Genomic DNA, 461,373 nt, shown 5'->3' on the forward strand with positions numbered 1-461,373 from the left:
CGGTGAACAGCGGCGACAGGTTGAAGAACATGGTGGTGCGGCTCGGCCCGAGCCTGGCCACGCCGCGCATCCAGGCCAGCGGCGCCAGCATCGAGGCCAACAGGCCGGCGTAAAGCACCAGCGGCGCGTTGGCGGCGTTCAGGCCGGCCTTGGGCGAGAGCAGGTACAGCGGCGACAGCAGCACGATGGCGACCAGGATCTGCAGGTAGAGCAGGACCGGCGCCGCCAGCTTGAGCTGCCATTTCTTCAGCAGCACGCTGTAGACCGCGTAGGCGAAGGTCGCCACCAGCATCATCGCGTCGCCGCTGCCCACGCCATGGTGCAGCAGGCTGGCCGGCTCGCCGCCGGAGATCACGAACAGCACGCCGACGAAGGACACCGCCGCGCCGGCCAGCGCGCCGAGCGTGAGCCGCTGGCCCAGCACGGCGATCGACAGCGCCAGCGCCATCATCGGCATCAGCGACAGGATGATGCCCATATTGGTGGCCGAGGTGCGGTGGGCAGCGTAGTAGGCCAGGCTCTGGTAGACCGCCATGCCCAGCGCGCCGAGCACCGCGATGCGCGGCAGCAGCGGCCGGATGGCGGGCCACTCGGCGCGCACCCGGCCGAGCATGAAGGGCGTGAACAGCAGGCCGGCGACCAGCCAGCGGTAGAAGCCGATCTCGGCCGGATAGACCACGCCGGCGGCGAGCTTGTTGACGACGGTATTGCCGGCCCAGATCAGCACGGCCAGCAGCGGAAACAGGTATTGCATGGCGAAGCCCGATGTTGCGGAAGGGCGCCATTGTCCGCCTGGCGTGATCGATGGATATAATGAATTCCGGACAAGCGATGCAGGGAAGCGGACTGCGCCTCGCGGTCTTCCCGGATTGCGTTCGATCTTCGCCTGCCATGCCGACCGCGGAGGACGCCGAGGACGCGGAGTTACATCCCGGTTCACTCCATGTCTTCGGCGTCCTCCGCGGTGAATGCCTTCCCGGATATCCGATGCCCGATCTCAGATCCGAACCGCGCAAGCCGCTCAAGTGGCGCACCGTCACGGCCTTGCCCTACCCGGTGCACTTCCGCTACGCCGAATTCGGCGCCGGCACCGAATTCGCGCCGCACCGGCACGACTGGGGCCAGCTCAACTACGTGACCCACGGCGTGATGCAGCTCGAAGTCGGCGGCCGCCGCTTCCTGTCGCCGCCGCACTACGCGGTGTGGATCCCGCCCGGCTGCGAGCACAGCAGCTACAACCGCCACCCGGTGGTCTACCGCGCGGTCGACCTCGACGCCGGGCTGTGCGGCGCGCTGCCGGTCGAGCCGTGCACGCTGGCGATCAGTCCGCTGCTGCGCGCGATCCTGGTCGATTTCGCCGAGCGCGACGTGGCCACGCCGGCGACCGAGCCCGACCGCCGGCTGGCCCAGGTGCTGCTCGACCAGCTGGCCGGCGCGCGCTGCGAGACGCGCTACCTGCCGCAGGCCGAGTCGCCGGCGCTGGCGGCGGTGCTCGATGCCTTGCAAGCCGATCCCGGCGACAACCGCTCGCTGGCCGACTGGGCCGCCACCTTGCACACCACCGAGCGCACGCTGGCGCGGCTGTGCCAGCGCGAGCTCGGCATGGGCCTGGGCGAATGGCGCCAGCGGCTGCGCTTCCTGCGCGCGGTCGAGGCGCTCGGGCTGGGCCAATCGGTGCAGGCGATCGCCTTCGACCTCGGCTACGGCACCGCTTCGGCCTTCATCGCGATGTTCCAGCGGCTGGCGGGAATGACGCCGGAGCAGTACCGGCGGCGCTCCGTCCTATAGCGGGCGACCGGCGGGGCGACCGGCAGCGGGCGACCGGCAGCGGACGGCCGGCAGGAAACGACGAAGGCGGCCACCAGGCCGCCTTCGCATTTGCCGATGCCGTCGAGTGGCGGCCTAGCCCTTCACCGCCCCCGCCGTCAGCCCGGACACGATCCGCCGCTGGAACAGCAGGACCAGGCCCACCACCGGCACGGTGACGATCACCGAGGCCGCCATGATGTTGCCCCAGGGCAGCTCGTGCGCGCTGGCGCCGGTGATCAGGGCGATGGCGACCGGCACGGTGCGCTGCTCGTTGCTGAGCGTGAAGGTCAGCGCGAACAGGAACTCGTTCCAGGCGGCGATGAAGGCCAACAGGCCGGTGGTGACCAGCGCCGGCCACATCAGCGGCATGAACACTCGGGTGATGATCACCCAGGGGCTGGCGCCGTCCATCACCGCGGCTTCCTCCAGCTCCTTGGGCAGGTCGCGGATGAAGGTGGTGAGCACCCAGACCGTGAACGGCAGCGTGAAGATCAGGTAGGACAGCGTCAGGCTCCACAGGCTGTTGTAGAGCCCGAGCGCGCGCACCAGCTCGAACATGCCGGCCAGCACCGCCACCTGCGGGAACATCGATACCGCCAGGATCGAGAACAGCATCAGCGCGCGGCCGCGGAAGGTGACGCGACCGAGCGCGTAGGCGGCCGTCACGCCCATCGCCAGCGCCAGCGCGACCACCGAGGCCGACACCAGCAGCGAGTTGCCGATATTGGTGGCGAACGGCTGGTCGCGGAACACGCCGACGTAGTTGTCCAGGCTCCAGTCGCTCGGCCAGTACTCGACCCGGAACAGCTGCGAGGCCGGCTTCAGCGAGGAAACCACAGCGTAGTAGAAGGGGAAGACGGCGTAGACCACGATCGCCGCCACCAGGAGCCAGAAACCGATCCGCTTGAGGGCCTGCATGGTCATTGCTCCCGGTCGAAGCGCACGCGCCCGACCACGATGTAGACGATGATGCACAGCGCCACCGTGACGAACAGCAGCGTGGAGGCGGCCGAGCCGTAGCCGACCGCCTGGAAGTCGACCAGTTGCTGGCGCGCGTAGACCGACATCGACATGGTCTGCGGGCTGTTCGAGGTCAGCACGTAGATCAGGTCGAACACCCGCAGCGCATCGAGCGCGCGGAAGATCACCGCGACCAGCAGGGCCGGCTTGATCAGCGGCAGGGTGACGCGGAAGAACACCTTGACCGGGTGGATGCCGTCGACGCGCGCCGCCTCGTAGCAGTCCGACGGCACCATCTGCAGCGCGGCCAGGATCATCAGCGCCATGAAGGGCGTGGTCTTCCAGACGTCGACCATGATCACCGCGCTCATGGCGAGGTCGGGATCGGCGGTCCAGGCGATCGGCGCCGAGATCAGCCCGAGGCCCAAGAGGATGTGGTTCAGGATGCCGAACTGGTCGTTCATGATCCAGCTCCACATCTTGGCCGACACGATGGTCGGGATGGCCCAGGGGATCAGCACCGCCGCGCGCACCAGGCCGCGGCCGGGGAAGGTCTGGTTGAGCACCAGCGCCACCACCATGCCCAGCACGGTCTCGAGCGAGACCGACACCACGGCGAACCACAGCGTGTTGCGTACCGCCTGCCACCAGTCGGGGTCGGCCAGCAGGCCGTACCACTGGCCGTCGTTGTAGCCGAGGTAGTTGTCGAAGCCGACCCAGGCGTACTGACCGAGGTCGGCGAGGCTGGCGTCGGTGAAACCGAACCAGATGGTGCGCGCCAGCGGCCAGCCGGCCACCAGCGCGAGCACCAGCAGCATCGGCGCCAGGAACAGCCAGGCGGCGCGCACGCGGCTGCGGTTGAGTTGCGATTGTCCCGTCATGGCAGGGGTCTCGTGAGGGTTCGCATCGAAGGGAAGGGGATTGCTGCTGCTGGCGGCTATCGTCCGGGCGGCCGGACCGAAGTCCGACCTACCTCCAGGCACTGGGTCGGAGCGGCTTTGGCCGCGAATGGGCATCGTGCCATACCCGCGATTCGCGGTTGAAGCCGCTCCTGCAGGCCGTGCCTACGATACGCGCATCCGGCTTACCACTTGCCGCCGCGGCCGAGCCGGTTCAGCTTGCCGTCGAGCGCCTTCAGGCTCGCCTCGGCCGGCTGCTGGCCCGACAGCGTGGCGTGCACGGCGTTCCAGAACTCGGTGCTGACCTGGTTGTACTTGGCGCCGGTCGGCGTGGCCGGGCGGGCCACCGCGCTGGCGAACACCGGGTAGAGCTCGCGCATGAAGGGATTGGCCTTGACCACGTCCGGATCGATGTAGAGCGCGCCGATGGTCGGGTTGAGCGAACCCTGGATGGCGCGGCGCTTCTGCTCCTCGCGGCCGGTCAGGTAGACCACCAGGTCGGCCGCCAGCGCGGCGTTCTTCGAGTATTTCGACACCGCCAGCTGCTGGCCGCCGAGCGTGGCGGCCGGCTTGCCGCCGGCGCCGCTGGGCAGCGGGGCCACGCCAACCTTGCCCTTGATCGGGCTGTCGGCGCCGTTGGCCAGCGACCAGGCGTAGGGCCAGTTGCGCATGAATACCGCGTTGCCCGACTGGAACACGCCGCGCGACTCTTCCTCGGTGTAGTTGAGCACGCCCTGCGGGGTGATCTTACCGACCCAGCCGGCCGCGGTCTTGAGCGCCGCCGCGGCGCCCGGATTGTTGATGGTGACCTTGCCGGCGCTGTCGACGATGCTGCCGCCGTTGTGGCTGGCCACCCATTCGAGCGCGTTGCAGGTCAGCCCCTCGTAGGCGCGGCCCTGCCAGACGTAGCCCCAGGCCTTGTCGTTGCCGGCGCGGCGTTCGCCGTCCTGGATCTTCTGCGCGGTGGCGGTCAGCTCGGCCCAGGTGGTCGGCACCTTGGCCTGGTACTTCTCGAGCAGATCCTTGCGGTAGTACAGCAGGCCGGCGTCGGTGAACCAGGGCAGGGCGACCAGCTTGCCCTCGACGGTGTCGTTCTTGATCATCGCGGCGAAGAAGTCGCCGCGGTTCTTGGCGTAGGGCGTCAGGTCGAGCAGGTGGCGGCCGATGATGCCGGGCCAGACCACGTCGATCTGCATCACGTCGATGTCGGCCGCGCCGGCCGACAGGAGCTGCTGGAACAGCGCCAGCTGCTCGGTGGCCGAGTTGGGCACCGAGACGAAGCTGACGGTATTGCCGGTCTTCTTGGCCCAGGCTTCGGCGCCCTGCTTGCACAGCTCGTGTTCCTGGCCGATCGCGCCGCAGGCGATGGCGACGTTGGCGGCCGAGGCGCTGCCGATGCCGGCCAGGCCGAGCGCGAGGCCGAGCAGGGTGGTCTTGAGCTTCGTCTTCATGTTGTCTCCTTTGCTGTTGTGAGTGTGCGCCGCGGCTGGCGGGCCGAAGCACGGAAATGCATGTCCATCGATGGCTTGCCGCAGGTCGGGCTTTACGCCCGACAGCACTGCGAATCGGCGTCGCCGTCGGGCGTAAAGCCCGACCTACGGCGGCGAATCGCCTTCGGCATTACGAATTCAGCGCCGCGCGCCGCGCGAACGCGGTGCCGCCGGCATCGAACAGGTGGCACTGCGCCGCCGGGATCGCCAGCGCCAGCACGTCGCCGGCGCGCACCGCGGTCTCGGGCTCCAGCCGCACCACCAAGAGGCCGTCGCGGGTGCCGGGCACGTCGACGTAGGCATAGACCTGGTCGCCCAGGTGCTCGATCACCTTGACCGTGCCGACCAGGCTGGCGCCCGAGGTCGCCGGCTCGAAATGCTCGGGCCGCACGCCGACGGTGACGGCGTCGCCCGGCGTGGCGCCGGCGGCGTCGACCGCCAGCCGCAGCGTGGCGCCGCCGGGCAGGTCGACCACCGCGAGGCCGGCTTCGATGCGGTCGAGCCGGCCGTCGATGAAATTCATCTTGGGCGAGCCGAGGAAGCCGGCCACGAACAGGTTGCGCGGCCGGTTGTAGAGCTCGAGCGGCGCGCCGACCTGCTCGACCTGGCCGCGGTTGAGCACCACGATCTTGTCGGCCAGCGTCATCGCCTCGACCTGGTCGTGGGTCACGTAGATCATGGTGGTGCCGAGCTGCTTGTGCAGGTTGGCCAGCTCGATCCGCATCTGCACCCGAAGCGCCGCGTCGAGGTTGGACAGGGGCTCGTCGAACAGGAACACCCGCGGCTTGCGCACGATGGCGCGGCCGATCGCCACGCGCTGGCGCTGGCCGCCCGACAGCTCGCGCGGCTTGCGCTGCAGCAGGTGGCCCAGCTGCAGCACCTCGGCGGCGCGGGTGACGCGGGCGCGCACCTCGTTGCCGTCCTCCTTGGCCAGCTTCAGGCCGAAGGCCATGTTGTCGTAGACCGACATGTGCGGGTAGAGCGCATAGCTCTGGAACACCATCGCCACTCCGCGCCGCGCCGGCGGCAGCGTATCGGCGCGGCTGCCGCCGATGTGCAGCTCGCCGGCCGAGATGTCCTCCAGCCCGGCGATCATGCGCAACAGGGTGGACTTGCCGCAGCCCGAGGGGCCGACGAAGACGGTGAATTCGCCGGCGCCGATGTTCAGGTCCACGCCGCGGATGATCTCGCTGTCGTTGAAGAACTTGCGCACGTCGCGCAGCACGACCTCAGCCATGGTGTTCCGCTCCTTCGAGAGTGATGAACGCCGCGCCGTAGCCGGGCAGCGCGAGGCGGCCGGCGTCGAGCCCGGCCTGGAAGCCATGGCCGCTCAGCAATGTCCCCGTGCTGCCGGCCGGCAGCGCCAGCTCGACCGGCGTAGCGGCCAGGTTGAAGGCGCACAGCAGGCGTTCGCCGCCGTATTCGCGCAGCCACAGCAGCGTCTCTCCGGGCGAATCGAGCAGCGCGATGCTGCCGCGCTGCAGCGCCGGCCGGCGGCTGCGCCAGGCCAGGAAGGCGCGGTAGGCGTGCAGCGGCGAGGCCGGGTCGGCGACCTGGCGGTCGACCGCGCGGGCCAGGTGCTCGGCCGGGATCGGCAGCCACGGCTCGGCGGCCGAGAAGCCGGCGTGCGGCGCGTCGGCCTGCCACGGCATCGGCGTGCGGCAGCCGTCGCGGCCCTTGAATTCGGGCCAGAAGGTGATGCCGTAGGGGTCGCGCAGCCGCTCGAACGGGATGTCGGCCTCGGTCAGCGCCAGCTCCTCGCCCTGGTAGATGCACACGCTGCCGCGCAGCGACAGCAGCATCGCCATCAGCACCTTGGCCAGCGCCGGGTCGGCCGCCGCGCCGCCCCAGCGCGTCATCACGCGGGCGATATCGTGGTTGCCGATCGACCAGCACGGCCAGCCGCTGCCGATGCGCGCCTCCATCTCGGCGATGGTGCGGCGCACGTGGGCCGCGCTGAATTCGGGCGTCAGCAGGTTGAAGGTATAGGCCATGTGCAGCCTGCCACCCGCGGTGTACTCGGCCATGGTGCCGAGCGGGTCGTCCGAGCCGATCTCGCCGACGCTGGTGCTGCCCGGGTAGCGGTCGAGCAGCGCGCGCAGCTCGCGCAGGAAGTCGAGGTTCTCGGGCCGGGTCTTGTCGTACAGGTGGTGCTGCCAGGCATAGGGGTTGTTCAGCGGCACGCCGTCGGCGCGGGCCTCGCCGCGCGGCGCGGCCGGGTTGTCGCGCAGCTCGGCATCGTGGAAATAGAAGTTCACCACGTCCAGCCGCAGCCCGTCGACGCCGCGCTGCAGCCAGAACTCGACCTCGTCGAGCATCTGCCGGCGCACCACCGGATTGTGGAAGTTCAGGTCGGGCTGGCTGGTCAGGAAATTGTGCAGGTAGTACTGGCCGCGCCGGCTGTCCCACTGCCAGGCGCTGCCGCCGAACAGCGACAGCCAGTTGTTGGGCGGGGTGCCGTCCGGTCTGGCGTCGGCCCAGACGTACCAGTCGGCGCGCGGATTGTCGCGGTCCTGGCGGCTTTGCTGGAACCACGGGTGCTGGTCGGACGAGTGGCTCATCACCAGGTCGATCATCACCTTCAGGCCCAGGCCGTGGGCATGGCTGACCAGCGCGTCGAAGTCGTCGAGCGTGCCGAACAGCGGATCGACCGCGCGGTAGTCCGACACGTCATAGCCGAAATCCTTCATCGGCGACTTGAAGAACGGCGACAGCCAGACCGCGTCGACGCCGAGCTTGGCGACGTGGTCGAGCCGGGCGGTGATGCCGGGCAGGTCGCCCACGCCGTCGCCGTCGCTGTCGGCGAAGCTGCGCGGATATATCTGGTAGATGACGCCACCGCGCCACCAGTCGGGCTGGCCGGATTGGACCTGGGCTTGCATCGTGCCTCCTGCGACTCGGGTAGGCGGGCCGGCCCTTCATGGAGGAAGCGACCCGCTGCATGGCCGAAGCGATCCGGCCGTTGTTTTGCTGTGTTCGTATCAATCCAAAGCGCTTTGGATAATTTCATAAAGCGTTCCCAGGAGCAACAACTAACGATGCTGCGGCGCAGCAGGTGGGTGAGGAGTGAGGAGTGAGGAGTGAGGAGTGAGGAGTGAGGAGTGAGGAGTGAGGAGTGAGGAGTGAGGAGTGAGGAGTGAGGAGTGAGGAGTGAGGAGTGAGGAGTGAGGGGTGAGGGGTGAGGGGTGAGGGGTAACCCCATCCCATCCGAAGCCGGCCGCTCCGTCCCTCCCTTGAAGGGGAGGGAGTACGTGCGGTGACTGGCTTTGATGATGGGCTGACGATCACCAACGTTCGAAACAGGTGCTGCCCGGCCCCTCCCCTTCAAGGGGAGGTTGGGAGGGGGATGGGGTTACCCTCACCCCTCACCCCTCACACGCAGTCCACACCTTGCGTAGAGAACGTCCGTTCACCATAATGGGTGAACGTTCGTACACCGGAGCGCATCATGCAGGCAGCCCTCGCCGAAGTCCTCAAGCATCCCGGCATCTGGCGCGGCGACGGCTTCAGCCAGGCCGTGCCCGCCACCGTCGACTGCCGCCACGCCGAACTGGCCGCGCTGCTGCCCGGCGGCGGCTGGCCGCAGGCCGCGGTGACCGAACTGGTCGCCTCGCGCGCGGGCTGCGGCGAACTCAAGCTGCTGCTGCCCGCGCTGGCCGAGCTGACCCGCGCCGGCCGCCAGGTGCTGCTGATCGCGCCGCCGCACATCCCCTACGCGCCGGCCTGGCAGGCCGCCGGGGTCGACCTCGGCCGGCTGACCTGGGTCGACCCCGCCTGCGAGAACGATGCGCAATGGGCGATGGAGCAGGCGTTGCGCGAGCCGGCCTGCGGCGCGGTGGTCGGCTGGTTCGGCCATGCGCTGACCGATCGCCAGTGCCGCCGCCTGCTGGTGGCGGCCGAAGCCGGCGGCGCTTGCGGCTTCGTGCTGCGCCAAGGCGTACCGGAATCCACCGCCTCGCCGTTCCCGCTGCGGCTCAGCGTGAACTCGGTGGCTGGCGGCGTGACCGTACGCGTGCTCAAGCGGCGCGGCTCGCCGGCCGACCGTCCCCTGTTCCTGCCCCATGCGACGCCCGCGCGTCCTGCCGATCATGCTGTGGCTCGCCCTGTACCTGCCGAACCTGCCGCTCGACGCGCTGCACCTCGCGCCTACGCCTACGCTGGCTGAGCCCTGGGCGGTCGTCGAGACGATCGAGCGGCAGGAACGGGTGATCGCCTGCAACGCCATGGCGCAGGCCGAAGGCGTTCAGGTCGGCCAGCTGCGGTCGGCGGCCCAGGCGCTGGCGGCGGGCTTGCAGCTGACTCGGCGCCGGCCCGAGCAGGAGGCCGCGCTACTCGACAGCCTGGCCGCCTGGGCGCTGCAGTTCACGCCGACGGTCTGCCTCGATCCGCCGGCCGGCCTGCTGCTCGAGATCGGCGGCTGCCTGCGCTACTTCCAGGGGCTGGAACGGCTGCGACGGCTGGTGGCGGAAGGGCTGGCGGCGTTCGGTCCGGCGGCCATGGATGCGGTGGCGCCGACTGCGCTGGCCGCGGCCTGGCTGGCGCGGCGCGGCGGTGCGCCGGTGGTGGATCGACCGGCCGCACTGGCCGAGGCGCTCGCGCGGCTGCCGCTCGACGACCTGCCCTGGCCGGCCGAACGGCAGCGGCGCCTGCATGCGCTGGGTTTGCGCCGCTTCGGCCAGTTGACCGCCTTGCCGCGCGATGGACTGTCGCGCCGCTTCGGGCCGGGGCTGCTCGACGAGATGGATCGCGCCCGCGGCCTTGCGCCCGATCCGCGCGAGGCCTTCGTACCGGCCGAGGTGTTCGACCGCCGCATCGTGCTGCACTGGGCGACCGAGCAGGTCGAGGCGCTCGGCTTCGTCGCCAAGCGCCTGCTGGCCGAACTGGCCGGCTTCCTGGCCGGCCGCGGGCTGGGCGCGCAGCAACTGGCGCTGGAGCTGTGCCACGAGGGCAAGCCGCCGACCGGGCTGCTGGTCGGCCTGGGCAAGCCGACGCGTTCGGCCGACGCCATGCTGGCGATCCTGCGCGAGCGGCTGGGCCGGCTCGCGCTGCCGGCGCCGGTCGAGGCGCTGCGGCTGCGTGTCGACGCGCTGCACCGGCTGGACGGCCTGCCGCTCGATCTGTTCGGCACCACCCGCGCCGCCGGCGATTTCGACCTGTTGCTGGCGCGGATGGCAGCCCGGCTCGGCGCAGAGGCGATCAAGACCGTGGCCTGCCAGCCCGACCACCGGCCCGAGCGGGCCTGGCGGCTGGTGCCGGCCGGCACGGCTTCGCCTGCCTTGCCGGTCGGCGAGCGGCCGGGCTGGCTGCTGCCGGAACCCCTGCCGCTGGCGGTGCGCGACGAGCGGCCCTGGCACGGCGAACCGCTGCGGCTGCTGGGCCGGGCCGAGCGCATCGAATCGGGCTGGTGGGACGGCGAGGCGGTGGCGCGCGACTACTACCAGGCCGAAGGGCCGTCGGGCCGGCGCTACTGGATCTATCGCCAGCGCGGCGGCGACGGCGAGTGGTACTTGCATGGCCTGTTCGGCTGAGAGGCGGCTCGGCGCGATCGACCGTCTGGCGCCGTACCGCACCCGGCCATCCCATCCGATGCAGGCCATTCGTCCAATCCCTGAAATGCCGTGCGCGGCGCCGAGGAAGCGGCCATGACATCCACCGGTCTGCCGGACTACGCCGAGCTGCACTGCCTCTCCAACTTCAGCTTCCAGCGCGGCGCCTCGCAGGCCGAGGAGCTGGTCGAGCGCGCGCAGGCGCGCGGCTACCGCGCGCTGGCCATCACCGACGAATGCTCGCTCGCCGGCATCGTGCGTGCCCACGTGGCGGCCAAGGCGGCCGGGCTGCAGCTGATCGTGGGGCGGAATTCCGCCTCGACGACGGTCTGCGCCTGGTGCTGCTGGCACCGGACCGCGAGGCGTATGGCGACCTGTCGGCGCTGATCGCCACCGGCCGCCGCCAGGCGGGCAAGGGCAGCTACCGGCTCGCGCGCGCCGACGTGGCCGCGGCGGCCGCGCGCCTGCTCGCGCTGTGGCTGCCGTCCGCGATCGCCGACGACCCGGTCGACGAAGCCGATGGCCGCTGGTTCGCCCGGCATTTCGCCGGGCGCGCCTGGCTCGCCGTCGAGCTGTTCCAGGATGCCGGCGACCGCGAGCGGCTGGCTCGCCTGCGCGCGCTGGCCGCGCTGTGCGGACTGCCCTGCGTGGCGGCCGGCGACGTCCACATGCACGTGCGTTCGCGGCGGGCGCTGCAGGACGTGCTGACCGCGATCCGGCTCGGCAAGCCGGTGGCCGAGTGCGGCATGGCGCTGTTCCCCAACGGCGAGCGCCACCTGCGCAGCCGCCTGTCGCTGGCCCGCATCTATCCGGCCGAGCTGATGGCCGAGACGGTGCGGATCGCCGAGCGCTGCACCTTCTCGCTCGACAGCCTGCGCTACGAATACCCCGAGGAGCTGGTGCCGGCCGGCTCGACGCCGACGCGCCACTTGGCCGCGCTGATCGAGGCCGGCCTGCGCCGCCGCTATCCGGACGGCGTACCGATCGCGGTGCGGCAACAGGTCGGCAAGGAACTGGCGCTGATCGCCGAGCTGCGCTACGAGCCCTTCTTCCTCACCGTCGAGGACGCGGTCGCCTTCGCCCGCAGCCAGGGCATCCTGTGCCAGGGCCGCGGCTCGGCGGCCAACTCGGCGGTCTGCTACGCGCTCGGCATCACCGAGGTCGATCCGAGCCGGTCGGCGCTGCTGTTCGAGCGCTTCCTCTCGCGCGAGCGCAACGAGCCGCCCGACATCGACGTCGACTTCGAGCACGAGCGGCGCGAGGAGGTGATCCAGTACCTCTACGCCAAATACGGCCGCGACCGCGCCGCATTGGCCGCCACCGTGATCACCTATCGGCCGCGCAGCACGCTGCGCGACCTGGGCCGCGCGCTCGGTTTCGACGACGGCCAGATCGACCGGCTGAACAAGACGCTGGCCTGGTGGGATCGGCGCGACCAGCTGCCGCAGCGGCTGGAGGAGGTCGGCTTCGATCCGCGCAGCCGCCAGGTGCGCCTGCTGCTGCGGCTCACCGACCAGCTGCTGCGTTTTCCGCGCCACCTGAGCCAGCACGTCGGCGGCTTCGTCATCTCGCGCGGGCCGCTGGCGCGGCTGGTGCCGATCGAGAACGCGGCGATGAAGGACCGTACGGTGATCCAGTGGGACAAGGACGACCTCGAGTCGCTCGGCCTGCTCAAGGTCGACGTGCTGGCGCTCGGCATGCTCAGCGCCATCCGCCGCGCCTTCGACCTGGTGGCGGCGGTGCGGCGGCAGCCGAAGCTGACCATGGCGACGCTGCCGAAGGAGGATCCGGCGGTCTACCGCATGATCTGCCGGGCCGACACGCTCGGCGTGTTCCAGATCGAATCGCGCGCCCAGATGAGCATGCTGCCCAAGCTCAAGCCGGTGAACTTCTACGACCTGGTGGTCGAGGTCGCGCTGGTGCGGCCGGGGCCGATCCAGGGCGGCATGGTGCATCCCTACCTCGAGCGGCGCGAAGCCTACCGCCAGGGCCAGCGCGAGTTCGACTACCCGAGCCCGGCGGTGCGGCGCGTGCTCGAGCGCACGCTGGGCATCCCGATCTTCCAGGAGCAGGTGATGGAACTGGCGGTGGTCGCGGCCGACTTCACCCACGGCGAGTCGGACCAGCTGCGCCGCTCGATGGCCTCGTGGCGGCAGAGCGGCACGCTCGAGCGTTTCCGCCTCAAGCTCAAGGAAGGCATGCGGCGCAACGGCTACGAGGAGCACTACATCGAGCGCATCCTGGCGCAGATCGAGGGCTTTTCCGAATACGGCTTCCCCGAGTCGCATGCCGCCAGCTTCGCGCTGCTGGTCTACGTCTCGGCCTGGCTCAAGCGCTACGAGCCGGCGGCCTTCACCTGCGCGCTGCTCAACAGCCAGCCGATGGGCTTCTATTCGCCGGCCCAGCTGGTGCAGGACGCCGCGCGCCACGGCGTCGAGGTGAGGCCGGTCGACGTGCAGCACAGCGGCTGGGACTGCTCGCTCGAGGCGGGCGAGCACGGGCCGGCGCTGCGGCTTGGCCTGCGGCTGGTACAGGGCCTGAGCGCGGAGGCCGGCGGGCGGATCGCCGCGGCCCGGCCGGCGGGCGGCTATGCGGCCCTGGGCCAACTGCAGCGGCTGGCCGCGCTCGACCGGCGCAGCCTCGGCGCGCTGGCCGAGGCCGACGGCCTCGCCGCGCTGACCGGCCATCGGCGCCAGGCGCGCTGGCTGGCCGGCGGACTCGGCGGCGCGGCCGACCTGACGGCCGGCCTCGACGAGGACCTCGCGCCGGCCGACCTGCCGGTGCCACGCCTGGGCGAGGAGATCGCCGGCGATTACCGCAGCGTGGGGCTCAGCCTGCGCGCCCACCCGGTCAGCCTGCTGCGCGCCGGCCTGCGGCGCGAGCGGCTGCTGTCGGCCGGCGAGATCCTGGCCTGTCAGGACCGGCAGCCGGCCAGGGCCTGCGGCATCGTGACCACGCGGCAGCGGCCGGGTACCGCCAAGGGGACCACCTTCGTCACGCTCGAGGACGAGACCGGCTGCGTCAACGTGGTGGTCTGGAGCGACCTGGCCGAGCGCCAGCGCAAGGAATTGCTGGGTGCGCGGCTGCTGGCGGTCTATGGTGTGGTGCAGCGCGACGGCGCGGTGGTGCATCTGCTGGCCAAGCGCTTGGTGGATAAGTCGGCGTTATTGGGCGAATTGCTGGTCGAAAGCCGCGACTTCAAATAAGCGCCGCCGGCCTGGAATATTTACCTTGCGTCGCCGCCGGCTGGTGCGAATTGGCACGGCACCGATCGATTGGCTAACGTGAGGGTGGATGGACCGATATCGATCGGAATTGCGTAAGCGACTGAACTGAAACGAATTGGAATATTTGAACGGTGCAAGGTGGCCGGCATCCGCCGGCCGCCAGGCCGAAAATGGGAGGGACAGACAATGTTGTACGTGGAACGGGATGCAAATGGCCGGGTCCTTTCCGTATCGAGGCAGGCTCGTCCCGGCGATGAGGTGGTCGAGGACGGGCATCCGGACGTGCTGCGATTTCTCGGTGTCGACGAAAGTCACGGCGGATTCAACGTACTCGACGCCGATTTCGTGCGGGTGATCGAAGATGTCATTGATACTTTGATTGAGAACAATGTCATAAAGTTGACCGATCTTCCCGCCGCGGCCCAGCGCAAGCTGATGGCACGCAAAGGCATGCGCAACAAGCTGCAGGGGGCGCTTAACCTGCTCGGCAACGATGAACTGATTCTTTGAATGATTTTGCCTGCATGTGGATAAGTGAGAACCGCCTGATTTGATACCGGTTACGGTTACCAGCAGGCTTTGCGGAGCGGCAATTGTCCGATTAAGCTTGCCTGTGCAAGTGTCGCAATACCTGACGCCCATTCGGGCGGATGCGGCCAGAATTAAACAGTCATGATGAATAACATTAGATAGTCATGATGAACGGAGGAGGACGGGTTCATTGCCCGATCGGCATGTGTTGCCAGACCCGTCGGCTACTCGAATTCAACCCGCAAGGAAAGTCCATCGCCGCTTATGTCGTCCTCCACCCTGAGCGAATCCGAGATTGAAGATTCCTTCGCCTGGCATGTGGGCGAGCATTCGACGCGTTACGACCCTCTGCTCGACTGCGTGGTGATGATCGCCCGCATCTTCGGCATCACCACCACCCACGAATCGCTGTCCGCCGGCCTGCCGCTCGAGAACAACCAGCTCACCCCGGCGCTGCTGCCGCGCGCTGCCGCCCGGGCCGGCCTGACCGCGCGGGTGGTGAGCCGGCCGCTCGACGATATCCGTCCGGGCCTGTTGCCGGCCATCCTGCTGCTCAAGGGCAAGCTCGCCTGCATCCTGCTCGAATGGCTGCCCACCGGCGAGGCGCGCGTGCGCTACCCCGAGGGCGGCGAATCGGCCGACGTGCTGAGCCGCGAGGAGCTCGATGCGCTCTATACCGGCGTGGTGTTCTACGTCCGGCCGCTGTTCCACTTCGACGCCCGCACGCCCGAGACCGGGCCGGTACGCAGCCGGCACTGGTTCTGGAGCGTGGTGTTCCAGAACTGGCGGCTCTACCGCGACAGCCTGCTGGCCGCGCTGCTGATCAACCTGTTCGCGCTCGCCACGCCGCTGTTCTCGATGAACGTGTACGACCGGGTGGTGCCCAACCGCGCCGAGGAAACGCTGTGGGTGCTGGCGCTCGGCGTGCTCCTGATGATGGGCTTCGACCTCGCGCTGCGCATCGTGCGCGCCTTCATCCTCGACACCGCCGGCAAGCGCATCGACGTGACGCTGTCGGCCCGCATCATGGAACGCGTGCTCGGCCTGCGGCTGGCCGACCGGCCGGCCTCGGTCGGTTCCTTCGCGGCCAATCTGCGCGCCTTCGAGTCGGTGCGCGACTTCATCGCCTCGGCCACCATCACCGCGCTGGTCGATCTACCCTTCGTGCTGATCTTCCTGCTGGTCCTGGTCTGGATTTCGCCCTGGCTGATCGTGCCGCCGCTGGTCGGCATCGTGCTGCTGCTGGTCACCGCGATGGTGGCGCAGCAGAAGATGCACGAGCTGGTCGACGTCACCCAACGCGCCTCGGCCCAGCGCAACGCGACGCTGGTGGAGAGCCTGGTCGGGCTCGAGACCATCAAGTTCATGGTGGCCGAGGGCAGCATCCAGCAGAAATGGGAGCGCGCCACCGTCTTCCTGGCCCAGACCGGCTCGCGCCTCAAGCTGCTGTCGTCGGCCACGCTCAATATCGCCACCTCGCTGCAGCAGGCGGTGTCGGTGGTGGTGGTGATGGTCGGCGTCTACCTGCTGTTCGATCACCAGGTCAGCATGGGCGGCATCATCGCCGCCTCGATGCTGGCCGGCCGCGTGATGAGCCCGTTCGGCCAGGTCGCCGGCCTGATGATGCAGTACCAGGGCGCGCGCAACGGCCTCGGCTCGGTCGAGGGCTACATGAAGATGCCGACCGAGCGGCCGGAGGATTCGTCCTTCCTGCACCGCACCCGCTTCCAGGGCCGCATCGAGTTCAAGAACGTCACCTTCCACTACCCGAACCGCGAGGACGTCGCGCTGCAGGGCGTGTCGTTCAAGATCCGCGCCGGCGAGCGCGTCGGCATCATCGGCCGGGTCGGCTCGGGCAAGTCGACGGTCCAGCGGCTGGTGCTCGGCCTCTACCAGCCGACCGAGGGCGCGGTGCTGATCGACGGCATCGATGCGCGCCAGATCGATCCGGCCGAGCTGCGCCGCGCGATCGGCTTCGTGCCGCAGGACATCAACCTGTTCTACGGCTCGCTGAAGGAAAACATCGCGATGGGGGCGCCTTTCGCCGACGACCAGAAGATCCTGGCGGCAGCCGAGGTCGCCGGCGTGACCGAGTTCGCCGACCGCCATCCGCAGGGTTTCGACATGCAGATCGGCGAGCGCGGCGAATCGCTGTCCGGCGGCCAGCGCCAGGCGGTCGGCATCGCCCGCGCGGTGCTCAACGATGCGCCGATCCTGCTGCTGGACGAGCCGAGCAGCGCGATGGACCACATGAGCGAAGAGATGCTGAAGACCCGGTTGCGCAAGTATGCCGACGGCAAGACGCTGATCCTGGTCACCCACCGCACCTCGCTGCTCGACCTGGTCGACCGCCTGATCGTGATCGACAGCGGCCAGGTGATGGCCGACGGTCCCAAGGCCCAGGTGGTCGAGGCGCTGCAGCACGGCCGGATCGGACGGGCGGTATGAACGCGCCGGCGAACAAGGGCATGCAACTGAGCAAGCCGGCCGATGCCGGCAAGCCGCGGCCGCTGTCGCCTTGGCGGCATTTCTACGCGCCGGTCTCGCGCCTGCTCGACCGCGGCCTGCGCGCCGTCGCGCCTGACGAGCGCGACCAGGACGACGATTTCGACGCCAACGCCGACTGGGCCATCGCCGAGCAGACGCCGCGCGGCGCGCGCGCGCTGGTCTGGCTCAGCGTGGCGGCCTTCGCCGTCCTGCTGGTGTGGGCCGGTTTCGCGCCGATCGACGAGGTGACGCGCGGCGAGGGCAAGGTGATCCCGTCGCGTCAGGTCCAGGTGCTGCAGAGCATGGATGGCGGCATCGTGTCGCAGATCCTGGTGCGCGAAGGCCAGTCGGTCGAGGTCGGCCAGTTGCTGCTCAAGGTCGACCCGACGCGCATGGTCTCCTCGCTGCGCGAGAACCGTGCGCAGGATCTGGCCCTGCAGGCCAAGGCCGCGCGGCTGAAGGCGCTCGCCGACGGCACCGAATTCATCGCGCCGCCCGAAGTGCTCAAGGAGGCGCCGGAACTGGCCGAGCAGGAGCGCACGCTGTACCAGTCGCGCCGGGCCGAGCTCGAGGCGACCCTCGGCGTGGCCCGCCAGCAGGCGGCCCAGCGCAGCCAGGAGCTGACCAGCGTGCGCGCCCGGCGCGACCAGGCGGCGCGCAGCTACGAGCTGACCAACCAGGAACTCGAACTTACGCGGCCGCTGGCCAAGACCGGTGCGGTATCCGACGTCGAACTGCTGCGGCTCGAGCGCGACGTGGCGCGCTACCGCGGCGAGCGCGACAGCGCCAACGCCGACATCCCGCGGCTGCAGGCCGCGATCGGCGAGGCCTCGCGCAAGATGCAGGAGGTCGAGCTGGCCTTCCGCAACGAGGCGCGCTCCGAGCTCAGCGAGAGCAATGCCAAGATCAGCGCCTTGTCGGAAGGCAGCCTCGCGCTCGAGGACAAGGTCAAGCAGACCGAGATCCGCTCGCCGGTGCGTGGCACGGTCAAGCAGTTGCTGGTGAACACCGTGGGCGGCGTGGTGCAGCCGGGCAAGGATCTCCTGCAGGTGGTGCCGACCGACGACGCGCTGCTGCTCGAGGCGCGCATCCTGCCCAGGGACATCGCCTTCCTGCGTCCTGGCCAGCGCGCGCTGGTCAAGTTCACCGCCTACGACTTCGCCACCTACGGCGGCCTCGAGGCCACGCTCGAGCACATCAGCGCCGATACCGTGACCGACGACAAGGGCAACGCCTTCTTCCTGGTTCGGGTCCGCACGGTATCCAGCAATCTCGGCCCGCAGAAGCTGCCGATCATCCCGGCATGGTGGCCGAGGTCGACATCCTGACCGGCAAGAAGACCATCCTTTCCTACCTGCTCAAGCCCATCTTGCGCGCCAAAGCCAATTCCCTCACCGAGCGATGACCGTCTTGCCCGTGTTTCTCGTAACCCACGACGCCGGTCTGCTCGACCATTGGCTGCGCGCGCTCGACGGCGCCGTGGCCGGCGTTTTCGATCAATACGCCGCATTGGAGGCGGCCACGCTGCCGCCGGGGCTGCGCTGTGGCTCGACAGTGCGCTGCCCGATCTGCCGGATTGGCAGGATGCGCGCTGGCAGCCGCTGGTGTCGGCCTCGCGGCTGGTCCTGGCGAGCTCGCGGCCGGACCGGACCGAGGCGATGCGGGCCTTCGAGGCCGGCTGCGTCGGCTACTGCCATGCCTTCGCCGACCGCGAGACGCTGCAGCAGGTGCAGGAGGTGGTAGCGGCGGGCAATGTCTGGGTCGGCCGCGAGCTGATGCAGCAGCTGCTGGCGGCGGCCAGCCATGCCGCGGCCCGCCGTCCGGCAGCCGATGCGGGCTGGTCCGCGGGCCTGACCGAGCGCGAGCGCGAGGTGTCCGAACTGGCCGCCAACGGCGTCTCGAACCGCGACATCGCACTGCGCTGCCGCATCACCGAACGCACGGTGAAGGCCCATCTGGCCGCCGTGTTCCACAAGCTCAACGTCACCGACCGTCTCCAGCTCGCCCTGCGCGTGCACGGCATCAGCTAGAACCTGCCTGCTACCTGTACTCCAGGACAATATCGGCCTGTAAGGCGCGCGCGTAGCATCGCCGCCATTGCCCTTATTGCGTCCAGGAGTATCGAATGGCTGCCGATCAAACCATTGCACAAGCCCGTGGAACCGTCGTCCTGCTGCAAGGCAAGGCCTGGGTCGTCGATGCGCAGGGACAGCGCGTCGAACTCAATATCGGTGACGAGGTGCAGGTCGGCCAGGTGGTGATCACCGAGGCCGGCACCCAGCTCGAGCTGGGCCTGCCCAACGGCCAGATGGTGACGGTGGCTGCAGGACGCGAGCTGCTGATCGACGCCAACCTGCTCGGCGTGGCGCCCAGCGACGCGACCGAGGCCGCGCTCAAGGAGCTCGACAGCGGGCCCGATCGCATCATCCAGGCGCTGAACGAGGGCAAGGATCTTTCCACCGAACTCGAAGCCACCGCCGCCGGCCTGGGCGCGGGCGGCGAGGGCGATGCGCACGGCTTCGTCCGGCTGCTGCGCATCAACGAAGACATCGACCCGCTCTCGCTCGATCGCCAGGTCGCGGGTTCCGATGCGACCGAAGAGCCTCAATTCGACGGCGGCGATGCCACGGCGGCACCGGTCGCCCAGGACGACACGGCCGAGGTCGACGAGGACGGCAGCGTCGTCATCGACGTGCTGCGCAACGATAGCGACGGTACGGGCGGCACGCTCACCCTGGTCGGCGTGCCGACCGCCTCGCACGGCGTGGTCACCGTCAACCCCGACGGCACCCTGACCTATACCCCGAATCCCGATTTCAACGGCACCGAGCAGATCATTTACACGGTGACCAATGGTCAGGGGCAGACCTCGTCCGCGACCGTCACGGTCACCGTGAACCCGGTCAACGACGTGCCGGTGCTGGTGGATAGCAACGGCACGCCGCTGGGTGACGATCAGAGCGTAACGACCCAGGAAGACACGCCGATAAGCGGCAGCCTGTCCGCGAACGATCCGGATGGCGATCCGCTGACCTTCAACAAGGGCAGCGATCCGGCGCACGGCACGGTGGTGGTGAATGCCGACGGTACGTGGACCTACACGCCGAACACGAACTACAACGGCGCCGACAGCTTCACGGTGAGCGTGAGCGATGGTAAGGGCGGCGTCGACACGATCACGGTCAATGTCGGCGTGACACCGGTGAATGACGTGCCGGTGTTGGTGGACGGCAATGGTGTGCCGCTGGGCGATGACCAGAGCGTAGTGACGCCGGAAGACACGCCGGTAAGCGGTAGCCTGTCCGCGAACGATCCGGATGGCGATCCGCTGACCTTCAACAAGGGCAGCGATCCGGTGCACGGCACGGTGGTGGTGAATGCCGACGGTACGTGGACCTACACGCCGAACACGAACTACAACGGCGCCGACAGCTTCACGGTGAGCGTGAGCGATGGTAAGGGCGGCGTCGACACGATCACGGTCAATGTCGGCGTGACGCCGGTGAATGACGTGCCGGTGTTGGTGGACGGCAATGGTGTGCCGCTGGGCGATGACCAGAGCGTGGTGACGCCGGAAGACACGCCGGTAAGCGGCAGCCTGTCCGCGAACGACCCGGATGGCGATCCGCTGACCTTCAACAAGGGCAGCGATCCGGCGCATGGCACGGTGGTGGTGAATGCTGACGGTACGTGGACCTACACGCCGAACACGAACTACAACGGCGCCGACAGCTTCACGGTGAGCGTGAGCGATGGCCAGGGCGGTGTCGACACGATCACGGTCAATGTCGGCGTGACGCCGGTGAATGACGTGCCGGTGCTGGTGGACGGCAATGGTGTGCCGCTGGGCGATGACCAGAGCGTAGTGACGCCGGAAGACACGCCGGTAAGCGGCAGCCTGTCCGCGAACGACCCGGATGGCGATCCGCTGACCTTCAACAAGGGCAGCGATCCGGCGCATGGCACGGTGGTGGTGAATGCTGACGGTACGTGGACCTACACGCCGAACACGAACTACAACGGCGCGGACAGCTTCACGGTGAGCGTGAGCGATGGTAAGGGCGGCGTCGACACGATCACGGTCAATGTCGGCGTGACGCCGGTGAATGACGTGCCGGTGTTGGTGGACGGCAATGGTGTGCCGCTGGGCGATGACCAGAGCGTGGTGACGCCGGAAGACACGCCGGTAAGCGGCAGCCTGTCCGCGAACGACCCGGATGGCGATCCGCTGACCTTCAACAAGGGCAGCGATCCGGAGCATGGCACGGTGGTGGTGAATGACGACGGTACGTGGACCTATACACCGAACACGAACTACAACGGCGCCGACAGCTTCTCGGTGAGCGTGAGCGATGGCCAGGGCGGCGTCGACACGATCACGGTCAATATTGGCGTGACGCCTGTAGATGATGTGGTGACGGCGAGCATCACGCTGGATGCGAACATCACGGCCGACGACGTGATCAACGCCAGCGAAGCCGGCCAGACCATTGCGATCACCGGCACGGTAGGCGGTGATGCCCACGTCGGCGACACAGTGACGCTGACGGTGAACGGCAAGACCTTCACCGGCACGGTTCAAGCCGGCAACACCTTCAGCATCGGCGTGCCGGGGGCGGATCTGGTGGCTGATGCCGGCCATTCGATCAGCGCGTCGGTCACCACGACCGATGCTGCCGGCAATACCGCGACGGCGACGGATACCGAAGGCTACAGCGTCGATACGACGGTGACGGCCAGCATCACGCTGGACGCGAACATCACGGCCGATGACGTGATCAACGCCAGCGAAGCGGGCCAGACCATTGCGATCACCGGCACAGTGGGCGGCGACGTCCAGGTTGGCGACACGGTGACCCTGACGGTGAACGGCAAGACCTTCACCGGCACGGTGCAGGCGGGCAATACCTTCAGCATCGGCGTGCCGGGGGCAGACCTGGCGGCCGATGCCGGCCATTCGATCAGCGCGTCGGTCACCACGACCGATGCCGCGGGCAATACCGCGACGGCCACGGACACCGAAGGCTACAGCGTCGATACGGCGGTGACGGCCAGCATCACGCTGGATTCGAATATCACGGCCGACGACGTGATCAATGCCAGCGAAGCGGGCCAGACCATTGCGGTCACTGGCACGGTGGGCGGCGATGTCCACGTCGGTGACACGGTGACCTTGACGGTGAACGGCAAGACCTTCACCGGCATGGTGCAGGCGGGCAATACCTTCAGCATTGGCGTGCCGGGGGCGGACCTGGCAGCCGATGCCGGTCATTCGATCAGCGCGTCGGTCACCACGACCGATGCCGCGGGCAACACCGCAACCGCGACGGACACCGAAGGCTACAGCGTCGATACGACGGTGACGGCCAGCATTACGCTGGACGCCAACATCACGGCCGACGACGTGATCAATGCGGCTGAAGCAGGCCAGACCATTGCGATCACTGGCACGGTGGGCGGCGATGTCCACGTCGGCGACACGGTGACCTTGACGGTGAACGGCAAGACCTTCACGGGCACGGTGCAGGCGGGTAATACCTTCAGCATCGGGGTGCCGGGTGCAGATCTGGTGGCCGATGTGGGTCATTCGATCAGCGCGTCGGTCACCACGACCGATGCCGCAGGCAACACCGCCACCGCGACGGATACCGAGGGTTACAGCGTCGATACGACCGTGACGGCCAGCATCACGCTGGATTCGAATATCACGGCCGACGACGTGATCAATGCCAGCGAAGCGGGCCAGACCATTGCGGTCACTGGCACGGTGGGCGGCGATGTCCACGTCGGTGACACGGTGACCTTGACGGTGAACGGCAAGACCTTCACGGGCACGGTGCAGGCGGGCAATACCTTCAGCATTGGCGTGCCGGGGCGGACCTGGCAGCCGATGCCGGTCATTCGATCAGCGCGTCGGTCACCACGACCGATGCCGCGGGCAATACCGCGACGGCCACGGACGCCGAAGGCTACAGCGTCGATACGACCATCAGCGCGACGATCACGCTGAATGCGAACATCACGGCCGACGACGTGATCAACGCCAGCGAAGCGGGCCAGACCATTGCGATCACCGGCACGGTGGGCGGCGACGTCCACGTCGGCGACACGGTGACGCTGACGGTGAACGGCAAGACCTTCACGGGCACGGTTCAAGCCGGCAATACCTTCAGCATCGGCGTGCCGGGGGCGGACCTGGTGGCCGATGCGGGCCAGAGCATCTCGGCCAGCGTCACGACGACCGATGCCGCCGGCAATACCGCGACGGCGACGGATACCGAAGGCTACAGCGTCGATACGACCATCAGCGCGACGATCACGCTGGATGCGAACATCACGGCCGACGATGTGATCAACGCCAGCGAAGCCGGCCAGACCATTGCGATCACCGGCACGGTAGGGGGCGATGTCCACGTCGGTGACACGGTGACCTTGACGGTGAATAGCAAGACCTTCACCGGCACGGTGCAGGCGGGCAATACCTTCAGCATTGGCGTGCCGGGGCGGACCTGGCAGCCGATGCCGGTCATTCGATCAGCGCGTCGGTCACCACGACCGATGCCGCGGGCAATACCGCGACGGCCACGGACGCCGAAGGCTACAGCGTCGACACGACGGTGACGGCCAGCATCACGCTGGATGCGAATATCACGGCCGACGACGTGATCAATGCCAGCGAAGCGGGCCAGACCATTGCGATCACCGGCACGGTGGGCGGCGATGTTCACGTCGGTGACACGGTGACCTTGACGGTGAACGGCAAGACCTTCACCGGCACGGTGCAGGCGGGTAATACCTTCAGCATTGGTGTGCCGGGGGCGGACCTGGTGGCCGATGCGGGTCATTCGATCAGCGCGTCGGTCACCACGACCGATGCCGCAGGCAACACCGCAACCGCAACGGATACCGAGGGTTACAGCGTCGATACGACCGTGACGGCCAGCATCACGCTGGATGCGAATATCACGGCCGACGACGTGATCAATGCCAGCGAAGCGGGCCAGACCATTGCGGTCACTGGCACGGTGGGCGGCGATGTCCACGTCGGTGACACGGTGACCTTGACGGTGAACGGCAAGACCTTCACCGGCACGGTTCAAGCCGGCAACACCTTCAGCATCGGGGTACCGGGTGCAGACCTGGTGGCCGATGCGGGTCATTCGATCAGTGCGTCGGTCACCACGACCGATGCCGCAGGCAATACCGCAACCGCGACGGATACCGAAGGCTACAGCGTCGATACGACCGTGGCGGCCAGCATCACGCTGGACGCCAACATCACGGGCGATGACGTGATCAATGCGGCTGAAGCGGGCCAGACCATTGCGGTCACTGGCACGGTGGGCGGCGATGTCCACGTCGGCGACACGGTGACGCTGACGGTGAATGGCAAGACCTTCACCGGCACGGTTCAAACCGGCAACACCTTCAGCATTGGCGTGCCGGGGCGGACCTGGTGGCCGATGCGGGCCACAGCATCTCGGCCAGCGTCACCACGACCGATGCTGCCGGCAACACCGCGACGGCCACGGACACCGAAGGCTACAGCGTCGATACGACCATCAGCGCGACGATCACGCTGGACGCCAACATCACGGCCGACGACGTGATCAATGCCAGCGAAGCGGGCCAGACCATTGCCGTCACCGGCACGGTAGGCGGCGACGTCCACGTCGGCGACACGGTGACCTTGACGGTGAACGGCAAGACCTTCACGGGCACGGTGCAGGCGGGTAATACCTTCAGCATCGGTGTGCTGGGCGCGGACCTGGTAGCCGATGCCGGCCATTCGATCAGTGCGTCGGTCACCACGACCGATGCTGCCGGCAATACCGCCACGGCGACGGATACCGAAGGCTACAGCGTCGATACGACCATCAGCGCGACGATCACGCTGGATGCGAACATCACGGCCGACGACGTGATCAATGCCAGCGAAGCCGGCCAGACCATTGCGGTCACCGGCACGGTAGGCGGCGACGTCCACGTCGGCGACACGGTGACCTTGACGGTGAACGGCAAGACCTTCACCGGCACGGTTCAAGCCGGCAACACCTTCAGCATTGGCGTGCCGGGGGCGGACCTGGTGGCCGATGCCGGCCACAGCATCTCGGCCAGTGTGACCACGACCGATGCCGCAGGCAACACCGCCACCGCAACGGATACCGAGGGTTACAGCGTCGATACGACCATCAGCGCGACGATCACGCTGGATGCGAACATCACGGCCGACGACGTGATCAACGCCAGCGAAGCGGGCCAGACCATTGCGGTCACTGGCACGGTGGGCGGCGACGTCCACGTCGGTGACACGGTGACCTTGACGGTGAACGGCAAGACCTTCACGGGCACGGTGCAGGCTGGTAATACCTTCAGCATCGGGGTGCCGGGTGCAGATCTGGTGGCCGATGTGGGTCATTCGATCAGCGCGTCGGTCACCACGACCGATGCCGCAGGCAACACCGCCACCGCGACGGATACCGAAGGCTACAGCGTCGATACGACCGTGACGGCCAGCATCACGCTGGATTCGAATATCACGGCCGACGACGTGATCAACGCCAGCGAAGCCGGCCAGACCATTGCGATCACCGGCACGGTAGGCGGTGATGCCCACGTCGGCGACACAGTGACGCTGACGGTGAACGGCAAGACCTTCACCGGCACGGTTCAAGCCGGCAACACCTTCAGCATCGGCGTGCCGGGGGCGGATCTGGTGGCTGATGCCGGCCATTCGATCAGCGCGTCGGTCACCACGACCGATGCTGCCGGCAATACCGCGACGGCGACGGATACCGAAGGCTACAGCGTCGATACGACGGTGACGGCCAGCATCACGCTGGATTCGAATATCACGGCCGACGACGTGATCAATGCCAGCGAAGCGGGCCAGACCATTGCGGTCACTGGCACGGTGGGCGGCGATGTCCACGTCGGTGACACGGTGACCTTGACGGTGAACGGCAAGACCTTCACCGGCATGGTGCAGGCGGGCAATACCTTCAGCATTGGCGTGCCGGGGGCGGACCTGGCAGCCGATGCCGGTCATTCGATCAGCGCGTCGGTCACCACGACCGATGCCGCGGGCAATACCGCAACCGCGACGGACACCGAAGGCTACAGCGTCGATACGACGGTGACGGCCAGCATTACGCTGGACGCCAACATCACGGCCGACGACGTGATCAATGCGGCTGAAGCAGGCCAGACCATTGCGATCACTGGCACGGTGGGCGGCGATGTCCACGTCGGCGACACGGTGACCTTGACGGTGAACGGCAAGACCTTCACGGGCACGGTGCAGGCTGGTAATACCTTCAGCATCGGGGTGCCGGGTGCAGATCTGGTGGCCGATGCCGGTCATTCGATCAGTGCGTCGGTCACCACGACCGATGCTGCCGGCAATACCGCGACGGCCACGGACGCCGAAGGCTACAGCGTCGACACGACCGTGGCGGCCAGCATCACGCTGGACGCCAATATCACGGCCGATGACGTGATCAATGCCAGCGAAGCGGGCCAGACCATTGCGATCACCGGCACGGTGGGCGGCGATGTCCAGGTCGGCGACACGGTGACCCTGACGGTGAACGGCAAGACCTTCACCGGCACGGTGCAGGCGGGCAATACCTTCAGCATTGGCGTGCCGGGGCGGACCTGGTGGCCGATGCCGGCCATTCGATCAGCGCATCGGTCACCACGACCGATGCCGCAGGCAATACCGCCACGGCGACGGATACCGAAGGCTACAGCGTCGATACGACCGTGACGGCCAGCATCACGCTGGATTCGAATATCACGGCCGACGACGTGATCAATGCCAGCGAAGCGGGCCAGACCATTGCGGTCACTGGCACGGTGGGCGGCGATGTCCACGTCGGTGACACGGTGACCTTGACGGTGAACGGCAAGACCTTCACGGGCACGGTGCAGGCGGGCAATACCTTCAGCATTGGCGTGCCGGGGGCGGACCTGGCAGCCGATGCCGGTCATTCGATCAGCGCGTCGGTCACCACGACCGATGCCGCGGGCAATACCGCGACGGCCACGGACGCCGAAGGCTACAGCGTCGATACGACCATCAGCGCGACGATCACGCTGAATGCGAACATCACGGCCGACGACGTGATCAACGCCAGCGAAGCGGGCCAGACCATTGCGATCACCGGCACGGTGGGCGGCGATGTCCAGGTTGGCGACACGGTGACCCTGACGGTGAACGGCAAGACCTTCACGGGCACGGTGCTGGCCGGCAACACCTTCAGCATCGGCGTGCCGGGGGCAGATCTGGTGGCCGATGCCGGCCACAGCATCTCGGCCAGCGTGACCACGACTGATGCCGCAGGCAATACCGCAACCGCAACGGATACCGAGGGTTACAGCGTCGATACGACCATCAGCGCGACGATCACGCTGGATGCGAACATCACGGCCGACGACGTGATCAATGCCAGCGAAGCGGGCCAGACCATTGCGATCACTGGCACGGTGGGCGGCGATGTCCACGTCGGCGACACGGTGACGCTGACGGTGAACGGCAAGACCTTCACCGGCACGGTGCAGGCCGGGAACACCTTCAGCATCGGCGTGCCGGGCGCAGATCTGGTGGCCGATGCGGGCCACAGCATCTCGGCCAGCGTCACGACGACCGATGCCGCAGGCAACACCGCCACGGCCACGGACACCGAGGGCTACAGCGTCGATACGAGCATCAGCGCGACGATCACGCTGGATGCCAATATCACGGCCGACGACGTGATCAATGCCAGCGAAGCGGGCCAGACCATTACGGTCACCGGCACGGTGGGCGGCGACGCCCACGTCGGCGACACGGTGACCTTGACGGTGAACGGCAAGACCTTCACGGGCACGGTGCAGGCGGGCAATACCTTCGGCATCGGCGTGCCGGGTGCAGACCTGGTGGCCGATGCGGGTCATTCCATCAGCGCGTCGGTCACCACGACCGATGCCGCAGGCAACACCGCCACCGCGACGGATACCGAGGGTTACAGCGTCGATACGACCGTGACGGCCAGCATCACGCTGGACGCCAATATCACGGCCGACGACGTGATCAACGCCAGCGAAGCGGGCCAGACCATTGCGGTCACTGGCACGGTGGGCGGCGACGCCCACGTCGGCGACACGGTGACCCTGATGGTGAACGGCAAGACCTTCACCGGCATGGTGCAGGCGGGCAATACCTTCAGCATTGGCGTGCCGGGCGCGGACCTGGCGGCGGATGCGGGCCACAGCATCTCGGCCAGCGTGACCACGACCGATGCCGCCGGCAACACCGCGACGGCCACGGACACCGAAGGCTACAGCGTCGACACGACCGTGACGGCCAGCATCACGCTGGACGCCAACATCACGGCCGACGACGTGATCAACGCCAGTGAAGCGGGCCAGACCATTGCGGTCACCGGCACGGTGGGCGGCGATGTCCACGTCGGCGACACGGTGACCTTGACGGTGAATGGCAAGACCTTCACGGGCCAGGTCGTGGCCGGCAACACCTTCAGCATCGGGGTGCCGGGTGCAGACCTGGTGGCCGATGCCGGCCATTCGATCAGCGCATCGGTCACCACGACCGATGCTGCCGGCAACACCGCCACCGCGACGGATACCGAGGGTTACAGCGTCGATACGACCATCAGCGCGACGATCACGCTGGATGCGAACATCACGGCCGACGACGTGATCAACGCCAGCGAAGCGGGCCAGACCATTGCGGTCACCGGCACGGTGGGTGGCGATGTCCAGGTCGGCGACACGGTGACCCTGACGGTGAACGGCAAGACCTTCACCGGCACGGTTCAAGCCGGCAACACCTTCAGCATCGGCGTACCGGGGCGGATCTGGTGGCCGATGCCGGTCATTCGATCAGTGCGTCGGTCACCACGACCGATGCCGCGGGCAACACCGCCACCGCCACGGACACCGAAGGCTACAGCGTCGATACGACCATCAGCGCGACGATCACGCTGGATGCGAACATCACGGCCGACGACGTGATCAATGCCAGCGAAGCGGGCCAGACCATTGCGGTCACTGGCACGGTGGGCGGCGATGTCCACGTCGGCGACACGGTGACCTTGACGGTGAACGGCAAGACCTTCACGGGCACGGTGCAGGCGGGTAATACCTTCAGCATCGGGGTGCCGGGTGCAGATCTGGTGGCCGATGTGGGTCATTCGATCAGCGCGTCGGTCACCACGACCGATGCCGCAGGCAACACCGCCACCGCGACGGATACCGAGGGTTACAGCGTCGATACGACCGTGACGGCCAGCATCACGCTGGATTCGAATATCACGGCCGACGACGTGATCAATGCCAGCGAAGCGGGCCAGACCATTGCGGTCACTGGCACGGTGGGCGGCGATGTCCACGTCGGTGACACGGTGACCTTGACGGTGAACGGCAAGACCTTCACGGGCACGGTGCAGGCGGGCAATACCTTCAGCATTGGCGTGCCGGGGGCGGACCTGGCAGCCGATGCCGGTCATTCGATCAGCGCGTCGGTCACCACGACCGATGCCGCGGGCAATACCGCGACGGCCACGGACGCCGAAGGCTACAGCGTCGATACGACCATCAGCGCGACGATCACGCTGAATGCGAACATCACGGCCGACGACGTGATCAACGCCAGCGAAGCGGGCCAGACCATTGCGATCACCGGCACGGTGGGCGGCGACGTCCACGTCGGCGACACGGTGACGCTGACGGTGAACGGCAAGACCTTCACGGGCACGGTTCAAGCCGGCAATACCTTCAGCATCGGCGTGCCGGGGCGGACCTGGTGGCCGATGCGGGCCAGAGCATCTCGGCCAGCGTCACGACGACCGATGCCGCCGGCAATACCGCGACGGCGACGGATACCGAAGGCTACAGCGTCGATACGACCATCAGCGCGACGATCACGCTGGATGCGAACATCACGGCCGACGATGTGATCAACGCCAGCGAAGCCGGCCAGACCATTGCGATCACCGGCACGGTAGGGGGCGATGTCCACGTCGGTGACACGGTGACCTTGACGGTGAATAGCAAGACCTTCACCGGCACGGTGCAGGCGGGCAATACCTTCAGCATTGGCGTGCCGGGGCGGACCTGGCAGCCGATGCCGGTCATTCGATCAGCGCGTCGGTCACCACGACCGATGCCGCGGGCAATACCGCGACGGCCACGGACGCCGAAGGCTACAGCGTCGACACGACGGTGACGGCCAGCATCACGCTGGATGCGAATATCACGGCCGACGACGTGATCAATGCCAGCGAAGCGGGCCAGACCATTGCGATCACCGGCACGGTGGGCGGCGATGTTCACGTCGGTGACACGGTGACCTTGACGGTGAACGGCAAGACCTTCACCGGCACGGTGCAGGCGGGTAATACCTTCAGCATTGGTGTGCCGGGGGCGGACCTGGTGGCCGATGCGGGTCATTCGATCAGCGCGTCGGTCACCACGACCGATGCCGCAGGCAACACCGCAACCGCAACGGATACCGAGGGTTACAGCGTCGATACGACCGTGACGGCCAGCATCACGCTGGATGCGAATATCACGGCCGACGACGTGATCAATGCCAGCGAAGCGGGCCAGACCATTGCGGTCACTGGCACGGTGGGCGGCGATGTCCACGTCGGTGACACGGTGACCTTGACGGTGAACGGCAAGACCTTCACCGGCACGGTTCAAGCCGGCAACACCTTCAGCATCGGGGTACCGGGTGCAGACCTGGTGGCCGATGCGGGTCATTCGATCAGTGCGTCGGTCACCACGACCGATGCCGCAGGCAATACCGCAACCGCGACGGATACCGAAGGCTACAGCGTCGATACGACCGTGGCGGCCAGCATCACGCTGGACGCCAACATCACGGGCGATGACGTGATCAATGCGGCTGAAGCGGGCCAGACCATTGCGGTCACTGGCACGGTGGGCGGCGATGTCCACGTCGGCGACACGGTGACGCTGACGGTGAATGGCAAGACCTTCACCGGCACGGTTCAAACCGGCAACACCTTCAGCATTGGCGTGCCGGGGGCGGACCTGGTGGCCGATGCGGGCCACAGCATCTCGGCCAGCGTCACCACGACCGATGCTGCCGGCAACACCGCGACGGCCACGGACACCGAAGGCTACAGCGTCGATACGACCATCAGCGCGACGATCACGCTGGACGCCAACATCACGGCCGACGACGTGATCAATGCCAGCGAAGCGGGCCAGACCATTGCCGTCACCGGCACGGTGGGCGGCGATGTTCACGTCGGTGACACGGTGACCTTGACGGTGAACGGCAAGACCTTCACCGGCACGGTGCAGGCGGGTAATACCTTCAGCATTGGTGTGCCGGGGGCGGACCTGGTGGCCGATGCGGGTCATTCGATCAGCGCGTCGGTCACCACGACCGATGCCGCAGGCAACACCGCAACCGCAACGGATACCGAGGGTTACAGCGTCGATACGACCGTGACGGCCAGCATCACGCTGGATGCGAATATCACGGCCGACGACGTGATCAATGCCAGCGAAGCGGGCCAGACCATTGCGGTCACTGGCACGGTGGGCGGCGATGTCCACGTCGGTGACACGGTGACCTTGACGGTGAACGGCAAGACCTTCACCGGCACGGTTCAAGCCGGCAACACCTTCAGCATCGGGGTACCGGGTGCAGACCTGGTGGCCGATGCGGGTCATTCGATCAGTGCGTCGGTCACCACGACCGATGCCGCAGGCAATACCGCAACCGCGACGGATACCGAAGGCTACAGCGTCGATACGACCGTGGCGGCCAGCATCACGCTGGACGCCAACATCACGGGCGATGACGTGATCAATGCGGCTGAAGCGGGCCAGACCATTGCGGTCACTGGCACGGTGGGCGGCGATGTCCACGTCGGCGACACGGTGACGCTGACGGTGAATGGCAAGACCTTCACCGGCACGGTTCAAACCGGCAACACCTTCAGCATTGGCGTGCCGGGGGCGGACCTGGTGGCCGATGCGGGCCACAGCATCTCGGCCAGCGTCACCACGACCGATGCTGCCGGCAACACCGCGACGGCCACGGACACCGAAGGCTACAGCGTCGATACGACCATCAGCGCGACGATCACGCTGGACGCCAACATCACGGCCGACGACGTGATCAATGCCAGCGAAGCGGGCCAGACCATTGCCGTCACCGGCACGGTAGGCGGCGACGTCCACGTCGGCGACACGGTGACCTTGACGGTGAACGGCAAGACCTTCACGGGCACGGTGCAGGCGGGTAATACCTTCAGCATCGGTGTGCTGGGCGCGGACCTGGTAGCCGATGCCGGCCATTCGATCAGTGCGTCGGTCACCACGACCGATGCTGCCGGCAATACCGCCACGGCGACGGATACCGAAGGCTACAGCGTCGATACGACCATCAGCGCGACGATCACGCTGGATGCGAACATCACGGCCGACGACGTGATCAATGCCAGCGAAGCCGGCCAGACCATTGCGGTCACCGGCACGGTAGGCGGCGACGTCCACGTCGGCGACACGGTGACCTTGACGGTGAACGGCAAGACCTTCACCGGCACGGTTCAAGCCGGCAACACCTTCAGCATTGGCGTGCCGGGGGCGGACCTGGTGGCCGATGCCGGCCACAGCATCTCGGCCAGTGTGACCACGACCGATGCCGCAGGCAACACCGCCACCGCAACGGATACCGAGGGTTACAGCGTCGATACGACCATCAGCGCGACGATCACGCTGGATGCGAACATCACGGCCGACGACGTGATCAACGCCAGCGAAGCGGGCCAGACCATTGCGGTCACCGGCACGGTGGGTGGCGATGTCCAGGTCGGCGACACGGTGACCCTGACGGTGAACGGCAAGACCTTCACCGGCACGGTTCAAGCCGGCAACACCTTCAGCATCGGCGTACCGGGGGCGGATCTGGTGGCCGATGCCGGTCATTCGATCAGTGCGTCGGTCACCACGACCGATGCCGCGGGCAACACCGCCACCGCCACGGACACCGAAGGCTACAGCGTCGATACGACCATCAGCGCGACGATCACGCTGGATGCGAACATCACGGCCGACGACGTGATCAATGCCAGCGAAGCGGGCCAGACCATTGCGGTCACTGGCACGGTGGGCGGCGATGTCCACGTCGGTGACACGGTGACCTTGACGGTGAACGGCAAGACCTTCACCGGCATGGTGCAGGCGGGCAATACCTTCAGCATTGGCGTGCCGGGCGCGGAGCTGGCGGCGGATGCGGGCCACAGCATCTCGGCCAGCGTGACCACGACCGATGCCGCCGGCAACACCGCGACGGCCACGGACACCGAAGGCTACAGCGTCGACACGACCGTGACGGCCAGCATCACGTTGGATGCGAACATCACGGCCGACGACGTGATCAATGCCAGCGAAGCGGGCCAGACCATTGCGGTCACTGGCACGGTGGGCGGCGATGTCCACGTCGGTGACACGGTGACCTTGACGGTGAACGGCAAGACCTTCACGGGCCAGGTCGTGGCCGGCAACACCTTCAGCATCGGTGTGCCGGGGGCGGATCTGGTGGCCGATGCCGGCCATTCGATCAGCGCATCGGTCACCACGACCGATGCCGCAGGCAATACCGCCACGGCGACGGATACCGAAGGCTACAGCGTCGATACGACCGTGACGGCCAGCATCACGCTGGATTCGAATATCACGGCCGACGACGTGATCAACGCCAGCGAAGCCGGCCAGACCATTGCGATCACCGGCACGGTAGGCGGTGATGCCCACGTCGGCGACACAGTGACGCTGACGGTGAACGGCAAGACCTTCACCGGCACGGTTCAAGCCGGCAACACCTTCAGCATCGGCGTGCCGGGGCGGATCTGGTGGCTGATGCCGGCCATTCGATCAGCGCGTCGGTCACCACGACCGATGCTGCCGGCAATACCGCGACGGCGACGGATACCGAAGGCTACAGCGTCGATACGACGGTGACGGCCAGCATCACGCTGGATTCGAATATCACGGCCGACGACGTGATCAATGCCAGCGAAGCGGGCCAGACCATTGCGGTCACTGGCACGGTGGGCGGCGATGTCCACGTCGGTGACACGGTGACCTTGACGGTGAACGGCAAGACCTTCACCGGCATGGTGCAGGCGGGCAATACCTTCAGCATTGGCGTGCCGGGGGCGGACCTGGCAGCCGATGCCGGTCATTCGATCAGCGCGTCGGTCACCACGACCGATGCCGCGGGCAATACCGCGACGGCCACGGACGCCGAAGGCTACAGCGTCGATACGACCATCAGCGCGACGATCACGCTGAATGCGAACATCACGGCCGACGACGTGATCAACGCCAGCGAAGCGGGCCAGACCATTGCGATCACCGGCACGGTGGGCGGCGATGTCCAGGTTGGCGACACGGTGACCCTGACGGTGAACGGCAAGACCTTCACGGGCACGGTGCTGGCCGGCAACACCTTCAGCATCGGCGTGCCGGGGCAGATCTGGTGGCCGATGCCGGCCACAGCATCTCGGCCAGCGTGACCACGACTGATGCCGCAGGCAATACCGCAACCGCAACGGATACCGAGGGTTACAGCGTCGATACGACCATCAGCGCGACGATCACGCTGGATGCGAACATCACGGCCGACGACGTGATCAATGCCAGCGAAGCGGGCCAGACCATTGCGATCACTGGCACGGTGGGCGGCGATGTCCACGTCGGCGACACGGTGACGCTGACGGTGAACGGCAAGACCTTCACCGGCACGGTGCAGGCCGGGAACACCTTCAGCATCGGCGTGCCGGGCGCAGATCTGGTGGCCGATGCGGGCCACAGCATCTCGGCCAGCGTCACGACGACCGATGCCGCAGGCAACACCGCCACGGCCACGGACACCGAGGGCTACAGCGTCGATACGACCATCAGCGCGACGATCACGCTGGATGCGAACATCACGGCCGACGACGTGATCAATGCCAGCGAAGCGGGCCAGACCATTGCGGTCACTGGCACGGTGGGCGGCGATGTCCACGTCGGCGACACGGTGACCTTGACGGTGAACGGCAAGACCTTCACGGGCACGGTGCAGGCGGGTAATACCTTCAGCATCGGGGTGCCGGGTGCAGATCTGGTGGCCGATGTGGGTCATTCGATCAGCGCGTCGGTCACCACGACCGATGCCGCAGGCAACACCGCCACCGCGACGGATACCGAGGGTTACAGCGTCGATACGACCGTGACGGCCAGCATCACGCTGGACGCCAATATCACGGCCGACGACGTGATCAACGCCAGCGAAGCGGGCCAGACCATTGCGGTCACTGGCACGGTGGGCGGCGACGCCCACGTCGGCGACACGGTGACCCTGATGGTGAACGGCAAGACCTTCACCGGCATGGTGCAGGCGGGCAATACCTTCAGCATTGGCGTGCCGGGCGCGGACCTGGCGGCGGATGCGGGCCACAGCATCTCGGCCAGCGTGACCACGACCGATGCCGCCGGCAACACCGCGACGGCCACGGACACCGAAGGCTACAGCGTCGACACGACCGTGACGGCCAGCATCACGCTGGACGCCAACATCACGGCCGACGACGTGATCAACGCCAGTGAAGCGGGCCAGACCATTGCGGTCACTGGCACGGTGGGCGGCGATGTCCACGTCGGTGACACGGTGACCTTGACGGTGAATGGCAAGACCTTCACGGGCCAGGTCGTGGCCGGCAACACCTTCAGCATCGGGGTGCCGGGTGCAGACCTGGTGGCCGATGCCGGCCACAGCATCTCGGCCAGCGTGACCACGACCGATGCCGCAGGCAACACCGCAACCGCAACGGATACCGAGGGCTACAGCGTCGACACGACCGTGACGGCCAGCATCACGCTGGACGCCAACATCACGGCCGACGACGTGATCAACGCCAGCGAAGCGGGCCAGACCATTGCGGTCACCGGCACGGTGGGTGGTGATGTCCACGTCGGCGACACGGTGACGCTGACGGTGAACGGCAAGACCTTCACTGGCGCGGTTCAAGCCGGCAACACCTTCAGCATCGGCGTGCCGGGTGCAGACTTGGTGGCCGATGCCGGTCATGCGATCAGCGCGTCGGTCACCACGACCGATGCCGCAGGCAATACCGCAACCGCGACGGATACCGAAGGCTACAGCGTCGATACGACGGTGACGGCCAGCATCACGCTGGACGCCAATATCACGGCCGACGACGTGATCAACGCCAGCGAAGCGGGCCAGACCATTGCGGTCACCGGCACGGTGGGCGGCGACGTCCACGTCGGCGACACGGTGACCTTGACGGTGAACGGCAAGACCTTCACGGGCACGGTGCTGGTCGGCAACACCTTCAGCATTGGTGTTCCGGGCGCGGATCTGGTGGCCGATGCGGGCCACAGCATCTCGGCCAGCGTCACCACGACCGATGCGGCAGGCAACACCGCCACGGCGACGGACACTGAAGGCTATACCGTCGACACATCCCTCCCACAGCTCGATCTTGACGCCTCCGCCAGCGGTACCGGCTACACGGCGACCTTTACCGAGAACGGCACCGGCGTTTCGATCGCCGATAGCGACATTTCGATCACCGATGCCGATTCGACCTCGATGACCGGCGCCACCATCACGTTGACGAATGCGCAGGTCGGCGATGCACTGACCGTGGGCAGCCTGCCCGCGGGCATCACGTCGACCGTTTCCGGCAACGTCATTACGCTGTCCGGCAGTGCCAGCCTGGCCGATTACCAGGCGGCGATCCGCGCCATCACCTTCGCGAATGGCAGCGAGACACCTTCCAGCACGCCGAGGACCATCGAAGTCGTTGTAACCGATGGCAACAATGCTTCGAATACCGCGATCGCGACGATCAACGTCATTCCGGTCAACGACGCACCGGTCAACACCGTGCCGGTGGCGCAGGCCACCAGCGAAGACGTGGCCAAGGTGTTCTCGACGGCCAACGGCAATGCGATCACGGTCGCGGATGTCGATGGCGGCACGCTGACCACCACGGTTTCGATCGGCAACGGCACCCTGACGGCGATCGCCACGGCCGGCGTCACCATCACCGGCAATGGCACCGGCTCGGTCACGCTGAGCGGCACTGCCTCGGCGATCAACGCCGCGCTGAACGGCCTGAGCTACGCCCCGACCGCCGACTACAACGGCAATGCCACGCTGACCGTGGTGACCAGCGACGGCACCGCCAGCGACACGGACACCGTGGCGATCACGGTGAACCCGGTGGCCGACATCGCCGCCGATACGGCGACGGTCAGTGAAGACGCTACTGTCACCATCGACGTGCTGGCCAATGACAGCTTCGAGAATGCTGGCCGGACGATCACTGCTGTGAACGGTACGGCAATCACTGCTGGTGGTTCGGCCGTTGCTGTGACTAACGGCACGGTTAGCCTCGCTGCTGACGGCAAACTGGTCTTCACGCCGACCGCCAACTACAACGGCGCCGCCAGCTTCAACTACACGGTGACCTCGGGCGGTGTAACCGAAACGGCGACGGTCAACGTCACCGTCAATCCGGTCAATGATGTGCCGGTCAACACCGTGCCGGTGGCGCAATCCACCAGCGAAGACGTGGCCAAGGTGTTCTCGACGGCCAACGGCAACGCGATCACGGTCGCGGATGTCGACGGCGGCACGCTGACCACCACGGTTTCGATCGGCAACGGCACCCTGACGGCGATCGCCACGGCCGGCGTCACCATCACCGGCAATGGCACCGGCTCGGTCACGCTGAGCGGCACCGCCTCGGCGATCAACGCCGCGCTGAACGGCCTGAGCTACGCCCGACCGCCGACTACAACGGCAATGCCACGCTGACCGTGGTGACCTCGGACGGCACCGCCAGCGACACCGACACCGTGGCGATCACGGTGAACCCGGTAGCCGACATCACTGCCGACACCGCGACCACCAACGAAGACAACGCCGTCACGATCGACGTATTGGCCAACGACAGCTTCGAGAATGCCGGCCGCGCGATCACCGCGATCAACGGCACGGCGGTCACGGCTGGCGGTTCGGCCGTCGCCGTGACCAACGGCACGGTCAGCCTGGGCGTCGACGGCAAGCTGGTGTTTACGCCGGCCGCCAACTACAACGGCGCCGCCAGCTTCAACTACACCGTGACCTCGGGCGGTGTAACCGAAACGGCGACGGTCAACGTCACCGTCAATCCGGTCAATGATGTGCCGGTCAACACCGTGCCGGTGGCGCAATCCACCAGCGAAGACGTGGCCAAGGTGTTTTCGACCGCCAACGGCAATGCGATCACGGTCGCCGACGTCGACGGCGGCACGTTGACCACCACGGTTTCGATCGGCAACGGCACGCTGACGGCGATCGCTACAGCCGGTGTCACCATCACCGGCAACGGCACGGGCTCGGTCACGCTGAGCGGCACCGCCTCGGCGATCAACGCCGCGCTGAACGGCTTGAGCTATGCCCCGACCGCCGACTACAACGGCAATGCCACGCTGACCGTGGTGACCAGCGACGGCACCGCCAGCGACACCGACACCGTGGCGATCACGGTGAACCCGGTGGCCGACATCACTGCCGACACCGCGACCACCAACGAAGACAACGCCGTCACGATCGACGTGCTGGCCAACGACAGCTTCGAGAACGCCGGCCGCGCGATCACCGCGATCAACGGCACGGCGATCACGGCTGGCGGTTCGGCCGTCGCCGTGACCAACGGCACGGTCAGCCTGGGCGTCGACGGCAAGCTGGTGTTCACGCCGGCCGCCAACTACAACGGCGCCGCCAGCTTCAACTACACGGTGACTTCGGGCGGCGTGACCGAGACGGCGACGGTCAACGTCACCGTCAATGCGGTCAACGACCCGCCGGTGCTCGATCTCGACGCCAACAACTCGAGCGGCGCGACCGGGGCCAACTACACCACCAGCTACACCGAGCAGGCCGCCGGCGTGGCGATCAGCGACAGCGACATCAGCATCACCGATGTCGACAGCAGCAACCTGACCGGCGCCACCATCACGCTGACCAACCGCCAGGGCAACGACATCCTCAATCTCGGCACGCTGCCGAGCGGCATCACCGGTACCGTCTCCACCACGGCCGGCCAGGTGGTGGTCACGCTGAGCGGCTCGGGCAGCCTCGCGGCCTACCAGAGCGCGATCAACGCGATCACCTTCTCCAGCCCCGACGACAACCCGGGCAGCACCGCGCGCAACGTGACCGTGACGGTGACCGACGGCAGCGCCACCAGCAACGTCGCCACCACCACCATCAACGTGACGCCGATCAACGACGCGCCGACCACCAACAATGTCAGCGCCAGCGGCAGCGAGGATCCGGCCACGCCGATCAGCGTGACGCTGACCGGCGCCGACGTCGACGGCACGGTCGCCAGCTTCAGCGTATCGGGCCTGCCGGCCAACGGCACGCTGTACCGCGACGCGGCGATGACGCAGGCGGTGACGGCCGGGACCGACCTGGCCGCCAGCGGCAATTCGCTGACGCTGTATTTCAAGCCCAGCCTCAACTGGAACGGCTCGACCAGCTTCCAGTACGCCGCCAAGGACAACCTCGGCCTGGTCGATGCCACGCCGGCCACCGCGACCATCACGGTCAGCGCGGTCAACGATGCGCCGACCGCCAGCCCGAGCGCGGTGACCGGTACCGAGGACACCGCCTACGTGTTCGGCTGGAACGAGTTCGGCGTCGCCGACGTGGACAGCAGCAGCGGCTTCTCGATCCGCATCACCGGCCTGCCGGCCGACGGCCGCCTGCAGTACAACGGCGGTTCGGGCTTCGTCGACGTGACGGCCAACCAGGTGATCAGCCAGGCCGACATCGCGGCCGGCAAGCTGCGCTTCGTGCCCGATACGCACGAGTCGGGCTACGGTGGCTTCGCCGGCACCGGTACCGGCAACCTCAAGCAGGACTACGCCTCGTTCACCTTCCAGCCGAGCGACGGCAGCGCCACCGGCAGCACGGCGACCATGCGCATCGACATCAACCCGGTGGCCGACAAGCCGAACCTGACGGTGACCAATGCCGCCTCGAGCGAAATCCTGGTCACCAGCTGGGAAACCGCAGCCAACAGCGATTCGACCTCGGAGGTTGTGGCCGGCCCGACGCTGGAGGGCTGGACGTTGATCACCAGTCCGGATGCCTTCTCGGGCGGCACCAATGCCTTCGAGATCTGGCATACCGGCGATAGCCAGCAGCGCCAGGACGGCGGCTACAACACCATCAGCCTGGCGCCGGGCAACGGCAGCAACGCGCTGGAGCTGAACAACTCCAGTACCAATCCGCAGACGCTGGGCATCGAGCGCAACGTCACCACCGAAGCCGGCAAGGTCTACGACCTGTCGTTCGATTACGCCGGCCGGCCGGGCTTCGATACCAGCTACACCCAGGTGGCGGTCTACGTCGATGGCGTCAAGATCGCGTCCTATGCCTCGACCAGCCCGCAGAACGGCTTCAACTGGGAGAACCTGCACTTCAGCTTCACCGGCAACGGCAGCAGCCAGAAGATCCAGATCGTCACCGACGCCAGTTCGTTCAACGCGGCCGGCCGCGGCGCGATGATCGACGACATCCACCTGACGTCCTACCAGGGGTGGTCGCCGGCAATGCCTCGAGTGGCACCAAGACCGAGGTGTCGCTGTCGTCCTACGTCAACGCCAGCCTGGTCGACACCGACGGCTCCGAGACGCTGACGCTGACCTTCAGCAATCTGCCGAGCGGCGCGACCATCATCACCAGCTCGCATCCGTCGGGCTACACGGTGGTGGGCAACGCGGTCACCATCCCGGCTAGCGAGCTGGCCGGCGCCAAGCTGCAGCTGCCGGCCAGCCTGCTCGGCGACGTCGGCATCGACGTGACGGCGACCGCCACCGAGCCGAACGGCAGCACAGCCACCAACGCCAGCCACGTCGATTTCCACGTGCTCAGCAATGCGGTGAGTTCGGCGCCGGCAGGGCTCAACCTGCAGCTCAGCTCGACCACCCAGTCGGTCAGCACCAGCGGCCTGCGCGGCGAGTACTACGGTTACAACGACACCACGGTGAGCGGCAACCAGGCGCACTCGGACGACCGCACGGTCGGCAACCTCGACGCGGTGCAGGATCTGTCCACGCTGATCAATGCCCGCGACACCCGGACCGCCGACATCGTCGGCACCAATACCGCGGCGCAGACCAGCGCGGTGGACGCCGCCTTCAACGCAGGCAAGCTCGACTACGGCCGCGATCCGGTGATCACCGGCAGCCTCGGCACCAACCCGGATATCACGTCGAACAACACCACCGTCACCAGCGGCGAGCTGTACAAGTTCCTCGGCAACGGTACGACCGGGGATTCGACCTCGATCGTGGCGCAGGCGAGCTTCGGCAAGACCACCGACGCGATGATGCGTTTCGTCGGCGCGGCCTACTTCAACGGCGGCAGCTACGACTTCCGCGTCACCGCCGACGACGGCTTCCGCCTGAGCATCGGCGGCGAGATCGCCGCCGTGTACGACGCCAACCAGTCGCCGACCACGCGCACCTACACCGGAGTGCAGATCGGCGAGGGCCTGTCGCCGGTCGAGCTGCTGTACTGGGAGCAGGGCGGCAATGCGCGGCTGCTGGTCGAATTCAAGCCGACCGGCAGCGCCGACAGCGCCTACCACACCCTGTCACTCGACGACCTCGGCCTGTTCGGTTCGGGTACCACGCCGACGCTGACCTCGCTGCAGGACATCGTCGAGAGCAGCACCAACGGCCAGTACCTGATCCGCACCGGCGAGGAGGTGTCCGGGACGGTCCAAGGCGACCAGATCACCGGCAGCGACGGCCGCGATGCGCTGCATGGCCTGGCCGGCAACGACACGCTGTCGGGCGGCGGCGGTGCCGACCTGATCGACGGCGGTGCGGGCCACGACATGCTGACCGGCGGCCTGGGCGGCGATACCTTCAAGTGGACGCTCAGCGATGCGGGCACCGCCGGCAACCCGGCGATCGACCACATCACCGACTTCGACAGCACGGCCAAGAGCGACGTCCTCGATCTGCGCGACCTGCTGCAGGGCGAGAACCACGCCAGCGGCATCGGCAACCTGGCCAACTACCTGCAGGTGGAACACGTCGGCAACAACACCGTGATCCATGTCAGCAGCTCGGGCGGCTTCACCAGCGGCTACAACGCGTCGGCCGAGAACCAGCAGATCATCCTCGACAACGTCGACCTGACCGGCAACGGCACGTTGAGCAATGCCGCGATCATCGACGACCTGATCAAGAAGGGGAAACTGTCGACCGACTGATGTCCGAACCGGCGCGCTGTCCCGGCGCAGCAAGCGAAACAGCCGCACGATCTGCATCGTGCGGCTGTTTTGTTTTGGATTGCGGAGGGGAATCAGGCTTTTACATGGGGGGTTTATCCCTTCAAGTTCCTAAGCGCCGAATCGCACGCGATCCTTCTCCCGCACGCGGGAGAAGGTGGCCCGGAGGGCTGGATGAGGGTTGGACATTTGGGTATTCGGCTGTGCCCTGAATTGCATCGCTGTCGGAATGAATTCCGGCCTACATATGGCTTGCTCATCGGATCCTCAACGCCAAACGCCAAACGCCGAGAGTCGAAGAGCGAAAGGTCGAAGTAGCTAGGCACGAGCGGAGCGAGGCTCCCTCGCGGCGGCGAGGGCGGGGGGAGTAGGAATGAATCAAGGTCGAGCCAAATGGTCGAGTCGTCACGAATGACAAAGCGCCCGGCTTTGCCGGGCGCCCGCACCGAACTTCAATACAGCACAGAAGCCGATTACATCAGGCTCGACTCAGGCTCGATAGAGCTGAGTGGCCAACGGCCCGGTGATGCCATGCACGCCGAGCTGCTTCAGGCACTGCCATTCGGCCTCGCCATGCACCGCCTCGGCCAGCACGCGCAGGCCGGCGCCGCCGGAGACGCCGATGATGGCCTTGACCAGTTGCTGGTTGCCCGGCTGGCTGTCGATGTCGCGGATGAAGCTGCCGTCGATCTTCAGGTAGTCGAGCCGCAGGTCGTATAACGCCGGGATGCGGCCGAACTGGCGGCCGAAGTGCTCGATGCCGATCTTGCAGCCGAAGCCGCGTGCAGCCGAGGCGAACTCGGCCAGCTTCTCGTAGTCGCCGCCCAGGCCGTATTCGTTGACCTCGAACCACAGCCGGCCGGCCACCGCGCGGTAGCGCTCGAGCAGTGAGCGCATCGAGGCGATGAAGCCGGCGTCGGCGATCGAGGCCGCCGACAGGTTGACCGCGATCTCGCCGGTCTCGCGCTGCAGCCGCTCGGCAGCCAGCTCGACCGCGATCAGGTCGAGCTGGGCCAGCAGGCCGAAGCGCGCCGCCATCGGCATGAACTTGCCCGCGGTGACCAGCTCGCCGTCGGGCCGGCGCAGCCGCAGCAGCACCTCATGGTGGAGCAGGGCGCTGTCCTGGTCGAGCACCGGGAAGCTGGCCATCTCGAAGGCGCGGCCGGCCAGCGCCTGCTCGAGCTCCTCGCGCCAGGCCGCCACGGTGTCGGCCGCGGCGCCTTCCTGCTCGGCCAGCGCCAGCGCGTTGCCGCTGTCGGCCTCGGCGCGCGCCAGCGCCTGGTCGGCGGCCGACAGGAGGCTGCCTTCGCCCATGCCGGCGCGGTAGAAGGCGGCGCCGGCGTGGGCGGCGGTGCCGTGCTGCTGGTCGGCCGCCACGCCGAGCTCGCCGAGCGCCTGCAGGCAGGCCCGGCCGATCGCCTCGGTTTCCTCGCGGCTGGCGCCGGGCAGCAGCAGCACGAAATCGGCGCCGTTCAGGCGGGCCAGCAGGCTGTCGCCCTGGCTCGCGCTGCAGCGAGCCAGGGCGGCGCCGACGCCGCGCAGGTATTCGTCGGTGCCGGCGCGGCCGCGGCTGCGATTGATGCCGGCCAGGTCGTGCAGCCGCACCAGCAGCACCGAGCCGTTCGGCGCAGCATTCTCGTCGGTGAGCGCCTGGCGCAGCCGGCCGAGGAAGTTGTCGCGGTTCGGCAGCCCGGTCAGGCCGTCGCGGTTGGCCGAGGCGCGCAGCTCGTCGATGCGGGCGGCCTGCTCGGCGAACATCGACTTCACCCGGTCGACCATCGCGTTCATGGTGCGCACCACCAGGCGCAGCTCGGTCACGTTCGGCTCGCGGATGGTGATGAAATGGCGTTCGCCGATCGCTTCGGCCTGCCGTACCAGCTCGCGCAGCGGCTGGCGCACCCAGCGGATCAGCGCGGTCACCGCGATGCCGGACAGCAGGCCGGTCAGCGCCATCACCGCCAGGAAGGTCAGCGCGCCGTCCCACAGCGATTGATAGGCGAAGCGCTCGTGCGCCACCACCTCGACCCGGCCGGCCTGGCTCCAGCCGTTCGACACCATGCCGGTACCGCGCTCGACGCGCAGCGGCACCAGCTTCATGAACCAGTCGGGCACCCGTTCGGGCCGCGAATCGTTGATCCGCTCGACCGCCACCTTGCCGTGGACGTCGAGGTAGCGGATCACCCGGAAGTGGCCCGAATCGAACAGCGCGCTGACCATCAGCTCGACCGTGGCCGGGTCCTTGCTCTGCTGCGACATCGAGAGCGCCAGCGAGGCCGCGTTGTCGGCGCTCTGCGCCATCAGTTGCTGCTCGAGGTACTGCCGCGCCGTGGTCAGGTTGACCACGAAGCCGCCGACGAAGGCGAGCAGGGTCGACAGCAGTACGATCAGCCAGAGCTGTCGGAGCAGGGACATGATCGGTTCTCCTTGTGTTGCCAAATCTTCGGATGGTGCCGTGCAGGCCGCGCGGGCATGCGGTTACTTTTCACGCTTGCGCCGCCGCGCGAGGCCGCGACGGCGCGCGCCTACAGTTCGAAGCCTTCGTCGCGCATGCGCGCGATCAGGTCCTTCCAGCGCGACAGCCGGTCGACCGAGGAATTGGGCTGGGCGCCGCCGGGCACCCAGATGCCGTCGCTGTTGAAACTGAACACCGGCTGCAGGTCGGGCCGGCGCGAGGCCGGCCGGATATCGCCGATCAGGTTGTCCAATACCAGCGGCTCGGCGTCGGGCTGGGCGTAGTAGGCCAGCACCATGTGGGCCTGCGACACGCTGCTGTCGGCGCCGCCGATCTTGGCCTTGACGTAGGTGAGCCGCAGCTTTTCGGGCGTCACGCCGAGGAACTTCAGGGTGAAGTACTTGGCGATGGTGAAGTCCTCGCAGTCGCCGGCGCCGCGGCCGATGGTCTCGAGCGGGGTGGCCCAGTAATCGGGCTGGTTCCAGATCACCGGATCGTCGCCGAAGGTGAGCTGGCGATTGAAGAAATCGTTCACGCGCTTGAGGCGATCGGCGTCGCTGCCTGCCGCGCCGTCGCGGATCAGGTCGCGCCAGCCCTGGAAACGGGCGACCGGCGTGGCGCCCCAGCGCTGGTTAAGCGTCTTCAGTAACCTGTCGTAGTTGGGTGCGGTATATGCCAATGCCATAAGCAGGCAAAGCATCAGCCAGCCGTTGCACATTGCCGGCCAGCGCAAGCAAGTCTTTGTTATTTCATTCGAATGGAGATCGGGACGGGTTTGCACTGGTGCGGGATGGAACGAAGGTCGGGTTCGATTAATCCACAAGCAAGATCAGTACAGGCTTAATTAGAACTCTTTGATTCATAGACGATTTTGATTGGCGCCTGGCTATAATCGCGGCCTCGGCACAAAATCAATGACAAATAGCTGGAACCGAGCAGGCGAATATTTATCTGTCGAATGCGACCTGCGCTTCTAAGAATACCTTACAGGGCCATACTGCAAGGGGATGTAAGCAGATGAAAAAGAAATACGGATGGATGCTGCTGGCCGGCCTGGTCGGTGCATCCCAGGCCTGGGCGGCCGAATCGCCGACTACGCTCAAGGCGGCGGTCGAACAGGCCATCATGCAGAACCCGGAAGTGCGCTTCCGTTATCACAATCTGCAGACCAGCAATGAAGAGCGCCGCGCTGCCCAGGGCAACTGGCTGCCGCGGGTCGATCTCGAAGCGGCCAGCGGCCGTCAGCGCAGCGAGAGCCCGATCACCCGCTCGCACAGCTACGCCAACGACACCGCCAGCATCCAGCTGCGCCAGATGCTGTTCGACGGCTTCGCCACCAGCAGCGACGTGCGCCGCCTGGGCCACGCGCGCCAGGCACGCTACTACGAACTCCTGAGCACCAGCGACGACGTCGCGCTCGAAGCGGCGCGCGCCTACCTCGACGTGCTGCGCTACCGCGAGCTGGTCGAGCTGGCGCGGCAGAACTACGCCACCCACTCCGAAATCCACGGCCAGCTCGCCCAGCGCGTCGGCGCCGGCGTCGGCCGCAAGGTCGACCTCGAGCAGGCCGCCGGCCGGCTGGCGCTGGCCGAATCGAACTGGCTGACCGAGGTCAGCAATCTGCACGACGTCTCGGCCCGCTACCAGCGCCTGATCGGCGAGCCGCCGGCCGCCAGCCTGGCCGAGCCGCCGGCGCTCGACGGCCAGTTGCCGGCGCGCGAGGGCTTCCTCGCCGACACCATCCGCCACAGCCCGGCCTTCCTCGCCGCGGTGTCCACCATCCGCGCCAACCGCGCCGACGTCGACGTGCGCAAGGCGGCGCGGCTGCCTTCGGTCGAGCTGCGCGCGGTGCAGTCCTACGAGAAGAACCGCGACGGCCTGCGCGGCGAGTACAAGGACGGCTCGGTCCAGCTGGTGCTCAACTACAACCTGTTCCGCGGCGGCGCCGACAGTGCGCGCATCCGCCAGTACTCGGAACAGGTGAACGCCGCCCAGGACCTGCGCGACAAGGCCTGCCGCGACATCCGCCAGCTGGCCCAGATCGCCTGGAACGACAACAACCGCATCCGCGAGCAGATCCGCCTCCTGAGCCAGCACGAGCTGTCTACGGCCAAGGCGCGCGACGCCTACCGCCAGCAGTTCGACATCGGCCAGCGCTCGCTGCTGGACCTCCTGGACACCGAGAACGAACTGTTCGAGGCGCGCCGGGCGCTCGCCTCGGCCGAGCGCGACCTCGAGCTGGCCAAGATCCGCGTGCTGGCGTCGTCGAGCCGTCTGTTGCCGGCGCTGCAGCTGCGGCCGGTGGTCGACGCCATCGACGAGGAGCAGGGCGGCGTGGCCGAGGACGACGGCCTGATGAATTGCAGCACCGAACTGCCGCCCGCGCCGGTGCTCGACAAGCAGAGCCTGCCGGTGCGCGATCCGCTGGCGGCGGCCGCGATGGCGCCGAAGCACGTCGAGGTGCCGCCGGCCGAGCCGGTCAAGCCCAAGCTCGACGGCGACCGCGCCGTGCTGGTCGACCTGGTGAGCCGCTGGGCGGCCGCCTGGAACCGCAAGGACTTCGCCGGCTACCTGGGCTTCTACGCCGACGACTTCAAGCCGGCCAAGGGTTTGACGCGCGAGCAGTGGGAAGCGCTGCGCAAGCAGCGGCTGGAGAAGTCCGGCGCGCTCAAGGTGACGCTGGAGCAGGTCGAGGTGGTCAGGCTGGAGCAGGACCGGGCCGAGGTGCGGCTGCACCAGCGCTACGGTTCGGAGGACTATGCCGACGAGGTCGACAAGACGCTGAACTTCCGCCGGGTCGGCAAGGACTGGCGCATCGTCGACGAGACGGTGACGCGCGGCCGGACGTTCTGACCGGCGGGCGATGCAGCAAGCGAACGGGCCGCGATTGCGGCCCGTTTATTGTTGTCGGCATGGTTTTGCAGGAGCGGCTTCAGCCGCGAATGGTCGGCCGTTGGGCACAGCCATTCGCGGCTGAAGCCGCTCCTGCAACACGTTCTCCGCGCATGGGCGGGGGCCGCCTACGGATACGGCGCGCTACATGCAGCATGCATTCGCGGCACGGGACTGGCCCGGTAGCGACCGTCGCAGGGCGCATCGTCATCCTGAAACCCAGTTGCCGATTCGCCCGCTGCTCAGCGGCCCTCGAGATAACGCCGGTCGTCGAAGCTCTCGACCCACTGCGGCCGGTAGATCACCAGCGCCGCCATCACCAGGCCGGTGGTGAAGGCCTCGGACCAGGAGAACAGCAGGTAGTAGGGCAGGGCCTCCTCGGCCAGGTAGGCGGCCGTGTAGCTGCCGGCCAGCGCGTGCAGCAGCAGCTTGCAGCAGGCCGCCAGCGCGAAGCTCAGCGCCGCGCCGAAGAAGCCGTTGGCGAAGAAATAGGCGAAGTAGTTGGCGGGCAGGTAGCGGCGGCTCAGCCGCAGCGCCATGTCGGCGCACAGCACGGCCGGCAGCGGGCCGCTGAGCCAGTCGAGACCGGCCGCCAGGAAGTCGGCATGGCCGTTGGCGCAGGTGGCCAGCACCACCGCGGCGAGGCCGATCAGCGCCTTGTCGCGGCCGGCGATCAGGGTCAGCGCCGAGGCGCCGAGCAGGTGGAAGCTCAGGCCGGGCTTGATGCCGGCCGACCACTGCCACAGCACCGCGATCAGGGTGGTGGCGCCGAGCCAGCCGGTCAGCCGGACCTGCGGCAGCAAGCTCCAGCACACCTGCCGCGCGCGCCAGGCCAGGACGAGCAGCGCCAGTACATGGCCGGCCAGCAGCAGGGCGATCGGGAAGGGCGCGGCGCGAAGGTCCATCGTCGTTCGATTGCGGCCGGCGGCGGCCGGTTCAGTGGCCCGCCGCTGCGCCGCCGGCCTGTCCGGTCGCCGCGCCGAACCAGCGGTTGACGACGTCGGCCAGCAGCGTGAGCTTGCCGTGGAAGAAATGGCCGGCGCCGGGCACCACCACCACCGGCAGGTTCAAGGGTCGCGCCCAGTCGAACACCGCGGCCAGCGGCGCGACCTCGTCCTGCTCGCCGTGCACGACCAGCGTGCTGGCCGGTACGGCCGGGAAGTCCCATTTGGCCGTGGCCGGGCCGACCAGGATCAGCCGCTCGACCGCGGCTTCGCCGAGCCGGGCCGCGAGCTGGGACTGGACGAAGGTGCCGAACGAGAAGCCGGCCAGCACCAGCGGCAGGCCGGGGTGGTCGGCCTGGGCCTGGGTCAGCACGGCGGCCATGTCGTCGACCTCGGCCTGGCCGTTGTCGTGCTCGCCTTCGCTCTGGCCGACGCCGCGCAGATTGGGGCAGTAGGCGACGTAGCCGCGGCGCGACAGCACCTTGGCCAGCGTGTGGACGATCTTGTTGGTGTTGGTGCCGCCCTGCAGCGGATTCGGATGGGCGACCAGCGCGATGCCGCGCGGCGAGCCGTCGAGCGCGCTGCCGAGGACCAGGGTGTCGAGCCGGCCGGCCGGGCCGGCGATGAAGCGCTGTTCGAATTGCGGTGATTTCATGGGCGGATCCGGGGGCGGCCATGGCGGCCAGGCGTGGAATGCCGGCGCCGTGCGCGCCGGCCTGGAGCGGGCGGCGAGGCGAACGGCGTCAGATCTTCAGCCGCTCGACCGTGCGGCCGTGCATCAGGTGCTCCTGGATGATCTCCTCGACGTCCTCGCGGTCGACATACTGGTACCAGACGTTGTCGGGATAGATCACCATCACCGGCCCCTCGGCGCAGCGGTCGAGGCAGCCGGCCTTGTTGGTGCGCACCTTGCCCTGGCCGGCCAGGCCCAGTTCCTTGACCCGGTCCTTGGCGTACTTGTGCATCTCGCTGGCGCCGAAATCGTTGCAGCACGATTCGCCGTTGGGACGCTGGTTGGTGCAGAAGAACACGTGGTGCTTGAAATAGCTCATGGCGAACCCTCAATGCAGGGCCGGCCGGGCCGGCAGCTCGGACGGCAGGGGGAAGTAGGGGAGGTCGTCCTTGATCGCGGGCAGTACTTCTTCCAGCACGCGGAAGGCGTCGTGATGGCACTCGCGCAGGAGGCCCACCATCATCTGCTGCAGCACCTCGACGCGATCGAGCGGGCCGAGCGGCCAGATGAAGCCGGCCCATTCCTCGCCGTTGCGCTCGGCGCCGAGCGTGACGCGCAGCTCGCCGCCCTCGTGGCTCGACAGCACCGCGACCGGCGTCTCGCCGCGTTCGCGCAGCTGGCGCAGGGTATTGCTGGCGAACACCTGGAAGCGGATCTCCTGCTGCGCCACCCGGCCGTCGTCGAGCGCGGCCAGCCAGGCCTGCGGCGCGCGCGGCAGCGGGAACAGCGTCAGCGCGTCGTGCTTGAGCTGCTCGCCCAAGAGCTTGGTCAGCGCCATCGCCCACTGCGCCGGCGGCGCGTTCAGGCGCACGGCCGGCTGGGCTTCGCCGTCCTGCATCGCGGTGCCGACCAGGTAGCGCAGGAACACGCCGTCGCCGTTGACCTCGATCGGGCGCTCTTCGAAATCGTGCGGCAGGCGGCCGGCGTATTGCAGCGTGTCGCGCCAGCGCGCCAGGCGGCTGGCCGGGATCGCAAGCAACTGCTCGCGGTCGATCAGCTGGGCGGACAGGTGGACGTCGGCGCCGGGGGCGAAGACGCCGTGCTCGACCAGCAGCTGCTTGACCGCGCCGACGTCGGGCAGCCGGGCCGGCAGCGTGTGCTGGCCGCGCACGCCGGCCACCAGCACGATGGGCAGGGCGAACAGCACGGCATGGCGGGCGGCGCCGGCGGCCGGCCGGGCGACGCGGATGCGCAGGCGCTCGATCAGCAGCGCCTGCACGGCAGCCGAGGGCGCATTGGCCTGGGCGGCGGCCAGTTCGGCGTCGAGGTCGCCGGCCAGCAGGCGGTCGAGTTCGGCATCGAGCGCGGCTTCGGCGGCCACCATGCGGCCGAGGTCGCGCTCGCCGAGCAGCGTCTGCGCCAGTGCATGCAGCGGGTGGGTCGGGGCGGCGGCGTAGCGGCGCGGATCGGGCAGGGCGGGCAGTGCTTCTTGCATGGCGCGGACGTCTTGTTCGGGCGGAAAGGCCCGATTATACGGGCTCCGGGCACGCTTCCACCCCGTTCCGGCGAACTGCCGCGCAAGGCACCGCCGCGGTGCCTGCGGCGGTGGATTTGACTTTTTACTCGACTATATAAGAAAATAATAAATGTCGAATGTTGTTCTGACCGCTTCGATACGTTTCTCCTTTATTCTCCTTTGTACCTATTCCAAGCCCGGTCGCCCGACCGGGCTGTTTTTTTGCCGGTCGATTCGAGCGCTTGCTATACACTGCCAAGTAGACCGCGACAGGCGGCAACTAAACGGAGACAGCCCCCATGTCCTTTGCGCAGACCCTTGGCAACGTCATCGACTGGTTCATTCCCGATGCGCTGCGCCAGAACCCGATCGATCTGAGCCGCGCCCGCAATATCGCGGGCGCCACGCTGTTGGCGGCCATCTTCGTGCCGATCTTCGCGATCAACTACTTCAAGCTGGGCCATGGCGCGATGGGCTGGGGCATCCTGATCTCCGGCGTCCTGATGCTGTCGGCGGCCTTCGTGATGAAGCTGAGCGGCCTGTTGCTGCTGACGCGCGAATACGCGATCGCGGTGTGCTTCGGCATGGTGACCTGGATGTGCTACGTCAACGGCGGCATCGAATCGTCGTCGGCGCCGTGGTTCCTGCTGATCCCGCTGACCGCGATGTTCATCGGCGGCCGCGTCAGCTCCATGTTCTGGAGCGCCTGCTCGCTGATCGCCATCGTGCTGTTCTTCCTGGCCAACAAGCACGGCTGGAGCCTGCCGCCGAGCCCGCTCGGGCCCGAGCTGCACCCGCAGCTGCAGTTCCGCTCGCTGATGGGCCTGACCATCGTGATCTTCTTCCTGGCGCTGGTGTTCGAGATCGGCAAGGACAAGAGCTTCTCCAAGACCGAGCAGGCGCGGCGCCAGGCCGAGCAGGGCAGCGCGGCGATGCAGCAGATGCTGGGCCAGGTGACCTCGGCGATCGGCACGGCCTCGACCGAGACCGCCCAGATCAGCGAGCGCACCGCTTCGATCAGCCAGACCATGCGCCACCAGGTGCGCGAGACCGACACGATGGGCCGCACCATCGACGAGATCGCCGCGGTGACGCAGCAGAGCGCCGAGCAGTCGGGCCAGGCCGCGCGCGAGGCGGTCGAGGCCGGCCGGCTGGCGCAGGAGAGCGGTAAGGCGATGGGCTTGACGCTGACCAATCTGGAGAAGGCCTCGGCGGTGGTGGCCCGCTCGGCCCAGCGCATCGAGGAGCTCGGCCGCCGCAGCGACGAGATCGGCGGCATCGTGCAGGCGATCCGCGAGATCGCCGACCAGACCAACCTGCTGGCGCTGAACGCCGCGATCGAAGCGGCGCGCGCCGGCGAGCAGGGCCGCGGCTTCGCGGTGGTGGCGGACGAAGTGCGCAAGCTGGCCGAACGCACCGCCAGCGCCACCCGCGAGATCGAGGAGAAGATCGGCGCCATCCTGACCGGCACCGGCGAGGCGATGGACGCGATGCGCGACGGCACCGAGCGCATGCGCGAGATCAACGCCAGCGCGGCCGAGGCCGGCACCAAGCTGGACGAGATCATCGCCGGCGCCGGCCGCGTCGCCGGCCTGATCGGCGCGGTGGCCAAGCACGAGGAACGCCAGGCCGGCCAGTTCCAGGCGATCGCGACCGACATCGCCGAACTGCGCGCCGACATGTCGGCCGCCAGCAGCTCGACCGACGCGATCGCGCAGGCGGTCGGCACCTTGGACGCGACCATGCAGCAACTGGGGCAATTCATCGCTCGCTCCGAGGGACGGTCCGAGTAAGCTCGATGGATCGATCGGGCGCCCGGCATAGCCGGGCGCTTGCATTTGGCGAGGGCTGGAACGGTGGTCGCCCCCTGATCCATTCCGACTCCTCCCGCCCACGCCGCCACCGGGCTCCCCGCGAAGTCGAGGACTTCGTGGGGTGGTCCAGAGGGAGCCTCGCTGCGCTCGTTCGCGCTTCGTCGAGCCAGCACTCATGCCGGAATAGTGTGTAGGAGCGGCTTCAGCCGCGAATGGCAGGCGGGGACATGCAACGCTCCGCCAGGCTACGAGGCGGCCGCCCTGGCCTGCGGCCCCAGCCGCCGCCGCCAGAACGGCGCATCGGGCCAGCGCCGCTCGCGGCCGTAGTAGTCGGCGTAGGCGGCCTGGTAGTCGGCGAATTCGACTTCGAGCACGGTACGGTAACGCTGCAGACCCTGGCCGTCGTTGCGCAGCAGCCGGTCGGCGATCGCGTAGGCGGCGAAGATGCCGCCGCGCAGCGCCTTGGAGATGCCCTGCGACGACAGCGGGTCGAAGCTGATCGCGGCGTCGCCGACCGCCAGCCAGTCGTCGCCGCATACCTGCGCGGCACGCGCCGTGCCGGCCGGGCGCACCCAGATGCCGGCCGGCGGGGCCAGCCAGCCGGCGCCGGCATCCTTGCCCATGGCCGGGCCGATCCAGTCGGTGGCGGCCAGCGCGTCGAGCCAGTTCTCCACCTTCTGCAAGCCGGCCTGGCGGCCCAGGTCGGCGTCGGTCTGATAACCGACCACGCGCCGGCCGCCCGGCAGCGGCGCGGTATACCACCAGCCGTCGGGCCGCGCCTCGATCAGCGTGCGCGGATCGCCGTCGCGGCCGTTGGGCAGGTAGGCGATGTACGCCGCCAGTTTGTCGGCACGCTGCCGCTCGAGGCCGAGCAGGCGCGCCAGCACCGCCTGGCGGCCGCTGGCGTCGACCACGAAGCGCGCCGCGATGCGCGTGTCGTCGTCCAGCGTCGCCAGCCAGCCGCCCGGCGCACGCTCGATGGCGCGCAGCCGCTGGCCGGCCAGCAGCTCGCCGCCGGCGGCGGCGGTGCGTGCCTGCAGCAGCGCGTCGAAGCGCGCGCGATCCAGGTGCCAGCCGTGGCCGCGCGCCGAGTGGATGAAATGGTTCTCGACCACCTCGCGCCGGCCCCAGGCCGCGGCCGAGGCATGGGCCGGCAGGAAGGCGGCGTTGACGAAGTCGGGCCACAGGCCGAGATGGCCGAGCAGCGGCCGCGCCAGCGCCGGCAGCACTTCGCCGACCGCCTGCGGCACCATGCCGCCGCCGAGCAGCACGACCCGCAGCGCCGGCGCATGGGCGCGCAGCGACAGCGCAGTGGCGCAGCCGGCCGGGCCGGCGCCGAGGATCAGGACGTCGCAATCGAGCTTGGGCATGGATGATGGGATTCGAGCGGGCACAGGAGGTTCGGGCTGCCGGTCGGTAGGTCGGGCTTCATGCCCGACTGCGAGCTTGATCGACGGCGACTTTCTTGATCGACGGCGATTCAGGCCGATGGCGCTGTCGGGCGCAAAGCCCGACCTACGTCTGCGGATGCCCGTAGGAGCGGCTTCAGCCGCGAATGGTCGGCGTGGATACGAACAGCCGATTCGCGGCTGAAGCCACGCCTACAGACCGCTCCTACGGGGCGTGCAGGCCGTTCAGTCCACCTTCACGGCGTAGAACGACGCCACCACGCCGGCCGGCGACACGCCGCCGCCCGAGGCCGGGTGCGGGATGGTGCGCACCACCGAGCCGACGATGGCCGGGCGCTGCAGCGTGGCGGTGCTGTTGGGCCATACCGGCACCAGCCAGCCGATGTAGTCGTAGATCCACTCGGCGCCGCCGACCAGGCCCTTGCCCTGGAAGCGCACCTGGGCCGGCGAGCCGTAGCCGCGCGAGCCGTGCAGCGCCAGCGACCAGCCGGGGCCGCCGATGGTGCCGGTCAGGAGCTCGGGTGGGCCGTCCTCGATCACGATGGTGCCCTCGCCGAACTCGAGGTCGTTGAAGGCCTTGCTGCCGTCGGGGTCGTTGAGCAGGCTGCGGTAGGTCCAGCTGCCGACGAAGGGATTGCGGTCGTGGTGGCTCATGGGGCTTCCTTTCCGTTGCGTTCTACGCTGATGTACTTGAGGTCGGGGGAGGGCTGGTCGAGTTGGTCGGCCGGCAGGTAAGGGTTGCGCACCACGAAGCCGAGCCGCGACCACTCGGTGACCATCTTCAGGTCGCCGGCCAGCGTCTGCGGCACGCCGCGCGCCCATTCGATGAACTGGTAGTTGGGCGAGCCGCTGGCGCTGAAGCCCATCACCTCGTAGGTCTGCAGCGGCCGGTGCGCCGGCCACCACAGCGTCTCCCAGCTCTGCTGGCCGAGCTTCATGCGCACGTCGTCCTGCGCCGCCGGGTCGATGCTGTTCCACAGCGGGTAGGTGACATCGATCAGCTGGGTGGTGCACTCGTTGAAGTCGGCCTGCCACGGCAGCGCCATCGACTTGGTCAGGTCGCCGGGCTGCAGGCCGGTGGCGTAGTCGCTGTCCTGGCTCAGGTCCGAGCTGCCGACCGACAGGTAGCTGTCCTCGGGCAACTGGCGCTGGTTGGCCTCGGCGGCGGTCTGCTGGAAGTTGCAGAAGCCCGGATCGGCCTTGATCCGGTAGGGCTTCAGGTAGATCGACGGATTGCGCATGATCCAGCCGACTTCGCCGCCGGGGCAGAAGGCGCCGCCGAGCAGATTGCTGAGCACGCCCTGGTCGAGTTCCTGGCCGGTCTTGTTTTGCCAGCCCTGGTAGGGCTGCCACGGGTCGACGCTGTCCTTGGGCACCCAACCGCGCTCGACCTCGTTGTAGAACTTGCCGTGCGCCCACTGCCGCAGGATGAACAGCTGGTAGTCGGTCAGGCGCAGGAATTTGGACGGCGTCAGGTTGTTGATCGGGTTGTCGCCGGCCAGGAGCGGCATCAGCGGCAGGTTGTAGACCCGGCTGTTGGGCCGCGCGTCGAGGCGGAACTCGTTCTCCTCGCCCGGCTGGCGCAGCAGGTCGAACAGGAAGGTGCGGTTCGGCCCGAACGGATCGTGGCTGCGGTCGGCGACGATCTTGGCGAAGCGCGCGGCCAGCAGCTTGCCGGTGAAGTATTCCTTCAGCACGCGCTCGACGGCGTCCTCGATGCTCTGGTCCTCGGGCGTGCCGTCGGGCGCGATCTCGCTGCCGCGGCGCCGCGCCAGCAGCCGCGGCGCCGGCACCGGTTCGGCGGCGGCCTTGAGCTTGGCCAGCAGCTTGGCGATCACCTTGTCGAAGACGTCGCGCGCGGCCTGGTAGTGGTCGCCGGCCGATTCGGGCTGGCAGGAGGCGGCATAGGCGGCCTTCCAGCGCGCCAGGTAGGTGGCCGGCGATTCGCCGGCGCCGGCCTCGGGCGGGCAGACCGCGGCGCCGAAGCGGGCGGCGGCCGCCCTGATCACCTCGGCGGCGCTGCCCTTGGCGCCGGGCAGCGGCTTGTCGAGCACGTCGACCAGCGAGTGGCCGCCGCGCTCCAGCCGGGTCAGCGCCGGCTCGAGCGCGTCGAGCAGCAGGTCGCCCGCGGCATTGCGCTCCACCGCCGCGGCCTGGTCGCGGTCGACCGCGCGCTGGTTCACCCGCGGCGGCTGCGACAGCTTGTCGGGGTCGAAATTGCCGCGCGGCGTCTGGTTGTGCGGGTAGTTCGACTGCTCCAGCACATTGTTCAGGTGGGTCATCTCGTCGGCGCGGAACAGGATCGGCCAGACGTCGCGGTAGAACCACGGGTAGTAGTCGCGGTTCCACTCGCGCTTGCCGGCCTGCCAGTGCGCCAGCGCGGCCACGTCGTCGGCGGGATCTGCACCGGCCGGTCGTAGCCGCCGGGCTGGCCGTAGAGGTCGGTACGGGTGGCGAACTGGCGGATGCCCATGTCGTAGACCACGTCGTCCATGGTGATCATGTCGAGGACCTGGGGCACGTAGGCCGGGTAGCCGACGATCACCCAGGCCGGGCCCTCGACGTCGACGTAGCGCAGCCGGCCGACGTTCTCGCAGTACATCACCAGCCGAGCCATCACCGGGCCGTCCGAGGTGTCGTCGAACCAGCCGTCGTTGTTGGCGTAGGTGTCGATGCGCGGCTGGCCGAAGCCGGTCTTGAAGCTGCCCGAGTGGCCGTGGCCGCCGAGCACCAGCAGCCGGCCCTCGCCGTCGGTGCGCAGCTCGCCCAGCGTGTCGATCGAGCGCGGCTGCAGCGGCGGCGGGAAGGTCGGCGCGTACTGGTCGGGCCGCTCGCGGTCGAAGCGGGCCCGGCGCCGGGTGGTGGCGTTCACGATCTGCGCGCCGGGGTCGATGATCAGCCGCTGGCGCGCGCCGGCGTCGGTGATGTCGGCGTTGCGGCGCGGCTGGTTGGGGTCGTTCTCCTGGTAGCCGTGTTCGCCCTGCAGGCTGTTGAACTCGTACCAGACCGATTTCTTGTTGGCCAGGTAGACGCGCCACTGGATGTCGACCAGGGTGCCCTCGTTGCCGCCGCCCTTGACCCGGTCGCCGATCTTCAGCGGCCGGCCCTCGGGGCTCGCCTCGTCGTAGACGTAGAGGTGGAAGCGCGCGGCCTGGCGCTTGATGCGGCCCTGCGGGTCCTTGAACTGGGTGACGGTGCGTTCGCTCATGCCGTCGGGCGACAGCAGCGGGTTGCCCATCTCGTCGCAGTCGAGCGGCAGCGCGGCCGGCTTTTCGGGCGAGATGCAGAAGGCGTCGGGGCTGTCGCCCAGCCGGGCGATGCCGATGCCGGGGTGGATGCGGTAGTAGGCGGGGTGTCGTTGTGCATGTTCTTTCCTCGTCCGGTGTCCGGTTCAGTCCAGGAAGGCCAGCGATACGCCTTCGAGCCGCAGCAGTTCCTTCTCCTCGCGGTAGTCGGCGCCGATCACCACCAGGGTGATCTGCAGCGACTCGGCGCCGCCGTCGAGCAGCCGCCGCGCCGCGGCGCTGACGTCGACGCGGTGGTTGCGCGGCGTGTTGTGGCTGCGCGGGCGCAGGTCGTATTCCTTGCGGGCGGCCGGGATGTCGCAATGGCCGGGGCCGCCGTAGCACGGGCCGTGGCCGAAGATGGCGAGGTAGCCGGCGTAGTTGGGATGGTCGAGCGGCGTCTCGGCGTTGGCGTCCGGCAGGTTGAGGAACACCCGCACGAAGCAGGAGCGCGGCAGCTGCGGCACCCGGTGCAGCCGCACCTCGGCCTGGCCGAAGGCCGCGCGCACCGGCTCGGCCACCGCGATCGGCTGCGAGACGAAGCGGCCGACCGCCGAGGCGAGGCCGACCGGCACCAGGTAGGAGCCGCGCACGTATTCGTAGCCGAAGCGGCTGGCGTCGAGCGTGTCGCGCGCGGTGTAGCTCCACGGCGTCAGCACCGCGTCGAGATCGGCCGGGGCGGCGTCCGGGTGGTCCTGCTGCCATTCCCACCAGGTGCGGTCGATATTGGCGTGGATCGGCCAGAACACCGGGTCGTAGGAGGCGGTCAGGTTGCTGAACATGTCGCCGAACTGCGGCTGGCTGTACAGGTCGCTGCGCTTGTGGAAGCGCCGGCCGGCCACCTGCACGCCCTTGTTGCGGTCGTCCGGCACGGCCGGCTGGGCGCCGTACTGCGGGTTCATGCCGCCGGTCCAGATGTGCATGGTGTTGTGCGGGTTCTGGTCGAGGAAGCCGAACGCGTCGTTGTAGTCGCCGCCGCCGCCGAAGTCGCGGAAGGTGCGCAGCGACAAGATCTGCCGCATGTCGTCGGCGGTCGGGTAGTGGTAATGGATGACGGTGTTCATCGTCCCGCTGCCGAACTCGGCCGGGTAGCGCAGCGGGTACCACAGCGGGTTGGCGTCGAGCAGCGCGTCGATGAAGCGCTCGCGGTATTCGCCCACGGTGTAGCGCGCGCCGATCGCCTGGCCGACCGCATTGAAGAAGCGCTGCTGGCTGGCGTAGTGCAGGCCGACCAGGGGCGCGAGCCCGGCGACCGGGATGCCGTGGCGGGCCAGCACCGGCAGCGAGTCCTCGGTCAGGAAGCACTGCAGCGCGCGCGGGATGATCCAGCCGGTCTCGGGCTTGCCCGGGTGGTAGTGCGCCATGGTCCAGTCCCAGTAGGGCATGGTCACCTCGGGCGCGTGCTCCTGCATCGCCAGCTCGAATTCGTACAGGTAGACGCGGTGCCAGGTGAGGAAGCGCTCCCAGCCGTGCTGGCAGTGGTTCTGGTGGATCAGCGCCAGGTTGTTGTAGCTGCGCGCGTCCTCGGGCCACTTGTTGAGCGCGTACATCTCGCGGAAGGCGTAGCGCAGCCGCTCGAGCTGGGCCGGGTTCAGGCAGTCGATGTTCATGCGCTGCTTGAGGCCGCCGCCGGCCTGGCGCCAGGTATTGACGTCGCCGCCGTAGACCTCGAACACCTGGGCCTGCACCGAGGGCGACGCGGTGGTCTCCTGCTGCTCGATCTGGACGGGGCCCGGCTCGCCGGCCTCGGGCGGCAGCGCATAGTCGGCCAGCATGCGGTCGTCCGGGCAGCCGTCGTCGATCCAGCCGGCGATGAACTGGATGTCGGCCTCGGCCACCGGCTGACCGCCCCAGGGCAGGCGCGGGAAGCGCGTGCCGTCGAACGGCGCCTGGCCGCGCAGGCCGCGCACCAGGCCCGATTCGTCGCCGCGGCCGGGGCCGGCCGCGGCCTTGTGGCAGCAGCTGCCGCCGGCCGGCCTGGGCGGCGCGATCAGCCGCACGCCGTAGAGGCTGTGCTCCAGCAGCGCCGCCAGCGGCAGCCGCCAGAAGCGTTCCTCGTCGCGGTAGGCGGTGTCGGCCACCGCCCGGTCCAGGATCTGCCTGACCCGGTCCAGCCGCGATCCCGCCGCCGGCTTCCCGCCCTGCTTGTCGTCGTGTCCCATGTGTCCTCCTTTGCGGGCCCGGCCTGTTACCCGGGCCGGTGAATATCAGATGGCCGCCACCATTCCCGTCGGTCGGGCTTCACGCCCGACAGCGCCGCCGATCGCCATTGCCGCCGGGCGTAAAGCCCGACCTCCCTCGACCTCGGCGCAGGTCTTCCGTGGGAGCGGCTTCGGCCGCGAATCGCCGTACGTCCCGAATCGCCATCCGCTGCCGAAGCCGCTCCTGCGGGGCGCCGAATGCCGTTCAGTGATGGCCGGTGGTCACGCCGTTGGCCGCGTCGACCACCTCGACCACTTCCATCATTCCCAGGTCCTCGTGGTCGAGGATGTGGCAGTGCATGACGAACTTGCCGATGTAGTCGAGGTAGCGCGTGTAGAGGTCGACCACGTTGCCGGCCGGGATCAGCACGGTGTCCTTCCACACCAGCGCGTTCTTGCCGTCGGGCCGCGCCTGCTGGACCTGGAACGGGTTGACGTGGATGTGGAACACGTGGGGCGCCGGCGGGATGCCGTTCGGCACGCCGGGCGGATCGCCGACGGTGCTGACCGACCACAGGTCGGTGTCGTTGAGCTGCACCTGGCGCACATGGGTGTGGCTGAAGGCCTGGTAGTTGACCTGGAAATAGTTCTTCTGGCCCTGCACGTCCTGGCCGAGCTTGAACGCCACCTGCTGCACCTGGTCGGCGCTGGTGGTCAGGTCGACGCCGGGGAAGGGCGCCAGCGGCGCCATCTCGGCCTGGGTCGGCAGCTTCATGTCGATCGGGTCGCCCTCGACGATCACTTCGGCCAGCACGTTGCGCGGCTCGGCGACGTTGGAGATCGCGCGGCCCAGCGGGGTGCCGAGGTCGAGCAGCTTGTAGGTGCCGCGCTTGGCGCTGGCCTTGACCAGCACGTCGCTGCGGTAGCCCGGCTGCAGCTCGATGCCGGTGGTGGTGTCGGCCGGCCAGGTATCGATGCGGCCGAGGTAGATGCCGTCGAGCGCGATCTCGTGCAGCGCATGGCCTTCGAGCGCGATGTTGAACGACTCGCGGAAGGCGGTATCGATCATGCGCCAGCGCTGCACCTCGCCCGGCCGCATGCGGATGCGCGGCACGATCTGGCCGTTGATGGTCACGCGGCGCAGCGAGCAGTTCCAGGTCTTGCGGTTGGCCGGCTGCAGGCACTGGGCCGCCTTGCTCGGCGAGGGGAACAGCGCGGTGATGTCGTCGAGCCGGCCGTCGGTGTCGTACAGGATGGTCTGGAACACCATCACCTTCTCGCGCTTGTTGGCCTCGCGCAGCGCGGCCGGGATCTTGGCCTCGTCGTCCTCGACGATCAGCGCGCCGGCCATGCCGCTGCCGACCTGGATCGAGGTCGAACCGTGGGTATGGGCGTGGTACCAGTAGCTGCCGCGGGTGTGGTTGGCCGGCAGCTTGATCTCGTAGGGGAAGCTGCTGCCCGGGGCGATGGCCAGCAGCACGTTGTCGCTGTTGCCGGTCGGCGAGACGTGCAGGCCGTGGGTATGCAGGTTGGTGGTGTTGAACGAGGCCGGCTGGGTGGCCAGGAAGGCGTTCTGCGCCTCCTGCTGGAACTGCGCCGCGACCTGGTTCGGCGTTTCCAGCGGCAGCTGGTTCTGCAGCTGGATATCCATCACGTCGCCGGGTTTGACCCGCAGCGTCGGGCCGACCAGCTGGCCGTTGTAGGTGCGCAGCGTGACCGGGCAGCCGGCGATGCGGGTCGTGGCCGGGTCGGTGTAGCGCGTCGCCAGCACGGTCTCGAGCGCGCCGTTGCGCGAGCTGATGCTGGGCGGGTTGACCAGGTCCTGGTGGCCGTACTTGTCGACGTCGATGCGCTGGTAGGCGCAGCCCGCGGTGGCGGCCAGCGCCTCGGGCGACAGCACGGCGCACAGGCCGGCCAGCGCCAGCAGCCGGGCGAGATGGGCCGATCGTCCGACTCGGCGGGGCGCACTGCCGCTCGGGGCGGCCGGGGTGGGAGTCATGCTGGTTTCTCCTGGTCGTTGATCGGATCGGGGCGGGGCGCGGCTCAGGCGCCGGACGGGTACAGCACCTTGCGGATGGTCTCGGCCATGCCGGGGATGCTGCATTGGCGGTCGCTGCCGGGCTGGTAGACCGGCGGCCGCGCCACCGACGGATCGCCCGAATCGAAGCGCGTATGCGGCTGGTACTGCACCGACAGCTGGACCTTCTCGGCCACTTCGTCGTTGGCCAGCAGGGCGATCACCTCGAGCGCCTCGTCGAGGCCGGACGAGATGCCGCCGCCGGTGATGCGGTCGCGGTCGATCACCACGCGCGGATAGCCGTCGGCGACGCGGATGTCGGGGAACAGCCCGAGACAGGCGATGAAGGCCCAGTGGGTGGTGGCGCGGTAACCGTCGAGCAGGCCGGCGGCGGCCAGCAGCATGGCGCCCTCGCAGACCGAGGCGACGTGGCCCGCGTGCACGCTCTGGCGGCGCAGGAAGTCGATGAAGCGGGCGTCGAGCATCAGCTGCTGCAGCCGGGTCGGATCGCCGCCTGGCACCCACAGCAGGTCGAGCTGGCCGCACTTGTCCAGCAGCAGGTCGGCGCCGAAGCGCAGGCCGTCGCGGGTGGTCACCTCGCGGCCGTCGACCGACACCAGCTGCACCAGCCGCGTCGGCGCATCGGGCAGGAATTCGCGCTCGCACTGCGCCATCCAGTTGAACAGCTCGTAGGGCACGGCGACGTCGAGCAGGTCGACGCCGTCGTAGATCGGGATGCCGATCACGAACGGCGCGGCCGGCGCCGATGCGGCTTGTTCCGATGGGGCCGGCTCGGCGTCGGGGCGGGCGTGTTGGTCCAAGATGGACTCCGTGGGCGATGGGCGCGCAAGCAGGCGCGACGGCGCGGCGGGGCCGCGACGCAGCGGGCGACTGCGCGGCAGGTCAGTGGACGGGCGTGAGCGGGAACGCGGTGGACCGGTGCATGAAATCCTCCTTGGCTGCCTGTTGTCGGCTGCCGCTCATGGCGGCGGCAGCTCGTTTGCTTCTTCGCTAGTGATAGCGTCCCGGCGTGCTTTCAGCGCGCCGGCTTACGAACGGTCGGGCGGCGATGCGCGGCCGGGACCAGGCCATGGCTGGCCAGCATGCCGGCGGCCATGCCGGCCAGCAGCGCGCCGGCCGTCAGCGGCAGACCCAGCCTGGGCGCCAGCCAGGCCGCGGCGGCCATGCCGAGCAGCATCGCCGGCAGCATGGCCAGCGCGCCGAGCCAGGCTGCGAGCCGGCCGCGCCGCTGCGGGTCGGCCGCCAGCCAGGCCAGCTGCGCCAGCAGCATCGCCGCCAGTGCACAGGGCAGGCCGTCGAGGTGCAGCCGCAGCATCAGGCCGAGATCGGCGCCGCCAGGCGGCGTGCACAGCGCGACCAGTGCGTCGGGCGGCAGGCGGCGGAAATCGAGGCCGGCGCCGAGCGCCAGGGCCAGCAGCCCGGCCAGGCCTGCCCGCCGTTCGGCGGCCGGCTGCGCCGCCCAGGCCAGCAACGGCAGCAGCGCAAGCGCATCCCAGCCCGGATGCCAGCGTGCGCCGACGGCCAGCGCCGGCAGGCTCAGGCACAGCCAGCCGGCCAATACCCAGCCGGCGCGCCGCACTGCGCCGGTTGCAAACCGAAGCGGAGCGGCGAACGCGGCGGGCGATTCGGCCAGGGTGGCGCCGGGCAGATCCATGCGGCGGGGTTCCGATCGTGCGGCCGGCCGGGTGCCGGTCCTCTGCGATTCAATCTAGGCGATACGCGCGGCATGCCAAGTTGGGTGACGTGACACGAGGTAACAGCCTTGGGGCGGGGAGGCAGGAAGGAGAGGATGGTTTGGTAGGAGCGGCTTCAGCCGCGAATGGCGGAAGGCACGCTATCGGCCATTCGCGGCTGAAGCCGCTCCTACATGCGGTGCATTCCATCGCCGGGAGTGGAGCCGGGCAGGTTTTGAATTCCGACCCGGTAGGAGCACGGCCGTCGACAAAGGGGCTTATGCCTTTAAATCCCTGACTGTCGAATCGCACGCGACCCTTCTCCCGCGTGCGGGCGGGAGTCCAAGTTGCCCGGTCTTGGAAGAAGGTGGCCCGGAGGGCCGGGTGAGGGCTGCTTTTCATAGAACCGGCCCTCACCCTCTCCGTGCACGGGAGAGAGGCTTAAAAGCCGATCCAGTCCGACATCAGCGCCGATAGCGGCATGAGCGCAGCGACACGCCTAACTGCCGCACCAACGGAGCGCGAACGAGCGTCAGCGCGGCGCCCTCGCGGCGGCGAGGGCGGGGGCGTAGGGGTGGATCAGGAAACGCCGCCTCGTTCCGCACCCACGAAACGCAAGCGCCCGGCTTTGCCGGGCGCTCATCTGCAGGTTGCGATGTCTCAACAAGCCATCAAAGCTTAGCGGCGTGCTCTCGCGTGGCGTGGAAGCGCACCTTGGGCCAGCGTTCCTCGGTCAGTTGCAGGTTCACCCGGTTCGGCGCCAGGTAGGTCAGGTTGTCGGCCGCATCGCGCGCCAGGTTCAGCACCAGGTTCTTCTCGAAGTCGGCCAGCATGCGCACGTCCTCGCAGCTCACCCAGCGCGCGGTGTGGATCGAGCAGCTCTCGAACACCGCGTCGACGCCGTACTCGTTCTCCAGCCGGCTCTTCACCACCTCGAACTGCAGCACGCCGACCGCGCCGAGGATCATGTCGGCGCCCGACAGCGGCTTGAACACCTGCACCGCGCCTTCCTCGCCGAGCTGCTGCAGGCCCTTCTGCAGCTGCTTGAGCTTGAGCGGATTCTTGATCCGCACCGAGCGGAACAGCTCGGGCGCGAAGTAGGGGATGCCGGTGAACGCCAGCTTCTCGCCTTCGCTGAAGCTGTCGCCGATCTGGATGTTGCCGTGGTTGGGCACGCCGATGATGTCGCCGGCGTAGGCCTCCTCGACCTGCTCGCGGCTCGAGGCCATGAACGTCACGACGGAATTCGCCGCCACCTCGCGCTCGAGCCGCAGGTGCTTCATCTTCATGCCGCGCTCGAACTTGCCCGAGCAGACGCGCAGGAAGGCGATCCGGTCGCGGTGCTTGGGATCCATATTGGCCTGGATCTTGAACACGAAGCCGGAGAACTTCTCCTCGTCCGGCTGCACGTCGCGCGCGGTGGCGTCGCGGTGCTGCGGCGCCGGCGCCCAGTCGATCAGCGCGTTGAGGATCTCGCGCACGCCGAAGTTGTTGATGGCCGAGCCGAAGAACACCGGCGTCTGGGTGCCGGCCAGGAAGGCTTCGAGCTCGAACGGATGCGAGGCGCCGCGCACCAGCTCGAGTTCGGCGCGGGTGTGCTCGATCTCGAGCGGGAACAGCTCGTCCAGCCGCGGGTTGTCGATGCCCTTGATGACCTCGGCCACTTCCTGGCCGGCCTTGTCCTCGCCCGGCGAGAACAGCAGGATCTCGTCGTTGAGCAGGTGGTAGACGCCGCGGAAGGTCTTGCCCATGCCGATCGGCCAGGTGATCGGCGCGCACTGGATCTTCAGGATGGACTCGACCTCGTCGAGCAGCTCGAGCGAATCGCGCACCTCGCGGTCGTACTTGTTCATGAAGGTGACGATCGGCGTGTCGCGCAGGCGGCAGACGTTCAAGAGCTTGATGGTCTGCTCTTCCACGCCCTTGGCCGCGTCGATCACCATCAGCGCGCTGTCGACCGCGGTCAGCACGCGGTAGGTGTCTTCCGAGAAATCCTGGTGGCCGGGGGTGTCGAGCAGGTTGATCACGTGCTCGCGGTAGTCGAACTGCATGACCGAGGAGGCGACCGAGATGCCGCGCTGCTTTTCGATCTCCATCCAGTCGGAGGTGGCGAACTTGCCGGTCTTCTTGCCCTTCACCGTACCGGCGAGCTGGATTGCGCCCGAGAACAGCAGCAGCTTCTCGGTCAGCGTGGTCTTGCCCGCATCGGGGTGGGAGATGATGCCGAAGGTGCGCCGGCGGGCGACTTCCTGAGCGATGGGGACATGGCGGTTCCAACGGGCGGGCAAAACGCGCGATTCTACGTCAAAGCGGCGGCGGCAAGGATGTTGCGGGCGCGGCCCTAGCCGCGAAAGCGTCGGTGGATTTACAGCCATTCGCGGCTAAAGCCGCTCCTACAGGCTACTTCCAACGGCAGTGTCGGCTCTGCGCGCAGGCCGTGAGATTAGGCATTGAAGGTGCATAGGCTCAGTGACGAGCGAAGCGAGGCTCCCCCGCGGCGGCGAGGGCGGGGGGAGTAGGGATGAATCAGGAAAGGCCGCCGCTCGAGCCCTCTGCAATCTTAAGCGCCCGGCTTTGCCGGGCGCCCGCACTGTCGGTGGACAACCCTCAGGCGTGCGAAATGACCGCGGCCTGCCCCAGATCGCCTCCATGTTCACGTAGGTCGAGAACTGCTTGGGATCGACCGTTTCCTTGATCGCGTAATGCTCCTGCGAGGTGTCGCGCCGCAGCGCCAGCGTCAGCCGGTCGCCCTGCGGGCCGATCACGCTGGCGACCACCGGCTGGCTGGTCTTCTCGCCCGGTTCGGCCACCACCGCGATCTCGCCGTTGGCGAGCTTGACCAGCATGCCGGGCGGGAACACCCCGAGCGCGCGGATGAAGTAGGCCGCCACCTCGGGGTCGACGCTCTTGCCGCGGTCGAGCAGGATGCCGCGCAGCGCGGCGTTGGAGGCCACCGCCGGGCGGTAGGCGCGCGGCGTGATGCGGGCGCAGAACAGGTCCGCCAGCCCCAACAACTGCGCCTCGCGCGAGACCGCGGTGCCGCTGAGCTTGGCCGGGTAACCGGTGCCGTCGATGAATTCATGATGCTGGCGCACCGCGGTCAGCCAGACCGGATCGGTCACGCCGATCGAGGCCAGCAGCGAGGCGCCTTCCTCGGGATGGCGCTCGAGCGCCTCGCGCTGCGACTGGCTCAGCGGCGCGAGCTGCTCGTTGAGCATCTCCTGCAGCTCGACCATGCCGAAGTTCATGGTCAGCGCGGCCGCCACCGCCGAGCGTTCCGATGCCGCCGGCAGCCGCATCGCGCGCGCCACCAGCCGCACCACCACGGCGGTGTTGACCATGTGGCGGATCGGGAAGCGGCTGTCCTGGCGCAGCAGGATCATCGCCTGGGCCACGTGCGGATTGAGGTCGCAGGCCTTGCTGACCACGCCGGCGATCTCGTCGATGCGGTTGACGAACTGGCCGCTGTGGCCGAGTTCGACGATGCGCTGATAGGTCTGGTCGAGCCGCTTGCGGCACAGGCTGATCAGTTGGGCGGTCGACGGCGGCGGCGCGCTGACCGCCTCGCCGCCGCCGCTGTTGGCGCGCGTGCGGGCCAGGTCGCGGGCATCGGCGAAGACGCCGTCCTGCAGCAGCCGGCCGGCCTGGTTGTCGCTGGAGACGACGTAGCCCTTGCCCAGCAGCAGCTTGCCCTGCGTGTTGTAAACATCCCAGGGCAATGCCTTGCCAACCTGGATGTCGTTCGGTCGGATACGCGCGAACTCCATGTTGATACTGCTCCCCGCTTGTCTTATTTTCTCGTCTGCCTACCAGCTTGTAACCGGTATTAACCGAGTCCTGTCTTGACCAGCTTAGTCAATTCGAGCAGGCCATGACAGCGAATATTAGCTTTTGTTTGCATGCACTTGCTGCGATCCGTCCGTCAGCGGAGGCATTGCGGCCGCAGAATGCGACCAGCGGTAGTCCGGCAGGGCCGGCTGCCGGTTACCGAAGCGGTTTGCATGGCGTGGTGCCCGATTTCTTTCCCCTCAGGCTTTCCCGGTGACGGCGGCCGGATGTCCTAAAGTGAGCATCATGATTCGCCGATATTCCCCCTTCCCGCGCGGCGTCGGCCGCTGGCTGGCGCTGGCCGGCCTGCTGCTCGGCGCCATCGGCCTGCCGCTGCCCGCGGCGGCCGAGACGCTGACGCTGATCACCACCGACTACCCGCCGTACTGCGCGACCGAGCTGCCCGAGCAGGGCGCCTTCACCGCGCTGGCGCGGGCGGCCTTCAAGGCGGGCGGCTACGACACCCAGGTGGTGTTCCAGCCCTGGGCGCGGGTGATGGCGGCATCGCGGGCCGGCCAGTACGACGCGGTGCTGGCGGTGTGGCACCAGAAGGAACGCGAGCAGTTCCTCGCCTTCGCCGACCCCTTGTGGACCAACCAGATCGGCTTCTACGGCCGGGTCGACAAGCCGATCGACGTGAGCAACCTGAACGCGCTCAAGCCCTATAGCGTCGGCGTGGTGCGCGGCTACGCCTACCCGCCGGCGTTCGATGCGGCCGGCCTGCGCATCGAGGAGGCGGTCGACGACCTGACCAATGTGCGCAAGCTCCTGGCCGGCCGGGTCGACCTGATCCTGATCGACCACGCGCTGACCGAATACCTGCTGGAGACCCGCCTGCCGGGCCAGGGCGACCGCATCGCCTGGCTGTCGCCCGCGGTGGCGACCGTGCCGCTGTACGTCACGCTGGTGAAGGGCCGGCCGGGCTGGGAGAAGCGGCTGGCCGACTTCAACCGCGGCCTGGCCGAGATCCGCCGCAGCGGCGAATACGACCGCATCGTCAAGCGGCTGGGCCTGGTGCGCTGAGCGCAACACGCCGTTGCGCCGATCCCCGGGTGCGATTGTCGGCGGGATCCGGAAAATCGAATTCGATCAAGGGCTTGCTTGTGGTTCGCGAGCGGGTCTGGCGAGGACGGGCTATATATTTTGTCGCCGCCGGCCCGGCCGGGATTCGCCGCGGCGCGCTGCGCTACATTGAGGTCTGTTCCGTCCGCCCGCCGCGCCGCGACCGTCGATGAAGCGCCTGTTCCTGTCTCTGCTGCTGTGCTGCCTGGCCGCGCCCGCCGCGGCGGCCGAGCGCGTCACCCTGGTATCGACCGACTACCCGCCGTATTTCTCGCCCAACCTGGCCGAGGACGGCAGCGTGGCGGCGATCGCGCGGGCGGCGTTCCGGGCGGCCGGCTACGAGGTCGAGCTGGTGTTCCGGCCGTGGGCGCGGTTGATGGCCGAGGTCGAGTCGGGCCAGTACGACGGCGTGGTGGCGGTCTGGTACAAGGCCGAGCGCGAGCGCTTCCTGGCCTATTCCGATCCGCTGGTGAAGACCGAGATCGGCTTCTACGGCCGGCGCGACATGCCGATCGAGGTGCAGAACCTCGGCGCGCTGACCGCCTACCGCGTCGGCACGGTACGCGGTTATGCCAATCCGCCGGTGTTCGATGCGGCCGGCCTGCAGGTCGAGGACGCGGTCGACGACCTGACCAATCTGCGCAAGCTGGCGGCCGGCCGGCTCGACCTGGTGCTGATCGACAAGGCGCTGGCCGCCCACCTGCTGCGCAGCGAGCTGCCGGCCGCGGCCGAGAAGGTGGCCTGGCGCGATCCGCCGATCGAGACCATGCCGCTCTACCTCGGCATCGCCAAGCGCAAGCCCGACTACCCGCGCAAGCTGGCCGACTTCAACCGCGGCCTGGCCGAGATCCGCCGCAACGGCGAATTCGCCCGCATCCTGCGCCGGTTGCCGCTGGCGCAGTAGACGCCTTCGGCCTTACTGCTCGCCGCGCTGCTTCTTCTCCAGCGTTTCCCACCGTTCCAGCTTGTCCAGCAGCGCCAGCTCGATCTCGCCGATGCGCGCCTGCCAGGCGGCGGCGTCCTTCGGCGCGTCGCGGTAGACGGCCGGGTCGAGCAGTTTCTCCTGCAGGCCGGCCTGCTCGGCTTCGAGCGCCTCGATCTCGCCCGGCAGCCGTTCGAGCTCGCGCGTCTCGTTGTAGCTGAGCTTGACGGCGCGCGGGTTGGCGCGGGCCGGCGCCGCGGCGGCCGGCCTGGCTTCGGCGGCGCTCGCGCCGGCCTTGGCCTCGCCCGAGCCCATCCGCGCGCGGGCGGCCTGCCAGTCGTCGAAGCCGCCGGGGTTCTCCAGCAGCTTGCCGTCGCCCTCGAAGGCGATCACCTGGGTCACCACGTTGTCGAGGAAGGTCCGGTCGTGGCTGACCAGGAACACCGTGCCGTGGTAGTTGGCCAGCAGCTCTTCCAGCAGTTCCAGCGTCTCGATGTCGAGGTCGTTGGTCGGTTCGTCGAGCACCAGGATATTGGCCGGCTGGGTGAACAGCCGCGCCAGCAAGAGGCGGGCGCGCTCGCCGCCGCTGAGGCTCTTCACCGGGCTGCGCGCGCGTTCCGGCGCGAACAGGAAGTCTTCCAGGTAGCTGATGACGTGCTTCTTCTCGCTGCCGATGGTGACGTAGTCCGAGCCGGGGCTGATCACGTCGCAGATCGGCGTCTCTTCGGGCAGCGCGGCGCGGAACTGGTCGAAGTAGGCGATCTCCTGCTTGCTGCCCTGGCGCACCGTGCCGCTGTCGGGCGCGATCTCGCCGAGGATCAGCTTGAGCAGGGTGGTCTTGCCGGCGCCGTTGGGGCCGATCAGGCCGATCTTGTCGCCGCGCAGGATGCGGGTGGTGAAGTCGCGGATCAGCGTACGGCCGCCGTAGGCCTTGCAGACGTGTTCGAGCTCGGCCACCAGCTTGCCGCTCTTCTCGCCCGAATCGAGCTGGAAGTTGACGTTGCCGACCCGCTCGCGCCGCGCCGCGCGGTCGCGCCGCAGCTGCTCGAGCCGGCGCACGCGGCCTTCGTTGCGGGTGCGGCGCGCTTCCACGCCCTTGCGGATCCACACCTCTTCCTGCGCCAGGAACTTGTCGAACTTGCGGCTGGCGGCGGCTTCGCTCTCCAGCATCTCGGCCTTGCGGCCCTGGTAGGTGCTGAAGTTGCCGGGGAAGCTGGCCAGGAGGCCGCGATCGAGCTCGATGATGCGGGTGGCGACGTTGTCGAGGAAGCGGCGGTCGTGGGTGATCAGCAGCACGGCGCCGGGGAAGCTGCGGATCAGCCCTTCGAGCCATTCGATCGCGCTGAGGTCGAGATGGTTGGTCGGCTCGTCCAGCAGCAGCACCTCGGGCTCGGCCACCAGCGCGCGGGCCAGCGCCACGCGCTTCTTCCAGCCGCCCGACAGCTCCTCGATGCGGCGATCGGCCGGCAGGCCGAGCGAGGACAGCGTGCCGGCGATCAGCGAATCGAGCCGCCAGCCGTCCTGCGCCTCGAGCGCGTGCTGCAGCGCGGTCATCCGCTCGATCGCGCCGGCGTCGCCCTCGGCGGCGGCGGCTGCGGCGGCGTGGTAGTCGGTCAGCAGCCGGCGCACCTCGCCCAGGCCCTCGGCGACCGCTTCGAACACCGTCATGCCGGGCTCGAACGGCGGTTCCTGCGGCACGTAGGCGATGCGGGCGGAACCGGCGACGCGGACCGCGCCGTCGTCGAGCCGGATGGTGCCGGCGATGGCCTTGAGCAGGGAGGATTTGCCGGCGCCGTTGCGGCCGATCAGGCCGACGCGCTCGCCCGCTTCGAGCGAGAAGTTGGCGTGGTCGAGCAGGGCGACGTGCCCGAAGGCGAGGCAGGCGTTTTCGACGGTAAGGACGGCCATTCGGATCAATCGGACTGGGGTAAAGCGGCGATTATACCGGCTGGCCGGCCGCGCTTTGCCGCAATGCATCAACAAGCGCGGCTAAGTGTTTGAGGCGCTTGGCGAATCGTTGGCATATCATGAAACGACGATCCAGCCTGAAGCAGGCTTGGGCGCCGGAATCGACCATTACGAAAAAGCGGGAAACGCATGATGGGGACAAACGAGAAAAACCTGTCGCTCGCGCTCGACGCGGCGACGCAGCAATTGAGGATCCGTTACGAACCGGCCGACGAGGCCACGCCGCCGGCCAAGGGGAGCGTCGACGAGTTGCTGGGGCAGGAGGGCTATGCCGGCTATGCGCTCGACGACGCGGCGATCGCGGCCTTCGTCGAGCAGTGCCGCGAGGCGACCGAGCCGGTCGAGGCGGTGATCGGCGAAGCGCGCGACGGCAGCTTCGACATCGTGGTGTCCGACAGCCGCATGGAAGCCTGGCTCACCCTGGTCGCGCCGCGCGGCGGCCGCGCGGTGAGCCTGGAGCAGATCGAGGAAGCGATCCGGGTGCGCCAGATCGTCCATGGCGTCAAGCGCGCCGAGCTCGAGGCCGCGCTGGCGGCCGGCGCCTGCGAGCACTTGCTGATCGCCGAAGGCGAGGAGCCCGAGCCGGGCACGCCGGCCTATTTCGACAGCCTGCTCGAATCGCTGAAGGCGAGCGGCCACGAGCGCGGCGACGACGAGCTGGTCGACTACCGCGACCTCGGCAACCTGGTGGTGGTCGACCCGGGCACGCCGCTGATGCGGCGCCACCCGGCGGTGCAGGGCCGCAACGGCGTGGACGTGTTCAACCGGGCCGTGCCGGCGCGGCCGGTGGCCGACACCCCGTTCGCCCGCCTCAACGGCGCCGAGCCCGATGCCAACGATGCCAACCTGCTGCTCTCCACCATCGCCGGCGCGCCCTCGCTGCAGGCCAACGGGGTGGTGGTCAACCCGCTGGTCGACGTGCAGGACGTCAACCTCGAGACCGGCAACATCGACTTCGACGGCACCGTGCAGGTCAAGGGCGACATCAAGGCCGGCATGACGGTGCGGGTGGCCGGCGACGTGGTGGTGGCCGGCACGCTGGAGGCGGCCGAGGTGGTGGCCGGCGGCAACGTGGTGGTCAAGGGCGGCATCATCGGCAAGGCCGACAGCGCGCCCGGGGCGGCGCGCTGGAGACCGCGCGCATCCGCTGCAACGGCTCGGTGCAGGCCAAGTTCATCGAGCATGCGGTGATCGAGGCGGCCGGCTCGATCCAGGCCGACGGCGGCATCCGCCAGAGCGAGCTGACCGCCGGCGACTGCGTGGTGGTCGGCAAGCCGGGCAGCAACCAGGGCAGCCTGATCGGCGGCCGCACCCGCGCGCTCAAGCTGGTGCGCGCGCCGGTGCTCGGCGCGCCGTCGGGCGTGCCGACGCTGGTGCAGGTCGGTTTCAATCCCTTCATCAACGCCGAACGCGCTGCGCTCGAGCAGACCCGCAAGCGCAAGCTCGACGAGGCGCTCAAGCTGCGCCAACTGCTGGCTTTCCTCGACAAGAACCCGGCCAAGGGCGGCGGCGGCGTGCGCGCCAAGGCCGAGAACACGCTGGGCCTGCTGGAGAACGAGGCGACTTCGCTCGAGGACAAGCTGCGCGAGCTGGAGGGCTTCCTCGAGGTGGCCGAGGGGGCCTGCGTCGAGGTGCCCAAGCGCATCTACGGCGGCGTGCGGCTGCAGATCGGCCAGAAGCTGGTGCAGGTCGACGACGAGAAGCCCGGCGCGCGCTTCCGCATGGTCGACGGGCAGATCGCGGTGGGCTAGCTGCCGCTTCGTCGCAATTCCTACAAATGGGGGCGGCAAACGGAATGCGGCCGGAGCCGTCGCCACCTATCACGTTAGAGCCACGCCAATCGGCGTGGCTCGGCAGGGGGAACGGCGATGCGGCGATCCGTGGGACAACGGGCAGGTGCCGAGGCTGGATGCGAAGGTGCGGAGAGGGCGGACAACGCCACGTCCGCCCGCTCCGGCAGCGATACGGGCCTGGTCTTGCTGCTTGCGTTGCGATGCGCCGGTCGGAAATACATGGCGCATGCGGATAAACCAGTGCGATTGAACATTGCGGCGGTCATCGAGACCGCCGCAATTTTTTTCGGCGGGTTTGTTCGCCTGCGCAGCGTCGTTCCCTGGTCGACTAATCGAGGTCGCTCTTCGGAAAAGGCAGGGAATGGACATGGGTAACTTGACGCGACGCAATTTCGTCATCGGTACGGCTGCGGCTGCTTTTGCGATGCGGTTTCAATCGGGTCTTGCAGCGCCCCGGTTGTCCCTGGATACCGCGTCGGAGGCCGAGCGGGCGGAGAAGAGCAATGCCTGGCTCGAGATTTCCACCAAGGTCTTCAAGGCCAATATCGTGATGTTGCGTACCTATCTGAACGAAGTCGCGGCAGATGGGAAAAAGGTGAAGATCTGCGTGGTCATGAAGGCCGATGCATACGGCCACGGCATCGCGATGCTGCTTCCCGTGATCTACGAACTCAATCAGGGTTATATCAAGGCCGGGATCGAGCCCCGCTCTGCATCGGCTTCACCGGGAACGAAGAGGCGAGGGTGATCCGGGAGTATGAAGCCCTGAGGAGCGCCGACGATCGGAAATCGATGGGGATGCCGATCAGATTGGTCCGGCTTCGCACCGCGACCTTGGACGAAATAAAGGAAGGGCGGAGGGTCGCGGCCGACCCAAAGAAGGAAAATTACGATATCGAGGAATTGATCGGGAATCAGGCGCTTGCCGTCGAGGTCAACAAGCTGGGTAGCGAAGCGAACCCGATCAGAATCCATATCGGCCTGAATGCTGGCGGGATGAGCCGGAATGGCTTCGAGCTGACCACCAGGTCTGGCGTGGTGGTCGAGGAGGTCAAGAAGGAATTGCAGGGCATTGCCGGCGATTTGAAGAATCTCAAGGTCGTCGGGCTGATGACTCATTTCCCGGTCGAGTCCAGGACGGACGACAAGGCGGGACTCAATCTCTTCAAGACCCAGGTGAAGATCATCGATGACGATCCCGCCTTCAGCGCGTGGAAGCAGGCGGATCGCCACGTCGCCAATTCCTTCGCGACCATGAACGTGAAGGAAACCCATCTGAACATGGTGCGCGTGGGCGGGGCGCTGTATGGAGACGTCGACGACGTCGATTATGTCAGAACCGCCGGCGGAACCGCGACGGCGCATTTCGAGCGTGCGATGACTTTCAAGTCGAAAGTCGCTTCGATCAATTTCTATAGGCAAGGCAGTACCGTGAGCTATGGCCGGACCAGATTGCTGACGCGCGATAGCCGCCTGGCGAATATCCCGGTCGGCTATTCGGACGGCTACCGGCGTGATTTCACCAATCTGGCCTATGTCCTGATCAAGGGGCATCGGGTACCCGTCATGGGCCGTGTCACCATGAATACGATCATGGTCGATGTCACCGACTTCATCGGTGGGGCGGACGGCATTGTCCGGGACAGCGAAGTGGTGCTGTTCGGTAGGCAGGGCGATGAAGAAATCACCCAGGACTCGCTCGAAGATGCCAGCGATACCTCCGGCGCGGAATTCACCACGGTCTGGGGCCAGCTCAATCCTCGCAAACTGGCGGCGGATTCCATTGGAACGGCGAGGCGGAAATAGCCTGCGCCGTCCGTTCCCACCGTGGACGGCGTGTATTCAGGACAGGCACTGATCGGAGGCCGTCGCCGCGTTTGTATTCGGCAGCGGCCTCGTCTATGAAGACGTGCCGTGCAAGGTGTGCGGCCCGAATCGACTGACCAGGGGGAACAAGATGCAGCGGCCACGCATTCTCAGAAGCGACCTGCAGAGCAAGAAGTTCGAGCTCGACCTGAAGCGGCAGAAGACCGCGCTGAAGCCGGTGGGCCGCGCCTCGCTCGGCCCGCTCGACGTGAGCGGGACCTCGATCCGGCGTTCCGGCAACGACACCGCCCATGGTTTCACCGACATGATCGCGGCGACCCGGCGCGGCATCACCTCGCTGCGCGGCGACCTGAACGCCAGTGGCGGCGTATCGGGCGGACCGGCCAACTATGCGCGCAAGTCGATGGACCAGTGGGCGTACCGGACCCACAACGTGGTTTCCAGCCTGCAGTCGGCCCAGATGCAGAGCCGCTATACCGGCGATGTCACCCGCGCGCTCTACGACAACTGGCGCGCCGATCATCCGCAGTCGCAGGAACATGCCGAGCGGACCTTCGACCGGCTCGATCGCCTGCACCAGGCCCAGGGCATCAGCAAGGTGAAGGTCTACGAGCAGGGCAGCAAGCTGTCGCCGAGCGAGATGCGGCGCCAGCGCGGATCGGACGCGGCAATGCATGCCTTCGCCTATCGCATGAATCCGGAGAACGAGCCGAGGAAGCACCGCAGCGGCGCTTCCTCGCGGCTCAGTCTCAACATCGATGTGAACGAGGCGCCGGAGATGGCCCTCAACATGGTCAACGTGGTTCGCCAGCGTCCCGACCTGGTGCGGCAGAGCAAGATCATGGGCCCGTCCAATATCGGCAAGCGGGTCGATGACGCGGTGGTCTACCTCGGCGTGAAGCGGCCGGACGTCAACGATGGACGCATCGTCGACCAGGCGCTGCGCAAGGATATCCAGGGGCCGACGCTGCGGGCGACGCCGCCGGGCATGGAGCCGCTGAGCAAGGTCTCGGGCTACGCCGAATACCTGCCCAAGAGCTCGAGCAGCCACGGCAACAACCGCGGCGAATTCGTGGAGAAAGCGGTCCGGGCCAAGTTGGGCGGCGACAAGCGCGGCATGTCGGCATTGATGGGCGAGGCGCTCGACCGCGGTGGCTACGATCCCTACCAGCCCAGCCGCATCAGGACGTCGGCCCATGCGCGCCTCAAGAACGCGATGGCGGCGCGGCGCGAAGCGATGGGTTACGACGACGATTGAACGGCGATCATCGCTGGCGGCCTGGACGGCCGGGTTTTGCGGCGCGCCGGTCGGACGGAGGAATTTCCTTCGTTCGGCCGGCGCGTGGCTTTTGGGGAACAGGCGCGTTCCGCCGTGTCTCGCCGGATGGTCTCAGTCTCGGTCTCGGCCGCGGCCGCGGCCGAGGGGATGCCTGCCCATATGCGGGACCGCGGCACGGCGGATCGCTCCGAGCGCCGTCGCGTCGAGCGATGCGCGGCCGACAGGCAGGTCATCGATGCCATCGGGGCGCATGTCGGCCATCTCGAGGGCGTCACCGGATCGATGGAAGAAGGCTCGCTCAATTTGAAACTCATGTTTCAAGTTTGGGAAATTCGTTTTGAATCATGGTTATTTAATGATTTTCTGTGAGAGGCATCTTCCGATGCAGGGCTGAAAGGGCGGCCGTGTACTGCAGGACTCGGCGGGCTTGCTCTCGCATGTGGGCTGCTGGATGTCGCGGCGGAATTTCCTGGCTTGGCGCGTTGCTTGGTGGAAGATCGCGACGATCTACCTGTTGAAACGCGTGTTTCAATAATGATATTTTCAATGCATATCAATAGGTTAACTAATTTTCTGCTAAGGGGCGGGGTAGTGTTTCGAATTGGCGGTGCTCCCTCATCCCGACGCTTCCCACGGTGGGCGAGGGGCTTCGCATGGATACGGGGGGCGTGCGGCGCTTACAGAAGCGGCTTCGGCCGCGAATGGCCGGATGTGCCGCCGGCATCATTCGCGGCCGAAGCCGCTCGTGTGGTCGTGCCTGATGGTTCAGGCCGGCGCAGATGCCGGCACCGCCGCTTCCGCGCTCACGCCGCCGGCTCCGCCGCGCCGTCGCGCACCACGCGATTGCGGCCGGCCTGCTTGGCGGCATAGAGGTTGGCGTCGGCCCGGTGCAGCAGCGCGGCCGCGGCTTCTTCCGCCTCGTCGACCGTGGCGGTCACGGCGCCGACGCTGATGGTCACGCAGGGGGCCACCTTGGACGACAGGTGTTCCAGCCCAGCGCCTGCACCTCGCCGCGCAGCGCCTCGAGCAGCGCGCCGAAGTCGGGCTGGCCGGGCAGCAGCAGCACGAATTCCTCGCCGCCGTAGCGCGCCGCCACGTCGTCGGGCCGCCGCGCATGGCGCTGCACCAGGCGAGCGACCTGGCGCAGCGCCTCGTCGCCGGCCGGGTGGCCGTAGCGGTCGTTGTATTGCTTGAAGTAGTCGACGTCGATCATCGCCAGGTTCAGCGGCTCGCCACGCCGGGCCGCCTGCCGGCAGGCCAGCGCCAGCGCCTCGTCGAAATAGCGCCGGTTCACCAGGCCGGTCAGCCCGTCGTGGCTGGCCAGCCGCTGCAGCTCGCGGCGCTGGGCCACCAGCTTGAGGTAGTTGCGGATGCGTGCGCGCACCGTGACCGGCCGGATCGGCTTGAACACGTAGTCGAGCGCGCCGAGCTGCAGGCCTTGCTCCTCGTTCTCCTCCTCGGTGAAGCCGCTGATGAACACCACCGCCAGGTCGGCCGTCAGCGGGTTGCCGCGCAGCTTGATCAGCACCTCGTAGCCGCTCATCTCGGGCATCGAGACGTCGAGCAGCACCAGGCAGATGTCGGGGTCTTCCTCGATGCGCTGCAGCGCGGAGGCGCCGTCCTTGGCCAGCACCACGCGGCATTCGTCCTTCAGCAGCTCGGCCAGCATGGTGCGGCTGATGCGGTCGTCGTCGACGATCAGCACCGTCTGTTGCGGGGTCTCGGTCATTGTTGTCCCTCCTCCTGGTCGATCCGTGCGATGGCGGTCCGCAGCCGCTGCAGCGCGGTGCTGGCCGCTACCAGTTCCACTTCGTCGAAGCGCGCGCAGACCGTCTCGAGCAGCGCTGCCGGCGCGCTGCCGGCCAGCCGCGCACCGAGCTCGTCGAGCAGCGCCTGCGCCGCATAGTCGCCCTGCGCCACCAGCGGCGCGGCCAGGTCGATGCGCTGCAGCAGCAGGGTGCGGTCGAGCGGCAGCGCAGCCTGGGCCGTGTCGGCGCTAGCGCGCGCGAGCAGCCCGGACAGTTGCGCGAGGACGTGCTCCAGCTCGGCCTGGAAGTCGGCCAGCGCCGCGTCGGCCGGCGCCTCCGCCATGGCTGCGCCGTCGCCCTTGCGCAGCAGCGCCTCGAGCCGCGCGGCAGTGGCCGACAGCGCATAGGCGCCGAGGTAGTCGGCGGCCGACTTGACGGTATGGGCAGTCAGCTCGATCAGGTCGAGCCGGTCGGCCAGGCGGTCGGCGCGCGATTGCGCCGGCACCGCGGCGAAGTCGCGCACGAAGCCCTGCAGCAGCCGCAGCAGGCGGTCGCGTCGGCCGCCGAGCCGCGCCAGCGCCGCCGGCAGGTCGAGGCCGGGCAGTTCCGGCAGATCGGGGCCGAGCGGTTCGGCCTCGGCCGGCGGCGGGGCGAACGAGGCCGCCGCCGGCGGCAGCGACGGCAGGTGCTGCAGCAACGTGCGGTACAGCACCGTCTCGTCGATCGGCTTGGTCAGGTGGGCATTCATGCCGGCGGCGAGGCAGGCCTGGCGGTCGGCGGCCTGCGCCTGGGCGGTCAGCGCGATGATCGGCAGCGCCGCCCAGCGCGCCTCGCGGCGGATCGCGCGGGCCGCGGTCGGGCCGTCCATGCGCGGCATCTGCACATCCATCAGCACGATGTCGTAATCGTCCTGCTCCAGCCGCGCCAGCGCCTCGATGCCGTGGGCGGCGGTGTCGACGCGCATGCCGGCGGCGAGCAGGAAATCGGTCACTACCTCGCGGTTGAGCGCGTTGTCGTCGACCACCAGCGCATGGCGGCCGGCCAGCGCGGCGAGGCCGGCATGGCGCGGCAGCCGCTGCAGCAGCGCGTCGTATAGAAGACCGATGTCGGCCGCCGCGGCACCGGCCGTCGCGGCATCGGCCGCCGGATCGCCCGCTTCCGGGCTCGGCGCGCCGGACACGGCCCGACCGAGCGCGGCCCGACCGAACGCGGCCCGACCGAACGCCGGATCGGCCAGGTCGTCCCAGGCCGATTCGCCAGGGCCGTCCAGCCCCAGCACCGGCAGCGCGGCGAGGTGCGGATCGCGCCGCAGCGCGCGCACTGCGGCCGGTCCGTCGAGGTCGGCCAGACGGGCGCCGAGCAGCGCCGCGTCGTAGCCGCCGAGCCGCGCCCGCGCCATCAGCTCGGCGGCGTTGCCGACCTGCTCGACCTGGACGCCGACCCGTTCGAGGCCGGCGACCAGCGCCTCGCGCCGCGCCGCATCGTCGTCGGCCAGCAGCACGCGGCGGCCCTGCAGCCGCATGAGCTCGCGCGAGCGCCGCGGCGGCGCGCCGGCCGCGGCTTCGGCGCCGTCGAGCGCGTCGGAAATGGTGTTGAACACCACCGATTCGGTCACCGGCTTGATCAGCACGCCGTTGAGGCCGAGCGAGTTGGCGCGCTTGAGCAGGTCGTCGCGCGCGTAGGCGGTGACCATCAGCACCGCCGGCACGTAGGGCAGCACGCCGTCGCCGCGGATCAGCCGGGCCGCTTCGAGGCCGTCCATGCCCGGCATGCGCCAGTCCATCAGCACCAGTTCGAACGGCCGGCCGCGCGTGGCGGCCTGGCGCACCGCTTCGAGCGCGGCCGGCCCCGAGGCGGCGGCCGCCGCGTCCATGCCGAAGTCGCGCACCATCAGCAGCAGGATGTCGCGCGCGCTGGCATTGTCGTCGACCACCAGCACGCGGCGGCCGCCGACGCCGCGCAGCTCGCGCCGCGCCAGCGTGCCGGCCGGGCCGGCCGGCAGCCGCACCGGCAGCGTGAAGCTGAAGGTGCTGCCCAGGCCCGGCTCGCTGCTGGCCCAGGTGCGGCCGCCCATCAGGTCGACCAGCTGGCGGCAGATCGCCAGGCCCAGGCCGGTGCCGCCGTAGTGGCGGCTGGTCTGGCTGGTGGCCTGCGAGAACGGCTTGAACAGCCGGCTGAACTGGGCCGCGTCGAGGCCGATGCCGGTGTCGCGCACGTCGAAGCGCAGGATGGCGGTGCCCTCGTGCGCCGGCTGCTCGAGCGCGGCGCGCACCACGATCTCGCCGCGGTCGGTGAACTTGACCGCGTTGTTGACCAGGTTGATCAGCACCTGGCCCAGCCGCAGCGGATCGCCGAGCAACTGGGCCGGTACGTCGCGGCCGACGTCGTAGATGATCTCCAGGCCCTTTTCCTCGGCCTTCATCGCGGTCATCGCCGAGACCGACTCGAGCACGCCGTCGAGCGTGTAGTCGATCTGCTCGAATTCGAGCTTGCCGGCCTCGATCTTGGAAAAGTCGAGCAGGTCGTTGACCAGCGCCAAGAGCGACTTGGCCGACAGGTCGATCTTGTCGAGGTAGTTGCGCTGGCGCGGCGTCACCTCGGTCTGCAGCGCCAGCCGGGCCATGCCGAGCACGGTGTTCATCGGGGTGCGGATTTCGTGGCTCATCACCGCCAGGAATTCGCTCTTGATGCGCTCGGCCGCTTCGGCGGCCTCCTTGGCGGCCGTCAGCGCGGCGGCGGCCTGGCGCTCGGCGGTGACGTCCCAGTTGATGCCGAGCGCGCGCTGCGGCCGCCCGTCCGGGTAGCGGTGGACCTGGGCCTGGGCGCGGATGTGGCGCTGCACGCCCGAGGGCTGCAGGATGCGGAACTCGCTCTCGAACATCGAGGTGTCGGCGACCGTGATCCCCCAGTCGCTGAGCACGCGGCCGGCGTCGTCGGGATGGATCAGCGCCAGCCAGCCGTCCAGGCTGCCGTCGAAGCCGTCCTGCGGCTGGCCGTAGAGCAGGTGCATCTGCTCGTCCCAGATGAAGCGGCCGACGTCGAAATCGAGCTCCCATACGCCCAGGCCGCCGGCGCGCATCGCCAGTTGCAGCCGCTCGTGCAGGCGCTGGATGCGCTCCTCGGCCTCCTTGCGTTCGGTGACGTCGGTATGGGTGCCGATCATCCGACGCGGCTCGCCGTTCTCGCCGCCCTGGACCATCTTGCCCCGGCTCAGGATCCAGCGATAGCCGCCGTCGCGGGCGCGCATGCGGTGCTCGAGCAGGTAGACCGGCGCCTCGCCGTCGAAATAGCGCTGGATGATCGCCAGCGAGGGCGCCAGGTCGTCCGGATGCACCAGCCGCGCCCATTCCTCGACGCTGGTGCCGATCTCGTCGTCGGCGTAGCCGAGCATGGCCTTCCACTGGTGCGAGTAGAACACCGTGCCGGCTTCGATGTTCCAGTCCCACACGCCGTGGCCGGCGCCGTCGAGGGCGAACTGCCAGCGCGCCTCGCTCTCGCGCAGTGCCTGCTCGGCCGCCTTGCGCGCACTGATGTCGAGGATTGCGCCGGCCATGCGCACCGCCTTGCCCTGCCGGTCCCATTGCGCCTGGGCGCTGGTCTCGATCCAGAGGTAGTGGCCGTCGCGGTGGCGCAGCCGGTATTCCTCGCGGTACGGCCGGCGTTCCTCGCAGTGGGCGCGGTGCGTCTCGACGATGCGGTCGCGGTCGTCGGGGTGGATCTGCTGCGGCAGCCAGTGCGCGTGCATCTCGATCGAGGCGGTCAGCTCCTCGGGCCGGTAGCCGAGGATTTCCTTGAAACGGTCCGACCAGTAGGCCTCGCCGGCGACGTCGTTCAGGTCCCAGATGCCGGCGCGGCTGCCGCGCACGGCCAGGTCGAAGCGCTCCTCGCTGAGCTTGAGCGCGTGCTCGACCCGGCGCTGCGCGGTGACGTCGACGGCGACGCCGACCAGCCGCGTCAGAACGCCGTCGGCGTAGTGGAAGCGCCGGCTGGTGCCGGCCACCCAGCGCACCTCGCCGTCGGGCGGGATGATGCGGAAGTCGAACTGGAAGAAGTCCTCGCCGGCCTCGAGCGAGCGGCGCCGCTGCTCGGCCCAGCGTTCGCGGTCGGCCGGGTGCATCAGTTCCGCGATCGCTTCGAGCGAAGGGTGGAAGCGGGCCGGGTCGACGCCGTAGATCTCGTACCAGCGCGCATTGCAATGGATCTCGCCGGTGGCCGCGTCGTAGTCCCAGATGCCCTGGCGGCTGGCCTCGGTCGCCAGCGCCAGGTGCTCGCGCTCGCGCCGCAGCGTGTCTTCGGCGTCCTTCAGCGCGCTGATGTCGACCAGCACGCCGCGCCACAGCACGCCGCCGTCGGCCTGGCGCTGCGGCTCGGCGCTGCTGTCGACCCAGCGCAGGCGGCCGCCGCACAGCAGGCGGTATTGCGCGTGATAGGGCTGCAGGCTGCGCGAGCGCTCGACGAACTGGTGGTCGATCCGGTCGCGGTCGTCGGGATGGATCAGCTCGCGGAATTCGGCGGCCAGCTGGGGGCTGGCCGGGTCGAGGCCGAACTGGGCGGCGCCGCGCTCGCTGGCGTAGAGGATGGTGCGGCGGCCGCTGACCGGCTCGACCTGCAGCTCGTAGACCAGGTGGGGCAGGAAGGCCAGCAGGCGGTCGAAGCGGGTGTGGGCCAGCGTCTCCAGCGGCGGGCCGGCCGCCAGCGCCAGCTGCGATTCGATCAGCTCGCGCGATTGCGCCAGCAGCCGGCGCTGCAGCGCCGGTACGCTGCCGGGCCGTTCGCCCTGCAGCGACAGCGTGCCGAAGGTCTCGCCGCCGGGCAGCCTGATCGGCAGGCCGTAGTAGCAGGCGCGGCCGCGCCGGGCCTGCGGGCCGTCGCGCCAGGCCGGCTCGGCCAGGTCGACGACCTCGAGTTCGGCCAGGCCGGCGAGCAGCGCGCCATCGCAGCAGCCGGGCTGCTGCGGCGCGATCAGCTCGCCGAAGTGCCAGGGCGGATCGCCCGGCGCGGCGACCGCCGCGATGCGCAGCGCATCCTCGATCGGCCCGATCAGCAGTACCGCGGCGGCGCCGCTGAGCGCGGCCAGGTCCTCGACGATGGCCTGCCAGCGGGCCGGCCAGTCGTGCGGCAGCGGCGGCACGGCTTCGATCGGCGGTTCGGGCGTGCGGGAAGCGGGTCGTTCGGGCGCGGGGAGCGGCTTGTCTGCCACGGCTTTCCTCCTGGTCCGGGGTACGGTCGGCTGCGGGCCGCCGTGCTCTGGAGGAAGAATATATCGGGAATCCCGCTGCGAATCCCCCGGCTGGTGGATTCGCGGTCCGCGCCGTTGCGTCCGGCGCAGCGGCGATCGGCTTCAAGCCGGCCGGGGCGGCTGCCCTGGCAGGCGAAGCGAGGCTTCCTCGGGCGGCGAGGGGCGTGGGATGAAGTCAGGTGCAAGCGCGATCAGGCCGATGATCCACTTGCCGTCAGCCACCGGCTTCGCCGCAGGCGAGCTGCCGGTCGCAACCATGCCCTGCCGAATCGTGGCGAGCGCTTACCCCGGGAAGGCGCGCGGCTTGTCGATCTCGCCGAGGAAGATTTGGCGGAGCTTGCCCGAGGCCTTGAGCCTGGCCGTCTCCGCATCGAAGCGGGCCTTGAGCTTACGGCCCTTGTCGTTGTCGGCGAAGGCGAAATAAAGCGGCTTGCTGATGCCGCTGGGGCGGATTTCGATGCGGTCCGCCAGCTTGAGCCTGGCAGCGGCCTGGCGCATGTCCTCCTCGTAGTCGAGCACCGCGTCGACCCGGCTGGACACCAGCATCTGCAGCATGCCGTCGAGGCTGCTCTTTTCCTCGTAATGCATCTTCACCTCGGGCGCGTACTGGTCGAAGCCGTAGCCGATCTGGGCCACCGTGCGCTGGCCGGCCAGCGTCGGCAGGCCTTTCCAGCCGGGGAAGGCGCCCTTGCGGACCGCCACGTCGAAGGCGTCGAGGTCGGTGGCGAGCTGGCTGAACAGCACGCCCTTGCGGTCGGCGCTCACCCCCGGCGTGACGTCGGCGGCCCGGCTCTCCACCAGCTGCACGCTGCGCTCGAACGGCGCCCAGCGCAGCTGGATGTCGTAATCCGGCTTGGGGAACACCGTGCGCAGCAGCGCCAGGTAGTAGCCCTTGCCGTTGGGCTGGGCGTAGCCGACGTATTCCTGGGTGACGAAGCGGACGGTTTCGGCGGCGCCGGCCGGCAGGGCGAGGCAGAGCGCGAGCAGGGCGGGACGGAGGCGCATGGCGGGCTTTCGGACGGTGCGGCGTGGATCGGAGGCGGGGCGCCTGCCGCGGCGGCCTAGCGGCATTGCGGCGCGGGAGTACGTGGCGCGCCGTGCTCCTGCCTTTAAGGTGTAGCGAGGCGGGACGGGCTCGACAAGCTTATATTTTTGCCGCGGTTCGGCGCAGATCGCTGCGGCATCGCCGCGCTTGGCCGCGGCCGCCGCCCATGCGAAAGGCCGCCGGGCAAGCCCGGCGGCCTTGTTTGACCGGAGCCGGCGCGATGCCGGCATCCGTACTACGCGTCGTCCGATCAGCGGTTGGCCGCGCCGCGCGTCGGCACGCGGGTCGTGGCCGACCAGGCGCCGCCGTCCGGCACGCGCGCCCAGCTGCGGTCGTACTCGATCCGGCCGTAGCCGTACTGGTCGATCACCCGGCCCTGGGCGTCGAGCAGGCGGGCTTCGTCGCTGCCGTTGTTGAAGTAGTTGCTGCGCTCCAGCACCCAGTAGCCGCGGGCCGGGATCATCGTGCCCTTGGCGATGTAGTAGGGCGCGCCGCCGCCGTTCGCGATGTCGTCGATGCTGGCGCCGCCGAGGTCGATCGCATTGGCGGTCGGGTTGTACAGCTCGACCCACTCGCGGCCGTCGGTCGGCGCCGGCAAGACCTCGTTGATGCGCACGTCGCGCAGCGTGCCCAGCGGCGCGGCCGGCAGGTCGAGGCGGGCGACCTCGGGGTCGTGGTCGCTGATCTGGTCGGGGAACTCGGCGTTGATGTGCACCACCTCGTACTGCGGCGAGGCGGCGTTCCACAGCGCCGGGCTGACCAGGATATGGTCGATGGCCTGGCTGTTGCCCTCGTACACATAGGTGTAGCGCTCGGACTCGGGCAGCAGCTGGTCGAGCCCCTTCATGCCGGCGGCGGTCAGCTGGCCGAGCGCGGCCGAGTAGGCGAAGTCGTTGAAGTCGCCCAGCGCCACCACCCGCGCCTGCGGATCGAGCGCCAGCGCATCGCGCACGAAGCGGCTCACTTCGCCGGCGATCGCGCCGCGCTGGGTCTCGGAGGCGCGTGCCGGCGGCTGGTAGCGGCCCCACAGCGGCTGGTCGCCGAGCTTGGAATTCCAGTGATTGGCGATCACCAGCAGCGTATTGCCGTTGAAGCTGAATTCGCCCACCAGCGGCTTGCGCGAGCTGGCGAAGGCGGCCGAGGTCGGGTTGATGCGCACCGGGTTGTAGTTGAGCGCCAGCTTGCCGCCCTCGAGCCGCGCCACGGCCGCGGTGTCGAAGGCCGCGCCGGCGCGGTCGACGAAACCGACCCGGGCCGGGTTGAACAGGAAGGCCAGCCGGATGTTGCCGCCGGGCTGGCCGCCGTCCATGTTGTTGCTGGGATCGACCCAGCGCGCCTGGTAGGCCGGACCGCCGGCGGCGGTGATCGCGGCGGTCAGCTTGGCCAGCGTCTGGCCGGCGGCCACCGTGCCGTCGTCGGCCGGGCCGCTGTCGTCCTGGATCTCCATCAGCGCGACGATGTCGGGCGAGCGCAGGTTGTTCACCACTGCGGCGCCGAGCGCGTTGAACTTGGTGGCGGCATCCTTGGCCGACAGGTTCTCGACGTTGAACGAGGCGACCGCCAGCTGGTTCTTGATCGGCGCGGTGGCGACCGTGCGGCTGGTCGCGCCGGCCTGCACCGCCAGCGCCTCGGTGGCGACGATGCGGTAGCCGAGCTTGTCGTAGTCGAGCACGCCGGCGACGCGGCTCACGCGGTCGCCGACCTTGACGGTCGGGATGCTCACGGTGCCGGTGCCGCCGGCCACCACCACCCGCTCGGGGTTGAAGTCGTTCTGGCGGATGGTGATGCCGCCGCGGCTGTTCATCAGGCCGGCGCCGGCCGGCACCACGGTGAATTCGCTGTAGGCGGTCGGCGAGGTGACGCGCGCATCGGCGATCTCGACCCGCATGCCTTCGAGGCTTTCCCAGAAATCGAGGCCGTTGCCGGCGGCGTCGAAGGCGCTGCTGGCCTCGACGTCGACCGGGCCGTCGGCGCGGAACAGCTGGGCCGGCGGCACGCGGCCGCCGGGGCCGATGCGCACGGCGGCCGGCAGCGCATTGCCGACCGAGGTGCGGGTCACCGTCGGGTAGGTGATCTCGGTGATGGTCAGGCTGGCCGGTTCGGCATCGCCGTTGGGCGCGCGGGTGCGGTATTCGCTGACGGTGCCGGCCACGCTGACGCCGTCGCCGACCGCGACGGTCGGCTTGGCGTTGGTGTAGACGTAGATGCCTTCGGAAGTGGCCGGGTCGCCGTCGTCGGCCGGGTCCTGCATGTAGAAGCCCTTGGTCCGCAGCGCGGTGACCACGCCGGTGACTTGGCTGACGGCCTTGCCGTTGTAGGGCGAGACATGGGTCTTGCCCTGGATCTGGCGGATGGTCTCGGCGCCGGCCGGGAGGGCCAGCGCGGCGAGCAGGGCGAGGGTAAGGCGTGGGACGTGCATCTCGTAAGCTCCTTTGTATGTACAACTTTTATTAGGGAGCTGGATTGTGCCGATGTGGGCAACGGGATATATGACGTTGACGTGAAGTTTTCGAGATGCGTTGCGGGTGATGGTTGCCGTTGGCATCTGCACGCCGATAGTGCGGAGGGTGACCGGAGGCCGCCGTATCGCTCGAACGTTCGATGCGGCGTTCCGGCGGCGGTGCATCCCTTAGGTCGGAATTCATTCCGACAACGGCGTCGGTGCGGGCGCGGTCGGAATGAATTCCGACCTGCCGGGCGTTTGCGCGGCCATGTCGACCGGGCGAATGTCCGGCGGGGTCGCCCGGGCCGTTGCAAAGGCCGGCGCGCGGCCCCGCAGTCCGGCGCCGATGCCGCTCAGAGCCGCAGCGTCTCCAGCAGGTCGGCCTCCAGCCGCACCATCGATTTCGAATCGGCCAGCGCGGCGCCGGAGATGGTGAAGGTGTCCTCGGCCCGTTCGCCCAGCGTCATGATCTTGGCCGAGTGGATCGCGATCGCATGGGCCGACAGTACCCGCGCGATGCGCGACAAGAGGCCGGGCCGGTCGCCGGCGACCAGCGACAGGATGTGCAGCTTGTGCTTGTCGTCGGGCCGGATCAGCACCTGCGGCGGCAGCGGGAAGTGCTTGAGCACGCGGCTCAGCCGGCCGTTCAGCGGCGCCGGCAGCGGTTCGGCGCGCTCGATCATCTGCGCCAGCTCGTATTCGACGTAGCCGACCAGGTCGCGGTAGTCGATGTCGCGGCCGTCGGCGACGTGGACGTAGAAGCTGTCGAGCGCATAGCCCTTGAGGGTGGTGTAGATCTTGGCGTCGAAGATGCTGTAGCCGGCGCGCTCGAAGAAGGCGCAGATGCGGGCGAACAGGTCGGGCCGGTCGGCGCAGTAGACCAGCACCTGCAGCCCTTCGCCGCTCTCGGCCGGCCGCGCCCGCACCACCAGCTCGCCGCTGTCGAAGCGGCCCCACAGCACGCGGCCGTGCCAGGCGATCTCGGGTGCGTCGTGGCGCAGGAAGTAGACCGGGTCGAGCGTCTTCCAGAACGGCCGGTGGGCGTCGTCGCGCAGGCCGTGGCGGCGCAGCATGCTCTCGGCCTCGTGGCGGCGCTCGTCGAGCGCGTCGTTGGCGTTCAGCGTCTCGCCGGTCAGGTAGCGCCGGGTGGCGCGGAACAGGTCTTCCAGCAGCTTGGCCTTCCAGGCGTTCCACACCTTGGGGCTGGTGCCGCGGATGTCGGCCACGGTGAGCAGGTAGAGCGCGTTCAGGTGGCGCTCGTCGCGCACGATCTGGGCGAAGTCGGCCACCGTGTCGGGGTCGTAGACGTCCTGCTTCTGCGCCACGCTGGACATGGTCAGGTGGTGCTCGACCAGCCAGGCCACCATGTCGGTGTCCTCCTTGGCCAGGCCGTGCGAGACGCAGAACTCGCGCGCGTCGACCTTGCCGAGCTGCGAATGGTCGCCGCCGCGGCCCTTGCCGATGTCGTGGAACAGGCCGGCCAGGTAGAGCACCTCGGGCCGTTCGAACGCCTCGATCAGCTGCGAGCACAGCGGGTATTCGTGGTTGAAGGCCGGGGTGGCGAAGCGGCGCAGGTTGCGCAGCACCATCAGGATGTGTTCGTCGACGGTGTAGACGTGGAACAGGTCGTGCTGCATGCGGCCGACGATCTTGCCGAAGGCCGGGATGTAGCGGCCCAGCACGCCGTACTGGTTCATCCGCCGCATCACCCGGGTGGTGCCCTGCGGCTGGCGCATGATCTGCATGAACAGCGCCTTGTTGACCGGGTCGCGCCGGAACGCCGCGTTGATGCGCGGCCGGGCGTGCCACAGCGCGCGCAGCGTGTCGGCGCCGATGGCGGTCAGCTCGGGGTGCTGCTGCAGCACCAGGAAGGTCTCGAGGATGGCCGAGGGGTTGTCCTCGTAGACCTCCGGGTGGGCGATCTCGAGCAGGGGGCCGCGCGCGACGAAGCGGTCGTTGATCGGCGTGATCTCGAGCTGTTTCTTGCCGTACAGCCGGCGGCGGAAGGCCTGGATTAACAGCGGCTGCAGCTGGGCGACGATGCGGGCCGACAGGTAGTAGACCGCCATCAGCTGCTCGCTGGCGCGGTTGGCGTCGGTGTCGGCGTAGCCGAAACGCTTGGCCAGCGCGTTCTGGTAGTCGAACAGGATGCGGTCCTCGCGCCGGCCGGCGGTCAGGTGCAGCGCGATGCGGAAGGAGAACAGCATCTGCTCGGCGCGCTTGAGCTTGCGCATCTCCTGGCCGGTCAGCAGGCCGGCCTTGTGCAGGCCGTTCCAGTCGCCCGGCAGGCCGCAGGCGCGCGCCAGCCACAGGATCAGGTGCAGGTCGCGCAGGCCGCCCGGCGCCTCCTTCACGTTCGGCTCGAGCTTGTTGACCGAGCCCTGGTGGCGCTCGTGGCGCTGCTGCTGCTCCAGCAGCTTGGCCTCGAAGAAGGCGCGCGGATCGAGCCGGCGCGTCATCGCGGCCTCGAGCTCGGCATAGGCGGCGCCGCTGCCGGCCAGCAGGCGTGTCTCGAGCAGGGTGGTCTGCACCGTGATGTCGTGGGCGGCTTCGTCGATGCACTGCTGCACCGTGCGCACGCTGTGGCCGACGTCGAGGCCGAGATCCCACAAGAGGCCGATCAGCGATTCGACCTTGTCGAGCGTGGCCTGGCCGGTTTCGTCGGGCAGCAGGATCAGGAGGTCGATGTCGGAGCAGGGGAACAACTGGCCGCGGCCATAGCCGCCGACCGCCACCAGCGCCGCGTGCGGGTCGATGCCGAGCGCCTGCCAGCGTTCGGCCAGGAAGCGGTCGACCAGCTTGGCGCCGGCATCGAGCAGCGCGCCGGCCTGTTCCGGGTCGTGGTAGTCGTCGTACAGCGCCGCCCGCGCGCCTTGCAGCTCGCGGCGGAGATCGGGAATGGAAGCGGGAGCGTTCATGGCGGCGGCGGGAGCGAGGGAAGCGCCTATCTTCGCCGCTTGCGGGGGAGAGGGAAGGGCGGTGTGCGGCAGTGCGGAACGAGGCCGCCCGCCGTTGCGCGCCGTTTACCGTGGGCCGGCGTTCGTTCCGGCGGCGATAGGGTCGAGCGGCGCCGTCGGAACGAATGCCGGCCTACCGGGGCGGCCGCGCCAGGCTCACCAGCGCCAGCCCGTCGGCGGTGGCGAATTCGCGCGTCACGGCGAAACCGAGCGTGCGATAGAGCGCCAGCGCCGGTGCATTGGCCGCCGCGGTCGACACGCCGACCGGCCGGCCGCCGGCCGCATCGATGGCGGCCTGGACCAGCTGGCGCGCGATGCCGCGCCGCTGCGCCGCCGGCGCGACCACCAGGCGGCAGACGTCGAGCGCATCGCCTTCCGTCACGTAGCCCAGCGCGCCGAGCAGCTCGCCGTCCTCGCGCCAGCCGATCACCGTCTCGCCGCAATCCATCAGCTCGGGCAGCGATTCCAGCAGCGGCGGCAGCCTGGGATAGCCGATCAGCTCGGCCTCCTGCCGGTAGGCGAGGCGCTGCAGCGCAAGCAGCTCGGCGGCGGCTAGCGCATCGGCGAGTTCGAGGTCGATCAGCATGGCGGGGTGTCCGTGGGGTGATGCCGCAGCATAGTCCTGCATGCGGCGGTGTAGTGCGGCAGGAATGCCGTGCCTAGCGAAGACTCGCCGCGTCGAATGGCGCGCGTAGGAGCGGCTTCGGCCGCGCATGCGTGCAGTGGCTCGGCGGCCATTCGCGGCTTCGGCCGCGCATGCGTGCAGTGGCTCGGTGGCCATTCGCGGCTGAAGCCGCTCCTGCGAGGCGTTGTTCCGCAGGCGCTTGAGAATATGTGCGAATGGATGAGCGATACGCTGACGAGCGCCAGCGAGGCTGCCTCTGGACCACCCACGAAGTCTTCGACTTCGCGAGGGACCGCCATCGGGGGCCCGGTGGCGGAGAGGGCGGGTAGGAACGGATCAGGGGAGCGACCCGCGTTTCAGCCCGCACAAAACGCAAACGCCCGGCTGTGCCGGGCGCTTGAATACAGCATGCAGGAACCTTATGCGGCGACGGGAGAAGCCAGCAACGCCGGCTTGGCGGGCGTGCCGGCCGACTGGGTCATGATCTCGTAGCCCGTTTCCGTGACCAGCACCGTGTGCTCCCATTGCGCCGACAGCTTGCGGTCCTTGGTCACCACGGTCCAGCCGTCCGGCATCACGTGGATATGGCGCTTGCCCAGGTTGATCATCGGCTCGATGGTGAAGATCATGCCTGCGCGCAGCTCGACGCCGGTGCCCGGCGTGCCGTAGTGCAGCACCTGCGGTTCCTCGTGGAAGCGCTTGCCGACGCCGTGGCCGCAGAATTCCTGCACCACCGAGTAGCCGGCGCGCTCGGCGTGGCGCTGGATCGCCGCGCCGATGTCGCCGAGCCGGCGGCCCGGCTTGACCAGGTCGATGCCGATCCACATGCATTCGTAGGTGACCTGCGCCAGCCGCGACACGTAGGGCGCCACTTCGCCGACCATGAACATGCGGCTGTTGTCGCCGTGGTAGCCGTCCTTGATCACGGTCACGTCGATATTGATGCAGTCGCCGTTCTTCAGGGGCTTGTCGTTCGGGATGCCGTGGCAGATCACGTGGTTGACCGAGGTGCAGATCGACTTCGGGTAGGGCGTGTAGCCGGGCGGGCAGTAGTTGAGCGGCGCCGGGATGGTGCCCTGCACGTTCACCATGTAGTCGTGGCACAGCCGGTCGAGTTCGGCGGTGGTCACGCCGGGCTTGACGTAGGGCGTGATGAAATCGAGCACCTCCGCGCCGAGACGGCCGGCGATGCGCATCTTTTCGATGTCTTCCTGATTCTTGATGACGATGGACATGGGCTGGCGTCCGATAAATTCGGGCAAAACGCTAGGATACTGCGCCGTCTTGCCGGCCGGCAAATCGAATATAAATAAGCCCATGTTTATAAAAGATTTAATCGGGAGCGATCCGGTCGGGATGAGCCGGATGGTCGCAAGGCGTGGCGTTTCGCGATTCTTATGATCTTGCGCAATATTGCATCGCAGCAAGGTGGCTAGAGTTCGCCGCATGCCGGCCAAGGGAGGCCGGCCATTCCCGGAGAACCCATCATGCAACGCACACTGTCCGCCCTCGCCGTCGCCCTGCTGCTCGCCGCCCCGGCCTACGCCGCCCAGGGCGACCTGCTGGTCCGCGTCCGCGCGATCGAGGTCGCGCCCGACGTCTCGACCAGCGGCACGCTGGCCACGCTCGACGTGGACGTCGACGACAAGGCCGTGCCCGAGCTGGATTTCACCTACATGCTGACCGACCACATCGGCGCCGAGCTGATCCTCGGCACCGCGCGCCACAACGTGACCGCCGGCGGCGCCAGCCTGGGCAAGGTCAGCCACCTGCCGCCGACCGTCACGCTGCAATACCACTTCGCGCCCCAGGCGACCTTCCGCCCCTACGTCGGCGCCGGCCTCAACTACACCCGCTTCTACAACGCCGACCTCAAGGCCGGCGCGGCCGAGCTCGAGGTCGACAAGAACAGCTTCGGCGGCGCGCTGCAGCTCGGCGCCGACATCGCCGTGAACAAGGACTGGTTCGTCAACCTCGACGTCAAGAAGCTGTTCATCAAGACCGACGTGAAGGTGAAGAACGGCCCCGGCCTCGGCTCGCTCAAGGTTGATCCGCTGGTGTGGGGCATCGGCGTCGGCACGCACTTCTGACCCGCGCTGTCCGCAGGCATGAAAAAGGGCGCCGGTGGCGCCCTTTTTCATCTGCACTTGCCGCGGAAGCCCGCTCAGAACATGTGCTGGCCGCCGTTGATGGCGATGTTGGAACCGGTGATGAAGCCGGCCGCGTCGCCGGCGAGATAGGCCACCAGCGTCGCCACTTCCTCCGGCGTGCCGAGCCGGTTGACCGGGATGCCCGAAATGATGGCGTGACGGATCTCTTCCTTGACCGCCATGACCATCTCGGTGGCGATGTAGCCCGGGCTCACGGTATTCACCGTCACGCCCTTCTTCGCCACCTCCTGCGCCAGCGCCTTGGTGAAGCCGTGCATGCCGGCCTTGGCGGCCGAGTAGTTGGTCTGGCCGAACTGGCCCTTCTGGCCGTTGATCGATGAGATGTTGATGACGCGGCCGAAACCGCGGTCGGTCATGCCGTCGATGAAGGGCTTGGTGACGTTGAAGACCGAATCGAGGTCGGTGCGCATCACCACGTCCCAGTCCACCTTGTTCATGCGGCGGAAGGTGGTGTCCTTGGTGATGCCGGCGTTGTTGACCAGCACGTCGACCGGGCCGACCTCGGCCAGGATGCGTGCGGCCATCGCCTGGCTGGCCTCGTAGTCGGCCACGTCGCACTGATAGGCGTGGAAGACGTAGCCCTTTTCCTTCTGGTCGGCCAGCCACTGGGTTTCCTTGCCCGGGCGGCTGTAGGTGGTGACGACCGTGTGCCCCGCGTCGGCGAGTTTCTGACAGATGGCGGTACCAATGCCGCCCATGCCGCCGGTAACGAGTGCGATTCTGCTCATGATGCTTGGCTCCTGGGTTTGCGTGCTTGAGACAGGGTATTGCTGATGACGACGATTGGGGAAAGGTTCCCCGGTTGGCATGGCCACCGGCAAGGCCCGGGCCGTTTTGTGAATGATTGGTTTCGGTACGGCCGTTTTCAAATATATACGAGTGTTTGCGACTGGTCTTGCCCGTGATTGCTACAGTTGCGGCCGATCGCGGCTTTATAATCCGCGGCGATTACCCGCCTGTTTCCGGATATGTCCCAGCACGCCTTCACAGCCCACATCCAGCCCGGCACGCCGCCGCGGCAATGGTACGAGACCGCGGCCGAACAGCCCGGTTTCCAGCGCGATCCGGCCCAGGAGGCGGCGATCGGCCACCTGCAGCGGCTCTACGACGACCTGATCGAGTTCAAGCGCAAGCGCGACCGGCTGTTCGGCCGCAGCCTCTTGCCGATGCCCGATATTCCCAAGGGCCTGTATTTCTGGGGCGGCGTGGGCCGCGGCAAGAGCTTCCTGATGGATGGCTTCTTCGCCTGCGTGCCTTACCAGCGCAAGCGCCGGCTGCATTTCCACCATTTCATCCAGGAAATCCACGATCGCCTGCGCGCGCTCAAGAACGCGGCCGATCCGCTCGCCATCGTCGCCGACGGCATCGCCGAATCGACGCGGCTATTGTGCTTCGACGAATTCCACGTCTCCGACATCGCCGACGCGATGATCCTGGGCCGGCTGTTCACCCACCTGTTCGAGCGCGGCCTGGTGCTGGTGGCGACCTCCAACTACGCGCCCGACGACCTGTATCCGAACGGCCTGCAGCGGCAGAACTTCCTGCCCACCATCGAGCTGATCAAGCGCAACGTGGTGGTGGTCAACGTCGACGGCGGCCACGACTACCGCATGCGCACGCTGGAGCAGGCGCGCACCTACCTGGTGCCCGATTCGGCCGAGACCGACGCCGAGCTCGACGCGATCTTCTCGCGCCTCGCCACCGCGGCCGACCTGCCGCCGGAGCTGACCATCGAAGGCCGGCAGGTCGTCGCGCGCCGCCACGCGCCCGGCGTGGTCTGGTTCAGCTTCAAGGAACTGTGCGAAGGCCCGCGCGCGCAGACCGACTACCTGTGGCTGGCGCGCCAGTACCACACGGTGATCGTGTCGGGCGTGCCCAAGCTCGCCGCGCGCGAGTCGTCGGCGGCGCGGCGCTTCACCTGGCTGGTCGACGTGTTCTACGACTACCGCGTCAAGCTGATCCTGTCGGCCGCGGTGCCGGCCGAGCAGATCTACACCGAGGGCAGCTTCGCCAACGAATTCTTCCGTACCGCCAGCCGGCTCACCGAGATGCAGTCGCGCGAGTACCTGGCGCTGCCGCACGAGGCCGGCAAGACCCAGGACGCCACGCTCAGCGTGGCGCTGACCTGATGCAGCCGCCGGCCCGCATGCGCGCCGTGCTGCAGGACGGCCCCGGCGACGCCGCCACGCTGCGGCTGGGCGAGACCGCCACGCCGCGGCCCGGACCGAACGAGCTGCTGGTGCGGGTGCACGCCGCCGGCGTCAACCGGGCCGACCTGGTGCAGCGCGAGGGCCGCTACCCGCCGCCGCCGGGCGCCTCGCCGCTGCTCGGGCTCGAGGTGTCGGGCGAGGTCGCCGCGCTGGGCGATGACGTGGCCGGCTTCCTGGTGGGCGAGCCGGTGTTCGGCCTGGTGGCCGGCGGCGGCTATGCCGACTACGCGCTGCTCGATGCCGGCTGCGCGATCCGCAAGCCGGCCGGCCTGAGCCATGCCGAAGCGGCCAGCCTGCCCGAGGCGTGGATGACGGCCTGGCTCAACCTGGTCGAGCTGGCCGCGCTGGCGCCGGGCGAGACGGCGCTGGTGCATGCCGGCGCCAGCGGCGTCGGCGCCGCGGCGATCCAGCTTGCCGGCCTGTGCGGCGCGCGCGCGATCGCCACCGCCGGCGGCGAGGCCAAGGCGGCGTTCTGCCGCGCGCTCGGCGCCGTCGCGGCGGTCGACTACCGCACGCAGGATTTCGCCGAGGCGGTGCGTGCCGAAGGCGGCGCCGACGTGATCCTCGATCCGGTCGGCGGCGACTATCTCGAACGCAACGTCGCCAGCCTCAAGCCCGACGGCCGGCTGGTGCTGATCGGCCTGATGGGCGGCGCGGCCGGCCGGCTCGACCTGGGCCGGCTGCTGGTCAAGCGGCTGAGCCTGCGCGGCTCGACGCTGCGGCCGCAGCCGGCGGCGGTGAAGGCCCGGCTGAGCGACGCGCTGCGCGAACAGGTGCTGCCGGCCTTGCTGCGCGGCGAGATCCGGACCACGCTCGACCGCTGTTTCCCGTTCGAGCAGGTCGCCGATGCGCACCGCCATCTCGAAGCCAATCTCAACCTCGGCAAGGTCGTGCTGACGCTCGACCCGGCCGCCATGGAGCAGCCATGAACATCCGCTTGCATCTTCTCGCCCTGCCGCTGGCCTGCCTCGCCGCGAGCGGCTGCGCCGTGGTCACGGTGGCCGGCGCGGCGGTCGGCATGGCTTCCACCGCGGTCAGCGTCGCCACCACCGCGGTCGGCGTCACCGCCGACGTCGCCGTGGCCACCGGCAAGGGCGTGGTCAAGGCCGGCAGCTGGGCGGTCGACGCTGCCACCCGCGATGCGCCGGCCAAGGCGGCCAAGCCGGTGGTGGTGCACGAGACGGTGGTCCCTGCCGCGCCGGCGGCGCCGGTCGAAGGGGTGCCGGCGTCCGACGTCGAGGTGAGGCCGCTGCTCCAGCCGGCCGCGGAGTGAACCCGGCCTGGGCAGGGCAGCCCATTCGGCCGGCTGGTCTACTGCTGCCGTGCAATCACTTCGAGCCCTGCGCGGGCGGCCTCTTCGAGTACGACATCGTCCTGCCGCCGGATTTCCTCGACCGGGCGCTGGGCGCCGCTGCTCGCCCCGCCTAGCCGGCGTGCCGGACGGCGAATAAAAAAACACCCCGCCGAGGCGGGGTGTTTCCATTCCAGCGACCGCGGCGGAACCGCGGGCTTGAACGACGGCTTAGAACAGGTGGATCAGGCCGGTCGTCCAGGCGCTGTTGCTGCGGTGACCCGCGGCTTGGCCAGCGCTGGTTTCCAGCACGCTGCCGGTGGCAGCCAGGTTGTCGTCGTTGCTGGCGCGGGTGAATTCGGTGTAGACGATGGTGCGCTTGGACAGCGCGTAGTCGCCACCGATGGCCCAGTAGGAGCCGCCCGAGTTGCTGATGGTGCCGGCGTTGGAATCGACATCGCCCAGCGTGGTGTAGCCGAAGCGGACGTTGCCGTTGCCGATCGGCTGGGTGACCACGCCGATCCAGGTGTCGCGGTCGGCCTTCACGGCGCCGTTCTTGAAGTTGGACTGACGGTAGGCCAGCTTGAAGTTGGTACCGGCGTTCGGGATGGTGTAGCCGGCGCCCAGCAGGTAGTTGTTGATCTTGTTGCCCTTGACCGTGGCCTTGGTGCCGTCGGCAACCGCCAGGGCCAGGTCCTTCTGGCTTTCGAAGGCGCCAACGATCTGGAACGGACCGTTGTTGTACTCGGCCGAGCCGATGATGGCGCTCGGCGAAACGCCGGTGGTGTCGTTCTTGGCTTCCATGTCGCCGTACTGCAGCTTGGCCACGAAACCGTTCATGTCGGGCGTTTCGTAGGCGATGTTGTTGCTGGCGCGGTAGTAGGCACCATCGATCAACAGGCTGTTGATCATGGTCGAGTTGCCGTTGAAGCCGTCGAAGTTTTCCTGGGCCAGGTCGAAGTAGGTCTTGCCGCGGCCGAGCTTGACGGTACCGAAGTCGCCTTGCAGGCCGACCCAGCCTTCACGGTTGGCGAAGCCGGCGGAAGCGCCGGTGTCCAGGGCGACCTTGCTTTCGATCTTGAAGAACGCGTTCAGGCCGTTGCCCAGCGCTTCGTTGCCCTTGAAGCCGATGCGCGAACCGGTGTCTTCGACGATAGTCTTGCGGGTCACGCCGTCATCGACGACCGACACGGCGGCCTGGGCGATGCCGTAGACGGTGACGTTGGTGGTGTCGGCATGTGCGAAGCCGGTGGTTGCGAACAGGCCGGCCAGAGCGGCAGCGAGCGGTGCGTATTTCATTGATTCGTCCTTTTCTGCATGGATGTACTTATTGGGCAGGGTTCGGGAGCCGGTAGGCTCTCCCATGACTTGCGCATAAATTGTCGGGCGCCGGCGGCTCGAATGCATTGGGGAAAACCTGAGCCAGCGCTGAGCAACTTTTACAACGCCCGGCGGTCTTGCTGCGGCGCAGTATCGCCGATGTGCGATTAATTGTTTGAATATGAATGGAAATTAAGAAAAATTTAGTCCTGTCTTGTCGCTGTGCAGCATGGCAATTCCGGCGAGACAAGCGGAAATTGTGCCTGTTGCAGTGTTGTGACAAAAACACAGAAATCGGTCGTTTGTGAGGTAGTTCACGAATATCGGCTTACAAAAAGCGATCGCCAGCCGCTGGGCTGGCGATCGTGGTATGGCCCGGCGTTGCGCGGATGCCTAGGTGTTGAGGCCCTTGGGCAGCGAAAACACCACACCCTCGACGGTGCCTTCCATCTCCCGCACCGATTGCGCGCCGAACGACTGGATGCGCTCGATCACCTCGCGCACCAGCACCTCGGGCGCCGAGGCGCCGGCGCTGACGCCGACGTTGGACTTGCCGGCGAACCAGGCCGGGTCGAGCTCGGAGGCGTTGTCGACCAGGTAAGCGTCGAGCCCGGCATTGGCCGCCACTTCGCGCAGGCGGTTGGAATTGGAGCTGTTGACCGAGCCGACCACCACCACGATGTCGGTCTGGCCCGACAGCTTCTTGACCGCGTCCTGGCGGTTCTGGGTGGCGTAGCAGATGTCGTCCTTCTTGGGGCCGACGATGCCCGGGAAGCGCGCCTTGAGCGCGGCCACCACCACGGCGGCGTCGTCCATGCTCAGCGTGGTCTGGGTCACGTAGGCGAGCTTGCTGCTGTCGCGCACTTCGAGCCTGGCCACGTCTTCGGCATCCTCGACCAGGTACATGCCGCCGTTCGACTGGCCCATGGTGCCCTCGACCTCGGGATGGCCGCGGTGGCCGATCATCACGATCTCGAACGCCTGTTCGCGCAGCCGCTTCACCTCGAGGTGGACCTTGGTGACCAGCGGACAGGTGGCGTCGAACACCTTGAGGCCGCGCGCCTCGGCTTCGCGCCGCACCGACTGCGGCACGCCGTGGGCCGAGAAGATCAGCGTCGCGCCGGCCGGCACGTCGTCAAGCTCCTCGATGAAGATCGCGCCCTTCTGCTTGAGATCCTCGACCACGAACTTGTTGTGGACGACCTCGTGCCGCACGTAGATGGGGGCGCCGAACTGGGCCAGCGCGCGCTCGACGATGGCGATGGCGCGGTCGACGCCGGCGCAGAAGCCGCGGGGATTGGCGAGAATGACCTGCATGTGCATGGGGTTCTACCGGGTATGACTGGGATTGGGCGCCATTTTAACCCATGGGCCGGATCGGTCTGCCGCAAAGTGGCGTGCGCCCGTTGATATCGCTCGCCCCTCTGGCTTGGCCATCCTCCCCAATGGAGTGGCAACCGTTGCGCAAGTCACGGTGGGCCAAAGTCCCACTGACGAGCGTAGCGAGGCCCCTCTGGTCCACCCCACGAAGTCTCCGACTTCGCGGGGCCCCGGGCGGCGAGGGCGGGGGGATTGACTCAGAGCAAGCCGCTGATTGTCCGGTCACTGAACGCAAACGCCCGGCATTGCCGGGCGCTGTACCGAAAGTTGCTGACCACCATTGCGATTCAAGTGCGCTTAGGCTTGCCGCTGGCGAAGCTGTCGATGACCATCAGCGCCGCGCCGAGGCAGATCGCCGAATCGGCGATATTGAACGCCGGCCAGTGCGACACCCCCAGTAGGCGTCGAGGAAGTCGATCACGTGGCCGTACAGCACGCGGTCGATCACGTTGCCCAGCGCGCCGCCGAGGATCAGCGCCAGCGCCGCGGCGAAGCGCGTCTCGGCGTGATGGCGGCGCAGCAGGTGCACCAGCACCACGGCGACCACCAGGCCCAGCACGGTGAAGAAATGCCGCTGCCAGCCGCCGGCCGAGGCCAGGAAGCTGAAGGCGGCGCCGGGGTTGTAGGTGAGCACCAGGTTGAAGCCCGGGAACAGCGGAATCACGTCGCCGTAGTTCAGCGCCGCCTCGACGGCGAGCTTGCTCGCCTGGTCGAGCACGATCACCACGGCCGCCAGCACCAGCCAGCGGGCAAGGCCGGCCTTAAGCATGCGTGCGCACCTCGCCCGAGCCGAACAGGTTGCTGATGCAGCGGCCGCACAGCGTCGGATGCTCGGCGTGGCGGCCGACCTCGGCGCGGTAGTGCCAGCAGCGTTCGCACTTGGCGTCGCCCGACGCGGCGACCTCGATCCGCGTCTCGGTACCGGCCTGCAGCGTCAGCTTCGACACGATCAGCACGAACTTCAGGTCGTCGCCGAGCGCCTCCAGCAGCGGGTACAGCGCGGCATCGGCCGTGATGGTCAGCTCGGCCTGCAGGCTCGAGCCGATCCGGCCGGCCTCGCGCAGCACCTCCATGTCCTTCTTGGCCTGCGCCACCAGCTCGCGCACGCGCGCCCAGTCGCCGGCCAGCGCGGCGGCATCGGCCGGCAGCGGCAGCTGGTGCCAGGTGTGCAGCAGCGTGTTGTCGGCGTCGTTGCCGTTCAGCGTAGACCACACCTCGTCGGCAGTGAAGCTCAGCACCGGCGCCAGCAGCAGCGCCAGGCTGCGGGTGATGTGGTGCAGCGCGGTCTGGGCCGAGCGGCGCGCCGGGCTGCCGGCCGCGGTGGTGTAGAGCCGGTCCTTCAGAATGTCGAGATAGAAGCCGCCCAGGTCCTCGGCGCAGAAGCGCTGCACCGTCTGCATCGCGGTGTGGAAGCTGTAGCGCTCGTAGTCGGCCAGCACTTCCTGCTGGAAGGCCTGCGCCATGGTCAGCGCGTAGCGGTCGATGGTCAGCAGCCGGTCGACCGGCAGCGCGTCGCGCGCGGCGTCGAAATCGCTGAGGTTGGCCAGGAGGAAGCGCAGCGTGTTGCGGATGCGGCGGTAGGTATCGGTGACGCGCTTGAGGATCTCGTCCGAGATGCTCATCTCGCCCGAGTAGTCGGTGCAGGCCACCCACAGCCGCAGCACGTCGGCGCCGAGCTGGTCGATCACCTTCTGCGGCACCACCACGTTGCCCTTGGACTTGGACATCTTCTCGCCCTTGCCGTCCACGGTGAAGCCGTGCGTCAGCAGCTGCTTGTAGGGCGCGCGGCCGGCGGTGGCGCAGCCGGTCAGCAGCGAGGACTGGAACCAGCCGCGGTGCTGGTCCGAGCCCTCGAGGTAGAGGTCGGCGGGAGGACTGTTTTCATCGCCGCTGTCACGGCGCAGTTCCGGCCGCTGCCGCAGCACGGCGAAGTGGGTCGAGCCCGAGTCGAACCAGACGTCGAGCGTGTCGTTGAGCTTGACGTAGTCGCGCGCTTCCTCGCCCAAGAGTTCGGCGGCGTCGAGCGAGAACCAGGCGTTGATGCCGGCCGTCTCGATCCGCTTGGCCACGGCTTCGAGCAGCTCGAGCGAGCGCGGATGCAGCTCGCCCGAATCCTTGTGCACGAAGAAGGTCATCGGCACGCCCCAGTTGCGCTGGCGCGAGACGCACCAGTCGGGGCGGTTGTTGATCATCGCCTCCAGCCGCGGCCGGCCCCAGTCGGGGAAGAACTCGGTGGCGTCGACCGCCGCCTGCGCGCGCCGGCGCAGCGTCTCGCCGGCGATGCCGGGCTTGTCCATGCCGATGAACCACTGCGCGGTGGCGCGGAAGATGATCGGCGTCTTGTGGCGCCAGCAGTGCGGGTAGCTGTGGTTGAGCTTGACGTTGGCCAGCAGCGCCTCGCGCTCGGCCAGGATCTCGATGATCTTCGGCACCGCCTCCCACACCGTCTGGCCCTCGACCAGCGCCACGCCGGCCTTGAAGCGGCCGTCGTTGCCGACCGGGTTCTCGTCGCTCAGGCCGTAGTGCTGGCCGACCAGCCAGTCGTCCAGGCCGTGCGCCGGCGCGGTGTGGACCAGGCCGGTACCGGCGTCGGTGGTGACATGGTTGCCCAGGATGATCGGCGATTCGCGGTCGTAGAACGGGTGCAGCAGGGCCAGGTGCTCCAGCTTGCTGCCGTGCGCCTGCGCCACCACCTCGGCCGAATCGAAGCCGTAGCGGGCGATCGCGGCGGCGGCCAGCTCGCGCACCAGGATCAGGAGGCCGCGCGGCGTCTCGACCAGGTCGTAGGTCAGCTCGGGGTGCACGCAGACCGCGCGGTTGGCCGGCAGCGTCCACGGCGTGGTGGTCCAGATCACGGCGTAGGCCGGGGTGTCGGCGATGCGGGCGGCGTCGAGGCCGAAGGCGGCGGCCAGCGCGGCGCGGTCCTTCACGGCGAAGGCGACGTCGATGGCCGGGCTGACCTTGTCTTCGTACTCGACCTCGGCCTCGGCCAGCGAGGAGCCACAGTCGACGCACCAGTGCACCGGCTTCTGGCCGCGCACCATGAAGCCGTTGCGGTGCACTTCGCCGAGCGTGCGGACGATGTCGGCCTCGGTCTTGAAGGCCATGGTCTTGTACGGGTCGTCCCAGTCGCCGATCACGCCGAGGCGGACGAAATCCTTCTTCTGCCGCTCGATCTGGATCTCAGCGTATTCGCGGCACAGCGTGCGCACGAAGTCGGCCGGCAGGTGGATGGCGCGGGCGTCGAGGCCGTGCTCCTGGCGGTAGGCGACGATCTTGGCGTGGATCGAGGGGTGGCCTCGATGGCCTTCTTGTCGCCCTTCACCAGCTTCTCGATCTGGTGCTCGATCGGCAGGCCATGGCAGTCCCAGCCCGGCACGTAGGGCGCGTCGAAGCCGGCCAGCGTCTTGGTCTTGACGATGATGTCCTTGAGCACCTTGTTGACCGCGTGGCCGATGTGGATGTCGCCGTTGGCGTAGGGCGGGCCGTCGTGCAGGATGAACTTGGGCCGGCCGGCCGAGGCGGCGCGGACGCGCTGGTACAGCTTCTGTTCCTGCCAGCGGGCCAGGAAGCCGGGCTCGCGGCGGGCCAGGTCACCGCGCATCGGGAACGGCGTGTCGAGCAGGTTGACGGGGTATTTGTTCTGTTCAGCCATGGCTGGAGATCTCGGGAAAGCTGCGGAATGCGGACGAGGCGGGCAGGGCGGCCGGGGCGGCGCGGCCCGCTTCGCGTGGAAGTCGGTGCGGATTCCCCCGTCCGCTCACGGACGGGGGCGGCTAATTCGTTCGCTGTGCTGGCGCTCGCGGTAGAAGGCGCGGGCGTGGTCGACGTCGAGCCGGATCTGCGCGATCAGCGCGTCGAGGCCGTCGTACTTCTCCTCGTCGCGCAGCTTGTGCAGGAAATCGACCTGCAGGTGGCGGCCGTACAGGTCGCCGCTGAAGTCGAGCAGGAACACCTCGAGCGCGTAGCGGCCCGAATCGTCGACCGTGGGCCGCTTGCCGAGGCTGGCGGCGCCGAGCAGCGGCGTAGCGCCGGCGCCGTGCACTTCGGTGACGAAGATGCCGGCCAGCGGCGGGCGGTTGTGCTTGATCTGGATGTTGGCGGTCGGGAAGCCGATCTCGCGGCCGAGCTTGTTGCCGTGCACCACCCGGCCGCTGATGCGGTAGGGCCGGCCCAGCAGCTTGCCGGCGAGCGCCAGGTGGCCGGTGGCCAGCGCCTCGCGCACCGCGGTGCTGGAGGCGCGCTGGCCGTCGACCGCGATCTCGGGCATCGCCTCGGCCAGGAAGCCGGCGCGGTGGCCGAGCTCGGCCAGCAGCGCCTGGTCGCCGGCGCGGCCGCGGCCGAAGCGGAAATCGTCGCCGACCAGCACGTAGCGCGCACCGATCTGGCGCGCCACCACGTCCTCGGCGAAGGCTTCGGCCGTGAGGCCGGCGAAGCCGTGGTTGAAGTGGGCCAGGTAGACGCGCTCGACGCCGGCCTCGCGCAGCAGCTCGAGCTTCTCGCGCAGGCTGGACAGCCGCGCCGGCGCCGCGGCCGGCGCGAACAGCTCGCGCGGGTGCGGCTCGAAGGTGAGCACGGCGGCCGGCAGGCCGAGCCGGCGCGCTTCGCCGACCAGGCGGTCGAGCATGGCGCGGTGGCCGCGGTGCAGACCGTCGAAATTGCCGATGGTGAGGGCACAGGGGCCGGCTGAGCGGAAGGGGCGCCGCGGAAAACCTGCATGGGGCGTTGTCGAAAAACCGGCGGGAAGAAGCGCTCGATTCTACTTGGCGGGGGAGACAGGGTCTAGGCGATGCGGCATTGCATCAATCGGCGCCCTGTGGATCGCCGGGTTCGATGATTTTACCGCGGAGGACGCAGAGGACGCGGAGGTCGGGCAAGGTGGCATGGCTTCTTCCGCGTCCTCCGCGGTGAATTGCATTTCATGCGGACCACGCCGCGTGGGCAGGCAGTTGCCCCACCGTGCTCCGGATCTCAGTAACGGATCTCGACCGTGCCGCCGGAGCGCGCGATGCCCTGCACGGTGGCGCCCGAATTCATCTTGACGCTGACCGGCTGGCCTTCGTTGGCATTGTTCATCGCCCGGCCCTCGCTGGCGACCTCGAAGCCGTTGCCCTGGGCGATCACCTTGACGAATTCGTTGGCCTTGACCGCGAACGGCGCGCGCAGCTGGTCGCTGCGCAAGGGGCGCCGGCCGGGGTGCCGCCGATCAGCGTGCGGCCGATGGCCTGGGTGTGGTCGACGATGACGGTGGCGGGCAACTGGGCCAGGTCGCCGCTGCGCCGCTCGATATCGTTCTCGTTGATCTCGTGGCCCGAGGGCAGCGCGCGGCTGGCGATCCAGTAGTCGGCCTGGATCGAGACCGCGGCCGGCAGGTTGACGCTCCAGCGGGCGCCCTTGACGCAGGCGATGCGCAGGCTGGTGTTGCCGGCCAGCCGGGCGCCCTGCGGCAGTTGCACGTCGAGTTGCTGGCAGGGGCGAGGCGGAGCCGGTTGTCGAGCTTGCCGAGCTGGAAGCTGGCGCGGTCGCCGTGGGCGGCGAGCTGGCCGGTGAGGAAGCGCGCCGCCGCCTCGTGGATCGCGGCAAGGCTCTGCTGCGCCTCGGCAGCGAAGCCGGCGGTCGAAAGCACGAGTGCAAGGATGAGGCTGCGGAGCATTGCGAAGCGCGCTATGACGTCGGGCTTTCCAGTGTGGAACCGGATGCCGTGAAACGCAAGCTCGGCGCCGCTTTCCGGCTGCCCGTCAGCGCGATCGACCGGCGCGGCGGCGGCCGGTGTTCAGGCTGCCCGCCGGCATAGCGCGTCGAGCAGCGCGCGGCCCTCGGGCCAGGCGCCGAAGCCGGCCGCCGCGTTGATGTGGCCGGCGCCGGCCAGCGTGACCAGCCGTGCGCCCCAGGCCGCGGCGAAAGCCCGGCTGCGCGCCGGCTCGCAGAACGGATCGTCGTCGCTGGCGACCACGGTAGCCGGGAAGGGCAGCGGGTCGAACGGGATCGGTGCGAAGCCGACGATCTCGGCCGGCGCGTCGCCGCGCCCCACGTCGGCCGGCGCGACCAGCAGGGCGGCGGCGACCCGGCCGTGGCGGTTGGCGGTGCGCGCGCTCCAGTGCGCCAGCGTGATGCAGCCGAGGCTGTGGCAGACCAGCACGGCGGGGCCGTCCAGCGCGGCCAGGTGGCGGTCGAGCGCGGCGACCCAGTCGTCCAGCTGCGGACGATCCCAGTCCGCCTGCGCCACGCGGCTGCTGCGGGGGAGCGCGGCCTGCCAGATCGATTGCCAGTGGTCGGGGCCGGAATCCTGCCAGCCGGGGTGGATGACGATGTTCATGGTGGGAAATGGTGATGGGGCTGCGGCAGATTGCATGGGATCACGCGAGCATGGCAAGGCTTGGTTAATACCGCGGTGACGCCGGCCAGGAATCGCGCACGAGCGAAGCGAGGCGCCCTCGCGGCGGCGAGGGCGGGGGCGTATGAATGAATCAGGGCGCGCCGTTGATCGAGCGTGAGCTGGCCTCGAGCGCCCGGCTTTGCCGGGCGTTTATGCGCAAACCGGATTGCCGCTGACGCCGGTCAGGGCGTCAGGCGCGCTCAGAGCTTGGCGATCGAGACCTCGGTCGACTTGACGAAGGCGATCACCTCGGAGCCGACCTGCAGCTCGAGTTCCTTGACCGAGCGGGTGGTGATCACCGAGGTGACCACCCCGGCCGGAGTGGCGACGTCGACTTCGGACACCACCGGGCCTTCGATGATCTCCTTGATGGTGCCCTTGAACTGGTTGCGGACGTTGATGGACTTGATGGTCATGGCACGGCTCCTGGCTGGAAGGTGAGGGGTGTAGGAGCGGATTCAGCCGCGCATGGCGGTCGTGCCGTCGATGCTTCCGCGGCTGAAGCCGCTCCTGCGGGGGCGATTGCGCGGGGGCATGGCGCCCATTGCAACTGGGTCGGCAAGCGCGCCGGCAGCGGCACGGCCGGCGCTTCGGTACTGGCCTGGCCCGGCACGCGGTCGAGGATGGCGGCCTCGTAGGCGGCGAGCCCGGCCGCGCCGCGGCTGGTGCCGAGGTAGCGGCTGTCGCCGTGGGGCGGGAAGGACCAGAAGACCTTCATGGTGCGATCGCTTTCAATTCGATTCGGTGGCGGCCTGCGGCACGGATCCACCGCCGCCCGCTCCCGGCCAGGAGTCAGGCCGGGAGCGGGACAGCCCGCGCTCCCCAACGCGGGTGGAGGTGGAATCGTCGCTGCTGCGTGTCCGCTGCGCCGTTGTGGTGGCCGGCGCGGAGCCTTGGTAGGTCGGGCTTCATGCCCGACGACGGCCCTGGCCGGCGGCGCTGTCGGGCCTAAAGCCCGGCCTAGGGATTGGCAGGCGCCCGCGCAAGTTGGCAGCCCGCCGCGCCTGCTTGATGTCGATCGGCTTCGGGATCAATTTGAGACCGTGGAACACGTCGGCGGTCATCTGCTGCCCGGCGCCGACCTGGGCGGTCACCGGCTTGACGCCGCAGCTGGAGCGCGCCAGCGCCGGCTCCTCGAGCGCGCCGCTGTAGGCGGCCTTGTAGACCGGCGCGGCCACCGCCAGGCCGTCGGTCCGTGCCACCTGGCGGAGGAAAGCTGGCCACCTCGGTCGAATGCTTCCAATCGCACAGCAGCGCCTGCGGCGGGAAATCGGCGACGCCGACCGGCTGGCTGTCCACCGCGTGGCTGGCCGGTACGGCGGTGGCGCGTTGCAGCAGGGCGGCGGATCGCGAGAGACTGTTGGGACTGCCGGCGAGGGGCACGACGCGGGTCATTTACTTATTCCTTGGCTGGATTGTTTTTGTTCGTCTTATGCTTGGGATGAATAATTGATCGAGCCAATAATTCGATCAAGGAATAACAAATTGTTTTTTTATTCCATTGTGGAATTATGTGCGTGCCGTGCGGCCGACCCGTCCGTAGGTCGGCGCCGGCCTTCGGCGTATCATCCGCGGCTGCATGTCATGCTTTTGGAATATTTCCCATGATCGAAGTCTTGTTCGGCATCGTCGCGCTGGTGGTCTTGCTGGCGGCCGGCCTGGTGGTGGTGCGGCTCGGTGTGCTGGCCGAATCGCAGCGCAGCACGCTGGATCTGCTCACCGCGCAGATGGAAGAGAAGCACCGCGCCATGCTGAACGACCTGCATGCCGGCCTGCAGCGCCAGTCTGACGCGCTGAGCCAGGGCTTCAGCCAGCAGTCCGAGCGGCTGCGCGGCAGCGTGCAGGAGTCGGGCGACCGGCTGCGCGACAGCATCGGCCAGTCGTTCGACCGGCTGCGGGAGAGCGTCGGCGGCGAGCTCAAGGACACCCGGGTCGGCCTGGACCACCTGCGCTCGACCCAGACCGAGGCGCTGCAGGCCAGCCAGATCGCCCAGACCCAGGCGCTGCAATCGATGCAGCTGACCCAGACCCAGGCGCTGGCCGACAGCCGCGAGGCGATCGCCAAGCAGCTGGCCGAGATCTCGCAGGCGGTGCAGCAGAAGCAGGACAAGCTGCGCGCCGAGGTGCTGGAGACGGTGGGCAAGCTGGTGGTCGACCAGAGCCGCACCCAGCAGGCGCTGCTGCTGGACACCCTGCGCCGCACCACCGAGCAGCTGACCCAGACCATCGGCCAGCTGAGCAAGACGGTCGACGGCCGGCTCGAGCAGATCTCTGGCAAGGTCACCGAGCGGCTCGACGAGGGCTTCAAGAAGACCAACGAGACCTTCGCCAGCGTGATGGCGCGGCTGGCCACCATCGACGAGGCGCAGAAGAAGATCGACGGCCTGACCACCAACGTGGTCAGCCTGCAGGAACTGCTCGGCGACAAGCGCTCGCGCGGCGCCTTCGGCGAGGTGCAGCTGGAGCACCTGGTCAGCAACGTGCTGCCGGCCGACTGCTATGCGCTGCAGGCCACGCTGTCCAACGGCACGCGGGCCGACTGCATCCTGCGGCTGCCCGAGCCGACCGGCACGGTGGCGGTCGATTCCAAGTTCCCACTGGAGAACTACCACCGCATGTTCGGCGCCGCCGACGGCGAGCGGCTGGCCGCCCAGCGCCAGTTCAAGGCCGACGTGAAGAAGCACATCGACGCGATCGGCGACAAGTACATCGTGCCGGGCGAGACCGCCGACGGTGCGGTGATGTTCGTGCCGGCCGAGGCGGTGTTCGCCGAGATCCACGCCTATCACCCCGAGCTGGTGCAGTACGCGATGCAGAAGCGGGTGTGGATCGTCTCGCCGACCACCATGATGGCGGTGCTCAACACCGCCCGCGCGGTGATCAAGGACGTCGAGACGCGCCAGCAGGTGCACATCATCAAGGCGGCGCTGTCCAAGCTGTCGGACGACTTCCGCCGCTTCGACCAGCGCATGAAGAACCTCGCCACCCATATCCGCCAGGCCCACGAGGACGCGCAGCAGGTGCAGATCAGCAGCGAGAAGATCAGCAAACGCTTCGTCGAGATCGAGCACGTGCGCTTCGAGGGCGAGACCGGCGCGGTCGGTGCCGCGGCGGCCGGCGCGGCCTCCGGCATCGCGCTGGCGGCGTCCGATTCGATCAATTGAATCCGCTAGGAAACGACACCATGAAATACGCTTCCCTGTCCGTCCTGCTGCCGCTGGCCGCCTTGCTGGCGCTGGCGCCGCCGGCCGCCGCCCAGGTCTACAAATGGGTCGACGCCAACGGCAAGGTCCAGTTCAGCGACCAGCCGCCGCCCGATGCCAAGGCGCAGGCCGTCAAGATCCCGAAGACCAGCGGCAGCGCGCCGGCGGCCGCGCCCGCTCCTGCGGCGCCGGCCGCGCCGGCTGCCGGTGCGGCGACGCCGTCCGGCGCCAAGCCCAAGGTGGTCGAGGCCGGCCGCGCCGAGCAGGAAGCCGAGAACAAGCAGACGGCGATCAAGAACTGCGCGATCGCGCGCGACAACCAGCGCCAGATGCAGAAGATCCGCCAGGCCGACCGGGTGACGATGAACAACCCCGACGGCACCAGGCGCACGCTGAACGGCGCCGAGCGCCAGGCTGAGCTGGACAAGGTGAAGGGCGAGGTCGACAAGTGGTGCGGGCTGGCGGGCGAGTGAGGCCGTCGCGTCGGGCGTGATGGCCGAGCGCTTGCGGGCGTGGCAGGCGCGCCCGTAGGAGCGGCTTCAGCCGCGAATGGCGGCCGTATCGCATGGCCCGGCCGGGCGCATCGCCCGATCCGGCGGATTTACCTAGCCTGACGCATTCGCGGCTGAAGCCGCTCCTGCAGGGGCCGTCGGCATGGGCGTACCGGCGGGGGCGTACCGGCGTGAGGATGCCGGCGGGAACGGCTCGGTAGGGCGCTCGCGCCTAGCCGCCGCGCTTCATGGTCTTGCCGGCCGCCACGCGGCGATGGCGCGCATCCTTGGGGTCGGCGATCAGCGGCCGGTAGATCTCCACCCGGTCGTGCTCGCGCAGCACGGCATCGGCCGCGCAGGCGCGGCCATGGATGCCGAGCCTGAGGTGCTGCGCGTCGATCTCGGGGAATTCGGCCAGCAGCTTCGAGGCGGCGACCGCATCCATGGCGGTGCTGCCGGCCGGCAACTGCAGCGCGACCAGGCGCTGCCGCTCGGGCCGCGCATAGGCGACCTCGACGTGCAGCAGGGGAGTGGATAGCGTGCTCATCCGTGCCGCCGCTCCGCTTCCTTGACGAAGGCATCGACGAAGGTGCCGGCGATCTTGCCGAACACCGGGCCGATCAGGCCTTCGAGCGCGCGATTGGAAAATTCGTAGTCGAGCTCGAATTCGACCTTGCAGGCTTCTTCGTTCAAGGGCGTGAAGCGCCAGGCGCCGCTGAGGTTGCGGAACGGGCCGTCCTTCAACTCCATCGCGATCAGGCCGGGCTGCTTGCGGTTCTCGGTGGTGAAGCCCGAGCGCAGGCCGAGGTAGTCGATGCCGACGGTGGCCACGGTCCAGTCATCGTCGCGCAGGTGCACCTCGGCATGGCCGCACCAGGGCAGGAAGCGCGGGTAGTCCTCGACGCGGTCGACCAGCTCGAACATCAGCGAAGCGGGGAAGAGGACGAGGACGGACTTGCGGACTTGCGGCATGAGACTCGGACGCGGCTGGTAGAATGGGCAGCTTCCGCGGGAAGCCGCGCGCATCCTACCCGCCGCAACGCCCTCCGGGCAATCGAACAGAATCAGCATGCCATTGGACCAAGACTTCGACGATTTCGATCGCGCGCCGGCCGAGCCCGACGCACAGATCGCCGCCATCCGTACCCCGCCGCATTCGGTCGAGGGCGAGCAGTCGGTGCTCGGCGGCCTGCTGATCGACAATTCGGCCTGGGACCGCATCGCCGACATCGTCACCGAGGCCGATTTCTACCGCGACGACCACCGCGTCATCTTCCGCCACGTCGCCAAGCTGGTGGAGACCGGCCGCCCGGCCGACGCGGTGACGGTGGCCGAGTCGCTCGACAACGCCAACCAGCTGTCCTACGTCGGCGGCATCACCTACCTGGCCAGCCTCGCGCAGAACGTGCCGAGCTCGGCCAACATCAAGCGCTACGGCGAGATCGTGCGCGAGCGCTCGATCATGCGCCAGCTGGCTGCCATCGGCACCGAGATCGCCGACGCCGCCTACAACCCCTCGGGCCGCGAGGCGGCCCAGCTGCTCGACGAGGCCGAAGGCAAGGTGTTCGAGATCGCCGAGCAGTCGGCGCGCGGCAAGCAGGGCTTCCTCGGCATGCCCGAGCTCTTGAAGGAAGTCGTCACCCGCATCGATACGCTGTACAGCCGCGACAACCCCGACGAGGTCACCGGCGTGCCGACCGGCTTCACCGATCTCGACAGCAAGACCTCGGGCCTGCAGCCGGGCGACCTGATCATCGTGGCCGGCCGGCCGTCGATGGGTAAGACGGCTTTTTCGGTGAACATCGCCGAGAACGTGGCGATCGACGCCGGCAAGCCGGTGGCGATCTTCTCGATGGAAATGGGCGGCGCCCAGCTGGCGATGCGGATGATCGGCTCGGTCGGCCGGCTCGACCAGCACAAGATCAAGACCGGCCGGCTCGAGGACGACGACTGGCAGAAGCTGACCTACGCCGCCGGCAAGCTCAGCGAGGCCAATATCTTCATCGACGAGACGCCGGGCCTGACCGCGCTCGAACTGCGCGCGCGGGCCCGGCGGCTGGCACGCCAGTTCGACGGCAAGCTCGGCCTGATCGTGATCGATTACATCCAGCTGATGTCGGGCTCGGGCAAGGATCAGAACCGGGCCACCGAAGTGGGCGAAATCTCGCGTTCGCTCAAGGGCCTGGCCAAGGAGTTGCGGGTGCCGGTGATCGCGCTGTCGCAGCTGTCGCGCTCGGTCGAGCAGCGGCCCAACAAGCGGCCGATGATGTCCGACCTGCGCGAATCGGGCGCCATCGAGCAGGATGCCGACTTGATCATGTTCCTGTACCGCGACGAGTACTACAACCGCGATTCGCCCGACAAGGGCCTGGCCGAGGTGATCGTCGGCAAGCACCGGAACGGTCCGACCGGCATCGTCAAGCTGACCTTCCTGGGCCACTGGTCTCGCTTCGAGAATGCGGCGCATGGCGGGTGGTCGGATGGCGAATAGCGGTAAGGGGTGAGGTGTTAGGGGTGAGGTGTTGACCCCATCCCCACCCAGCCTCCCCCTTGAAGGGGGAGGAGCCGTGCAGCGACGGCTCCATCGCCTGTGACCGTTCAGGCAGCCGCCATCTACTCCCTCCCCTTCAAGGGGAGGGCCGGGGTAGGGATGGGGTCAACACCTCACCCCTGACACCTCACCCCTCACTGCGCGAGCTGCCGCATCCGGTTGAGCCGCGCCGGCTCGTTCTTCACCAGCCACTCGTCGCGCGACAGCAGTTCGAGCGCGCGGGCGAAATAGCCGCGCGCTTCCTGGCTGCGGCCCTGCGCCAGCAGGTTCTCGGCGATCTCCTCGTCGACGTAGCCGTCTTCCTCGCCCAACTGCTTCCAGGCCCGCAACAGGTCGATCAGGATGGTCAGCGCGCGGTCGTTCTCGCCGATCGCGCGCAGTGCCTTGGCCACGCTCCAGCGCGCGATCAGCAGCGGCCGGCCGGCGCCGTGACCCTCGTGCCAGGCCTGCGCCTGGCGCAGGTAGTCGAGCGCCTTCGGGTAGTCCTTCAGGTCGTAGTAGGCCCAGCCCAGGTTGTTGTAGAGCGAGCCGAGCCAGTCGGCGGTGCGCGGATCCTGGCTGCGGGCGACGGCGGCCAGCGCCTTGAGGTTCCAGTCGATCGAGCCGCGGCCGCCCTCGGAGATCGCCAGCATGTGCATCGCGTCGATGGCCAGGAAATCGAGCTCGTGCCGCTGCGCCTGCGCCAGCGCATTGCGGAACCAACGCCAGGCCTTCTTCGGCTCGCCCGACGAATTGAGCAGCCGGCCGCGCTCGAGCAGGTAGCGCACGCTGACTTCGGGCGGCAGTGCCGGCAGCTCGGCCTGCAGCAGGTCCAGCGTGCGCCCGCCCGCCTCGATGCGGCCCTGCAGGCCCTGGGCGCGGGCGATCTGGGTGATCAGCTCGCCGGCCTCGGCCGCGTCGCCGCGCTGCTGCGCCTCGGCCAGCCGGCCGCGGAAGCGCGCCTCCGATTCGGCCGGCCGGTCGTAGTCCCACAGGGCATCGATGTCCGCCGCCGATGCCGCCACGCCCGCCAGGCCGAGCAGCAGCCCGGCCAGCAGCGCACGGATCATGCGGCCACCTTGAGGAAGCCGGTCTCGATCAGCTCGTCGAGCAGGTAGCTGAAGTCCTCGGCGCCTTCCGAATCGGGCGCGTAGCTGAACACGTCCTGGTTCTGGCCGATGCCCTCGAGCACGCTCTGGCTCTCGAACACCCGGGTGCGGCAGAACTCCTTGCCGTAGCGCCGGGTCAGCTCGGCGGCGACCTTCTCCGAGGTCGGGTGGCCGCGCTGGTAGCGGTTGATGAACACCTTGCGCGGCCGGTACTGGCCCATGCTGGTCATGCCCTTGAGCGTCTGGTCGAGCTGCAGCGCGCCGTTCATGGCCAGGTATTCGGCGGTCACCGGCACCAGCACCGCGTTGCAGGCCATCAGCGCCGACAGCGACAGCACGCCCAGCATCGGGCAGCAGTCGATCAGCACGGTGGCGCCCTCGGCCAGCATCTCCTCGGCCATGGCCTTCTTCAGCCGGCGCAGGTCGTGGCGGGTCTGGGTCAGCGTCATGTCGACGCGCGACAGCTCCATGTGCGAGGGAATCAGGTTCACGCCGTTGGACAGCTGCACCACCAGCTCGGACAGCGGCGTGCCGTGCTGGAAGAAGGCGTAGACGCTGCGCTTGGCGCTCGGGTTGAGGCCCGACAGCGCGGTGAGGTGGGCTTGCGGATCGAGGTCGATCACCAGCGGGGCCATGCCGTTGCGCGCCATGGCGGCGGCGAGGTTGGCGGTCGTGGTGGTCTTGCCGACGCCACCCTTCTGGTTGAATACGGCGAGAACGGTCATGTTGTTGGAGGTCGTCCGTGCGGGGTCGTGCTTCAGTTTAGCCGGCCGAGGCCGGTTTGGAGAAACTCGCCGGCTCCAACGCGCGCGACCCGCCACGCGGGCGGGTCGCGAAGGCGGGCCGCGCGGTCCGCCGCCGGCCGTGGGGCCGGCCTGCGCTTACTTGTACTTGGCGCCGATCTTGTCGGCGCTGCCGTCCTTCTTCACCGCCTGCACCGCGTCGTTGAGCTTCTTCACCACGTCGTCCGGCACGCCCGGGTTGCAGGCCAGGTACATCTGGCTGTCCTTCGGGTCGCCCAGCGCCAGCAGCGGCTTGATGGCGCCCTTCATGCCCTCGCGCGAGGCCTTGTAGGGGCCGCTCTGGGCGCCGGCCACCCACAGGTCGATGCGGCCGGCGGCCAGCTTGGGCAGGTTCTGCACGTCGGTGGTGACGCGCTCGAGCTTGATGCCCTGCTTCTCGACGAAATCGCCGTAGGCGTCGCCGTTGTAGCCGCCGACCTTGTACTTCTTGGCGTCGTTCACGCCGCCGAGCTTGATGGCGCTGTCGGCCTTGGCGAACAGCGTGATCTCGTCGGCCACCAGCGGGCCGACCCACTTGAACAGCTTCTCGCGCTCGGGCGTGCGCACCGCCGAATAGACGCAGACGTCGGCCTGGGTCTTGGCCATGTCGAGCGCGCGCTCCCACGGCAACAGCTTGAATTCGGCGCTGACGCCGGCGCGCTTGATCGCGTCCTGCAGGATGTCGGTCGAGATGCCGGCGACCTTCTTGTCGACCGCCATGTTGAACGGCGGGTAGTCCTCGGTGGTGAAGGTCAGCGCCTGCGCCTCGAGCCCGGCGGCGAACAGGGCGGTGACGGCGATGCCTTGCAGCAGGATGCGGCGATTCATGCGGGTTCCTTTCGAGGAGCTGGGTTGATGCGCCGCACGCCGGCGCAGCGTCGGGCCGGCCTGGCGGGCCGGCCCAGCGGATCGTCCGCCTAACTGCCCAGATGCTTGGCCATGATGGCCTTCACATCGATCTTCTTGAGCCCGTCGTTGAAGATCTTGGCCCACTTCTGGCCCTCGGCGTTCTTCTTGAAGCAGACGTAGAGCTTCTTGTCCTCCATGATCTTCGGGTTCATCGCCAGCTTGCCGGCGAAGGGCTTGAGCTGCGGGTCGGTCTTCATCAGGTAGGCGAACACGTTGCTGTCGACCACCGCCAGGTCGTTGCGGCCCGAGCCGAGCTTGAGCAGGTTGCGGCTGTCGTCGGGGGCGACGTCGACCTTCTGCTGCTTGGCCGCCACGCGCGCGTCGAATTCGGCGGTGTTGACGTAGTCCTGCACCACGCCGACCTTCTTGCTGGCCAGGTCGGCGATGCTGCTCCAGCTGACCGGCGCGTCGACGCGCTGGGCGAGGCCGAGCGGGCCGCTGCCCATCGGCTCGGACAGCGTGAACTCCTTGCGCACGTCGGCCGAGTCGTACTCGGGGAAGTAGCCGGCGAAGGCCGGGTCGGACTTGCCGCTGTCGACCGCGCGGCTCCAGGGATAGAACTCGATGACCAGGTCGTAGCCCATGGCCTTGAAGGCGGCCTTGGCGACGGCGGCGCTGGCGCCCTGGTCGGGCAGCTTGGCGCCGGTGTAGGGCGGCCAGTCGAGCGAGGCGAGCTTGACGGTCTGGGCTTGAGCGACGGCCATCAGGCCGGCGGCGCAGAAGAGGGCGAGGAGATGTTTCAGCATCGGTAGCTCCGGGAGTTGCGTTTGCATCTGGCGCCGGCTGTCGGGACCGGCGCGCGGGGTGAATCTGCTGCTGCCTTAAAGCTTGAACTGCTCGACCGAGACCTGCAGCTGGGCGGCCAGCTTGGCCACTTCCTCGCTGGCGATCGCGGTCTGTTGGGCACTGTTGGCGGCTTCGCCGACGATGTTGCGGATCTGCCGGATGTTCTCGGTCATGCCGTCGACCATCTTGTCCTGGCGCGAGGTGACCAGCGCGATCTCGTCGTCGAGGTGGGCGATCTGGCGCGCCGATTCGGCCAGCCGCTCGATCGCGGCACCGGCTTCGTGGGCGCGCTTGAGGCCGAGGTCGGCCTTGTCGCGGCTGGTGTCCATCGCCATCACCGCCTCGTTGGTGCCCTGCTGCAATTCGAGGATCACGTTCTGGATCTCGGTGGTCGACTCGTGGGTGCGGTTGGCCAGCACCCGCACCTCGTCGGCCACCACCGCGAAGCCGCGGCCGGCCTCGCCGGCGCGGGCCGCCTCGATCGCGGCGTTGAGCGCCAGCAGGTTGGTCTGCTTGGCGATGTCGTTGATGACCGACAGCACCTTGCCGATCTTCTCGCTGTTGCGCGCCAGCTGCTCGATCACCCCGGCGGCGTTCTGCACCTCGCTGGTCGCCTCGCCGATGGTGCGCACCGCTTCGGCCACCACCACGCGGCCCTTCTCGGCCTCGTTGTCGGCGAAGGCGGCCGCCTCGGAGGCCTTGGCAGTGCTGTCGGACACCTCGTGGATCTGGGCGCCGAGCTCGGACACCACGCTGACCACCTCGTCGGTCTGCTGCTGCTGCTGCTGGATGCCGGCGTTGGCGTGCTCGGTGATGCGGGTGGTCTGCTCGGCCGCGGCGGCGAGCTGGATGGCGGTCTCGGACACCTTGCGCATCACGCCCTGCAGCCGCTCGACGAACAGGTTGAAGGCGCGCGACACCTCGGCGAATTCGTCGTTGCGCTGGATGGCGAGCCGGCGGGTCAGGTCGGCGTCGCCCGAGGCGATGTCCTTGAGCGCGTCGCGCAGCCGCAGGAGCGGCTTGAGCACCACCGCCTTGAGGCTCAGCGACAGCGCCACCACCAGCACCACGTCGAGCACCACGATCTGGATCAAGAGGCTGAGCCAGTTGCTGCGCACCGCGTCCTCGACCTCGGCGCGCGAGACGTAGATATGGGCGGTGGCGACCTTCTTCTTGCTGCCGTTGTCGTCGAAGGTCAGGTCGACCTTGTGTTCCTCGCCGACGATCTTGTCGCCCTTGGCGGCCTTGTCGAGCTTGCCGGCCGCGTCGCGCTTGCGGCCGTCGAGGAAGTTCTCGCCGTTGTCCAGCACGATGGCGTTGATCGCGGTGGCGGCCATCTCGGCCTCGAGGATCTGCGCCATCTGGCCCTTGTCGAAATTCCAGATGGCTGCCGGCAGGCTCATCTGCAATCGGCCGGCCAGTGCGCCGGTCTGCTCGTCCAGGCCTCTTTCCAGGCGGCTTTTCGCAACGGCGCCGTTATACGCGCCCAGCACCGTCAGCACGGTGGTCACGATGACCACGAACAGGATGTTCAGGCGCCCGTTGATGCTGTTGAAGAAGTGCATCGAATTTACTCCCCGGTTTTGAATAGGGCTGGATGCGGTCTCGCATCACGCACCGGCAGGGCGCGCGCGAACCGCACGGTTCGGTCTGTCCATTCGTTTTACCTCATTTGTCTTCGATTTATTTGAATTCGGAGTGAATCCGATTCGTCGGCCCGACCCGAGGGGCCGGGCGGACCTGCGGCACGGGGAGGGCGCGATGGGCGGCGGGCGCCGCTGCCTCCCTCCCGGCCGGATTATTTGAACTGGCTCACCTGCTTCTTGTACTCGGCCGATTCGCGCACCGCGGCGACGGTGTTCCAGATGTCGGCCGACAGGCCGCCGTACCTGGCGACGAACTGCTTGGACAGCATCAGGTAGTAGGGTTTCTCGACCAGCGGCGGCGCGACCTTCTCGACCTTGCCGGCGAACTCGGCCTGCTGGATCGAGTTGTCGCCCTCGAGCGTCTGCAGCGCCACCGCCTGGACCCGGCCGGCCACCAGCTTGCGCAGGTTGTCGTCGGCGCTGCGGGCGCCGTCGTCGACCCGCGCGCCCAGGCCCTTGAGCTGGTCGACGATCGAATAGCCCTGCTGGGCGCCGACGGTGCCGCTGACGTTGGTCAGTGCCTTGCCGTCGTAGCCGGCGTTGCTGCCCTTGAGCCGGTACAGCGAATAGCCGTCCATCATCATGTAGCGGTTGTCGGGCTTGTCGCCGGCCATCGGGTAGCTGCCCGAGGCCAGGCGGTCGGTCTTGAAGCTGGCGGCGAAGGCGCCGTCCATATTGCCCTGCCGCATCTCGTCGAGGCAGCGCGCCCAAGGCATCGACACCATCTCGAATTTCAGGCCGAGCTTCTGCTCGACCATCTTCAGGTGGACCAGGTTGAGCCCGCCCTTGCCGACCACCACCCAGGGATAGACGTCGACGTTGTCGTGGCAGAACTTGAGCGTGGCGGGCTTGTCCTCGGCCTGGACGGCGAGGGCTGACAGTACGAGGAGGGAGCAGAACGAGCGGCGCATAAGACAGGTCTTTCATCCATTTTGGGGATGATCCTACTTTGGCAGCTGATGCCGGCAATTCAAGCCCGGATTTCATGCGCCTTGGCGGCTTCGGCCGCTAAAAGCTTGTTCCTGCTGCGAATCGGTCGCGAATATAAACTTGCCGGCCGGGCTGGCCTGGACCGCGCTGTTGGATGGATGGCACGCCCGGCCCGCGGCGCCGGGGGCCGCCGCGGGCCGGGCCGCTAGAGCAGGCCGCCGCCCTTTTCCTTGAAACCGGGGAAGTGCCGTTCGAGTTCGCGCAGCAGCTCGGCATCGCCGTCGCCGTTGAAGCCGACGAACTGCAGGCCGCTGCGGAAGCATTGCGCCTTGAAGTCGTGCACCGTGTAGATGGTGCGGACCTCGATCTGCAGCACGAGGCGGCGACCGCCGACCGCGGCCGGCAGGCGCGGCGGGATTTCGAGATGGAGGATGCCGCGATGGCGCACCGACAGCGCCTCGGTGCAGTGGATCGCGATACCGCTGCCCGAGATGTTGACGCTGCGCGCCTGCAGCACGCGGCCATCGTCCAGCGGCAGTGCGACGCGCCAGTGCGCCGGGTAGCGGGTGGCGCGCCGCTGCTGTTCCTTGGCGCCGCCGGACTTGGCCGGCTTGGCCATCGCGCCGGGGTCGAGCACCAGCGCGTCCGGCGGCATGGTGAAGCTTGCGGCGTCGAAATCGTCCAGCGCGTCGAGGTCGTTCAGCATCGGTCGTCCTTGCGGTCGCCCGGGCCGTGCCGCCGGATGGATGTCGGCGGCGAGGGCTTTCCGCGGTGGCGGAAGGCCGGCTCGGGGTGTGAATTTGCACAGTCCGGACCCAGTTTAGAGCACGCCTCCCGCTGCGGTTTCCGCGTGCTGCAATATATTTATCAATGGTTTAGCCGATTTTTTATATAAGTTAGAAAACGCTAATGTTTATGCGGCTTGGCGGCCGATGCGGCCCTGCCGAGCCCCGGTCGCGGCTGCGGCAAATCGGCAACAGGGGATCGCCATGGCGGGGGCGGCCGCCGCGGACGGCAGCGGCGGCCGGAGCCTGGCGAGCGCAGAGAAGCGCCGGACGCGGCCCGGTTCAGCCGGCCAGCGCGACCTGCTGGGCCTGGGCGCGCAGCTGCCGAGGGCTCAGGCCCAGCGCCTGGCGGCACTGGCGGTGCAGCGCGCTCTGGTCGGAGAAGCCGCAGGCGGCGGCGATGTCGGCCATCGCCCGGCGCGAATTGACGATGGTGTAGAGCGCTGCCTCGAGCCGGGTGCGGCGGATGAATTCGCCGGTGCTGGCGAGGAAGACGCGTTTCATGCGGCGGTCGAGCTGGGCCACCGACAGGCCGGAGACGCGGGTCAGCTCGTCGAGGCAGAGCGGCCGGTCGTAGTTGGTCTGGATGAAGTCGACCGCCCGGGCGAAGCGCGCGTCGACCAGGCCCTCGCGGCTCGGCTCGATCAGGTCGCGCGAGATGCAGACCAGGCCGACCAGGCGGCCGCTGCGGTCGTGCACCGGCTGCTTGTGCGAGACGCACCAGCCCGGCTTGCGGTCGTTGTAGACGGTCAGGTCGATGTTGTTGGAGATCGGATGGCCGCGGTCGAACACGATCTGGTCCTGGGCGCGGTAGCGGTCGGCCATGTGGCCGGGGAACAGGTCGTGGGCGGTCTTGCCGACCGCCTCGCGCGGATCGCGCAGCTGGCAGCGCGCCACGCAGGCTTCGCTCATGGCGACGTAGCGGCCGGCCAGGTCCTTCACCGAGAAGACCACGTCGGGCATCGGATCGAACAGGGCGGCGACGGCCTGCATGTCGTCCAGGTCGGAAACGACGTGGCGCTGCATGGTGGTGCGGCAGTGTCCCGGCAACATCGGTGGAATTCGCTCCAGCTGTAGTCCGGGGGCCGCCCGGAGAAACGTTTATGATATTTGCATAAATCCGGTGTTGCCAAGCTGCAGTCGCTGAATGGAAATAATCCCGCGGCCGGGTAGGCCGCGGGATGCTGACGGGACGTCCTGTCGGGAGGGATCTGGAGGACGCTCCGTCGGGGATCGCCCTTCGTAGGGGCGGTCCCGTCCGGACGACCCGCCGGGAGGGCGGGCCGTCCGTCAGGCTCAGTCGTAGGTCGCGTTGATGTTCACGCCGGAGAAGGCCGAGCGGGCTTTCAGCATGATGTAGTACCACTTGCCCGACTGCGGCGAGGCGATCGACACGCTGTCGGTGTTGCCGACCTGGGTCGAGGCGAAGTCGTAGCTGGTGGTGGTCGGATAGCGGTCGAGGCCGACGTACAGGTCCGAGTCGCCGGTGCCGCCGGTGGTGTACAGCTTGAGGTTGCGCGCGCCGGCCGGCAGGTTGATGTAGACGTAGGACTGGCTGGCCGAGGTCAGGCCCTTGATCGCGCAGCCCTTGCCCAGGTAGCTGGCCGAGGAGCAGGCCGGCAGGGTCGGCAGGCTGGGCAGCGGCGGCTGGCCGGCGGTGGTGGCGCTCTTCACCCAGTTGGCGAACTCGGTGTCGTAGCGGGTGCCGATCTGCGTCATGTAGTTCTGGTAGCCGGTGTAGTCGCCCCGGCGGAAGCGCGCGACCACCGCGTCGACGTCGGGACGATGGCGCTCGATCATGAAGCGCGTCGCCATGTAGCCCCAGCGGTAGGCCCGGTTGGTGTAGTCGGCCATGTCGTAGGTGTTGCCGAAGATCTGGCTGAGCTTGTAGGTACCGAGGCGCGCGGCGTCGATCGAGGCCTGGTTGTTGTTGCGCAGCGACAGGTATTCGGCGATGCCCTCGATCCACCACACGGTCGGCTTGGCGGTGCCGGCGCCGAAGTCGCCCTGCATGTCGAAGCGGCCGTCGAGGTAATGGATGTACTCGTGCTCGAGGTTCCAGATCTTGAACTCGGGCCGCAGCCACGAGGCTTCATGCGCGATGAAGCGGGCCTGGTTGCCGGCCGCGGCCGGATCCCCTTCGAGGTACATGCCGCCGTTGTTGGTGTCGATGCCGTAGATCACCGAGGCGTACTTGGCGTAGTTGGCGTAGTCGTCGAACACCACCACTTCGAGCGAGGTATTGCGGTCGTTCGCCACCGGGGTGTTGTTGGTCTGCAGCATCTGGTGGAAGTAGCTCTCCTCGGCCTGCAGCAGCGCGCAGGAGGACTGCATCTGGGCGGTGCTCATGTCCTGGGCGCGGATGCGGATGGTCGGGCTGCAGGTGTAGCTGCCCTTGAGCACGGCGTCCGCGAGCTTGGTCTCGTAGTTGCAGGTGCCGTACTCGGCGCAGTTGGCGTTGTCGTAGTACTTGACCGACTCGGCCGCCGCCAGCCACAGATCGCTGTCGGCGCCGGTCATGCTGGTGCTGGCCAGCATGTTCTTCACCATCGGCTTGAGCGTGGACTTGAGCCCGGAATACTGGAAGAAGCGGAAGTTCTCGCGCGCGGCGTCGCCCAACTGGTAGGCGGCGTCGCCGCCGAGCAGCGCGGCCTTGTTGTTGTTCACGAAGTTGTTGAGCGCGACGGCGTAGGACGGGTCGTTCTCGAGCAGGACCCGGCCTTCGGGGCGGCCGTGGGCGTAGAACAGCACGGTCAGCACGCCGGTGAAGCCGCCGCCGGTGGTGTAGTCCTTCAGCGCCGCCGCGGCGTTCGGATTGGAGGCCGTATTGGTGTAGCGCTGCACCAGGCCGCGCATCTCGGGCAGGTAGGCCGCCTCGTCGTGGGTGTTGGTGATCAGCTTCATCACTTCGCTGGCGGTGGTGCCGGCCTGCGCGTTGGCCTTGAACAGCTGGTTGCCGTTGGCCAGGCCCTTGATCGCCGGGCGCAGCACGCCGAGCAGCGAGGCGGGCGGCTCGGTCACGGTGCCGGAGCCGGCCAGGTAGTAGCCGGCGCGCAGGTAGAGCGTCAGGTTGACCAGGGCGAGGTTGCTGGCGTTGTAGGCCGAGGCTTCCTGGGCGAAGCGGCTGGCCACCGCGTTGAGGTTGGCCGGGCTGTAGGCCTTGGCGGCCTGGGCGGCGGTCAGGGAGAAGAGGCCGTAGGTGCACTCGTAGTCGGGCAATTGCACCAGGTAGTTGGCCAGCGCGGTGCCGCTGTAGCTGGCCAGCTTGTCCATGTCCTTGCACTCGGGCGTGGCGGCCAGCGGGCGGACCATCGCCGAGCTGCGCGCGGTGCGGGTGGTCGGCACGGCGGTCTTGCGCGACTCGGGCAGCTTGAATTCGGCCTGTTCCTCGGTCGGCGGCATCTTCTGCCACTGCCGCGGCGGCGAGGGCTGCTTGGCGGTCTCGTGCTCGTGCTCGTGCGGCGCGCCAGTGGCGGCATGGGCGTAGCCGAACGCCGCCAGGCCGGCGGCGATCAGCAATGTCAGTCGAGGACTTCCCTTGTGGTGCTTCATGCGGTGCTTCTCCTTTTGTCGTCGTCCCAGCTTGTGAATGGAATGCGCTTCGCTCGAGGCGGAGCGGGGTGCTGGTGGGGACGAACTATGCGCGTGCGGCGCGGCGGACTCTTGAACGCGCTCGACGCGAAAACGGAGAAATTCGCCAACTTCGGCAAAGCGGACCCGCGGGCCGATGAACGGTATGCCCCTGTCGTAGCCGCTGGAGGCATCAGGGTGGGAAGGGGTAGGGAAGCGATGCGCGGACGCGCAGGGCATGCCCGTAGGAGCGGCTTCAGCCGCGAATGGCGGTTCGTGGGCACGCCGACCATTCGCGGCTGAAGCCGCTCCTACGGGTGCCCGACAGATCGGCCGGATACAGAAATCAAGAAGAAGGGAGGCCGGCCGAGCCTTGGCCCGGCCTCGGATCAGATCGGAGGCCCGTCGGAGTCGCCGGGCTGCAGCTCGGGCTGCCACAGCACCTGCAGCGACTCGATCGGCTTGCCGGCGATGCGCGCCAGCATCAGTGCGGCCAGCTTGGCGCCGACCGCGCGCGGCGTCGGCTGGATCACCGAGGTGACGTGGTGGCCGACCAGGGTGTCGATCGGCATGCCGTCGTAGACGATCACCGAGATGTCGCGGCCGATCTCCAGCCCGGCGTCGATCACGGCGCGGATGGCGCCGACGCCGCACAGGTTGTTGTCGACCACCACCGCGGTCGGCCGCGGGTCGCGCGCCAGGAGCGCGGTCATGCCCTGGTAGCCGCCGCGGCGGTCGAGCGTGCAGACCGCGAAACTGTCGGGCGACAGCGCCAGGCCCGCCGCGCGCATGCCCTGGGCGAAGCCCTCGCGGCGCAGTTGGGCGAAATTGAATTCGGGCTCGGCGCCGAGCAGCGCGATGCGGCGATGGCCCAGGCCGACCAGCCGGGTCACGGCCATCTCCAGGCCGGCCGCGTTGTCGAAGTCGAACCAGGCATAGGGCTGGGCCAGCGCGCTGCGGCCGTAGGCGACGAAGGGGAAGTTCTCGGCCTGGAGGAATTCCAGCCGCGGATCGTGCACCCGGGTCCGCGCTACCACCAGGCCGTCGACGCGGCGGCCGCGGATCATGCGCTGGTAGGAGCGCAGCTCGTCGGCCGGCGAGGACGAGGCGATGATCAGGTCCATGCCGATCTGGTCGAGCGACTCGGTCATGCCGGCCACCACCTCGAGGAACTGCGGGTCGCCCAGGTCGTGCGCGTCGAGCGGATAGACGATGCCGATCGCGTCGGCGCGGCCGATGGCCAGCCGGCGCGCGGTCGGGTTGGGCTGGTAGCCGCCGGCCCGGGCCGCGGCGATCACGCGCTGGCGGGTGTCCTCGTTGACGTCGTCGTAGCCGTTGAGCGCGCGGCTGACTGTGGTTTGCGACAGGCCGAGCTGGCGGGCGAGGTCCTTGAGGTTCATCGAGGGGGTCCAACGGCTGTAATGAATAGAGGCGATCTTGCCGGGCGGCGGCGATGGCTTCTTGGGCCCGGCCGCGACGCCGCTGCGCATAGTAGGGCCGAATCGGCCGGCTCGCCATGCCGCTCGGCCCGCGGCGGCCGGCAGGGGCGGGGTCCGAAGCATTTTGTTGCATTTTGTCGCCGCGACCGTGTGGGCGGCGCATCGCTTGCCTACACTGGTCTCGTGACGGCCGGTCGGAATGGCCGGATGGGAGCGAGTGCGATGGGACTCAGTCAAGGTGGTTGCCGCGGTGCGATGGCCGGTCTGCTGGCGGGCCTCGCCGTCGCGGCCTGGGCCGACGACGGTTGCGCCGGCCAGGCGGTCAAGGCCGACGGCCTCGGCAGCAGCGGCTACAAGCTCGACTGGAGCTGCAAGGGCGGAGCGGCCAGCGCGCAGGTCGCGCTCGACGCCGACGGCAGCATCGAGCTGGTGCGGCTGGGGGCCGACAAGCTCGGCTTCGGCGACGTGCGGCTGCGCTGCGAGACGCTCGACGGCAAGCCGGCGCGCTTCAGGGTGGCGCCCACCGAGGGCAAGGTGCCGTGGCAGGTCCAGCTCGACGACGCGGCCTGCGCCTGGCAGGGCGAACAGTTCGCCTGCAAGACCCGCGGCCAGCCATCCTTGTTCTGCGTCGCCGAGACGCGCCAGCTGCGCACCGCCAGCGTGGCCAAGCCGCACGCCACCGTGGTGCTGCGCAGCGCCTGGGTGTCGGACGACGAGGCCCGGCTGCGCGACTGGCTGGCCGAGCAGAACATCGTGTTCCGCTACTGCGCCGCGGCGCAGGCTCAGCCCGAGCTGCCCTTCGTCAAGCTGAGCTTCTCGGTCGACGGCAAGATCGCCGTGGCGCCGGGCAAGGCGGCGCAGGGCCTGCCGGCGGCCGAGGCGGTGCCGGGCTGCATCGCGCAGCGATTGGCCAAGCGCGATCCACCTTATCCGCAGGAGGCCGACGTGGTGATCCTGTGGCGCATCCCGGCGGACGGCGCGGAGTAGCGGAGGGTGCCCGGCGACGGGCGTCGGATGGACCAGACGGGAGACGGCGATGGACGGATCGAGGCGAGTGGAATGGGCTGGCCGGATGATGGCGGTTGGCCTGGCGGCGCTGCTGCTCGGCGCCTGTGCGAGCGATACGGCGCCGTCGGCGGCCGGCGGGAGCGACGGTGGCGGTGGCGGCAGCGCGGCCAAGGCGGCGAGCGGCAGCGTGGTGTTCACCGATACCGACATCTTCGACCGCTCGCTGTCGGCGACGCTGAAGCAGGGCGGCGAACCGGTGACGGTCAAGCTGGCCGCGCCGTTCCCGGTCAGCGAGATCCCGCCGCGGCTCAACCGCTGGCTCAACGCGGTCGACGACAGCCGCGGCAAGGTCGATTTCGATTTCGAACCGCAGATCAAGAACGCGCTGTCGCTGGTGTCGCTGATCGGCACGGCGGCCGATGCGGTGCGCGAACACCTGCTGTACCGCCCGGCCGGCGACTACGACGTGCGCGTGCGGGTGGTCGACGGCACGGTGCGCGAGCTGACCTTCAGCCGGCGCAAGCGCTGAGCCGGCCAGTAATTCGTGACAAGTGACAGATTTCCGCGCAGACGGGCATCGATCCAATAGAGGGATATACCGCCATGCTTCGCCAGAGCTTTCGTTCCCTGTTCCTCGCCGCGCTGGCCGCCGCCGTGCTGCTGCCGGCCGCGGCGGAAGAGGCCGCGCCGACGCCGAGCGCGGAGGAGATCGCCAAGGCCCTGCTCGGCAAGGGCAAACGGACCCGCAACGTGGTGATCGAGGAAGAGCCCGAGCCGACGCCCGCGCCGGCCGTCGTGCCCACGCCCGCACCTGTTGTCGCCAACCCGGTCGCGCCCGCCGCACCGGCGCCCCAGCAGCCGGCCGCGCCGACGGCGGTCGCAACGCCGGCCAGCCCGGCCGCGCCCGCCGCATCGCCGGCCAGCCCGGCCGCGCCCGCCGCATCGCCGGCCACGCCCCAGCAGGCCGCGACCCAGGCCTCCCAGCCCGCGGCTGCGCCGGTTCGGCCCACGCCCGCGGTGGCGGCCGGCATGGACGAGGGCATCTCGCTGCCGATCCAGTTCGGCCTCGGCACCGCGCGGCTGTCGGTCGCGGCGCAACGGTTGCTCGACGCGGTGGCCGCCGCCCTGGCCACGCCGGAGCTGGCCGGCGCCACGCTGCGGATCGAGGGCCATACCGACGCCAGCGGCAATCCGCAGGCCAACGATCGCTTGTCGGAGGCGCGGGCCAGGTCGGTGCGCGCCTATCTGCAGAGCAAGCTCGGCAAGCGGGCGCCGGCGATGCAGGCGATCGGCCGCGGCAGCCGCGAGCCGGTCAACCCGGCCGATCCATATGCCGAGGAGAACCGTCGGGTGCGATTCTCGATCGTGCAGGGTGGGCGTGGGTGAGCAAGCCCTTGGCAAATGAAGCTTCGTCAACTCTCCGATTGCAGGACTGCACCCGCCCTTCTCCCGCGCGCGGGCGGCAGTCCAAGTTGCCCGGTCTTGGGAGAAGGTGGCCCGAAGGGCCGGATGAGGGCTGTTCTTCGTAGAACTGCCCTCACCCCAACCCCTCCCCCGTGCACGGGAGAGGGGCTTTAAAGGATCGGCGGGCTCCCCGGAAGCCCCACGAAAGGCGGCCAGAACATGAAGAAATCGCGTGCATTCGGCCTGGCCCTCGCGCTGGGCCTCGCGGCGGCGCTGCCGGCCCAGGCCACCCAGTACGCCTACATCCTCACCGTCGGCGACTACGGCGGCCAGTACCCCTCGCTGAGCGGCACCCGCATCGACCGCCAGACCGCCCACCAGATCGCGCTCAGGGCCGGCGTGGCCGAGGAGAACATCGTCCACCTGGTCGACGGCCAGGCCACCAAGGCGGCGATGCAGGCGATGTTCGAGGAGATCCTCAGCCGCACCTCGCCCAACGACCAGGTGCTGATCTACTTCTCCGGCCACGGCATCCGCGCCAAGGAGACCGATTCGGACAAGTGCGCCGAGGGCCTCCTGGCCGCCGACGGCGGCATCCTGTGGGATTCGGAGCTGTCGCAATACCTCGACCGGCTCGGCAACCGGCTGTCGCGCACGCTGATGGTGGTCGACGCCTGCCACTCGGGCGGCGCCAACAAGCGCTTCTCCAACATCCTCGACGGCGAGCTCTTGACGCCCAAGTTCGCCACCAAGCTGACCTCCGCCTCCTGCTCGCAGGCGGTCAACCTGATCCCGCGCACCCGTTCGGCCTTCGTCGAGAGCGAAGACGACCCGCGCCGCAACGTGGTCTACGTGGCGATGGCGCGCGACAACGAGGTCGCCTTCGACCATCCGCTGCGCGGCGGGCTCGGCACCTTCTCGCTGCGCCAGTGCCTCGACGCCAATCGCAACGCCGACGCCAACCGCAGCGGCGCGATCAGCATCGGTGAGCTGCTCGACTGCGCCCAGGGGCGGCTCAACGACATCATGGCCGACAACCGCGGCGTGCGGCCGTCGACGCTGACCGCCTACGGCAATCCCAACGCCGCCTTCGCGCTGCCGCCCGCGCCGGTGCAGGCGTCGGCGCCGGCGCAACCGGCCGCGGCCGCACCGGCGGCGGAGCCCGCGGTGCACCTGAACCCGGCCACCGTGCTGTCCGAGCTCTACAGCAACCGCGACGGCCGCCGCAAGGTCGAGGTGAAGCTCGACAACCCGGCGCCGCGCATCGGCGTCGACCGCATCGGCTTCGAGGTGACGTCGAGCCATGCCGGCTACGTCTACGTGCTGATGCTCGGCTCGGACGGCAAGACGGTCGACCTGATCTTCCCCAACGCGCTCGACGGCAACCATGCGATCGCCGCCGGCGGCAAGCTGACGCTGCCGCGCAGCAAGTGGCGCATGAAGGCGGCCGGCCCGGCCGGCCAGACCCAGCTCCTGACGCTGGTGTTCGACCAGCCCAAGCCGTGGACCACGCTGCCCGGCCCCAAGGTCGGCCCGTTCTCCAGCCTGCCGGCCGCGCTGGCCGGCGACCTGCACGCGCTGCTCGGCGCGCTGTCGGCGCCGCCGGCGCAGGGCCGTTGCGAGGGCGAGCTGCGCTGCGAGGCGCAGCCTTACGGCGCCGCGCTGAGCATCCTCAAGGAACGCTAGGCATCCGCCCGCGCCGCGGCCGCTTTCACTCGACGAAAACAGACGACAAGCCCAGGAGTTCCGCCATGCCCCGAAACGGACAGACCTCCGCCGATCGCTTCCCGCCGCTGAACCGCCTGCTGCTGGCCTGCCTGCTGGCCTTCGCTGCCGGATCGCCGGCCGCTCGGGCACAGGCCGCAGAGGCCGTGCCCGACGCCGGCGCCGTGCTCAAGGACATCCCGCCGGCGCCGCCGCTGCCGGCCACCGCGCCGCCGCCGGCGATGGCCGCGCCGGCCTTGCCGCCGGTGACCATGAGCGCCGGCGACCTTTCCAATACGGTGCTGGTCAAGGGCTTCCGCATCGAGGGGCCACGGTGTTCCCGGCCGAGACGCTCGAGGCCGTGCTGCAGCCCCTGGTGGGCAAGCCGGCCACGCTGCCCGAGCTGATCCGCGGCGCGCACGCGATCACCGCCTTCTACAGCCGCAACGGCGTGGTCGGCCAGGCCTTCCTGCCCGAGCAGACGGTCGACGGCGGCATCGTGCTGGTACGGGTGGTGGAAAGCCGCTTCGCCGGCGCGGTGATCGAGCGGCCCGAGCCGGTGCGGCTGGCCGATACCACGGTGCAGCGCATGGTCGAGAGCGCCCAGCCGCTGGGCCAGGTGGTGCGGGTCGAGCGGCTCGAGCGCGGCCTGCTGCTGCTCAACGACCTGGCCGGCATCAGCGCCAACGGCACGCTGCTGCGCGGCGGCGAGCCGGGCAGCACGGTCGAGCGCGTCACGCTGCGGCCGACCGCGCCGCTGTCGGGCGTGGTCGAGCTCGACAACGCCGGCCCGCGCGCGGTCGGCGAGGGCCGCGCCAACGTGCTGCTCAACTGGAACAACCCGGAAGGGCGCGGCGGCCAGCTCAGCCTGCGCGCGCTGGCGATGTACAACGGCGACGACCTGAACCGCTACCTGCGCCTGGCCTACGCCATCCCGGTCGGCTACGGCGGCCTCAAGATCACGCCTTCGGTGGCGCGGCTCGACTACAAGCTCGGCAAGCCGTTCCAGGCGCTCGATTCGCGCGGCGATTCGACCAGTTGGGGCGTCGATGCGCGCTACTCGCTGCTGCGCGGCCGCACCGCCAATCTCTATGCGCTGGCGCGCTTCGAGCGCAAGTCGCTCTACAGCGAAGCGGCCGGCGCCACGCTCGGCGACAAGAAGCTCGATACCGTCGCCTTCGGCCTGCGCGGCGACTATCTCGACCCGGCCAGCAAGGCTTACAGCGCGGCCACGCTGCAACTGCTGAGCGGCAACGCGCGCTATGCCAGCGCCCGCTTCGGCCAGGACGGCGGCTACGGCCGCTTCAACCTCGACCTGCAGCACCTGCGGCCGCTGGACGAGCGCTGGAGCTGGCTGCTGGCGCTGTCCTGGCAGCATGCCTTCGACAACCTCGACACCGCCGAGGAGATCAGCCTCGGCGGCGCCAACGCGGTACGCGCCTACCCGGCCAGCGAGGCGCCCGGCGACGAGGGCGCGGTGCTGAGCAACGAGCTGCGCTTCCGTCTCAACGACACGGTGGCGCTCAAGCTGTTCCACGACTACGGCTGGCTGCGGGTGAACCACCGCGCGCTGCCGGGCCAGTTCGGCCCGAACGACCTGCATCTGCAGGGCGTGGGCCTGGGCGCCGCGCTGCGGCTGCCGGCCGATTTCAGCTTCAGCGCGCACGTCGCCTGGCGCATCGGCGACAACCCGCTGGCCGCCGCCGACGGCAGCGATTCCGACGGCCGCCGGCGCGATCCGCGGCTGTGGGTGAGCCTGAATAGAAGCTTTTGAGAGGGGTGAGGCGTGAGGGGTGAGGTGTCGACCCCATCCCCACCCCAGCCCTCCCCTTGAAGGGGAGGGAGCCAAATTGCGACACGTTTGACGATCACTGGTGACTGAATCTGGCGCGTCCAGCTCCTCCCCTTCAAGGGGGAGGCCGGGAGGGGGATGGGGTTGCACCTCACGCCTCACCCCTCACGCCTCACTCTCCGTGTTTCACCGTATGCCATTCGACGCCATGCCGGCCCGGCAGGAGACGAACTATGAAGACCGCACGCACCGCTCCCCACTTCCACCTGCGCCGCGCCTACGCGGCCGTGCTGGCCGCGCTGTGCCAGGCGCCGCTGTGGGCCGCGCCCGATCCCGGCGCGCTGCCCGAGGGGGGCAGGTCAGCGCCGGCAGCGCGGCGATCCGCCAGTCGGGCAGCGGCATGGACGTCGACCAGGCCAGCCAGCGCGCGGTGATCGACTGGCAGCGCTTCGACATCGGCGCCCAGGCGCGCGTCGACTTCCACCAGCCCAATGCCTCGGCGGTGGCGCTCAACCGCGTGCATTCGGACGATCCGAGCCGCATCTACGGCCAGCTCAACGCCAACGGCCAGGTCTTCCTGGTCAACCCGGCCGGCGTGCTGTTCGGCCCCGGCGCGCGGGTCAACGCGGCCGGCTTGGTGGCCTCCACGCTCGACATCGGCGACGCCGACTTCATGGCCGGCCAGGACCGCTTCGTGCGCGGCGCGGGCGGCGGCAGCGTCGTCAACCAGGGCTCGATCGCCACGCCCGACGGCGGCCGGGTCTACCTGATCGGCGACGCAGTGCGCAACGAAGGCCTGATCCACAGCCCCGGCGGCCGCATCGTGCTGGCGGCCGGCCAGCGCGTCGAGCTGGTCGACGGCGCCGATCCGCTGCTGGGCGTCGAGATCGGCGCGGTCGACGGCAGCGCGATCAACCTCGGCGAGCTGGTGGCCGAGGGCGGCGCGATCCATGCCTATGCCGCCAGCCTCGGCCAGCAGGGCGTCGCGCGGGTCGACAGCATGAGCACCGACGCGGCCGGCCGCATCGTGCTGCGCGCCAGCGGCGAGGCGGTGCTCGGCGCCGCCAGCGTCACCTCGGCCAATGGCGGCCAGGGCGGCTTCGTCGGCGTCGAGGCGGACACCACCCGCGTCACCGGCGCCGTCAGCGCGGCCGGCAGCGCCGGCCGCGGCGGCGAGGTGCGGCTGCTCGGCGAGCAGGTGGCGGTCTACGGCGATGCCCGCGTCGATGCCTCGGGCCGCACCGGCGGCGGCGCGATCCTGGTCGGCGGCGACTACCAGGGCGCCAACCCGGTCGTCGCCAACGCCCGTGCCACCTTCATCGGCCCCGATGCGCGGTTGTCGGCCGATGCTACCGGCCACGGCGACGGCGGCCGCATCATCGCCTGGGCCGACCAGGTCACCCGCGCCTACGGCTGGTTCAGCGCGCGCGGCGGCGCCCAGGGCGGCAACGGCGGCTTGGTCGAGACCTCGGGCGGCTGGCTCGACGCCCGGCCGGCCCATCTCGACCTCGGCGCCGCGCGCGGCGCGGCCGGCACCTGGCTGCTCGACCCGAACGACCTGGTGATCGGCACCGGCGGCAACAGCAACATCAGCGGCGGGCCCAACTTCACCACCACCGGCGACAGCGCCTTCCTCGACGCCACCGTGCTCGGCGGCCAGATCACCGGCGGCGCCAACATCGTGGTGCAGACCGCCGCCGCCGGCGCCAACAGCCAGTCCGGCGACATCACGGTGCAGGCCGACGTGACCGCGGCCGGCACCGGCTCGCTGACGCTGCGCGCCCACCGCGACATCAACATCGCCGCCGGCGTGGCGATCACGGCGCCCGGCGGGGCGGTCGACGTCAGCCTGGTCAGCGACAGCGACGGCAACCAGCAGGGCCGCATCTCGATGGGGGCAGGCAGCTCGATCGACTCGAACGGCGGCGACATCGCCTTCGGCGGCGGCGGGGCCGACGGCCGCGCCTACGGCTACGGCGCCAACTTCGCCGGCATCGACCTCAGCGCCGGCGCCACGCTGGCGGCCGGCGCCGGCAACGTCACGCTGACGGGCAGCGGCAGCCTGACCGGCAACGGCGGCTACGGCGTGATCCTGTCCAACAACAGCGTGGTCAGCGGCAACGCCGTCACGCTCGACGGGGTGGATCCGGACACGCCCGACGGCGGCTCGCCGTTCAGCGGCATCGCGGTGTTCAACAGCCAGATCAATGCCACCGGCGCGGTCACGCTGAACGGCAGCAACCTCGGTGACGGCGAGGGCATCATCACCAGCCTGGGCCAGATCGACGGCGCCAGCATCGCCTTCGCCGGCAGCGGCGCCAACGGCATCGGCACCATGCTGTTCGACACCACGGCGCAGGCCGCGGCCGGCGGCACCATCAGCGTGAACGGCAGCACCACGGCCGGCGGCCACGCCTTCGCGCTGCAGGATTCCACCCTGACCGCAGCCGGCGGCACCATCACGCTGCAGGGCAACGGCGGCACCAACATCACCGGCTACTTCGTCGGCGGCCTGGTCAATGCCGGCCAGATCACGGCGACGGCGACCGGCACCGCCGCCACCGGCATCCAGGTCGACAGCGCCGGCGTGCTGCAGGGCGGCGCCACCGGTTCGGTCAGCCTGAACGGGCAGGGCAGCGGTTACGGCGTCACCATCGACGACGGCAGCGTGGTCGCCGGCCAGATCACCCTGACCGGCAGCTCGGGCAGCGTCTCCGGCATCTACCTGCGCGACGCCACCCTGCACGCCATGGGCAACCTGCCGCTCACGCTGAACGGCAGCACGGTCGGCACCGGCCACGCCATCGAACTGGTGGCGCGCAACCAGCTCGGCGCCGTCGGCTACACCGGCAACATCGCGCTGCTGACCAGCGACGGAGACATCAAGCTGCTGGGCGCCGCCGGCGATTTCGCCAACGGCAGCAGCTTCACCTCGTCGGGCAGCCTGACCTTCGCCAACCTGACCAGCACTGCGCCCTACAGCGTCGACATCGCGCCGAACACCACGCTGGCCAATACGCTCAGCGGCATCACCGTCGGCAGCGCCAACAGCGGCGACCTGACCTTCTATTCCAACAGCGCCGCCATCAACACGCCCTCGCTGGCGGTGCCGGTGCCGATCGTGTTCCGCTCGGCCGGCTTCGTCTCGTTCCAGAACAGCCTGACCAGCACCGGCGGCAGCGTCGCGGTGCAGGCCGACGGCGACATCTACCTCAACATCGGCCGCTTCATCTCCTCGGCCGGCGGCCCGCTGGCGATCAGCTTCACCGCCGACCGCGACGGCAACGGCAATGGCCGCATCCACCTCGATTCGAGCAGCAGCCTGTCGTCCAACGGCGGCAACATCCAGCTGGCCGGCGGCGGCGCCGGCGGGCTGGCGATGGGGGCGTCCGCCGGCGTGCGCATCGACGGCAGCGTCAACGCCGGCGCCGGCACGGTCACCATCGGCGGCTCGGGCCTGGTGGCCGGCGGCGAAGGCGTGCTGATCACGGCCTCGGGCACGGTGTCGGGCGATACGGTGAACATCACCGGTGCCGCGCCGTTCACCTGCACGCCGCCGTGCGCCACCTACGCCGGGGTACGCCACGCCGGCATCGTGCAGGGCCGCGTCATCCAGGTGAACGGCAGTTCCGGCTCGAATTTCGGCACCTATGTCCAGGGCAGCGTGATCGGCAACGGCGCCGGCTCGATCGACCTGGTCGGCTCGACCACCACCACTGCGCTGCTCGACGGCCTGACGGTGCAGAACGGCGGCCACGTCACCGCGGTCGGCTCGAGCCCGATCCGGCTCAGCGGCTCGCCCTGGGTGTCGATCTACAAGCATTCGGTCAACGCCTCGGTCGGCGATCCCAGCTACTCGGGCGACATCCAGCTGATCGGCGCCACCGGCATCACCTTCGGCTTCTCCGGCCCGGTGGTGAGCGGCCCCGAGCTGCAGACCTCGGGCGCGGTGTCGCTGGTCTCGGCGGCGCCGGGCTCCAACCTGACGGTGCAACTGCGCGCCGATTCGCAGATCGTGGCCGGCGCCGGCCAGACCGTGCAGATCGGCGACGCCCAGAACACCGGCATGACGGTGAACCTGCTCGACGGCGGAGCGGTGGTGTTCGCCAACCCGGTGCTGTTCCGCTCGGCCGGGATGGTGACCTTCACCCGCACGCCGGCCTCGACCGCCACCATCGTCGGCAACGCCGCCTCGGCGCAGGCGATCCAGGTGGTCGGCAGCGGCTTCCACAACGACATCGGCAGCAACCTGCTGTCGGCGCCGAGCGGCCGCTGGCTGGTCTGGTCGGGCGATCCGGCCGCCGACCTGCGCAACGGCCTGGCCTACGACTTCAAGCAATACAACGCCGGCTACGGCGCCACCACGCCGGCCCAGCCGACCGGCAACGGCTTCCTCTACACGCTGGCGCCGACGCTGACGGTCGGCCTGACCGGCACGGTGAGCAAGGTCTACGACGGCAACACCAACGCCACGCTGGCGGCGGGCAACTACACCGCGAGCGGCACGGTCGACGGCGACACCGTCAGCCTCAACAACCCGGCCGCCGGCAGCTACGACAACCGCAACGCCGGCAGCGGCAAGACGGTGACGGTGACCGGCATCACCGCTTCGGCCGGCAACGGCGCCGCCGCGGTCTACGGCTACCAGCTGGCCAGTACCAACGCCAGCGGCGCGGTCGGCGTCATCACGCGGCGGCCGGTCAACGTCAGCGGCGTGACGGTGAACGACAAGGTCTACGACGGCACCACCAACGCCACGCTGACCGGCGCGGGCTCGCTGACCGGCGTGCTGCCGGTCGATGCGGTGACGCTGGTCACCACCGCCGCCAACGCCCAGTTCGCCGACAAGCACATCGGCGTGAACAAGACGGTCAGCATCAGCGGCCTGAGCCTGGGCGGCACCAGCGCCGGCAACTACCAATTGAGCGCCGCCAGCACCAGCGGCCAGGCCGACATCCACTACGCCACGCTGACCTTGCAGGTGCCCGACCAGGTCCGCTCGGAAGGCAGCCATGGCCCCTTCCACTACGACCTGCTCGGCTTCGCCGCCGGCGACGATTTCGGCGACGTCAGCGGTGCGCCCGACATCACCACCGCCCACGGCAACCAGCCGCCGATCGGCAGCTATCCCTTCATCGCCTCGCTCGGCACGCTGGTGGCGCAGGACTACCTGTTCCACCTCGGCCACGTCGGCACGCTGCAGGTGGTCGGCTCCTCGTCCAGCCCGGCCGAGACGGTCGATCGCCAGCCCGAGCCCTACGTGCAGGAACCGCCGCGGCAGGACGACGCCGGCAGCGCCTCGGTCGCCGCGATCGGCAGCGGCGACGCCAAGCCGCTGGCCGGCGACACGATCGGCTACCTGAACGCCGCCGCGGCGCGCGAAGCCGAGCGCTCGGTGCTGTACGGCGACGCGATTGCCCGGCTCGAGCGCGATCCGAGCGAGCCCGACTTGCCCGATTGCCGGCCGAGCGACGATCTCAAGACCCAGTGCATCCCGCCGCGGCCGCTGCGGCCGCTGGCCGAGGGCGAGACCGGCGACGTGCGGCGCAAGGTGGCCTACCTGTTCGCCAACTCCGACTACGGCAACGGCATCAACGACCTGATCACGCCCGAGCACGACGCCGAGCACATCGGCCAGGTGCTGCGCGACGATTTCGGCTACGAGGTGCGGCTCATGAAGAACGCCGACCGCCGCCAGATGGTGAGCGCGCTGAAGGAGGCGGCCGAGCTGCACCAGGCTGACGAGAGCGTGCTGGTCTACTACGCCGGCCACGGCGTGCTGGTGAAGGGCAACGGCTACTGGCTGCCGGTCGACGCCAACCCGCGCAATCCCAAGAGCTGGCTGTCGAACAACGACATCAACAAGTTCCTGGCGCTGATCCCGGCCAAGCAGGTGATGATGGTGTCGGACAGCTGCTTCTCCGGCACGCTGGCCAAGGAACAGCAGCTGAAGAAGGGCGCCGGCCACGACAAGCGCCAGCTGCTGGCGCGGCGCGCGGTGACGGTGATGAGCTCGGGCGACGTCGAGCCGGTGTCGGACGAAGGCAAGGACGGCCACTCGATCTTCGCCTACAGCTTCGTGCAGCAGCTGAAGGCGGCCAAGGCGGCCGGCTACGTCGAGGGCGTCGATTTCTTCGACGCGATCCGCCACCTGGTGACCGCCGAATACCCGCAACTGCCGCAGTACAGCGCCTCGCTCAATGCCGGGCATATGAGCGGCGCGGATTACTTCCTCGAACCGAAGTAGGCAGGGGGTCTGTAGGAGCGGCTTTAGCCGCGAACGGTGGCTGCGACACCTGCACCGATTCGCGGCTGAAGCCGCTCCTACGGGATGCGCATCACGGCAACGCAGGGCGACTTCAACCCGTAGGTCGGGCTTTATGCCCGACAGCGACGTCGATCGACCGCACTGTCGGGTATAAAGCCCGACCTACGAAGGATCGGTAGGAGCGGCTTCTGCCGCGAATGGCACGCGCGACACGAACACCATCGCGGCTGAAGCTACCCCTACGGGATGTGTCATATCGGAGCGTAGGTCGGACTTCAGTCCGACAGCGATCTCGATCGGTGCCACCGTCGGGCTTAAGTCAGCTCCACCGGCAACAACGCAGTCCAGCCGCTCCAGCCAACGACCACCACCATGGCCCTCCTGCACCCGCTCCCCCTCAAGCACCCCGGCTGGCTGGCCGCCGCGCTGGCCTTCGGCCTGACGGTCGGCGGACTGCTGGCGGCCGCGCCGCCGACCACGCTCGACGTCGCCCACTACGACTACGTCATGGCGCGCAGCACCCGCCCGGTCGACCGCCACGTCGCCTGGGCCGCGCCGGACCTGCGGCTGCCCCTCGCGCTGTCGCGCCAGCAGATGCTGCCGCTGTATGCGCTGGCGGCCGAACGGGTGGCGGCGTTGGGCGGCCGCGCGGTGTTCATCGACGCCCAGGTCGCGCTGCGCAACTACCGCATGCTCGATTTCGGCCAGTGCATCGAGCCTGACGGCGGCGTGCAGCTGTGCAGCCTGCGCGGCGAGCCGCGCTGCAGCGCCGACGACGGTTACCGCCGCAGCGCGCCGCTCGATCTGAACCCAGCCGCGATGCGCCTCCTGGTGATGCCCTATCCGCTGTCCGACCGCACGCCGATCCCCTACGACCTGCTGTTCGGCGCGCGCCACGCCGCCGGCGGCAGCCTGCCGCGCTTCGCCTCGTCCGAGCTGCCGCTGTCGCGCGACGGCGTGGTGCGCCAGGCCTACGCCGACCGCGACGGCTTCCTCGCCGCGCTGCGGTCGGGCGCGGCGACCACCGCCTGTGCCGAGGTGCCGGGCGCCGCCGCGTCGGACCGGCGCTGCGTGCCGATCCGCTTCGGCACCGGCGCGAGCTGGAACGGCGAGCGCACGCCGCTGCAGCTGTCGTGGCTGGCCAGCTGCCGCGCGAGCGACTGGCAGGGCCTGCGCGCCGCGGTGGCCGGCCGCACGGTGGTGCTGCAACTGACCGATCTCGACGAGCCGACCGACCTGCACATCACGCCGCTGCTGCGCTCGGCCGCCAACCTGCAGCTGACGCTGGGCCCGCAGATCGTGGCCGACAGCGTCGAGACCGCCGCGTCCGGCGACGCGCCGCGGCGGCTGCCGTTCTACCCCTCGCTGGGCCTGGCCGCGCTGGCCGCGCTGGTGGCTACCATCCTGTTCGCCGGGCTCGATTTCGGCGTCGCGCTGGCGGCGCTGGCCGGCCTGGCCGCGCTGGCCTGGCGCGCCGCGCCGGCCGCCTACCCGTGGGTGCCGCTGCCGGCCAGCGCGATCGCCGCCGCGGCGCTGGCCAGCGCCGCGCTGGTCACGGCGGCCCACCTGCGCATCAACACCCGCCGCGGCCGGCTGCTGCGGCGCTTTCTGCCGGCCCAGGTGCACCACCTGCTGCTGAGCAGCCAGGCGGAGGCGCTGAGCAACCGCGAGGTCCAGGCGCAGATCCTGATGAGCGACCTGGCCGGCTACACCACGCTGACCAATCTGCTCGGCACGCCCAAGCGCCTGTTCGGCCTGCTCAACGACTACCTCGACGAGATCACCCGCGGCCTGCAGCGCGACTACGACGCCTGGCTCGAGGCCTACGTCGGCGACATGGTCTGCTACTACTGGCCGGCACTGGAGCTGGACGGCACGCCGAGCCTGGAAGAAGGCCGCCGCCGCGCAGTGCGCGCCGCGGCGCTGCTGCTGGAACGCCAGCACGCCTTCTTCGCCGGCCTGCCGGCGCACCTGGCCGGCCTGCCGGACGAACAGGTCGAGCGCATCCGCAAGGTGCTCGGCGCCGGCATCGCGCTGACCGAGGGCATGGTGATGCTGGGCGAACTCGGCCCGGCCGACGGCGTGCGCAAGTTCGGCATCCTGGGCGACCCGATCAATCTGTGCGCGCGGCTGGAAGCGCTGACGCGCAAGTTCAACAGCCGGCTGATCGTGACGGCCGAGCTGCGCGAAGCGGCGGCCGAGGCCGGACTGATGGTGCGGCGGCTGGGCCGGGTGCAGGTGAAGGGCCGGCTGGAAGCGCTGGAGATCTGGGGCGTGGAGGTGACGGGCGACGCGGGCTTGGCCGAGGAGATCGCTGCGTGGGAGCGTTGGCTGGCGGCGTTCGAGGCGGCGGGGGAAGGTGAGGAACTAGCTGCGCTGGCCGAGCCGAATCGCTATCGCGGCGATGTGGAGCTGGTGCTGGGGTGGCGGTTGCGCGGGATCTGGAATTTCGAGGATCGGGTGTTTCATCTTGACGAGAAGTAGCACATAGCGGTCTGGTGTGCCGGTCCGGTGCGATTACGAATGGTCATGATACAAATGGATATGGCCTCTTTCACCGCATGCTTGTTCTTTTTGGTCAGCAAGGTAGGCAAACCTTGCTCCTGTGGTTATATTCTGACCGACTGTAGGTAGGAGTTGTCATAGTGGCTTGGTGATAATTGCGGAGCTTGTCATGCTTGATGCATATGTTGTGGTGGGTTGTACCTGCCATGGCATTGTTTAGAACTGTCGAGTTTTCCCAATCCTCCAGGTGAGATATCTGTACGGCGATAAAGGTCGAAAGCCTTTGCCTGCTCGAATTTTTTCTTCTCAATTGGGGTTTGTATGAAAAATATTGCGATTCAATGTCTTCTCTTGATCATGATCGGTGTTCCAGCGTTAGCTGGAAGCCAGGCGGGCCAAATTACCAAACTGATCGTCCGTGCCAGTGATGGATTGATTTATTTCTTCTTGGATGGGACGCCGACGGGCCGGCCCACATGCGCTGATGCGCCTTATTGGATGATCAAGAACGAAAATTCGAATGTCGGGAAGCAGCAGCTTGCAACGCTTCTCGCTGCTCGGGCTGCAGGACAGCCGGTCGCTGTGACCGGTACAGGAGCGTGTACCCGCTGGTCCAATGGAGAAGATGTCGACTCGATCACATATTGAGCGAATCTCTCGATTGCTGAAAGGGTGGCTTGCATCGTCTCAAATTTGTCCAGTGCGGAAGCTTCAATGTTATTGATGCGACGTTAGTTTGCCGGCATTTTTGCGTACGAAATACTGTAATCCCACTTGTTGTACCGTAATGGAAGTCGTGGTTGTGCATGCACGGTCGCGTTGGTATGAATTGTCCGGGTTTAAAGGAATAAAATATGTTGTGCCAAGGTGATGGATATTCTCCGGGTCTATTGAACGCTTTGCGCCATAAAATTGGTGCGTTGCGTTTAAGGGCAATCTGTTTCCTTGGCCGCAACAGCATGTCTGGGGCGGAGGGCATGCTGTTGCATGGCGTTGTCTTGGGCTTCGCCGCAGTTGCACTGCTATGGTCGCTGCCCGCAACGTCGGCTGAAGCGCCGACCAATACTGCGCGGGCTCTGCCGGCCATCCTTGACCTGCTCCTGGCTGGCGACTCAAGCAGTCCAGATGAGTCGCCCCTGCCTCCGCAGCCGACGAGCCTGGCCGCGATCAGTTTGCCCCACTTGGCCAATGCCGACGCCGGAAGCCTGCCCGGCGAGCTGAAGACCAGCAACGGGGCGGCCGTCTACAGTTTGCCTCTGGCGCTGCCGCCCGGCTCCGGGGCAATGACGCCCAGCCTCGGCCTGGAATACAACAGCCAGGCCGGCAACGGCCCGGTCGGGCTGGGCTGGAGCCTGGCGGGCTTTTCGTCTATCCAGCGTTGCGAAAAGACTCTGGCTCAGGACGGCTCGGCAGGACGAGTCACCTTTACGCAGTCGGACCGGCTGTGCCTGGACGGCCAGCGCTTGGTCCGCGTCAATGGAGCGGATGTCAGCCTGTCGGACGATGCCGGCAAGGATGCGGCCTACTGGGCAGTCGATGCCGAATACCGGACCGAGGTCGAGACTTTCCAGCGTATTACGCGCTTCAGTGCCAACGGGCGCGTTGGCTTCAAGGTCGAGACCAAGGCCGGCCAGACCCTGTACTACGGCATCGATGGCCTCGACGGCAAGGCGGCCAGCTACGTGCTGGCGCAAGGCCGCAGCGACGGTCAGGCGGCCAGTTGGTCGCTGGATCGCCGCGAAGACGTCAGCGGCAACCGGGTGACCTACGAATACGTGCTGAACACGGCGCGCGGCGAGCACTATCCCCGCCAGGTGCGCTACGGTGCCCACGCCACCGCGGGAGTGACGGCGGATCTGATCGTGCGGTTTGGCTTCATCGGCCGCTCGGACGAACAGACCGGCTATTTCGGTGGTAGCAAGGTCGAACTGAGCCAGTTGCTCAGGACCGTCACCATGGCGATCGATACCGCGGCTGATGGCACGGGCGGCACGCGGGTTGGGACTTACACTTTGACCTATGGTCAGAGTGGCAGCACCGGCCGGAGTCTGCTCCGGCAGGTCGAGTTGTGCACGCCCGGCGCAACGGCAGGCGCGGCAGATATTTGCCTGCCCAAAACCATCTTCACCTGGGGTGAAGAGACTGCACCGCAATTCGTGTTGGCCGAAGAAGTGCCAAATGTGAGCTATGCCTCCGCCGGACGCACAGATACGCCCACCGTGTCTTGGTCTTGGTCGATGGAAAGGCCGATGACGCTCGAAGCGCCGGCAAAGGCCAACTGGATCTCGTTCGAGAAAAAGTATTGGTGTGAGGTTTGCACCGGTGTGGACCGTGAATTCCTGAGCGAGCGCACCGGGCGCTACCGTGTTGCACTGAACGATGGCAGGGTTATAGAAGGCGCTGACACAAGGCTGGCCAATCCTGAAGTTGTTAATGGGCTGCTCAACCAGATCATGCCGATAAACCTGGACGGTGGTGATGCCAACGGCCTTCTGGTTTATAGCGATCGAATAGGGGGAGTGGCCGGTTATACGTTCGACGGCCTGTTCAATAAGGTGGTGGAGAAATACTGCGCGACATCGATCCGCGGCGGGCAGTTCTTCGTCGATTCCTGTACGCCGGTCACATCGCTGCTCGCCAAGGATGGCTATACCAAGGTCTATCTGTCGGACTTCGATTTCCTTGGCCGGGGCAAGCCGAATTTCCGGCGGGTGAAACCCGATGGCAGTGCTCAGCTTTGCGTATTGAACGAAGGCGTGGCTGACTGCCAGACCTCCAAGACGCTGGTGGACCGCACGCCCGATGTATTGCCGCAGGTCGCACGCGGCAAGATGTTCGACCAGTTCGCACCGATCAACTTCAACCGCGGCGAGATCACCGACCTGTTCTCGGCCTCGTTCGCCAATATGTCGGCCGCGGTCAATACCTATGACCGTCTCGGGGCGACCCGGGTTTGCATATCCGCCGCCCAGGTCGAGTGTGAAATCGTCAAATACGACTTCACCCTGCTCAATAGCGGAAACGGCACGCTCGGCGAATACCGTCCGGCCGAATCGGTCGGCGACCTGAATGGCGACGGCATCGCCGACTTCGTCTTCTTCGATGGGCAAAGCAAGACCTACGTCTGTCTGGGCACCGAACGATCCGCCGACTGCTTCGTGGCCGGTGAGGGATGGGGCAGTTACAACCGGGCCGGCTCGGGTAAAACCATCCTCACTTCCTTGGGCGACTTCCGTGGTACGGGCCAGACTGCCTTGTTGGTCCGCAAGTGGGACGTCGGCGTCGACCGGCTGCAATTGTGCACGCTGTCGTTCCGGACATTGAATTGTTCCGATGTGAGCGGCGGTATTCCGGGGATTGCTGGTCTCGAGTACTACCGGGTCTCGATCGTCGCAGATGCTCGCAACGGCTTGCCCACGGTACAGGTACGCACCTCGGGTACGACCAGCAAGGAGGCGCACAAACGCTATACCCTGGCCCGTACGCCGGGCCTGGATCGCATCGTTGCGGTGCAGGACGGCTGGGGCGCCGCGACGACGTGGTCTATGGCCGGCCGGATGATGCCGAGCTCTATCGCCGGCAGGCGACCGACCCGGCTGGCATCGCGATGCCGCTGCCGCGCCATCCCTCGCAGTACGCCACGCCGGGTAGCTTGGTCCGGCGGATCGAGCGGGGCAACGGCGTGGGCGATCGGCGAGTCACGACCTTCCGCTACGAGCAGATGTTGCGTGACGCACTGGGTCGCAAGGGCCTGGGCTTCGCCAAGCAGGTCGCGACCGACCCGCAGACCGGTATCGCCACTACGACCTACCAGAGCCAGGCCTGGCCTACGCTGGGCATGCCGCTGCGGACCATGGTGCAGGCCGCCAACAACACGGTGTTGAGCGATACGCAGGCCGATGCCCAAGCCTACGCCAATATCCATCCCAATGCTGCCAGAAGCTGGTTCGTCTATAGCGGCCGCCAATTGGTCGAACGGCGCGACTTGGATGGCAGCGCACTGGGCAGCACGCTGAGCTGTATCGACTACGGCCTGGCGGCGGGCGGGCTCAGTTGGGGCAATGTCCGGCAAAGCCTGGCGCTCGTCGCGCCGCAGAAAGCCACGGTGGACATTACTTGCGCCCAAGCCGTCAGCCTGGGGGGCGCCTGGAAGACCCGCACCGACACGACCTACAAGTCCGCGGCCGCATCTTCGGCGCCCTGGCTGCAGGGGCTGGTCGATACGGTTACGGTGATCCGCTCGAGTCCGACCGAAACGGCCGCAGCCCGCGTGGTCCAGTACGGCTACGAGAGCAACGGCTTGTTGAAAACCGAGGTGCGGCAGCCTGCCGATACGGCATACAAGCTGACTACCAGTTACGACCGCAGCGGTAATGCCTTCGGTCTGGTGAACAAGAAGACGCTGTCCTGGCGTGATCCGGCCAGCAATACCGACCAGACCCGCGTGGTCGAGGACGTGGCCTACGACACCAAGGGCCGCTTCCCGACCGTGGTGAAGAATGCGCTGGGTCAGGCCGAAACGCGTGCCTACGACCCGAAGACCGGCGTGCAAACCAGCCTGGCCGGCCCCAATGGCCTGGTCACGACTTGGGCGGTGAACGGCTTTGGCCGCAAGACCGGGGAAACGCGTTCCGACGGCACCGAGACGCGCTACTACCTGGAGCAATGCGATGCCGGTTGCCCGGCCGGCGCGGCATCGGTCGAAATTGCGGATCATTTCAAGGGCGTGGACCGCATCGCGGTACCGACGCTGTCCTACCGCGACAATGCAGGCCATGTGCTGCGCAGCCAGAGCTACGGTTTCGATGGCCGCACGATCATGGCCGACCAGCGCTACGACAGTCGCGGACGGCCGTGGGAAGTCGACCAGCCGCGCTATGGTGGCGATGCGGCCGTACTGGCCAGCCGGCAAGGCTATGACGCGCTCGACCGCGTCACCAGCATCGTCACGCCGGACGAGGCCGGCACGGAACGCAGCGTCACCACTCAGTACAAGGGTCTAGTCACGATCCAGACCAACGCCAAGAGCTACACCAAGACCGACGAGCGCAATGTGCTGGGCCTGTTGGTCAAGAGCACCGATGCGTTGACCAAAGCCACGCTGTTCGGCCGCGACCCGTGGGGCAACCTGAACCAGACCACTGACCCGAACGGCAATGTGATCAAGGTCGCGTACGACGTGCTCGGCCGCAAGACCGAGTTGCAGGATCCGGATCTAGGCACGATTCGCTACGAGGTCGACCCGCTGGGCCAGGTGTGGAAGCAGGTGAGCCCGAAGCAGAAGGCAGCGGGTCAATCGACCAAGTTCGAATTCGATGCGCTGGGCCGGATGACGGCGCGCTATGAGCCTGACCTGGAAAGCCACTGGATCTACGACCACGCCACTACGCCGGCCAGCTGCGCGAGTACCAAGAGCTGTGGCCAACTGGTGGAAAGCCATACCGGCACCAGCACGGCCAAGGACTATCGCCAGACCCAGACCTACGACAGCCTGGGCCGGCCGTATGTCACGACCCGCTACCTCGACGTCAGCTATATCGACGTACTGGCCTACGACAACTGGGGCCGTCTCGCCAAGCGCAGCTTGCAGCGCGGCAGCGCCTCGGCCAAGGTGTACGACAACCGCTACAACGCGCTGGGCTATCTGGCGCGGATCGAGCGTGGCGGTTTCGCGCTCTGGCAGGCCAACGCGCAGGATGCGGCCAATCGAGTGACTCAGGCGAGCCTGGGCAACGGGTTGAGCATCGATACGATCTACAACCCCGAGACCGGCCGCTTGACCGGCGATCTGCTCAAAACCGCTGCGGGTGCGCCGCGCATTCAGGAGGGGTACCAGTACGACGCGCTGGGCAACGTGACCCAGCGAAGCCAGTACTGGAATGGCAGTACGGGCTTCACGGAACTCTTCGATTACGACGCGCTGAACCGGCTCAAGCAGAGCCAGGTGACGGGCAAGACGCTGCTGAGCTTCACCTACGATGCGATCGGCAATCTGCTGAGCAAGACGGGAACCGGCACCGGCACCGGCGCCTACGCCTACCCGACGCAAGGCGCGACGGCGATCCGGCCGCACGCCGTGCAGAGCATTCCAGGCATCGGTACCTTCACCTATGACGAAAACGGCAACCTCACCAGCGGTGCGAGCCGGACGCTGACGTGGACCAGCTTCGACATGCCCAAGCGGATCACCGAGGGCAGCGTGTGGAGCGAATTCACCTATGGCCCGGACCATCAGCGGACCAAGCAGCAGAAGCAGGACGGCAGCACGGTCTATTACGCGGGCGGCCAGGAAGTGGAGAACAAGGCCGGTGTGCTGACGGTCAAGACCTATTGGCCGCAAGGGTTGGGCGTCGAGATCGACGTGGTGAACGGCAGTACGACGACCACGTTGAACTGGACGCATCTGGACCGGCTGGGCAGCGTGATCGCGATCACCGATCTGAGCGGCAATCTGAAGGAGATGTTGGCTTACGACGCCTGGGGCAAGCGGCGGAGCCTGGATGGTGCCACGACGCTCGATACCCTCGATGGGGTGGTGGACAACAAGGGTTTCACCGGCCACGAGATGATGGATGGGCTGGACCTGGTGCACATGAACGGGCGGGTGTACGACCCGTTGGTGGCGCGGTTCATCAGCGCCGACCCGATCATCCAGGAGCCGGATTGGGGCAGAGTTATAATCGTTATACCTATGTTTGGAACAACCCGACGAATCTGATCGACCCGACAGGTTATGAAGTCGGTGTATCGCGATTGGAAGTTGTGGGCAGTCGCCGGCTCGGCAGCAATGTCGTATGCCAGGGAAGCGGCTGTGCGGGATTGTTGCAGGCATGGTCAAATGAGTTGAACCGACAGGGCACCCGATCGCTGCAGGCTGCGCGGGGCGCAATGACGGGGATGGCGCTGCGGGCGTTTGTATATGCGGGTGCTGTCGTCATGATTGCGATAGCGCCGAGCAATTTTAATCAGGACGCATGCCACGGCGGGGCACTGTGCCGGATTGATCCGGTAACCGGGAGTTGTCGGAGGCAGCCTATCGGCAATATGTGATGCAGCAAGCTACTGCAAAGAAGGAGGATGATGCGGATACTGTATCCGAAGACAAGCCAAGCCTGTTGGACGACAAAGGTGACAAGCACATACTTGACGGTGACGGGCCGAATAAAGGTGGCGGACACCGAGCGGGCACCGGAAAGCCGGGTAAGAGCGAGTTCCCAAGCAATTGGACTGACGACAAGATTCGCGGTGAAATTTCGGATGTCGCTACGGATCCAAATTCTGTACAGACACCACAGCAAGGCGGCCGAATCAAGGTTCAAGGCACACGTGACGGAATTGATATTACGGTGATCGTTGAGCCGGGCAGCAAAGGCGGACGTATCGTCACTGGTTTTCCAACTAACACTCCGAGAAACCCATGAAGCAAGATCTTCTAGAGAAAATTACAGTCCGCTTGCATGAGAATGCGACGAACTATTCTGTATTTCTTCATGCATATGAGGTGCCATATGTGCAGCAGGCCGATTCTGCTGCGCTTATTCGCACGGGGCTAGGGGTGGAGGCAGTCCTTGGTGGTGTCGATGAGGTAGAGGTGGGTGCAGTTTGCACCGAGGTGGAGGACGCACTGCTTTATCCGGGTGATGATGGCGCTGGACCGGGTAATCTGGTATTTCAAAATGAATTATTCATTGAGCTGCTAAACGAACTTAAAGGTGAAATTCGTCGGCTGGCTAGTGCTTCATTCAAGATAGAGCGCTTCTGGCTTCAAGACGGGCATCCCGCATATCCTGTTTTCTGGGATTTTGCATTTTTGTTTTGGGGAAAAGATAAGGCAACCCTCTTCATTGGGTCGAGTTCTGACTGAGGATGCGATGAACGTTGCGGTTATCGCTAGGTTGGTAGATATGGGCTTCCGGGTGGCTGCCAATGTGGGCGCTTCCAGAAACCGCCCTTTCCCCGCGCAGACGCCACACCGTCAATCTTGCTGCCCATTTCCTAGGCATCCCCGCCAAATCGATCCCCCATTTCCCGCCCTGGACCGGCTTTCGCCCCGTCCAGGACGCACCTCCGGCGTCAGAACGTCTTCACCCCTGCCTCCTTCAGCCAGCCCAGATGCTTCAGGTTGTACGTCGCCGCCTTCAACTGCAGTTGCAGCGCCGCACGCCTCAATCCGATGCACCGCAGTACCTTTCCGCCCAGCTGGCGCAATCCCGCGAACGGATGCTCGCCATGTGCCCGTATCCGCGCAATTCGGCGATTGCGTCGCGCCTGTGTCTCCGACAGCGGGCGATGCGGCTTGGCCCGGCGCTGGATGTGCTGCCGCGAGCCCTCCTCCCTGAGCCGATCGAGTTCCGTATACCCGCGGTCGGCATAGAGATCCCGGCTGGTGTTGTGCTCGTCGAGCACCTTCAGCAGGTGATTCTGGTCATTTTCATGGGCCGGACTGACGTGCAGCTTGTGGATAGGCTTGTAGCGCCGGTCAGTGCTGGCCGAGAGCTTGTAGCCAAAGTACGGCTTGCCGTGCTTCTCCGTCCAGCGCGCATCGACATCCTTGTGCGCGAGCTTCTTGTCCGGCCACCCGGCCGGCGTGTCGCCCCGCTTGATCTGCTCGTTCTCATCGCGCCGGTTACGCTGGATCGGCACCTGCACCAAGGTGGCATCGACGATCTGGCCGCAGCGCGCCAGATAACCCTGGGCCTGCAACTGGCGGTTGACCTCGTCGAAGATGGCCTGGCCCAGGCCGGCCTGGACCAGCTTCTCGCGGAAAGACCAGACGGTATTGCGATCCGGCACCTTGCCGCTGTCGCGGATGCCGAGGAAGCGCTGGAAGCTGGTGCGGTCGAGCACCTGGTATTCGAGCTGTTCGTCGGAGAGGTTGAAGCGCTGCTGGATGACGAGCAGGCGAACCATGAGCTCGGTGGGATAAGGCGGCCTACCGCCGAAGTAGCGATGAGGCCGGGGCAAAGCCTGATCGACAGCACCGGCCAACGCTGCGAAGTCGACGTGCTGGTCGAGCGATTGCAAGGGGGCGCCGAGCTTGGAGAGCTTGGCTTCACGTTCTTCGGCGGCGAACAGGCTGGGCATGGCGTGGCTTCAGGGTGCGGGGGCAGTGGATCATGCCGAGATTGGGGTGGTTTCTGGAAGTCCCCTCTAAGGTGCTAGCTATTGATTGTCTACCTTTTGTATGTGCTGAGTTAGCGCTCGCAACCCCTCATCCAATACCGTCGGCCCCGGCTGCAACAAAGTCGGCGCCGGCAATCCATGCACCTCGCCGTTCACCACCGCCGGAATCCCATCCCACCCCGGCCGCTCCGCCAGCGATTCCAGCGTGAAGCGCTGATTGCAACCGCTGGCGAAGATCAGCTCCGGCGCCCGCCGTACCACCTCTTGTGGATCGGCGATGACCCGATCGCGGCCCGCCGCGTGGTGCGACAGTTCGGCGAAGCAGTCCTCGCCGCCGGCCAGCGCGATCAGTTCCGATACCCACCTCGGCGCGCACATCAGCGGCGCATCCCATAGCTCGAAATACACGCGCGGCCGGCGCGGCAGCGTGGCGGCCTGGGCCGCCACCTCGTCCATGCCGGCCTGCAGGCGCGCGACCAGCTCGGCCGCCCGCGCCGTCTCGTCGACCATCGCGCCGAGCAGCTCGATCATGGCCAGGATGCCGGCGATGTCGCGCTGGTTGAACAGGTGCACCGCCAGCCCGGCGCGCGCCAGTTGGGCGGCCAGTTCGGCCTGCATGTCGGAATAGCACAGCACCAGGTCGGGTTCGAGGCGGGCGACCTGGGCGACGTCGGCGCTGGTGAAACCGCCCAGACGCGGCTTGTCGCGCCGCGCCTCGGGCGGTTGGCGGGCGAAGCCGGTGACGCCGACGATGCGGTCCTGCGCGCCGAGCCGGTAGAGCGTGTCCACCGTCTCGGCCGACAGGCAGGCGATGCGCCGCGGTCCTTTCATGCCGGCTCCCGGCGCCGTGCGCCGCTATCGATAGGTCAGTGTTGGTAACGCAAGGTCACGAAGAAGTTGCGGCCCTGCTGCACATAGTAGGCCGCGGTCTCGTACTGCTTGTCGAACACGTTGCCGACCCGCGCCTGCAACCGCCACTGCTTGGCGATGCGGTAGGCGGCGCGCAGGTCCAGCGTGGCGTAGCCACCCAGCCGCTGGCGGTTGCCGGCGTCGTCGTAGCGCGTGCCCTCGGCGTGCAGCGTGCCGCCCACTTCGAAATCGCCGAATTCGGCGCTCAGGTCGGTGTTGGCGACGCGCTTGGCGCGGCGCGCCAGCAGCTTGCCGTGATTGCCCTGCGAGCGGTTCTCCGGGTCGAGCCAGCTAAGGTTCTGCCGCAACTGCCAGCCGTCGCCGCGCCAGGCGTAGTCGATCTCGGCGCCGGTGATGCGCGCTTCGTCGATGTTGACCACGTTGAAGGCGCTGTCGTAGCCGATCAGCTCGTCGACGCGGGTCTGGAACAGGTTGACCGCCAGCCGGCCCAGGCCGTCGTAGCGCAAGCCGATCTCGGCGCTCTTGGAGCGTTCCGGGTCGAGCTCGGGATTGCTAAAGCCGGGGTAGTACAGGTCGTTGAAGCTCGGCGCCTTGAAGGCGGTGCCGTAGGAGGCGACCAGCCGCAGCGCTTCGCCCAACTGCCAGCCCCAGGCCAGGCTGCCGGTGGCGTGGCGGCCGAACTGCTCGTTGTCGTCGCTGCGCAGCGCCAGTTGCAGCGCATGGGCGCCGAATTCGCCGCGGTACTGGCCGAACAGGCCGAGGTTGTCGCGCTCGCTGCGGGTGTAGGCGGTGTCGCTGTCGACTTCGTCCTTGAGGTAGTCGGCGCCGAAGGTCAGGTGCTGATCCTGGCCCAGCGCGGCCTCGGCCTGTGCGCTCAGCGTGTCGCGGCGGGTGTCGAAGCGGCTGGCGTGCACGCCGTCCTTGGCGTTGTCCGACTTGTCCTCGCTGCGGCCGACGGTCAGCTCGCCGCGCAGGCCGCCGTCGCCCAGCTTCAGCGTGGCGCCGAGCGCCTGCTGCACGTTGTGGCTGCCGTTCTGGTAGTCGCCGTCGTAGTCGTTGTCCGACACCGCCTTGAGCCATTGCGCTTCGATCGCCACGGCCGGGCCGAAGCGATAGCCGCCGCGGATCGAGCCGTTGTCGTTGCGGTAGCCGTCGTCGTCCGGCTCGTTGGTGTAGCAGCCGCCGGCCAGGAAGGGCTTGCAGCTGTTGTCGCCGCGCGTCTCGAAGTGGCCGGCGCCGAAGCTGAGCCAGCCGTTGGCGTCGCCGAAGCCGATCTGGGCATCGGCGCGCGCGCTGTGCTCGCTGCCGCCGCCGAGGCTGGCGCTGAAGTGGTCGCCGCGTGCGCCGCGGGTGAAGACCTGGATCACGCCGCCGATCGCCTCGGAGCCGTACAGCGCGGCGCGCGGGCCGCGCACTACCTCGATGCGCTCGACGCGGTCGAGCGGGATGTCCTGCAGCGCGGCGCTGCCGGCGGTGGCCGAGCCGAGCTTGAGGCCGTCGACCAGCACCAGCACGTGGTCCGATTCGGTACCGCGCAGGAACAGCGAGGTGGTTTTGCCGACGCCGCCGTAGCTGGCCAGCGTGGCGCCGGGCACGGTGCGCAAGAGGTCGGGCAGCGACTGGGCCTGGCTGGCCTCGATGTCGCGGCGAGTGAAGACGGTGACCGGCGCCAGCGTGGCGTCGGCGGTCTCGGCCGCGCGGCTGGCGGTGACGACGATCTCGGGCTGGGCGGTTTCGGCGGCCAGCAGCGGCAGGGCCAGCAGCGGCAGCGTGAGGAAGGGGAGGGAAGCCGGGAGGCGGCGGAGTTTCATGGCGGGTTCCTTGACTGGCCCGCGCACCCCGCGCGGGCATTGGATTCGATGGAACGAACCACGTCGGAAGGAACCCGCGCCAGGACGGCGCGGCGGGCGCGCCGGCGGCTGGGTGGCCGCCGGGGAGGGCGGAACACGGCGGCACCGGCGCGACATCGCCCTCCGCGACGTCGTTCGCAGCGCCAGGCCGGTCTCCGGGCTCACGAGCGGATCATGCGATCCGGGGCAGCGCGCCTTCCCGTGCCGGGGCACAGTGGCATGAGGCGTTGCCTTGACTCGTCTACCGTTGCGGGGGCAGCGCCGGAATGGCCGCGAGGGGCGGCACCGGCTTCCCGTTTAATCCCGCGCGGACGCGGGACACCTGAAGCGAGGGCGGATGCTACGGGGGGCGGGGGGAGTGGCAAGGGCATAGATCAGTGAAAGGTGAAATGTGAAACGTGAAACGTGAAACGTGGACCCCATCCCCACCCCGGCCCTCCCTTGAAGGGGAGGGAGCAGCAGTGACGGACTGAACGAGCGCAGACGATGGAGCCATCGCTGCGCGCCTCCTCCCCTTCAAGGGGGAGGCCGGGAGGGGATGGGGTTACACCTCACGCCTAACCCCTCACACCTCACTCCCCGGGTTCCACCACCAACTGCACCGCCGCCCCGCGAACCGCGAAATCCCGTACTCGATCGGCAGCCCGGCCTCGTCGACATACACCGTCTCGAGATACAGCACCGGCTGGCTGGCCGGCTGGCGCAACTGCTGCGCCGTCTCGCGGCTCGGCAGCCGGGCGGTGATGCGGCTGAGCTTGCGTTCGAACCGCGCCACGCCGAAACGGGCCAGCGCCAGGTGGGTCTGGCCGAGCTCGGCATAGGCGGCGGCGAGGCCGGCGAAGCGCGGCAGCGGGAAGTACTGGGTGCAGACGCCGATCACCCGCTCGTCGGCGTCGACCAGGTCGAGCGAGTCGATCCGCAGCACCGCGGCGCCGGCCGGCAGCGCCAGCAGGGCCTGCACCTCGGCCCGCGCGACGGTGTCGGCGCTGTGCAGGATGCGGCTGCGGTCGACCCGCTGCTGCCCGGCCACGCTGTGCGCCAGCCGGCTGCGGCGGCCGACCTGGTAGTCGATCAGGTCCTCTCGCACGAAGGTGCCCTTGCCATGCAGCACCTCGACCAGGCCGCGCTCGGCCAGCGCCTTGACCGCCTGGCGCACGGTGTGGCGGTTCACGCCGAAGCGCTCGGCCAGCCCGGTCTCGTTGGGCAGGCGGCCGGCCAGCTGGCCGGCCAGGATCTCCTCGGCCAGGCTGTCTTCGATCTGGCGCCAGATGGCGGTGCCGCTGCGGCGGACGATGGCGGTGTCAGTCATGCGTGCTTGATGGGATGGCGTGATGCGGAAGCGTTCATTGTCGATCGGGGCGGCGCCGGCGGCTATGCGCTGGCGGCCAGATGCCGCTCGGCCAGCGCGAAGGCGATGCTCATGCCGACGCCGGCGGTGATCGCGACCGCCGTGACGCCGGCCTCGGGCTGCACGACTTCATAGGGATGCGGCCCGCTGGCATAGCAGCCGAGCCAGCGTTCGCGCACGGCCAGCCGGCGGCCGAGCAGCGTCTCGGCCAGCCCGAGCATCAGCCGGTCGATCGCCTCGTCGCCGAACGGCGAGGGCGTGCTGCCGTAGTGGTGCGAGTCGCCGACGATCAGCTCGCCGTGCGGATCGCCGGCCGCGCCGACCTGCTGCACGATCAGGTGGATGCCGTGCTCGAGCAGCAGCGGCTCGCGCTCGGCCACCCCGGCACGCAGCGCGGCCAGCCCGGCGCAATCGGCGAAGGCGCCGTAGTGCAGCGTCGACAGCCCGGTCATCAGCGCCGGCCCGAGCGCGAAGCCCGGCGACGCCAGCCGCAGCATCTGCAGCGTGCAGCGGCGCAGGCCGAGCGGGGCGAAGGCGGCCGGGTAGAGCGTCTGGAAATCGTGGCCGGCGCAGACGAAGACGCGCTCGGCGCGGTAGCTGCCGGCCGAGGTCGCCAGCCGCGGCGGCTCGATCGCATTGACCTGGCAGTCGTAGACGAAGCGCACGCCATGGGCCTCGGCCAGCCAGCGCGCCAGCGCCGGCAGGACGGCGCGGGCGTCGAGCGCGATCTCGGCGCCGCTGTAGAGGCCGCCGATGCCGTGCGCGCCATGGCCGGCGACCTCGGCCGCGCTCAGCAGCCGGGTGCCGTAGGCCGTGCCGCGGCGGTCCTGGAAGTCCTCCAGCACCGCCAGCTCGAGCGCATCGCGCGCCACCAGCAGCGCGCCGGCCGCCTTGTAGCTGCAGCCGGCTGCCGACAGCGCCGCCCGCCAGCGGGCGAGGCTGGCCTGCGCCAGTTCGAACAGGTCGCCGGGCGGCTGGCCGACCAGCAGGCCGAGGCCGAAATTGCGCACCGAGGCGCCGACCGCGCGTGCGTCGCGCTCGAACACGGTGACCGACAAGCCGCGCCGGGCGGCCGCCCAGGCATGCGCCAGGCCGACGATGCCGGCGCCGACCACCGCGACGTCGCAATGGGATTCAGTGCGCATGGCGGCCTCCACGGGCCGGCACGCGGCGGGCGGCTACTTGATCACGCAGCGGTTGCGGCCGCCGGCCTTGGCCAGGTAGAGCGCCTCGTCGGCCGTGCGCAGCGCGGCCTCGGGATGGGCATGCCGGCCCGGATCGGCCAGCGTGGCACCGACGCTGATGGTCAGGCTGCCGTGCTCGCTGCCGGCATGCGGGATCGCCAGCGCCTCGACCGCCGCGCGCAGCTGCTCGACCAGGGCCGGCAGCTCGGCGCCGTCCGGATGGTGCCAGAGCAGCACGAACTCCTCGCCGCCGTAGCGCGCCGCCATGTCGAACGGCCGCCGCGCCTGGCCGGCGATCGCGCCGGCCACCGCCTGCAGCGCGCGGTCGCCGGCGGCATGGCCGTACTGGTCGTTGAAGCGCTTGAAGTGGTCGACGTCGATCATCGCCAGCGCCAGCCAGCTGCCGTCGCGCTGGGTCTGCCGCCACAGGCGGTCGAGATGGGCGTTGAACGTGCGCCGGTTGTAGAGGCCGGTCAGGCCGTCGTGCTCGGCCAGCTCGCGCAGCAGCGCGGTCACCAGGAAATTGCTGCGCGCGCCGTGTTCGATGAAATAGCTGCCGACCGCGCCGACCATGTTGCCGCACAGCATGAGGACCAGGTGGAAGGTGCGCAGGCCGGCATCGGGCTGCAGATGCCATTCGAGCAGCGCGAACATGGCCAGGAGGCCCAGGTTGATCAGCAGCGCCCGCCACCACAGCAGCCAGGCGACGAAGTAGATGAACAGCGTCGCCAGCAGCAGGCCCTCGTAGGGAAAGGGCAGCCGGTTCGACATCGCCACCATCAGCGCGGCGTTGATGCTGATGCCGGCCATCAGCGCGGCCAGCGTCTGCAGCCGCTGCAGCCAGTCGTAGCAGGCCGGCCGGTAGCTGGCCCAGATGATGGCGAAGAACAGCGGCAGCACCAGGACGAAGCGGAAGGCCGTCAGCTCGATCCACAGATTGGCCGGCAGCATGCGGACGTTGACCACGGTGAACAGCCCGAACATCACGATGGCCAGCCCGGTGCTCCAGCGCACCCGCAGCAGGTGCGCGCGGGCATGGAAATGGCGGAACTCGCGTTCCAGCGGCGCGGCGAAGCGCAGCCAGCGATAACCCTGCGCCAGCTCGCGCCGGTAGGGGGAGCGGCCGCTGTCGCTCAACAGCTCGGGGTCGAGTTTCAGCATGGGGGGGCATCGAGTGGCGGACCATTTCAGTGTAGGGGGTTCAAATGATGTGAAAGGTGAAAAATGAAATGTGAAACGTGGTGAACCGTCGGTGATGCCTCCAGCATGGCGCTCCGGCCGCACCGGGTTTATGTAGGAGCGGCTTCAGCCGCGAATGCAGTTCCACAGGCGCAGTTCGCGGCTGAAGCCGCTCCTACGGTGATGCGCGACCGTTGCCGTGCAGCGCTGGTGACGCGCGAACCGTAATGCGGCGCCGCCGCACCTCGATCCGATGCCGCGCAGCGGCTGCCCCACGTTTCACATTTCACGTTTCACCGCATCTCAAGGCTTCTCCCCGGCACCGCGCCGCGCCGAGATCGCTTCCAGCGCCGCCGGCAGCTCCGCCACCGTGTCGATCACCACGTGGGCGCCGGCACGGGCCAATCTGGCGGCGGCGGCGTCGCGGCGCGACTGGCGTTCGGCCGGCGGCAGCGCATCGACTTCCGCTTCGGTCAGGCCCATCTCGTTGCCCGACAGCGCGAGGCCGACCGTCCACATGCCGGCGTTGAGGCCTTCGGCGATGCCGGGCACGGTGTCGTCGACCTTGACGCAGGCCGCCACCTGCCCGACGCCGAGCGCGATCACGTTGGCCAGCGCCATCCACGGGCCGGGCCGGCCGCCGGGCGGCAGGTCGTCGGTCGCCACCGCGTGGTCGGGCACGAAGCCCTGCGCCGCGGCCACCGGCAGCAGTGCGTCCATCACCGCGCGCGGATAGCCCGAGCACGAGCCGATGCGGATGCCGCGCGCGCGCAGCCCGGCCACCACGTCGAGCGTGCCGGGGATCAGCTGCGAGTAGGCGCCGACGCGGGCGATCTGCAGCGGCATGAAGGCGGCGTACAGCGCGTCGACGTCGGCGTGCGACATGGCGCGGCCGTGGCGCGCCTGCCAGCGCGCGGCGACCTCGGGCTGGCGGCCCAGCGCGGCGATGTGGTCCCACTTGGCCAGGCCCATGGGCCGGCGCGCCTCGGCCAGGTCGATCTCGACGCCGAAGCCGGCGAAGGCGTCGATCAGCACCTGGGTCGGGGCGAAGGAACCGAAGTCGACCACGGTACCGGCCCAGTCGAAGATGACGGCTTCGATGGGCATGGGGCGGCTGTCTGGGGGCATGGTTGTCTCGTTTGATTGGAATGAGTGAGGCGGTTTGTACGGAATCGAATGAAGCGGTTTGGTCTGTATCGGGGGGACGCGCTGCGCGTCGCAGTTGGTGAGATTTCACTGCCCGAGGCAACTGGCGCGGCCCACCCTCTCCCGCCGGGAGAGGGCAGGGTGAGGGAGCGTCGGTTCCGCGAGTGCTGCCGGTTCCAGCGTGCTTGTTCTTGGCATCGGCAAGCATGTTGTCGGCAGTCCCGGCAGTGATGGGCTGAACCGTCGCTCCCTCACCTTACGCCGGGCGCCCCCAACCCATCTCCCGGTGGGAGAGGGGCTAAGCCAGGTCTTGAGATCGGCGGCGGGCCTCAATCGTCCAGCCGCTCGACCTGCAAGCCCATCTCCCTCAACGCCAGCCCCATCGCCGCCACCGCCGCCTCGATCTGGCCGCGGCCGATGGCGCCGATGCAGCCGACGCGGAAGGTCTCGATCTCGGTCAGCTTGCCGGGATACAGCACGAAGCCCTGTGCTTTGACGCGCTGGTAGAAGTCGCGGAAATCCCAGCCCGGCTGGTCGGGCGAATGCACGGTGACGATGATCGGCGCCTGGATCTCGGCCGGCAGGAAGGCGTGCAGGCCGAGCGCGGCCAGGCCGTCGATCAGCGCCGCGCAGTTGTCCCGGTAGCGCGCCAGCCGTGCCGGCTGGCCGCCCTCGGCGTCGTACTGGTCGAGCGCGGCCGCCAGCGCGGCGACCACGTGGGTCGGCGGGGTGTAGCGCCACTGGCCGGTCTGCTCCATGTAGTTCCACTGGTCGTGCAGGTCGAGCGACAGCGAGGGCGCGTTGCCGCCGCTGCCGGCCAGCGCGTCGCGCCGCACCAGCACGAAGCCCATGCCGGGCACGCCCTCGAGGCATTTGTTGGCCGAGGCCACCACCGCCTCGAACGGCGTGTCGACGGCCGACAGCGGCAGCGCGCCGAAGGCGCTCATGGCGTCGACGATCAGCCTGCGGCCGGCGGCGGCCACCGCCGCGGCGATCTCGGCCAGCGGGTTGAGGATGCCGGTGCTGGTCTCGCAGTACACCACCCCGACGTGGCTGATGGCCGGATCGGCCGCCAGCGCCGCGGCGACGCGGCCGGGTTCGACCGGCGAGGTCTCGCCGAAGTCGAGCGGCACCACCTCGCGGCCCATGATCTGGGCCAGCCGCACCATGCGGCGGCCGTAGGCGCCGTTGACCAGCACCAGCAGCCGGCCGCCGCGCGGCACCAGGGTGCCGACCGCCGCCTCGACCGCGAAGGTGCCCGAGCCTTGCAGCGGCACGCAGGTGTAGTCGTCGCCGCCGTCGACCAGCGCGACCAGCCGTTGCCGCACGCGGGCGGTCAGCGCATTGAATTCGCCATCCCACGAGCCCCAGTCGCGCAGCATGGCGCTGCGGGTGGCGAGGCTGGTGGTGAGGGGGCCGGGGTAAGCAGGATGGGATCCATGGTGTGAGGGGTAAGGTGTGAGGGGTGAGGGGTCGGGTAGTGGTGGGATAGGTGAGGTGTGAGGAGCAAGGCGTGAGGTGCAACCCCATCCCCACCCCGGCCCTCCCTTGAAGGGGAGGGCGCAGGGCAGTGGTGGGAACAAGGGCGCAGGAGGTCGGTGGGGATGCGCCCCGCTCCTCCCCCTTCAAGGGGGAGGCTGGGAGGGGATGGGGTTGCACCTCACGCCTTACTCCTCACGTTTTTCCACTTCTGCAACCGTTTGTTCCCCACCACCCCGCCAAGTTCATCAGCAAGGTGGCTGCCAGGGCGCTGGCGACGATCAGCGTGGCCATCGCGGCCGCCGCGGCGGTGTCGCCGGCGTCGTCCATGTTCAGCACCGCCACCGAGGCCAGCACCGTGTCGGGGGTGTAGAGGAAGATCACGCAGCTCACCGTGGTCAGCGCCGAGACGAACAGCAGCCGCGCGATGTCCAGCAGCGCCGGCAGGCAGATCGGCAGCGTGACGCGGCGGAAGGTGGTCCACCACGGCCGGCGCAGGCTGGCCGCCACCGCCTCGATCTCGCCGTCGAGCTGGCGCAGCGCGGTGGTCGCGGTCAGGTGGGCGGTCGTATAGAAGTGGGCGACGGTCGAGGCGACCAGGATCGCCAGCGTGCCGTACAGGCCGTGCAGCGGATTGCCCGGCGCGTTGAAGCAGAAGATGTAGCCCAGGCCCAGCACCAGCCCCGGCACCGCCATCGGCAGCAGCGCCAGCGCGCGGATGCAGTGCGCCGCCAGCCGCGGCGCCGGCGTCTTCTCGACCAGGTAGGCGGTGCCGAACACCATCGCGCTGCCGGCCAGCGCGGTCAGCGCCGCGAGCTTCAGGCTGTTGCCGAAGGCCAGCCAGCCGCCGCCGTCGAGATTGTCGAAATCGTAATGCGCCAGCGTGAAGCCGAGCCGGTAGGGCCACAGCTCCATGAAGCTGGCCGCCACCGCGGTGCCCAGCAGCGCCAGCAGGGCGAGCGCGATCGCACCGCAGCCGAGCCCCAGCAATCCGTCGCGCAGCGGGTTGCGGCGCGGCGCGTAGGCCACCGAACGGCCGCTGAGCGCGGCGCCGCGGCCGCGCGCCAGCCGCCGTTCGGCGACGAAGGACAGCAGCGCCGGCAACAGCAGCAACAGGCCGACCACCGCGCCGCGGCCGAACTGCTGCTGGCCGATCACCTGCTTGTAGGCCTCCAGCGCCAGCACGTTGGTGTGGCCGCCGATCACCTTGGGCACGCCGAAATCGGTCACCGCCAGGGTGAACACCACCATGGCGGCCGAGGCCAGGCCATAGCGGATATGGGGCAGCGTCACCGTCAGGAAGCGGCGCAGCTTGCCGGCGCCCAGCGTCTCGGCCGCCTCGTAGAGCCGCGCGTCGGCCACGCCCAGCGCGGTGAGCAGGATCAAGAGCGCGTGCGGAAAGGTATAGAACGCCTCGCCCAGCACGATGCCGAGCGGGCCGTAGATGCTGGCGCCGCCGAGCCAGGACCTGAGCAGGCCCTGGTTGCCGAACAGGTAGACCAGCGAGATCGCCGGCAGCAGCGAGGGAGCCAGCAGCGGCGCCAGCGCCAGCGTGCGCAGCAGCGGCCTGGCGCGCACGCGCGAGCGGGTCAGCGCGAAGGCGTACAGCAGCGCCGGCGGCAGCACCAGCGCGGTGGTGGCGAGCGCCAGGCCCAGGCTGTTGAGCGTGGCGTCGACCAGCCTCGGCTCGGCCAGCAGCGCCGCGGCCTGGCCCAGTCCGCCGGGGCCGTCGACCGCCTTGAGCAGGATGCTGGCCAGCGGCCAGGCGACGAAGACCAGCAGCAAGGCGGCCGCCAGCCAGGCCAGCGCCCGGGCCGGGCGCTGGTCGGCGGCCAGCGCGGCCGGGCGGTGCAGCGCCAGCGTGCTCATGCGGCCTCCGCGAACAGGCGCAGCCGGCCCGGCGGCAGCCGCAGCGGCACCCGCTGGCCCGGCAGCAGCACCTCGAGGCCCGGATCGTTCGGGCCGAGCTCGGCCTGCAGCGCGATCTGGCGCGCGCCGCCGAGCGACAGCGTGGCGCGGCGCGCGCTGCCCATGAAATCGACCCGTTCGACGAAGGCCATCTGCGCGCCCGGCGTCCAGCGCGCGTCGATGCGCACGTCCTCGGGCCGGCAGAACAGCGCGGCGCGGCCGCCGCGCAGTTCCGCCGCGGCCGGCGGCAGCGCGAGCACGACGCCGGCCAGGCGGACGGCGCCGGCGGCGTCGACCTCGACCGGCAGCCAGTTGGCGCGGCCGACGAAGCCGGCCACGAAGCGGCTGGCCGGCGCGCCGTACACCTCGGCCGGCGTGCCGACCTGCTCGATGCGGCCGCCGTTCATCACCGCCAGCGTATCGGCCAGCGCCAGCGCCTCCTCCTGGTCGTGGGTCACCATCAGGGTGGTGACGCCGAGCTTCTGCTGCAGCGCGCGCAGCTCGCGCCGCAAGTGTTCGCGCACCTGGGCGTCGAGCGCCGACAAGGGCTCGTCGAGCAGCAGCAGGCTGGGCGAGGTGGCCAGCGCGCGCGCCAGCGCCACGCGCTGCTGCTGGCCGCCCGACAGCTGGCCCGGGTAACGCGCCGCGCAGCCGGCCAGGCCGACCAGGTCGAGCAGCTCGGCCACCCGGCGCGCCTTGTCGGCGCGGCCGGTGACGAGGCCGTAGCCGACGTTGGCGGCGACGTCGAGATTGGGGAACAGCGCGTAGGACTGGAACACGATGCCGTAGTCGCGCCTGGCCGGCGGCAGCGCGCCGATGTCGCGGCCGGCCAGCCAGAGCCGGCCGGCGTCCTGCGCCTCCAGTCCGGCCAGGATGCGCAGCAGGGTGGTCTTGCCGCAGCCCGAGGGGCCGAGCAGGCAGACGAACTCGCCGCGGCGGATCGACAGGTCGATGCCGGCCAGCGCGGTGAAGTCGCCGAAGCGCTTGGCGATGCCGTCGAAGCGCAGCCAGCCGGCGGCGTCGCCGGCCGCGGCCGTGGCGGGGAAGGGGAGTTCGGTCGGCTTCATGTGGCGGTGGTCCGCATGGTTGGAGTGAGCGGGGGCATCGTCGCGGCCGGTGTCGTAGGAGCGGCTTCCGCCGCGAAGGGCCGGCCGTGCCGATCCGCCGGTTCGCGGCCGAAGCCGCTCCTACATGGGGCGATCGGCATCGCCGGCTCCGGGTGTGTCGGCGTTGCCGGCCGTTGTCGCCGCCAGGCGTTCGAGCAGCGGCAGGTAGGCGTCGAGATCGGCGACGACCAGGCCGGCCACCTTGGCCGCGTCGTCGCAGCGCCGCAGCGCGATCGCCGCGGCGGCATGCGGCCGGGCCAGGAAGGCAGCGGCCTCGTCTTCGCTCATCGGTCCGCCCTGCAGCGCCAGGCTCGCCTGCGAGGCCGGCGACAGCGCCGCGCGGTAGCCCGGCTCGGCCCGGCACAGGTAGCGCTTGGCCGCCACGTGCAGGCCGATCGGCTCGACCACCGCCTCGCCGAACAGGCCGCGCAGGAAGGGTAGTGCGCGGTACTGGTGCAGGTCGTCGTCGCCGTTCGCCAGCGCGTCGTCGGACTGCTCGCTCAGCAGGTGGCCGAGGTCGTGCAGCAGGCAGGCGGCCACCAGCGCGTCGGGCAGGCCGGCGGCGCGGGCGAAGTGGGCGGCCTGCAGCGCATGCGCGCGCTGGCTGACCGCCTCGCCGCCGTAGAGCCGGCGGCCGGCGCCGGCGTACAGCGCGACGAGGTCGGGGAGGGTGAGGGCCATGGTGGTCGGTGCGCCGTTGCGGCGATGTGCTCGTCCATGCAGAAAGAAACCGCTTTACCGCGGAGGACGCAGAGGACGTGGAGTAGGAAGGGCCAAAGCCAAGGCGTTACAGCCTTTCCTCTGCGTCCTCGGCGTCCTCTGCGGTAAGAACGCCGTAGACGCCGTGCTTACTTCTTCGGCTCCGACTTGCCGTCATAGCGCCGTGTCCATTCGGCCAGGATGCGTTCGCGGTTGGCCGCGGCCCACTTCAGGTCCTGCTTGACCAGCAGCTGCTCGTAGTTGGCCGGGATATGGGCGTTGGGCTTGGCCACGCCGGGATAGGCGACGATGGCGAAGTTCTTCTCGTACAGCTCGTTGGCCTGCTTCGACGCCGACCAGTCGGCCAGCTTCCTGGCCGCCTCGAGGTTCTTGCTGCCCTTCATCACCGCGGTGGCCTCGACGTCCCAGCCCAGGCCTTCCCTGGGGAACACCAGGTCGATCGGTGCGCCCTCGTTCTTGAGCTTGGCGCCGCGGTATTCGAAGGCGATGCCGACCGGGAATTCGCCGGCGGCCGCCTGCTTGCACGGCTTGGAGCCCGAGTGGGTGTACTGGGCGATGTTGTCGTGCAGCTTGTCCATATAGGCCCAGCCGTCCTTCTCGCCGAAGGTCTGCAGCCAGGCGCTGACGTCGAAGTAGCCGGTGCCGGACGAGGCCGGGTTCGGCATCACGATGCGGCCCTTGTATTCGGGCTTGAGCAGGTCGCGCCAGCTCTCGGGCTTCTTGATGCCGAGCTTGGCGGCCTCGACGGTGTTGAAGCAGATGGTTGCGCCCCACACGTCCATGCCGACCCAGGCCGGCGGATTGGCGCTGTCGACGTAGCGCGGCGCGAGCTTGTCGACCCCCTTGGGCGCGTAGGGCAGCAGCATGCCTTCCTTGTCGAGCAGCAGCAGCGAGCTGGCGGCCACGCCCATCACCACGTCGGCCTGCGGCGCGGCCTTCTCGGCCAGCAGCTTGGCGGTGACGATGCCGGTCGAGTCGCGCACCCAGCGGATCTTCACGTCGGGATGCTCGGCTTCGAAGCCGGCCTGGTAGGCCTTGAGCTGGTCGGCCTCGAGCGCGGTGTAGACGGTCAGCGTGGTCTCGGCACGGGCGGCGCCGGCGGCGAGCAGGGCGGCGCACAGCGCGGCCAGCGGCATGGTCAGGGGCGGACGGACATCGGGGGCTCCTCGGGAGTGGGATGGCTCGCGGTCGCATTCGACCGGCTGGCCGCACTCTAGGGGAGGCGTATTACCTCGTTGTGACGTCTAGATGACTTGGGGTTTTCGAGCGGAGATCGGCTTCCAAGGGCGCTTGGGCGGCCCTCCTGGCCGTGTTGCAGTGCACGATCGATGGCCGCCGCGCGGCGAGCGGGGGCGCATCGGCGGCGATGGCCCGCCCGCTGGCGGAAAATCCCGCCCTGCCGGCCGGAGCGAGGCGGGTACAGTGTTGCGCGGATGCCGACGGCGGTGCTTCGAACACTGCGCGAGCCCGGTTCGGACCGCTCCCCGGCCATGCCGCGCAATCCAGCTGGCATGCTGCATTGCAGCGAAAATCGGGGCGGAAAATCGCCCCGATGCTGGCGTATAACAACATGTCGCTTTTTGGCAATCGCAGCGACGCTGACGCGGGCTTACAATCGGCCCCGGTTCCGGTTCTTCGACTGGCCACAAGCTGGCCTCGCCCGGCCCGTACGCATCCATAACGAGGAGTATTTGCTGATGAAGAAAACCGTTCTGCTGGGCGCCATCGCCCTGGCGATGTCCGTAGCCGCCTCGGCCAAGGACTGGAAGGAAGTCCGCGTTGCCATCGATGCGACTTACAAGCCCTTCACCTACAAGACGCCCGACGGCAAGCCCACCGGCTTCGACGTGGACATCGCCAACGCGCTGTGCGCCGAGATCAAGGCCAAGTGCGTGTTCGTCGAGCAGGCCTGGGACGGCATGATCCCCGGCCTCAACGCCAAGAAGTACGACGCCATCATCTCCTCGATGTCGATCACCGACGAGCGCAAGAAGTCGGTCGACTTCACCGACAAGTACTACAACACCCCGTCGCGCGTGGTGGTGAAGCTCGACAAGAAGGTCGACGGCACGCCCGCCAGCCTCAAGGGCCTGAAGATCGGCGTGCTCAAGGGCTCGACCCAGGAGAAGTACGCCAAGGGCGAACTCGAGTCGTCCGGCGTGAACGTGGTGCCGTACGAAGCGCAGGACCAGGTCTACCTCGACATCAAGGCCGGCCGTCTCGACGGCACCGTGGCCGACACGGTCGAAGTCTACGAAGGCTTCCTCAAGACTCCGGACGGCAAGGGCTACGGCTTCGTCGGCCCGGTGCTGAACCAGCCCAAGTACTTCGGCATCGGCGCCGGCGTCGCGATCCGCAAGAGCGACACCGACCTGCGCGACAAGCTGAACGCCGCCATCAAGGCCATCCGCGGCAACGGCGTGTACAAGAAGATCAACGACAAGTACTTCAACTTCGACGCCTACGGCGCCTAATACCTTAGGCTGTCCGACCCGAGGCGGTGCGATCAGCGACCGGATCGCGCCGCCTTTTTCGTTTCAGGGCCGCTGCCGGCGGCCATCCATAAGCCGGGACCTGCGCTACGCTTGATGCGTGCGGTACCACCCGGTCCGTGTCTACCACGGAGACGACATGCAAGACTACATCTTCAATATCCTGCAGGGCTCGGTGATGACCCTCGAGGTGGCGCTCGGTTCGCTGCTCGTGGCGGTCGTGCTGGGTCTCTTGGGCGCGGTGGCGAAGCTGTCGCCGAACCGCCTCCTGTCCTTCGTCGCGACCGGCTATTCGACCGTGATCCGCGGCATTCCCGATCTCGTGCTGATGCTGCTGATCTTCTACGGCGGCCAGATCGGCCTCAACCACGTGCTCGAGGCCTTCGGCTACGAGGAATACGTCGAGATCAACCCGTTCGTCGCCGGCGTGCTGACCATCGGTTTCATCTACGGCGCCTACATGACCGAGACCTTCCGCGGCGCCATCATCGCGATCCCCAAGGGGCAGATGGAAGCCGGCTACGCCTTCGGCATGAGCAAGCCGCGGGTGTTCTTCCGCATCACCGTGCCGCAGATGATCCGCTTCGCGCTGCCGGGCTTCACCAACAACTGGCTGGTGCTGATCAAGGCCACCGCGCTGGTTTCCATCCTTGGCCTGCCCGACATGACCATGCTGGCCAAGCAGGCCGCCTCGGCCGCCCGTTCGCTCACGCCGATGGCCCCGATGCTGTTCTTCCTGTTCACCGGCGGCATCTACCTCGTCTTCACCACCATCTCGCTGGTGGCGCTCAAGCAACTCGACCGCAAGTTCTCGATGGGCGTGCGCAGGGGAGAATTCTGATGCAGTTCGACGTCATCCTCGAACCCGCGGTACTCAAGCTGTTCGGCAAGGGCATCGTCACCGCGCTGGAACTGCTGATCATCTCGCTGGCGGTCGGCGGCTTCCTGGCGCTGCCGCTGGCCATCATGCGCGTCTCGCGCAACAAGTTCGTCTCGCTGCCGGTATGGCTCTACACCTACGTGATGCGCGGCACGCCGATGCTGGTGCAGGTCTACCTGATCTACTACGGCGTGGCCCAGCTCGAATGGGTGCAGCAGCACTGGGACACGGTCTGGCCGTGGACCTACTTCAAGGAGCCGATGTTCTGCGCGGCGTTCGCCTTCGCGCTCAATACCTGCGCCTACACCACCGAAATGCTGGCCGGCGCGATCCGCGAGACCAACTACGGCGAGATCGAGGCGGCCAAGGCGATGGGCATGAGCAAGTGGCAGGCGATGCGCCGCATCATCCTGCCCTCGGCGATGCGCCGCACGCTGCCGTCCTACAGCAACGAGGTGATCATGATGCTGCACGGCACCTCGCTGGCCAGCACGGTGCCGGCGCTGCTCGACATCACCGGCGCGGCGCGCTCGGTCTACTCGGACTACTACCTGCCGTTCGAGGCCTTCATCACCGCCGGCCTGATCTACATGGTGCTGACCTTCAGCCTGGTCGGGCTGTTCAAGCTGGCCGAGAAGCGCTGGCTGGCCTATCTGCAGCCTCGCAAACATTGAGGCCGACATGAAGCGAAATGTCATCGCAACAGGTCGACTCGCGGCGCAGGCGCCCGGCATAGCCGTGCGCTTGCGGGCAGTACCGGCTGAAACGTCGGCCTCCCTTGATTTATTCCAACTCCCCCGCCCTCGCCGCCCCGGGTCCCCGTAAAGTCGAAGACTTTATGGGGTGGATCAAGAGGGAGCCTCGCGGCGCTCGGGTGTGGACGTTACAACGGGAAGTGAGGCGAGCATGAGGATCGAACGACATCGCCTGCTGAGCTCGAGCCTGGGCACTGCGCGCGAACTGGTCAGCCTGCACTACGGTACGCCGGGCCAGGGCGAGAAGGTCTACCTGCAGGCCAGCCTGCACGCCGACGAGCTGCCCGGCATGCTGGTGCTGCACCACCTGCGCCGCCTGGTGGCGGCGGCCGAGGCGCGCGGCGAAGTGCGCGGCGAGATCGTCATGGTGCCGGTGGCCAACCCGGTCGGCCTCGCCCAGAACCTGATGCAGGCGCAGATGGGACGCTTCGAGTTCTCCAGCGCCGAGAACTTCAACCGCCACTATCCGGACTTCCTGGCGCTGATCGGTGCCGACATCGAAAACCGGCTCGGCGTCGACGAAGCCGCCAACAAGCGCGCCATCCGCGGCGCGATCGGCGCGGCGCTGGCCGCCATGCGGCCGGCCACCGAGCTGGCCTCGCTGCGCCATACGCTGGTCTCGCTGTCGTTCGATGCCGACGTGCTGCTGGACCTGCACTGCGACTACGAAGCGGTGATGCACGTCTACACCGAGACGCCCTACCTGGCGCAGGCCGAGCCGCTCTACCGCCACCTCGGCGCGCAGACCGTGCTGCTGGCGAAGGGCTCGGGCGGCGCTTCGTTCGACGAGGCGCAGAGCGCGGTGTGGTGGCAACTGCAGGAGAAGTTCGGCGGCCGCTACCCGATCCCGCTGGCCTGCTTCTCGGCCACGGTCGAATTGCGCGGCCAGTCCGACGTCGACCACGAGCACGCGGCCGGCGATGCGGCGCGGCTGTACGCCTACCTGCAGCACCGCGGCGTCATCGCCGGCACGCCACCCGCGCTGCCGGCCGCGCTGTGCGAGCCGACCCCGCTCGCCGGTTCCGAGACGCTGCACGCGCCGCATGCCGGCGTGATCGCCTTCCTCAAGCGGGTCGGCGAACGGGTCGAGGCCGGCGAGGTGGTGGCCGAGATCGTCGATCCGCTCGAAGACCGCGTCACCGCGGTGCGCGCGACCGTCGCCGGGCTGCTCTATGCCCGCGAGAACCGCCGCTACGCGGTGGCCGGCATGGACCTGTGCAAGGTGGCCGGCGCCGTCGCATTCCGCTCGGGCTATCTGCTGAGCGCATAGATCAATACGGCCGTTCCCTTGGCGGGGAAGGGCCACTGCCTGCGCCGACCCGGCAGGGGCCGGCGGCGCGATGCAGCCACCCGCTTCGGCGGGAACACATGGAGACAAGCGTGAGCAACAAGTTAACCGTCGAAGACCTGCACAAGAGCTACGGCAACCACGAAGTCCTCAAGGGCGTGTCGCTGACCGCCCACGCCGGCGACGTGATCAGCATCATCGGCTCGTCGGGCTCGGGCAAGAGCACCTTCCTGCGCTGCATCAACATGCTCGAGCGGCCCAATGCCGGCCGCATCGTGGTGGCCGGCGAGGAGATGAAGCTGGTGCGCGCCAAGGACGGCATGTTCAAGGCCGCCGACGACAAGCAGCTGCAGAAGATGCGCGCCAAGCTGGCCATGGTGTTCCAGCACTTCAACCTGTGGGCGCACATGACGGTGCTGGAGAACATCATCGAGGCGCCGGTCAACGTGCTCGGCGTGCCCAAGGACAAGGCGGTCGCCAGCGCGCGCGTCTACCTTGACAAGGTCGGCCTCAAGAACGTCGAGGACAAGTACCCGGCCCACATGTCGGGCGGCCAGCAGCAGCGCGTGGCGATCGCCCGCGCGCTGGCGATGGAGCCCGAGGTGATGCTGTTCGACGAACCGACCTCGGCGCTCGACCCCGAGCTGGTCGGCGAAGTGCTGCGCGTGATGAAGAAGCTGGCCGAGGAAGGCCGCACCATGGTGGTGGTGACCCACGAGATGGCCTTCGCGCGCGAGGTGTCCAACCACGTGATCTTCCTGCACCAGGGCCGCATCGAAGAGCAGGGCGATCCGAAGGTGGTGCTGACCAACCCGACCAGCGAGCGGCTCAAGCAATTCCTGTCGGGCAGCCTGAAGTAAGCGCCGGCATGTTCCATGTCGCCGACCAGCCCGGCACCCAGGAGATCGGCGTGCTGCTGCTGCCGGGCTTCGCGCCGGGCGAGTACGGCCTGCTGCTCGACTGCGTCGGCGAGCTCAACCGCCAGGCCGAGACCGCGCTCTACCGCGTGGTGCCGCTGTCGATCGACGGCGCGCCGGTGGCCTCGCGCTACGGTGTGCCGCAGCCGGTCGAGGGCGCCTTGCGGCCGCTGGCGCCGCCGCCGCTGCTGTTCGTCGCCGCGGCCGAGCCGCCGCGCGGCCTGACGCTGCAGGATCCGGTGGTCGCCGCGCTGGCGCTGGCCGGCCGCCAGCGCTGCCTGCTCGGCGGCTGGCACGCCGGGCCGTTCTGGCTGGCCGCCGCAGGGCTGCTCAACGGCTGCCGCGCCACGGTGCACTGGTCGCTGCTGGAGACCTTCAGCGACGGCCATCCGCTGATCATCGCCACCACCGCGCTGTTCGAAGTCGACAACGACCGCGCCACCTGCGGCGGCGGCGCCTCGGTGGCCGACCTGTTCCTGCACCTGGCGGCACGCCAGCACGGCACCGAATTCGTCGCGCTGGCGGCCGAATACCTGTTGCTCGACCGCATCCGCGGCCGCGACGACCGCCAGCGCATCCCGCTGCGCAACCGCGTCGGCGCCACCCAGCCCAAGCTGGTGCAGGCGGTGCTGCTGATGGAAGCGAACCTGGAAGAGCCGCTGACCACCGACGAGATCGCCCAGCACGTCTGCGTCTCGCGCCGCCAGCTCGAGCGGCTGTTCAAGCAGCACCTGGACAGCGTGCCCTCGCAGTACTACCTCGAACTGCGGCTCAACCGCGCGCGCCAGATGCTGCGGCAGACCTCCAAGTCCATCATCCAGATCGGCCTGTCCTGCGGCTTTTCGAGCGGGCCGCATTTTTCCAGCGCCTACCGCAATCACTTCGGCCTGACGCCGCGCGACGACCGCCAGCGCGGCGCGGTGCAGGGCGGCGCGGCCTGACCGCGCAGAATCTCTTCCTAGTAGGAGCGGCTTCAGTCGCGAATGGTACGAGACCTACTCGCAGGAGCGGCTTCCGCCGCCAATGACGGGGAGGGCAGCGAACACCGTTCGAGGCTGAAGCCCGGGCCGCCGAGCCGGCCATGCTGCCATCACCGCCGGCCGAAACGCGCCGCCTGACACTGCCGCGAAAACTCGCGGCGCACTACGCTTCGTCCGGGCCGCCCGTTTCCGCCGGCGGACACGAAACAACGAACGAACATGTCGCAAAAGCGGAATTCAGCCGCGACAGCGCCCCCTAGAATGCATGCATTGGATACGACGAAAGGACATCCCATGAGCCAGACCCCAGCCGTGCCGACTTCGACCAGGTGATGGTCCCCAACTACGCGCCCGCCGACTACATCCCGGTCCGCGGCGAAGGTTCGCGCCTGTGGGACCAGGAAGGCCGCGAGTACGTCGACCTGGCCGGCGGCATCGCCGTCAGCGCGCTCGGCCATGCCCATCCCAAGCTGGTGGCCGCGCTGACCGAGCAGGCCGGCAAGCTCTGGCACCTGTCCAACACCCTGACCAACGAGCCGGCGCTGCGCCTGGCGCGCAAGCTGGTCGACGCGACCTTCGCCGAGCGGGTGTTCTTCTGCAATTCCGGCGCCGAGGCCAACGAGGCTGCCTTCAAGCTGGCGCGCAAGTGGGCGATCGACACCGGCGGCGCCGACAAGTACGAGATCATCTCGGCCACCAATTCCTTCCACGGCCGCAGCTTCTTCACCGTCACCGTGGGTGGCCAGCCCAAGTACTCCGACGGCTTCGGCCCGCGCCCGGGCGGCATCACCCACATCGCCTACAACGACATCGAGGCGCTGCGCGCCGCGATCTCGGACAAGACCGCCGCGGTGGTGATCGAGCCGGTGCAGGGCGAGGGCGGCGTGCTGCCGGCCAGCCGCGAATACCTCGAAGCGGCCCGCGCGCTGTGCGACCAGCACAAGGCGCTGCTGGTGTTCGACGAAGTGCAGACCGGCGTCGGCCGCTGCGGCACCTTCTTCGCCTATGAAACCTTCGGCGTGGTGCCGGACATCCTGACCTCGGCCAAGTCGCTCGGCGGCGGCTTCCCGATCGGCGCGATGCTGACCACCGCCGCGATCGCCAAGCACTTCGGCGTCGGCACCCACGGCTCGACCTACGGCGGCAACCCGCTGGCCTGCGCGGTGGCCGAGGCCGTCGTCGATACCGTCAACACGCCCGAGACGCTGGCCGGCATCCGCGCCAAGCACGACCGCCTGGTCACCCGGCTCGAATCGATCGGCCGCGAGACCGGCGCCTTCGCCCTGGTGCGCGGGCTGGGCCTGCTGGTCGGCGCGGTGCTGGCCGAGCCCTACAAGGGCCGCGCCAAGGACTTCATGGTCGCCGCGGCCAAGGAGGGCGTGATGGTGCTGCAGGCCGGCCCGGACGTGGTGCGCTTCGCGCCCAGCCTGGTCATCCCCGATGCCGACCTCGACGAGGGCCTGGCCCGCTTCGAACGCGCCGTGCGCGCCGTGGCCGGCCGCTGAGCCCGCAAGCGAAGGAGTGTCGCGTGCTCGTATTCCGCCCCGTCCGCCAGTCCGATCTCCCCGGTGTCGAAGCGCTGGCGCGCGAGAGCCCGGTCGGCGTGACCACGCTGCCGGCCAGCCGCGACACGCTCTATCGCCGCATCCAGGCCTCGATCGATTCGCTGGCCGCCGACGTCAGCTTCCACGGCGAGGAGAGCTACCTGTTCGTGCTGGAAGACAGCACGAACGGGGAGCTGGTCGGCGTGTCCGGCATCGTCGCCTCGGCCGGCTTCACCGAGCCGTTCTACAACTACCGCAACGAGACCCTGGTGCATGCCTCGCCGGGGCTCGGCATCTATCACAAGGTGCATGCGCTGGCGCTGTGCCACGACCTGACCGGCAATACGCTGCTGTCGTCGTACTACATCCGTGAACCTTATCGTTTCACCGCCCAGTCCGACCTCTTGTCGCGCGGCCGCTTCCTGTTCATGGCCAACTGGCCGCGCCGCGCGTCCGACGCGGTGGTGTCGGAGATGGTCGGCGTGACCCGGCCGGACGGCTCCTCGCCGTTCTGGGATTCGGTCGGCGCCTATTTCTTCGGCATGGAATACCGCGAGGCCGAACTGCACTGCGGCGTGCACGGCCGCAAGTTCATCGCCGAGCTGATGCCGCACCATCCCATCTACGTGCCGCTGCTGAGCGACGAGGCGCAGGCCGCCATCGGACAGGTCGGCGCCGACGCCGAGGTGCCCTACGACGTGCTGGTGCGCGAGGGCTTCGAGGCCGAGAACTACGTCGACATCTTCGACGGCGGCCCGACGCTGTACGCCCGCACCGAGCGCATCCGCACCGTGGCGCAGAGCCGGCTGGCGCGCGCCCAGCTCGGCCGCGGGCCGGGCTCGACCAGCTGGCTGGTGGCGACCACCCGGCTCGACGATTTCCGCGTCGCGGTGGTCGAGGCCGACCTGGCCGGCGACGCCATCGCACTGCCGGCCGAGGCGCTCGCCGCGCTGGCGATCGAAGAAGGGGCGGCCGTGCGGGTCGCTCCGCTGTAGGAGACACCCATGCGCGTTCGCAGCATCCGTCGCGACGATCTCGAAGCCCTGCTGGCGCTGGCGCGCAGCACCGGCGTCGGCGTCACCACCCTGCCGGCCAACGAGGAGCGGCTGGGCCGCCGTATCGAGGCTTCGCTGGCCTCGCAGGCGGCGGAACCGTCGCCCGATGCGTCGAGCTTCGTGTTCGTGCTCGAGGACGACACGGCCGGCTCGGCCGAGGGCGGCGCCGTGGTCGGCATCTGCGGCCTCGAAGGCGCGGTCGGCGGCGACGAGCCCTGGTACAACTATCGCGTCGGCCTCAGCGTGCACGCCTCGCGCGAGCTCGGCGTCTACCGCAAGCTCGAGACGCTGTTCCTGACCAACGACCTGACCGGCTCGGCCGAGCTGTGCTCGCTGTTCCTGCACCCGGACTGGCGCCGCAACAGCAACGGCAGCCTGTTGTCCAAGTCGCGCTTCCTGTTCCTGGCCGAATTCCCCGAGCGCTTCAATTCTCGGGTGATCGCCGAGATGCGCGGCGTATCCGACGCCGGCGGCCGCTCGCCGTTCTGGGAGAGCCTGGGCCGGCACTTCTTCAAGATCGACTTCTCCGAGGCCGACTACCTGACCGGCCTGGGTCAGAAGTCCTTCATCGCCGAGCTGATGCCGCGGCAGCCGGTCTATACCGCCTTCCTCAGCGAGGAGGCCCGGGCGGTGATCAGCCAGGTGCACGAGGCGACCCGTCCGGCGCGGGCGATGCTCGAGAGCGAGGGTTTCCGCTACAACGGCGCGGTCGACATCTTCGACGCCGGCCCGACCCTCGAATGCGAGCTCGGCCAGATCCGGGCGGTGCGCGACAGCCAGGTGCTGACCGCCAAGCCCGAGGACGAGACCAGCGGCCGCATGTGGATGGTGGCCAACCGCCGTCTCGACGATTTCCGCGTCTGCCTGGCGCAGACCGAACCGACGCCGATGGGCCTGCCGCTGACGCGCGAAGTGATCGCGCGGCTGGGCATCGAGCCGGGCGACAGCGTGCGCGCGGTGCCGCTGTCGAGCAGGACTGCTGGCGCAGCGTGAGGAGTAAGGGGTGAGGGGTGAGGTGTAAACCCCATCCCCACCCCAACCCTCCCCTTCAAGGGGAGGGAGCAGGTCGCGACTGGTTGAACGATCGCGAGCGGTGGAGCGGGCGCTGCACCGCTCCTCCCCCTTCAAGGGGAGGCCGGGAGGGGATGGGGTCAACACCTCACCCCTCACGCCTCACCCCTCACCGATTCCACTTTTCACAGCATTTGGACGGACAACCATGCCCCACCATTTCATCGCCGGCCAATGGCAGCCCGGCCAGGGCGAAGCCTTCGAATCGCGCAATCCGGTCAGCCAGGCCGCGGTCTGGCAGGGCCAGGCGGCCGACGCCGCCCAGGTCGACGCCGCGGTGCAGGCCGCGCGCGGCGCCTTCAGGGCCTGGCGCGCGCTCGGCTTCGCCGGCCGCGAAGCCATCGTGCGCCGCTTCGCCGAGCTGCTCGGCGAGCACAAGGCCGCGCTGGCCGACGCGATCGGCATCGAGACCGGCAAGCCGCGCTGGGAGGCCCTGACCGAGGTGCAGACCATGATCGGCAAGGTCGACATCTCGGTGAAGAGCTACCACGAGCGTACCGGCGAGAAGGCAAGCGCCATGGGCGACGCCCAGGCGGTGCTGCGCCACCGGCCGCACGGCGTGGTGGCGGTGTTCGGCCCCTACAACTTCCCCGGCCACCTGCCCAACGGCCATATCGTGCCGGCGCTGCTGGCCGGCAACACGGTGGTGTTCAAGCCGTCCGAACTGACGCCGATGGTGGCGCACAAGACGGTCGAGCTGTGGCAGCAGGCCGGCCTGCCGGCCGGCGTGCTCAACCTCCTGCAGGGCGCGCGCGCGACCGGCATCGCGCTGGCCGGCCACGCCGGCCTCGACGGATTGTTCTTCACCGGCTCGTCGGGCACCGGCGAGGCGCTGCACAAGCAGTTCTCCGGCCATCCGGACAAGATCCTGGCGCTCGAGATGGGCGGCAACAACCCGCTGATCGTGCAGGACGTCGCCAACGTCGATGCCGCGGTGTTCCAGACCATCCAGTCGGCCTTCATCTCGGCCGGCCAGCGCTGCACCTGCGCGCGCCGGCTGCTGGTGCCGCGCGGTGCGGCGGGCGACGCCTTCCTGGCGCGGCTGGTCGAGGTGGCGGCGCAACTGCGCGTCGGCCGCTGGGACGACGCCGAGGCGCCGTTCATGGGCGCGGTGATCTCGCTGGCCGCGGCCCACCGGCTGCTGGTGTCGCAGGCCGACCTGATCGGCAAGGGCGCGGTCCCGCTGCTCGAGATGCGCCGGCTCGAAGCCGACACCGCGCTGCTGACGCCGGGCATCCTCGACGTCAGCGCGGTCGCCAACCTGGCCGACGAGGAAGACTTCGGCCCGCTGCTCAAGGTGCAGCGCTACGACGATTTCGAGCAGGCGATCGAGCTGGCCAACGCCACGCGTTATGGCCTGGCGGCCGGCCTGATCTCGGATAGCCGTGCGCTGTACGAGCAGTTCTGGCAGGAATCGCGCGCCGGCATCGTCAACTGGAACAAGCAGCTGACCGGCGCCTCGAGCGCCGCACCGTTCGGCGGCGTCGGCGCCAGCGGCAACCACCGTGCCAGCGCCTACTATGCTGCGGATTACTGCAGCTACCCGGTGGCCGGGCTGGAGACGCCCGATCTGACGCTGCCGGCTGCGTTGCCGGCGGGAATGAAGATGTGAGGGGAGAGGGGTTAGGGTGAGGTGTCACCCCATCCCCACCCCAGCCCTCCCCTTGAAGGGGAGGGAGCAGGACAGCGTCGCCGGAGAGGGCTCCGCCCTTGGAGATCGACGCGACTACTCCTCCCCCTTCAAGGGGGAGGTCGGGAGGGGGATGGGGTTACACCTCACGCCTCACTCCTAACGCCTCACCCAATTACCTACGGAGCAGCTCCATGGCAGCTTACGAAGCCAATTTCGACGGCCTGGTCGGCCCGACCCACAACTACGCCGGCCTGAGCTTCGGCAACGTCGCCTCGACCGGCAACCAGAACGCCGTCGCCAGCCCGCGCCAGGCCGCCCGCCAGGGCCTGGCCAAGATGAAGGCGCTGCACGACGCCGGTTTCAAGCAGGGCGTGCTGGCGCCGCACGAGCGGCCCAGCGTGGCCAGCCTGCGGCTGCTGGGCTTCGCCGGCAGCGACGCCGAGGTGATCGCCCGCGCCGCCAAGGAAGCGCCGGCCATCCTGGCCGCCTGCTGCTCGGCCTCGACCATGTGGACCGCCAACGCCGCCACCGTCAGCCCCGGCGCCGATACCGCCGACGGCCGCGTGCATTTCACGCCGGCCAACCTCAACAACAAGTTCCACCGCTCGATCGAACACCCGACCACCGGCCGCATCCTCAAGGCCATGTTCGCCGACGAGTCGCGCTTCGCCCACCATCCGGCGCTGCCGGCGCAGATGCACTTCGGCGACGAGGGCGCGGCCAACCACACCCGCTTCTGCCACGAGTACGACCAGCCCGGCGTCGAGTTCTTCGTGTTCGGCCAGGCCGCCTTCGACCACCGCTACCCCAAGCCGGCCCGCTTCCCGGCGCGCCAGACGCTGGAGGCGAGCCAGGCCATCGCCCGGCTGCACGGCCTCAAGGACAGCCAGGTGGTCTACGCCCAGCAGGACCCGGACACCATCGACCTCGGCGTGTTCCACAACGACGTGATCTCGGTCGGCAACCGCAACGTGCTGTTCCACCATCAGAAATCCTTCCTGCAGCAGGCCGAGGTGCTGGCCGAGCTCGACCGCAAGCTGGCCGCGCTCGGCGGCCACTTCGTCGCGATCGAGGTGCCCGAGGCCGAGGTCTCGGTCGAGGAGGCGGTGAAGTCCTACCTGTTCAACAGCCAGCTGCTCAGCAAGTCCGACGGCAAGCTGATCATCGTGGTGCCGGAAGAGTCGCGGAACATCCCGCGCGTCTGGACCTACCTCGACAAGCTGGTCAACAGCGGCGGCCCGATCGACGAAGTGCGGGTGTTCGACCTCAAGCAGTCGATGCAGAACGGCGGCGGCCCGGCCTGCCTGCGGCTGCGGGTGGCGCTGTCGGACGCCGAGCTGGCCGCGGTCAACCCGGCGGTGCTGATGAGCGACGCGCTGTTCGCCACGCTCAACGGCTGGGTCGACAAGCATTACCGCGACCGGCTGACCGGCGAGGACCTGGCCGATCCGCAGCTGCTGGTCGAGTGCCGTACCGCGCTGGACGAGCTGACGCAGATCCTGAAGCTGGGTTCGGTCTACCCCTTCCAGCTCGCCTGAGCGGTCGGGGCGTCCGGTAGGAGCGGCTTCAGCCGCGAATGGCTACAGCGAACGCTGACCGATTCGAGGCTGAAGCCGCTCCTACGGGGCGCACGAACTCACGGGGCTGCATTTCTGCGCGATCATGTCGTCCCATCCGCACAATCCCGACGAACACACCATGCACATCTGGGTCGACGCCGACGCCTGCCCGCGCGTCATCAAGGACATGCTGTTCCGCGCCGCCGAGCGCACCGGCGTGGCGCTGACGCTGGTGGCCAACCAGTTGCTGGCGGTGCCGCCGTCGCCGCATATCCGCGCCATCCAGGTGCCGGGCGGCTTCGACGTGGCCGACCACTACATCGTGGAGCAGGTGGCGGCCGGCGACCTGGTGGTCACCGCCGACATCCCGCTGGCGGCACGCGTGGTCGAGAAGGGCGCCCGCGCGCTCGATCCGCGCGGCGAGCTGCATACGGCGGCTACCATCCGCGAACGGCTGTCGATGCGCGATTTCATGGAAGAACTGCGCTCCAGCGGCGTCGAGACCGGCGGCCCGGCCGCCTTCGGCCAGGCCGAACGGCAGGCCTTCGCGCGCCAGCTCGACCGGCTGCTGGCCGCGCTTCCCAGGACGCGGCCAACGCCGCAGTGAGACGACGATGCAGAACTACCTCGAACATTTGCTGGCCGACCTCGGCGGCGACGATCCCTGGCCGCGGGCGCTGGCCGACGGCAGCCGCGTCACGGTGCACGGCGAAGGCCTGATCGCGATCGAACCGGTCGAGCCGGCCTTCGACCTGTTCATTTCCAGCGGCATCCACGGCAACGAGACGGCGCCGATCGAGCTGGCCGCGCACTTGCTGCAGGACGTGCTCGAAGGGCGCCTGCGGGCCGGCGCGCGGCTGCTGTTCGGCTTCGGCAACCCGGCCGCGATCCGCAGCAATGCGCGCTATCACGACGACGATCTCAACCGCCTGTTCGGCAAGCCGGCCGAGCAGACCGGCGACGGCCCGGCCGCCCGCCGCGCGCGCCAGCTCGAAGCGGCGGCCGTCGCCTTCTTCGCCGCGGCCGGCGAGCGCTGGAAGCTGCACTACGATCTGCACACCGCGATCCGCGGCTCGAAGATCGAGCAGTTCGCCATCTACCCGTTTCCGCACGAGGCCGGCTTCGACGCCGGCGAGATCGGCCGGCTGGCCGCCTGCGGAATCAGCGCGGTGCTGCTGCAATCGAAGCCGTCGCCGACCTTCTCCTACTTCACCCGTCGCCATTGCGGCGCCCACGGTTTCACGCTCGAGCTGGGCAAGGCGCGGCCGTTCGGCCACAACGCCGAGGTCAAGCTCGACCTGCTCGAAGCCGAGCTGCGCCGGCTGATCGCCGGCGAGCGGCTGGATCACGCCGGCCGTGCGGGCGATGCGACGCTGTTCCGGGTCGCGCGCGAGGTGATCAAGCACAGCGATGCCTTCGTGCTGAACCTGGACGACGCGGTGGAGAATTTCACCGAACTGGCGCAGGGCTATGTGCTGGCCGAGGATGGCGAGCAGCGCTTCGTAGTGGAGGAGCAGGGGGCGCGCATCGTGTTCCCCAATGCCAAGGTGAAGAACGGGCTGCGGGCGGGGCTGGTGGTTGTGCCGACGGATGGAAAGGGCTAAGTCCCAAAGGAAGCGGGTGACGGATGTCGGAAGGGCGGCGAAGGACGCCGGGAGGGAAATTCGCTCGTCATGAGGCACTGAACTGCCCTCTCCCGCCGGGAGCGGGCTGGGTGAGGGAGCGACGGTTCAGGTCGAATACGGCTGTTGTAGGCTGCGCTGCCGATTAAGCCCCCTCCCGCCGCGCGGGAGAGGCACCCGTTTCTGCACGGCAGAAACGGGGAGGGGTGAGGGCGGGTTCTACGAAGACCAGCCCTCATCCGGCCCTCCGGGCCATCTTCTCCCGCGCGCGGGAGAAGGGAGCGGGCGCTCGGCCGGTGGCTCATGTTCGACGGGCGCTCCCTCACCCTAGCCCTCTCCCGGCGGGAGAGGGACGGCAGCGCGGGCTGGCGAGCCTGCGGTTTGATTGCACGACGTGAATCAGCGCTTGCGTTCGGTGAGCAACCAACTTCCATACTGAGAACGCCTCACGCCTCACGCCTCACGCCTCACGCCTCACGCCTCACGCCTCACGCCTCACGCCTCACGCCTCACGCCTCACGCCTCACGCCTCACGCCTCACGCCTCACGCCTCACGCCTCACGCCTCACGCCTCACGCCTCACGCCTCACGGCCGATCGATGATCACCAGGATGCCGTGGCTGCCCGGTGCGACCGCGTGCGGTACGCCGGCCGGCACGATGCAGAGCTGGCCGGCCTCGACCGCAGCGATCTCCTCGCCCAGGGCCAGGTTCATCCGGCCTTCGATCACCAGCAGCGCTTCGTCGAAGTCGTGGGTTTCGTCCGGATAGGCGGCCTCGTCCATCCGCAGCACCTTGAGATTGGCGCCGGCCGCCTGGCCGACGATGCGCGAGCGCCAGGCGGCCGGCAGCGCGGCGGCCAGGTCGGGCAGATCGATGGTCCGGATGCGGTTTGCCTGGGTGTCGACTGGATTCATGAGGATTTCGCGGATCGATTGATGGGCCGGCAGCATGCGAACCGGCTGCCGCCGATGTCGCGGCAGCCGGGCCGGTTCAGAACTGCACCTTGACCGCTTCCGGCCCCAGCCACTCGCGCAACTCGCTCAGCAATTCGTCGCGCAAGGTCACCCGCCATTCCTCGCCGAGCTCGACCGCGCAGGCCGCGCGTTCGTTGCGGTAGTCGATGCGCACCGGGCAGGCGCCGCCGGCGAACGGCTGCACCAGCTTCTTGAGCCGGCCGACGTCGGCGTTGCCGTTCACGCCCAGCGCCAGCGCGCGGCGAAGCGGCTGCGCGCCTCGGCCAGGTCCAGGATGCGCTCGGCGCTGATGCGCAGGCCGCTGCCGCCGCCGTAGGTGTCCTCGCTGACCTTGACCTCCATCACCAGCAGCGCGTCCTCGCGGATCTTGTTCTTGGCATCCTCGAGCGCTTCGGAATAGACCATCACGTCGCGCTTGGCGGTGGCGTCGTCGAGCGTCACCCAGGCCATCTTGCCGCGCTGGCCGATCTTGACCCGCACCTCCATCACCACGCCGGTGACCCATTGGGTCTCCTTGCGCGGCGACAGCCGCGACAGCTCGGTCTTGGCGAACGGCCGCACGCTGCGCGCCACCGCGGTGAACGGGTGGCCCGACAGGTAGAAGCCGATCGCCACCTTCTCCTCGGCCAGCTTCACCGATTCGTCCCAGCGCGGCACGTCGACCATCTGCATCTGGTGCTCGGGCTCGGGCTCGAAGGCGTCGAACAGGCCGCCCTGGTTGGCGTTGGCGGCGGCCTGCTCGGCCGCTTCCAGCGCCAGGCCGACGGTGGCCAGCAGGGACGCGCGATGGTCGCTGATCGAGTCGAAGGCGCCGCCGCGGATCAGCGCCTCGATGACGCGGCGGTTGACGATCTTCTTGTCGGTGCGCTCGCAGAAATCGAAGATGTCCTTGAACGGGCCGCCAGCCTTGCGCACCGCGACGATGTGCTCGACCGCCGCCTCGCCGGTGCCCTTGATGGCGCCCAGCGCGTAGCGGATCTCGCGGCGGGTGACCGGCACGAAGCGGTAGAAGCCTTCGTTGACGTCGGGCGGCAGGAACTTGACGTTGTTCAGCGCGCAGTCGTCGTAGAACACCTTGAGCTGGTCGGTGTTGTCCAGTTCGGTCGACATGGTCGCCGCCATGTAGGCGGCGCAGTGGTGGGCCTTGAGCCAGGCGGTGTGGTAGGCGACCAGCGCGTAGGCGGCGGCGTGCGACTTGTTGAAGCCGTAGCCGGCGAACTTCTCCATGTAGTCGAAGATCTCGTTGGCCTTGGCCTCGTCGATGCCGTTCTTGCCGGCGCCTTCGACGAACATGGCGCGCTGCGCCACCATCTCCTCGACCTTCTTCTTGCCCATGGCGCGGCGCAGCAGGTCGGCGCCGCCGAGGCTGTAGCCGCCGCAGACCTGGGCGGCCTGCATCACCTGCTCCTGGTACACCATGATGCCGTAGGTCGGCGCCAGCACCGGCTCCAAGAGCGGGTGCAGGTATTCGAACTTCTCGCCGTGCATGCGGCGGGTGAAGTCGGGGATCAGGTCCATCGGGCCCGGCCGGTACAGCGCCACGAAGGCGATGATTTCCTCGAACTGGCTGGGCTTGGCCTCGATCAGCATCTTCTTCATGCCGCTCGATTCGAACTGGAACACGGCCGTGGTATTGCCGGCGGCGAAGACCTTGTAGGCCGGCGCATCGTCGAGCGGCAGCTTGGCCACGTCGACGTCCTCGCCGCTCAGGTCCTTGATGTACTTCTGCGCCAGCTCGATGATCGTGAGGTTGCGCAGGCCCAGGAAGTCGAACTTCACCAGGCCGATCTGCTCGACGTCGTCCTTGTCGTACATCGACACCGGCGAGGCGCCCTCGCCGGAGGCGATGTAGAGCGGGCAGAAGTCGGTCAGCTTGCCCGGCGCGATCAGCACGCCGCCGGCGTGCATGCCGATGCCGCGGGTCAGATCCTCGAGCTTCTCGGCCAGCTCCAGCAGTTCGCCGGCGTCCTCGGCCTCGATCAGCTCGCGGATCTGCGGCTCCATCTCCATCGCCTTCTCGAGCGAGACCGGCTTGTTGGCCTCGAGCGGGATCAGCTTGGAGAGCTTGTCGCACAGGAAGAAGGGCAGGTCGAGCACCCGGCCGACGTCGCGCAGCACCGCCTTGGACGACATGGTGCCGAAGGTGGCGATCTGGCTGACCGCCTCCTCGCCGTACTTGCGCCGGGTGTACTCGATCACGCGCCAGCGGTTCTCCTGGCAGAAGTCGACGTCGAAGTCGGGCATCGACACCCGCTCCGGGTTGAGGAAGCGCTCGAACAGCAGCGCGTACTTGAGCGGATCGAGGTCGGTGATCTTGAGCGCGTAGGCGACCAGGGAACCGGCGCCCGAGCCGCGGCCCGGGCCGACCGGGCAGCCGTTCTGCTTACCCCAGTTGATGAAGTCGGCCACGATCAGGAAGTAGCCGGGAAAGCCCATCTTGATGATGGTGTCGCACTCGAACTTGAGCCGCGCCTCGTACTCGGGCCGCCGCGCCTCGCGCTCGGCCGGATCGGGGTAGAGGTGGGCCAGCCGCTCCTCCAGGCCGTTCCTGGCCTCGTAGACCAGGAAGTCGTCGAGCGACATGCCGTCCGGCGTCGGGAACAGCGGCAGGTAGTTCTTGCCGAGCACCACCGTGAGGTTGCAGCGGCGGGCGATCTCGACGGTGTTCTCCAGCGCCTCGGGGACGTCATGGAACAGCGCGGCCATCTCCTCGGGCGACTTGAAGTACTGCTCCTCGGTGAAGTTGCGCGGCCGGCGCTTGTCGGCCAGCACGTAGCCCTCGGCGATGCAGACGCGCGCCTCGTGCGCCTTGAAGTCCTCGCGGGCGAGGAACTGGATCGGGTGGGTGGCCACCACCGGCAGGCCGAGCTCGACGGCGAGGTCGAGCGCGCCCTGGTTGGCCGGCTCGCAGCGCGGGTCGCCGGTGCGTTGCAGCTCGAGGTAGTAGCTGTCGGGGAACAGCCCGGACCACCAGCGCGCGGCGGCGGTGGCGGCCTCGCGGTTGCCGTTGAGCAGCGCCTGGCCGACGTCGCCCAGGTGCGCGCCCGACAGCGCGATCAGCGCGCTGTTGTCGCCGGCGGCGATCCACTCGCGCTTCAGCTCGGCGCGGCCGCGGTACTGGTTGCGGCGGAAGGCCTCGGTGACCAGCTCGCACAGCCGGCCGTAGCCGGCGCGGTCCTTGGCGATCAGCAGCACGCGGAACGGCTTGTCGCGGTCTTCCTCGTTCTCGATCCAGGCGTCCACGCCGGCGATCGGCTTCATGCCGCTGCCGCGCGCGGCCTTGTAGTGCTTGACCATGCCGAACAGGTTCATCAGATCGCTGATGCCCAGCGCCGGCATGGCATATTTCTTGGCGAGCTTCACCGCGTCGTCGATGCGCACGATGCCGTCGGTGACGGAGAACTCGGAGTGGAAACGGAGATGGATGAAGGCGGGAGCAGACATGGGGCGATTCTACCGCGATGCGGTGGCGGCCGGCCGCGGCCGGCGGGTGGAACGGTTCGGTCGGGTGAGCAGCCGTAGGGCCGACTGCTATCCCGTCAAGCGGCGGCGAGAGGCGCAAGCAAGGGACATTCGCCGCGGAGGACGCCGAGGACACGGAGGAAGGCGGGCTCGATCGGTGGACGGCTGCCGCCCGCCTCATGTACAGCCCTGAGCGGGAGGGCCTTGCCTCCGCGTCCTCGGCGTCCTCTGCGGTGCATCTGTTTTATCCGTCAGCGCGCAACGCCGGGCAATTGCGATCCCTGCGCTGCCGGGTCGGCGATCAGGCCGTCGGCAGGCGGCTGAAGCCGCGATGGCCGGCCGGCTCGGCCGTCTCCACCACCACCTCGCTGACCCGGGCGCCGCGCGGGCCCTGGCGCGACCAGGCCAGCAGCGTCTGGACCGCGGCGGCCTCGCCTTCGACATGGGCCTCGACCGAGCCGTCGTGGCGATTGCGCACCCAGCCGTTCACCGCCAGCTTGCCGGCCGTCAGCATCATCGCGTTGCGATAGCCGACGCCCTGCACCACGCCGCGGATCAGCAGGTGGCGCGCGATCATGCCGGGAAGGCCGCGTGCAGGATGCCGTGGGCGTCGGTCAGCGAGGCGACGATGCGATGGCCGAAGGCGCGTACCTCTTCGCTCGGCGCCTTGATGTCGGGCACCTGGATCGGCGTCATGCCGGCTGCCAGCGCGGCGCGCACGCCGGGCTCGGAATCCTCCAGCACCAGGCATTGCGCCGGCGCCACGCCCAACAGGCCGGCGGCCTTGAGGTAGATGTCGGGCGCCGGCTTGGGATGCTCGACGTCGCTGCCGGTGACGACCACCTCGAAGTGGCGCGCCAGGCCGGTACGGGCCAGGTTCTGCTCGGCGCGCACGCGCTTGGTGGAGGTGGCGACCGCCTTGGGGATGCCGAGCGCGTCGAGCCAGGCCAGGAGCTCGGCGATGCCGGCCTTGAGCGGCAGACCGGCCTCGACGCGCGCGCTGTAGAGCTCGTCGGTGCGCAGCGAGACCGCGTCGATGTCGGCATCGCGGAAGCGCTCGACCAGCATGGCGTGGCACAGCCGGTCGTGCAGGCCGACCATGCTGTGCAGCAGCGCATCGTCGAACTCCAGCGCGTGCTCGGCGGCGGCGATGCGCCAGCATTCGAGCACCGCGCGCTCGCTGTCGATCATCAGGCCGTCCATGTCGAACAGGACGGCGGCCGGGGTGAAGTCGAGTTTCATTGCTTGTCCTTGAGGGCGGGGCTCCACTCGCCGGCCAAGAGGCCGTAGCAGACCAGGTCGTGGTAGCGGCCGCCCCAGTAGCCGCTGTCGCGCAGCAGGCCTTCCTGGCGGAAGCCGAGCCGTTCGGCCAGCCGGCGCGAGGCCGCGTTGTCGGGGTGGATCTCGGCCTGCACGCGATGCAGCCGCATCTCGCCGAAGCCGTAGCCGAGCACCGCGCGCAGCGCTTCGCTCATCAAGCCTTGACCCTGGCAGTCGCGGGCGAGTTCGTAGCCGAGCGCAGCATTGCGCCAGGAGCGGTTCCACTTGAACAGGCCGGCCGAGCCGATCAGCCGGCGGTCGCTCTTGCGCACCAGGCCCCAGCGCGTGCCGGGGTTGGGCTGGCGGCGCCAGCCGGCGAACATCTCGACCAGTTGCAGCGCCTGTTCGCGCGTGGCGATCGGATCGGCGCCGAACCAGCGCATGGTCTCGGCATCGCCGTGGATGGACAGCAGCGCGTCGGCATCGGCATGGCCCAGTTCGCGCAGCAGCAGGCGGGGTGTTTCGAGGGTGGGGAACATCGTCGTCCAGGCAAGGAACGGCCGCCGTCCCGCGCGGTGCGCGGACGCGGCGGCCGGGCGCGCCGTCAGCTCACGCGCATGCCGGGCTGGGCGCCGGCGTGCGGCTCGAGCAGGTAGAGGCCGGGCCTTCGCCGCTGGCGGCCAGCACCATGCCTTCGGACAGGCCGAACTTCATCTTGCGCGGCGCCAGGTTGGCCACCATCACCGTCAGCTTGCCGACCAGGTCCTCGGGCTTGTAGGCCGACTTGATGCCGGAGAACACGTTGCGGGTGTGGTCGCCCAGGTCCAGCGTCAGCTGCAGCAGCTTCTCGGCGCCCTCGACATGCTTGCAGTCGACGATCTTGGCGATGCGCAGGTCGAGCTTGGCGAAGTCGTCGATGTTGATGGTCGGCGCGAGCGGCTCGACCTTGGGGCCGGCCGGCGCGGCGGCGGCCGCCGCGTTCTGCTTGTTGGCCTCGACCAGCGCCTCGACCTGCTTGGGATCGATGCGCGTCATCAGGTGCTGGTAGGGCTGGATCGCATGGTCGAGCAGCAGGGTCTGGGCGTCGTCCCATTGCAGCGGTGCGACGGCCAGGAAGGCCTCGACGTCGGCGGCCAGCTTGGGCAGCACCGGCTTGAGGTAGACGGTGAGGATGCGGAACAGGTTGATCAGCAGCGAGCAGGCGCCGTGCAGCTCGGCGTCGCGGCCCTGCTGCTTGGCCAGCTCCCACGGCTTCACCTGGTCGACGTACTGGTTCACCTCGTCGGTCAGCGCCATGATCTCGCGCACCGCGCGGCTGTACTCGCGCGCCTCGAAGCTGTCGGCCAGGCTCTGGGCGGCGCCTTGCAGCTTGGCGACCAGCGCGCTGTCGGGCAGCGCGGCGGCCAGGCGGCCGTCGAAGCGCTTGGCGATGAAGCCGGCGGCGCGGCTGGCGATGTTGATGTACTTGCCGACCAGGTCGCTGTTCACCCGCAGCACGAAGTCGTCGAGCGCCAGGTCGGCGTCCTCGATCTTGCTGTTGAGCTTGGCGGCGTAGTAGTAGCGCAGCCATTCCGGGTTGAGGCCGGCGTCGAGGTATTCGCGCGCGGTGATGCCGGTGCCGCGCGACTTCGACATCTTCTGGCCGTTGACGGTCAGGAAGCCGTGGACGTTGACCGCGCTCGGCGTGCGGTAGCCGCTGTACTTCAGCATCGCCGGCCAGAACAGCGCGTGGAAGTAGAGGATGTCCTTGCCGATGAAGTGGTAGAGCTCGGCGTCCGAGTCGACCTTCCACCAGGCGTCGAAATCCTCGCCGATGCGGTCGAACAGGTTCTTGCTCGAGCCCATGTAGCCGACCGGCGCATCGAGCCAGACATAGAAGTACTTGCCCGGCGCGTCGGGGATCTCGAAGCCGAAGTAGGGCGCGTCGCGGCTGATGTCCCAGTCCTGCAGGCCGGCCTCGAACCATTCGTTCATCTTGTTGGCGGCCTCGGGCTGCAGCCGGCCGGCTTCGCGGGTCCAGTGGCGCAGGAATTCCTCGCAGTCGCCGAGCTTGAAGAAGAAGTGCTCGGATTCGCGCAGCTCGGGCGTGGCGCCGGAGACGGTGGAGTAGGGGTTCTTCAGCTCGGTCGGGCCGTAGGTGGCGCCGCAGACCTCGCAGTTGTCGCCGTACTGGTCCTTGGCCGAACACTTGGGGCATTCGCCCTTGACGAAGCGGTCGGGCAGGAACATCTGCTTCTGCGGATCGAACAGCTGGCTGATCACCCGGCTGGTGATCTTGCCGTCGGCGCGCAGGCGGCGGTAGATCTCGTAGGAGAGTTCGCGCGTCTCGTCCGAATCGGTGCTGTAGAAATTGTCGAAGCCGATGTGGAAGCCCTTGAAATCGGCCTCCTGCACGTCGTGCATGCGCTCGACCAGCTCCTTGGGGCTGATGCCCTGCTTCTCGGCGCTGATCATGATCGGCGTGCCGTGGGTATCCGTGGCGCAGCAGTAGTAGCAGGTATGGCCGCGCATCTTCTGGAACCGCGCCCAGATGTCGGTCTGGACGTACTCGACCATATGGCCGAGGTGCAGTGCGGCATTGGCGTAGGGCAGGGCGGAAGTGACGAGGATCTTGCGTTTGGACACGGCAGTACCCGTTTCTATGTTGCGATGCGGAAGCTGCCGATTATAGCCGAAGGGCTTAGAATGACGGCCCCTCGTGCTGTACCCCTCGATTCGCCCACATGCTCGTCCAGACCGTCGACTACTGCGCCAACGACGCGCCGGCCCGCCTGATCGCCTCGCTGCGCGAGACCGGCTTCGCCGTGCTGGTGCGCCATCCGCTGCCGGTCTGGCTGATCGACGGCATCTACCGCGACTGGCTGGCCTTCTTCGATGGCGAGGCCAAGGCCGATTACCGTTTCTGCCCCGAGAAGCAGGACGGCTGGTTCCCGCCCAGCGTGTCGGAGACCGCGCGCGGCCGCAGCGTGCGCGACCTCAAGGAGTTCTATCACGTCTACCCCTGGGGCCGGATCCCGGCCGGGCTGCGCCGCGACGCGCTGGCCTACCACGGCACGGCGACCGCGCTGGCGGCCGAACTGCTCGGCTGGATCGAGGACGCGCTGCCGGCCGAAGTGGCGGCCGGCCTGTCCGAGCCCTTGTCGGGCATGATCAAGGCCAGCCCCAACACCCTGCTGCGGGTGCTGCGCTACCCGCCGCTGGCCGGCGACGAGCCGCCCGGCGCGCTGCGCGCCGCCGAGCACGAGGACATCAACCTGATCACCCTGCTGCCGGCCGCCAGCGCGCCGGGGCTCGAGGTGCGCGACCGCCAGGGCCGCTGGCACGCGGTGCCGTGCGCCAGCGGCGCACTGGTGATCAACGTCGGCGACATGCTGCAGGAGGCGACCGCCGGCTGGCTGCCGTCCACCCCGCACCGGGTGGTCAACCCGGTCGGCGCCGAGGCCGCGCAGTCGCGCATCTCGCTGCCGCTGTTCCTGCATCCGCGCAGCGAAGTGGTCCTGTCGGCCCGCCATACCGCCGGCAGCTATCTCGACGAACGCCTGCGCGAGCTCGGCGTGCGCAACTGATCTATATGATATATGAATCGTCGCGGCGCAGACGCCACCCGCGGCGGCATCCAAGGAGTCTTGCCGATATGACCAGCCAAGCCGAACTGCTCGACGCGCTGAAGACCTGCATCGATCCCGACACCGGCCGCGACTACGTCGCCATGCGCGCGGTGCGCGATCTCAAGTGCGAGGACGGCCAGGCCAGCCTCACGCTGTGCCTGCCTTACCCGGCGCTGAGCCGCCATGCCGAGCTGGCGGCGCAGATCGAAGGCGTATTGCAGCAGGTGGCCGGGGTGTCGAACGCCACGGTGAAGGTCATGACCCAGATCGAGCCGCATACCGTGCAGCGCGGCCTTACGCCGCTGCCGGGCGTGAAGAACATCATCGCCGTCGCCAGCGGCAAGGGCGGCGTCGGCAAGTCGACCACCGCGGTCAACCTGGCGCTGGCGCTGGCCGCGGAGGGGCCCGCGTCGGCATCCTCGACGCCGACATCTACGGTCCGTCGCAGCCGATGATGCTGGGCCTGCAGGAGCAGAAGCCCGAATCGCCCGACGGCAAGTCCATCGTCCCGCTGCGCGCCTACGGCCTGCAGGCGATGTCGATCGGCTTCCTGATCGATGCCGAGCAGCCGATGGTCTGGCGCGGCCCGATGGTGACCCAGGCGCTGATGCAGCTCTTGAACGACACGCGCTGGGACGACCTCGACTACCTGCTGATCGACCTGCCGCCCGGCACCGGCGACATCCAGCTGACGCTGAGCCAGCGCGTGCCGGTGACCGGCGCGGTGATCGTGACCACGCCGCAGGACATCGCCCTGCTCGACGCGCGCAAGGGCCTCAAGATGTTCGAGAAGGTCGGCGTGCCGGTGGTCGGCGTGGTCGAGAACATGGCGATGCACATCTGCTCGAACTGCGGCCATGTCGAGGCGATCTTCGGCGAGGGCGGCGGCGCGCGGATGGCCGGCGAGTACGGCGTCGAGCTGCTCGGCCAGTTGCCGCTCGAGATGTCGATCCGGCTCTCGACCGACGCCGGCAAGCCCAGCGTGGCGGCTGACCCGGGCGGTACCGTGGCCGGCCTCTACAAGGCCATCGCGCGCAAGGTCGCGGTCAAGATCGGCGAGAAGGCGCGGGATTTCTCGGCTAAGCTGCCGAAGATCGTCATCCAGAACACTTAATCGCATATCCGCGGCGCATAGCCGCCGCGAACGCACGGAGCAAGGGAATGAGCATCAAGTCCGACCGCTGGATCCGCCGGATGGCGCAGGAACACGGCATGATCGAGCCGTTCGAGCCCGGCCAGGTGCGCTATGTGAACGAGCAGAAGATCGTCTCCTACGGCACCTCGAGCTACGGCTACGACATCCGCTGCGCCGACGAATTCAAGGTCTTCACCAACCTCAACTCGACCATCGTCGACCCGAAGAACTTCGACCAGAACAGCTTCGTCGACGTCTCCGGCAAGGGCTACTGCATCATCCCGCCCAACTCGTTCGCGCTAGCACGCACCGTCGAATACTTCCGCATCCCGCGCAACGTGCTGACCATCTGCCTCGGCAAATCGACCTATGCGCGCTGCGGCATCATCGTCAACGTCACGCCGTTCGAGCCCGAGTGGGAAGGCTACGTCACGCTGGAGTTCTCCAACACCACGCCGCTGCCGGCCAAGATCTACGCCGGTGAGGGCTGCGCCCAGGTGCTGTTCCTCGAAGCCGATCCGGACGACATCTGCGAGACGTCCTACCGCGATCGCGGCGGCAAATACCAGGGCCAGGTCGGCGTCACGCTGCCCAAGACCTGAGGCGGGCAGGGAACCGAAACGCCGGTCCGCGCTCTGAAGGTTTCGCCTAGGGTCGGCGAATTCGGATAGTGAAATCCTATCGCAACATTGAGCTTTTTAAATTGGACGCCAGGCCGCCCGCGGCCTAAATTTCGGCGTCTAGCTTCAACCACTCGTTCAAACGACTTCAGGAGAACCGATATGGCCGTCCTCGTTGGCAAGAAAGCCCCCGATTTCACCGCCGCCGCCGTGCTGGGCAATGGCGAGATCGTCGAAAACTACACGCTGTCCGGCGCTTCCAAGGGCAAGTACGCCGTGCTGTTCTTCTATCCGCTGGACTTCACCTTCGTCTGCCCGTCCGAGCTGATCGCCTTCGATCACCGCCTGGAAGAGTTCAAGAAGCGCAACGTCGAAGTGATCGGCGTCTCGATCGACAGCCAGTTCACCCACAGCGCCTGGCGCAACACACCGGTCGACAAGGGCGGCATCGGCCCGGTCGGCTACACCCTGGTGGCCGACGTGAAGCACGAGATCGCCAAGGCCTATGACGTCGAGAGCGACGACGGCGTCGCCTTCCGCGGCACCTTCCTGATCGATCGCGACGGCGTGGTCCGCCACCAGCTGGTCAACGACCTGCCGCTGGGCCGCAACATCGACGAAACGCTGCGTACCGTCGACGCCCTGCAGTTCACCGAAGAGCACGGCGAGGTCTGCCCGGCCGGCTGGAACAAGGGTAAGGCCGGCATGAAGGCCGATGCCGACGGCGTCGCCAAGTACCTGGCCGAGAACGCCGGCCAGCTGTAATACGCGCCGGCTGTATATGAAGAACCCCGCTCCGGCGGGGTTTTTTATTGCCTGTGCCGGCCATGGCTTCGTACTAGAGTGAATCCAGAGGCGCCTGCAGTGCGCAGATGGATACGAAATGAAGACGAACTGGACGAGATGGCTGGGAGCCATGCTGCTGCTGGGCGGCGCCTGTGCGACCGATGCGCCGAGGCCCTTGCTGCGCGTGGGCTTCAGCGTCGGCTCGCTGGCCAATCCTTTCTACACGGCGCTGATCCATGGCGCGGAGGCACAGGCGCGGCAGATCAACCCGTCCGTGCAGCTCACCACGCTGGCCAGCGACTATTCCTTGCACAAGCAGCAACTGCAGCTGCGGCGCTTCATCGCGGACAAGGTCGACCTGATTCTGTTGAACGCGGCCGACCCGGCCAAGCTCAGGCCGGTGATCCGCGATGCGCAGGCGGCCGGCATCGTGGTTGTTGCGGTGGATGTCCGTACCGAAGGCGTCGATGCCACGGTGCTGACCGACAACCACCAGGCGGGCGAGCTGGCCTGTACCTATCTTGCCAACTCGCTGCATGGGCAAGGCCGGGTGGTGATCCAGTCGGGGCCGCCGGTCTCGTCGGTCACCGACCGGGTGAGTGGTTGCCGCAGCGCCTTTGCCCGTTTCCCCGCGATCAAGGTGCTGTCCTATGACGGTGACGGCAAGGCATCTCGCTGGGGCGGGATGCAATTGATGCAGACCCAGCTCGAACGTTTCGACGATATCGATGCGGTGTTCGCGATCAACGACCCGCAGGCGCTCGGCGCCGACATCGCCGCACGCAAGGCCGGGCGGAGCCGGATGATCATCGCTTCGGTGGACGGTGCGCCCGACATCGAACAGGCGCTCAAGTCGGACAGTCTGATCCGGGCGTCGGCGAGCCAGGATCCTTATCTGATGGCCAGGACCGCGGTGAACGTGGGATACGACATCCTGAACGGCAAGGTGCCGGCCAACCGGATGATCCTGCTGCCGACCACTTTGGTGACGCGCGACAACCTGCCGCAATACCGCGGCTGGAACAGCCGCTAGGAGAGGGACTTCAGAACATCGTCAGGACATATAGAGAGGGAGTGCCGCGACCTCTTATATATGGGGCAAGCAGGTCTGCGAGACCCGTTTTGAAAATTCTTGCACGAAGGTGTTGACGAGTCTGGCGGTGATCCGTATAGTTCGCATCTCTGCTGCTGACGCAGACGAAAACGAAGCGAAAACGAACGAGTCTAGCCGAGTTTGAGTGCGAAAGCAAACGCTCTTTAACAAGATACAACCGATAAGCGTAGGCGCTTGGCGAAGGATGCCAAGGCTTACGTTGAATTGAAATCGTTTCGACGGTTTTGATTTTGCAATACGCCAAATGAAGCAATTTAAACAGAGATTGAACTCAAGAGTTTGATCCTGGCTCAGATTGAACGCTGGCGGCATGCTTTACACATGCAAGTCGAACGGACTTGGGGGCTTGCTCCCAGGTTAGTGGCGAACGGGTGAGTAATGCATCGGAACGTACCGTGTAGTGGGGATAACGTAGCGAAAGTTACGCTAATACCGCATGAGATCTACGGATGAAAGCAGGGATCGCAAGACCTTGCGCTATATGAGCGGCCGATGTCGGATTAGCTAGTTGGTGGGGTAAAGGCTCACCAAGGCGACGATCCGTAGCGGGTCTGAGAGGATGATCCGCCACACTGGGACTGAGACACGGCCCAGACTCCTACGGGAGGCAGCAGTGGGGAATTTTGGACAATGGGCGCAAGCCTGATCCAGCCATGCCGCGTGAGTGAAGAAGGCCTTCGGGTTGTAAAGCTCTTTTGTCCGGGAGCAAATCTGCGTGGTTAATACCCATGCAACTGAGAGTACCGGAAGAATAAGCACCGGCTAACTACGTGCCAGCAGCCGCGGTAATACGTAGGGTGCGAGCGTTAATCGGAATTACTGGGCGTAAAGCGTGCGCAGGTGGTTACGTAAGCTTGATGTGAAATCCCCGGGCTTAACCTGGGAACTGCATTGAGGACTGCGTGGCTAGAGTGCGTCAGAGGGGGTGGAATTCCACGTGTAGCAGTGAAATGCGTAGAGATGTGGAGGAACACCGATGGCGAAGGCAGCCCCCTGGGATAGCACTGACACTCATGCACGAAAGCGTGGGGAGCAAACAGGATTAGATACCCTGGTAGTCCACGCCCTAAACGATGTCTACTAGTTGTTGGGGTAGCAATACCTTAGTAACGCAGCTAACGCGTGAAGTAGACCGCCTGGGGAGTACGGTCGCAAGATTAAAACTCAAAGGAATTGACGGGGCCCGCACAAGCGGTGGATGATGTGGATTAATTCGATGCAACGCGAAAAACCTTACCTACCCTTGACATGCCAGGAATGCCGAAGAGATTTGGCGGTGCCCGAAAGGGAACCTGGACACAGGTGCTGCATGGCTGTCGTCAGCTCGTGTCGTGAGATGTTGGGTTAAGTCCCGCAACGAGCGCAACCCTTGTCCTTAGTTGCTACCATTCAGTTGAGCACTTTAAGGAGACTGCCGGTGACAAACCGGAGGAAGGTGGGGATGACGTCAAGTCCTCATGGCCTTATGGGTAGGGCTTCACACGTCATACAATGGTCGGTACAGAGGGTTGCCAAGCCGCGAGGTGGAGCCAATCCCAGAAAGCCGATCGTAGTCCGGATTGCAGTCTGCAACTCGACTGCATGAAGTCGGAATCGCTAGTAATCGCAGATCAGCATGCTGCGGTGAATACGTTCCCGGGCCTTGTACACACCGCCCGTCACACCATGGGAGTGGGTTCTACCAGAAGTAGCTAGGCTAACCTTAGGAGGCCGGTTACCACGGTAGGATTCATGACTGGGGTGAAGTCGTAACAAGGTAGCCGTAGGGGAACCTGCGGCTGGATCACCTCCTTTCTAGAGAAAATGGCGCTGTAGCCAAGTGTCTACACTTATCGGTTGTAGTAGTTAGAGAAGTACGGGAGCTGGGTCAGTAGCTCAGTCGGTTAGAGCACCGTCTTGATAAGGCGGGGGTCATAGGTTCGATTCCTATCTGACCCACCAGTAACTCGATTGGGGCATAGCTCAGCTGGGAGAGCACCTGCTTTGCAAGCAGGGGGTCGTCGGTTCGATCCCGTCTGCCTCCACCACATCGTTGCCGGGCTGGAAAGCGGAACGGGAGGATGTGGACAGGAACGAGAGTCCAGACAAGAGAATATTGAGCGTTGCGACGAGAGTCGCATGGCGGAGTATTTTATTGTTTGGCTTCTTGGCCGAATGGACGAAAGTCTGTACTTGATCTTTAAAAAAATGGAAGAAGTAACCAATGTAGTTCAATGACGAACTGGGCGATGAAAGTTGCCTGGGGAGTTGTAAAGGACTGCAATGGGTTGATTGTATCGACAGCTGGATCGTTCGAAAGAATGGATCTGGCATCGCAAACACCTGTAATCGATGCTTAGGCATTTTAGGTTATAGGGTCAAGCGAATAAGTGCATCTGGTGGATGCTTGGCGATCACAGGCGATGAAGGACGCGCAAGCCTGCGAAAAGGCTCGGGAGCTGGCAATGAAGCTTTGATCCGGGCATGTCCGAATGGGGAAACCCACCCGCAAGGGTATCCATACCTGAATCCATAGGGTATGAGAGGCGAACGCAGTGAACTGAAACATCTAAGTAGCTGCAGGAAAAGAAATCAACCGAGATTCCCCAGTAGTGGCGAGCGAAAGGGGAAGAGCCTGTACGTGATAGTCGAACGCTTAACAGAACGGAATGGAAAGTCCGGCCATAGTGGGTGATAGCCCGTATGTGAAAAGCGATCGGTGGTACTGAGCGTACGAGAAGTAGGGCGGACACGTGAAATCCTGTCTGAAGATGGGGGACCATCCTCCAAGGCTAAATACTCGTGATCGACCGATAGTGAACCAGTACCGTGAGGGAAAGGCGAAAAGAACCGCGGGAGCGGAGTGAAATAGAACCTGAAACCGGATGCATACAAACAGTGGGAGCCTCGTAAGGGGTGACTGCGTACCTTTTGTATAATGGGTCAGCGACTTACATTCAGTAGCGAGCTTAACCGAGTAGGGGAGGCGTAGCGAAAGCGAGTCCGAATAGGGCGTTCAGTTGCTGGGTGTAGACCCGAAACCAGATGATCTATCCATGGCCAGGTTGAAGGTGGGGTAACACCCACTGGAGGACCGAACCCACTAGTGTTGCAAAACTAGGGATGAGCTGTGGATAGGGTGAAAGGCTAAACAAATCTGGAAATAGCTGGTTCTCCTCGAAAACTATTTAGGTAGTGCCTCACGTATCACTTCCGGGGTAAAGCACTGTTATGGCTAGGGGTCATCGCGACTTACCAAACCATGGCAAACTCTGAATACCGGAAAGTGCGAGCGTGGGAGACAGACATCGGGTGCTAACGTCCGGTGTCGAAAGGGAAACAACCAGACCCTCAGCTAAGGTCCAAATGCATAGTTAAGTGGAAAACGAGGTGGAAGGCATAGACAGCCAGGATGTTGGCTTAGAAGCAGCCATCATTTAAAGAAAGCGTAATAGCTCACTGGTCGAGTCGTCCTGCGCGGAAGATGTAACGGGGCTCAAACTATGAACCGAAGCTAGGATATGCCGTAAGGCATATGGTAGAGGAGCGTTCCGTAGGCCTGCGAAGGTGGATTGTGAAGTCTGCTGGAGGTATCGGAAGTGCGAATGCTGACATGAGTAGCGATAAACAGGTGAAAGTCCCTGTCGCGAAAACCAAGGTTTCCTGCGCAACGTTCATCGGCGCAGGGTGAGTCGGCCCTAAGGCGAGGCAGAAATGCGTAGTCGATGGGAAACGGGTTAATATTCCCGTACCAATCTGTAATGCGATGTGGGGACGGAGAAAGCTAGGCAGCCGGGTGTTGGAAGTCCCGGTTTAAGCGTGTAGGCGTGTCTCGTAGGCAAATCCGCGAGACTAAGCTGAGGCGTGATGACGAGTCTGCTTGCAGACGAAGTGGTTGATGCTCTGCTTCCAGGAAAAGCCGCTAAGCTTCAGTTACAGATTGACCGTACCGCAAACCGACACAGGTGGGTAGGATGAGAATTCTAAGGCGCTTGAGAGAACTCGGGTGAAGGAACTCGGCAAATTGACACCGTAACTTCGGGAGAAGGTGTGCCCCGGTAGGTTGTAGCCTGTACAGGCGAAGGCCGATGGGGTTGCAGTGAAAAGGTGGCTGCGACTGTTTATTAAAAACACAGCACTCTGCTAACACGAAAGTGGACGTATAGGGTGTGACGCCTGCCCGGTGCTGGAAGGTTAAGTGATGGGGTGCAAGCTCTTGATCGAAGCCCCAGTAAACGGCGGCCGTAACTATAACGGTCCTAAGGTAGCGAAATTCCTTGTCGGGTAAGTTCCGACCCGCACGAATGGCGTAACGATGGCCACACTGTCTCCACCCGAGACTCAGCGAAGTTGAAATGTTTGTGAAGATGCAATCTCCCCGCTGCTAGACGGAAAGACCCCGTGCACCTTTACTGTAGCTTTGCATTGGACTTTGAACAGACTTGTGTAGGATAGCTGGGAGGCTTTGAAGCGGGGACGCTAGTTCTCGTGGAGCCGACGTTGAAATACCAGCCTGGTGTGTTTGAGGTTCTAACCTAGGTCCGTCATCCGGATCGGGGACCGTGCATGGTAGGCAGTTTGACTGGGGCGGTCTCCTCCCAAAGTGTAACGGAGGAGCTCGAAGGTATCCTAGGTACGGTCGGAAATCGTACTGATAGTGCAATGGCATAAGGATGCTTGACTGCGAGACTGACAAGTCGAGCAGGTGCGAAAGCAGGACATAGTGATCCGGTGGTTCTGTATGGAAGGGCCATCGCTCAACGGATAAAAGGTACGCCGGGGATAACAGGCTGATTCCTCCCAAGAGTTCACATCGACGGGGAGTTTGGCACCTCGATGTCGGCTCATCACATCCTGGGGCTGTAGCCGGTCCCAAGGGTATGGCTGTTCGCCATTTAAAGTGGTACGTGAGCTGGGTTTAAAACGTCGTGAGACAGTTTGGTCCCTATCTGCAGTGGGCGTTGGAAGTTTGAAGGGGGCTGCTCCTAGTACGAGAGGACCGGAGTGGACGAACCTCTGGTGTACCGGTTATGACGCCAGTCGTATCGCCGGGTAGCTAAGTTCGGAAGAGATAAGCGCTGAAAGCATCTAAGCGCGAAACTTGCCTTAAGATGAGACTTCCCTGGGGACTTGATCCCCTGAAGGGTCGTTCGAGACCAGGACGTTGATAGGTCGGGTGTGGAAGCGCAGTAATGCGTTAAGCTAACCGATACTAATTGCCCGTGAGGCTTGATCCTATAACCCAAGATGCCTGAGAGGGCAGGGTTTGCGAGGTCGAGTCGGTCAACCTAAAGAGTTACTTCTTCCATGTGAGGCTGGTGAGATACCGGCCGAACGAATATGAGTGCTGATCAGAGAGTTGATCGGGCTCCCAAGTTAATGCTTGGCGACCATAGCACGTTGGACCCACGCCTTCCCATCTCGAACAGGACCGTGAAACGACGTCGCGCCGATGATAGTGCGGTATACCCGTGTGAAAGTAGGTCATCGCCAGGCTCCCTCTAGAACGCCCCGAACTGATGTTCGGGGCGTTTTGTTTTGCTATTTCGTTTCCGGATTTGCGATATGTATTGGCAGCGATTGGAATCTGAATCCGCGTGATCGATGGGTTTCAGCACCTGTAGCCGTTAAAGGAAAAGCCCCGCAGGGATCATGCGGGGCTTTTTTTCTATTCACGCTGCAATCAACTGTCAGTCATCGCAGTTCCGCATAAGCCCTGTCCAGCCGTTCAATCCAGGCCGCCTTGTCCGATTCGTCCGCGAAGCTCGCCTCCAGGCTGTTGCGCGCCAATCCGTACCAAGTCTTCGCATCCCAGCCGAACGCCGCCTGTACCGCGCGGATATTGTCGCCGAGATAGCCGCCGAAATAGGCCGGGTCGTCGCTGTTGAGCGTGATCTTCAGGCCGGCGCCGATCAGCTGCGGCAGCGTGTGCATCGCCATCTGCGGGAAGACCCGCAGGCGCACGTTCGACAGCGGGCAGACGGTCAGCGCGATCTGCTCGCGCGCAAGCCGCTCCAGCAGCGCCGGGTCTTCGCTGGCCCGCACGCCGTGGTCGATGCGGCTCACTCCGAGCAGGTCGAGTGCCTGGTAGATGTAGTCCGGCGGACCTTCTTCGCCGGCATGGGCGACGACCGGCTTGCCCAGGGCGCGGCAGCGGGCGAACAGGCGCTCGAACTTGACCGGTGGATGGCCGCGTTCGCTCGAGTCGAGGCCGAAGCCATGGATACGGGCCAGGTAAGGTTCGGCCTGGGCCAGCGTCGCGAAGCCGTCTTCTTCGCTCAGGTGGCGCAGGAAGCAGAGGATCAATCGACTGCTGATGCCGCATTCGGCCTGCGCGGTGGCAGCGCCGGCTTCGAGCCCGTTCAGCACCGTCTCGAAGCCGATGCCGCGTGCGGTATGGGTCTGCGGGTCGAAGAAGATTTCGGCGTGGACGATGCCGTCCCGGTGGGCACGACGCAGGTAGGCCAGCATCAGGTCGTGGAAGTCGGCCTCGCAGCGCAGCACGTCGGCGCAGGCGTAGTAGAGATCGAGAAACGACTGCAGATCGCTGAAATCGTAGGCGGCGCGCAGCGCATCGGTGCTGGCATAGGGGAAGTCGATGTCGTTGCGCTGGGCCAGCGCGAAGGCGAGCTCGGGTTCGAGCGTGCCCTCGATATGGACGTGCAGCTCGGCCTTGGGGCAGGCGAGCGCGAAGGCGAGGGCGGCATCGTCGGTGGAGGCGGAGGTGGCCATGAAAATCTCCCGGAATCGGTTGCGGCATCGCTGTCGGGGCGGCGCGATCCACCTATGCAGGATAGGCCCTGCCGGCGAGCCGTGGACGGGACATCGCCGTGGCATGCCGCCGCCGATGACGAGCATTCCCGCCATGCTGCGCCGCCGCCGACTTTCATGCCATTGTGATTTACCGTGCCGGGTGCCGCAGCAGGCCCGGCTTGGCGACGGAGACTCGCCATCCCATACCCACAATCGAATCGAGGAGAAAACCATGCACAAGCGAACTGCACTGCTGGCAGCAACCCTGGCCGCCCTGGCCGCTACCGCGTCCGGCCGCGCCGCGGATTCCCCCACGGCGCCGCGCCCGGTCAAGCTGCTGATCATCAGCATGTTCGGCCCGAGGCCGAGCCGTGGATCAAGCCGCTGAACCTGGTCGACAAGGTGCCGGTCGCCGGCCTGTCGGCCGATTACCCGGCGCTGCTGTGCAATGCCGACGACGTCTGCCTGCTGACCACCGGCATGGGCCATGCCAATGCCGCGGCTTCGACGCTGGCGGTCGCGCTGGCGCCGCAGCTCGATCTGCGCCGCAGCTACTTCCTGATCGCCGGCATTGCCGGCATCGATCCGGCCCAGGGCACGCTCGGCTCGGCTGCCTGGGCGCGCTGGCTGGTCGATTTCGGCATCGCCCACGAGATCGACCCGCGCGAGGCGCCGGCCGGCTGGAAGACCGGTTACTTCGGCGTGATGAGCAAGGGGCCGGGCGACAAGCCGGCCTTCGACTACCGGACCGAGGCATTCCGGCTCGACGAGGCGCTGCTGCAACGCGTGCTGGCGCTCAGCGCCGGCACCGTGCTGGCCGACAGCGACAAGGCGCGCGCCTATCGCCGGCTCTATCGCGAGCGGGCGGCGAGCCAGCCGCCGCGCGTGATCCAGTGCGACACGCTGGCCGGCGATACCTGGTGGCACGGCCATCGGCTCGGCCAGCATGCGCGCGAATGGACCAAGCTGCTCAGCGACGGCGAGGGCAACTACTGCACCACCCAGCAGGAGGACAACGCGACCTACAACGCGCTGCTGCGCGGCCAGCAGGCCGGCCGGCTCGACGTGCGGCGGCTGGCGGTACTGCGCACCGGCGCCAATTTCGACCGGCCCTATCCGGGCCAGAGCGCCTATGCCTCGCTCAAGGCCGATTCGGGCGGCTTCCCGATCTCGACCGAGAACCTCTATCGCGCCGGCATGCCCTGGGTGCGCGACCTGGTGGCGCGCTGGCCGGAATGGCGCGAAGGCGTGCCCACGCACTGATGCGCGGCCATGCAAAAGGCCCGCCGCCGGATCCGGCAGGCGGGCCTTGCGAGGCGGCAAGCCCGGCTACAGCACTTCGGCCGCGTGGTCGGCCAGCCGCGAGCGCTCGCCGCGCTGCAGCGTGACGTGGCCCGAGTGGCCCCAGCCCTTGAAGCGGTCGACCACGTAGGTCAGGCCCGAGCTGCCCTCGGTCAGGTAGGGCGTGTCGATCTGGGCGATGTTGCCGAGGCAGACCACCTTGGTGCCGGGACCGGCGCGGGTGATCAGCGTCTTCATCTGCTTGGGAGTGAGGTTCTGCGCCTCGTCGATGATCAGGAACTTGTTGAGGAAGGTGCGGCCGCGCATGAAGTTGAGCGACTTCACCTTGATGCGCGAGCGGATCAGGTCGCGCGTGGCGGCGCGGCCCCATTCGCCCGATTCGCCGTCGGTCTGGTTCAGCACGTCGAGGTTGTCCTCGAGCGCGCCCATCCACGGCGCCATCTTTTCCTCCTCGGTCCCGGGCAGGAAGCCGATGTCCTCGCCGACCGGCACGGTGACGCGGGTCATGATGATCTCGGTGTAGCGCTTCTCCTCCAGCGTCAGCATCAGCGCCGACGCCAGCGTCAGCAGCGTCTTGCCGGTGCCGGCCTGGCCCAGCAGGGTGACGAAGTCGATGTCCGGGTTCATCAAGAGGTTGATGGCGAAGTTCTGTTCGCGGTTGCGCGCGGTGATGCCCCAGATCGCGTTCTTCGGATGGCTGTAGTCCTTGATCGACTCGAGTACCGCGGTCTTGCCCTCGACCGACTTGACCATGGCGAGGAAGGGCTTCTCGGCCTCCTGCCACACCATCTGGTTGAGCAACAGGCTGGCGCAGTCGCCGCCCTTGAGCTGGTAATAGGCGCGGCCGCCTTCCTGCCAGCTCTTCATGTCCTTGCCGTTCTTCTCCCAGAACTCCTGGTCGATCTCGCGCACGCCGGTGTAGAGCAGGTCGGTGTCCTCGAGCACCTGGTCGTTGAAGTAGTCCTCGGCGGCCAGGCCCAGCGCACGGGCCTTGATGCGCATGTTGATGTCCTTGGACACCAGCACGACCTCGCGCTTGGGATGCTGCTGGGCCAGTTCCATCACCACGGTGAGGATCTGGTTGTCGGCCTTGCCGACCGGCAGGTCGGCCGGCAGCTCGACGCGGGTGGCCTGGGTCTGCAGGAACAGGCTGCCGCTGGCCATGCCCTTGGACGGGCCGGACAGCGCCACGCCGCGGACGATCTCGCTCTCCTTGCCGCTGACGATGTCGTCGAGGAAGCGGCTGGCCTGGCGGGCGTTGCGAGCGACTTCGCTCATGCCCTTCTTGTGGCCGTCGAGTTCCTCGAGCGTCACCATCGGCAGGCAGACGTCGTGTTCTTCGAAACGGAACAGGCTGGTCGGGTCGTGCATCAGCACGTTGGTATCCAGCACGAACAGCTTGGTCGCGGATTGCTTGGCGGGGGCTTTACGGGCGGCCATGGGCTTCCTCTGGTCGGGTGGGATCACGAAGCGGGGATCACAAAAGCAAAACGCCCGTCGGGGCGGACGGGCGTTTCGGTCATTTCAGGCTCTCAACGTAGGCTAGCACTTCGTCGACATGGTTCGGCACCTTGACGCCGCGCCACTCGCGCACGATCTCTCCTTCCTCGTCCACCACGAAGGTGCTGCGTTCCACGCCGCGCACCTGCTTGCCGTACATATTCTTCATCTTCATCACGCCGAAGGCTTCGCACAGCGTTTCGTCCGGGTCGGACACCAGTTCGAACGGGAAGCCCATCTTGGCCTTGAAGCCTTCGTGCGACTTGATGCTGTCACGGCTGGCGCCGAACACCTTGCAGCCGGCGGCGAGGAAGGCATCGTGCTTGTCGCGGAAGTCGCCGCCCTCGGTGGTGCAGCCGGGCGTGTTGTCCTTGGGGTAGAAATAGAGCACGTAACGCGTGCCGCGGAGGGCGGCGGTGTCGAAGGCCTGGTTGCCGGTCATCGGCAGGTTCAGCTCGGGTACTGCGGTCATTACGTCCTCCGGTTTGAGTCGATTCTGGTGAAAAAAGACCGGTCGTACAAGCCGGTCGTTCCCGCCGCTACGCCAGCTCTGGGGCGGCTTGCGGCGAAGTGCTTGTTTTGGAATGCGCTATCTTCGCGCGCGCATGTTGCGGAATGTATGCAGCCCGGGAGCACGGCCTAGGTCAGCTCGAACAGCAGCTCCTTCACCCGCGCCGCGCGCATGGCCGGATCGGGCAGGGCGGTCTCGACCCGCAGGCGGTCCTGGCCGGCCAGCTTGTAGTTCCGCTTCTGCTGGATCAGCTTGATGATCTTCATCGGGTCGATCGCGTTCTGCGCGGCGAACTGCACCGAGATCGCGGCGTCCGACGCGTCGAGCTTGAGCACGCCCATCGGCTTGGCGATCAGCCGCAGCCGGTGGCAGTCGAGCAGGATGCGCGCCGGCGGCGGCAACAGGCCGAAGCGGTCGATCAGCTCCTGCTGCATGTCGTCGAGTTCGTCGGCCGTCTCGCAGTTGGCCAGCCGCTTGTACAGCACCAGCCGCTCGTGCACGTCGGGGCAGTAGTCGTCGGGCAGCAGCGCCGGCGCGTGCAGGTTGATCTCGGTGGCGACGCCGAGCGGCGCGTTGAGGTCGGGCTCGACGCCCTTCTTCAGCGCCTTCACTGCTTCGTTCAGCATGGCCGAGTAGAGCGAGAAGCCGATCTCCTGCATCTCGCCGCTCTGGTCGTCGCCGAGCACTTCGCCGGCGCCGCGGATCTCGAGGTCGTGCATGGCGAGGTAGAAGCCCGAGCCGAGCTCCTCCATCGCCTGGATCGCCTCCAGCCGCTTGGCCGCCGAGGCCGTCAGCGACTTCACGTCGGGCACCAGCAGGTAGGCATAGGCCTGGTGGTGCGAGCGGCCGACCCGGCCGCGCATCTGGTGCAGCTGCGCCAGGCCGAACTTGTCGGCCCGGTTCATGATGATGGTGTTGGCGTTCGGGATGTCGATGCCGGTCTCGATGATGGTGGTGCACAGCAGCAGGTTGAAGCGCTGCTGGTTGAAGTCGCGCATCACGTGCTCGAGCTCGCGCTCGCGCATCTGGCCGTGCGCCACGCCGATGCGCGCCTCGGGCAAGAGCGCGGTCAGCTTCTCGCGCATGTTCTCGATGGTGTCGACCTCGTTGTGCAGGAAGAACACCTGGCCGCCGCGCTTGAGCTCGCGCAGCACCGCCTCGCGGATCACGCCGTCGCTCCAGTTGGCGACGAAGGTCTTGATCGCCAGCCGGCGGCTCGGCGCGGTGGCGATCACCGAGAAATCGCGCAGGCCTTCGAGGCTCATCGCCAGCGTGCGCGGGATCGGAGTGGCGGTCAGCGTCAGCACGTCGACCTCGTTGCGCAGCGCCTTGAGCTGTTCCTTCTGGCGCACGCCGAAGCGGTGCTCCTCGTCGATGATGACGAGGCCGAGGTTCTTGAACTTCACGCCGTCCTGCACCAGCTTGTGGGTGCCGATGACGATGTCGATGCTGCCCTCGGCCATGCCCTTCACCGCGGCGTCGATCTCCTTCTTGTTGCGGAAGCGCGAGAGTTCGGCCACCCGCACCGGCAGGTCGGCGAAGCGGTCGGCGAAGTTCTGGTAGTGCTGCTCGGCCAGCAGCGTGGTCGGCACCAGCACCGCCACCTGCTTGCCGTCGGCCACCGCGACGTAGGCAGCGCGCAGCGCGACCTCGGTCTTGCCGAAGCCGACGTCGCCGCAGATCAACCTGTCCATCGGCTTGCCCGAGGTCATGTCGGCGATCACCGCCTCGATGGCGGCGGCCTGGTCGGCGGTCTCCTCGAAGCCGAAGCCGGCGGCGAAGGCCTCGTAGTCGTGCACCTTGAAGCCGAAGGCGTAGCCCTCGCGCGCGGCGCGGCGGGCATACAGGTTGAGCAGTTCGGCGGCGGTGTCGCGCACCTGCTCGGCGGCGCGGCGCTTGGCCTTTTCCCACTGGCCCGAGCCGAGCTTGTGCAGCGGCGCGCCTTCCTCGCTGCCGCCGGCGTAGCGGCTGATGACGTGGAGCTGGGCCACCGGCACGTAGAGCTTGTCGCCGCCGGAGTACTCGAGCAGCAGCATCTCGGTGGCGCCTTCGCCCAGGTCCATGCTGATCAGGCCCTGGTAGCGGCCGATGCCGTGCTGCTCGTGCACCACCGGGTCGCCGACCTTGAGCTCGGACAGGTCGCGCAGCATGCCCTCGGCGTTGCTGCGCTTCTGCGCCTTGCGCCGGCTGGCGGTCGAGGCCTGGCCGTAGAGGTCGGCCTCGGTGATCACGGCCACGGTCGCCGCCGCCGCGATGAAGCCGCCGGCCAGCGGCGACACGCCGAGCATCACGCGCGCGCCGGCGGCCTCGAACTCGGCCCAGGTCTCGCAGGCGGCGACCTTGAGGCCGTATTCGGCGAAGTACTGCGACAGCGTCTCGCGCCGGCCCAGCGATTCGGCCAGCAGCAACACCCGGCCGGGGAAGGCGGCGACGAAGCCGGCCAGCTTGGCGACCGGATTGTCGGCGCGGCGGTCGACGCGCAGGTCGGGCAGCGCGGCGCTCGCTTCGCGCCAGGCGGTCTCGGCGGCGTTCTCGACCGCCGGGCCGGCCGGCGTCAGCTCGATCCGGCGGTAGGGCTTCATCAGCGTGAAGAAGCGGTCGACCGCGATGAACAGCTCGGCCGGCGGCAGCAGCGGCCGGTCGCGGTCGCCGGCCAGCATCTTGTAGCGGCTCTGGGTATCGCCCAGAAGCGCTCGGCCGCCTGCATCAGCTCGCCGTGCTGCACCAGCAGCGCCTCGCCGCCGACGTAGTCGAACACCGTGGCGGTGTGGTCGAAGAACAGCGGCAGGTAGTACTCGACGCCGGGCGGGATCAGGCCGCTGGAGATGTCCTTGTAGATGCGCGACTTGCTCGGATCGCCCTCGAACACCTCGCGGAAGCGCGAGCGGAACTTGGTCCGGCCGCCGTCGTCGAGCGGGAACTCGCGCGCCGGCAACAGGCGGATCTCGGGCACCGGGTAGATGCTGCGCTGGGTGTCGACGTCGAAGGTGCGGATCGTCTCGATCTCGTCGTCGAACAGGTCGAGCCGGTAGGGCAGCGGCGAGCCCATCGGGAACAGGTCGACCAGGCCGCCGCGGATCGAGAACTCGCCGGGGCCGTAGACCTGGGTGACGTGGCTGTAGCCGGCGAAGGCCAGGTCGGCGCGCAGCTTTTCGACGTCGAGCCGGGTCTTGGCCTTGAGCAGGAAGGTGTAGGCGGTCAGGTACTCGACCGGCGGCAGCGGCATCAGCGCGGTCTGGGCCGGCACGATGATGACCTCGGCCTGGCCCTGGCGGATCTGCCACAGCGTGGCCAGCCGTTCCGAGATCAGGTCGTGGTGCGGCGAGAAGCTGTCGTAGGGCAGCGTCTCCCAGTCGGGCAGCAGCGCCACCGTGCGGCCGGGCGCGAACCAGGCGATCTCGTCGCGCAGGCGCACGGCCTGCTGCGCATCGGCGGTGATCACCAGCAGCGGTCGGCTCTGCTGCGACAGCTCGGCCAGCAGGGCGGCGTCGCTCGAACCGGCCGGCAGGGCGAGGCGGGTGCGTTGGCCGGCGGGGGGCAGGGGCGGGAGGGGCAACAACGACGACATGGCGATGCGTGACCTGGCTTGAGGTGTCGGTGGGGACCGGGCGAAGGCGGCGATTATACGCCGCCGCCCCGGCCGGCCGTGTGGATAAGCGCCGCCGGTGCTGCGTGCGCGGACGCCGGAGGCCCGCAGGGCAGGCGGCTTGCCGAAACCGCTGCAATGACGTCTGCATGCGGGTTTGCGCGGTCCTGGCAATGCTTGGCATTTCACTTACAATCGATCGGATACAGACGCCTTAACAATCCTGGGACCGGTACGCTCCTGCCGCCCCAAACCAAAAGAGCGCGATGGAGAAGACCTCCCGATTGCGGCGTGCCCTGTTGCCGGGCGCAGCCGTCGGCATGGCCGTCATGGTCGCGCCGCAGCTTCCATTCTGGTTGACCGGCCTGCTCGCCCTTGGTGCGGCAGGCTTCGTCGCATTCGTCGCCGTGCGAGCCGCCGGCCGGGCCTCGAGCGACGAGGAGCGCAAGTTCCAGGCCTTCGTCGAGCTGTCGCAGGTCGGCCTCTACGTGGTGCAGGACGGCGTGCTGGCCTACGTCAATCCCATGCTCTACCGCACGCTCGGCTACGACGACGCCGGGCAGATGATCGGCCTGCCGGTCGATGCCTTCACCGCGCCGGAAGACCTGATGCTGCTGCGCGAGAACCATCGCCGCCGGCTCAGCGGCGAGGTCGACAGCGTGCGCTACACCTACCGCGCGCGGCGGCGTGACGGCAGCTACCTGTGGGTCGAGGCGCACGGCCGGCTGTTCGAATACCAGGGCCGCCCGGCCGTGATCGGGGTGGCGATCGACGTCAGCCAGCAGGTCGAGGCCGACCGCCAGTCGCGGCTGGCGGCGCAGGTGTTCGAGTCGGCCTCCGAGGGCATCCTGATCACCGACGCCGACAACCGCATCGTGGCGGTCAACCCGGCCTTCACCCGCATCACCGGCTACGAGGCGCAGCAGGCGGTCGGCCGGCTGTCGCGCATGCTGGCCGGGCAGGGCTCGCGCGCCGAGCTCAACCGCGAAATGCTCGACCACCTGGCCCAGGACGGCCACTGGCAGGGCGAGATGCGCGATCGCCGCGCCGACGGCAGCTGGTACCCGGTGTGGATGTCGATCTCGGCGGTGCGCGACCAGGGCGGCCGCATCATCAACTACGTCGGCGTGTTCACCGACTACACCAGCCGCAAGGAAGCCGAGACGCGGCTGCATTACCTGGCCAACCACGACGGCCTGACCGGCCTGCTCAACCGCAGCGGCCTGTTGACCGAACTGGAAGCCGAGATCCGCCGCGCGCGCGAATCGCATTCGCTGCTGGCCGTGCTGTTCCTCGACCTCGACCGCTTCAAGGCGATCAACGACACGCTGGGCCACGGCGCCGGCGACCGGCTGCTGGTGGCCGCCACCGAGCGGCTGCGCCATCACCTGAAGACGCGCGACCTGGTCGCCCGCCTCGGCGGCGACGAATTCACCGTGGTGCTCGAGAACCTGCCTTCGGTCGACGTGGCGGCCGAGGTGGCCGAGCGCATCGGGCAGGCGATGGCGCAGGCCTTCGTGATCGAGAACCAGGAGATGTTCGTCACCGCCAGCATCGGCGTGGCGATCTACCCGGGCGACGGCGCCGACGCGCAGACCCTGCTGAAGAACGCCGACGTGGCGATGTACCGCGCCAAGGAGCGCGGCAAGAACACCTACCAGTTCTTCTCCAAGGAGATGAACGCCCAGGCCTTCGAGCACCTGCTGCTGGAGAACAGCCTGCGCCACGCCTTGGATCGCGGCGAGTTCGAGCTGCACTACCAGCCGCAGGTCTCGGCCGCCAGCGGCGCCATCGTCGGCGTCGAGGCGCTGCTGCGCTGGCGCCATCCGGAACTCGGCCTGGTGCCGCCGGCCACCTTCATCCCGCTGGCCGAGCAGAACGGCCTGATCGTGCCGATCGGCGCCTGGGTGCTGCTCGAGGCCTGCCGCCAGGGTCGTGCCTGGTTCGACGCCGGCCACCGGCTCGAGCACGTCGCGGTCAACCTGTCGGCGCGCCAGTTCGACGACAGCCTGCTCGACACGGTGCGCGCCGCGCTCGAGCGCAGCGGCCTGCCGCCGGCCATGCTGGAGCTGGAGATCACCGAGAGCACCATCATGCAGAAGCCGAACGAAGCGGTGATCCTGCTCGACCGGCTGCGCGACATGGGGGTGGCGCTGTCGATCGACGACTTCGGCACCGGCTATTCCTCGCTGGTCAGCCTCAAGCAATTCCCGCTCGACCAGCTCAAGATCGACCGCGGCTTCGTCGCCGGCATCCCGCACGACGCCGACGACCTGGCGATCACCGAGGCCATCGTCGCCATCGCGCGCAAGATGCGGCTCAAGGTGGTGGCCGAGGGCGTCGAGACGGTCGACCAGTTCGACTTCCTGCGCGCCGCCGGCTGCGACCTGGTGCAGGGCTATCTGCTGGGCCGGCCGCAGCCGGCACAGGCGCTGGAGAAGCGGCTGGCGGCCGACCGGCTGCTGACGGCCGGGCCGGGCCGGTGGGGCAGGAGCGGGTTTGACGGTGCATTCCGGCGACTTCGGCGCGGCGGCATGCAAGGGTCGTTGCTGACGAGCGGTAGGTCGGCAGGTCGGAATTTATTCCGACAGAGGCTCCGGGCAAGGACGCCGGCGGAATAAATTCCGACCTGCGTGGTTCCGGCCTACAATGTCGGCTTCATATCAAGCAACCGCTTGCTTGTTCAAATGCCGACCCCGATCCCGCTGCACTTCTCGCATGGCAACAGCTTCCCGGCCAGCAGCTACCGCAAGTTCCTCCAGCATTTCGAGGCCGGCTACGACATCGGCTACATCGACACGCTGGGCCACGACCCGCGCTATCCGGTGACCGACTGCTGGCCCGGCCTGGTCGAGGAATCGCTCGACTACATCGCGCGGCGCTACCGCGAGCCGGTGATCGCGGTCGGCCATTCGCTCGGTGGCTTCCTTTCCTTCCTGTGCGCGGTGCGGCGGCCGGAGCTGTTCCGCGCCGTGGTTCTGCTCGATTCGCCGATCTTCTGCCGCCGCGTCTCGACCCTCCTGTGGCTGGGCAAGCGCTTCGGCTTCATCGAACGGCTGACGCCCGGCGGCGGCTCGCGCACGCGGCGGCACGAATGGCCGAGCCGCGAGCACGCGGTGCGCCATTTCGAGGGCCGCGGCATGTTCGCCGGCTTCGATCCCGACTGCCTGCGCGACTACGTGGCGGCCGGCACGGTGCCGGCCGGCGAGGGGGTGCGGCTGCGCTTCGAGCGCGAGATCGAATACCGCATCTACGTCGGCCTGCCGCACGACTTCCCGCGCTACCGCGGCCAGCTCAAGGTGCCGACCGGCTTCATCGGCGGCAACGCGTCCGAATACGTGCGGCCGGGCGACATCGACCATATGCGGCGCCACTTCGGCATCCTGACCGAGCGCTTCGAGGGCGGCCACCTGTTCCCGTTCGAGCAGCCGGCGCAGGCCGCCGATGCGGTGAAGGCGATGCTGGCGCGGCTGGGGCAGGGCGGCGCGGGCTGATCGAGGGATATACCCGCCCTCGAAACCCCAGGTCCGGCACGGCGCCGGTCGATTCGCCAGGCCATGCGGCAGGCGCCGCGCGAACGCCGGGCGCCGGCTGGGCTAGACTCCGCCTGTTTTCACTTTCGCCGGCCGCTTTCCCGATGACGTTCGCTTCCCTGGGTCTGATCGACCCGCTGCTCCAGGCGCTCGCCGCGCTCGGCTATCAAACCCCCACGCCGGTGCAGGCGCAGGCCATCCCGGCGGTGCTGGCCGGCCGCGACCTGATGGCGGCCGCCCAGACCGGCACCGGCAAGACGGCCGGTTTCGCGCTGCCCCTGCTGCAGCGGCTGGCCGGCGAAGGGCCGCCGGTCGGCAGCAACGCGGTGCGCGCGCTGGTCCTGGTGCCGACGCGCGAGCTGGCCGAGCAGGTCTACCAGAGCTTCCGCGCCTACGGCCAGCAGCTGCCGCTGCGCTATGGCGTGGCCTACGGCGGCGTCAGCATCAATCCGCAGATGATGAAGCTGCGCCGCGGCCTCGACGTGCTGGTGGCCACGCCGGGCCGGCTGCTCGACCTGATGGGGCAGAACGCGGTCAAGCTCGGCCAGTTGCGCACGCTGGTGCTCGACGAGGCCGACCGCATGCTCGACCTCGGCTTCGCCCGCGAGCTCGACGCGGTGTTCGCCGCCTTGCCGCGGCGGCGCCAGGTGCTGCTGTTCTCGGCCACTTTCTCCGACTCGATCCGCACGCTGGCGGCCGGCCTGCTGGCCGATCCGCTGAGCATCGAGGCCGGCCCGCGCAACGTGGCGGCCAGGACCGTCGCGCAGTGGCTGGTACCGGTCGACAAGAAGCGCAAGCCCGAGCTGTTCTGCCATCTGCTGCGCGACCGGCGCTGGGGCCAGGCGCTGGTGTTCGTCAAGACGCGCAAGGGCGCCGAGCAGCTGGTCGCCACCCTGACCGCGCGCGGCATCGCCGCCGATGCGATCCACGGCGACAAGAACCAGCCGGCGCGGCTGCGCGCGCTGGAGCGGTTCAAGGCGCTGGAGGTGCAGATCCTGGTGGCGACCGATGTGGCGGCGCGCGGGCTGGACATCGACGATCTGCCGCGGGTGGTCAACCTCGACCTGCCGATCGTGGCCGAGGACTACGTCCACCGCATCGGCCGTACCGGCCGGGCCGGCGCCAGCGGCGAGGCGGTTTCGCTGGTCTGCGCCGACGAAGTGCCGCTGCTGGCGGCGATCGAGACGCTGATCGGGCAGGTGCTGCCGCGCGAGGAGGAGCCGGGCTTCGAACCCGATCACCGGGTGCCGCTGACCGGCCCGCAGGCGGCGACGGCGAAGAAAAAGCCGAAGAAGCCGAAGGTGCCCAAGCAGGGTCTGCCGGCCAAGCCCGGTGGCGCGCCCAGGCAGGGCAACCCGGCCAAACCCGGCGCAGCCGGCAAACCGGTCCCGGCAGCCAAGCCCGCCGCAGCGGGCAAGCCGGCCGTTCCGGGCCAGCCGGGCGGCGTGGCCAGCCCGTTCCAGCTGTCCGCTCCGGGCAAGCCCGGCAAACCGCCCAAGGGCCGCTCGGGCCGTTAGGCCGCCGCACGGCTGTCGTCCGGTGCGCCAGCATTTACAGGGCAAGAGCGCCGGAGGGAGATCCGCTGCGGGCGGCTGGCCACCCGTTCAGCATCACTCGCGCGGCATGCCTTGCCGGTTCACCGTCACCGTCCGACCGGGCGGCTCGCTCATCTGCACATGGTGCTCGACGCCGCGGAATTCATAGCTCACGTCCCAGTAGTCCGGTGGTCCGTTCGACACCGTCTCGCAGCGACGCACGTCGCGTTCCTCGATCCGCTCGCGGTCGCGGCCGGCATTGGCGCCGATCGCCGCGCCGGCGACCGCGCCGCCGGCGGTGGCCAGGTCCTTGCCGCTGCCGCCGCCGACCTGATGGCCGAGGATGCCGCCGATCAGCGCGCCGGCGATGGCGCCGCCCACGTTCGCCTTGCCGCGGCCTTCCACCGCCACCTGCTGGCGTTCCACCCAGCAGTGCTGGCCCGGCTGGCCCATCACGGCGCGGACCGAGGTGACGCGCGCCTCGTAGAGCCGCTCGTTCGGGCGGCGGCGGTATTCGTAGACCGGTTCGGGCATCGGCTCGGGCGCCTCGTCGATACGGCGCCGGCTGTCGTAGGGACGCATCGACACCACCCGGCCGCGGATGCCCATCCGGTCCAGCGATGCATAGCTGCCCGGCCGCAGCACCACGCAGCGGCCGCGATAGCGCGTGTCGTCGCAGACTTCCCAGCGGCCGCGGTCGACGATGGCCGAGGCCGCCGGGCGGCGGAAGCCCTGGCGCTGCAGGTCGGCGACCGGCGAGCCGGTCGCGTAGGCGCGGCCGCGAAAGCCTTCGCGCTCGTAGAAGGTGACCTGCGCCGCGGCTTCGGCGGTCAGGACGAATGCCGATGCGGCCAGTACCGATTTCAGTTTCCAGTTCATGGGGCCTCCGATAGCAAGTGGCGGGAAATGACAACCGATCCGGCGGTCTGCGGCGCGTGGCATGCAGCCGCGCTGCCCGGTGGCCATGGACGCGGATGCCCGCTGCATCGCGCGCCTTCGGCACGTCATCTACAGGTACGGCCAGCCATATCCTCGGAAGGTTCAGTGCGATCGACCGTCGTCGGTCGCCGGCGGGTGTCCGCAAGCTGCCGCACCCGGCGGGAATCGTTGCGGAGCGGTGTGTCGGGCCCTGAATCGAGGCCGATGGTCGAACTTGCCCGGAGATAGTCGCCAGCCCGGTGCGGGACAGGCATAAGCTGTGGCTGCGCCGCGACGGCGCCGGACCCGCATGGGCGGGGCTGCTCTTGAGCGAGGCACGATGCCCAACATCCCGATTCGAAATACCGATCTGCGCGGCGCCGTACGCCTCGGTACCGATGCCGTGACCGGCGTGGTCGACCTGGTCGAGGCGCTGCACCACACCATCGTCCGCCTGCCCGGCCGGGCGGGCGCCATGCCGGGGCGGACCGGCGGCCTCACCGGTCTGGTCTACCGCAGCGTGCGCGGCGTGACGCGGCTGGTGGGCGGCGGCGTCGACGCCGTGCTCGGCCGCCTGGCGCCCTTGCCCGGCGACGACGGCAATTCGGCGGCGCGCGAAGCGGTACTGGCGGCGATCAACGGCGTGCTCGGCGATCACTTGGCGGCCAGCGGCAATCCGCTGGCGATCCCGATGCAATTGCGCAGCGAGGGCCGCGCGCTGCCGCTGCAGGCGGCGGCCCTGGCGGCCGCGCTGCCGGACGCGGGCGGCCGGCTGCTGGTATTGCTGCACGGACTGTGCATGAACGACCTGCAATGGCGGCGGCAGGGCCACGACCACGGCGCAGAGCTGGCGCGCGAGCTCGGCTGGACGCCGGTCTACCTGCACTACAACAGCGGCCTGCACATCTCGGCCAACGGCCGCGCCTGCGCCGAGCAGCTCGAAGCCCTGCTGGCCGCCTGGCCGGTGCCGATCGAACGCTTCGCCATCGTCGGCCACAGCATGGGCGGGCTGGTGGCGCGCAGCGCCTGCCACCACGCCGAGCTTGCCGGCCTGGCCTGGCGGTGGCAATTGCAGCAGATGGTCTTCCTCGGCTCGCCGCACCACGGCGCGCCGCTCGAGCGCGGCGGCAACTGGATCGACATCCTGCTCGGCGCCAGCGCCTATTCGGCGCCGTTCAGCCGGCTGGGCAAGATCCGCAGCGCCGGCATCACCGACCTGCGCCACGGCAACCTGCAGGACGAGGACTGGGCCGGCCGCGACCGCTTCGCTCGAATGGGCGACCGTCGGCTGCCGTTACCCCTGCCCGATGGCGTGGCCTGCTACGCGATTGCCGCGAGCACTGCGCGGCGGCCGGGCAGCCTGGGCGAGCGGCTGATCGGCGATGGCCTGGTACCGTTGGCGAGCGCCCTGGGCCGGCACGACGATCCGCGCTTCGACCTGGCGTTTCCGGCGGCGCGGCAATGGGTGGGATATGGCCTCAACCATCTCGATCTGCTCAGCGATCGGGAGGTGTACGAGTGTCTGCGGCGGTGGCTGGCCGAGCCTGCTGGCGCAGGCTGATGGCCGGATGAGGCGGGATGAGGATGAGGCCGGATGAGGCGGGATGGCGCCGGCAGATCCGGAGCGCATGCCGAGCGAGATGCGCGCAGCCATCCCGCTCGGCATGCCGGCCGGCTCAGGCCTTGCGCCGATAAGTGGCCTGCATGATCTGCCTCCACTGGCCGTCCTCGCCCTGCATGCGCGAGGTCAGGGTGCGCGAATCAGGCCCCTGGAGCTGGATGATGTCCTGGTAACGGATGATCTTGCCGGTGGTGAAGTCGGGCCCGTCGGCGTCGAGCGTCAGCGTGTCGGTGGCGGTATCGAGCGTGCCGGAATAGACCCACAGGTAACTCATCATGTCGGCCACGAAGGTGCCGACGAAGCGCTGGCTCGCCGGGTTGTAGCCCAGCGTCATGATCGACTTCCACGGGCCGTCGCTGCCCTGGGCCTGGCCATTGGCGATCACCCACAGATCGCCGAAGGCGCCGACCGAATCGCTGCCCGTCATCTTGCCCGGCGGCTGGTCCGGTCCCATGCTGTATTCGCTTTCGTACTCCCATTCGCCGATGAGCCGGGCCAGCCAGCGGTGCTCGGATTGTGCTTGTTCGTTCATGTTCGGATCCTCCAGGGTTCGTACCAGTTGCGGTGCAAGGCCGGGTCCGGCCGCTTGGCACAGTATGGCCGGCCCGCCGCAGGATGCCAGCCTGTTCCGCCTCCTCCGCGCCGGCAGGCCGGGCCAGGGAAACGCCTAGCCGGTGAAACGCCTGGTTGGACGCGCCGGCCGATCCACGCATCCTGTCCCCACCGCTCGTCCGCAAGGGCGACGGCAAATGCGACGGCGCGGCGGCCCGGTTGAGCTGGATCAAGCCCGGCCGTACGCGCTTCGTTATCTTTCTCCTACATACCGAAATCGCCGACGCGACCCCGGGCCGAACGAGCACGGCGGCGCGCCAGGACGAAAAATCCACACGATAAGATCGATCAAGGCGGACATCATGGCGGACACCGTGGAGCTGATCGTGCTGCGCTCGAAAGAAGAGCTACAGCGTTTCGTCGACGAACTCGACCAACTGGAGCCGATCCCGCTGGGACGGCTGCTGCGCGAGTACGGGTTGGTCGAGCCCCAGGCGCTCGATGCGGCGCTGGGGCTGCAGCGCCTGCGCCCCGAGCGGCGCATCGGCGACATCCTGGTCGGGCTGGGGCTGGTCTCGCCGCGCACGCTCGAATACGCGCTGGGCTTGCTGGTCGGCTCGCCGCGCGTCGTGCTCGACCTGATCGAGCCCGACCCGGCTGCCATGCAGCTCCTGCCGGTCGCCACGATGCTGGAGCAGCGGGTGCTGCCGCTGCTGAGCACCCAGGACAAGCTGGTGCTCGCCTGCGCCCGCCTGCCGGCCCAGGAGGCGATGGCCAAGCTGCAGTTCATCGCCCAGAAGACACCGCTGATGATGCTGGCCGACCGTAGCGCGCTCGACGCGGCGCTGAGCCGCCACGTCGACCCGCTGGCCGAGGAGCTGACCAGCTCGTCGCTGCAGGTGGCGGAGCAGGAGGAACTGGACCCGCGGCTGTGGCGCGAAGCGGAGCTGCAGGCCAAGCAGGAGCCGGTGGTGCGGCTGGTGGACAGCTTCCTGCTCGAGGCCATCCACGGCCAGGCCTCGGACATCCATATCCGGCCGCGTGCCGACGGCTTCGACCTGCTGTACCGGGTGGACGGCAGCCTGCGCTCGATCCGGCGGCTGGAAACCAACCTGCTGCGGGCAGTGGTGAGCCGGATCAAGATCATCTCCCGCCTCAACATCGCCGAGCACCGCCGGCCGCAGGACGGCCACGCCCGCATCGTCGACAGCGGCAATCCGATCGACCTGCGCGTCTCGGTGATTCCGACCCAGTATGGCGAAAGCGTGGTGATCCGGATCCTGAACAAGCGCCGCGGCTTGCGCTCGGTCGGCGAGGTCGGCTTCAGCGAGCACGACGAGCGGGTGTTCCGCGACATCATCTCGCGCAACAGCGGCATGTTGCTGGTGACCGGGCCGACCGGCTCGGGCAAGACCACCACGCTCTATGCGGCCTTGCAGGAGATCATCGCCAAGCAGGTCAACGTGGTGACGGTGGAGGACCCGGTGGAGTACGAGCTGGCCGGCGTGCGCCAGTTGCAGCTCGACGAGGCGATCGACTTCAGTTTTCCGCAGGCGCTGCGCCACATCCTGCGGCACGACCCGGACGTGATCATGATCGGCGAGATGCGCGACGCCGAGACCGCCCGCATCGGCTTCGAAAGCGCGCTGACCGGCCATCTGGTGGTGAGCACGCTGCACAGCAATTCGGCGGCGCAGGCGGTGCTGCGGCTGCAGGAAATGGGCACCCGGCCGCACCTGGTCAAGAACGCGCTGCTGGGCGTGATCGGCCAGCGGCTGGTGCGCTGCAACTGCCCGGACTGCGCCGAGCCGGAAGCGGTGGCGCCGCACATCCTCGAGGCTTTCGGCTGCGAGGCCTCGCCCCGCTTCCGGCGTGGCCGCGGCTGCGCCCGTTGCCATTACACCGGCTTCCGCGGCCGCCGCATGGTCTACGAGCTGCTGCCGTTCAGCGAAGCGGTCCGCGAGGCGATCGGCGAGCAGACCTCGCTGCGCGAGCTGCGGCGGATCGCCATGTCGGAAGGCATGCGCCCGATCACCGCGCACGGCCTGGCGCTGGCGCAGGAGGGGCTGGTGTCGCTGGTCGAGGTCTATCAGTCCTGCAGCTGAAGCGGAGCTGGGCAGACCGATTCCGCGCGATAACTCCGCTGCATGTTTGGCCGGCCACGCCGCTATACCGCTCCCCCGGATGCGTCGACCCAGCCCGTGCCGTTCCACCAGATCGGCTTGCCGTCCGCGTCCAGCGTGGTGTCGAGGTGGAGGGCGCCGATGTCGGCCGAGGTCAGCGACGGGCGATTGGCCGTACTGTCCTTCTTGATGCCGAACTGCCGGACCAGCCGGAACGTTGCCGTGGAGGTGCCGTTGGCCGTGCAGGCGTATTCCTCGCCGGCACCGGGGGCGGGATTGGCGACGCGGACGCGCATGCCCTTGATGCCGGGGCCGGTGGGCATGGCGTCGGCCACGAAGATCCCGGCGAAATGCGTATACAGGTCCGGATTGGCCGCGGCGTAGGCCGCGCTGTATTCGGCGTAACGGTGCGCGCCTTGCCAAGTGAGCGCCCACAGCGCGTTGCTGTTGTTGTAGTAGACCTTGTAGGTTGCCGTGGCCGCCGAGAAGTCGCAGTCCCGCAGCGTGACCTTGCCGAAATAGCTTCCATAGCCGCCCACGTTGATCGCGCCGACGCCGGGGGTCGTGGCGTGGCCGGCGATGTGGCAGCCGATGAACTCGTAAATGCCGTTGGCGTAGGCGTTGATCGTCTGCTGATAGAGCGCGCTGAAGCCGCAGCAGACGAAGCGAACGAGGTAGGGCTGGCTGCCGCTGTAGGTGGCGTTGTTCTTGATGGCCGGTCCGGTCGTGGTGGCCGATGCGCCGGCGCCCGGTTCGAAGCGGCAGTGGACGAAATCCAGATGGAAGCCGCCATCGCTCGCCTGGCTGCGAGGATAGAACGGACTAATCTCGTCGGTGCCCGCATCGTAGCGGTTGACGATGGTACAGGCCTCGACCACCGAGCCTGGTGCCAGGCTCACCCAGTATTCGTTGTTGCCCGAGCCGACCGTGAAAGTGGAATTGCAGGCCCGCAGCCTGGCTGCCCGGACCACCAGTTTGGCCACTGCCACGCAGCGGTCGACCACGATGGTCTGCGCGGCCGGCGCCGCCTCGTAGGCGGTGAATTCAAGGCTGTCGATCACGCAATCGCGGAATGCCGCGGACGGCAGCACGCCTTCGGCCGGACTGGCGGCATTCGGTTCGCATTGCGCGTACAGCCCGCTGCAATGAGACACGGTCAGGTTCTCGACCGTGACCTGGAATTCGAAGTCGCCGCGCTGACCGCACCCTCGCGCCAACAGGCGGTTTCGGTCAGGTTCGTCACGGAGTATTCCAAGGACTGGATTGAGGTGGAGCCGCGACTTCGCGTCGATCCTGCATCGGTTGGCGGGATCCGGAACCCCGGCCCATGCGGGGCGACAGGCTGCCGGTCCCCGCTGCGGCTTGTTCGGGCGTCGAAGGCATCCGCTCATTCGATGAGCGCGCCATGGTCGAAGTGCGACTGCCCGGTCAGGCATTCATGGAACAGCATCGCGTAGCCGGCGGTAACCGGTGCACGCGGGGATTTGGCACTGACGATCTTGCGGGCACCGATCCAATCCGTCTTGGAACCATCGAAGAATTGCGAGAGCCGATATTTGTCGGTGAATGCGCCGTCGAACATGCCGATGATCAGAATTGCCGCAGCCGTTTCGGTTTGCAATGCCAGGTCGGGATTGTCGTAAAGTGCTGTTTCGGGTTGCAAGCCGAGCAATTTTCCGAATTTCTCGTAGTTATAGTCATGGGTTAATTGAGAAAAGCCGCGGCCGTAATAGGATTTGCCGTTGCCTTTGGGCTGAGCATATGCGCCCAGATTTTTATGGATACAGGTTTCAGTCTTGCAGCCCATGGCTTCGTGCACCGGCCTCATCGTACTGGCGGTTTCGCGGAAGGTCGTGCCGAGGACATAGGCGACCTGCCGGGTGTCTCCATGCAGGTTCCGCCTCTCGATCTCATCGAGGATGATGCCAATGTTTTCCCTGCCTGCACCTTTGTAGCTGGCACTGGAAAGATGGAAGGTCCTGATCGCACCTCGATCGTATGCGCGGAAACTTTTCTTCGATTCGGCCAGTTTCTTGCAATTGTCGAACAGCGCGGTGCGATCCAGCCGTTCGGCCGGCTCCGACGAAATGGATGCGACGCTGATGCCGATCAGCAATGGCAGAAACAGGATTTTCATGCGCCTTTCTCCTCTTGTCCTTATCGCCGGACGGTTCCGGCCGTAATGACGGCTACGGTGCCCGATTAGGCGGACGCATCGATCGAAGCCGAGCCGCGGTCTCATGACAAAGACTAGATCAGCGAATTGAAAGAAATGCCTGCAATGGCATGAAAGGCCGATGCCGAGCGTTACGGAAGGTAACAGCGATACCGCAAGCGGTACCGCTGTCCTATTCCGGATGCCGGCCTGTTGCGTCTATGGCGCGGGCACGCTTGATGCCCACGCCGGCGTGCCTCAAATCCTATTCCCCATCACCATGAACACGGCCGCCGCCAGGAGCCCCGCCCTGGCCTGCTCGTGCGGCCCCAGTTCCACGACGGCTTGCCCCAGGTGCTGGATGCCGATCCGGCTGGACGGGGCGACGAGCGGAAATTCAATGCTTCGATGTCTACCAATCTGCTGGACATGATGTGCTCCTTGGTTTGCGTCCACTGCAGACGCGGGTGAACCGTGGCGGCGGCGGGCGCGCGTGTCGCGCGCCGCCTGTCTCCGCTGTTGCCCGAACAGGCCCGGCCGACCTCAGCTCAGCCGTTGTAGAGATACTTGCGCGCGCCGACCGGACCCGTGGGCGTATCGGTGCAGCAGGGGCAGTCGAAGCCGCTGCCGACGTGGCGGCCCTTGTGGCGGAAGTCCCAGTGCGAACCCTGGCCGGGACACGGGCCTTCGGCGTTCTGCGGCTGCTTGTCGACGTCCAGCTTGGCGTTGGCCGGTAGCCGTGCACCGCGCCGTACGGCTTGCTCCAGCGCCTCGAAGGTGTCGAAGCGGTCACCCGGCCGGCCGAAGTCCTTGCACTCGATGACCATCGGGTATTCCGAGGCGCAGGTCTTGACCGGCTGCTGGCCCAGGCCGGCTGCCGGTGTGCTTGCCGTGCGTACGCCGGTGGTGGTGGTCGTGGTGGTGCTGGTGGTGCCGTCGGGATGGGTGGTGGTCGTCGTGGTGGTGGTCGTCGCGCTCGGTCCCAGCACCTGCGCGCCGGCCGGCGGGAAGTCGCAGCGGTCCCAGATGCACTGGAAGCTGCAGCCGAACGAGCTTTCGAAGGGGTTGAAGCCAACCGTCACATAGCCGTGGAACACCGGGATGCCGCCGCGGTCGACACAGGCCGCCACGGTGGTGGCCAGTTCCTGGCTGCAATCCGAGGTCCACTTGTCGATCAGCGCGATCAGGCCGCAGATGGCGGCGGCGCCGAGGCCGAAGACGACGATCGGCGGCACCGGGTCGGTCCACACCAGCAGGTCGACCACGTGACCGCAGCCGTCGTCGTATTGGCCGGCGTAGACGTCATAGGTGTCGCCGGCATCGCGCGACTGGGTGACGCGCAGGCGCGGCTTCCATTCGCGGCCGTCCGCCTCGACCAGCACCATCTCCTTGCCGATGGTGCCTTCCAGCGGCCGCTCCACGATCTCGACGCCATCGGGCAGGTGGCGCGGCACCGCCAGCTCGAGCGGTGTCGTCTTGCTCATCTTGAAGTCGCCGAGGGTCGCCTTGAACCGCACCAGGTCGCCTTTGCCGCCGCCACAGCAGCAGGCGGCCGGCAGCGAGCCCATCAGTACCTGCCCGGTCTCGGCGAACCGCGCGACGAATTCGGCGGTTTCCTTGTTCTTTGCCACATCCATGTCGATCTCCTTCCAGTGCATCGGTGAATGACGGAGGAGTCGATCGAGTCGGTGTCGAGGGCTCGGCGTGTCCTGGCCATTCGATGGGAACGGGCGTGGCCATGGCTATGTGCCCAGCCGCGTGCCGTCCGTTTTCCGCTCGCTTGTGTTGTTGTGGTTGAAAGATGGCCGGCATGCAGCACTGCTGCATTTCGGTTTGCAAGGCAATTCATCCGGCGTTGCACCGGCAACTGGGGCTGGGAGCATTTCTGCTCGGGCGGATTTGCGTTGGGCAAATTGCCTTCGCGGTTCTTCCTGCGTGGGCACGTGAATCGTGCCTTCTGCGTGGAGGAAAAGGGGCGCCCGACGCTCCCCTGGTTTGTCGGGCTCAATTCATTGGAGTGCTGGATTGGATATTCGAGTTTGCGCCAGCGCTACTTATTTTTCAGCGGAAACGGCAACTGCACCGAGCTCGGCGAATACGCCGCCGACCACACATGGCCGCTGCCCGCATCGCAACTCGCGCTGCCCTGTCCGATCTGGTACGGCCCGGTATAGAGCGGGCATTTGCAGTTGGCATAGCCGGTTTTCTTGCCGTTCGGGTCGCGCTCGTAGCTGCACGAGGCGGTCATGCAGCCGGCGTAGGCGGCCGGCGTGGTCGAGCAGTCCTTCTGCGCCGTGCCGTAGACCGAGGTTTTGGCGAAGCTGAAGGTGGAGATCAGCTCGGATTTCGGCGCCATCGGCGTGGTGCCGTCGGCGCCGGCCTGCAGGTAGCCGCAGACCGGGGCGGTCGGCAGCGGCGGTTCGGTGGTGCCGAGCCTTTCCTTGGCCATCGAGGTCATGTTGCGGCAGCTGGCGCCGTCGGTGCCGCAGGCGCGCACCGTTTCGACATAGGCCTCGGTATTGCGGATCGAGTTGATGTCGACGAAGGACAGGCCCGACTGCACATAGCAGCGGCAGTTGGCGTAGTTGTTCGCCGCGGTGCAGGGCAGGCTGGGCGAGCCGCCGGCCGGGCCGGAGTAGTAGCACAGCGCGTAGGCCGAGGACGAGCAGGCGAGGAAGTTGGTCGGCGACAGCACGATGTTGGCGGCGGCCGGGCCGTAGCTGGTGGTCCAGAATTCGTTGGCGACGTAGGGGGCGGGGCAGTCCTTGTCGCAGGTGGCGGGCATGTCCTGGGCCAGGGCGGCGGCGGACAGCAGCAGCGTTGCGATGAGCGCCAGCAAGGCGCCGAACGGGTTGTGCATGGTGGGATTCCTCCTGGGAAGAGTGCTGCGCTCAGACCGGCTGCAACTGGGCGACGACGGTGGTCGCCGGCGCGCCGGCCAGCGGCACGTCGACCAGCGTGCCCTTGAAGCCGACGAAGGCCTTGCCGGCCGGCGCCTGGTAGCTGAACGGCTGGCGGTCGGTGGTGTTGGCCATGCTGCCGTAGGGGCCGAGCAGCTGGCCCGGGCGGTGCGCAGGCTCAGCTGCACCACGCAGTTCCGGCCGAACCAGGCACCGGTGTAGCCGAAGACTTCGACGATGGAATCGCCCGCGTTCAGCGCGATGGGTTCCGCCGTGCCCGAATAGCCGCCGTGCTGCGGCAACTGGCCGTCCCCGTCGCCGGCCTGGATCGCATCGAGGACGTCGCCGTGGCGGACCGTCAGCGTGGCGATCGGCGCCGTCACCGGCAGCGCGTTGCCCTGGCGGTCGCGCTTCATCAGGCTGTCGTCGAAGCCCGCGCCGCCGACCTCCTGAGCCAGCGTGCCGCGGGTGAACTGCCACATCTGGCGGGTGATGGTGTAGCGCGGCAGGTTGGTCTGGTGGTCGGTGTCGTCGTTGTCGATGCGCCAGGCATAGAGCCCGCCGGCGCCGACTTCGACGCACTTGGCGATGTAGGCCGCGATGCCGCATTCGGGCGGGAAGAAGCCGCTGGTGCTGTCGTTTTCGCTGCAGATGCCGACATGGATCTTGCCTGGCTCGATGCCGAGACCGATGAAGCGGTCGATGTAGTTCAAGCGCTGGTAGGACTGGACGTTGACGATGTCGACGTACCGATTGACCACCTGCGCGTCGAGCGCCTCGGTCGTGTCGGGCGAGATCGACAGGTAGCGCGCATTGCCGATCGCCTGCTTGACCTGGGTGAACAGGTAGGAGGCCGTGCCTTCTTCGAAGGGAACCTGCTCCCAGTCGAAATCCAGCCCGTCGAGGCCGTAGCGGTCGAGGAAGGCGGGAATGGTCTGCGCGAAGGCCGCGATCTTCTCGTCGGTATCGAGCGAGCTGAATCCGCCGACCCAGCCGGTCTGGGCGAACAGGACCAGCTCCGGGTTCTCGGCGCGGGCCTCGGCTACCACCGCGCGGACCCGGGCGTCCTGGTCGAAGTACAGCGCCGGCGGGTTCGAGCCCGGCTGGAGCTGGGCGAAGCCGATGTAGAGGTAGTCGACGTACTTGAACGGCCGGTTGCCGGCCGCGATGCTGTTCATCAGGTTCTGGTAGTTGCCGTCGCCGACGAAGACCGTCTGGATCGATCTGTACATGGATTGTTTCCTCCTTGGACCATCTTCATTCGACCGGCATTGCGGTCGTTATCGAAGACTAGACAGCGACCCGCCGGACCGAAACGTGCCGCAGCGAGGTCAGGGTTACAGCGCCGTAACAGCGGGCTGCTGCCGCCGAACCGGAGTTCGACTCGGCCGCTATTCGATGAGCGTGCCGTGGTCGATGAGCGGCTGGCCGGTCAGGCATTCGTGGAACAGCAAGACTAGATCAGCGGACGGCAAGAGATGCGTGCGATGGCGCGCAGCGCCGATGCCGGGCGCAAAGCCAGGTAACGGCGGCGCCAGCGGTGGCGCCGCCGTCCGGGGGCCGAGCCGTCGCGCCCGCGGCGTCGGCCTGTCCGATGGCTGCGCCGGCCGGCCTCAGGTCCGATTGCCCAGCAGCATGAACACCGCCTCGGCCGCCGCCAGGAAACCCGCGCCGGTCTTCTCGTAGCGCGTCACGTTCACCGACTGCCCGACGTTGCCGCCGATCGCCAGCACGAAGTCGGGCGCCACGCTGACCACGATGTCGCTATGGCTCTTGAAGGCGTCGCTGCTTGCCGCGTCGTCGAAGTCGCGCGGCGTCTCGCGCCAGCGGCAGACCAGGTCGCCGATCTCGGGCCGGCGCTCGTGCAGGCGGAAGCCCCAGAACGGCGCATCCGCGTCGTTGGCGCGGCGCTTGGCGATCGCGTCGTGCAGGTACTTGGAATGCGCCGCGGCGAAACGGAAATCGCGGTAGCGCGGGAAGTCGTGGCCGGCCTGGCGGACCATGAAGGAAATGGCGGCGGCCGACCACGGCGTGTCGCGGTCGCGGCCGTCCAGGTCGATGCCGATCGCGCGCCACATTTCGCCGACATAGCGGTAGTAGGGGGCCAGATGCTCCTGGCCCAGGCCCTGCTCGAAGCGCAGCCATTGGCCCACCGCCGCGGCGACCAGCGCTTCGCGCGCCGGCGGCGCCGGTTCGCGCAGCGAGGGCTGGCCGCCGATCTCGCTCTTCACCATGCCGCTGACCGCGGCGCCGTCGATGCTGGCGCGAACGCGGGTCCAGCCGGCCTGCTCGTGCGGCCCCAGCACCTCGACCGGCTGACCCAGGTGCAGGATGCCGAGCCGGGTCGCCGGCTCGACGATGGGGGCGGAACGGAGGTTCAGCGCCTCCAGGTCTACGAATCTGCTGCTCATGACGAACTCCTGTCCGATCGACGAGGTGGCGGCAGTGCGCTGCCCGGCGCGCCGATCGTCCGGCCGGGCCTGCCTCGTCCGCCCGTGCGCGCGCTAGGCCCTGCCGCGCTCCGCGTGTTCGCTGCCTTCGCTGTTGAGCAGCTGCGAGAAGGTGTCCGCGTTCAGGTCCGGCACCTGGAAGCTCACCCGTTCCGGGTCGAACACCACGCCGCGGTCGTCGCTGTAGTAGTCCACCGGCACGTTGAGCCCCAGCGCCAGGTTGCTGCCGACCTCGCGCTCGGCCAGTTGCCAGTCCTTGCGCCACAGCGTGAAGCTGGTGACGAAGGCGTCGGCCACCACCTCGGCGTAGCCGTTGAGGCTGAAGCGCAGCCGCGGCGTCAGCGAGGCGGCCAGGTCGGCGTGCAGGTGCAGGCCGGTGTCGGGCGTCCAGTCGAGGTTCACGCTCGGCGAGACGTCGGCGCGCACCTCGGCCGCGGCCGCCACGTTGATGCCGGCGGTGGCGCGGATCACCGCGGCGCCGAGCGAGACGCCGGCGTCGAGCGAGGCCTCCACGCCGGCCACGCCGGGGATGTTGAAGCGCGCGTCGCCGGTCACGTGCAGGCTGTCGGGCTGGGCCGGGTTGTAGTCCTCGATGCGCACCTCGGCCTGGGTCAGCCGGCCGGGGCCGACGTGGGCGTAGCCGGTGACGCGGCCGTTGATGGTCAGCGCCAGGCCCACCGTGTTGCCGCCGACCGCGAAGCCGACCAGCGGCACTGAGACGGTCGGCATGTGGAACAGCTCGCGCCGCGCGCGTTCGGGCGAGGGGTACTGGTCGAACACCGTCACCGCGTCGGGGATGCCGATGCGGCCGCTGATCAGCATGTCGCCGCTGGGGCGGATCTTCAGGCCGATGCCGCCCTGCAGCCAGTCGGTCAGCCGCACGTTGACGGTGCCGTTGCCGAAGGCCTTGAGCTCGCTGTTGTCGCCGCCGGGCGTGACGTTGCCCTCGTCGTCGACCTGGCCGTTGGTCACGCCGGCCAGCACCGTGCCGTTGACCTGGCCGACCCGGAACGGCGCCTCGGCCGAGAACTTGAACAGGCCGTCGTCGTAGCTCGCCGCCAGCGCGGTGGTGATGCCGGCGAAGGTGGCGTCGGCGCTGCCGCTGGCCGCCAGCCGCCAGTCCTCGCCCTCCTGCCGCAGGGTGACGCCGAGCTGGCCGTTGCGGATGCCGGGCCGGTCGCGGAAGCGGGCGTTGCCCGAGATGGTGGCGCCCTCGGGGCCGTCGAAGCCGACCCGCAGCGAGGCCGATTCGATGCCGGGGATGTCGAGCTCGGCGTCGCCGCTGATCTCGCGCTGCTCGCCGTCGAAACTGGCCTGCACCGTGGCGCTGCGCACGCCGCGGATCTTGCCGGCGCCGATGCTTACCGTGCCGCTGCCGGAGAACTTGCCGTCCGGCGCCTCGGGCGTCTTGCGGTAGCGCACTTGGATCGAGGCGTCGGCGTCGAACAGGTTGCGGTCGAAGTCGAAATTGCCGCCGATGCTGAATTCGCCGCGGCTGCTGGCGTCGGCGCCGATGCGGCCGCGGCCCAGGCGGCGGATCTCGAAGTCGGCGCCGCCCGACAGCCTCAGGCCCGAGCGCGTGCCGAGCGAGACGGTGAGGTCGCTGCCGAGGATGTTGAACGGCCCGCCCAGCGCCAGCTCGCCGCCGCCGAAGCTCTTCTCGGCGCGCAGGTCGTCGCCCTCGATCACCAGGTCGACGTTGGCGTTGCGGATCAGCCCGAGGCTCGGGTTGATCTGGCCGCGCAGCACGATGCCCTTGACCGGGTCGATGTCGACGTTGCCGACGCTGACCGGGCTCATGGCATTGACGCCCTGGTTGCTGAAGATCGCGCTGATCTGGCCCTGGATCGAGGCCTTGTTGATGACGCCGGCGTAGGGCAGGCCGTTCTTGCGGTCGACTGGAATCTCGACCCGGATGCCGTTGAAGTTGAGCTGCGGATTGTGCTTGAACAGCTCGCCGCGCAGCGCGCCGGCCTGGGCGCCGCTGCCGCCGACGTCGAACTGGACCGATTGCAGGTGGAAACCCTTGATCCAGTCGTCGTCGGCGATATTGCGAGTGTTGCCGCTGCCGGCCGGCCAGTCGAACAGCTTGGGCCGGCCGATGGTATGGCTGTAGATGGCGATGCGGCTGGCCGAGCCGGTCAGGCTCGCCACCGGCACGTCGGATGGCCAGGGCGAGAAGCCGCCGCCGGCGTTCGGGTGCAGCGGCGAATAGATGTTGATGTAGTTGGCGAAATCGATGTGGTTGCCCTGGTTCAGTTCGTCCTGCAGCCAGTACTCGGCGGAGGCCGGATTGCAGGCGCCGCGGAAGTCGGTGAAGTTGATCTGGTAGTTGGCCTTGAGCGCCGCGACGCTCTGGTGCGCCGGCGGCAGGGTGCTGCGATTGGCGGTCAGCCAGGTGTCGAGGCTGGCGATGATGGCTTCCTTGATCGCGTCGCCCGAGCCCATGTTGGCGCGCGACTCGAGCATTTCCATATTGTCGATGGTGTTGGTGCCGTTGACCTGCAGTTCGACGATGTGGTCGACATGGAAGCTGCGCGCCTGGCCCTGCTTGTTCCAGATCGGCCGGCGCAGGGTTTCGGCCAGTTCGGCCGGGGTGCCGACCGCGATGTCGATATTGTCGCCGGCGCGGTGCTTGGGCCGGATCAGGTAGGGTTCGCTGCGCGAGGCGCTGCCGATCCGGGTGTGGATCTTGTCCAGCGCGGCGGTCGAGGTGGCGGTGCGCATCCAGACTTCCGACTGGTTGTTCACCGTGCGGGTGTAATTGGCCGGCCGGTACAGCGTGCCGGCGGTCTTCTTGGCGGTGTATAGCGCGTTGCGGTGCGCGACGTTGGCCTTGAAGCGCGGCAGGTTCAGCATCGGCAGCGTGATCACCGGCGTGCTGGCGGTGCCGCCGGCGGCGGCCGTGGTCCCGGCCCCGGTTCCGGTCGTGGCCGTGCCGGTGCCGCCCGCCGTCCCGGTCGTGGTCGCGCCGGTCGTGGTGCCGGTCGTCGCGGCCGTCGCCGGCGGCACCGGGGCGGCGGTGGTGCCGCCGCCGGCCGGCGGATCGCCTTCGCCGCGCATCGCCTGGCGCGCCGCGCCGCCGTTCTGCTGCTGCACGTGGGCCAGCTCGTGCGCCAGCAGGCGCTGGCCTTCGGGCTCGTCCGGCGCGTAGGCGTGCTCGGCGAACACGATGTGCTCGCCGACGGTGAAGGCCTTGGCGTGCAGCTGCCGCGCCAGCCGGTCGGCGGCGCGGCCGGTGTGGATCTGCACCGGCGGCAGCTTGGTGCCGAGGCTGCTCTCGAAGCGCATCCGCGACGACGGATCGAGCGGCGCGCCCCGGCCCAGCGCGGCGATCTCCTCCTCGCCGATGGGCGCTGCCGCCGCGGCCGGGTCGGGCGGCGGCACGCCGGTGGCAGCCTCGTCGACCTTGCGGTTGGCCGGCGTGTCGGCGCCGCCGCCGTCGGGCGAGGCGCCGGCCGGGGTGACCGACGGCTCGGGCACCGGCGCGCCGTCGCCCTGCGGCTCGTTCTTCACCGTCTCCTGCGCCGGCTCGTTGTTGAGCAGCTTGAGGAAGTCGTCGTCCTTCAGCTCCGGCTTGGGGATGCTGATGTCCTTCTCGGGATCGAAGCGCAGGCCGCTGTTGCTGTTGTAGCCGAGCTTGGCCGAGGCGGTGACCGCCAGCGGCAGCTTGAACGAGGCGCTGCCCAGTTCCCACTTGCGGCTCCACACCGTGATGGTGTCGACCACCACGTTGAGCTTGGCGAACACCTCGCCGGTCAGCGAGAACTTCAGCTGCGGCTGGAAGTTGAGCGCGGCGTTGGCCTCGAGGTCGAAGCCCTCGCTCTTGCTCCAGCTGAACTTGGTATTGGCCTTGATCAGCGGCGGGTCGGCCGGGATGCCGGCCTCGGCGGTGATGCCGATGGCGCCGCCGAGCTCGGCCACCAGCACCTTGGCCGAGATGTTGGCGGTGGCGCTGAGCGCGATGCCGGCCTTGGCCGGCACTTCGAAGTCCGACTTGCCGCCGAGCTTGAGCGTGTCGATGCTGACGTTGGCCGGGTTGAACGGCTCGATGGTCAGCGTGGTGTTCTTCATGGTGCCCGGCCCGACCGAGGCCTCGGCGGTGACCTTGCCCTGGGCGTAGAACACGATGGCGACGCCGACGCCGGCCACCGTGATGCCGCACAGCGGGATGTCGGGCGTCTTGATGTCGAGCAGGGTGCGCTTGGACTTGTCGCCGGCCGGGATCTGCGGGAACAGCTCGATGTCGGCCACGGTGACCGAGCCGCCGATCTCGACGCTGGCGTCGGGCTTGAGCACCAGCTTCACCTTGCCGCTGATCTTGTCGGTCAGCTTGACCGTCAGCTCGCCCTGGCCGAAGGCCTTGAAATCCTTGCCGCCGCCTTCGCCCGAGACGTTGCCCTTCTCGTCGACCTCGCCGTTGGTGACGCCGATGGTGACGTCGCCCTTGACCCGGTCGCCCTCGCCGAACTTGAAGCCGACCTGGCCCTTGAGCAGCACCACGCCCTTGGCGTAGCTGCCCTTGATATTGCTGCTGACGCCGGGGATGTTGGGCGTGACGTCGCCCGAGCCGGACAGCGACCAGTCGGCGCCGGCGCGTTCGAGCTTCATGGTCAGCTTGCCCGACTGGATGCCGGGCAGCTTCTCCAGCTCGCCGTCGCCCTGCACCGAGAAGTGCTCGGGGTCCTTCAGGTCGATGGCGAGGCCGAAGGCCTTGATGCCGGGGATGTCGGTCTCGGCCTTGCCATCCGCGGTGAAGGTCTCGTTCTCGACCTTGGCGTTGATGGTGGCGCCCTTGATGCCCTTGATCTTGTCCTTGCCGATCTTGAGCTGGGCCTCGCCGGAGAACTTGCCTTCCTCGCCCTCCTTGACGTAGCTCACGCCGAGCTTGGCCTGGGCGTCGAACAGCTTCTTGTCGAATTCGAAATCGCCGCGGATGGCGAAGCTGGCCATCTTGCCGGTAGCGGTCAGCTTGCCGTCGCCCAGGCCGGTGATGGTGAACAGCACCACGCCGGTGGCGCTGAAGCCGGACTTGGTGCCCAGCGCCACGGTGAGGCTGCTGCCGGTGATCTTGAACGGGCCGGGCAGCTTGATCTCGTCGCCGGTGAAGGTCTTCTGCACCCGCAGGTCGGTGCCCTCGACCACCAGGTCCAGCTGGGTGCCCTTGAACAGGCCGAGGCTGGGGTTGACCACGCCGGTGATCATCAGCCCCGAGGGCAGGATGTCGAACTCGACGATCTCGATCGGGCTCATCTCCTTGAGCGCGAAGGCCTTGGCGATCTTGCCGGCGGCGCCGAGCACGTTGATGTAGCCGGCCTGCTTCACGTTGCCGCCGCTGCCGGGCAGCCGCTTGATGGTCAGGTCCAGCGTGTTGCCGCCGCCGGGGTTCTGCAGCTGGGCGATGTCGATCTGGGCCTGCAGCGTGCCGGCGTTTTCGCCGCCGGCCGAGAGGTTGAGGTCGAAGCCCGACAGCTTGATGCCGCGGATCCAGTCGGCGTTGAGGATGCTCTTGTCCTTGGGCTTGCCGTTGGCGTCGAGCTTGATCTGCTTGGGCGCGCCGCCCGACTTGCTCGGGTAGAGCACGAACAGGTCGGGCCCGCCGAAGAACGGCTCCTTGTCGACGCCCCGCGGCCAGGGCAGCACGTTGCCGCTGGCGGCGGCCGCGTCGGGGTCGTAGATGTTGAGGCCCTTCTTGGCCGGCTCGAACTTGTTGACCGCGTCGATGCTCCAGGACGAGGTCTTGCCGCCGCCGGCGGCGGTGGCGAAGTCCGAGTAGAGCAGGTCGTACTTGGCCTTGATCTTCTCGACGTCGCCGTTCTCCTTGTCCTTCATCTTGCCCAGGATGCCGGTGATCGAGACGTCGATGCTGGAGCCGGAGGAGCGGTTGCTGCTGGCGTCGCGCAGCTCGAGGTTGCTCTCGACGTCGAACGAGGGGCCGCCGATCTGCAGCTCGATCATATGGTCGACGTCGTAGGCGACCGGCGTGCCGCTGTCGTCCCAGCGCGGCTTGCGGGCGATCTCGCCGATCTCCTTGGGCGGGCCGATCAGCGCCTCCTTGTTGTCGGCGCTGAGCGCGCTGGCCTTGGGCACCGCCACGTAGAGGCCGTCCTCCTTCAGCCCCATGGCCGCGGCGAAGCCGTCGCGCGCGCCCTTGGTGGCCTTGCGCCAGGTCGAGATCTGCTTGGAGCCTTCCTCCTTGCGGTTGTAGCCGGCCGGCCGCTTGTAGGGCGTGGCGGTGTAGTAGCCGGCCTTGAAGGCCGGGATGGCGACGCCCTTGACGTCGATGCTGTTGCCGCCGGCCGCTCCGCCGCCACCGCCGGCTGGTGCGGGGCCCTCGCGCATCACCTGGCGCGGCACGGTGTCCTGCCGCTGCTGCAGCACGTGGGTCAGCTCGTGGGCCAGCAGCCGCTTGCCCTCGCTGCCTTCGGGCTGGTACTGGCCGGCGGCGAAGGCGATGTGGTGGCCGTAGGTGAAGGCGCGGGCGTGGATCTGCTTGGCGGCGGTGTCGGCCTGGGCATCGTGGTGGATGCGCACGGCCGACAGGTCGCAGCCCAGCCGCTGCTCGAAGAAGCTGCGCGTCTGCGGATCGAGCGGCTGGCCGGCGCCGAGCTTGTCGGCGAAATCGGCCGGCACGCTGGGCTTGGCCTGCTCGGCATCGGCGCCGGCCTGGGGCGCGGCCGCGGCGCGGCTGACGGCGGGCGGGCCGCTCTGGCCGGCGAGGCCGCTGTCGGCAGCGGCGCCGCCGTGGGTGCCGCCGGTGCTGGCCGGCTTGTCGGCCTTCGGCGTCTTGCCCTCGGCCACCGGGGCCTTGGCCGCATCGGGCGGGCCGGCCTTGGCGCCGGCTGCGGCGTCGGCGGCCGGTGCGGCGGCGCGGGCGACCTGCTCGGCCGGTTTGCCGGCGGGCGGGGCAGGGCGGGTCTGGCCGCCGGATGGCGGCTTGGTGGCCTGGCCGGCGGGGCCGGCCTGGCCGGCGGGGCCGGACTTGTCGCCCGCGCTCGCGGCGCCGGCGCTGCCGGATTGGGCGCCCGCGGCCGGGGCGGCGCCGCTCCCTTCCCCTTCCCGCTTCCCCCTTCCCGTTTGCCGTCCTTGCCGCCGCCGGCCGGTTCTTCCATGCGCATCACCTTGTCGGCGACCGCGTCGGCCTCGCGCTCGACCGCGTCGCCGGGCTCGCTGACGCTGAGCTTGGCGCGCACCGCCATGCGGTCGAAGCGCTGGGCGGCGACCGCCGCGCCCGATTCGGCCGGCTTGGCCGCGCCGGCACCGGCGGCGTCCTTGCCGCCTTCGGCACCCTTGGCGCCCGCGCCCTTGGCATCGCCCGCCGCACCCTTGGCGCCGGCGGCGCCCTTGTCGGCGCCACCGGCCTTGTTCGCGCCGGCCTTGTCGCCGCCGGCTTCGGGCTTGGCGCCGGCCTTGGCGGCACCCTCGCTGCCCTTGCCGGCCGGCGGGGCGCCGGTCTTGGCGCCGGCGGGTGCCTTGCCGGCCGGTTTCTTGGCTTCGCTTGCGGCTTCCGTACCCATGGCGGTGCTCCTGCTGGTGCTGCGTTTTTGCCGGCCGCGGCGTCATGCACGGTCGATGCTGCGCCGGCCGTGCTCCCTTCTCCCACCGGGAGAAGGGCTGGGGATGAGGGGCGGCCGCTCCGCGATCGCTGCCGGCGCCCCTGTGGCTCGGACGTTGCGGTCCTCGCTGGAGCAGGCCGTGATGTCTGAACCGCGCCCTCTCATCCCAACCCTTCTCCCGATGGGAGAAGGGCCTTTGACGCGTCTCGCAGGAGCGGCTTCAGCTGCGAATGGTTGGTGCCGGCACGAGCGACCATTCGCGGCTGAAGCCGCTCCTACCCCGATCGCCCTACGGCTTGAACGCCCCGAACGGCAGGATCGTCGCCACCGCCGCATCCTTCAGCAGCGCATTCGGCAGCGCGAAATCGCCGCCCGCGGCCGGCGCCCCGGCCGCCGCGCGGATCGTGTCGTGCTCTTCCTGCACATGCTGCTCGGGCGGAATCGCGTTGCCGCGCACGATCATCGCGTCGGTGAAGTTCACGTCGAAGTTCTTGCGGATCTCGTCCGCCAGCTTCTTCAGCTCGGTCTCGTCGGCCGCCGCCAGTTGGCCGTCGACGAAGTGCACCGTCAGCGCGAAGGTGCTCTTCTGGTCGACCTGGTTCTCCAGCTCGTTCCACACCGTGGCCGAGCCCGACTTCAGGTCGTCCAGCGAGGCGAACAGGTTCTCGTTGTGGATCAGCAGCACGCGGTGGGCGGTCTCGACCTCGGTCGGCGGCGCCTGCTCGGCGGTCACCAGCAGCATGCCGCCGTCGAACTGCGCGTCCTCCAGCGGCTTGGGCGCGCGCGACAGCGCATGCACCACGTCGACCGACGGCGGCTCGATCAGGCCGCCGAGCAGGCCGACCAGCCGGCGCAGCCGGTAGTGGTTCTGCCAGCCCTGGCCGGCGCGCGGCGCCTGCTCCCACACCCGGCCGAGCACCAGCTTGGCGGCCGGCTTGGCCTTCTTCCAGTCGGCCAGCACCGTCTTCTGCAGCTCGATCGGCGTCAGCGCGTCGTCGAGGTAGTGCAGCACGTCGACGCGCTTGAAGCTGAAGCGCTTGAGCGTCTCGGCGTCGTTGTCGTCGATGGCCTGGCGCAGCGTCTCCAGCTCGCCGACGTCCTCCAGCCGCAGGTGCCAGGTCTGGAAGCCCTCGGCCTGGGCCGCCGGCGCGGTGCAGGCGCACGACGCGTCGCACACCGCCTGCCGGCGGCGGCGGAACATCACCCAGTCGTGCACCGCGCGGACCCGCAGCGGGCCGCTGGCCGTCACGGCCGGGAACAGCCGGTTGCGCGCGCGGCTCAGGAAGGCCGGGTTGGCGGTGTATTCCGACAAGGTGGCGATCGCGTTGAGCGCCTCCAGCCGGATCGGGCTCTCGGGCGCCGGCAGCTGCTCCATCTCGCGCAGCGTCAGGAAGGAGGCGAACGGGCCTTCGCTCTCCTCGGCCAGGTACGGGCCGTTGTCGAGCAGGTAGTTGTTCTCCATGTGGGTGTAGTTCGGCGTCGGCTCGCCGATGCTGCGGCGCAGGCCGACCTCGGCCAGCCGCGGCTGGCCGCTCCAGTGCGCCTCGGCGCTGAGTCCGAGCCGGCGCAGCGAGGCGAGGGCCGGCACGATCCAGACCTTGCCGCTGCGGGCGTCGCCCTTGCGGTAGACCACCACCTCGAGGCTGGCCGGCTGGTCGGGCTCGTCGTCCTCGTCCGGCTCGCCGTTCTTGTAGGTCAGCGCCTGCGGGTAGAGCGTCAGCTCGCCGCTGACCGCATCGGTATCGACGTCGGACTTGAACAGCGCGTCGATGCGCAGCCGCGCCGGGCCCTCGGCCACCAGGCCGAAGGCGAACGACTGCTCGGCGGCGGTGGCCGACATGCCGATCCGGAGCTCGAAGTCGCCGCCGACCACCGCGCCTTCGCCGCGGGCGAACGGGTCCTCGTCGATGTCGAGGCCGAGGTAGACGCCGGGCAGGCTCACCGTCAGCTCCGGCTGGTCGTTGCCGCCGCTGCTGCCGCTGCCGGTGTCGAAGCTGCCCGAGGCCGGCGGCGTGCCGCTGCCGCCCGCGCCCGGCGCCGGCTGGGCCTGCGGGATCGGCTTGGGCTTATTGGTGTAGAACAGGTCCTGGTGGCAGATCAGCGTGAAGGCGGCGCCGCCGTTGTCCTTGCGCACCGTGCGGGCCAGGCCGGCCAGGCCCTGGTCGGTGTCGACGCCGTCGGCGGTGTCGACCACCCGGTTCAGGCGCTTGGACTTGAGGAAGCTGCCGGCCCGCTCCGGGCCAGCTTTTCCTCCTTGGCGTCCTTGGCGCCCAGTTCGAGCTTCCGGTTGTCCTTCACCTCGGCCGACGACAGGAACTTGAGGTCGATGTCGGCGAACCAGTAGACGCCGTCGGCCACGCCCTGGGCGTCGGCGATCTCGCCGTCGGGCACGAAGATCTCGACTTCCTCCTTCTGCGCCGGGTTGTCCAGGCCGCGGGTGAGCGAGATGCGGTCCATGTGCTGGGCCGCCTCGACCTCGTGCGGGATGTAGTCGGGCCGCGCGGCGCAGAAAGTGAGGCTGACGCCCTCGCCGAACATGCGCTCAAGCTGTTCGTTGACCGGCTGCTTGCCCGGCTGCACCGGCAGGTAGCCGGCCGGCGGCAGCTCGACGAAGCCGGCGCCGAGCAGCATGCGGTTCTTCGGCAGCGCCAGCGGGCCGTCCTGGCCGTCGCCGAGCTGGGTCGCCAGCGTGCCGAGCTGCTTGTCGGACTGCTTCAGCAGCTTGAGCGCGCTGTCGATCTTGGCCGATTCCTCGCCGAGCATCTCGAGGATCTTCTTGCTGCCGGCCGCGTAGTTCTTGCGTGCCTGTTCGAGCTGGCGGCGCGTCTCGTCGAGCAGCTGGCGCAGCCGGCGGCAGTCGTCGTCGATCGGATCGAAGTCGCCGGTACCGGGCTTGAACACGCCCGACAGCTGGCACTGGAACTGCAGGATCTGCGCCAGGAACACGTTCCACGGCCGCATCCGCATGCGGCCCTGCCAATAGCCGCGCGCCTGGCTGTCCATGCGTTCGCGCCGGGCGCTCCAGGCGTCGAGGAAGCGCACGCTGTCGCCCTCGCGCGCCAACAGGCCGATCGGCACTTCGTCGCGGCCGTACAGCGCGGCCGGGTTGCACCAGACCGGGCCGGCGAGGCCGGCGCCCGACAGCAGCGAGGCGGTCAGCCACGGCTCGGCCTTGAAATAGGCCGAGGCGGCGCGGTTGCGCAGGTGCTGGGCGGCCAGGGCTGGCTGGCGCTGTCGGGCAGGCCAGTACGATCGGCCGCAGCCGCAGCACCAGGCCTTCGCGCCAGTAGGGCCGCTGGGTATCGGTGACGCAAGCGTCCTCGCACAGCTTGCCGTAGACCTCCTCGTTGCCGCACAGGCCCTGCAACGGGCCGACGGTGATCTCGTACAGGCCGGTGCCGGGCGAGGACGGATCGCCGGGCTGGTCCTCGCAATCGCAGCTGCCGAAGGCGCCGCTGCCGCTGGCGGGGCCGGCCGCGCCGCGGCGATCAGCTCGGCCAGGCTGGCCGAGAAGCCCTGGTTCAGCAGCACCGTGTTGCCGGCCGGGGTGATGGCCAGGCCCGGCGTGAGCGCCAGCTGGCCGCCGTCGAGCGCGATGCCGAGGCCATGCACCACGCCCCAGCCGCCGGCCAGGTTGGACAGCCGGACGAGGTTGCGGTGGTAGTCCTGTTCCAGCGTGAGCGCATCGGCGCGCAGGAACTTGCCGTCGAAGTAGTGCAGCCGGGTCAGCGGCGTGCCCTGTTCGATGCGGGCGACGCCGTCCTGCACGCCGAGGCGGCATGGGCGGCTTGGGGGTCGAGATCGTTGGGCATGGGTCAGCTCCCGGTTACCTGGGTGGAAAGGTCGAGGCCGTCGCGGTCCGCCGCGGGGGCGCCGGCCGGGGTGAGATCGGCGCCGAGCAGCGGCGTCGGGCCGCTGCCGCGCACGGTGATGCGCAGCCGTTCGGTATCGGCGGCCGGCGCCGCGGCCAGCGTCAGGGTGACGCGGCGTTCGGCATCGGCGTAGACCGGCGGCGCCGCGGCCAGCGGCGTCGCGGTCCAGCCGGTCGGGCCGTAGGCGGTGACGGTGAAGGCGGGGCCGCCACGCTCGGCGGCGCCAGCGGCAGGTCGAAGTCGAGCGTGACGCTGTCGCTGCTCCAGCTCGCCGCGACCACGCGCGGCCCGCCGGCAACGGCCTCGGCGGTGTCGACCGCCGGGCCTGCCACGCCGGGGCGCAGCAGCAGCGCCTGCAGCACTTCGGTCGGCAGCAGGGTGGCGCGGTGGTCGGGGTCGGGCGGATCGGCCAGCGCGACCTGCCAGCCTTCGGCGTCGCGGAACAGGTGCAGGCCGCCGAGCCGGGCCAGCACCAGGCAGCCGTCGTCGTCCTCGGCCAGGTCGGACGCCGGCGCGGCATCGGCCGTCGCACCGGTCTCGATCGCGGCGCGGGTCAGCACCGTGCGCCACAGCGCCTCGGTGGCGGCGGCGCGTTCGCCGGGCGGCAGGGCGGCGATGTCGGCCTGGCGTTCGGCCAGCCAGGCGTCGCCGGCCTCGGCCGCGGCCAGACCGAGCAGCACCCGCAGCAGCCGATAGGACGGCACGCCGGCCGGGCGGGCGGCCGGGCACGGCGCAGGCTCAGCACCGGACGTTCGCAGATGCGCGAATAGGCGATGCCGGGCGAGCCGTCGCCGGCGCACGGATCGGCGATGGCCGGCACCGGGCGCGACAGGCAGCTGCCGTGGCACAGCACCACTTCGGCGTCGAAGGTGGCGTTGTCCTTGTCGGCCAGGTCGAGGAAGTCGTCGTCGTCGCGGTGCTTCTCCCACCAGGCCGGCAGGCCCAGGCATTGCGCCTCGGCCAGTTCCAGGTCGCGGCCGCGGCGGTCGAGCGCGTAGCCGGGCGCCACCTTCAGCTCGCGCCGGGCGGCGTCGAACTCGACGCCGTAGCCGTAGACCACGCCGCTGCCGTGCAGCGCGCGCTGGTGGCGGCGCAGCCGGCCGACGTGGAAGCCTTGCTCGACGCGGAAGTCCTCCACTCCGAGCAGCATGCCGAAGTGGTAGTTGATCGCGCAGTCCGGCGCGTCCGGCAGGCTGCCGGCGCAGGCGTCGCAGCTGCCCTGGCAGCCGCAGCCGGCCTGGCTGGCCGCGGTGGTGTCGGGTGCTCCCATGTTTTGCTCCTCCTGAGTTCTGTGAGGGTGAGGTGTGAGGCGTGAGGTGTTCACCCCATCCCCACCCCGGCCCTCCCCTTGAAGGGGAGGGAGTGGTGCAGTGATGCATATGACGATCGCTACCAGTGGAACCCGCTGCCGATGGAAGTCGCGCTGCGCTACGCCTCCTCTTCAAGGGGAGGTTGGGTGGGGATGGGGTGGACACCTCACCCTCACGCCTCACTCAGCCGCGTAGCGGCGCCTCACACTTCCGCCAAGAACCGCACCGCGCTCTGCCGCCGCCGCGCCAGCAGCTCGGCCGCCGCGGTCGCCTCGGCCTGCCGTTGCGCCAGCGCCTCGTGCAGCACGACCACCTTGCGCCGCTCGCGGCTGGCGGCGTCGAGCGCGGCGGCCAGCGCCGTCTCGGCGTTGACGACCGCGCTCTTGATGTCGGCCACCGTGGCGTCCTTGATCGGCCCCAGCGTCGCCACCGCGGCGTCGAGCCGGTCGAGCCGGTCCCACAGCGCGTCCGGCACCGCCACCCACCAGGCCGACAGCAGCGGCAGGTCGGCCGCCAGCGCCGATTCGGCGGCGCCGAGCTCGCCGGCCAGCGTGCCGACCGCGTCGAACTTGGTCTGCAGCGTCGGGTCGGCGGCGCGCAGCGCGGCGTCGGTCTTGTCCGGCTCGGCGGCGCGCGCGGCGAACAGCGCGTTCTGGTAGGCCAGGTCGGCGGCGTCGAGCGCGGCCTGCTTGTCGTCGCGGGTCTTGAGCTTTTCCAGCGCGTCCTCGCGCGCATCGGTCAGCGTCGCGTCGGCGCTGATCAGCACCGCCTTCTGCGCCGCGGTCAGCGCCGAGCCCGGCAGTTCGGCCAGCGACTTGAGCGCGTCGCGCGCCTGGGCCACTGCCGGCTGGGTCTGGGCATAGGCCTGCAGCGCCGCCACCGCGGCGTCGAAGGTGGCCTGCAGCGCGGCGAGCTTGTCGATCTGGCGCGTGCTGGACTCGTTCCAGGCGGTGTTGCCGGCCAGCGCGGCGGCGGCGCGCGCGGCGGCGTTGGCGCGCAGCGTGTCGGCCAGCGCGCGGCGGGCGCGCACGCGCTTGATGAAGCTGCGCTTGTCGTCGGCATTGCTCGGGAAGTCCGCTTCGACCTTGCCGCGCGCGGCGGCCTCGAAATCGGTCAGCGCGGCCTGGGCCTGGCTCTTGTAGCTGGCCAGCGGCGCGGCGGCCCAGGCCTGGCGCTGGTCGTGGGCCGGCTGGGCGGCGGCCAGGGCGGCGCGCGCGTCGGCCAGCCGGGCGGCGGTTTCGTTCACCCGGGCGGCGTCGGCTGCGCGCTGCTCGCCGAGCCGGCGCTTGGCCGCCTCGTTCGCGGCATGGTTGGCGCCGGCCTGGCGCCAGGCGATCAGCGCGTCGCGCATGGCGATCAGCAGCGGATCGCCGTCGGCCGGCAACGGGATCGCGGCGAGCTGCTTGCGGATCGCCTCGACCTGGTCGCGCGCCGCCTGCAACTGGGCCGCGCTGCCGGCGTAGGCGGCGATGGCGACCTGCTCGGCCGCCTGGGTCGAGGCCAGCCGGCCGCGGGCGGCGGTCAGCGCGGCGTCGAGCCGGCCGACTTCGTCGGTCCAGAATCCGATCAGGGTGGTAGGGGTTGCCATGGTGCCTCCTGGGGTGTCGGTGTTCGGTTCGTGTTCGGTGCCTGTCGGCCGTGCATCGCGGGTTTCAAGTAGGTCGGGCTTTACGCCGTAGGTCGGGCTTGACGCCCGGCAGCGCTGCCGGCCGAGGACGCCGTCGGGCGTAAAGCCCGACCTGCCGGCGCTGCGCTCGGCGGCCGAGCCTCGGCGTCCTCTGCGGTTCAAGCTCTTGCGCACCGCGGCTCATGCTTGCGCTCCCGCCACCCGGCGCCCGGCCGGGAAGCCCGGATGCGCGCGGCCGGCCTTCTCGAACTCGCGTTCGATCGCGGCCAGGAAGTGCGCCTGGCCGATGCGCGCGCCCTCGGCCGCGGCGAGGAAGGCCGCCGCCAGGCTGGCGTTGCGGATCTGGGCGCCGCTGATGGCGTACCAGTCGGCCAGCTCGTGCAGGTCGACGTCGGCCGCCAGCGGCGCGCCGGCGGGCAGGTGCAGCTGCCACAGCCGTTCGCGGGTGGCGAGGTCCGGCTCGGGGAACTCGACGATGTGGTCGAACCGGCGCGTGAAAGCCGCGTCGAGGTTGGCGCGCAGGTTGGTGGTCAGCACCGCCGTGCCGTCGAAGCGCTCCAGCCGCTGCAACAGGTAGGCGGTCTCGAGGTTGGCGTAGCGGTCGTGCGCGTCGCCGCCCTCGCTGCGGCGGCCGAACAAGGCGTCGGCCTCGTCGAACAGCAGCAGTGCGCGGGCGTGCTCGGCCAGCTCGAACACCGCCGCCAGGTTCTTCTCGGTTTCGCCGATCCACTTCGACACCAGGCTGGCGATGTCGACTACCAGCAGGTCGATGCCGAGCGCGCGGGCCATCGCCTCGGCCGCCAGCGTCTTGCCGGTGCCGGGCGGGCCGTGGAACAGCAGCTTGAGGCCGCGCCGGCCGCTGCGGCCCTGCTCGAAGCCCCAGTCGTCCAGCACCGTGATCTGCTGGTGCACGCGCCGCACCGCCTGTTCGAGCTGGGCGGCGCCGAGCGGCGGCAGCAGCAGCGCGTCCCAGTCGACCCGCGGCTGCACCCGCTGCACGCCGGGCCGGGCGCGCCAGGCGACGCGGGCGCGCAGGCTGTCGGCGACGTCGTCGAGGTCGAGCGCGCGCGCCTCGATGCGCTGGCGCAGCGCCAGGTCCTCGGCGATGCCGCGCGCCTCGTCGGGCTCGATCGGGTAGCGCGCCGCCAACAGGCCGGCGCGGCCGGCCAGGTCGGGCAGCAGGGTGGCCCACATATCGCGCCGGGCGGTGGCGGCCAGCGGCTCGACCCGCAGCGTCAGCACCGGCAGCGCCAGCGCGGGCAAGGCGCGCTCGGCCGCGGCGGCGACCAGCAGCGGCGCGCGCCAGCCCAGCCGTTCGAGCGCGTGGTGGGCGGCCGGCGGCCCGGCGCCGTCGTCGTCGCCGAGTTCCAGCCAGGGCACCGCGGCATGGGCATGGGCGACGCAGCAGGCATCGACCGCCCAGTCCGGCTCGCCGGCCGCGGCGCGCGCGCGCACCGCCGCCACTTGGGCCAGGCCGAGCAGCGCACGCACGCGGGTGGCGCGCATCGCCTCGTTGCCGCCGAGCAGCGCCACCAGGCAGGGCTCGCCGCGCGCCAGCGCCTGGGCGGCGCGGCGGCTGTCGGGCTGATCCAGCCAGCCTTCGAGGCCCGGCACGCGGCGGAAGCCCGGCAGCAGCTCGGCTTCGGCCAGCCGCGGCGGTCGGCCGTCGAGCGCTTCCCACACGCCTGGGCCGGGCCGCAGCAGGCGGCCGTGCCAGGGACCGTCGCCGTCGAGCCGCAGCAGTCCGAGCCGGGCGCTGGGCGAGTCGAGCAGCAGCGTTTCGATCGCGTCGCGCACCGCCTCGGTCGCCGCCATGGCATCCGCGGCCGCGGCCTGCTGTTCCTGCCAGGCCAGCGCCAGCGCGACGGTGGGGTAGGGCAGGCCGTGCGGATGCAGCTGGCGCAGCAGCGCGGCATAGCCCTCGTGCAGCTCGGGCAGCACGGCCAGCAGCAGCAGGTCGGCCGCCAGCCGGCCGTGGCGGGCCGAGGGCGGGGCCAGCCGGTCGAGCGGGTGGAGCGCGGCGGCGACCGGCTCGGCTTCGCGCGCATGCACGCTGCCGTCGGCGCCGAGCCGCAGGCCGAGGCCGTCGGCATGCACCGCGACGAAGCGCAGCGCGGCGGCCAGGCCTTCGGCCGGCGCCGGCCCGGCCGGGTCGAGCGCGGCGGCCAGGCCTTCGCGCACGGCGACGCCGTGGGCCAGCCGCAGCGCGACGGCGGCCGCCTCGCGGCGGGTATGGCGGCGCACCTCGGGCGGCGCGGCCAAGAGGGGAAGGGCGCGATCATTCATAGACGAACCTCACGACGCAGCCGAGCCAGGGCAGCCAGCCCGGATCGAGATCGAGCGCGGCCCGGCGCAGGCGCACGTCGGCCTGCTCGAGCGGGAAGTGGACTTCGATCCAGCCCGGCTCGATGCGCAGGCGGGCGGGGCGGCGGCAGACGGCGGCCACGCCGGTGCCGGGGCCGAGGCGGTGGGTGAGCCAGGCCGCGAGCAGGCCGGCTATCTCGGACGGTGCATCGGCGCGGTCGCCATTCGAGGCTGAAGCCGTTCCTGCGGTGTCCGACCCGCGAGGCGCGTCGCGCCAAGCCGCCAATTCCGCCGCCGACGGCTGCCAGCCGCCGCAGAACGCCCGCACCGCCACGTCGTCGGCCGGCACGCCGATCGCCTCGGTCGCCAGCCGCCACAGTCGCGGCGGCAAGGCCTCGTCGTCGGCCGCATCGAGCCAGCCGAGCGCCGGCACCGCGTGCAGCAGGAACAGCAGGCCGCCCCAGTCGCTGGCCTGCCATTCGGCCGGTTCGGGCAGCGGCGGCAGCGGGAGATCGCCGGCGCCGGCCGCGGCGGCTTCGGCCGGCTCGGCCGTGCCTTCGGCGGCAGCATGCGGCTGCGGCAGGTCGGTCGCCGCGCCGGGTCGCGGTGGAACGGCAGGCGGCGCATGGGCCGCGGCCTGGTCGGCCGGTGGTGCTGCGTGCGGCGACTGCGCCGGTGCGGCCGCGCGCTCGCCGGCCGCGGCCGGCCGTTCGCCGTCGCCGCGCACCGTGCGCAAGGGCAAGGCCGTGGCCGAGCTCGGCTCGGCGGCGAGCCAGGCGGCGGCGACGCGGGCCTCGGCCTGCCGGCCGCCGCCGGCCGCCGCGCCGGGCCAGCCGGCGCCGGCCAGCAGCACCGCCAGCGCCGCGCGCTGGCGCGCCGCCAGCCAGGGCTGGGCCTCGATCCAGCGGCGCAGCGCGATCACCAGCGGATTGGCGGGCAAGGCCGGCGCGGCCAGCACCGCGGCGCGCGCCGGCGGGGTCCAGGCCAGGTAGCCGGCGGTCTGCGGACAGGCGCCGAACAGCGCCAGCCAGGCCGGCGGCGGCACCGCCTGCAGCAAGGCGGTCAGCGCGCCGGTCGCCGTCTCGGCGGCGATCAGCCGGGTCAGCACCGGCCAGATCGACTCGGAATCGGCCTGCAGCGCCCGCAGCGCGGCCTCGCGCAGGGTGGGGACGTCGACGGCGTCGTCGGCCAGCCAGCCCATCTGGCGCCAGGCCCAGGCCCGCGCGGTGCGGCCGCAGGCGGCCTGGTAGACCAGGTCGGCCAGCGCGGCGCGGCGGTCGCGGTAGCGCACCGCCACCGTGTCGTCGCCGCGTTCGAGCGCAGCCGCCACCGCCTGCTGCAGCGCGGCTTGCCAGGCGGCCGCCACCTGGGCGTCGCCGCGGTCGGCGTCCCAGCGCAGCCGCAGCGTCAGCGTGCGGATCAGCAGCCACTCGTCGGCGCCGAGGCCGAAGCCGGCGTCGAGGTCGAGCCCGGCCAGCGCTGCGTCCCAGCCGCGCAGCCGCTCGGGCGGCAGCGGCGCCGCGCTGCGGTAGCGGTTGTGCCAGTGCTCGATGCGCAGGCCGTTCATTGCCAGCTCCCCGGTTCTCGGCCGGCGCGGTCGAGCTCGGGCCGGCCCAGGGTGTAGCCCTTGCCGAGCACCGCGTCGCCGAGCACCAGCGGATCGAAGCCCGAGCTCTTGCCGATCATCGAGGCGAGGCCGACGTGCAGGCCGACGCCGACCCGGGTGCCGACCGCGGCGCCGCAGACGTCGAACATCGTGTGGGCCGGCTTGTGGGTCTCGATCAGCTTGCGCACCGCGCGCAGCTGGGCGTCGTCGAGGTCGGCCAGCACGGTGACGCTGAAGCGGTGGGCGAAGCCCTCGAACGGCTGCTCGGCCGCCTCGGGCAGCGCGGTCTCGCCGTCGCGGCCGATGCTGCCGCCGACCCGGAAACCGCTGCCGAGCACCGAGCGCGATGCGGTGGCCTCGGGGTTGCCGGCCACGCCGCCGCCGCGCAGGCGGAAGGTCTCGATCACGATCGCCTCGGCGCCGGTCAGCAGGGTGATCATCCTCTGCAGGCTCTGCAGCGTGCCGCGGCAGCGGAACAGCGTGGCGGCCTCGGCGATCAGCCGCCGCCGCGCCGCCTCGGGCCAGACCGGGTCGAGCGCCAGGCCGACGAAGCCGGCCAGCCAGTCGAGCGCCTCGGCCGGCGCCACGCGCGGGTCGAGCAGGCGGTGGCGGCCGTCGCCGACCGCGCCCCATTCGCCGAGCGTGGCGGCGATCGGCGCCAGGTAGCGCTGCAGGAAGTCGCGCGCGGCCGGCTCGCGCCACAGCGTGCGCGGCAGCTGGCCGAGCAGGCCGTGGCCCGGGTATTCGGCCTGCACCGAGCGCAGCCGCGGCGTCTTGGAACGGGTGCCGGCGAATTCGAACACCAGCCACAGGTAGCGGCCCGGCGGCGCGATCACCGGCGCCTCGTAGCGGGCGAAGCCGTCGGGGCCGGGCGGCGCCAGCGGTCGCGGCGAATCGTCGCGGTAGAGCGGCTGGCCGGCGGCCGGGCCGTAGTCGAGCATGGCTTGGCCCGGCAGCGGCGTGCGCGTCTCCTCGGCCAGCGGCAGCAGGGCTTCGCCGGCCGGCGCCTTGCGCTCGATCGGGCGCAGCTCGTCGAGATCGTCGCGGCTGTAGCAGCGCACGGTAAGGCGGGTGCCGTCGGGGATGCAGGCCTCGATCAGGATGCGGCCCCATTGGGCCTGGTCGAGCCCGCTGTCGAGCGCGAAGCCGAACACCGTGCCGGCTTCGAGGAAGCTCGGCCGTGCCGGCGCGGCATGGCGCAGGCCGCGCGCGGTCCAGTAGGCGATGCGGCCGTCGGGCGCCCGCGCGATGCCGCGGCCGTCGTAGCCCGGCGCGGCCAGGCCGGCCAGCGGCGCGACGTGGCGGCCGTTCAGCCGGCGGCGCAGGAAGTCCTCGCCGGGGCGGCGGGCGAACACCAGCAGCCAGCCGAGCTCGGGGTCGTGCTCGCCGATCAGGAAATCGGTGCAGTAGGGGATGGCGATGACGATGTTGTGGTCGTGCAGGCAGCGCAGTTCAGCACTGGCCTGGCCGGCATCGAGCAGCACGAAGGCGCGGCCGTCGGCGGCGACGTCGAGCCGGTCGGCGGCCGGCACCTCGGCCGGCCAGGGCAGCGGCTGCGGCGGGTCGCAGGGGCTCAGCGACAGCCAGGCCGGCGTGTCGAGCAGCGCGTAGGCGCGGCCGCGGGCATAGGCGACATCGAGCGGCCTGCCGCTGGTGGCGACCTGGCGGGCGACCTCGTGCTGCCAGGTGTCGACCAGCCAGATCGAGGCCAGCGCCTCGCCGCCGTCGCCCGGATCGGCGATGTAGAGGTAGTCGGCCTCGTCGCAGGCCAGCGCGACCGGCCGGAAAGGCAGCGGCGCATCGCCGCCGAAGCCGCCGCTCTCGCTCTCGGCGCCGCTGAGCTCGTACGGCGCCGGCGCGTCGGCCGCCACGCCGAGCGTGGTGCGCTTGCCCCAGGCCAGGAATTCGAGCCCACCGGTCTCGGGCAGCGGGTGGAACAGCCGGCAATGGCGGTCGAACACCGGGCCGGCGAAACCGCCGGCGAACGGCGTGGCCTCGGGCAGGGTGTGGTCGCCGGCCGGATCGGGCGCCAGCGTGACGACCTCGTCGGCCAGCGCGGTGGCGTCGAAGCCGCAGCGCAGCCAGTGCGGGCGGCCGCGCATCTCGACCAGGCCGGAGGTGGGGGCGCCGGCGATCATGGGCGGCCTCCTTCCTGGGGAAGGGGGAAGCGGGAAGGGGGAAGGGCGGAACGATTCCACCGTCCGCGGTTCGGCCTCGCCGCGCTTGGGGCGTGAGCCCGTAGGTCGGACTTCGGTCCGACCGCGCCGCCGATGAAGGCTGCTGTCGGACCGAAGTCCGACCTACCAGGCTTACTGGCGGCCATCGGGACATTCGCTTCATTGGCTACGGAGAGCTCCAATCCCGTCGAAGCCGCCGAGCACCGCAGGGCCTCGCGGGGGAGTCGGCGAGCACTGTTTGAGGCCCGTAGGGCCGAGTTGTGCAGCCGCCCGCGAGGACCGAGGAGCGCAGGGGACCCCTGCGCAGCAGGGGCGGCTTTGTCGGGTCGCCTTTTCTTTGGTTATTTTCTTTTGGCGAAGCAAAAGAAAGTAACCCGGCTGCGGGACGGGCCCCGCTCCAATCTGCGCGCAGCGCGGCATCTGCGGCGATAGCCGCTAAACAATCAGCCTTGCTTGATTGTCTTTCACCAATAGTGATTGGCACTTCAATAGTAAATGTGAAGTCACCCCATCCCCACCCTGACCCTCCCCTTGAAGGGGCGGGAACGTGGTCATTCCCCGCACACGCGACTTGCCGATGGACGAGCGCGGCTTGCCGATACGAGCCGTCCATCTCAGCACTCCTCCCGCAACACCGGCACCGGTACCGCCGGCCCGCCCGCCGGCGGCGGCACCAGTTGGCCCGGCGCCGGCAAGGTGGAGCCTTCGTCGACGATGGCGATCGCCGCCACCTCCGGCACCTCCCAGCCCGTCAGCGTCACCGCCGCCGCCTCCTGCCAGCTGCCGTCGTCGGCCCGCCCGGCCAGCCGCAGCTCGCCGACGTACTCCACGCCCTCGACCTGCATCGCCACCCCGCCGAGCTCGCGGTCCAGCACCCGCCGGCCCAGCGGCCAGCCGCGGCCGTCCGGGCCGTAGGGCGGCAGCGGCGCAAGGTAGCGGCGCAGCAGCAGCGCCACCCAGTCGCGCACCGCGTCGAGGCCATAGCCGTCGCGCACCTTGATCGACAGCGAGATCGCCAGCTGGCGGTAGGTCGGCGGGATCACGAACAGCTCGGTGGTGACCAGCCGCCGGGTATCGAGCCACTGGCAGACCCGCTTGAGCTGGTAGGCGTCCGGCAGCGGCGCGTTCGGGTGTTGCGGATCGCGCGCCGGCCACACCACCACGCTCACCGTGCCGGCGCGCGGCGAGGCGCGGTCGGGCGCATGGAACAGCGGCAGGCATTCGGCCCGGCCCAGTTCGACGCCCGGCGTCTGCAGCGCCAGCTCGGCGAAGTCGTCGCGCGTCACCGCGCGGTCGTGCCGGCGCAGCTCGCCCGGAATGCGCGCCAGCGCCGCCTCGATGCTCTCGGCGTCGACGCCGCCGCTGGCCTCCAATGGATTGCCGCAGCGCGCCTCGACTTCGCCCGGCCGCTTCATCGGCGCCAGCGGCGCAAGGCCCGCCAGCAGGTCGCCGAACTTGGCGATGGCGCCGGCCGGCAGGTTGCCGGCCGTGCCGCCGCCGTAGCGGTAGGCCAGCACCCGCACCCGCTCTCCGATCTGCGGGTAGCGCGGGCCGAAGCGCACCGTGCCGGCCTCGGCGTCGACGCTGAAATGGCGGTCGCGCGCGCTGCTGGCGTCGAAATCGTCGACCGCGCTCCAGCGCGTCCACACCCCGCCTTCCTCGACTTCGAGCTGCACCGGCCAGGCCGCGTCGCGCAGTACCGGCCGCTGCGACAGCGCGAACACCTGGCCCGGCTGGCCGCTGCCGCCGCCGAGCAGCTCGGGCGGCGCCACCACCGACTGGCTGCACTGGACGGCGTTCAGGCAGACCAGCCGCACCGGGCCGATGCGGCTCTGGTCGGCGCGCCAGGCGCGCAGCCAGAACCAGACCTGCCCGGCGCGCGCGTCGTCCAGCGGCGGCGGGAAGTCGCCGGCGCCTTCGAGCCCGTCCGGCGCCGCCGGCAGGCCGAGCGAGGCCAGCTCGGCCGGCAGTTCGAGCCGCACCACGCCTTCCTCGCCGAAGCCGGCGGTGGTGTCGCCGGCCACCCGCAGCGGCAGGTAGCGCGGCTTGCCGTCGACCACCTGGGCACTGGTGGCGCGCCATTCCAGCGCCGGGCCGCGCTGGGCCGCGGCGCCGGGGCAGGGCGCCAGCTGGTCGAGCGTGGGCGTGACGGCGGCCGGCGAAAAGCCGAGGTTGAGCTTGATGCGCTGGCCGGCGGCCGGCGTCAGCGCGATGTCCGGCGCCTTCAGCACCGCGATCCACAGGCTGCCGTCGACCGCGTCGCTGAAGTCGAGCGCGGGACTCGTGCCGTCGCTTTCGAGCAGCGCGGTGCGGTAGGGCCGGGCCGAGCCGGCGTCCGGGTAGGCGGCGCCGATGGCGTCGATGGCGGCCTGCACGCTGGCGTGCAGCTCGGGCTCGCTGGCCTCGGCCGGCGCGGCGGTCGGCTTGCGCGCCACCGTCACGCAGTCGAGCGGCCACAGCTGGGCCTCGCCGTCGAGCGTGAAGCGGACCTTGCCGGCGCGCGCCTGGTCGCCGGCGTAGAGCATCACGCCGCCGGGGTGGCGGGTCTCGCAGCGCAGCAGCGCGCGCGCCGGCCGGGCCGGGTAGAGCGGCACGTCGAGCAGCTTGAGGTAGGCCAGCCGGGTCGCTTCGGGAATCTGGTTGAAGCGGAACTGCAGGCCCTCGCCGAGGTAGGCGAACAGCTCGAGCAGGGTGATGGCCGGGTCGCTGCGGTTGTAGTCGGTCCATTCCGGGTTGAACACCGGGATGCGGCCGACCAGCTCGGTGCGCAGCTGCTCGAAGCTGCGGTCGTCCAGGATGGGTGCGATCAAGGGCATGACCGGCTACTCCAGGTAGAAGGGATAGACGAGCGAGTCGCGCCGGCCGTCGCGGACGTGGGCATAGCGGATCTCGATCAGGACCAGGGCCGGGTCGTCGGCGCCGAGCACCTCGACCTGGGCCACGGCGATGCGCGGTTCCCAGTGCAGCAGGGCCAGCTCGACCTCGCGCTGGATGCGGGCGCGGGTGCCGACGTTGTTGGGCGCCATCAGGAAGCGCCGCAGGCCGCAGCCGAAGGTCGGCAGCATCACGCGCTCGCCCGGCTCGGTGTCGAGGATGGTGAAGATGGCCTGGCGGACTTTTTCGGGGCCTTCGGCCAGCGGCAGCCGGCCGCGCTCGTCGGGATGCAGCGGCAGGCCGATGCCGCGGCCGAGGCGGGCGAGGGTGCTATTCATGGCGGGCTCCCTTCTGGGGAAGAGGGAGGAGGGAAGGGGAAGGGTGGGGCGCCGGTGGTGTCGAGGTGCGCTGGCGATTCCGGCTTCGCGTTCTTCTTCCCGGCATGGGTGGCAGTTCTAATTGCCCGGCCTTGGAAGCTGATGGGTTGGGGTGGCCGATGCCGGGGGCTCTCCGTAGCACCAACCCTCACCCTACGCCGGGCGCCCCCAACCCCTCTCCCGTGCACGGGAGCGGGGCTAGATGCGGCGGATGAGCCATCGATCGCTGCCCGTTCCGCGATCGCTACCGCTCCCTTCTCCCGCGCGCGGGGGAAGGTGGCCCGGAGGGCCGGATGAGGGCCGTGGTTTGATGCGCTGCCCTCATTCCCAAGCTCGTGCCGGGCATGTCTTGCTCGGGCGACGGCGGGGCTGGGCACGGCCATGAAGGTATCGAGCGCACTCATGCCTTGCCCCTCTCCCCAACCCACTCCGGCTCCCGCCGCGCCTCGTATTCGAGCGTCGCGCCATAGTCGAGCCCGGTCGGCAGCGTCTCCGGATCGGACGGCTGGTTGCGCGCGTCGTCGAAGCCCTGGTTCAAGGGCACCAGCGCGTTGTTGGAGAAATCGCCGAGCTTCACCTTGCCCTCGTCGACCTGGGCGTCCTCGGCGATGCGCTTGACCAGGTGCTGGCGGATCCGCGCGTTGATCTGCGCCGCGTCGAGCGTCTGGCCATTGAGGTCGAAGTCGAAATCGCCGGCCGCCACGCCCTCGACCTTCACCGTGAAGTCGGCGTCGAAATCCACGCTCGGCGGCTGCACCGCCAGCTTGGCGTCGAGCGCGGCGCCGAACTTGATCTGCGGCGGGATGCAGAAGCGGAACAGCAGCAGGAACCACAGCTGGAAGATCAGCACCACGATCGGCAGGAACAGGTTCAGCACGAACAGCGCGATGATGGTGATCAGCGGGATCGAGAAGAAGCAGATGGCGTTGCCGCCCATCTCGCCGCCGCCGGCGCCCATGCCGTCGACCTTGGGCGACAGGTGCTGCGGCTGGACGAACTTGACCGGCGACAGCTTGCCGCGCGGCCGCGCCGCGATCTGGGCCGCCAGCTCGCGCAGGTCGGGCATCTTGATGGTCACCGGCCGGTTGGCGCAGCCCAGCGTATCGAACGGCGCGGCCAGCCGGTAGGGCTCGCTCGGCTCGCTCCATACCCGTTCGCAGCAGCAGTACTTCGACTCGCCGACGTGGCGGCCCAGGCCGGCCTTGTGGCGGCGCACGAAGCAGCGCAGCTCGTAGGTGGCGACGTCGTCGAAGCGGGCGCGGCCGTCGATCTCGTGCTGTACCGCGGCGGTCGGCACCACGCCGTAGTACAGCGTGCGGCCGGCGGCGTCGTGGCCGGGGGCGGACGGGTCGGGCACCAGCGGGTAGAGCGGGAAGAAATGCTCGTCGGCCAGCGTCTCGTCGGCCTCGGCCAGCTCCGGCTCGCGCCAGGCGCCGAGCGCCTTGCTCGGCTTGCCGTTCTGCAGCAGCGGGTGCCAGCCCTCGACGCGGATGCCGACGTCGTTGGCCTTGAACCAGTCCTGCAGGTCGTCGCGCGCCTCGGCCACCTCGCGCTCGAGCCGTTCCAGCACGGCCTCGAACTTGCCTTCCTTCTCCAGCAGGCCGATCGCCTGCTTGCGCTTCTCGGCCAGGTCGTCGCGCAGCGGCGACAGCTGCTTGAGCTCGGCCAGCTCGGCCTCGACCTGGCGCACCGCATGGGCGCGCGCCGCCGCCTCGTCGGCCAGCGCGGCCGGCACCATGCGCTGGCGCCGCCGCACCACGAAGCCGGCTTGGCAGACCTCGCCGCGCGCCACGCTGGGGAAGCCCGGCACGTCGCAGTGCAGCTCGCACACCACCAGGTAGTGGCGGTCGTGGATCGGCAGGTAGAGCTTGCGCAGGTCGCTCGGCACCAGCCGGCTGCGGTGCAGGTTCTTCAGGATGGCGGGCGTGACGTCGGTCGGCTTCACCGGCGTCTCGCGCTTCTTGCCGCTCGGATCGGCCTCGAGCTTGGCGACGAACAGCGCGGCCAGCTTGTCCTTGAGCAGGCCGGCGCCGACGCCGGCCGGCAGCAGGTCGATGTTGGACACCACGTCGACCACCGGGTCGAACTTGAGCGAGTGCTGCGGCTGGGCGACGAAGTCGGCGACGAACTCGCCGCCGGCGAACTTCTGCAGCGCGGGCCGCGACACGCGGCCGCTCTGGGGCAGCGCGGCGTGCTCCCAGCGGTACCACGGGCCGACCAGTTTCCAGGGATGGGCGGCGGCTACCATACGTTCCCCGCTCCGGGCGTGTAGCTCGACGACACCACCGAGGTGGTGATCAGCGTGGTGCACTGCACCGTGCTGTCGCACATCACCATCGGCGAGTGCAGGTTGATCGCCACCGGCGCGTTGACGTCGACGCTGGTGTTGGCGGTGATCGACACCTTGCCGGCGATGTCGATGACGATCTCGCAGCCGTTGCTGTGGCTGATGGTGACCGACTGGGCCGCATCGTCGAGCACCACCTGGTGGCCGCTCTGCATGGCCAGCGTGACCTTGGCGGCGCCCTGGCTGTCGTCGAATTCGAGCGTGCTGCCGGCGCGGGTCTTGATCAGCCTGAGGTTGTTGGCGGCCTGGGCGGCCTCGGGCAGCGCCGCCTTGCCGTTCCAGCAGGCGCCGACGATATAGGGCCGGGTCGGGTCGCCGGCCTCGAAGCCGACCACCACCTGGCTGTCGACCTCGGGCAGGATCTGCAGGCCCTGGTCGCCGTCGGCGTAGGGCGCGAGCAGCGTGGCCCAGGCGCGCACCGACTGGCCGGCCTCGCCGAAGCTGGGGAACTTGACCTCGATGCGGCCGCGCGCGTCGGGGTCGACCAGATCGGTGACGATGGCCGGGTAGAGCCCGAACCAGCGCGCACCTTCGCCGTCGCGGCGGGGATTCATGGCGCCCTCCCGATCCAGGCGCGCTCGGCCTCGAAGTGGGTGCGGAAGCCGTGCGACAGATCGAAGCGGTGGGCGACCCGGGTGACGTGGTAGCCCTCGCCCTCGAACAGCGCGCCGACGCGCTCGAGCTTGAGCGCGCTGCCGACGGTGAGCTTGGGGCTGCCGGTGGTGACGCCGCGCACGCTGACGAAGCGGCGCGCGCGGCGCAGCATCTCGCCGCGCGCCAGGGCGGTGGCCTCGGCATCGGCGAACGGCATCTCGCGCACGCGGTAGCTGTCGAAGTCCTTCAGCGCCTGGCCCAGCACCGCCGGACCGTGGCGGCCGGCGCCGGCCTCGGCCGCCACCGCGCTGGCGCCGGCCTCCTCGTCGATCGCGTCGGCGCCGGTCTCGTCGAAGCCGCCGACCTTGACCGTGCTGCGCTGGTGGGCGAGATCGGCGCGGATCTCGACGTCGAGCAGGTCGCCGCCCTGGATCAGCGTCAGCTGGTTGCCGTTGCGCCGGTCGCGCGCGGCCATGCGCAGCTTGCCGTCCTCCAGCCACAGGTCGGCATGCAGCCGGGCGGCGCGCTCGCGCAGGAAGGCCAGGTCGCTCTGGTTCCACTGCTGCACGGTCTTGTAGGTCGGGCCGTCGACGTCGGCCTGGGCCGTCAGGCCATGGCGGCCGGCGATCTGCTGCAGCAGGTCGGCGTCGCTGACGTTCTCGTAGGTCTCGAAGCGGTGGGTCATGCGCAGCGCCATCATCTTGTCTTCGGCCAGCACGCGGACCTCGGGCGCCTCGCCCTGGGTCATCACCAGCTCGATCGCGCTGACCTGGCCCTTGAACACCGTGCTGCGCTCCGGCCCGAGCGCCACTTCGAGCTCGCTGCCGAAGTCGAGCACCGCGCCGTCGAGGTAGAGCAGCTGTTCGTCGCGGCCCTGCGGCTGCGGGCCGACGGCGGTCAGCCGCAGGCTCAGCCGGCGCAGGCCGCCGATGTCTTCCTCGATGGCGAGGTCGACGGCGTCGCGGCCGAGTTCGCCGCGCTCGCTCCCGCCGACCTTGAAGATCGGGGTGGCGTCGTACAGCAGCGTGTCGCGTGAATCGCTCACGGGAATTCCTGTGCGGGGCGGTTAGTCGTCGAAGTCGAGCGCGCGGGTGCGCGACTCGTCCCATTCGTGCTGGCGCGCCAGCTGCTGCCAGCGGAACAGCTCGTCCTTGCCCGGCAGCGGCTTGCTGCCGGCGGCGCCCGGCGCGTCGCCGCCGCCGTCGACCTGGATTTCCGAATCCACCTTGCCGATCTGGGTGGGCATGGCTGCTTGCTCCTGGCAGGTCGGGCTTCAGGCCCGACGACGTTCTTGGCTGGCGGCGCTGTCGAGCGTAAAGCCCGGCCTACGACGCCAGAACTACTTGCTCCATCCACTGCCGCCGTCCGGTTATGCAGGTCGGGTTTCATGCCCGACGACGTCCTCGGTTGGCGGCGCTGTCGGGCGTAAAGCCCGACCTACGAAGGCGGAACCGCTCGATTCATCTCGCTACCGCCGCTTGCCCGGCCCGCAATCGCAGCGGCAGCTGTCGGCCGGCCGCTGCTGTCCCAGCGCCCGCGCGCCGCCGCCTTCGCGCGGCGCGACCGCCTCCCAGCCGGGCCGGGTCGGGTCGACGCTCAGCGGCAGGCGGTCGTCGGCGTCGCCGTAGGAGGGCCGCAGCGGCACGCTGCCGGCATAGGGGCGCGACGACGGTTGCGGGTCGGGCAGGGCGGCGGCAGGCAGGCCGAAGGCCTGGCGGCTGGCATCGGCGGCGGCCTGCTGGCTGCCGCCGCGCTGGCTGGCGATGGCGCCCTTGATGCCGCCCTGGCGCGTCAGGGCGAGGCCGGCGCCGTGCGCGTCGCCGGCGCTGCGGGCCTGGGCGCTCGAACCCGCGGCGCGCGGCGCGGCGGCGGCCTCGGGGTCGGCGGCGGCGGCCGGCGTGGCGGTCAGCGGCAGCGCGGCGGCGGTGCGGCGCGGGTCCTGCGCGGCGCCCTGGCCGGCGTTGCCGGCACCGGACGGCGGCGTGGCCGGCAGGCCGATCTCGAAGCCGGCCGGCAGCGACAGCGGGTTGGCCACCTCGGCCGCCAGCGCGCGCCAGGCGGCCGGATCGAGGCCGTTGCGGGCGGCCAGTTGCTGCAGGCTCTCGCCCGGCATGGCCTGGGCGACGCGGCCGGTGTCTTCGCCGCTGTCGCGGTTGCCGCGGGTACCCGGCGTGCCGGGCGCCACGCCGGCCGGCAGGTCGCCGCCGCCGGCCGCGGCGGCGGGGGAGGGCGCCGGCGCGGGCGAGGGGTTGTACTGGTAGCGCGGGTCCTGGCCCTTGATGCTGACGGCGACCTTGGCGCGCAGCGGCGTGCCGTTGTGCGAGAACAGGTCGAGCTCGATGTTGGCGCTTTCCATCACGCCCTGGACCAGGAAGCTGCCCCAGGCAAACTCGACTCGCGGCGGCGTCTGCTGGGCCGCGGTATTGCCGCGCGGCCGCACGTATTTCTCGACCTCGACGGTGCGGTCGGTCACCGGCACCGGGTTCTCGGTGTCGCCCAGGTCGGCAGTGTCGAACACCAGGTCGAAGCTGACCTGCATGTCGCCGGTGCCGGGCCGCTGCCGCGCCTGGCTGCCGGCCTGCTGGCCGCCGGCGCTCTTGTTGCTGATCGAGACGCGCAGCGAGGTCGGGTTGAACTGCACCGCGACCGGCTCGCCGACGTGACTGCAGGCGGCGTCGGCACTGATCTCGCAGAGGGTGGCCTTGGCGAGTTCCATCAGCGTGGGCCTCCGGCGGAAAGGCATTCCCCACGAAGGACACCGGGGCCTGCGAAGGAGAGGCTGGTTTCGAGGATGCTCGGCTCGGATGGCGTCGTAGGAGCGGCTTCAGCCGCGAACAGGTTCCGGCGCCGCGAATGGCCTTCGCGGCCGAAGCCGCTCCTACTGGGGGGCAGCCGATCGCGGCCCCCGGCTTTCCTTGACGGGCCCAGGTGACCTTCGATGCGAAAGAAGGCATCCATCGCTAAGCCCCCGCCCCGGCATCAGCAGCCGCAGGCCCTCATGGGCGATGTGCAGCTCCTCGATCGCCAGCTCGCCGGTCTTGCCATTCAGTTCCGGCCCGCGGATCTTGGCCGGCAGGCCGCGCTCGAAGGTCCAGGTGGCGCGAACGGCGTTGTCGGCGCTCTTGACGTAGACGATGCCGTCGTAGCGGCGGATCGGCCGCACCCCGTCGATCACGTCCTGCATCCATTGCCACAGCTCGGCGTTGGCGCGCTGCTCGCCCTCGCCCGATTCGAAGAACATGCCGCGCTTGAGCACCAGCGGCTGGAACTTGGCGCGGCCGGCGCGGCGGATCACGCCGTTGTTGCGGCCGCCTTCCTGGTAGTCCTGCATGTCCATCTCGATCTCGAGCCCGGTGCACTCCTGGAAGCCGCCGTTGCCCAGCAGCTGGTCGCCCGACGGCGGCGTGCCGCGGTCGTCGGCGCCGCGCAGGCGCTGGCTGCCGGCCACCACCTCGGCCGAGCGCAACAGGCTGATCTCGAACTTGAAACTGGGCAGCAGCATGTCCATCGCTCAGTCCTCCAGCGTCAGCGTGCCGTCGCCGTCGCGGCGCAGGCGGATCAGGATGAATTCGAGCGGTTCGGCCGGTGCTACGCCGATTTCGACCAGCACTTCGCCGCGGTCGAGCCGGTCGGCCTCGTTGCGGATGCGCACGAAGTAGGCCTCGGCTTCGCTGCCGCCGACGAAGGCGCCGGCGCGGAACAGCTTGCGCAGCAGCTGTTCGATCGCATGGCGCAGGTCGCGCCACAGCTTGGGACCGTTCGGCTCGAACACCGCCCATTGGGTCTCGGCCAGCAGGGTGCGGCGCAGCATCAGCATCAGCCGCCGCACCGACAGCTGGCGCCACTGGCCGTCGCGCGACAGCGTGCGGGCGCTGGCGAGGCGGATGCCGTCCGGATCGCGCACGAAGCAGTTGCCGCCGAGCGCGAAGCGCATCGCCGCCTGCTCGGCCGAGACCGGCTCGGCCAGGTCGACGATCTCGCGCGCCAGTTCGTTGGCCGGGCCGTGCTGCAGGCCGTAGGCGATCTCGCGCCGCGCCACGATGCCGGCCGCCACCGCGCTGGGCGGGATCGGCCGCAGCGTGTCGCGCCGCTCGGCATCGAGGCTGAAGGCGCGGCGCGAGGCGACCAGCCAGGGGTGGTAGGCGGCGCCCCAGCTGCTGTCGAAGCCGGCGCGCCAGCGTTCGAACTGGCCCTGCGACAGGCCGGGCGGCACGTCGATCAGCGCGATCAGCGACTGGGTCAGTTCGCAGAATTCGACCAGCCGGTTTTGCAGGCCGCCGATGGTGGCGAGGTCGCCGGCGTGGCGCGGGTCGAGGATCAGCTGGGTGAGCGCGCTCGGCGCCACGCTGTCGGCCGCCACGGTGGCGACGCTGTGCACGCAGTCGGCGAACTCGGCGCCGGCTTCGTCGATGCGGGTCTCGACGTCCTGCTCGGGGCCGGCCCATTGCGCCGGCAGGTAGAGATCGGGCACCACCACCTGGGTGACGCCGTCGACGCCGGCCAGCACGGTGAGGCCCTCGCCGGGCTCGTCCTCGGCCGGCGACCAGTTGGCGTCGAAGAAATCCTCGAAGGTCAGCGCGCCGTAGCCGTCGTCGCCGCCGGCGAAGGCGCCGCTCTTGCCGCGCAGCAGTTCGACCGCCAGGTCGGCCGGCAGCAGCTCGGCGCCGGCCCAGCCGCTGGCCGGCCACAGCAACGTCGATTCGTCGCACAGCACCGCGGCCAGGCTGCGCGGATGCTCGGGCGCCAGGCCCAGCCGCTCGAAGCGCTCGCCGCGGCCGTCGCCGTCGTCCACCGCGATCCAGGCATGGACCACGTCGATGCGCGCGGCCGCCACCGCCAGCGGCGCGTCGAAGCGCAGCGCCCAGCGGGTGCGCGGCAGCAGGCCCTCGCGGCGGGCGTCGAGGCCGCGGCAGAAGCGGAACTGGCGGTTGCCGAGCGCGTCAACGATGCGCAGCAGGCTGCCGGGCAGCACGGCGTCGGCGCGGTCGACCAGCACCTCGAGCGCGGCATTGCTGGCGAAGCCGAGCGCCTGCACCGAGAAGCCGGCCTCGACCGTCAGCCGGTCGCCCCAGCTGCCCTGGTTGCGCGCCAGCAGGCCCAGCGGCGCGGTGAAGGCGCCGGCCAGCGTGCCGCGCGAGAGGCCCGCCAGGTTCGGCGGCTCGCCCGGCGGCGTCGGGCCGGACTGGCGCGGCACCGCCCGGACGATCCAGGCCAGCCGGCCGCCCTGCTCGAAGAAGCCGGCGACCGCGAACGGCAAGAGGCCCGGTCCCTCGAAGCCGCCGAACAGGCGGCGGTATTCGTCGAAGCTCTTCACCGCCACCGCCACGCTGCGGCGGCGCGGCCGCGCCAGGTCGGCCATGGTGCGCCAGCCGGGCGGGAAGCGGTTGTCGACCACCGGCAGGTAGGCCGGCCCGCGCGGCGCCACGCCGACGAAGGCGCAGACGTCCATGTGCTGCGGGTTGAGGCGCGGCGCGACGGCGTCCGGCAGCGGGTAGACGCCGGGGGCTGCGAGCGGGGTGCGGATCGAGGCGAGCATGGTGTGCTTGGGTCTTTGAAATCTACGGGGGGCTGATGGCGCTTGGCTTGTTCGGTGGTTGCCGTGCTCGCTGACGCGGGCAGCGATGGCTGAACCGCGCCCCTCACCCCAACCCCTCTCCCTGGGGGAGAGGGGCTTGCTCTCCGTAGCGACGGCTGGGTGAGCGTCCACGCTCCCTTCTCCCGCCGGGAGAAGGGCCGGGGATGAGGGGCGCCGGTTCAGCGACCACTGCCCGGTCGAGCGGGAGCAGCGGTCGCGTAAACCAACGCCACCTGCCCTCGCCCAGCCCGGTCATCACTCGTAAGTGATCCCCTCGTGCGTCAGGTGCAGCTCCTCCATCGCCACCTCGCCGCCGCCCTTGGCCGCCAGCGTCGGGCCGACCCATTTCTTGGGCTGGGCGTTGCGCAGGCGGAAGCTCGCCACCGGCTTGCGCGCCTCGTCGAGCAGGGTGATGGTGACCTGGCGGTGCAGGTCGGCGCCCTCGCGCACCTGGCGCACCCACTCGAACAGGTCGGTCGAGCCGACCAGGCCGCGCTTGAGCGTCACGTCCTCCTGCTTGAAGGTGTTGGCCACCTTGCGCACGGTGTTGAACGACTCGTTGCCGTTGCGGTACTCGGAATAGTTGATCTCGGTGCCGAGACCGCTGGCGTCGGAAAAACCGCCGACCACGCTGGTCTCGTCGCCGACGCCGAGCGCCACCAGGAAGTTGAAGGCGCCGTAGGGGTTGTCGCGTTGGGTTGCCATTTGTCAGCTCCTTCAAACCTTGGAATCGGCCGTCCACTGGCCGACGCGGAAGATCACGAATTCGGCCGGCCGGCTCGGCGCCACGCCGACCAGGCAGATCATCCGGCCGTTGTCGAGGTCGTTCTGGGTCATGGTGGTGCGGTCGCAGCGGACGAAATAGGCCTGTTCGGGCTTCTCGCCGATCAGCGCGCCGTCGCGCCACAGCACCAGGAGGAAGTCCTCGATGGTGCGGCGGATGTTGGCCCACAGCCGTTCCTGGTTCGGCTCGAACACCGCCCACTGGGTGGCCTTGTCGATCGAGTGCTCGATGTAGATGAACAGCCGGCGCACGTTGACGTACTTCCACTCCGGGTCCGAGCTCATGGTGCGGGCGCCCCAGACGCGGCTGCCGCGGCCGTCGAAGAAGCGCAGGCAGTTGACGCCCTCGGGGTTGAGCACGTCCTGGCGCGCCTTGTTGATGTTCACCTCGAAGCTGGTCAGCCCGCGCACGATCTCGTTGGCCGGCGCCTTGTGCACGCCGCGCTCGATGTCGCTGCGCGCGTAGATGCCGCTGACGAAGCCCGACGGCGGCAGCATCAGCTTGCGCGGCGGCGTGCCGGGCACGATCGGGAACAGCGGGTCGAGGATCTCGATCCAGGGGTGGTAGAGCGCCGCGTACTTGCTGTCGAACTGGCCGCGGAAGTCGCGGATCTCGCTGATCGAGCTGTTCTGCGGGCCGTCCACCACCGCGATGCGGTAGCGGTATTTCTCGGCGTGGGCGATCAGCCGGCCGGCGGCGTCCTTGATCAGGTCCGGGTCGGGCAGGGCGCCGGCGTCGGGCAGGGCGACGATGGCGATGTCGTCGATCTCGCCCAGCGCCTCCAGGCCGGTGGCCTTGACCTCGACGTGGTCCGGGTCGGCCTCCTTGCCTTCGAGGTCGGCCGGGCCGGGCAGGCTGCCGTCCTCGCCGCTGGTCAGCCGCCGCTGCGGCGCGGCGCGCAGGCCGGCGATCAGCCGGGCCGGGCCGAACGGATCGGCGTCGTCGTAGGCCCAGTCGAGCCAGACGATGGCGTTCTCGTCCTCGGGATCGTCGGCCTCGAGCACCTTGGCGATGTCGCGCCGCTGCGAGGGATGGGCGCCGAGTTCTTCGTAGCTGTCGAGCCGGCCGTTCGGGCCGTAGACCAGCACGCGCAGCTCGACCAGGAAGATCACCCGGTCGCCGAGCGCGAAGGGGAAGGTGTTCAGCGTGGTGCCGTCGCTCTGCACGAAGCGCTGGCGGCCGTCGCTGTCGATCTTGACCACGTAGAGGTTGGCCTCGTTGAGCGGGGCGTTGTCCTTGGGCATCGGGCCGGCGGTCGGCAGCACCTCGATCACCGAGCCGTTGCGCACGCGCTGGACCTGCACGCCCCAGCTGTCGCGGTCGAGGATGTCGTCCGGGTCGTCGGAATACTGGAAGGCCAGGTTCTTGCTGCGCACCACGCGGGCGTCGACCAGCACGTTGCCGTAGTCGCCGGGCCAGCGCGCGGTCCAGCTGGCCGAGCCGCTGGACAGCGGCACCGACAGCGTGGCGACGTGGCCGCTGGCCGGGTCGCCGACCTCGTCCTTGAACACCCGCGAGACGTAGAGCCGCTTGCCGCCGTTGGCGAAGAAGGCGCGCGCGGCGTGGGCCAGGTAGTTCACCCGCGGTTCGTTGTCGATGTTCAGCGGTTCGAGCCCGCCGTAGACGCGCTCGAACTCGGTGAACGAGGTGATCAGCCGCGGCGCGGTGCTGGCCGGGCCGCCGGCGTACTGCACCGGGCCATAGCGGGTGAAACCGGCATAGCCGGTGGTGCTGGTCGGTACGCCTTCGATCGACTTCGAGCGGAAGCTGACCTCTTCGACGTATACGCCGGGGGCGAGATACTCTGGCATTGCCTTTCTCCTTCCTGGTTCATCCAAGTTCCGCCGCGCCGCCGCCCCGTGGGGTCGGCTTCGGCCGCGTACGTGCTGACTGCCAATGACTGCGAATTCGTTGTTGCTGCGCGTGCTGCCGTTACGGATGGAATGGGCGGCTTTGTCCCCATCCGCACCGCCTGCCGCTGCTCGCGCTCGCCGGCGCCGGCAGTGATGGCTGAACCGCGCCCCTCATTCCCGGCCCTTCTCCCTGGGGGGAAGGGAGCGAGCCCGCCCATCTGCAGCGCGCGCTACGGAGAGCAAGCCCCTCTCCCTCTGGGAGAGGGGTTGGGGTGAGGAGGTGCGGTTCAGCCATTCGCTGCCGGTTCATGCGTGCGAGCGATCACGGCCACTCGTTCCCGCAAACCACCCGACCCATCCACGCAAACCCCATCCAATTCCTTCAACTCACCAGCAAGGTCGCCACCGCCCCGCTCGCCGTCTCCCCCAGCCGCACCGCCGCCAGCTGCGACACCGATGCGCTGTAGGCCGGCGGGATCGCGATGCCGCGCAGCACGTCGTTGACCACGTCGGTGCCGCAGGCTTCGCGCGGCAGGTCGGCCAGCGGGTCGAGCGGATCGACCGGCAGCGCCGCCGGCGTGGTGAACGCCCACAGCCTCACCTGCACCGGATTGCTCAGCGCGGCGCCCGATACCGCCCGCGCATCGAGCGCCAGCACGTATTCGCCGCGCTCGTCGGCGTGGCCGTGGCCGACCCGGGTGGCCAGCGAGAAATCGGTCTCGCTGGCCGGCACCGTGGCCACCACCCGCGCCCAGCGCGCCGGCGCCGCGCTGGCGAGATCCGGCCCGCGCAGCACCCGGCCGCGCAGCGCCGTGGCGTTGGCCGGCAGCGGGTAGGCGGCGCCGGGCCACAGCCAGGGCGTGCGGATGTTGAGCGGGGTGGCGGCCGGCTCGTCGCCGTCGAGCACCGGCGTGATCGCCAACCGGCGCGGCACGTGGCGGCGCGGATCGCTTTCCGGCCGGTAGCCGGGCCGGCTGTCGGCGGGCCCGCCGAACAGGTCGAGCGCCCAGTCGATGCCGCCGCCGGCGGCCACCGCCTGGTCGAGCCGGCGGCGGATCTCGCCGGCGTAGCGCGCGGCATGGCGGTCGGCGCGGTGGCGTTCGAGCGTCCAGGCCAGCGGGTAGGGCCGATCGCGCGCAGTTCGATGCGCAGCGCGCCGCCGCTGGGCGAGCGCGCCAGCGCGTCGAGGCAGGACAGCCCGAGCGCCAGCCGGTGGCGCAGCGTGACGACCGGGACGGTGTCGGCCAGTTGCAGTGCGTCGCTCATGCCGTCACCCGCATGGGAATCGAGGCGTCGGTCACCGGCGGCGTCGGCCGGCCCTCGTAGGTATCGATGCGCACCACGCGCGCGACATAGGGCACGGTCAGCCGGTAGTCGGTCGGCAGCGAATCGAAGGTGCGCATCAGCGCCTCGGTGGAGATTTCCTCGAGCAGCAGCTGCACCGCCTCGGCGCTGCCCGGCTGCGGCTCGTCGGCCAGCGCCGGCGCCAGGGCCGGCGCGTACAGCAGCGGACCGGACAGCACCGGGGTGTATTCGATCGCCTGCATGGCGCGGCCGAGGATCAGGTGCTCGTGCTCGGCGTTGTCGGCCCAGGCCGACAGGAGGAAGTGCAGATCGAGCGCCAGGTGGCCGTGGCCGTCGGCCGAACCGACGGCGGACCAGGCGGCGCGCATCGCCTTGTTGAAATCGACGCGGTACAGAAAGATCGACAGCGCATACGGACCGATCGCGGTCTGCACGTTGCGGTGCATCAGGTCTTCGGTCTTGACCAGCACGGCGCGCGTATTGCGGCCGGCGACCGGCTGGCGCTCGGTGAAGGCAAGGTTGAGCATGCGCTCGATGCTCTTGCCCACGGCGGCAATGCCCGCGAATCCCGACATGCGCTGCTTCCTCCTGGATCGTTGTCATGGGCGGCCTTGTTCCGGCGCCGTCATTCAGTAGGTCGGGCTTGATGCCCGACCGCGCCGTAGACCAAGGACGCTGTCGGGCATGCCCGACGAAGCGGGGCAGGCCCTAAAGCCCGGCTACTTGGACTGCTTCGCATCCAGCTGGCGATGGCGGCGCAGGCTGTCTTCCAGCACCGCCTGCAACTGCCCGGCCGAGGCCGGCGTGAGCACCAGCCGGCTCACCACCAACGCTTCCTGGCCGCCCTCGTAGAGCTGGCAGCACTCGATCACGAACTCGTTGAGGTTGTGGCCGATGCGGAAGTAGTTGGCGTATTGCGCGAGCTGGGATTCGGTTGGCTTCACGACCATTCACCTGGACTGGGCGGCTCCGTAGCACGCAAGATGCCAACATGCAAAAGGCATTAACAATCAATCGATTGGATTTTCGTTAGGGTTTTTTTAATTTCAATGTCATAGACTTCGAGACGGCCGGGTGTAACATCCTGACCAGGGCGAATTTTTATATTCTTCGCCCCGGGCTGGCCGGAAAGGTGTAAACACTGGATCGGCAGGTCGTAACAGACGCTGTTACAGCTTGTCCCGCACGGAAGAGGCGGGGCGGCGGAGGAGGGCCCGCCGGATCGAGCACTGACGCCACGTAGGCGACCGATCCGGCAGGGTATGGACAATATGTAACGGTCCGGGCGCCGCTGGCGCGGCCCGGCGGGATGCAGCGACGCGATTCATGCTGGATGCATGGAGCGGCCGTCGCGGTGCGTCCACGCCGGGTCGCGCCGCGGCCGAGAGAACCGATTCGCGTATGAAGGGCCTAGCCAATGGCTACGCGCATCGACGCTTCATTCACGCTCCTGGCGGCCACCCATGCCGACCTCGAGCTCACCGGCCGGGTGGCGCGGGCGCTGGAAAAGCGCGTCGCCCGGGTCCACGTGCTCGACGACGCGCCGGCTTCGGGCCGGCAGACCTGCGACGCGGTGGTCAGCAGCACCACGGCCGAGCGGCTCGGCCGCCTGCTCGACGGCCTGCGGTTGCAGCCGCCGCGGCAGGGGCTGCCGATCGTGCTGGTGCATCCGCAGCCCGACGCCGCCCACTACGCGCTGGCGCTGCGGCGCGGCCTGGGCGACGTGATCGCCTGGCCGCAGGAGATCGAGCGCTGGTGCTCGACGCTCGGCAAGGACGGCGAGGGCGACGCGGCGGCGGAGGCCGCGCCGCCGCTGCTGGGGCGTTCCGAGCCGATGCAGCGGCTGCGCCAGCGCATCGAGCGCGTCGCCGCCTTCGACAGCAACGTGCTGCTGACCGGCGAGACCGGCAGCGGCAAGGAGTGCGTGGCGGCCGCGATCCATGCCGCCAGCGCGCGGCGCGACAAGCCGATGATCAGCCTCAACTGCGCCGCGATCCCCGAGCAGCTGGTCGAATCCGAGCTGTTCGGCTTCGAGCGCGGCGCCTTCACCGGCGCCCACGCCGCCCAGCCGGGCAAGTTCGCCCTGGCCGAGGGCGGCATGCTGTTCCTCGACGAGATCGGCGACATGCCGCTGGCGGCGCAGGCCAAGATCCTGCGCGTGATCGAGAGCCGCGAGTACTTCCGCCTCGGTGGCACGCGCAGCCAGCGCAGCGACGTGCGGCTGATCGCCGCCACCCACCAGGACCTGGGCAAGCTGTGCGAGGCCGGCGGTTTCCGGCTCGACCTGTATTTCCGCCTCAACGTCGCCCATATCGAGCTGCCGCCGCTGCGCGAGCGCGGCGGCGACGTGCAGTTGCTGGCCGAGCAATTCCTGGCCGAGTGCCATCGCCGCAGCTGCCGCAAGCTGGCCTTCGAGCCCGCGGTGCGCGAGGCGCTGGCGCAGTACGCCTGGCCGGGCAATGTGCGCGAGCTGCGCAATGCGGTCGAGGTCGCCGCAATCAACGCCGACGGCGGCCTGATCCGGCTGGAGGACCTGCCGCCGCAGATCATGCGCTGGGCCGCCACCCGGCAGGCGCCGCCGGACGAGCGCAGCCAGCTCGCCACGCTGCTCGAGCGGCTGCACTGGAACAAGTCCGAGGTGGCGCGCGAGCTGAACTGGTCGCGCATGAAGCTCTACCGCAAGCTCAAGCTCTACGGCCTGGCCGGCGAGGGCGACGCGGCGCCCTGAGATCCGCGGCGGGGCAGGGGCATGGCCGCGCTCAGGCGTCGATCTCTTCCGCCTGGTCCTCGTCTTCGTGCTCGTCCTCGTCGTCCAGCGCATCGTCGCGCAGCGCCGAGACGCGCGTGGCCGGCAGCAGGCCAGCCGCGGTATTGAGTTCGCGCAGCTTCTGCAGGCGGGCGATCTTGTTCTCGGTCTCCATACGCTGTGCGAGCATGATCGATTGCCAGTCCTGCGCCTGGTCGAACAGTTGTTGGGCGGTGGCTTGTGCTGCTGTCGTCATGATGGTTTTCCTATCGGATGGCGGATTGCTGATCACGATGGCCGCCCGCGCGGCGGGCGGCGCTGGGCAGTGGAACAGCACACGGTGTGCCAAGCCTGTGCACGTGAGCGGAAACCCTGCGGGCAGGGGTGGGCCATGGCGGAGGCGCGGGGGCGTGGCCAGGCGAAATTCCCCGCTGTTTCAGGTCCCTGCGCCCGCCGCGGCGCGCCTGCCCGCCCGCGTTGCCCCACCACCAACAGGGCGCGGGCCGCAGTAAAAGTGAGACGCCCGCGTGCAATCCCTACATCGGTTCGCCCGCCCGGGCGTTTCCGGATCCGGCGATGACCATTCCGCAGCTTCTTACTGACCCGGCTCCGCGCCCCGGGCGTTTGCGCGTGCGCCGGGCATGAAAAAACGGCAGGGCCTGGAATCAGGCCGTGCCGTCGGTATGGGCGGCTCAACCATCCCGCGGGCGCCTGCGCCGGGCGGGGCACGAAGGCGCGGACGAGGCGGTTGGCGCTCGACGATGCCTAGCTACTTCTGCTGGCCGGAGCTGCGCGACTGCGACTGCTGCCCGCTTTGCTTGTCGGGCTGGTTCGGCTGCCGCTGCTGCGGGTTCTGCTGCTGTTGCTGCTGGTTGCGCTGGTTCTGTTGATTTTGCTGGTTCTGCTGGTTTTGCTGCTGCTGTTGCTGGTCCTTCTGCGGGTTGGAAGGTTGGTTCGGCATGATTGAACTCCTTGCGTTGATGAAGGATGCGGGCGCCATGCAACGGCGCCGCTCGTTCGATGTGGCAAGTCCCGTACCCGTTCGGCCCGATGGCGCCCGAGGCCAGGCGGACCGCCGGCTCCGGCCGGTCCGGCAAGCCGGCACGGCCGTCGGCCGACCGTGTAAGGTGCGGACCCGTTTGTAAGATTTGCATGACCGGTGGCGCCGCGGCCTGTCCGGATGCAGCTGGCGCTGGATGCAGCCGGCGCTGCACTCCGGCGCGTGCCGGGGGCGGCCGGGAACTGCGCGTACATGCCGGTTCGCGGCTTCAGGCCTGCCGCTTGTGCCAGGGCCCGACCGACTCCATGGCCTTCGCCAACCAGCCCGCGGCGGCCGATCGCCGGGGCCGGGCGGCCTGTTCCTCGCCGCGCTCAGGGCCGATTCGCGAAGTGGAGCGAGACGGCTCGATAGGTGACTCTTTATTCGTGACTCGTCACTGAATTGTGCGGCCGCCGGTCGCGATCTGCCGGCGGCCGCCGCAGCTCATCAAGGCACCACGACCCGCATCGGCTGGTATTCGGCGTGGTAGAGCTCGATCTCGTCGCCCGAAGCCACCACCCAGCCTTCGGCGTGGCCGATCTCGCGGGTACCGCGCGGCGGCACGTCGATGCGCATGCGCTGGACGGTGCGCAAGGTCGGGTTCTTGAAGGTCGCGATCAGCGACAGCGCGCGACCGGACATGCTGTCGAAGCGGGCGACCAGGCCCGGGCCCATCTTGGCCGTCCGGTAGCTCACCGCGATCGGCAGTTCCTTGTTGGCCAGCGGCGATTGCGCCTGCTGGGCCAGCAGCTCGGACACCGACTTGAGCGGCGGTTGCGCCACGGCCTGCGGCTGGGCCGGCTGGGCGGCGATGGCTGTGCCGCCGCCAGCGACGCGGCCGACCAGGCAATGGTTGATGAAGGCGCTTTCGGCGGTGCCGCTGACCTTGGCCTTGTCGGCCTCGATGGTGCAGTAGGCCTGGTCAACCTTGGTGACCTGGTTGGCGATGGTGCTGTAGTACTGGTTGACGCAGAAGAACATCGCGGCCGGCCGCTCGCCGCATTCGGCCACCATGCGATCGTAGAGGGAGCCGGCGAAGGCGGCGGGCGCGAGCAGCAGGACGAGTGCGGCGATGAGGGCTTTCATGGTGGTGTTTCCTCCTTGGAGCAGGGTCTGTCGTGTCGGCCGCCGGCCGATCGGCGGCATGGGATCGGCGGTATTGAATAGGTAGTCGAACTCGGCCCGATTGACCAGTTCGCCGGGTAACCCACCTTAGGCCAGCATCGCCTCGAGCTGGGCGCGGATGAAGGCCGGCTTGTTGAAGGCGATGCTGCTGACGTGGCCGCCGCCGATCCAGCGGAATTCGGCCTGCCGCCAATGCCGCTGCAGGGTCTCGGACGAATGGCGCGGGACGAAATGGTCGTCGCGCGCCGCCACGGCGATCACCCGGCTGGCGGGGTGGGGCGGCGGCAGCGATTCGACGCTGGTGAATTCCAGCAGCGCGGCCATCCTGGCCCTGGCCGTCGCGATTTCCGCCGGCTCGCCGGCCAGCCGGCGCCAGTCGCAGACGCGGCTCAGCAGCCCTTCGGTGAAGACCGGCACGCCGCTGTGCGGCGCCACCAGCGGCGCGATGGCCAGCTCGAACGGCGTCAGGGCGCCCGCCAGCGCGGCGAGGTGGCCGCCCTTGCTGATGCCGGTGACGCCCAGTCGGTCGAAGCCTTGCGCGCGCAGCCATGCCAGCAGGGCGCGCACTTCCTCCACCACGACGCCGCCCAGCAGCACCAGGTCGGCGACGCGGTCGAGCCGGCTGTCGGGCTGGCCGGGCGGGCGGCGGCGGCCGAGGAAGGGGTGTTCCAGCATCAGCGTGCCGACCCCCTGGCGGGCCAGCGGCAGGCAGATGGCCTGCTGGCGCATGGCGTAGCCTTCTTCGCCGGTGGTCGCCGTGTGCACGTAGACCGGCGGCACGTCCGGCGTAGGCGGCAACAGCAGCCGGAAGTGCGCGGTATGCGCCTCGGCCGGCAGCCATTCGCGGTAATAGGGCGTCAGGAAACGGCCGTCGCGCAGGCGGCAGCCCTGCTCGATGCGCCAGTCGCCATCCCATTCGATCTGCAGCGCGGCCGGCGCGGCGGCGTGGAGGAAGCGTTGCCTGACCTCGTCGCAGGCGCGCGGGTCGCCCCAGCCGCGGGAAAAGAAGGGCCGCTCGCGCAGCGATGCCAGGCGGTGCCTCAGCAGGAAATAGGCTGGATCGAGCCAGCCGGCGTTCAGGCCTTTCATGCGCGTACCAGGGCAGGGGCGTGGCCGAGGCGGCCATCGCACGGTTGTGGCGGTGGAATTCGGCGAAGGCGCCGAGCAGGCTGACCTGATGGTAGGGGATGCCGAGCTGCGCGCACGCCTGCTGCACCATGGGCCGGATCCGGTGCAGCCGGGTGAACGAGGCGGTCGGAAACAGATGATGCTCGATATGGCTGTTGAGGCCGACGAACACGTTTCGATAGAGCCAGGTGTCGGGCAGGTTGCGGGCGCAGGCGGCCTGCCGCTCGATGTAGCTGCGCTGCCACTGCATCGCGTCGGTCGGGTGGCCCAGGTGGTTGGTCAGGAAGATGAAGGCGAGGTAGAGGCCTTCGCACCAGGTGATCAGCAGGTAGTTGACCGCGGCGGTGGCCGGGTCGAGCAGGACGGCGGGCAGGATCACCAGCAGGCCCAGGTGCAGGGCCAGCAGCAACTGGTCGAGCCGGGTCTGCCGCGGGTGGCGGCCGAAATGGCGCAGGCTGCCGATCTTGAAGGCGAAGCCCATCAGCGTCGCGAGCGGCCAGATCAGCCAGGGCTGGCGGCGCGTGAACCAGCGCGCCGCGCCGCGGGCGGCCACCGCGTCCTCGCGGGTGAAATTGAACAGGCCGGCACGCATGTCGGGGTCCTGGCGCGTGTTGGCATGGCCGTGGTGCGGCCGGTGCTTGGCCAGCCAGCTCGAGAAGCTGCTGCCCATGATCAGCGTCATGAACAGCAGCCCGATCAGGCGGATGCGTCCGGCGTCCGCGGTGATGGCGCCGTGGCCGGCCTCGTGGGCGATCGCCGCGGCCTGGATCGAGACGAAGGCCGTGACCGCCGCCAGCAGGAGCCGCGCGGGCCAGTCCTGCGTCTGCGTCAGCGCCGCGCCGCAGGCCAGCCAGAGCGGCACGATCCAGGCCGCGCGGATCCGGTAGGCCGCCAGGTCCGGCTCGAGCAGGCCGGCGGCTTCCACCCGGCGGCGCAGCGCATGGTAGGCGGCGTTGGCGGACTCGCGGTCGAGCCCTGCGTTCATGCCGTCCCCCGTATCGCATGGACCGCTTCGATCACGCGCTCGGGCGCGATCACGCCTTCCTTGCCGCGGACCACGCCCTTGGAGGTGCCCTCGGCGATCAGCGTGTCGCCGATGCTGAAGCGGTGGGTCATGTAGAAATACTTCTCGTCCCAGTGGGTGAGTTCCATGCTGGCCTTGAAGCGCCGGAAGGCCTTGAGGGACTTGCGATAGGTCATCGTGTGCTCCGCGATGATCGGAATCCAGCCGTGCTTGCCCATGGTCTTCAGGAGGCCGGTGCGGATGAACAGGTCGACGCGATTGAGGTCGCAATAGGTGAGGTAGCGGCCGTTGTTCACGTGCAGGTTCACGTCCAGGTCGTTGGGAAAGGTCATCAGGCCCAGCTCGCTGTGGGTCCGGCCGACGGGCAGCCGCGGCCGGAACAGGGACAGCAGGAAGACGTAGACCATACGCAGGTAGAGGTTCATGGAGGTTGTTTCCTATGGGTTAGTCGAGCGGCAGCCCCAGCTCCCGCATGCGCGCGAGATCCTGTTCGCCGGCCTTGCGGGCGACCCGGCGCAGCCGGTCGCCGCCCAGGAGCAGGTTGAAATTGCAGACCACGTAACGATGGTGCAGGTAATGGTGGCGCGCCATCGCCTTGAAGTATCGCGTCTTCAGCAGCATGGCGATCCAGCGCGGCGCCCGTTCGAGCGCTTCGGTGTGGCGCATGTGCAGGTAGGGGTGGATGAAGTTGCTGAAGGCGGGCGGCAGCGCCAGGGCCAGGCAGGCACCCGCGGTGGCCCAGCCGCCGGCGGTCGCCAGGCAGAGCGGCACGACCGGCAGCAGCGGCGCGACGAACACCAGCGACCCGCTGCCGTGCAGCTTCACCGCGTACATCGAGCGCTGGATGATCTCGCCGTGCGGGCCCAGGCCGGACAGCATGGCGTCCAGCCGCGACCGTTCCTCGGCCGAGGTGAACTGGGTGACGTGGTCCTGCTTGAAGGTCTTGCAGTGGTGGATGGTGTGGTGCGAGTAATTGGTGCGGATCAGGTATTTGAACAGGCGCGGATGGCGTTCCCAGCGCTTGACGCGCCCGCGCGGCGCATCGGAGACGTGCTGGTGCATATAGGATTCGATCAGCGAGGCCAGCAGGTAGCCCACCGCGAAACCGCCCAGCAATTCGATGGTGGCCTTGAGCCAGAGCATGGAGAGCATGGCGATCCCCTCAGGCCCGGACGGCGCGGTCGAAGCCGACCATGACCCGGCGGCGTTCGTCCCATAGTTTGAGGCCGGCCAGCGACAGGCTGTCGCGCAGCCCCACGCGCGTGACTTCGTGGAACACGGCGTTCTCGCGGTGACAGTCGGCCAGGCGGTAGTTGGGGATGCGGCTGTCCAGGTGGTGGATGTGATGGAAGCCGATATTGGCGGTCAGCCAGCGCAGCCAGGCGGGCAGGTGGTAATAGGACGAGCCGTGCAAGGCGGCGCGCACCATGTCGTGGTCGCCCTGTTTGTCCCAATAGGCGTCGGGGAACTGATGCTGCACATAGAACAGCCAGACGCCCAGCGAGGCGGCGAACGCCATGCTGCCCAGGTGGAAGGCCAGGAAGCTCGCCGCGGCGACGTCGCCCAGCTCGATCACGGCCAGGCCCAGCGCGAGCAGGATGAGATTGGTGGCGTAGATGCTGAGGCGTTCCTTGCGCCAGCCGGCCGGCAGGTAATAGCCGAAGCGCTGGCGCAGGCAGAACAGGATGAACGGGCCGATGCCGAACAGGATCAGCGGGTGGCGATAGGCGCGATAGAGCAGGCGGCGCCAGCCGGGCAGGGCCAGGTATTCCGCCACGGTCAGCATGCGGATGTCGCCGAAGCCGCGCTCGTCGAGTTTGCCGGAATGGGCGTGATGCAGCGCGTGATAGCGGTACCAGCAATGGTAGGGCGTCATGGTCAGGATGCCGAGGGTGAAACCGAGCCATTCGCAATTGCGGCGCGATTTGAAGAAGGAGCCGTGGCCGCAATCGTGCTGGATCATGAACAGCCGCACCGTGAACGAGCCGGCGCCGATGGCGCAGGGAATCGCCCACGGGCTGTGCTGATCCGCCAGGTAAAGGCCCGCGAAATAGAACGCCGCCCAGCCGGCGAGCGATTCGGCCAATTGCCGGATGCTGCGCAGGCGGCAGATCTGTCGATAGCGGGCGGTAATGCCGAGCAATGCCGACCGGGTCGGCAGGATTTCCTTCTCCATGGATGCACCTTTGTTTTTATATCGATGGTCGAGCGGGTTCCCTGCGAGTCCTCCTTCGAATCGCCGATCCGGTTCTGCGGGATCGACCCGCCGGCTTCGACGGCCGAAGCGGTCGATGGCCGGCGGCCTTATCGCGCCGGCGGCGGAGAGGTGGATTCGCCGGGAGTAGGGCGCGCATCCCGCGCCGTGCCGGCGGGATGCGGCCGGGTCCGGATGCCGGGCTAGATCTATGCCGGCGATTGAGCCAGACCAGTTCAGGATAGCGGCCGAAATCGGCGGCCCGGTTCAGGTCGGTATCCTGATTGCGCGGATCGAATACCCACAGCAGATGGGCATAGAGGAAGGATCGGATCGGCGAATGCGGATCTTCCATCGAATCGGCATGGACATGATGCCGGCGATGAACGTCCGCCCACCAGAGCGGCCCGCGGAATCCGCCTGCTGCGCCGAGCAAGGCCAGGATGAATTGGAAGATGCGGGAGGTTTTATAGCTGCGATGGGCGAAATAACGATGCAATCCGCCTTCGACGCCGAAACAGCGAATCAGGAAGCTCGCCGTGGCCAATATGAGTAAAGCAGTGTTCGGGGGTAATGGATGGCGGCCAGTGCGCCCAGATGCAGGATGACAATGCGCAGCTTGACCAGCCCGATGCGTTCGGCTTTTTGAATCACGACATTTTCCTCGCTCATGCGCCTCATCATTTGCAGTGAGGTGCATTTTTTATGTGTATTTGAATCGTTTTTTGAATTCGATGAATTCGGGAAGTGAATGAATTCAGGAAATCATAATGCCATTGCTCATGGCAATGGTCGCGCATCCTAGCCGAAGCGATGTGCCGACGCCAAACGAAATTTGCCTGGTTTGGCTACTGTGTGTCTTAGCAGGCGCTTGATCGTTATCCGTGCGCAACAGCGGCGTCGCGGAACCAGAATAGCGTCGAGGAATAGTGCCGAGCCTCAACGAGCCCCAGGCTATGGACGCGCAGGCCTTGGGATGTGATCCGTTCCGGCAGCTGAACGAGCAGGTCGTGCCTACAACTTGGTGCTCTCTGATGATTCGCATAATGTTTATTATGTCAAGTGATGAAGAGGCGGAAGCAGGCCGCCCACCACGAGACCCGCGCCCGATACGGCGTCGCCAAACTCGATCAACTACGCTCAACAGCCCGGCATTGCCGGGCTTTTTTCATACATGACCGGATGAGGATTTGTGACATGACACTGAAAAACATTCCGCACTGCCCTGGCGTCAATCCTGGTGACGTATGGGCCGTGGCCGCAGCTCAAACGCCCCACGTGCTGGCTAGACGGTATGACGTTCGAACGACTCAGATGCGCGCTTGGCTGTCGGGCGACGAGCCTATGCCTCGGATGCTCTATGAGCTACTGGCATTCCGCGTGCGATGCGTGTTGCCATCAACGGCCGGGCTATGGGCCGGCTGGACGGTCGAGGGAGGCGAACGGCTGAACGGCCCCGGCATAGAGCACCGCGGTGGCATCCACTGGAGCGATGTCTACAACTTGCCGGAATATCGCCGAGCCAACCGACTGGCCGAGCGGCAAGCGGAACTCATCGAGCGGCTGATGAAGGAAAACCGATTCTACCGGCGCCAGTGCGAACTGGAATCGAGACATGCAGGCCTACTGCGTCTGATGATAGACGGACCGCCAAAGCGGCTATAGCCAATGCGGCACAAGCCTCCTAATTAGCGCGAGTTTCCAATTCCAACAATAACGAGGCAGGCTTCGCGGCCAATTAAAGGTTCATGGCTCCCATTCCTCAAGTAACACTTGCACTGACGGCCGTCTGGAAAATAGCGACAAGAGCTAATATTCCAAAGGGAATCGACGAGTCGGCGCTGAACCGAAGAGAGAATGGACGGGTCCGGAACTTTGTAGCCCTGCGTCGGAGAAAGGATTATATCTTCGGGGGATTTTACGTAGCAGCTGCTGCGGTGGCGGGCGGCGTCAGCAGGAATTCTGCAATCAAAAACCTCAAGATCGCGCTGTTTTAAAGACTTAGATGATGTTGACGAAATGAAAGAGTCAGGAAGATTGCAATCCGACTTGTATTTGATTGCATCAGTCGGGTTATTGCAATCTATCTTTTTCACTTTTGCCATAAATTCCGGGTTTGAGTAATCAACAAGAACATCTGAATAGGCGTGCGTCTGAAAAAATAAAGCCAATGAAAAAAAGAAAGCGCGCTTCATGGTCCCTCCCCTTGTGCGTAGTTTTAGAGAGTGTAGCGGCGCCCGCGCAAAAGCTGCCAGCTCAAACCAGCCGCCCCACCTGCAGCACTCCCGCCCCACTCCCTCTAGGTGGCGGAGAGTGCTCCCTACGCCGCCGAAATATCAACGACCGCCCGACGGCCACTACGTGACCGACGGATCGATCGTTGACATTTCGTCGGCTACGGAAGCGGGTGGCCGCATGAGGGGTGGGGGGGTGACCATCCAAAAGGATGGCACCGGCTACCAAGGAGACGCGGCGATGGCAAAGCAAATCTGGACGGCGGAATTCGTGGCTCGGCAACTGGTGTTGCCGTTCGACGAGGAATTCGTGCTCCTCGCGCAGCAGGCCGGCAAGGCCATCAAGCGCAAGGCGGCAGAGATCAAAGTCATCGTGCGCGAGATCGTGCGCGAGGTACCGGTCGAGACCATCAAGACCATCGTGCGCCGCGTGGCCGTGGAAGTCGTGCGCGAGGTACGGGTGGAAGTCGTCCAGACCGTGGAAGTGGTGAAGCCGGCCCCTGCCCTGGCGCCGCTCTCCCCTGTCCAGCATCTCGCAGCGGCATGGCGCGGATTTACTGATTACGTAAGCAAGAAATGGGGACGGAAATGAAGGACAAGCACGACCGCATGACCGTCGGGCTTCCCGGCGTCGAGACCAAGCGCCGGGGGCGCCCGCCCAAGTATGCAACCGACGAGGCGCGCGAGAAGGCGCGGCGCGAGCAAGTACGCAACGCCGTTGCACGGCACCGGACAACAACAGGCGAAGACAACATCGAGGCGCTGCGGCAGGCGGTAAAGCGGATTGCTTGGGAGCTGAAGAGACACGGCAAGGCAAGCGAGCCACTACCGCCGAAATCAAGGATGGAGAACTGGGCGAAAGAGCTTGAGGAGGCGCTAGAACGCAGTCGAAACAAAGGCTGAATTTTTGATTACGTAATGGAAAAAACGCGGAACAGGCCGCACAATCAACAAACCAAGGAGTCCCAAGCACATGAGCACTGTCACGTTCGATACGCACCAGTTCGTCAAGAAGCTAACCGCCGCCGGCGCAAGCGACCAGCTCGCCGAAGCATTGGTCGAAGCCCAGAAGGAAGCCATCGGCGAGGCACTGGGCGCCAAAGAGCTGGCCACGAAGCGCGACCTTAAAGAGCTCGAGATCAAGCTCGAACTGAAGATCGCCGAGAGCAAGGCCGATATCATCCGCTGGATGGTCGGAGCGCTGCTTGCGCAGAGCGGCATCATCGCCGCACTGGTGAAACTGCTGTAGCCCGTCCGCAGCCGAAAAGCAAAAGGCCCCAATCGGGGCCTTTTTGCTTTTAGGACATCGCGACCAAATTCTTACGATTTTCGTAATTCGTGACTAGGTCACAGACCCGTAGATCCAGCATAGACGCGGGCGCCTATGCTGCAGCACAGACGGCGCCATCTATGCCGCGTCGGCTTGAAGGAGCGCAGCTAAGACCGCCACACGTTCAGCGGCCGGCAGCTTGGCGTAGTCGGCAGCCCACCGCGCAGCCTTGCGCTTGATGCGCTGGCGATCGGTGAAATCCCGGCCGGCATAGGTCGCCCAGTGCGCCGCGGCCGGATCGAAGCTCATCCACAGCTTTTCAGTGCGAGGACCGCCCCGAGTCATCACCTGAAATTCGAGCGTGCGCCAGTCTGGCAGCAGCGAGTCATACAAGGCCGACGGATAGCCGGAAACCATGACCGCAGCCCCAGCCGCCGCCCGCTCGCGCAGCTCGAACAGCAAGCACTCGTGATCGGCCGACGTGTACTCGCAGCGGTAACGCTTAAGTGACGTACGCGTGCTGTGTAAGTAGGGCGGGTCGGCATAGATCAAGACGCGGCCAGCGTCGTCATAGTCGAATCGCTGAAGAAAACCGACCGCATCGCACTCGTGCAACTCGATGCTGTGCGAGTCATCCAGCTCGGCCCGGAAGGCATGGATGGCGTGGCCGTCCAGATCCACGCCGATCGATCGAGCAGCCCGAGGCTTACGCAGCATCACCGCGCCGCCGCCAAGATGCGTCTCGATATACGTGTCATGCGGCGGCATCGACGCGATGATCGCCTGATACGCGCCACTAGCGGCTTTCGATCCTAAGTAGCTCATTCAAGATCCCACATAGTCAGATGTATCTATGCAAGATCGAGCTCGCATAGACGCGACCGGCTATGCCGGCCAGCATAGCCGCCGCCGACTATGGTCGACGGCAGCGAGGCTTATAGACACGAGCATCTATGCTCGAGCGAATCAGTAGACAGCCCAGCCGAGCGGGCCTTTGCCCAGATCGCGCGGGAGTGGGGCGCCGTCGGGTTGCTGCGGCACCCGCCGCTGATCCGCGCTTGCAAGCTGCTGCGACTGGCCGGCCGAGGTCGCCGGCGCAGGCCCGTTCGGCTGGAGCCCGCCGCCCTTATGGCTGTCGTCGAACCAGCCGTACCGGACGATTTGCTGGCAGATGTCGAGGCGCATACCCACGATGACGGTGCCCTGCTGCGTGTAGCACGTGCAGCGGGCGGCCTGCCGGGCGGACTGGATGCAGGCCGCCGGCTTGGGCGCGTCCTGCGGCGCGGTGACGCCGTCGTAGACCGGCGCCGTGTGCGGCAGGCCCGCGATCCTGGCCCGGCGGGCGTCGAACCAGTCCTCGGGCCGCGCCGCCCTCGGCCCGCCCGGCCCGCTCGGCCCGCCTTGCGCTCCGCCGCCCGCGCCGCCCTGCTGCTGGCCCTTCGCCTCGCCCCCGCCCTTGTCCCGGTCCATCAGCGCAGCCATGCGCCCCGCGAACATCCCCATCGCCGCCAGCCCACCAGCAACGCACCCCCACCCCAGGCCAGCTTACGCCACGGCAGATCCAGCTTGTGCGTATGCAGCTCGGCCGACACGTACCAGCTATAGACCTCCTTCGGGTACGGCCACGGTCGCTGGACCGCGTCCTTGAAATCGGCGCGGCTCAAGTTAGGCGACGCCGGGCTGAACTCGCTGATCATGGCCCGCTGACCGCCGAACATACGCTTCACGTGGTAGTGCTTCTCGACCAGATCGCGCACGTAGGGATCAATCAACGACGGCCGCTGCGTGATCAAGTAGACGTCGAGGCCGCCGTGACGGTGGGTCGCGACCTTGGCCACGAACTCCGGTACCCGCTCACCGCTTTTCCGCTTCTCGAACAGGTATTGCGCCTCATCGAGCACGACAATCGCACCGGGCGGAAAATCGAACCAGCGCTTCGGGTCTTCGAAATGCTCCCAATCAAGAACCTCCTTGCCCTTATCGGTCAAGTTGATTCCGTTGTAATAAACCTTGCGCTCCTCCTTTGTCGCGCGCTCGTGAATATGCTTGAGCGCAAAGAGAGTCTTGCCGTTTCCCGGAAGGCCGGTAATCAGGATGAACATGGTTTACCCCTTATTCAGACGAGCGCTAATAAAAGAGCCGGCCTTTGACATGCCGTCCATTGCAAGGCGTGCAGCAAATCCCGCGAAGACGATAGAAAAGGCGGTGCCGAGCTTTGCTATTGACGCAATCGCCAGGAATTCGGCAGGCAATTCGGCGATGCGGGCAACGATAAACGCCTTGGCCGAATCAAGGCCGGCTTGCACGCCGGTCATCGTGACGAACGAAATGCCGAGCGCGGCGATGATCCGGCCGACTACAGCGATAACCGCGTCGCTGACCAATAAGCCAACGAGCCAGCGGCCGAGCAATGAAAGAATCGCGGGCATGTTTTACCTCTTTCCGAATGCAATGAATGACGCAATCATCGTCGCGACGATCAACACGAACGGGCCGACCAGTTCGGCATAGCGACAAACGGCAATCCACGGGATTTCGATAGAGCGCTGATAACCCATGATGTCGAGATCGACGCGCCGAGGAGCCGGGCACTCAGCCGAGGCCGTGCCGAATAGCGGCGTCGCGCTGGCGCCGGACATGGTAAAACCGAAATCCATGGTTTCGCCCTGCTTGCTGCCGCCGGGCAGGTATTGCATCCCCGGGTCCTGGCCGGCCAGAGCCTTTTCCCCGGCCTGGACGATGGGATCGGCGCCGCTGGGGGTGAGTGCGCAAATCGTCTCGTGCTGCTGTTTGGCGATAGCACATTGAATCGCATCGCCCGTGCACGAAAAACCCGCCGAGCAACTGCCGCCAAATTGACTCCCTTTGCATTTCAGGTCGTCCTTGAATTGCGTGCAGTACGCCGTCGTCGGAGCTGAGCACGTCGGGTCCGACGGATTCACGGAGCAGTGCTCGACTTGCGTGCATTTAGGCAATGACGGATTGGCAACGCAGTCTTGAACGTCCTTTTCCCGGCATTGAGAATCGTCAGGGTGCGTAGAGCAATACTCAGGCTGACCCGGTACGCATGACGGATGGTCGGGATTCTGGCGACAAAAGTCGGCATTACCAGGAGCGCAGCTAGGCGAGTTCGGTTTCAGTGAGCAATAGCGCTCGCTACCCGGAATGCACGCGTAGGCCTTGGTATTCGCCTTGCAAAATTCCTCGCCACCTTCCGAGCACGTGGCCTCATATTGATGCTGCTTGCAGTATTCTGTTTGATTCGGGTTTTCGGCATCGGCGTGAGCGCAATAGCCATGACCCTGGACATAAGTAAATTTTTGATTTGCCCCGCAATCAGCTTGTGATTGCGGATACGTCATATCGCCATCGGCCGGGTTTTTATCGCCAATCGAATTGCTGCCGCCCTCGCATTTGGCGCCGGTATTAGTGGCGGTGCCGGCGCCAAAAACGCCTTTGGAAATAGTGCCGTTAATTGACTGATAGGCCATGTTGGCGCCTGAAATGGACACCAAGCAACCGCCAATGCACCCCCTGTTGCCGTTGGCTTTTAAATCATCAAGGGTCATGGCAGTCGATTTGTTTTTTAGGTCAGTAGATTGCCCGCTGGTGCACTCCGGTTCAGGCTCAGGATCTTTAGGCGGATAACACATGTCATTCCATGCCAGCTCCCCAGGTAAGCAAGCCTTTGAGGTCTTAACGGTCTGAGTAATCCCGAAGGCGTCGCCCCCTTGGACTAGTCGACAAATGCCGTACTGGCCACCGGCTTCCCATATTTTACTAATTGCAGGGCACAAGTCCTGTGGCGTGCTGCGGCATATGTTAGAGCCGTAGGGGTCGCAATAAACAATAACAGGCGTTTCGGATGGGGCGTGCCCTCGGCAATAATCATACCCAACGGGAAATCCGGCTGGCGTCGACGTACACTCGGCTGCAAAGGCCGAATGAGCCAATAACACCATCGCCAAAATCAAAAATGGGCGAATCAGTCTGAAAAGATAATCCATGCTGCCCCCAAAAACGCCGCCATTACAAAAAGGCCAGACATAATAAGCACCCCAAAAAATAAAGCCCCATCAGGGGCTTTATTCGCGACGGTCGGGATTAACGGCCGCCGAGCGCCGACTTCATCCAGACGAACATCTTGACGACGACCACGATCGACAGTACGGACATGCCCAGCGAAACGATGGAAACGACCACTGCCGCCATTTGCGCCAGGATGTCAGTGAGGTCGATATCGACCGTAAGAGCATGGGCATTCTGAGCGAGCATGAGCGCCGCCGCCGGAGCGGCCACGACACGCAGGATGCGGCCGGTTTCGTTGTCGAAGATGGTGACGAGCTTGTTTTTCATGATGCGATCCTTATTCAGAACGGAAAAGATTACGGAGCTGTTTCATACCAAACGCCACCGCCCAACAGCTCACAATTGCGATGGATACCAGCGCGCCATCACTGGCCGAAAAGGAATTGAAGAATCCGGCCAAGATGGTTTGTTGATATTCGGATTTCGTAATCAATAAATACCCCTGGCACTGGTCAGGGGCGTCCGCCGTCGGTAAGAGCGCGTAGGCCAAGGTGTTGTCGACCATGAGGACGTCGCCACCACTGGTTGCGGCTTGCGCGAGGCGGACACAAATTGGCATTCAAATTTCCCGGAAAAACGGGAAAAGGACGATATACGGCGGATCGATATAATCGATTGCAGTATCGAGCGCGGATTGCTGATTATCGAACGTGCCTGCTTCGGTAATCAGCTTGCAATAGCTGACGTCGCCATCCTCGCTCGGGCACAGGAACAATCCCGTGTCACCGTCCTGCACGATAAAAGCAGGCACGAACATGATTTAGCCCTCGCGCTTGCCGCCGACGGCATCGGCGACCTTGCCGACGTCCTGACGCGTTACCGGCTTGTAATCACGGACCAGTTCGCGCTTGGTCTTACCGTTCGTGACCGTTTCGAGGATCAAATCGGCTTCGTGCGGAAACGGAAGGTGCTGAATCTTGTGGAACAGGTCGGAACTGTCGTAACGGTATTCCGTAGTCGCAAAGCCCTTCGCATTGCCCCGGCTGGAATCCATCGGAACAATCACAAACAGCTTGGTGAAGTTATAAGCAGTCCCTTCAACCGTATCGTTGAAGAAATTGGCGCCGCAGACGGTGACACGAACGGTTTGAGTCGGAACGGCAAAAGACAGCGACATGGCAAAAACTCCCGTGATTAAAAGGCGCTAGCTGATAAACGCGCGCTGGAGCGCTTCTTCCCAGCTCGCAGGGTTAAAGGTGATCGATTCAATCGGCTTGAATTCATCGTGAATGATGTAGCGCGCCATTCGGCCCGGAATAACGTCACGGCGGACCAGCTCCAAAACACGCTCGGCCGAGCCTTCAACGGCTAGCATAAAATCGAGCGCGGGGCCGCATTGGCGCTTAAGCCAATCCTTTACGGCCGTATAAGAGCAATCAGCCTCGCGGCGGTACGTTTCAATTCGAGTTTGCTTTTCTTGCAGAAAAGCGAGGGCGGGATATGCAGCGGCGAGATATTCGCCAGGATGTAGCAGGATTTCGAACGGAATAACGCGGTCAACGGCCTTAAATTCGACCTCGACCCGAACCCAAGGGTGGAACGCATGGCCGAGCTGCATGCCCTTTTCGTAGACGCGAGCGAACTTGCCATTCGCACGATGACCGACGTAAAAGGATCGCCCCTTGCCGGACGGGCGCTTCCAGGCGCCGCGCTCCTCGCAATCGGGCTCCATCACGTGGCAGGTGTAGAGACCGGCCGCGTGATCGGCTTTAGCGCGGTCGACGCTGTACGACTCGCCAGTGAAGTCGTCATAGGCGCAGTCGACCCGCGTTAACCGAGGACACACGGCCTCGAAACGCAGGAAGTCGTAAAGGCGACGCTCCCAGCCCTCCTTAGCGGCGGTAATGCCGGTACCGTTCAGCATCACAAGAACCGTGCCGCGCTGGCCGCCAATGCAAACAGTGCCGTAGCCGTCGCCCAGGTCAAAGGCGTAGTCGTAGAAATTGCGGCCGGACGGCAAGGGGCGAGTGACGGGAAAGCCGAATATGTCGGCGAGACGAGCACTCAGCGCGATGACCATATCGCGCGGAGCTGGAGTGCGAGCACCGAGATTCCAGCAGGTGTCGGCGGAAATCGTGAAGTTAACCCAGTCAAGAATCGCGCATTGGCCAAAACCGGGCTTTCGAACCATCACCTCTTTGACCTTCCCACCGCTCAGCACGATTGAAACGGTCTGGTGGCTATCCGCTCCCCCCGTATTACTGTGGGGGCGGCCGCGGCCGGCGTAGCTGCGACGCTTGGGCGCACAGCTACGCCGGCCGCCGCCGCCCTTCCTTCGCGCTCGGCGTCGGCGGCCTGCTGGCGTAGCTGCATGAGGGCGGTCGGGAACGCATCACGGTCGCCCGATCGAGCGATGCGCACGGCCTCGTCCAGGGTGACGGACTGGTCCAGGAACCAGCGACCCTCGCGCAACTTGCGGTCGCGGTCCTGCTGCTCAGCCGTGTAAGCGCCAGCAGCCTCAAGCTCGGCAAGCTGGCGCTGATCGAGGCCAACGTCACGCGGGTAATAGCTCGGCATCACAGCACCCCGCCGCGAGCAGTACATGCGCCAGCAACGAAGCGGTGAATGTCCTGAATCGCCCAGGTGTAGCCAATGGCGGCGGCCAGCCAGAGGGCCGCCACGGCAAGCATCAGAGCGATGACCGCGCGCGAAGCCAGCGACCACAAGCGAGGCGTAAAGAGGCGTTGCAGGGCTGACATGAGGGGCATTTGGCGGTATCGTCCGTTCAGAAATCTGAAGCATTAATAGCATACAGAAATCTGGATGTACAGAAATCTGGACGGGAACCGCATGACTATCAACGACCTGCTGAACGAAGCGGCAACACAACTAGGGAAGGTGAGCGACGCCACCCTGTCGAAAGAACTCGGCGCATACCAATCGAAGCTCTCCAACTGGAGGCACGGCGAGGGCCAACCTGACCTCTACGCCATCTGGCGACTGGCCGAGATAACCGGCCGGGATGTGATGGAAATCATGGCCATCATCGAGGCCGAGCGAGACAAACGCCCCGAGGTAAAAGCGTTCTTCGAAAAGGTCCTGGAAACAGGGGCTTACAAGAAGGTCATTGCCGCCGGAATCGGCATGGGAGCCATGCTCTCCCCTTTTGGAAGTGGCGACGCCGCAGCCGCCGCGATGACGCACCTCAGCCCCGCCGGCCTTGACGGCGCGGCCATCGCCGCCGGAATGGCAATGTTTATTATGTCAAGTTAAAGGGCCGAAGCAGCCAACCAGCCACACGACAAGCGACCTGCGCGACGTCGCCAATTGATGTGTACCCCACCGCGCCGCTTTATTCGCAAGGTTGATTGTTATGTTATAACGTGACATAAATCTGGTGCGTCCGGCATCTTGAAAAAGTGAAAAAGGAATGGAACATGCAGAACCGACCGGCTGATCGCCGCCTTCCCGTCACCGTCCTCTCCGGCTTTCTCGGCGCCGGCAAGACCACCCTGCTCAACCACGTGCTGCACAACCGCGAAGGTCTGCGCGTGGCCGTCATCGTCAACGACATGTCGGAAGTCAACATCGACGCCCGCGCCGTGCGCGAAGGCGGTGCGCAGCTGTCGCGTTCGGAAGAGCGGCTGGTGGAGCTGAGCAACGGCTGCATCTGCTGCACGCTGCGCGAAGATCTCCTGGCCGAAATCGGCAAGCTCGCCGGCGAAGGCCGCTTCGACTATCTGCTGATCGAATCGACCGGCATCTCCGAGCCGCTGCCGGTGGCCGAAACCTTCACCTTCCGGGACGAGGCCGGCATCAGCCTGTCCGACGTCGCCCGTCTCGACACCCTCGTGACCGTGGTCGATGCGTTCAACTTCTTGCGGGACCTCGGCAGCGAGGACCTGCTTGCCGCCCGCGGCGAAGCCATGGGGAAGAGGACGATCGTACCGTGGTCGATCTGCTGGTCGAGCAGATCGAGTTCTGCGATGTGCTGGTGCTCAACAAGGCCGATCTGGTCAGCCGCGATGAATTGGCGCGCCTCGAAGGCATCCTGGCCTCGCTGAACCCGCGAGCCCGCATCTTGAGCTGCGAGATGGGCCGGGTGCCCCTGCAGTCGGTGCTCGATACCGGCCTGTTCGATTTCGATGCGGCATCCGAGGCGCCGGGCTGGCTCGCCACCCTGCGCGGCGAGGAAGTGCCCGAGAGCGAGACCTATGGCATCGGCAGCTTCGTCTATCGCGCACGGCGGCCGTTCCACCCGCGCCGCTGGTGGAACCTGATCCACCGCGAATGGCCGGGTGTCATTCGCTCCAAAGGCTATTTCTGGCTGGCGACCCGACCCGACTTCGTCGGCAGCTGGTCGCAGGCCGGCGCCGTCTCGCGGCATGGGCGGCCGGAATCTGGTGGGCTGCCGTACCCAGGTCCGAGTGGCCGCAGGATGCAGATGGCGTGGCCATGATCCGGGAACGCTGGGATCCGCAGTTCGGCGACCGCCACCAGGAAATCGTGCTGATCGGAACAGGCATGGATCAGGCGGCCCTGACCGCCGCTTTCGATGCCTGCCTGCTGACGGAGCAAGAGGCAAGCGGGCCGCTTGCGGCATTGGATGATCCGTTCCCGCACTGGGGGAGGCAGGATTGAACACGGCCGACGTCCGCGATCCGCGTATTCCCATCACCGTACTGACAGGCTTCCTGGGGGCCGGCAAGACCACGGTGCTCAACCGGCTGGTACACGACCCGGCTTTTGCCAATACGGCACTGGTTATCAACGAGCTCGGCAAGATCGGGGTCGATCATCATCTGGTCCGCGCTGTAGGCCAATCCAGCTTCGCGGCGAGCCGCTACCCCTGGTCATCCATGGCGTACACGACATGCTGTACCCGGTCGGTACGCTGGACGCCTGGCCTGACGAGTTGCCGCATTCGAGATTGGTCTTCATCGTCGATCAAGTCGATGGACAGGAACTGGAGGCCGATATTCGCCGCCTGCTCGCCTGACGGAGCGGTGTTCTGTATTGCATATAAGACGCATGCCCGAGATTGCTCGACATTTCCTGCGCGCAATTGCTATGTTACGGCGCCGTCAATCTGAATGTCATAAATCGCCTTCATCTTCCCTACCCATTCCGAGGAGAACCCATGCAGCTAACGCGCCGCTTGCAAGTTTTCGGCATCCCTTGCCTGATGCTCGCTGCTGTTTCCTTCCCTGCTTATGCAAGTGGCAAGGCCCATACCCACGGCCAGATGGAGCTGGATGTGGCGGTGGACGGGCAGCAGCTCTCGATCCAGATCGAGGCGCCGCTGGATAGCTTGCTGGGGTTCGAACACGCTCCGCGCAACGCCAAGGAGCGCAAGGCCGCGGACGAGCTCCTGCAGCGCATGCGCAATGGCGCCGGCCTGCTGCAGCCCTCCCCTGCCGCGCAATGCACCCTGGTCCGGCAGGACGTGGAATCGGCGGTGCTGACCGCGGCCGCCCCTGCCAAGGCCGGCGCCGGCGCTCACGCTCACGAGGAAGAGGAACACGCCGATCTGGATGCCGACTATGAATTTCGCTGCCTGCAGCCGGCGCAGCTCGGCCAGGTCGAGCACGGCCTGTTCGAGGCGTTCAGCCGTCTGAACCGGATCGAGGTCCGCATCGCGGGCGCCAAAGGACAGTCCAAGCAAACGCTGAAGCGGCCGGCCAAAATGCTGAAGCTGTTGCCATGACCGGTGCGGCCGGCCCGAACCTGGTGGAGGTCGCCGAACTCCGCTTCCGCTGGCCCGGCGCCGGCGCGGATTGCCTGCAGATCGAGCAACTGAGCCTGGCGCACGGCGAGTCCCTGTTCATTCGCGGCCCCAGCGGTTGCGGCAAGAGCACGCTCTTGTCGCTGCTGGCCGGCGTGCTGACCGCCAAGGTCGGGCACGTCGGCCTCCAGGGCCAATGCTGGAGCAAGCTATCGGCCGCCAAGCGCGATCGCCGGCGGGCCGATCACATCGGCTACATCTTCCAGCAGTTCAACCTGCTGCCGTATCTCAGCCTGCGCGACAACGTCCTGCTGACTTGCCGCCTGTCGCGCAGCAGGGCCCTGCGGGCCGGCCCGGATCCCTGGCGCGCCGCGGAGACCTGGCTGCGGGCGATGGGGCTCGGGGAGGAGCTGTGGCAACGCCGGGCGGTCGAGCTGTCGGTCGGCCAGCAGCAGCGCGTCGCCGCTGCCCGCGCCTTGATCGGGCAACCGGAATTGATCATCGCCGACGAGCCCACCTCGGCGCTGGACGAACCCTTGCGCGACGCCTTCATCGACCGCCTGCTGTCCGCCTGCAAGGCGGCGGGCAGTGGCCTGCTGTTCGTGAGCCACGACCGCGGCCTGGCCCAGCGTTTCGATCGCCAGGTGGACCTGGCGGCGCTGAATCGCGCCTACGCCGCCGCGGCGGAGCCGCAGCGATGAAGTGGCTGCTGCAACTGGCGGCCAGCAGCGCCTGGAACCGGCGCTTCGCGCTGTCCCTGGTGGTGCTGTGCATCGGCTTGTCCACTTTCCTGCTGCTGGCCATCGAGCGCATCCGCCACGACGTGCGGCAGAACTTCGCGCAGTCGGTGTCCGGCACCGACCTGATCGTCGGCGCGAGGACGGGATCGGTGCAACTCCTGCTGTATTCGGTGTTCCGCATCGGCAATGCGACCAACAATGTCCGCTGGTCCAGCATCGAAGCCATTTCCAGGCATCGGGCAGTCGCCTGGGTCATCCCCATCTCGTTGGGCGACTCGCACCGCGGCTTTCCCGTGATCGCGACCTCGCAGGCCTATTTCCAGCATTTCCGCTACGGCAATCGACAAGCGCTGGCAATGGCCCAAGGTGCCCGGTTCGACGGCGTCTTCGAAGCGGTGCTCGGCAGCGAGGCGGCAAGGCGGCTGGGCTACCGGTTGGGCCAGCGCATCGTGCTGAGCCACGGCGACGGCGTGCTCGAGGCGAACGACCATGCCGACAAGCCGTTCACCGTGGTCGGCATCCTGGCGCCGACCGGGACATCCGTGGATCGCTCGGTCCATATCAGCCTCGCGGCCATGGAAGCCCTCCATCTGGACTGGATGGCGGGTGTGCCGATACCGGGCATGGCGGTACCGGCCGAACAGGTGGGCGAACACGACCTGACGCCCAAGAGCGTCACGGCGGCCCTGATCGGCTTGAAGAGCCGTACCGCGGTGTTCGCCGTGCAGCGCTCCATCGCCGACTTCGAGGACGAGCCGTTGATGGCCATTTTGCCGGGCGTGGCGCTGGACGAACTCTGGGATGTGGTCGGCGCAGGCGAACGCGGCTTGATGGCCATGAGCGCCTTGGTGGGGTGGTCAGTCTGCTGGGTTTGGTCGCCGTGATCATGGCCGGCCTGAATGAACGCCGCAGAGAGCTTTCCATCTTGCGGGCGATCGGTGCGGGACCTCGGCAGATCCTGCTGCTCTTGGCCGCCGAAGGCGCGTTGGTCACCGTGGCGGGAATCGTGATCGGCGCATCGGCCTGTGCGTTCGCCATCCTGTTGCTGGGGATTGGTCGCAAACGCAGTTCGGCATTGCGCTCCGGCTGCAGCCATACGGCCAGCAGGAATGGATGTTGATCGGCATCCTGCTCGGCGGCGGATGGCTAGCCAGCCTGTTGCCCGGCTATCGCGCCTATCGCCTGTCGCTGGTCGACGGCCTTTCCCCAAGGATCTGAAATGCGTCCTATCGTCCGCCACGCCGTTTCCTCGCTGGTCTTGTCGTCGCTGCTGCTCATGCCCCCGGTTGCCGCCGCCGGAACGCCCAAGCTGCCGGGCTCCAGTGCAGTCAAGTCGTATCGGCAGCTGCAGTGGGAAGACTTGATCCCCAAGGGCTGGAGTCCGCAGAAGCGTCTGCGCGAAATGAATCCCGGCATGATCAACGACAGCGATTCCGCGGCCAAGAAGGCGATGCGGGATGCCTGGGACAGTGCGCCCACGGTCAAGGCGCTGAATGGCCAGACGGTCAGGCTGCCCGGTTATGTCGTGCCGCTGGAAGAGGCCAATGGCGAGCTCAGCGAATTCCTGCTCGTCCCTTATTTCGGCGCCTGCATCCACTCTCCCCCGCCGCCGGCCAATCAGATCGTCCATGTCCTCGCGGCCAAGCCGGTCAAGGGCTTGCGCGCGATGGACGTGGTCTGGGCGAGCGGAACCTTGCACACCCAGCGCCAGGACTCCTACATGGGGGTGAGCGGCTATCGTCTGTCGGTCGACGCCGTCGAGCCTTACGTGCCGTTTCGGCAATGACCTGGCCGGTCTGCGGCGCTGCGCCAGGGCGGCCGGTCGCGCTGGCGGCCGATCGCTAGGTCGTCCGGTTCGCGCTGGTCGGTCCACGATCTCGGAAGCATTGCAATGCGAAATCGACCATGCCCTCCACGCTTCCGCGCTCCCGATATGCCCGTCGCAGATGGCTCGCATCGCTCCCTTCATGCGTGATGCGGTAGATATGCTCAAGCGCCGGCGCGCAATCCAATGCATCGGCACAAGGCTGTATGCGGCGCACCGTAGTCAAAATATCCTCACGTAGCGGCATTTGCTCGTAGGACTTCGGATGCACGACCGTGCCGTCCAAGCCGAAACGGCACGCTTGGAATCGGTTGTAGTTGTAGACAAGATAATCATCTTCAGCGGGGCGGGCTCGTTTCTTTCCAGTAGATATTTGCAGAGCGCCTGGAGATAACAGGCCAGCGCTGCTGCGTGCTCTACGGAGAGCGGCGTATCGCAGACACGCAACTCGATCGTCCCATATTCGGGCTTCGGCCGGATGTCCCAATAAAAGTCTTTCATGCTCTTGACGACGCCCGTATGTTCCATCTTGGCAAAGTACTGGTGTTCGAAATCCTCCCAGCGCAGCAGGAATGGCGCCCGGCCGCTCAACGGGAATGCGAATACGGAATTCAGCCTGGCTGAATTGAACAAGGTATCGTGGCCTTGCACGAAGGGAGAAGAGGCCGACAAGGCGATGAAGTGGGGAATGTATCGATTCAAGGCGTGCAGCAGGAACAAGGCCTCATCCGCACTCGCGCATCCCACATGGACATGCTGGCCGAAGATCGTGAACTGCTTGGTGAGATAGCCATACAGCATGGATACCTCCTTGAATCTCGGCTTTTTGAATATGCGGCGCTCGGACCATAACTGGAAAGGATGGGTGCCGCCGCCGCAAATGCCGATATTCAGATGGTCGCCTGCCTGAACGAGGATGTCGCGCATCTGCTGAAGTTGCGCCAGCAGCGTCGAATGGTTCCCGTGAACGCCGGTCGCGATTTCGATCATGCTTTCGGTCACTTCGGGCGTGACCGTGCCAGGAAATTGTTTTCGCCCCAACAATTCAAGCATGTCGGGACTGGCCGCATTCAGATCGAAATCGCTCAGGCTGACCAATTGCAGTTCGAGTTCCACTCCGAGACTCAATGCCTGCGATGTTTTGAAAGGTTCGAGGGGCATGTCAGGATCCCTTTGACTCCGGCACTTCCTGCGCCCATATCAGGGCGCGCAGGACAAGAATGGGCCCGAGCACTTCCAGCGTAAGTGCCGCTGCCGCCAATGGCGCAAGCTGGTCTACCAGGTTGATGCCCAGGTAGCGCGTCTGCTCCAGCACCAGGATTACAAAGGCCGACATCGGTGTGGTCGCCATGCCGATGAGGAGTCCCTTGCGCCAGGAAATACCGCTTCTGTGGGCGAATAGACCGATACCGGCGATCTTCGCAATCTGCCGGACTGCGACGATGCCGAGACCGACGCCCAGTCCTGCGATCACCTGGCGCCACTCCAGCGTCGCCGCGATGAATACGAACAGCAGCACGGAGAGAAGGTCACCCAAGGCGCCAAAGCCACGTTGCGAGGAACTCAAGATGATGCGCCGGTGGCGCGCCGACAATCCGAACGTCAGCGCAGCCAGCACGGGAGACAGTTTCAGGGTGTGCGCCAGCGCAACCAGGAAGATGATGGCGATCGTGAAGGCAAGCGTGCCGTCGTGACGCGTGCGCTCGGTGAGCCTCAGCATTGCGGGGATCAGAAAGCCCGCTGCCAGTCCCAGGATCACGGAAGCCGACAAGACGATCAGGCTGCTGTAGGTCGCTTCCCAGATATTGCCGGAGGTCCGGAATACGACCAGTCCAACGACGACCTTGAAGGTGAAGACGGCCAGCACGCAGTTCAAGGCCGAAAGATGCAGCACGCGCTCGGTGACCTGGCCAGAACTGCCTTGCTCGTTGATGATGCGCACGACCGTCGCGGGCGACGTCGCCATCGACAGCGCAGCCAGGAGCAAGGCCGTCGATTTCGCCTGCCCGAACAGGATCGCCAATAGATAGACCGCGGCAAATGTGAGCGCCGCCTCGGTCACGCTGGTTGCGGCGATCCAGGGATTGGTCCGCAGCCAGCGCAAATTGATGCGGTAGCCGCACTCGAACAGGATGAGGCCAAAGGCGAAATTGGCCAGCAGCAGCATCGACGCAGGCTGCCCCGGCGGCAGCAGGCCGGCCTGCGACGGTGCCAGGGCAAAGCCTACGACGGCGTAGATGCTGATACGCGGCAATCTTGCCCGCCGATACCCATATTCGCCGGCAAACCAGGCAATCAAGATGGCAAAGGGCCATGCCATCTCGGCAAGGGGCGTTAAATCAATCATATCGTGGCCCGATGAAATCGCAGCATCGAAGCCGCGCATGGCCCGGACGGGAGGCGAGCCGAGGATGCGTATGCGCCAGGCGACCGAAGACCTGGGTGGAGAAGGTATGGATCGGCGCGATGGCGAAGCGGGCTGCGCCGGCACATTCGATGACAGTAACTTGCATATGGACTCGGAAAGTGGATGGGCGGCACCGATGGGTCGCCGCCCGGTGACCGCTCGTGCGCTCGTGCGTTTCGCAGCATCGCTCAGATCAAAGGAATTTCTCTGCTGACGACGCGCGGGATTTCACGCAGATCGATCAAGGGCCGGCTCTCGGCCTGCAGTAGCGGCGACTTCGGCTGGCAGGCAAAACCGGCATCGACGGCCTTGGCCAGGCAGACGTCGTTTTCGCCGCTGCCCACCATCAGGGTATGGCCGAACGGCTGATCGGCGAAATCCGCCAAGTAGGCAAGCACGTTCCGCTTGCAAATGCCGTGACTACCGCAGCCGGCCGAGTGCCGGAACAATTCGCTGATGGTGAGTTCGCCGGTCGCATGGCCATTTGCGAATCCCAATGCATGTCCGATCGCAAAATCAGCAAATACCCGCTTGCGGACGGTTTCGGCGGCGACATGGTAGCTGTCCGACACCACGCCGACGCGATAGCCCAGCCGGCGAAGCTCGGTGATCGCTTCGACTGCGCCAGGCTGCAGCGGCATGGATTTGGCCACCTCCACGAATGTCTGCTCGGGGATGCCTTCGAACAGGGCGGCGACGCTGGCGGAACGGGCAACGCCCCTTGTCTGCTTGCCCAGCAAGCTCGTCAGCGCAGTTTCGAATCCAGCGCGCCGAGCCAGTGCCCGGATGAAGCATCCATCCAGGAGCGTGTCGTCCATGCTGAAGAGCGCCAGCTTGCCGCCCGGCTCGATGTTCTGGGCAAGGTTGTCCAGGCTTGCGCCAAGCCGTCGCAGGTGTTCCACGGTTTCCGCCAGCCTGTCCGCCGGCAGGCGCCCGACGCTCTCCGCCCTGCGCAGAATGGCCTGGCCGATTTCGATCGCCGCCCTGCCCAGGCCCGTCAGCGGCTTGCTGTCGTGCTCGACCGTGCCCAGGTTGACCTCGGCGACGAGCGCGCCAGAGCAATGGGCGTCGACCAGCAGCCCGACGTCCACGCCGAGATCGTCCTCGTACTCGAGCTTTCGCAGCAATCCGGTACGCGCGGCCACGATGCCGCCCAAGGGCTGGGAAAACCGGCTGAGCCCGGGAAAGAATGTCCGCAGCAGCGGCCTTGCGACGAGCTCCGTGACACGGCCGGAGGCCCCCGAAAAGTTGGCCTTCACGAAATCGGCATTGCGTTCGAACGGCGCCAGCATCCGGTCGATCAGGGATGGATCCGGTCGCCGTATATTTCCATCGAGATAGAGGATCAACTCGGTGCGCGCGATGTCCAGCGCATCCCGCATCGACGGCCCTTTGCCCAGCATGCTGCTGGTGATGACGTTCGCGCCGGCTTCGCTGGCCAGCCTGACCGTATCGTCGATCGAGCCGTCGTCGACAACGATGACCTCCCTGACCGACGGATGGGCCTTGGCAAATCGGACGATCGATCCGACGTTGGCAGCTTCGTTCTGTACAGGTATCGCTACGGTCAGCATGCGTTCCCTCCCTGGAACTCTGGATGGCGAGGCCTCATCCGGACATGTATTTGTACAAATGTATATGGCCGTGATAACTTGTTTGCGGGCAGAGAGTGATCGGCGACCGACAATTACCGATCAGAGCGGCTCACACAGCGCCTTCCGGCGCTGTCTTTTTTTGTCCGGCCCCGTCCGCAGCCCGATCGAGCTGGCGCAATGCCAAGGTGTGGTAGAGCGCTGGGCTGAACAGGCGGCTGACCAGCGATGCAATCAACGTGGCTGCCATCAGGCTGAGCACCATCTCATGCCCGTCGATCATCTCCATCACGATGATGAAGGCGGTGATCGGTGCCTGGGTCACCGCTCCCAGGAAGGCCGCCATGCAGAGGGCATAGATGCCGGCGCTCGGTACGCTCTGGCCCAGCAGCGGCAGCAGGTCATGACCAATACCGGCGCCGACGGCCAGGCTGGGGGCGAAGATGCCGCCCGGCGCGCCGCTGAAATAGGAAAGCAGCGTCGCCAGCAATTTGGCGGGAGCGAAGTGCCAGCCGACCGCATCCGGGCTGGCCAGCATCTGGCGGGTCGCTTCGTAACCGGAGCCATGGGTGGCGCCTTGCGTCGCCAGCCCGATCAAGGCGACCCCCAGGCCGCAAAGGCCGGCGAACCAGACTGGATGGCGCGCTCGCCAGCGGCCCGCCGCGCCGGCCCACGGGCGAGCGCTCCAGAGCAAGGCTCTGCTGAACAATCCGCCCGCCATGCCGCAGACGCCCCCGCAGACCAAGACCGGCACGATGATGGCCGAGTCGATGCCAGGCGCCTGGAAATGCCCGAAGTACAGATAGTTTCCCTGCATCGAGATCGACACCATGCCCGCCAGCACGATGGCGCTCAGCAGCAGGCCATTGGTTTTGTGTTCGAACTTCCGCGACAGCTCCTCGATCGCGAAGACGATGCCGGCCAATGGCGTATTGAAGGCCGCGGCGATCCCGGCTGCCCCGCCGGCGAGAATCAGGTGGTTCGGGACGACGTCGTGGCCGGCGGGCAGAAATCGTCGCAACGCATACATCAGGCTGGCGCCGACCTGAACCGAAGGACCTTCGCGCCCCATGGAAAAGCCCGCCCCAAGCGCCAGCGAGCCCAGCGACACCTTGGCCAGCGCGATGCGTACCGAGAGGAAGCGACCGATTCCGATCTGGCGATCCTCGGCCTGCAGCGCCGCGATTGTCTGTGGAATACCGCTGCCTTCCGCACCAGCAAACCAGCGCCGCAGCGTGTAGACCAGCAGCATCCCGCCTAACGGCGTCAGTACGAGCGGAATCCAGTGAGCCTGCATCTGCAGAAGCTGGAAACCGTGGCTCAACGTTTCGCTGAGTCGGGCGAACAGCACGGTCACCAGCCCGACGGCAGCCGCACCGCCCCAAACCACGGCGCGCTCCAGCCAGCGGCCGGGTTCGTGCAGGCGCTGGCGTCGGATCGCCAGGAGAACATCACGCATAGGAAGCTCAATTACATTTGTATAAATGTAATTCTACGCTACAACGCCGTCTCGATCAGGTCGCTAAACTACGCACCGTTGCAATCAAGCCAAAGCAAACATGCACAAGTCGGCATCGCCCCAGGCGCTGGACGTTGAAGTCCTCAAGCAGTTCCGTCTGATCTTCCAGTCGGTGCGCAAGCATTTCCAGGCCGTGGAAACGGCTTGCGGCATTTCCGGCGCTCAGCTGTGGGCGCTATCCCGCATCGTCGAAAGGCCCGGCTTGCGCGTCACCGAGCTGGCCGCCGCCATGGCGATACATCAGTCGACGGCAAGCAATCTGATCGAAAGCCTGGTTCGCCAGGAGCTGATTTGCCGGCGTAAAGGCGAAGTCGATCAGCGGGCGGTCTGCCTGCATCCGACCGAGGCCGGCAGGCAGATCATCGAAGGCGCGCCGCGGCCGGTACGCGGCCTCTTGCCGGAGGCGCTCGGCAGGCTGGACCCGGCCTCCCTTCAAGGACTGCATGCCCAGCTTGCGGCGCTGATCCAGCTGATGGGAGGCGCAGTCGACGAGGCAGACCCGTCCCTGCCCCTGTCCGAGCTGGCCATCCGGGACGAAAGCGTGCGGGCCTAGCTGGACGCAGCCGCCGCCTTGGCGCGCGCCACGTGCAGCTTCCTGTAGCTGTCGATCAGGCGCTGGTGCCGCTCCAGCCCTTCCAGCTTCATGCTCGTCGGCGTCAGGCCGAAGAAGCGCACGCTGCCGTCCACCGATCCCAGCACCGCGTCCATCCGCGGGTTGCCGAACATCCGGCGGAAATTGGCCTCGTAATCGGCCATTTCCAGCTCCTCGTCCAGCAGCACCTCCAGCACCGCATTCAAGGCCTGGTAGAACAATCCGCGCTCGACCGTGTTGTCGTTGTATTGCAGGAAGGCGCCCACCAGTTCTTGCGCCGCCTCGAATTGCCGCAGGGCGAGATGGATCAGCAGCTTCAGCTCCAGGACGGTCAACTGGCCCCAGACCGTGTTCTCGTCGAATTCGACGCCGATCAGGGTGGGGATGTCGGAGTATTCGTCGAGTTCGTTGTTGTTCAGCTTCTCCAGCAGCGTTTCCAGGCCGGCATCGTCCAGCCCGTGCAGGTTCAGGATGTCGGCACGGAACAGCAGCGCCTTGTTGGTGTTGTCCCAGACCAGGTCCTCCACCGGATAAACCTCCGAATATCCCGGCACCAGGATGCGGCAGGCGGTGGCGCCCAGATGCTCGTATACCGCCATGTACGCTTCTTTGCCCATGTCCTCGAGAATGCCGAACAGCGTCGCGGCTTCCTCGGCATTGGAATTCTCGCCCTGGCCGGAAAAATCCCACTCGACGAATTCGAAATCGGCTTTGGCGCTGAAAAAGCGCCACGACACGATGCCGCTGGAATCGATGAAGTGTTCGACGAAGTTGTTCGGCTCGGTCACCGCCTGGCTTTCGAAGGTGGGCGGGGGCAGATCGTTCAGGCCCTCGAAGCTCCGCCCTTGCAGCAGTTCCGTCAGGCTGCGCTCCAGCGCCACCTCGAAGCTCGGGTGGGCGCCGAACGAGGCGAAGACGCCGCCGGTGCGCGGATTCATCAAGGTGACGCACATCAGCGGGTAGACCCCGCCCAGCGACGCATCCTTCACCAGCACCGGGAAGCCCTGCTCTTCCAGGCCCTGGATGCCGGCCACGATGCGCGGGTATTTCGCCAGCACTTCCGGCGGCACGTCGGGCAAGGCCAGTTCGCCTTCCAGGATTTCGCGCTTCACCGCCCGCTCGAAGATTTCCGACAGGCATTGCACCTGCGCTTCGGCCAGCGTATTGCCGGCGCTCATGCCATTGCTGACGTACAGGTTTTCGATCAGGTTGGACGGGAAATACACCACCTCGCCATCCGACTGGCGCACGAAAGGCAGCGAGCAGATGCCGCGCTGCACATTGCCGGAATTGGTGTCGTACAGATGGGAGCCGCGCAATTCGCCGTCGGGGTCGTAGATCGAGCGGCAATATTCATCGAGGATTTCGGCCGGCAACGCATCTTTGGGGCCGGGCTTGAACCAGCGTTCGTCCGGGTAATGCACGAAGGCCGCATCGGCGATGTCTTCGCCCCAGAACTGGCCGGCGTAGAAGTGATTGCAATTCAGCCGCTCGAGATATTCGCCCAGCGCCGACGCCAATGCGCTTTCCTTGGTCGCGCCCTTGCCGTTGGTGAAGCACATCGGCGAATGCGCGTCGCGGATATGCAGCGACCACACATTGGGCACGATATTGCGCCACGAAGCGATTTCGATCTTGATGCCCAGGCTCGCCAGGGTGCCCGACATATTGGCGATGGTCTGCTCCAGCGGCAGGTCCTTGCCCGCGATATAGGTGCAGGACTCGGAGGCCAGGTTCGGCGTCAGCAAGGCCTGGGCATCGGCATCCAGGTTTTCCACCTCTTCGATCACGAACTCGGGGCCGGCCTGCACCACCTTCTTCACGGTGCAGCGGTCGATGGAGCGCAGGATGCCCTGACGGTCCTTTTCGGAAATATCCGCCGGCAATTCGACCTGGATCTTGAAAATCTGCCGATAGCGGTTTTCCGGGTCGACGATATTGTTCTGCGACAGGCGGATATTCTCGGTGGGGATGTCGCGCGTGACGCAGTACAGCTTCACGAAGTAAGCCGCGCACAACGCCGACGAGGCCAGGAAATAGTCGAACGGACCGGGGGCCGAGCCATCGCCCTTATAGCGGATCGGCTGATCGGCCACGACCGTGAAGTCGTCGAACTTGGCTTCGAGGCGAAGCTTGTCAAGGAAGTTGACCTTGATTTCCATGGGGGAACTCCAGAGTACCGCTGAAAAATGATGGACTATCCCGGCCTGGCAGGGCGCCGGATCGAGCGCTGGGCGCTGATTGATGCCGATTCGTGGGGGAGATGCCGCCGGGTGCGGCTCGAATTTCATCGGGGCCGGATGCCCCGGGGCCGAATGGCCGCGATGATGATCGTAAAACCCGATGCGATCAAACGCTCGGCCCCCGCCTCGCCGGCGCCTGACGGCCTGCGGTGCAGAGGACGGCGCAGAGGACGGCGTGCCGGCGCCCTCCCCCGCCTGCCGCACCGCTGCATCGGCACCTGCGGCCGCGCGGCGGCCGGGCTCGTGATCGGTGCGGCCGGGTCCGGCAGGAGCGGCCGGCCTGGATCAACCCGCAGATTGCCCGCTCACGACTCCGGGTCGTACATGATCTCCCGGACCTCCTGCGCGCACCGGCAGGCGGCGGCGAGCTTGGCGGCCCATTGCAGCGCCACCTCGCGCGAAGGCACCTCGATGATCGAGAAGCCGCCGACGACCGCCTTGGTCTCAGGGAACGGGCCGTCGGCGACCGTCCCGTCGGTGGCCACGATGCTCGCCCGCTGGCTGAGCAGGCCGCCGCCGAAGATCCACACGCCGGCCGCCTTGGCCTCGCGCACCACCGCGCGCGCGGCTTCGGCCACCGCGGGCAGCTCGTCGTCGGGAATGATCATCGTGCCGTCGTCGAACGAAATCAGGTATCGCATCATGGCTCCCGGTCTGGCGGCCCCGCCGGCCGCCCGACCGAATAGTAGTCCTCGATGGCGTAGTCCGCGCGGACGACCCTGGCCATGCATCGCGGCCGTGGCCTGGATGTTTCGACGCCACCGCGCCAGCGTCGGGAGCCGCCGACGCCGCTCCGGGACCTAGCCGCCGGGGCCGGGCGAAGCGATGCGGCCTGCGCGCAGGGTCGCCAGCTGACTGGCGTTGCTTTGCTGCAGCGCCAGCAACTCGAAGGCCGAGGCGACCATGGCGCGCAGTTGCTCGTCGTTCCAGGGCTTGGACAGGAAACGCCAGGCCAGGCCCTGCTCCACCGCCGCGGCTACCGGGCCGAGCTCGGTGCAGCCCGACAGGACGAGGCGTACCGTGGCGGGGAAGTGGCGGCCGGCCTCGGCCAGGAATTCGGCGCCGTTCATGTGCGGCATGCGCAGGTCGGCCAGCACCACGGCGACCGGGTCGGCGGCCAGCAGCGCCAGCCCTTCCGCACCGGATAGCCCGGTGCGGATGCGGTAGCCGTCGCGCCGGAACAGCCGGACCAGCGCCGACAGCATGTTCGGCTCGTCGTCGACGACGATGAGCACGCGCTCCGTGCCCCGCGGGAGGCCCGGCAGCCGCGCGGCCGCAGCTGCCGATGGCGCGACGGAGGCCGGTTCAGGGTATGCCCGGCGCGGCGCCGATGCCGGCGAGCGCCTGCGCTTCGTGCGGATCGAGCAGTTCGGCCGGATCGAGCAACTGCACGATGCGGCCGCCCCCGCCAGGTTGGCGACGCGCGACAGCATGCGCCGCGTGCCGGCGGTCAGCGGCGGCGTCGCGCCGATCGCGTCGAGCGGGATGCGCAGCACTTCGCTGACCGAGTCGACGATGAAACCGAGGCAGCGCTCGCCGAAGCGGAACACCATCACGCGCTGCTGCTCGTTGCCGGCCAGCGGCGCCATGGCGAAGCGGCGCCGCTGGTCGACCACGCCGAGCAGATTGCCGCGCAGCGAGGCGACGCCTTCGAGGAAGTCGGGCGTGCCCGGCACGTGGCGCAACTGCTCTGGCCGGCGGACGATCTCCTGCACCTGGGCGATCGGCACGCCGAATTCCTCGCGGTCGAGCCGGAACACCACGAACTGCTCGTCGGAACGGGCCGGCTCGGCCGGGCGGATCTCGTGCGCCGAAGCCGCCTCGCCGGTCGGCGCCGTGCCGGGCAGGCAGTCGGCCTCGATCAGGCCGACCAGCCGCCGGCCGCCGTCGAGCCGGCACATGCCGCTGATGCGGTGGCGGCCGGTGCCGTGGCCGAACAGCTCGGGCAGCGTGTCGATCTCGGCGCGGTCGACGCTGAGCACCGCATTGACCGCATCCACCACCACCCCGACCGGCTCGCCGCCGTGCGCCTGCAGCACGACCACCCGGCCGGCCGAGGCGTCGGCCGGGTCCGGCAGGCCGAACAGCCGGCGCAGGCCCAGTAGCGGCAGCAGCCGGCCGCGCAGCGACATCACGCCGAGCAGGTGGCCGCGCTCGTGGCCGGGCGGCCGCAGCATCTGCTCGGGCAGGCCGACGATCTCGCGCAGCTGGTCGATCGGCGTGGCGTATTCCTGGCCGTCGAGCAGGTAGCTGACCAGCCGGCGCTCGTCGCGCGCGATCTTGGCGGTGACCGGCTGGCCTGCGTACTGGCCGTGCAGCGCGGCATCGAACTTGGGGAAGTCGCGGCCGACCAGGCTGTCGAGGTCGAGCACCGTCACCATGCCGTCCGGGCTGCGGATCACCGCGGCCAGCGCATGCACGTCGATCGCCGAGCGCAGCGCGCCGACGCCTTCGAGCGCCTCGGGCGCCACCTCGACGATGCCGTCGACGCAGTCGACCAGCAGCCCGACCGGCAGGCCGACGTCGACCACCAGCGCCTGGCCGTCCGGCTCGGCGGCCTCGTCCAGGTCCGCCTGCCGATCGAGCTGCAGCAGGCGGCGCAGCGAGACGATCGGCAGGGTTTCGCCGCGCAGGTCGACCAGGCCCAGCAGCGACGGCGGCGCCAACGGCACCTGGGCGATGGCCGGCAGCCGGATGATCTCGCGCAGCGGCGCCAGCGGCAGCGCATAGCGGTCGCGGCCCAGCGCGAAGGTGACATAGCGGCTGCCGCCGGCCGATTCCGGCGCCGGCTGGTCGGCCGGGGGGCCTTGGCCGGTGTGCCGGCCACGGCTGGGGCCGCCGGTGCGGCCGGGTCGTCCTGCTCCAGCCGCCGCACCAGCGCAGCCCAGGCCGTGCCGGGGTCGCCCGCGGCCGTGCGGCGGGAATGGGCAAGTTGCGGCGCGGTGCCGCTGTCCAGTTGAATGTATTCGCTGTGTGCCATGACGCGCTCCCTGGGGTGGATACGATCGACCGACGGCCCCTGCGTGGGACCGTGCGAGTCGATGGGACTGGATGCCATTGTCCGGATCGCGGGCGCGCGGATAACTGGTTCGATTACGGGGGAGATCCCCCGGGATGACCGGGGAAAACCCTTGCGGGGCGGCAAGGGGGCGAAACGGCCAATCCGCCCTGCCCGCTTCGGCGACGGATCGGGACGGCGCGCTCAGCCCGCGGCCAGGAACGCGTCCAGCACGGCATCCACCTGCGCCAGCATGGCGCTCAGCTCGGCCTGGGCTTGCGCCAGTCGCCCGGCGTCGCCGGCCAGTGCCGCCTCCTCGGCATGGAAGGCCCGCTCCACCAGCTCGCCGATGCCGAGGCTGCCGGCCGAGCCCTTGAGCGAGTGGGCGGCGAAGCGCGCCGTCCCGAAGTCGCCGCGGGCCGCCGCGTCGGCCAGCAGGCCGAGGTAGTGCTTGGCGCTCAGGCGGAAAGTCTCGACCAGCTCGCGGAAGAACTCCAGGTCGTCGTCGAAGCCGGCCAGCGCCGCCTGCGGGTTGTAGCGCAGCGCGGCGGCGGTATCGGCCGGGGCCGGCCGCGCCAGCAGCCGGGCCATTTCAGCCGCCAGCGCCTCGGCGTCGATCGGCTTGCTGACGTAGCCGTCCATGCCGGCCTGCAGGCAGTCTTCGCGCGTACCGGCCATGGCGTTGGCGGTCAGCGCGATGATCGGCACCCGGCGCCCGGCCGCGCTGCCGCTGCGGATCCGGCGCGTCGCCCCGATGCCGTCCAGCCGCGGCATCAGCATGTCCATCAGCACCAGGTCGAATTCGCCCGCCGCGAAGCAGGTCACCGCGGCCTCGCCGTCCTCGGCCACCGTCACCCGGTGGCCCTGCCGCTCCAGCAGGCGCAGCGCCAGCTGGCGGTTCACCGGATTGTCCTCGGCCAGCAGGATGCGCAGCGGGGCCGCGGTCGTGGGCGTCGCCGCCACGGCTGTCGGCCGGGCCGCCGGCGGCGCCGACGGGCCGGACCCGCCGCGCAGCGCTTCGAGCAGCGCTTGCGGCCGCACCGGCTTGCTCAGCAGCGCGGCGGCATCCAGCCGGGCGGCCGCCTTGCTGCCCTGGCGGGTGGACAGCAGCAGCCGGCGCGCCTGCGGCAGCGCGGCGCGGGCTTCTTCCGCCAGGTCGGTGCCGCCGTCGGCGCCTTCGCCAAGGCATTCGTCGAGCAGCAACAGGCCGTAGCCGCCCCGGCGCCAGGCCACGCGCGCCTCGGCGGCATCGGCCGCCAGCGTCACCGCCAGGCCCCAGCGCCGCAGCATTTCGGCCAGCGCGGCGCGGCCGTGCGGCTGGTCGTCGACCACCAGGGCGGCGAGGCCGGCCAGCGCCGGCTGCGGCACGGGCGGCTCGATCGGCAGCCCGGTCCGCGCCAGCAGCAGCTCGACGCGGAAGCGGCTGCCCACGCCGGGCACGCTGTCGACCGCGATGTCGCCGCCCATCATGTGTGCCAGCCGCTTGCAGATGGTCAGGCCGAGGCCGGTGCCGCCGAAGCGGCGCGAGGTCGAGCCGTCGGCCTGGCAGAACGGCTCGAAGATCGTCCCGATCTGCTCGGCCGCGATGCCGATGCCGCTGTCGCGCACCGTCAGCGCCAGCCGCAGCCCGGCCGGCCCGTCGGCCGCCAGCGCCGCGTCGAGGCCGACCTCGCCGCGCTCGGTGAACTTGATCGCGTTGCCGACCAGGTTGGTCACGATCTGGCGCAGCCGCAGCGGGTCGCCGAGCAGGTGCTCGGGCAGGGCCGGGTCGATCGTGCAATCGAGCGACAGGCCGCGTTCGGCGGCCCGCAGCCGCAAGGGGTGCAGCGTGTCGTGCAGCAGGCTGCACAGCGAGAACGGGATCGCTTCGAGATCGAGCCGACCGGCCTCGATCTTGGACAGGTCGAGGATGTCGTCGATCAGTCCCATCAGCGCCTCGGCCGACGACTTGGCCATCAGCAGGTTCTCGCGCTGCTCGGCATCGAGCGCGGTCTGCAGCGTCAGCTCGGTCATGCCCAGCACGCCGTTCATCGGGGTGCGGATCTCGTGGCTCATATTGGCCAGGAAGGCGCTCTTGGCCCGGCTGGCGGCCTCGGCCGCTTCCTTGGCCTGGCGCAGCGCCCGGTTCAACTTGGTCAGCTCGGTCACGTCGGTGCGCAGCAGCACGTGGGTGCCGTCGTCGGCCTCGGCATGTTCGGGCGTCACCCAGCGGTCGAGCGCCGGGATCGGCTCGAGCCGGTCGCCGGAGGGGCGGCTCGACAGCCAGCGCTCGACGAAAGCGTCCTCGCCGTCGACGCCGAAGTCGTAAGGATGCGCGGCGCGGCAGGCGATATCGGCGCCGTGGTAGTAGCTGCGCAGGATGTCGCGCAGCGGCGCACCGTCGACCAGCCAGGGCCGCAGCCCCGGGTAGAGCCGGCGGAAGGCCTGGTTGCAGACCACCAGCCGCTCCTCGCGGTCGTAGATCAAGAGGCCGACGTCGACCGATTCGAGGGTGTTGAACAGCTGGCTGCGCGCCCGCTCGACCCGCTCGTTGGCCAGGTGGGCGGCGGTGGCGTCGAGGATCAGTCCGTCGATGCGGTCCAGGCCGCCGTCCGGGCGGAAATGCGGCCGGCCGCGCTCCAGTACCCAGCAGACGCTGCCGTCGGGCCGGGTCACCGCGTATTCGAGCTCGTAGGCCACGCGGGCCAGCACCGCGCGGCCGATCCGGTCGCGCCGCTGCAGCGCGGCCTGGGCATCGGGAAACGCCGGGTGGCGCTTGAGTTCGTCCACCGTCCAGCCGGTCAGCGCCGCCAGCCCGTCCGAGACGAAGGTGAAGGCATAGGGCCGGGTCGGCGCCAGCTGGTAGACGCCGCCGGGCAGGTTGTCGACCAGGCTGCGCAGAGTGCGCTCGCCGGCCTGCAGCGCCGCGCCGGCCTGCCGGCGCTGCTCGGCCAGCAGCTCGACCGCGTGCGACAGCGTGGCGAGGTCGGGCGCCTCGCGGTCGGACGGCGCCGCCTCGGCGCCCTGCCCGGCCAGACGGCTCAGCGTCGCCCGCAGCGCGGCCGGCTCGGCGCCGAGGATGCGCAGCAGGCGCCGGTAGCTCCAGCCTAAGGACAGCAGCTGGAGCAGCGCGAAGCCGGCCACCGCGGCCAGCCCGGCATTGCGCAGCGCGGCGAAATCGTCGTCGAGCTGGTCGTCGTACTGCTCGTAGCGGGCCCGCAGGCCGGCGCCGAGCTGCTCGGCCCGCTCGATCAGCCTGGCGGCGGTCAGGTCGAAACCCTGCTGCGGCGCGCGGAGCAGCCGCAGCCCGGCCTCGCGGTCGCCGGCCTCGTAGGCGTGGACGATGCGCTCGCCGAGCCGGTCCAGCCGCGCCAGTTCGGCCGCCATCGCGTCGGTTTCGGCGCGGTATTCCGGCAGCGCCTCGCCCAGCTGGCGCAGCTTCTCGCCGGCCGCCGCGTACTGGCGCTGGGCGGCGGCGCCGGCGCCGTCGCGCAGGCCGGCGGCCTCGGTCACGATCTGCTGCAGCTGCGCCACGTGGTAGCGCACGTCGCCGGCCTGCCGCTGGAAGGGGCGCAGCCGGTCGGCCTGCTCCTCGGTGGCGGTCGCGCGCACGAAGCGGATGCCGATGAAGCCGGCGAACAGCGCGAACAGCACGATCTGCAGCAGGCCGCTGCGCAGAAAGTGCTGCTTGACGCTGAACTCGCGGGCTTGCTCCATCGATGGCGCTCCGGTCGGCGATACCGTCATCGTAGCCGTTCGGCGCACGGCGCTGCCGGCCGGGCCGCCGGCGGGGCGATTCCGCGGCCGGCGCCGCTATCGGCGCAGCAGCCGCAGGCCGTTGCCGACCACCAGCAGGGCGGCGCCCATGTCGGCGAACACCGCCATCCACATGCTGCCCAGGCCCAGCAGGGTGAGCGCCAGGAACACCGCCTTGATGCCCAGCGCCAGCGCAATGTTCTGGACCAGGATCGCGTGGGTGCTGCGCGACAGCTCGACGAAGCGGGCGATCTTGCGCAGGTCGTCGTCCATCAGCGCCACGTCGGCGGTCTCGATCGCGCTATCGGTGCCGGCGGCGCCCATGGCGAAGCCGATGTCGGCACGCGCCAGCGCCGGCGCGTCGTTGATGCCGTCGCCGACCATGCCGACCGGGCCGCGCCGGGCGTATTCCTCGATGGCCGCCAGCTTGTCGGCCGGCAGCTGTTCGCCGCGGGCCTCGTCGATGCCGACCTGGCGCGCCACGGCGGCCGCGGTATGGCGGTTGTCGCCGGTCAGCATCGCGGTGCGGATGCCGAGCGCGTGCAGGCGCGCCACCGCTTCGCGGCTGCTGTCCTTGACCGCGTCGGCCACCGCGAACAGCGCCTTCACCCGCTCGCCGTCGCTGAGGAGCACCACGCTGTGGCCGTCCTCCTCCAGCGCGAACAGCTGCGTTTCCAGCTCTGGCGTGCAGACGCCGAGCGCCTCGATCAGCCGGTGGTTGCCGAGCAGGAAGGCCCGGCCGCCGATGCGGCCGCGCACGCCCTGCCCCGGCAGCGCGGCGAACTCGTCGACCTCCAGCGCGGCGACCGCGTCGCGCCGGCCGGCGCGGGCGATCGCCTGCGACACCGGGTGGTCCGAGCGCGCGGCCAGGCTGGCGGCGAGCTGCATCGCGTCGTCCGATCCGTCCAGCACCACCGTCCGGGCCAGCTCCGGCTTGCCGCGCGTCAGCGTGCCGGTCTTGTCCAGCGCCAGCCAGGCCAGCTTGCGGCCTTCCTCGAGGTAGACGCCGCCCTTGACCAGGATGCCGTGGCGGGCCGCGGCGGCCAGGCCGCTGACGATGGTGACCGGGGTCGAGATCACCAGCGCGCAGGGGCAGGCGATCACCAGCAGCACCAGCGCCTTGTAGATCCAGTCGTACCAGCCGCCGCCGGCGAGCAGCGGCGGCAGCAGCGCCACCGCCAGCGCGATGGCGAACACGGTCGGGGTGTAGATGCGGGCGAAGCGGTCGACGAAGCGCTGGGTCGGCGCCCGCTTGCCCTGGGCCGCTTCGATGGCGTGGATGATGCGCGCCAGCGTGCTGTCGCCGGCGGCGGCCGTGACGCGGTATTCGAACGAGCCGGCGACGTTGATCGAGCCGGCGAACACCGGGTCGCCGACCGTCTTGTCGACCGGGATGCTCTCGCCGGTGATCGGCGCCTGGTCGACCGCCGAGCCGCCGGCCACCAGCACGCCATCGAGGCCGATGCGCTCGCCCGGCCCGATCCGCACCATCGCGCCGACAGCGACCGACCTGGCGTCCACCGCGGCCCAGCGGCCATCGGCCTGGCGCACGGTGGCGCGCTCGGGCGCCAGTTGCATCAGGCCGCGGATCGCGTTGCGGGCGCGGTCGAGCGAGCGGGCCTCGATCAGCTCGGCCACAGTGAACAGCACCATCACCATCGCCGCCTCGGGCCACTGGCCGATCAGCGCCGCGCCGGTGACGGCGATGCTCATCAGCGCATTGATGTTGAGCTCGCCGTGGCGCAGCGCGATCCAGCCCTTGCGGTAGGTGCCGATGCCGCACAACGCGAGGGCGGCCAGCGCCAGCGCGGCGCCGAGCCAGTCCGGCCATTGCGCCCAGTGCGCGGCCTCGGCGCCCAGCGCCAGCGCGCCGGCCGCGGCCAGCGGCCAGTGCGTCGGCCGGGCCTCGGCGGCCGGCGCGGCGGCGTCCGCTTCGGCCGGCTCGGCCTTCATGCCCAGGCCGCGGATCGCCTCCACCACCATGGGCAGCGCGCCGGGCGCGTGCGCCAGCGTCAGCACGCGCTGCATCAGGTCGAATTCCAGCCCGTGCACCTCGGCCAGGCCGCCGAGCTTCTTGCGGATCAGCGCTTCCTCGGTCGGGCAGTCCATCTCGGCGATGCGCAGCCGGCTGCGTGCGCTGCCGGCCGGTACCGCCAGCGGCGCGGAGGGCGCCGCCGGCGCAGCCGTCGCGCAGCAGCCGCCTCGGCCGCCGTGATGATGGTGGCCGTGGGCCACGGCGACCTTCACCGGGAAATAGCCGGGCCTGGCCCGGTTCTGGGTCTGGTTCAGGTCCGGTTCTTGCGGGCAGCAGGAGGACATGGGCGTGCTTTCCGTCGTGAGATGGCGCCATCTCACAACCTGAAGCTACTATAGGGTCAAGCGTTTCATCGCAACCGGGCGGAGGTGCCCATGAAGATCGGCGAAGTCGGACAGATCGCGCAGTGCAGCGTCGAGACCATCCGCTACTACGAGAAGGAAGGGCTGCTGCCGGAGCCGGAGCGCACCGCCGGCAACTTCCGCAGCTACGGCCCGCAGCACGTCGAGCGGTTGCGCTTCATCCGCAACTGCCGCGCGCTGGACATGACCCACGGCGAGATCCGCACCCTGCTGGGCCTGATGGACAAGCCCGACGACGGCTGCGGCGCGATCAACCACCTGGTGGACGAACACATCGGCCACGTCGACGCGCGCATCGCCGAGCTGCAGCAGCTGCGGCAGCAGCTGACCGTGCTGCGGCGGCAATGCCGGGCCGAGCAGGCGACCGGCGACTGCGGCATCCTGCAAGGACTGGCGGCGATGGAGACCGAGCCGCGGCCGGAGCGGCACACCCACCTGGGCTGAGGGCCGCGAGCCGACCAACGATGCCCGGCAGGACATCCTGTCCTCGGCCGAAGCGCCGGCCGGTCCGACCGAGGCGCGAGCCGGCTGGAATCCCCGTGGCGGTGGAGGACGGGGGCCGATCAGCCGGGACGGCGGGTGTTCCCATCGCGGCCCGGCCGGTCCGCCGGAACGCAGGCGCTGTTGCGTATCCGGCAAACGGCAAGAATGCGGACGACGGTCGGCGCGGGCCGATTCCGGTAGTTTCCCGGCCCGGCCGGAGGCCGATTACGTGTTATCGATCGCATGGCGGCCGGAGTCCGGATGGACCGACATGACCTTCGCGGCTGGGACCGAAACCGCGCAGAGGCCGTCCGGCCAGACCAGTTGATCCGCGGCCTGATTGCGACGCCGCCATTTCGCCATTTCCGGGCCTGCGCCGGATGGCTTCGAATTCCTCGAAAAATACCACTTGAATATTACTTGTCTGCCCGTCCCTGGAAACCGGCCGGGCGCTTGCTCGTGCTGCTCCGCAGCAATGCCCGTAATTCGAATTTCATGACTACGAATTGCAAGTAAATGATTTGAAATGAATTACTTGAATGCGGCAAAGCCTGTCCTAGCATGTCGATGACCTCGGCATGGCATCCCGGCCAATCTGGACAACCGCTCCGGAGCGGCCGGAATCGATCGGCATGGCGAGGCGCGAAGGACAAGAACAAGTCCACTCGAGTGCCAACAACGATCAGGATGGAGCAAACCTCACCATGTCCCACTGCAAGACCAAGCGGCGCGCGCTGCGCGCCATCACCCTGAGCCTGGCGGTCGCCGGCGCGCTCCATGCCCCGTCGGCCCTGGCGGCCAGCTGCGCCGCGGCCTGGGCCGAGGGCAAGACCTATACGGTCAACACCCAGGCGTCCTACCTCGGCAAGAACTACAAGGCGCTGCAGACCCATACCGCCTATGCCGGCTCCAACTGGAACCCGGCCAGCACCCCGTCGCTGTGGGGCTACCTGGAGGTCTGCAGCGGCACGCCGACGCCGACCCCCACCCCGACACCTACGCCTACGCCGACTCCCACCCCCACGCCGACACCGACCCCCACTGCGACGCCCACCCCGACTCCCACGCCAACGCCCACCCCGACCCCGGGCGGCGTGGTCAGCAGCGGCACGCTCGACTACCACCTGCTGCTCGGCGTCGGCACGGCGCAGGACAAGCTCACGCTCGACGGCGACAATTTCACCGATCTCATCATGTCGAACTACGTGGCCGGCGTGATGTACGGCCACCTGGTCAAGCAGTACTACCCGGGCATGCAGTTCAACAAGGACTACATGTACGGCTCGATCCTGGCCCAGCTGTTGCAGGAGAACATCGCCACCGGCACCTACTACAAGGCCAGCGGCAACCTGATCGCGCCCTCGCCCGACCAGGCCTCGGTGATGGGCACCGGCCAGGGCGGCCCCTACCAGATCAACAACTACGCGGCCGACATGGTGTCGGGCAGCTACGCGCCGGCCGGCCACTCGCTGATCAACTACGTGGCGCTGCAGAAGAACATCGGCTACACCATGGCCACCGCGGCCACCCAGAACACCAAGCCGACGCCGCCGTCGTTCAACGACAAGTACTACAGCCCGATGCTGACGGCCTATTTCCACTACACCGATTTCATCGCGCTGGTGGAGATCGGCAAGGGCACCGGCGGCTGGACCACGCCGTGGCAACCCGACTACGACAACGCGCTGGCCAACTTCAAGAACCTGCCGAACAACTTCCTCGAAGTGCTGCTCAACGTCGCCTACAACCAGGGCTTCTACGGGCCGCTGATGAAGCGCTACAGCACCCAGGGCGCCACCGCCACGGCCGCCACCATCGCCACGGTCAACAACTACGCCTCGGTCTGGGGCAAGACCGATACCTACGAGCAGTATCCCTACCAGGTCCACTACTACCTCGACCAGCTCTACAACAAGCCGATCCCGACCACCAGCGCCACCACCCTGGTCACGCCGAACAACCACGTCGCCTTCAAGATCCCGCTGCTGGCGACGGTGTTCTCCAACGTGTTCCAGAAGCTCGGCTACCAGAGCGGCGGCCAGTACCTGACGATCTCGGCGGCGCAGGCGCAGACGGCGTTCAATGCCGCGCTGTCCTACAACGGGGTGGCGAGCACGGCGACGCTGGACCTGAGCAATGCGGCCGACCGCGCCAAGATCTTCGGCGTGCTGGAGAGCGCGATCGCCAACCTCGAGACCAATCTGGCGATCAAGTTCAATGCGACGACCAATGTGCAGCTGTAAGACATAGAAGTCGGGCAAAGTCGCATAGAGATGGCATACCTGCGGGTGTGCCATTTTTTCGACGACAGCCAGGCGGGCTGGTAGTTCACAGAAGCACTGCGATATATTTCGCCGTGGGTCAAGTGACTTGGCCTTTGTAAATGACAATGCAATATCAGGCCCTTATGGGTCTTTTTTAATTTTGCTTCTAATAGCCAGCAGGGATCGATGATGCGTGGAATATTGGTGACAAGCTGCCTGGTATTGGCGCCGCTCTTTGCGAAAGCAGGTTGCTACAACGAAGGGACTGAGATTCTCTGCGTCCCGCCGTTGGTCTCCATTACATCCCCGGCCAGCGGTGGCAGCTACCTCGCTCCCGCCAGCCTGTCTCTCGCAGTGTCCGCTACCGATGACGGCGATAGAGCCCGGTTGGCCAAAGTCGAGCTTTATCGCAACGGCGTATTGATCGATCAGCGCACCGCATCCAATGCAGCTGCGATCAGCTTCAGCACCGCGGTCAGCGGCTTGTCGGCTGGCAGCTATAGCTTTGTCGCCCGAGCCTACGATGGCGGCAATAGAAGCCGAGACAGCAATACTGTCCTGGCGACGGTCACTGCCAATCAGGTGCCGACAACCCAGTTGTCAGCACCTGCCTCAGGTAGCAGCGTCAAATCCCCTTACAACGGCACCATCGCAGTCGCGGTCACGGGCTCGGCCAGCGACAGCGACGGCAGCATCGCCCGCATCGAGGTACTGGTCGATGGCAGCGTCGCCGCCAACATCGCTGCCGCCAGCGTCAATACCAGCGTGGCGCTCGCACCCGGTACCCGCCGCATCCTTCTCCGTGCCTACGACAACAGCGGCGCCTCGGCCGACAGTGCCGAAGCGACCGTCAACGTGGCAGGCATCGGCCCGGTCACCGGCAACGTCGAAGGCATCACCAACGATGTGTCGGGCAATCCGCAACTGGTCGGCTGGGCCTGCGACAAGGCTGCCGCTCAATCGATCGCAGTGCATCTCTATGCCGGCGGTGCGGCTGGTGCCGGCGGCACCATGATCGCCAGCACCACCGCCAACCTGGCCAGCGAGGCTGCGGTCTCGACCGCTTGCGCTACCAGTGGCGTGGCCCATCGCTGGACCATCCCGCTCGCCGCCTACCGCGAAGCGCAGGCCGGCAAGACGCTGTACGTGCACGGCATTTCTACCATCGGCGGCAGCAACCTGGCGCTGCCGCAGTCGGGCAGCTACACCATGCCGGCGCCGCCGCCCGGCCCGGTGCTGGGCGGCGTCGACGGCATCGTCTACGACGCGGCCGGCAATCCCTCGCTCAATGGCTGGGCCTGCGACAAGCGGGTCAACCAGTCGATCACCGTCCAGCTCTATGCCAACGGCGCGGCCGGGACCGGCACTCTGCTGACCAGCACCACCGCCAACCAAGCCAGCAACGCAACGATTGCGCAGAACTGTGCCACCAGCGGCACCGCCCATCGCTGGTCAATTCCATTGGCCGCTTATCGCGCGACCTACGCCGGCAAGGTGCTCTATGTGCACGGGGTATCGCAATCGGGCGGCAGCAATGCGCAACTGACCCAGTCGGGCAGCTTCAGCATTCCGGCTGCCGATGCATTGCTGCCGGTATCGATCCAACCGCCGCACTTGGCCAACGCCGAAGCAGGCAATCTGCCGGCCGGCATTACCGTCAGCGACGGCGCAGTTCTCTACAGCCTGCCGATCAGCGTACCGCCAGGCACTGCCGGGCTGGTCCCAAGCCTGGCATTGGGCTACAGCAGCCGAGGGCCGAATGGCGCGTTGGGTCAAGGTTGGCAACTGACCGGGCTGTCTACCATTCATCGCTGCGGCCGTACACTGGCGCAAGACGGCAAGGCCGACACGGTCCGTTTCGCCACGACCGACCGGCTCTGCCTCGACGGTCAGCGCCTCGTGCTGGCCAATGGCCCGGCCACGGCGGGCCAGCCACCCACCGATGCGTCCTACTGGGCCACGAACGCCGAATACCGTACCGAGATCGAGAGCTTCAGCCGCATTACCCGCTATACCGGCCCTCGGCCGGCAAGCAGGGCTTCAAGGTCGAGACCCGCGAGGGTCGGACGCTCTACTACGGCTTGCTGGAAGACAGCTACGTCGATGGGCAGGGTAGAAGCGACGGGCAGGCCTATCGCTGGGCGCTGAGTCGCGTGGAGGACCGCTCCGGCAATCGAATCGACTACCAGTACGACGAAAATGCGACGACCGGCGAGCACCTGCTCAAGAACATCCGCTGGGGCGCAAATACCGCTGCAGGACTGAACCACCATGCCAAGGTCGAGTTCCTCTATGAGGACCGGCCGGATGCAGATGCCCTTTACCTGGCGGGTAGCCATATCGATCGGCGTAAGCGTCTCTACGCCATCCGAACCTACGCCGATACGGCAGCGGATGGGAGTGGTGGAGCGCTTGCATTGAACTATGCGCTGACTTACGTCGTCAGCTCGACCAGCGGGCGAAGCCAGCTCAAGCAGGTGAAGGCATGCGACAGCGCGAATACCTGCCTGCCCGCCACGACTTTCGGCTGGGGTAGCGCTGGCGTTGGCGAACTCTGGCAGCGTTTCACCAGCTTCGACGCCGACCCGACCTTGCAGCCCGGCGATTTCAACGGCGACGGCCGTTCCGATCTGCTCGGCCAAGTGTTGATGCTGTTCGACGGTACCAGTATGGTCGTCCAGCCGGGTACGCTCGATGGCGCCAACAAGCTGGTCGGCGACTTCGATGGGGACGGTGTTTCGGACTATGCCTACGAAGCCGAAACACCCGCCCCAGGCCATTGGCAGGTCTGTCTTTCCACCTACGCCAAGGGTACCGCCGGCTTCGATTGCCGTGACTGGATGGGCTCCATCTATCGCCGGGGCGTCGATCAGTATGGCAAGAGCCAATACCGCGTAGTCGACTTCGATGGTGACGGCCGTGACGACATCATCGTCAAGACTGACTACCAGACTTACGCCGGCGCCTTGTGCCGTTCCACCGGCAGCAGGTTCGAATGCCAAGCGGGCAGCAACTACGGCAAGCTCGCCAATGTGCACGAACCGGTCGCACTCGACGGTGAAACGCTGGTGCCGGAACGCGCAGGCCGTCCCAGCCTGGGCGACTTCGACGGCGACGGCCTGGCCGATATCGCCCGCATCGATCCCACCCGCCTCAAGCAGGGCTTGGGCGTCACCCTCGAGGTCTGCCGTGGCCAATCCTCTGGCGCGGTCTGTCAAACCTGGTACCAGGGCGGCGCCTTGTCGCCTTACCAAGTGATGGAATCCAAGGTCGGAGGGAGCCTGGTCGGTGACTTCAACGGCGATGGCTATGCCGACGCGCTGTTCATGTTTTCGAGCAATCCTTTTGGGACGGTCCTGACTGGGACGCTGTTCTGCTACTCCACCGGTAGCCGTTTCGACTGCAATTGGCAGAATCCGCCTGCCACAGGTTTGCCAGCGCCTGATGCAGGACAGATTGCCGACGTGGACGGCGATGGCCAGCCGGAATTGTTCGGCAGGAGCAGTCTCTGCCGCTACAGGTTCGGCACTCTCAACTGCGCCGCGGCAAGTCGTGATCCGGTCGGCGGTAGCGGCGACAATTTCGGCCGGGTCGGCGATTTCGACGGCGATGGTTTGCTCGACCTCGTTTCGGTCGGCCTCGTGCGAGAGATCGATCCCATGCAGCGATTCGGCCTCTATCGGCTGAATCCGCTACCGGAGGCCGACAAGCTGGTCAGCGTCACCGATGGATTGGGCAACCAGACGCAGGTCAGCTATGTCAGAGCTAACGTCGCCAGCACCTATACCTCCGCCGTCAAGCAGGCTGACGGCCAGCCGCTGACCGTAGCCTGGCCGACTCGCAGACTCAATCCGAGCCAGGTTGGCCCGCTTGTCTACACCTTGCGCCAGGGCAACGGCCAGGGGGCTGGCTGGAGAACCGCTATAGCTACGCAGGTGCCATGCTCGACTTGCAAGGCCGGGGCCAGCTCGGCTTTGCCCTGGAGCAGAGTACCGATCCGATCCGCGGAGATATCCAGACCGACTGGAACAATTTGGCTTGGCCATATACCGGCATGGCGACCACTAGTCGCTTGCAGATCGGCAGTGTCATTCTGAATGACGCCGTCAGCACGCCCGGGCTGATTTCGAGCACGCTGGCAAATGGGCAGAAGACCGCCCTCCCCTACGTCAGACAAAGTGTCGTGACCCGGCGGGACCTGGACGGCAGCGCGCTCGGCACCACCACCACGATCAACACCTATGGCGACGGCTGGGGCAACCTGACCCAGCAGGACGTGACGGTGAGCGGCGGCGTCACCGGCGGCAGCAAGACCTACACGGCCAGGACGGTCACCACCTACCTCAACGACGCCACCACCTGGCTGATCGGCCGGCCCGACCGGGTGACGGCCAGCAAGACCCGCGACGGCGTGACCATGTCGCGCGTGATCGACTACGACTACGACGCCCAGGGTCTCCTGAAGACCGAAACGCGCGAACCGACCGACACCAGTCTCAAATACAAGCTGGTGACCAGCTATGACCGCAGCGCCAACGTCTTTGGCTTGGTGAACAAGAAGACGCTGGCCTGGCGTGATCCGGCCAGCAACACCGACAAGACCCGCGTGATCGAGGACGTGACCTACGACGCCAAGGGCCGCTTCCCGACCACGGTGAAGAACGCGATCGGCCAAGCCGAGACACGCGCCTACGACCCGAAGACCGGCGTGCAGACCAGTCTGACCGGCCCCAATGGCCTGACCACGACCTGGACGGTGAACGGCTTCGGCCGCAAGACCAAGGAAACCCGCGCCGACGGCACCGAGACCCGTTACTACCTCGAGCAGTGCGATGCCAATTGCCCGGTCAACGCGACGCACGTCGAGATCGCCGATCACTTCAAGGGCGCGGACCGCATCGCCGTGCCGAGCCTGGCTTACCGCGACAGCGCCGGCCACGTGCTGCGCACGCAGACCTACGGCTACGACGGCCGTGCCATCGTCACCGACCAACGCTACGACAGCCGCGGCCGGCCGTGGGAAGCCGACCAGCCGCGCTACAGCGCCGACGCCGCAATCCTGGCCAGCCGCCAGGCCTACGATGCGCTCGACCGGGTGACGGCGGTCACGACCCGCGACGAAGCCGGTACCGAACGCAGCGCCACCACGCAGTACAAGGGCCTGGTCACGATCCAGACCAATGCCAAGAGCCAGAGCAAGACCGACGAGCGCGACGCGCTGGGCCTGCTGGTGCGGAGCACCGACGCCAAGGCCGGCGTGACGCTGTTCGGCCGTGACGCCTGGGGCAACCTGAGCCAGACCACCGACCCGAACGGCAATGTGATCAAGGTCACGTACGACGCGCTGGGCCGCAAGACCGACCTGCAGGACCCTGACCTGGGCCTGATCCACTACGACGTCGACCCACTGGGCCAGGTGTGGCAGCAAATCAGCCCGAAGCAGCGCGCGGCGAGCCAGTCGACCAAGTTCGAGTTCGACGCGCTGGGTCGGATGACGGCCCGCTACGAGCCGGACCTGGAAAGCCATTGGGTCTACGACCACGCCACCACGCCGGCCAGCTGCGCAGCGACCAAGAGCTGCGGCCAGTTGGTGGAAAGCTATACCGGCACCTCCACGGCCAAGGACTACCGGCGTCTACACCTCTACGACAGCCTGGGCCGGCCGAACACCACTACCACGGTGCTCGACACCACCAGCTATGCCAGGACCCAGGCCTACGATGCATGGGGCCGGCCGAGCAAGCTGACGGTCCAGCGTAGCGGCGGTACGGTCAAGGGCTACGACAATCGCTACAACGCACTGGGCTACCTGGCGCGGATCGAGCGGGGCAGCCTGGTGCTGTGGCAATCGAACGCGCAGGACGCGGCTAACCGCGTACTACAGGCCAGCCTGGGCAATGGCCTGAATATCGACACGGTCTACAACCCTAACACCGGCCGATTGACCAAAGACACGCTCAAGACTGCCGCGGCTGCAGTGCGGCTGGATGAGGGCTACCAGTACGACCTGCTGGGCAACGTGAGCCTGCGCACGCAGTACTGGGACGGCAGCACGGGCTTCTCGGAGACCTTTTCCTACGACACGCTGAACCGGCTCGAGTGGAGCGAAGTGTCGGGCAAGGTACGGCAGAACTTCACCTACGACGCGATCGGCAATCTGCTGAGCAAGACGGGCGCCGGCACGGGCAGCTACGTCTATCCCACGCAAGGCGCGACGGCAACCCGGCCGCACGCTGTGCAGAGCATCCCCGGCATCGGCGCCTTCGCTTATGACGACAACGGCAACCAGACCAGTGGCGCGAACCGCACGCTGACGTGGACCAGCTTCGACATGCCCAAGAAGATCACCGAGGGTAGCGTCTCGAGCGAGTTCGTTTACGGGCCGGAGCATCAGCGGACCAAGCAGTTGAAGCAGGACGGCAGTACGGTCTACTACGCGGGCAGTCAGGAAGCGGAAAACAAGGCAGGCATCTGGACGATCAAGACCTACTGGCCGAGCGACCTGGGCGTCGAGATCGACGTGGTGAATGGCAGCACGACGACGACCACGCTGAACTGGATCCATACCGACCGGCTGGGCAGTGTGATTGGCATCACTGACCAGACGGGCGCCCTGAAGGAAAAGCTGGCCTACGACGCGTGGGGCAAGCGGCGGAGCCTGGATGGCGCCACGACCCTCGACACGCTCGACGGGGTAGTGGACAACAAGGGTTTCACCGGCCACGAGATGCTGGACGGGCTGGACCTGGTGCACATGAATGGGCGGGTGTACGACCCGCTGGTGGCGAGGTTCATCAGCGCCGATCCGATCATTCAGGCGCCTTACTACAGCCAGAGCTACAACCGTTACAGCTACGTATGGAACAATCCGACGAATCTGACCGATCCCAGTGGATACAGAGCCGATCAGTTAGTTGAGCAAGTTCCCGAGCGAATTGAGATCGCAGGGCAGCGGTTGGCTGAGCAGCGGATTGAGGTCGTAGGGCAATGTTTGCGACTATGTCAGGTCAAGCGAGGGCTACGCGAGCTGGCGCGCGTCAAGGGGACGATGGCGGCAGGCGAAGTGGCGGGGGAACCTTGGCAGCACGATGGGCGGCTGCTGGCCCAGCTGTCAGGATGGGCGCGCCAGTGCTGGTCGCGGCGGCGCCCCCTGTATTGGGTGCGGCGGCGGCATGTGTAAGGAGTGTTGTATGCGGAGTAGCAGTGGCCGTAGGTGCGTACTTTACTTACGAGATACTGACAAAAGACGATGCTGAGGCAGATGCTGAGAGTCTAAATGCTGGTGGTACAAACACTGAAGACAAGAAGAGAGGACAAGGAAAAGACAATCAGCCTAAGAGTGATCTACCTCGCGACGAATCTGGGAACTATGTGCCGCACCCCGATGCTGAAGGGCCTCATACAACCATCGGGACAAGACCCGGTAGCAAGGGTGGTTCCTATACGCAAGGTGCAACCTTTGGTGAGAATGGCAAATTCGAAGGTCGAACTGACGTAACGGATCATGGTCGGCCACAGAATCACCCCAACCCACACTGGCATCCGGCAACAGGTCCTAATAGTGTCGGCAATGCAGAGCCTATTCGCCCATAGGAGCTGAAGCGAAAATGAACAAAGTTAGTGATAAATGGTTTCAGCTTGTAATTCGGGACCAGAACCTTCTGTCGGGAAGTAGCGTTCTAAGGTTCCTTGAACCAATAGTCGCAATGTTAAATATTCGGTACGTCTTGCTTAAAGACTTGATGGGTGCCACACCTGGGTTGCTTGGTGCGGATGGGACCTTGATGACTATCGATACTTTCATGAAACGTGTCGGTATTGCTGCTCAGTATGATTGGGCATTCTTCTACCTTTATGTATTCGAGCCTGGAGATGTTGCTGATGATGAAGATCTAGCTCTAATCGGAGGCGCGGACCTAACTGTTCGGCTTGTGGATGGTGCGTATTTCTATGTCTATGGCAAGAGCGGAGCAGTATTAGATGAACTGCAGAAAATACATTCTTTTTCGGAATGTGTGCTGGGAAGTCTTGATGAATTTGATGTTCCCTATTAAAAAATGCCTCCGAGTGGCCTTGTTGCATAACCTCCCCGAGCCAGGCTTGACGTGGGTTGCAGGTTGATTACATGAAGCCGCCGAAGTCCCGATGCCGCACGACGAACTGGTATGAGTACAACCGCAGCCTGCAAGCCCGAGGCGACCTGACGATTTGGTTCTCGCCGGAGGTGGCATGGCACAGCAATGAGCGCGAAGGCCAGGCCGGCGCGCCGGCGCAGCCAAGTAGGGTGGGCAGGTTTTATCTGCCCACGCGGCTGCGGAACGATAAGTTCCCGATTAATCAAGATTTCGACGAGATAAGCTCCCGTCGAATTCACTTAGTAAAGCGATGGACTAACGAGTGGCTGTCACTCGAAGCAACAGCAACTCATCGATCCTACAATTTGACCAGGCTACGATCTGTCGGTGTTTTCGCAGACATACCTGAGTAATATTGCGCAGTCTAAATAATCGTCCGCGCAAATGTCTGGGCTTTGAAAAAATGGGCCGAGGTGTTTCAGCGGGAAATCAGCAATCCAAAAATGGGCGTTGCACTTCAGGGTTGAAACGACCATGCCACCACGCCGGCCAGTTGCGCGACCACCAAGAGCTGCGGTCAGTTGGTGGAAAGCTATACCGGCACCTCCACGGCCAAGGACTACCCGGCCGCATGCGGTGCAGAGCATCCCCGGCATCGGCGCCTTCGCTTATGACGACAACGGCAACCAGACCAGTGGCGCGAACCGCACGCTGACGTGGACCAGCTTCGACATGCCCAAGAAGATCACCGAGGGTAGCGTCTCGAGCGAGTTCGTTTACGGGCCGGAGCATCAGCGGACCAAGCAGTTGAAGCAGGACGGCAGTACGGTCTACTACGCGGGCAGTCAGGAAGCGGAAAACAAGGCAGGCATCTGGACGATCAAGACCTACTGGCCGAGCGACCTGGGCGTCGAGATCGACGTGGTGAATGGCAGCACGACGACGACCACACTGAACTGGATCCATACCGACCGGCTGGGCAGTGTGATTGGCATCACTGACCAGGCGGGCGCCCTGAAGGAAAAGCTGGCCTACGACGCGTGGGGCAAGCGGCGGAGCTTAGATGGTGCCACGACCCTCGATACGCTGGACGGCGTTGTGGACAACAAGGGCTTTACCGGCCACGAGATGCTGGACGGGCTGGACCTGGTGCACATGAATGGGCGGGTGTACGACCCGCTGGTGGCGAGGTTCATCAGCGCCGATCCGATCATTCAGGCGCCTTACTACAGCCAGAGCTACAACCGGTGCAGCTACGTATGGAACAATCCGACGAATCTGACCGATCCCAGTGGATACAGAGCCGATCAGTTAGTTGAGCAAGTTCCCGAGCGAATTGAGATCGCAGGGCAGCGGTTGGCTGAGCAGCGGATTGAGGTCGTAGGGCAATGTTTGCGACTATGTCAGGTCAAGCGAGGGCTACGCGAGCTGGCGCGCGTCAAGGGGACGATGGCGGCAGGCGAAGTGGCGGGGGGAACCTTGGCAGCACGATGGGCGGCTGCTGGCCCAGCTGTCAGGATGGGCGCGCCAGTGCTGGTCGCGGCGGCGCCCCCTGCATTGGGTGCGGCTGCGGCCTGTGTAAGGAGCATTGTATGTGGCGTGGCAGTAGCCGTAGGTGCGTACTTTACTTACGAAATACTGACAAAGGACGATGCCGAGGCAGATGCTGAGAGTCTGAATTCTGGTGGTGTAGAAGGGGCAAATAGTGAAGTTCCAAGTAATGTAGGGCCGGGGCCGTATGCTGGGACTCTGTACCGGCTGGCCCAAGCTCCAGGCCGACTAAAGAGCAGCAGGATAAAATTAATGAAATAGGTGACCGAGATGGTTGTCACACATGTGGCACCAAAGATCCTGGCACAAAGAGCGGAAATTGGATTGGTGATCATCAAGACCCAACCAAGTTAAATCCCGAAGGGAAGCCTCAGCGGTATTACCCACAATGTAAAACATGTAGCAATGAACAAGGAGGGAGAATTCGATGGCTTCCGAAACCGTAAAGGCAAGCGATGGTAGCGCAGAATGGATCAAATCTGGCGGGGGCCACTTATATGTATGGAGCGTACACTAGTGCATCAGTGGCGAGGGGTTGAAGGAAGTAGTACGGCAGCAGCATTGGCGGAGGGCTATGCAAACGACTATCAAATGGCTTGCAGTGTGCAGGACTACTTGGGGGTCATTGAGCTAGATAGTGGTAATGCATTGATTTTGGGCGATATGCCACTAGAGACGCGGACTTGGCATTGTAAAGACGGTTTCTTTTCTATTGTTCGAATATTCTATGCTGATCCAGATGTGGATGTAATCCAATTACTTGAGGATGCTGGAGATATTGATGCCATGGACTCAGTCGAGTCGGTGGATGTAGAAATTAAAACGGGCGAACTAGTGTTGTTTGATTCGGCGTATCCCGGCTGGGACATGGGTGACATGCACTTGTTCTTTAATATTCCACCTGGTAAATATACAATAATCACCAAGCAATGTGAGCCGGATGATCGGACATCAGTCTTGATTCATCAGTTTGGTTCACCGCAGATCGTTTCAATGGCGACATCAGCACTGCCCAGCCCACTGTCCAGATAAGCTTTTGGTTCCGTTGAAGCGCTAACATTCTCACGCCGAATGGCCAGCCCGTTGGTGAGGTTGTCGGTAGCGCAACTGATGACGTTAGGACAGTTCACTTGGCAATAACTGGCTATCCGGAAAAGGGGTCTGGTGTAAATAGAATCTAAAATAGCGAGGTACATTCTCTATGCCCGACTTTGCGATTATCGAATCGAGCTCTACGGCACTAATGCGTGCAACCCTGTCAACACTTTCTGAATCTGAAAGGGGAGGGATACAAGATTACATAGATGTTGGCGAGTACGGATTGGCATTGAAGACTGCAGTGGCAATATATACAGAAGAAGAAAAAGAAGCGCCGCTTGAAGTTGTTAACATGGTCGTAAATTTAGCGAGATTAATTTCAATTGACCCTGAGCCATTTCTTAAGCGCTTGCGATCTAAATGAGGCTATGCGATCTAGTGTGCACGTCACGGGAGGGGGCTGTGGCGGCCGGTGAAGTGGCCGGTGGAAACTTGGCGGCGCATCGGGCCGCCGCCGGGATGGGGCGCTGGTACTGGTCGCAGCATTTGAGGCTGCGGCGCATGTCGGGGCTAATTGTATTTAGCGTAGAGGGTGAAGGCTAGCTTCATAATCTATGAGTTTGAAAGGTCAATCCCAATTGGAAGGTGTGAATGAAATGACTTTGCGAAGATTCCTTACTTTCGCATTCCTGTCGGGCTGCATGTACCATGTTCTATAGAGCATAACCCACATCAGCCTCCGAGGTTTTTCATGGAACTGCCGCCTCCAATAGGACGTTGCTCAATTTAAAGAAAAGCCACTAGAAGGCTTAAGTCTTTATCAAAATAATCATCCATACAACTTCCCATTGCTCGGGGTGGGGCAGATGCTATGGGGATACAATAGCAACTCATATGTCAGTGGGATGCTGAAATATGCTACCGGGCACTACTATTTCCCGGTCCTGGATGACGTTCGAAAAGCCGGAGTTATAGTCCCAGGCTTTGAAAGGACGATTCCAATTGGGCGAGGAAAGTAAAAATGTCTTTGCGGAAATTTCTTGCAACAACCTTCCTTCTAAGCTGTGCATATCATATTGCATGGATGCTCACCGTTAAGTCACTTTTTGGAAGAGGAAATTTATCGGCTGCAGTGCATATATTTTTGTTACTCATTGTTCCAACAGCATTGCTATTGCTAGTTTCCTATTGGATGAACATGTGGAAGGACGGCGTAGCCCGGAAAATCTCCTTGGCCATCGCAAGTATATTTATACCATTAATGGCATTGCAATCGATTGCAATGCTGGTGTGTCTCTACCAACAAGAATGCTTTTAATGGGGAGATTCGAAAAATTGCCCGCCAAGAAGATTTATATTATGCCGACTGGGAAAGATGCCGGCAGTATACACCGGAAGCAGATCTCTCACTGCGGCTACGCCACCGACGCAAACGGCCCAGTCATTTGCGCGTGGCTCAGCCCAGGCCGATGGCTCATACCCGTGGACTTCGTAGCTGACACGCTCTGGCAGGATATTGTTACATGGAATCGAGAGGCGGTCTGGATTGAAGTAGTTCATTCTTTATCGAGGGTAGGTATGGCTCGAATATTGGACCACTTGCGAAGCGCTGGTCGATTGCCGGTATTGATCAAGTGGATAACGGACCGGAGTTCACCAGCAAGGCATTGGATCAATGGGCATATCAATATGGCGTACGGTTGCAGTTCATCCGTCCGGGCGAGCCGGTGAATTATGCCTACACCGCGAGCCTCAACGGCAGGTTCCGAGAAGAGTGTTTCAATCATCAAGCCTTCCGCAGCCAGCATGATGCACAGCAGAAGATCGAAGCTTGGCGCCTAAAATACAATGCGGCTACGCCATAGTGCGCTATGGCTATTTGACCCAGATGAATAACGGGAAAAGCATCAACCCCCAACCGCTCAGATTGCTAACTTATGAATGGTAAACCGGATGGGGAAAGGGCCATGATCGTATCGAGCCAGAGAACAGGCCGCATCGAATGACAGCATAGGCCAGCCTTGCACGGAGTACGCTCGTTCACCGACAATGCCGGGGCCTCCGCAGCATCCGCCGCCCCATGCGCCCCGACCACCCCAAGCCCTTCTACTACCTCGACAATTTCCGCCTGCTGCTCGATTGGGTCGCCGAGCGCTACGCCGACCTGCTCGACGATGCGGAACGCGACTTCCTGAGCCGTTTCCCCGCCCTGCCCCTGCCCGCCCAGGCGCTGCTGGTGCGCATGGTGATGCGCAAGGGCGAATTGTTCCGCGTCGGCAAGCTCGTCTACAGCGAGATCGGCCCGACCCCGGCCGCGCTGGCGCCGCTGGTCGAGGCCGGTTGGGTCGAAGCCGAGCCGGCGCTGCCGCTCGATGCGCTGTTTGGTCTGCTGACCCGGCCCGAGATCGATGCCGCCTTCGCCGCCAGCCAGCCGCGGCCGCAGGAACGCAAGGCCGAGCTGCTGGCGCGGCTGCTGCCGCAGTTCGAGGCGCCGCAAACCTTCGCGCAGTGGTGCCCCGGTCTGGCTGATGCCGCCTGCAGGCTGGCGATCCGGCCGCTGTGCGATCGGCTGCGGCTGATCTTCTTCGGCAACCTGCAGCAGGACTGGTCCGAGTTCGTGCTGGCCGATCTCGGCATCTTCCAGTACGAGCAGGTGCCGTTCTCGGCCGAGTCGCGCGGTTTCCGCAGCCGCGCCGACCTCGATTTCTACCTGCAGCTGCACGATTGCCGCCGCCGTCTCGACGAGGGCGAGGCGGCGGACCGGGTCGGCGAGGTGGTGCTGGCGCTGCATAGCGAGCAGGACTGGCTGGCGCGGCGCCGCGCCAAGCTGCTGTACGCGCTGGCCCAGCAGCACGAGCGGCAGCAATGCTTCGACCTGGCGCTGGCGCTGTACCGGCAATGCGCCTACCCGGGCGCCCGGGCGCGGCAGATCCGGGTACTCGAGCGCCAGGAGGCATTCGATACGGCCCAAGCGCTGGCCAGCCTGGCCTGGGCCGAACCGGAAAGCGAGGCCGAGCGCCAGCAGCTGGCGCGCATGCTGCCGCGGCTGTGCCGCCGGCTCGGCCTGCCGCCGCCGGCCCGGCCCGGGCTGCCGGCGATCCCCGAGCAGTTGCTGCGGCTGCCGCGGCCGCAGGACGGCTACCCGGTCGAATTCGCGGTGCGCGACCACCTGCACACGGCCGAGGCGCCGGTCCGCTACGTCGAGAACACGCTGCTGAACAGCCTGTTCGGCCTGCTGTGTTGGCCGGCGGTGTTCGCCGCCCTGCCGGGCGCCTTCTTCCACCCGTTCCACCAAGGACCGGCCGATCTGCTGAGCCCGGATTTCCATGCCCGCCGCCGCGACCTGTTCGACGCCAGCCTGGCCGAGCTCGACGACGGCCGCTATCGCGCCACCATCGCGCGCCGCTTCGACGAGAAGCAGGGCCTGCAGTCGCCGTTCGTGGCCTGGCAGGTGCTCGACGCCGAGCTGCTGCAACTGGCGCTGCACTGCATTCCGGCCGATCACCTGGCCTATTTCTTCCGCCGCATCCTCGACGACATCCGCAGCAATCGCGCCGGCCTGCCCGACCTGGTCCGCTTCCTGCCCGCCGAGGCGCGCTACGAGCTGATCGAGGTGAAGGGGCCGGGCGACCGGCTGCAGGACAACCAGTTGCGCTGGCTGCACGGCTGCCTCGAGCGCGGCATCCCGGTCGGCGTCTGCTATGTCGAGTGGGATACGCCCATGCGGGGCATGCCCGCCCAGGATGCGCCGTGAGCGATGCCGCCGGCTACCGCATCGCGGTGCGCGAGCTGTGCGAGTTCGCCGCCAAAGAGGGCGATCTCGACCTGCGCTTCACCCCATCGCCCAGCGCCGAGGAAGGCATGGCCGGCCACGCCGCGGTGGCGGCCCGGCGCGGCGCGGGCTACCAGGCCGAACTGCGGCTCGATGGCGAACACGGCCTGCTGCGCGTGCACGGCCGCTGCGACGGCTACGACGCGGCGGCCGGCCGGGTCGAGGAGATCAAGACCTACCGCGGCGAGCTGGCCGCCATGCCGGCCAACCACCGCGCGCTGCACTGGGCCCAGGCCAAGGTCTACGGCCACCTGCTGTGCCGCCGCGACGGGTTGGCCGACCTGAAGGTCGCGCTGGTCTACTACCACGTCGACCGCCAGCACGAGACGGTGTTGACCGAGGATTGCAGCGCGGCCGAACTGGCCGAACACTTCGCCGCACTGTGCGGGCGCTTCCTGCGCTGGGCCGAGCAGGAGCTGGCCCACCGCACGGCGCGCGACGCGGCGCTGGAGCGGCTGGCCTTCCCCTACCCTGCCTTCCACCATGGCCAGCGCGAGCTGGCCGAGACCTGCTACAAGGCGGCCCGGCTGGGCCGCAGCCTGCTGGCCGAGGCGCCGACCGGCGTCGGCAAGACGCTGGCCACGCTGTTCCCGCTGCTCAAGGCCATGCCCGGCCGCCGGCTCGACAAGCTGTTCTTCCTGGCCGCCAAGACCTCGGGCCGCCAGCTCGCGTTGGACGGGCTGGCCCAGCTCTTCCCCGGGCTGGCCCAGCTCTTTCCCGGGCTGGCCCAGCTTTTTCCCGGGCTGGCCCAGCCCGCTCCGGCATCGACGCCGGCGCAGCCGACGACGCCGATCCGGGTGCTGGAACTGGTCGCGCGCGACAAGGCCTGCCTGCATCCGGAGCTGGCCTGCCATGGCGATTCCTGCCCTTGGCGCGCGGCTTCTACGACCGTTTGCCGGCAGCCAGGGCCGCAGCGGTGACGGCTGGCCGGCTCGACCAGGCCGGCCTGCGCGCGGTGGCCGAGGCGCACGCGGTCTGCCCCTACTACCTGGGCCAGGAAATGGCGCGCTGGGCCGACGTGGCGGTCGGCGACTACAACTATTTCTTCGACGTGACGGCGCTGCTGCACGGCCTGCGCCAGGCCGGCGGCTGGCGGGTCGGCGTGCTGGTGGACGAGGCGCACAACCTGGTCGAGCGCGGCCGCGCCATGTACACGGCCGAACTGGACCAGGCCGCCTTCGCCGCGTTGCGCAAGACCGCGCCGGCGGCGCTGAAGCGGCATTTCGACAAGCTGCAGCGCGGCTGGAACGCCTTCAATGCGGCGCAGGTCGAGCCCTACCGGGCCTATGCCGAGCCGCCGCAGGCATTGCTGGCCGCGTTGCAGCAGCTGGCGCTGGCGATCGGCGACCACCTGAACCAGCGGCCGGACCAGCTCGACCCGCCGCTGCAGCGCGCCCAGTTCGATGCGCTGCATTTCCTGCGCATGGCCGACTGCTTCGGCCCGCATTCGCTGTTCGACGCCAGCCTGCGGCCGGCCTCGGGCGCACGGCGCAAGCCGGCCAGCACGCTGTGCCTGCGCAATCTGGTGCCGGCGCCCTTTCTGGCGCCGCGCTTCGCGGCGGCGCAGAGCTGCGTGCTGTTCTCCGCCACGCTGAGCCCGGCCGACTACTACCGCGAGATGCTGGGCCTGGCCGAGGACACGCCGCGGCTCGAGGTCGAATCGCCGTTCCGCGCCGAGCAACTGGCGGTGCGGGTGGCCCCGCGCATCTCGACCCGCTACGGCGACCGCGCCGGCTCGCTGCGGCCGATCGCCGACGTGATGGCGCGGCAATACCGCGCCGAGCCGGGCAACTACCTGGCCTTCTTCAGCAGCTTCGCCTATCTCGAGCAGGCGCTGGCCGAACTGGCCCGCCAGGCGCCCGACATCCCCTGCTGGACCCAGACGCGCGGCATGGACGAGCCGGCCCGGCGCGACTTCCTGGCCCGCTTCACGCCGGACGGCTGCGGCATCGGCTTCGCCGTGCTCGGCGGCGCCTTCGCCGAGGGCATCGACCTGCGCGGTCCGCGCCTGATCGGCGCCTTCATCGCCACCCTGGGCCTGCCGCAGCTCAATCCGGTCAACGAGCAGCTGCGCCAGCGGCTGCACGAGCTGTTCGGCCGCGGCTACGAATACGCCTACCTGTATCCGGGCCTGCAGAAGGTGGTGCAGGCAGCCGGCCGGGTCATCCGCGGCACCGAGGACCGCGGCGTGGTCTACCTGCTCGACGACCGCTATGCCGAGGCGAAGGTCGCCGCGCTGCTGCCGGCCTGGTGGCGGGTCGAATTCGACGTGGATGGCGAAGCGGGCTCGCCGTAGCACCGGTCGCTTCGTCGATGCCGGGCTGTTCGCCGTAGCTGCAGCTACCGTTAGCGCCGTCAGCCAACTCGATGCGCATCGTAGGTCGGGCGTAAAGCCCGACCTACGAAAGCACCGATCAGCCTTGCTTCGGAATCTCCAGCCCGCGCGCGACCGCCGGTCGGGCGACGAAGGCTTCGAGCACCCGGGCGATGTTGGGGAAGTCGGCGAAGCCGACCAGCTCGCCCGCGCCGTAGAAGCCGACCAGGTTGCGCACCCAGGGCCAGGTGGCGATGTCGGCGATGGTGTAGTCCTCGCCCATGATCCAGTCGCGGCCGGCCATGCGTTGCTCCAGCACCGCCAGCAGGCGCTTCGACTCCGCCACGTAGCGGTCGCGCGGGCGTTTGTCCTCGTAGTCCTTGCCGGCGAACTTATGGAAGAAGCCGAGCTGGCCGAACATCGGGCCGATGCCGCCCATCTGGAACATCAGCCACTGGATCGTCTCGTAGCGCGCCGCCGGATCGGCCGGCAGCAGCTTGCCGGTCTTCTCGGCCAGGTAGATCAGGATCGCGCCCGATTCGAACAGCGCCAGCGGCTTGCCGCCCGGGCCGTCCGGGTCGAGGATGGCCGGGATCTTGTTGTTGGGGTTGAGCGAGAGAAAGGCCGGCGACAGCTGGTCGTTGCTGCCGAAGCTGACCAGGTGCGGCTCGTAGGGCAGCCCGGTCTCCTCCAGCATGATCGAGACCTTGACGCCGTTCGGCGTCGGCAGCGAGTAGAGCTGCAGCCGGTCGGGCTGGCTGGCCGGCCATTTCTGGGTGATGGGGAAGGCGGACAGGTCGGTCATGGCGGGTTCTCGTTCGTATGTGGATCGGATGTCGGACGGGGCGGCGGCGCGGAGCCGCCGGCAGGCGATGGACCGGCGGCGGACGGCCCGGTTCGCAGCGCACCGGTATGGAAGGTCGAGGCGGAATCGAGAAAGACAAGGCCGCGCTTGGTTCGGCGCGGCCTCAAGGTCTTGCATCTCGAAGGAGCGAAGATCCACGAAGGAAGCATTCGCGGGGCCTCGTGGTTCACGCTCGAGCGGGCCGCGATGACTGGACCGCGCCCATCTCATCCCCGCTCCGTCTCCCGGAAAGGGCGCAAACCTGTCCCCGCAACGGCCCGGGCGCTGGACCCTGGCGTGCAAGCTCAGTCGAGCTTCACCAGTCCCATCTTGGCCGCGCGCCGCACCAGGCCGGCGATGTCGCGCACGCCGAGCCGTTCGCTGATCTGGGCGCGGTGGAATTCCACCGTCTTGGGGCTGATGTTGAGCTCGCGCGCGATCTCCTTGGTGCTCAGGCCGCGCGCCACCCCCGCCAGCACGTCGCGCTGGCGCTCGGTCAGCGGCGATTCCTCGACCGGCGCAGCGGGTGCCGGCGCCGGTTCGGCCGCCAGCATTTCGGGCCGCGCGGCCGAGGCGATCACATGGTGGGCCACGCGCGGGCTCAGGTAGCTGTTGCCATGCAGCACCGCGTCGAGCGCGATCTCGAGCTCGGCCAGCAGCAGATCCTTGGCCAGGTAGCCGTGGCTGCCGGCCTTCAGCGCGGTCATCACCACCGCCGGGTCTTCGTTGCCGGACAGCATGATGACCCGGCTGACGCTGCCGGCGTCGCGCAGGCGCTCGGCCACCTCGATGCCCGAGAGGCCGGGCATCGCGATGTCCATCAGCACGATGTCGGGTTTGAGCTGCAGGATCAGCGCCAGCGCCTCGTTGCCGTCGATGGCTTCGCCGATCACCTCGAAGCGGTCGAGCCGGCCCAGCAGGGTCTGGATGCCGACGCGGACCAGCGAGTGGTCGTCCGCGATCACCACGGATGTGCGCTTCGAGGCAGGGGTATCGGCTTGCGACATGGGTAGAGGAAAGCGAAAGGCCAGAGGAAAGCATAGGATGATGCCATCCGCCTTACCAGCTCCATGATTGCGCATGCCTGCCGAATACCTGCCGACCGCCCCGCTCCAGATCCTCGTGGTGGAGGACACCGCGGCGCACCGGCTCCTCCTGTCCAGCTGGCTCGACAGCTGGGGCGACCGCTACTGCTGCGCGTCCAGCCTGGCCGAGGCGAGCGCGCTGCTCGCGGCGGGCCGGGTGTTCGACGTCGCGCTGCTGGACCGCCATCTGCCGGACGGCGACGGCGCCGGCCTGCTGCCGCTGTTGCGCCGTTGCGCGGTGCCGCGGGTGCTGGCGATGACCACTGTCGACGGGCCGGCCGATCAGGCGCAACTGCGCAGCCGCGGTTTCGATGGCGTGCTGGCCAAGCCGCTGGCGCCTGAGCGGCTGCGCGCCGCGCTGCGCGGCCTGGATGGCGCCGCCGAAGAGGACGCGCCAGCCCTGCCGGCCGAGTTCGAGTTGGACATCCCGCAGGACGAGGACTGGCGCGCGACCGCCGCCGCGCTGCGGCAGATCTGGCTGGACGGGCAGCAGGTCCGCCTGCGCGCCACGGTCGCCACGCTGCGCACGCTGCTCGAGCGGCAGGCGCCGCCGGCCCTGCTGCGCCGGCTCGATGCGTTGGCGCTGGCACTGGCGCCGGCCGTGTCCAACCCGCTGCACGTCGCGCTGCTGCTCGACGCGCTGCAGCCGGACGAGCCGGCCCGGCAATCGCCCCAGGGCGGAACCCGGGAATCCCCCCGGTAGGCAGTGCGCGGGGCGCGACGTAATCTGTGCCCCAAGTTCGCAGCTTTCCTGGAGCGTTCCATGTCGCCCGAATCCGATCCGCGCTACAAATTCTTCGACCCGGCCAAGGTGCTCGAAGACTTGCATGGCGACACCGCAGGCTTCCACCGGCTGGCGGCGGCCTACCTGGCCGACCTCGATCCGCTGCTGCATTCGCTCGCCGCCGGCGACGCGCGCACGCCCGACATCGTCCACCGCCTGCGCACCGCCTTCGGCATCTTCCACGCCACCCGCGGCAATCTGCTGGCCCGCCATATCGAACAGACCTGTCGCAGCGGCCTGCCGCCGCCGAACGCCGAGCGGCGCGCCCTCTTGACCGAGATGATCGGCCTGGGCGAAGAGCTGCGCAGCTATCTCGACGGCCGGGCCCTGGGCTAGGACATCCGGCAGGAACGGCTTCGGCCGCGAGTCTTCGAGCGTGCCGCGATGCGGCGGGATTGCTCGGCGATTCGCGGCCGAAGTTGCTTCTGCGGGCCGGGATCATCGGTGTGCGCCTCCGCGGCCTGGGGCGAAATCGATGCGCGCTTCCCTGCTCCGCGACCGCTCCATGCGTTCACGCAGAGCGGCTTCAGCGCGAATCTCTCGAGCAACCGGCGGTAAAGACGCCTATCCCGGGCGACGGAGATGCATCCGCTTTTGCCTCGCGCAAGCAAGTCGGAATGGGAGCGGTTCATCACGTCGCAGCCCTTCGCAGACCCGTCGACTGCTTTCCCCCGCGCACGGAAGAAGCGGCGGCGAATGAAAGGAACGCATTGCGGGGCGCCGCATTCCCCTTCGCGAGGGAGAAGGACTACGGTGGCTCAACCGGCCTGAGGCGTTGGTTGAATGCGCTGAGTCCCAAAGCAAAAGCGGGCCGCAGCCCGCTTCGATCCATCCGATCCGATCGACTCCAACCAGGATCGATCGCGCCCGTTACCGCTCAATGCGGCCCGTACCAGACGCCAGCCGGTTCGGGCGACATCACTTCATAGCGTTCCAGCATCGCCAGCAGCGCGGCCAGGTGGACCATGCGCTCTTCGCGGCCGGCTTCGACCGCCGCCGGCTGGGTGGCCACCGGCCATTGCACCTCGGCGTGGACCGTCTCCATCGCCCACGGCACCTCGACGCGGTCGAGCGCGGCCAGCGTGGCGGCCCATTCGGCGTCGAGCGCCGAGTCGGCCGACTGCCGCACCGGGCGGTAGCTGTCCATGTCCGATTCGATGACGTGGGACGGGGACGTGAGTTCGCAGTTGTACATGGCCTACCTCCGTGCTGGTTCTGTGGGGACCGGGGCGGCTGGAGCGCCCCTTTGCTTGCCCTCCATTGTCCGTATCCAGGCGCGGCGCGGAACTGGTCTAACTCCGGGGTCGGCTCCCGATACCACCCTAGGGGCTTCCCTAGGCAACCCGCCCGCGCCACCTGGCACGATCTCTTCCGGCCCGCCCCTCCCAGGGAAGAACCCTAGCCCGTAGCGCACCGGGTTGGACCGGCGGGGAGATCCCCGCAACATGGGCTCCGCAAGCCATTCGGCCAGCGGAGACCGCCAAGATGTCGGAAGAGAACTGCCGCGCCGCCGAGCGCAGCACCGAGCTGTCGACTCGGCGGCAGGAACTGGCCGCCGCCATGCAGCGCGTCGTGCTGGCCTAACAATTTGTAAGCGTTCGGGGAGGCCGGCCTGCGGCCTCCCGCAAGGAGCAAGGCGGAGCCCCGGCCGATACGCCGGGGCATCCAGCCTGCGGGAGGGGATGGGGTGAAACCCGTCCCCTCCACGCATTTCAGCCCTGCGCTTGCCGTTGCCGCAGCGCCTCGTCCGCGCAATTCCGGGCACGCAATGGCGAAAGCGGATGCGGCGCCAGGTGCCGCGATTCGCTTCGGTCGATCCCGTCCAATGTATCCAGCGTGTATGTCAGTGCGGCCCATGCCAGACGCCGGTCGGCTCGGGCGACCTCGCCTCGGCGTCGAGCCTCGCGTCGGCTGACGGCCGGGCTCTGGGGAAATCCCCCGCTGGGCAGGCGACGCCCCGGGCGCGATATCGGCCCACCGGCCGGGTTCCGGGAAGATGCCTAGCCCGTAGCGCCCCGAGTTGGGCCGGCCGGTCGGACCACGCAACATGGTCTCGCAATCCCGGCCGGCGGAATCCGCGGCCCGGCCATGCAGCGCAGCGGCCTACCCGCCGCAGGCGCCCGGCGAGTCGGGCCGACCTCCGACCTGCTTGCGCACGGCGGGTCATCCCCGGCAGCAGGCCATCGAACCTGCCTTTCCGGCGATTCGCCCGACTCTTGATTTCCAGCAAACCCGGCCTGTGCCATCCGGGCCGATGATGATCCCACCTCGACAGGAGCCGCATCATGCAACCGACACTGCGCATCGCCCTCCTCGCCACGCTCGCCCTGGGCAGCCACGCCTTGGCCGCGGACGAGATCCGCCTGCACGGCGCCACCACGGCGATCGACCGATTCGTCAATCCCTACAAGGCAGAGGTCGAAAAGACCACCGGCTTCAAGCTGACGATCATCGGCAACGCCACCGGCCGCGGCCTGGCCGATCTGGCCGAGGGCAAATGCGATGCCTCGCTGGCGTTGAACGCATGCCGCTGTCCGTGAAGCTGACGCTCGGTTTCGGCAGCATCCTATTCATCATGGCGGTGGCCACTTTCATCATTTCGCTCACCTTCCGCCAGGTCGAGTCGAACATGAGCCGGGCCGAGAAGGCCTCGATCCCCCAGGCTTTCGCCAGCGACCAGATCGCCTTCGATACCCTGCGCATTCATCAATTGCTGGTCCAGGCCGCGGCTTCCTTCAGCAAGGACGGCTTCAAGCAATCCGACCAGACGCTGTCCGACATCAAGCTTCGCCTCGCCCGGCTCAAGCAGGAGTACGCCGCCCAGGGCGACCAGGCGATGGTGAAGCAGGTCGGGGCCATGGAAGCCGCCTTCGCCAGTTTCCATGCCCAGGGCAAGGAGATGGCCGAGCTGTACATGTCGCAGGGCGGGATCGACGCCGCCGGCGAGCAGCTGAAGGCATTCGACCAGGCCGGCGCCGCCCTGGCGCTGCAGGTCATGCAGATCCAGAAGACCAACCTGGACGCGGCCACGACGGGCATGGAGAACGTCTCGACCATGCTGCGCAAGGCGCAGATCACCATGTGGGTACTCATGGCGGTCGCCCTGGTATCCGGCACCGCGATCGCTGTCCTGCTGCGCCGGTCGGTGATGGGACTGCTGGGCGGCGAGCCGGCCGAGGCCATGCGGGTGGCCCGCCTGATCGCCGAAGGAGATCTGACCCAGCCGATCGCCGCCGACGGCAGCCACAGCCTGATGAAGCAGATGGAGCACATGCGCGCTCACTTGAACGACGTGCTGAGGGTCCTGCTGCAACTGGCCGGGCAATTGAGCGCCCACGCCGACGACCTGGCCAGCGATTCCAGCCGGATGGCCAAGGCGGCCGGCGACGGCAGCGACGCCGCCAGCGCCATGGCCTCGACCGTCGAACAGATGACCACCGGCATCGCCCAGGTATCGGACAGCGCGGCCACCACCGCGGCAATGGTCGGCAACGCCGGCAGCATGGCTAACCAGAGCGGCGGCGTGGTGCTGAACCTGGCCGAGGGCATGGCGCGCATTTCCGAGCGGGTGAAACTGTCGGCACGCGACGTGGCCGAACTGGGCAAGCAGTCCGACGGGATACGTTCGATCGTCGCAGTCATCAAGGACATTGCCGACCAGACCAACCTGCTGGCGCTCAACGCCGCCATCGAGGCCGCCCGCGCCGGCGAAAGCGGCCGCGGCTTCGCGGTGGTGGCCGACGAGGTGCGCAAGCTGGCCGAACGTACCGCCAAATCGACCCGCGACATCGCCGAGATGATCGGCACGATGCAGCAGAACGTCGGCACCGTGGTCAGCGCCATGGGCCAGAGCGTGGGAGAAGTGACGCAAGGCGAAGCGCTGGCCCAGAGCGCCAGCGAGGCGATCCGCGCCATCCAGACCGCCACCACCGAGGTGGTCGGCCTGGTGGGCAGCATCAGCGTGGCGACGCGCCAGAGTTCCACCGCCAGCCAGGATGTCGCCGGCGGGGTCGAACACATCGCGACGCTGTCGGAACAGAACAGCAGCGCCGCGGCCCGGCTGGCGGAAACCGCCGGGCAGTTGAAGGCGGTGGCGGGCAAGATCAACCAGTTGGCCAACCAGTTCAAGACCTGCGACTCGGCGCTGGCCTACGGCGCCTGAACGACCGCCGCCGGCAGGACACCAGGGCAAGGGCGCGGGTCATCCGGCCCGCGGAGGGGATGGGGTGAAACCCGTCCCCTCCGCGCATTTCCGCCCTGCCCTACGTCGACCGCCGGTTCACTGGCTGCAGTCGGCATTCTCCGAGGGATAGGAAGTGTTCATGATCCACAAGCCCTTGGTTTCCTTCGAATTGTTGTAGTAGCCGAAGGCGACCGCCTTGACCGTGATGTTGCGGCTGGCGGTGCAGTTGCCGCTGCCGTCGACCGCGGTGCAGACGGTGGCGGCGCCGCCCTTCCAGCCGCCGAGCCGGGAGATGGCGATGCAGTCGGTCTGGCTGCCGCCGGCGCCGCCGCAGGTCTTGGGCGCCGGGCTCTTGCCGTCGTCGTTGCCCTGCCACTGGGTGAACAGGTTCTGGAACTGGGTCCAGTTGGTGTAACGCGACTTGCCGACCTGGGTCGGCTGGCCGGTGATGTGGATGTCGACGTGGCCGCCGGCCGACTTGTTGGCATCCATGCTGGTGGTGCTGGCCACCACGGCCTTGGTGGCGCGGCATTCGGCCGCCTGGCTGACGGGTGCGAGTACGGCCAGCGCAAGGCCGGCGCAGAGCAGCGTGAACGAGTGACGCATGGCGAAACCTCCTTGATTTGTCATGGACGGCGCCCGGCAGTGCCGCCGGAGAGGCGGCGGCCGGTAGGCCTGCCAAATTGGAATACCCGGGAAACGCGCCGGATATTCTGGCGGCATCGATCCTGGGCGAGTGCCCGTGTGTTCTAGCAGGTGGACAAGGGGTTCAAGCCGGCCACGTTACATCCGCCGGGCCTGGACGGCCGGGCCGCCGCAGGCTACCTGGCGGCCGGGCGGCGACCCGGGCCAGCGTCTATCCTTGAGCGGCGTCGCCCGGCCCGGCCGGCGCCGCGATACCCATACAAGCCGCCCGCGAGGCGGCGCATCCGCAGGAGGAATCCCATGCCCGTCAAGCTGCCGCCGGCGCTGCATTGGCTGCGCAAGAACATCGCGCTGTACAACGCCGCCTACCTGTTCATCCCCTTCTTCGATCTCTTCTGCGGCGGCAAGCGCCGGCCGGTGTTCTTCGACATCGACCGCACCTGCCCCGAGCTGCGCACGCTCGACCGCCACTTCGAGGTGATCCAGCGCGAGCTCGACGCGCTCCTGCCGAGCCAGGACCAGCTGCCGCTCTACCACGAGCTCGACACCGACCTGATCCACGCCTCCGGCCGTATCAACCGCGACAAGCGCTGGAACGTGTTCATGCTGTTCAGCTACGGCGCCCGGCCCGAGCACAACCGCCGATTGGCGCCGCGCACCACCGCCCTGCTCGACCAGATCCCGAACCTGGCCCAGGCCTTCTTCTCCATCCTCGATCCGGGCAAGAGCATCCCGGCCCACTCGGCGCCGACGCGTTCCTATATCCGCTATCACCTGGCGCTGCGCGTGCCGGAGCGGAATCCGCCGTCGATCCGGGTGCACGAGACCGTCTACACCTGGAAGACCGGCGAGAGCGTGATGTTCGACGACAGCTGGAACCACGAGGTGATCAACCGCAGCGACGGCATCCGCGCCGTGCTGCTGGTCGACGTGCTGCGGCCCTTGCCGTGGCCGGCCAACTGGGTCAATCGCTTGTTCTACCGGCTCGGCTGCCTGTGGTACGGCCCGCGCGTGGTCAAGGCCGCGGCCAACTTCCCGGTCCACCTGTGAAGGACGCCGGTCCCGCACCGGTCGCGGACCTTGCGGGCCGGGCCGGCGGTGTTCCTTCCACCGCGCGGCAAGACCCCAGCCGCGGGCGCCCGCCGCAGCGCCTGCCGGCTCAGCCGGCCAGCGTCCGCAGCAGCAGGCCGGCCAGCGCGCAGGCCGCGATGACGTGCACCACCTTGCGCTTGTAGCGCAGCAGCGCCACGGCCGCGCCGAGCGCGATCGCGGCGGCCGCCCAGTCGAAGCGGCCGTCGATGCCGGCCGGCCACAGCACGTGGTAGCCGAAGAACAGCGCCAGGTTGAGGATCACGCCGACCACCGCCGCGGTGATCGCGGTCAGCGGCGCGGTGAACTTGAGGTCGCCGTGGGTCGATTCCACCCAGGGGCCGCCGGCGAGGATGAACAGGAAGGACGGCAGGAAGGTGAACCAGGTCACCAGCGCCGCCGCCGCCGCGCCGGCCAGGAAGCGCGCCTCGGGCCCGAACAGCGCCTGCACGTAGGCGCCGACGAAGCCGACGAAGGCCACCACCATGATCAGCGGTCCGGGCGTGGTCTCGCCCAGCGCCAGGCCGTCGATCATCTGGCCGGGCGTCAGCCAGCCGTAGTGGCTCACCGCGCCCTGGTAGACGTAGGGCAGCACCGCGTAGGCGCCGCCGAAGGTCAGCAGCGCGGCCTTGGTGAAGAACCAGCCCATCTGGGTGAAGGTGTGCTGCCAGCCGAGCGTGGCCGCCAAGAGGCCCATCGGCGCCGCCCACAGCAGCGCGCCGGCCGCGGCGATCCAGGCCAGCCGGCGCCAGCGGAAGCGCGCATGCGGCGGGGGCGGCGTGTCGTCGTCGATCAGCGCCGGGCCGGCCGACGGGGCGGCTGCGTGGCCGCCGCCGGACGCGAAGCGGGCCGGGTCGATGCGGCCGCCGAGATGGCCGATCAGGGCGGCCGCCAGGACGATGGCCGGGAACGGTAGTTCGAACACGAAGATCGCCGCGAAGGACGCCGCGGCGATGGCCCACAGCCAGCCGTTCCTGAGCGTCCGCGTGCCGATCCGGTGCGCCGCCTGCAGCACGATGGCGGTGACCGCCGGCTTGATGCCGTAGAACAGCCCGGCCACCACCGCCAGGTGGCCGAAGGCGATGTAGAGCCAGGACAGCACGGTCAGGATCGCCAGCGAGGGCAGCACGAACAGCGCGCCGGCCACGAGGCCGCCGCGGGTGCGGTGCAGCAGCCAGCCGATGTAGGTGGCGAGCTGCTGCGCCTCGGGGCCGGGCAGCAGCATGCAGAAGTTCAGCGCATGCAGGAAACGCCGCTCCGAGATCCAGCGCCGCTGTTCGACCAGCTCGCGGTGCATCAGCGCGATCTGCCCGGCCGGCCCGCCGAAGCCGATGCAGCCGAGCTTGAGCCAGAACGGGAAGGCCTGCCGCAGGCTGACGGGGGCGGTGCGGCGTGTTGCGGGTCGGTCGAGGGAGGATTGGGCGGGTTCATCCGGTGAAGCTTAAATCAGCGCGATTCAAACTCCGTGACGATGTGGCGAGTTCCCGTCACGAGCGGCCTACCCTGGGCTATCGGGAGCGCCGGGCCGATCGGACACCGCCTGGGGCGCGCAGCGCGCCGGCGGCTGCGGGAGAAGCGGGCGCCGGGCCCCATGGGAAGCGGCGCCGGACCGGCCGGCGCCCCGGGACGTCAGCTCGGTTGCCGCAGCGCCAGCACTGCGTTGATGCCGCCGAAGGCGAAGCTGTTGGACAGCGCGGCCCGGATCGCCAGCGGCTGCGCCAGGTTGGGCACCACGTCGAGCGCGCAGGCCGGGTCGGCGGCCTGGTGGTTGGCGGTCGGCGGCACCACGCCGTGCTGCATGGCCAAGAGCGTCGCCACCAGCTCCAGCCCGGCCGCGGCGCCGAGCGCATGGCCGTGCATCGACTTGGTCGACGACACCTTGAGCCGCTCGGCCCGGCTGCCGAACACCTGGCGGATGGCCTTGCACTCCTCGGCATCGTTGACCGGCGTGCCGGTGCCGTGGGCGTTGATGTAGTCGACGTCGGCCGGCTCGAGCCCGGCCGCCTCGAGCGCAGCCCGCATCGCCTGGGCCGGGCCGGCGGCCGACGGGTGCACCACGTCGGTGGCGTCGGCGCTCATGCCCACCCCGGCCAATTCGGCATAGATGGTGGCGCCGCGTGCGCGGGCGCTGTCCAGCGTCTCGATCACCACCAGGCCGGCGCCCTCGGCCAGCGTCATGCCGCCGCGGCCGAGCGAGAACGGCCGGCAGGTGTCGGTCGCCAGCACCCGCATCGATTCGAAGGCCTTGATGTTGGTGTAGACCAGGTTGGCCTCGCTGCCGCCGGTGACGGCGCGGTCGACCAGGCCGTGGCGCACCATCAGCCAGGCCTGCGCCACCGCGTGGCCGGCGCTGGCGCAGCCGGTGGCGATGGTCAGCGTCGGGCCGGTGATGCCGAAGGCCATCGACACCGCGCCGGCCGAGGCCTGGTGATTGGTGCGCGGCACCAGCAGCGGATTGCAGCGGGTCTTGCCCTCGCCGAGGAATTTCCAGGCCGCCTCCTCGCGCGCCTGCTCGCCGCCGGCGCCGGTGCCGAGCACCACCGCGGTACGGGCGCGGTCGTAGTCGCCGCCGGCGAGGCCGGCATCGGCCAGCGCCTCGCGCGCGGCCACCAGCGCGTATTGCGCGTAAGGGTCGAGCAGGGTCAGTTCGTCCTCGTCGAAGTGCGCTTCGGGCTGTAGCCGGGCACCAGGCCCATCGGTACCGTCACCGTGTAGGGGCCGATGCTGCGGCTGCCGGGCGCGATGCCGCTGCGGCCCTCGGCCAGCGCAGCCCAGGTGGCGGCGCGGCCGATGCCGAGCGCCGACAGGCAGCCCAGGCCGGTGACGACGACGCGGCGCGGGGCGCTCATGCCGCCGCCGGCGCGTTGCGCTTCTCGGCCACCAGCCGGGCGACCACCGCGACGGTCTCGCCGAAGGTGCGCACGTCCTCGAGATTGCGGCCGACGATGTCGATGCCGAAGAACTCCTCGACCTCGAAGATCACCGAGATCATCTTCAGCGAGTTCATCCCCACTTCTTCGAAACGGGTGCCCGGCTCGAAGGCGAACTGCGCCAGCGAGGGCTTGACCTTGGCGATCTGGGCCAGGATGCCGTCGCGGATCGCTTCGACTTCGCCGAGCGCGAGGCCGAGCCGGCCCGCCAGTTCTTCGTGGTTGTCCGACATTGCTTGCTTCCTCCGTGATTTCGAATACCCGCAGGTCGGGAATGAATCCCGACCTACCAGCCGCCGCCGGCCCCGCCTTTGCATGAATTTGAAAGGACCGAGCGCGGCCTGCCTACTGGATGGCGGTGATGGTGATCTGGTTGTTCTGGCTGTTGCCCTGGCCGTCGGCCACCGTCAGTACATAGGTGGTGGTCTGGGCCACGGTGACCTGGGTCGAGCCGGTGCCGGTGGTGCCGTTCAGCGTCAGCGGTACCGGCTGCCCGTTCAGTGTAGCCGTGGTGGCATTGAGCGTCTGCCAGCTGAAGGTGACGCGGCCGCCGGCCGGCACGGTGCGGTTGTCGGCCACGAAGTACTGCGTCTCCAGCCACGGCCCCGGGCCGATATAGCGCAGTTCCGGGCCGCCCGGGCCGATCGCGTTCAGTTGCCAGATCACCGGCGTCGGCGGCAGCGGCGGCGGGTTCTGGGTCGCCATGCCGCGGCCGTTCTGGATCTGCACCTGCGGGAAGGCGGTGTTCGGCGGCAGGCCGAAATACAGCACCGACATCGGCTTGAAGCGCACCGTCAGGTTCCGCTGCACCGGCCCGTTCCAGCCCTGCAGCGTCAGCGTGAAGACGATCTCGCTGGCGTTGTCGGGCGCCAGCGCGGTCGGCATCACCTTGCGCGAGCCGTTGACCGGCACCGAGGGCGTGGTCTGCGGCGTCAGCGTGGCGCTGGTGGCGTACTGCGACGTCCAGTTCAGGGTCACCTGCTGGTCGAAGTCGATGTAGAGGTCGGCCGGGCCGAAGCTCAGCACCGCGACGCTGCCGACCGCCACGTCGACCGTGGTGCCGGCGCTGTGGCCGGCGCTGTCGTAGACGGTCAGCGTGTAGGTGGTCTTGGGCGGCGCCGGCACCACCTGGAAGGTGCCCTGGTAGACCGTGCCGCTGCAGTCCTGCCGCTGGCCGCCCGGCTCGAGCGTGACGTAGCTGCCGCCGATGGCGGTGAAGCCGATGGTCGACGGTTTGCCCAGCGTGACCGTGGCCGGCCGCGCCAGCGCGCTGATCGACAGCTCCGGGCCGCCGACCGACAGCGGCAGCTCGACGCTGCCGTAGTCGTCGCCGATGCTCTCGTCGACCTCGACCTGGCACTCCAGCCCCTCGGCGCCGGTGACCGCGATATTGGTCAGCTGCACGCCGACCCCCTGCCCCGGCGCCAGCGTCACGCTGGCCAGCAGCGGCCGCAGCAGGAAGGAGCCGGGCGAGCCGGACAGCGGGTTGAAGCCCCAGCGGTCGGGATCGAGCGAGACGCAGCCGACCGAGCCCAGCGCGTTGCACAGGCTGTCGGGCAGCGTGATGGTGACGTTGTCGCCGGCGGCGCGGTTGAACACCACGTCTTGGCCGCTCTGGTTGAGGCCGCCCACCGCCAGCACCGCCACCGAGCCGGTCGGCACCGTGGTGGGCGCCAGGCTGTAGGTCAGCAGGGTGGCGTCGGAGGTGTTCTGTTCGCGTTCGATCTGCAGTCTGGTTTGCATGTCGCCGTTCCTTCAGTTCATCGCACTAACAGGCTGTTGAAAAAGGCGCAAATCTCGCGTCGGCGAGGCTCTCTGGATTCCCCCACGGGGACTTCGACTCCGCGGGGCCCGGTCGGCGGCGAGGGCGGGGGCGTGGAATGAAACAGCGATACCTCGCGGCGTTTCATATGCACTGGAGCGCCCGGCCGAGCGGAGTCGCTGCCCGGTTGCCGGGCCTGCAAACCCGGCCGCCCCTCGCGGGGATTGCCGGGCGGATCACGGAGTCGGGTACTTGGATGCACGTTCCCTACTTCCCGCCGAAGGCGCCGCCGAGCTTGAGCCAGCCCTCGCGCAGCGTCGGCGGGGTGTCGGCCAGGGTGGCGCCGCCGCCGGGCTGGACGATGTTGGCGTCCTCGCGCCAGACCGAGACGCCGCTGCGCTCGATCCACGACCAGTTGCCGCCGACCGCGCCCGGCAGCGGCATGGTCAGCTCGACCGGATCGGTCAACAGCGGCCCCATGCGGAAGGTGACGAACATGGTCGTCAGCGCCGCGCTGACCGGCCCGGCCGGCAGCGCCAGGTACTCGACCGGCTGGATGCCCGACACCAGCGGGATCTGGCCGCGCGGATCGACCAGCGCGGTCAGGTACTGGGTGGTGGTGCCGTCGGCCGGCAGCGGGAAGGTCGCGTCGGTCACCACGTAGGGATTGCCCGCCGCCTCCGCGCCGAGCTGCGGCAGGCCGCGCACCGCGTGGGCCAGCCGCTCGGCGGTGCCGCCGGCGCGGCTGGCCAGCGTGCGGCGCAGGTTGCCCAGGCTCGGGGTATAGCCGCGCGCGGCATAGAAGGTGCCGTAGGCGTCGCCGAGGTAGTAGCCGGCCACGCCGTTCTGGTCGAGGCCATGGTCGCCGAGCCGGACCTGCAGTTGCGCCTGCGGCAGGCCGCCGTCCTGGTTCAGGCCGGTGGCGGCCCAGTCCTGCCGCACCCAGGGCTGGCCGGCGGTGCCGAGCGAGCCGGCCAGGCGCACCACCGCCAGCGGCCGGCCGACCAGCACCGACAGGTTGCCGGTATTGGGCTGGCCCAGCGGGTCGGTCTTCCACAGCGTGACGTCGATCGCGTCGAGCAGCGCCGACAGCGCGCCGACCTGGTTGGCGCCCTGCCCCAGGATGCCGGCCACCAGGCCCGCCAGGTGCGGGTTGGCGATCGCCGGCGGCGCGCCGAGCGCGGCGCCGCCGCCCGGCACCGCGTCCCAGCGCACCGCCTGGCCCTGGTCGTTCTGGATCTGGATCAGCGCGCCGAGGTTGTTGCCGGCGGCGTCGAACACCGTGAGGCTGCTGTCGAGGTGGTTGGGCAGCAGCCAGCCGCACAGCGGGCTGGTCTCGTCCGAGGAGTTGCTCGGCACGCCGTCGTCCTGCGCGTCGACCAGCCAGGTCGACAGCCGGCTCGACTGGGTGATGCGCGGCGGCATCTGCGCCGTGCCCGGCACGCCGTCGGTGCGCATGGCCTGCGACACGATCGGCCGCACGTTGACGTTGGTGTCGACCGCCTTGAGCACCTGGCCGTAGGCGTCGACCACCCACAGCTTCTGGATGGTGAAGTGGCCCGAGCGCAGCGGATAGAAGGTCTTGCCGGTGACCGCAGGGATATAGCCGCTGACGCCGCCGGTCAGCGGCGCCTGGGCGGTGCCGGCGATGCTGGTCGGCTGGTCCAGCCGCATGCCGAACTGCGCGTTGAGGCCGCCGAGCGACTGCGCCAGCACATCGAGGTTGCTCAGCGCCTTGGCGGCCTGCTGCAGCGCCAGTACGTCGAACTGCAGCAGATTCTGCACGTTGGCCGGCACCGCCAGGAACTGCTCGATCGAGGCGTTGAGCCCGAGCGCCTGGTTCGGCGTCAGCGTGGTGCGGCCGGTGTAGACGTCGGTCACCGCCGGGATGGCGCCGCCGTTCCAGACGTAGTCGACGTCTTCCAGCGTCCAGTCTTTGAGCATGCCCGGCAGGTCGGGGCCTGGCGCGCTGGGCGACCAGCCGACCTGCCAGTCGAGGTAGACCGGCGTCCACGGCGTGACCCAGGGATCGACCGCGATCGCCGACGGCGCGACGCCGCTGAAGCCGACCGCGGCGGCCAGCAGCGCCGGGTCGGCCAGCGCCAGGCCCTCGCTGCTGAACGGCAGCGCCTGCTGGGCGCGGATCACCGCCGCCAGCGCCGCCAATGCCTGGTCGCTCGGCGGCGGCAGGCTGGTCTTGGCATAGGCCAGCTTGGCCAGCCACAGCGCATTGCCCGGGTCGAGCAGGATGGTCTCGGTCCAGAAGTCCGCGCTTTCCTTGGGGATGCCGCTGCCGGTCGGGAACCGGCCGGCGAAGTCGGCGGCGTCCAGCGTGACCATGGTCGCGCTGCCCGGCGGCACCGCCAGCGTCAGCGCGCGGATGGTCTGGCCTGTGAAGCGGCCGGCGGCGCCGTTGGCATCGCCGAAGGCGCCGGGCTGGGCCAGCTTGCTGTCGGTGCCGGCGCCGGCCACCAGGACCACCGGGTCCATCGGCCCATAGCTGCGCGCGGCCGGCAGGCTGCTCAGCTCGTAGGTCTTGCCCAGCAGCGCGCGCAGGGCGGCGGCCTTGGCGTCGACCTGGCCCGACAGCTGGTCGATCTGGCGCTGGGTCGACGGGATCAGGCCGGTGGTGGGGTCGCTCAGCAGCTTGACGTAGTTGAGCACCTGGCTCTTGGGGATGCCGCTGCGGTTGGTCCAGTTGATCTGTTTCCACAGCGCGGCGTAGAGCGCCTGCTGCAGCGACAGCAGCAGCGCGCGGCCGTCGTCGAGCTGCTGCTGCAGCGCGGCCAGCTCGGTCAGCGCGGCGGTCTGGTCCGCGTCGAGCGGCAGCGTGCTGTTGCCGCCCTGCGCCGCCAGCGACAGGTTGGCGTCGCCGGGCCGCGCCACCACCCAGGCCAGCCCGCCCGGCAGCGAGCCGAAGCGGGCTGCCTGGGTGACCATCTCGAACTTGGCGGTGTCGGTGGCGTAGTCGAAGATCAGGCCGTTCTGGAAGGCCAGCAGCATGGTCTCGACCTCCTGCTGCACCGGCCCCGGCATGGTGCTGGCGATCCAGGCGGCCAGCGCCTCGGCGGAGTTGCTGCCGATCGACACCGCCGGCGGGTTCGGCGAGATGGTCGGGTCGGTGTACAGCGGGTAGGGATAGCCGTTGCCCTTCCACTCGATGCCGTACAGCAGCGAGTGGCACAGCGTCTGCGAGGCGAGCTGGCCCTGCGCCGGCGTCAGCGCCGGCCCGCCGCTGATCGGGTTGGCCAGCAGCCAGGCCTGCCAGGCGGCCTGGGCCTCGGCCACGGTGGTGAGGGTCGACCAGTCGAGCCCGTCCATCAGCGCCTGCCATTGCGCCTGGTTGGTGAAGCCGCCGTTGGCGCCGAACAGCGGGTCGTTGGCCGGCGTGGCGTACCAGCCGAGCACGCTGTAGGCGTAGCTGCCCTGGGCCGAGTCGGGCAGCGGATCGTAGAAGGCGAACACATTGCCGACGTTGGCGTAGACCGAGGCGAAGGCCACGTTGCCCGGCGCCACCGCCTGCAGGAACGGCGGCTGGGCGCCGGGCTGGGCCCGCCAGCTGGCCAGCGTGTAGACCTTGCCGAGCCGGGTGTAGCCGAGGTCGGAGCCGGGCGCCGGCCAGGACACGGTGCCGTCGGGGCCGGTGTAGTCGCTCTGCACCACCCAGGCGGTCAGCACCGGCGCGCTGCCGTCGGCGGCGACGTAGGAACGGGTGACCAGCCAGCGGTTGGGCGTGGTCGGGAACTGCACCGCGCCCTGGGCGCCCGGCTGCTGGCCGCTGCGCAGCGCCGACGGCAGGGTCCAGCTCAGGTGCAGGCCGGTGGCCGGCGTGCCGCCGTTGGTCGAGAACGGCGGCGCGGCCGGGGTGGCGAACGGCAGCGCGGTGTAGTCGTAGCCGGTATTGGCCCAGGTGAAGCGACTGGCGTCCTGGTTGGGCGTGCCGATCAGCAGCGCCTCGGAATACATCGGGACCAGCAGGCAGGGGCCGGCCCAGGTCGGGTTGACGATCGCGCTCATCATGCCTCCTTGGCGGCGGGGTTGAACGGTTGCACGCCGGCGCTCTGCACCATCTCGATGGCGAACTCGGCGGCGGTGACGCCCTGCGGCGGCAAGGCGCCGGCCTGCTGGAGCGCCTGGGTCAGCGCGGCGACGGTCTTGCTGACGTCGACCACGTCGGCGACCGTGCCGGTGCGCAGCGACACCGGCGCGGTCTGGGTGCCGATCTGCTGGCCGGCCTGGGCGCCGGCGACGTAGCGCAGCGTGGCCGAGTAATGGCCCTGGTTGTCGTCGATCACGCCGAAATGCAGGCTCTCGCTCGGCTGGTGGATGCGCACCTCGGCCGGCGTGCCGCCGAACAGGCAGAACAGCACGTCGGTCGACAGCCGGTCGAGCCGCAGCAGCGACACCCGTCCGCCCTGGGCGTCGGTGGCGGTCACCTCGATGCCGGGCCAGCCCGAGACCGCGGCCGAGCGCAGCAGGAAGCCGCTCGGCGCGCCGCTCGGGGTGCCGGCCGGCTGGCCGGTGCGGGCCGAGCGCGGCACGGCCAGCCGCTGCAGCGCCTGGTTGATCACGTTCTCGATCTGGCTCAGGAGCGCCAGCGATTCGACGCTGGAGCCGACGCCGATGCTGGCGGCGCCGTCGATCAGCCGGTTGCTGTAGTTCTGGTCGAGGTAGAAGAAGCGGATGGATTCGGCCGGCAGCATGGCGGCCACCGGCACCAGGTAGTCGAACGGCACGCCGTACAGCAGCACCAGCTCGCTGAGCCAGTCGATGCAGGACTGCGGCAGCGGCGGCGGGTCGAAGTCGCCGGCCGGCGCGGCCAGCCGCAGCGCGGAGGCGGCCGCGGCGGCGGCGGGCACCGCCTGGGCGGCCTGCCGCAGCGCGATGCCGGCCAGGTCGGCCAACTGGCCGGTACGGTCGATGGCGGATTTCATGTTCGTCTCCAGTGGGGCGTGGCCGCCCCGGAATTCGCTATCAAATTTGTGCGATCGCTGCACGGCGGTGGCGGGTACGGATCGCCGTGCCCGAATCTCCACCCTTCGCGGCTGAAGCCGCTCCTACGAAAACCGGTGGGTTGCCGTCGTAGGTCGGCATCAAGCCCGCCCTACGACGTCGGATCGCGCCCTACCCCGCTTCGTCCGCCGGCGCGGCGCCGTAGCCGCCCAGCACGCCGTCGAGCAGGTCGAGCAGCGGGTCGCCCGAGTCCGCGCCGCCGTTCGCGCTGCGCAGCTGCGCGCGCGGCGCCAGCTGGCGCGACAGCAGCGGGTCGGCGCGGCGCGAGTGCGGCACCACCTTGGGCAGCACCGGCTGCTGCTCGGCGTCGAGCAGGTGGGTGCGCGCGGCGTCGAACAGCGCGGCCTGGCTCTGCAGCGCCGGTGCCACGTCCGGGTGGCGCGGCGCGGCCAGCCGCGCCAGCGCCGGGTCGTCCGGCAGCCGCGCCAGCCGGGCGCCCTGCTGCTGGATGCGGACCATGCTCTGCAGCAGGCCGCGGCGCCAATCGAACATCGCGCGGGCGAAGGCCGAGTCGGCCAGGCCGAGCAGGCGGCCGATCTGCCAGGCGGTCGCATAGCTCTGGTCGAACAGGCCGGTGTCGGGGTCGTAGCGCGTCAGCGTGTCGCTGAACTGGGCCGGCGCCACCGCGGCCGGGTTGGTCGGCACCGGCGACAGCGGGCCGCGGTACCAGGAGGTGGTCTCCTCGCCGGCGCGGGTGTTGTTGGTCAGCGGCACGAAGCCGATGTCGAGCGCGGTCTGCGCCGCATCGTTGCCGACCGCGCTGCCGTGCGGGTACTGCAGCAGGCCGATGCCGCCCGGCCGCGCCAGGTTCTTCATCAGCCCGCTGAAGCTGCCGGCGCCGGCGCTGGCGCGGAAGCCCCAGCTGGCCAGCACGCACAGCCGCACCTTGGCCGCCGCGCCGGTATTGCCGCTCGGCGTGCTGCCGTCGCCGCCGTAGCCGGGCAGCATGGCCGACCAGCCTTCGAGCGAGACCAGCAGCGCGCTGTAGCGCGTGTCGGTGTCGAGCTTGGCCGGCACCAGCCGGTTGCCGATCACCACCGAGAAGGTGCCGTCGGCATTGATGCCGAGCTCCTCCTTGTCGGCGGTATTGACGCGGCGGGCGTGGCACAGCAGCGGCACCTCGGCCAGCGTCGGCGCCAGGTTGGCGAACAGCGCGGCGGCCAGGTCGATCGCGTTGCACTGGCTGTCGGCCTCGCCGGGCAGCAGGTCGGCCACGGCGATCGCCGGGCCCTGGGTGCCGCTCGGCGGCGCCAGCAGCTGGCTCACCGTGATCGTCTCGACCGTGGCGCCGGCCAGCTCGGCCTCGGTCAGCAGCAACAGGCCCAGCCACGGCGCGCCGCCGGGCAGCGGCCTCTCCCACGGCAGCGTGGCGCGGTTGAGCACGACGTGCGGCATCACGTCGGCATAGTTGCCGCTCTGCGCGGCCGGCGGATAGACCGACTGCACGCTGTCGGCCGGCAGGGTGAAGCGCGGGCCGCTGACCACCAGCTTCTGGCTGCCGGCATAGACCGGCGGCGTGCCGGCGGTGACGTTGTTCACCTGCTGGCTCCAGGCCAGCTGGTAATGGCCGGCCACCAGCGGCGGCGAGCAGCTCTGGATGAATTCGATCTGGCCCGACAGCAGGTCGCCGCCGGTATGGACGGGAATGTCGTCGCTCATGACAGGGCTTCCTCGGTTGCGGCCAGCGGCGCCGCGTGGATGTGGATGTTGCTGGCCGGTGCGCCGCGGCTGCCCAGGCGGACGCCGTAGGCGGCCAGCTCGATGCTGGCCGGGCCGTTGCGCGTCAGCGGTTCGGCCAGGCCCAGCACCGCGGCCACCTGCAGGCCGGCGCGGTCGAGCGTGCGCACCGCGGTGGCGCCGGCGCCGTCGGGCAGCGCGTAGATCAGCAGCGCGCCGCCGGCGACCGCGCGGGTCTGGGCCGGCTTGGGCGCGATCTCCGCGCCGATCGACAGCACCGCCTGCGCCGCGTCGGCCGGGTCGGCGCCCTCCACCTGCACCGCCACCTGCCGCATGCCGGCAGGCAGCACGGTGTCGAGCCAGCCCGGCTCGATGCCGCCGCCCACCGTGCGGACGCGGTTGTGCAGCGCCAGGTCGGCCACCGTCAGCTCGGTCAGCCGCGGCTTGAGCCGGCGTGCCAGGTCGTAGCGCGGCGCCGCCTGCGGATGCAGTCGGCAGCCGTCGGCCAGGAAGGTGTCGAAGCCGCTGCGCACCAGCGGAGCGTCGAGCTGCCAGCCGACCGCGGCGTGCTGCCCCAGTCCCAGGCCCTGCACCAGCACGGTCGCGGTGCCGGCCGGCGCCTCGCCGTGCTCGGCGCCCTCGTCCAGCAGCACTTCGCCGAGCAGCGCGTCGTTGTCGCCGAAGCACAGCGCCTTGAGCGGCAGCACCCCGTCGCGCGACAGCGCCAGCTTGCCGCGCGGATCGACCGCGCAGGCCACCACCGTGCCCTCGTGCAACTGCACGCCGAGACTGGCGCCGGGCGCCGGCGCCGGGCCGCCGCGGGCGGCGAAGGTCCGCGCCATGTCGCTCGCCGCACCGCCCGACTGCAGCGGCACGGCCGGCTCGAAGGCCAGCGGGTCGAAGCGGCGGCCGCCGAGCGCGTTACGCCGGATCTGGAAGTCGTCCGAACCCAGCGCCCGCGGCGCCGCCGGCTCGACGGCCGCGGCAGCCGGCACCGCCGCGGCCGGTACCGCCGCGGCCGGCACCGCCGGCATGCGGTAGCGGCGCAGGCCGCCGAGCAGGCGCGGCGCTTCGAGCGGCGCCGGTGCCGCGGCCGCGGCCAGCCGCGGCGCGGGCCCGGCCGCCGGCAGGTTCCAGCCCGGCACGGCCGCCAGCGTCTCGGTCAGCTTGGCCAGCGTCGGCGGCGCCTGGTAGATCGCCCAGCCGAGCGCCGCGATCTGCGACAGGTCGGGCTCGGCCACCACCGGCACGCCCTGCGCCTGCAGCGCGGCCAGGATGGCTTCGCGCGTGGCGACCACGCCGGGCGCCATCACGCTGGCCATCAGCCGCGCCAGCGCGCCGCTCTGGTCCATCGGCGCGGCCGGCGTGTAGCGCGGGCCGCTGCCGAACGGCAGCCAGTTGGGCGGCAGCAGCACGAAGCTGAAGGCGCGCGCCAGGTCGATCGGCCCGATCACGTTCAGCTCGACGTCGGCCACCGCGGCCACCGTCACGCCGTTGATGGTGCGGTCGAGCAACTGGGCGCCGGCGGGGACCGGCGCGGCCGGGTCGAACGGCTTATTGCCCCACAGCGCGGCCGGCGCGGTGCCGATGTTGGCGGCGACCGCGAAGGCGTCGACCGGCAGGCTCAGCGGATTGCCGGCGGCGTCCTGCAGGCTGAAGGTGAACGGCGTCTCGACCCGCAGCCGCGAGCATGGCTGCACGCCCATATAGGGCCCGGTCGGCAGCGTGGCGCCCTGCCAGGCGCTCATGGTCGAGGCGGTCGCCGGGATCGCGGTCTCGATCGCCAGCGCGAACGGCAGGCTCTGCAGCACCCAGGTGCCGTCGTCGAGCGTGGTCAGGAGGCCGGCCTGGGCCTGCGCCTTGATCGGCACCGGCGGCGGCGGGTCCGCATCCGCGCCGGCCGCGGCGCGCAGGCTGCCTTCGCCGCTGCCCTTCATCTCCGGCGAATCCTGCGGCGGCAGGAAGGACCGGGCGAAGTCGTCCCAGCTCAGCGTGGCATGGTCGTTGTTGCCGCTGTCGCCGATCGGGATGGTGAAGGAGATGACGAACCAGTGGACGTAGGCCGAGCCGTGCACCGGCGGCCCTTCGAGGTGCAGCTTGGCGCCCAGGTCGATCGACAGCGTGACCGAGATGCCGAGGATGGTGGTCTCGAAGGCCGCGCCGACGTCGACGTAGATGTCGACCGAGAACCAGAACGGCTGCCAGGCGATCATGAAGTCGGCGCCGGCGTTGAGCCAGGCGCGCAAGGGGCCGGCGTGGAACTGCACCCGCAGGTAGCCGCCGGCCATCACCGCCGACGGCGTCAGCGCGAAGTACGAGCCGCCCGAGATGCTGACCGTGCTCATCACCGGCCAGTTGAAGCCGAGCCGCGGCGGGTTCGGGTACCACTTGGGCGGCGAGAACACCGGGTTGTAGCCGCCCAGCGTGATGACGAAGTCGCCCGGCCGCGGGCCGTCGTCGCTGTACGGCGGGTTGAACCACAGGTAGGCGGCGAAGCCGCCGGTGAGCCGGCACGACGGCGCGAACAGGAAGGAATTCGGCGTCAGCTGGGCCTCGGCGTAGACCACCCCGTCGACCGGTTTGAAGGCCACCACCAGGCCGAGCTCCATGTAGGCGATGGCGGCCGAGCGCGGCACCTTGGGCGGCAGCGAGGCGGCGGTGACGCCGACCAGGTCGATCTCGAAGGTGCGGCCGAACTTGACGAACAGCAGCGCGAAGGTATCGAGCAGCTGGAAGGTGCTGAAGCGCAGGCCGGCCGCCACCCAGTAGCGGCCCAGCGACGGCGCCACCACTTGGGACAGCACTTCCAGCGCGCTTTCCGGCGTCGGATCGTCGCCGAAGGTGCTGCTGCTGAGCGCGCCCTGCACCAGCGGGAACTGCTGGATCTGGCCGACCGGCGGGATGGCGATGTCGCGGTTGTAGCCGAAGCCGAAGGCCAGGCCCTCGACGAAGAACGGCGGCGGTCCGCCGAGCGGGATGTTGAGGTTGACGAAGGCGAACAGCGAGGGCGCGGTGCCGTTGGCGGTCGGCAGCTCGGCATAGGAGCCGAGCGCCACCAGCGAGAATTTCGACGCCTTCACCACCAGCTGGCCGGTGTAGCTCAGCATCGGCGTGGTGGTCTTCAAGAGGCCGCCGCTGATGTCGACGCCGCCGCCCTCGAAGGTGACGTTGAGCCCCTTCAGGTCGAGCTGGTAGGCGTTGAAATCGGTCGGATTGGTCACCGGCACGCCGACGTCGAGGCCGAGCACGTCGAGTTTGAGGCCGGCCAGCGCCACCGAGCCGCTGAACAGGATGTCGAGCAGCTTGGGGTCCTGCTGCCAGCCGGCGCCGATCGAATCGACGTAGAGCGGGCCGAAGCTGCGCTGCACCGGCACCACCACCTCGGTCGAGGGCTGGCCCTGGCCGTCGTACAGCTGCACCCACAGCCCGCCGGCCGAGGGGCTGGCCTGGTGGCCGTAGGCGGCGGTGGCCGAGAAGGTCGGGTTGGCCGGCGGATTGGACTTGTCGGTCGATTCGGCGCTGCCGTTGCCCAGCAGGTTCTGCGCCACCGGGTTGGCGTTGCTGCCGCCGACGTTGGGCACCAGCGAGGGCGCGATGCTGCCCAGGCTGATCGCGCCGCCGTAGTTGGTGACGATGTCGGACTGGCCGAAATCGAAGGTGACCAGGCCGCGCGGCGCCACCGACTTCATCTTGAAGCGCGCCAGGTTGACCAGCGGGTTGGCGTCGCTGCCGGCGAACTCGACGCCGACGTTGACCAGCAGCAGCCGCAGCCGGTCGAAATGCGGCGTGGTGGCGTCGATCGGCACGAACACGCCGATGCCGGGCTGCAACTGCTCGGCGTTGAGGCCGGTCTTGCCGATCCAGGCCGAGTCGGTCGCGCCGATCTGCAGCTTGAAGGTCGGCACGCTCGACTTCAGCACCAGGTCGGGCAGCTGCAGCACCAGGCCGAAATTGCCCTCGGTGCCCGGTTGCGGACCGATCCACAGGCCACCGGTCTGGTTCAGCGTCAGCACCTTGATCTGGGTCGACAAGAGCGTGCGCAGCAGGCCGGCCAGGAACTGCTGCACCGTCAGCTGGCGCAGCGCGTCGAAGCTGTTGAGCAGGTATTTGTTCTGCTCGAGCACCAAGAGCTGGCTGGCGACCAGGATCTGGCCGACGGTCGGGTTGCGGCTGGCGGTGAACAGCTGGGCGTCGAGCCACTTGGCCACCGCCGGCGTATTGAGCACCACCAGCGAGACGTAGCGCGGCACCACGTTGACCAGGATGGCCAGCGCCCACTGGGTGGCGGCTTCGCCGATCGCGCCGCCGTCGTCGAGGCCGAACGGCTTGGGCAGCAGCTCGCGGTACAGCGGGCTGGGCGTGGCGCTGCCGCCGAGCGGGTCGATGCCGAGCGTGAAGCGCAGCGTGCCGCTGTCGAAGCCGATGTTCAGCGCCGGCCCCTGGCTGCCCTCGATCGGCGCGCATACGCTGGCCTGCAGCTGGAACAGCGGCGCGCCGCCGGCCGGCGTGCCGTCGGCGTTGAAGGCCAGGCCGAAGCCGCTGCGGCCGAGGTTGAGCTTGACCAGGGGGATGGCCGGCGGCGTCAGCTCGACCCACAGGCCGAGCCGGCCCGGCGAGACCGAGGTGTCGAGCCCGGCCAGCAGCGTGACCGGCAACCGGCTCGACGGCTGGTAGGCCAACAGGCTGCCCTGCTGCGCCACGCCGGCCACCAGGCCCGTCAGCAGCGCCACCACCGCGCCGATGGTCTCCGCGGCCTGGCTGCTGGCCAGCCGGCCGCCGAGCCAGGTCAGCGCGACGTTCGGCACCTGGGTCGGGTCTTCGACATTGGCCAGCGCCTGCACCAGGTTGGCCACCTGCAGCAGGTTGCCGGCGGTGCGCAGGCGCTGGGCGAAATCGGCGGCGCCGGTCTGGGCCAAGCCTTCGAGCAGCGCATTGGTCAATTCCTGCGCCAGCAGCGGCACCGCCTTCTGCAGCGCCTGCCTGACCAGCGTCTGCCAGCCCGGGAACGGCAGGATGACGAAGGCCGGCTGCGCCTCGCCGCTGCCGAGCGCCAGCAGGAAGCCGGCGTCGTAGCCGGTGGCGATGGCCAGCTTGCTGCTGCCGACCTGGCCCGACAGCGTCACCTTGGCGGTGAAGCCGGGCTGGAACGAGGGGTCGAGCGACAGTTCGAACTTCAGCGCGTCGATGCTGGCCTGGTCGATGCCGAGCTCGAGCGCCGCCGTCAGCTGCGGCGCGACGATGAAGCGCTGGGTGTCGACGTCGGCGGTGAAATCGACCGCCACGTTGTAGGGCAGCCCGGCCACCCGCACGCCGCCGTCCACCTTGGCGACGTGGACGCCGTCCTGCGGCCCCGCGGCCGGGATCAGCGCCAGCACCTTGGCCAACTGGGCGATGTTGAGCCGGCCGTCGAGGCCGACCACCGCGTCGTTGAGCAGCCAGCGCAAGGGCTGCTCGAACAGGCCCAGCGGCGACTTCAGGTACCAGGTCTTGCTCTGCTCGTCCTGCCAGGCCAGGCCCAGCGCGGTGAAGATCGCCTGCGCCAAGGGGTAGGGATTGAGCAGCAGCGGCTCGATCACGCCGGTGACGAAGGTGCCGAGCGCATAGGCCGGCGCCACCTTGGACAGCTGCGGCACGAAGGTGGCGGCGTCGAACGGCAGGAACTGCAGCGGCAGCGGCGCCGGCAGGCCGCGGCCGCCGAAGGTGGCGAAGGCCTTGAAGGTCGGCGCGCCGGCGCCGCTGCCGAGCGCATAGCCAAGCGTGGTGGCGACGCCGATGCCGACCGGCGCCACCAGGGCACCGCTGGCCAGCTCGAGCGCGCCGGTCTGCAGGTTGAAGCTGGCGGCGCCCGATAGCGCCAGGATGCCGCCGACCAGCACCGGCGCGCTGTCGGGCACGCCGACGCTGAGCTGGTTGCCGTTCTTGACCGTGAGCACGAACGGCCCCAGGCCAGGCCGTCGAGATTGGTCTGCCACTGGCTCAGCAGCGCGGCCAGCGCCAGCTTGTCGTTCCACAGCGTGGCGAACAGCTGCGGCAGTTGCTGGGCCGGGTGGGCCAGCAGCTTGAGCCAGGCGGCCGGGACCGGCGCGTAGCCGCTGTCGGCGTCGGTGAGCAGGCCCAGCGCGTTGCCGAGCGCCAGCAGGCTGGCCGGTGCCGGCGGTGGGGTGACGCCGAGCAGTTGCCACAGCAGGCCGAACAGCTGCTGCTGCGGCGACTGGCCGTCGGTCAGTCCCAGCGCGGCGGCCAGCTCGTCGAGCCGGGCCTGCGGCGTGGCGGCGGCCAGCCGGTCCAGCGGCAGCGCTTCGGAGGCGAACAGCGCGGCCGGCGGCGGCTCGTCGTTGGCCAGCAGCCGCAGCAGGCCCTGGCGCAGGAAGTCGTAGGGACTGGAGATCAGCGCGTTGAATCCGCCGGTGTTGATGCCGCTGACCTTGCCGCTGGCGGTATCGACCTGCACCAGGCCCAGCCGGGCCAAGAGGCCCAGCACGGTGCGGAAGGTCGGATTGCTGCCGAACAGCTCCAGCACCGCGCCGATCGCCACGTTGAGCTGGCCGCCGAAGGCGTCGAGATCGGCCGGCGGCGCGCTGGTGGCCGGCAGGTTGAGCACGCTCGACGGCAGGAAGCCGGTGAGCTGGGCATCGACCAGGGTGAACACCGGCTGCAGCACCAGGCCGCCCTGCTGCCAGCCGAGCGCGCAGCCGACGGTCAGGCTGCCCAGGCTGCCGACGCCGGACGGATCGTCGATCAGCTTGCCGCCGTCGGTGCCGGTGAAGGTGGCCGACAGCACGCCGCCGGGCAGCAGCGGCCGGCTCGGCGCCGCCGTGCTGCCGAGCGCGTATTCGACCAGGTTGCCGGCCAGCGCCACGCTGCACTGGGTCGAGCCGACGGTGGTGACGATGCCGCGCGCCACGCCGAGGCCGACGGTCTGGGCCACCGGGTCGATCCAGACGCCGAGGTCGAACGGCAGCGGCAGGCCGATCGGCACCCGGTACGGGTCGGCGAACAGGCCGGCGCCGGCGATGGCCGGCGCCTCGGCCGCGCTCGAGGTCGCCCAGCCGATCAGGCCCAGCGCGGCGCGCGCATTGGCGTCGGAGGCGAACACCGCGGCCAGCTGGGCCTTGATGTCGCCGAGCGGATCGTTGAAGTTGGCCGGCGTCAGCAGCGGCATGCCGGCCGGCCAGCTCAGCCCGGCCGGCATCTGGCCGGCCAGCTGTGGCAACAGGCCCAGTACGCCGGTCAGCGCCAGGCCGGCCCGGGTACCGCTGCGGTAGGCGGCGACGCCGAGCAGGCGGGTGAGCAGCGGCGCGAAGGTCGCGGCGGCCTGGGTCACCAGGTCTTCGAGCGCGCTCGCGTCGGTGAACAGCATGTCGCTGCCCACCTTCATCTCGTTGCCGTCGACCACCACCGCCGGCTGGCCGACGTGCATGTCCCAGGTCCAGCCGCCGGCGCGCGCCCAGCGCGTGGAGAAGCCGCTGCTTTCGACCTTGAGCTGGGCGCCGGCCACCTCGGGCGTGGTGTAGCCGTCGGGCAGCGAGAAGGCGCAGCCGAGCGAGGGCAGCACCTGGGCGCCGGCCAGCGCCGTGCCGCCGGCGGCGATCTGCAGCGCCAGCAGTTCGAGCTTGGCCAGCAGTACCACCTCGGGGCCGCCGGTGATGGACAGCGGCGGCGTCAGCGCCAGGCCCAGCATCAGCGTGCCCGCATTGCTTTCGCCGGGCACCACGTAGCACAGCAGCGACACCGGCGTGCTCGACAGCGGCGCCAGCCACGGGTCGTCGGGCGTGCCGGCGCCGCGCACCGCGGCCTCGCCCGACTGGGCCAGGAGGTTGGCGAAGGTCTGCACGATGTACTGGAAGGCCGGCTTACCGTCGACCTCGACGCCGCCGAACAAGAGCTTGGCGTAATAGCCGCCGAGCGCGCCGACCGGGTCGGCATAGGACTGGGCGATGCGCTGGGCGCTGAAAGGCGGCGCCAGCTCGGTGGGCCACGACGGCGCGCTGGCCGGCGGCACCACCCCGACCAGGGCCGCGGCGAAGCCGCCGAAGCTCGCGGCGGTGCTGCCGAACAGCTCGGTGAAGGCGCCTTCGATCAGCGGGTAGACCTCGCTGATCAGCTGGTCGACCAGCTTGCCCGGCTGCAGCAGGTCGATGCTGTCGAAGCTGCCGTTGGGCGTGGTCACGCCCTGCAGCTGGAAGCGCGGCACGATCGAGGGCACCAGCGTGGTCGTGCCGCTCGATTCGTCGGGCCAGACCTCGATGCCGAGGCCGGCCGCCAGCGCGCCGAACACATAGTCCTTGCCGCCCACGCTGCCGGAGAACAGCGGCGCGTCGGCGGTCGGGCCGTTCAGGCTCAGGCCGGCCTCGAAGCGGATCTGCGGCTTGACCGCCGGCGCGGTGGCCGACAGCACGAAGGCGCCGAGCTCGAGCGCGCCGCCGAAATTGAGCTGCGCCGCGCCGCCGAGCGGGGCCGGCACCGCCTTCACCGCCAGGCCCGGGAACAGCGTGCGCTGGCCGGCCGCGTCGACCGTGGTGGCGGCGGTGAAGGCCAGGCTGCCGATGTTCTCGACCGTCAGCAGCGGCAGGCTGAACGGCGCGGCGCGCGTGCCCTCGCCGCTCACCGCGGCCGGCTCGCCGCCGGTCAGGCCGGCCACGCAGCCGAGCCACTCGCGGCTGAGCGCCGGATCGGAGAACAGCGCGGCGAACCAGGCCATGAACGGCTCGGCCGGGTTGCCGCCGTTCACCGCCTGGGCCACCACCGTGTCCCAGCGCAGCAGCGGCAGCGGGGTCTGGCTGCCCGGCACCCTGGGCGACAGGCCCAGCATCGGCAGCAGGTATTGCGCCTGGGGCAGGTCGCCGACCAGGTCTGTCAGCGCGATCACGCCGAGCGTGGCGATGGTGCTGATCAGGTCGATGGTGCTGATCGCGGCCAGGTCGGCCAGCGTGTAGTCGCGCGGCGCGGCGGCGGTCGGCAGCATCAGCTGCTGCACCAGCACCGAGATGTCGACCGAGGGCGCCGCCACGTCGAGGCTGCCGGTGATCTTGCCGCCGGTGAACGACAGGCCGTCCTGGTCGACGATCTTGCCGCCGTCGGCGGCCGCCACCGCGATGCCGACCTGCATCGGGTAGCCGGCCTGGCCCAGCGTCAGCGAGAGCGAGCCCTGCCCCACCTTGATCAGCGGCATCAGGCCCCACAGCGCGACGTCGATGCCGCTCGGCCCGCTCGCCACCGTGCCGGCGGCGAAGGTGCTGCGGTACATCACGCCGAGGCCGAACTGCTGGTCGCCCGGCTGGCCGTCCTCGCCCGGATCGGGGTCGCTGACCAGGTAGAGCCCGGTCGGCTTGCCGGTGGCCGGATTGTTGATCGGCAGCCACTGGCCGAGGCTGCCGGGATTCTTCACCGGGATGCCGAGCGCGTGGCCGCCGACCTGGCCCAGCAGCTGCACCAGCAGGTCGGCCAGCAGCGGGCCGTTGGTCTTGAAGGCGTTGCCGATGTTGCCGACCGGGTCGGCGAACCAGTCGGCCACCAGCTGGTAGACCTGGCCGCCGCCGGCCGGCGCCAGCAAGCCGACCGCCTGGCCCAGCGCCAGCACGGTCGGATCGAGGCGGGCGCCGTTGACCAGGATGGGAGTGGCCGAACTGCGCAACTGCTCGGCTCGGTAGGCGTGGCTCATGCTGCGGACTCCTGTGCCTTGGGGCGGCGGGCGGCGGCCGGCCTGGATGCCGGCGGCCAAGGGGCCGTCCACGTGGAATTCGGGCCCCGGGACACGGCAGGCGCCGCGTCGCGGGGCGAAGGGTCAGGCCTGCTGGCGGACGATCACGATGCTGGCCCGGCCGAAGGCGCCGTAGGGGCCGCTCGGGCCATTGGGGCCGGGACTGCCGTCGGGCGTGCCGGCACCGGGAACGCCGCCGCGGCCGCCGGAGCCGCCTGCGCCGCCCGAGGCCGGCGCGGTGTCGGCTTCGACGCGGCCGCCTGGGCCGAGCTCGGTGTAGGTGATCAGCACGCTGGAGCCGACGCCGCCGTTGCCGCCCGGGCCGCCGCCACCGCCGCTGCCGCCATTGCCGCCGGGCGAGCCGCCGGCGCTGTTGCCGCCGTTGCCGCCCGCCCCGCCAGCGCCTCCCCGGCCGCCGGTCCCGCCGCGCGCGACGACGTGGATCACGCCGTCCAGGCGGCCGACCATGATCTTGGCATCGAACGCCGGCATGCCCACGCTGCCGGAGCCGCCATTGCCGCCGTTCCCCCCGTTGCCGCCGGGTATGCCGGGCGCACCCGGCGCGCCGGGATAGCCGTTGCCGCCGGCGGGGCCGTCGCTGCCCGGCGCGCCGATCACTTCGAAGGTGATCGGCGGCGCATCGGCCTGCCCGCCCTGCAGGTCGCCGATGTGCAAGACCAACTGGGCCGCGACCTCGACCACCGCGCCCGGATCGAGCCGCAACCGGCCCAGCGCCACCTGCAGCGTGTGGCCTTCGGGCGCTTCCAGTTGCAGCTTGTGGCCGCCGCGCACCCATACCTCCTCGGCCGCGAAGCGGGCATCCATGCGGCGGCTGTCCAGCCCGACGATGGGCAGGCTGCTGGTCATGCCGCCGCGCGGCGACCAGGCCAGCCGCAGCACGCCGTCGGGGCTGGCGGCGCTGTCGAGCACGCCCGGCGCCACTTGGGCCGGGGTGATATTGCGTTGCTCCAGCGTGCGGCTGAACAGCGCGTGGCCGGCCGGCGGCAGCGTGCCGACCCGGGCCAGGTCGGCCAGCGTGGTGCGGGCGACGCGCGGCGCGGCGAGGCCGGGATTGAGCAGCGCGATATAGGTGCTGATGGCGTGGTAGCTGTTGCCGTTGTACGGATCGGTGTCGCCGCCGGTCAGCGGCACCATCGCGCCGACGGTGTAGACGGTCTGGTTCAGCGCGAAGCGCGGCACCACGTCGCTGACGCGGGCGACCTGGAACACCGTGTCGGCCGGCACCTTGGTGGCGTAGTACTTGGTGAAGCTGATCAGCGCGAATGGCGGCGCGCCGATCGAATAGGCCTGGGCCGGCGCCGGCAGGCCGGCGCGCGGATTGATGATCAGGTCCAGCATCGCCAGGCCGGCCAGGTTGCCGCCGGCGTCGTGGCCGGCCAGCAGCAGCCTGCCGCCGCTGCCGGCGCGGGCCAGGCCGGCCTGGATCGCCGCCGCCAGCTTGTCGCGCAGCGCGGCGTAGAGCGTGCCGATGCCGTTGCCCACGCCGGCGTCGGACGGCGCGCCCTGCAGCCAGGTCGGCAGGTAGGCGCGGCAGTCGGCGATGCGCTCGACCAGCTCCTGTTCCGACACCGTGCCGCGGAACACCAGCGCCACGTCGTGGCTGGTCGGGTTGGCGAACACGCTGCCCCAGGTGACGCTGTCCGCCGCGATGTCGGCGACCCAGACCCACGGCGCCGGCGGCACCGGCGTCTGGCCCGGGTGCTGGTAGCGCAGGTAGGTCAGCGAGCACAGGATCGAAAGCGGCGCGGCGGTCTGCGCCGAGTAGCTCTGCGGTACCGCCTGCATCAGCGCGCCGGCGAAGTCGCGCAGGCCGTCGGTCCCCTCGCAGCCGCGGCAGCAGGCCAGCCGCGCGTACTGGCCGAAGCCCAGTGCCTGGCCGTAGAAATGGGCGGTGCGTTCGGCCCAGGGCGAGTCGTAGGCCGGCATGCTGGCCTGCAGCGTCTGCAGCTGGCCGGTCTGCACCAGCGGCTTGGTCCCGTAGCTGACCGGGGCCGAGGGGAAGAAATCGATATTGCTGGCGTTGACCGTGTAGGCGGTCGGCAGCCGGGCGTTGAAGCTGGCGGCGAAGGCGGCGTCGCCGAAGGCCGGCGACGACAGCGCGTAGCAGGCGATGTCGGTGACCGGCGACTGGTCCTGGCCGCCCCACGAGGTGCCCGGCGCCGAGTAGGCGGCGGCGATCTGCGCCAGCGGGCCGCCCACCGTGATGCCGGCGAACACCACCGGGAACTGCTGGGCGAACACGCCCATCTGCGAGACCCGCTTGAGCGCCGCGGCGAAGTCGGGCTGGATCCAGCTCCACTGGTTCAGGTAGCCGGCCTGGATCATGCCGTCGATCGGTGCGACGGCCATGGCGACGGTGGCGCGCATGCGCGCCACCGCGTGCTGCAGGCCGGCCGGGTCGGCGCCGCCGCCGACCTGCTTGATCTGTTCGAGCAGGCTGTTGCCCGCGAGCCGCGCCTGGCTGGCCGCCTCGCCCTCGAGGCCGCTGGCCGGCAGCCACTGGTCGAGCGTGGCGGCCAGCGCATCGCTGGTGTGCTTGAGCCGGGCCGGCAGCGCCAGCAGGCGGCTGGCGTGTTCGGGCTGCTGCGTCGGCAGCGGCAGCGACAGCGATTGCAGCTGGCGGTGCAGGTCGAGCGTGTGCCGGGCCAGCGGGCCGGCCTGGGCGGCGGGCAGGCTGCCGGCCACCGGCGCCAGTGCGAAGCCGCTCGCGTCGAAGCCCTGGGTGAAGCCGTCCCAGGTGCTGCCCATGGCGGCCACCGCCACGGTGGCCTGGTTGGACGGCAGCGTGCCGATCACGATATAGCCCTGCCCGCCCATGAACGGGTCGCTGAAGGTGAGCGCCACGCTCCAGCCGTCGGGCGGGTTGAGGATGTCGAGGTCCGAGCCGGCCTGTTCGGCCAGGCTGGCCATCAGGGCGGCATCCTGCGCGCTGTAGGAAAAGATGCTCATCGTTGCGTCCCGTCTGGCGGGAACGCACCCGTCCTGCCCATGCGGCCGCCCGCCGCCGCGCCGTGGAGACGCGGCGGACAGGCGTGCCGGCCGGAGCCGGAACGGACCGGGCCCACGCCGAGCGCCGGCATGGGCGGTCCGTCCGGCCGCGACGGGCGGAACGGGCGCGATCGCCGTGCTTGGAGTGATCGCGGCCCGCCGGGCCAGGGCCCGGTTCCGCCCGAGGGTCAGGAGGCCAGCAGTGCGGCTGGCTTGGCCGAGATGGTGATCCGGCCGTTGCCGCCCGGCGCGCCGTTGCTGCCCGGCGTGCCGCCGATGCCGGGCAGGCCCGACGATGCCGAGCCGGTCTGCTGGTTGGGCACCTGCTCGTTGCTGCCGCCCACCCCGCCCGCGCCGCCGGCACCGCCGGCGCCGCCCGATCCGCCCACCCCGCCGATCGACGACGGCGCCAGGAACTGCACGATGCCTTCCGAGGCGTAATAGATCGTGATGTCGCCGCCGCTGCCGCCGGCCGCACCGTTGCCGCCGTTGCCGCCATTGCCGCCGTTGGCGCCGCTGCCCCCGTTGGCCGGCTGGGTGCAGCCGCCGGTGAGGCAGGACGACTGCGGGTTCTGGCCGGCGCTGCCGCCGTTGCCGCCGGCGCCGCCGCTACCGCCGTTGCCGCCGTTGCCGCCGTCGCCGCCGACGCTGAGGATGGACAGGGTGCCGGTCAGGCTGCCCAGGTACATCACCAGCTCCGGCGCGGTCGCGCCCACGGTGCCCGAGGTGCCGGCGCCGCCGTTGGCGCCGGTCTGGCCCGGCGTGCCGTTGCCCGAGGGGTAGCAGACCTTCTTCAGCTTGTTGTAGCTGCCGTTGGGGCCGTCCTCGCCGTTGAGGCCGGCGGCGCCGGCGCCGCCGGGCCGGCCGCTCATGCCGGCCGGGCCGGTGACGGTGATGATCGGGGTCGGGGCACTCATAGCGCCTCCCGCTGCAGCGCGGCCGGGCTCATCACGATGATGCTGAGCTGGCAGGCCGAGCCGGCCTGGCCCGGCGAGCCGGCCGCGCCGGGCTGGCCGCCGCTGCCGGGGTTGCCGTTGCTGGAGCCGCCGGTGCCGCCGCCGCCGGGCTGGCCGCCGACGCCCGCGCTGCCGCCGGCGCCGCCCGGGGCGCCGGTCGGCTGCTGGCCGCTGCCCCAGATGATGTTGCCGTTGAGGGTGCGGTACTTGACCGTCACCGTGGTGCCGTCGCCGCCGGGGCCGCCGTTGCCGCCGTTGCCGCCGTTGCCGCCATTGCCGCCGTTGCCGCTGGCGGTCGCGCTGCAATAGGTGGTGGCGCCGGCGCCGTTGCCGCCGGTGCCGCCATTGCCGCCCGCAGCGCCGGGGCCGCCGTTGCCGCCGGCGCCGGCCGAGGTCTGGATGGTCAGGTTGCCGTTGATGGTGGCCGAGACGAAGGTGATGCCGATGGCCGGCGAGCCCTTGCCGCCGTCGCCGCCGTTGCCGCCCGAGGTGCCGTTGCCACCGATGCCGCCGCCGCTGCCGTTCTTGCTGCAGGTCTTGTTGCCGTCGGTGCCCGAGGTGCCCGCGCCGCCGGCCGCGCCGGGCGTGCTGGAGGCGCCCGGACCGCCGTTCGGGCCGTTGGCCGAGACCGTGCCGATCACGAGGTCAGTCATGGTGCGCTCCTCAGGGTTGGACGGTGAACACGCCGACGTTGAAGGTGACCTCGGTGCTGACCAGGATCTGGCCGCCCGGCTCCACCGTGATCGACTTGGCGTTGTAGGCGACCGGGCCGGGGCCGTCGATGCGCAGCGGGTTGCCGGGCGACACCACCACGTCGCCGGCGTTGATCACGGTGCCCGACACCGGGAACTGCATGGCGTTGATGACCGGCTCCCAGTCCTTCACCTTGGCCGAGTTGCCGGTCAGGTAGGCGCGCGCGGCGCGGGCGACGTTGCCCAGCGTCTCGGGGTCGAGCGCGTCCTGCAGGCGGCAGACGTCGCCGGCATGCGTCTCGCACGCCGCCAGGGCGGACTTGGGCGGCGGCGGCGGGTAGTCGATGTGGCTGTCGCTGAGCTTCTCGTCGGTGTAGTGGTAGTCGGGCACGCCGCCCAGCCGCTTCATGTCGGCGATGTCCTTGACCTCGCGCACGGTGCCGGCGATGTCGACGCCGCCGTCCGGGTGGCCGAAGCACAGCGCGCGGCCGGCCTCGCTCTTCACCTGCTGGCCTGTGTGGTAGTCCTTGCCTTCCAGGTCCTGCAGGGTGTGCCCATAAACCTTGAGGCGAGCCTCGAGAATCTGTGCCTCGATATCCGTCAACGTTGCCATTCCTACCTCCTCCTGCGTCTCGATGGATCGGGCCGAAGCCCGTTGCGGCGCGCAGCCGCTCCCGGGCGCGCCCCGCAAAGGGACGAACCGGCTGACGGTCACGCGGAAACTGGATTGAACTGCGCGTTCATGCCTCTTTGGGGGAAGGGCAGCAATCGAGGGAGGCCGGCAAACCTCCCCTTGCAGGGTTTCTAGACACCCCTGTTGAACGGCGGCGAGGACAGTTATAGGAGCATGCCCGGGTCAATTCAACCTTCCCCGTCATTTCTGCCGGGCGGGCAGGTAACACGATCTGCCTATGCTTGACCGGCCGGATCCGGTGCCGGAGCGCGGAGTCACGGCGCCGCGCGGCATGTCACCTGCCCGGCCGGGGCCACTGCGGCGGCCGGCCTATAAAGACACCCGGCACCGCCCGCCCGGCACATCCCGTCCCGCAGGCGCAGGCGGCCACCCCAGGAGGAATCGCCAAGATGAGCACCGCCAACACCACTCCGACGCCAGCCCAGATGCTGGCTGCGCTGCAGTCGCAGTACTACGGCATGGCCTGGCTCGCGCTGGCCGCGCAGGCCTATACCGCCGAGGGCGACTGGAACGAGATCCCGATGGGGCTCTACACCGCGTTGACGCAGATCGACCCCGCCACCCAGCAGCCCTACACCCCGCCGCTGCCGGCACCGGGCCAGGCCGGCATCGATTCGCCCGCGGCGCTGGGCGGCGCCTGGAGCCTCGACTGGGGTCCTGCCAACGGCCAGAACGGCGACGGCGACAACAGCAACCTGGTCTACCTGGCCTCGTTCCGCGCCCAGGGCAATCTCAGCTACGCCGACGGCGCGCCCTACTGCTTCGTGGTCGGCATCCGCGGCACCGATACCAGCGTGGCCGGCAAGGCGCTGTGGCAGCAGATCGGCCAGGACCTGCGCGCCTTCACGCTGTGGTCGTGGCCCAAGCTGCTGTCGGGTGGTTACGACCATCTGGTCGACGGCAAGCTGTCGGTGCCGACGCCCAACACCAGCGACGTCTCCGGCCAGAACGGCAACATCGCCCACGGCTCGATGCTGGGCTTCGTCAAGATCGCCAACTCGACCGCACCGCTCAACGACGGGCTGCCGCCCGACCAGGCGAGCGGCGAGGCGGTTGCGCTGATCGACGCGCTCAACAGCCTGCTCGAGCAATACCCGGACACCCCGGTGGTGGTGACCGGCCACAGCCTGGGCGCCTGCCAGGCCCAGGTGATGGCGGCCTACCTGGCCTGGCAGCTCGGCGGCCGGGTGCCGGTGATCCCGCAGGTGTTCGCGCCGCCGACGCCGGGCGACCAGGATTTCGTCGACACCTACCAGTCGGGATGCCCCAACGGCGGCTTCTGGTACTGCAGCCTGGACCTGGTGCCCTATGCCTACATCACGGTGCAGGCGGTCAAAGGCAAGGACCAGACCGAGCGCGGCCTGGTCTGGGCGCGGCAGAACCTGTGGAGCGCCTCGCAATGGCCCGACGGCGGCGGCGCCGGTCCGCAGCTGCCGGGCATCCTGTCCGACCTGATCGCCACCATCGGCCACCTGGTGCCGACCAGCTACCAGCGGCCGGCCATCGGCCAGCAGGAACTGGTCGGCGCGCTGCCCTCGCCGGCCGCCATGCAGGCCTTCCTCGACGGCATGGGCGGCCGCTGGGCCGGCTACGACCCCAAGGGCTCGGATGCCCAGCTGGCCTGGCAGCATTTCCCGCCCAACTACTTCCAGCTGATGTGGGCGCAGTATGCGGACTCGCTCGCCCAGTACACGGCGACGGCCTACAAGCCTTATCCGGTGATGAAAAAGGAATAGCGGCGCACTCGCGGAAGGTACGCCGGATGCATGGCGCACCGCCTATGCGGGAGCGGCTTCAGCCGCGAATGGCGGCCGCGGCACGGATCGCCATTCGCGGCTGAAGCCGCTCCTACAGGCTGGCGCAACGAGCGAAGCCTCACCTCAAAGATGCTCGGCGATCAGCCGTTCGAGCACCGTATAGATCGGCACTTCTTCCGCCTGCGCCGCCTTGCGCAGCCGCATCAGCATCAATTCGTCGAGTTCGCAGGAGAACGGCGTCGGGATGCGTCCGTCGCGGCTGGTGAAGCCGGCCTGGCGCTGGGCGGCGCGGCTGCGGCGCTTGCGCTCGGCCGCGGTCATGGCCTGCGCGCCGATCGGCTTGCGGCCGCGCTTCTTCGGCTGCGGCAGGCCCGGCAGGGCCATGGTGCGGGTGTCGCGGTCGTCGATCACGGCGGCGGCCTCCTCATATCGTGACAGGTCACGATTATCTCACGGCGGTAGCCGGACAGGCCTGGGCGCGGCGTGCCAAGGTCCTGGCCGCCGGAGTGCGGCCGGTCCGCCGCTCAGGACTTCCGGCTCAAGGCCGCGAACGCCGCCGACATCGCCGTCGCGCCCTGCTGGCCGCCCTTGTCCTTGCCGTCGTGGCGGCGCGGCGCACGGTCGCGCTCGCGGTCGCCGCGCGGAGCGCCGCCGGCGGCCGGCTGGCCCGGCTGGTCGTCCAGCCGCATGGTCAGTGCGATGCGCTGGCGCTTGACGTCGACCTCCATCACCTTGACCCGCACCACGTCGCCGGCCTTCACCACCTCGCGCGGATCCTTGACGAACTTGCTCGACAGCGCCGAGACGTGGACCAGGCCGTCCTGGTGCACGCCGATGTCGACGAAGGCGCCGAAGGCCGCCACGTTGCTGACCACGCCTTCGAGGATCATGCCGGGCAGCAGGTCCTTGATGTCCTCGACGCCGTCCTGGAAGGTCGCGGTCTTGAACTCGGGGCGCGGATCGCGGCCCGGCTTGTCGAGTTCGGCCAGGATGTCGCGCACCGTCGGCAGGCCGAAGCGTTCGTCGGTGAACTCGGCGGCATCGAGCCCGCGGATGAAGGCCGAGTCGCCGATCAGCGCGCCGACCGCGCGGCCGGTCTTGACCATGATCTTCTCGACCACCGGGTAGGCCTCGGGGTGGACCGCGCTGGCGTCGAGCGGATTGCTGCCCTTCATCACGCGCAGGAAGCCCGCCGCCTGTTCGAAGGTCTTGTCGCCCAGCCGCGGCACGGCGCGCAGCGCGGCGCGGTCGGGGAAGGCGCCGTGGGCATCGCGGTGAGCCACGATATTGCCTGCCAGCGTGGCGCTGAGGCCGGACACCCGCGCCAGCAGCGCGCTGGAGGCGGTGTTGACGTCGACGCCGACCGCGTTCACGCAGTCCTCGACCACCGCGTCGAGCGTGCGCGCCAGCTCGCCCTGGTTGACGTCGTGCTGGTACTGGCCGACGCCGATCGCCTTCGGATCGATCTTGACCAGCTCGGCCAGCGGGTCCTGCAGCCGGCGGGCGATCGACACCGCGCCGCGCAGGCTGACGTCGAGCTCGGGGAATTCGCGCGCGGCCAGTTCGGACGCCGAATAGACCGAGGCGCCGGCCTCCGATACCACGATCTTCTGCAGCTTGAGCTCGGGATGGCGCTTCATCAGCTCGCCGGCCAGCTTGTCGGTCTCGCGGCTGGCGGTGCCGTTGCCGATCGCGATCAGCTCGACCTGGTGGGCGGCCGCCAGCCGGGCCAGCCGGTGCAGGCTGCCGTCCCAGTCGTTGCGCGGCACGTGCGGATAGATGGTGTCGGTGGCGACCAGCTTGCCGGTCTTGTCGATCACCGCCACCTTCACCCCGGTGCGCAGGCCCGGGTCGAGGCCCAGCGTGGCGCGCGGGCCGGCCGGCGCGGCCAGCAGCAGGTCCTTGAGATTGGCGCCGAACACCTTGATCGCTTCGAGCTCGGCCGCCTCGCGGATGCGATTGGTCAGCTCGACCTCGAGCGACAGGAAGATCTTGGCGCGCCAGGCCAGCCGCACCGTGTCGAGCAGCCAGCGATCGGCCGGCCGGCCGCCGTCGCGGATGCCGAAGCGGGCCGCGATGCGGGCCTCGCCGGCGCTCTGCCGGCCGGCCGGCAGGTCGGCGTCCTCGGGCAGTGCCAGCGTGAAGGCGAGCACGCCCTCGTTGCGGCCGCGCAGCACCGCCAGCGCGCGGTGCGACGGCATGCGGTGCAGCGGCTCGCTGTGGTCGAAATAGTCGGCGTACTTGGCGCCGGCCTCGCGCTTGGCCTCGTCGGCCAGCGTGGCCTTGAGCTCGGCGCGCTCCCACAGATGTTCGCGCAGCTGGTGCAGCAGCGCGGCGTCCTCGGCGAACTGCTCGATCAGGATGTGGCGCGCGCCGTCGAGCGCGGCCTTGCCGTCGGCAACACCCTTCTCTTCGCTGACATAGGCGGCCGCCTCGACCTCGGGCTGGCGCGAGGGATCGGCCAGCAGCAGCTCGGCCAGCGGCGCCAGGCCCGCCTCGCGGGCGATCTGGGCGCGCGTGCGGCGCTTGGGTTTGTACGGCAGATAGAGGTCTTCCAGCCGCTGCTTGTTGTCGGCGCTGCGCAGTTCGACTTCGAGCTCGGGCGTCAGCTTGCCCTGCTCCTGCACCGAGGCGATCACCGCGCTGCGGCGCTCCTCCAGCTCGCGCAGGTAGCGCAGCCGCTCGTCCAGCAGGCGCAACTGGGTGTCGTCGAGCCCGCCGGTCGCTTCCTTGCGGTAGCGCGCGATGAAGGGCACGGTCGCGCCCTCGTCCAGCAGCGCCACGGTGGCGGCGACCTGGGCGGGACGGCAGTTCAGTTCCTGGGCGAGGCGGTGTTCGATGGTCGGTAGCATGGTCAGTTCTGTGGGCCGGCGGCGCCGGCCTGGGTCGCGAAAAGCTGTTGGTGGAAGAGCGCGGCGATCAGGTCGGCCTGGCTGACGACGCCGGCCAGCCGCCCTGCCCCGTCGAGCAGCGGCACGCGGTGCTCGCCGCCGTCGCTCATGCGGGCGATCAGCTCGACCACCGGGGTATCCATCGCCACGGCGGCCGGTGCCGGCCGCAGCAGCGCGGCGGCGGTCAGGCCCGGCCAGCGGCCGAGCGCATCCTGCGCCAGCGCCGGCTGCGGCGCGTCGAGCAGCAGCGCGGCCGGGGCGAACAGGCCGAGCAGGCGGCCGTCGCCGTCGACCACCGGCGCGCTGTCGAGGCCGTGGCGATGCAGCAGCGCCCAGGCCGCGTCGGCCGGCAGGTCGTGCGGCACGCTCAGCACGTCGCGCGAGGCGATGTCTCCGCAGCGCAGTGGCCCGGCCAGCCGCCGTGCAGCATGGCGCTCGGCGCCGAGATAGAGCTGTTCGAGCTCGGCCGGCGTCAGGTCGACCAGCAGGTCGAGCTCGGCCACCGCGCGCGCCATGTCGGCTTCCTGCACCGGGCCGCGCGCCAGCGGCACCGGATCGCTGCGGCCGTGCGCGCCGGCCAGGTGCTTGGCCAGCGGATAGCGGCGTCCCGGCAGGCGGTTGTTGAACAGCCAGGCCAGCGCCAGGACGACCAGCGCGCCGGCCAGCGCCGGGTTGAGCAGGTAAAGGAAGCCCTGGGCATGGATGGCCGGCCCGCCGACCACCGCGGTTAGGGCGGTGGCGCCGCCGGGCGGATGGGCGCAGCGGCAGGCCAGCATGGCGACGATGGCGAGGCCGACCGCGCAGGCGGCGGCCAGGTGCGGCTCGGGAATCCAGCGCTGGCACAGTACGCCGACCAGCGCCGAGATCAGGTGGCCGCCGAGCAGCGGCCAGGGCTGGCCCAGCGGGCTGGTCGGCAGGCCGAACACGATGACGGCCGAGGCGCCCATCGAGGCGGCGATCAGCGGCGCCGCACCGGCCGGCGCCAGCGCCGCGGCGGCCAGGCTGACCAGCAGGATGGCCAGCGCGCCGCCGGCGCCGGAGCGCAGCCGCTCGGGCCAGCTCACGGTGGCCGCGTCGGGCAGCCAGTCGCGCCAGCGGGAAGGATGTTCTGTCATGGAGGGGCGGGAGAAAGCATCGGGGCGGCCGCAGCCGCCCCGATGCCGGTGGAACGCTTACCGGTCGAGCAGGATGCGCAGCGTGCGGCGCAGCGGCTCGGCCGCGCCCACAGCAGCTGGTCGCCGCAGACGAAGGCGCTGACGTAAGTCGGGCCCATGTTGAGCTTGCGCACGCGGCCGACCGCGACGTCGAGCTTGCCGGTGACGAAGGTCGGCGTCAGCTGCTTGACGGTGGTGGCGCGGTCGTTCGGCACGAAGTGGGTCCACGGCGTGCTGGCGGCGATCAGCTTCTCGATCTCGGCCAGCGGCAGGTCCTGGTTCAGCTTCAGCGTCAGCGCCAGGCTATGGCAGCGCATGGCGCCGATGCGCACGCACAGGCCGTCGACCGGGATGGTCTCGCCGGTGCCGAGGATCTTGTTGACCTCGGCCTGGCCCTTCCACTCTTCCTTGGACTGGCCGTTGTCGAGCTGCTTGTCGATCCACGGGATCAGGCTGCCGGCCAGCGGCGCGCCGAAGTGCTCGGCCGGGAAGCCGTCGCCGCGCATGGTCTCGGCCACGCGGCGGTCGATCTCGAGGATCGCCGAGGCCGGATCGGCCAAGAGGTGGGCGACCGAGCCGTGGATCGCGCCCATCTGGCCGATCAGCTCGCGCATGTTCTGCGCACCGGCGCCCGAGGCGGCCTGGTAGGTCATCGAGCTGACCCACTCGACCAGGCCGGCCTTGAACAGCCCGCCCACGCCCATCAGCAGGATGGAATTGGTGCAGTTGCCGCCGATGAAGTCCTTGCCGCCGCCGGCGATGGCGCTCTTGATCTGGTCGAGGTTGACCGGGTCGAGCACGATCACCGCGCCGTCGTCCATGCGCAGCGTGGAGGCGGCGTCGATCCAGTAGCCGTTCCAGCCGGCCGCGCGCAGTTGCGGGTGGATCTCGGTGGTGTAGTCGCCGCCTTGGCAGGTGATGACGACGTCCATGGCCTTCAGTTCGGCGATGGACTTGGCGTCCTTGAGGCAGGAGGGGCCGCGGCCGACATCGGGCGCGGCGCCGCCGACATTGGAAGTGGTGAAGAACACCGGGTCGACGTGGGCGAAGTCGTTCTCTTCGCGCATGCGTTGCATCAGCACGGAACCGACCATTCCGCGCCAACCGACCAAACCGACTTTCAACATGATGGGAATTCCTTGATCCAGTAGTTGTGTGAAGCCTCATACCCTGGATCGGCAATACTTGGCGGCAGCCCGCAGGCGTTTCGCCGCCAAAGCCTCGAGTTGAGGAACCGGGAGTTTAACGCAGGATGGCCGCGCCTAGAGCGGATCGCCGATCCCGCGGTGAGGAAAGGATTCTGCTGGCCCGGCTGGCATTGCAGAATCCAATCGCTGCTTATAGTTTCTATAAGCAGTTTCAATATCAGCAACGGCTATTCGGTCGTTTTCTCCGCCGGCGAATCGTCCGTACCGCCATTCCGGGAGAAAGCCTGCAATTGCCGATCGAGCGTCAGCAGCTGCAGGCCGTGCACCCAGGCGGTCGCGATGATGATGGCGTCGGGCAGCTTGATCTTGCGGCGGCAACGCAGCGCGATCACGCCGTCTTCGATGGCCCGGTTCAAGCTGCATTCGGTCAGATTGTCGAACAGGTCCGACAGCACGGCACGTTCCCGCTCGCTCAATGCGCCATAGCCCAGGGCCTCCATCCGGCTGATCGGGCTATAGGCATACAGGCTCGCGCGCAGGCCGATCGGCTGCAGCAGCGCCATAACCTGGTCGTCCTGCCGCGCCAGGCCGATGGCGATATTGGTGTCGATCAGGTATTCAGCGCCACTCATCGCGGACTTCCCGCTGCCAGGACGCCAGATCGGCCGGAAACGCCTTCGTACCCTTGAGACTGCCGACGAAACGCTGCAGGGAATCGTCGCGATCGCCTTCGTTCGCGGGCCTGGCCTGCCTGGCCTTGAGGAACTCCACGAAATCCAGCACTTCCGCGGCGAGCGGGTCGGGCAGGACGCTGACCTCTCTGAAGATGCGTTCGGCGATCGTCATGATCCTGAGCTCCTAGGCCAGCGCGGCCACCACCGCGTCGCCCATGCCCGAGCAGCTGACCTTCTCGGTGCCCGGCTCGTAGATGTCGGCGGTGCGGTAGCCCTTGCGCAGCACGGCCTGCACCGCGTTCTCGATGCGGCCGGCCAGGTCTTCGCGGGCGAAGGTGTAGCGCATCATCATCGCCAGGCTGAGGATGGTGGCCAGCGGGTTGGCCAGGTTCTTGCCGGCGATGTCGGGCGCCGAACCGTGGCACGGCTCGTACAGGCCCTTGTTGTTCGCGTCGAGCGAGGCCGAGGGCAGCATGCCGATCGAGCCGGTCAGCATCGAGGCCTCGTCGCTGAGGATGTCGCCGAAGATGTTGCCGGTGACGATCACGTCGAACTGCTTGGGATTGCGCACCAGCTGCATCGCCGCGTTGTCGACGTACATATGGCTCAGCTCGACTTCCGGATATTGCTTGGCGACGTCGGTGACGATCTCTTTCCAGAACTCGGTGCATTCGAGCACGTTGGCCTTGTCGACCGAGCACAGCTTCTTGTTGCGCTTCATGGCGATGTCGAACGCCACCTTGGCGATGCGGCGGATCTCGCTCTCGCTGTAGCGCATGGTGTTGAAGCCTTCGCGCTCGCCGGTCTCGTTGACGGTGATGCCGCGCGGCTGGCCGAAGTAGATGTCGCCGGTCAGCTCGCGCACGATCATGATGTCCAGGCCCGACACCACCTCGGGTTTGAGGGTCGAGGCGCCGGCCAGCTCGGGATAGAGCACTGCCGGGCGCAGGTTGCCGAACAGGCCGAGGTCCTTGCGGATCGCCAGCAGGCCGCGCTCGGGCCGCTTGTCGCGCGGCAGCGTGTCGTACTGCGGGCCGCCGACCGCGCCGAGCAGCACCGCGTCGGCTGCGCGCACGGCAGCGCGGGTGGCTTCCGGATAGGGCTCGCCGTACTGGTCGTAGGCGGCGCCGCCGAGCGGCACGGTCACGGTTTCGACCGCGAGGCCGTCGGCCTTGAGCACGTCGAGCACGCGCACGGCCTGCGCGACGATTTCCGGGCCGATGCCGTCACCGGGGAGGATGGCGATTTTCATGTCTGTCCCTGAGGAGATGGAGTCTGAGGTGCGGGTAGGAGCGGTACCGTGCCGGCCATGCCTTGCTCGAGCAGGCTGCGGGCGACGCGGTAGCAGTCTTCGATATGGTCGCGGCCGAGTTTGGCCACCACCTGGTAGCTGATTGCGGCCGCCACCGCCTGGCCGGCCAGCGGCACGAAGCGCAGCACGGTCTTGCCGATGAAGCGCTTGCCGACCTTCTTCAGCACCAGCTTGGCGAGCTGCTTGCTCACCAGCTTGCCGATCAGGTCGCTGCCGACCCGGCCGGCGGCCAGGATCACGTATTGCCGGGTGTGCGGATGCAGCCGCGCCAGCTCGGCCTGCGACAGGCCGAAGCGGTGGCTGATGGTCTCGAGCATCTCGGAGAACACCGCGACGTCGGCCAGCATGTCGACGCCGGGCAGCGGGATCACGGCGGCGCCGGCCGAGATGCCGGCCCGGCGCGAGACCAGCTCGCGGCAATCGGCGCGCGCGCGTTCGAGTTCGTCGTGGTTCTGCGGTAGGACCATGGCCTCACCTCCCGTCGTTCATCTAAGTGCGATGCCAAACCGTTCACCGCGGAGGACGCCGGGGAAAGGAGGACAGGCTGTTTCGATTCCCTCCGCGGCGAACATGGATGCGGGCCGGATCAGCTGAACAGCCAGGGCTGCGCGGCGCGGCGCTGGTCTTCGAAGGCGCGGATCTTGTCGGCATGCGCCAGCGTCAGGCCGATCTCGTCGAGACCGTTGAGCAGGCAGTGCTTGCGGTGCGCGGTGATGTCGAAGCCGAAGCTTTCGCCGGACGGCGTGGTCACCGTCTGCGCCGCGAGGTCGACCGTCAGCCGGTAGCCCTCGCCGGCCTGCGACTCGGCGAACAGCCGGTCGACCGTCTCGGCCGGCAGCACGATCGGCAGGAGGCCGTTCTTGTAGCAGTTGTTGAAGAAGATGTCTGCGAACGACGGTGCGATCACGGCACGGAAGCCGTAATCCTCGAGCGCCCACGGCGCGTGCTCGCGCGAGCTGCCGCAGCCGAAGTTCTCGCGCGCCAAGAGCACCTGGGCGCCGCGGTAGCGCGGCAGGTTCAGCACGAAGTCGGGGTTGAGCGGACGCACGCTGTTGTCCATGCCCGGCTCGCCGTGATCGAGGTAGCGCCACTCGTCGAACAGGTTGGGGCCGAAGCCCGAACGCTTGATCGACTTGAGGAACTGCTTGGGGATGATGGCGTCGGTGTCGACGTTGGCGCGGTCCAGCGGGCAGACCAGGCCGTGCAGGGTGGTGAAGGCTTGCATGGGTTTCCCTTGGAGGCCGAGGCTCAGTTGGTGGCCTTGTCGGCGGCGCGCTCGATCGCTTCGCCGCCCTTCTTGATGTCCTTGCCGATGCCGTGGATGGTGTTGCAGCCGGCGAGCTGGGCGATGGCCAGCGCTGCCACGGCGAGGGCGATGATCCGGTTCATGTGACGCTTGCTCCCTGTATTGCCGCCGCCGTCTCGACGGGCGTTCGCGGCCTTGCTGCGCGGAACGGCGGCCTGCTTGGGGCCGCCGCCCGCACGTTCCTGCCTGTCAGTTCTTCGCCTTGTCCGCGGCGTCCTCGAGCTTCTCGCCGCCCTTCTGGACGTCCTTGCCGAAGCCTTGGACGGTGTTGCAGGCGGACAGTTGCAAGGTGGCGAAGGCGGCCAGTACCAGCATGATGAGTGGCTTCACGGTGTTCTCCTTGTCGGTGGCGTCGCCGAACCAGGCTCGGCGACGATACTTTTGAGAACGCCCGCGCCGCGGTAATGTTCCTCAGCGGAAGCTGCGCACATCCACGAAGTGACCGGCGATGGCCGCCGCGGCGGCCATTTCCGGGCTGACCAGGTGGGTGCGGCCGCCCTGCCCTTGCCGGCCCTCGAAATTGCGGTTCGAGGTCGAGGCGCAGCGCTCGCCCGGCTCCAGCCGGTCGGCGTTCATCGCCAGGCACATCGAGCAGCCCGGCTCGCGCCATTCGAAGCCGGCCTCGATGAACACCTTGTCCAGCCCCTCGGCCTCGGCCTGGGCCTTGACCAGGCCCGAGCCCGGCACCACCAGCACCGCCTTGACGCTGTCGGCCTTGCGGTGGCCGCGCGCGATCGCGGCGGCGGCGCGCAGATCCTCGATGCGGCTGTTGGTGCAGGAGCCGATGAACACCTTGTCGACCGCGATCTCGCTGATCGGCGTATTGGCGGTCAGGCCCATGTAGCTGAGCGCGCGTTCCATGCCGCTCTTGCGGGTCGGGTCGGTCTCGGTGGCCGGATCGGGTACGCGGTCGGCGATCGTCACGACCATCTCGGGCGAAGTGCCCCAGGTGACCTGCGGCGCGATGTCCTCGGCCCGCAGCTCGACCACCGCGTCGAACGCAGCGCCCTCGTCGGACACCAGTTCGCGCCAGGCCTCGACCGCGCGGTCCCATTGCTCGCCCTTGGGCGAGAACGGACGGCCCTTCAGGTAATCGATGGTGGTCTGGTCGACGGCGACCATGCCGGCGCGCGCACCGGCCTCGATCGCCATATTGCACAGCGTCATGCGGCCTTCCATCGACAGGCCGCGGATGGCCGAGCCGCCGAATTCGATCGCGTAGCCGGTACCGCCGGCGGTGCCGATGCGGCCGATCACGGCCAGCGCCACGTCCTTGGCGGTGATGCCGTGGCCGAGTTCGCCCTCGACCTTGACCAGCATGGCTTTGGACTTCTTGGCGGTCAGCGTCTGGGTCGCCATCACGTGCTCGACCTCGGAGGTGCCGATGCCGTGGGCCAGGCAGGCGAAGGCGCCGTGGGTGGAGGTGTGCGAGTCGCCGCAGACCACGGTCATGCCGGGCAGCGTGGCGCCGTTCTCGGGCCGACCACGTGGACGATGCCCTGGCGCTGGTCCTTGAACGGGAAGTAGGCGAGCGCGCCGACTTCACGGATGTTGGCGTCGAGCGTCTCGACCTGCTGGCGCGAGATCGGATCCTTGATGCCTTCGTCCCAGTGGTCGGTCGGGGTGTTGTGGTCGGCGGTGGCGACGATGGAGGAGATGCGCCAAGGCTTGCGGCCCGCCAGCTTGAGGCCTTCGAAGGCCTGCGGGCTGGTCACCTCGTGCACCAGGTGGCGGTCGATGTAGAGGAGCACGGTGCCGTCGGCTTCTTCGTGCACCACGTGGCTCTGCCAGAGCTTGTCGTAGAGGGTCTGCGCCATGGTCTTGGGCTCTGTTGCGGTCGGGGAAGACGGCGAAATTAACACGCACGTCAATTGGCCGGCAACCGAGCTTTCGGCATATGCAAAGCGCGGCGCCGCGCTACTTGCGGCCGGTCAGCTCCGGCCAGGCCATGCGCAGGTAGTAGCCCATCGACCACAGCGTCAGCAGCGCGGCCACGAACAGGCAGCAGGAGCCGATCCAGGCCAGGTCGATGCCCGGGATGAAGTCGACGTGCAGCAGCAGGACCACGATGGCGACCATCTGCGCCGCGGTCTTCACCTTGCCGATGAAGGACACCGCCACGCCCTTGGAGGCGCCGAGCTGGGCCATCCACTCGCGCAGCGCCGAGATGGTGATCTCGCGGCCGATGATGATGGCGGCCAGCCAGGCGTCGGCGCGGCCGAGCTGGACCAGCAGGATCAGCGCGGCGGCCACCATCAGCTTGTCGGCCACCGGGTCGAGGAAGGCGCCGAAGGCCGAGGTCTGGTTCCACTTGCGCGCCAGGTAGCCGTCGAACCAGTCGGTGATCGCGGCCAGCGTGAAGATCAGCGCGCCGGCGACGTTCTGCCACAGCGGCGCCAGCCAGTGCTCGGGCAGGTAGAAGACGCCGAGCACGAGCGGGATCATGACGATGCGCGCCCAGGTGAGCAGGGTGGGGAGATTGACCGGCATGAAGAGGAGGTGCGCTCTGGTTCGGTGGACTTGACTGGAATCTCGCGTCAGCGAGGCTCCCTCTGGCACACCCCACAAAGTCTCCGACTTTGCGGGGACCCCGGGACGGCGAGGGCGGGGGAGTGGAATAAAAAAGCGATGAATCGTTGATTTTCAATATGCACCAAATCGCCCGGCCTGGCCGGGCGGATCGCGGAATCATGAGCCCGGCAACGTTCTCGACTGTCTAGTGAAGGGCGTTGTAGATCTTCTCGGCGAGCGCCCGGTTGATGCCTTCGACCTGGCAGAGATCGTCGATGCTGGCGGCCTTGACCCCCTGCAGGCCGCCGAAACGCGTCAGCAGCCGCTGGCGGCGCTTGGCGCCGATACCCTCGATCTCCTCCAGGCTCGACGACACGCGCGCCTTGCCTCGGCGGGCGCGGTGGCCGGTGATGGCGAAGCGGTGCGCCTCGTCGCGGATGGTCTGGATCAGGTGCAGCGCCGCCGAATCGCGCGGCAATTGTATCGTCTGGTTCCGCGACGGAACAATCAGCTGCTCCAGCCCCGGTTTACGCGTCTCGCCCTTGGCCACGCCGACCAGCAGCGCGTCGCTCAGCCCCACCTCCTCCATCACCTCGACCGCCACGCCGATCTGGCCCTTGCCGCCGTCGATCAGGATCACGTCGGGCGCCACGCCCTCGCCGGCCGCGATCTTGCCGTAGCGGCGCGTCAACACCTGGCGCATGGCGGCGTAGTCGTCGCCGGGCGTGATGCCGGTGATGTTGTAGTGGCGGTATTCCTTGGGCTGCATCGCCAGCTTGTCGTAGACCACGCACGACGCCACGGTGGCCTCGCCCATGGTGTGGCTGATGTCGAAGCACTCGATGCGCTGGGCCGAGTCGGGCAGCGCCAGCGCCTCGAGCAGCGACTGCATCCGGCCGAGCTGGGTCGATTCGAGCGACAGCCGCTGCTCGATCGCCAGCTTGGCGTTCTTCAGCGCCATCTCGAGCCAGACGCGACGCTCGCCGATCGGATTGCCGACCACCGCGACGCGGCGGCCGGCCTGTTCGGTCAGGAGGCCGGCCAGCACGCCGACCTCGCCCTCGACGTTGGCCACGATCACCGGCGGAATGGTGCGGCCGAGATAGTGCTGGGCCAGGAAGGCCTCGAGCGCGCTCTGCACGTCGTAATCCTCGCCGTGACTGGGGAACAGTGACTTGTCGCCGACGTGGCGGCCGCCGCGGATCATCACCAGGTTGACGCAGACCATGCCGTGGCCGGCGGCGCAGGCGACGATGTCGGCGTCGGTCTCGCTGGCATTGCTGGAGACGAACTGCTTGGCCTGCACCTTGGCCAGCGCCTCGATCTGGTCGCGGTACATGGCGGCCTGCTCGAACTGCCAGGCGCCGGCGGCGGTATGCATCTTCTCGTCGAGCTCGACCAGCAGGTCGTTGGCCTTGCCCTGCAGGAACTGCACCGCGTGCTGCACGTCGGCGCGGTAGTCGTCCTCCGGAATGGCGCCGACGCAGGGGCCGCTGCAGCGGCGGATCTGGTACAGCAGACAGGGTCGGCTGCGGTTCTCGAACACCGTGTCCTCGCAGGTCCGCAGGCGGAACACCTTCTGCAGGAGCTGGATGCTCTCGCGCGCCGCGTAGCCGTTGGGAAACGGGCCGAAGTACTGGTTCTGCTTGTCCAGCGCGCCGCGGTAATAGGCCAGCCGCGGCTGGCGGTGGCCGCTGAGCATCAGGTAGGGATAGCTCTTGTCGTCGCGGAACAGGATGTTGTAGCGCGGCGCCAGCGCCTTGATCAGGTTGTTCTCGAGGATCAGTGCCTCGGCCTCGGAACGCACCACGGTGGTCTGGATGTCGGCCACCTGGCCCAGCATCAGGCGGATGCGCGGCGACTGGTCGTTCTTCTGGAAATAGGATGAGACGCGCCGCTTGAGATCGACCGCCTTGCCGACGTAGAGCACGTCGCCCTTGTCGTTCAGGTAGCGGTAGACGCCCGGCAGGTTGGGCAGCGCGGCGAGGATGGGCTTGGGATCGAAGGCCATGCCGGCATTTTACCGGCCGGAGGCGCTATTGCGGGGCGGCAGCGGGATTCTCGGCGGCGGGCTGGGTCGCTGGCGGCGCGAGCGGCGCAGGCGTGGGGCTGGGCTTGACCGGGCTCGGGTCGAGGATCTGGAAGAACACCTCGTCCTGCCGCACCATGCCGAGTTCGTTGCGGGCGCGCTCCTCGATCGCGTCGGTGCCGGTCTTCAGGTCGCGCACTTCGGCGTCGAGCGCGGCATTGCGCGCGGTCAGGCGGTCGTTCTGGCCCTGCTGCTCGACCATCTGCGCCTCGATCTGCCAGACCTTGAGCCAGGAGCCCTTGCCGATCCAGAGCGGCCACTGGAGCAGGACGATGAAGACGGCGAGGAGAACGGCAAGCAGGCGCATGGCTGCGGATTGTAGGCGGGATGAACGGTGCGGCAAAGAAAAACGGGAGCGGATTTCCGCTCCCGTTCGAGGCTGCGATGTGACCGGTCCTATTTCTTAATCTGGTAGAACGCGGCGCGGCCCGGGTAGTAGGCGGCATCGCCGAGCTCTTCCTCGATGCGCAGCAGCTGGTTGTACTTGGCCATGCGGTCCGAGCGGCTCAGCGAGCCGGTCTTGATCTGCATGCAGTTGGTGGCGACGGCCAGGTCGGCGATCGTGCTGTCCTCGGTCTCGCCCGAGCGGTGCGACATCACCGAGGTGTAGCGGTTGCGCTTGGCCAGGTCGACGGCCTGCAGCGTCTCGGACAGCGAACCGATCTGGTTGACCTTGATCAGGATCGAGTTGCAGATGCCCTTCTCGATGCCCTGGGCCAGGATCTTGGCATTGGTGACGAACAGGTCGTCGCCGACCAGCTGGACGCGGTCGCCGAGGCGGTCGGTCAGCAGTTTCCAGCCGTCCCAGTCGCGCTCGCCCATGCCGTCCTCGATCGAGATGATCGGGTAGCCGTCGGCCAGGCTGGCCAGGTAGTCGACCTGCTGGGCGCTGGTCAGCTCGCGCTTGTCGCTCTTCTTGTAGACGTACTTGCCGGTTTCCTTGTCGAAGAACTCGGAGGCGGCGCAGTCGAGCGCGATCGCGATGTCCTTGCCCCAGGCGTAGCCGGCCTTCTCGACCGCGGCGCGGATCATGTCGAGCGCCTCTTCGGCGTTCTTCACGTCGGGAGCGAAGCCGCCCTCGTCGCCGACCTGGGTCGGCAGATGCTTGTCGTGCAGGATCTTCTTGAGGTTGTGGAACACCTCGGCGCCGTAGCGCAGCGCTTCGCGGAAGCTCGGCGCGCCGACCGGGACGATCATCAGTTCCTGGAAGTCCAGGCTGTTGTTGGCGTGTTCGCCGCCGTTGATCACGTTCATCATCGGCACCGGCAGCGCCATCGGGCCCGAGCCGCCGATGTAGCGGTACAGCGGCAGGCCGGCCTCTTCGGCGGCGGCCTTGGCCACGGCCATCGAGACGGCCAGGATGGCGTTGGCGCCCAGGCGGCCCTTGTCCTCGGTACCGTCGAGCTCGAGCATGGTACGGTCGATGAAGGCCTGGTCGGAGGCGTCGAGACCGATGATCGCTTCGCAGATTTCGGTATTGACGTGCTCGACCGCCTTGAGCACGCCCTTGCCGAGGTAGCGGCCCTTGTCGCCATCGCGCAGCTCGAGCGCTTCGCGCTCGCCGGTCGAGGCGCCGCTGGGTACGGCCGCGCGGCCCATCACGCCGCTTTCGAGCAGAACGTCGGCTTCCACGGTCGGGTTGCCGCGCGAGTCGAGGATTTCGCGGGCGATCACTTCTACGATAGCGCTCATCGGGGGTCCTATGGATGTCGGAGGGGGATTCGAATCGGGCGATCTTGGCCGGGCCGGCCGCTCGTAGGCAAGCACGGCCGGCTTTCAAGCGGATGCTTTACAGCGTGTTCTCGTGCAGCGGCTGGCCCTTGACCAGGCCGTCGATCGACTTGAGCACCGCCAGCAGTTCCTTCATGCGGGGCAGCGGCCAGGCGTTGGGGCCATCGGACTTGGCGCAGGCGGGGTCGGGATGGGTTTCCATGAACAGGCCCGAGATGCCGACCGCCACCGCGGCCCGCGCCAGCACCGGCACGAATTCGCGCTGGCCGCCGGACTTGTCGCCCTGGCCGCCGGGCAACTGCACCGAGTGGGTAGCGTCGAACACCACCGGGCAGCCGGTGTCGCGCATGATCGCCAGGCTGCGCATGTCGGACACCAGGTTGTTGTAGCCGAAGCTGGCGCCGCGTTCGCAGGTCATGAAGTTGTCTTCAGGCAGGCCGGCCTCGCGGGCTGCTTCGCGCGCCTTGTCCATCACGTTCTTCATGTCGCCCGGGGCGAGGAACTGGCCCTTCTTGATGTTCACCGGGCGGCCGGACTGGGCGCAAGCGCGGATGAAGTCGGTCTGGCGGCACAGGAAGGCCGGCGTCTGCAGCACGTCGACCACGGCGGCGACCGGCTTGATCTGGTCGATCTCGTGGATGTCGGTCAGCACCGGCACGTCCAGCTGCTCGCGGACCTTGGCCAGGATGCGCAGGCCCTCGTCCATGCCGAAGCCGCGGAAGGACTTGCCGCTCGAGCGGTTGGCCTTGTCGAAGCTCGACTTGTAGATGAAGGGAATGCCGAGCTCGGCGGTGATTTCCTTGAGCTGGCCGGCGGTGTCGATGGCGAATTGCTCGCCCTCGATCACGCAAGGGCCGGCGATCAGGAAGAAGGGATGGTCGAGACCGACGTCGAAGCCGCAGAGTTTCATGAAGTGAACCTTGTGAAATGTGGAACGTGAAACGCGATGTGAGCGGCGCGCAGAGGTTTCTCCACGTTTCACCTTTCACATTTCACGTTTCACATGCTTTTAACAGCTCAACCCTTCGCGCCCCTGCTCCTTGGCATAGGCGATGGCCGCCTCGACGTAGGCCTTGAACATCGGATGGCCGTCGCGCGGCGTCGAGGTGAATTCGGGATGGAACTGGCAGCCGAAGAACCAGCGGTGGTCGGGCAGCTCGACCGTCTCGCACAGGTGGTTCGGGTCGGTGGAACGGCCGCTGACCTTGAGGCCTGCCGCTTCGAGTCGCGGCAGGTAGTGATTGTTCACTTCGTAGCGATGGCGATGGCGCTCGGTGATGCGGGTCGAGCCGTAGACCTTGGCTGCCAGCGAACCGGCCTCGAGGTCGCATTCCTGGCTGCCCAGCCGCATGGTGCCGCCGAGATTGGAGTTGGCGTCGCGCTGCTCGATGCGGCCGTCGCGGTTGACCCATTCGTCGATCAGCGCCACCACCGGGTAAGGCGTCTCGAGCGTGAACTCGGTCGAGCTGGCGTCGATCATGCCGGCCTTGTGGCGCGCGTATTCGATCAGCGCCAGCTGCATGCCCAGGCAGATGCCGAGGTAGGGGACGTTGTTCTCGCGGGCATACTGGATCGCACGGATCTTGCCTTCCACGCCGCGCTTGCCGAAGCCGCCCGGCACCAGGATCGCGTCCATGCCGGCCAGCGAGTGCAGGTCGCCGCTCTCGAGCTCTTCCGAATCGAGGTAGTGGATCTTGACGTCGCTGCGGGTGTGAATGCCGGCGTGGCGCAGCGCCTCGATCAGCGACTTGTAGCTCTCGGTCAGGTCGACGTACTTGCCGACCATGGCGATGTTGACGGTCTGGCTCGGATTCTCGATCGCGTCGACGATGTTGTCCCACAGCGAGAGGTCGGCCACCGGCAGCTCGAGCTGCAGCTGCTTGCAGATGATGTCGTCGATATGCTGTTCGCTCAGCACGCGCGGGATCTTGTAGATGCTGTCCATGTCCGGGCAGGACACCACGGCCTTTTCGGCCACGTTGGTGAACAGCGCGATCTTGCGGCGTTCCTCGATCGGCACCATGCGGTCTGCGCGGCAGATCAGCACGTCGGGCTGGATGCCGATCTCGCGCAATTCCTTCACCGAGTGCTGGGTCGGCTTGGTCTTGATCTCGCCGGCGGCAGCGATGTAGGGCACGTAGCTCAGGTGGACGAAGCAGGTGTTCTCGCGGCCCAGCGTCACGCCCATCTGGCGGATGGCCTCGAGGAAGGGCAGCGATTCGATGTCGCCGACCGTGCCGCCGACTTCGATCACGGCGAGCTCGGCGCCGCCGGCGCCCTGGTCGATGAACAGGCGGATCTCGTCGGTGATGTGCGGGATCACCTGGACCGTCTTGCCGAGGTAGTCGCCGCGGCGTTCCTTCTTGATCACCGATTCGTAGATCTGGCCGGTGGTGAAGTTGTTCGACTTCTTCATCTTGGCGTGGATGAAGCGCTCGTAGTGGCCGAGGTCGAGGTCGGTCTCGGCGCCGTCCTCGGTCACGAACACTTCGCCGTGCTGCATCGGCGACATGGTGCCCGGGTCGACGTTGATGTACGGGTCGAGCTTCATCATGGTGACCTTGAGGCCACGTGATTCGAGGATAGCCGCAAGCGACGCGGCGGCGATGCCTTTCCCGAGTGAGGAGACAACGCCGCCGGTAACGAAGATGAACTTGGTCATGGCTGAAAACGCACAGTGGTAATTCCGCATTCTACTCCGCCGCCCCCCTCCCCTCAATTCTTGACGGCGAGGCGTAAGGGAGATACAGCCCTCCGTTCCACTCAAGCTGCACAGCAACGCCCGGCCAAGCCGGGCGCTGGTCATCGCTTTGCACCCGAAATTTCTCGCCGATCCATTCCAACTCCCCCGCCAGTCGTGCCGACACGCACGAGTTCTAGGCTCGCAGGCTCGCCAAGAACTTCGGCAGTTGCCGCAGCCGGGGGGCGCGAAGTCGGAGACTTCGTGGGGTGGACCAGAGGGAGCCTCGCTACGCTCGTAAAGCGAGAAAGGCGCGCCGAAGCGCGCCTTTCGAACCAGGCTGGACCTGCTTACTTCGCCAGTTCCTTGGCCAGGTAGAGCCAGGTTTCCACCACCGTATCGGGATTCAGCGACACCGTCTCGATGCCCTGCTCCACCAGCCACTTGGCGAAATCGGGGTGGTCGGACGGGCCCTGGCCGCAAATGCCGATGTACTTGCCCTGGGCGCGGCAGGCCTTGATCGCCATCGCCAGCATGGCCTTGACCGCATCGTTGCGCTCGTCGAACAGCGAGGCGATCGGGCCGCCGGAGTCGCGGTCCAGCGCCAGCGTGAGCTGGGTCATGTCGTTCGAACCGATCGAGAAGCCGTCGAAGTATTCGAGGAACTGGTCGGCCAGGATCGCGTTGGACGGGATCTCGCACATCATGATCAGGCGCAGATCGTCGCGGCCGCGCTCCAGGCCCTGCTCCTTCAGCAGCTCGACCACCTTGCGCGCCTCGTCCAGCGTGCGCACGAAGGGGATCATCACCTCGACGTTCTTCAGGCCCATCTCGTTGCGCACCTTCTTCAGCGCGCGCGTTTCGAGTTCGAAGCAATCGCGGAACGACTCGCTGATGTAGCGCGAGGCGCCGCGGAAGCCGATCATCGGATTCTCTTCGTGCGGCTCGTAGTTCTGACCGCCGATCAGGTTCGAGTACTCGTTCGACTTGAAGTCGGACATCCGCACGATGACCTTCTTCGGGTGGAAGGCGGCCGCCAGCGTGGCGATGCCCTCGGCCAGCTTCTCGACGTAGAAATCGACCGCCGAAGCGTAGCCGCCGATGCGCTCCTCGACCTGCTGCTTCAGGTCCCACGGCAGGTTCGGGTAGGCCAGCAGCGCCTTCGGGTGCACGCCGATCATGCGGTTGATGATGAATTCGAGGCGGGCGAGGCCGACACCCTCGTTGGGCAGGTGGCTGAAGTCGAACGCCAGTTCCGGGTTGCCGACGTTCATCATCAGCTTGACCGGGCTCTTGGGCATCGAATCGAGCTTGAGGTCGATGATCTCGACGTCGAGCAGGCCTTCGTAGATATTGCCGGTGTCGCCCTCGGCACAGGAGACGGTGACCTGCTGGCCGTCGCTCAGCGCATAGGTGGCGTCGCCGCAGCCGACCACGGCCGGGATGCCGAGCTCGCGCGCGATGATGGCGGCGTGGCAGGTACGGCCGCCGCGGTTGGTGACGATGGCCGAGGCGCGCTTCATCACCGGTTCCCAGTCCGGATCGGTCATGTCGGTGACCAGCACGTCGCCCGGCTTGACCGTGTCCATCTCGCTGGCGTCCTTGATCAGGCGGACCGTGCCCTGGCCGATCTTCTGGCCGATCGCGCGGCCCGAGGCCAGCACGGTCGACTTGCTGTTGAGGCGGTAGCGGCGCAGCGTGTCGACGCGCGCTTCCTGCGACTTCACGGTCTCCGGCCGGGCCTGCAGGATGTAGAGCTTGCCGTCGACGCCGTCGCGGCCCCATTCGATGTCCATCGGCCGCTGGTAGTGCTGCTCGATGATCAGCGCGTAGCGCGACAGCTCTTCCACCTCGGCGTCGCTGATCGAGAAGGTGTTGCGCTCGACGTCGGACACGTCGACGGTGCGCACCGACTTGCCGGCGGTCGCCTCGGCCGTGAACTCCATCTTGAGCAGCTTGGAGCCGCGGTTGCGGCGCAGGATGGCCGGGCGGCCGGCCTTGAGGTTGGGCTTGTAGACGTAGAACTCGTCCGGGTTCACGGCGCCCTGCACCACGGTCTCGCCCAGGCCGTAGCTGGCGGTGACGAAGACCACGTCGTCGAAGCCCGACTCGGTGTCGATGGTGAACATCACGCCGGCTGCGCCCTTGTCCGAGCGCACCATGCGCTGGATGCCGGCCGACAGCGCCACGTCGGCGTGGGCGAAGCCCTTGTGCACGCGGTAGGAGATCGCGCGGTCGTTGTACAGCGAGGCGAACACTTCCTTGATCGCGTGCAGCACGTTGTCGATGCCGACGATGTTGAGGAAGGTCTCCTGCTGGCCGGCGAAGGAGGCGTCCGGCAGATCCTCGGCGGTGGCGGAGGAGCGCACGGCGACCGAGATCGCGGCGCCGGAGTCGGCTTCCATCTTGGCAAAGGCGGTGCGGATGTCGGCGTCGAGCGCCGGCGGGAACGGCTGGTCGACCACCCACTGGCGGATCTGTTTGCCGACGCGCGCCAGTTCGGTGACGTTCTCGACGTCGAGCGCGTTCAGCGCCGCGTCGATCTTGGCAGAGAGGCCGTCGTGGGCCAGGAAGGCGCGGTAGGCATCGGCGGTGGTGGCGAAGCCGCCGGGAACGCGCACGCCGGAGGCGGCCAGCTGGCTGATCATTTCGCCGAGCGAGGCGTTCTTGCCGCCCACCCGTTCGACGTCGGTCATGCGCAGCTCGTCAAACCAGATGACGTTGTTCTCTGCCATTTCGTGTGTTTCCTTGCTGGATTTGGGGAATCTGGGAACGCGATTCTAGCCTGTTTGGGCGCAGGCACGCAGCCGCCCGATATACCTGGCCGCGACCAATTTTTGCGCAATGCAACACAGGGCGCCGAAAACGCCGGCATCAAAATGTAGTTCGGCTCGCGCAGCTACAAGTCCGCACCGCGGCCGTGCCCGCTTTCCCTGATGTTGCATCTGCACAACCGGCTCGCGGCCGTTGCGGGCGCTGTGGCAACATGGTCCGACCACCCGCCCAGAGAAACTGCCATGCCCAGCACCGCACCGTCTTCTTCATCTCCGACCGCACCGGCATCACCGCCGAGATGCTGGGCCACAGCCTGATCACCCAGTTCGAGGGCATCGAGTTCAAGCGCATCACCCTGCCCTTCGTCGATACGGTGGAGAAGGCGCAGCACGTGGCCGAGCGCATCCGCCAGGCCGGCGCGCAGGACGGCGTGCGGCCGCTGGTGTTCTCGACCTTCGTCAAGAACGACTTCCGCAGCATCATCCACATTCCCGAAGCCCACGTGGTCGACTTCTTCGAGGCCTTCATCGCGCCGCTGGAGAACGAGCTGGGCCAGGAGTCCTCCCACACGGTGGGCAAGAGCCACAGCATCCAGAACTTCCACGAGTACAACGCCCGCATCGAGGCGGTGAACTACGCGATGGCCCACGACGACGGCATCAAGCCGAGCGACCTGGCCGAGGCCGACATCGTACTGGTCGGCGTATCGCGCTCGGGCAAGACGCCGACCTGCCTCTACCTCGCGCTGCAATACGGCATCAAGGCCGCCAACTACCCGCTGACGCCGGACGACTTCGGCCAGAGCGGCCTGCCGCGCGCGCTGCTGCCGTTCAAGCACAAGCTGTTCGGCCTCACCATCGTGCCCGAGCGGCTGGTGCAGATCCGCTCCGAGCGCAAGCCCGACAGCCGCTACGCTTCGCTCGACAATTGCCGCTTCGAGGTGGCCGAGGCCGAGGCGATCTACCGCAACGCCGGCATCCCGCACCTGAACACCACCAGCAAGTCGATCGAGGAGCTGGCCTCGACCATCATCCACAAGGCCAGCCTGACGCGGCGCGTCTATTGAGCGCCGGACCTACGGTAACCATGTAGGAGCGGCTTCAGCCGCGAACGGGTGGATGGCATCCGATGGTGCTCGACCCGTTCGCGGCTGAAGCCGCTCCTACAGAACCGGACGCGGCGGGCCGCTCCGGCTAGCGCTGATCGCGCCCGGCCCGCCAGATCGACCAGATCAGCCACAGGCTGTTGAAGAAGGCGATCAGGAAACCGATGAAGCCGAAGGCCGGCAGGCCGAACAGGCGCGGGCCGGCCGGCACCGTCATCACGATGCTCGAGCCGATGATCAGGCAGCCGGTGACGATGCCCAGCGTGAGCCGGCTGGCCGAGCGGTCGATCTGGGCGCCGAAGTGGTCGAGCCGCTTGAGGTCGAGGTCGATCCTGAGCTTGCCGCGCCGCGCCGCCTTCACCAGCCGCGACACGTCGCGCGGCAGCCCGCCGACCAGCGTCACCATCTCCCACAGATTGCGCCGGCCCTTGCGCGCCAGGGCGCCCGGCGAATAGCGCGCCAGCATCACCCGCCGCACGAAGGGCGTCAGGTGGGGCACCATCTGGAAGTCCGGATCGAGCTGGCGGCCCAGGCCCTCGAGCGTGATCAGCGCCTTGAACAGCAGGGTCAGGTCGGCCGGCAGCGTGATCGCATGCTCGCGCATGATGGCGATCACGTCATTGAGCAGCTGGCCGAAGCGGATGTCCTTCAGCGACAGGTTCTCGTAGTTGAACATGAACTCGGCGAGGTCCGAGGCCAGCTTGTCCTCGTCGACCGGCACGTCCAGGGTCCAGTCGAGCAGCACGTTGAGGATGCCGCGCTCGTCGCGCGCTGCCAGCGCGGCCAGCAGGTCGACGATCTCGTCGCGGCGCGGTGCCGGCAGCCGGCCGACCATGCCGAAATCGATGAAGGCGATGCGGTTGTCGGGCAGGTAGATCACGTTGCCCGGATGCGGATCGGCGTGGAAGTAGCCGTCGATCAGGATCATCTTGAGCACCGCGTCGGCGCCGCGCTGGGCCAGGAGGCGCCGGTCGAGCCCGGCCGCCTCGAGCAGCGCCAGGTCGTTGCCCGGCACGCCGCCGATATAGGCCTGCACGTTGACGATCTCGTTGGTGTAGTCCCAGAAGATCTCCGGGATCACGATGAACGGGTCGCCGGCGAAGTTCTCGGCGAAGCGGCGATGGTTATGCGCTTCCTGCGCCAGGTCGAGCTCGCGCCGCAGCGACTTGGCGAACTGCTCGACGATGCGCACCGGCTGGTACTGGCGCGTGTCGGGGAATTCGAACTCGACCAGGGTGGCGAGATGGTGCAGCACCCGCAGGTCCGATTCGATCTTGGCCACGATATGGGGCCGCCGCACCTTGAGGATCACCAGCCGGCCGTCGGGCAGCGTGGCGCGGTGCACCTGGGCGATCGAGGCCGAGCCGATCGGCGTTTCGTCGAGTTCAGTGAACATCTCGTGCGGCGACCGGCCCCAGGCGCGGGTCAGCTCGGCGTCGAGCTCGGCGAACGGCGTGGCCGGCACCGCCGACTGCAGCTTTTCGAATTCGGCGATCCACTCGGGCGGGAACACGTCGACCCGGGTGGCCAGCACCTGGCCGAGCTTGATGAAGGTCGGGCCCAGCTCCTCCAGCGCGCGGCGGGCGCGCACCTGCGGCTCCTGCTCGTGGCGCGGGTCGTCCTCGGGCAGGTCGAGCGTCTCGCCGGCGCGCTCGAAGGTGCGCTGCACGTTGAGCCGGCGAACCAAATCGCCGAAGCCGTGTCTTGCCAGCACCCGAATGATTTCGCGGATGCGCGGCAGATCGCGCATCAGACTCATGGTTTCTTTCAGCATGGCGGAATATTAGGTTCTGTTGACATCAGGTTTGCAGGTCGCGGTATCGTACGGGCCTTCCTCGCTTCACCTCCCTTTATATCAGTCAAGAGTGCCGGAATGACGTTCAAATACCGACACCTGCTGGCACTGCTATTGGCGGCGCCGCTCGTATTCGCCAAACCCCACGACGACCCGGCCACCCCGCCGCCGGCCGTGCAGGCCGACGACGCCTCGGCCGCGGAGGCGCCGGACGCCGCCGCCCAGGAGCCGGCCAACCGCTTCGCCCAGGACATCATGCTGCAGGCGCTCGGCCTGATCGGCGTGACCTACCGCTGGGGCGGCAACTCTCCCGAGACCGGCCTGGACTGCAGCGGTTTCATCAAGTACGTGTTCCAGCAGTCGCTCAACATCGCGCTGCCGCACAACGCCTTCGCCATCAGCCGGCTCGGCGAGGACGTCGACAAGGACGCGCTCAAGCCGGGCGACCTGGTGTTCTTCAACACGCTGGGCCGGCGCTTCTCGCACGTCGGCATCTACCTGGGTGACGACCGCTTCATCCATTCGCCGTCCAAGGGCAGCAAGGTGCAGATCGTGCGGCTGTCCGACGCCTACTGGGCCAAGCGCTACAACGGCGCGCGCCGCGTCACCCACGAGAGCGTGGCCGAACGCAGCCCGATCCTGAACAGCCTGATGGCCGAGGCGCGCGAGAGCGTGGGCAAGAAGGGCAAGAAGAAGGGCCGCGCGGCGGCGGCCAAGAAGGGCAGCGGCAAGAAGGTTGCGGCGAAGAAGGCGCCGGCCAAGAAGAAACGCCGCTAACGGCTTCTGCAGGAGCGGCTTCAGCCGCGAACCGCCGCAGCCGCAGCCGCTGGCGGCATGGCGCCGGTCCGTGGCCGATCCACCGGTCCGTGATCGATCCGGCGGTTCGCGGCCGAAGCCGCTCCTACGCAGGCGTTCGGCGTGCATGAAACGACGAAGGCCGGCATCTGCCGGCCTTCGTCATCGAGCGGTACCGCGCTGTCAGCGCGTCATTCGGTATAGAACGCGACCGGCCCGCTGCTGGTGACGCCGATGTTGAAGTGCTGGCCAGCGATCTCCTCCTGGCCGGCGAATTCGGTGTTGCGCACGATCTCGTGCAGCAGTTCGAGCTCCTTGAACTCCTCGACCAGCTCGCCGTCGCCATTGAGCAGCACTTCGATGCGCTCGAGGTCGGGATGGCTGCCCACCACCTTGATCCGGCTGCCCTCTTCCCACCACTGCAGGTGCACCGGCGGCGGCACAGGTACCGACTGGCGCTGGAACAGCTCGGCCACCAGCTTGCCGAACGCGGCCAGGTTGTTGGCGGCCCGGGTACGGATCGCATCGAGGTTCACTCCTGCCTCGTCGGGAGCGATCCCGAAAATGCGTGCCAGGCCCGCGTCGAGGCGGCCATTTTTTTCCACTACGATCATGATTTTCTCCGGCAACAAATGATGTGCCGGCGGTCAGTCGCCGCCGGCTCGCTTATCTACGAACTGCTGACTGGTTATAGCCGCAACGGAAACGATTACTAATTGATTTTTTCAATCATCCCAATGGCTTAGGGCCAGTAACCACGCCGTTTCGACCCCGGTCGGAACAAGCGCTCGGCGGGTTTCAGTCGCGCGCCGCCCGAGCCAGTTCGTAGACCAGCTCGAGCGCCGCACGCGGGCTGAGCGCGTCGACGTCTAGCGAGGCGAGCCGTTCGACCAGCGGGTGCGGTTCCGGTTCCGCCTCCACCGGCTGCGGCATCGAAAACAGGTCGCCCTGCCCGGCCTGGCTGACCCGCTGGTTCTCCAGCTCGGTCAGGTAGCGGCGCGCCTGGCGGATGGTCTCGCGCGGCACGCCGGCCAGCTGCGCCACCTGCAGGCCGTAGCTCTGGCTGGCCGGCCCCTCCTCCACGCTGTGCAGGAACACGATCTTGTCCTTGTGCTCGACCGCGTCGAGGTGGACGTTGGCGACCTGCGGATAGTCGAGCGCCAGCCGAGTCAGTTCGAAGTAGTGCGTCGCGAACAGCGCATAGCTGCGGTTCTTCTCGATCAGCGCGCGGGCGATCGCCCAGGCCAGCGCCAGGCCGTCGAAGGTCGAGGTGCCGCGGCCGACCTCGTCCATCAAGACCAGCGCGTGCTCGCCGGCGTTGTTGAGGATGTTGGCGGTCTCGGTCATCTCGACCATGAAGGTCGAGCGGCCGCCGGCCAGGTCGTCGCTGGCGCCGATGCGGGTGAAGATGCGGTCGAGCCGGCCGATGACGGCGCGCCGGGCCGGCACGAAGCTGCCGATATGGGCCAGCAGCGCGATCAGCGCGGCCTGGCGCATATAGGTCGATTTACCGCCCATGTTCGGGCCGGTGATCAGCAGCAATTTGCGGCCGGCGTCGAACTTGAGGTCGTTGGCGATGAAGGCCTCGCCCGAGCCGTCGCGCAGTTGCTGCTCGACCACCGGATGGCGGCCGGCCTCGATGGCGAACACGCATTCATCGCGGAACTCCGGCGCCACCCAGTCGAAGGCCTGGGCGCGCTCGGCCAGCGTGGCCAGCACGTCGAGCCCGGCCACCGCCTGGGCCACCAGCTGCAAGGTCGGCACGAACGGCGCCAGCGCGTCCAGCAGGCCGTCGTAGAGCGATTTCTCCAGCGCCAGCGAGCGCTCCTGCGCCGACAGCGCCTTGTCCTCGAAGGCCTTGAGTTCCGGCGTGATGTAGCGCTCGGCGTTCTTCAGGGTCTGGCGGCGGCGATAGTCGTCGGGGATCTTGTCGGCATGGACGTGGGTGACCTCGATATAGAAGCCGTGCACGCGGTTGTACTCGACCTTGAGGCTGGGAATGCCGCTGCGCTCGCGCTCGCGCGCCTCCAGCGCCAGCAGGAAGTCGCCGTGATTGGTCTGCAGCGCGCGCAATTCGTCGAGCTCGGCATGGAAGCCGGCGCGGATCACGCCACCCTCGCGGATCAGCGCCGACGGCTCGTCCATCACCGCGCGCGCCAGCAGTTCGACCGCTTCGCCGGGCGGCTGCAGCTGGCGGCCGAGCTCGTCGAGCAGCGCGCCGGCAGGCAGCAGCGGCACCAGGCCCGGCAGTGCGCGCAGGCTGTCGCGCAGGCTCGACAGATCGCGCGGCCGGGCCGAGCGCAGTGCGACGCGGGCGGCGATCCGCTCGATGTCGTGGATGTCGGCCAGTCGCTCGCGCAGCCGGCCCAGTTCGACCGATTCGCCGAGCGCACCGACCGCATCGCGCCGGCGCATCACCTTGCCCTGCTGGCGCAGCGGGTGATGCAGCCAGTGGCGCAGCAGCCGGCTGCCCATGCTGGTGCGGCAGCTGTCGAGCAGCGAGAACAGCGTGGGCGAGGCCTCGCCGCGGATGGTCTCGGTCAGTTCGAGGTTGCGCCGGGTCGGCCCGTCGAGCGTCAGGTACTGGCCGGCCTGCTCGACCAGCAGCCCGGTGACGTGCGGCAAGGCGCCGCACTGGGTCTGCCGCGCGTATTCGTACAGCGCGCCGGCGCAGCCGGTGGCGATGCCGGGCGCCTCGATGCCGAAGCCGCTGAGGTCCTGGGTCTGGAACTGGCGCGCCAGGTTGCGCGCGGCGGTCTCGACGTCGAACTGCCAGGCGGCGATGCGCTTGACCGCGTAGCCGCTGGCGGACGGCAGATCGAGCGCCAGGTCGTCCGGCATCAAGAGCTCGGCCGGTTTGAGCCGCTCGAGCTCGCTGGCCAGCAGGTCGCTGGCGGTCTCGAGCAGGCGGAACTCGCCCGAGGCCAGCGACAGCCAGGCCAGGCCCAGGCGGCCGCGCACGGCATTGATCGCCAGCAGGATGTTCTCGCGCTTGTCGTCGAGCAGCGCGGCGTCGGTCAGCGTGCCGGGCGTGACGATGCGTGCCACCCGCCGCTCGACCGGACCCTTGCTGGTGGCCGGATCGCCGAACTGCTCGCAGATCGCCACCGATTCGCCGAGCTTCACCAGCTTGGCCAGGTATTGCTCCATGGCGTGATGCGGCACCCCGGCCATCTTGATCGGCTCGCCGCCGGACTGGCCGCGGGCGGTCAGCGTGATGTCGAGCAGCCGCGCGGCCTTGACCGCGTCGTCGAAGAACAGCTCGTAGAAATCCCCCATGCGATAGAACACGAACTTGTCGGGGTGCTCGGCCTTGAGACGCAGGTATTGCTGCATCATCGGGGTGTGGTTGCTCAGCGCTGCCTCGTCGTGGGCGCTCTTGTTCTTGTTCATGTGCATCTCTTCATGGCATGCGTCGCCGCGGGCAGCGGTCGGCCTCGGGGCGGCGACGGAATGGTGACTGGGGGCCGGCTGCGGCGCGGGGCGCAGGGCCGGGGGCGCGACATTATCCAATGGCGGACGATGTGGGGCGAGGGGTATCGGCTGTAGAAGGCGATCGATCAGGTCGGTCTGGAATGAGGCGCGGTTTCCATTGCACGGCTGCTGGACTGACATGGTTGCCAGGCATCGGGGACTTTCAGAAATCAGCACATCCAGCGCCGGGCCAAGCCGCATCGCCCGCTGTCGGAAACACAGGCGCGACGCAATCGGCGCATTGCGCGGATACGGGCACGTGGCGAGCATCCGTTCGCAGGACTGCGCCAGCTGGGCGGAAAGGTACTGCAGCGCATCGGATTGAAGCGTGCGGCGCTGCAACTGCAGTTGAAGGCGGCGACGTACAACCTGAAGCGTCTGAGCGGGCTCAAGGAGGCAGGGGTGATGGCGTTCTGACGCCGGAGGTGCGTTCTGGACGGGGTGAAAGCAGGTCCGGGGCGGGAAATGGGAGATCGATTTGGTGGGGATGCCTAGAAAATAGGCAGCAAGACTGACGGTGTGGCATCAGCGCGGGGAAAGGGTGGTTTCTGGAAGTACTCTCAATTCTATCTCGGCCCGATATCCAGATTCACCGCGTCGGTCAATGCATATAACGGTGGGCCTGCAGGGCAGATCAAGAAGATCGGGATCACGTTCTACTGGCTGTATTCGATGGTGACCACGCGCTCCAGCAGCATAGGGCTAGCCTTGATTTGGCGAGGTCTTTCCATTCTCTTGTGGTCGAATAGTGCGCCACATCACCCTCGGGCGCTGGCCTCATAGCCTTCGCTTTATTGGCCGCATGACTCTCCTAGGTAATTGGAATTGTGAACCCACACCCCCATCTCGCCGACGTAATAGGTGTGAAAATCCTCGACTGCCAGATTGTAGACATCGCGAGTAAACCTATCCGCGACGTACATTGCATCGTTATATTCCATTTCATTAATGCGTACTGGCTTCTCGGCAAATCGGACGCGATGCCCCATTGCATTGGAAAAATCACTATTTGTTATAACAAAACCCACGCCCTCTTCGACAGTGCAATCTTCAGTCGTTGCTTCAAGAACAGGCCAGCGCTCAATGGTGTATACAGAAGAGCCATTTGCTAAAAATAATATTTGACCTTGCTCCACCCTCCTTAACTCTGTCCAGCCGATGTCCTGCACCCAAAATAGATGATCGGCCGTGGTAAACAAATAATTAAAATCCCCCGATTCATTGCAATGCATTAACGAGTATATCTCCCTCCCACGCGTCATCCCTATATTCAGCACCCGCTTATAAGCCTGCGGACCATCCCCGGATTCCGGCCTGGACAGAACCATGTCACCGATTTTGATCTGTTCAATGGGAACCAAACCCTTGTCGACATGAACAAGAGTCCCCTTCACGAAGCCGGCAACACCTTTGCCCTGCAATCGGTGCTCATAAAAATCAACTAGTACATCTTGCATACACATCTCCAATTCTGCGCCGGACAATATTTTGCAAACGAAGCTCCAATTTCGCGGCATGCCTCAGCAAGCAGTTTCAGGTTTTCCTCCCTCTTGGCGGGTATGCAGCCCCATGCGGTCTTACTCAATTAACCACGCAATTCTCATTGTATTAATTGACTTTTCAGCTTGAATAAAGGGGGCGTAAGCCATTGGTAAACAGGGTCTTCAATGGCCTGCAGTCAGTAAATCAATGCCTGCATCCATTGTTCCTTTGCAGTCGTTGTGCACCCACAGTCCATGCTTACCAACATAGTAAGTATGGTAATCTGCCACTTCCAAATTATAAACTGCGCACTTGAAATTATTTCCAGGCTCCCACCAAGCAACGTCTACATTGGGAACTTTAACCCCGCTGCCAAATGTGGCGGCAATGTTTTCACCATTAAAATCAATAGTGCGCCCTTCATTTGAATCAAAAGCCCCCTGCTCCCAGCCAACATCATTATTGGCTGTTTTCAGGATAATATTGCTATCCAAAACAATTACATTCTGCCCACTGACGGTTTCAATTTCGTGCCCACCTCTGAGCCAGCCAGCGCTCACCCAACTGGGCTCGTAATCTGATTCATCATCCCGTGATGGATGATGGTCATCCACTACAAAAATAGGATGACTCTCAGTCACCACGAGATATGCATATTCATCCGTATTCCAGGTACGCCCTTCCCGCTCAGCCGCATCCATCTCAGTCTTCGGCAAATAACTCAGAAAATAAACCTCCTGATCTTCCGTCCGCATCGTCCCTACCACCGGCTTATAGGCCTGCTCGCCCTCCCCGAGTCCGGCTTGGACAACACCATGTCCCCCACCTTGATCTGCTCGATCGGCACCAGCCCCTTATCGGTATGCACCAAGGTGCCCGCCACGAAGCACATGGGCTGGGCAACCACATTCTTGATCTGGAATTCCGGATCGTCACCGCATGACTTCGGTTCAATATCCATTCGGTACAAAGCATCACCTGAGACTTGATCGGTCAACCGGCTTTCCAGCTCGTCCAGCCCCTGTGCTCGGTACAGACTGGGTACTATGTAACCATTTGCATCATTATCTTGAATTGCGTTTCCAAGTTCCTTCTCGGATAAGAAACGCCTTGTTCCAGCAGGTAGAACTTTGCCATGGGCAGTGACCAGTAACTCAATGCCAGCACAATGATCATTGTGAACCCACGCCCCGAGCTCGCCTACATAGTAGGTATGGAAACTCTCAACCTCAATATTGAAGACAGTCAGCTTAATACGCGCATCCGCCCCTCCATTATTTCCAATTGCGGCCAGTCATAATCTTCGAAATACGGCACACCCTCCTGCTCAGGCCATATGGAACTTTGCCAAAAATTGCACTCACTCCTAAAATCAACAACGTGCCCACTTCTTCCACCGCGATACGCTTCCGCACTGACCCAACCAAATCCCCTGTTAGGAGTACGATTTACTACCCAATTCACCAATACAACAGCTCTCTGCCCATCTGCCAATTCCATATGCTGTCCAGGCTCAACAAGACTTGCGGCAGTCCAACCCTCACCTTCAATCCAGATCGGATGATTGTCGGTAGCATATATGTGGTGAACCTCCCGCTGGTTCTCGTAAGTGCAATATTTGATGCACCGGATTTCCTTGTCATCGAAGGCGAGGGTTTTCACCACCGTACGATAAGCCTTCTCTCCCTTTGCCTCCGGCTGAGAGAGAACCTTGTCACCCACCTTGAGCTGTTCGATAGGCACCAAACCCTTATCGGTATGGACGAGCGTGCCCGCGATGAAACACCCCCAAGCCATCTTGGCCCGGTTTTCCTTGGATTGCGCTGGATTCAGTATCTCCGTGATTTTGGCAACTTGCTGACGGTGCCAAACCGAAGCTTGCGCAATCGTCAACGTTTCCCGCAGCGGAGTTACGGACTTGATCAAGCCACCGCCATCAAGCTGCGTTTTACCCTGAATTTCGTGAGGGATATCGTCAACCAGTTTGATCCGATTATCGGAACCCAACGACTTGGCCAACCGATCCTCGATTCCCTCCTCTACCGGCAGCCGCTTCAGCAACTTGTGCTGCACGAAATCCGTCCCGATCATCCGTCCGATCAGCTTGAACACTCCCGCTAGCGCCACCGGGATCGTCCCGCCGATCGCGCCCGAAGTCAGGATCTGCTCCAGCGAGTAGCCTGAATGTCCGTCGGTCATCTGGCTATCCTTGATCAGCGCATTCTCCACCGACGTCTCGAACAGCATCCACTCCTCCTCGTCCGCCCTGCTCACTTCTGCACCTTCACCACCAGCCCTGTCGACGCCGCCAGGCTCTGCTGCTTCGTCGTCCCCAGCAGCTCCGTCAGCCACGCCTCGTCCCAGCCGCTCAGCTTGCCTAGCGTTTGCCCACCCAGCACCGTCGGCACGTTGCCCTGCCAGCTCACCGTCGCGCCGGCGCCCGCCGTGCTGGCCGTCATCGCCGCCACCGTGCCCAGGCTGCTTTCGCTGCCGTACACCAGGTAGCCGTACTGGTCGCTGCTGCCGCTCTTGAGCGACGCCGTCGACTGCACCACCAGGCTTGCCCCGCCGCAGTTGCTGGTGCCGCCCAGCACGCTCAGCGTGATCTTGCCGCTGGCGCTGGCCTTGCCGTCGCTCACCATGTAGCTGAAACCATCCAGCCCGCTATAGCCCTTGGCCGGGCGATAGGTGTAGCTGCCGTCGGCGTTGCGCGTCAGCGTGCCGTGCGCCGCTTTGCCCAAGGTCAGCGTCAGCGCATCGCCTTCCAGGTCCGCCACCAGCTTGGCGAAGTCGATCCGCACGCTGCCGTCGCGCTGAAGCTGGTAGACCGCGTTCAGCGCCACCGGTGCATCGTTCACCGCCGTCACCGTCAGGTTCACCGCATAGGTCGCCGAACTCGCGCTGCCGTCGTTTACCGTGTAGGTGAAGCTGTCGCTACCGGCGTAGTTGGCCTTCGGCACATAAGTGAAGGTGCCATCAGCGTTGCGCGTCAGCGTGCCGTTCTTCGGCTGCGCCACGATCGATGCCGTCAGCGCGTCGCCATCGGCATCGCTGCCCAGGCTCTTGAGGTCGAGCTTGAGGCTGCCGTCCTCGGCCACGCTGTAGCCGGCGTTCTTCGCGACCGGCGCGTCGTTCACCGCCAGCACCGTCACCACAATCGTCGCCGAGCTACTCGCCTGCTTGCCGTTGGCTTTCTCGGTCGCCGTCGCGATCACGTTCAGGTTGAAGCGACCGTTGAAGTCCTTCGGCGGCGTCAGGCTCAGCTTGGCCAGGTTCCAGCCAGTGACGTCGGCACGCGTGTTGCCGACCGTGGCGGTGAAGGTCTTGCTGCCGTCGGTCAGCACTGCACCGACCGGCAGCGCATCGATCGTGACCGTCAGCGTTTCCGAACCATCGGTGTCGCGCAGCGCAGCCTGGATCGCCGAGAGCTGGATCGCGCTGTCTTCGAGGCCGGTGTTGGCCGGCAGGGTCTCGGTCAGCGCAATATCATCGATCATCGCCCCGCGGCCGCTGCTGTCCGGCTTCGGCGCTTCAGCCACGATACGGATCGCCTGGCTGCCGCCCTTGCCCACGAAGCTGAAGCTGATCGCACGCCAGTCGAGGCCCGAAGCCGGGCTGGCCGCTTCGTAGCTGCCGATCTTCACCCCGTCGACGTAGATGCCGATCCGGCTGATGTCGGCCGTGTAGCCGACCCGACCGGCGTAGTCGAGGCTCAGCGTGTAGCTGGCACCGGCCACCGTCTCCACCTTGCGCTCGATGCCCAGCGTCTGATGCTGGCTGGCCGTCGAGTTGTTCAGCTCCAGCCAGTTGGCGCCGTTGCCCGCGGCAGCCTTCACCCGGTGCATCACCACCTTCGGGTCGGCCATGTCATCGTCGTTGCTCCAGATCTCGAAGCCGTTCTGGCCGCCTTGGGTGGCGTCCGGCGTGGTGACCAGCGTCCAGCCGTCCAGCGCCGCCTGCTGCACCAAGGTCGAGCTGCGGTCGACGTTGGCCGCGCTTTCCCAGCCGGTGCGGAACAGCTCACGGGCCGGCTTGGCCGGATCGGCCAGACTCAGCGACGGCGCATCGGCCACCGCGTCGATGATCAGCCGTACCGTAGCTACGTTGGAGTCGGCCCGGTCATCGTTGAGCTTGTAGGTGAAGCTGTCGGCACCGCTGTAGTGGGCGTCGGCCAGGTAGCCGACCGTGCCGTCGGCGTTCAGCGTCAGCTTGCCGTGCTGCGGGCCGTTCACCACCACTAGCTTCAGCGCATCGCCGTCGGCGTCGCGGTCGTTGGCCAGCGGTTTCAGCACGATGCTGTCGTCTTCGGCCAGCGTGGCCGCGTCGTCGGCCGCGACCGGCACGTCGTTCACGGCCCGCACGGTCACCGCCAGTTGCATCGCGCTGCTGGCCTGCTTGCCGTTGGCCTGCTCGGTCGCCGTCGCGATCACGTTCAGGTTGAAGCGGCCGTTGAAGTCCTTCGGCGGCGTCAGGCTCAGCTTGGCCAGGTTCCAGCCGGTCACGTCGGCACGTACGTTGCCAGCCGTGGCGGTGAAGGTCTTGCTGCCGTCGCTCAGCATCGTGCCGACCGGCAGCGCGTCGATCGCCACCGTCAGCACTTCCGAGCCGTCGGTATCGCGCAGCGCAGCCTGGATCGCCGAGAGTGCGATCGCGCTGTCTTCGAAGCCCGTATTGGCCGGCAGCGTCTCGGTCAACGCGATGTCGTCGATCATCGCGCCGCGGCCGCTGCTGTCCGGCTTCGGTGCCTCGGCCACGATGCGGATCACCTGGCTGCCGCCCTTGCCGACGAAGCTGAAGCTGATCGCACGCCAGTCGAGGCCGCTGGCCGGGCTGGCCGCTTCGTAACTGCCGATCTTCACGCCATCGACGTAGATGCTGATCCGGCTGATGTCGGCCGTGTAGCCGACCCGGCCGGCGTAGTCGAGGCTCAGCGTGTAGCTGGCACCGGCCACCGTTTCCACCTTGCGCTCGGTGCCCAGCGTCTGATGCTGGCTGGCCGTCGAGTTGTTCAGCTCGAGCCAGTTCACGCCATTGCCCGTCGCGGCCTTCACCCGATGCATCACCACCTTCGGGTCGGCCATGTCGTCGTCGTTGCTCCAGATCTCGAAGCCGTTCTGGCCGCCTTGGGTGGCGTCCGGCGTGGTGACCAGCGTCCAGCCGTCCAGCGCCGCCTGCTGCACCAGGGTCGAGCTGCGGTCGACGTTGGCCGCGCTTTCCCAGCCGGTGCGGAACAGCTCGCGGCTGGCGTTGGCCGGGTCGACCAGGCCCAGCGACGGCGCGTCGGCTTCGGCCGTCACCGTCAGGCTGATCGTGGCGGTGGCCGAGTTCAGGCTGCCGTCGCTCACCGTGAAGGTGAAGCTGTCGCTGCCGCTGTAGTCGGCCTTCGGCACGTAGGTGTAGCTGCCGTCGGCGTTGCGCGTCAGCGTGCCGTTCTTCGGCTGGGCCACGATCGCTGCGGTCAGCGCGCTGCCTTCCACGTCGCTGCCCAGGCTCTTGGGCTCGAGCTTGAGGCTGCCGTCCTCGGCCAGCGTGTAGCTGGCGTTGCGCGCGGTCGGCGCGTCGTTCACGGCGTTGATGGTCAGGCTGACGGTGGCCACGGCCGAGGTCAGGCCGCCATCGTTCACGGTGAAGGTAAAGCTGTCGCTGCCGTTGTAGTCGGCCTTCGGCACGTAGGTGTACGTCCCGTCAGCGTTGCGGGTCAGCGTGCCGTTCTTCGGCTCGGCCACGATCACCGCGGTCAGCGCGCTGCCTTCCGCGTCGCTGCCCAAGCTGCGCAGGTCGAGCTTCAGGCTGCCGTCCTCGGCCAGCGCGAAGCTGGCGTTCTTCGCCACCGGCGCGTCGTTCACCGCTGCGATGGCCAGGCTCACCGTGGCGGTGTTCGACACCAGGCTGCCGTCGCTCACCGTGTAGCTGAAGCTGTCGCTGCCGTTGTAGTCGGCCTTGGGCACATAGGTGTACGTGCCGTCGGCGTTGCGCGTGAGGGTGCCGTTCTTCGGCTGGGCCACGATCGCCGCGGTCAGCGTGCTGCCTTCCGCGTCGCTGCCCAGGCTGCGCAGGTCGAGCTTGAGGCTGCCGTCTTCCTGCAGCGTGAAGCTGGCGTTCTTCGCCACCGGCGCATCGTTCACCGCCGCGATGCACAGGCTCACCGTGGCGATATTCGACGTCAGGCTGCCGTCGCTCACCGTGAAGGTGAAGCTGTCGTTGCCGTTGTAGTGGGCCTTCGGCACGTAGGTGTAGCTGCCGTCGGCGTTGCGCGTCAGCGTGCCGTTCTTCGGATTGGCGACGATGGTCGGCGTCAGCGCGTTGCCGTCTGGATCGCTGCCCAAGGTTCGCAGATCGAGCTTCAGGCTGCCGTCTTCCTGCAGCGTATAGCTGGCGTTCTTCGCCACCGGCGCGCGGTTGCCCGCCTCCACCGTGATCGCCACGCTGGCCAGCACCGAATCGGCCTGGCCGTCGTTCGCCACGTAGCTGAAGCTGTCGGCGCCGTAGAAGCCGGCGTCCGGCGTATAGGTGAGGCTGCCGTCGGTGTTGGCCGCCAGCTTGCCGTGCAGCGGTTGCACCACGACCCGCGTGGTCAACCCTGCGTTGGCCGGCAAGCCGCCCGCGGCGTTGTCCACATCGCGGTCGTTGGCCAGCACGTCGATGCGCACCGGCTGCCCCTGCTGGGTGGTCGCACTGTCGTTCAGCGCCACCGCCGCGTCGTTCACCGCGGTGATGGTCAGCCGTACCGTGCCGACGTTCGAGGTGCCGTGGCCGTCGCTCACCGTGTAGCCGAAGTGGTCTTCGCCGTTGAAGTCGGCATCGGGCGTGTAGCGGTAGCGGCCGTCGGCTTCGCGCACCAGGCGGCCGTGGCCCGGCGCCACCACCAGCTCGACGTGCAAGGCGTCGCCGTCCACGTCCCGGCCCAGACGGGCCAGGTCGATCGCCAGGCTGCCGTCCTCGGCCAACGTCAGCGTGACGTCGTCGGCCTGCGGCAGGTCGTCCAGCGGGTCGACCGTCAGCTGCACCGTGGCCAGCCGCGACGCCTCGCGGCCGTCGTTCAGGCGGAAGGTGAAGTGGTCCTCGCCGTTGAAGTCCGCGTCCGGTACGTAGTGGTAGCTGCCGTCGGCGTGGTGGGTGAGCCGGCCGTGGGCCGGGCCGTCGACGATCTCGATCTGCAGCGCGTCGCCGTCGGCGTCGCGCCCCAGCGCGGCCAGGTCCAGCCGCAATTCGTCGTCCTCATCGAGCCGGTAGGCGGCGTCGCCCAACTCCGGCGCGTCGTTCACCGGCACCACGGTCAGGTTCACCGTGGCCAGCTCCGACTGCGCCTGGCCGTCGTCGAGGCGGAAGCTAAAACGGTCGCTGCCGTGGAAGTCGGCATCCGGCACGTAGTGGTAACGGCCGTCGTCGCCCAGCGCGAGCGTGCCGTGGGCCGGCTGCTCGACGATCAAAGCGCGCAGCGGATCGCCGTCCGGGTCATGGCCGAGCGCGATCAGGTCGATGGTCAGCCGGCCGTCCTCCTCCACCGCAAGCGCCGCGTCGTGGGCGCGCGGCGGGTCGTTCACCGGCAGCACGCCCAGCGTCACGGTGGCCAGGTTGGCGTACAGCCGGCCGTCGGTCAGCAGGAACTGGAAGCGGTCCTCGCCGTGGAAGTCCGCCGCCGGCGCGTAGCGGTAGCGGCCATCGTCGAGGCGGACCAGCGTGCCGTGGGTCGGACCATTGGCGATGCTCAACGTCAGCGCGTCGCCGTCGACATCGGCGCCCAGGCCGAGCAGGTCGAGGTCGATGAAGCCATCCTCGTCCAACGCGTAGCGGGCGTCGCGCGCGGTCGGTGCGTCGTTCGCGGCGGCGATGTGCAGAGTGAAGGTCACCGCGTCCGATTCCGTCTCGCCGTCGCCGGCCAGGTAGCGGAAGGTGTCGGTGCCGTTGAAGTCGGCGTCCGGCGTGTAGGCGTAGCGGCCGTCGGCCAAGCGCTCCAAGCGGCCGTGGATCGGACCTTCGACGATGCGGATCGACAGCGCGTCGCCGTCGACGTCGGTCGCGCCGGCCAGCAGGTCGAGCACGACCACGCCGTCTTCATCAAGACCGGCCTGGCCGCCCTGCACCACCGGCGCGTCGTTCACCGCGGCCAGCGTCAGCGTCACGGTAGCGACGTTCGAATCGGCGCGGCCGTCGTTCAGGCGGTAGCTGAAACTGTCCGTACCGTTGAAGTCGGCGTTGGGGCGGTAGAGGAAGCTGCCGTCGGCATTCAGCACCAGCTCGCCGTGGGCCGGGCCGTCGACCAGCACGGCGGCCGACGTGTCGCCGTCGGCATCGGTGCCGGCCGGCAATTGGCCGTGCAGCACTTGGTCCTCGGCCGATTCGACCGTGTGGTCGAGGGCGACCGGGGCGTCGTTGACCGGGGTCACGGCGATGCGGACGGTCGAGACGTTGCTGGCGGTGGCGCCGTCGACCAGGCGGTAGCTGAAGCTGTCCTCGCCGGACCAGTCGGTGGCCGGGACGTAGCGGAAGGTGCCGTCGGCTGCGAGCGTGACGCTGCCGTGGGCCGGGCCGGTGACCAGCTCGGGGACGAAACCGGCCAACTGGCCCTGGTCGTTGGCGCGGACGTCGATGGCGATGGCCTGGTCTTCGTCGGTCATGACCGCATCACCGTGCGTCACCGCCGCGCCGAGTAGGCGCACATCGCGGATGGTGGCGTGGCTGCCCAGGCTGGCGGCGTCGCGGCCGAAGCCGATCAGGTCGAACGACAGGTTCACCGCCGTGCCGGCCGCGATGCCTTGCAGATCAATCAGATAAGTACGGCTGCCGTCGGCGTTGACCGTGACGGTGACGCCCTGTCCCAGCCGCTGGCGACCGTCGGCCTGGATGTTGAGCAGCGCGTCGCTATGGCTCATTCCCAGACTGCCCGCCAGCGAGGCGCCGGTCGTTGCGTCGAGCAAGGCTGCTTCGAAGGCGTCGTCCGGGCCGGCCTGATCGTCGAGGGCCAGATTGGCCACGGTGAAGCTCAGGTAGCGGTCTTGCGCGCCGACGATGAAGGACTGGGTCAGGCGGGTCTGGCTATTGCCCACCTCGACCAAGGTCGCGCTGCGGTGGTCGGCGACGACCTTGCCCTCGGTAGCCCAGGCCAGCAGGTCGTCGATGAACTGCGGATTGGCGGCAGCGATCGCCGTTGCGGGCACCTGAGAAACCGACGCAGCTGACGGTGCGGCGGTGACGACGATAGCGCCGACCCGGTCGAAGTACGGGCCATGAGCACGTAGCGCCGCCACGTCGGCCGGATCAGGCAGCCGGCGCAGACCGGGCTCGATGCGCTCGCTCATGCTGGCGTCGTCGCCTTCGCCGTGTTCCAGGCCGAGGACGTGGCCGAACTCGTGGATCAGCACGCTGAGCAGGTCGAGCTTGCCCTCGGCCGGGCTGCCGGCCTTGGCGCGGAATTCGGTGGCGTGCTCGGTCGGCTCGAACTCGGACTGGTCATCCGCGCTAGCGTCGACGAACCAGCCCCAGCCGGCGCCGGTGCTGTCGAGCTGGATCAGCTTGCCCGCGCTGCTGCCGGCCAGGCCGGTGGGTAGGTTGGTGATCTGGATCTGCACCTGGTCCAGCAGGGCTGCCGAGGCGCCAGCGTCGAGCCAGTATTGGCGGGCTTGCGGGAGTAGCGACTCGACTTGGCCATAGCCGAGTTCGGTGACACCGATGCCGTTACCTTCTTCTTCGACCGTGAGCGGTTTGATGGTGTTTTCGTAAAGATCGAGGAAGTTAGCTGCATCCAAACTTGGCTGAAGCGCTTCCCTAGCTGAGCGCAGAATACTGGTCTTATTTACCGCTACTTGCTCAGCAGCCGTGACAACCCCGTTTGCATCCTTGGTTAGATTGAAACCAATCAGCTCATCATTGAGTGAGTTGGCATACTCCTTGGTAACTGGATCTTTCTTACGGTAGGTGATAAAAATATTGGTATTAAACCAATCCAAATTGGACCGCCCAAGCACTGTGTGATACTCGTCCTTGAGTATAGCCTCCTGTATGAAAGCAGCAACTGATTTAGCCGTCCCTTCATTGGGGAACTCCAAAACATGGCTATAGCCAGGATTTTGGCGGAGAGCTTCGCTAACACGAACCAGATACTGAACAAATTCAGTCGATATTTCCGACCTTTTTCCAATTCGGTATGCTTTATCAAGCCAATATTTCGCATCAATTGTGGTTAAAGAGAATTCACCGCCAGGCATTAGCGCGCGCGAATCACCCAGGCGAATAAAATTCTCCCCAGGTTTTTTATTTGAAAACGGATTTTCATACAGCAACGTGTGCGCAATATTATCGCCACTTTGCACACTAATCCGGGCCCCTCCAGGCCGCGCTGAAACCTCCACCAATCGAGTTCCTTAACTCTATCGGTGGCGGTCTCCTGAACCAAAATCATTCCCTTCAAGGGATCTGATTTGCTTCGCGCATAGGCTTCTGCCAGTGAAAAATAGGGCAGAGCCGAATTGGTCGGTAAAATTTCATTTCGGAATGCCTCATTAATTGCATCCGTCACATCACCACAATCGTTATGCACCCACAACCCATGCTCACCAACATAATAGGTATGGTAATTCGCCACCTCTATATTATAAACCGTGCATTTAAAGTTATTGCCAGGCTCCCACCAAGAAATCCCTTGATTAGGCACCTTGGCTTCCATGCCAAAGACAGCTTTAATCGCCCCCCCCTGAAATCAATTACACGTCCCTCATTGGAACCAAAAGCCCCTGTTCCCACCCCACCTCTCCATTGGCAGTTCTTAGAATGACATTTTTATCATTAACAATGACCGACTCTCCATCGGCAGTTTCGATTTCATGCCCGCCTCGAAGGCTATAGACAGGAAGCCAGCCTGGGTCACTGTCCAAATAGTGATCCAAGGCCATGTAAAATAAATGACTATCGGTTACGGCCAAATATGCATATGCATCCTCATTCCACATACGCCCTTCCCGCTCCGCCGCATCCACCTCCGCCTTCGGCAAATAACTCAGGAAATAAACCTCCTGATCTTCCGTTCGCATCGTCCGCACCACCGGCTTATAGGCCTGCTCGCCCTCCCCGAGTCCGGCTTGGACAACACCATGTCCCCACCTTGATCTGCTCAATCGGCACCAACCCCTTGTCGGTATGCACCAAGGTCCCTGCCACGAAGCACACCGGCCGTCCGGCCACATTCTTGATCTGGAATTCCGGATCGTCGCAACGCGACAGCAGCTGGATTTCCATCTTGTACAAAGCATCACCCGAAACTTGACCGGTCAACCGGTTTTCCAGCTCGTCCAGCCCGGCACTCGGTGCAGGGCGGCGAATTCGGCCTTCTGCGCCGGAATCACCAAGGCCGCCTCCGCCGCGCTACGGATCTGGTTCCGCAACTGCCAAGCCAGCGTGGCTTGCACTTCCAACTTCTGCGTCGTGTCGAGCATGTCCACGATCTTCGCGACCTCTTGCCGATACCAGGCGCTCGCCTGCGACATGGTCAGCGACTGCCGTGCCGGCGTGATCAAGGTGTACTTTCCGCCCGCCTTCAACTCCGTCTTGCCCTCGATCTCGGGCAGGATGTCGTCCACCACCTTGATCCGGCCGTCCGGCCCCAGCGACTTGGCCAGCCGCTCTTCCACCGCCTCGTCCAGCGGCGGCCGCTTCAGCAGCTTGTGCTGCACGAAGTCCGTCCCGATCATCCGCCCGATCAGCTTGAACACCCCGGCCAGCGCCACCGGCACCGCCCGCCGATCGCGCCCGAAGTCAGGATCTGCTCCAGCGAGTAGCCCGACTGCCCGACTGCCCGTCGGTCATCTGGTTGACCTTGATCAGCGCGTTCTCCACCGCCGTCTCGAACACCACCCCTTCCATCGCCCCAGCCCCGGCCAGGCCGGCCAGCCGGCCGCCACCGTGCTGCGGTTGATGCTCCATACGCCGATCTTGCCGCCGCCTCCATCGAGACCGTGGTCGCCATGATCGTGCCCATCAGCTCGGTGAAATTCGCGTTCGCGAACTGGTCGTACGACAGCCGACCCTGGTTGTACAGCGCCAGCCGCTGGTCGTAGTGCGCGTAGTAGTCGTTCAGCACCAGGTTCACGCCGGCGTACAGCAGCTTGCCCCACCAGCCGTCTTCGGCCGCCTGCTCCGTCTTGCCGGGCACCGGTTGTGCCGGCGGCTCCAGCAGCACTTCGGTGATCGTCGGCATCGGCACGCTGGCCTGGCCAGGATCAGCGGCACGCCCGGCGGCGTGTAGCTCGCCACTGTCTGGATCCGGCCGAAGCGGGCCTCGGCTGCCGGCCGTCGTAGCGCGCCGGCGTCAGCTCGGCGATTTGCGTACCGAACCCACTGCCGTTGCCATAGGCGTAATTGCGGTCGATCGGCAACTGGATCGGGTTATTCACGCCCAGGATCTTCAAGGCCTCGGCCGTTTCGGGCTTGTTGGCGTTGATGGCCGCCTGCACCAGCTTGGCCGCATTCCAGGTCAGCAGCGAGTAGGTCATCGGCGCTTCCGGGTCGTAGTTCTCCCAGTAGTTCCACACGCTCGCGTACAGCGTGCCGTCGTTGCCCAGCGTCAGCTTGTCGAAGGCGCTGCCCGCCATCGGCGTGGTCGCGCCGAGGTAGACCGCCGGCTTGCCGTTCTGCGCGAACGGGTTCTTCACCACGCCGATCTTGCCGCCGATCTGCACTTCCGGCAGCGAGCCGTCCTGCGGCGCCAGCGGGTCGTTGCGCCACAGGTTGTAGTCGGCCACCAGCGCATATTGCTCGCCCTGGTACTCGACCACGATGCTGCCGGCGGCACTGAGGATGTCCTGGTGGTAGGCCTTGAGCCGCGCCTGGTCGGTCGACACCGGGTTCGCGCCCAGCGAAGTGGTGGCGGCGCTGAGCCGGCTGTTGCCGTCGATCTGCCCGGTTTCGTCGGTGTACAGCGTGACGAAGGCCAGGCCGCGGTCGCGGTCGTCGCCATTGCTGAGGATGAACTGGCCGGTCTTGGGACCGCTGGCGACGTAGGTCGGGTGCTTGCCCAGGCCGGGCCTGTCGAAGTCCTCCGCGTGCAGCCGCACTGCGGCGCCGGCGGCCAAGGTGCCTGTGTCGTCAGCGATCTGGTTCAGGTCGAGCACCCACATCTCGTTCGAGGGCGTGGTGTAGGCCAGGTAGCTGCCGGCGTTGACGGCCAGGCTGCGGCAGCCGCCGATGCGGTCGCTGTCGGGCAGGTTGATCATCTGCCGGGTACGGAGGTAGCCGCCTCCGGTCGGGTCGATATCGATGCGCATCAGTCCTCCTGGACCAGTCCGGTCTTGTGTGAGGCCGATATACAGCCAGTCGCCGTCGGAAGCCAGACTATTGATCTTGCCGCCCTGGTAGCCATCGACCACCACGGTGTAGACCACCGTGCGCATCAGCGTGTCGACCACGTAGACCTGGCGGTCGCGGCCGGCCACGAAGGCCAGCGTGCCGTCGGCGCTGTAGGTGATGGTCTGGCGGGCGTTCTGCGCCAATGCCAGCGGCTGGCCGCGCTCGTCGCTGCGCAGCGCGACCTGCAGCGCGATGGGGGCGCTGTTGTCGGCCGTGGGCTGGCCGGTGGGCTGGAACAGGTAGATCGTGTCTTCGGTGGTCATCAGCGTCGACGGGCTGCCGCCGATCCAGGCTTGCACCGGTTGGCTGTCGAGCGCATAGCCTTCGTTCTTGCGGCCGTTGCCGTCGTAGGCGATGGCGGCGCGTTCGAGCATCAGCACGTGCTGCGACAGGGCAATGTCGGCATCGACCTGGAAGCGCACCACCTGCTCGCCGCCGATCGTGCTGACTTCGACCGGCATCGAGGTCCAGGTCAGGCCGCGTTCCGAGTGCAGGTCGCCTTGCAGCTCGTGGCCGAGCTGGTTGCCGCGCGGCTGGATCACCACGCGGACGTAGAAATCCTTGGCGCTCTTGCCTGAAGGCAGGAAATTGCTGCCGCGCAGCGTGACGGTGTGCGTCTGCGGATCGAAGCTGTAGCTGCGGATCTGTGGCGTGTTGGCGCTGACGGTGGCGGCCGGCGGAATCGGGATCGATGCGGTCGGGTTGACCAGGTCCGCCCCTGGCACATTCACCCGGTAAGCGCCCGCGATGCTGTACTGCACGGCGGTCCAGATCGATCCGATGGCCGTCAGCAAGGCTGTCGCGGCGCCGTTGATACCGGCGATCGAGGTAGCCATCGCCACGTTGGCGGCCTCGGAATACAGGGCATCCCAGTCCAGCACCTTGCCTTGCAACTTGAGGTCGCCGGTCGCGGGGTCGTAGTTGCGTACCGAAGTGACCACCATGTCGCCGCCCAGCTTCACGCCCGGATAGGGCGGCGAGGCCGTGCGGGCGACGCCGTCGTCGCCGATGTAGCCGTTGTCCACCAGCCACCAGGTCTTGCGTTCGTTGCCGGCTTCGTCGGTGATGGTGCCTTCGCGCCAGAACAGCACTTCGGTACCGGCCGGCAGCATGGTGCCGACCCGTATCGCCAGGCTCATCGGGCTGCTGGCCTCGGCATTGCCGATGTCGACACGGAAGGCGCCGAGCGTATCCAGCACTTCGGGTATGGGCAGTGGCTGAGTCAGGCCGGCCGGATCGAGCGCGGCGATCGAAGCGACGACGTCGGCGCCAAGCGTTCCGGCGCCGATGGTCAACGTATTGCCTTGCGCATCCTGGACCGCCCCGCCCTGATTGGCGTGGATCAGCACAGGCCCCATTTCCGCTTCTCGGACCGTCAGCGTCACCTTGCCTTGCCGGCTGCCGTTGATCACGGTGATGGTCGCCTTGCCCGGTGCCAGCGCCTTCACCAGGCCGTCGGCCGTGATGGTGGCTATGCGCGGATCGCTGATGTAGTAGCGGGTGCCGTCGGCCGCCTTGCCGATGTCCTGCCCCAGCGCCTGCAAGGCGAAGGTGTGGACATCGATCTGGCGCTGTCCGCTGCCCGCCGCCAGGCTGAAGCTCGGCGGATACAGGTCCAGCTCGTTGCCGTGCATGTCGACCGGGACCGGATCGTCCGGCCCGCCCACGGTCACCACCTCGTACACCGTGATGCCCTTGGCCGTGATGGTCAGCAGCGCCGTGCCCTGGCCGACCGCACGGATCAGGCCGTCCGCCTCGACCTGCAGCACGCCCGGATTGCTCGAGCCGTAGTGCAGGTAGCCGCTGTCGAGCACGATGCCGGCCTCGTCGGTGAAGTCGCCGCGCAGGCGCAGGATGCGCGTCTCGCCCGGCTCCATCCGGGTCGTCCGGTCGAGCGAGAGATCCTGTAAGGCTGCGCCGCTCACGTTCACCTTCAGCTCGATCGGCGCACCGGCCGCGAAGCCGTCGTCGGCCTGCAGCCGGACCGCCGCCTCGCCCACGTAGCCCGCCTCGGGCACGAAGATCACCGACTGGCCGTCGGCGCTCAGCCGCGCCGCACCGTGCGTCGCACCGAGCACGCGCCAGAACACCGTGTCGCCTTCCAGATCCTGCGCGATGCCCGCCAGCGCAGCCTGCAGCGCCAGGTCGGCATGCGTCCTGGCCGTGCCGGCCGCCAGTTCGACCGGCGCCTGGTTGGCGCGCCAGCCGTAGTTGGCGTACAGGATCTGCCGATCGGCGGACGCAATGACCCCATCCCCGTCGAGGTCCGCCGGCAGGCGGCCCTCCAGCCGGGCCTGCTCGAAGGCGGCGCCGTCCTGGCCGTCGATCTTGCCGTCGCGGTTCAGGTCGCCCGCCAGCGTCACTTCGACGCGTGCCGCGCCGCTGCCGGTGAGGCGCAAGAGCTTCAGGCCCGCTTCGGTGATGCGCAGCAGCACCGTGCGCTTGCCGTCCACCGTCGCCGTGCCCAGCACGGTCGCGCCGGTGGCTTCCAGCGCCACGTCGGCGCCTTCCAGCGTCACCGCCACGATCACCGCACCCTGCGCGCCCGGCGTCTTCACCGTCGACGCCAGTTCGCTCTCGCGCACCGCGAAGGCCACCGTCGTCGCCTGGCCGGCCGCCAGCGTGCCTTGCCAGGCGCTGTTGGACTGCCAGTTCACCGCGGCGCCGAGGTTGGCCGTGATCGTGTCGGTCAGCAGCCGGCCGTCCTGGCCATAGCCGTACGGCGTGCCGGCGTCGTTGCCGTTGAGCGCACGCACCAGCGTCAGCCGGTCCTGCGCGTCGTAGCGGTAGGCGAAGGTCGTGGCCGCGCCCCCCTTCACCGTGCCGCTCACGCGCTCGATGCGGCCCTGCGCGTCGCGCACGAAGTCCACCCGCGCCGCGCCGCCCGCCAGCGCGAGGCCGGCGTCGCTCGCCAGCCACTGCACGCCGTCGGCGAAGCGCACCGCCGTCACCTGCCCTTGCAGGTCGAGGTCGTAGCGCGTGCCGTCGGCCGCGGTCAGCACGTAGCGCGTCGGCTGCCACGGCAGGCCGGTCACCTGGTCGTACAGGCGCTGGCCCTGGCGCGTCAGCGCCTGCGGCTGGCCGTCGCGCTCGTCGCCGATCGCCTGCAGCGTCCAGCCCTGGTCGCTGTTGAAGACCGGCCGGTAGACCGTCGGCGCGGCCGCCTCGCTGCCCAGCCGCTCGGCCACCGTGCCGAGCGTGAAGCGCAGCGCGCTCGCGCCGGCCGTGCCGGCCAGGTTCGGTGCGGTCAGCCAGACGCGGGCACCGTCGAGCCACGGCGCCAGGGCGCCGCTGGCGGTGGTGCCCAGCTGGTCGGTGGTCAGGCCGGTGGCCAGGCCGCCCAGGCCCCAGTTGCCGAAGCCGGTTCCGCCGGCGCCGATCTCGCGCCACAGCGCGAAGTCGTGGCCGCCGAGGTCGAACACGGCGTCGGCGGCGCGTGGGCCCGCCGGCGCCTTGGCGCTGCTGTCGATCACCACCCGCGCGGCGATCTCGCCGGTCCGGCCGGCCAGGTCCCAGGCGCGCAGGCGCAGCTGGTAGACGCCATTGGCCAGCACGGCCGGGTCGAGCGTCGCCAGGTCAAGCCGCAGGTCGCTGTCGATGGCAGCGCGCGTGTCGCTCGCCAGCGTCCGCCAGGCGTCGCTGCCGGCCGGCGCCAGTTCGAGCACGTAGCCCATCAGCTGCTTGTCCTGCAGCAGCGCCTGCAAGGTCAGCGCCGTCTGCACCGTCACCGGTTCGGTCGCGAGGTGGGCGCCGAGCAGCGCGCCCTGCCAGGCCAGCACCGGCGCCGAGGCGTCGGCCGGGTCCTTGACCCGCACCGTCTGCACCAGGCTGCCCGTGAAGCCGTCCTGGTCCAGCGCCCGCACCCGGATCTCGATCAGGCCCGGTGCGGTCGGGTTCAGCCGGATGCGGCCGGCGGCGTCGATCGCCACCGTCTGCCAGTCGGCCTGGCCCAGGCCGGCGCCGCGTACCTCGACGGTCAGTTGGGCGATGCCGCCGAAGGCGTCGGCGCGCACCGTGGCCAGGACCGCCTGGCCCGGCAGCACCGGGGTCGACGGCGTGGTCTCGACCAGGATGCGCGGCGTGTTGGCGGCCGCTTCGGCCACCGCGCGCAGGGTGAAGGTGCTGCGCGTGGTCGCGCGGCCGTCGTTCACGATCGCGGTCACCACGAAGTCGCCGACCTGGCCCGGGCCGGGCGTCCATACCAGGCGGCCGGTGGCGGCGTCGTAGCGGGCGCCTTCCGGCAGGTTGGCGAAGGACACCGTCAGCGCGGCGGTCTGGGCCGCGCCGTCCGCGTCGCGCGCCACGATGGCCGCGCCGTTGGCCTGGCCGCCGTGCTGCACCGGCAGGCTCAGGGTCTGGCCGACCACCACCGCGTGGCTGCTTGCCTCGACGACCGGTGCGCGGTTGCGGTCGAACACCCGCACCTGCACCTTCTGCAGGCTGGTGGACTGGCCGTCGCTGACGCGGAAGGTCAGCTCGAAGGCGCGGCTGCTGGCCGTGGCGTTGTCCACCACGTCGGCGCCCGGCGTCCATTCGAAGTAGCCGCTGGCGGCGTCGAAGCTGAGGCCGGCCGGCGTGGTCTCGTCGTAGACCAGGCTCAGCTGCAGCGCATCGCCGTCGGCGTCGACGCCGCGCAGGTTGAAGCCCAGCGTCTCGCCTTCGTTCACCAGTTGCAGCGGCAGCGGCAGGATCTGCGGCGTGCGGTTGACGTTGGCCACGGTGATCTCGAAGTGGCGGATCACCGCGGCTGCGCCGTCGGTCGCCCCGACCGAGAAGCGCCAGACACCGGCGCCACCGCCGCCGTCGGTCTGGGCAGCGGTCAGGTCAGGCGTCCAGCGCAGCACGGCGCGATTGCCGTTGCCGGCGCTCGGCACCTCGAACAGCATGCCGCGCGGCAGGCCGAGCACCTGCCAGTCGAGCAGGTCGGCGTCGCCGTCGCGGCCGAACAGGTCGAGCGTCAGCGGCACGCCTTCGGTGGCGTTCAGCCGGATCCGCTCGGCGGAATCGGCCACCGCCTGGCCGTTGGCCTGCACGCCCAGCCATTCGGGCGCGGCGTTGGCGGCGCGCACCACCACGCGGACGGTGTGCTTGACCACATTGGGCACCGGATTGGCCGGGTTGGTCTGGTTGCCGCCCTGCGGCGGCAGGCCGCTGTCGGTCACCACGATCTCGATGTCGCGGCTGCCGATGTCGTCGGCGGTCGGCGTCCAGCTCAGCACCGCCTGGCCGTACTGGGTCGCCGGCGTCAGGCTGGCGCCGATCGGCAGGCCGTTGGCGGTGAAGGTCAGCGCGTCCTGGTCCAGGTCGCGCACCAGGATCGGCAGCGTCAGCGCCTGGCCGACCACCGCCACCATCTGCTGCGGCAGCGTGAACACCGGCGCTTCGGACGGGCTGCGTACCGTCAGCACGAAGCTCTTGCTCTGCGACTGCACCTGGTTGACGTCGCCATCGCCATCGTCGGTGGCGGTCACCGTGACCAGGTAGTCGCCGCGCATCTGCGCGCCCGGCGCGAAACGGATCGTGCCGCCGGTGGCGGTCTGCACGTAGCTGGCGAACGACGGCAGGCCCGACAGCGTGATCTGCAGCGGGTTGCCGTCGGCATCGCTGGCGACGAAGGGCACTTCGAGCACGCCGCCGACGTCGACGAAGGCGTTGGCGATGTCGCCGATCGCCGGCGCGCGGTTGGCGTTGCTGACCTCGATCGGCATCACCAGCTGGCTGATCGCCGGCGTGCCGGTGCCGTCGCCGTCGTCGGTGGCGGTCACCGTCACCACGTAGCGGCCGGCCTGGGCGTAGCCCGGGGTCCAGACGATTTCCATCGTCTCGGCGTCGAACACCGCGCCCGGCGGCAGGCCGTCGACGCGATAGCTCACCGTCGGCGCGGTGGTTTCCGGTCCGATCGCCTGGCTACCGGCATCGAGGCGGATCTTGGGCTCGAAATTGGGGTTGTCCGGATCGAAGGCGAACACGCTGACGCGCAGCGGCTGGCCTTCGAGGATGCGCCAGGCGTCCATCGGGTCGAACACCGGCGCGCCGTTGGCGTTGAGCACATTGAAGTCGATGTCGCGGCTCACCGTCACCTCGACCGGTTCGGCGCCCGGCTTGCGATAGGTGGCGGTCAGGCTGATCGGCAGCTTGACGTTGCCGTGCTGGTTGAAGCCCGGCGTCCATTCGAACCAGCCGGTCTCGCTGTTCAGCGTGGCGCCGGCCGGCAGCCACGGTGCGCTGTAGCTGAGGCTGATGGTGGTGCCGTCGGCCTGGACCAGGCCGCCCGGCATGCTGCCGGCCAGTTGCAGGCCGTAGCGCTCGCCTTCGCGCAGCGTCTGTACGCCCAGCGGCGGCAGTACCGGCTTGGCATAGCCCTGCAGCACGGTGACCTTGAAGCGTTGCTCGGAAACGGCCTTGCCGTCGCCGACGATCAGCGTGATGTCGTCGTAGACGCCGGCCTGGTCGTAGCCCGGGGTCCAGGTCAGCAGGCCGCTGGCGGCATCGAAGCTGGCGCCGGCCGGCAGGTTGCGGACGGTGACGGTGAGGCGGTCGCCGTCGGCGTCGGTCGCGGTCAGCGGCAGCGACAGCGCCTCGCCTTCCTTCAGCTCGATGTCGCCGATCGCGTCGACCACCGGGGCGTGGTTGCCGCCGGCCACCGCCAGCGTGAAGCGCTTGAGCGCCACGCCGCCGCGGCTGTCCTGCACGCGGACCACGATCTCGGTGTCGGCCGCGTCGCGGGCGGTCGGGGTCCAGTTCAGCACAGCGGTCTGGCGGTAGCCGGTCTCGGTCGTCTCCACCGCGCCCGACGCGGTCAGCGTCAGGCCGGCCGGCGCCTGCACCAGTTGCCAGTAGAACAGCGTGCCGTCCTCGTCGTCGGCCGCCAGCGTGGCGGTCCAGGCCTGGCCGGCCTGGGCCGGCGGCAGGGTTTCGAGCAGGGTGCCGTCGTCGCCGCTGCCGTCCCACACCGCGTAGAGCGCATCGAGTTCGGCCACCGGCAAGTCGGCCGGCAGGCCCAGCAGCGCCAGCATCGCGGCTTCGTCTTCGGCGCTGCTGAAGTCGGTCTGCGCCAGCCGCTCGGCCAGCGCTGCCGCATCGGCGAGCTGCATGCGAGACAGCAGTGCCGCCAGCGCGACGGGTTCGGCCACCGGCGCCGCGCCGAGCGCGCCCAGCATGGGCGGCAGATTGGCCTGCGGCAGTGCGTAGACGCCGTGGCCCAGGGTCGCGCGCGCCAAGCCGCCAAGGCGATCGGCCGGGACCAGGGTCACCGTCCGATTGGCCGACGTGGCGCCCGCCGCCAACGAGCCGCCCAGCTCCAGCAGCCACAGGCCGTCTTCGCCGTTCAGCGCCTCGGCGATGCCGCCGCCGAAGTAGTGGCCCGGATCGAGCAGCAGCGTAATCGGACCGTCGAAGTCGTCGCTGCCGGTGTTGGTGATGCTGACGTCGTAGCTGACCGTGCCGGTGGCGCGGTCGGCACGGGTGTCAGCGAAGTCGATCCGCAGCTGGCTGCTGAAGTCCAGCAGCGCGGTGAAGCTGCTGGTGTAGCCGCTGGCGATCTTCACCTCGGTCGCGCTCTGCAGGCTGGCCGCGATGTCGAGCCGGTAGGCGCCAGCCATCAAGCCGCTCACGTCGAGCCAGGCAGTCCGCGTCGCAGCATCCCAACGCACCGATTGCGGCTGCACGCCGGCAGCGCTATCGCCGTCCTCGCTGTCGCCCAGCAGGGTCAGTACGAAATTGGCGGGATCGAGCACGCTGCTCGTACCGTCGCCCTGCCACATCTCCTGGTCGAACTGCACGCCGATCTGGTTCAGCGGCAGCGGCAGCAGCGCGCCGTCCGGCACGCTGACCGCGGTGACCTTCGGCGCGCGCGCCAGGGCGATCTCGTCGACGTGGCCGGTCTGCGCCACCAATACCCGGCCGTCGGCCGTGGCGACCACCGTCTGGCCCTGAGTGCCGCCGCTCGCCAGCTGCAGTACGCGCCGGCTCTGCAGTTCGATCATCCACACCGCACCGGTGTGCGGCGTGACCGTATCGGCCGCCGTCACCGGCCGCTGCCGCAGCCCGCTGCTGGCCAGCATCAGGCCGTCCAGCGCCGTACCGGCGCGGCCGAAGGCGATGCCTTCGATCACCCCGGCCAGGCGGTATTCCAGCTCGGCACGGCCCTTGTAGCGGCCGCTGGACGGGAAGCTGACGATGTCGGTGGTCGCGTCCGGCTGGGCGGCGGCGATGTCGCTGCCGGTCCAGCGGATGGCCCACAGCCGGCCGTCCGGGCCGAACGCCAGGTCGCGCACCCGCTGGTTGCTGAAGTGGCTCCACGCCTTGGCCGCATCGGCCTCGTTCGGCCGGAACACCTCGATGCCGTTGCCCGAGGCGACGTAGATGTCGCCGTTGGCGTCGATCGCCAGCGCATGGGTCAGCGGGTCCTGGCCCGGGCCATTGAGACGGCGCAGGATGGCGCCGCTCTGGGCGTCGACCTGCAGCAGTTCGCCGCCGGTCATCACCCACAGCTGGCCGACCGCGTCGACCGCCATGTCGACGATCGGCGCGTCGAGCACGAACAGCGGCGCGACGCCGTGGCCGCCTTCCTTGCCGTACTTGAACACCTCGTTGCGCAGGCTGCCGGCGCTGACCAGCACGCTGCCGTCGGCCAGTTCGACCAGCGCCTGGGCGCCGAGGTCGGCGGTGCTGGCCGCGAAGCCGTCGGCGAAGCCGCGCACGGTGAACGGCGCCAGCACGCTGCCGAGATCGCCGCGGTTGACCGTGGCCACCTGGCCCGGCAACTGCTGGCCGGCCTGGGTGAACAAGTCGTTGCCGGCGTAGTTGCGGTCGGCCGGCGCCTGCGGCAGCTCGGCCGTCTGGTTCACCGTCTCGTTGACGCCGAGGCCGTCGAGCACCGCCTGGCGGCCGCCGTCGTCCGGCAGCACCGCGTTGGCGACCGAGGCCGCCTCGCGGTTGCCGGCCACGTCGGTGGCCACCGCCAGGAATTCGTAGTGCTTGCCGGCCTCGCCGGTGAATACCGCCTGGGTCTGCTCGGGGCCGACCTGGCGCAGCCAGATGCGGAAGTCGCCACCGTTCTCGGCGACGTAGACCGTCACCGACTTGATGCCGCTCTGGTCGTCGCGCGCGTTCCAATGCACGTCGAAGCCGGGCCGGCCCAGGGCGTCGTCGCCCAGGGCGGTGGCGGCCAGCACAGTCTGCGGCGCGGCGGTGTCGAGTACGTGGCTGACCTCCGCGCTGTCGACCGGCGGCGCCGCGTCGATCAGGATGCGGGCGCGGGCCGTCACCGTGCGGCCGGAGACGGCGCCGTCGGCCGCCATCACGGTGTAGGCGACGAAGCCGCGCTGCTGCTGCGGATTGTCGGCCGACGGCGCGAGCAGGCCGCGGCTGCCGTCGCGCAGCACTTCGCCGGTGTCGGGGTCGATCGCCTGCAACAGCCAGGTGGCGGTGCGGCTGGCGACGTCGATGCCGGCGCTGACGCGCAGGATGTAGCCCCTGGCGCTGAAGTCGAAATCGGCCTGGAAGTTGGCGCGGTCGGCCGGCACGTGGATGTTGATGTCGCCGAGCTTGAGATCGCCCAGCCGCAGCGTGCGCGCGTCGAAGCCGGCGTCGAGTTCGCTGACGATGCGCAGCTGGCCCACCGGCTGCTGGCTCGGGTTGCCGAAGCTCACCGTGTAAGGCAGCGGCGTGCCGGCCGGCAGGTAGCGCTGGCCGTCGGCCGCCGGCAGCCCCTGCGGGCCGCGTACGGCGACGGTAGAGGCGGCGTCCTGCTGGGCCGTCTGCTGCAGGTATTGCGCCAGGTTCAGCGCCTGCGGGCCGACCGGATTGAAATCCGCATCCAGCACGCCGATGTAACGGAGGTATTCGAGCTCGGCCTGGCTGCCGGCGAATACGTCGAAATCGAGGAAGTGGGTCTTCTGGGTCGCGTTGCGGTCATGGGCGGCCGGGTCGGCGTGGGCCGGCACCGGCACCTCGGCCTGGTAGCCCTGGCTGTCGGTGCGGGTCTCGATGTACTCGACCGGTGCCTTGGCGGCATCCGGATCGCCGGCGTAGCGCGCCGTGTCGCCGTACCACTTCTGCACCTGCTCGAAGAAGCCCTTCAGGTCGGCCTGGGTGCGGTAGCTGTCGCCGCCGCGCGCCAGCAGGATGCCGCTGGCCAGCGTGGCATTGAGGCTCACCACCTTGGCGTCCTCCCGGATCGGCGGCGCTTCGTCGAGCGGCCGCAGCATCCCGGCCGCTTCCAGCGCGGCCAGCCAGCCCTCGGCCCATTGCGCCGCGTCGGTCGCCAGCACCCGCAGCGCCACCGGCGCGGCGGCATCGGCCAGGATGGCGGTGCGCAGCTTGCCGGCGTAGGCGCGCTGCTCGGCCACGAATTCGGCGCGGGTCAGCGGGGCCGCCGCGGCCACCAGGTTGAAGCGGAAGGCCAGCGCCACCGCCTCCTGCTTGCTGAAATGGATCTCCGGATCACGCGAGCGGAACTTGTCGGCCAGGCCTTCGACGATGCGGTCCAGATCCTGCGGGCCGCCGTCCAGCAGGCCCTGCGCCTGCCACTCGGGATGGGTCCGGTAGAGCTTGTCGCGCAGGCCTTCGAAGTCGTAGGCCAGCCATTCCTTCAGCCCCGGGTAGGTCTGCAGGTCGAAGCTCATGCCGACGAAGCCGCCGGCACCGAGGTCGAAGGCGTAGCCGGGCGCGAGGTTGAAGCCTGCCGTGTTCTGAGTACCGTCGAGCGAAGCCCATGGGATGTCGGGCCGTGCCGTGCCATCGGTCGGCGTGGCACCGTAGCCCTGGGTGTTGCCGGCCGCATCGACGATACGGCCATCCGGCCGGCCGCCGACGTTGCTGCCGAACAGCAGGTAGGGCAAGGGCAAGCCTTCGAGCAGGTATTCGTTGCGGCCCATCTCGGGCATGCCGAAATCGAAGCGCACATAGGGCGTGTCGACGTTGGTCAGGCTCTGCAGCGACACGCTGTAAGTGCCGCCCTCGCCCGGCGCCAGGTTGCGCGGGCCGCCGACGCCGATGGTGACGTCGGCTTCGATGCCGCGCTCGACCAGGTACTGGTTGGCCGCTACCACGCGCTCGCCGTCGGGGTTCACCACGCTGAGGTCGTACAGCCCCAGCGGCACATCGCGCAGGTCGAACACCGCGCGGATGTGCGTGGCGTCCAGCACTTGCCAGCGCGCCGGCTCGACCTCGTACACGCCGGGCCGCGACAGCTTGACCAGCGCGCCCGCCTTGAAGCGGGCCCCGTAGAGATCGACCGTGACCCAGCGGTGGTCGTCGTCGCCGACGCCGCCCTGATCGGGCGTGACGCGGGTGATCGACAGTGGCAAGAGGTCGGCCCGCAGCGTGGCCGGCACGTTGGTTCCGCCCTGCTTGGCGCGCACCAGCACGTAGTAGTCGCCTGCCTTGGTGCTCGGCACCAACAGCTGCTGGTCGGGCGACAGCGGATTGTCGTAGGCGACGTCGAAGGCGTAGCCGGTCGGCACGTCGCCGTAGCGCACGTAGACCTCGTTGGCCCCCTCGTTGACGCTCGAATCGAGCTTGATCCGCAGCGTCTCGCCGGCCGCCACGCTGATCTTGTACAGCCGCGTCTCGCCGGCGCTGAGCGTGATCGGCAGCGGGCTGGCCACCGCCAGCTGCGGCACCGTCACCGCCAGGCTGTCGCCCGAGGCGGTGCGGTTGTTGGCTTCGCCCGGCGGCAGGTTCAGGCCGTTGGCGGTGTAGCTGATCTTGCCCTCGAACACCTCGTTGTAGAGGTCGGGCCGGACGATGATGCGCCAGTTGCCGTCCTTCAGCGGCGGCAGCTTGGCCTTGAGGCTGCCGCTGTAGGCCGCGCCGGCGGCCAGGCCGCCGGCGTGGTCGACCCGGCCCAGCAGGATGTCGCCGAGGTCCCAGGCGTTGTCGCTCGACAGGTAGATCGCGTCGGTCCAGCCGCCGTAGGCCGGGTTGGTCGAGTCGTTGACGATCGTGTAGCCGATCTCGACCTCGCTGCCGACCGTGCCGCTGGCCGGCACGCTGACGGTGTTGACCTTGAGGTCGGCCGGCGGCGGGGTGTCGACCACGATCGGCTGCTCGGCCGCCAGCGCGTTGTTCTGTTCGCGGCCGAACTCGCGCACCTCGCCATCGCGATCCCAGCTGCGAGCCGGATCGGTGATCACAAAGACGTAGTAGCTGCCCTCGAGGTCGCGCGGCGATGTCACGGCGAGGCTGCCGCTGTAGCTCTGGCCGGCCGCCAGGCCGCCATCGTACGCCACGTAGCCGAGGTAGCGGTCCTGGTTCAGATCGAGGAAGCGGTCCTTGGACAGATAGACCAAGTCGTTCCACCGGCGCTGGTCGCTCGGCACGTCGCCGCCGGCGTTGGTCACCGTGTAGTCGACGGTGAAGCCCTGGCCGGCCAGCACGTGCTGCTGGCCCAGCGCGACCGCGCTGACCTGCAGGTCCGGCGGGGTGCGCAGGGTGATCGGCAAGGCGATCGAGGCAACGTTGTTGCCCTCGTCGCGGAACTCGAGCACGCCGCCGGCGCCACTGCCGGTCAACGCCGGCAGGCCCTCGCGGATATTGCCGGGCACCCGGTTCTGCAGTTCGCGGATCGTGTCGGTGTCGGCCTTGACGATGATGCGGAAGTCGCCGCTGATCGATTCGGGCAGCGCGAAGGTGGCGCTGGCGGTGTAGGACTCGCCCGGCTTGAGCGTCTTGGGCTGGCCGTTTTCGGTCAGCTGGACGCGCTGGACCCGAGCGGGCTGTCGACCAGCGCATAGTCGCCGCTGTCGAGCGAGGCGTCGCGCGACAGATAGACGCCGTCCTGCCAGCCGCTGGTACGCGTTTCGCGGGTGCCGCGGTTGGTCACCGTCCAGCTCACCGTGATCCGCTGGCCCGAGCCGGGGTTCGGATCGGACACGGTGATCGTGTCGATCTGCAGGTCCGGCTCGCGGTAGACCACCTCGAGCGTGCCGCGGCCGAGGTTGTTGCCGCCGTTGCTGCCTTCGAACACGCTGGAAGGGTAGAAATCGTCGCGCAAGTAGCTGTTGCTGCCGCCATTCAGGTACTCGCCCTTGGCACGGTACTCGCCCGGCTCGGCGTCGGTGATCACATAGAAGTAGCCCGTGCCCTCGATGCCGGCCGGCAGCCGCACCTTGGCCGAGGCGGTATAGCTGGCGCCGCTGGCCAGGCCGCCGGCGTTGCCATGCGACACCATGCCCACCAGCGTGGCACGGTTGGGGATGAACTGCGGGTCGCGGCTGAAGTAGACCGCGTCGTACCAGCTGCGGCTGCCGGCCCAGACGGCCGCGTCCTGGTTGACCACGGTCCAGCTGACCGTGGTCTCCTCGCCCGAATCGACGCGCGGCTCGGCGACCACGCCGGCCACCTGCAGGTCGGCCGCCCGCGTCGCGACCTGGGTCGCTGCGCTGCGCGCGTTGTTGTCCTCGACGCCCTCCTTCACCTGCCGGTCGGCATCGGTGCGCACCACCAGGTAACGGCCCTTGAGCGACGGCGCCAACTGCACCGTCTGCGCCACCGTGTAGCGCTCGCCCTGGCCCAGCGCGCGGGCCTGGCTGTAGCTGCCCAGCACCCACACTTCCTTGGCCTTGTCGAGGTCGGGGTCGTCGGCCAGGTAGACCGTGTCGGTCCACTGGCCTTCGAAGGCGTCGCCCTTGTTCTGCACCGTGTAGCTGAAGCTGTAGCTGCCACCCGCCTCCCCCACCGCCGGCGCGCCGACCTCGGTCACCGCCAGGTCCGGCGGCGTCGCGCCGAGGATGGCGATCGGCCGCGCCTTGTAGTTGTTGTTGTCGAGCTGGCCCGGATCGTCCGGGTTGAGGTTGCTGGCCAGCGTGTCCTCGAGGATCGTGTCGTAGGCGTCGCTCCACACCGTGAGGTAGTAGTTGCCCGACAGCACGCCGTCGGGGATGGTCACCTGGGCGGTGCCGAGGTAGTCGGCGCCGACCGCCAGGTGGCCGTCGTGGCGCACCGTGCCCAGCAGGATGTCGCCGGCCTGGCCCGGCCGGCGCTTGTCGCGCGCCAGCCAGATGGTGTCGGTCCAGCCGCTCACCGTGGCCGATTCGGCCCGGGTGGCCGCGCTGCCGCGGTTGCTCACCTGGTAGCGCACCTCGATGCTGGCGCCGTGCACCGCCTGGTCCGGCGCCACCACGTTGCCGGTCACCAGGTCGGCGAACGGCACCGGGTCGACGTAGAACTTCACCGCGCGGGCGTTGTTGCTCTCGCTCGGGTATTCGTCGACCGCGTTGCCGCCGTCGGCCACCACGATCAGGTAGGCCTCGCCGCGGTAGCGGATCGGGATGTCGACCAGCGCGGCCTCGTTGGCGTAGCTCTCGGTCGGCGCCAGCGCACCGCCGTTGTCGTACTGGCCGACCAAGAGGTCGTCGCCGCCGAGCGTGCCGTCGTGCGACAGGTAGACGCGATCCTTCCAGCGCCCGCCGGCTACCGCCGGGCCGCTGTTGGTCACGGTGTAGTGCAGGCCGATGCTGGTGCCGGCGGTGACGTGCTCGGCCGTCACCGTGGCGGCATCGATGCGCAGGTCGGGCCGCGCATCGAGGCTGACCGCTATGCCGGCGTCGGACAGCAGCTCGTCGTTGTTGCGCGCCGCGCCGTGCTCGTAGAGCTGGCCGCCGGCGTTGGTAATCACCTTGATGCGGTACAGGCCCTCGATCTTGGCCGGCAGCCGGACCTGCTCGGTGCGCTGGTAGCGCAGGCCGGGCTCCAGGCCGCGGTCATAGCTGAAGCTGCCCAGCGTCACCGCGGCGCCGCCGTTGCTCGGGATCAGCAGCACGGTGTCGGTCCAGATGCCTTCGGCCCGTGCCTCGCCCCGGTTGCTTACTTCCCAGCCGAGTTCGACCGTCACGCCTTCCTGTGCGGTCTGCGGCAGCGTGATCGTTTCGACCACCAGATCGGGCGACCTGGACAGCGTGACCGGGATCGCCAGGCTGTGGCCGACGTTGTTGTCGCCATAGACGAATTCGTACAGCCCGCCTTGGGTACCGGTGCGCACGTGGATGTAGAAGGTGCCTTCGATGCCCTCGGGCAAGGTGACGCCCAGGCTGCGCGCATAGCGGTCGCCGGCGGCCAGCTGGCCGATATGGCCGGCCCAACCGAGATCGGCCACCTTGTCGCTGCCGTCGGCGTTGCGGCTCAGCCAGACATAGTCGCTCCAGCTGCCGGCATTGGTGATGCCGATGCCGTCGTTGAGCACGCTCCAGTCGATGCGCAGCGAGCGGCCGCTGGCCGGCGTGCCGGCGATGGTCACCGCCTCGACCTGGAGGTCGGCGTAGGCGATCGGCATCACGTCGACCGCATGGCCGGCGTTCGCGGCGTTGTCGGCTTCGCCGCCGTGCTCGTAGACCTCGCCGCGGGCGTCGCTGACCACGAACAGCTGGTAGCGGCCCGAGGTGCCGGGCGGCAGCATGATGGTTTCGTTGCGGATGTACTGCTCGCCCGCCGCCAGCGCGCCATCGTGGCGGTATTCGCCGACCACGCGGTCGTCGCCGTTGCCCAGCACGCCGTCGGTCGACAGGATCACCCAGTCCGACCAGCCCGTCGTCTTGCCGATGCCGGTGCCCTGGTTCTTCACCGTCCAGCTCAGCGCCAGCGGCGCCGGGTCGGCGATGGTGCGCTCCGGCGCGGTCACTGCGCTCACCGCCAGATCGGCGTAGGGCGCCAGCTCGACCGCCAGCGCCTTGCCGGCGCGGTTGCCGTCACGTTCGCGCTCGTCGAGCGTTTGGCCGGCGTCGGCGATCACCACCAACTGGTACTCGCCGTCGCAGTCGAGCGGGATGTCGAACTCGGCGGCGGCGGCATAGGACGCGCCGGTATCGAGCGGGCCGGCGTGGCCGACCTCGGCCAGCTGGCGCATCTCGTTGCCGCAGACCAGGTAGACCCGGTCGATCCAGTTGCCCGGCGCGACGTTGCCGCGGTTCTCCACCGTCCACTCGAGGCGGACGCGGTCGCCCGAACGGACCATCGATGGTCCCTGCAGCGCGCCGATCGCCAGGTCGGGCTTGCTCACCCGCACCGGCTCGGCCGACACCGCCAGGTTGTCCTCCTCGCCACTGCGCTCGTAGACCATGTCGTCGCTGTCGACGCGCACCACCCAGCGATAGCCGTCGCCCTCGGCCAGCCAGCTCGGCAGCGCGAAGCTGGCACTGCGCTCGGCGCTGGCGCCGGCAGCCAGGCCGTCGGTGGCGAACACGTTGGCCAGCTCGTAAAGCCCGGCCGCGCCGTGGTCGATGTAGATGCGGTCGCGCCAGGCGCCGCCGGCCGCGGCGGCGCCGCGGTTGCTCACCGTGTAGCGCACGGTGGCAGCCTCGCCCGGCCGCAACAGGGTCGGGCCGGTCACGCCTGAGGCGACCAGGTCGGCCACCGGCGCCAGGCCGACGCGCAGCGTGGCGGTACTGGTGCCGAGATTGTTGCCGGTCTGCCCGCCTTCGGCCACGCCGCGGTTGGTGTTGGCGTCGACCAGCAGGTAGTAGTCGCCCTCGAGGTCGCGCGGCAGCGTCAGTGTGGCGCGCGCGGTATAGCTCGCGCCCGGCGCCAGCACGCCGGCATGGGTCACCGAGCCCGACAGTACGATGTCGTCGACGCTCGGCGTGCGGTCCTTCGACAAAATCACCCGGTCGTTCCACAGCGCCAGGTCGGTCGCGACGTTGCCCAGGTTGCTCACCGTCCAGCTTACCGCCACGTTCTCCCCGCTCAGCGCCTGGGCCGGCACCGTCACTTCGCCGACCGCCAGGTCGGCATAGGCGTCGCCGAGCTCAATCGCATGGGCGGCGCCGGCATTGTCGGCCCGGGTGTCGGGTTCGAGCACTGCGCCGCCGGCGTCGGTGCGCACGCCGAGGTAGTAACGCCCGGCCGGCCGCCAGGGCAGGACCACGGTGGCGCTCTGGACGTACTGCTGGCCGACCGCCAGCCCGCCTTCACGGCGGACCGTGCCGATCACCACGTCGTCGCTGTTGCCGATCACCGCGTCGGTGCTCAGCACGATCTGATCGTCCCAGCCGCCGGCGGCATCGCGCTGGCCGCGGTTGGCCACCGTCCAGCTCAGCGTGACCGGCAGCGTGCCCAAGCCGGCGGCGGGCGCCACCAGGTTCTCGATCCGCAGGTCGGCATAGGTCTGCGCCGCCGCCGTCGTCTCGATGGCGGCGGCGTTGTTGGCCTCTGCATCGTTGCTCAGGTTGGCTTCGAACAGCACGCCGCCGCTGGCGGCTTCGTCGGCGGTGACGACGATCTGCAGCGGACCGGTGCCGCGCAGGCCGTCCGGCAGGCGGAAGGCGTAGGCCCGGGCCCGGCTGCCGCCGGCCTCGAGCGGGCCGTTACCCGCTTGCGCCGGATCGTAGGGCAGTACGACGTCGACCAGCTTCTCGCCGGTGGCCCGGTTGATCACCACCACCCGGTCGCTCCAGCCGACCGGGACGGCGACGGCGCCGTCGTTGCGGACATCCCACAGGATGGCGAGCTGCTCGCCGGCAGTGGCCGTGCCCGGCGCCACCCGCAGGCCGGCGACCCGCAGGTCGGGCCCGACCGGTACGTTCCGCGTCAGCTGGTTATTGGATTCGCCGGTGCCCAGCTGGTTGAACTCCGCCAGCTCGCGGGCACTGTCGAGCATCAGCTTGAACTGGATGTCGCCGATCGCGTCGATCCCGTCCGGCCAGGCCAGGGTAGCCACCCGCTCGCGGCTGGCGCCAGGCTGCAGCGCCGCGTCGCCGGCCTCGGCCGAGACCTCGACGGTAGCGACCGAGATGACGGCACCAGTGCTGAGGTTGCGTACCTCCAGCCGCTCGCTCCAGCGCGGGTCGGCCGGCCGGCCGCCGATATTGGTGGTGGTCCAGCGGACCGTGAGCTGCTGACCCGGCGTCCAGGGCCCGGCCGGCTCGATGCGGAAGTTGCCGGCTTCGAGGTCCGGGAAGGGCAGGATCTCGCCGGAGCCGATATAGGGGCCGCTGTCGCTGCCGCCCGGCAGGCTGGCGGGAATTTCCTGCAGCGCCGGTTTGCGCGGATCCGGCGCGCTGCCGCCCGGCGCGGTTTGGGAGGCCAGCCGCGCGGCCACGCCGCCGGCGAAGCGCCAGACCTCGATATGGACCAGGCCGGCGGCGTCCTGCCAACTGCGGATCAGGTCGCTGCGGCCGGTCTTGCCGAAATCGGCCAGCACGATCTGCTGACCCGGCTGCTCGGCGCCGAGCACGGTATCGCCGGCCTGGGCATAGCTGCGGCCGTCCGCGCCGACCAGCCAGGCGGTCGCCACCGCCAGGCCTTCGGCGTTCGTCCACAGCTGCAGCAGGTCGCTGCCGCCGTCGCCATCCAGGTCGCCGGCGAAGAAGCGGTCCGAACCCTTGGGCGCCCCCAGCGCGGTGGTGCCCCAGTCGTCGGCATAGGCGTTGTCGCTGTTGCGGCCACCGTACAGCGTCAGTTGCAGCTGTCCCGCCGCGTCCTTCCAGACGCGCAGCACATCCAGGCGGCGATCGCCGTCGGCATTGCCGACCAGATAGGCGACGCTCTGGTTCCAGTTGCCCGCGGCCTGGTAGCTGACGCTCAACCGGCCGTCGGCCTGGCCGGCCATGAACTGGAACATCGCCGCATCAGGCCCGTAGGAGAGCGCCACGTTCGACGAGATGCGCAGGATGTCCTGCCTGCCGTCGCCATTGACGTCCAGGATACGAACCTGGGCTTCGCCGTATTGGCCGGACCAACCGGTCTGGCTCTTCCAGGCGAACTGGCGGCCGTCGCCCTGGTAGACCGAGAAGTAGGTGTTGCCGTCGTCGCCCCACGCTTCGACGACCAGGTCCGCCTTGCCGTCGCCGGTGGTATCGGCCAGGCGGTAACGGACATTGGGCGAGGGCTTGCCCAGGCTGGTGCTGCCCAGGACCGCGAAGCCGTTCTCGCTGCTCTTCCAGCCGATCGCCGCGGTGCTGCCGTCGGGCTGGCGGCCGATCTCCAGCAATTCGTCGCGGCCGTCGCCGTCCAGATCGCCGACAAGGTACTGGTTATTCGGCATCCACGGCCCGAGCGCCTGGACGGCGCCGAGCGCATAGCCGCCATCGGCAGCCAGCCATTGCCGGACGACCGTCCGGCCCAGTTCGCCGGCCGAGATCTCCAGCAGGTCGCGTCGGCCGTCGCCGTTGAAGTCGCAGTCGAGGAAACGGGTCTCCGGACGGCTGTCGATCCGGCCGTCGAACGAGGCGCCATCGCTGAACCAGACGCCGATCATGCGCCGGCCGTCCTCCTCCAGCCAGCTGGCGGCGATGTCGCTGCGGCCGTCGCCGTCGTGGTCGGCCACCACGTATTGCGCATCGTCGCGCCAGGCGCCCAGCACGCTGTCGCTGCCTTGCCGGTAGACCACGCCGTTGCCGCTGGCGGCCGCGCCGGCCAGCCAGACCGTCACCACCGCCTGGCCGTCGGTGTTCTTCCACAGTTGCAGCAGGTCGGTCCGACCGTCGCCGTCCACGTCGCCGGCGAAGAAGCGGTCCGACCCCTTGGGCGCACCCAGCGCCGTCGTGCCCCGCTCGTCGCAGTAGGCGTTGTCGCTGTTGCGGCCCGCCCACAGGGTCAGCTGCAACTGGCCCGACGCGTCCGTCCACACCCGCAGGATGTCCTGGCGGCGATCGCCGTTCGCGTTGCCGGTCAGGTATTCGACGTTCTGCGACCAGGCGCCGACCGTATTGTTGGTGACGGTCAGGCTGCCGTTGGCCTGCCCGGTCATCATGCCCAGCACCGCCGCATTGCTGGAGTTATTGGCCAGGCCCGCGGCGGCGAGGACGAGGTCCTGCCGGCCGTCGCCGTTCAGGTCCAGGATGCGGACCTGGACGTCGGGCGTCTCGCCGCCCCATTCGACGCTGCTCTTCCAGGTGAACTGGCTGCCATCGCCCTGGTAGACCGAGAAATAGGTGCTGCCGTTGCCCGACCACCACTGCATCACCAGGTCGGAGCGGCCATCGCCGGTGGTATCGGCCAGGTAATACCGCGCACTCGGTATCCGGTTGCCCAGGCTGGTGCTACCCACCGCCTCGAAGCCCGCTGCGCCGACTTTCCAGCTGTAGGCCATCACCGTGCCGTCCGGCTGGCGGCGCACCTCGACCAGGTCGCTGCGGCCGTCGCCGTCCAGGTCGCCGACCAGGTACTGGTTGGTCGGCAGCCACAGGCCCAGCTCCTGCACCGCGCCCAGCGCATAGCCGCCGGCCGTGGCCAGCCACTGCTTGGCCACCATCCGGCCCTGTTCGCCGGCCGATATTTCCAGCAAGTCACGCCGGCCGTCGCCGTTGAAATCGGCGTCGTAGAAACGGGTGTTGGGGCGACCGTCGTACTGGCCGTCGAACGACACGCCGTCGCTCAGCCATACGCCCACCATGCGCCGGCCGTCCTCCTCCAGCCAGCTGGCGGCGATGTCGCTGCGGCCGTCGCCGTCGTGGTCGGCCACCACGTATTGCGCATCGTCGCGCCAGGCGCCCAGCACGCTGTCGCTGCCTTGCCGGTAGACCACGCCGTTGCCGCTGGCGGCCGCGCCGGCCAGCCAGACCGTCACCACCGCCTGGCCGTCGGCGTTCTTCCACAGTTGCAGCAGGTCGGTCCGACCGTCGCCATCCACGTCGCCGACGAAGAAGCGGTCCGACCCCTTGGGCGCACCCAGCGCCGTCGTGCCCCGCTCGTCGCAGTAGGCGTTGTCGCTGTTGCGGCCCGCCCACAGGGTCAGCTGCAACTGGCCCGACGCGTCCGTCCACACCCGCAGGATGTCCTGGCGGCGATCGCCGTTCGCGTTGCCGGTCAGGTATTCGACGTTCTGCGACCAGGCGCCGACCGAGTTCGTCGCGATGGTCAGGCTGCCGTCGGCCTGCCCGGTCATCATGCCCAGCGCAGCGGTGCTTCCGCCCAGGCCGAGATCCCGCGCAGCGTAGACCAGGTCCTGCCGGCCATCGCCGTTCAGGTCCACGATGCGGACCTGGGCATTGGCGTATTCGCCGCCCCATTCGGTATTGCTCTTCCAGCCGAATTGCTGTCCGTCGTTCTGCCAGACCGAGAAACGGGTGTTGCCGTTGCCGGGCCAGGACTGCAGCACCAGGTCGGCCCGACCGTCGCCGGTGGTGTCGGCCAGGATGTAGCGCGTAGTGGCATTCTGCTTGCCCAGGCTGCTGCTGCCGGCGGCCTCGAAGCCGGCCGCGCCGGCCTTCCAGCGCTTGGCCGCCATGGTGCCGTCCGCCTGCCGGCGGATTTCCAGCAGCTCGTCGCGACCGTCGCTGTCCAGGTCGCCAGCCAGGTATCGGCTATCCGCCCGCCAGACGCCCAGTTCCGTTTCCTGGGCCAGCTGGAAGCCGGTGCCGGTCGCCATCCACTGCCGGGCGACGGCCTGACCGCCGCGATGCGCGATCTCGATCAGGTCGTGCCGGCCATCGGCGTCGAGATCGGTCTCGAGGTAGACGCTTTCGGCCCGCCAGTCGGGCGTGGTGGTGAAGCTTCGGCCATCGTTGTACCAGACAGTCAACGCGGTCTGGCCGGAGGCCTGCGCCCCGGCCTGGACCACGTCCAGGCGGCCGTCGCCGTCGGCGTCGATCAGGTGGTAGCTGTCCCCTTCGCGCCACTCGCCCAGTCCATGGTCGGCCACGGCGACGAAGCGGCGCTGCGTCGGATCGAAGCGCCAGACGCTCAGCACCGCCTGGCCCGCCTCGTTGCGCCAGACCTGGGCCAGGTCGTCGAGGCCGTCGCCGCTCAGGTCGCCGACCAGATACTTGCCGTCGGTCCGCAGCGGGCCGAGGTCGCTGATCACGCCCGAGCCCAGTTCGATCCAGCTGGAGCTCCAGACCGTCAGCCCCTGCCGGCTGCCGTCGTTCCACATCTCCAGCATCCAGTCCTGGCCGCCGCTGCCGAGCCTGGCCGACAGGTACTGACGCGGACCGTAGGTCCCTACGAATCCGAAGCCGCTGCTGTAGTAACCCGCCGCGCCGTCCCAGGCCCGGTTCTGGTAGCGGTATTCGTTGCCGTAGCGGTCGATGCGGACGATGTCGCGCTTGCCGTTGGCGTCGAGGTCGGCCAGCAGCGCAAAGCTTTCGTTGTTGCGCGGAGCGATGTCGCCGGGCTTGGCCGACTCGGCGAAGCCCGTGCCGTTCCAGCTCCAGACCCGTACCTGGGTATTGCCGTCGAGCCGGTCGCCCAGCATCGCCAGCTCGGCCGCACCAGTACCCGAGATGTCGCCTGCCAGGTATTGCGTGCTCGGCCGCCAAGTGCCCAGCACCGTCGCGGTCGTAGCCGCCAGACCGGCCGGCCCGCGCAGCCAGCCGGTCGCCACCGCCTGGCCCGCGCCGTCCCGGCCGATCACCACCAGGTCGCTGCGGCCGTCGCCGTCCAGGTCGGTCACCAGGTAGCGCTGGTCGGCGCGCCAGGCGCCCAGCACCGTCTCGGCCGCCACCGTGTAGCCGGCCTCGCCGGCCTGCCATTGCCGCGCCAGCGCGCTGCCGTCGGCCTGGTGGGCGATCTCCAGCAGGTCACGGCGGCCGTCGCCGTCGAAGTCCGCTTCCAGGAAGCGACTGTCCTTGCGCCATTGCGGCGACTGCACGAACTGCCGGCCATCGCCGTACCAGGCGGCGATCCGCGACACGTTGGACTCGTCCACCCAGGCCGCCACCAGATCGGCGCGGCCGTCACCGTTGCCGTCCAGCCACTGGTATTGCGCCGCTGCGTTCCAGTCGCCCAACTCGGTCTCGCCCAGAGCTTCGAACTTCATCGCGACCGCGTTGAAGCGCCAGGTGCTCAGCACGGCCCGGCCGTCCTCGCGCCGCCACAACTGGCCCAGCTCGTCGATGTCGTCGCCGTCCATGTCGCCGACCAGGTATTTGCCGTCGGTCCGCAGCGGGCCAAGGTCGCTGATCACGCCCGAGCCCAGTTCGATCCAGCTGGAGCTCCAGACCGTCAGCCCCTGCCGGCTGCCGTCGTTCCACATCTCCAGCATCCAGTCCTGGCCGCCGCTGCCGAGCCTGGCCGACAGGTACTGACGCGGACCGTAGGTCCCTACGAATCCGAAGCTGCTGCTGTAGTAGCCCGCCGCGCCGTCCCAGGCCCGGTTCTGGTAGCGGTATTCGTTGCCGTAGCGGTCGATGCGGACGATGTCGCGCTTGCCGTTGGCGTCGAGGTCGGCCAGCAGCGCAAAGCTTTCGTTGTTGCGCGGAGCGATGTCGCCGGGCTTGGCCGACTCGGCGAAGCCCGTGCCGTTCCAGCTCCAGACCCGTACCTGGGTATTGCCGTCGAGCCGGTCGCCCAGCATCGCCAGCTCGGCCGCACCAGTACCCGAGATGTCGCCTGCCAGGTATTGCGTGCTCGGCCGCCAAGTGCCCAGCACCGTCGCGGTCGTAGCCGCCAGACCGGCCGGCCCGCGCAGCCAGCCGGTCGCCACCGCCTGGCCCGCGCCGTCCCGGCCGATCACCACCAGGTCGCTGCGGCCGTCGCCGTCCAGGTCGGTCACCAGGTAGCGCTGGTCGGCGCGCCAGGCGCCCAGCACCGTCTCGGCCGCCACCGTGTAGCCGGCCTCGCCGGCCTGCCATTGCCGCGCCAGCGCGCTGCCGTCGGCCTGGTGGGCGATCTCCAGCAGGTCACGGCGGCCGTCGCCGTCGAAGTCCGCTTCCAGGAAGCGACTGTCCTTGCGCCATTGCGGCGACTGCACGAACTGCCGGCCATCGCCGTACCAGGCGGCGATCCGCGACACGTTGGACTCGTCCACCCAGGCCGCCACCAGATCGGCGCGGCCGTCACCGTTGCCGTCCAGCCACTGGTATTGCGCCGCTGCGTTCCAGTCGCCCAACTCGGTCTCGCCCAGAGCTTCGAACTTCATCGCGACCGCGTTGAAGCGCCAGGTGCTCAGCACGGCCCGGCCGTCCTCGCGCCGCCACACCTGGCCCAGCTCGTCGATGTCGTCGCCGTCCATGTCGCCGACCAGGTATTTGCCGTCGGTCCGCAGCGGGCCAAGGTCGCTGATCACGCCCGAGCCCAGTTCGATCCAGCTGGAGCTCCAGACCGTCAGCCCCTGCCGGCTGCCGTCGTTCCACATCTCCAGCATCCAGTCCTGGCCGCCGCTGCCGAGCCTGGCCGACAGGTACTGACGCGGACCGTAGGTCCCTACGAATCCGAAGCTGCTGCTGTAGTAGCCCGCCGCGCCGTCCCAGGCCCGGTTCTGGTAGCGGTATTCGTTGCCGTAGCGGTCGATGCGGACGATGTCGCGCTTGCCGTTGGCGTCGAGGTCGGCCAGCAGCGCAAAGCTTTCGTTGTTGCGCGGAGCGATGTCGCCGGGCTTGGCCGACTCGGCAAAACCCGTGCCGTTCCAGCTCCAGACCCGTACCTGGGTATTGCCGTCGAGCCGGTCCCGCAGTTCGACCAGCTCGGCGCCGCGATCGGCGGCCGTGTCGCCCAGCAGGTACTGGCTGTCCGCCCGCCAGCCGCCCAGCGTCAGGCCGGCGCCGGCCTCGAAGCGGTCTCCGGTCAGGCGGTAGACGGTCGCGACAGCATTGCCGGCCGCATCCTTGCGTACCTCGACCAGTTCGCTGCGGCCGTCGCCGTCGGTGTCGCCGGCCAGGTAGCGGCTGTCCGCGCTCCAGTCGCCCAGCACGGTCTCGACCCCCAACCGGTAGCCCGTTTGCGATGCCAGCCATTGCCGCGCCACCAGCTTGTCATCCAGCGTGCGGCCGACTTCCAGCAGGTCGTCGCCGCCGCCGTCGCCGAAGCGGGCCTTGAGGTACTGCGCATCGGCCGGCCGAACGGCCTGCGGCACCGCGCTCATCGGAGCGGCCAGCGGCGCGGTTTCGATCCCGAGCGCGGCGAACGAAGCGGTCGGGGCGCGCTCCTCGGCCGACAGGCTCAGCGTCGATCCGCCCACCGGCGGCAGCGAAGCATCGGGCAGCAGGTCGGCCGACAGCAGCACGCGCGGTTCGAGCGCTTCGAAGCGGATCGCAGGGGTATCCGCGCCGTGCGCCGCGGCGGATTGCGAAATCTGGCTGAAGGAGTTCTGGCTGTCGGTCGGCTTGTTCATGCTCATGCACCTCGTAATGGTTCCGACGGGCTAGCCGCCGATAGGGCTATATGAATGGATTCGAAGGACTGGATAAGCCGCGTCGATCGGCACGCGGCGTAGGAAACGGAGAAACGGGATCAAGCCGGAGGTCGGCTGCGTGGCGGCGGAGCGCCGTCGAGGCCGGCGAAGCTGGCGCGGCATTTGACGCCGGACGGGATGTCGAGCCGCGGATTGGGCATGTCGAGGAAGACCACGAAGGTGCCGCTGGCCGCATCGATGATGCGGTCGACCATGCGGACCTTGGCCGCGTAGCTGCCGCGGCCCTGCAGCTCGGGCACCACGCTGGCGGCCATGCCGACCGCGGGCTTGCCGAAGGCGGACATCGGCAGGATCACGCGGATGCGCAGCGGATCGAGCTGGGCGAGCTTGAGGATGGCGCGCTTGCCGGCGCCGGGCTCGACCACCTCGCCCGGATAGGCCAGCTGGTCGACCACCACGCCGTCGAAGGGGCTGCGGATGCTGCGCAGATTGAGCAGGCCGCTCTGCTGGCGGTATTCGAGCCGGGCCGCCTCGCGGTTCTCGCGCGCGACCTGCAGCTCGGCCTGGGCCTGCTTGTATTCGGCCTCGGCGTCGTCGCGATCCTGGGCGGACAGCAGCTTGTCGGCCGCCATGTCGCGGCGGCGGTTGAACTTGCGGCCGGAGAATTCGATCTTGGCCTCGGCCAGGCGGCTGGGCCCGACCTGCTCGGACTTGTAGCGCGCCAGCTCGGCCGAGGCCTGCTCGGCGGTCGATTCGAGCGCGGCCAGCAACTGGCCGCGGGCGACCTTGTCGCCGCGCCGCACGGTCACGCGTTCGAGCAGCCCGGTCACCGGGCTGGACAATTCGACCATCTGCGCCGGCTCGATCAGGCAATCGAAGCCGGCCGCGGCCACGGACTGCCCCCCATCATGGCCGCCAGCAAGCCGGCGAGCCTCCCCTTTGCCATCCGCATCTTCACGTCAATCTATGAAATGGATGGGAGCGCCGACCGTCGCCTGCAAGGGCACGCCAGGCGCGGTCTACGCCGCGTCCCGGTGCCCTGCCTCCACTCGGCCGATCGGTCGAGCGCTCCCTATGTTCGTTGTCGCCGGCATGGGCGCCGTGGCTGGCCCATGCCTGTGCACGAAATTATATAAGGCGCGGAATCTAGCACATGATGATGAAAAACAAGGAATTCTTCTCCGACCCATCGCCTCGCTTCCATCTTGGGCGAGCGCTTGCGGAACGTACCCGCCCAAACCTCCGCGTCAGTTTCAGGCCGCCTCCGCCTCCCGCGCCGCCTCGCTCTGCTGCAAGGCCCACATCCGCGCGTAATGGCCGCCCTGCGCCAGCAGCGCGCGATGGCTGCCGCGCTCGATCACCCTGCCCTGCTCCATCACCAGGATCTCGTCGGCGTCGACCACCGTCGACAGCCGGTGGGCGATGATCAGCGTGGTGCGGTCGGCGGCGATGCCGGATAGCTCGGCCTGGATCGCTTTCTCGGTCTTGGAATCGAGCGCCGAGGTGGCTTCGTCGAAGATCAGGATCGGCGGGTTCTTCAGGATGGTGCGGGCGATCGCCACGCGCTGCTTCTCGCCCCCGACAGCTTGAGGCCGCGCTCGCCGACCTGGGTGTCCCAGCCGTCCGGCAGGCGCTCGATGAAGTCGAGGATATGGGCCGAGCGCGCCGCCTCGACGATCTCCCCGCGGCTCGCCTCGGGCCGGCCGTAGGCGATGTTGTAGTAGATGCTGTCGTTGAACAGCACGGTGTCCTGCGGAACGATGCCGATATGGGCGCGCAGGCTGGCCTGGCTCAGCTCGCGCAGGTCGTGGCCGTTCACGCTGATGCGGCCGCCGCCGACATCGTAGAAGCGGAACAGTAGCCGCGACAGCGTGCTCTTGCCGGCGCCCGAATGGCCGACCACCGCGACCGTGCGGCCGGCCGGGATGGTGAAGTCGACGCCGTCGAGGATGCGCCGCTTGGCGTCGTAGCCGAACTCGACGTGCTCGAAGCGCACCGTCGCGGCGCGGGTGTCCAGCGTGCGCGCGTCCGGCGCGTCCTGCACCTCGGCATGCTCGTGCAGGAGGCCGAACATGCGTTCCATGTCGGTCAGCGCCTGCTTGATCTCGCGGTAGGCCATGCCGAGGAAGTTCAGCGGCGCGTAGAGCTGGATCAGGAAGGCATTGACCGCCACCAGGTCGCCCAGCGTCATGCTGCCGCGCACCACGCCGTCCGCCGCCAGCCAGACCAGCAGCGTGACGCCGACCGCGATGATCGCGCTCTGGCCGCTGTTCAAGAGGCCGATCGAGATCTCGTTGCGCACCGCGGCGTCTTCCCAGCGCCGCATCGCCTCGTCGTAGCGCTGCGCCTCGTAGCGCTCGTTGCCGAAGTACTTCACGGTCTCGTAGTTGAGCAGCGAATCGACCGCGCGCACGTTGGCCTTGGAATCGAGCTCGTTCATCGCCCGGCGGGTCTTGGTGCGCCAGTCGGTGACCACCACGGTGAAGGCGACGTAGGCGGCGATGGTGCCGAGCGTGACCACCGCGAAGCGCCAGTCGTATAGCGTGACCAGGATGCCGATCACCAGGCCGATCTCGAGGATGGTCGGCAGGATGTTGAACAGCATGAAGGTCAGCAGCGAGCCGATGCCGCGCGTGCCGCGCTCGACGTCGCGCGTCACCCCGCCGGTCTGGCGGTCGAGATGGAAGCGCAGGCTGAGCCGGTGCAGGTGCTCGAAGGTCTCGAGCGCGACGCGGCGCATGGCGCCCTGCGCCACCTTGGCGAAGATCGCGTCGCGCAGCTCGCCGAACGCCGTGCTGGACAGCCGCAGCAGGCCGTAGCCGACGATCATCCCGACCGGCACCGCCAGCAGCGCCTGGCCGCTGCCCGCCAGCGCATCGACCACGTGCTTGAGCAAGAGCGGCACCGAGACGTTGGCCAGCTTGGCCAGCGCGAGGCAGGCCAGCGCGGCCAGCACCCGGCCCTTGTAGCGCCACAGGTAGGGGAACAGCGTACGCAGGGTCTGCCAGTCGCCGCGCGGCTTGCGGGCGGCGGAAACCGGCGCGGCGGCCGGTGAGGAAGCGTGGGACATGGTCGGGAGCGGCCGGGAGCGGGGATCCCGCTATGATGGCGGCTCTCAGCCCAATATCAAGGCCACGGAACGAATATGGAATGGTTGCTGCTCGAGGCCGGCATCGCCGGCCTGATCCTGGTGTTCATCGTCTGGTGGACCCTGCCGCGCAAGAAGCGCGACGACGAGAAGCGCGACGACAAGGAGTAGGCGCGGTCGCCGCCCCGATTCCCGGCGGCACCAAGGCGCGGCAGGCTGGTCGAATCGCCCGCGTTGCCGCATGCCGGACCGCGGCTATAACAAAGTGTCGCATCCCCCAATATTGGTAGCGCGCGCCGGAGCGCTACAATGCGCCCGCTTTCGTCGTACCCGGACGTGGAGCCCGGGTCGACCGCCACCTGCCGGACCGCCTTATCAAGGCGGCCGCAGCCGACTCCAGGAGACAACCCAAGATGCAAACCTTCCACGCCAGCCTCGTCGCCGACATCCAGCGCCAAGCCGATGCGCGCGAGGCCGGACCGGTCAGGCTGCCCGAGCTGATCGACGCCTACTACGCCGATACCGACGCTCACGACCTGGCCACCCGCGATGCCCAGGACTGGTACGGCGCCGTGCTCGCCCACCTCAAGCTGGCCGCGACCCGCAAGCCGGGCGAAGCGCTGGTGCGGGTCTACAACCCGAGCTTCGACGACCACCGCTGGCAATCGAGCCATACCGTCATCGAGCTGTGCAACGACGACAAGCCCTTCCTGGTCGACACCGTCAGCCTCGCGCTTAACCGGCTGGGCTACGCGATCCACCTGATCGTGCACCCGGTGCTCGAAGTGACCCGCACGGCGGCCGGCAAGCTCGGCGGCATCGAGGGCGGCAAGCCCGAATCGTGGATGCACCTGGAGATCGACCGCGTCAGCGACAAGGCGCGGCTCGACGAGATCAAGGCCGAACTGCTGCGCGTGCTGGGCCAGCTCGGCGACTGCGTCGAGGACTTCGACGCCATGGCCAAGCGGCTCGAGGAAGTGCGCGCCGAGCTCGCCAAGCGCAAGCCGGTCACCGCCAAGGCCGAGTGGGACGAGAGCCTGGCCTACCTCGACTGGCTGCAGGACGACCACTTCGTGTTCCTCGGCTTCCGCGACTACGACCTGACCGATGGCAAGGACGGCGTGCAACTGGCCATCGTCAAGGGTTCGGGCCTGGGTCTCCTGCGCGGCGAGGCGCGCGGCGCCCATTCCGCCAGCTTCGCCGCCCTGCCGGCCGAGATCCGCGCGCTGGCGCGCGACAAGACCCGCTGCTGCTGACCAAGACCAACTCGCGCTCGACCATCCACCGCGGCGCCTACCTCGACTGCGTCGGCCTCAAGCGCTACGACGCCAAGGGCAACGTGGTCGGCGAGCGCCGCTTCCTCGGCCTCTACACCGCCAAGGCCTACAACACCCCGCCGCACCAGATCCCGGTCCTGCGCCGCAAGATCGACGCGGTGATGGAGAGCAGCCGCTACGCCGCCAGCAGCCACAAGGGCAAGACGCTGTTCAACGTGCTGGAGACCTACCCGCGCGACGAGCTGATCGAGATCACCGACGGCGCGCTGGCCGAGATCGCGCTCGGCATCGTCCACCTGCAGGAACGCAGCCGGGTGCGCGCCTTCATCCGCGAGGACCTGTACCGCCGCTACGTCTCGGCGCTGGTGTACATGCCGCGCGACAACTACAACACCGACGTGCGGCTGAAGATGCAGCAGATCCTGCTGCAGGCCTTCGACGGCACTTCGGCCGAATTCAACGTGATGCTGTCGGATTCGCAGCTGGCGCGCATCCACTTCATGGTGCGCACCCGCACCGGCTCCACCCTGCCCGACTACGACCCGCGCGAGATCGAGAACCAGATCGCCCAGGCCACCCGCCGCTGGGCCGACGACCTGCAGATCCACATGGTCGCGCACGCCGGCGAGGAGCGCGGCATGGCGCTGGTCAGCAAGTACGCCAAGAGCTTCGCCGCGGCCTACTACGCCGACTACGATGCGCGCACCGCGGTCAGCGACATCGAGCGCATCGAGCAGGCGCTGAGCGAACAGCGGCTGACCATGAAGCTGACCGACGCCACCCTGGCCGATCCGACCCAGCACCGCTTCAAGATCTTCCGCCAGGACCCGATCGCGCTCAGCGACAGCCTGCCGGTGCTCGAGAACATGGGCGTGCGCGTGATCGAGGAGCAACCCTACACGCTGAAGTTCGCCGACGGCGGCCGCGCCTGGGTCACCGACATCGCGCTCAAGCTGCCGCAGGCCGGCCTCTTGGACGAAGACGACAGCCGCGCCGCCTTCCAGCAGGGCTTCGCCGCGATCTTCGAGGGCCGCGCCGAGAACGACCGCTTCAACGAGCTGATCCTGCTGGCAGGCCTCGGCTGGCGCGAGGTGGTGCTGCTGCGCGCCTATGCCAAGTACCTCAAGCAGATCGGCCTCAATTACAGCCTCGACCACATCGCCGACCGGCTGGGCCACTTCCGCGACATCGCCGGCGACCTGGTCGCGCTGTTCGGAGCGCTGCACGATCCGAAGCAGGATCGCGCCGGCGAGGCCGAGGCGCTGGCCGCCCGCATCAAGGAAGCGCTGGCCCAGGTGCCGAGCCTGGACGACGAGCGCATCCTGTCGGGCTTCTTCCACGCCATCCGCGCCACCCTGCGCACCAACTACTTCCAGCCGGCCGCCGGCGGCGCCGACAAGGACTACATCAGTTTCAAGTTCGACAGCCGCAGCATGCCCAACATGCCGCAGCCGGTGCCGATGTTCGAGATCTGGGTCTACTCGCCGCGCGTCGAGGGCATCCACCTGCGCTTCGGCAAGGTCGCCCGCGGCGGCCTGCGCTGGTCCGACCGCAAGGAAGACTTCCGCACCGAAGTGCTCGGCCTGGTCAAGGCGCAGCAGGTCAAGAACACCGTGATCGTGCCGGTCGGCTCCAAGGGCGGCTTCGTGGTGAAGAACCCGCCCGAGGGCCGCGAGGCCTACCAGGCTGAAGGCGTCGAGTGCTACAAGACCTTCATCCGCGGCCTCCTGGACCTCACCGACAACCTGGTCGAGGGCAAGGTGGTGCCGCCGAAGTCGGTGCATCGCCGCGACGTCGACGATCCCTACCTGGTGGTGGCGGCCGACAAGGGCACCGCGACCTTCTCCGACATCGCCAACGGCGTGTCGCAGGAATACGGCTTCTGGCTCGACGACGCGTTCGCCTCGGGCGGCTCGGTCGGCTATGACCACAAGAAGATGGGCATCACCGCCAAGGGCGCCTGGGAATCGGTCAAGCGCCACTTCCGCGAGATGGGCCACGACACCCAGACCCAGCCCTTCACCGTGGTCGGCATCGGCGACCTGATGGGCGACGTGTTCGGCAACGGCATGCTGCTGTCCGACCAGATCAAGCTGGTGGCCGCCTTCAACCACCTGCACATCTTCCTCGACCCGAACCCGGACACGGCCAAGACCTTCGCCGAACGCCAGCGCATGTTCGCGCTGCCGCGCTCGAGCTGGGACGACTACGACCGCAAGCTCATCTCCAAGGGCGGCGGCATCTACCCGCGCAGCGCCAAGTCGATCCCGCTGTCGCCCGAGGTGCGCAAGCTGCTCGACGTGACCGACGAGGCGCTGGCGCCGAACGACCTGATCCGCGCCATCCTCAAGGCGCCGGTCGACCTGCTCTACAACGGCGGCATCGGCACCTACTTCAAGGCCAGCAGCCAGAGCCACGCCGAGGCCAGCGACCGCAGCAACGACGCGCTGCGCATCGACGGCCGCGAGATCCGCGCCCGCGTCATCGGCGAGGGCGGCAACCTCGGCTTCACCCAGCTCGGGCGGGTCGAGTACGCCATGCACGGCGGCCATATCTGCACCGACGCGATCGACAACTCGGCCGGGGTGGACTGCTCCGACCACGAGGTCAACATCAAGATCCTGCTGGGCCGGCTGATGCAGGGCGGCGACATGACGCTCAAGCAGCGCAACGCGCTCTTGGCCGAGATGACCGACAACGTCGGCGAGCTGGTGCTGCGCGACAACTACCTGCAGACCGCGGCGATCAGTCTCGAGCTCAAGCAGGCCAAGTCGCTCTTGAGCGTGCATGGCCGCTTCATGCAGGCGCTGGAGAAGGCCGGCCGCCTGAGCCGCCGCATCGAGTACCTCCCCAATGACGTGCAACTGCAGGAACGCCAGGCCGCCGGCAGCGGCCTGACCAGCCCGGAACTGGCGGTGCTGCTGGCCTACGCCAAGCTCGGCCTGTACGACCAGCTGCTCGACTCGCCGCTGCCGGCGATGGCCGAGTGGGACGCGCTGCTGGCCAGCTACTTCCCGGTGAAGATGGCCGAGAAGTTCAAGAAGCAGTTGCCGAGCCATCCGCTGCGCAGCGAGATCGTCGCCACCGTGCTGACCAACGAGTGCGTCAACCGCATGGGCATCAGCTTCGTGTTCCGCGTCGCCGAGGAGACCAACGCCAGCCCGGCCGAGATCGTGCACGCCTGGAGCGTGGCGAGCCGGCTGATGCAGGCCGACCGGCTGTGGGTCGCGCTCGAGGCGCTGGACAACAAGGTGCCGACCGACACCCAGTACGAGCTGATGCTGGAAGTGCGCAAGCAGCTCGAGCGCGTCGCCCGCTGGGTGCTGCGCGTGCAGCTGACCGAGGCCGACGCCGCCCAGCGGCTGGCCCAGCTGACCGACGAGATCCCGGCGCTGCTGCCGCAGCTCGACCAGTGGCTGGCCGACAAGCCGGCCTTCGCCGGCGAGCGGGCGCGGCTGGTCGCGGCCGGCGTGCAGCCGGACCTGGCCGCCCGCGTGGTGCACCTCGACGCCGTGCTGGCGCTGCTGGACATCGCCCGCCTGGCGCGCGAGAGCAAGACCGCGGTGGAAGACGTCGCCGAGGTCTACTTCAAGCTCGAGAGCGCGCTGCAGATCGACTGGCTGCGTGACGTGGTCGACGGCCTGCCGCGCGACAACCGCTGGCAGACGCTGGCCCGCATGGCGCTGCGCGACGAGCTGTACCGCGAGCACGCCGGCCTGACCGCACGCGTGCTGGCCGCCAGCGGCACGGTGAAGAAGCGCGTCGAGGGCTGGCTCGAGGCGCGCGGCGCGGCGCTGGAGCACGTCGGCCGCATGTTCGAGGAACTGCGTGCCGCCACGCCCGACCTCGCCATGCTGTCGGCCGCCATGCGCGAGATCCGCAACCGCCTGGCCGCCTGACCGCCCGCGATCCCGGGCTGCGTCGCGGCCCGGCCGCAGCCGTGAACGAAGAGAGCGCACCGCGAGGTGCGCTCTTTTTGTCTTTGCGTGACACAAACCGGTGCAAGCGCGGTTTTGCCCGGCCGACGACGCCGGACGGGCTGGCAAAACCGCCGGAAAACCCCTAAAAGAGAGCGACCCGGCCGGCCTGTCGCCGCAGAGCCTGGCTGGTCGGATACTTGCCTGGCCTGTCGCAAGCCCCTTGGCGAAGCCGCTTACTGCCCAATATATTCAACCCGCAAAAAACCAATAAGACAGCGACGATTCGCCGGGATCGGACCATGGAGAGGCTGTGCACCAGCGGACGGAGTTCCCTTCCGCGTGGTGAAAGTGGTTTTGCGGGGTATCGACAGGCTCGAACACCAGAAGACACTTTCAGAAACCGCCATGCCCACCGCAATCCTCGTCGAAGACCAGCAGCTGATCCGATACACGTTGAAAAACAGTCTCAAGCTGCTCTGGCCCGAGCTGGAGATCGTCGCCGAGAGCGACGACGGCATCGAGGCGCTGGGGCGCATCCAGGCCCTGCGGCCGGACTACGTGTTCCTTGACATCAACCTGCCCGGCCTGACCGGCATGGAAGTGGCGAAATTGGTTTCCGGTACAGTCAACATCATCTTCCTGACGGCGCTCGACCACTACGCGATCAAGGCCTTCGAGCTCGGCGCGACCGACTACATCGTCAAGCCGCTCACGCTCGAGCGGCTCAAGACCGCGGTGGACCGCATCCGCAGCCGCGCCGCGCAGGCGACCGCCGCGATGCCGGAGGCAGTGCTCGAGAAGATCGCCCAGCTCGGCCGCCAGACCAGCTACCTGCGCTGGATCCAGGCCTCGGCCGGCAGCCAGATCCAGCTGATCCCGGTCGAGGAGGTCTGCTACTTCCAGGCCGAAGCCAAGTACACCAAGGTCGCCAGCGTCGGCGCCGAGAGCCTGATCCGCAAGACGATCAAGGAACTGTCGCTCGAGCTCGATCCGAACGATTTCATGCAGATCCACCGCAGCACCATCGTCAACCTGCGCCATATCGATGCCGTTGTACGCAAGGACAGCCACGTCAACGTGCGCCTGCGCAACCGCAACGAGGTGCTGAGCGTCAGCCAGACCTTCCAGCACCTGTTCAAGCACATGTAAGCCCGCCCGGCCCTGCCCGCTCGGCAGGCACCGAAACGCCGCACCCAGCCCCGCCCGCCTACGATGACCGACACCATGACGTTCGAACGATTTTCTTCCAAACCGCTTGGGATCGGCATGGGGCCGATCTTTCCGGCACCGGCGGCCGGCGGCGCCGACGCCCCGTTCGAGCACGAGATCGAGCAGGCCTGGGGTCGCCTGGCGATCGCGGCCGCGCTGCTGCTGCTCGATTGCGCGCTGCTGCCCGACGACGGCTGGCGCACGGTGGCCGGGCCGATGACCGCGCTGGCCTGCGGCTTCTTCGTCTATGCGCTGCTGCTGTTGCAGCTGGTGCGCCACGGCGGCAGGCCCGGCAGCCGGCTGGCCCGCGCCCGGATGGTCGGCGCCACGGTGCTGGACCAGCTCGCCGCCGGCCTCGCCGTGCACTACGCCCAGGACTACGGCGTGATGCTGATCGGCCTGCACTTCTGGGCCCTGGTCGGCACCGGGCTGCGCCACCCGGTCGCCTATGCCTGCCTGTCGGGCCTGGTGGCGACCGTGGCGCTGTGGTTCAACCTGGCCCATCCGGTCCAGCCGCTCGACGCCGGGCTCCTGGTGGCCGGGCTGATCGTGGCGCTGGCCACCACCGCGCTCTACCTCGACCGCGTGGCGCGGCGGCTGCGCCTGGTCAACCAGCGCTACCGCCAGCTCGCCACCCACGACGCGCTGACCGGCCTGGCCAACCGCCTGCTGCTGCAGGAGCGGCTCGACGCCGCGCTGGCGCGCGCGCGGAGCGGCCAGTCGTCGGCCTCGCTGCTGCTGATCGACCTCAACGGCTTCAAGCAGGTGAACGACCAGTTCGGCCACCTGATCGGCGACCGCCTCCTGCAATGCTTCGCTCGCACGCTGGAAACCCAGCTCGAGGCCGGCGACGTGGCTGCCCGGCTCGGCGGCGACGAATTCGCCGTGCTGATCGAGCGTGCGCCGGCCGAGGACGATACCGCCGCGGCCCAACTGGCCGAACGCATCTCGGCCGCGCTGGCCGGGCTGGAACAGGTCGACGGCTGCCCGATCGCGGTCAGCGCCGCGATCGGCACGGTGAACTGCGTATCGGCCGAATTCGAGACGACGATCTTCTCGCCCGACGAGATGATCGACCTGGCCGACAAGGCGATGTACCGGATGAAGATCGAGCACTACCTCGGCCTGGCGGGCGATGCCGCGGCCGAGCCGCGCATCACGCTGCCGCTGCTGCGCGTGCGCTGAGCGGAGCGCTGTCACACCGGCGCGACAGCGGCCAGCCCGGATGGATCGGCTGGAGGCGGGCATACGGCACGGGGTCTATATATTTTATAGGTGCCGCAGGCCGCACGGCCTTGGCGCCGTGCCGATACGCCCGCGCGGGCGGACAGATGGATTCAGCGGACGGGGCGCCTCGCGGCGCCCGTCCTGGAGTGTTCAAGCATGGGTTTCGATACCTCGAATCAGATCCTGGTGGTGGACGATTACCGGCAGATGCGGCTGACCGTGGTGGGCATCCTGCACGACATGGGCTTTCCCAACGTGGTGCAGGCCAACAGCGGCGGCGACGCCCAGCGCGTGATGCAGGGCAACCACGCGATCGCGGCGGTGGTGTCGGACTGGAACATGCCCGGCATGACCGGCCTCAAGCTGCTCGAATGGATGCGCGCCGACCCGCACTACCGCAACGTCCCCTTCATGCTGGTCACCGCCGAGACCAACCGCGAGAACATCCGCTCGGCGCTGGCGGCCGGCGCCAGCGAATACCTGTGCAAGCCGTTCACCATCAACACCTTCTCGAGCAAGTTCTGGGGCATGGTGAACCGGCGCATCCCGGCCCCCGCGCCGGCCGCCGGCGAAACCGCCGCCCCGGCGCGGCCGCAGTCCCCGCCCCGCCGGCCGCCCCGCCGCTGGTGGCGCCGCCCGGCAGCAAGCAGCCGCTGGCGCTGACCGGCAACCAGGTGGTCGGCCTCGACGCGCCGCTGGACGAGGACTTGCGCCAGTCGAGCGTGCTGATCGTCGACGATTCGCCCAACAGCATCGAGGTGATCGCCGAGACGCTCAAGCACGACTACGTGATCAAGGTCGCGATCAAGGGCCAGAAGGCGCTCGACATCGCCTTCGCCACGCCGCCCGACATCGTGCTGCTCGACATCATGATGCCGGACATGGACGGCTTCGAAGTCTGCCGCCAGCTCAAGGCCAACCCGCGCACCGCCGACGTGCCGGTGCTGTTCCTGTCCTCGCGCGACCAGTCGGACGACGTGGTGCGCGGCATGGACTTCGGCGCGGTCGACTACGTGATCAAGCCGGCCGAGCCGGCCATCCTCAAGGCCCGGCTGCGCACCCATCTGCGGCTCGCCCGCATGATGCGCGGGCTGCGCCAGCAGAACGAACTGCTGAGCGAGGCGGCGCGGCTGCGCGAGGACGTCGAGCGGATCACCCGGCACGACCTCAAGAGCCCGCTCGGCACCATCCTGCAGGCCAGCGAACGGATGCGCACCGACCCGGCCCAGCCCGACGACCAGCGCGAGCTGGCGCAACTGGTGCAGGGCGCGGTGAAGGAAGCGCTCGGCATGGTCAACCTGTCGATGGACCTCTACCGCATGGAGGTCGGCACCTATCGGCCGCAGCTGGAGACCGTCGCGCTCGACCAGCTGCTGATGCAGGTGGCGCGCGAGCAGATGGATCGCCATGCCGCCCGCCGCGTCACCATCGGCCTGCCCGAGCTGGCGCTCGATGCCCGGGTCGAGCGCCAGCTGTGCCACACCCTGTTCAGCAACCTGGTCGCCAACGCGGTGGAGGCCTCGCCGACCGGCGGCAAGGTCGCCATCAGCCTGCGCAGCGCCGCGCAGAACTGCGTCGTCGCCATCGAGAACCGCGGCGTGATCCCGGCCGCGATCCGGCCCCGCTTCCTCGGCAAGTACGTCAGCCACGGCAAGCCCGACGGCAGCGGACTCGGCGCCTATTCTTCCAAATTGATGGCCGAGGCCATGGGCGGCCGCATCGGCTTCGACTGCGACGACGCGGCCGACCTGACCCGGCTGACCGTCACCCTGCCCGCCGCCTGAACCCCGATCCACCGATCCGCCGAACATGAACCTCCTATTCCGCATCCTGCTCACCCTGCTGATCGCCTGCGCCGCCCTGCCCGGCCGCGCCGGCCAGGCCACCGCCGACGACCGACGCTGGCTCGACCGCCAGGAGCGCATCATGGTCGGCTACTACGGCAACGGCTGGCCGCCGTTCGAGATCGTCTCGCCCGAGAACGGCTACGAGGGCATCAGCGTCGATTACCTGAACCTGGTGGCCAAGCGGCTGGACCTCGGCCCGCGGCTGCACTACGTGCACCTGGCCAGTTGGGACGAGGCGGTCGCCGCGCTGCGCGACGGCCGCATCGACCTGGTCGCCTCGACCGTCCGGACGCCCGAGCGCGAATCCTTCCTGACCTTCACCGACAGCTACCTGCAGAGCAACAGCCTGGTGTTCGCGCGCAGCGACGACCACTACATCCAGGGCTTCGGCGACCTGCCCGGCAAGCGGGTGGCGGTGGAGCGCGGCTACGCCATGCAGGAACTGCTGCGCAACCGCTTCGGCGCCGGCCACGAGCCGCTGTTCATCGTGGTCGACGACACCGAGGCCGCGCTGCGCGCCGTCTCCTCGGGCAAGGCCGATGTCTACGTCGGCGACGGCGTGGTGGCCAACTACCTGATCGGCAAGCTCTACCTGAGCAACCTCGAGCCGCGCGACACCACCGGCCTGCCCTCGAGCGACCTGCGCTTCGCCATGCGCAAGCCGCTGGCGCCGCTGGCGCGGCTGTTCAACGACGCGCTGGCCGACATTCCCGAAGCGCAGCAGCGCGCGATCGCCGGGCAATGGCTGCCGATCGTGCAGGGCTATTCGCTGCGCACCCTGTTCTACCGCCACTGGCCCTGGCTGCTCGGCGCCGTCTCGCTGCTGCTGCTGATCGCGCTGTGGAACCAGTCGCTGCGCCGCCAGATCGCCGAGCGGCGGAAGGCCGAGGACGCGCTGGCGGTCGCCGCCGCGCGGGCCGAGGCGGCGCAGGAGCAATTGGTCGAGATGAGCAATGCGCTGCTGTGCACCGTGTTCCAGCTGCGCATCCGGCCCGACCGCACCGAGCACTTCACCTTCCTCAGCGACCAGGCCGAGCCGATGCTCGGCATCCCGCGCCACGCCCTCCTGAACATGCCCGGCATCCGCTTCGCCACGGTGCACGAGGCCGACCGCCAGCGGGTGATCGACACCGTGCTCAAGGCCAGCCTCGACCAGGCGCCGCTCGACTGCGAATACCGGCTCGACCTGGCCGGCGCGCAGCACTGGGTGCACCTGCAGGCGCTGCCGCGGCGCGAGCGGGACGGCACCACGGTGTGGAACGGCTACCTGCAGGACATCACCGCGCTCAAGCTGGCGGCCGAAACCATCCGCGAGCGCGAGGCGGCCTTCCGCGCGCTGGCCGAGAACTCGCCCGACCTGATCATGCGTTTCGACGCCGGCTGCCAGTTCCTCTACATCAACCGCGCGATCGACCGCGGCGAGCATTTCGCCGCCGACCGCTGCCTCCAGCCCGAACAGCTGCTCGGCCATACTCATGGCGGCATCGGCATGCCTGAGGAACAAGTCGCCGAGCGCGAGGCGGCGATCCGCGAGGTATTCGCCAGCGGCCGGGTGGTGCGCCGGGTGATGAGCATGCCGGACGGCCGGCGCTGGCGCGACTGGCTGCTATCGCCCGAATTCGACGAGCAAGGCCAGGTGCGCAGCGTGCTGGTCGCCTCGCGCGACATCACCGAGCAGCGCCAGCAGCAGGAAGCGCTGGCGGCGACCGAGGAGCGGCTGCGCTCGATGACCGACAGCCTGCAGGTGGCCGTGTTCCAGTACCGGCTCGAGGCCAGCGGCCGCCACCGCTTCGCCTTCATGGCGCCGGCGGTCGAGGCGATCACCGGGCTGACCGTCGACGAGCTGCTGGCCGACGACAGCGCGTTCTTCAACCTGATCGACCCGGACAGCCTCGAAGGCTTCCAGGAGCGGACGATGCACTCGGCCGTCACGCTCGAGCCGCTGCGCAGCGAATTCCTGCTGTTCCACGCCAAGACCGGCGAGATGCGCTGGATCGAGACCAGCTCCAACCCGGTCCGCGCCGCCGACGGCGCCACCGTCTGGAACGGCTATTTCGCCGACATCACCGAACGCCGGCAGATGGACGCCGCGCTGCAGGAGGCCGAGACCGAGGCCAACCTGGCGCGCCAGCAGATGGTGGAGATGAGCAATGCGCTGCCGCTGGCGGTGTTCCAGTTCCGCCTCGACGGCGACGGCAACATGGGCTACAGCTTCGTCAGCGAGAAATCGCTCGAAGTGCTCGGCGTGCCGGCGCGCGACATCCTGCACGACCCCGAGACGCGGCTGCGCAACCACGCGCCGGGCGAGGCCGAGCGCGTGCGCAGCGAGCTCGAGACGGCCTGCCTCGCGCGTTCGCGCATCGAGCTGGAAGAGCGGCTGATCGTCGACGGCCTCGAACGCTGGGTGTTCGCCTGCTCCGAGCCGGCCGAACAGGCGCACGGCGCCTGGGTGTGGAACGGCTTCTGGATGGACATCACCGCCGAGAAGCAGCAGGAAATCGCATTGCGCGAGGCGCGCGACAATGCCGAGGAGGCCACGCGCGCCAAGTCGATGTTCCTGGCCAATATGAGCCACGAGATCCGCACCCCGATGAACGCCATCATCGGCATGTCCCACCTGGCGCTGCGCACCGACCTGCAACCCAAGCAGCGCGACTACGTGCAGAAGATCCACAACGCCGGCAATGCCCTCTTGGGGATCATCAACGACATCCTCGACTTCTCGAAGATCGAGGCCGGCAAGCTCGACATGGAGATCGTCGAGTTCGACCTCGACGAGGTGCTGACCAATGTCGCCACCGTCACCGCCAGCAAGGCGCAGGAGCGCGGGCTGGAATACCTGTTCGACGTGCCGGCCGGCCTGCCGCGCGCGCTGCGCGGCGATCCGCTGCGGCTGGGGCAGGTGCTGATCAACCTGGTCAACAACGCGGTCAAGTTCACCGAGCGCGGCGAAGTGCACCTGTCGGCGCGGCTGCTGGCCGAGGAAGCCGGCCGGGTCGAGCTGCAGTTCTGCGTGCGCGACACCGGCATCGGCATGACGCCGGAACAGTCGGCCCGGCTGTTCCAGGCCTTCACCCAGGCCGACGGCTCGACCACCCGCAAGTTCGGCGGCACCGGCCTGGGCCTCAGCATCTCCAGGCGGCTGGTCGAGATGATGGACGGCCGCATCTGGGTCGACAGCGAGGCCGGCGTCGGCAGCCGCTTCCAGTTCACCTGCCGGCTCGAGCTCGGCGCCGCGGCCGAACAGCGCGGCCGGGTGCTGCCCGACGCGCTCAACGGCCTCAAGGTGCTGGTGGTCGACGACAACCCGGTGGCGCGCGAAGTGCTGCTCGGCGCCTTCGCCGACCTGCCGATGCAGGTCGAGGCGGTGGCCGGCGGTGCCGAGGCGCTGTCGGCGCTGCAGTCGGCCGAACAGCCGTTCCAGCTGCTGCTGACCGACTGGCAGATGCCGGGCCTCAACGGCATCCAGCTGGCCAGCCGCGTCCAGGCCGAGCTGCCCGAGCCGCCGCGGGTGGTGCTGGTCACCGCCTTCGGCCGCGAGGAGGTACGCAACGCCGCCGAAGCGGCCGGCATCGACGGCTTCCTGCTCAAGCCGATCAACCAGTCGACCCTGGTCGACACCCTGGTCGAGCTGTTCGCGCCGGCCGGCGACGAGCTGGCGGCGACGCTGCGCGCCGGCCGGGTGCCGCGCTTCGAGGCCGGCCGCGTGCTGCTGGCCGAGGACAACGAGATCAACCAGCAGATCGCGGTCGAGCTGTTCGAGGCGGCCGGCCTCGAGGTCGACGTCGCCGGCAACGGCCAGATCGCGCTCGACCGCCTGGCCGGCCACGCGCCGGACCACTACGACATGGTCTTCATGGACCTGCAGATGCCGGTGATGGACGGCCACGCCGCCACCGCCTCGATCCGCGCCGACGCGCGTTTCGATGCGCTGCCGATCATCGCCATGACCGCCCACGCCATGGTCGAGGAGCGCGAGCGCTGCCTGGCCGAGGGCATGAACGACCACGTCACCAAGCCGATCGACCCGGCCGCGCTGTACGGGCTGCTGCTGCGCCACCTCGCCGCCAAGCGGGTGGCCGACGAAGCCCCGGCCGATGCGCCGGCAGCCGAGGAAGCCGGCCTGCTCGTCGACGGCCTCGAACTCGAATCGGCGCGCCGCCGCGTCAACGGCAACGAGAAGCTGCTGCTCAAGCTGCTGCGCCAGTACCGGCGCGACCAGACCGCGGTACCGGCCGAGGTGCGGCAGGCGGTCGACGCCGGCGACTACGCCACGGCCGAGCGCCTCGCCCATACGCTCAAGGGCGTGTCCGGCAATATCGGCGCCGAGGCGGTACGGCAGGCGGCCGACCGGCTCGAAGCCGCGCTGCACGCGCAGCTGCCGCTGGCCGAACTCGAACCCTTGCTGGAGGCGGTGGACCAGCCGCTGCAGCAGCTGGCCGCGGCGCTCGACGCCGGCCTGCCGGCCGAGGCCGCCGCGACGGTGGCCGCCGCCGTGCGGCCGCTGCAGGACTGGGGCGACGACCTGCGCCAGTTGGCCGAGCTGATGAGCGACTGCGACCGCGATGCGCTGGTGCTGTTCGACGGCCTGGCCGACGAATTCGGCGCCACCTTCGGCCCGGGCGTGGTGCAGACCATCCGCCGCGGCTTCGACGAATTCGACTTCGACGCCGCCCGCGAAGCGCTGCTGAACGCCGCGGCCGACAAGGCGATCAGCCTGTAGTCGGGCAACGGCGGAATCGTGCCCATGATGAGAGACCTTTCCACTTCCGCCCCGGCGGCCTTGGCCCGTCGCTCCGCAGGCTGGCCGGTCGGATCGTGGCCTGGCCCGTCGAACGACGCTTGGCGAGGTAGCAGTACTACAATATATTCGCGACAACTAATGCAAGCGCTGTGGGGTTACCCGCCACAGCGCGGGCGCAAGACCGGAAGCCGCCACCGCGGTGAGCCGGCGCCCCGACCGGCCCGGCGCGGATCGCCGACCGACGCCCGCGGCGGCGCCCGGTCCGGCACACCGCAGCGATGGGCCGCCAAGGGCTATAGTCCGTTGAGACGACATCTCAACTTGTACGGAGCCTGAGTCCATCCATGACCATCGACAAATCTCACCACATCCTGATCGTCGACGATTACCGCCAGATGCGCCTGGCCATCCAGGGCATCCTGTTCGAGCTGGGTTTCCGCAATATCCACCAGGCCAACAACGGGTCCGAAGCGCAGCGCGTGATGCAGAAGCAGCCGATCGCCGCGGTGATCTCGGACTGGAACATGCCGGGCATGTCCGGCTTCCAGCTGCTCGAATGGACCCGCCAGGACGAGCACTACCGCAAGGTGCCGTTCATGCTGCTGACGGCCGAGACCGACCGTAACCAGATCCGCGCCGCGATGACCGCGGGCGTGACCGAGTACATGGTCAAACCGTTCACGGTGAACACCTTCACCACCAAGTTCTGGGCGATGTTCGACACCCGCCGCTCGCGGCCGGTCCCTCCCCGCCGCCGCCCGCCCCGACGGTCGCCGCACCCGCCGCCGCGGTGCCGCGGCCGGCCACCAGCCAGCTGCCGGCGCTGTCCTCGCGCCAGGTGATCGGCCTCGACGCGCCGCTGGACGAGCGGCTCAAGCGCTCCACCGTGCTGATCGTCGACGACGTCGCGACCAATATCGAAGTCATCGCCGAAGTGCTGAAGGACGACTACACCATCAAGGTCGCCATCTCGGGCAAGAAGGCGCTCGACCTGGTGGCGGCCAAGGCGCCCGACATCATCCTGCTCGACATCATGATGCCGGAGATGGACGGCTTCGAAGTCTGCCGCCGGCTCAAGGCCGATCCGGCCACCGCCGACATCCCGGTGATCTTCCTCTCGGCCAAGGACCAGCCCGACGACGTGGTCGGCGGGCTCGAGATCGGGGCGGTCGACTACGTGGTCAAGCCGATCGCACCGACCATCCTCAAGGCGCGCATGCGCACCCATCTGCGCCTCTCCACGGCGATGGGCGACCTCAAGCGCCAGCAGTCGGTGCTCGAGGACAGCGCCCTCCTGCGCGAGGACGTCGACCGCATGACGCGGCACGACCTGAAGAACCCGATCGGCGCCATCCTGCAGGCCAGCCAGTGGCTGCTCGAGGGCGGAGGGCCGATGACGCCGCAGCAGCGCGAGGCGGCCGAGCTGATCGACAACGCCGCGCGCGACGCGCTCGAGATGGTCAACCTGTCGCTCGACCTCTACAAGATGGAGACCGGCAACTACCACCCCAACCCGCAGCCGGTGAAGCTGGCCGAGGTGATCAACCAGGTGGTGCTGGAGACCCAGTCGCAGTTCTCCTACAAGCACCTGCGCATCCAGCAGAACCTGCCGGCGGGCGAGGTGATGGGCGAGCGGCTGCTGTGCTATTCGCTGTTCGGCAACCTGGTCAAGAACGCCGCCGAGGCGGCGCCCGAGCACAGCGGCGTGCAGATCGACGCCTACGTGCGCGAGGGCTACTTCGTGATCTCGATCGAGAACCAGGGCGGCGTGCCGGCCGAGATCCGCGACACCTTCTTCGACAAGTACGTCACCCACGGCAAGGACGGCGGCACCGGCCTCGGCACCTACTCGGCCAAGCTGATCACCGAGGTGATGGGCGGCGTGATCGAACTGGGCGGCGACGACAGCCGCACCCGCCTCACCGTGAGCCTGCCCGCAGCATGAGCCGCCAGCCGCAGCGCCGTCGCGGCGCCCCGCCCGTCCTGCAGCTGGTCGTCCTGCTGCTGTGCAGCTGGATGCCGGCCGCCGCGGCCGAGCGTCCGCCGCGGTTGGTGTTCATCAACCCGGGCCTGCACGACGAATCGTTCTGGGTCACCTATGCCGGCCTGATGGAAGGCGCCGCGCACCAGCTCGGCTGGAGGCTCGAGACGCGCTACGCCGAGCGCGACCACCTGAAGATGGTGGCGCTGGCGCAGGAGGCGCTGGCCGCCGAACGCAAGCCCGACTACCTGCTGATCGTCAACGAGAAGCCGGTGATGGTGCCGGTGCTGCTGGCGGCCGAACGGGCCGGGGTCGACGTCCTGCTGCTGTCGGTCGGGCTCAATCCGCAGGAGCAGGCCATCGCCGGCCAGCCGCGCACCAGGTTCAGGCACTGGATCGGCACCATCCTGCCGGACAACCGGCAGGCCGGTTACCTGGTCGCCCGCGCCGTCCTGGCCGAGCGGCCGACCGCGGCGGCGCCGGCCCGCCTGGCCGTGCTGCGCGGCGTGCGCGCCACCCGGGCCGACGCCGACCGCCACCTCGGCCTGCGCCGCTACCTGGCCGAACAGGGCCGTGCCGGCATTGCCTACAGCTTCGACGCCAACTGGCGGCGCGACGACGCCCGCCGCCAGCTCGGCCGGCTGCTCGGCTTCGACGCCGCCATCGACGCGGTCTGGGCCGCCAACGACCAGATGGCGCTCGGTGCGGCGGATGCGCTGTCGGGCCGGGTAGCCGATGGGCCGGCCGGCCGTCCATCGGACGTACCGGTCAGCGGCGTGCTGTCTTCGCGCGAGGGCGTCGAGGCGCTCGCCGCCGGCCGGCTGCACACCATGCCGGGCGGCCACCTCGCGCTGGGCGCCTGCGCCGTCCTGATGCTCGACGACTACCGCAAGGGCCGCGACTTCGCGCGCGGCGGCGAGCGCGGCGGCCAGGCCGAGGTCACGGTGCCGATCTTCGAACCGGTCGACCGCGCCGGCGCCGCCAGCTGGCTGCGACTGTTCGACCCGGCGCAATGGTCGCGCCTGCCCTATGCGCGCTGGCGGCCGGCCCGGGCCGGTGACTACCGCTGCCAGGCCTCCACGCTGCTCGTCGGCTGACGCGCTCCACCGAATCGAACCCCGATGCCCACGACCGCTTCCAGAAAATTCCGCATGCTCGCCCAGTGGAACTCCGTCGTCCGCCAGATCGCCCGGCATCGCCGCTTCATCCTCGGCTGGTTCGCCGCCGCGGTGCTGTGCGCGGCGCTGGCGCTGGTGCTGCAATGGCGCCTGGCCCGCAGCGAGCACCAGCTGTCGCTGCAGAACGAAGCCCGGCGGCTCACCGTGGTGATGGAATCGGAGAGCACCAACGGCACGGTGATGGGCGGCGCCACGCTGATGGGCCTGGTCGAGAACAGCGTCAAGCAGCTGCTGTTCGGCACGCTGTCGTCGGACGATCCGGAAATCCTCGGCGACTTCCAGGGCCTGCTCGACCAGTACCTGGCCGACAACGTGTTCGTGCTGTCGGCCGACGGCACCACCCTCGCCTACCTCAACAACGAGGGCCAGTCGCCGGGGATCGGCCGCAACCTGAGCCACCGCCCCTACTGGCGCCGCGCGATCAACGGCCAGGCCAACGTCTACCCGGCGATCGGCAGCAATTCGAACGAGCGCGGCATCTACTACGCCGCGCCGATCCGCACCGACGTCAACAACTACTCGCTGCCGATCGGCGTCTACGTCATCAAGATCAACGCCGGCAAGATCGACGACCTGCTGTCGCAGTACGCCGACCCGGCCATGCTGGTGTCGCCCGACGGCGTGGTGTTCGCCGCCAACCGGCCGGACTGGATCCTCAAGCTGTCGGCCCCGATCAGCGCCGAGCAGCGCAGCCGGATGGCCGCCGGCGGCCAGTTCGGCAAGCTGTTCGACAAGGCGCTGCCCGGCCGCCTGCCGGTCCGGCTCGACGGTGCCTTCACCGAGTTCGGCGGCAAGCGCTACGCGGTCGCCGCCGACATGCTCAACTGGCTCGACAGCGAAGGCTCGTGGCGGGTGGTGATCCTGCAGGACACCGAGAGCTGGCTGCCGCTGTGGAAGCGCGCGCTGCTGGCGGCCGGGGTGATGGCCACCGTGCTGGCGCTGGGCCTGATCGTCGCGCTGCGGCGCCGCACCGAGGAAGTCGCCCGCCAGTTCGACGAACGCATGCGCAGCCTCCTGGCCGCCGCGCCCGAGGGCATCGTCAGCATCGACGGCAAGGCCGCCATCAACTACTGGAACCCGGCCGCCGAGCGCATCTTCGGCTGGAGCGCCGCCCAGGCGCTGGGCCGGCAAATCCATGAGCTGCTCACGCCCGAACTGCTGCGCGCCGAGGCCGACGCCGGCCTCGCGCATTTCTTCCGCACCGGCGAGGGCCGCCTGCTGCGCGAGGTGGCCGAGGTCGAGGCCTGCCACGCCGATGGCCGCCAGGTGCCGATCGAACTGGCGCTGACCGGCTACCAGCAGGCCGGCGAATGGCATGCGACCGCCTTCGTGCGCGACATCACCGAGCGCAAGCGCCACGAGGCCGAGGTCCACCAGATGCGCGACCTGGCCGAAGCCTCGCGCCGGCGGCTGCTGGAGATGACCGACATGCTGCCGCTGGTGGTGTTCCAGCTGCGCGTGCCGCGCGACGGCCGGCCGGCGTTCGGCTTCGTCAACAAGCAGGTGGCGACGCTCAACGGCGTCACCGTGCGCGAGGCGCTCGACGACTGGCGCGCGCCGTTCGCCTGCGTGCTGGAGGAGGACCGGCCCGGCTTCGAGCGCGCGCTGGCGGCCGCGCTGGCCGGCGATGCCGGCTGGTCGTTCGAATTCCGCGTGGTCTCGCCCGACGGCACCAGCCGCTGGCTCAATCTCGAAGCCTCGTCGCTGCGCGACATGAACGGCGACCAGCTGATCAACGGCTTCTGGCAGGACGTGACCGAGGTCCGCCGCGCGCTGGCCGCGCTCAACGAGCGCGAGGCCTCGTTCCGCGCGCTCACCGAGAATTCGCCCGACGTGATCATGCGGTTCGACGCCGACTGCCGCTACCTGTACATCAACCGCGCGTTGAGCAGCATCAGCGACAGCAAGGTCGACGAGCTGCTGGGCAAGACCCACCGCGAGAACGGCTGGTCCGACGCGCTGTCGGACGAGCGCGAGAACGCCATCCGCGCGGTGTTCGAGACAGGCCGGACCGGCCGCGTGGTGGTCAACATGCCGGACGGCCGCAGCTGGCGCGAATGGCTGCTGTCGCCCGAACTGGGCCCGGACGGCCGCACCCGCACCGTGCTGGTCGCCTCGCGCGACATCACCGAGCAGCGCCGCCAGCAGGAAGCGCTGGCGCTGGCCGAGGCGCAGGTGCGCCAGATCACCGACAACCTGCCGCTGGCGGTCTACCAGCATCGCGTCGACAGCGAGGGCCGCTCGACCGTGCCTTTCGTCAGCCCGGCCATCGAGGCGATCTCGGGCCTGACGCCGGAGCAGGTGAAGGCCGATCCGGGCCGCCTGTTCGGCCTGTTCGGCGGCGACACCATGACCCGCCTGCGCGCAGCGGTGACCACCTCGCTCGACGAGGGCAGCCCGCTGCAGCTCGAACTGCAGCTGACCCATGCCCTCAGCGGCGAGGCGCGCTGGGTCGAGCTGCGCTCGATCCCGAACCGGCAGGACGACGGCTCGACCGTGTGCAACGGCTATATGGTCGACATCACGGTGCAGCGCACCCAGCGCGAGGCGCTCGAGCACGCCGAGGCGCAGATCCGCGGCCTGACCGACCAGTTGCCGGTCGCCGTCTACCAGTACCTGCGCGATCCGGAAGGCAACTGGCGCTTCCTGTTCATGAGCCCGGCCATCGAGGCGATCTCGGGCCTGACCCCGGCCAGCATCATCGAGCGGCCCGAAACGCTGTTCGACCGCATCGACGCCCACTACCTGCCCGCGCTGGGCAAGGCGATCTCGAGTGCGGCGCGCGAGCTGCAGCCCTACCAGGTCGAACTGCAGCTCTACCACGCCGCCGACGGCGAGATGCGCTGGGCCGAATCGACCGGCGTGCCGCTGCGGCTGGCCGACGGCTCCACGCTGTGCAACGGCTACCTGGCCGACATCACCGCGCGCAAGCAGCTCGACGTCGCGCTCGAGGTCACCCGCGCCGAAGCCGAGCAGACGCGCCAACAGATCGTCGACCTCAGCAACACCCTGCCGCTGTCGGTATTCCAGTACCAGCCCGACGAGGGCGGCGGCGGCCGCTACCTGTTCGTCAGCGAGAAGGCGCGCGACGTGCTCGGCGTCGCCGCCGACGAGATCTATGCCGATACCGCGGCGCGCTGGCGCCACGTGCCCGAGGCGCAGCGCGAGCGCTACTGCAACCTGATCCGCGAGCTCGATTCGCAACGGCGCGAGGTCGAGTTCGAGCACGACGTGGTCCTGGCCGGCAGCGTGCGCTGCGTCTATTCCTACTCGCTGCCGTCGCAGCTGCCGGACGGCCGCTGGGTCTGGAACGGCTTCTGGATGGACGTGACCGAAATCAAGCGGCAGGAGAACGCGCTGCGCGAGGCGCGCGACAACGCCGAGGAAGCCACGCGCGCCAAGTCGATGTTCCTGGCCAACATGAGCCACGAGATCCGCACCCCGATGAACGCCATCATCGGCATGTCCCACCTGGCGCTGCGCACCGACCTGCAACCGAAGCAGCGCGACTACGTGCAGAAGATCCACAACGCCGGCAACGCGCTCTTGGGAATCATCAACGACATCCTCGACTTCTCGAAGATCGAGGCCGACAAGCTCGACATGGAGACGGTCGACTTCGACCTCGACGACGTGCTGGCCAACGTCGCCACCGTCACCGCCAGCAAGGCGCAGGACAAGAACCTCGAATACCTGTTCGACGTCCCGGCCGGCCTGCCGCGTGCGCTGCGCGGCGATCCGCTGCGGCTGGGGCAGGTGCTGATCAACCTGGTCAACAATGCGGTCAAGTTCACCGAGCGCGGCGAGGTGCACCTGTCGGCCCGGCTGCTGACCGAGGAAGCCGGCCACGTGCAGCTGCAGTTCTGCGTGCGCGACACCGGCATCGGCATGACGCCGGAGCAGGCCGGCCGGCTGTTCCAGGCCTTCACCCAGGCCGATGGTTCGACCACCCGCAAGTTCGGCGGCACCGGCCTCGGCCTCAGCATCTCCAAGCGGCTGGTCGAGATGATGGATGGCCGCATCTGGGTCGAGAGCGAGGCCGGCGTCGGCAGCCGCTTCCTGTTCACCTGCCGGCTCGCCACCGGCCAGGCCACGGACCGCCACGCGCGCGTGCTGCCCGACGCGCTCAACGGCCTGAGGGTGCTGATCGTCGACGACAACCCGGTCGCGCGCGACATCCTGGTCGACGCCTTCGAGGGCCTGCCGATGCGGGTCGCCGCGGTCGACGGCGGCGAGGCGGCGTTCGAGCGGCTGCTGGCGGCGAACGAGCCGTTCCAGCTGCTGCTGGCCGACGGCCAAATGCCGGGCATGAGCGGCATCGAGCTGGCCAGCCGCGCCCAGGCCGAGCTACCGGCGCCGCCTCGGGTGGTGATGGTGTCGGCCTTCGGCCACGAGGCGGTGCGCAGCGCGGCCGAGGCGGCCGGCGTCGACGCCTTCCTGCAGAAGCCGATCAGCCGCTCGACGCTGATCGACACCCTGGTCGAGCTGTTCGCGCCCGACCAGGCCGAGGCCGGCCCGATCCACCGCGCCGGCCGGATCCCGCGCTTCGAGGCGGCCCGCGTGCTGCTGACCGAAGACAACGAGATCAACCAGCAGATCGCGCTCGAGCTGCTCGAGTCGGCCGGTCTCGAAGTCGACATCGCCAACAACGGCCGCGAGGCGGTCGAGCGACTGGCCCGGCACGCGCCCGACCACTACGACCTGGTGTTCATGGATCTGCAGATGCCGGTGATGGACGGCCATGAAGCGACGCTGACCATCCGCGCCGACCTGCGCTACGCCGCCCTGCCGATCATCGCCATGACTGCCCACGCCATGCTGGAGGAGCGCGCGCGCTGCCTCGAGGAAGGCATGAACGACCACATCAGCAAGCCGATCGACCCGGCCGCGCTCTATGCGCTGCTGGCGCAATGGCTGGCCGCCAAGCTCGGCGACGCCGCGCCCGCCGCGGCGGAAGCGCCGGCCGAAGCGGTGCTGCCCGAGCGGATCGACGGCTTCGACCTGGGCGCCGCGCGCCACCGCGTCAACGGCAACGAGAAGCTGCTGCTCAAGCTGTTGCGCAGTTTCCGCCGCGACCAGGCGGCGGTGCCCGAGGCGATCCGCGCCGCCATGGCGGACGGCGACCATGCCACGGCCGAACGGCTGGCCCATACGCTCAAGGGCGTGTCGGGCAATCTCGGCGCGCCTTCGGTGCAGGGCCTGGCCGGCGAGATCGAGGCCGCGCTCAAGGCCGGCACGCCCGCCGCCGGGCTGGCCGAACCGCTGGCCGCGCTGCAGAGCGCGCTCGATCTGCTGATGGCCGGCCTCGACGCCAGCCTGCCGGCCGAGACCGAGGCGGCCAAGGTGGTCGCCGCCCGTCCGCTCGAAGCCTGGCTCGACGAGCTGCGCCAGCTGGCCGAGCTGATGGAGGACTGCGACCGCGAGGCGATGGTGCGTTTCGACCGGGTCGCCGACGAATTCGGCGCCACCTTCGGCCACGGCGCGGTGCAGACCATCCGCCGCGGCTTCGACGAATTCGACTTCGACGCCGCACGCGAGGCCCTGCTGAGCGCCGCCGCCGACAAGTCGCTGAGCTTGTGATGGCATGACAACCCGCCCGTCCACCCCATCCCGCCCGGCCGCACCGCTGCGCGCCGCGGGAATGTCCAGGAGCAGATGATGCAAATCAGGCAATTCGCCCTCGATCGACCCGGCGTGCTGACCGAGGCGCTGGAGGCCCTCGCCGCGCTCGATCCGCAACTGCTGCTCGTATTCGGTTCGATCGAGAAGATCGGCGAGCCCGAGCTGGCCGCCCGCCTCGCCGCCGCCCTGCCCGGCTGCCGCATCGCCGGCTGCTCGACCGCCGGCGAGATCTCGGCCGACGGCGTGCTCGACCAGACCCTGGTGCTGACCGCGGTGCGTTTCGAGCAGACCCGCGTCGCGCTGGCCGCCACCGAGGTGGCCGACATCCCCGATTCGCACGAAGCCGGCAGCCGCCTGGCCGGCCAGTTGCAGGCCGACGACCTGCAGGCGGTGCTGCTGTTCGGCCCCGGCATCGACATCAACGGCAGCGCGCTGATCGCCGGCCTCGCCGCTGCCTTGCCGGCCGGCGTGGGCATCAGCGGCGGCCTGGCCGGCGACGGCGGCGCCTTCGCCGGCACGCTGACGCTGGCCGACGGCCGCATCGGTGCCCGCCTGGTGGTCGCCGTCGGCCTCTACGGCACGCAATTGCGCGTCAGCCACGGTTCCTGCCACGGCTGGGAACCGTTCGGCCCGGCCCGGCGGGTCACCCGCAGCGTCGGCAACCTGCTGTACGAGCTCGACGGCGAGCCGGCGCTGGAAATCTACAAGCGCTACCTCGGCGACTACGCGCGCGACCTGCCGGCCTCCGGCCTGCTGTTCCCGTTCGAGATGCTCGGCGCCGACCAGGACCAGGTCGGCCTGATCCGCACCATCCTCGGCGTCGACGAGACCGACGGCATGCTGGTGCTGGCCGGCGAGGTGATCGAGGACGGCTTCGTGCGGCTGATGCACGCCAGCACCGATTCGCTGGTCGACGGCGCCGAGGAAGCCGCTTCGCGCGCGCTGGCCGGCTCGGCCGACGGCGGCGACGCGCTGGCCATCCTGGTCAGCTGCGTCGGCCGCAAGCTGGTGATGGGCGCCCGCGTCGACGAGGAGATCGAGGCGGTGGCCGACCTGTTCGGCCGCCGCACCACGCTGGCCGGCTTCTATTCCTACGGCGAGATGGCGCCGGACATCCAGGGCGTGGACTGCAAGCTGCACAACCAGACCATGACGGTCACCTACCTGTCCGAACCCGCCTGAGCCGACCGCGATCATGGCACTGCACAACAAGACCCTGCTGCGACAGCTTCGGCGCAGCCTGCAGGTCGATTCCGACGAAGCGCTGGCAGCGCTGCAGCAGGCGCTGGCCGAGCCCGACCGGCCCGAGCACCGCGCCCGGCTGCAGGCGCTCGGCAGCAGCCTGCCCGGCTTCCTCGGCATGGTGCAGGATGGCTACGAGCAGTTCGACCGCGACTTGACGCTGCGCTCGCGCAGCCTCGAGCTGTCGACCCAGGAGCTCACCGCCGCCAACGACGAGCTGCGCGCGGCGCGGCGCACGGCCGAGGACGCATCGAAGATGAAGTCGATGTTCCTGGCCAATATGAGCCACGAGATCCGCACCCCGATGAACGCCATCATCGGCATGTCCCACCTGGCGCTGCGCACCGACCTGCAACCCAAGCAGCGCGACTACGTGCAGAAGATCCACAACGCCGGCAACGCCCTCTTGGGGATCATCAACGACATCCTCGACTTCTCGAAGATCGAGGCCGGCAAACTCGACATGGAAGCGGTCGACTTCAACCTCGACGAGGTGCTGGCCAATGTCGCCACCGTCACCGCCGGCAAGGCGCAGGACAAGGATCTCGAATACCTGTTCGACGTGCCGGCCCACCTGCCGCGCGCGTTGCGCGGCGATCCGCTGCGGCTGGGCCAGATCCTGATCAACCTGGTCAACAACGCGGTCAAGTTCACCGAACAGGGCGAGGTGCACCTGTCGGCCCGGCTGCTGGCCGAAGAGGCCGGCCACGTGCAGCTGCAGTTCTGCGTGCGCGACACCGGCATCGGCATGACGCCGGAACAGTCGGCCCGGCTGTTCCAGGCCTTCACCCAGGCCGACGGCTCGACCACCCGCAAGTTCGGCGGCACCGGCCTCGGCCTCAGCATCTCCAAGCGGCTGGTCGAGATGATGGACGGCCAGATCTGGGTCGAGAGCGAGGCCGGCGTCGGCAGCCGCTTCCTGTTCACCTGCCGGCTCGCCACCGGCCAGGCCGCCGCCCGCCATGCGCGCGTGCTGCCCGACGCGCTCAACGGCCTCAAGGTGCTGGTGGTCGACGACAACCCGGTGGCGCGCGAAGTGCTGCTCGGCGCGCTGGCCGAGCTGCCGGTCGAGGCCGAGGCCGTCGCCGGTCCGCAGGAGGCGCTGGCGGCACTGCACGGTGTACGGGACCGGCCGTTCCGCTTGCTGCTGACCGACTGGCAGATGCCCGGCATGAACGGCATCCAGCTGGCCGGCCGCGCCCAGGCCGAGCTGGCCGAGCCGCCGCGGGTGGTGCTGGTCACCGCCTTCGGCCGCGAGGAAGTGCGCAATGCCGCCGAAGCGGCCGGCATCGACGATTTCCTGCTCAAGCCGATCAACCAGTCGATGCTGGTCGACACCCTGGTCGAGCTGTTCGCGCCCGAGCAGGCCGCCGCGGTGCCGGTCCGCCGCGACGGCCGCATCCCGCGCTTCGCGGCGGCGCGCGTGCTGCTGACCGAGGACAACGAGATCAACCAGCAGATCGCGATCGAGCTGCTCGAATCGGCCGGCCTCGAGGTCGACGTCGCCAACAACGGCCGCGAGGCGCTCGAACGGCTGGCCGGGCATGCGCCGGACCACTACGACCTGGTGTTCATGGACCTGCAGATGCCGGTGATGGACGGCCACGAGGCGACCCGGAACATCCGCGCCGATGCGCGCTACGCCGACCTGCCGGTGGTCGCCATGACCGCCCACGCCATGCTGGAGGAGCGCGCGCGCTGCCTCGAGGAAGGCATGAACGACCATATCAGCAAGCCGATCGACCCGGCCGCGCTGTACGCGCTGCTGGCGCAGTGGCTGGCCGCCAGGCTGAGCCCGGACCAGCCGGCCGCGGCCGATGCCCGCGCGCAGCTGCTGCCGGACGCGATCGAGGGCTTCGACCTCGCTGCCGCGCGCGGCCGCGTCAACGGCAACGAGAAACTGCTGCTCAAGCTGCTGCAGAGCTTCCGCCGCGACCAGGCGGCGGCGCCGGCGGTGATCGCCGCGGCGACGGCCGCCAGCGACTACCTGACGGCCGAGCGGCTGGCCCACACGCTCAAGGGCGTCGCCGGCAATCTCGGCGCCAGCGCGGTGGCGGCGCAGGCCGACGCGCTCGAGAGCCTGCTCAGGACGCAGCCGCCGGCGGCCGCGCTGGCCGGCCCGCTGGCCGCGCTGCAGGCGGCGCTCGATACGCTGGCGGCCCGGCTCGACGCCGGCCTGCCGGCCGAGACCGGCGCCGCGTCCGCCATCGCCGCCCGTTCGCCCGAGGCCTGGCAGGACGACCTGCAGCGGCTGGCCGGGCTGATCGAGAGCTGCGATCGCGAGGCGATGGTGCTGTTCGACCAGCTCGCGCCCGAGTTCGGCGCCAGCTTCGGCCAGGGCGCGGTGCAGGCGATCCGCCGCGGCTTCGACGAATTCGACTTCGACAGTTCGCTCGAAGCTCTGCGCTATGCCGCGCACGAAGTGGACTTCTGACCATGCGCGCCCACCGCCCCAACCCGACCCAGGCCACGCCCGAGCGAGGCGCGGCCGCCCCGCCCCATCCACCGCAGCACATTCACGACAGAACCGGAGAGGAAAGCATGATGAGCAGATTCACCCCGACTTCCCTGAAAGCCGCCCTGCTGCTGGCCGCGGCGCTCGCCGCCACGCCGGGCTGGGCGCTCGACAAGCCGAGCGGCAAGGTAGTGCTGACCCTGAGCGGCAAGGTCGAGCAGACGAATTCCGCCAAGGGCGCCACCTTCGACATGGCGATGCTGGAGAAGCTGCCGCAGCACACCTTCACCACCCAGACGCCGTGGTATCCCAAGCCGGTCAAGTTCACCGGCCCGCTGCTGCGCGACGTGCTGGCCGCGGCCGGCGCCAAGGGCCAGAAGCTGCTGGCGGTGGCGCTGAACGACTACAAGACCGAGATCCCGGTCGACGACTCCACCCGCTACGACGTGGTGGTGGCCCGCCTGCTCGACGACAAGCCGATGCCGGTCCGCGAGAAGGGTCCGCTGTTCATCGTCTACCCTTTCGATACCAAGCCCGAACTGCGTACCGAGATCTACTACAACCGCGCGGCCTGGCAGCTGAAGGCCCTGCAGGTGCAGTGATCCGCGCCGCCGCCCGATCCCGACCGTCCAACCCGACCGCCTCGACCGACCCATGACGACTGCCACCGCCCTTGCGGCGGACCTCGTATCCGACGACAAAGCCAAGCGCGCCCGGCGCCTGGTGATGACCGTCGCCTTCGCGCTGATCGCCGTGTTCGGCGGCATCGTGCTGCTGCAATCGGTGCAGTTCGACAACCTGCGCGACAGCCTGCACGCGCAGGACGACAACGCGCTGTGGGCCTATGTGCAGATCGACGTCGAATACCAGCGGCTGGCGCACGCGATCGACCGCAGCCTGATCGGGCCGGACGGCATCGACGAGGACGAGCTGCAGCTGCGCTACGACCTGTTCGTCAGCCGCATCAACCCGCTGCAGGAGGGCGGCTTCCGGCCGATGGCCGAGCAGGACCCGGTCTACCGGCCGACCATGGACCAGCTGGCGGCCTTCGTCGCCGAGGCCGACCACTACCTGGGCAGCCAGCCGGACCGCAAGCTCGACGCCAAGTCGCTGGCGGCCTTGAACGAGCGGGTCGACGCGCTGCGCGACCCGATCCGCAACCTGTCGCTGGCCGGCCTGCACGGCGCCGGCCGGCAGACCAACAACCGCAATGCGCAGATCCGCCGCCAGATCATGCTCGGCGTGGCGTTGACGGTGTCGCAGTGCCTGCTGACCGCGCTGCTGGTGTTCGCCCTGCTGCGCCAGGCGCGCCAGCGCGAGCGCGCCCAGGCCGAGGCGCTCGAGTCGCAGCAGCAGATGCTGGCGGCGCAGCGCCACCTGATGGAGGCGCTGCTGAGCAACGAGGACGAACTGGAGGCGCGGGTCACGGCGCGCACCGAGGAGCTGGCCCAGGTCAACCGGATCCTGCGCGAGCACGAGGCCGAGCTGGTGGTGGCGAGGCAGGCCGCCGAGGAAGCGTCGAAGATGAAGTCGATGTTCCTGGCCAACATGAGCCACGAGATCCGTACCCCGATGAACGCCATCATCGGCATGTCCCACCTGGCGCTGCGCACCGACCTGCAACCGAAGCAGCGCGACTACGTGCAGAAGATCCACAACGCCGGCAACGCCCTCTTGGGGATCATCAACGACATCCTCGACTTCTCGAAGATCGAGGCCGGCAAGCTCGACATGGAGATCGTCGAGTTCGATCTCGACGAGGTGCTGTCCAACGTCGCCACCGTCACCGCCGGCAAGGCGCACGACAAGGAGCTCGAATACCTGTTCGACGTGCCGGCCGACCTGCCGCGCGCGCTGCGCGGCGATCCGCTGCGGCTGGGGCAGGTGCTGGTCAACCTGGTCAACAACGCGATCAAGTTCACCGAAAGCGGCGAGGTGCACCTGTCGGCGCGGATGATCGACGAGGAACAGGGCCGCGCCCAGCTGCAGTTCTGCGTGCGCGACACCGGCATCGGCATGACGCCGGAGCAGGCCGGCCGGCTGTTCCAGGCCTTCACCCAGGCCGACGGCTCGACCACCCGCAAGTTCGGCGGCACCGGCCTCGGCCTCAGCATCTCCAAGCGGCTGGTCGAGATGATGGACGGCCAGATCTGGGTCGAGAGCGAGGCCGGCGTCGGCAGCCGCTTCCAGTTCACCTGCTGGCTCGAGATCGGCGAGGCGGCCGAGCAGCGCGGCCGGGTGCTGCCCGAGGCGCTCAACGGCCTCAAGGTGCTGGTGGTCGACGACAACCCGGTGGCGCGCGATGTGATGGTGGCAGCGCTGGGCAATCTGCCGCTCGAAATCGACGCGGTGGCCGACGGCCCGGCGGCGCTGGGCCGCCTGTCCCAGGCGGGCGAGGCGCCCTACCGGCTGCTGCTGGCCGACTGGCAGATGCCGGGCATGAACGGCATCGAGCTGGCCCAGCGCGCGATGTTCGACCTGCCCGAGCCGCCGCGCGTGGTGCTGGTCACCGCCTTCGGCCGCGAGGAAGTGCGCAGCGCGGCCGAGGCGGCCGGCATCGACGGTTTCCTGGTCAAGCCGATCAACCAGTCGAGCCTGGTCGACACCTTGGTCGGCTTGTTCTCGCCCGACTATGCTGCGCAGAGCCACGCCGCCGCCGGCCAGATCCCCTGCTTCGAGAACGCGCGCGTGCTGCTGGTCGAGGACAACGACATCAACCAGCAGATCGCGGTCGAGCTGCTGGCTGCCGCCGACATCGAAGTCGACCTGGCCGGCAACGGCCGCGAGGGCGTCGAAACGCTGCAGCGGCACGGCCCGGACCACTACGACCTGGTGTTCATGGACCTGCAGATGCCGGTGATGGACGGCCACGAGGCGACGCTGGCGATCCGCGCCGATGCGCGTTTCGACGCGCTGCCGATCATCGCCATGACCGCCCACGCCATGATCGAGGAACGCGAGCGCTGCCTGGCCGAGGGCATGAACGACCACGTCACCAAGCCGATCGACCCGGCCGCGCTGTACCGGCTGCTGGCCCAGCGGCTGGCCGCCAAGCAGGTGGCGACTCCGAGCGGGCCGGCGGCGGAAGCCGGCCAGGCCGAGGCGAGCGTGCTGCCCGACAGCCTGCCCGGCATCGACCTGCCGACGGCGCTGGCGCGCGTCAACGGCAATGCGCGGCTGCTGCTCAAGCTGCTGCGCAGCTACCGGCGCGAGCAGGCGGCGGCGCCGGCGGCGGTGGCCGAAGCGGTGGCCGCCGGCGACTACGCCACGGCCGAGCGCCTCGCCCATACGCTCAAGGGCGTGTCCGGCAATATCGGAGCGCGCGAGGTGCAGGCGCCGGCCGCCGAGCTCGAACAGGCGCTGCGCGCCCACGCCGGGCCGGTCGAGCTGGCGCCGCTGCTGGACGTCACCCGCGCCGCGCTCGATGCGCTGTGCGCCATGCTCGACGCCGAGCTGCCGGCCGAGGTGGAGACCGCCGCCGCGGTCGCCGCGCGGCCGCTGGAAGACTGGCTGGACGACCTGCAGCGGCTGGCCGGCCTGATGGAAGATTGCGACCGCGAGGCGATGGTGCTGTTCGAGCGGATCGCCGCCGAATTCAGCGCCACCTTCGGCGGCCAGGCCGCCCAGACCATCCGGCGCGGCTTCGACGATTTCGACTTCGACGCCGCGCGCGAGGCCCTGCTGGCCGCGGCCGCCGAAAAATCGCTCGCACTCTAGGTTACTGTTAGCCTAGGGGGCGGGCACCCGCAGCGGGTTTCGCCGGAAATGGGCCTACGATCGCGGACCCATTTCCGACCAGGCGCGCTGCAGCCCACGCCAAGACTCTGAACTCGAGAGGAGATTCACCCCATGAGCAACGCCCTGGACTTCACCGACAAGCCGACCATCCTGGTGGTGGACGACACGCCGGACAACCTCATGCTGCTGTCCGACCTGCTCAAGGACAGCTACAAGGTCAAGCTCGCCAACGGCGGCGCCAAGGCGCTCAGGCTCGCCGCCACCCAGCCGCCGCCCGACCTGATCCTGCTCGATGTGATGATGCCGGAGATGGACGGCTACGAAGTGATCCGCCGGCTCAAGTCCGACCCGGACACCGCCGACATCCCGGTGATCTTCCTGACCGCCAAGACCGAGGTCGAGGACGAGCGGCTCGGCCTCTCGCTCGGCGCCGCCGACTACATCACCAAGCCGATCTCGCCGCCGATCGTGCTGGTGCGGGTCGAGACCCAGCTCACCGTGCGCAACGCGCGCCGCTTCCTGCAGGACCAGAACGCCTACCTCGACCAGCAGGTGAAGGAGCGCACCAAGGAAGTCGAGCTGATGCGCGACGCCACCATCCACGCGATGGCGAGCCTGGCCGAGACGCGCGACAACGAGACCGGCAACCATATCCGCCGCACCCAGAACTATGTCTCGGCGCTGGCCTACGCGCTGCAGGACCATCCGCGCTTCGCCGAAGAGCTGACCGACGAGAACATCGACCTCCTCTACAAGTCGGCGCCGCTGCACGACATCGGCAAGGTCGGCGTGCCCGACCGCATCCTGCTCAAGCCCGGCAAGCTCGACCCGGACGAGTGGGAGACCATGAAGCTGCACACCGTCTTCGGCCGCGACGCCATCCTGTCGGTCGAGCAATACCTCGGCCGCAGCAACGGCTTCCTGGTCTATGCGCGCGAGATCGCCTACTCGCACCAGGAGAAATGGGACGGCTCGGGCTATCCCGAAGGCCTGGTCGGCGACGCGATCCCGCTGTCGGCGCGGCTGATGGCGGTGGCCGACGTCTACGACGCGCTGATCTCCAAGCGCGTCTACAAGCCGGCCTTCACCCACGACGAGGCGCTCGACATCATGCGCGCCGGCCGCGGCACCCATTTCGACCCGGACGTGCTCGACGCCTTCCTGGCCATCGAGGAGAAGTTCCGCGGCATCGCCGCGCGCTTCCAGGACGTCGAGCTGGTCTAGGACGCCTGGCCGCCGAGGACACGCGGGAAGCGGCCTGCGCGGGCGGCGATCGCCGCCGCCCGCGCCGTGGCCGGCAGCCCCGGTGGGGCCGCGTGTCCTTCCCGCGCATCGTTCCCGCCGATTCGCCCTCCGCCGCCCTGCCCCGGCGTGCGTCCGCGCCATTGCCTGCTAAACTCCCGGCATAAAAACCGCAGCGTGCGACCCGCATGGACACGTCACCGAACATCCTAGTTGCCGACGACTACCACCAGATGCGCCTGGCGGTGCAGCACGTGCTCTCGGGCATGGACCTGCACAACGTGCATGCCGCCAGCCAGGGCCTGGAGGCGCGCCATATCCTCGAGTCGGTGCCGATCTCGCTGGTGATCGCCGACTGGAACATGCCGGGCATGACCGGCTACGACCTCTTGCGCTGGTGCCGCAACGACCAGCACTACCGCGACGTGCCCTTCATCCTGCTGACCGCCGAATCGGGCCGCGACTTCCTCGGCCGGGCGATCGAGGCCGGCGTCAGCGACTACCTGGTCAAGCCGTTCACCGCCTCGACGCTGCGCGCGCGCATCAACAAGATCCTCAGCGCCCCGCCCGGCCCGCGCCGCGCGCCGTTCAAGCCGGCCATGCCGATCGCCTACGAGACGCCGGTGCTCGGCTTCGACGCGCCGAGCGAGGAGCGGCTGGCCCGCTCCTCGGTGCTGGTGGTCGACGACGTCGCCACCAACATCGAGGTGATCGCCGGCATCCTCAAGAGCGAATACGCGATCAAGGTCGCCATCAGCGGCCGCAAGGCGCTCGAGATCGCCGCCGGCGACAACCCGCCCGACCTGATCCTGCTCGACGTGATGATGCCGGAGATGGACGGCTACGAAGTTGCCCGCCGGCTCAAGGCCGACGCGCGCACGCGCGACATCCCGGTGATCTTCCTGACCGCCAAGGACCAGGTCGACGACGTGGTCGACGGGCTGGACCTCGGCGCGGTCGACTACGTGGTCAAGCCGGCCCAGCCGGCCATCCTCAAGGCCCGCATCCGTACCCATCTGCGGCTGAGCCAGGCCAACCGCGACCTCAAGCGGCAGAACCAGGTGCTGGCCGAGAACGCCCGGCTGCGCGACGACATCGAGCGCATCACCCGCCACGACCTCAAGAGCCCGATCGCCGCGATCGCCCAGACTGCCGACAGCCTGCTGCTCGACAGCGAGGTGCCGCCGGCGCTGCGCGACCGGCTGAACCTGCTCGGCGGCGCCGCCAGCCACGCGCTGGAAATGGTCAACCTGTCGTTCACCCTCTACAAGATCGAGCAGGGCCAGTACCACGCCGAGCCGACCCGAATCGACCTCGGCCGCCTGCTCGGCTCGGTGACCCAGGAGATGAACGTCCAGTTCGCCTGGAAGCCGGTGATGATCGTGCTCGACGTGCCGTCGGCGCAGGCCGCGCTGGGCGAGGCGGCGCTGTGCCGCTCGGTGTTCGCCAACCTGCTCAAGAACGCGGTCGAGGCCGCGCCCGAGGGCACCGAGGTCAAGGTGTCGCTGCTGCGGCGCGAGCACGAGGTGCTGATCGAGTTCGTCAACGTCGGCGCGGTGCCGGCCGCGATCCGGCCGCGCTTCTTCGAGAAATACGTCACCCAGGGCAAGAGCGGCGGCACCGGGCTCGGCACCTACTCGGCGCGCATGCTGACCGAGGCGCTGGGCGGACGCATCGAGCTGCACAGCGACGACGCGCGCGTGCAGACCCGGCTGTCGGTCTTCCTGCCCGCCGCCGACTGATGCCCAGGCTCGCTCCCGCGCTGGCCCTGACCCGGCTCGACCTGCTGCGCATGGCGGTGCTGACCGCGCTGTTCTGGCTGGCGGCGCAGGTCGGTTTCGCCTTCATGGGCCACGGCTACCTCACGCCGGTCTGGCCGCCCGCCGCGGTCGCCTGCGCCGCCGCCCTGCTCTACGGCCCGCGCAGCCTCCTGGGCGTGGCGCTCTACATCGCCTACGACTACATCGCGGTCGACTTCGGCAGTGCCCGCCGCTACGGCTATGCGCTGATCGAGCCGAGCTGCATGCTGCTGACCGCCTTCGCCCTGCAGCGGCTGGCGCGCGGGTTCCGGCTCGACCTGGCGCTGGGCACGGTGCGCGACAGCGCGCTCCTGATGACGGTCGCCACGCTCTACGCCGCCGTCAACGCCAGCCTCACCACCGTCGGCTACTGCGGCTGGGCGCAGACCCGGCTGTGCACCGAGCAGGGCTGGCTGGCGCACTGGATGCAGTCGGCGGTCGGCGACCTGTTCGGCCTGTGGATCTGCCTGCCGGCGCTGATCTCCTGGGGCCTGCGGCTCGACCCCGGCACCCGCGCGCTGCTGGCGCGGCCCGAGCGCTACCGGCCGATCTCGCTGCGGGTGACCCGCACCCAGGCGCTCTACATCGCCACCGGCCTGATCTGCACCGCGCTGGCCTGGTGGTACACGCGCTACGCCGCGCTGCCGGTGCAGGTGGTCGGCTTCCTGTCGCTGCCGCTGCTGGTCTGGGCCGCGCTGCGCTTTCCGCCGCTGTTCGTGCATTCGGCCATCCTGGTCACCGGCCTGGTCACCATCAGCCTGCAACTGATCGGCGCGCCGGGCGTGCCGGGCGACATGGCCACCCACTTGGCCTCGTTGTTCCTCTACCTGCTGAGCCTGTCGATGCTGACCCTGCTGGTCACCGTGATCGTGCAGCAGCAGCGCGAGCTGGCTGCCAGCGTGTCGCGCCAGGCCGAGCAGGCGCGCACCGAGGCGCTGCTGGCGGCGGCGCCCGAGGCCATCATCGGCATCGACGGCCAGGCCCGCATCAATTACTGGAACCCGGCGGCCGAGCGCATCTTCGGCTGGACCGCCGAACAGGCGATGGGCCGCCAGGTGCACAGCTTCCTGCCGCCGCCCTCGCTGCGCCAGATCGCCGACGCTGGCCTGGCCCGCTTCCACCAGACCGGCCAGGGGCCGCTGCTGAATCAGGTGGTCGAGGTCGAGGCCTGCCATGCCGACGGCCACCTGGTGCCGATCGAGCTGGCGCTGACCGGCTACCAGCAGGGCCGAGAATGGCACGCCACCGCCTTCGTGCGCGACATCGGCGAGCGCCGCCGCAACGAGGCCGCGCTGGCCGCCGCCGAGGTGCGCGCGCGCGAGCTGACCGACAAGCTGCCGCTGGCGGTCTACCAGCTGCGCTATGTGCAGGGCGTGCCGCGCATCACCTTCGCCAACGCCCAGTGGCAGGAATTCGGCCGCTCGCCTGAAGCGATCATGAACGACGTCGAAGAGGCGTTCGGCCTGATCGTCGAACGCGACCTGCCGATCGTGCAGGCCTCGATGCGCGAGGCGGTGGCCGAGAGCCGGCCGTGGGAGCAGTCGTTCCGCATCCGCCGCAGCGACGGCGCGCTGCGCTGGGTGTGGGGCGAGGCGCGGCCCAGCATCGCCGGCGACGGCGAGATCGTCTGGAACGGCTACTGGCAGGACATCACCGAGAAGCAGGAGGCGCAGGCCGAACTGGCCAGCGCGCGCGACCTGGCGCAGGACTCGCGGCGGCGGCTGATCGACCTGTCCGACGCGCTACCGCTGGCGATCTTCCAGCTGCGGCTGGAGCCGGACGGCCGGCTGCACTACCCGTTCGCCAGCGCCAAGGTGAAGGAGATCCTCGGCATCGAGTACCGCGAGCTGCAGGCCGACCCGGCCACCCGCTGGCGCTGCGTGGTGCAGGAGGACCGCGGCCGCTGTCAGGGCATCGTGCGGCGCGCCATCGCCGGCAAGACCGGCACCGATTTCGAGCACCGCGTGCAACTGGGCGGCACGCTGCGCTGGGTGCAGGTGCGCAGCGTCTGCAGCGCCCAGCCCGACGGCGCCTGGGTGTGGAACGGCTTCTGGATGGACGTCACCGACGCCCGCCGCCAGGCCGAGGCGCTGCACAGCGCCAAGGACGAGGCCGAGCAGGCGACCCAGGCCAAGTCGATGTTCCTGGCCAACATGAGCCACGAGATCCGCACCCCGATGAACGCCATCATCGGCATGGCCCACCTGGCGCTGAAGACCACGCTCACGCCCAAGCAGCGCGACTACGTCGACAAGATCCACACCGCCGGCGTCTCGCTGCTCGGCATCATCAACGACATCCTCGACTTCTCGAAGATCGAGGCCGGCAAGCTCGATCTCGAGCACGTCGACTTCGATCTCGACGATGTGCTGGCCAACGTCGCCGCGGTCACCGGCGGCCGCGCCCAGGACAAGGGACTGGAATACCTGTTCGACGTGCCGCCCGAAGTGCCGCGCCGGCTGCGCGGCGATCCGCTGCGGCTGGGCCAGGTGCTGATCAACCTGGCCAACAACGCGGTCAAGTTCACCGAGCACGGCGAAGTGCGGCTGTCGGCCGCGGTGGCGGCGCTCGACGAGCGCAGCGTGACCTTCGATTTCGAAGTGCGCGACACCGGCATCGGCATGAGCGAGGACCAGGCCACGCGGCTGTTCCAGGCCTTCACCCAGGCCGACGGCTCGACCACCCGCAAGTTCGGCGGTACCGGCCTCGGCCTCAGCATCTCGCGCCGGCTGGTCGAGATGATGGGCGGCCAGATCAGCGTCGAGAGCCGCGAGGGCGAAGGCTCGACCTTCCGCTTCAGCGCCCGGCTCGAGCTCAGCAGCAGCGAGGCCGAGGTCTGCCGCGTGCTGCCTT

Annotated in this window: 310 protein-coding genes, 1 tRNA gene, 3 rRNA genes, 14 pseudogenes and 1 riboswitch (2 of these 329 only partly in view); of the genes and pseudogenes, 138 read left to right on the forward strand and 190 right to left on the reverse strand. The window is 68.3% G+C overall.

The features are described 5' to 3' along the window. Positions 1-754 carry the 5' portion of a DMT family transporter gene (locus H9L41_RS09940; protein ID WP_028446514.1) on the reverse strand. 134 nt of this gene lie to the left of the window's left edge, so only the first 754 of its 888 coding nucleotides appear in the window; the start codon lies at positions 752-754; its stop codon lies beyond the left edge, outside the window. A 233-nt stretch (positions 755-987) separates the two neighbouring features. Here H9L41_RS09940 and H9L41_RS09945 point away from each other — a divergent pair, with 233 nt between their 5' ends. Next, on the forward strand, positions 988-1,788 hold the full coding sequence (locus H9L41_RS09945; protein ID WP_028446513.1) for an AraC family transcriptional regulator: 801 nt from the start codon (positions 988-990) through the stop codon (positions 1,786-1,788). 114 nt (positions 1,789-1,902) lie between these two features. Here H9L41_RS09945 and H9L41_RS09950 read toward each other — a convergent pair whose 3' ends face one another. The 5 genes from H9L41_RS09950 to H9L41_RS09970 form a co-directional block, all read right to left on the reverse strand. Next, the gene (locus tag H9L41_RS09950) at positions 1,903-2,727 is read right to left on the reverse strand and encodes a carbohydrate ABC transporter permease (RefSeq protein ID WP_245589214.1); all 825 of its coding nucleotides are present in this window, start codon (positions 2,725-2,727) and stop codon (positions 1,903-1,905) included. A gap of 2 nt (positions 2,728-2,729) precedes the next feature. Next, positions 2,730-3,650 (reverse strand): carbohydrate ABC transporter permease, encoded by a 921-nt coding sequence (locus H9L41_RS09955; RefSeq protein WP_034607100.1) that lies wholly within the window; start codon positions 3,648-3,650, stop codon positions 2,730-2,732. Positions 3,651-3,853: 203 nt separating this feature from the next. Continuing rightward, a complete protein-coding gene (locus tag H9L41_RS09960) occupies positions 3,854-5,119 on the reverse strand; it encodes an ABC transporter substrate-binding protein (RefSeq protein ID WP_034607098.1) in 1,266 nt (421 codons plus the stop codon). A 169-nt stretch (positions 5,120-5,288) separates the two neighbouring features. After that, positions 5,289-6,395, reverse strand: a complete 1,107-nt coding sequence (locus H9L41_RS09965) for an ABC transporter ATP-binding protein (RefSeq protein ID WP_028446509.1) — start codon at positions 6,393-6,395, stop codon at positions 5,289-5,291. Beyond that, positions 6,388-8,040, reverse strand: a complete 1,653-nt coding sequence (locus H9L41_RS09970) for an alpha-glucosidase family protein (RefSeq protein WP_028446508.1) — start codon at positions 8,038-8,040, stop codon at positions 6,388-6,390. Before H9L41_RS09970 ends, H9L41_RS09965 begins: the two co-directional genes overlap by 8 nt. A 566-nt stretch (positions 8,041-8,606) precedes the next feature. Between H9L41_RS09970 and imuA the strand changes: the two genes are divergently transcribed. The 20 genes and pseudogenes from imuA (at position 8,607) to H9L41_RS25700 (ending at position 42,295) form a co-directional block, all read left to right on the forward strand. Beyond that, positions 8,607-9,323: a translesion DNA synthesis-associated protein ImuA gene (imuA, locus tag H9L41_RS09975; protein ID WP_051319067.1), complete on the forward strand. Its 717-nt coding sequence runs from the start codon at positions 8,607-8,609 to the stop codon at positions 9,321-9,323. Beyond that, positions 9,247-10,686 carry a Y-family DNA polymerase gene (locus H9L41_RS09980; RefSeq protein WP_028446507.1) on the forward strand — a complete coding sequence of 480 codons (1,440 nt, stop codon included), beginning with the start codon at positions 9,247-9,249 and terminating at the stop codon, positions 10,684-10,686. Before imuA ends, H9L41_RS09980 begins: the two co-directional genes overlap by 77 nt. Before the next feature lie 114 nt (positions 10,687-10,800). Next, a complete protein-coding gene (locus tag H9L41_RS25695) occupies positions 10,801-11,091 on the forward strand; it encodes a PHP domain-containing protein (protein WP_308419636.1) in 291 nt (96 codons plus the stop codon). Beyond that, complete coding sequence (locus tag H9L41_RS09985; RefSeq protein ID WP_308419637.1) at positions 11,043-13,910, forward strand: error-prone DNA polymerase; 2,868 nt, start codon at positions 11,043-11,045, stop codon at positions 13,908-13,910. Before H9L41_RS25695 ends, H9L41_RS09985 begins: the two co-directional genes overlap by 49 nt. 207 nt (positions 13,911-14,117) lie before the next feature. Beyond that, entirely contained in the window at positions 14,118-14,441 is a 324-nt protein-coding gene (locus H9L41_RS09990) for a hypothetical protein (protein WP_028446505.1), read from the forward strand. 285 nt (positions 14,442-14,726) lie between these two features. Beyond that, positions 14,727-16,910 carry a type I secretion system permease/ATPase gene (locus H9L41_RS09995; protein ID WP_028446504.1) on the forward strand — a complete coding sequence of 728 codons (2,184 nt, stop codon included), beginning with the start codon at positions 14,727-14,729 and terminating at the stop codon, positions 16,908-16,910. Further along, entirely contained in the window at positions 16,907-18,277 is a 1,371-nt protein-coding gene (locus tag H9L41_RS10000; protein ID WP_308419638.1) for an HlyD family type I secretion periplasmic adaptor subunit, read from the forward strand. Before H9L41_RS09995 ends, H9L41_RS10000 begins: the two co-directional genes overlap by 4 nt. A 276-nt stretch (positions 18,278-18,553) precedes the next feature. Next, the gene (locus H9L41_RS10005) at positions 18,554-18,979 is read left to right on the forward strand and encodes a LuxR family transcriptional regulator (protein WP_187523783.1); all 426 of its coding nucleotides are present in this window, start codon (positions 18,554-18,556) and stop codon (positions 18,977-18,979) included. 95 nt (positions 18,980-19,074) lie between these two features. Next, positions 19,075-22,959 (forward strand): retention module-containing protein, encoded by a 3,885-nt coding sequence (locus H9L41_RS10010; RefSeq protein WP_187523784.1) that lies wholly within the window; start codon positions 19,075-19,077, stop codon positions 22,957-22,959. Further along, positions 22,854-23,570 carry an Ig-like domain-containing protein gene (locus H9L41_RS24555; RefSeq protein WP_265584036.1) on the forward strand — a complete coding sequence of 239 codons (717 nt, stop codon included), beginning with the start codon at positions 22,854-22,856 and terminating at the stop codon, positions 23,568-23,570. Before H9L41_RS10010 ends, H9L41_RS24555 begins: the two co-directional genes overlap by 106 nt. Beyond that, positions 23,483-24,340, forward strand: a pseudogene (locus tag H9L41_RS24560) (Ig-like domain-containing protein); the annotation flags it as partial. The gene H9L41_RS24555 and the pseudogene H9L41_RS24560, both read left to right, overlap by 88 nt. A 65-nt stretch (positions 24,341-24,405) precedes the next feature. Continuing rightward, positions 24,406-26,718, forward strand: a complete 2,313-nt coding sequence (locus H9L41_RS24565) for a beta strand repeat-containing protein (protein WP_265583982.1) — start codon at positions 24,406-24,408, stop codon at positions 26,716-26,718. Beyond that, positions 26,610-28,967, forward strand: a complete 2,358-nt coding sequence (locus tag H9L41_RS10020; RefSeq protein WP_187523785.1) for a beta strand repeat-containing protein — start codon at positions 26,610-26,612, stop codon at positions 28,965-28,967. The genes H9L41_RS24565 and H9L41_RS10020 overlap by 109 nt, the downstream gene beginning before the upstream one ends. Next, positions 28,907-29,692 (forward strand): annotated as a pseudogene (locus tag H9L41_RS24570) (Ig-like domain-containing protein); the annotation flags it as partial. The gene H9L41_RS10020 and the pseudogene H9L41_RS24570, both read left to right, overlap by 61 nt. A gap of 65 nt (positions 29,693-29,757) precedes the next feature. Beyond that, on the forward strand, positions 29,758-30,180 hold the full coding sequence (locus H9L41_RS26120; protein WP_187523786.1) for an Ig-like domain-containing protein: 423 nt from the start codon (positions 29,758-29,760) through the stop codon (positions 30,178-30,180). Further along, positions 30,093-33,959: a beta strand repeat-containing protein gene (locus H9L41_RS10030; RefSeq protein ID WP_265584037.1), complete on the forward strand. Its 3,867-nt coding sequence runs from the start codon at positions 30,093-30,095 to the stop codon at positions 33,957-33,959. Before H9L41_RS26120 ends, H9L41_RS10030 begins: the two co-directional genes overlap by 88 nt. After that, positions 33,851-34,516, forward strand: a complete 666-nt coding sequence (locus tag H9L41_RS10035) for an Ig-like domain-containing protein (RefSeq protein ID WP_187523788.1) — start codon at positions 33,851-33,853, stop codon at positions 34,514-34,516. Before H9L41_RS10030 ends, H9L41_RS10035 begins: the two co-directional genes overlap by 109 nt. Further along, on the forward strand, positions 34,480-37,833 hold the full coding sequence (locus tag H9L41_RS24580; RefSeq protein ID WP_265583985.1) for a beta strand repeat-containing protein: 3,354 nt from the start codon (positions 34,480-34,482) through the stop codon (positions 37,831-37,833). The genes H9L41_RS10035 and H9L41_RS24580 overlap by 37 nt, the downstream gene beginning before the upstream one ends. Before the next feature lie 2 nt (positions 37,834-37,835). Beyond that, positions 37,836-40,709, forward strand: coding sequence for a beta strand repeat-containing protein (locus H9L41_RS10045; protein ID WP_187523789.1), 2,874 nt, complete (start codon positions 37,836-37,838; stop codon positions 40,707-40,709). Then, complete coding sequence (locus H9L41_RS25700) at positions 40,649-42,295, forward strand: type I secretion C-terminal target domain-containing protein (RefSeq protein ID WP_187523790.1); 1,647 nt, start codon at positions 40,649-40,651, stop codon at positions 42,293-42,295. Before H9L41_RS10045 ends, H9L41_RS25700 begins: the two co-directional genes overlap by 61 nt. 507 nt (positions 42,296-42,802) lie before the next feature. Here H9L41_RS25700 and H9L41_RS10055 read toward each other — a convergent pair. Both H9L41_RS10055 and H9L41_RS10060 read right to left on the reverse strand, forming a co-directional pair. Further along, a complete protein-coding gene (locus H9L41_RS10055) occupies positions 42,803-44,725 on the reverse strand; it encodes a bifunctional diguanylate cyclase/phosphodiesterase (RefSeq protein ID WP_028448112.1) in 1,923 nt (640 codons plus the stop codon). Positions 44,726-44,835: 110 nt separating this feature from the next. Next, positions 44,836-45,465 carry a transglutaminase-like cysteine peptidase gene (locus tag H9L41_RS10060; RefSeq protein ID WP_245589271.1) on the reverse strand — a complete coding sequence of 210 codons (630 nt, stop codon included), beginning with the start codon at positions 45,463-45,465 and terminating at the stop codon, positions 44,836-44,838. A gap of 317 nt (positions 45,466-45,782) precedes the next feature. On the opposite strand from H9L41_RS10060, the gene H9L41_RS10065 reads away from it, so the two are divergent. Further along, the gene (locus H9L41_RS10065) at positions 45,783-47,618 is read left to right on the forward strand and encodes a TolC family outer membrane protein (RefSeq protein ID WP_028448110.1); all 1,836 of its coding nucleotides are present in this window, start codon (positions 45,783-45,785) and stop codon (positions 47,616-47,618) included. A gap of 281 nt (positions 47,619-47,899) precedes the next feature. Here H9L41_RS10065 and H9L41_RS10070 read toward each other — a convergent pair whose 3' ends face one another. The 4 genes from H9L41_RS10070 to H9L41_RS10085 all read right to left on the reverse strand — a co-directional run bounded on the left by H9L41_RS10070 (position 47,900) and on the right by H9L41_RS10085 (position 50,769). Beyond that, complete coding sequence (locus tag H9L41_RS10070) at positions 47,900-48,562, reverse strand: energy-coupling factor ABC transporter permease (protein ID WP_028448109.1); 663 nt, start codon at positions 48,560-48,562, stop codon at positions 47,900-47,902. Positions 48,563-48,593: 31 nt separating this feature from the next. Next, positions 48,594-49,256 (reverse strand): alpha/beta hydrolase, encoded by a 663-nt coding sequence (locus H9L41_RS10075; RefSeq protein WP_034608210.1) that lies wholly within the window; start codon positions 49,254-49,256, stop codon positions 48,594-48,596. A gap of 88 nt (positions 49,257-49,344) precedes the next feature. Continuing rightward, positions 49,345-49,653, reverse strand: coding sequence for a (2Fe-2S) ferredoxin domain-containing protein (locus H9L41_RS10080; protein ID WP_028448108.1), 309 nt, complete (start codon positions 49,651-49,653; stop codon positions 49,345-49,347). A gap of 9 nt (positions 49,654-49,662) precedes the next feature. Then, positions 49,663-50,769 carry a hypothetical protein gene (locus tag H9L41_RS10085; RefSeq protein ID WP_028448107.1) on the reverse strand — a complete coding sequence of 369 codons (1,107 nt, stop codon included), beginning with the start codon at positions 50,767-50,769 and terminating at the stop codon, positions 49,663-49,665. 320 nt (positions 50,770-51,089) lie between these two features. Between H9L41_RS10085 and H9L41_RS25705 the strand changes: the two genes are divergently transcribed. After that, positions 51,090-52,583 (forward strand): methyl-accepting chemotaxis protein, encoded by a 1,494-nt coding sequence (locus H9L41_RS25705; RefSeq protein ID WP_028448106.1) that lies wholly within the window; start codon positions 51,090-51,092, stop codon positions 52,581-52,583. A 266-nt stretch (positions 52,584-52,849) separates the two neighbouring features. Here H9L41_RS25705 and H9L41_RS10095 read toward each other — a convergent pair whose 3' ends face one another. The 10 genes from H9L41_RS10095 to H9L41_RS10135 all read right to left on the reverse strand — a co-directional run bounded on the left by H9L41_RS10095 (position 52,850) and on the right by H9L41_RS10135 (position 66,916). Then, a complete protein-coding gene (locus H9L41_RS10095) occupies positions 52,850-53,974 on the reverse strand; it encodes a tryptophan 7-halogenase (RefSeq protein WP_028448105.1) in 1,125 nt (374 codons plus the stop codon). Between the two features lie 264 nt (positions 53,975-54,238). After that, on the reverse strand, positions 54,239-54,667 hold the full coding sequence (locus tag H9L41_RS10100) for a hypothetical protein (protein WP_028448104.1): 429 nt from the start codon (positions 54,665-54,667) through the stop codon (positions 54,239-54,241). Next, a complete protein-coding gene (locus H9L41_RS24600) occupies positions 54,664-56,400 on the reverse strand; it encodes a LodA/GoxA family CTQ-dependent oxidase (protein ID WP_265583986.1) in 1,737 nt (578 codons plus the stop codon). Before H9L41_RS24600 ends, H9L41_RS10100 begins: the two co-directional genes overlap by 4 nt. Further along, positions 56,292-57,350: a LodA/GoxA family CTQ-dependent oxidase gene (locus H9L41_RS24605; RefSeq protein ID WP_308419659.1), complete on the reverse strand. Its 1,059-nt coding sequence runs from the start codon at positions 57,348-57,350 to the stop codon at positions 56,292-56,294. The genes H9L41_RS24600 and H9L41_RS24605 overlap by 109 nt, the downstream gene beginning before the upstream one ends. A gap of 54 nt (positions 57,351-57,404) precedes the next feature. Next, positions 57,405-59,459 (reverse strand): tyrosinase family protein, encoded by a 2,055-nt coding sequence (locus tag H9L41_RS10110; RefSeq protein WP_051319430.1) that lies wholly within the window; start codon positions 59,457-59,459, stop codon positions 57,405-57,407. Positions 59,460-59,703: 244 nt separating this feature from the next. Next, entirely contained in the window at positions 59,704-61,437 is a 1,734-nt protein-coding gene (locus H9L41_RS10115; protein ID WP_051319429.1) for a multicopper oxidase family protein, read from the reverse strand. A gap of 44 nt (positions 61,438-61,481) precedes the next feature. Then, a complete protein-coding gene (locus H9L41_RS10120) occupies positions 61,482-62,276 on the reverse strand; it encodes a DJ-1/PfpI family protein (protein ID WP_308417345.1) in 795 nt (264 codons plus the stop codon). 215 nt (positions 62,277-62,491) lie between these two features. Then, positions 62,492-63,130, reverse strand: a complete 639-nt coding sequence (locus H9L41_RS10125) for a hypothetical protein (protein ID WP_028448101.1) — start codon at positions 63,128-63,130, stop codon at positions 62,492-62,494. Between the two features lie 690 nt (positions 63,131-63,820). After that, complete coding sequence (locus H9L41_RS10130) at positions 63,821-65,407, reverse strand: peptide chain release factor 3 (RefSeq protein ID WP_308419660.1); 1,587 nt, start codon at positions 65,405-65,407, stop codon at positions 63,821-63,823. Positions 65,408-65,542: 135 nt separating this feature from the next. Further along, positions 65,543-66,916 (reverse strand): HD-GYP domain-containing protein, encoded by a 1,374-nt coding sequence (locus H9L41_RS10135; RefSeq protein ID WP_187523792.1) that lies wholly within the window; start codon positions 66,914-66,916, stop codon positions 65,543-65,545. Positions 66,917-67,223: 307 nt separating this feature from the next. On the opposite strand from H9L41_RS10135, the gene H9L41_RS10140 reads away from it, so the two are divergent. After that, positions 67,224-68,000, forward strand: a complete 777-nt coding sequence (locus H9L41_RS10140; protein WP_084300614.1) for a substrate-binding periplasmic protein — start codon at positions 67,224-67,226, stop codon at positions 67,998-68,000. Between the two features lie 208 nt (positions 68,001-68,208). Further along, the gene (locus H9L41_RS10145) at positions 68,209-68,943 is read left to right on the forward strand and encodes a substrate-binding periplasmic protein (RefSeq protein WP_028448098.1); all 735 of its coding nucleotides are present in this window, start codon (positions 68,209-68,211) and stop codon (positions 68,941-68,943) included. Positions 68,944-68,955: 12 nt separating this feature from the next. On the opposite strand, the gene H9L41_RS10150 is transcribed toward H9L41_RS10145, so the two are convergent. Further along, a complete protein-coding gene (locus H9L41_RS10150) occupies positions 68,956-70,869 on the reverse strand; it encodes an ATP-binding cassette domain-containing protein (RefSeq protein WP_028448097.1) in 1,914 nt (637 codons plus the stop codon). A 189-nt stretch (positions 70,870-71,058) separates the two neighbouring features. Between H9L41_RS10150 and H9L41_RS10155 the strand changes: the two genes are divergently transcribed. The 6 genes from H9L41_RS10155 (at position 71,059) to H9L41_RS10175 (ending at position 76,197) form a co-directional block, all read left to right on the forward strand. Further along, positions 71,059-72,120, forward strand: coding sequence for a flagellar assembly protein A (locus H9L41_RS10155; RefSeq protein ID WP_187523793.1), 1,062 nt, complete (start codon positions 71,059-71,061; stop codon positions 72,118-72,120). Further along, entirely contained in the window at positions 72,090-72,680 is a 591-nt protein-coding gene (locus H9L41_RS10160; RefSeq protein ID WP_265583988.1) for a FapA family protein, read from the forward strand. Before H9L41_RS10155 ends, H9L41_RS10160 begins: the two co-directional genes overlap by 31 nt. Positions 72,681-73,083: 403 nt before the next feature. Further along, positions 73,084-73,470 carry a type III PLP-dependent enzyme domain-containing protein gene (locus tag H9L41_RS24610; RefSeq protein WP_265583989.1) on the forward strand — a complete coding sequence of 129 codons (387 nt, stop codon included), beginning with the start codon at positions 73,084-73,086 and terminating at the stop codon, positions 73,468-73,470. Positions 73,471-73,520: 50 nt separating this feature from the next. After that, entirely contained in the window at positions 73,521-74,528 is a 1,008-nt protein-coding gene (locus H9L41_RS10165) for an alanine racemase C-terminal domain-containing protein (RefSeq protein WP_265583990.1), read from the forward strand. Between the two features lie 151 nt (positions 74,529-74,679). Then, positions 74,680-75,807 carry a T3SS effector HopA1 family protein gene (locus tag H9L41_RS10170; protein ID WP_028448095.1) on the forward strand — a complete coding sequence of 376 codons (1,128 nt, stop codon included), beginning with the start codon at positions 74,680-74,682 and terminating at the stop codon, positions 75,805-75,807. Between the two features lie 126 nt (positions 75,808-75,933). Beyond that, positions 75,934-76,197 (forward strand): HAD family hydrolase, encoded by a 264-nt coding sequence (locus H9L41_RS10175; RefSeq protein WP_028448094.1) that lies wholly within the window; start codon positions 75,934-75,936, stop codon positions 76,195-76,197. Positions 76,198-76,631: 434 nt separating this feature from the next. Here H9L41_RS10175 and H9L41_RS24615 read toward each other — a convergent pair whose 3' ends face one another. From H9L41_RS24615 to map, 8 genes are all read right to left on the reverse strand, one after another. Further along, positions 76,632-76,787 carry a diguanylate cyclase domain-containing protein gene (locus H9L41_RS24615; RefSeq protein ID WP_265583992.1) on the reverse strand — a complete coding sequence of 52 codons (156 nt, stop codon included), beginning with the start codon at positions 76,785-76,787 and terminating at the stop codon, positions 76,632-76,634. Further along, positions 76,784-77,557 (reverse strand): diguanylate cyclase, encoded by a 774-nt coding sequence (locus H9L41_RS10180; RefSeq protein ID WP_265583993.1) that lies wholly within the window; start codon positions 77,555-77,557, stop codon positions 76,784-76,786. Before H9L41_RS10180 ends, H9L41_RS24615 begins: the two co-directional genes overlap by 4 nt. Beyond that, positions 77,554-82,776 carry a PAS domain-containing protein gene (locus tag H9L41_RS10185; RefSeq protein ID WP_028448092.1) on the reverse strand — a complete coding sequence of 1,741 codons (5,223 nt, stop codon included), beginning with the start codon at positions 82,774-82,776 and terminating at the stop codon, positions 77,554-77,556. Before H9L41_RS10185 ends, H9L41_RS10180 begins: the two co-directional genes overlap by 4 nt. Positions 82,777-83,097: 321 nt before the next feature. Continuing rightward, a complete protein-coding gene (locus H9L41_RS10190; protein ID WP_028448091.1) occupies positions 83,098-83,820 on the reverse strand; it encodes a substrate-binding periplasmic protein in 723 nt (240 codons plus the stop codon). 290 nt (positions 83,821-84,110) lie between these two features. Beyond that, positions 84,111-86,279 (reverse strand): DUF8508 domain-containing protein, encoded by a 2,169-nt coding sequence (locus H9L41_RS10195; RefSeq protein ID WP_051319426.1) that lies wholly within the window; start codon positions 86,277-86,279, stop codon positions 84,111-84,113. Between the two features lie 377 nt (positions 86,280-86,656). After that, positions 86,657-89,221, reverse strand: a complete 2,565-nt coding sequence (locus tag H9L41_RS10200; protein WP_028448090.1) for a [protein-PII] uridylyltransferase — start codon at positions 89,219-89,221, stop codon at positions 86,657-86,659. A gap of 172 nt (positions 89,222-89,393) precedes the next feature. Beyond that, positions 89,394-89,846: a GNAT family N-acetyltransferase gene (locus tag H9L41_RS10205; protein WP_034608208.1), complete on the reverse strand. Its 453-nt coding sequence runs from the start codon at positions 89,844-89,846 to the stop codon at positions 89,394-89,396. 458 nt (positions 89,847-90,304) lie between these two features. Next, entirely contained in the window at positions 90,305-91,120 is an 816-nt protein-coding gene (gene map / locus H9L41_RS10210) for a type I methionyl aminopeptidase (protein ID WP_028448089.1), read from the reverse strand. Between the two features lie 252 nt (positions 91,121-91,372). Here map and H9L41_RS10215 point away from each other — a divergent pair, with 252 nt between their 5' ends. After that, entirely contained in the window at positions 91,373-91,975 is a 603-nt protein-coding gene (locus tag H9L41_RS10215; RefSeq protein ID WP_028448088.1) for an OmpW/AlkL family protein, read from the forward strand. Positions 91,976-92,049: 74 nt separating this feature from the next. On the opposite strand, the gene phbB is transcribed toward H9L41_RS10215, so the two are convergent. Continuing rightward, the gene (gene phbB, locus H9L41_RS10220; RefSeq protein ID WP_444542017.1) at positions 92,050-92,787 is read right to left on the reverse strand and encodes an acetoacetyl-CoA reductase; all 738 of its coding nucleotides are present in this window, start codon (positions 92,785-92,787) and stop codon (positions 92,050-92,052) included. Positions 92,788-93,024: 237 nt separating this feature from the next. Between phbB and zapE the strand changes: the two genes are divergently transcribed. The 3 genes from zapE to H9L41_RS10235 are packed head-to-tail and all read left to right on the forward strand — an operon-like array spanning position 93,025 to position 95,539. Continuing rightward, positions 93,025-94,185 (forward strand): cell division protein ZapE, encoded by a 1,161-nt coding sequence (gene zapE / locus H9L41_RS10225; protein WP_051319425.1) that lies wholly within the window; start codon positions 93,025-93,027, stop codon positions 94,183-94,185. Beyond that, on the forward strand, positions 94,185-95,195 hold the full coding sequence (locus tag H9L41_RS10230; RefSeq protein WP_245589270.1) for an NAD(P)H-quinone oxidoreductase: 1,011 nt from the start codon (positions 94,185-94,187) through the stop codon (positions 95,193-95,195). Before zapE ends, H9L41_RS10230 begins: the two co-directional genes overlap by 1 nt. Next, positions 95,192-95,539: a hypothetical protein gene (locus H9L41_RS10235; protein WP_084300609.1), complete on the forward strand. Its 348-nt coding sequence runs from the start codon at positions 95,192-95,194 to the stop codon at positions 95,537-95,539. Before H9L41_RS10230 ends, H9L41_RS10235 begins: the two co-directional genes overlap by 4 nt. 249 nt (positions 95,540-95,788) lie before the next feature. Here the strand turns inward: H9L41_RS10235 and H9L41_RS10240 are convergent, their stop codons facing one another. From H9L41_RS10240 to H9L41_RS10270, 8 genes and pseudogenes are all read right to left on the reverse strand, one after another. Next, complete coding sequence (locus H9L41_RS10240) at positions 95,789-96,856, reverse strand: porin (RefSeq protein WP_028448084.1); 1,068 nt, start codon at positions 96,854-96,856, stop codon at positions 95,789-95,791. 414 nt (positions 96,857-97,270) lie between these two features. Then, complete coding sequence (gene ispH / locus H9L41_RS10245) at positions 97,271-98,200, reverse strand: 4-hydroxy-3-methylbut-2-enyl diphosphate reductase (RefSeq protein ID WP_028448083.1); 930 nt, start codon at positions 98,198-98,200, stop codon at positions 97,271-97,273. A 344-nt stretch (positions 98,201-98,544) separates the two neighbouring features. Continuing rightward, a complete protein-coding gene (locus H9L41_RS26490; protein ID WP_506256285.1) occupies positions 98,545-98,625 on the reverse strand; it encodes a hypothetical protein in 81 nt (26 codons plus the stop codon). Continuing rightward, entirely contained in the window at positions 98,589-99,026 is a 438-nt protein-coding gene (lspA, locus tag H9L41_RS10250) for a signal peptidase II (RefSeq protein ID WP_506256284.1), read from the reverse strand. Before lspA ends, H9L41_RS26490 begins: the two co-directional genes overlap by 37 nt. Then, positions 99,019-101,912, reverse strand: a pseudogene (gene ileS / locus H9L41_RS10255) (isoleucine--tRNA ligase). The gene lspA and the pseudogene ileS overlap by 8 nt, the downstream one beginning before the upstream one ends. A gap of 105 nt (positions 101,913-102,017) precedes the next feature. Then, on the reverse strand, positions 102,018-102,923 hold the full coding sequence (locus H9L41_RS10260) for a bifunctional riboflavin kinase/FAD synthetase (protein ID WP_187523888.1): 906 nt from the start codon (positions 102,921-102,923) through the stop codon (positions 102,018-102,020). Between the two features lie 305 nt (positions 102,924-103,228). Next, entirely contained in the window at positions 103,229-103,438 is a 210-nt protein-coding gene (gene flgA / locus H9L41_RS10265) for a flagellar basal body P-ring formation chaperone FlgA (protein ID WP_187523794.1), read from the reverse strand. Next, complete coding sequence (locus tag H9L41_RS10270; protein WP_187523795.1) at positions 103,378-103,713, reverse strand: SAF domain-containing protein; 336 nt, start codon at positions 103,711-103,713, stop codon at positions 103,378-103,380. The genes flgA and H9L41_RS10270 overlap by 61 nt, the downstream gene beginning before the upstream one ends. A gap of 71 nt (positions 103,714-103,784) precedes the next feature. Between H9L41_RS10270 and H9L41_RS10275 the strand changes: the two genes are divergently transcribed. Continuing rightward, positions 103,785-104,051 (forward strand): hypothetical protein, encoded by a 267-nt coding sequence (locus H9L41_RS10275; protein ID WP_187523796.1) that lies wholly within the window; start codon positions 103,785-103,787, stop codon positions 104,049-104,051. Here the strand turns inward: H9L41_RS10275 and H9L41_RS10280 are convergent. From H9L41_RS10280 to H9L41_RS10290, 3 genes are all read right to left on the reverse strand, one after another. Further along, positions 104,031-104,573 (reverse strand): RBBP9/YdeN family alpha/beta hydrolase, encoded by a 543-nt coding sequence (locus tag H9L41_RS10280; RefSeq protein ID WP_028448078.1) that lies wholly within the window; start codon positions 104,571-104,573, stop codon positions 104,031-104,033. The genes H9L41_RS10275 and H9L41_RS10280 overlap by 21 nt on opposite strands. Positions 104,574-104,833: 260 nt before the next feature. Beyond that, positions 104,834-105,049, reverse strand: coding sequence for a TOBE domain-containing protein (locus H9L41_RS10285; RefSeq protein ID WP_028448077.1), 216 nt, complete (start codon positions 105,047-105,049; stop codon positions 104,834-104,836). A gap of 492 nt (positions 105,050-105,541) precedes the next feature. Beyond that, complete coding sequence (locus H9L41_RS10290; RefSeq protein ID WP_028448075.1) at positions 105,542-105,835, reverse strand: hypothetical protein; 294 nt, start codon at positions 105,833-105,835, stop codon at positions 105,542-105,544. 402 nt (positions 105,836-106,237) lie between these two features. Here H9L41_RS10290 and H9L41_RS10295 point away from each other — a divergent pair, with 402 nt between their 5' ends. Together H9L41_RS10295 and H9L41_RS10300 are read left to right on the forward strand one after the other, a co-directional pair. Next, positions 106,238-107,797, forward strand: coding sequence for a DNA recombination protein RmuC (locus H9L41_RS10295; protein ID WP_084300607.1), 1,560 nt, complete (start codon positions 106,238-106,240; stop codon positions 107,795-107,797). A gap of 20 nt (positions 107,798-107,817) precedes the next feature. Further along, positions 107,818-108,309, forward strand: a complete 492-nt coding sequence (locus tag H9L41_RS10300) for a DUF4124 domain-containing protein (protein WP_051319423.1) — start codon at positions 107,818-107,820, stop codon at positions 108,307-108,309. Between the two features lie 250 nt (positions 108,310-108,559). Here H9L41_RS10300 and H9L41_RS10305 read toward each other — a convergent pair whose 3' ends face one another. Together H9L41_RS10305 and H9L41_RS10310 are read right to left on the reverse strand one after the other, a co-directional pair. Continuing rightward, on the reverse strand, positions 108,560-108,874 hold the full coding sequence (locus H9L41_RS10305) for an RnfH family protein (protein ID WP_028448074.1): 315 nt from the start codon (positions 108,872-108,874) through the stop codon (positions 108,560-108,562). Beyond that, entirely contained in the window at positions 108,871-109,299 is a 429-nt protein-coding gene (locus tag H9L41_RS10310; RefSeq protein WP_028448073.1) for a type II toxin-antitoxin system RatA family toxin, read from the reverse strand. Before H9L41_RS10310 ends, H9L41_RS10305 begins: the two co-directional genes overlap by 4 nt. Positions 109,300-109,396: 97 nt before the next feature. Here H9L41_RS10310 and dnaB point away from each other — a divergent pair, with 97 nt between their 5' ends. Next, a complete protein-coding gene (gene dnaB / locus H9L41_RS10315; RefSeq protein WP_028448072.1) occupies positions 109,397-110,818 on the forward strand; it encodes a replicative DNA helicase in 1,422 nt (473 codons plus the stop codon). A 194-nt stretch (positions 110,819-111,012) separates the two neighbouring features. Here dnaB and H9L41_RS10320 read toward each other — a convergent pair whose 3' ends face one another. From H9L41_RS10320 to H9L41_RS10365, 10 genes are all read right to left on the reverse strand, one after another. Further along, positions 111,013-111,927, reverse strand: a complete 915-nt coding sequence (locus tag H9L41_RS10320; protein WP_051319422.1) for a tetratricopeptide repeat protein — start codon at positions 111,925-111,927, stop codon at positions 111,013-111,015. Next, positions 111,924-112,691: a ParA family protein gene (locus H9L41_RS10325; protein ID WP_028448071.1), complete on the reverse strand. Its 768-nt coding sequence runs from the start codon at positions 112,689-112,691 to the stop codon at positions 111,924-111,926. The genes H9L41_RS10320 and H9L41_RS10325 overlap by 4 nt, the downstream gene beginning before the upstream one ends. 156 nt (positions 112,692-112,847) lie before the next feature. Further along, positions 112,848-113,576, reverse strand: coding sequence for a substrate-binding periplasmic protein (locus H9L41_RS10330; protein ID WP_028448070.1), 729 nt, complete (start codon positions 113,574-113,576; stop codon positions 112,848-112,850). An 89-nt stretch (positions 113,577-113,665) separates the two neighbouring features. Further along, a complete protein-coding gene (locus H9L41_RS10335; protein WP_051319421.1) occupies positions 113,666-114,403 on the reverse strand; it encodes a substrate-binding periplasmic protein in 738 nt (245 codons plus the stop codon). Positions 114,404-114,478: 75 nt separating this feature from the next. Further along, positions 114,479-116,008 (reverse strand): methyl-accepting chemotaxis protein, encoded by a 1,530-nt coding sequence (locus H9L41_RS10340; RefSeq protein WP_051319420.1) that lies wholly within the window; start codon positions 116,006-116,008, stop codon positions 114,479-114,481. Positions 116,009-116,241: 233 nt separating this feature from the next. Next, a complete protein-coding gene (locus H9L41_RS10345; protein WP_028448068.1) occupies positions 116,242-117,000 on the reverse strand; it encodes a substrate-binding periplasmic protein in 759 nt (252 codons plus the stop codon). A gap of 224 nt (positions 117,001-117,224) precedes the next feature. After that, positions 117,225-117,725: a PilZ domain-containing protein gene (locus H9L41_RS10350; RefSeq protein WP_028448067.1), complete on the reverse strand. Its 501-nt coding sequence runs from the start codon at positions 117,723-117,725 to the stop codon at positions 117,225-117,227. Positions 117,726-118,086: 361 nt separating this feature from the next. Next, entirely contained in the window at positions 118,087-118,857 is a 771-nt protein-coding gene (locus H9L41_RS10355; protein ID WP_211236943.1) for an AraC family transcriptional regulator, read from the reverse strand. A gap of 243 nt (positions 118,858-119,100) precedes the next feature. Then, positions 119,101-121,356: a M9 family metallopeptidase gene (locus H9L41_RS10360; protein ID WP_034608202.1), complete on the reverse strand. Its 2,256-nt coding sequence runs from the start codon at positions 121,354-121,356 to the stop codon at positions 119,101-119,103. 407 nt (positions 121,357-121,763) lie between these two features. Beyond that, positions 121,764-122,774, reverse strand: a complete 1,011-nt coding sequence (locus tag H9L41_RS10365; protein WP_028448066.1) for a substrate-binding domain-containing protein — start codon at positions 122,772-122,774, stop codon at positions 121,764-121,766. Between the two features lie 261 nt (positions 122,775-123,035). Between H9L41_RS10365 and H9L41_RS10370 the strand changes: the two genes are divergently transcribed. The 14 genes from H9L41_RS10370 (at position 123,036) to H9L41_RS10430 (ending at position 145,358) form a co-directional block, all read left to right on the forward strand. Next, positions 123,036-123,800, forward strand: a complete 765-nt coding sequence (locus H9L41_RS10370) for a hypothetical protein (RefSeq protein ID WP_157462147.1) — start codon at positions 123,036-123,038, stop codon at positions 123,798-123,800. 67 nt (positions 123,801-123,867) lie between these two features. Next, entirely contained in the window at positions 123,868-124,350 is a 483-nt protein-coding gene (locus H9L41_RS10375) for a hypothetical protein (RefSeq protein ID WP_157462146.1), read from the forward strand. 74 nt (positions 124,351-124,424) lie between these two features. Beyond that, positions 124,425-125,207: an OmpA family protein gene (locus H9L41_RS10380; RefSeq protein WP_051319419.1), complete on the forward strand. Its 783-nt coding sequence runs from the start codon at positions 124,425-124,427 to the stop codon at positions 125,205-125,207. Positions 125,208-125,444: 237 nt separating this feature from the next. Next, positions 125,445-126,911 carry a DUF4384 domain-containing protein gene (locus H9L41_RS10385; protein WP_028448063.1) on the forward strand — a complete coding sequence of 489 codons (1,467 nt, stop codon included), beginning with the start codon at positions 125,445-125,447 and terminating at the stop codon, positions 126,909-126,911. Between the two features lie 65 nt (positions 126,912-126,976). Next, on the forward strand, positions 126,977-127,336 hold the full coding sequence (locus tag H9L41_RS10390; protein WP_187523797.1) for a hypothetical protein: 360 nt from the start codon (positions 126,977-126,979) through the stop codon (positions 127,334-127,336). Beyond that, positions 127,264-128,703, forward strand: a complete 1,440-nt coding sequence (locus tag H9L41_RS10395; RefSeq protein ID WP_187523798.1) for a ShlB/FhaC/HecB family hemolysin secretion/activation protein — start codon at positions 127,264-127,266, stop codon at positions 128,701-128,703. The genes H9L41_RS10390 and H9L41_RS10395 overlap by 73 nt, the downstream gene beginning before the upstream one ends. Before the next feature lie 251 nt (positions 128,704-128,954). Then, positions 128,955-129,155 carry a hypothetical protein gene (locus H9L41_RS10400; RefSeq protein WP_187523799.1) on the forward strand — a complete coding sequence of 67 codons (201 nt, stop codon included), beginning with the start codon at positions 128,955-128,957 and terminating at the stop codon, positions 129,153-129,155. Continuing rightward, on the forward strand, positions 129,122-134,968 hold the full coding sequence (locus H9L41_RS10405; RefSeq protein ID WP_187523800.1) for a two-partner secretion domain-containing protein: 5,847 nt from the start codon (positions 129,122-129,124) through the stop codon (positions 134,966-134,968). Before H9L41_RS10400 ends, H9L41_RS10405 begins: the two co-directional genes overlap by 34 nt. A 393-nt stretch (positions 134,969-135,361) precedes the next feature. Further along, positions 135,362-137,473 (forward strand): adenylate/guanylate cyclase domain-containing protein, encoded by a 2,112-nt coding sequence (locus tag H9L41_RS10410; RefSeq protein ID WP_028448060.1) that lies wholly within the window; start codon positions 135,362-135,364, stop codon positions 137,471-137,473. A gap of 342 nt (positions 137,474-137,815) precedes the next feature. After that, positions 137,816-138,142 (forward strand): hypothetical protein, encoded by a 327-nt coding sequence (locus H9L41_RS10415; RefSeq protein WP_211236942.1) that lies wholly within the window; start codon positions 137,816-137,818, stop codon positions 138,140-138,142. Positions 138,143-138,471: 329 nt separating this feature from the next. Next, complete coding sequence (locus tag H9L41_RS24620; protein WP_265583996.1) at positions 138,472-141,378, forward strand: SpvB/TcaC N-terminal domain-containing protein; 2,907 nt, start codon at positions 138,472-138,474, stop codon at positions 141,376-141,378. Between the two features lie 2,576 nt (positions 141,379-143,954). Continuing rightward, a complete protein-coding gene (locus H9L41_RS26425) occupies positions 143,955-144,212 on the forward strand; it encodes an RHS repeat-associated core domain-containing protein (RefSeq protein WP_265584040.1) in 258 nt (85 codons plus the stop codon). A gap of 331 nt (positions 144,213-144,543) precedes the next feature. Next, the gene (locus tag H9L41_RS10425; RefSeq protein WP_187523802.1) at positions 144,544-144,915 is read left to right on the forward strand and encodes an EndoU domain-containing protein; all 372 of its coding nucleotides are present in this window, start codon (positions 144,544-144,546) and stop codon (positions 144,913-144,915) included. Beyond that, positions 144,912-145,358 (forward strand): hypothetical protein, encoded by a 447-nt coding sequence (locus H9L41_RS10430; RefSeq protein ID WP_157462145.1) that lies wholly within the window; start codon positions 144,912-144,914, stop codon positions 145,356-145,358. Before H9L41_RS10425 ends, H9L41_RS10430 begins: the two co-directional genes overlap by 4 nt. A gap of 209 nt (positions 145,359-145,567) precedes the next feature. Here H9L41_RS10430 and H9L41_RS10435 read toward each other — a convergent pair whose 3' ends face one another. From H9L41_RS10435 to H9L41_RS10490, 12 genes are all read right to left on the reverse strand, one after another. After that, positions 145,568-146,578 carry an IS5 family transposase gene (locus H9L41_RS10435; RefSeq protein WP_028448058.1) on the reverse strand — a complete coding sequence of 337 codons (1,011 nt, stop codon included), beginning with the start codon at positions 146,576-146,578 and terminating at the stop codon, positions 145,568-145,570. Positions 146,579-146,656: 78 nt separating this feature from the next. Then, positions 146,657-147,448 (reverse strand): cobalamin-binding protein, encoded by a 792-nt coding sequence (locus H9L41_RS10440; RefSeq protein ID WP_028448057.1) that lies wholly within the window; start codon positions 147,446-147,448, stop codon positions 146,657-146,659. A 35-nt stretch (positions 147,449-147,483) separates the two neighbouring features. Next, the gene (gene btuB, locus H9L41_RS10445; protein ID WP_034608200.1) at positions 147,484-149,298 is read right to left on the reverse strand and encodes a TonB-dependent vitamin B12 receptor; all 1,815 of its coding nucleotides are present in this window, start codon (positions 149,296-149,298) and stop codon (positions 147,484-147,486) included. A gap of 168 nt (positions 149,299-149,466) precedes the next feature. Next, a riboswitch (cobalamin riboswitch) is annotated at positions 149,467-149,678 on the reverse strand. Between the two features lie 224 nt (positions 149,679-149,902). Then, positions 149,903-150,646, reverse strand: a complete 744-nt coding sequence (gene phnF / locus H9L41_RS10450) for a phosphonate metabolism transcriptional regulator PhnF (protein ID WP_187523803.1) — start codon at positions 150,644-150,646, stop codon at positions 149,903-149,905. Positions 150,647-150,708: 62 nt separating this feature from the next. Further along, positions 150,709-151,830 carry a TIGR03364 family FAD-dependent oxidoreductase gene (locus H9L41_RS10455; protein WP_028448054.1) on the reverse strand — a complete coding sequence of 374 codons (1,122 nt, stop codon included), beginning with the start codon at positions 151,828-151,830 and terminating at the stop codon, positions 150,709-150,711. A gap of 33 nt (positions 151,831-151,863) precedes the next feature. After that, positions 151,864-153,030 carry a GGDEF domain-containing protein gene (locus H9L41_RS10460; RefSeq protein ID WP_051319418.1) on the reverse strand — a complete coding sequence of 389 codons (1,167 nt, stop codon included), beginning with the start codon at positions 153,028-153,030 and terminating at the stop codon, positions 151,864-151,866. A gap of 321 nt (positions 153,031-153,351) precedes the next feature. Next, entirely contained in the window at positions 153,352-154,155 is an 804-nt protein-coding gene (phnX, locus tag H9L41_RS10465; protein ID WP_034608199.1) for a phosphonoacetaldehyde hydrolase, read from the reverse strand. Positions 154,156-154,523: 368 nt separating this feature from the next. Then, a complete protein-coding gene (locus H9L41_RS10470) occupies positions 154,524-155,576 on the reverse strand; it encodes a 2-aminoethylphosphonate--pyruvate transaminase (RefSeq protein ID WP_187523804.1) in 1,053 nt (350 codons plus the stop codon). A 292-nt stretch (positions 155,577-155,868) separates the two neighbouring features. Further along, the gene (locus H9L41_RS10475; protein ID WP_187523805.1) at positions 155,869-157,542 is read right to left on the reverse strand and encodes a putative 2-aminoethylphosphonate ABC transporter permease subunit; all 1,674 of its coding nucleotides are present in this window, start codon (positions 157,540-157,542) and stop codon (positions 155,869-155,871) included. Then, positions 157,539-158,648, reverse strand: a complete 1,110-nt coding sequence (locus H9L41_RS10480; protein ID WP_028448049.1) for a putative 2-aminoethylphosphonate ABC transporter ATP-binding protein — start codon at positions 158,646-158,648, stop codon at positions 157,539-157,541. Before H9L41_RS10480 ends, H9L41_RS10475 begins: the two co-directional genes overlap by 4 nt. A 120-nt stretch (positions 158,649-158,768) precedes the next feature. Beyond that, the gene (locus tag H9L41_RS10485) at positions 158,769-159,368 is read right to left on the reverse strand and encodes a phosphonate degradation HD-domain oxygenase (protein WP_051319417.1); all 600 of its coding nucleotides are present in this window, start codon (positions 159,366-159,368) and stop codon (positions 158,769-158,771) included. 167 nt (positions 159,369-159,535) lie between these two features. After that, entirely contained in the window at positions 159,536-160,543 is a 1,008-nt protein-coding gene (locus H9L41_RS10490; protein WP_187523806.1) for a putative 2-aminoethylphosphonate ABC transporter substrate-binding protein, read from the reverse strand. A 561-nt stretch (positions 160,544-161,104) separates the two neighbouring features. Here H9L41_RS10490 and aotJ point away from each other — a divergent pair. From aotJ to astE, 13 genes are all read left to right on the forward strand, one after another. Then, positions 161,105-161,881, forward strand: a complete 777-nt coding sequence (aotJ, locus tag H9L41_RS10495) for an L-arginine-binding protein AotJ (protein ID WP_028448047.1) — start codon at positions 161,105-161,107, stop codon at positions 161,879-161,881. Between the two features lie 157 nt (positions 161,882-162,038). Next, entirely contained in the window at positions 162,039-162,740 is a 702-nt protein-coding gene (locus tag H9L41_RS10500; RefSeq protein ID WP_028448046.1) for an ABC transporter permease, read from the forward strand. Continuing rightward, positions 162,740-163,453 carry an ABC transporter permease gene (locus tag H9L41_RS10505; protein ID WP_034608197.1) on the forward strand — a complete coding sequence of 238 codons (714 nt, stop codon included), beginning with the start codon at positions 162,740-162,742 and terminating at the stop codon, positions 163,451-163,453. Before H9L41_RS10500 ends, H9L41_RS10505 begins: the two co-directional genes overlap by 1 nt. Before the next feature lie 232 nt (positions 163,454-163,685). Next, positions 163,686-164,804, forward strand: a complete 1,119-nt coding sequence (locus H9L41_RS10510) for a M14 family metallopeptidase (RefSeq protein ID WP_028448045.1) — start codon at positions 163,686-163,688, stop codon at positions 164,802-164,804. Between the two features lie 110 nt (positions 164,805-164,914). Then, on the forward strand, positions 164,915-165,682 hold the full coding sequence (locus tag H9L41_RS10515) for an ABC transporter ATP-binding protein (RefSeq protein WP_308417344.1): 768 nt from the start codon (positions 164,915-164,917) through the stop codon (positions 165,680-165,682). A gap of 8 nt (positions 165,683-165,690) precedes the next feature. Then, positions 165,691-166,680: a GlxA family transcriptional regulator gene (locus tag H9L41_RS10520; protein WP_051319416.1), complete on the forward strand. Its 990-nt coding sequence runs from the start codon at positions 165,691-165,693 to the stop codon at positions 166,678-166,680. Positions 166,681-167,051: 371 nt separating this feature from the next. Further along, entirely contained in the window at positions 167,052-168,224 is a 1,173-nt protein-coding gene (locus tag H9L41_RS10525; RefSeq protein ID WP_187523807.1) for an aspartate aminotransferase family protein, read from the forward strand. A gap of 23 nt (positions 168,225-168,247) precedes the next feature. Continuing rightward, positions 168,248-169,258 (forward strand): arginine N-succinyltransferase, encoded by a 1,011-nt coding sequence (astA, locus tag H9L41_RS10530; protein WP_028448042.1) that lies wholly within the window; start codon positions 168,248-168,250, stop codon positions 169,256-169,258. 9 nt (positions 169,259-169,267) lie between these two features. After that, positions 169,268-170,311, forward strand: coding sequence for an arginine N-succinyltransferase (gene astA / locus H9L41_RS10535; protein ID WP_028448041.1), 1,044 nt, complete (start codon positions 169,268-169,270; stop codon positions 170,309-170,311). A 226-nt stretch (positions 170,312-170,537) separates the two neighbouring features. Further along, positions 170,538-172,001: a succinylglutamate-semialdehyde dehydrogenase gene (gene astD, locus H9L41_RS10540; protein ID WP_028448040.1), complete on the forward strand. Its 1,464-nt coding sequence runs from the start codon at positions 170,538-170,540 to the stop codon at positions 171,999-172,001. A 212-nt stretch (positions 172,002-172,213) separates the two neighbouring features. Beyond that, positions 172,214-173,560 (forward strand): N-succinylarginine dihydrolase, encoded by a 1,347-nt coding sequence (gene astB, locus H9L41_RS10545; protein ID WP_028448039.1) that lies wholly within the window; start codon positions 172,214-172,216, stop codon positions 173,558-173,560. Positions 173,561-173,720: 160 nt separating this feature from the next. Continuing rightward, positions 173,721-174,188 carry a YaiI/YqxD family protein gene (locus H9L41_RS10550; protein WP_028448038.1) on the forward strand — a complete coding sequence of 156 codons (468 nt, stop codon included), beginning with the start codon at positions 173,721-173,723 and terminating at the stop codon, positions 174,186-174,188. 7 nt (positions 174,189-174,195) lie between these two features. Further along, positions 174,196-175,185, forward strand: a complete 990-nt coding sequence (astE, locus tag H9L41_RS10555; RefSeq protein WP_034608194.1) for a succinylglutamate desuccinylase — start codon at positions 174,196-174,198, stop codon at positions 175,183-175,185. Between the two features lie 604 nt (positions 175,186-175,789). Here the strand turns inward: astE and H9L41_RS10560 are convergent. From H9L41_RS10560 to metG, 6 genes and pseudogenes are all read right to left on the reverse strand, one after another. After that, on the reverse strand, positions 175,790-176,119 hold the full coding sequence (locus tag H9L41_RS10560; RefSeq protein WP_051319432.1) for a cupin domain-containing protein: 330 nt from the start codon (positions 176,117-176,119) through the stop codon (positions 175,790-175,792). A 76-nt stretch (positions 176,120-176,195) separates the two neighbouring features. Beyond that, positions 176,196-179,623, reverse strand: a pseudogene (dnaE, locus tag H9L41_RS10565) (DNA polymerase III subunit alpha). Between the two features lie 319 nt (positions 179,624-179,942). Beyond that, entirely contained in the window at positions 179,943-180,218 is a 276-nt protein-coding gene (locus tag H9L41_RS10570) for an acylphosphatase (RefSeq protein ID WP_028448032.1), read from the reverse strand. Continuing rightward, complete coding sequence (locus H9L41_RS10575) at positions 180,215-180,883, reverse strand: HAD family hydrolase (protein ID WP_034608192.1); 669 nt, start codon at positions 180,881-180,883, stop codon at positions 180,215-180,217. The genes H9L41_RS10570 and H9L41_RS10575 overlap by 4 nt, the downstream gene beginning before the upstream one ends. Beyond that, positions 180,880-181,440 carry a GNAT family N-acetyltransferase gene (locus H9L41_RS10580; RefSeq protein WP_028448030.1) on the reverse strand — a complete coding sequence of 187 codons (561 nt, stop codon included), beginning with the start codon at positions 181,438-181,440 and terminating at the stop codon, positions 180,880-180,882. Before H9L41_RS10580 ends, H9L41_RS10575 begins: the two co-directional genes overlap by 4 nt. A 65-nt stretch (positions 181,441-181,505) precedes the next feature. Beyond that, positions 181,506-183,526: pseudogene (metG, locus tag H9L41_RS10585) on the reverse strand (methionine--tRNA ligase). Between the two features lie 98 nt (positions 183,527-183,624). On the opposite strand from metG, the gene H9L41_RS10590 reads away from it, so the two are divergent. From H9L41_RS10590 to rrf, 9 genes and pseudogenes are all read left to right on the forward strand, one after another. Beyond that, entirely contained in the window at positions 183,625-184,467 is an 843-nt protein-coding gene (locus H9L41_RS10590; RefSeq protein ID WP_028448028.1) for an isopenicillin N synthase family dioxygenase, read from the forward strand. Positions 184,468-184,535: 68 nt separating this feature from the next. After that, a pseudogene (gene apbC, locus H9L41_RS10595) lies at positions 184,536-185,623 on the forward strand (iron-sulfur cluster carrier protein ApbC). A gap of 47 nt (positions 185,624-185,670) precedes the next feature. Beyond that, positions 185,671-186,246 (forward strand): dCTP deaminase, encoded by a 576-nt coding sequence (gene dcd, locus H9L41_RS10600; protein ID WP_028448026.1) that lies wholly within the window; start codon positions 185,671-185,673, stop codon positions 186,244-186,246. Positions 186,247-186,426: 180 nt separating this feature from the next. Beyond that, a complete protein-coding gene (locus H9L41_RS10605; RefSeq protein WP_028448025.1) occupies positions 186,427-187,029 on the forward strand; it encodes a peroxiredoxin in 603 nt (200 codons plus the stop codon). A 118-nt stretch (positions 187,030-187,147) separates the two neighbouring features. Continuing rightward, a complete protein-coding gene (locus H9L41_RS10610) occupies positions 187,148-188,083 on the forward strand; it encodes an ABC transporter substrate-binding protein (RefSeq protein WP_051319415.1) in 936 nt (311 codons plus the stop codon). A 348-nt stretch (positions 188,084-188,431) separates the two neighbouring features. Then, positions 188,432-189,958: ribosomal RNA gene (locus H9L41_RS10615) — 16S ribosomal RNA — on the forward strand. Positions 189,959-190,028: 70 nt separating this feature from the next. After that, positions 190,029-190,105, forward strand: a tRNA-Ile gene (locus H9L41_RS10620). A 414-nt stretch (positions 190,106-190,519) separates the two neighbouring features. Continuing rightward, positions 190,520-193,380 (forward strand): 23S ribosomal RNA (locus tag H9L41_RS10625). Positions 193,381-193,525: 145 nt separating this feature from the next. Further along, positions 193,526-193,639: ribosomal RNA gene (rrf, locus tag H9L41_RS10630) — 5S ribosomal RNA — on the forward strand. The 16S, 23S and 5S rRNA genes sit together here with 1 tRNA gene alongside, the layout of an rRNA operon. A 198-nt stretch (positions 193,640-193,837) precedes the next feature. Here rrf and H9L41_RS10635 read toward each other — a convergent pair. After that, positions 193,838-194,875, reverse strand: coding sequence for an adenosine deaminase (locus H9L41_RS10635; protein WP_028445905.1), 1,038 nt, complete (start codon positions 194,873-194,875; stop codon positions 193,838-193,840). A gap of 423 nt (positions 194,876-195,298) precedes the next feature. Here H9L41_RS10635 and H9L41_RS10640 point away from each other — a divergent pair, with 423 nt between their 5' ends. Next, the gene (locus H9L41_RS10640) at positions 195,299-196,159 is read left to right on the forward strand and encodes a purine-nucleoside phosphorylase (protein WP_308419639.1); all 861 of its coding nucleotides are present in this window, start codon (positions 195,299-195,301) and stop codon (positions 196,157-196,159) included. Between the two features lie 66 nt (positions 196,160-196,225). Here H9L41_RS10640 and H9L41_RS10645 read toward each other — a convergent pair whose 3' ends face one another. The 3 genes and pseudogenes from H9L41_RS10645 to mfd form a co-directional block, all read right to left on the reverse strand. After that, entirely contained in the window at positions 196,226-197,638 is a 1,413-nt protein-coding gene (locus H9L41_RS10645; protein ID WP_028445907.1) for a PhoH family protein, read from the reverse strand. A gap of 79 nt (positions 197,639-197,717) precedes the next feature. Continuing rightward, positions 197,718-198,170, reverse strand: coding sequence for a peroxiredoxin (locus tag H9L41_RS10650; RefSeq protein ID WP_028445908.1), 453 nt, complete (start codon positions 198,168-198,170; stop codon positions 197,718-197,720). Positions 198,171-198,337: 167 nt separating this feature from the next. Continuing rightward, positions 198,338-201,777: pseudogene (gene mfd, locus H9L41_RS10655) on the reverse strand (transcription-repair coupling factor). A 338-nt stretch (positions 201,778-202,115) separates the two neighbouring features. On the opposite strand from mfd, the gene H9L41_RS10660 reads away from it, so the two are divergent. The 3 genes from H9L41_RS10660 (at position 202,116) to H9L41_RS10670 (ending at position 206,845) form a co-directional block, all read left to right on the forward strand. Then, on the forward strand, positions 202,116-204,416 hold the full coding sequence (locus tag H9L41_RS10660) for a putative bifunctional diguanylate cyclase/phosphodiesterase (RefSeq protein WP_265583999.1): 2,301 nt from the start codon (positions 202,116-202,118) through the stop codon (positions 204,414-204,416). Between the two features lie 66 nt (positions 204,417-204,482). Beyond that, positions 204,483-205,289 (forward strand): alpha/beta fold hydrolase, encoded by an 807-nt coding sequence (locus tag H9L41_RS10665; RefSeq protein ID WP_028445910.1) that lies wholly within the window; start codon positions 204,483-204,485, stop codon positions 205,287-205,289. 143 nt (positions 205,290-205,432) lie between these two features. Then, complete coding sequence (locus H9L41_RS10670; RefSeq protein WP_084300140.1) at positions 205,433-206,845, forward strand: DEAD/DEAH box helicase; 1,413 nt, start codon at positions 205,433-205,435, stop codon at positions 206,843-206,845. 93 nt (positions 206,846-206,938) lie between these two features. Here H9L41_RS10670 and H9L41_RS10675 read toward each other — a convergent pair whose 3' ends face one another. After that, complete coding sequence (locus H9L41_RS10675; protein ID WP_028445911.1) at positions 206,939-207,742, reverse strand: beta/gamma crystallin-related protein; 804 nt, start codon at positions 207,740-207,742, stop codon at positions 206,939-206,941. Positions 207,743-208,121: 379 nt separating this feature from the next. Here H9L41_RS10675 and H9L41_RS10680 point away from each other — a divergent pair, with 379 nt between their 5' ends. Next, complete coding sequence (locus H9L41_RS10680; RefSeq protein ID WP_034606704.1) at positions 208,122-209,342, forward strand: esterase/lipase family protein; 1,221 nt, start codon at positions 208,122-208,124, stop codon at positions 209,340-209,342. Positions 209,343-209,457: 115 nt separating this feature from the next. Here H9L41_RS10680 and H9L41_RS10685 read toward each other — a convergent pair whose 3' ends face one another. Continuing rightward, positions 209,458-209,934 (reverse strand): DUF1579 domain-containing protein, encoded by a 477-nt coding sequence (locus H9L41_RS10685; RefSeq protein ID WP_028445913.1) that lies wholly within the window; start codon positions 209,932-209,934, stop codon positions 209,458-209,460. A gap of 155 nt (positions 209,935-210,089) precedes the next feature. Between H9L41_RS10685 and H9L41_RS10690 the strand changes: the two genes are divergently transcribed. Together H9L41_RS10690 and H9L41_RS10695 are read left to right on the forward strand one after the other, a co-directional pair. Further along, the gene (locus H9L41_RS10690) at positions 210,090-210,296 is read left to right on the forward strand and encodes a hypothetical protein (RefSeq protein ID WP_187523809.1); all 207 of its coding nucleotides are present in this window, start codon (positions 210,090-210,092) and stop codon (positions 210,294-210,296) included. 20 nt (positions 210,297-210,316) lie between these two features. Further along, on the forward strand, positions 210,317-212,059 hold the full coding sequence (locus H9L41_RS10695; protein WP_028445914.1) for a GspE/PulE family protein: 1,743 nt from the start codon (positions 210,317-210,319) through the stop codon (positions 212,057-212,059). Between the two features lie 62 nt (positions 212,060-212,121). Here the strand turns inward: H9L41_RS10695 and H9L41_RS10700 are convergent, their stop codons facing one another. The 27 genes from H9L41_RS10700 to H9L41_RS10830 form a co-directional block, all read right to left on the reverse strand. Beyond that, complete coding sequence (locus H9L41_RS10700) at positions 212,122-213,168, reverse strand: hypothetical protein (protein ID WP_187523810.1); 1,047 nt, start codon at positions 213,166-213,168, stop codon at positions 212,122-212,124. 296 nt (positions 213,169-213,464) lie between these two features. Next, complete coding sequence (locus H9L41_RS10705) at positions 213,465-214,214, reverse strand: glycoside hydrolase family 19 protein (RefSeq protein ID WP_169730166.1); 750 nt, start codon at positions 214,212-214,214, stop codon at positions 213,465-213,467. Between the two features lie 566 nt (positions 214,215-214,780). Continuing rightward, positions 214,781-215,869, reverse strand: coding sequence for a hypothetical protein (locus H9L41_RS10710; RefSeq protein WP_157461937.1), 1,089 nt, complete (start codon positions 215,867-215,869; stop codon positions 214,781-214,783). Positions 215,870-216,282: 413 nt separating this feature from the next. Continuing rightward, positions 216,283-218,364 carry a glycosyl hydrolase family 18 protein gene (locus tag H9L41_RS10715; protein WP_187523811.1) on the reverse strand — a complete coding sequence of 694 codons (2,082 nt, stop codon included), beginning with the start codon at positions 218,362-218,364 and terminating at the stop codon, positions 216,283-216,285. Between the two features lie 381 nt (positions 218,365-218,745). Further along, positions 218,746-219,543 carry a DUF2272 domain-containing protein gene (locus H9L41_RS10720; RefSeq protein ID WP_028445919.1) on the reverse strand — a complete coding sequence of 266 codons (798 nt, stop codon included), beginning with the start codon at positions 219,541-219,543 and terminating at the stop codon, positions 218,746-218,748. 93 nt (positions 219,544-219,636) lie between these two features. Then, entirely contained in the window at positions 219,637-226,383 is a 6,747-nt protein-coding gene (locus tag H9L41_RS10725) for an eCIS core domain-containing protein (protein WP_187523812.1), read from the reverse strand. 1,044 nt (positions 226,384-227,427) lie between these two features. Next, a complete protein-coding gene (locus tag H9L41_RS10730; RefSeq protein ID WP_187523813.1) occupies positions 227,428-229,332 on the reverse strand; it encodes a hypothetical protein in 1,905 nt (634 codons plus the stop codon). 5 nt (positions 229,333-229,337) lie between these two features. Beyond that, entirely contained in the window at positions 229,338-230,906 is a 1,569-nt protein-coding gene (locus H9L41_RS10735; protein WP_187523814.1) for a hypothetical protein, read from the reverse strand. A gap of 657 nt (positions 230,907-231,563) precedes the next feature. Beyond that, a complete protein-coding gene (locus H9L41_RS10740; RefSeq protein ID WP_187523815.1) occupies positions 231,564-232,280 on the reverse strand; it encodes a hypothetical protein in 717 nt (238 codons plus the stop codon). A 242-nt stretch (positions 232,281-232,522) separates the two neighbouring features. Beyond that, positions 232,523-233,908 carry a hypothetical protein gene (locus H9L41_RS10745; RefSeq protein WP_028445923.1) on the reverse strand — a complete coding sequence of 462 codons (1,386 nt, stop codon included), beginning with the start codon at positions 233,906-233,908 and terminating at the stop codon, positions 232,523-232,525. Positions 233,909-234,127: 219 nt separating this feature from the next. Then, entirely contained in the window at positions 234,128-236,233 is a 2,106-nt protein-coding gene (locus H9L41_RS10750; protein WP_157461938.1) for an AAA family ATPase, read from the reverse strand. Then, the gene (locus H9L41_RS10755; protein WP_028445924.1) at positions 236,226-237,818 is read right to left on the reverse strand and encodes a hypothetical protein; all 1,593 of its coding nucleotides are present in this window, start codon (positions 237,816-237,818) and stop codon (positions 236,226-236,228) included. Before H9L41_RS10755 ends, H9L41_RS10750 begins: the two co-directional genes overlap by 8 nt. Continuing rightward, on the reverse strand, positions 237,815-239,995 hold the full coding sequence (locus tag H9L41_RS10760; protein ID WP_028445925.1) for a phage tail protein: 2,181 nt from the start codon (positions 239,993-239,995) through the stop codon (positions 237,815-237,817). Before H9L41_RS10760 ends, H9L41_RS10755 begins: the two co-directional genes overlap by 4 nt. A gap of 653 nt (positions 239,996-240,648) precedes the next feature. Beyond that, entirely contained in the window at positions 240,649-242,850 is a 2,202-nt protein-coding gene (locus H9L41_RS10765; protein WP_028445926.1) for a putative baseplate assembly protein, read from the reverse strand. A gap of 6 nt (positions 242,851-242,856) precedes the next feature. Next, complete coding sequence (locus H9L41_RS10770) at positions 242,857-243,246, reverse strand: GPW/gp25 family protein (RefSeq protein WP_028445927.1); 390 nt, start codon at positions 243,244-243,246, stop codon at positions 242,857-242,859. A gap of 439 nt (positions 243,247-243,685) precedes the next feature. Then, positions 243,686-245,533 (reverse strand): hypothetical protein, encoded by a 1,848-nt coding sequence (locus H9L41_RS10775; protein WP_028445928.1) that lies wholly within the window; start codon positions 245,531-245,533, stop codon positions 243,686-243,688. Beyond that, a complete protein-coding gene (locus H9L41_RS10780; RefSeq protein ID WP_028445929.1) occupies positions 245,527-246,186 on the reverse strand; it encodes a phage baseplate assembly protein V in 660 nt (219 codons plus the stop codon). The genes H9L41_RS10775 and H9L41_RS10780 overlap by 7 nt, the downstream gene beginning before the upstream one ends. Further along, positions 246,183-247,271 (reverse strand): phage late control D family protein, encoded by a 1,089-nt coding sequence (locus H9L41_RS10785; protein ID WP_211236864.1) that lies wholly within the window; start codon positions 247,269-247,271, stop codon positions 246,183-246,185. Before H9L41_RS10785 ends, H9L41_RS10780 begins: the two co-directional genes overlap by 4 nt. A gap of 21 nt (positions 247,272-247,292) precedes the next feature. Then, the gene (locus H9L41_RS10790; protein ID WP_028445931.1) at positions 247,293-247,472 is read right to left on the reverse strand and encodes a hypothetical protein; all 180 of its coding nucleotides are present in this window, start codon (positions 247,470-247,472) and stop codon (positions 247,293-247,295) included. A gap of 222 nt (positions 247,473-247,694) precedes the next feature. Continuing rightward, positions 247,695-248,942 (reverse strand): CIS tube protein, encoded by a 1,248-nt coding sequence (locus H9L41_RS10795; protein WP_028445932.1) that lies wholly within the window; start codon positions 248,940-248,942, stop codon positions 247,695-247,697. A gap of 162 nt (positions 248,943-249,104) precedes the next feature. Beyond that, complete coding sequence (locus tag H9L41_RS10800; RefSeq protein WP_187523816.1) at positions 249,105-249,734, reverse strand: phage tail protein; 630 nt, start codon at positions 249,732-249,734, stop codon at positions 249,105-249,107. A gap of 3 nt (positions 249,735-249,737) precedes the next feature. Beyond that, complete coding sequence (locus H9L41_RS10805; protein WP_028445934.1) at positions 249,738-251,762, reverse strand: phage tail sheath C-terminal domain-containing protein; 2,025 nt, start codon at positions 251,760-251,762, stop codon at positions 249,738-249,740. 294 nt (positions 251,763-252,056) lie between these two features. Then, the gene (locus H9L41_RS10810) at positions 252,057-252,506 is read right to left on the reverse strand and encodes a phage tail protein (protein WP_028445935.1); all 450 of its coding nucleotides are present in this window, start codon (positions 252,504-252,506) and stop codon (positions 252,057-252,059) included. A 12-nt stretch (positions 252,507-252,518) separates the two neighbouring features. Then, positions 252,519-254,396, reverse strand: coding sequence for a phage tail sheath family protein (locus H9L41_RS10815; protein WP_028445936.1), 1,878 nt, complete (start codon positions 254,394-254,396; stop codon positions 252,519-252,521). A 424-nt stretch (positions 254,397-254,820) separates the two neighbouring features. Beyond that, complete coding sequence (locus H9L41_RS10820; protein ID WP_187523817.1) at positions 254,821-255,471, reverse strand: hypothetical protein; 651 nt, start codon at positions 255,469-255,471, stop codon at positions 254,821-254,823. A gap of 229 nt (positions 255,472-255,700) precedes the next feature. Further along, complete coding sequence (locus tag H9L41_RS10825) at positions 255,701-256,318, reverse strand: Pvc16 family protein (RefSeq protein ID WP_028445938.1); 618 nt, start codon at positions 256,316-256,318, stop codon at positions 255,701-255,703. A gap of 144 nt (positions 256,319-256,462) precedes the next feature. Continuing rightward, a complete protein-coding gene (locus tag H9L41_RS10830; protein WP_169730167.1) occupies positions 256,463-256,687 on the reverse strand; it encodes a DUF3467 domain-containing protein in 225 nt (74 codons plus the stop codon). Positions 256,688-257,160: 473 nt separating this feature from the next. Between H9L41_RS10830 and H9L41_RS10835 the strand changes: the two genes are divergently transcribed. Further along, positions 257,161-258,471 (forward strand): sigma-54 interaction domain-containing protein, encoded by a 1,311-nt coding sequence (locus tag H9L41_RS10835; RefSeq protein WP_084300144.1) that lies wholly within the window; start codon positions 257,161-257,163, stop codon positions 258,469-258,471. Positions 258,472-258,502: 31 nt separating this feature from the next. Here H9L41_RS10835 and H9L41_RS10840 read toward each other — a convergent pair whose 3' ends face one another. The 9 genes and pseudogenes from H9L41_RS10840 to H9L41_RS26135 all read right to left on the reverse strand — a co-directional run bounded on the left by H9L41_RS10840 (position 258,503) and on the right by H9L41_RS26135 (position 265,699). Further along, on the reverse strand, positions 258,503-258,745 hold the full coding sequence (locus H9L41_RS10840; protein ID WP_028445940.1) for a hypothetical protein: 243 nt from the start codon (positions 258,743-258,745) through the stop codon (positions 258,503-258,505). 513 nt (positions 258,746-259,258) lie between these two features. Next, the gene (locus H9L41_RS10845) at positions 259,259-259,450 is read right to left on the reverse strand and encodes a hypothetical protein (RefSeq protein ID WP_034606708.1); all 192 of its coding nucleotides are present in this window, start codon (positions 259,448-259,450) and stop codon (positions 259,259-259,261) included. 525 nt (positions 259,451-259,975) lie between these two features. Next, positions 259,976-260,614 carry a hypothetical protein gene (locus H9L41_RS10850; RefSeq protein WP_051318940.1) on the reverse strand — a complete coding sequence of 213 codons (639 nt, stop codon included), beginning with the start codon at positions 260,612-260,614 and terminating at the stop codon, positions 259,976-259,978. Positions 260,615-260,740: 126 nt separating this feature from the next. Beyond that, a complete protein-coding gene (locus tag H9L41_RS10855; RefSeq protein WP_051318941.1) occupies positions 260,741-261,742 on the reverse strand; it encodes an alpha/beta hydrolase family protein in 1,002 nt (333 codons plus the stop codon). Positions 261,743-261,884: 142 nt separating this feature from the next. Continuing rightward, a pseudogene (locus H9L41_RS26130) lies at positions 261,885-262,766 on the reverse strand (fatty acid desaturase); the annotation flags it as partial. After that, complete coding sequence (locus H9L41_RS10865) at positions 262,763-263,230, reverse strand: acyl-CoA thioesterase (RefSeq protein WP_028445943.1); 468 nt, start codon at positions 263,228-263,230, stop codon at positions 262,763-262,765. The gene H9L41_RS10865 and the pseudogene H9L41_RS26130, both read right to left, overlap by 4 nt. Before the next feature lie 19 nt (positions 263,231-263,249). Next, entirely contained in the window at positions 263,250-263,957 is a 708-nt protein-coding gene (locus H9L41_RS10870; RefSeq protein ID WP_051318942.1) for a hypothetical protein, read from the reverse strand. Positions 263,958-263,967: 10 nt separating this feature from the next. Next, positions 263,968-264,981 carry a fatty acid desaturase gene (locus H9L41_RS10875; protein ID WP_028445944.1) on the reverse strand — a complete coding sequence of 338 codons (1,014 nt, stop codon included), beginning with the start codon at positions 264,979-264,981 and terminating at the stop codon, positions 263,968-263,970. 16 nt (positions 264,982-264,997) lie between these two features. Further along, complete coding sequence (locus H9L41_RS26135; protein ID WP_373282106.1) at positions 264,998-265,699, reverse strand: fatty acid desaturase; 702 nt, start codon at positions 265,697-265,699, stop codon at positions 264,998-265,000. A gap of 497 nt (positions 265,700-266,196) precedes the next feature. Between H9L41_RS26135 and H9L41_RS10890 the strand changes: the two genes are divergently transcribed. After that, positions 266,197-266,664: a hypothetical protein gene (locus H9L41_RS10890; protein ID WP_157461939.1), complete on the forward strand. Its 468-nt coding sequence runs from the start codon at positions 266,197-266,199 to the stop codon at positions 266,662-266,664. A 23-nt stretch (positions 266,665-266,687) separates the two neighbouring features. On the opposite strand, the gene H9L41_RS10895 is transcribed toward H9L41_RS10890, so the two are convergent. Beyond that, entirely contained in the window at positions 266,688-267,194 is a 507-nt protein-coding gene (locus H9L41_RS10895; RefSeq protein ID WP_157461940.1) for a hypothetical protein, read from the reverse strand. Between the two features lie 235 nt (positions 267,195-267,429). On the opposite strand from H9L41_RS10895, the gene H9L41_RS10900 reads away from it, so the two are divergent. The 3 genes from H9L41_RS10900 to H9L41_RS10910 all read left to right on the forward strand — a co-directional run bounded on the left by H9L41_RS10900 (position 267,430) and on the right by H9L41_RS10910 (position 268,482). Next, on the forward strand, positions 267,430-267,825 hold the full coding sequence (locus H9L41_RS10900; RefSeq protein ID WP_187523820.1) for a hypothetical protein: 396 nt from the start codon (positions 267,430-267,432) through the stop codon (positions 267,823-267,825). Further along, the gene (locus tag H9L41_RS10905) at positions 267,822-268,136 is read left to right on the forward strand and encodes a hypothetical protein (protein ID WP_157461941.1); all 315 of its coding nucleotides are present in this window, start codon (positions 267,822-267,824) and stop codon (positions 268,134-268,136) included. The genes H9L41_RS10900 and H9L41_RS10905 overlap by 4 nt, the downstream gene beginning before the upstream one ends. Positions 268,137-268,206: 70 nt before the next feature. Continuing rightward, positions 268,207-268,482 carry a coiled-coil domain-containing protein gene (locus tag H9L41_RS10910; RefSeq protein WP_028445947.1) on the forward strand — a complete coding sequence of 92 codons (276 nt, stop codon included), beginning with the start codon at positions 268,207-268,209 and terminating at the stop codon, positions 268,480-268,482. Between the two features lie 159 nt (positions 268,483-268,641). On the opposite strand, the gene H9L41_RS10915 is transcribed toward H9L41_RS10910, so the two are convergent. From H9L41_RS10915 to H9L41_RS10970, 12 genes are all read right to left on the reverse strand, one after another. Next, a complete protein-coding gene (locus H9L41_RS10915) occupies positions 268,642-269,328 on the reverse strand; it encodes a DNA adenine methylase (RefSeq protein WP_028445948.1) in 687 nt (228 codons plus the stop codon). 141 nt (positions 269,329-269,469) lie between these two features. Continuing rightward, a complete protein-coding gene (locus tag H9L41_RS10920; protein ID WP_187523821.1) occupies positions 269,470-269,985 on the reverse strand; it encodes a hypothetical protein in 516 nt (171 codons plus the stop codon). After that, entirely contained in the window at positions 269,973-270,605 is a 633-nt protein-coding gene (locus H9L41_RS10925) for a zonular occludens toxin domain-containing protein (protein WP_187523822.1), read from the reverse strand. Before H9L41_RS10925 ends, H9L41_RS10920 begins: the two co-directional genes overlap by 13 nt. A gap of 3 nt (positions 270,606-270,608) precedes the next feature. Next, entirely contained in the window at positions 270,609-270,932 is a 324-nt protein-coding gene (locus tag H9L41_RS10930; RefSeq protein WP_028445950.1) for a DUF2523 family protein, read from the reverse strand. 3 nt (positions 270,933-270,935) lie between these two features. After that, positions 270,936-272,072, reverse strand: coding sequence for a virulence factor TspB C-terminal domain-related protein (locus H9L41_RS10935; protein ID WP_157461942.1), 1,137 nt, complete (start codon positions 272,070-272,072; stop codon positions 270,936-270,938). Between the two features lie 535 nt (positions 272,073-272,607). Further along, the gene (locus H9L41_RS10940; protein WP_051318943.1) at positions 272,608-272,859 is read right to left on the reverse strand and encodes a major capsid protein; all 252 of its coding nucleotides are present in this window, start codon (positions 272,857-272,859) and stop codon (positions 272,608-272,610) included. A 10-nt stretch (positions 272,860-272,869) separates the two neighbouring features. Further along, positions 272,870-273,097 (reverse strand): hypothetical protein, encoded by a 228-nt coding sequence (locus H9L41_RS10945; protein ID WP_157461943.1) that lies wholly within the window; start codon positions 273,095-273,097, stop codon positions 272,870-272,872. Between the two features lie 54 nt (positions 273,098-273,151). Then, entirely contained in the window at positions 273,152-273,349 is a 198-nt protein-coding gene (locus tag H9L41_RS10950) for a hypothetical protein (RefSeq protein ID WP_028445953.1), read from the reverse strand. 3 nt (positions 273,350-273,352) lie between these two features. After that, complete coding sequence (locus tag H9L41_RS10955) at positions 273,353-273,709, reverse strand: hypothetical protein (RefSeq protein WP_157461944.1); 357 nt, start codon at positions 273,707-273,709, stop codon at positions 273,353-273,355. Between the two features lie 27 nt (positions 273,710-273,736). Continuing rightward, the gene (locus tag H9L41_RS10960; protein WP_187523823.1) at positions 273,737-274,723 is read right to left on the reverse strand and encodes a replication initiation factor domain-containing protein; all 987 of its coding nucleotides are present in this window, start codon (positions 274,721-274,723) and stop codon (positions 273,737-273,739) included. Positions 274,724-274,746: 23 nt separating this feature from the next. Further along, positions 274,747-275,109, reverse strand: a complete 363-nt coding sequence (locus tag H9L41_RS10965) for a hypothetical protein (RefSeq protein ID WP_187523824.1) — start codon at positions 275,107-275,109, stop codon at positions 274,747-274,749. Next, on the reverse strand, positions 275,109-275,291 hold the full coding sequence (locus H9L41_RS10970) for a hypothetical protein (RefSeq protein WP_169730169.1): 183 nt from the start codon (positions 275,289-275,291) through the stop codon (positions 275,109-275,111). The genes H9L41_RS10965 and H9L41_RS10970 overlap by 1 nt, the downstream gene beginning before the upstream one ends. A gap of 91 nt (positions 275,292-275,382) precedes the next feature. Here H9L41_RS10970 and H9L41_RS10975 point away from each other — a divergent pair, with 91 nt between their 5' ends. The 10 genes and pseudogenes from H9L41_RS10975 to H9L41_RS11005 all read left to right on the forward strand — a co-directional run bounded on the left by H9L41_RS10975 (position 275,383) and on the right by H9L41_RS11005 (position 280,783). Beyond that, on the forward strand, positions 275,383-275,805 hold the full coding sequence (locus H9L41_RS10975; RefSeq protein ID WP_157461945.1) for a hypothetical protein: 423 nt from the start codon (positions 275,383-275,385) through the stop codon (positions 275,803-275,805). 164 nt (positions 275,806-275,969) lie between these two features. Continuing rightward, positions 275,970-276,596 (forward strand): GTP-binding protein, encoded by a 627-nt coding sequence (locus tag H9L41_RS24635; protein WP_265584002.1) that lies wholly within the window; start codon positions 275,970-275,972, stop codon positions 276,594-276,596. Further along, positions 276,521-277,173, forward strand: a pseudogene (locus H9L41_RS24640) (GTP-binding protein). Before H9L41_RS24635 ends, H9L41_RS24640 begins: the two are co-directional and overlap by 76 nt. A 74-nt stretch (positions 277,174-277,247) precedes the next feature. Then, positions 277,248-277,355, forward strand: a pseudogene (locus H9L41_RS26140) (hypothetical protein); the annotation flags it as partial. A 50-nt stretch (positions 277,356-277,405) separates the two neighbouring features. Continuing rightward, the gene (locus tag H9L41_RS24650; protein ID WP_245589193.1) at positions 277,406-277,531 is read left to right on the forward strand and encodes a hypothetical protein; all 126 of its coding nucleotides are present in this window, start codon (positions 277,406-277,408) and stop codon (positions 277,529-277,531) included. Positions 277,532-277,672: 141 nt separating this feature from the next. Next, positions 277,673-278,239 carry a DUF2796 domain-containing protein gene (locus H9L41_RS10990; protein ID WP_084300150.1) on the forward strand — a complete coding sequence of 189 codons (567 nt, stop codon included), beginning with the start codon at positions 277,673-277,675 and terminating at the stop codon, positions 278,237-278,239. Further along, on the forward strand, positions 278,236-278,958 hold the full coding sequence (locus H9L41_RS10995; RefSeq protein WP_028445957.1) for an ATP-binding cassette domain-containing protein: 723 nt from the start codon (positions 278,236-278,238) through the stop codon (positions 278,956-278,958). The genes H9L41_RS10990 and H9L41_RS10995 overlap by 4 nt, the downstream gene beginning before the upstream one ends. Beyond that, positions 278,955-279,881, forward strand: a complete 927-nt coding sequence (locus tag H9L41_RS11000; protein ID WP_308419640.1) for an ABC transporter permease — start codon at positions 278,955-278,957, stop codon at positions 279,879-279,881. Before H9L41_RS10995 ends, H9L41_RS11000 begins: the two co-directional genes overlap by 4 nt. After that, positions 279,851-280,117 (forward strand): FtsX-like permease family protein, encoded by a 267-nt coding sequence (locus H9L41_RS25710; protein ID WP_308419641.1) that lies wholly within the window; start codon positions 279,851-279,853, stop codon positions 280,115-280,117. The genes H9L41_RS11000 and H9L41_RS25710 overlap by 31 nt, the downstream gene beginning before the upstream one ends. A 99-nt stretch (positions 280,118-280,216) precedes the next feature. Then, entirely contained in the window at positions 280,217-280,783 is a 567-nt protein-coding gene (locus H9L41_RS11005) for a DUF3299 domain-containing protein (RefSeq protein WP_051318947.1), read from the forward strand. Positions 280,784-280,838: 55 nt separating this feature from the next. On the opposite strand, the pseudogene H9L41_RS11010 reads toward H9L41_RS11005, so the two are convergent. The 4 genes and pseudogenes from H9L41_RS11010 to H9L41_RS11025 form a co-directional block, all read right to left on the reverse strand. Continuing rightward, positions 280,839-281,983 (reverse strand): annotated as a pseudogene (locus H9L41_RS11010) (YbdK family carboxylate-amine ligase). A 1-nt stretch (position 281,984) separates the two neighbouring features. Further along, positions 281,985-283,208, reverse strand: a complete 1,224-nt coding sequence (locus H9L41_RS11015) for a cation:proton antiporter (RefSeq protein WP_245589194.1) — start codon at positions 283,206-283,208, stop codon at positions 281,985-281,987. A gap of 209 nt (positions 283,209-283,417) precedes the next feature. Next, on the reverse strand, positions 283,418-284,803 hold the full coding sequence (locus tag H9L41_RS11020) for a glycosyltransferase (RefSeq protein WP_028445962.1): 1,386 nt from the start codon (positions 284,801-284,803) through the stop codon (positions 283,418-283,420). A gap of 130 nt (positions 284,804-284,933) precedes the next feature. Further along, positions 284,934-286,280 carry a chloride channel protein gene (locus H9L41_RS11025; protein WP_051318948.1) on the reverse strand — a complete coding sequence of 449 codons (1,347 nt, stop codon included), beginning with the start codon at positions 286,278-286,280 and terminating at the stop codon, positions 284,934-284,936. A 100-nt stretch (positions 286,281-286,380) separates the two neighbouring features. Between H9L41_RS11025 and H9L41_RS11030 the strand changes: the two genes are divergently transcribed. Continuing rightward, on the forward strand, positions 286,381-286,893 hold the full coding sequence (locus H9L41_RS11030) for a MarR family winged helix-turn-helix transcriptional regulator (protein ID WP_028445963.1): 513 nt from the start codon (positions 286,381-286,383) through the stop codon (positions 286,891-286,893). Here H9L41_RS11030 and H9L41_RS11035 read toward each other — a convergent pair. The 5 genes from H9L41_RS11035 to H9L41_RS11055 all read right to left on the reverse strand — a co-directional run bounded on the left by H9L41_RS11035 (position 286,890) and on the right by H9L41_RS11055 (position 298,227). Next, complete coding sequence (locus H9L41_RS11035; RefSeq protein WP_308417308.1) at positions 286,890-289,223, reverse strand: OsmC domain/YcaO domain-containing protein; 2,334 nt, start codon at positions 289,221-289,223, stop codon at positions 286,890-286,892. The two genes, H9L41_RS11030 and H9L41_RS11035, sit on opposite strands and share 4 nt — an antisense overlap. A gap of 257 nt (positions 289,224-289,480) precedes the next feature. Further along, positions 289,481-289,816 (reverse strand): YciI family protein, encoded by a 336-nt coding sequence (locus H9L41_RS11040; protein WP_308419643.1) that lies wholly within the window; start codon positions 289,814-289,816, stop codon positions 289,481-289,483. Between the two features lie 159 nt (positions 289,817-289,975). Continuing rightward, positions 289,976-292,381 carry a chemotaxis protein CheW gene (locus H9L41_RS11045; RefSeq protein WP_308419661.1) on the reverse strand — a complete coding sequence of 802 codons (2,406 nt, stop codon included), beginning with the start codon at positions 292,379-292,381 and terminating at the stop codon, positions 289,976-289,978. Next, positions 292,378-295,869, reverse strand: a complete 3,492-nt coding sequence (locus H9L41_RS11050) for a hybrid sensor histidine kinase/response regulator (RefSeq protein ID WP_051318951.1) — start codon at positions 295,867-295,869, stop codon at positions 292,378-292,380. The genes H9L41_RS11045 and H9L41_RS11050 overlap by 4 nt, the downstream gene beginning before the upstream one ends. 96 nt (positions 295,870-295,965) lie before the next feature. Beyond that, the gene (locus tag H9L41_RS11055) at positions 295,966-298,227 is read right to left on the reverse strand and encodes a heavy metal translocating P-type ATPase (RefSeq protein WP_084300154.1); all 2,262 of its coding nucleotides are present in this window, start codon (positions 298,225-298,227) and stop codon (positions 295,966-295,968) included. 90 nt (positions 298,228-298,317) lie between these two features. Here H9L41_RS11055 and cadR point away from each other — a divergent pair, with 90 nt between their 5' ends. The 13 genes from cadR (at position 298,318) to H9L41_RS25720 (ending at position 317,844) form a co-directional block, all read left to right on the forward strand. Further along, positions 298,318-298,749, forward strand: coding sequence for a Cd(II)/Pb(II)-responsive transcriptional regulator (cadR, locus tag H9L41_RS11060; protein ID WP_028445968.1), 432 nt, complete (start codon positions 298,318-298,320; stop codon positions 298,747-298,749). A gap of 743 nt (positions 298,750-299,492) precedes the next feature. Continuing rightward, positions 299,493-301,031: a carbohydrate-binding protein gene (locus H9L41_RS24655; protein ID WP_028445969.1), complete on the forward strand. Its 1,539-nt coding sequence runs from the start codon at positions 299,493-299,495 to the stop codon at positions 301,029-301,031. A 210-nt stretch (positions 301,032-301,241) separates the two neighbouring features. Then, complete coding sequence (locus tag H9L41_RS11070) at positions 301,242-303,200, forward strand: Ig-like domain-containing protein (RefSeq protein WP_265584042.1); 1,959 nt, start codon at positions 301,242-301,244, stop codon at positions 303,198-303,200. After that, positions 303,134-305,149, forward strand: coding sequence for a hypothetical protein (locus H9L41_RS11075; RefSeq protein WP_187523827.1), 2,016 nt, complete (start codon positions 303,134-303,136; stop codon positions 305,147-305,149). The genes H9L41_RS11070 and H9L41_RS11075 overlap by 67 nt, the downstream gene beginning before the upstream one ends. 86 nt (positions 305,150-305,235) lie before the next feature. Next, on the forward strand, positions 305,236-308,232 hold the full coding sequence (locus H9L41_RS11080; RefSeq protein WP_187523828.1) for an RHS repeat-associated core domain-containing protein: 2,997 nt from the start codon (positions 305,236-305,238) through the stop codon (positions 308,230-308,232). Positions 308,233-308,659: 427 nt separating this feature from the next. Further along, positions 308,660-309,106: a hypothetical protein gene (locus tag H9L41_RS11085; protein ID WP_157461985.1), complete on the forward strand. Its 447-nt coding sequence runs from the start codon at positions 308,660-308,662 to the stop codon at positions 309,104-309,106. A 657-nt stretch (positions 309,107-309,763) separates the two neighbouring features. After that, positions 309,764-310,939 (forward strand): RHS repeat domain-containing protein, encoded by a 1,176-nt coding sequence (locus H9L41_RS11090; RefSeq protein ID WP_187523829.1) that lies wholly within the window; start codon positions 309,764-309,766, stop codon positions 310,937-310,939. A gap of 255 nt (positions 310,940-311,194) precedes the next feature. Continuing rightward, positions 311,195-311,710 (forward strand): Imm21 family immunity protein, encoded by a 516-nt coding sequence (locus tag H9L41_RS11095; RefSeq protein WP_187523830.1) that lies wholly within the window; start codon positions 311,195-311,197, stop codon positions 311,708-311,710. A gap of 169 nt (positions 311,711-311,879) precedes the next feature. Further along, positions 311,880-312,140, forward strand: a complete 261-nt coding sequence (locus tag H9L41_RS11100) for a hypothetical protein (protein ID WP_187523831.1) — start codon at positions 311,880-311,882, stop codon at positions 312,138-312,140. Between the two features lie 1,210 nt (positions 312,141-313,350). Further along, positions 313,351-313,581: an integrase core domain-containing protein gene (locus H9L41_RS11105; RefSeq protein WP_169730173.1), complete on the forward strand. Its 231-nt coding sequence runs from the start codon at positions 313,351-313,353 to the stop codon at positions 313,579-313,581. 215 nt (positions 313,582-313,796) lie between these two features. Beyond that, positions 313,797-315,470, forward strand: a complete 1,674-nt coding sequence (locus H9L41_RS24660; RefSeq protein ID WP_051318954.1) for a VRR-NUC domain-containing protein — start codon at positions 313,797-313,799, stop codon at positions 315,468-315,470. Continuing rightward, complete coding sequence (locus H9L41_RS25715; RefSeq protein ID WP_308419644.1) at positions 315,467-316,468, forward strand: hypothetical protein; 1,002 nt, start codon at positions 315,467-315,469, stop codon at positions 316,466-316,468. The genes H9L41_RS24660 and H9L41_RS25715 overlap by 4 nt, the downstream gene beginning before the upstream one ends. Next, the gene (locus H9L41_RS25720; protein ID WP_308419645.1) at positions 316,417-317,844 is read left to right on the forward strand and encodes an ATP-dependent DNA helicase; all 1,428 of its coding nucleotides are present in this window, start codon (positions 316,417-316,419) and stop codon (positions 317,842-317,844) included. The genes H9L41_RS25715 and H9L41_RS25720 overlap by 52 nt, the downstream gene beginning before the upstream one ends. Positions 317,845-317,962: 118 nt before the next feature. Here H9L41_RS25720 and H9L41_RS11115 read toward each other — a convergent pair whose 3' ends face one another. Beyond that, the gene (locus H9L41_RS11115) at positions 317,963-318,667 is read right to left on the reverse strand and encodes a glutathione S-transferase N-terminal domain-containing protein (RefSeq protein ID WP_028445972.1); all 705 of its coding nucleotides are present in this window, start codon (positions 318,665-318,667) and stop codon (positions 317,963-317,965) included. A gap of 344 nt (positions 318,668-319,011) precedes the next feature. Then, entirely contained in the window at positions 319,012-319,674 is a 663-nt protein-coding gene (locus H9L41_RS11120) for a response regulator (RefSeq protein ID WP_028445973.1), read from the reverse strand. Between the two features lie 112 nt (positions 319,675-319,786). Between H9L41_RS11120 and H9L41_RS11125 the strand changes: the two genes are divergently transcribed. Further along, positions 319,787-320,494, forward strand: coding sequence for a response regulator (locus tag H9L41_RS11125; protein WP_028445974.1), 708 nt, complete (start codon positions 319,787-319,789; stop codon positions 320,492-320,494). A 60-nt stretch (positions 320,495-320,554) separates the two neighbouring features. Continuing rightward, positions 320,555-320,911 carry a hypothetical protein gene (locus H9L41_RS11130; protein ID WP_028445975.1) on the forward strand — a complete coding sequence of 119 codons (357 nt, stop codon included), beginning with the start codon at positions 320,555-320,557 and terminating at the stop codon, positions 320,909-320,911. A 541-nt stretch (positions 320,912-321,452) separates the two neighbouring features. Here H9L41_RS11130 and H9L41_RS11135 read toward each other — a convergent pair. After that, positions 321,453-321,722: a hypothetical protein gene (locus tag H9L41_RS11135; protein WP_028445976.1), complete on the reverse strand. Its 270-nt coding sequence runs from the start codon at positions 321,720-321,722 to the stop codon at positions 321,453-321,455. 1,138 nt (positions 321,723-322,860) lie between these two features. Between H9L41_RS11135 and H9L41_RS11140 the strand changes: the two genes are divergently transcribed. Together H9L41_RS11140 and H9L41_RS11145 are read left to right on the forward strand one after the other, a co-directional pair. After that, entirely contained in the window at positions 322,861-323,115 is a 255-nt protein-coding gene (locus H9L41_RS11140) for a hypothetical protein (protein ID WP_028445977.1), read from the forward strand. Continuing rightward, a complete protein-coding gene (locus H9L41_RS11145) occupies positions 323,100-324,737 on the forward strand; it encodes a methyl-accepting chemotaxis protein (RefSeq protein ID WP_051318955.1) in 1,638 nt (545 codons plus the stop codon). Before H9L41_RS11140 ends, H9L41_RS11145 begins: the two co-directional genes overlap by 16 nt. Positions 324,738-324,854: 117 nt before the next feature. Here the strand turns inward: H9L41_RS11145 and H9L41_RS11150 are convergent, their stop codons facing one another. Continuing rightward, a complete protein-coding gene (locus H9L41_RS11150; RefSeq protein ID WP_028445978.1) occupies positions 324,855-325,364 on the reverse strand; it encodes a hypothetical protein in 510 nt (169 codons plus the stop codon). A 339-nt stretch (positions 325,365-325,703) separates the two neighbouring features. Between H9L41_RS11150 and H9L41_RS11155 the strand changes: the two genes are divergently transcribed. Continuing rightward, the gene (locus tag H9L41_RS11155) at positions 325,704-326,453 is read left to right on the forward strand and encodes an aspartyl/asparaginyl beta-hydroxylase domain-containing protein (protein ID WP_084300166.1); all 750 of its coding nucleotides are present in this window, start codon (positions 325,704-325,706) and stop codon (positions 326,451-326,453) included. A gap of 109 nt (positions 326,454-326,562) precedes the next feature. On the opposite strand, the gene chrA is transcribed toward H9L41_RS11155, so the two are convergent. The 14 genes from chrA to H9L41_RS11215 form a co-directional block, all read right to left on the reverse strand. After that, a complete protein-coding gene (gene chrA, locus H9L41_RS11160) occupies positions 326,563-327,864 on the reverse strand; it encodes a chromate efflux transporter (protein ID WP_028445980.1) in 1,302 nt (433 codons plus the stop codon). A 257-nt stretch (positions 327,865-328,121) separates the two neighbouring features. Next, entirely contained in the window at positions 328,122-329,102 is a 981-nt protein-coding gene (locus H9L41_RS11165) for a beta-ketoacyl-[acyl-carrier-protein] synthase family protein (protein ID WP_265584005.1), read from the reverse strand. 32 nt (positions 329,103-329,134) lie between these two features. Next, a complete protein-coding gene (locus H9L41_RS24665; RefSeq protein WP_265584006.1) occupies positions 329,135-329,341 on the reverse strand; it encodes a beta-ketoacyl synthase N-terminal-like domain-containing protein in 207 nt (68 codons plus the stop codon). Then, a complete protein-coding gene (locus tag H9L41_RS11170) occupies positions 329,338-329,655 on the reverse strand; it encodes an acyl carrier protein (protein WP_028445982.1) in 318 nt (105 codons plus the stop codon). Before H9L41_RS11170 ends, H9L41_RS24665 begins: the two co-directional genes overlap by 4 nt. A 112-nt stretch (positions 329,656-329,767) precedes the next feature. Continuing rightward, the gene (locus H9L41_RS11175) at positions 329,768-331,165 is read right to left on the reverse strand and encodes a hypothetical protein (RefSeq protein WP_028445983.1); all 1,398 of its coding nucleotides are present in this window, start codon (positions 331,163-331,165) and stop codon (positions 329,768-329,770) included. A 286-nt stretch (positions 331,166-331,451) separates the two neighbouring features. Next, positions 331,452-335,201 carry a hypothetical protein gene (locus H9L41_RS11180; RefSeq protein WP_028445984.1) on the reverse strand — a complete coding sequence of 1,250 codons (3,750 nt, stop codon included), beginning with the start codon at positions 335,199-335,201 and terminating at the stop codon, positions 331,452-331,454. Next, positions 335,201-336,118: a hypothetical protein gene (locus H9L41_RS11185; protein WP_028445985.1), complete on the reverse strand. Its 918-nt coding sequence runs from the start codon at positions 336,116-336,118 to the stop codon at positions 335,201-335,203. Before H9L41_RS11185 ends, H9L41_RS11180 begins: the two co-directional genes overlap by 1 nt. Positions 336,119-336,308: 190 nt before the next feature. Further along, positions 336,309-337,856 carry a hypothetical protein gene (locus H9L41_RS11190; RefSeq protein ID WP_028445986.1) on the reverse strand — a complete coding sequence of 516 codons (1,548 nt, stop codon included), beginning with the start codon at positions 337,854-337,856 and terminating at the stop codon, positions 336,309-336,311. After that, positions 337,853-341,563 (reverse strand): DUF6603 domain-containing protein, encoded by a 3,711-nt coding sequence (locus tag H9L41_RS25725; protein ID WP_308419662.1) that lies wholly within the window; start codon positions 341,561-341,563, stop codon positions 337,853-337,855. Before H9L41_RS25725 ends, H9L41_RS11190 begins: the two co-directional genes overlap by 4 nt. A 1,883-nt stretch (positions 341,564-343,446) precedes the next feature. Further along, a complete protein-coding gene (locus tag H9L41_RS25730; RefSeq protein ID WP_308419646.1) occupies positions 343,447-347,535 on the reverse strand; it encodes a hypothetical protein in 4,089 nt (1,362 codons plus the stop codon). Positions 347,536-347,658: 123 nt separating this feature from the next. Beyond that, a complete protein-coding gene (locus H9L41_RS11200) occupies positions 347,659-350,544 on the reverse strand; it encodes a lipase family protein (protein WP_051318956.1) in 2,886 nt (961 codons plus the stop codon). A 227-nt stretch (positions 350,545-350,771) separates the two neighbouring features. After that, a complete protein-coding gene (locus tag H9L41_RS11205) occupies positions 350,772-351,500 on the reverse strand; it encodes a hypothetical protein (protein WP_051318957.1) in 729 nt (242 codons plus the stop codon). Beyond that, complete coding sequence (locus tag H9L41_RS11210) at positions 351,497-352,192, reverse strand: hypothetical protein (RefSeq protein WP_051318958.1); 696 nt, start codon at positions 352,190-352,192, stop codon at positions 351,497-351,499. Before H9L41_RS11210 ends, H9L41_RS11205 begins: the two co-directional genes overlap by 4 nt. A 10-nt stretch (positions 352,193-352,202) precedes the next feature. Next, on the reverse strand, positions 352,203-352,844 hold the full coding sequence (locus H9L41_RS11215) for a hypothetical protein (protein ID WP_157461951.1): 642 nt from the start codon (positions 352,842-352,844) through the stop codon (positions 352,203-352,205). Between the two features lie 470 nt (positions 352,845-353,314). On the opposite strand from H9L41_RS11215, the gene H9L41_RS11220 reads away from it, so the two are divergent. After that, positions 353,315-354,661: a lipase family protein gene (locus H9L41_RS11220; RefSeq protein ID WP_028445989.1), complete on the forward strand. Its 1,347-nt coding sequence runs from the start codon at positions 353,315-353,317 to the stop codon at positions 354,659-354,661. A gap of 144 nt (positions 354,662-354,805) precedes the next feature. Here the strand turns inward: H9L41_RS11220 and H9L41_RS11225 are convergent, their stop codons facing one another. From H9L41_RS11225 to ppsA, 19 genes and pseudogenes are all read right to left on the reverse strand, one after another. Next, positions 354,806-355,093 (reverse strand): hypothetical protein, encoded by a 288-nt coding sequence (locus H9L41_RS11225; RefSeq protein ID WP_028445990.1) that lies wholly within the window; start codon positions 355,091-355,093, stop codon positions 354,806-354,808. 113 nt (positions 355,094-355,206) lie between these two features. Next, on the reverse strand, positions 355,207-357,534 hold the full coding sequence (locus H9L41_RS11230) for a Tex family protein (protein ID WP_028445991.1): 2,328 nt from the start codon (positions 357,532-357,534) through the stop codon (positions 355,207-355,209). Positions 357,535-357,536: 2 nt separating this feature from the next. Beyond that, positions 357,537-358,688, reverse strand: a complete 1,152-nt coding sequence (locus H9L41_RS11235; protein ID WP_051318959.1) for an HPP family protein — start codon at positions 358,686-358,688, stop codon at positions 357,537-357,539. Between the two features lie 57 nt (positions 358,689-358,745). Further along, positions 358,746-359,854: pseudogene (gene asd / locus H9L41_RS11240) on the reverse strand (aspartate-semialdehyde dehydrogenase). A gap of 248 nt (positions 359,855-360,102) precedes the next feature. Continuing rightward, complete coding sequence (locus tag H9L41_RS11245) at positions 360,103-360,507, reverse strand: type II toxin-antitoxin system VapC family toxin (protein ID WP_051318960.1); 405 nt, start codon at positions 360,505-360,507, stop codon at positions 360,103-360,105. Next, positions 360,494-360,721: a DUF2281 domain-containing protein gene (locus H9L41_RS11250; protein WP_028445993.1), complete on the reverse strand. Its 228-nt coding sequence runs from the start codon at positions 360,719-360,721 to the stop codon at positions 360,494-360,496. Before H9L41_RS11250 ends, H9L41_RS11245 begins: the two co-directional genes overlap by 14 nt. A gap of 12 nt (positions 360,722-360,733) precedes the next feature. Continuing rightward, positions 360,734-361,801, reverse strand: coding sequence for a 3-isopropylmalate dehydrogenase (leuB, locus tag H9L41_RS11255; RefSeq protein ID WP_028445994.1), 1,068 nt, complete (start codon positions 361,799-361,801; stop codon positions 360,734-360,736). Further along, entirely contained in the window at positions 361,798-362,328 is a 531-nt protein-coding gene (locus tag H9L41_RS11260) for a DUF697 domain-containing protein (RefSeq protein ID WP_028445995.1), read from the reverse strand. The genes leuB and H9L41_RS11260 overlap by 4 nt, the downstream gene beginning before the upstream one ends. A 119-nt stretch (positions 362,329-362,447) precedes the next feature. Next, positions 362,448-363,086, reverse strand: a complete 639-nt coding sequence (gene leuD / locus H9L41_RS11265; protein WP_028445996.1) for a 3-isopropylmalate dehydratase small subunit — start codon at positions 363,084-363,086, stop codon at positions 362,448-362,450. A 23-nt stretch (positions 363,087-363,109) separates the two neighbouring features. Beyond that, positions 363,110-363,250, reverse strand: a complete 141-nt coding sequence (locus tag H9L41_RS11270; RefSeq protein WP_084300172.1) for an entericidin A/B family lipoprotein — start codon at positions 363,248-363,250, stop codon at positions 363,110-363,112. Between the two features lie 106 nt (positions 363,251-363,356). Further along, complete coding sequence (locus tag H9L41_RS11275) at positions 363,357-363,497, reverse strand: entericidin A/B family lipoprotein (protein ID WP_084300174.1); 141 nt, start codon at positions 363,495-363,497, stop codon at positions 363,357-363,359. Positions 363,498-363,578: 81 nt separating this feature from the next. After that, positions 363,579-364,984, reverse strand: a pseudogene (gene leuC, locus H9L41_RS11280) (3-isopropylmalate dehydratase large subunit). 100 nt (positions 364,985-365,084) lie between these two features. Continuing rightward, positions 365,085-365,657, reverse strand: coding sequence for a CDP-diacylglycerol--glycerol-3-phosphate 3-phosphatidyltransferase (gene pgsA / locus H9L41_RS11285; RefSeq protein WP_028445998.1), 573 nt, complete (start codon positions 365,655-365,657; stop codon positions 365,085-365,087). Positions 365,658-365,883: 226 nt separating this feature from the next. Next, complete coding sequence (gene uvrC, locus H9L41_RS11290) at positions 365,884-367,689, reverse strand: excinuclease ABC subunit UvrC (protein ID WP_028445999.1); 1,806 nt, start codon at positions 367,687-367,689, stop codon at positions 365,884-365,886. Between the two features lie 25 nt (positions 367,690-367,714). After that, positions 367,715-368,074: a cell division protein FtsB gene (ftsB, locus tag H9L41_RS11295; protein ID WP_028446000.1), complete on the reverse strand. Its 360-nt coding sequence runs from the start codon at positions 368,072-368,074 to the stop codon at positions 367,715-367,717. Positions 368,075-368,163: 89 nt separating this feature from the next. Next, positions 368,164-369,459: a phosphopyruvate hydratase gene (gene eno / locus H9L41_RS11300; RefSeq protein ID WP_028446001.1), complete on the reverse strand. Its 1,296-nt coding sequence runs from the start codon at positions 369,457-369,459 to the stop codon at positions 368,164-368,166. Positions 369,460-369,556: 97 nt separating this feature from the next. Continuing rightward, complete coding sequence (kdsA, locus tag H9L41_RS11305; protein WP_028446002.1) at positions 369,557-370,408, reverse strand: 3-deoxy-8-phosphooctulonate synthase; 852 nt, start codon at positions 370,406-370,408, stop codon at positions 369,557-369,559. A 99-nt stretch (positions 370,409-370,507) separates the two neighbouring features. Next, a complete protein-coding gene (gene pyrG, locus H9L41_RS11310) occupies positions 370,508-372,160 on the reverse strand; it encodes a CTP synthase (protein WP_028446003.1) in 1,653 nt (550 codons plus the stop codon). Positions 372,161-372,528: 368 nt separating this feature from the next. After that, positions 372,529-374,913 carry a phosphoenolpyruvate synthase gene (ppsA, locus tag H9L41_RS11315; protein ID WP_028446004.1) on the reverse strand — a complete coding sequence of 795 codons (2,385 nt, stop codon included), beginning with the start codon at positions 374,911-374,913 and terminating at the stop codon, positions 372,529-372,531. Between the two features lie 251 nt (positions 374,914-375,164). On the opposite strand from ppsA, the gene ppsR reads away from it, so the two are divergent. Then, complete coding sequence (gene ppsR / locus H9L41_RS11320) at positions 375,165-376,019, forward strand: posphoenolpyruvate synthetase regulatory kinase/phosphorylase PpsR (protein WP_187523833.1); 855 nt, start codon at positions 375,165-375,167, stop codon at positions 376,017-376,019. Positions 376,020-376,146: 127 nt separating this feature from the next. Here the strand turns inward: ppsR and H9L41_RS11325 are convergent, their stop codons facing one another. After that, the gene (locus tag H9L41_RS11325) at positions 376,147-377,817 is read right to left on the reverse strand and encodes an ABC1 kinase family protein (protein ID WP_308417309.1); all 1,671 of its coding nucleotides are present in this window, start codon (positions 377,815-377,817) and stop codon (positions 376,147-376,149) included. A gap of 114 nt (positions 377,818-377,931) precedes the next feature. Between H9L41_RS11325 and H9L41_RS11330 the strand changes: the two genes are divergently transcribed. Then, a complete protein-coding gene (locus H9L41_RS11330; protein WP_051318961.1) occupies positions 377,932-378,630 on the forward strand; it encodes a C40 family peptidase in 699 nt (232 codons plus the stop codon). Positions 378,631-378,839: 209 nt separating this feature from the next. Here the strand turns inward: H9L41_RS11330 and H9L41_RS11335 are convergent, their stop codons facing one another. Both H9L41_RS11335 and mutS read right to left on the reverse strand, forming a co-directional pair. Beyond that, positions 378,840-379,262, reverse strand: a complete 423-nt coding sequence (locus tag H9L41_RS11335) for a hypothetical protein (protein ID WP_028446007.1) — start codon at positions 379,260-379,262, stop codon at positions 378,840-378,842. A gap of 184 nt (positions 379,263-379,446) precedes the next feature. Next, positions 379,447-382,041 carry a DNA mismatch repair protein MutS gene (gene mutS / locus H9L41_RS11340; protein WP_245589197.1) on the reverse strand — a complete coding sequence of 865 codons (2,595 nt, stop codon included), beginning with the start codon at positions 382,039-382,041 and terminating at the stop codon, positions 379,447-379,449. Between the two features lie 288 nt (positions 382,042-382,329). Between mutS and H9L41_RS26145 the strand changes: the two genes are divergently transcribed. Next, positions 382,330-382,539 carry a hypothetical protein gene (locus H9L41_RS26145; RefSeq protein WP_265584043.1) on the forward strand — a complete coding sequence of 70 codons (210 nt, stop codon included), beginning with the start codon at positions 382,330-382,332 and terminating at the stop codon, positions 382,537-382,539. 374 nt (positions 382,540-382,913) lie between these two features. On the opposite strand, the gene H9L41_RS11350 is transcribed toward H9L41_RS26145, so the two are convergent. The 13 genes and pseudogenes from H9L41_RS11350 to H9L41_RS11410 form a co-directional block, all read right to left on the reverse strand. Then, positions 382,914-383,579: a polymorphic toxin-type HINT domain-containing protein gene (locus tag H9L41_RS11350; protein WP_169730174.1), complete on the reverse strand. Its 666-nt coding sequence runs from the start codon at positions 383,577-383,579 to the stop codon at positions 382,914-382,916. A 207-nt stretch (positions 383,580-383,786) separates the two neighbouring features. Then, complete coding sequence (locus tag H9L41_RS11355) at positions 383,787-384,359, reverse strand: hypothetical protein (RefSeq protein WP_187523834.1); 573 nt, start codon at positions 384,357-384,359, stop codon at positions 383,787-383,789. Between the two features lie 5 nt (positions 384,360-384,364). After that, positions 384,365-384,601 carry a Hint domain-containing protein gene (locus H9L41_RS24670; RefSeq protein WP_265584008.1) on the reverse strand — a complete coding sequence of 79 codons (237 nt, stop codon included), beginning with the start codon at positions 384,599-384,601 and terminating at the stop codon, positions 384,365-384,367. A 248-nt stretch (positions 384,602-384,849) separates the two neighbouring features. Then, the gene (locus tag H9L41_RS24675; RefSeq protein ID WP_265584009.1) at positions 384,850-385,851 is read right to left on the reverse strand and encodes a Hint domain-containing protein; all 1,002 of its coding nucleotides are present in this window, start codon (positions 385,849-385,851) and stop codon (positions 384,850-384,852) included. A gap of 23 nt (positions 385,852-385,874) precedes the next feature. Beyond that, positions 385,875-393,350 carry a tandem-95 repeat protein gene (locus tag H9L41_RS11370; protein ID WP_187523835.1) on the reverse strand — a complete coding sequence of 2,492 codons (7,476 nt, stop codon included), beginning with the start codon at positions 393,348-393,350 and terminating at the stop codon, positions 385,875-385,877. A 458-nt stretch (positions 393,351-393,808) separates the two neighbouring features. Then, the gene (locus H9L41_RS11375; RefSeq protein ID WP_187523836.1) at positions 393,809-394,267 is read right to left on the reverse strand and encodes a hypothetical protein; all 459 of its coding nucleotides are present in this window, start codon (positions 394,265-394,267) and stop codon (positions 393,809-393,811) included. 37 nt (positions 394,268-394,304) lie between these two features. After that, positions 394,305-394,631, reverse strand: coding sequence for a hypothetical protein (locus tag H9L41_RS11380; protein WP_187523837.1), 327 nt, complete (start codon positions 394,629-394,631; stop codon positions 394,305-394,307). Positions 394,632-394,868: 237 nt separating this feature from the next. After that, positions 394,869-395,309: a hypothetical protein gene (locus tag H9L41_RS11385; RefSeq protein WP_187523838.1), complete on the reverse strand. Its 441-nt coding sequence runs from the start codon at positions 395,307-395,309 to the stop codon at positions 394,869-394,871. After that, positions 395,297-395,794, reverse strand: a complete 498-nt coding sequence (locus tag H9L41_RS11390; RefSeq protein ID WP_187523839.1) for a hypothetical protein — start codon at positions 395,792-395,794, stop codon at positions 395,297-395,299. The genes H9L41_RS11385 and H9L41_RS11390 overlap by 13 nt, the downstream gene beginning before the upstream one ends. Before the next feature lie 22 nt (positions 395,795-395,816). After that, a complete protein-coding gene (locus H9L41_RS11395; protein ID WP_187523840.1) occupies positions 395,817-409,493 on the reverse strand; it encodes a putative Ig domain-containing protein in 13,677 nt (4,558 codons plus the stop codon). 143 nt (positions 409,494-409,636) lie between these two features. Beyond that, positions 409,637-421,930 carry a CARDB domain-containing protein gene (locus H9L41_RS11400; protein ID WP_187523841.1) on the reverse strand — a complete coding sequence of 4,098 codons (12,294 nt, stop codon included), beginning with the start codon at positions 421,928-421,930 and terminating at the stop codon, positions 409,637-409,639. Between the two features lie 119 nt (positions 421,931-422,049). Continuing rightward, positions 422,050-422,844, reverse strand: coding sequence for an efflux RND transporter periplasmic adaptor subunit (locus tag H9L41_RS11405; RefSeq protein ID WP_265584011.1), 795 nt, complete (start codon positions 422,842-422,844; stop codon positions 422,050-422,052). 360 nt (positions 422,845-423,204) lie between these two features. Continuing rightward, positions 423,205-425,021 (reverse strand): annotated as a pseudogene (locus H9L41_RS11410) (ABCB family ABC transporter ATP-binding protein/permease). Positions 425,022-425,452: 431 nt separating this feature from the next. Between H9L41_RS11410 and H9L41_RS26150 the strand changes: the two are divergent. The 18 genes from H9L41_RS26150 to H9L41_RS11495 all read left to right on the forward strand — a co-directional run. Then, entirely contained in the window at positions 425,453-426,295 is an 843-nt protein-coding gene (locus H9L41_RS26150) for a hypothetical protein (RefSeq protein ID WP_373282107.1), read from the forward strand. An 83-nt stretch (positions 426,296-426,378) separates the two neighbouring features. Then, the gene (locus H9L41_RS11415) at positions 426,379-430,215 is read left to right on the forward strand and encodes an NAD-glutamate dehydrogenase (RefSeq protein WP_373282108.1); all 3,837 of its coding nucleotides are present in this window, start codon (positions 426,379-426,381) and stop codon (positions 430,213-430,215) included. Between the two features lie 426 nt (positions 430,216-430,641). Beyond that, complete coding sequence (locus tag H9L41_RS11420; RefSeq protein ID WP_028447158.1) at positions 430,642-431,385, forward strand: LytR/AlgR family response regulator transcription factor; 744 nt, start codon at positions 430,642-430,644, stop codon at positions 431,383-431,385. A gap of 117 nt (positions 431,386-431,502) precedes the next feature. Beyond that, positions 431,503-432,630 (forward strand): GGDEF domain-containing protein, encoded by a 1,128-nt coding sequence (locus H9L41_RS11425; protein ID WP_051319236.1) that lies wholly within the window; start codon positions 431,503-431,505, stop codon positions 432,628-432,630. 198 nt (positions 432,631-432,828) lie between these two features. Then, a complete protein-coding gene (locus H9L41_RS11430; protein WP_187523842.1) occupies positions 432,829-433,335 on the forward strand; it encodes a response regulator in 507 nt (168 codons plus the stop codon). Further along, positions 433,299-434,456 carry a hybrid sensor histidine kinase/response regulator gene (locus H9L41_RS11435; RefSeq protein ID WP_187523843.1) on the forward strand — a complete coding sequence of 386 codons (1,158 nt, stop codon included), beginning with the start codon at positions 433,299-433,301 and terminating at the stop codon, positions 434,454-434,456. Before H9L41_RS11430 ends, H9L41_RS11435 begins: the two co-directional genes overlap by 37 nt. 25 nt (positions 434,457-434,481) lie before the next feature. Then, positions 434,482-439,242, forward strand: a complete 4,761-nt coding sequence (locus H9L41_RS11440) for a response regulator (RefSeq protein ID WP_051319234.1) — start codon at positions 434,482-434,484, stop codon at positions 439,240-439,242. Between the two features lie 365 nt (positions 439,243-439,607). Beyond that, positions 439,608-440,105: a response regulator gene (locus H9L41_RS11445; RefSeq protein ID WP_187523844.1), complete on the forward strand. Its 498-nt coding sequence runs from the start codon at positions 439,608-439,610 to the stop codon at positions 440,103-440,105. Continuing rightward, positions 440,054-441,208 carry a hybrid sensor histidine kinase/response regulator gene (locus H9L41_RS11450; RefSeq protein ID WP_265584012.1) on the forward strand — a complete coding sequence of 385 codons (1,155 nt, stop codon included), beginning with the start codon at positions 440,054-440,056 and terminating at the stop codon, positions 441,206-441,208. Before H9L41_RS11445 ends, H9L41_RS11450 begins: the two co-directional genes overlap by 52 nt. Continuing rightward, entirely contained in the window at positions 441,205-442,341 is a 1,137-nt protein-coding gene (locus H9L41_RS11455; RefSeq protein ID WP_028447155.1) for an ABC transporter substrate-binding protein, read from the forward strand. Before H9L41_RS11450 ends, H9L41_RS11455 begins: the two co-directional genes overlap by 4 nt. Before the next feature lie 54 nt (positions 442,342-442,395). After that, positions 442,396-448,002: a PAS domain S-box protein gene (locus H9L41_RS11460; RefSeq protein WP_187523845.1), complete on the forward strand. Its 5,607-nt coding sequence runs from the start codon at positions 442,396-442,398 to the stop codon at positions 448,000-448,002. A 78-nt stretch (positions 448,003-448,080) separates the two neighbouring features. Continuing rightward, positions 448,081-449,226 (forward strand): FIST signal transduction protein, encoded by a 1,146-nt coding sequence (locus H9L41_RS11465; protein WP_187523846.1) that lies wholly within the window; start codon positions 448,081-448,083, stop codon positions 449,224-449,226. A gap of 13 nt (positions 449,227-449,239) precedes the next feature. Further along, positions 449,240-451,720, forward strand: a complete 2,481-nt coding sequence (locus H9L41_RS11470) for a response regulator (RefSeq protein ID WP_187523847.1) — start codon at positions 449,240-449,242, stop codon at positions 451,718-451,720. 110 nt (positions 451,721-451,830) lie between these two features. Next, complete coding sequence (locus H9L41_RS11475) at positions 451,831-452,343, forward strand: putative pterin-binding protein (protein WP_157462058.1); 513 nt, start codon at positions 451,831-451,833, stop codon at positions 452,341-452,343. 52 nt (positions 452,344-452,395) lie between these two features. Beyond that, entirely contained in the window at positions 452,396-455,458 is a 3,063-nt protein-coding gene (locus H9L41_RS11480; RefSeq protein WP_051319231.1) for a hybrid sensor histidine kinase/response regulator, read from the forward strand. A gap of 132 nt (positions 455,459-455,590) precedes the next feature. Beyond that, entirely contained in the window at positions 455,591-456,703 is a 1,113-nt protein-coding gene (locus H9L41_RS11485) for a response regulator (RefSeq protein ID WP_028447152.1), read from the forward strand. Positions 456,704-456,909: 206 nt separating this feature from the next. Continuing rightward, positions 456,910-458,463 (forward strand): response regulator, encoded by a 1,554-nt coding sequence (locus H9L41_RS11490; RefSeq protein WP_028447151.1) that lies wholly within the window; start codon positions 456,910-456,912, stop codon positions 458,461-458,463. Continuing rightward, positions 458,463-461,373 carry the 5' portion of a response regulator gene (locus H9L41_RS11495; protein ID WP_187523848.1) on the forward strand. It continues 1,529 nt past the right edge of the window, so only the first 2,911 of its 4,440 coding nucleotides appear in the window; the start codon lies at positions 458,463-458,465; the stop codon falls past the right edge of the window. Before H9L41_RS11490 ends, H9L41_RS11495 begins: the two co-directional genes overlap by 1 nt.

Origin of the sequence: Chitinimonas koreensis, from assembly GCF_014353015.1 — a bacterium.
In the GTDB taxonomy this organism is placed as follows: Bacteria; Pseudomonadota; Gammaproteobacteria; order Burkholderiales; family Chitinimonadaceae; genus Chitinimonas; species Chitinimonas koreensis.

Excerpts from the sequence above, each read along its gene's own strand:
- H9L41_RS11050 (WP_051318951.1), bottom strand. The coding sequence starts at position 295,869 with ATGGAGCAAGCCCGCGAGTTCAGCGTCAAGCAGCACTTTCTGCGCAGC.
- phnX (WP_034608199.1), bottom strand. The coding sequence starts at position 154,155 with ATGCCCATCGAAGCCGTCATCTTCGACTGGGCCGGTACCGTGGTCGAC.
- astD (WP_028448040.1), top strand. The coding sequence starts at position 170,538 with ATGCCCCACCATTTCATCGCCGGCCAATGGCAGCCCGGCCAGGGCGAA.
- H9L41_RS10150 (WP_028448097.1), bottom strand. The coding sequence starts at position 70,869 with ATGGCCGTCCTTACCGTCGAAAACGCCTGCCTCGCCTTCGGGCACGTC.
- H9L41_RS10780 (WP_028445929.1), bottom strand. The coding sequence starts at position 246,186 with ATGAATCCCCGCCGCGACGGCGAAGGTGCGCGCTGGTTCGGGCTCTAC.
- H9L41_RS10765 (WP_028445926.1), bottom strand. The coding sequence starts at position 242,850 with ATGCCCTTGATCGCACCCATCCTGGACGACCGCAGCTTCGAGCAGCTG.
- H9L41_RS10310 (WP_028448073.1), bottom strand. The coding sequence starts at position 109,299 with ATGCCGCAAGTCCGCAAGTCCGTCCTCGTCCTCTTCCCCGCTTCGCTG.
- ppsA (WP_028446004.1), bottom strand. The coding sequence starts at position 374,913 with ATGGCAGAGAACAACGTCATCTGGTTTGACGAGCTGCGCATGACCGAC.
- dnaB (WP_028448072.1), top strand. The coding sequence starts at position 109,397 with ATGCCATTGGACCAAGACTTCGACGATTTCGATCGCGCGCCGGCCGAG.
- H9L41_RS10650 (WP_028445908.1), bottom strand. The coding sequence starts at position 198,170 with ATGACCGCAGTACCCGAGCTGAACCTGCCGATGACCGGCAACCAGGCC.
- H9L41_RS10370 (WP_157462147.1), top strand. The coding sequence starts at position 123,036 with ATGGGACTCAGTCAAGGTGGTTGCCGCGGTGCGATGGCCGGTCTGCTG.
- H9L41_RS10990 (WP_084300150.1), top strand. The coding sequence starts at position 277,673 with ATGCAGCTAACGCGCCGCTTGCAAGTTTTCGGCATCCCTTGCCTGATG.
- H9L41_RS26135 (WP_373282106.1), bottom strand. The coding sequence starts at position 265,699 with ATGCACCTCACTGCAAATGATGAGGCGCATGAGCGAGGAAAATGTCGT.
- H9L41_RS10410 (WP_028448060.1), top strand. The coding sequence starts at position 135,362 with ATGGCCCTCCTGCACCCGCTCCCCCTCAAGCACCCCGGCTGGCTGGCC.
- H9L41_RS11145 (WP_051318955.1), top strand. The coding sequence starts at position 323,100 with ATGCCGCTGTCCGTGAAGCTGACGCTCGGTTTCGGCAGCATCCTATTC.
- H9L41_RS26150 (WP_373282107.1), top strand. The coding sequence starts at position 425,453 with ATGCAAACCTTCCACGCCAGCCTCGTCGCCGACATCCAGCGCCAAGCC.
- H9L41_RS10800 (WP_187523816.1), bottom strand. The coding sequence starts at position 249,734 with ATGGACATGCTGCTGCCCAGTTTCAAGTTCGAGATCAGCCTGTTGCGC.
- H9L41_RS10680 (WP_034606704.1), top strand. The coding sequence starts at position 208,122 with ATGCCCAACATCCCGATTCGAAATACCGATCTGCGCGGCGCCGTACGC.
- H9L41_RS11000 (WP_308419640.1), top strand. The coding sequence starts at position 278,955 with ATGAAGTGGCTGCTGCAACTGGCGGCCAGCAGCGCCTGGAACCGGCGC.
- uvrC (WP_028445999.1), bottom strand. The coding sequence starts at position 367,689 with ATGGCCTTCGATCCCAAGCCCATCCTCGCCGCGCTGCCCAACCTGCCG.
- H9L41_RS26425 (WP_265584040.1), top strand. The coding sequence starts at position 143,955 with ATGTTGGCTTACGACGCCTGGGGCAAGCGGCGGAGCCTGGATGGTGCC.
- H9L41_RS09945 (WP_028446513.1), top strand. The coding sequence starts at position 988 with ATGCCCGATCTCAGATCCGAACCGCGCAAGCCGCTCAAGTGGCGCACC.
- H9L41_RS10330 (WP_028448070.1), bottom strand. The coding sequence starts at position 113,576 with ATGAATCGCCGCATCCTGCTGCAAGGCATCGCCGTCACCGCCCTGTTC.
- H9L41_RS10010 (WP_187523784.1), top strand. The coding sequence starts at position 19,075 with ATGGCTGCCGATCAAACCATTGCACAAGCCCGTGGAACCGTCGTCCTG.
- H9L41_RS10590 (WP_028448028.1), top strand. The coding sequence starts at position 183,625 with ATGCTCGTCCAGACCGTCGACTACTGCGCCAACGACGCGCCGGCCCGC.
- H9L41_RS24660 (WP_051318954.1), top strand. The coding sequence starts at position 313,797 with ATGCGCCCCGACCACCCCAAGCCCTTCTACTACCTCGACAATTTCCGC.
- H9L41_RS10520 (WP_051319416.1), top strand. The coding sequence starts at position 165,691 with ATGTTCCATGTCGCCGACCAGCCCGGCACCCAGGAGATCGGCGTGCTG.
- ppsR (WP_187523833.1), top strand. The coding sequence starts at position 375,165 with ATGGTCCGACCACCCGCCCAGAGAAACTGCCATGCCCAGCACCGCACC.
- H9L41_RS11325 (WP_308417309.1), bottom strand. The coding sequence starts at position 377,817 with ATGAGTCTGATGCGCGATCTGCCGCGCATCCGCGAAATCATTCGGGTG.
- H9L41_RS11220 (WP_028445989.1), top strand. The coding sequence starts at position 353,315 with ATGAGCACCGCCAACACCACTCCGACGCCAGCCCAGATGCTGGCTGCG.
- H9L41_RS11230 (WP_028445991.1), bottom strand. The coding sequence starts at position 357,534 with ATGCTACCGACCATCGAACACCGCCTCGCCCAGGAACTGAACTGCCGT.
- H9L41_RS09990 (WP_028446505.1), top strand. The coding sequence starts at position 14,118 with ATGTTGTACGTGGAACGGGATGCAAATGGCCGGGTCCTTTCCGTATCG.
- H9L41_RS10955 (WP_157461944.1), bottom strand. The coding sequence starts at position 273,709 with ATGTCGCTGTCTTTTGCCGTTCCGACTCAAACCGTTCGTGTCACCGTC.
- H9L41_RS10875 (WP_028445944.1), bottom strand. The coding sequence starts at position 264,981 with ATGGAGAAGGAAATCCTGCCGACCCGGTCGGCATTGCTCGGCATTACC.
- H9L41_RS10945 (WP_157461943.1), bottom strand. The coding sequence starts at position 273,097 with ATGGTCGACAACACCTTGGCCTACGCGCTCTTACCGACGGCGGACGCC.
- H9L41_RS10635 (WP_028445905.1), bottom strand. The coding sequence starts at position 194,875 with ATGGCCACCTCCGCCTCCACCGACGATGCCGCCCTCGCCTTCGCGCTC.
- H9L41_RS10455 (WP_028448054.1), bottom strand. The coding sequence starts at position 151,830 with ATGCGCACTGAATCCCATTGCGACGTCGCGGTGGTCGGCGCCGGCATC.
- H9L41_RS10140 (WP_084300614.1), top strand. The coding sequence starts at position 67,224 with ATGATTCGCCGATATTCCCCCTTCCCGCGCGGCGTCGGCCGCTGGCTG.
- H9L41_RS10460 (WP_051319418.1), bottom strand. The coding sequence starts at position 153,030 with ATGCTGAAACTCGACCCCGAGCTGTTGAGCGACAGCGGCCGCTCCCCC.
- H9L41_RS11205 (WP_051318957.1), bottom strand. The coding sequence starts at position 351,500 with ATGAGTGCCCCGACCCCGATCATCACCGTCACCGGCCCGGCCGGCATG.
- H9L41_RS10795 (WP_028445932.1), bottom strand. The coding sequence starts at position 248,942 with ATGGAACTCGCCAAGGCCACCCTCTGCGAGATCAGTGCCGACGCCGCC.
- H9L41_RS11380 (WP_187523837.1), bottom strand. The coding sequence starts at position 394,631 with ATGCGAACGGAAGATCAGGAGGTTTATTTCCTGAGTTATTTGCCGAAG.
- H9L41_RS10740 (WP_187523815.1), bottom strand. The coding sequence starts at position 232,280 with ATGGGAGCACCCGACACCACCGCGGCCAGCCAGGCCGGCTGCGGCTGC.
- H9L41_RS10500 (WP_028448046.1), top strand. The coding sequence starts at position 162,039 with ATGCAAGACTACATCTTCAATATCCTGCAGGGCTCGGTGATGACCCTC.
- H9L41_RS11375 (WP_187523836.1), bottom strand. The coding sequence starts at position 394,267 with ATGGAAGCCAAGGTGCCTAATCAAGGGATTTCTTGGTGGGAGCCTGGC.
- H9L41_RS10815 (WP_028445936.1), bottom strand. The coding sequence starts at position 254,396 with ATGCCAGAGTATCTCGCCCCCGGCGTATACGTCGAAGAGGTCAGCTTC.
- astE (WP_034608194.1), top strand. The coding sequence starts at position 174,196 with ATGCAGAACTACCTCGAACATTTGCTGGCCGACCTCGGCGGCGACGAT.
- H9L41_RS10645 (WP_028445907.1), bottom strand. The coding sequence starts at position 197,638 with ATGGCCGCCCGTAAAGCCCCCGCCAAGCAATCCGCGACCAAGCTGTTC.
- H9L41_RS11455 (WP_028447155.1), top strand. The coding sequence starts at position 441,205 with ATGAGCCGCCAGCCGCAGCGCCGTCGCGGCGCCCCGCCCGTCCTGCAG.
- H9L41_RS10365 (WP_028448066.1), bottom strand. The coding sequence starts at position 122,774 with ATGAACCTCAAGGACCTCGCCCGCCAGCTCGGCCTGTCGCAAACCACA.
- H9L41_RS24675 (WP_265584009.1), bottom strand. The coding sequence starts at position 385,851 with ATGCTGTTCGAGACGTCGGTGGAGAATGCGCTGATCAAGGATAGCCAG.
- H9L41_RS10560 (WP_051319432.1), bottom strand. The coding sequence starts at position 176,119 with ATGAATCCAGTCGACACCCAGGCAAACCGCATCCGGACCATCGATCTG.
- H9L41_RS11400 (WP_187523841.1), bottom strand. The coding sequence starts at position 421,930 with ATGAACAAGCCGACCGACAGCCAGAACTCCTTCAGCCAGATTTCGCAA.
- H9L41_RS10915 (WP_028445948.1), bottom strand. The coding sequence starts at position 269,328 with ATGAGCTACTTAGGATCGAAAGCCGCTAGTGGCGCGTATCAGGCGATC.
- H9L41_RS10470 (WP_187523804.1), bottom strand. The coding sequence starts at position 155,576 with ATGCTGCGCGACTGGGGCTCGTGGGATGGCGAATTCAATGCGCTGACC.
- H9L41_RS10060 (WP_245589271.1), bottom strand. The coding sequence starts at position 45,465 with ATGCTTTGCCTGCTTATGGCATTGGCATATACCGCACCCAACTACGAC.
- H9L41_RS10200 (WP_028448090.1), bottom strand. The coding sequence starts at position 89,221 with ATGAACGCTCCCGCTTCCATTCCCGATCTCCGCCGCGAGCTGCAAGGC.
- H9L41_RS10070 (WP_028448109.1), bottom strand. The coding sequence starts at position 48,562 with ATGGACCTTCGCGCCGCGCCCTTCCCGATCGCCCTGCTGCTGGCCGGC.
- ispH (WP_028448083.1), bottom strand. The coding sequence starts at position 98,200 with ATGCACATGCAGGTCATTCTCGCCAATCCCCGCGGCTTCTGCGCCGGC.
- H9L41_RS24655 (WP_028445969.1), top strand. The coding sequence starts at position 299,493 with ATGTCCCACTGCAAGACCAAGCGGCGCGCGCTGCGCGCCATCACCCTG.
- H9L41_RS10390 (WP_187523797.1), top strand. The coding sequence starts at position 126,977 with ATGCCCCGAAACGGACAGACCTCCGCCGATCGCTTCCCGCCGCTGAAC.
- H9L41_RS10950 (WP_028445953.1), bottom strand. The coding sequence starts at position 273,349 with ATGTTCGTGCCTGCTTTTATCGTGCAGGACGGTGACACGGGATTGTTC.
- H9L41_RS10570 (WP_028448032.1), bottom strand. The coding sequence starts at position 180,218 with ATGATCGCGCGCCACCTGCTGATCCGCGGCGTGGTGCAGGGCGTCGGC.
- H9L41_RS10175 (WP_028448094.1), top strand. The coding sequence starts at position 75,934 with ATGGTCTCAGTCTCGGTCTCGGCCGCGGCCGCGGCCGAGGGGATGCCT.
- H9L41_RS09970 (WP_028446508.1), bottom strand. The coding sequence starts at position 8,040 with ATGCAAGCCCAGGTCCAATCCGGCCAGCCCGACTGGTGGCGCGGTGGC.
- H9L41_RS24635 (WP_265584002.1), top strand. The coding sequence starts at position 275,970 with ATGCAGAACCGACCGGCTGATCGCCGCCTTCCCGTCACCGTCCTCTCC.
- H9L41_RS11270 (WP_084300172.1), bottom strand. The coding sequence starts at position 363,250 with ATGAACCGGATCATCGCCCTCGCCGTGGCAGCGCTGGCCATCGCCCAG.
- H9L41_RS10710 (WP_157461937.1), bottom strand. The coding sequence starts at position 215,869 with ATGGATGTGGCAAAGAACAAGGAAACCGCCGAATTCGTCGCGCGGTTC.
- H9L41_RS24650 (WP_245589193.1), top strand. The coding sequence starts at position 277,406 with ATGCTGTACCCGGTCGGTACGCTGGACGCCTGGCCTGACGAGTTGCCG.
- H9L41_RS11245 (WP_051318960.1), bottom strand. The coding sequence starts at position 360,507 with ATGAGTGGCGCTGAATACCTGATCGACACCAATATCGCCATCGGCCTG.
- H9L41_RS11475 (WP_157462058.1), top strand. The coding sequence starts at position 451,831 with ATGAGCAGATTCACCCCGACTTCCCTGAAAGCCGCCCTGCTGCTGGCC.
- H9L41_RS11190 (WP_028445986.1), bottom strand. The coding sequence starts at position 337,856 with ATGAGCGACGACATTCCCGTCCATACCGGCGGCGACCTGCTGTCGGGC.
- H9L41_RS10065 (WP_028448110.1), top strand. The coding sequence starts at position 45,783 with ATGAAAAAGAAATACGGATGGATGCTGCTGGCCGGCCTGGTCGGTGCA.
- H9L41_RS10940 (WP_051318943.1), bottom strand. The coding sequence starts at position 272,859 with ATGAAAAACAAGCTCGTCACCATCTTCGACAACGAAACCGGCCGCATC.
- H9L41_RS11155 (WP_084300166.1), top strand. The coding sequence starts at position 325,704 with ATGCCCGTCAAGCTGCCGCCGGCGCTGCATTGGCTGCGCAAGAACATC.
- H9L41_RS10285 (WP_028448077.1), bottom strand. The coding sequence starts at position 105,049 with ATGACCATCAAGTCCATCAACGTCCGCAACCAGTTCAAGGGCACCATC.
- H9L41_RS11185 (WP_028445985.1), bottom strand. The coding sequence starts at position 336,118 with ATGAAATCCGCCATCGACCGTACCGGCCAGTTGGCCGACCTGGCCGGC.
- lspA (WP_506256284.1), bottom strand. The coding sequence starts at position 99,026 with ATGCTTAAGGCCGGCCTTGCCCGCTGGCTGGTGCTGGCGGCCGTGGTG.
- H9L41_RS10195 (WP_051319426.1), bottom strand. The coding sequence starts at position 86,279 with ATGCACGTCCCACGCCTTACCCTCGCCCTGCTCGCCGCGCTGGCCCTC.
- H9L41_RS09995 (WP_028446504.1), top strand. The coding sequence starts at position 14,727 with ATGTCGTCCTCCACCCTGAGCGAATCCGAGATTGAAGATTCCTTCGCC.
- dcd (WP_028448026.1), top strand. The coding sequence starts at position 185,671 with ATGAGCATCAAGTCCGACCGCTGGATCCGCCGGATGGCGCAGGAACAC.
- H9L41_RS11020 (WP_028445962.1), bottom strand. The coding sequence starts at position 284,803 with ATGCTGACCGTAGCGATACCTGTACAGAACGAAGCTGCCAACGTCGGA.
- H9L41_RS11350 (WP_169730174.1), bottom strand. The coding sequence starts at position 383,579 with ATGCAAGATGTACTAGTTGATTTTTATGAGCACCGATTGCAGGGCAAA.
- H9L41_RS10155 (WP_187523793.1), top strand. The coding sequence starts at position 71,059 with ATGATGGGGACAAACGAGAAAAACCTGTCGCTCGCGCTCGACGCGGCG.
- H9L41_RS11030 (WP_028445963.1), top strand. The coding sequence starts at position 286,381 with ATGCACAAGTCGGCATCGCCCCAGGCGCTGGACGTTGAAGTCCTCAAG.
- H9L41_RS10965 (WP_187523824.1), bottom strand. The coding sequence starts at position 275,109 with ATGCCGAGCTATTACCCGCGTGACGTTGGCCTCGATCAGCGCCAGCTT.
- H9L41_RS10205 (WP_034608208.1), bottom strand. The coding sequence starts at position 89,846 with ATGCTGATCGACCTCGAACTCGCCGATGCGCTAGCCGCCGCCGAGCTG.
- H9L41_RS10810 (WP_028445935.1), bottom strand. The coding sequence starts at position 252,506 with ATGGCAACCCAACGCGACAACCCCTACGGCGCCTTCAACTTCCTGGTG.
- H9L41_RS11150 (WP_028445978.1), bottom strand. The coding sequence starts at position 325,364 with ATGCGTCACTCGTTCACGCTGCTCTGCGCCGGCCTTGCGCTGGCCGTA.
- H9L41_RS11490 (WP_028447151.1), top strand. The coding sequence starts at position 456,910 with ATGGACACGTCACCGAACATCCTAGTTGCCGACGACTACCACCAGATG.
- H9L41_RS10505 (WP_034608197.1), top strand. The coding sequence starts at position 162,740 with ATGCAGTTCGACGTCATCCTCGAACCCGCGGTACTCAAGCTGTTCGGC.
- H9L41_RS10550 (WP_028448038.1), top strand. The coding sequence starts at position 173,721 with ATGCACATCTGGGTCGACGCCGACGCCTGCCCGCGCGTCATCAAGGAC.
- leuD (WP_028445996.1), bottom strand. The coding sequence starts at position 363,086 with ATGCAAGCCTTCACCACCCTGCACGGCCTGGTCTGCCCGCTGGACCGC.
- H9L41_RS10055 (WP_028448112.1), bottom strand. The coding sequence starts at position 44,725 with ATGTCCCTGCTCCGACAGCTCTGGCTGATCGTACTGCTGTCGACCCTG.
- H9L41_RS10760 (WP_028445925.1), bottom strand. The coding sequence starts at position 239,995 with ATGATCGCCGGCGCCCCCACCTCCGGCCTGGTCGAGATGCGCGGCCGC.
- H9L41_RS11235 (WP_051318959.1), bottom strand. The coding sequence starts at position 358,688 with ATGACAGAACATCCTTCCCGCTGGCGCGACTGGCTGCCCGACGCGGCC.
- H9L41_RS10355 (WP_211236943.1), bottom strand. The coding sequence starts at position 118,857 with ATGTTGCCGGGACACTGCCGCACCACCATGCAGCGCCACGTCGTTTCC.
- H9L41_RS10670 (WP_084300140.1), top strand. The coding sequence starts at position 205,433 with ATGACGTTCGCTTCCCTGGGTCTGATCGACCCGCTGCTCCAGGCGCTC.
- H9L41_RS10295 (WP_084300607.1), top strand. The coding sequence starts at position 106,238 with ATGATCGAAGTCTTGTTCGGCATCGTCGCGCTGGTGGTCTTGCTGGCG.
- H9L41_RS10715 (WP_187523811.1), bottom strand. The coding sequence starts at position 218,364 with ATGTACAGATCGATCCAGACGGTCTTCGTCGGCGACGGCAACTACCAG.
- H9L41_RS10825 (WP_028445938.1), bottom strand. The coding sequence starts at position 256,318 with ATGTCGGGATTCGCGGGCATTGCCGCCGTGGGCAAGAGCATCGAGCGC.
- H9L41_RS10835 (WP_084300144.1), top strand. The coding sequence starts at position 257,161 with ATGGCTACGCGCATCGACGCTTCATTCACGCTCCTGGCGGCCACCCAT.
- H9L41_RS10605 (WP_028448025.1), top strand. The coding sequence starts at position 186,427 with ATGGCCGTCCTCGTTGGCAAGAAAGCCCCCGATTTCACCGCCGCCGCC.
- H9L41_RS11480 (WP_051319231.1), top strand. The coding sequence starts at position 452,396 with ATGACGACTGCCACCGCCCTTGCGGCGGACCTCGTATCCGACGACAAA.
- H9L41_RS11460 (WP_187523845.1), top strand. The coding sequence starts at position 442,396 with ATGCTCGCCCAGTGGAACTCCGTCGTCCGCCAGATCGCCCGGCATCGC.
- H9L41_RS11040 (WP_308419643.1), bottom strand. The coding sequence starts at position 289,816 with ATGCGATACCTGATTTCGTTCGACGACGGCACGATGATCATTCCCGAC.
- H9L41_RS10910 (WP_028445947.1), top strand. The coding sequence starts at position 268,207 with ATGAGCACTGTCACGTTCGATACGCACCAGTTCGTCAAGAAGCTAACC.
- H9L41_RS10480 (WP_028448049.1), bottom strand. The coding sequence starts at position 158,648 with ATGAAGCCGACCGAACTCCCCTTCCCCGCCACGGCCGCGGCCGGCGAC.
- H9L41_RS25695 (WP_308419636.1), top strand. The coding sequence starts at position 10,801 with ATGACATCCACCGGTCTGCCGGACTACGCCGAGCTGCACTGCCTCTCC.
- H9L41_RS25730 (WP_308419646.1), bottom strand. The coding sequence starts at position 347,535 with ATGAGCCACGCCTACCGAGCCGAGCAGTTGCGCAGTTCGGCCACTCCC.
- H9L41_RS10230 (WP_245589270.1), top strand. The coding sequence starts at position 94,185 with ATGCAGCCGCCGGCCCGCATGCGCGCCGTGCTGCAGGACGGCCCCGGC.
- H9L41_RS10935 (WP_157461942.1), bottom strand. The coding sequence starts at position 272,072 with ATGACCCTTGATGATTTAAAAGCCAACGGCAACAGGGGGTGCATTGGC.
- H9L41_RS11125 (WP_028445974.1), top strand. The coding sequence starts at position 319,787 with ATGCCTGCCGAATACCTGCCGACCGCCCCGCTCCAGATCCTCGTGGTG.
- H9L41_RS09965 (WP_028446509.1), bottom strand. The coding sequence starts at position 6,395 with ATGGCTGAGGTCGTGCTGCGCGACGTGCGCAAGTTCTTCAACGACAGC.
- cadR (WP_028445968.1), top strand. The coding sequence starts at position 298,318 with ATGAAGATCGGCGAAGTCGGACAGATCGCGCAGTGCAGCGTCGAGACC.
- H9L41_RS10335 (WP_051319421.1), bottom strand. The coding sequence starts at position 114,403 with ATGCTGAAACATCTCCTCGCCCTCTTCTGCGCCGCCGGCCTGATGGCC.
- H9L41_RS10385 (WP_028448063.1), top strand. The coding sequence starts at position 125,445 with ATGAAGAAATCGCGTGCATTCGGCCTGGCCCTCGCGCTGGGCCTCGCG.
- H9L41_RS10695 (WP_028445914.1), top strand. The coding sequence starts at position 210,317 with ATGGCGGACACCGTGGAGCTGATCGTGCTGCGCTCGAAAGAAGAGCTA.
- btuB (WP_034608200.1), bottom strand. The coding sequence starts at position 149,298 with ATGAAACTCCGCCGCCTCCCGGCTTCCCTCCCCTTCCTCACGCTGCCG.
- H9L41_RS10340 (WP_051319420.1), bottom strand. The coding sequence starts at position 116,008 with ATGCACTTCTTCAACAGCATCAACGGGCGCCTGAACATCCTGTTCGTG.
- H9L41_RS11200 (WP_051318956.1), bottom strand. The coding sequence starts at position 350,544 with ATGAGCATCTTTTCCTACAGCGCGCAGGATGCCGCCCTGATGGCCAGC.
- H9L41_RS10300 (WP_051319423.1), top strand. The coding sequence starts at position 107,818 with ATGAAATACGCTTCCCTGTCCGTCCTGCTGCCGCTGGCCGCCTTGCTG.
- zapE (WP_051319425.1), top strand. The coding sequence starts at position 93,025 with ATGTCCCAGCACGCCTTCACAGCCCACATCCAGCCCGGCACGCCGCCG.
- H9L41_RS09980 (WP_028446507.1), top strand. The coding sequence starts at position 9,247 with ATGCTGTGGCTCGCCCTGTACCTGCCGAACCTGCCGCTCGACGCGCTG.
- H9L41_RS11130 (WP_028445975.1), top strand. The coding sequence starts at position 320,555 with ATGTCGCCCGAATCCGATCCGCGCTACAAATTCTTCGACCCGGCCAAG.
- H9L41_RS11470 (WP_187523847.1), top strand. The coding sequence starts at position 449,240 with ATGGCACTGCACAACAAGACCCTGCTGCGACAGCTTCGGCGCAGCCTG.
- H9L41_RS10080 (WP_028448108.1), bottom strand. The coding sequence starts at position 49,653 with ATGAGCTATTTCAAGCACCACGTGTTCTTCTGCACCAACCAGCGTCCC.
- H9L41_RS10240 (WP_028448084.1), bottom strand. The coding sequence starts at position 96,856 with ATGAAATACGCACCGCTCGCTGCCGCTCTGGCCGGCCTGTTCGCAACC.
- H9L41_RS11430 (WP_187523842.1), top strand. The coding sequence starts at position 432,829 with ATGGGTTTCGATACCTCGAATCAGATCCTGGTGGTGGACGATTACCGG.
- H9L41_RS10750 (WP_157461938.1), bottom strand. The coding sequence starts at position 236,233 with ATGAATGATCGCGCCCTTCCCCTCTTGGCCGCGCCGCCCGAGGTGCGC.
- H9L41_RS10995 (WP_028445957.1), top strand. The coding sequence starts at position 278,236 with ATGACCGGTGCGGCCGGCCCGAACCTGGTGGAGGTCGCCGAACTCCGC.
- H9L41_RS10580 (WP_028448030.1), bottom strand. The coding sequence starts at position 181,440 with ATGTTCCCCACCCTCGAAACACCCCGCCTGCTGCTGCGCGAACTGGGC.
- H9L41_RS10660 (WP_265583999.1), top strand. The coding sequence starts at position 202,116 with ATGGCCGTCATGGTCGCGCCGCAGCTTCCATTCTGGTTGACCGGCCTG.
- H9L41_RS10170 (WP_028448095.1), top strand. The coding sequence starts at position 74,680 with ATGCAGCGGCCACGCATTCTCAGAAGCGACCTGCAGAGCAAGAAGTTC.
- H9L41_RS11085 (WP_157461985.1), top strand. The coding sequence starts at position 308,660 with ATGAACAAAGTTAGTGATAAATGGTTTCAGCTTGTAATTCGGGACCAG.
- H9L41_RS10575 (WP_034608192.1), bottom strand. The coding sequence starts at position 180,883 with ATGAAACTCGACTTCACCCCGGCCGCCGTCCTGTTCGACATGGACGGC.
- H9L41_RS09955 (WP_034607100.1), bottom strand. The coding sequence starts at position 3,650 with ATGACGGGACAATCGCAACTCAACCGCAGCCGCGTGCGCGCCGCCTGG.
- H9L41_RS10960 (WP_187523823.1), bottom strand. The coding sequence starts at position 274,723 with ATGGTTCGAAAGCCCGGTTTTGGCCAATGCGCGATTCTTGACTGGGTT.
- H9L41_RS11070 (WP_265584042.1), top strand. The coding sequence starts at position 301,242 with ATGCGTGGAATATTGGTGACAAGCTGCCTGGTATTGGCGCCGCTCTTT.
- H9L41_RS11330 (WP_051318961.1), top strand. The coding sequence starts at position 377,932 with ATGACGTTCAAATACCGACACCTGCTGGCACTGCTATTGGCGGCGCCG.
- kdsA (WP_028446002.1), bottom strand. The coding sequence starts at position 370,408 with ATGAAACTCTGCGGCTTCGACGTCGGTCTCGACCATCCCTTCTTCCTG.
- H9L41_RS10705 (WP_169730166.1), bottom strand. The coding sequence starts at position 214,214 with ATGAAAATCCTGTTTCTGCCATTGCTGATCGGCATCAGCGTCGCATCC.
- H9L41_RS10775 (WP_028445928.1), bottom strand. The coding sequence starts at position 245,533 with ATGGTAGCCGCCGCCCATCCCTGGAAACTGGTCGGCCCGTGGTACCGC.
- H9L41_RS10610 (WP_051319415.1), top strand. The coding sequence starts at position 187,148 with ATGAAGACGAACTGGACGAGATGGCTGGGAGCCATGCTGCTGCTGGGC.
- H9L41_RS11485 (WP_028447152.1), top strand. The coding sequence starts at position 455,591 with ATGAGCAACGCCCTGGACTTCACCGACAAGCCGACCATCCTGGTGGTG.
- H9L41_RS10930 (WP_028445950.1), bottom strand. The coding sequence starts at position 270,932 with ATGCCCGCGATTCTTTCATTGCTCGGCCGCTGGCTCGTTGGCTTATTG.
- H9L41_RS10190 (WP_028448091.1), bottom strand. The coding sequence starts at position 83,820 with ATGCGCCTCCGTCCCGCCCTGCTCGCGCTCTGCCTCGCCCTGCCGGCC.
- H9L41_RS11115 (WP_028445972.1), bottom strand. The coding sequence starts at position 318,667 with ATGACCGACCTGTCCGCCTTCCCCATCACCCAGAAATGGCCGGCCAGC.
- H9L41_RS10685 (WP_028445913.1), bottom strand. The coding sequence starts at position 209,934 with ATGAACGAACAAGCACAATCCGAGCACCGCTGGCTGGCCCGGCTCATC.
- H9L41_RS10805 (WP_028445934.1), bottom strand. The coding sequence starts at position 251,762 with ATGCTCGCCTCGATCCGCACCCCGCTCGCAGCCCCCGGCGTCTACCCG.
- H9L41_RS25725 (WP_308419662.1), bottom strand. The coding sequence starts at position 341,563 with ATGAAGTCGGTGGCGCCGCGCGGCCTGGTCACCTTCGATTTCGGCCAG.
- H9L41_RS11440 (WP_051319234.1), top strand. The coding sequence starts at position 434,482 with ATGAACCTCCTATTCCGCATCCTGCTCACCCTGCTGATCGCCTGCGCC.
- H9L41_RS10855 (WP_051318941.1), bottom strand. The coding sequence starts at position 261,742 with ATGAAAGGCCTGAACGCCGGCTGGCTCGATCCAGCCTATTTCCTGCTG.
- H9L41_RS11250 (WP_028445993.1), bottom strand. The coding sequence starts at position 360,721 with ATGACGATCGCCGAACGCATCTTCAGAGAGGTCAGCGTCCTGCCCGAC.
- H9L41_RS10745 (WP_028445923.1), bottom strand. The coding sequence starts at position 233,908 with ATGGCAACCCCTACCACCCTGATCGGATTCTGGACCGACGAAGTCGGC.
- H9L41_RS11445 (WP_187523844.1), top strand. The coding sequence starts at position 439,608 with ATGACCATCGACAAATCTCACCACATCCTGATCGTCGACGATTACCGC.
- mutS (WP_245589197.1), bottom strand. The coding sequence starts at position 382,041 with ATGAACAAGAACAAGAGCGCCCACGACGAGGCAGCGCTGAGCAACCAC.
- H9L41_RS10970 (WP_169730169.1), bottom strand. The coding sequence starts at position 275,291 with ATGTCAGCCCTGCAACGCCTCTTTACGCCTCGCTTGTGGTCGCTGGCT.
- H9L41_RS10235 (WP_084300609.1), top strand. The coding sequence starts at position 95,192 with ATGAACATCCGCTTGCATCTTCTCGCCCTGCCGCTGGCCTGCCTCGCC.
- H9L41_RS10425 (WP_187523802.1), top strand. The coding sequence starts at position 144,544 with ATGCAGCAAGCTACTGCAAAGAAGGAGGATGATGCGGATACTGTATCC.
- H9L41_RS10490 (WP_187523806.1), bottom strand. The coding sequence starts at position 160,543 with ATGCCGCTGGCCGCGCTGTGCGCCGCCCTGCTCGCCGCCGGCGCCGCC.
- H9L41_RS10435 (WP_028448058.1), bottom strand. The coding sequence starts at position 146,578 with ATGCCCAGCCTGTTCGCCGCCGAAGAACGTGAAGCCAAGCTCTCCAAG.
- H9L41_RS10850 (WP_051318940.1), bottom strand. The coding sequence starts at position 260,614 with ATGAAAGCCCTCATCGCCGCACTCGTCCTGCTGCTCGCGCCCGCCGCC.
- H9L41_RS10280 (WP_028448078.1), bottom strand. The coding sequence starts at position 104,573 with ATGAACATCGTCATCCACCCCGGCTGGCAGGATTCCGGCCCCGACCAC.
- leuB (WP_028445994.1), bottom strand. The coding sequence starts at position 361,801 with ATGAAAATCGCCATCCTCCCCGGTGACGGCATCGGCCCGGAAATCGTC.
- imuA (WP_051319067.1), top strand. The coding sequence starts at position 8,607 with ATGCAGGCAGCCCTCGCCGAAGTCCTCAAGCATCCCGGCATCTGGCGC.
- H9L41_RS11035 (WP_308417308.1), bottom strand. The coding sequence starts at position 289,223 with ATGAAATTCGAGCCGCACCCGGCGGCATCTCCCCCACGAATCGGCATC.
- H9L41_RS10525 (WP_187523807.1), top strand. The coding sequence starts at position 167,052 with ATGGTCCCCAACTACGCGCCCGCCGACTACATCCCGGTCCGCGGCGAA.
- H9L41_RS11170 (WP_028445982.1), bottom strand. The coding sequence starts at position 329,655 with ATGTCGGACAACCACGAAGAACTGGCGGGCCGGCTCGGCCTCGCGCTC.
- H9L41_RS10125 (WP_028448101.1), bottom strand. The coding sequence starts at position 63,130 with ATGGATCTGCCCGGCGCCACCCTGGCCGAATCGCCCGCCGCGTTCGCC.
- H9L41_RS10165 (WP_265583990.1), top strand. The coding sequence starts at position 73,521 with ATGCCGATCAGATTGGTCCGGCTTCGCACCGCGACCTTGGACGAAATA.
- H9L41_RS10675 (WP_028445911.1), bottom strand. The coding sequence starts at position 207,742 with ATGAACTGGAAACTGAAATCGGTACTGGCCGCATCGGCATTCGTCCTG.
- H9L41_RS11390 (WP_187523839.1), bottom strand. The coding sequence starts at position 395,794 with ATGCCGACGATCACCGAAGTGCTGCTGGAGCCGCCGGCACAACCGGTG.
- H9L41_RS10925 (WP_187523822.1), bottom strand. The coding sequence starts at position 270,605 with ATGTTCATCCTGATTACCGGCCTTCCGGGAAACGGCAAGACTCTCTTT.
- H9L41_RS10145 (WP_028448098.1), top strand. The coding sequence starts at position 68,209 with ATGAAGCGCCTGTTCCTGTCTCTGCTGCTGTGCTGCCTGGCCGCGCCC.
- H9L41_RS10115 (WP_051319429.1), bottom strand. The coding sequence starts at position 61,437 with ATGACTCCCACCCCGGCCGCCCCGAGCGGCAGTGCGCCCCGCCGAGTC.
- H9L41_RS10920 (WP_187523821.1), bottom strand. The coding sequence starts at position 269,985 with ATGGCTGCGCTGATGGACCGGGACAAGGGCGGGGGCGAGGCGAAGGGC.
- H9L41_RS24610 (WP_265583989.1), top strand. The coding sequence starts at position 73,084 with ATGGACATGGGTAACTTGACGCGACGCAATTTCGTCATCGGTACGGCT.
- eno (WP_028446001.1), bottom strand. The coding sequence starts at position 369,459 with ATGAGCGCTATCGTAGAAGTGATCGCCCGCGAAATCCTCGACTCGCGC.
- H9L41_RS10180 (WP_265583993.1), bottom strand. The coding sequence starts at position 77,557 with ATGACCGAGACCCCGCAACAGACGGTGCTGATCGTCGACGACGACCGC.
- H9L41_RS10840 (WP_028445940.1), bottom strand. The coding sequence starts at position 258,745 with ATGACGACAGCAGCACAAGCCACCGCCCAACAACTGTTCGACCAGGCG.
- H9L41_RS11420 (WP_028447158.1), top strand. The coding sequence starts at position 430,642 with ATGCCCACCGCAATCCTCGTCGAAGACCAGCAGCTGATCCGATACACG.
- H9L41_RS11140 (WP_028445977.1), top strand. The coding sequence starts at position 322,861 with ATGCAACCGACACTGCGCATCGCCCTCCTCGCCACGCTCGCCCTGGGC.
- H9L41_RS10000 (WP_308419638.1), top strand. The coding sequence starts at position 16,907 with ATGAACGCGCCGGCGAACAAGGGCATGCAACTGAGCAAGCCGGCCGAT.
- H9L41_RS11335 (WP_028446007.1), bottom strand. The coding sequence starts at position 379,262 with ATGATCGTAGTGGAAAAAAATGGCCGCCTCGACGCGGGCCTGGCACGC.
- H9L41_RS10510 (WP_028448045.1), top strand. The coding sequence starts at position 163,686 with ATGAGGATCGAACGACATCGCCTGCTGAGCTCGAGCCTGGGCACTGCG.
- H9L41_RS10790 (WP_028445931.1), bottom strand. The coding sequence starts at position 247,472 with ATGCCCACCCAGATCGGCAAGGTGGATTCGGAAATCCAGGTCGACGGC.
- H9L41_RS10720 (WP_028445919.1), bottom strand. The coding sequence starts at position 219,543 with ATGAGCAGCAGATTCGTAGACCTGGAGGCGCTGAACCTCCGTTCCGCC.
- H9L41_RS10770 (WP_028445927.1), bottom strand. The coding sequence starts at position 243,246 with ATGAATAGCACCCTCGCCCGCCTCGGCCGCGGCATCGGCCTGCCGCTG.
- H9L41_RS11100 (WP_187523831.1), top strand. The coding sequence starts at position 311,880 with ATGCCCGACTTTGCGATTATCGAATCGAGCTCTACGGCACTAATGCGT.
- H9L41_RS10440 (WP_028448057.1), bottom strand. The coding sequence starts at position 147,448 with ATGAAAGGACCGCGGCGCATCGCCTGCCTGTCGGCCGAGACGGTGGAC.
- H9L41_RS10665 (WP_028445910.1), top strand. The coding sequence starts at position 204,483 with ATGCCGACCCCGATCCCGCTGCACTTCTCGCATGGCAACAGCTTCCCG.
- H9L41_RS10360 (WP_034608202.1), bottom strand. The coding sequence starts at position 121,356 with ATGAAGCACCACAAGGGAAGTCCTCGACTGACATTGCTGATCGCCGCC.
- H9L41_RS10430 (WP_157462145.1), top strand. The coding sequence starts at position 144,912 with ATGAAGCAAGATCTTCTAGAGAAAATTACAGTCCGCTTGCATGAGAAT.
- H9L41_RS10095 (WP_028448105.1), bottom strand. The coding sequence starts at position 53,974 with ATGCCCAAGCTCGATTGCGACGTCCTGATCCTCGGCGCCGGCCCGGCC.
- H9L41_RS10755 (WP_028445924.1), bottom strand. The coding sequence starts at position 237,818 with ATGAACGGCCTGCGCATCGAGCACTGGCACAACCGCTACCGCAGCGCG.
- H9L41_RS10135 (WP_187523792.1), bottom strand. The coding sequence starts at position 66,916 with ATGGAGTTCGCGCGTATCCGACCGAACGACATCCAGGTTGGCAAGGCA.
- H9L41_RS25705 (WP_028448106.1), top strand. The coding sequence starts at position 51,090 with ATGTCCTTTGCGCAGACCCTTGGCAACGTCATCGACTGGTTCATTCCC.
- H9L41_RS11135 (WP_028445976.1), bottom strand. The coding sequence starts at position 321,722 with ATGGACAGCTACCGCCCGGTGCGGCAGTCGGCCGACTCGGCGCTCGAC.
- H9L41_RS10905 (WP_157461941.1), top strand. The coding sequence starts at position 267,822 with ATGAAGGACAAGCACGACCGCATGACCGTCGGGCTTCCCGGCGTCGAG.
- H9L41_RS10485 (WP_051319417.1), bottom strand. The coding sequence starts at position 159,368 with ATGGCCCTCACCCTCCCCGACCTCGTCGCGCTGTACGCCGGCGCCGGC.
- pyrG (WP_028446003.1), bottom strand. The coding sequence starts at position 372,160 with ATGACCAAGTTCATCTTCGTTACCGGCGGCGTTGTCTCCTCACTCGGG.
- H9L41_RS09950 (WP_245589214.1), bottom strand. The coding sequence starts at position 2,727 with ATGCAGGCCCTCAAGCGGATCGGTTTCTGGCTCCTGGTGGCGGCGATC.
- H9L41_RS11215 (WP_157461951.1), bottom strand. The coding sequence starts at position 352,844 with ATGGCAACGTTGACGGATATCGAGGCACAGATTCTCGAGGCTCGCCTC.
- astB (WP_028448039.1), top strand. The coding sequence starts at position 172,214 with ATGGCAGCTTACGAAGCCAATTTCGACGGCCTGGTCGGCCCGACCCAC.
- H9L41_RS11210 (WP_051318958.1), bottom strand. The coding sequence starts at position 352,192 with ATGACTGACCTCGTGATCGGCACGGTCTCGGCCAACGGCCCGAACGGC.
- H9L41_RS11355 (WP_187523834.1), bottom strand. The coding sequence starts at position 384,359 with ATGCGGACGGAAGATCAGGAGGTTTATTTTCTGAGTTATTTGCCGAAG.
- H9L41_RS11015 (WP_245589194.1), bottom strand. The coding sequence starts at position 283,208 with ATGCGCGGCTTCGATGCTGCGATTTCATCGGGCCACGATATGATTGAT.
- H9L41_RS10475 (WP_187523805.1), bottom strand. The coding sequence starts at position 157,542 with ATGAGCACGCTGGCGCTGCACCGCCCGGCCGCGCTGGCCGCCGACCAG.
- H9L41_RS10845 (WP_034606708.1), bottom strand. The coding sequence starts at position 259,450 with ATGCCGAACCAACCTTCCAACCCGCAGAAGGACCAGCAACAGCAGCAG.
- H9L41_RS10405 (WP_187523800.1), top strand. The coding sequence starts at position 129,122 with ATGGACGTCGACCAGGCCAGCCAGCGCGCGGTGATCGACTGGCAGCGC.
- H9L41_RS11465 (WP_187523846.1), top strand. The coding sequence starts at position 448,081 with ATGCAAATCAGGCAATTCGCCCTCGATCGACCCGGCGTGCTGACCGAG.
- H9L41_RS11055 (WP_084300154.1), bottom strand. The coding sequence starts at position 298,227 with ATGTCCTCCTGCTGCCCGCAAGAACCGGACCTGAACCAGACCCAGAAC.
- H9L41_RS24665 (WP_265584006.1), bottom strand. The coding sequence starts at position 329,341 with ATGAGCGCCCCGCGCCGCGTCGTCGTCACCGGCCTGGGCTGCCTGTCG.
- H9L41_RS11180 (WP_028445984.1), bottom strand. The coding sequence starts at position 335,201 with ATGAGCGCGATCGTCAACCCGACCTGGGCCGGCCCCTGCCTGCTGGTC.
- H9L41_RS10890 (WP_157461939.1), top strand. The coding sequence starts at position 266,197 with ATGACACTGAAAAACATTCCGCACTGCCCTGGCGTCAATCCTGGTGAC.
- H9L41_RS11025 (WP_051318948.1), bottom strand. The coding sequence starts at position 286,280 with ATGCGTGATGTTCTCCTGGCGATCCGACGCCAGCGCCTGCACGAACCC.
- H9L41_RS10305 (WP_028448074.1), bottom strand. The coding sequence starts at position 108,874 with ATGAGCACGCTATCCACTCCCCTGCTGCACGTCGAGGTCGCCTATGCG.
- astA (WP_028448041.1), top strand. The coding sequence starts at position 169,268 with ATGCGCGTTCGCAGCATCCGTCGCGACGATCTCGAAGCCCTGCTGGCG.
- H9L41_RS11005 (WP_051318947.1), top strand. The coding sequence starts at position 280,217 with ATGCGTCCTATCGTCCGCCACGCCGTTTCCTCGCTGGTCTTGTCGTCG.
- H9L41_RS10110 (WP_051319430.1), bottom strand. The coding sequence starts at position 59,459 with ATGGGACACGACGACAAGCAGGGCGGGAAGCCGGCGGCGGGATCGCGG.
- H9L41_RS10865 (WP_028445943.1), bottom strand. The coding sequence starts at position 263,230 with ATGAACCTCTACCTGCGTATGGTCTACGTCTTCCTGCTGTCCCTGTTC.
- phnF (WP_187523803.1), bottom strand. The coding sequence starts at position 150,646 with ATGACTGACACCGCCATCGTCCGCCGCAGCGGCACCGCCATCTGGCGC.
- aotJ (WP_028448047.1), top strand. The coding sequence starts at position 161,105 with ATGAAGAAAACCGTTCTGCTGGGCGCCATCGCCCTGGCGATGTCCGTA.
- H9L41_RS11260 (WP_028445995.1), bottom strand. The coding sequence starts at position 362,328 with ATGGTCCTACCGCAGAACCACGACGAACTCGAACGCGCGCGCGCCGAT.
- H9L41_RS10100 (WP_028448104.1), bottom strand. The coding sequence starts at position 54,667 with ATGAGCCACCACGACCGCAATCCCTTCGTCGGCAGCTGGACCTACCGC.
- H9L41_RS10345 (WP_028448068.1), bottom strand. The coding sequence starts at position 117,000 with ATGCGCCGCTCGTTCTGCTCCCTCCTCGTACTGTCAGCCCTCGCCGTC.
- H9L41_RS10400 (WP_187523799.1), top strand. The coding sequence starts at position 128,955 with ATGAAGACCGCACGCACCGCTCCCCACTTCCACCTGCGCCGCGCCTAC.
- H9L41_RS10085 (WP_028448107.1), bottom strand. The coding sequence starts at position 50,769 with ATGCAAGAAGCACTGCCCGCCCTGCCCGATCCGCGCCGCTACGCCGCC.
- H9L41_RS10895 (WP_157461940.1), bottom strand. The coding sequence starts at position 267,194 with ATGAAGCGCGCTTTCTTTTTTTCATTGGCTTTATTTTTTCAGACGCAC.
- H9L41_RS10325 (WP_028448071.1), bottom strand. The coding sequence starts at position 112,691 with ATGACCGTTCTCGCCGTATTCAACCAGAAGGGTGGCGTCGGCAAGACC.
- H9L41_RS10350 (WP_028448067.1), bottom strand. The coding sequence starts at position 117,725 with ATGCTGAACGACCTCGACGCGCTGGACGATTTCGACGCCGCAAGCTTC.
- H9L41_RS10215 (WP_028448088.1), top strand. The coding sequence starts at position 91,373 with ATGCAACGCACACTGTCCGCCCTCGCCGTCGCCCTGCTGCTCGCCGCC.
- H9L41_RS10320 (WP_051319422.1), bottom strand. The coding sequence starts at position 111,927 with ATGATCCGTGCGCTGCTGGCCGGGCTGCTGCTCGGCCTGGCGGGCGTG.
- H9L41_RS10975 (WP_157461945.1), top strand. The coding sequence starts at position 275,383 with ATGACTATCAACGACCTGCTGAACGAAGCGGCAACACAACTAGGGAAG.
- H9L41_RS10075 (WP_034608210.1), bottom strand. The coding sequence starts at position 49,256 with ATGAAATCACCGCAATTCGAACAGCGCTTCATCGCCGGCCCGGCCGGC.
- H9L41_RS09960 (WP_034607098.1), bottom strand. The coding sequence starts at position 5,119 with ATGAAGACGAAGCTCAAGACCACCCTGCTCGGCCTCGCGCTCGGCCTG.
- H9L41_RS11425 (WP_051319236.1), top strand. The coding sequence starts at position 431,503 with ATGGGGCCGATCTTTCCGGCACCGGCGGCCGGCGGCGCCGACGCCCCG.
- H9L41_RS10415 (WP_211236942.1), top strand. The coding sequence starts at position 137,816 with ATGAAAAATATTGCGATTCAATGTCTTCTCTTGATCATGATCGGTGTT.
- map (WP_028448089.1), bottom strand. The coding sequence starts at position 91,120 with ATGTCCATCGTCATCAAGAATCAGGAAGACATCGAAAAGATGCGCATC.
- H9L41_RS10380 (WP_051319419.1), top strand. The coding sequence starts at position 124,425 with ATGCTTCGCCAGAGCTTTCGTTCCCTGTTCCTCGCCGCGCTGGCCGCC.
- ftsB (WP_028446000.1), bottom strand. The coding sequence starts at position 368,074 with ATGCGCCTGCTTGCCGTTCTCCTCGCCGTCTTCATCGTCCTGCTCCAG.
- H9L41_RS24620 (WP_265583996.1), top strand. The coding sequence starts at position 138,472 with ATGCTGTTGCATGGCGTTGTCTTGGGCTTCGCCGCAGTTGCACTGCTA.
- H9L41_RS10870 (WP_051318942.1), bottom strand. The coding sequence starts at position 263,957 with ATGCTCTCCATGCTCTGGCTCAAGGCCACCATCGAATTGCTGGGCGGT.
- pgsA (WP_028445998.1), bottom strand. The coding sequence starts at position 365,657 with ATGCCGGTCAATCTCCCCACCCTGCTCACCTGGGCGCGCATCGTCATG.
- H9L41_RS11175 (WP_028445983.1), bottom strand. The coding sequence starts at position 331,165 with ATGCAAACCAGACTGCAGATCGAACGCGAACAGAACACCTCCGACGCC.